Below are 434,420 nucleotides of genomic sequence, written 5' to 3'. Positions count from 1 at the left end.
GGCGCGGCCGAGACCGTCGTCCAGGACGACCGCACCGCCGACGAACTCATCGACGCGGTCTGCTCGCCGAACGGGACGACCATCGAGGGGATGGAGGTCCTCTGGGACAGCGACGCCGACGACGCCGTCACCGAGGCGGTCGTCGCGGCCGAGCGTCGGTCGAAGGAACTCGCGGAGGAGTTCGCTGATGAGTGAACTGAGCGAGACGGCGGAGGCGTCCGAGGCGTCCGAGTCGACTGCGGCCGTCGACCCCGATGCGGTCGCCGCCGCCCGCGACGCCGCCGCCGAGGCGGACCGCGTCATCGTCAAGGCCGGCACCAACTCGCTGACCGACGAGGACTCCAACCTCGACGACGACAAACTCGACAAGCTCGTCGACGACATTGAGTCGCTGCTCTCGCGCGGTAAGGAGGTGCTGCTCGTCTCCTCGGGCGCGGTCGGGGCCGGCATCGGACGGCTCGACCACCCCACGGCGGACCGCGACACTCTCGAAGCGTCGCAGGCGCTGTCGACGGTCGGCCAGAGCCTGCTCATGCACCGCTACACCGAGAGCTTCGAGCGCTACGACCGGAAGGTCGCCCAGATACTCATCACCCAGCACGACCTGGAGAACCCCGAGCGCTTCACCAACTTCCGGAACACGGTCGAGACGCTGCTGGAGTGGGGCGTCGTGCCCATCATCAACGAGAACGACGCGGTCGCCACCGAAGAGCTCCAAATCGGAGACAACGACATGATTTCGTCGGACATCGCGGTCGGCATCGGCGTCGACCTGCTCGTGACGCTCACCGACGTGGGCGGCGTCTACACCGGCAATCCGAAGGAGGACTCCGACGCCGAGCGCATCGAAGTCGTCGGCGACAATTACAGCGACGTGGAGGACATCGTCACCGCGAGCTCGACCGGCGGCTTCGGCGGCATCCAGACGAAGGTCCGCGGCGCGCGCGACGCCGCCGAGTACGGCATCCCCGCCGTCATCGCGCGGTCGACCGAGCCCGACGTGCTGGCGAAGATAGCCGAGCGCGAATCGGTGGGAACAATGTTCCTCCCCCTCGATGGTGAACTCGATGACTGAGCGAGACACGACCGCGCAGGTCGAACGGGCACAGTCGGCGGCGCTCCGCCTCGCCAACGTCGACGCGGCCGACCGCGACGCCGCGCTCGGAGCCATCGCGGACGCCATCCGCGACAACAGCGAGGCGATTCTCGCGGCCAACCGCGAGGACGTCGAGGAGGCCGAGGCGATGCTCGCCGCCGGCGAGTACACGCAGGCGCTCGTGGACCGCCTCAAACTCGACGAGGCGAAGCTGAAAGACATCGCCGGGATGGTCGAGTCCGTCGCCGAGCAGGACGACCCGCTCGGCGAGACGCTGGAAGCGCGCGAACTGGACGAGGACCTCGAACTGTACAAACTCTCGGTCCCCATCGGCGTCGTGGCGACCATCTTCGAGTCGCGGCCCGACGCGCTGGTCCAAATCGCCGCGCTGGCGCTGAAGTCCGGTAACGCCGTCATCCTCAAGGGCGGCAGCGAGGCCAGCGAGTCGAACCGCGTGCTGTACGAGACGATTCTGTCCGCCACCGAGGAGCTGCCCGACGGCTGGGCGACGCTCATCGAAGCCCACGAGGAGGTCGACCGCCTGCTCGAACTCGACGACATGGTCGACCTCGTGATGCCCCGCGGCTCCTCGGAATTCGTCAGCTACATCCAGGACAACACCCAGATTCCCGTCCTCGGCCACACCGAGGGTATCTGTCACGTCTACGTCGACGAGGCGGCCGACCTCGACATGGCCGCGGACATCGCGCTCGACGCGAAGGTACAGTACCCCGCGGTCTGCAACGCCGTCGAGACGCTCCTCGTCGACGAGTCGGTCGCCGCCGACTTCCTGCCGACGGTCGTCGAGCGCTACCGCGACGAGGGCGTCGTCCTCCGCGGCGACGAGGCGACCCGCGAACACGTCGATATCGACCCCGCGACCGACGACGACTGGGACACCGAGTACGGCGACCTCGAACTCTCCGTCAAGGTCGTCTCGGACCTGTACGACGCGGTCGACCACATCAACGCCCACGGCTCGAAACACACCGAGTCCATCGTCACCGACGACGCCGAGCGTGCGGAGACGTTCATGACCGGCGTCGACGCCGCCAGCGTCTTCCACAACGCCTCGACCCGCTTCGCCGACGGCTACCGCTACGGCCTCGGCGCCGAGGTGGGCATCTCGACGGGCAAGATTCACGCCCGCGGCCCGGTCGGTCTCGAAGGGCTGACGACCTACAAGTACTACCTCGAAGGCGACGGCCAGTTGGTCGCCACCTACGCCGGCGAGGACGCCGTCCCCTTCACCCACGAGGCGCTCGACGCCGACTGGACCCCCGGCCACCGAAGCCGTCGGGACTGACTGACCACGTCGACCGTTCGGGCCGATTTTTCGCGGCAAACAGAACTATATCCCTGACAGTCGCCTCTCCGGTAGAGTCGCTTTCGGCCGCGACTCGGTGACTCAATGGACTTAGACGAATTCGTCAGCGCGCACGCACCGTCCGAAGGCGGCGACTCCTTCGAACTCGAAAACTCGAAGCTCCTCGACGTGGCCCTCGACGGGAACGTCATGGCGAAAGCCGGGTCGATGGTCGGCTACACCGGCGACATCTCCTTCGAGCGCAAGTCCGCCGGCGGCCTAAAAGGGATGCTCAAGAAGAAGGCCACGGGCGAGGGCGACGTCATGATGCAGGCGACCGGAACCGGCCACCTCTATCTCGCAGACCAGGCCAAGGAGGTCCAGATTCTCGAACTCGACGCGGGCGAGGAGCTGAGCGTCAACGGCAACGACGTGCTCGCGTTCGAGTCGAGCGTGAACTGGGACATCAAGATGCTGACGAGCATCGCCGGCACCTCCTCGGGCGGCCTGTTCAACGTCTTCCTCGAAGGCCCCGGCCACGTCGCCATCACGACCCACGGCGAGCCAATCGTCGTCCCGACGCCGGTCAAGACCGACCCCAACGCGACCGTCGCGTGGAGCGGAAACGTCTCGCCCTCGTCGAACCGCGACATCGACATCAAGGGGCTGCTCGGCCGCTCGTCGGGCGAGTCCTACCAGCTCGAATTCGCGGGCGAGGGCGGCTTCGTCATCGTCCAACCGTTCGAGGAAGTCGGCCCCGGTCAGTAGCGTAGCGACCGTTCGCTCCGGGTTTTCACCGTCGCTCGTCGACCGCGTTCGCCGCGCGGGCCGACACGGCGCGGGCCGGAACGACGCGTATCTCTAGTGCCCGACGAAGATATATTGACTGCCTGAACGGTTATGCCGGCTCCGTCCTAACCCCGGAATATGGGTGATATCAGCGTCCACCTGGTCGACCGCGGCCGCGTCCACGCCGACACCGGCTACGTCCTCGACGGCTACTCCATGGGGAGCGCGTCGAATCCGAACCCCGACCACGAGATGAGCGAGTTCGTCGTCTGGAACGCCGTCGTCGACGGCCCCGACCGGACGGTGCTGTGGGACACCGGCTCGAACCCGGCCGCCGGCGACGGCTACTGGCCCGACCCGTTGTACGAGGCGTTTTCGCACGTCGACGCCGCGGACCACACGCTCGAAGACGACCTCGGCGCGGTCGGCTACGACCCCGCCGACATCGACGCGGTGGTGATGAGCCACCTGCACCTCGACCACGCGGGCGGCCTCGTCGAGTTCGCGGGCACAGACGTGCCGATATACGTCCACGAGGAGGAACTGAAGTTCGCCTACTACTCGGCGAAGACGACAGAGGGCTCCATCGCGTACCTCGCCTCGGACTTCGACCACGACCTGAACTGGCACGTCGTCCACGGCGACGAACACACGCTGTTCGACGGCTTCCGACTCGTTCACCTGCCGGGTCACACCCCCGGCGTGCTGGGCGCGCACATCGAAACGCCCGACGGCGACGTGCTCGTCGCGGGCGACGAGTGCTACGTCGAGGGCAACTACACGGACGAAGTGCCGCTCGGCCCCGGCCTGCTGTGGAGCGAGCGCGACTGGTTCGAGAGCCTCCAGACGGTGAAGGAACTCGAACGCCGGACCGGCGGCGACGTGCTGTTCGGCCACGACCTCGCCCGTTTCGAGTCGTTTGGCGACGGCTGGAACGTCTGAATCGGACGACGGCGCGGTCGACGCGGTCGGCTCTGATTTTCGGACTCACCCGCCGAACAGGTGACAGCGACAGCTCTCGTCGCGTCGAAAAAACAAAACGGGAACCGCAGGGGATGGTGGGGTGGAGTGGGTGAAGGAGGGGGATTGGATGGCTGGTGGAGACGACGGCCGGCCTAAATCATGAGTTGCACGTCGGCGTCGGCCATGTGCTGGAGGGCCGTCGCCGCGCCGACGCCGGTGGTGACGCCGTCGTAGAACTCGGCTTCGTCGTAGCCCATCAGTTCGATGGTCATCTGGCAGGCCTGGAGGTCCACGCCCATGTCGAGGGAGGTTTCGATGAGTTCCTCAACGGTCGCGGTCCCGTTTTCCTTGATTTTCTTTTCCATCATGCTCGTGGCGACGTTATCCATGAACGGCAACGCGGCGACGGCGTTCGGCATCGGCATGCTCGGGTTGCCGACCGCGCTGAGCTTCAGGTTCTTCGACTTCTCCTCGTGGAGGATGTCGAGCCCCCAGAACGTGTGGAACACCACCACGTCCCAACCGAAGGCGGCCGCCGTGCTGGCGAGGATGAGCGGCGGGTACGCCATGTCGAGGGTGCCTTTGGTCGCGATGATGGTCATCGACTTCTGGCCGTCGTCGTCGGTCGCCTCCCGGAGGTCGGAGACCTCTTCTTGCAGGGCTTGGACCCGCGCTCGGAGGTCTTCGACGGAGGCGGCTCCCGCGTCGACGGGCGCGTCGGCGTCCGAGCTCATTCCTTCTGGATGAAGTGGCGGAAGACCGCGTCGCCGTCTTCCTCGGCCTCTTCCTGTTCGAGCATGGCGACGCCGTCGGTGGCGTCGGCCCAGCCCTTCAGGTCGCTCATACTGCCGGAGTCGGTCGCGACGACCTGCAGAATCTCGCCGCTTTCGAGGTCGTCGACCGCGCCGCGGGTCTTGACGACGGGCATCGGGCAGGACAGTCCTTTCACGTCGAGGGTCTCGGTGGGTTCGTATGTACTCATTTTCGAAGTCACCTGTGTTGGGTGTATTCCACAATATATGGGTGCTTCGTAAAAGTGTGTCGGTTTTTGGGGAGACACCACAATACCTTATCTGAATCGTCGATAGGCGTTGAAACCGGCGTTTCTTGGGTAATGGAGCCATTGTGTGCTCCCGTAGGTGCGAAATCGCACTAGTCTCGGCCGGTCTCCACGAGATGAATATTGCACGAAATACAAACTACCATCCGAAAGCTTAAGTCGAACCACCCGATAGTGGGTGATGCATACATGACCGTTCCAGACCTGCCGGAACTCGACGTCGACGTGCCAGTCATCGAACCCGAGGCGCTGAAAGCCCGCATCGACGAGGGCGAGGCGCTGACCATCCTCGACAACCGCGTGCCGTCGGAACACGAGGACTGGCGCATCGACGGCGAGAACGTTTCGCACGTCAACATCCCCTACTTCGAGTTCCTCGACGAGGAGCTCGACGAGTCGCTGTTCGAAGAGCTGCCCGAAGACGAGGAGTTCGTCGTCCTCTGTGCGAAGGGCCACTCCTCGGAGTACGTCGCCGGACTGCTCATTCAGGAGGGCTACGACGCCGTGGCGCTCGAACGCGGCATGAACGGCTGGGCGAGCATCTACGAGTACACCGAACTGGAGACCGACGGCGACGCGCTCGTCGCGCAGTACCAGCGCCCCTCCAGCGGCTGTCTGGCGTACCTCGTCGTCGACGGCGACGAGGCCGCCGTCGTCGACCCGCTTCGCTACTTCGCCGACGAGTACGTCGCCGACGCGAAGGCGCTCGGCGCGGAGCTGACGTACGCCGTCGACACGCACATCCACGCCGACCACATCAGCGGGGTCCGCACGCTGGTCGAAGACCACGGCGTCACGGGCGTCATCCCCGAGGCCGCCGAGGGCCGCGGCGTCGACTACGACACGCCCTACGAGACTATCGCGGACGGCGAGACGCTCACCGTCGGCGACGCCGACATCGAGGCCATCCACACGCCCGGCCACACGACCGGTATGACGACCTACGCGGTCGACAACGTGCTGTTCACGGGCGACGGCCTGTTCATCGAGTCGGTCGCCCGCCCCGACCTCGAAGACGGCGACGAGGGCGCGCCCGACGCGGCCGGGATGCTCTACGACTCGCTTCAGGAGCGCGTCCTCTCGCACGACGACGACGCCATCGTCGCCTCCGCGCACTTCAGCGACGCGGCAATCCCGGCCGACGACGGCAGCTACACCGCCACGCTCGGGGAACTGAAGGAGACGATGAATGCACTGTCGATGCCCAAAGACGAGTTCGTGGAGTTCATCCTCTCGGATATGCCGCCGCGGCCGGCCAACTACGTCGACATCATCGAGACGAACCTCGGCGTGCAGGAGTCGGACGACGACCGGGCCTTCGAGCTCGAACTCGGGCCGAACAACTGCGCGGCCAGCAACGAAGCCCTGACGAACTAAATGTCGGGTCTGACGCCGCTCCTCGTCGACGGGCTCTTCCCGAACGGCATCGCGCACTACGCGCTCGGCGGCCTCCTCATCGGACTCGGGACCGCCGTCATCTACCTCGGGACGGGCGTCATCGCCGGCGCGAGCACCTTCCTCGAATCGACGCTGTCGTACGTCTCCGACCTCCCGCGGTTCAACAAGGCGAAGTACGTCGCCTCGCGGGACTGGCGGGTCGTGTTCACCCTGAGCATCGTCGCCGGGGCCGCGCTCTACACCGTCCTGTTCGGTGACGGCTGGTGGGTCTCCGACGTGCAGCCGTGGCGCTTCGCCGTCGGCGGCGTGCTCGTCGGCGTCGGCACCCGCATCGGGAAGGGGTGTACGTCCGGCCACGGGGTCTGCGGCGTCGGCTCGCGCTCGCGGACCTCGCTCGTCAACGTCGCCACCTTCATGCTCGTCGCCATCGGGGTCGCACAGCTCCTGAGCGCGCTGGGGGTGTCGCCGTGAGCGACGACGAACGCGGACTCGGGTTCATGTTGGTCGTCGTCGCGGGCGGCCTGATATTCGGGTTCGGCCTCGCCGTCAGCAACATGGCCCGCCCGGAGGTCGTCCTCGACTTCCTCCAGTTCGACGACTTCGGCCTCGTCTTCGTGATGGGCGGGGCCGCCGTCGTCACCGGGACCGTCTTCGCGCTCGCCGAGGCGTTCGGTGACCGCGCGCCCCTCACCGGACGCGACTACGGCCGCCGGCTGAAGTCGTTCGACAAGAACGTCGTCGTCGGCGGGGTCGTCTTCGGAGCCGGCTGGGGCATCTCGGGCATCTGCCCCGGCGCGGCCTACGCCAGCCTCGGCGTCGGCAACTACCCAATCTTCATCGCCATCGGCGGGATGTTCGTCGGCGCGTACCTCCAGGGGCTCTGGCGCGCTCGCCGCGCCGACAGCGCGGCGACCGGCACGGCCGCCGACTGAGCCGCCCCCGCCGAATCGGATTTCGCTCGTTTCCTGCTTTCACCTCTCGACCGCGGAGCGACGGCGACGAAGCACCCGACGCCCCCATCGGTGAACCGCTGTCCCGGGCGACGACTCGACTCGACTCACGCGCGCCGTCGAGCGGTTGGCGTCTGTCGTCGCCAGCCGCGGACCGTTCGACGCTCGCCGTAGCCCCCGAAAACAACGCTGTGAGCGTCTCTCGGGTGTGATATCTCCAATTCGACATTTGAGAAGATAGTATTGTACAATAATCAAATAACTATTTTTGTCATAGATAGCGGACAAATATGTTCGTAACGTCGCCTGATACAAAATATGACTCGGCTGAGTGGTATCTGTGTGTTCACCCTGTAACTTATACGTATGCGATAGCAATATGGTCTTGTATAGTATTCCCAAAAGCGTTATATCCTCACTCCGGTTAGCCAGCCATGTACAAGAAAGTATGATGCGTGCAATACACTCCGGGCGCCCCGAGGGGTGCTGGTAAGATGTTCGGAATCGAGACGCTGGGCGGGAACGCGCAGGCCGCCGCGCTCGTCGGCGTCGTCCTCGTCGAGGCGATGGTGCTGTACGTCGGCTACGGCGCGCTGACCGCGGCGCTCGGCCCGACCGTGCGGAAAGCAATCGGTGGTGAGTGAGCGTGCTGGAGCTATTCGGCATGTCGGCCGGGCTGCTGGCGCTTTTCGTCGCGTTCGGCGTCCTCATCGGCGTCCTGTTCGGCTTCTTCGGCATGGGCGGGTCGTTCCTCGTGACGCCCGCGCTGCTCGTCATGGGCTATCCCTCGCGCGTGGCCGTCGGCTCCGGGCTCGCGTTCGTCTTCGGGACCTCCGTCATCGCGACGCTGAAACACCGCGACCTCGGGCAAGTCGACTACAAACTCGGTATCTCGATGATTATCGGGACCACGGTCGGCCTCGAAGTCGGGAAGGAAATCGTCCTCTACCTCGAAGAACTCGGACTCGCCGGCAACATCATCAGCGTCACGTACGTGCTGCTCCTCGGCGGTATCGGGCTGTTCGTCACCTACGAGGCGCTGAAAGGCGGCGACGGCGGCGGCGTCAGCCACGACGTAGACGGCGACGCCGACGTCGACGCCGACGATATCCCCGAGCTGGCGAAGAAGATTCAGAGCTACTCGCTGCCGCCGATGATAACGCTCCGCGGCGGCGTGCAGGTCTCGCTGTGGATGATTCTGCTCGTCGCGTTCGCCACGGGGCTCCTCTCGGGGTTCCTCGGCGTCGGCGGCGGCTTCATCCGGATGCCCGCCCTGTTCTACCTCATCGGCGTCCCCGTACCCATCGCGGTCGGGACCGACCTGTTCGAAATCATGTTCTCGGGCGGCATCGGCTCGTTCCTCTACGCGCAGTCCGGCGGCGTCGACCTCTCTATCGTCGCGCCGCTGCTCGCCGGCTCCGCGCTCGGCGCGCGCGTCGGCTCCGCGGCGACCTCCATCGTCGACGAGGACGAAATCAAGATTTACTTCGGCCTGATGCTGCTTCTCGGCGCGCTCGCTGTCGCCGTGCGACAGGCCGGGAACTATCTCGGCGTGGGCGTCCTCGACTACGTCAGCCTCGCGCTCATCCTCGGGTCGGCGCTCATGGTCTCCGGCGCGGTGCTTTACAGCGCCGTCAAGTCCATGCGCGCGCCCTCGACTGCCGGGAGTTCGACCGCCGACTGACCGCACCGACTCGAACGCGAACCGCACTCGCATCGAACGCGAATCCGCCACACCGGGTCGCCGTCTCCCACTCGGTGTTGTGCAAACTATACAAACCCTTTTCAGGGCTGACCACGTAGCCCGAACCGACAATGGCTAGCTCGATGGTCGAATACCTGCAATCGGACATGGAGTGTGAGGGACTCCTCGAATGTCTCCACGGACTGAAGCAACTCGACCGACGGTGTTTCGAGGTGCTCGTCGAGACCGACGACCGCCTGACCGTCGACGAGGTCGCCGAAGCGGTCGAACGGGAGCGTTCGACCGCCTACCGCTCCATCCAGCGCCTGTTGCAGGCGGGCCTCATCCAGAAACAACAGGTGAACTACGAACACGGCGGCTACTACCACGTCTACCACCCGACCGACCCCAACGAGGTCGCGGACGATATGCAGCGGATGCTCAACGACTGGTACGCCCAGATGGGCACGCTCATCCAGGAGTTCCGCGACAAGTACGACGAGAAAATCGTCCCCGCGGAGTAGGTCTTCTCGGCCGACGAGCGGCCGCCGCCCCTCGATTGGTCCGCGTCCCAAATCAATTAGGTTCCGTATTCAACCGCATAGGGTCCATAGCTACTGCCACGACCACCGTATGTCGAAGAGTAAAAGCAGTCCCCGAAACAACGAGTTCGTCGAAGAGTGCCCGTCGTGTGAGTCGCGGACGCCGCACGACGTCTCCATCGAAATCAAGACGGAGAGTCGGAAGCGCGAGAACCGTCAGTTCTCCCGCGAGCCGTACCGCGTCACGCGCTGTACGCGCTGTGGCAACACGCAGTCGCAGCGCATGAACGACGCGTGAGCGACACCCGCGCCGCTCGACGACCGCTCTCGACCGGCCGCCTCCGAGTCCGCACGACCGCCTCCGAGACACCGTAGCCACGGTCCGAGCCATGACACAGACTCACACTCACGACGCGCCGACCGTCCTCCTCGTCGACGACGAGGCCGCCCTCGCCGACAGCCTCGCGCTGTGGCTCGAACGACGCTACCGCGTCCGGGTCGCCTACACCGGGCGCGAGGCGCTCCAGTCGTTCGACGACGACGTCGACCTCGTCTTTCTCGACCGCAACCTCCCCGGTCTCTCCGGCGAGTCCGTCCTCGAAGAACTCCGCCGCCGAGCCGACCCGGCGTCGTTCGGCGTCGTCATGCTCAGCGCCACGCCCGACGACGAGCTAACCGCCCTCCCGGTCGACGACGTGCTCACGAAACCCGTCACCAAAGGCGACGTGTTCGACGCCGCCGCTCGACTCATCGACGACACGCCCGAAGCAACACTCGACTAACTCTCCTCGGTCGCTCGCTCCCGCCCGCCTCAGTCGTCCGCCGGCGCTGGATTCAGCTCGTCGAAATACGTCTCGATGAGCTTTCGCTCCGCCGTCCGGAGGTGCTCGTGGAGCGTGGGCGGCGAGATACCGAGCGAGTCGGCGACCTCCTCGGCCGTGCTCCCCCGGGGCCACTCGAAGTAGCCGGAGACGAGCGACGTTTCGAGGACCGTCCGCTGCCGGTCGGTCAGCTTCGAGTCGAGCGCCCGCCGGAAGGAGTCGGGCGACTGGACGGACCGCTCGACCTCGCGCTTCGCGACGACTGAGACGCCCGGTGCGGCCGTCGCCACCGCCTCCACGAGCGCGCCGTGGTCGGCGTCGGCCGCGACGCGGAGCGCGAGACTGCCGGTCCCTTCCGAGAGCGTCAGTTGCTCCACGCTCGCGCCGTGGTCGATGGCGGTCGAAAGCGCCGCCTCGGCGTCGGTGCGGAGTTCGACGACGGACTCCCCGTCGCCCTCGGAGACGACGCGGGCCTGCGAGACGCCGTCGGCGTCGACCGCGGCCGCGACCGCGTCGCTGCCCGACGCGCCCGCGACGCTGACGAAGCAAGCGAGACCGTCGTCGAGGCGGGTCACGCCGTCGAGCGAGAGTTGGCAGTCGAGCGCCGCCGAGAGGCGGGCGAGCACGCCGGCGTCGCGGCCGACCTGAAACTCCAGTTCGACGACGCTGTCGCCGTTGAGAAGCCGCTTGCTCTGGGTCGCGTTGATGCCGTTGCCGACGGTCGCCCCGAGGTCGGAAAACAGCCCCGCGGACTCGTCGTCGAAGCCGTCGGTCTCGTCGTAGACGACGAGCGCGCCGTACATCGTCTCGCGGTAGTCGATGGAAACACAGAGCGCCGAGACCGCGTCGAGGTCGTCGGCGTCGTCGCCGAGTACGGCCGCGCGGTGCGCCTCGGAGATATCCTCGAAGACGAAGCCGTCTTCGACCGCCCCGTCGACGCCGAACGCCTCGTCGACGAAGTCGAGGTCGACGCCCGCGGGGTCGAGACCGTGGCCCGCCGCCGCGGTACACCGCAGCGTGCCGGCGGCGGTGCGCCTGAGGACGACGGCGGCCTCGTGCGCGTCCGCGACCACGTCGCAGACGGTCTGTTCGATTTCGTCGCGGGTCCGCGCGTCGATGAGCGCCCGGTCGACGTCGCGGAGCAGTTCGTTCGTTCGGTTCAGGCGGTCGAGCTGCGCCTCGCGGTTTCGAATCGCCGCCTCGTGTTCGGCCCGCACCGCCTCCAAGCGACTGCGGAGGTCCGAAAGCGCCTCCGGCTCGCGAAGCTCCTCTACGTCGCGGCTGTCGAGCGCCGCCTCGGTGGATTCGAGCGCGAAGTACTCGCGGACCCCGGACTCGAACCCCGACCGAACGAGCAGCTCTTCGACCGTCTCTTTGACCTCCGACTCCGAGACGGGCTTGACGAGGTAGGCGTCGAACGGCATCTCGACGATGTCGGTGTCCGGCTCGACCGCGGTCATCATCGCCACGCGGCAGTCGAGGCCGCGCTCGCGAATCTCTTCGAGCACGTCGTCGCCCGTGACGTTCGGCATCCGGCGGTCGAGGAGGACCACGTCGACCGTGTCGTCGAGTCGGCAGAGCGCTTCCGCTCCACCGTAGGCTGTCTCGACGGCGAACCGCTCGCCGTCGAGCCAGTACCGGCAGGTGTCTGCGAGGTCCTCGTCGTCGTCGACGACGAGGACGACCTGCTCGGCGGCCCGCTGGTCGGGGCTCTCGCGCGCCGAGCGTTCGGTGACCATCGTATCGAACACACAGTAACGGCGGACGGTAATATATCTGCCCATCGAAACAGGTGGAATTTAGGCGGTACGGCGACCCGAGTCGGCGGTCTTCGCAGTCGGATTACTCCCCGACTGAAGCGGTCCTGTTCGGGGGCGAACTCACGCCCGCGGGAGCGTGACGACGAACGTGGCTCCGCCGCGGTCGTTGTCCTCGATTTCGACCGTGCCGCCGTAGCTCTCGACGATTTCGCGGACCAGAAACAGCCCGAAGCCGTTGCCCGGGTTCGACAGGTCCTCGATGCGCTGGTCGACGATGCGGTGTTTCTCCTCGTCGGGGACGCCCGGCCCGTTGTCGGAGACGCGGAGTTCGACCGCGTCGTCGCCGGCGGCCACCTCGACTTCGACCGCGGGGTCCGGCTTGTCGTTGTGCTGGACGGCGTTTTTCAGCAGGTGCTCGACGACCTCGTCCAGCAGGTCGTCGGCGACGACCGAGATCTCCGGCAGTCGCCCGACGGCGACGCTCGCGGCGTCGGACTCCCGCCGGAGCGACTCCACGCCGTGGCCGACCGCCTCGTCGATTCGACGCGGGCGGAACTCGTGAGACTCCCGCTCGACGATGACTTTCATGAACGTCCGCATCGTCCCGACGAGTTCGGTCATCTCGCGGACGCGCCCCTGTATCGTGTCGAGGTGGGTCAGCCCCGCGTCGTCCACGAACTCCTCGACGATGTCCGCCCGCGCGCCGACCACGTTCAAGCCGTTGAGGAGGTTGTGGCGGATGATGCGGTTGACGAACTCCAGTCGCTCCTGTTCGCGTCGCAGCTCCCGCTCCCGCTCCTTGCGGGCGGTGATGTCGTGGCCTTCGAGGACCAGAAACGACACCTCGCCCTCGTCGTCGGTGACCGGCGTGACAGAGAAGTCGACGACGACCAGTCGGTCGGTGTTCTCGCGGTCGATTTCGACCTCGTAGCGGACGAACTCCCCGTCCGCCGCGCGGTCGAGGGCGGCCCGGAGGTCGGCGACGCGCTCGTCGTCGCCGCGCCACCACGGCGTCTCCCACGCCCGCGTCCCCACCAGGTCGTCGCGGTCGGCGTCGACGAGGTCGAGCGCGGCGTCGTTCACCCGGAGCACCGTGCCGTCTGGCTCGACCAGTCCGATGTACTGGACGGTGCTGTTGAACACCGCGTCGAGCTGTTGCTCGCGGCGCTTCCGCTCGGTCATATCGTGCGTTACCTTGGCGAAACCGATGACCTCGCCGGCGTCGTCGGTCAGGGCGGTGATGGTGACGGACGCCCAAAATCGGGTGCCGTCGGCCCGGACGCGCCACCCCTCGTTTTCCGCCCGGCCCTCGGTCCGTGCTCGGTCGAGAAGGCGCTCGGGAAGGCCGTCTTCGGCGTCTTCGTCGGTGTAGAACGTCTCGATGTGTTTCCCGAGTATCTCGTCGGCGTCGTAGCCCTTGATGGCCGCCGCGCCGCGGTTCCAGCTCTCGACGCGCCCCGCGGCGTCGAGGCGGAACAGCGCGTACTCCTCGATGTTCTCGACGATGCGCGAAAACGCCTGCTCGCGGCGTTCGAGTTCGCGCTCGCGCTCCCGCCGGACGTGGGTGTCGATGCCGTGGGCGACGGCGTGGCCGAGGTTCGAAATCGGCTCGTCGAGCTCCGCGGTGAACGCCCGCTCGTGTTCGGCGTACATCGTGAGCACGCCGTAGCGGGCGCCGTCGTAGACGAGCGGCACCGACGCCGCCGAGCCGTAGCCGCGTTCGAGCGCCGGCTCTCGGAACGGGCCAAACGCCGGGTCGTCGGGGATGCTGTGGGTCGCCTGCACCGCGTTCGACCGGACCGCGCGGCCGACGGGACCGTTACCCTCGGGCCGGTCCCCCGCCACCGACACGTCTATCTCGTCGAGGTAGCCGTCCTCGTCGCCGGCCCACGCGGTCGGCTCCACGTCGCCGGTCGTCTCGTCGACGACGCCGACCCACGCGAACCGGAGTTCGTCGGTCTGAACGAGTCGCTCGCAGACCTGCCGTTCGATGTCCGCCCGCTCGGCGGCGTCGACGATGGTCTCGTTCACGTCCGCAATCACTTCGTTGAACGTCGCGAGGATGTCGAGCCGCTGGCGCAGTTCGCGCTCGGCCGCCGACGGCTCGTCGACCGACCGCGGAGAGCCGTCTGTCATCCCTCTCGACCCCCCCGCGGACCGGCGTCCCGTCGTGCGTGCATACCCCGACTCTAACCCCCACCGACTTGTGCGTTTCTCGGTCGGCTCGAATCGAGCCTAACCACGTAGGGTTGTGAATTACTACTAACCGTTCCATTCGACTATATGGCCACAGTGACCTGCCCGGGTCACTCGTCGTGCCCGCACGCCCCCACGGCGGAATCGACAACCCACCCCCTCTCTCCGCCCAGGGGACGTGTCCCTGCCCAAACCCCAACTCCCTTTCCGCGGAATCGACCGACGAGCCGCGGGTGTTTCGTTCGTGTCTCCGACAGATACATTCATTTCTAGCCGAGGCAGATACAAGACCGAAAAAACGCTTCACCGCGTCATTTACCCCCGATGAGCACATACGTGCAACCAATGAAGAAAAACGAGCTCATCCACGTCCACTCGCTGCTCGTGGAAATCGCCACGGACTACCGCGACGGCGGGATACTCACGAGCGCCGACCTCGAACCGTACAACCGACTGGGAATCGGCCCGATGGCCCTCCGGGACTGCCGCGCCGACCACGAGCGCGCCGTCCGCACGCTCACGACCACCCTCGCGGTCTGCGCGGCCCGCGACCTCGACCGCGACGCGGAGGCGGTGCCCGGCCGACACCTGCTCCGGTCCGACGAGACGGCCAGCACGGACACCGACCAGCGCGCCCCCTCGTACTGAGTTTTCTTCGCGGCCCGCTCCTCGAACAGCGGCGGCACCGCCCGACGGGTGGACCTAAGAGCGCCCGGTGAGACGCCCCCGGTATGCGACTCGAAGACTACTGGGGCGTCGGCCCGAAGACCTCGGACCGACTGGAATCGGCGCTCGGCAGGGAGGGGGCGGTCGCCGCCATCGAGTCGGCCGACGTGCGGGCGCTCGTCGACGCCGGCGTCACCCGCGGGCGGGCGGTTCGCATCCTCCGCCGCGCCGACGGGCAGGCCGGCATCGACGCGCTGGCGACCCGCGACGCCCGCAACGTGTACGACGACCTGCTGTCGCTGGCGAGCGACCGCGCGCTGACCGAACACGCCGCCGACCGCATCCGCGTGTTGACGCCGCTGCCGACCGTCGAGGCCCGGCGCGACCGCCTCGATCGCATCCTCGCGGCGCGGGAGGCGTGGGCCGACCTCGACGACGACGCCCGCGACGCTATCGAGGCGGCGTTCCGCGACTACGACGAGGCCGGCGAGACCGAACGCGCCGCCGTTCGCGCGGCGCTCGAACTCCGCGAGGCCGGACTCCGCGGCGAGCCGTTCGACGCGCTCGCGGAAGCCGACCCCGACGCCCTCCGCGATGCGCTCGGGGTGCTCGGCTACGTCGACAACGACGGCTCGGTCGCCGCGGGTGCCGACGACCGCCTCGACAGCCTGCGGAGCAGACTCGACACCGCGAAGGAACTCCAATCCGGCTCGTTCGACGTGCTCGAAACCGTCCAGTCGCGGGGCGTCCGCTCGCTGGACGACTTCCGCGCCGCGTTCGTCCAGTACGTCGCCCAAGAGACCGACCTCTCGCGCGGCGAGGTCGAGGCGGTCGCCGCCGAGGACGCCCGCGACGCGACCGACTTCGTGAGCGCGTCGCTCCGGGCGCTCGTCGAGGACCTCGAAGCCGACGCCGCCGCCCGCGAGGAGACCGTCGCGGAGGAGCTACGCGACCGCATCTGGGCCGCCCGCGACGACGTGGACCTCGCGGTCGAGGCCGTCGACGAGGTCGCGCTGTCGCTGTCGCTCGCGCGGTTCGCGGACGAGTACGACCTGACGCCGCCGGACATCGCCGAGACGGGGCTGGCGGTCTGCGGCGCGCGCAGCCTCTTTATCGACGACCCACAGCCGGTCTCCTACGCCGTCGGTGACCACGAACTCGCGTGCGCGTCGGGGCCGACGCCGCCGGTCGGTGACCGCGTGTCGGTCCTCACGGGGGCCAACAGCGGCGGGAAGACGACGCTCTTGGAGACGCTCTCGCAGGTCGCCATCCTCGCGTCGATGGGGCTTCCCGTCCCCGCGGAGTCGGCGGTCGTCGGCCGGTTCGACTCGGTCGTGTTCCACCGCCGGCACGCGAGCTTCAACGCGGGCGTGCTCGAATCGACGCTCAAGTCCATCGTCCCGCCGCTGTCGGGCGACGGGCGGACGCTGATGCTCGTCGACGAGTTCGAGGCCATCACCGAGCCGGGGCGCGCGGCCGACCTGCTCAACGGCCTCGTGAACCTCACCGTCGAGCGCGACGCCTTCGGCGTCTACGTCACGCACCTCGCGGACGAACTGAGCCCGCTGCCGCCGGAGGCGCGCATCGACGGCATCTTCGCCGAGGGGCTGACCGACGAGTTGGAACTGCGCGTGGACTACCAGCCGCGGTTCGGGACGGTCGGCAAGTCCACGCCGGAGTTCATCGTCTCGCGGCTGGTGGCGAACGCCCGCGACCGCGCCGAGCGCGCCGGCTTCGAGGCGCTGGCGGCGGCTGTGGGCGAAGAAGCGGTACAAAAGACGCTGTCCGACGCCGAGTTCGTCGGCTGAGCCGACGCGGCGTCGGAGGGGGGCGAGCGGCGGCGGAAACGCTCGTCGGCGGCGCATCGACCGCGTCGGCGTCGACGACTCAGCACATCTCGTCGAGCGAGACGAACGCGTCGGCGTCGGCGGTCAACCACGCCTCCATCCGGTCGCAGCAGCTATCGCGTCGGGGGTAGACGGTGACCTGGTCCGGGCTCCCTCGATAGGAGACGACGACACTATGGAGGAAGCGGTCTCCGGTGGTATCCGCGCCGGCGCGGTCAGTGGTCCCTGCAACCGAGTTCTGAGATGCGGGCAGTTCGGACATTCGCCGTCACGTACACAAACGCGACCGTGATTACATAACCTTCACTAAGTGTGGTAGGCATTGACAATACCGGTGGGTTACAAAACGTTGCACCAAGTGGGAGTACGGAGTGATACATAGCCGTGCACACCGACGCGCAGGTGTGGATTCCACAGTTTCGTTGCGTCGGGCGCGCTGTCTGGCGCGCCGTCGGGCGACTTCTGCCGGCGGAGACGGGTTGAAGTGCCCGGAACCGCCATCTGGGTGTCAATGGTCGATCCCACGTCCGATTTGGAAGCGAACGTAGACCCGGAAGACGCCCCGACCTGCGCGACGTGCGGGGAGCCGATTGCGAACAACCCGACGCATCACGTCGTTACGTGGGTCGAAGACGACGCTGTGCAGGCGCGGCACTTCTGCGACGACGACTGCCGGGACGCGTGGGACGACGAACGCTGACGCTCTCCTGACGACTGTCCGCTCGCCGCCGCGGCGCGACCCCGGCCGCGACTACTCGACCGACGACCAGAACTGGTCGAGGCCGAAGCCGAGCATGTCCGGGCTGACGGGTCTGAACTCCTCGCGCTCCTGTGCCGGTAGGTAGTCGCGGACGCCGTTCCACGAGTCGCGGGCGTACCGAGCGTCGACGAAGACGCGGACGCCGACCTCGTCGGTGCCGCGGATGACGCGCCCGATGGCCTGTCGCGCCTTTCTGACCGCGGGAACGGTCAAGGCCGTCTCGAAGCCGTCTCCGAACTCGCGGTCGTAGGCGGTCTTCACCGCGCGGGTCCGCGGCGACGACGTGTTGATGAGCGGGACGCCGCAGACGACCGCGGCCGAGAGCTTGTCGCCGCTGTAATCGACGCCCTCGGTGAGCGTGCCGCGGAGGCTCGTCACGAGCACTTTCCCCTCGCCGCCGAAGAAGTCGCGCTTGAGTCGCTCCGTCGCACCGTCGTCGGACGACTCGTCGAGGAGGACGGGCTTATCGACGCGGGCTTCGAGCGCGCCCGCCATCCACTCGGCTTCGGCGTAGTTCGGCATCCCGACGAGGACGTTGCCCGGCGACCGCTCGCACACCTCGACCGCGGCGTCGGTGTACGCCAGTCGCGTCTCGTTTTCCTCGCCGGGCGGCCCGCGGTTGCTGTGGGTGAACTTCGGCACGTCGACGGCGAAGCTCGCGCGGTTCGACTCGGGGAAGCCGAGGCCGAACGTCCGCTCGGCCACCGGGCGGCCGTCGTCGGCGAGGGCGTCGAGGCCGGTCACGCGCCGGAACACGTCGATGGGTTCGAGCGTCGCGCTCATGAGGACGCCGCCGCCGAAGTCGCCGAGGCGCTCCGCGATGGCCTCGCCGGGGACGCAGTTGTGGACCGACAGCCGGGCGTTGTACGCGCGCCGCCACGACTCCGGCGGCTCCATCTCGTCCCACGTCCGTTCGAGTTCGATTTCGCGGAAGTGCTTCTCGTGATCGGCGTAGGCCCACGTCGAAAGCGCCCGCCCCGCCGCGGGGGCGGCCCGGCGCTTGTCGTCCTCTTCGACCGAGTCGAGGATGCGGGCGACCGCCGAGCCGGTCGCCTCGGCGCGGACCCACGTTCCCTCGTCGTGGCCCCTTTCCTCGGCCCACTCGGTGAGTTCGTCGACGCCGGGCTCCTCGGGGTCGCGGAGCGGGAGCTCCTCGTCGTCGAGTTCGGTCGGGTCGGCGCGCCAGCCGCCGTACTCGCGGTCGAGATGGGCGGTCACGCGCCGGTCGAGCTCCTCGCGGAGGTCGCGGATGAAGTCGCGGGTCTCCTCCAGTTCGCGGAGCGTCACGTCGGCCTCCTGAAGCTCCCCGCGGACGAGGTCGGCGTCGACGGTGGACTTGCCGGCGTCGTCGAACTTCACGGGCTGGATGACGCGCGTGAACTCGCTTTCGGCGTCGCGGAGCGTCCGGTCGCCGACGCCGACGGAGACGAGGTCGCGGACGCGGGGTTCGAGCATGTGCGCCTCGTCGCAGATGACGAACGTCGAGTCGTCGACGAGCGCGCCGGTGAACGTGCCGACGGTCGTCGGGTCGAACGCGTGGTAGTAGTTGCCGACGACGACCTCGACGTGGGGCAACAGCGCGCCCATCACGGAGTGCGGACACGACCCCGCGCCCGCGGCCAGCGAGACGAGGTCTTCGGTCCCGACGAGTCCCTTGTCGTCGAAGTCGAAGGGGACGGCCTCGATTGGGTCGCCGTCCTCGGGGAGGTCAGCGAGGAAGTTCGCGTAAAAGGGGCAGTACTCCACGTCCTCGTACTCCGGCATCGACGTCGGGTACGGCGTCGGGTCGCCCGCGGTTTCGAGGTAGTCCGGGCCCGCGGCCGTCGAGCCGGTGTCGAGGAGGCCGGTCTGTTGCTCGCGGGCGTCTTTGGCGAGCGCCTCGGCGCTGGTCCGGCCGCCGTCGCCGACGAGCCCGCGGGTCCGGTCGCGGAGGGCTTCACAGCGGTCGTAGACGGTCGCGTCGTCGATGCCGCCGCAGCCCTCGCGGCTGTAAGGACACACGTCGGACTTGCCGACGAGCGTGAGCCCCGAGACGGGCTTCCAGTCGGTCGGGAGGTTCTCGTTGATGGTTCGGAGGTCGGCCTCGAACTGCCGGAGCTGTTGCTTGACGCTCGTGAGGACGAAGACGCGCTCGTAGTCGGAGTCGGGGTCGCGGACGAGGTCGATGCCGGCGGTGAGCGCGAGCATCGTCTTGCCGGTCCCGCACGCGCCCTCAACGACGGCGAACCCGTCGTCTCGGGCGGTCTGTATCGCGGTTTCGATTCCGTCGGCCTGCTCCGGGTACGCCTCCGGGTGGCCGAACACCTCCTGCCAGGTCACGCTCTGTGGTCCAGTTGCGACGGCCATAGGGGTGTCGGTGACTGGTCGCGGACCCGTACTTGAACGTTCGCGCGAGAGCGAGCCCCCGGCGCACGGGACGCGAGGCGAACCGAGCTATTCGAGGAACGCGGAGACGACCTCAGCGAAGGCCTCGCGGTCGTCCCCGTCGCCGCCGATACAGACGACGAACGGGGCGGCGGCGGCGTACACTTTCATCTCGCGACCCTTCTCTGAGTAGCGGGTGTCGGCGACGCGGACGAGGTCTGCGCCGATGAGGTTCCCGAGATGGTGGCGAGTGTTCTGGACGGAGGTGTCGACCCGCGTCGCGAGTTCGGTCGCCGTCGCGGGCGACTCTTGCAGACACGACAGCAGGTCGCGGGCGGTGTCACAGGAGAGGCTCCCGAGGAGTTGCGCCGTCTCGTCGTCGTCGAGCCAGTGAACCCGGGGGTCTGACTCACCGGTCGTATCGACGCTCCCGTCAGTCGGCCGCGACCCTGACATACAACTGACATCACGGGTGGGGGGAAGTAAATCGTTTCGTCTATCAGTCACTCGATAGGTCGGCCCGGTCGACACCGGGGAGCCGGTTCACCGCGTAGAGGACGGCGAGCGCGGCGACGAACACCGCGAGCCCCCCGGCGAGCGTCCGAAACACCGCCTCGAAGGCGTAGTTCGCCTCGGTCAGGAAGCCGACCGCGCCGCTCCCGTTGGCCTCCAAGAGGAGCGCCGCGCCGCTGAAGACGGCGTAGGCGCTCCCGCGGGCGTCGCTCGGCAGCGACGAGAGCATGAACGTGTCCAGCGCGGGAAACAGGCTGTGGATGACGTAGCCGAGCACCGCGACGACGGCCGCGACGGCGACGAAGCCCTGCGCGTACGTCAGGGCGACGAGCGCGCCGATGAAAGCGACGAGCAGGCCGAAGATGTACGGGACGTGCGGGAGGTTGTCCGCGAGGCGGCCCGACAGCGAGAACGCGGGGACGCCGGCCGCGAAGACGATAGTGAGCATCGTGCTCGCGGTGGCGGCGTCGAACGCCTTCGCCTGCGTCATGTACGACACGAGGAAGTTGAACAGGCCCTGCCAGACGAACCCCGCGGGCGCGATGAGGAGGATGCCCGTGAGGATGAGCTTCCAGTGGCCGAGTGCGGCGGAGAAGTCGCGGTCCGCGCCCGTGCCGGCCCCCGCGCTCCCGTCGCGGGAGACGGCGTAGAGCAGGAGCGTCACGAGCGCGCCGGCGGCCGCCAGCACCCAGAACGTCTCGCGCCACGAGTACGACGCGAGGATGAAGACGACGACGGGCGCGGCGACGACGGCGGCGACCTGACTGGCCGCGCCGTGGATGCCGACCATGCGGCCGACGCGCTCGGGGTACAGTTCGCCGACGAGCGGGGTCGCGGAGACGAAGTACGCGCCCGAGGCGAGGCCGAGGCCGAACGCGCCGATTTGGAGCGTCAGCACCGACGTCGCGCTCGCGGTGAACGCCGCGGCGACGACGAGGAGCGTGCCCGACCCGAGGACGACCTTCGACCGCGAGACGCGCGTGAGGAGGTAGCCGACGGGGATGCGCGGGATGGCGGTCCCGAGCCAGACGAGGCTCGTCACGACGCCGATGGTCGCCGGGCCGACAGAAAACTGGGTCTGGAGCGTCTCGACGAGCGGCGGGAACGCGACGCGGCCGAAGTTGACGAGGAAGACGAGTCCGCAGAGAGTTCCGAAGAGGCGGCGAGTCACTACCTCGAACTCAGTCGCCCCCGAGTCAAACGTTGCGAATCCGACCCGCGACCACATGTGTTAACGCGCCGCCGGGCGAACGGGGGCGTATGATTACGAGTCGACGCATGGCCGCGGTCGACCTGAACGCCGAGGCGCTCGGCGTGCCGCGGAAACAGCTCATGGAGTCGAGCGGGAACGCCGTCGCGCGGGCGTGCCGCGACCTCGCGGACCCCGGCGCGTCGGTCGCAGTCGTCGCCGGCCGCGGCAACAACGGCGGCGACGCGCTCGTCGCCGCGCGGTTCCTGAAGGCGTACGACGTGACCGTCCACCTGCTCGGCCGCCCCGAGACGATTTCGACCGACATCGCCCGCGAGAACTGGGACGCCCTCGTCGCGGGCGAGGCCGACCGCCGGACCGTCACCGACTCGGCCGCCGTCGACCTCGGCGACCCGGACCTCGTCGTGGATGCGATGCTCGGCACCGGCGTCACCGGCGCGCTCCGCGAACCCGAGGCGACGGCCGCGCGCGCCATCAACGAGTCGTCCGCGACCGTCCTCGCGGTGGACGTGCCCTCCGGCGTCGACGCCGACACGGGCGACGCGGCGGGCCTCGTTGTCGATGCGGACCGGGTCGTCACCTTCCACGACGACAAGCCCGGTCTCGGTGACCTCGACTGCGAGGTCGTCGTCGCCGACATCGGCATCCCCGAGGCCGCCGAGTTGTTCACCGGTCCCGGCGACCTCCTCGCGCTCGACCGCGACGCCCAGAGCCACAAGGGCGACCACGGCGACGTGCTCGTCGTCGGCGGCGGTCCGTACACCGGCGCGCCCGCGCTCGCCGCGCAGTCGGCCCTCAGAGCCGGCGCGGACCTCGCCCGCGTCGCCTGCCCCGAGACCGTCGCCCGCGAGGTGCAGGGTTACTCGGAGAACCTCATCGTCCGCGGCTTCTCGGGCGACCGACTCGCGCCCGAACACGTCCCCGACCTGCTCGATTTCGCCGCCGACCGCGACGCCGTCGTCTTCGGCCCCGGCCTCGGCGACGCCGACGAGTCGCTCGCCGCGGTCCGGGAGTTCCTCGCCGCCTACGAGGGGACCGCCGTCGTCGACGCCGACGCGCTTCAGGTCGTCCCCGAGGTCGACACCGAGGCGACGCTCATCTGTACGCCCCATCAGGGAGAGTTGCGGAAGATGGGCGGCGAGACCGACGCCGACTGGGAGACGCGGAGCGACCTCGTCCGCGAGTTCGCCGCCGACCTCGGCCACACGCTCCTCGTGAAGGGCGCGTACGACGTGGTTTCAGACGGCGACGCGGTCCGCGTCAACCGGACCGGGAACCCCGGCATGACCGTCGGCGGCACTGGAGACGTGCTGGCGGGGGCGACCGGCGCGCTCGCGGCCGTCCTGCCCCCGCTCGACGCGGCCGCCGTCGCGGCCTACGCGAACGGCCGTGCGGGCGACCTCGCCGCCGAGGCGTTCGGCAGCGGCCTCGTCGCCACCGACCTGCTCGAACGACTGCCCGCGGCTCTACGAGGTGAGGAAGCATGAGCGACGAGCGCGCCGGTGCGGAGTCGAACGAGTCGGCCGACGGCGACGACCGCGACCTGACGCACGTCGACGAGGAGGGTAACGTCCAGATGGTCGACGTGGGCGCGAAGCCCGACAGCCGCCGCCGGGCGGTCGCCCGCGGGACCATCCACCTCAGCGCCGCGACGGTTCGGGCCATCCGCGACGACGAAATCGGAAAGGGCGACGTGTTGGCGACCGCCCGAATCGGCGCGATTCAGGCCGTCAAACACACGTGGGAGACGATTCCGATGTGCCACCAGATACCCATCACGAACGTCGACACCGAGTTCGAGGTGGGAGACGAGTCGGTCACGCTCTCGGTCACCGTCGGCACGACCGGGAAGACGGGCTGTGAGATGGAGGCGTTAGAGGGCGTGACGACCGGACTCAACGTCGTCTGGGACATGGTGAAGGCCGCGGAGAAAGACGACGACGGCCAGTATCCGGGGACGCGAATCTCGGACGTGGAGGTCGTCACGAAAGAAAAAGAGACGCTCGACTGAGCCGAGCCGAATCGGCGGGTCGGTGGGGCCAGCGTTGGGGACGCGACTCAGGCCGAGTCGGCCGGCACGGAGAGGTCGGACGCCTTCGCCCGCGCCTTCTCGACGATTGCCGGGCGCGCCTCGAACTCGACGTGGACCTGTTCGCCCTCGTACTCCTCGGTCTCGACGTGGGCGTGGTCGTAGAGCCACGAGACGAGGCTCATCGTGTCGTCTGCCATCGGCAACAGGAGGCGCTCGCGCTCCCACGCGGGCAGTTCGTCCTCGACGCGGGCGGCCAGTTCCTCGACGTTCTCGCCGGTCAGCCCCGAGACGGCGACGGGGTTGGGCGCGAGCGCCGACAGCGCCGCGCGCTTTTCGTCGAGTTCCGCCGCGTCGACCTTGTCCACCTTGTTGAACACGGTCACGATGGGCGCTTCGTTGCGCTCGTAGAGCGTGTCGTGGCTCGTGACGAGCTTTTCGCGCATCTCCTCGACAGGCTCGGAGGCGTCCACGACGAGCAACACGAGGTCGGCCCGGTAGACCGAATCGAGCGTGGACTTGAACGACTCCACCAGCCAGTGGGGGAGGTCCGAGACGAACCCGACCGTGTCGGTGAGAAGCACGTCTCGCTTGCCCGTCTCGGCGCGGCGCGTGGTCGTCCCGAGCGTCGTAAACAGCTTGTCTTGGGACTCCGCGGTCGGGTCGAGGTCCGGGTGGAGGTCGTCGTTCTGGCCGACTTCGAGGTCGGCGGCGAGCCGTTGCATCAGCGTCGACTTCCCGGCGTTCGTGTAGCCAGCGAGGGCGACGAGGTCGAAGCCGGATTCGCGGCGCTGTTCGCGCCGGGTCTCCTCTTTGTCCGCGATGGCGTCCAGTTCGTTCTTGATGCGCGAAATCTGGGCCTTGATGTCCTGCTCGCGGCTCTCGTCGTACTCGCCGAGGCCCATGAAGCCGGGGCGCTCGTCGCGCTTCGCCAGCGACGCCTTCGCCTCGGCGCGGGGCAGTTCGTAGCGTAGCTCGGCGAGTTCGACCTGCAACTGCGCCTTGCGGGTGTTCGCCCGCTGGCCGAAGATGTCGAGGATGAGCGTGAAGCGGTCGATGACCTCCGCGTCGTCCGGGAGCTTCTGGGCGATGTTGTACGTCTGGTAGGGGCCAAGCCGGTTGTCGAAGACGACGGCGGCGGCGTCCTCGCGCGCGACGAGCGACGCTAACTCGCCGACTTTCCCCTCGCCGAAGTGGAACGCGGCGTCCTCCTCGCGGGTTTGCGTGAGTTCACCGACAACTTCGTAGCCCGCCGCGCGGGCGAGGTCGGAAATCTCCGTGAGGTCGGCGTCGCCGCGGTCGACGCGCTTCGCGACGATGACGCGACTCATCGCCGCACCTCGATTGTGGGGTACGTAGCCTGCACTGTGTCAGTCGGTACTAGCCGCCGGAGGCACTTAAGCCCCGCTCGGCCGGGGTCACGCGTCGAGATGGCGTCCCGTCACCTCCCGTTCCATGGCCGCGTTTGGTCGCCGGGACTCTTGTAGGTTGCCCGGGCGCGACCTGACAGTTCGATGATGGCGACAGTCTCCTCACAAATCACTTATGCCGACGGGCGGGATGTTCGCCGTATGGACCCCTTACAACTGAGCATCGACCCGCAGCAGCTCGGCATCGAGTTCGGGAGCGGGGCCGTCATCGGCGGCATCATCGGCTTCGCGGCGAAGAAAATCGCCAAGCTCATCGCCGTCATCGTCGGTCTCGAACTCGCCGTGTTCAAATTCCTCGAATCGCGGGGCATCATCACCGTCGACTGGGAGCGCCTCACCGGCGGCCTCGTGAGCGCCACGCAGGACGCCGCGACCGGCGCGCCGCCGGACTGGATTTCGACGATTCTCTCGACGCTGTCCGTCTCCGCCGGCTTCTCCGGCGGCTTCCTCGTCGGCTTCAAGAAAGGATAATCGACGCGTCTCGAGGACGCGCTGTCCCGTCTCAGAGTTCGTCTTCGTCCTTGACGATGCGCGTCTCGGCCGTGCCGCTCGTGATGTTGTTCACCTTGTCGTAGAAGTCGTTTTGCATCCCCGCGGGGAACGTGATGACGCCGACCCACGAGCCGTCGTTCTGCCACTCCTCGCGTTCGAGGTCGCCGTAGCTCCGAATCTGCGCCTGTCCGCTGCCGGCGTACTCGGCGGGGAGTTGGACGGCGACGGTGACCTCGGCGAACTTGATGGGCAACACGGGGCGGAGCGCGTCGAGCGCGTCGTCGACCTGCGACTCGACGGGCTCCATCGGGTCGATTTTGAAGCCGGCCTCTTCGAGCGCGCGCTCGATTCGCTCCGGCGGGTGCGGCGAGTCGTTCATCTGGGGGTTGACCGCGTTGCGGGCGATGCGGTTGATGAGCGACTTGCGCTTCTGTTCTTGCATCTCGCGGCGCTGTTCGGCCGTGATTTGAATCTCTCCCTGTTTGACGACCTCGGGGATGATCTCCAGCGGGTCGGTCGTCCCGAACACCTTCTCGAGGTCGTTCTCGGCGGGGCGGTCGCCGCGGGAGGCGTCCTCGAACACGTCTTCGGCGGCGATGACCTCTTCGAGGTCGCCGTCGAACTCGCCGCGCTTTATCGAGAGCGCCGCGTCCGGGTCGATGAGCACCTCGAACCGCGCGCCGTGAGATTCCAGGCGGGCCGTGACTGCCTCGTCGAGTGAAATCATAGCTTCCGATTCTCTCTCCGTGGTAAAAAGCCCTCGGCGGCGTCACGCAAAATTCGCTGCGGCCCCGTTCGGAGCAATCGTTATGCTCGCCCGCGCCCCACGTCTTCGTATGAGTTCGCAGGCGTCGGAGAAGTCCCTCGAAGAACGGCTCGACCTGTTCATGCGGCGGAACTTCCCCCAAATCGAGATGCACGGCGGCGACGCGGGTATCGAGGCCATCGACGAGGAGACCGGCGAGGTGTGGATTTCCCTCACCGGCGCGTGTTCCGGCTGCGGTATCTCCCCGATGACGATTCAGGCGCTGAAGTCGCGCATGGTCGCCGAGTTCGAGGAGATAGACGCGGTCCACGCCTCGACCGGCGGCTTCTACGACGACGAGCCGGGCGCGGGGTTCGAACCCGACGTGTCCGACGCGCCCTTCTGAGCGGCCTTCTACCATCGCCTTTCGACCGAGCCGACCCCACGAGCGACGACGCTCCGAGCGCGCGCCGCGCCGTCGCTCGCCGTGAGAGATAAACGGAGAATCGGGCCGAACGGAGCTGGCGCCCGCTTACGCGGCGGCTTCGATGATGTCGACGAGGTCCTCTTTGCTCTGGACGCCGATGACCTCTTTGACCTGCTCGCCGCCGGCGTAGAACTGGAGGGTCGGGACGCTGCGAATCCCCTGCTCGCGGGCCAGCTCTTGGAGTTCGTCGATGTCGACCTTGGCGACGACGGCGTCGGTCTCCTCCGCGATTTCCTTCACGGTGGGCTCGAGCATCTTACACGGGCCGCACCAGTCGGCGTGGTAGTCCACGAGAACGACCGCGCTGTCGGCGACGAGTTCGTCGAGTTGGTCCGAACTCTCGATATGGATAGGCGCGTCGGTTGTCTTCGGAGTGCTCATATCTCCACGTATCGGCGCGACACTCTTACCCATTGCGCCTGTTTGCGCGGCGACGCACGACCGCGAAACGCCGCATTCGCGGCGAAAACGGTCGGATTCGCGGACGAGGCGGAGGCGCAGGCGCAGACTCAGCAGTTGTAGGTCAGAAGCACCCCGTCGTCGACCCGCTCCACGTCGCGGAGCGACAGCCGGGGGAAGTCGGAAACGAACCCATCGCCGTCGGCGAGCGTCGGCGCGTCGCGGCCGCCGATGACCAGCGAGCCGACGTAGAGCGTGAGTTCGTCGACGAGGCCGGCCTCGAACAGCGAGAAGATGAGTTCGCCGCCGCCCTCGACCATGAGTCGGTCGACGCCGCGCGCTTCGAGCGCGTCGAAGGCGTCGGGGAGCGACACCCGCTCCGCGCCCGCGACGACGAGTTCCGCCCCGGCGGCTTCGAGCGCCTCGCGCCGGCCTCCGGGCGCGGCCTCGGAGACGAGGAGGTAGGTCGCCGCCGCGTCGTCCAGAATCCGGGCGTCGGTCGGGGTTCGGGCGCGCGAGTCAGCAACGACGCGGGCGGGATGCGGCGAGTCGCCGCGGTCCTCGCGGGCGGCGACGAGGCCGGGGTCGTCGAGCGTGAGATGCGGGTCGTCTGCGAGGACGGTTCCGACGCCGACGGCGACGGCGTCGGCGGCCGCGCGAATCTCGTCCACGCGGGCGAAGTCGTCGTCGCCGCTTATCGTCACCTGCTCGCGGCGTCGAGACGAGAGCTTGCCGTCGAGGCTCGCGGCGGCGTTGACGTGGACGTGCATACTCGCGGGTCGTCGCCGCGGCGAAAACGCCTTTCGGTGAGGCGCTCTCACGGTGTTGCCGGACAGGAATTAAATAGGCCTCTGTGGTACATTGTGTCATCTATGACTGCCAAGGTCCTGATGCTGGGGTGGGGGTTTCCGCCGAACGTCAGCGGCGGGCTCGACACGCACGTCGGCGAGATGTTCGAGCGACTCGAAGACCGGGAGGACGTGGACATCGAACTCGTGCTCCCGGCCGAGTACGCGCCGGACCGCGAAGGCATCGTCGGGGTCCCGACGGGCGAGGGCGACATCATCACCCGCATCGGACGGCTGGGGTCGACGTTCGCGGAGCGCGCCGCCGACGCCGACATCGTCCACACGCACGACTGGTTCGGCTACGGACCGGGGTCGCGCGCGAAGTCGAACAACGAGGACGTGGAGTGGGTGACCACGTTCCACTCGCTTTCGTCGGACCGCAACATCGACCCGCCGCAGCGGGAAGTCGAAACCGAGCGCCGCATCGCCGAGCGGTGTGACCACCTGCTCGCGGTGAGCGAACTCCTCGCCGACAAGGTCAAACGGGAGTACGGCGGCGACTGCCACGTCATCTACAACGGCTTTTCCGAGTGCGAGACGACGGGTCGCGACCTCAAGGCGGAACTCGGCATCGACGGGAAGATGCTGTTTTTCGTCGGCCGCCACACCGACCAGAAGGGCATCTCGCACCTCGTCTACGCGATGGAGAAACTCGCCCGCGACGACGTGACGCTCGTCATGGGCGGGTCGGGCCACCTCACCGCCCAGCTCAAGCGGTTCGCAGAGCTGCTCGGCGTCGAAGACCGCATCGAGTGGGCCGGCTACGTCCCCGAGGAGGCGCTCGGTGACTACTACGCCTCCGCGGACCTGTTCGTCTCGCCGTCGCTGTCCGAACCGTTCGGCATCACAATCGTCGAGGCGCTCTCGACGGGCACCCGCGTCGTCGCCACGGAAAGCGGCGCAGCCGAGGTCCTCCCGGAGGACTGCGTTATCGAGGTCGAACCCGATTCGCGCTCCATCGCCGACGGCATCGAGTACGGCCTCTCGCTGGAGGGGAAACCGGAGTACGAGCCGTACACGTGGGACCGCGTCGTCGACGAGACGGCGGAGTACTACCACAGCATCCTCGACGGGAACGTTGACTCGTCGGCCGGGGCGGACAACGAAGTCGACGCCACCGACGCGGACGCCGCCGAATCGGACGCGAACTGACGCAAAATCGGAGTCGAGGAGTCGGCACTTGGCAATTCGTCCGGCCGGTCGCCCCGCGTTCAGCGGAGGAGGCGCACGTCGGTCACCGGCTCGGGGTGGCGAATCCGGTAGCCGCCGCGGGTGGGCACCATCCCCTCTCGCGGCATCGTCCCGCGGGCGGACTGGTACGGCGAGTCGTCGGTCTGGACCGACTGGTACGACGAGTCGTACGCCGACTGGTAGGGGCTGTCCGACGACTGGTAGGCGCTGTCGCTTGCGGCCTCGGCGTCGAACCCCTCCGGCGGGAGGTAGATTCGCTCGCCGGACGCCGACTGGACGACGACCGCGGAGTCCTTGTCACCTTCCATCACGATGGTCGTCCAGCCGTCCTCGATGGTCACGGAAAACGAGACCTCCTCGTCGGCGTCGCCGGCGTCCGGCCCCTCGTCGTTCGACATACGAGTCCAACTGGCACGCGAGCACTTAGTGATTCGCCCGCGGCCGGTCGCCCGGCAACACTTTTTATCCGACGGGGGCGAATCCCGACTCGATGGAACTCGACCAGCATGCCGAGGAGCTCGCCTCCGCCCTCGGTGTCGACAAAGAGGAGGTCAAATCCGACCTGCAGAACCTGCTGCAGTACAGCGTCCCGCTCGACGAGGCGAAACAGAGCGTCCGACGGAAACACGGCGGCGGCAGCTCCGGCGGGAGCGACGGCGCGCCCGCGACGAAGCGCATCGCCGACATCGACCCCGACGGCGGCAACGTCTCCGTGACGGTCCGCGTGCTCACCGTGGGCACGCGCTCTATCGTCTATCAGGGCGACGAACAGACCATCCGCGAGGGAGAACTCGCAGACGAGTCCGGCGTCATCTCCTACACCGCGTGGCAGGACTTCGGCTTCGAACCGGGCGACTCCGTCGTCATCGGTAACGCCGGCGTCCGCGAGTGGGACGGCAAGCCCGAACTGAACATCGGCGCGTCCTCGACGGTTGGCGTGGAGTCCGAGACGGTCGAGACGCCCTACGACGACCGCATCGGCGGCGAGGCCGACCTCATCGACCTGCAAGCCGGCGACCGCGGCCGAACCGTCGAGGTCCGCGTCCTCGAAGTCGACTCGCGAACCATCGACGGCCGCAACGGCGAGACGACAATCCTCTCGGGCGTCGTCGCCGACGAAACCGGCCGGCTTCCCTTCACCGACTGGGCTCCCCGCCCAGACGTGGAGGAGGGCGCGAGCCTGCGTCTCTCGGACGTGTACGTCCGCGAGTTCCGCGGCGTGCCGCAGGTGAACCTCTCGGAGTTCACGACGCTCGACGTGCTCGACGACCCCGTTTCCGTGACGGACTCCGCGCCGCGTCTGAAAATCGGTGAGGCCGTCGACGCCGGCGGGATGTTCGACGTGGAACTGCTCGGGAACGTCCTCGAAGTGCGCGACGGCTCCGGGCTCATCGAGCGCTGTCCCAAGTGTAGCCGCGTCGTCCAGAACGGCCAGTGCCGCCAGCACGGCGAGGTCGACGGCGAGGACGACATGCGCGTGAAGGCGATTCTCGACGACGGCACCGGCACGGTGACCGCCATCCTCGACCGCGACCTCACCGAGGAAATCTACGGCGGGACGATGGCCGACGCGATGGAGGCCGCCCGCGAGGCGATGGACAAGGAAGTCGTCGCCGACGACATCGCCGACACGCTCGTCGGCCGCGAGTACCGCGTCCGCGGGAACCTCTCGGTGGACGAGTACGGCGCGAACCTCGAAGCTGACGAGTTCGAGGAGACCGACGACGACCCGGCCGAACGCGCGGCCGCCCTCCTCACGGAGGTGCGCGCATGAGCGCCTCGCCGGTCGTCGGCACGCGGGAAATCGCCTACCGCGTCTTCGCCGCCGAGTTCGACGACGCGTCGCTGTCGTACTCCGAGAGCGACGAGGAGCGCGCGCCCAACTACGTGGTCACGCCCACCGGCGCGCGGCTCAACCGGACGTTCGTCGCGGGCGTGCTCACCGAGGTCGAACACGTCAACGACGAGGTGCTCCGCGGGCGCATCGCGGACCCGACGGGCGCGTTCGTCACCTACGCCGGGCAGTACCAACCGGAGCCGATGGCCTACCTCGACGCGGCGACGCCCCCGGCGTTCGTCTCGCTCGCGGGCAAGGCCCGGACGTACGAACCTGACGACGCCGACGTGGTCTACTCCTCGGTCCGCCCGGAGAGCGTCAACACCGTCGACGCCGACGTGCGCGACCGGTGGATCGTCTCGGCCGCCGAGGCGACGCTCCGCCGCATCGCCGTGTTCGACGAGGCGCTATCGATGCCGTACCGCGGCGACGACCTGACCCGCGCGCTCGAAGCCCGCGGCGTCGATTCGACGCTCGCGGCGGGCGTCCCCCGCGCCATCGACCACTACGGGACGACCCGAACCTACCTCGACGCCCTGCGGGAAGTCGCCGTGCAGGCGCTCGAACTCGTCGCGGGCGACCGCGACCAAGTGGACCCACTCGATGTCGCACCCGGCGACGGCGGCGACGCGATGCTCGGCCCGCTCCCCGAACTCGACCTCGAACCGGCCGACAGCGTCGATATCGAGGTCGACGAGGCGGACGCGGGCGAGGTAGAAGCCGACGCGGGCGAGTTCGAGGACGAATCCGGTTCCGAACCGGCCGCAACGCTCGATTCGGAGCCGGAATTCGACGACGGTGCCGAATCCGAGGCCGTCGAGCCGGAGTCCGAATCCGAGCCTATCGCAGAACCCGATTCCGAGCCGGAGTCTGCATCCGACCCCGAGCCGGTCGCCGCCGAGACGACGACTTCGACCGAGGGCCATCCGGAGGCGTCCGAGCCGGAACCGGCGTCTGAGCCGTCCGCGACGGTCGATGCCGAACCGGAGCCGGAACCCGCGGCAGAACCCGAATCCGAACCCGCCGCGGAACCCGACCTCACGTCCGAACCCGAACCGGTGACCGACTCGCTCGACACCGAGTCTGAGCCCGACTTCGACGCCGGGACCGACGACGGCGCGCTCGGTGATTTCGAAGACGACGCCCCCGACGCGGGCGCGACCGACGCCGGTTCGCTCGACGACTCGGGAAGCGGAACCCTCGGCGACTTCGACGACGGCTTCGACGACCCCGACCCCGAGGCTGGCGATTCGACCGGTTCGACCGACTCAGCGTCCGCCGACGCCGACGACTCGGTCGACCCCGACGGGATGTACGAACTCGACGAGGACGAGCGGGCCGAAATCGAATCCGAGTTCGGCACGGAGTTCACCTCCGGCGCGGACGTCGACCCCGCCGGCGAGGCGGACATCGACGTGCCCGACGCGGACGACCTCACAGAGCAACTCGAAGACGAATCCGCCGCGGCCGCCGAGCCGGACCCGGAACCCGCGACCGACGCCGCCGCGGAACCCGAACCAGCGGTCGACTCCGAACCCGAACCCGAGCCGACGCCCGACGCGGCGTCGGACGGGGACGAAGACGAGGCCGACGCTGACGCCGACGCCGACGAGTCCGCCGAGGACATCGACCTCGAATCGGTCGTCGTGGACGCCATGGACGACCTCGACGACGGCGACGGCGCGACCCGCGACGAGGTCGTCGCGGCCGTCGTCGACGAGCACGGCGCGGACCCCGGCGCGGTCGAAGACGCCATCCAGGAGGCGCTCCTCGGCGGCCGGTGTTACGAGCCGCAGGACGGCGTGCTGAAGGCCATCTGAGGCCGTGCCGGAACCGCTCGTCGAACCGATTCCCGGCCATCCCGCCGCGGTAGCGCGGACGAGCAGGCGCGGATTCCCCGAACGGTCGCTCGTCGTCGCTGACTACCACGCCGGTATCGAGGCCGGCCTGCGGTACGAACGCGGGGTGGAACTCCCGTCGAAGGCCGCGGTCCGCCGCGAGCGCCTGCTGTCGCTTCTCGACCGGACCGACGCCGACCGACTGGTCGTCCTCGGCGACCTCGGCCACCGCATCGGCGACCCGGACGGCGACGAGGCCGAGGAACTCCGCGACCTCGCGGCCGTCGTGGCCGACCGCGCCGAACTGACGGTCGTCCCCGGCAACCACGACGGCGGCCTCGCGGACTTCTTCGGTGACGACGACGACGTGGAGGTGACCGACCCCGCGGGCGTCCGCCTCGGCGACGTGGGATTCTGCCACGGCCACACGTGGCCCTCGCGGGAAGTGCTCGCCGCCGACGTGGTCTGCTCGGCCCACGAACACCCGGCGGTCAGGCTGGAAGACGAGGTCGGCGGCGCGCGGAAAGAGCGCGTCTGGCTCCGCGGCGCTCTCGCTCCCGAAGTGTTCGCGGAACACCACGAGGTCGCCCCCGCCGAAGTCGCGCGAGCCGACGCCGAACTCGTGGTGTTCCCGGCGTTCAACGACACCTCGGGCGGGACGTGGGTCAACGTCCCCGGGCAGGGCTTTCTCTCGCCGTTCCTGCCCGGCGGCCTCGCGGACGGCGAGGCCTACCTGCTCGACGGCACGCGGTTGGGCGACTACCGGAACGTCTGACTCGGGTCGTCGCGGTCGCTAACCGCGGCTTCCCGTTTTTCCGACCCGCCTACGCGAAGACGAACGTGAGCGTACCGAGCACGAACACGGTGACGCTCGCCACGCGGGCGAGTCGCTGCCAGCCGGTCCACTCGCGGAAGAACTCCGGCACACCCTTCTCCCGCTCTCGAACGGCGTAGCCGACGAACCAGAGCGTCGAGAGCACGAGCACCGCGGCGAAGACGAGTTGCCACGCCGCGAGGTCGCCCCGTTGGTTGCCGAGGACGATGAAGAGGTTTCCAGCGGTAAAGCCCGCCTGCGACAGCCAAAAGGACCGTTCGGGCGTCACGTCACCACCGCGTACAGTTGGAAGGCGATGCCGACCGTGTAGAGCCCGGCGGCGGCGACGACGAGGTAGACGAGCGGCCCCCAATCGGACGGAAATCGGGCGCGGTCGGGGTCGCGGAGGGCGACGACCGCCCCATAGATGACGGTGACCGCGCCGGCGGCCGCCGCCGCGGTGCCGATATCGGCGGCTCCCGTTGCGAGGTCGAGCGCGACGCCGACGGCGGCCGAGAGTCCGAAGACGACGAACGCGAACCAGTAGGCTCGTTTCGGGGACACGCCCGAAATTGATTCACGGACGACATGAATCTCCCGGTGGGGACCGCCCCGAGCGGTGCGCTTAATCGCCTCGAACCGTAACCTCGGGCGATGCCAGACGGCGAGGCCGCCGCCGGAATGGACGCCTTCGCGACGCTCTCGTCGCCCGTTCGGAACGCGCTCTCGGAGCGCGGCTTCACGACGCCCACCGAGCCGCAGCGCCGGGCGATTCCGCCGCTTTCGGACGGGAAACACGGCCTCATCATCGCGCCCACGGGCACCGGCAAGACCGAGACGGCGATGCTGCCGGTGTTTTCGGCCATCGCCGACGCCGATGACCGATTCGGGATTTCGGCGCTCTACATCACCCCGCTTCGGGCGCTGAACCGCGACATGCGCGAGCGACTCGACTGGTGGGGCGAACGGCTCGACATCGACATCGACGTTCGCCACGGCGACACCACGCAGTACCAGCGCCAGAAGCAGGCGAACGACCCGCCGGACGTGCTGGTGACGACGCCCGAGACGTTGCAGGCGATGCTCACGGGGAAGAAGCTCAGAAAGGCCCTCTCCGACGTCCACCACGTCGTCGTCGACGAGGTCCACGAACTCGCGTCGGCCAAGCGCGGCGCGCAGTTGACAATCGGTTTGGAGCGCCTCCGCGAGTTGGCCGGGGCGTTCCAGCGAATCGGCCTCTCGGCGACGGTCGGGTCGCCCGACGAGGTCGGGAAGTTCCTGACCGGCGACCGCCCGTTCGAGGTCATCGAGGTCGACGTGGACAACCGCGTCGAGTTCGAGGTGGTCCGTCCCGAGGTGACGAACGAGGACGAGGCGCTGGCGGGGAAACTCGCCACCGACCCCGAGATAGCGAGTCACGTCCGGACGATTCGAGATATCGTCCGCGACCACGAGTCGGTGCTCGTCTTCGTCAACACCAGACAGACCGCGGAGGCGCTCGGCTCGCGGTTCAAGTCGCTCGGCGACCCCATCGAGGTCCACCACGGCTCGCTGTCGAAAGACGTGCGCATCGACGTGGAAGACCGCTTCAAGGCCGGCGAGTTGGACGCGCTCATCTGCACGTCGTCGATGGAACTCGGTATCGACGTGGGCCGGGTGGACCACGTCGTCCAGTACAACAGTCCGCGCGAGGTGTCGCGGCTCCTCCAGCGAGTCGGTCGCGCGGGCCACCGCTTGGGCGTCGTCTCCCGCGGGACCGTCGTCACCGACCACCCCGACGACACGCTCGAAGCGCTCGCCATCGCCCGGCGGGCCGTCTCCGGCGAGGTCGAACCCGCCCGCGTCCACCACGGGAGCCTCGACACCGTCGCCAACCAAATCGTCGGCGTCGTCATGGACTACGGCGACGTGTCGGCCCGCCGCGCCTACGAGATTATCACGCGGGCGTACCCCTTCCGCGACCTCGACGAGGACGACTTCCGCGCGGTCGTCCGCGAGCTTTCGGGGAACCGCCTCCTCTGGCTCGACGAGGACAAGGACCTCCTCGAGAAGTCCGGCGGCACGTGGCAGTACTTCTACGCCAACCTCTCGATGATTCCCGACGAGGAGACCTACGACGTCCACGACATCTCCTCGCGCCGCCAGATCGGGACGCTCGACGAGAAGTTCGTCCTCAACTTCGCCGCGCCGGGCGCGACGTTCATCCAGCGCGGCGAGATGTGGCGCGTCAACGACGTGGACGACGAGGAGGCGCGGGTGAACGTCTCGCCCATCGAGGACCCCGGCGGCGAGGTGCCGTCGTGGGTCGGCTCGGAGATTCCGGTGCCCGCGCCGGTCGCCGGCGAGGTGGGCGAACTCCGCGACGTGGCCGCGCCGCAGTTCGCGTCCGGGGCCGACCGCGAGGCCGTCGCCCGCGACATCGCCATGCGCTACCCGACCGACGAGGCCACGGTCAGGTCGGCGCTCGGCCCCATCGAGAAACAGGTCGAGGCCGACGCGCCGATTCCGACGGCGAACAGGCTCGTCCTCGAAGGCTCGCCCCGGAAGGTGACGCTGAACTCGCCGTACGGCCACCGGGTGAACGAGACGCTCGGGCGGCTCCTGTCGGCGCTCATCGGCCAGCGAACCGGCTCCTCGGTCGGCATGGAGGTCGACCCCTACCGCGTCGAGTTCGACGTGCCGGGGAAGGTCCGCCCGACGACGTTCGCCGAGGTGCTCCGCGGGACCGACCCCGACCACGTCGAGGCGCTGCTCGAACTCGCGCTCAAGCGGTCGGACTCGCTGAAGTTCACGCTCGCGCAGGTGGCCGCGAAGTTCGGCGCGCTCAAGCGCTATCAGGGGAAGGGCCGCTTCGGCGGCGACCGTCTCCTCGCCGCGCTGGAGGACACGCCCGTCTACGACGAGGCCGTCCGCGAGGTGTTCCACACCGACCTCGCCGTCGAGGAGACGGTCGAACTGCTCCGCCGCGTCCGCGACGGCGACGTGGAACTCGCCGTCGCCCGCGAACCGACCGCCATCGGCACCGGCGGCCGCGGGTCGGGGACCGACCTGCTCGTTCCCGAGAACGCCGACGCGAGCGTCATCGAGACGGTCCGCGACCGGATTCAGAACGACCGCGTGCTGTTGGCGTGTCTCCACTGCAAGGATTGGACTCGCAAGACGAAGGTCAAGCGCGTCCGCGAGCCAGTGACGTGCCCCGAGTGCGGCGCGACCCGCGTCGCCGCGCTCAACCCGTGGGACGACGAGACGGTGAAAGCGGTTCGCGCGCCGGAGAAAGACGACGAACAGGAGCGACTGACGAAGCGGGCCTACCGCTCGGCGAGTCTGGTGCAGACCCACGGCGAGCGGGCGGTCGTCGCGCTCGCGGCCCGCGGGGTCGGCCCGCACAACGCAGCGCGCATCATCAACAAACTCCGCGAGGACGAAGACGACTTCTACCGCGACATCCTCGAACGGGAGCGCGAGTACGCCCGCACGCAGTCGTTCTGGGACTGACAGAGCGGCCGGGTTCGACGCTTACTCCTCGATGGCCCACTCGTCGAGAATCTCGGTCGTCGCGGCCGCCAGCGCCTCGAAGTCCTGCATCGAGATGCCGTCGGTCGTGACGAAGACGCCGAAGTCCTCGACGGTGATGCGGACGAGGTAGCCGTTTTCGAACACGCGAATCGTGTACTCGTAATCGCCGAGTTCGGACCCGCGGTAGGCGTCCTGTGTCATCTTGAAGTCGTGCCACTCGTTGCCGATAAAGGAGTTCAGGTCGGCCTCCTGTTCGAGGTCCTCGCGGAGGTACACCTGCACGTAGTCGAAGCGGTTGAAGTAGGTGAGCGAGCGGAGGCTGTCGCCGACGGCCGTGCGGCAGACGGTGACGAGCTTTTCCTCTGCTTCCTCGGGGAGGAGATTGGACATCGCTTCAGCCTGTGCGAGCGAGTGCCAAATAGGCGGCGGCTTCGGCAGTAGACGGGTGCGGGCTGAGACGCGGCGGTCGCCCGCGACGCTGCTACTCCGACGCGTAGGCGTCCCGATAGTCGCGCTCGCGCCGGATGAGCTCCTCGACGCCGTGTTCGAGGATGTCGGAGCCGAGCGACGTGGCGCGGTAGTACGAAAACAGCCCCTCGTCGTCGGCCTGCGACCGCTTTCGCTTCTCGACCAACCCGGCGTCGACGAGTTTGTTGAGGTGGTAGTGCAGCGTGTTCGCCTGCACGTCGAGCGCCTCGGCCAGCGCTTTCGGACTTCGCTCGCCGAAGTTGACCAGGCGGTACAGCAGGGTAAAGCGCGTCCGGTCGCCGAGTGCGGCCTGCATGTCGAGGTACTCGTCCAGCGTGAGGACGCTCGTCGGCGGCAGCAACTCGGCGGGGTCCTCGGGGAGGCCGTCCGAATCGACCGGGTCGTTCGTCGCCATCTCGGTTCGCTAGACGGAGCGTATCGGTTTAACAGTTCTTGAGTCGAACTCCGCTGAAAAATCCCGACTTTATATACTGCCGCGCGGTACGTGTGTCCATGACGGACGCCATCTCGCGCGACGAGATACGAGCGGCGCTCGGGCGAACGACCTACGACCGGTTTCTCGTCTACGTGATGGGTCCGTACAAGTCGTTCAACCTCAACTACGTCCTCTCGGAGGAGGAACTCGCCGCCATCGACATCGACGACCTCCCGGGCCCGATTCGAAAGCTGTTCGCCGCGCGGGACGAGGTGGACGACGCGCTCGCGCTCCTCCGGCGGGTGCAAGGAACGCTCCGCGCCGACCCGGGCGTCAACGCCTTTCTCGCCGTCGACGTGGACCTCAGCACCGACGAGGTGGACGCCGCGACGCAGTCGCTCGCGTTCACCGCAGCGAGCAACGCCACCGTGTTCGTGCTGCCGTTTCTCGGCCACAACTTCGGCGTCGGCGAGGAGGCGGGGTCGATACTCGAACGGCTCTCAGAGACCCACGGCGACAGAATCGTCTTCGTCCACGAAGCGACGGTCACGAGCGAGATGATTCGCGCGGCGCGCGCCCGCTGGGACCTCCGCGTCGAGACCTACGACACCGAAGCGGAACTCCACAAGCGCATCCGACTGTTCGTCGCGGACGTGATGAACCGCGAGCTACACGGCGACTTGGACCGGTTGGACTGACGCTCTCGTCCGCCTCTTTGTCGGTTAATCCCTCTAACACACACTACGTTACTACCGAGCGCGACTGGCCTGAGTCGGCGCGGTCACGGTGGCCTTCGGGAGCAGGGCCGCCGTCGCCTCTCGACTGCTACTCCCAGCGGTTGGTCGCTTCGTTGCGCCGCGGGAGGAACGGAAGCAAGAGCGCGACGGCGAAGACGATGCCCGCGATGGCGAGGTACTCGGGTGTCCCGAGGACGACCACGACAAGCGAGAACACCGAGGCCTCGCCGTCGGCGACGGCCGAGAGGGCGTCCGCGTCGTTGTTCAGCAACACGAGAACCATGAATATCGCCTCGGCGAACGCGACCCGGAGGCCGGCCTTCGTCACCCACCACGTCGCGGACAGCGGGCCGCCGGTCAACGCGTCCCACTCCCGGCGGACCTTCCGCCGCCACGCCGCGTTCACGACACACCTCTGTTGCGAGTGAACATGGGACACAGTACGCGGCGAAACGAGATAATCTCGCAGGTGAGCGGGAACGGGCGTTCCTCGGGGGTCGCCGCCCGTCAGACCCGCGTCGGCGAGACCGATTCCAGCGCCGCATCGAAGTGCGCGCGGGTGATGCGCACCTCGTCGGCGTGCTCGTTCGCCTCGGTGCCCTCGTAGGCGTCGGCCACGTCCTGAATCGCCCGGAGCGCGGCCTCGCGGCAGACCGCGGCCACGTCGGCCCCGGTGTAGCCGTCCATGTGGGCGGCCACGTCGCCGAGGTCCACGTCGGTGCCGAGCGGCTTGTTTCGGACGTGCACGTCGAGGATGGCGCGGCGCGCCTCGATGTCGGGGGCGGGGACCTCGACGTGGGTCTCCAGTCGGCCGGGTCGGAGGAGCGCGGGGTCGAGCGCGTCCCGGCGGTTCGTCGCCGCGAGGACGACGAGGTTCGGGTTGTCGGCGGCGTTGTCCATCTCCGTCAGGAGTTGCGAGACGACGCGCTCGGAGACGCCCGAGTCGGAGCCGGCGCTGTCGCGGTCGGTGGCGATGGCGTCTATCTCGTCGAAGAAGACGATACTCGGCGCGGCCTGTCGGGCGCGGTCGAACACCTCGCGGACGGATTTTTCGGACTCACCGACGTAGCGGTCGAGCAGTTCCGGGCCGGCGACGTGGATGAAGTTGACGCCGCTTTCGGCCGCGATGGCGCGGGCGAGCATCGTCTTGCCGGTGCCCGGCGGGCCGTGGAGGAGCACGCCGGTCGGCGGGTCGGTCGAGGCCGCCTCGAACAGCGGCGCGTAGGTCAGCGGCCACGTCACCGCGCGTTCGAGCGTCCGCTTCACGTCGTCGAGGCCGCCGACGCCCTCGAACCCCTCGGTCGGTTGTTCGGCGACGTACTCGCGCATCGCAGAGGGTTCGACCGTCGCCATCGCCGACTCGAAGTCGGCGCGCGTGACGGTCATGTCCGCGACGGCGACGCGTCCCTCCTCGTCTCCGCCCTCGTCTCTGCTTCCGCTTCCGCTTCCGCCCTCCCGGCGGACGCGCCGGAGCGCGGTCATCGCGGCCTCCTTGGCCAGCGATTCGAGGTCGGCACCGACGAAGCCGTGGGTTCGGGAGGCCAGTCGGTCGATGTCCACGTCCTCCGCGAGGGGCATTCGCCGGGTGTGCACGTCGAGAATCTCGCGGCGGCCCGCCTCGTTCGGGACGCCGATTTCGATTTCGCGGTCGAAGCGGCCGCCGCGGCGGAGCGCCGGGTCGAGGCTGTCGACGCGGTTCGTCGCGCCGATGACGACCACGTCGCCGCGGGCGTCCAGCCCGTCCATGAGCGACAGCAGTTGGCCGACGACGCGGTTTTCGAGGTCGCCGCCGTCGTCGCGCTTCGACGCGATGGAGTCGATTTCGTCGAAGAAGATGATGGCCGGCGCGTTCTCGCGGGCCGACTGGAACACCTCTCGCAGCTTCTCCTCGGACTCGCCTTTGTACTTCGAGAGCACCTCGGGCCCGGAGATGGTCGTGAAACTCGCGTCGACCTCGTTGGCGACGGCCTTGGCGATGAGGGTCTTCCCCGTGCCCGGCGGGCCGTGGAGGAGCACGCCCTTCGGCGGCTCGATGCCGAGGTGCGCGAACACCTCGGGCTCGGACAGCGGGAGCTCTATCATCTCGCGGACGAGGTCGAGTTCGTCGTCGAGGCCGCCGATGTCCTCGTAGGTGACGCCCGTCGCTCGGCCGCGGCTCCCGTCGTCGCCGCCGTCGTCGCTACCGGTCATGCTCTTGACGGCGTCGCGGACGGCCTCGCTCGCGTCCTTCGAATTCGCCGCCGTCACGGAGACGGTCGTCGCGTCGGTGACGCGGACCACGCCCTCCGGGGCGGTTTCGCTGACGGCGAGGGCGGCCCCGCCGAGGCGTTCGACGCGGACGCGGTCGCCCTCGCGGACCGGGCGGTTCCGGAGCTCCGCCTTCACGACCTCCTCGATGGTCTCGCGGTCCACGCTGGTCCGCTCGAAGGCGCTGGGGCCGGCGAGCGTCACGGACCGCGCGTCTTCGACGGCTATCTTCCTGACGCGGACGCTGTCACCGATTTTCACGCCGGCGTTGGCCCGCGTGTCGGCGTCGACGAGCATCTCGCCCGCCGCCGCGCCGGGGCGGGCGGGCCACATCTTCGCGACCGTCTCTCTGGACCCCTCGATGACGACCGTCTCGCCGCTGAGCACGCCGAGTTCCCGGCGGGCGGCCTCGGGGAGGCGGGCGATGCCGCGGCCCGCGTCGCGTTTCTCCGCGGCGCGGACGACGAGCGTCACCCCATCTTCTGACATACCCCCCGGTTCGGTCGCTCGACCCTTGAGGGTTCGCCCGGAGTAACCGTTTTCCGGGACGGCGCGGTAACAGTACGCATGGTCGCCACGACGGAGAAAGACGGTGCGACGTGGTACCGGTGCGAAGAGTGCGGGATGCTGTTCGACGTGCGGTCCGACGCCGAGGCTCACGAGGAGAACTGCGACACGGACAGCCCGTCGTACTTGCAGTAGCGGGGAAGCGAGAGCGTCGGCGGCGACGGCGGCGAGCGCGAGGGTTATGCGGCGAGCGCGAGAGCTACGCCGGGTCGTGTTCGTCTGCGAGTCGCTCGGCGTGGTCCAGCGAGGTCGCGCGCTCCCAGCGGACGCGCTCTGCGTCGCCGTAGGCGAGCGCCTCCTTCAGTTCGTCGCGGAGGACGCCCACGCCGCGGCCGACGAGGTCGCCGTCGGCGTCGCCGAGTTCGTAGTAGCCGTAGGCCTCCGGAGCCTTCCCGATGGTCCGCTTTTCCAGCGGCTCCCAGCGCTTCCGGAGCATCACTCGGCGACGAACTCGTAGGAGTCTTCGCCCCAGTCGTCCTCGACGAAGACGAACACGCGGCCGCGGGCGACCTCGGGGTCGGCCTCGATTTCGAATCGATGGCCGGGCACCCGCCGGACGAGGACGCCGGGGAACAGCTCTTCTTCTTCGTCCTCACCGAGGATGACGCGGCCGACGCCGCTCGATTCGAGCACCTCGTCGTGGCTCGTGAGGTCGTTGACGTACATCATGACGCCCTCCGTCTCGGTGGGGTCGGTGACGAGGACGTGGACCTCCTTGCCGGGGGCGGTGGCGAGCGTGCCCGTGACCGCCTGGGGGACGCCCCGGTAGACTGTGGTTCGGTTGTCGAGGTACTCCACTTCGACGCCGTAGTCGTGGAGCTCGACGCCGAGCGTGCTCGGGGCGATGTCGTTGCGGGCGCGCATGGCTCACCGTTGCTCCGGGGACGGCAAAAGCGTCGCGTCTCGGGATGACTCGCGCCGGGCGTCGCTTCCGCCGCCGCGTCCCCGAACCTACGGGCGAAAACGGCACGGACCGCCACACATAACACGGTGTGCCGACCTCCCCGAAGTATGCACGGCCGAGCCACCGCCCTCGGGGCGGGCACCGTCTTGAACGCCCTCGCGACGGCGACCGGCTCCGCGTTCGCCATCGACGCGGAGACCACCGCGTCGGTCGAACTGGACGACTCCGGCGAGGTCCGCGGCAGCATCGCGGAGGCCCCGGACGCCGACGCGCATCTCGTCGAGCGCTGCGTCGAACTCGCCGTCGAGGCGTTCGGTGACGGCGAGGGCGGCACCGTCGAGACCGAAAGCGACCTGCCGATGGCCGCCGGCCTCAAGAGTTCGAGCGCCGCCGCCAACGCGACGGTGTTGGCGACGCTCTCGGCGCTCGGTCGCTCGGTCGGCCCCGGCCCGGACGCCGATATCTCCCGCCTCGACGCCTGCCGGATGGGCGTCCGCGCCGCCCGCGAGGTCGGCGTCACCGCCACCGGGGCGTTCGACGACGCCGCGGCCTCCATGGTCGGGGGCGTCGTCGTCACCGACAACACCGAAGACGGTCTCATCGCCCGCGACGAGGTCGACTGGGACGTGCTCGTGTGGACGCCCCCGGAGCGCGCTTACAGCGCCGACGCCGACGTGAGCCGCTGCGAGAACGTCGCCCCGATGGCCGACCTCGTGGCCGACCTCGCGCTCGAAGGCCGCTACGCCGAGGCGATGACCGTCAACGGCCTCGCCTTCTCGGCCGCGCTCGACTTCCCGACCGACCCCGCCGTCGAGGCGATGCCCATCGCCGACGGCGTCTCGCTGTCCGGGACCGGCCCGAGCGTCGTCGCCGTCGGCGACCGAACCGACCTCGAACGCGTCAAGGAACTGTGGGACGCCCGCGAGGGGGAGACCCGACTGACGACCACCCGAACCGACGGAGCACGAATCCAATGACAGACGACACCGTAGACGCCGCCGCAGAATCGTTTCAGGACATGTCCCTCGACGAACTCCGCGAGGAGATAGAGGATATCGACCGCGGCATCGTCGAACTCATCGCCCGTCGAACCTACGTCGCCGACACGGTGGCGAAGGTCAAAGCCGAGAAGGACCTGCCGACGACCGACGAGTCCCAAGAAGAGCGCGTGATGGAGCGCGCCGGGAAGAACGCGGCCCACTTCGAGGTCGATTCGAACCTCGTGAAGGCGATTTTCAGACTGCTCATCGAGATGAACAAGGCCGAACAGCGGCAGAATCGGTAGAATGCATCGATGTTACGACCTATTTTTGAACAGGACAACACGACTTCCGAGCCCGTATGCGAGAACGGACATCGCACTGGTTCCTAATCCAACGCCGAAGAGAAGCGTCAACAGTTCATAGGGTGACTGAACGACGACTGGCGTACCGGACAAGGTGAAATACACGCGAGAGTGTGTTCTCGAACGTGAACGCGCAAAGGAAGCCACTGAGGCTGCCGAAGCCAACAGCAACAGTCCATCTCATTCGACTTTGCCGTGCAAGTCCACGACGTTTGGCATCGGCGAAGACGATTCCAGCGACGAGAAACGAGATGATTGGCGAGATGAGGAGTGGATTCAAGGCCTACAAAATGTTCGTTCGTCATCACTAAATAATGGACAGGTGGCTCAACGGCAGCAAGACGCGGCAATAGAGACGAAAGTTGCGGCACCGAAAGACACAGTATTCTGTGTCCCCGCAGTTTTCTGTATGCCTACTATCACGGTTAACGTAGACGACACCCTCAAAGAGCAGATGGAGAAGCACCCGGAAATCAACTGGAGCGAGGTCACTCGGCAAGCCATCCGAAGCAAAATCGAGAAACTCGAATTGATGGACGAACTGACCGCCGACAGTGAACTCTCTGATGCGGATGTTGACGAAATTGCCGCCAAAATCAACGAGAGCGCACGGAAGCGCGTCGAAGAAGAGTCTGAGTAATTCTGACGAATGAAGTTGGTCGTCGATGCAAACGTCGTCATTTCGGCACTCATCGCTAACTCGAAAACTCGTGAACTCATCGTCACGCTCGAACCGGAACTCACACCGAAGCGCAGAACGGCTTTGCCGCGGTCTCACCGACGAACGAGACCGCACTCTCGGCAAACTCGATGAGATAACCGACTCGCCGTGGCGGACTCCATCGGACCGCGGCGAACCGAAACCGCACCAGAACGCTCATCGAATCTCCCGTCCCATCTCACGCCTATGTTCCTCCCCGACGAAGCCGAGACGTACGTATCGAGTGTCTTTATCGAAGCGGACTTCGATGCCGTGTGGGAGCGCATCTCCGACCCCAGTTCCTTCCCCGAGATGTATCTCGCGTGGACGGCCGACGTACAGCAGATAGACGACGCGACGTACCGAGGCACGGGGCCTGACGGCGACGAGTTCGTCATCCGCCCGAGTCTGAACCGCGAGTTCGGGGTCGCGGACTTCGACGTCGAGGCGGACGGAACCGTAGAACGGTCGCGTTCGCGCTTGTTCGACGTGGGCGACACCGCCTGCGAACTCGTTCACTTGGCGACTCGTTGGGAGGGGATTGACGACGAGTCCTGGGAACGACACAAGCGAGGAACCGACGCGGACCTCGAACGGATGAAGCGACTCGTCGAGTCCGAGTCTTCGAACTGAACGTCATCCTCAGCCGGACTTACTGCTGTCTTCGCGGGATGCACTCCGCGCCACGCAACACGGTCGAATACTTTGGTCGTGTCGTCGTATCTACGGCGTTCACGTCGGAATTAACACCACCGCTCCGGGGATGCTGACGCCGTGGCAGGAGGTCGGTTTGGCGCTCCTTTTGGGACCGTCGTCGCGTTCGCCGCCGTCGGTGGCGTCGTCGCCCGGGCCAACCTGACCCATCTCGACACGGACAGCACGCGGCGTTCGAAGTTCGACTAATCCCATTCGGAGACCCGCCGTCGCGTCACTCGCGGATGACCATCACCTTCACCCGCCGGACCGCGTCGAAGTCCCGAAGCCGATAGGTCAGCGCGCGGACGCGCGCCGCGGGGCCGCGGCAGAACAGCGATTCGAGACACCACTCGCCCTGATGGGTGTGACTCGTGTTGAGGATGACGTCCTGAAACTCGTGTTGCGTCCCGTGAAGCTCGCGAATCACGTCGTGGTGGCGGTAGTCGAAGCCGACGAGCGCGACGACCTCGCCGGAGACGTCTTCGAGTCGGGCGTGGGACTCGACGAACTCACGCATGGCCTCTCGAACCGCCCGCGACCGGTTTTCGATGCCCTCGTCGCGCCACGCCCGGTCGAACTCAGCGACCAGTTCGTCGGGGACGTTGAAACTCGTCCGCATTACCTCCAACTGACGCGTACAGCTACAAGAGTGCTCGTTATGACGATACCCGCGATTCGGTATTAACAACCCCTATACCCGTTGTTTGCCACGGATACGGTAGCACATGGCCACGAACGAACTGCTCGGCCTCGTCGCCGGCGCGGTACTCCTCGGAGCCGTCCACGGCGTCGAACCGGGTCACGGCTGGCCCGTCGCCGCGTCGTACGCGCTCGACCAAGCGAACAAGTGGGTGTACGGGTTCGCGGCGAGTTTCATCCTCGGGGTCGGCCACCTCGTCAGCAGTATCGCGATGGTGGGCGTGTTCTTCTACGCGAAGGCGTACTTCGACCTCACGCAGGTCAACGAGCCGATTACGGTACTCGGCGGCGTCCAAATCGGCGGCCCGGTCAGTCTCGTCGCCGGCGTCTTGCTCATCGTACTCGGTATCCGAGAGTACACCCACGGGCATTCTCACGGCACGCACGGGCACGACGACGACGACCACGGGGGCCACAGCCACGGCGATGACCACGGCCACTCGCGCGACCACGGCGAGGGCCATGACCACGGCCACGAACACTCGCACGACGGCGACCAGAGCCACTCACGCGACCACGACGGCAACGGGCTGTTTGCCCGCTTGAAGCGTTTCGTCCCCTTCGTCGGCGGACACTCCCACTCGCACGGCGACCTCGACGACGCCGCGGACCGCGGTCTCCTCGGTATCGCGTGGTTCGCGTTCGTCCTCGGCTTCGCCCACGAGGAGGAGTTCGAGATTATCGCGCTCTGCGCCGGGTCGAACTACTGTCTCGAACTGATGAGCGCCTACGCCGTCACCGTCGTCGTCGGCATCGTCGGGCTGACGATGCTGCTGATTGCGGGCTACGAGCAGTACGAAGACGAAGTCGAGAAGTACACGCCGTATCTCCCGGCGTTCTCCGCGGCCGTGTTGGTCCTGATGGGCCTCGGCTTCATCACGGGACTGTTCTGAGCGGGTCCGACCACCCGGCCCCAACGTCGATTGCGACGGCGGTCCGTTCGGCCCCGGCGATAGAGCTATCACCCGGCGACGCATCGGAGCGGTCACGAAGGTGATGTCTATTAACCGCCACAATCGGAATCTTCGTCCGCGGACTCGTTCTCGGCGTCTCGATAGCCGCGCCGGTCGGTCCAATCGGCGTCCTGTGCATCCAGCGAACGCTTTCTAAGGGCCGGCGCTCCGGCTTCGTCAGCGGACTCGGAGCGGCGTCCGCGGACGCGGTCTACGGGGCCATCGCGGGGTTCGGCCTCGCCGCGCTCTCGTCGGTGCTGCTCGGCCACCGCAACGCAATCGCGCTCGCTGGTGGGGCGATTCTCCTGTACATCGGCATCCGGTCGATTCGGGGCGACCCGGCGTCCGTCGAGTCGGCACCGACGACCGAGCAGTCGGCCGTCGTGTCGCCCGACTCGAACGCCCGGACGCTCGCGGCCGACTTCGGGTCGACGTTCCTCCTGACGCTGACGAACCCGGTGACGATACTGGCGTTCGTCGGCATCTTCGCCGGCTTGGGCGTCGGCGTCTCGGGCGACTACCTCGCGGCGGCGGTCCTCGTCGCGGGCGTCTTCGCCGGGTCGGCGCTCTGGTGGTTCGTCCTGAGCGCCGCCGTCGACCGCGTCCGGGAGCGAGTCACCCCGGCGGTCCTCCGCCGGGTGAACCAACTCGCGGGCGTCGTCATCGTCGGGTTCGGCGTCGCGGCGCTCTGGAGCGGCCTGTGACGGGCCACCCGGCACCTCCGCATCCCGCCGGTTCGGTCCCCTCGAACGCTTCGCCGCCGCTATCTCCATATCGCTTGCGACCGTAGTGTGCGTGTCATGCCCACGCACAAGGCGGAGACCACGTGGACCGGCGGCAAAGACGGAAGCGGCGAGTTCTCGACCGAGAGCGGGACCGTCGAGGGGACGTTCACGTTCCCGACGCGGTTCGAAGACGAACTCGGGTCGAACCCCGAGGAGCTCATCGGCGCGGCCCACTCCGGCTGTTTCTCGATGCAGTTGACCGCGTTCCTCGAAGGCGAGGGCTACGCGCCGACGAGCCTCCACACCGCGGCCGACGTGCATCTCGACCCGGCCGACGGCGGCGGCTTCGAAATCTCGCGCATCGACCTGACGCTCGACGCCGACGTGCCCGGCATCGACGAGGAGACGTTCGACGACCTCGCCCAGCGCGCAAAGGAAAACTGCCCGGTGTCGAAGGCGCTCGCCGGGCCGGAACTCACGCTGACCGCGACGCTCGCCTGAGGGCGCGCGTCGCCTGCCGTGTTGTTTTTGTGAGCCGACCGAGTCGGCCGCGACACCCCACTTTCAGCGGTTCGACTCGAACCAGTCTTCGGCGAAATCGACCAGCGCGGGCTGGTCGAAGAGCGTCGCCGTCGCGGCCGCGACCGACCCCTCGGTCGCGCCGACGGTCGTCTCGAACGCCTCGCCGACCGCTTCGAAGTCGTCGGTCTCGACCTCGATGTCGTCGTACTCGACGACGACGCGCTCGCCGTCTCGGAGCAGCGGCGCGCGCTCTCTCGTCCGCGTCTTTTCGAAGTCCGCGCGGTGCTCGGCGAGGTGGAGCGACGTGTTGTTCCCGTGGCCGACGCCGAGTAAGAGCACGTCGCCGCCGCGGTCGTACACCCGCGCCAACGGCGACCCGTCGCCGAGGCCGTAATCGAGTTCGTGGCCACCGACGAGTTCCTCGGCGGCCGCGCCCCACGCCGCGAAGGAGACCGTCGGATGCTCGCTGCGGACGACGCCGGGGTAGTTGCGGAAGCACTCGGGCACCGCGCCCATCCCGCGGGTCGGCGTCACGTCGGGGCGGAACGGCGGCATCGACTCGCCGATGACTTCGACCCAGTCGTCGGGGACCGGCGGGTTCTCCCACACCGACGGGTCGGTGTACTGGCCGGTGTGGGTCGGCATGACCAGCGTCCCGTCGTCGGTCAGCACCGTCTGGAGGGCGTCTACGACCGCCTGCGGGCCGCCGGCGACCCAGCCGAGCGAACTGAGCGACGAGTGGACGAGGAGGGTGTCGCCGGCCGCGACGCCGAGCGCGCGGAGGTCCGCGGCGAGCGAATCCACGGTTCCGGGTTCGTCCACGCGCTCGACGGCGTCTGCTTCGGACATACGCGTCCGTCGGCCGGCCCGGGATTCAATCTTTGGTGTCGGTCGACCGAAAGGACCACGTTCGCCCCCGGCGACGCGTTCGACATGTCACGCGTCTCCGCCCGTGACGCCCTCCGCTACGCGACCGAAGACGACGCCATCGCGCTGTTCGCCGTCATCGTCGGCGGTTGGGTGTTGCTGACTATCGGCACGTTCGCCCTCGCGGGCTACGGGTTCGGACTGATGTTCGCGCTCGGAATCGTCGCTTCGCTCGCCGGGGCGTTCGCGGTGTTCGCCGGCGTCGTCGGCCTCGCGTACAAACTGCTGGTCGACAGTCGGCGGGCGGCGTCGGAATAACGTCAGTTCACCGCCCGGGAGAAGCCGACGTAGGTCACGTAACAGAGCCCGGCCGTCACGAGAAAGACGAACTGGTAGCCGGTGTTCGAGACGATGTCGAGGACCGACTGCGCCGGTCGGAGCAGTTTCAGCCACAGCACCATGCCCACACCGAGCATCGCGACGAGCCAGAGACCTCCCAAGAGCGGCCGCTGTTTCAGATAGTCGTTGAGTTCGTCGCGGTCCATGTCATTTGAGACATAACTCACTCGTGAAAAGATTGCGATGACTGCTGGGCCGTCGCGTGCGAGGGTGTCCGCGAATCACCGCTAGCGGGTCGCTCCGTCTGTCGGGACCCGGGGTCGCGGCCTCAGAAGAACCGCTCGAACAGCCGACCGAGGAGGAGGATGACGAGCGGGAGGCTGAACAGCACCGCGATAGCGACGAGGAAGCCGGTGACGATTCCCGACCGGCACCCGCGGCCTGAAGAACCGGAGTCATCGGTCTCGTCGGCGCTTCAGGCCCCTCGGCTATACGTTTTGTTGCCCGCTTCCCGCTTCGCTCACTCCAGATACGTCTCGGCGAGCGCGTCCAGCGCCTCGTGTCGGTGGGTCGTGTGCGGCGCGGTCAGCGGCGAGACCGACACGCGACCCTCGACGACGGCCCGGCGGTCGGTGCCGTCGGGGTCCGGAATATCGCCGGTTTCCATCCGCTCCCAGACGCAGTCGTGGAGCTTCACGGTGCCGTTTTCGAACTCCGCGGTCATGTCGTACAGCTCCGAGGGAACCGTCACCTGCATGTCCGCGGGTCCCCCGTCGGGACCGGACACGGGCGCGTTGACGTTGAGGTAGTCGCACTGCTCGAAGACGCCGGCGGGTTCGGCGTGTTTGACGAGGTACGACGCGGCGTTGGTCGCCTCGCGGAAGTCCCGTGGGTCGGTCGCCTTCTCGTGCCACGGCAGGTCGCCGCCGGCGGGGACGTACAGCGAGAGGGCGATGGCGGGCACGTCGAAGAACGCGGCCTCGACGGCGGCGCTGACGGTCCCCGACCGGCCGAGGACGTACGCGCCGATGTTGGCTCCCTTGTTGATGCCGGAGACGACCATGTCCACGTCGGGACACAGCGCCTCCAACCCGGCGACCGTGCAGTCGGCGGGCGTCCCCTCCAGCGCGTAGCCGAGTTCGTGCTCGGCGACGACCGCGTCGGTGGACATCTTCCGGCCGACCGCGCTCTGGTCCGTCGCGGGCGCGACCGCGGTCACGTCGGCGAACTCCGAGAGGGCGTCGTAGAGCGCGCGGAAGCCCACGCTCTCGATGCCGTCGTCGTTGGTGAGGAGGATGCTGGGTTCGCTCATGGTCCGTCTGGGGACGGAGCGCGCAAAAAGCCACCCGTCGGACACGACCCGCCCGGCCGACCCCTCGCCGACGCGGGCCGCTCAGGCGACGCGGTCGACGAGCGTCTCGTCGTCGACGACGAGGTTGTACGCCCCCTCGTCGTCGTTCCAGAGCGAGAGGACGTTCTCGAAGACGAGCACGTCGCCGTAGTCGGCGTCGGCCACGTCGGCGTTCAGCACGGTGTCGCGCGTGCGGACGGCGTAGTGGTCGACCGCCTCGCTCCCGTCGCCGATTTTGAACACCTGGTTGTTCCCCTCCGAGAGGTCGTGGCTCAGTTTGACCGCCAGCAGGTCGATGCGGTTCGTCACGTGGCGTTCCATCTCGGCCATCTTGGCGAACCGCGCGGGGTTGCCGCGCACGTCGAGGCGGCGCTCGCCGTCGGTGCGGAGGACGCTGTACGAGTACTGCACGTCCACGTTGACGAAGGTGCCCTCGTCCTCGTCGCCCGCGCGCCCCTCGTCGAGGCGGCGCTGGAACCCCGGCACGTCGAGGTCGGGCTGCACGTCGAACGACCAGCCGCGGTCCGAGGGCGCGTAGCCGTCCCAGAGGCGGAGCGCCGGCGAGTACACCGTCACGTCGCCGTCGGCCGGCGCGACCTCGCGTTCGACCTCGCGGAGGCCGATGCTCGTGTTCCGGTCGGCCGGCGCGATGGCGACGACTGCGCCGTCGGCGGCGAGCGCGTCGAGGTACTTGCGGACGACCGCGGCGGGGTCGTCGAGTTCGCTCAGGACGCTGGCGAACAGGACGAGATCGTACTCGCCGTCGGGGGCGAACGCCTCGGCGGTCTCGCGGTGGACGGTCGTCCGGAAGTTCCGGCGCGTCTCGCCGAGCATCCGGTCGAGCACGTCCGCGGAGGCGCTCGGTTCGACCGCGTGGTAGTCCACGACCGAATCGTCGGGGAGGTAGTCGTGGAGGCCGAGCGCGGGGCCGCCGGTTCCGGCACCCACGTCGAGCACGCGGGGGTTTCGCGGGAGTAGGCTCCGCTCCGCGAGGTCGGAGAGGACGTAGCCGACGGCCGCGTAGTAGTCCGGGAGGTGGTATATCGCGTAGCCGAGCGCGGCGTCCTCGTCGTACTCGACGGGGGTGCCCCGGTAGTAGTCCTCTTTCAGTTGGCGGACGCGCTCCCGGAGGCGGTCGCCCGACTCACCGACGTGCCAGTTCGCGCCGTAGCGCCCGATGAGCAGGTCTTCGAGGGCAAAGGAGTAGTCGTCGGGGAAGGCCGCGGGCGACCAGTTCCGAACCGGCGCGGGGTCGGCGTTCGCGGGGACGAACGTGCCGTCCTCGCGCTCGAACAGGCCGAGGTCGTGGGCCTCCTCGCGGAGCGTCTGTTTCACCACGGCGGGGTGGGGCGCGCCCTCGATGTAGTCGGCTATCTCGTCGGGGTCGACGGGGCGGACGTTTCTGAGGTACTTCGCGTTGTCGCGGACGGCGTCTCTGTCTATCATCGGTGGGCTGTGGAGCGAGTCGCCGTCGCCCGCGCGGGAGCTGTCGGCCCGCCGCGGGGCGTCGGCGTCGGCGTCTCCCTTCACTCGTCACTCGACAGGGTCGTGCTTGTCGGTCTGGTCGCGGTCGCGACTGCGCTCGTCGGCGACGCGGTCGGCTCCAGCGGCCACACCGGAGTCGCCGCGGGAGACGCGCCGGTAGAGGTCGTCGAACGCCTCGTCGTCGGCCGCCGCGAGTTCGCGGGCCGCGTCGGCGACGCGGTCGGTCCCCTCGCCGAACAAGGACTGGATGTCCGCGTACACGCGCGGGGTGCCGCCGGCCACCGAGGCGACGAGCTCGTCGAGCGCGGCCGAAATCGGCGTGGCGAACTCCTCGCACACGTCGTCGGCGGCGAGGCCGAACGAGAGGACGGCCGCGTGGGCGGCCGCCTGCACCGTCTCCATCGCCGCGTCGTGTTCCTCGGGCGTCGTCTCGAAGACGCGGTTGCCGGCCGCGTCGAGGTCGGAGAGCAGGGCGTCTGTGTACGCGCCCGGTTCGTCGGCGACGGCGGCGACGTTGCCGGGGGCGTTGTGCGGGGCGAAAAGCGGGTGGAGGCTGAGGCGCTCGCGGTCGGGGAGGTGGTCGCGCATCGCCGCCACCGGGGGTTCCATCGCGCCGGTCACGTCGCACATCGCGGCGTCCGCGCGGTGGGCGTTGCCGGCGACGGCGTCGGCCGCGAGGCGCATCGGGACCGCGAGACAGACCACGTCGAACCGCTCGTCGCCGTCCAGCGGGACCGCCCGCCCGCCCAGCGCGTCCGCTGCGGCGACCGCGCTCTCGGGGTCCGCGTCGGCGAACGCGAGGTCGGCGTCGACGGTGCGGCCGAACCAGCGTCCCATTGCGCCCGCGCCGACGATGAGCACGTCCATCGGTACGGGTGTGGAGGTGCGGCGGGCAAAAGGGAATCGGTGGCGGCGGGTGTGGCGAGACCGGGGTCGGCCGGAGGCGTCCGAACCACCAGTTATTTCGCTGACAGACTGGACGCTAACGAACGACGATGCCCTCCCCCAATTCAGACACCAACGCCGACCGCCGGACTCGAAGACGCGTCCTCGCCGGACTCGGGTCAGCGGCCGTCGTCGGCATCGCCGGTTGTAGCGGGCGAGTGCCCGGACTCGGCCCCGAACGAGCCCATGCTGAGACAACGGTACGGGACGGAAGCGGTTTGGGGTCTCCCGAAATCCTCTGGCGGTACCCGCGACGCGAGGGCGACGAAGACGGCATCGGGTACGCGGCCGTGGATGCGAGACGGGTCGACCGCCTCGAAGGCCGCTTCCCGACGCTGTCGCTCCAGTTCAACTCGACCGTCGGCGGACTCGCGGCCGACGAACCCTACGAGGGATACCGTCTCGACTGGTTCCGCTTTCGGTTCGAACCGCCGTCGTCGTACGAGCAGGCGACCAGTTACGCGGCGCGCGTCGAGCCGCCGGGACAAGGAGAAGGGGACGGGTTTTCGACGTATTACGACCGCGAGAGCACCACTAAGCGGACCGTCATCGAACTCCGAGACGTGAAGATGCAGGGGACGATTCTCGTCCCGGCCGTGTTCGCCCCGACGACCGAGTCGCTCCCGAAGACGCTGTACTGTCAGTTCACCGTGCAGGCGTCGCGTCCGGGACTCGGTGGCAAGACCGTGCGCGCCAGCGGCGAAGGGAATCTCCCGCTGGACGGTCTCCGTGGATCCTCGACGTCGGACTGAGCGACCTCTGCGCGGAACTCCCGACGAGACGCTCACCCGCGCCCGACCCGCAAACCGCGTTCAACCGACTCCCGGTGTGCGAACCGTCAAGTGGTCGATGGCCGATAGGAAACTATGGCATTCGATGATGTTGATTTCGAGGGTCGGACGGCCTTCATCACGGGAACCAGTCGCGGCATCGGGAAGGCCATCGCGCTCGACCTGGCCGACCGGGGCGCGAACGTCGTCTCGACGGGCAAGACCGTCGACGGGCGCGAGGACCTCCCCGGGACCATCGTCGAGACGACGGAGGAGATACGCGAGCGCGGCGGCAGTTCCATCTGGTGCCAACTCGACGTGCGCGACGATGCTTCCGTGCGGACCGCCATCGACGAGACGGTCGACGCCTTCGGCGGCATCGACTTCGTCGTCAACAACGCGGGCGCGATTCACATGGCCGGCTTCGAGGACACGCCGCCGAAGCGGTTCGACCTCCTCATGGACGTGAACGCCCGCGGGGCGTACGCGACGACGCACGCCGCGCTCCCGCACCTCCGCGAGAGCGACCACGCCCACGTCGTCACGTTCTCGCCGCCGATGCCCGCCCGGCCCGCCCCGGGGAAGGTGGCCTACGCGCTCTCGAAGTACGGCATGACGTTCATCGCGCAGTCGCTCGCGGGCGAACTCGACGCCGACGACGTCGGCGTGAACGCGCTGTGGCCGGTCGCGGCCATCGAGTCCGAGGCGACGCGACACTTCGGGATGGGCACGCCCGAGGACTGGCGCACCCCGCAGATTATGTGCGACGCCGTCGCCGAACTGTTCTCGCGCGACCCGACCGACTGCACCGGCAACGCGTTCTACGACGAGGAACTGCTGTCCGAAGCGGGCGTCGACGACTTCTCGTCGTACGCCGTCGTCGAGGGGAGCGAGCCCGGACCGATGTCGGCCCGGCTGTTCGACCCGGACTACGAGCGCTGACCCCGGTTATCGGCGCTGAGACTCGGAGGCGGACGTTTATGTTCGATGAACTCGAAATACTGTGCGATGAGTTCATGCGTCGGCGCTGTGAACCCGGTCTCTCCGACGCGATATTCTACCGAATCGGCAATTAGACTTAACTACCGGTGGGGAATCGCATAGCGCATGGAGTTCCCTCGCCTCCCGACACGCGACACGAGCGGTCAGAAGGTCGTCCTCCCGGACGACCTAGAGGGTGAACAGACGCTCGTGCTCATCAGCTTCGACCGCCGCCAGCAGTCGTTGGTCGGGTCGTGGCGCGGGTTCGCAAAGGAGTTGTGCGAGACGTACGGGCATTTCGAGTACTACGAACTGCTCGTCCTCGGCGGGCGAAGCGGGATGATGCCGCCGATGTCCGGCGGCGGGATGTCTCCGGAGGCGGCCCGGAGCCGAACCCACGACAACGCGCTCATCGCGCGAGTGGACAAGACCGCGCTCCAGCGCCGCCTCGGACTGCTCGGGGAGGGCAACATCTACGCGCTTCTCATCGAAGACGGGACGGTCGTCCGACAGGCCGCCGGCGTGCTCACGCCCGAGACGGGCGACGCGCTGGAGGACCTCTTGAAACAGTGGCGCGAGGCCAACTCCGGGTGGACCGACGCGTCGCCCGCCGGCAGCCCGACCGGCGACAACGCCCTCGACAGCTAAGTTTTCACGCCGGTTTCGCGTCCGTCGCGCCGGCTACTCGACGACGAGTTCGACCGGGTACTCCGTCAGGTTCTCGTAGCCGTCCTCGGTGACGACCACGAGGTCCTCGATTCTGACGCCGCCGATTTCGGGGTCGTACAGCCCCGGCTCGATGGTGATGACGTGACCGGGCCGAAGCTCCTCGCCGCTCGGACTCAGCGACGGGAGTTCGTGCACGTCGAGGCCGACGCCGTGGCCGGTGCTGTGGATGAAGCCGGTCTCCGCCGAGGGGTCGGCGCGGAGCGTGCTCTCGCCGGCCGCCTCGTACACGTCGCAGACGGCGTCGTGGACGTCTTTGCCGGTCGCGCCGGGTTCGACGGCGTCGAGGGCGGCCTCGAACGCCTCCTCGGTGAGGTCGAACCACTCGCGTATCTCGGGCGACGGCTCGCCTTTCACGAACGTCCGGGTCATGTCGCCGTTGTACTTCGTCTCCTTGTCGCGCGGGAAGATGTCGATGATGACGGCCTCGTCGGCTCGGAGCGGGCCGCTCCCGCGGTCGTGCGGGTCGGCGGCGTCGGCTCCACAGGCGACGATGGTCTCGTCGAGGGCGCAGCCGTGGCGCAGGAGCGTCACCTCGATTTCCTCTCTGACGCGCTCGCTCGTCAGCGGTTCGCCCTCGTAGGTGAGCGTGCCGTCGTCGGCCACGTCGGCGTCGCGGATGAGGCCCTCGGCGGCGCGCATCGCGGCCTCGTTGGCGTCCTGTGCGGCGTGGATACGTTCGACTTCCTCGTCGGCTTTCACCGCGCGGATGTTCGTGAGCACGTCGTCGGTCTCGGCGTCGACCGCGACGCCCTCCTCGCGCAGGGCGTCGGCGGTGCCGAGCGGGAAGTCCGCGGGGACCGCGAGCGAGTCGACCCCGTGGTCAGCGAGGAACGCCGTGACCGTCTTGGCCTTCCCGACGACCGCGCCGTGTTCGGCGTGGTTGTCGCGGTAGTCGTAGTCCGAGAGTCGAGAGACGGTGTCGGCGCGGCTCTCCTTTTTCGCGCGGCCGAACTCCAGCGTCGAGACGAGGAGGTGGATTCCCGCGGGCGTGTAGAGCGTCACGTACGGGTCCGGCGCGTCGAACCCGGAGAGATACAGCTGGTTGGAGTCGCTGCCGTCGGCCGAGATGAGATAGCCGTCGAACTCGTCGCCGAGGAACTCGGCCAGCGGTGAGAAATCGGGTTCCATACGCCGGGGTTCGCCCGGCCGGTAGTAAAACTCTCGCGTCGCGGTCGGCGGGTTCCGGTATCGGCACCGCGACACGCCTCTTCGGGCGAGAGACGCGCCGCGGATTGACCGCCGGAACTCGCCGCGACCGCCATGCGAGCGTCGCGTGGCTCGCCGGCGCAACGGTCCGCTTCGACGGTGAGGTTCTACCGGACGTACGATACGCTCTCCCGCGATATATGTTTGTTGGCAGACACGAAATCGAGCGACCGCGTCGCCGTCGCCGTCCGGGAGAACGTCGCCGCGTCCGGTACCCTGATACCGGACCCTGCCGACCCCTCGCGTATGGACGCGCACGTCACCCCGTCTCGGGTCGCCGGACGCACCCGAGCGCCGCCGTCGAAGAGTTACACCCACAGAGCCGTCCTCGCCGCGGGTTACAGCGACGAGGCGGTCGTCCGCGACGCGCTCGTCAGCGCCGACACCAAGGCGACCATGCGCGCGGTCGAGGCGTTCGGCGGGTCGGTCGACCGCGACGGCCAGACGGTCGAGGTCGCCGGCTTCGGCGGCCGCCCGGGCACGCCCGACGACGTGGTCAACTGCGAGAACTCGGGGACGACGATGCGCCTCGTCACCGGCTGTGCCGCCCTCGGAGAGGGCCTGACGGTCCTCACGGGCGACGCGTCGCTCCGGTCGCGGCCCCACGGCCCGCTTCTCGACGCCGTCTTCGACCTCGACGGCCGCGCCGAGAGCACGCGCCGCAACGGGCAGGCCCCGCTCGTCGTCGGCGACGGCATGACCGGCGGCACGGTCGAGATTCCCGGCGACGTGTCCTCGCAGTTCATCACGGCGCTCCTCATGGCCGGCGCGGTCACCGAGGAGGGCATCGACGTGGAACTCACGACGGAACTCAAATCCTCGCCGTACGTCGATATCACGCTCGAACTCCTCGCCGACTTCGGCGTGGAAGTGACCCGGACCGACGCCGGCTTTTCGGTCCCCGGCGGCCAGTCGTACGCCCCCGAGGGCGGCGCGTACAGCGTCCCCGGCGACTTCTCGTCTCTCTCCTATCTGCTCGCGGCCGGCGCGGTCGCCGGCGCGGAGGGCGAAGACGTTGTCATCGAGGGCGCGCGGCCGTCCGCGCAGGGCGACAGCGCCATCGTCGACATCGTCCGCGACATGGGCGCGACGGTCGACTGGGACGAGGACGCCGGCGAACTGGTGGTCTCCGCGGCCGACCTCACGGGGACGACCGTGGACGTGGGCGACACGCCCGACCTGCTGCCGACCATCGCGGTCCTCGGCGCTATCGCCGACGGCGACACGGTCATCGAGAACTGCGAGCACGTCCGGTTCAAGGAGACCGACCGCGTGAGCGCGATGGCGGAGGAACTCGCTGAGATGGGCGCGAACGTCACCGAACAGCGGGACCGCCTCACGATTCACGGCGGCGAGACCGACCTCGTCGGCGCGGCGGTCGACGGCCGCGGCGACCACCGCATCGTCATGTCGCTGGCCGTCGCCGGCCTCGTCGCGGACGGCGAGACGACGATTGCGGGCAGCGAACACGTCGACGTGTCGTTCCCGAACTTCTTCGAGGCGATGCGCGACCTCGGAGCCGAGATGACCGAGCACTGAAGGCGCGACCCCACAGCGACCCGCACGGACGGAACTTTTTTCGCCCGCACGCACGCCGACGGTGGTATGTTCGACGCCGACGCGCAGGCGCTCCGCGAGCGACGGTCGGACGGCGAGTACCTTCTGCCGGCCTACGACGACTGGTGTTTCTCGCGGATTCCGGGGACCGTCGCAGACCTGCTCGGCGCGGACGCCGGGCCGCGACTCCCCGCCGAAGCGACCGACGGCTACGACGGCGTGTCGCGCGTGGTCGTCCACCGCGACCTCGGCGTCTGGTACGGCGACGAGGACGGGGGCAAACTCGACTTCGTCGCCATGCACGGCGACCTCCACCCCGACGAGATGCTGATTCCGTTCGCCACGGCGACGCTCGATTCACTCCGCTGAGTCGGCGTCGGGGCCGCGGCCCGTCACGCCCGTCTCCTTCACGACGGCGTCGACCCACCAGAGTTTGAGGACCATCACGCCGAGCGTGCCGAGGAGCGTGCCGACCGGCCTGCGCCGTATGGCCGAGACGACGGCGTAGAGCGTGACCGGGACGTTGAGCACGTTGAGCACGTTCGGGTAGTCGAGGCCCATCGTCCCCCGCCCGGCGTCGAGCCACGCGCGCTCTGCGAGGACGATTCTGCTGAGGTAGTTGTCGGTGCGCGCGGGGCGCGGGAACAACACCGGGTTGACCGCGGTGAACGCGAGGGCGGCGAGAAAGAGCCGGCGGTCCCGGCGGTAGACGGCGTACATCAACACCGGGTAGACGAGGATGCGCGTGCCGGCGCTCCACGGGTTGGCGTGGCGCTCCCAGAACGCCGCTTCGAAGCGGTCGCGGAGGCCGGAAGCGGAAGGAGACGCGGCGGCGGGGTCGGAGTCGAGAGCGGAGGCGGCGGGGTCGGTGGAGGGCGGTGAATCCATACGCTCGGTTCGTCCGCGTCGAGCATGAACGTGGGGGCGCCGAACCCCCGCCCACGATTGCACCTTTCTACAAACACTAAATGGGCGGCCACCCGAGGGGCGGGTAATGAACGGCAACGAATTCGGTCGTCTCTTTCGGATGACCACCTACGGCGAGAGCCACGGCGACGCGATGGGCGTCACGATATCCGGCTGTCCCGCCGGCGTGGAGCTGTCGGTCGAAGACGTCCAGGCGGAACTGGACCGGCGGAAACCCGGCCAGTCGATGATTACGACGAGCCGCGGCGAACCGGACGCCGTCGTCGTCAACTCCGGCGTGCAGGACGGCTACACGACGGGCACGCCCATCGGGATGGTCGTCCAGAACAAGGACGCCCGCTCGGGCAAGTACGAGCCGTACGTGACCGCGCCGCGGCCCTCCCACGGCGACTTCACGTACTCGGCGAAGTTCGGCACGCGCAACTGGGGCGGCGGCGGGCGCTCCTCGGCGCGCGAGACGGTGAACTGGGTCGCCGCCGGCGCGGTGGCCAAGCAGGTCATCGAGCAGAGCGACCACGACATCGAAATCAAGGCGCACGTGAATCAGATTGGCGACGTGGAAGCGCCGGAGGTCTCCTTCGACGACCTGTGCGAGCACACGGAGGAAAACGACGTTCGCTGCGCGCACCCCGAGACGGCGGCGGAGATGCAGGAGCTCATCGAGGAGTACCAGAAGGAAGGCGACTCCATCGGCGGCTCGATTTACTTCGAGGCGCAGGGCGTCCCGCGCGGCCTCGGCGCGCCCCGGTTCGACTCCTTCTCCGCGCGACTCGGACAGGCGCTCATGTCGGTGCCGGCGGCGACGGCGTTCGAGTTCGGCCTCGGCCGCGAGGCCCGCGAGTGGACCGGCCACGACCGCAACGAGAACTGGGAATTTGATGAAGAGGGCGACCCCCGACCCGTCGGCAACAACCACGGCGGCATCCAGGGCGGCATCACCACCGGCGAGCCTGTGTACGGCGAACTGACGCTCCACGCGCCCACGTCCATCCCGAAGAAACAGCGGACCGTCGACTGGGAGACCGGCGAGGAAAAGGAGATTCAGGTCGTCGGCCGGCACGACCCCGTGCTCCCGCCCCGCGGCGTCCCCGTCGTCGAGGCGATGCTCTACGTGACCGTCCTCGACTTCATGCTCCTCGGCGGACGCATCAACCCCGACCGCCTCGACGGGGGGGCCGGCGAGTACGACACCCCGTACCACCCGTCGAGTCCCGACAACGAGTAGCGAACCCGATTCCGAGTTATCGTTCACTCTATTCCGCGGGCGTGACAGTCCGTTCGTCCACTTTCGACGGTGGGAGAGTGAGTCAGTTTAACAATATTAAGACCTTCATTATCTTTACTTGTTAATCCATAGCAAAGTCTTTAATCGGACCCTCCCCAACTTTTCAGGTAGCGCCCCAGCGGGGCCGTGAGCTCAACATATGACTGACCACGAACTTATCTGGCGTATCGCAGGGGGTTCCGGTGACGGTATCGCCTCGACGAGCCAGAACTTCGCCAAAGCCCTGATGCGAGCGGGGCTACACGTTTTCACGCATCGACACTATCCGTCGCGCATCCGCGGTGGCCACACGTACACGGAAGTGCGCGTCAGCGCCGACCCCGTCAAGTCCCGCGGCGACGGGTACAACTTCCTCCTCGCGCTCGGTGACTCCTTCGCCCGCAACCCGAGCGAGGGTGCCTACTACGGCAACGAGGAGATCAAGCCGCTGTCGGAGAACCTCGACGAACTCGACGAAGGCGGCGTCATCGTCTACGACTCCGGCCTGCTCGACGCCTCCGAAATCGAGGACTTCGACGAGCGCGTCGAAGAGAACGACTGGCACGTCTACGACATCGACCTGCGCACCATCGCCCGCGAGCACGGTCGCGAGGTCATGCGCAACACCGCCGGCGTCGCCGTCACGTGCGCCATCGCCGGCATCGAACCCGACGTCATCAAGAGCCTGATGTCGGACGCGATGCCCGACAAGATTCTCGAACCCAACCTGACCGTCTTCGACGACGCCTACGAGATGGTCCAAGAGGAGTACGACGTCGAGGCTCCCGACGTGTCCGCGCCGACCGGCGAACACGACGAAGAGCAGGTGCTTCTCTCCGGCTCCGACGCCATCGCGTACGGTGCCATCGACGAAGGCTGCCGCTTCATCGCGGGCTACCCGATGACCCCGTGGACGGAAGTCTTCACCATCATGACCCAGAACCTCCCCGAACTCGGCGGCATCTCCGAGCAGGTGGAGGACGAAATCGCCGCGGCCGCGCTGGCAATCGGTGCCTCTCACGCGGGCGTCAAGGCGATGTCCGGGTCGTCCGGTGGCGGCTTCTCGCTCATGTCCGAGCCGCTCGGTCTCGCGGAAATCACCGAGACGCCGCTCGTGCTCGTCGAGGCCATGCGCGCCGGCCCCTCGACGGGGATGCCGACGAAGCCCGAGCAGTCCGACCTCGAACACGTTCTGTACACCTCGCAGGGCGACTCCCACCGCATCGTCTTCGCGCCCGGGAACGCCGCCGAGGCGTACTACCAGACGCGCAAGGCGTTCCAGATCGCCTACGAGTACCAGATTCCGTCCATCGTCCTTTACGACCAGAAGCTCGGCGGCGAGCTCTCGAACGTCCCGGCGTCGGTCTTCGACGAGGAGCCGAACGCCGACCTCGGCTCGGTCCTGACGGAAGCGGAACTCGAAGACGCGCCGCACGACGACTCCGGCAAGTACCAGCGCTTCCAGCACGACACCGAAAACGGCGTCTCGCCGCGTTCGCTGCCGGGCCAGAAGGGCGGTCGCTACCTCGCAACGGGTAACGAGCACATGCCCGCGGGTCACATCTCGGAGTCCCCCGAGAACCGCGTCGCGCAGATGAACCGCCGCATGCAGAAGGTCGACAACATCCGTGCCGAACTCGACGCAGACGGCGAGTTCAACACGGTCCACGGCGACGAGGACGCCGACCTCGGCCTCATCACCTTCGGCAGCCAGCAGGGCACCGTCGAAGAGGCCGCCGACATCCTCAACGAGAAGGGCCACTCGGTCAAGGTCCTCGGCGTCTCCGAGATGATGCCGTTCCCGAAACAGCAGGTCGCGGAGTTCCTCGACAGCGTCGACGAAGCGCTCGTCGTCGAGATGACCGCCTCCGCCCAGTTCCGCGGACTCATCTCCAAGGAACTCGGCGGCTACGGCGACCAGATGTCGAGTCTCCTCAAGTACAACGGCAACCCGTTCGAGCCCGCCGACATCGTCGAGGGCTTCGAGACGGCGCTCCTCGAAGGCGAGGAGCTCCCAGACAACCGCACGAAGTTCGTCCCCAAGGTGGGTGAATAAATCATGAGTGCATTCAGCGCAATCGGTGAAGAAACGGAGCAGGATCAAAACGAGTTCACCCCCGGACTCGAACCCCAGCCGACGTGGTGTCCGGGCTGTGGTGACTTCGGTGTCCTCAAGGCGCTCAAAGGCGCGGCGGCCGAACTCGGCCTCTCGCCCGACGAGATGATGGTGACGACCGGTATCGGCTGTTCCGGCAAGCTCAACAGCTACTTCAACAGCTACGGCTTCCACACCATCCACGGCCGCTCGCTTCCCATCGCCCGCGCCGCCAAGCTGGCGAACCCCGGTCTGACCGTGGTCGCCGCCGGCGGCGACGGTGACGGCTACGGCATCGGTGGCAACCACTTCATGCACACCGCCCGTGAGAACCACGACATCACCTACATCGTGTTCAACAACGAGATCTTCGGCCTCACGAAGGGCCAGACCTCGCCCACGTCGCCGATGGGTCACAAGTCGAAGACCCAGCCCCACGGCTCGGCCAAGACGCCGCTGCGCCCGCTCTCGATGTCCCTGAACGCCGGGGCGTCGTACGTCGCGCGGACCGCGGCCGTCAACCCGAACCAGGCGAAGGACATCATCGTGGAAGCCATCCAGCACGACGGCTTCTCCCACGTCGACTTCCTCACGCAGTGTCCGACGTGGAACAAGGACGCCCGTCAGTACGTCCCGTACATCGACATCAACGACTCCGACGACTACGAGTTCGACAACACGAACCGCTCGGAGGCCTCCGAGATGATGTTCGAGACGGAAAACGCCCTCCACGAGGGCACCGTCCTCACCGGCCGGTACTACGTCGACGAAGACCGCCCGTCCTACCAGCAGGAGAAACAGCGCATCGGCGAGATGCCCGAAGAGCCGCTCGCGGAGCGCTACTTCGACGACTCCTACGAGTGGGAGCGGACGTTCGACAACTTCCTCGACAAGCACAAGTAACGCCGCCGACGCCGTCTCGGCGCTCGGTTTTCGGCCGATAGCCACGCCGGTTCGATGTGACCGAGAACCCTTTTCGGATTCGCAAGATATTTTTCTCCCGTAGGAAAACCAACGGGCATGGAAACCACGTCCACGGAGGGACGCATCCTCGCGGTCTTGGAGGAAGACGCGAAAGCGTCGTACGCCCAGATTGCAGACCGGGCGGACGTGTCGAAGCCGACGGTTCGGAAGTACATCCGCAAACTCGAAGACGACGGCGTCATCATCGGCTACTCCGCCGACATCGACCCGAAGAAACTCGCCGGACAGTCCATCGCCATGGTCGGCATCGACGCGACCAGCGAGCGCTACGTCGAGGTCACGCGCATCCTCAAGGAACTCGACTCGGTGGAGGCGCTCTACACCTCTTCCGGCGACCATATGCTGATGGCCGAGGTCCGCGCCGTCGACGGCGACTCCCTCGGCGACGTCATCTCCGACGAGATTCTGTCTATCGACGGCGTCACGGCCGCACACCCCTCGTTCCTCCAAGAGCGACTGAAGTAACGCGCCCGGCTCGGCCGAGAAGCCGACGACCGCGACCGACTCGCCGCGTCCGTTCCCTCCCGCGTTACGTTCGCCGCGCTATCTGAAGCTTCAGGTGCGTCGCGCCCGTCCACTCGACCATGGCGGAGGAGACGCTGCCGGGCACGGCCGACGACGACGGTCCCGACAGCATCGTCCTTCACGTCGACATGGACTGCTTTTACGCCGCCTGCGAGCGCCTGCGCGAACCCGAACTCGAAGGCGAGCCGGTGGTCGTCGGCATGGGCTACGAGCCCGGCGAGGGCCACGGCGCGGTCGCCACCGCGAGCTACGAGGCCCGCGAGTTCGGCGTCGAGAGCGCCCAGCCGATTTCGACGGCGCTCGAACGCCTCCCGCGCATCGACGACCTCGGGCCCGACGACGACCCCGCGGCGGCGGGCCACTACCGCACCGTCGACCTCGAATTCTACAAGAGCGTCGCCGCCGACGTGAAGGCGATTCTCCACGACTGCGCCGACGTGGTCCGCGAGGTGAGCATCGACGAGGCCTACCTCGACGTGACCGACCGGACCGCGTGGGACCTCGCGGCCTCGGGCGACCGGACGCTGGCGGAGGGCTTCGCCCGCTACGTGAAACAGCGCATCGCCCGCGAGGTCGGCGTCGCGGCCTCCATCGGCGTCGCGCCGAACATGTCGACCGCGAAAATCGCCTCCGACTTCGACAAACCCGACGGGCTGGTCGTCGTCCGCCCCGGCGAGGTGCGGTCGTTTCTCGCGCCCATCTCGGTCGAGGAAGTCCACGGCGTCGGGCCCGTGACGGCCCGAAAGCTCGGGTCGCTCGGTATCGAGACGGCGGGCGACCTCGCCGACGCCGACGCCGCGGCCCTCGAGGCCGAGTTCGGCTCCCGCGGCCGCGAACTCCACGAGCGGGCGCGCGGCTACGACGACCGGACGGTCACGCCGACGGGCCGGCCCAAGAGCCTCTCGCGGGAGTCGGCGTTCATCGACCCGACGGACGACATCGAAGACAAACGGGAGGTCGTCCGCGCCCTCGCGGCCGACGTGGCCGACCGCGCGCGCTCTCGCGGGGCGATGTACCGGACCATCGGCATCAAGGTGGTCGTCCCGCCGTTCGACATCAACACGCGAGCCACGTCGCTTTCCGGGCCCGTCGACGACCCCGAACTCGTCGAGTCGGTCGCGCTCGACCTGCTCGACGCCGAGTTCGCGGAGACGACCGTCAGAAAGCTCGGCGTCCGCGTCTCGAAGCTCTCCTTCGCGGACGCCGACCAGTCGAGCCTCGACGGCTGGGAGTCCGCGGAGGCGGGCGAGACGGGCGGCGACGGCGACGAGCGCGTGAGCGACGAGCCCGAAGCGACCGCCGGTGACGACGGTGACGACGAGCCCCCGAACACCGGCGGCGAGGCCCCCTCGCGGGGCGGCCAGTCGTCGCTCGTCGAGTTCGACTGACTCCGCGGGACCGACGGGGCGAGGGGGAGGAACTATGGCGTCCGAGGGAGTCCACCAAACCGGATGACGGATTCGGACACGGAAACCATCTCGGTCGCCGAGATCAGCGACGGTCCAGGGGGAGAGGGAACCGAAGAGCCGGGGACGACGGTCGACCTGCCGGTGGTCGACATCCTCACCGGCCGGGGCTTCGTCACGGGCAAGTCGGGGTCGGGCAAGTCGAACACGGCGTCGGTCATCATCGAGAACCTGCTGTCGGCGAACTTCCCGGTGCTCATCGTCGACACCGACGGCGAGTACTACGGCCTCAAACAGGAGTTCGAACTGCTCCACGCCGGGGCCGACGACGAGTGCGATATCCAGGTGAGTCCCGAACACGCCGAGCGACTCGCCACGCTCGCGCTCGAACAGAACGTGCCCATCATCCTCGACGTGTCCGGCTACCTCGACGACGCGGCCTCCGACGAACTGGTGACGGAGGTCGCAAAACACCTCTTCGCGAAGGAAAAGAAGCTCAAGAAACCGTTTTTGATGCTCATCGAGGAGTGCCACGAGTACATCCCCGAGAAGGGCGGGATGGACGAGGCGGGCAAGATGCTCATCAAAATCGGAAAGCGCGGCCGCAAACACGGCCTCGGCGTCGTCGGCATCTCCCAGCGCCCCGCCGACGTGAAAAAGGACTTCATCACCCAGTGCGACTGGCTCGTCTGGCACCGCCTCACGTGGCGCAACGACACCAAAGTCGTCGGGCGCATCCTCGGCTCGGAGTACGCCGACGCCATCGAGGACATGGGCAACGGCGAGGGCTTCCTCGTCACCGACTGGTCCGAGTCGATTCGGCGCGTGCAGTTCCACAAGAAAGAGACGTTCGACGCGGGCGCGACCCCCGGCCTCGACGACTTCGAGCGCCCCGACCTGAAGTCCGTCGACGGCGACCTCGTGTCGGACCTCAAGGAGATTTCCGACGAGAAGGCGAGACAGGAGAGCCGCATCGCAGACCTCAGACAGGAAATCGACACGAAGGACGCGCGGATTCGACAGCTCGAACGGGAGTTAGAGGAGGCGCGGGACCTCTCGCGGATGGCCGACCAGTTCGCGCAGGCGATGTTCCAGAAGGCCGAAGCGCCCTACCGCGGCGGCGGCGGCCGCAACCTCAACCGCCCCGCCGACAAGCAGGCCGCCCTCGGCGAGTACGGCGGAAGTGCCGACGGCGACGTGGCGGACGCGGCTGCCGACGCCGCGACCGACGCCGACGCCGGCGACGACGGGGCCGCAGACGCGGACGCGCCACCCCGACAGCCGCTCGAAGCCCCTTCCGGGCCGCCGTGGCCGACCCACGGACTGCTCTCCGAGCGCGACGAGGCGGCGGCCGACGGCACGGGCGGTCCGAGCGGCGCGGGCGCGGCGAGCGAGGCGGCCCCGTCGGCCGGCGACGAGTCGTGGCTGGCGGACGCCGAGATGGGCGACTTCCAACCGGCCGAACTCCATCCCGCGCCGGGCGCGGAGAGCCGCCGCGATGTCGTCGACCGCATGACGGCCATCATCGACGCGTTGGGCGACGCCCACCACGGGATGCTCGCGCACTACCGCGAGCGCGGCGTCTCCGACCCGTTGGCGGCCCACGTCGCCGCGGGCGAGACCGGCGACCAGCACCTCGCTTACGGGCGAAATCGGTCGCTTCGTCGGGCGGGATTCATCCGGCACGCCGGCCGCGGGAAATACGAGTACGCGCTCCCCGACCTCGTGAGCGACGAGTACGCGGACCTCTTGGGCGACGACGAACTTCGGGAGACGGTCGCGGCTATCGAGGCGTCGTTCGTCGAAGAAGAAGCCGACGGCGAGTAGTCCAGCCGTCGTTCGGTCCCGGCGGTTTTCGACGCGCGTTACAGTTTACAGCCCGGAGACGAGGTCTTCGAGCGCCGCGCGCGGGTCGTCGGCCTTGGCGACGCCGGAGGCCAGCAGGATGCCGGACGCGCCGAGTTCCTCGGCGGTCACCACGTCGTCGCCGGTCGAGATGCCAGCGCCGCAGTAGACATCGACGTCTTCGTCGACGTTGGCCGCGGCGTCGACGGCGTCGGTGACGATGCCGGGGTCGGCCGTCGCGACGGAGACGTCGCCGCCGATGAGTTCCGGCGGCTCGACGGCGACCGAGTCGGGGCCGAGCGCGGAGACCGCGCCGATTTGGGCGGGGTTGTTGGCGCAGACGCAGGTTTCGAGGCCCGCTCGCTCGGCGGCTTGGACGGAGCCGTCGATGTCGGCGAGCTTCAGGCGCTTTTCGGAGTGGTTGATGAGCGTGCCGACCGCGCCGGCCTCGGCGACGGCCTCGGCGAGGGTGCTGCCGGTGTGGCTGCCGTGGCCGTTCGGGTCTACGTGCTGGGCCCACGTCTCGACGCCGGTGTCTGCGACGCGGGAGATGTCGGCCGCCTGCGGGGAGACGGCGATGCGGACGCCGGACGCCTCGGCCACGTCGCGCGCGGCGGTGGCGACTTCGATGGGGTCACACGGGTACGCCTTGAGGTTGACTAGGATGAACACAATCGAACTCGCGTCCGGCGAGACTAATAGATTGGTTTTCGTGGACGCGATTGCCACGAGACGGCGTCTCGCGGGCGGAAAATCGTGATAGACGAATCGAAGGGTTCGGTCGCGCGGGTCCCGCGACGGGTCGGCGTCGGGCGCTTCCGATTAGTCCTTCCGTTTGACCACGTCGCCGAGGGTGGTCGTCGTGGAGCCGCCGCCGGACCACTCGGAGTCGTCGTCGCTCTCGCCTTCGACCAGCGAGATGTCGAGCTTGCGCTCGATTTTCTTCCGGACGGAGTCCGGCGGCATGATGTCGCCGCGTTCGAGCTTGCGGATGAGGCTCGCCTTCTCGTTGAGCGACTGGGCGAGCTCTTCTTGGCTCAGCCCGCGCGACTCCCGCGCCTGCCGGATGCGGTCGTCGTAGTCGGTCGCGATTTCGTCCATGTCGTCGAACATGTCGCGGCGGCGCGTCTTCGACGACGAGGAGGAAGACGACCCCGAGGAGCGAGAGGAGTTCGAGCCCGACGAGGAGGAGGTGGAGTACTTCGTGCTCGCGCTGGAAGTCGACTCGGTGCGGACCTCCGTGCCGAACTCGGCGCAGTCGTCACACAGCTGCAGTTCTGCGCCTTCGACCTTCACAGTCTTCAGAGAGGCTTGGTCGGAGCCGCACATCTCGCACTGAGGCATACACTCACGTACCCGCCCGCCGCGTATAAAAGGCACGCCACCGGCCACCGAATCGCTCGGGACGCGACGAGGTCGCTACCGACTCCCGTCCGCCAGCGGGAGCGTCAGTTGGACGGTGCTCCACCCGTCGCGTCGGTCGTAGTCGACGCGGCCGCCCGCGGATTCGACCACCCACTTGACGACCCACAGCCCCAGCCCGGAGCCGTGGCTGAGTTGCGTGATGTCCTCGTCACCGAAGACGGCCGCCCACTCGATTTCGGGGATACCGTCGCCGTCGTCGCTGACGCGGAGCGTCGCGTCGTTCTCGCAGCGCTTCGCCTCGATGCGGACCGTCACGTCCTCGGGGGTGTGTTCGAGCGCGTTCTCCACGACGTTGGCGAGCGCCTGCGCGAGTTTCGGCCCGACCGACACCGGGAGCGACGGCGGGAGGTCGAGGTCGAACGTCGCGGCGGGGAACCGAGTCCGCCGCGGCTCGACGACGGCGCGGACCGTCTCGGTCGCGTCGACCACCTCGTCGGGACGCTGGTCGTCGAGGACCGCCGCGGCGGTCCGGGCCTTCTCGCTGACTCGGAGGAGCGTCTCCGTGTGCGCGGCGATTCGCGCGGCCGCGTGGTCGACGTGGGAGTCGGCCGTCGCTTCGCGTATCTCCTCGGCCATCCCGAGGACGACGTTCATCTCGTTTCTGAGGTTGTGCCGGAGGACGCGCTGGAGCACCTGTAAGTGCTCTCTGGCCCGGCGCTGGCTGGTGATGTCGGAGTAGATGGAAAAGCCGTACTGCTTCCCGTCGCCGCGACTGTACGGGATGCCGCGGTAGAGGAACTCGCGTCTACCCCACGCGGTCTGCCGGGTGACGACGGCGTGGTTTGCCTTCCCGTCGGCCGTCCGCTGGTCGAAGTCGACCGCCTCGTCGTCGGCGTCCGGCGGGACGATGAAGTCGTTGAGCGACTCGCCGCGCACCTCGTCGGCGTCGTAGCCGAAGACGCTCTCGAACCCCGGGTTGACCGCCCGAACGACTGGCTCGATGCCGACGATTTCGAACTCGATGACCGCGTCGTCGATGAGGTCGAACAGGTGGTCGAAGCGGTCGCGCTCGGTGTGCAGCCGCGCGGTCGTCGGTTCGGACGGCTCTCGGCAGACCGCGCCGACGACCCGGTTCGCGTCGGAGTCGGAGTCGAAGCGGTCGCCGTCCCCGTCCCCATAACCACCGCCGTCGCCGCCGCGGTACGGGGCGAACTCGAGTTCGATGTCGATTTCGGCTGGCGCGTCCCCGACCGCCGGCCCGTCGTCACCCGCCGAGAGCCGACAGCGGCACCGACGGCTCTCCCACCCGCTCGCCCTTCGCACGGCGTCGAGCGTCCCGCGAACGTCCGGCCAGTCCCCGTCGCCGACGAAGTCGGAAAGCGGTCGCCCACGGAGCGCCGCGGCGTCCGCACCGAGCTGCGCCGCGAACTCGTCGCTCGCGTGGATTACGGTTCCCGCCGCGTCGACGACGAACATCAGTCGCTGAGCGTCGCGTACGGCGGTCGGTCCCGCGTTCGGGGCCGGCGAGTCGCCACCGAGACGCCCGCCGGTTCGGTCACGAACTCGACGGACTGTGCCGCGCCGTCGCGGGCGATATCGGCCCCGCCGGCGCGTCTCGGGCCGCACCCCACGTCGAGAACGCCGTCGTGCGAGCGCGTCACGGCCGAACACGCTCCAGATTCAAAACTGAAGATAACCGAATCGAACGCCGGTATCGTCCCCGATACAGACGGTGTGTAGTATAATTCAGAATCATTTGAGGACGGTAACTGGTGATAATCTCAATCATATAAATCTGGTTTAGCGGGCAACATCCACACCCGACGCGGGGCGGTCCCACCTGGTTACGGGAGCGAAACGGATGCTAGAGCGGACCGAAAGAGCGCGCCGCGGCGACGGTGTCGGCTCGGGGTCGCGTCGCCCCGCGCCGAACCGAGTCGATTCGAGCGTGGGGCGTGGTTGGCTGAGTCGAAGTTTGACGGGGTGGGGAAGGTCAGGTCAGGTCGCCCCACGCGCCCCAGAAGCGCTGGACCGCGGTGAGGTGGCCGACGACGGCGAAGAACACGAGGAGCCAGCCGGCGAGCGTCAGCCCGCCGACGGCGTCGGGGTAGACGGCGGACGCGAGGCCGACGAGGCCCATGAGCGCCAGTCGGTCGGCGCGCCCGACGAGGCCGCCGTAGGCGCGCCCGAGGCCGACCGCCTGAATCTGCGTGCCGAGGTAGGAGGTCATGAGGACGCCCGTGACGGCCGCGAGGCCCAGCGCGAACGAGTCGATGCCGGCGGCGAGGCCGACGAGGACGACGATGTCGGCGTAGCGGTCCAGCACGTGGTCGAGCAGGTCGCCGGCCTTCGAGGAGACGCCCTGCTCGCGGGCGAGCGCGCCGTCCACGAGGTCGAGCCAGCCGTTACAGAAGACGAACACCGCGCCGAGGCCGTACCAAAGCGGGTCGGCGAGGCCGAAGGCGACGCCGGCGGCGACGGCGAACCCGAAGGCGACGACGCTCACGCCGTTCGGTGAGAGACCGACCGCGTCGGCGACGGAGACGAACGGGGCGAGCAGCTTGTCGGCGGTGTCGCGGTACTGGTCGAGCGTCATAGGTAGTCGATGAAGTCGACGGTTCCCGCCGAGGGCGCTCTCTCGCCCGCGATAACCGCCGCGATATCGTCGGCGACGGCGTCGGGGTCGCGCTCGGTCGTGTCGATTTCGTACACCGACTCCTCGCCGTGGAACTCGACGGCCTCGCCGAGAATCACGTCCAGCGCCTCGGACTCGCGGTTCTCGCGCGCCTTCGCCTCGGCCTCGCCGCGGTCGAGGAGACGCTGTTCGAGTACGTCGGGCCGACAGCGAAGCACGACCACGCGGTCGGCCTCGAAGTGGTGTGCGAGGTGGCTCTCGACGATGCCGTCCCAGTCGCCGAGCTCGTCGCGGGCGGCGTCGAGGTCCACGACGAGCGTGTCGCGCTCGTCGTCGCGCTCGGTCCAGAGACCCTCGTCTTTCACGAGTCGGTTGAGGTGGACCACGTCGAGGTCGAGGTCGGCGGCGACGCGCTCCGTCGCCGTGGTCTTTCCGGTGCCGGGCGTGCCGGTGACGACGACTCTCACGCCGTCGGCACCTCCGAGACGATGCGGTTGAGCACGTCCACGGCGCGCTTGGTCTGGGTTTCCGTGCCGCAGGAGACGCGGATGCACTCCGGCAGGCCGAAGCTCCCGCAGTCGCGGACGATGACGCCCTCGCGCTGGGCGGCCTCGGTGACGGCCGTGGCGTCGCCGACCTCGACGAGGACGAAGTTGCCCTCGCTTTCCCACGTCGGCGCGTCGAGGTGTTCGCGGAGATAGTCGCGGGACCACCGGGCCGACTCGACGGATTTCTCGACGTGTTCCTCGTCGTCGAGCGCGGCGAGCGCGGCGCGGCAGGCGACCTCGCTGGCGGCGAACGGCGTGTTCACGCGGGCGTAGGCGTCGGCCCACGCCTCGGGCACGCAGGCGTAGCCGATGCGGAGACCGGCCAGCCCGTACGCCTTCGAGAACGTCCGCAGGACCGCGACGTTGTCGTACTCCGACAAGAGGTCGATGGCCGACGGCTCCTCGGCGAACTCGCCGTAGGCCTCGTCGACGACGAGGAGCGTGTGCTCTTCGACCGACTCGGCCAGTTCGACGAGTTCCTCCCGCGGGAGCACGGAACCGGTGGGGTTGTGCGGCGTCGTGAGGTAGACCATGCGCTCGCCGTCGTAGGCGTCGAGGACGAGGTCGGCGGTCTGTTCGAAGTCGTCGTCCTTCGACACCTCGTACTGGACGGCGTCGCCGTGGTGGTAGCGGGCGCTCATCGAGTAGTACGAAAAGCCGGGCGCGGGTTCGAGAATCCGGTCGTCCGGTTCGAGCACCGCGCGGGTCAGGTAGTCGATAGAGCCGTCCGCGCCGGGAGACACCCACACCTGTTCGGGTGCGAGGCCCCACTTGTCGGCGAGGCGTTCGGTCAGGTCCGTGTGGGCGGTCTTCGGGTAGACGCTCACGGTCGGCGCGGCGTCTTCGATGGCGGCGACCGCCTTCGGACTCGGGCCGTGGGGGTTCTCGTTCGAGGAGAGTTTCGTCAGGTCCTCGGGGTCCATCCCGAGTTCGCGGGCGACCTCCTCTGTCCCGCGGCCGGGTACGTAGGGAGCGTGCGCGGAGAGGTCCCGTGGTTGCATGGTCGGAAAATGCGGGTCGCGGTTCTTAAGCGTGCGTACTCCGGGTCGGACGTGGCGGTAGGGGAGTCGGGTTGGGGACGCGACATCGACGGCCGTCAGCCGAGCGCCGCCCGAAGCGACTCGGCGAGTCGCACGGAGAGCGCCGCGATGGTGAGCGTCGGGTTCATCGCGCCGCCGGTCGGGAAGACGCTCGACCCCGAAATCCAGAGGTTGTCGAGGTCGTGCGCTCGGCACTCGGCGTCGACGACGCTCTCGTCGGGGTCGTCGCCCATCCGCGTCGTCCCCATGTGGTGGTACGCGGGGCCGGTCTCGTCGGGGCCGACGGTCCAGCGGTCCTCGACGCCGAGTTCGTCCAGCACGCGCGTCTGAATCTCGTTGGCTCGCGAGAGCGCGGCCTCCGTCTGTTCGTCGACGGACCAGTGTATCTCGGGGACGGGGTCGCCGAGGTCGTCGGTCGTCCCCCGGTCGAGGCCGACGTAGTTGTCCTCGCGGGGGAGCTGTTCGACCAGCGCGCCCATCGAGATGTGCGTGCCGTAGCTCTCGTCCAACTGGTCGCGCAGGTCGTCGCCCCACGTGTCGGCGTGGAGGGCCTCGATGACCGGCGACGGGCCGGCGTAGTTGAGAAACTCCAGTTTGAGGCCGTTGACCGGCTCGGCGTCGTCGTAGAACTGGTGGCACTCGCTGGTGTTGAAGCCGACGTGATTCTGTCGCGTGGGGCGGTCGAGGCGGCCGCCCGCCCCGGCGAACAGGTGGTCCATGAAGTACCGACCGACCGCCCCCGAGGAGTTGGCGAGGCCGTCGGGGTAGCGGTCGGAGTCGGAGAGCAGGAGCAGTCGGACGTTCTCGACGCCGCCGCAGGCGAGGACGAACTGGGTCGCTTCCTGTCTGTGGGTCTCGCCGTCGGGCGTCGTGTAGGCGGCGGCGACGACGCGCTCGCCCGTCTCGTCGTGGTCGAGTCGCCGGACTCGCGCCCGGTCGATGACCCGCGCGCCCGCGGCTTCGGCCTTCTCGACGTGTGATTCGGCGGTGTACTTCGCGCCGGAGGGACAGACCGGCTTGCACGTCCCGTAGCCGACGCAGGACGACCGGCCGTCGTAGGGTTCGGAGTTGCGGGCGTTGCCCACCGAGTGCATGTCGATGCCGAGGCGCTCGCAGGCCGCAGCGAAGATAGAGTCGGAGTGCGACGGCCGGAAGGCGGGAAGGGGGTGGGGCTCCTCCCGCGGCGGCGCGTAGGGGTTGTCGGCCGCGCCGGCGACGCCCAACTCGCGCTCCGCGGCGGCGTAGTACGGCCGGAGGTCGCCGTAGCCGATGGGCCAGTCGGCCCCGACGCCGTGTCTGGAGTCGAGTTCGAAATCGCGCTCGTGGAGGCGCATCACCATCCCCTGCCAGTGGAGCGTCGACCCGCCGACGCCCTTCACGCGGGCGGTGTTCAGCGGGTAAAACGAGTCGCCGGAGGAGGAAAACGCGTCCCGCGGGCCGCCCATCTCCCACGGGCCGCCGAGGCCGGGGCGGATGTGCTGTTCCAGCTGTTCCCGCCTGTCGCCGTCGAACCGCGGCCCGGCTTCGAGGACGACGACCGACGCCCCCGACTCGGCGAGTCGGTGAGCCACGATACCGCCGGCGGGCCCGGCACCGACGACGCACACGTCGGCGTCTGAGACGGGCGACCTATCCATCGTGCTCACCGCCCGAGTCGGGCAGTTCGCCGGGGGCGTCCATCGTCGCCCGCCGGTAGCTTTCGGTCCCGCCGGGGTGGCCGATGGGGTTTTCGATGCCGACGAGACGGCCGCCGGTCGGTGAGGCGTAGAAGGCGTACAACAGTTCGTTCACGACGTGAAACCGGAGGCGCTCGGAGAGCGTCCCATCCTGAACCGGGTCGGCGGTGTCGACGCCGAGTTCGCGCAGGAGGCGGTCGCGGTCGCCCGCCGGGAGGTCGGCGAAGGCCGCGCCCTCCCAGTCGCGGGCCACGTCGTCTAACTCGGTCGCGGCGTCGACCATCGCATCCCGGCGCGCGTCGTCTCTCGCGCGGCCGACGACGTAGGTCTCGACGAACTCCGAGACGCCCTCGGCCGCGCTCGGAAAGACCACCTCGCCCGCGGCGACCATCGTCTCGCGCACCGCGGTCGGCGGGGCGTCGTCGCCGTCCGCGCCGTCCTCTCCGGACGAATCGCCCCTCTCATCGGTCGACTCGGCGGTCGGCGGGTCGAACCGGGTCAGCGACACGGCCCCGCCGGTGACGCCGAGACCGGCGAGCACGGCCAGCGCGTCCCGTCGCGTCAGTCGCATTCGGCGGGAATTAGGCCAGCCTAATCTTAGGGCTTGCCTTCTCAGCCCGCGCGGTCGAGGACGACGGCGACGACGCCGAACGTGACGACGGCGGGAACGACCGCGACGACCATGTTGAACCGCGCGCCGAGGTTGTACGCGAGGACGAGCGCCTGCACGTACGCGAGAAACGTCGCCAGTATCGCGTCGAAGACGGGCGGCGCGCCGGTTCCGATGCCCGAGGCGTCCGCGAGACGGGTGATGAGAAGCGCGCCGACGCCGATTGCCGGAACGAGAAGCACGCCCAGCGGGGCGGCGACGAAGGAGTCGGGGTCGCCGCCGACGCCGAAGTGAATCGCGACCGAGGATGGGAGCGCGGGAAGGAGGGCGACGCCGGCGACGGCGCTCAGTGCGAGAATCGCAATGCCGACGAGTGTCAACCGAGGGACTCGCATACGGTCGGATTGCGACTCGGTGACGAAAAAACGGGGTGTCGGTCGCGCTCAGGCCTGTCGGACTCGGTGTTCGAGGACGCCGACGCCCTCGACTTCGACTTCGACGGTGTCGCCGTCTGCCAGCGGGCCGACGCCCTCGGGCGTTCCGGTCGAGATGACGTCGCCGGCTTCGAGCGTCATGTAGGTCGTGATTTCGGCGACGAGGTCGGGAATCGAGAAGATGAGGTGTTCGATGCTTGAGTCCTGTCGCGTCTCGCCGTTCACGCGAAGCGAGATGCTCGCGTCGTCGGGGAGGTGGTCGGGGTCAGCGAGAACCGGCCCGAGCGGGGCGGAGCCGTCGAACGCCTTCCCGCGGACCCAGTTCGTCTCGATGTCCTGGTCGTCGCGGTTGGACACGTCGTTCATGACGGTGTAGCCCGCGATGACCTCCGCGGCGTCCTCGGGCGCGACGTTCCGGCACTGCTCCCCGATGACCACCGCGAGCTCGGCCTCGTGTTCGACGTCTTCCTTGCCCGCGGGGAGCGTCACGGTGTCGCCGTGGCCGGCGACCGCGTTCGGCGGCTTGAGGAACAGAAGCGGACGGTCGGGGACCTCCTCGTCGCGCTCCTCGGCGTGCTTGGCGTAGTTGCGGCCGATGCAGACGATTTTTGACGGCTCGCACGGGGGGAGCACGTCGACCTCGTCGAGGTCGTAGCGCTCGCCGCCGAAGGAGACCGAATCGCCGTGCCACTCGCCGGTTCGAACCGCGCCCGCGGGGTCGCGGAATCGGACGTGATGCATGCCCCACGCGTCGGCGGGTGGCGTGATAGGCTTTTACATCGCGCGAGTCGCCCGGTGACGCGGGACAGTGTTGCACGATTCTCATCGCTTTTGTGGCCGTGGGATGACGGACGCGTATCGGCCGTCCCGGACAGTTCGTTCGAGTGGACTCGGGCGGCCGATTCTGCTGTCGAACTCGACGCGAGAGCGCCGGGGCTGTGCCGTCGAACGACGCCGAGAGAGCCCGACGAGCGGCACCGCCGAAAAGCGGTCACACCACCCCCTGCGAATAGCTTTTTGTGTATTTCGCCTGTAACAACCGAGTGCTATGGAACTCACCTGGCACGGTCACTCGACGTGGTACGTCACGGTCGGAGACACCTCGCTTCTCATCGACCCGTTTTTCGACAACCCCGCCACGTCTCTCGACCCGAGCGACGTGGAGACGCCGGACTACGTGCTTCTCACTCACGGGCACGCGGACCACATCGCCCACGCAGGCGAGTTCGACGGCGCGACGGTCGTCGGCACGCCCGAACTCACCGGCTACGTCGAAGCCGAGATGGGCGTCGACGACACCATCGGGATGAACATCGGCGGGACGGTCGAACTCGGCGACGCGTTCGTCACGATGGTCCGCGCCGACCACACGAACGGCATCAACACCGGCTACGAGCACGAGGCCGGGATGCCGGGCGGCTACATGATTAGCGACGCGGTGCCGACACAGGAGTCCGACGCCGACTCCACGACGTTCTACCACGCCGGCGACACGGGCCTCATGACCGACATGCGCGAGATTTTCGGCGCGTACTTCGAGCCCGACGCGGCGGCGCTCCCGGTGGGTGACCACTTCACGATGGGGCCGTGGCAGGGCGCTGTCGCCGCCGATTGGCTCGGCGTCGACCACGCCTTCCCGATGCACTACAACACGTTCCCGGCCATCGAAATCGACGTGCGCGACTTCGAGCGCGAGGTCAAAGCCGCCGGCAGTCACGCCGAGGTCCACGCGCTCGACGGCGACGAGTCGTTCACGCTCGAATAACCCCGCTCGGTCGGCGGCGACCCGTTTGGGGTGGGCGCTTGTGCACACCGTTGTCCTATTGAGGAACTTTTAGGGTCGGTCGCTTCTTTCTTCGGAGTGAATGTCCGACATCCAGACCTCTACTGTCAGCGAGGACGGTTTCGCATGCACGAGCCAGGTCGGCGACTTCGACCTCCAAATCGACGCCACCGACGAGACGGGTCCGAACCCGAACGCCGCGCTCGTCGCGACGTACGCCTCCTGTTTCCTTCCCGCCTTCCGCGTCGGCGGGCAGAAGACGGGCTTCGACGACCTCGGTAAGGTCCAGATCGACGCCGACGCCGACCTCGACGACGGCGACGACCTCGAACGCATCAGCTTCGACGTCTACGTGGAGTCCGACCTCTCGGACGACGAGTTCGCTGAAATCGCGGAACTCGCCGAGGACATCTGCCACGTCCACGACGCGCTCCGCGACGAGTTGCAGGCCGACGTGACCGTCGTCGGCGACGCGTTCTAAGCGTCGCTCGCGGCTGCGCCGACACGTACTCATTCTTTTCGCAGAAACCGACGCCGCCAGCGACGAGTGTCGCCGCAGGCTCGGATTCGGGTTCCGAGACGCCCCGCCGGGTCAGTCGCGGCGCTTCTTATAGCTTCGAAGACTCATCGCCTCGCCTTCCACGATGATAACCTCGCGGTTTTGGGGGTCCGATTCGACGACGTCGTCGACCTGTTCGCGGAAGTACGGGCTGTTCGGCTCTTCCATACCTCTCCCTTCGTCGCCCCTAATAAAAATCTTTGTCAGACATTCTCACACGCGATATCGTGTGAGCGGCTCGACGAATCAGTCGTCCGCGGCCGCTGCGGCCGGTTCGTGGCTGATTTCGGTGCCGAGCACGTCGAGGAACGCCGCCAGCCACTCGGGGTGGTCCGGCCACGCCTGCCCGGTAACGAGGTTGCCGTCGACGGTCACTTCGTCGACCCACGAGCAGCCCGCGCGCTCGACTTCCGCGCGGACGGCGGGGTAGGCGGTCATCTCGTAGCCGTCGAGGACGCCCGCGGCGGCGAGAATCTGCGGGCCGTGGCAGATTGCGGCGACCGGCTTGCCCTCGTCGAAGAAGTGCCGGACGGCGTCGAGCACCTCGTCGTAGCCGCGGAGATACTCCGGCGCGCGGCCGCCGGGGACGACGAGCGCGTCGTAGTCCGCGGGGTCGATGTCCGCGAACGTCGCGTTCAGCGCGAAGTCGTGGCCGCGGGTCTCCAGATACGTCTGGTCGCCGCGGAAGTCGTGGACGGCGGTCTTACACCGGTCGCCGTCCTCCTTTTCGGGACACACCGCGTGGACCTCGTGCCCCACCATCTGGAGCGCCTGGAACGGTACCATAATCTCGTAGTCCTCGACGAAGTCGCCGGCGAGGAGCAGAATCTTCTTTCCGGACATGGGCATCACCCAGTCAGTAGTTGTCGCGTCAGAACGATAATGATTGTGTAGGCAGGACCGGCGACGACGCGGAACTCGATGCTCGACTGCTCTCGTGGGCGAACCGTGCTACTCCGAGACGAGACGCCCGACCTCGCCGAGGCCGTCGAGGACGTGGTCGGGTTCGTACTCGCTGGCCGCGAGAGCCGCGTCGTCGGTCACGCCGGTTCGGACGAGCGCGGTGCCCATGCCCGCGTCGAGGCCGAACGCGATGTCGGTATCGAGGCGGTCACCGACGATGAGCACCTCCTCGGGAGGCAGGCCGAGTCTGTCGAGGACGTCCTCCTGGGCGACCTTCGAGGGCTTGCCGAGAATCGCGTCGGGGTCGCGCTCGGCGACGCCCGCGACGGCGTTGATAATCGCGCCCGACCCGGGGATGTCGCCGTCGGCGGTCGGGATGATGACGTCGGGGTCGGTGCCGTAGAAGGCGGCCCCGGCCCGGAGCGCGCGGTTGGCGTCGCGGAGGTCGTCGTAGTGGAACTCGCGGTCGATGGCGACGACGACGACCTCGGGGTCGTCCTCGGGACCGACGAGTTCGAGGCCTGCGTCGCGGAGTTGATCGCGGAAGCCCGACTCTCCGATGGCGAACGTCCGCGCGCCGGGATGCCGGTCTGCGAGGTACGCCGTCGTCGTCGTGCCGGAGGTGACGACCTCGTCGGCGGTCGCCTCGATGCCGGCTCGGCGGAGCCGCGCCTCGTAGGCGACGGGCGCTTTCGTCGGGTTGTTCGAGACGAACAGTCGGTCGAGTCCGGCGGCGTCGACGGCGGCGAGCCCGTCGAGCGCGCCCGGAATCGCTTCGTCACCGCGGACGACGGTCCCGTCGACGTCGAACACGACACCTCGGTAGTCCATCGTCCTCGGTAGGGAGCCGGGGCTGTTGAACGTTCGCCCGAGAGAACCATTATGTTCGTTGGTGACATATGTCGTCGCATGGATGTCTCTTCGAAGCGATTGACCGGGTGGCTTCGCGGCCCGGCGACCGGCAACAGCCCCATCGGTGTCTACGGGCTGGTGACCGCGATGGTCGCGGTGTTTCTGACGTACTCCATCGTGGCCACGGTCTCCGTCGTCGGCCCGCTTCTGTCGACGACGGCTATCGCCCTCCTGTCGGTCGGCGTGTGGCTGGCGACGTGGGCGGTCCTCGACGTGGTCGCCAGCCGGACGATCCGGGAGTCGGGCGGCTGAGCGACTCGGGGTTGCGGCGGGACCGTCACAGAACCAAAGACCAATATGCGCGACGCCCTACTCGTCTACCGTGACGAATACGCAGCTGACACTCGTCCAAATCGACAACTACGGGCCGTGGACGGTCACTCCGGACCCGCGGCGGGAGATGGACCTCCAGACGCTCCAGTCGCGGCTCTTCGCCGACTTGGCCCAGTTCGTCGGCTCTCGCGACGGGTACGCGTTTTTCACCCGATTCGACAACATGGTCGCGGTCACCAACGGTCTCGACCGCGACGACCACGAACTGCTGCAGGAGTCTATCGCGAACCGCTATCCCGTGACGCTCAGTCTCGGCATCGGCGTCGACCGGTCGCCCGCAGTCGCGCTCGAACGCGCCACCGACCGCATCCAGCGCGTCGGGAGCGCACAGGACGGCGACCGCCGCGAAGTGCTCTCCGGGGAGACCCTCGCGGACGCCGACCGCACGGGAACCGACCTCCAAATCGCGCACTTCGACGTGAACGACGCGACGGGCAAGTACACCGACCGCCTCAACGAGTTCGACACGTTCATCCACATCGAACAGGGCTACGCGTCGCTCATGCGCCACCTGCGCGAGGAACACGGCGCGCTGTCGTTCTTCGTCGGCGGCGACAACATCATCTCGGTCACGCCCGACCTCACAGAAGACCAGTACCGCGACGCCATCGACCACGTCGAGGCCGAGGCGGACGTGGAACTCAAAGTCGGCGTCGGCGCGGCGTCGAACGCTCACGAGGCCGGCTTCGCGGCCAAACACGCGCTCGAAGACTGTCGCCACCGCGGCACGACCGTCGAGTACGCCGACGCCGCCGTCGAGACCGCAGACGACTGAGCGATGGAGGGTCGCGCGGTCTACTTCGTGGCCCCCGAACGCGTCGAGGTCCGCGACCGCGACGTGCCAGCGCCCGGTCCCGAGGAGGTCCGCGTCCGCACCCTGACCTCCGCGGTGAGCTCCGGGACCGAGCGACTCGTCTACCGCGGCGAGGCCCCGACCGACCTCGCCGCCGACGAGTCAATCGCGGCGCTGGAGGGCGACCTCTCGTTTCCGCTCCGCTACGGCTACGCCGCCGTCGGAGAAATCGAGGCCGTCGGTGACGGCGTGCCCGACTCGCGGCTCGGCAGCCGCGTCTTCGCGTTCAACCCCCACGAGAGCCGCTTTCTCGCGTCCCCCTCGGAACTCATCGCCGTCCCCGACGACGTGACCGACGAGCGCGCCGCGCTCCTGCCGACGATGGAGACCGCGCTCAACTTCGTGATGGACGGTCGGCCGCTCATCGGTGAGCACGCCGTCGTCTTCGGACAGGGCGTCGTCGGGCTCGTGACGACCGCGCTCCTCGCACAGTTCCCGCTCGGGAGTCTGACCGCGGTCGACTGCGTGGCCGAGCGCCGGGCCATCGCCGAGGCCCTCGGCGCCGACGAGGCCGTCCATCCCGAGTCGCTTGACGCCCCCGCCGACGGGGCCGACCTGACGCTCGAACTCTCGGGCGACCCCGACGCGCTCGACGACGCGCTGTCGGTGACGCGGTACGACGGCCGGGTCGTCGTCGGGTCGTGGTACGGCACCAAGCCCGCCACGCTCGACCTCGGCGGGCGGTTCCACCGCTCGCGCATCAGCGTCGAGAGCAGTCAGGTCAGCACCATCGACCCCGACCTTCGCGGCCGCTGGGACGCCGACCGCCGCTTTTCGCTGGCGTGGGACCACCTCGAAGACCTCCCGCTGGACCCGCTCGTGACCCACCGAATCGGCGTCGAGTCCGCCGCTCGCGCCTACCGACTCCTCGAAGACGCGCCCGACGAGGCCGTCCAAATCCTCTTTACGTACCGGAACTGTTGACAGTTCATGTACCGCGTCTCGGTTCGCAGGGACCTCATCGCCCAGCACTACCTGACGGTTCCGAACCCCGGCCCGGAGGGTGAGTTACACTCTCACGCGTTCACCGTCGAGGTCGAACTGTCGGGACCGGAGCTCGACGAGTACGGCTACCTCGTCGACATCGACGACGTGAAGGCCGCGCTGGACGCGACGCTGTCTCGCTATCGCGACGAGACGATGAACGAACTCGTGGAGTTCTCGGGGCAGAACCCGAGCGTCGAGCGGTTCGCCCGCGAGGTGTGCGAGCGGTTCGTCGAGGCGGCCTCGCTCGACGCGCCCCAGCACGTCTCCGTCCGCGTTTGGGAGGACGACGTGGCGAGCGCGACCTACGAGACTCCGCTCTGACGTGCGTGTCGGCCTCGTCGTCTACGGCCCGCTCGACGACCGCTCCGGCGGCTATCGCTACGACTTCGAACTCGTCGGCGGACTCCGCGCCGCCGGCGACGACGTGACCGTCGTCTCGCTCCCCGAACGGCCGTACCGGAAGCGACTCCGGGACAACGTCACCGCCGTCCGCCGCCTCCGCGCCCTCGACGTGGACGTGCTCTTGCAGGACGAACTGTGTCACCCCTCGCTCGTCGGCGCGAACGCCCTGCTCGACGACGAGACCCCGGTCGTCTCAGTCGTCCACCACCTCAACTCGCTGGAGCGGTTCCGGGCGTGGCGACGACACGCCAGACGCGCCGTCGAGACCCGGTATCTCCGTTCTGCGGACGCGTTCGTCTTCAACAGCGAGACGACGAAACGGACGGTCGCGGCCGTCACCGACCCCGACCCGAGCGTCGTGGCGCACCCCGCCGGCGACCGCTTTGCGTCGTTCGGCGCGCCCCTCGACGACGACGAGATACGGGCGCGCGCCGCCGATGGGCCGCTCCGCGTCGTCACCGTCTGCAACCTCGAACCGCGGAAGAACGTCGACGGCCTGCTCCGCGGTCTCGCTCGCGTCCGCGACGACTGGAAGCTAACCGTCGTCGGCGCGGCGGTCGACGCCGACTACGCCGACTCGCTTTCGGCCCTCGCGGTCGCCCGCGGCATCGACGACCGCGTGACGTTCGCGGGCCGGCTCTCGGACGCCGACCTCGCCGCGACGCTCCGGGAGTCACACCTGTTCGCGCTCCCCTCCCACTACGAGGGGTTCGGCATCGCCGCGGTCGAGGCGATGGGGTTCGGCCTCCCGGCGCTCGTCTCGTCGGCCGGCGGCGCGAGCGAACTCGTCACGCACCGCGAAGACGGCTTCCTCGTCGACCCGACCGACCCGTCCGAACTCACCGACGCCGTGGCCCCGCTGTGTCGGAATCGCCGGCGGTTGCAGTCGCTCGCTATCTCGGCCCGCGACCGCTTTCTCGCGCACCCGACGTGGGACGAGACGGCGGCGACGGTCCGCTCGTTTTTGCTCGATATCGTCGGTGGCGCCGACTGACGCCGACGCCGACGCGGACCGGGCGTCGACGTCGACCACGGCGTCGAAGCGGCGCTAATCGCCGTGGGCGGGCGAGGGACTGCCGCCGCCACCGCCGCCGACCTCGACGGTTTCTCCGACCTGCGTGTAGACGAGGAGCAGGCCGACCGCGCCCAGCGCGGTCGCGGCTACGAAGGGGACGGCGAAGCCGAAGCCGACGAGGACGCCCGAGAACAGCGCGCCGATGGCGACGCCGAGGCCGAACCCCATCGTGAGAAGCGAGAGCGTCGACCCCGACTGCCCCGCCTTGGCGATGTCGCCGGCGAGGGCGAGCGAGGGAGCGAAGACGGCCGCGACCGCGACGCCTTGCAGGAACCGCGCGAGAATCATCAGCGCCGGCGTCTGGACGAACCCCTGTGCGAGCGTCGTCGGGAGCAGGAGGACGAAGCCGCCGACGAGGAACGGCCGCCGCCCGTAGCGGTCGCTCAGCCGGCCGATGGGGTACTGGAAGACGACGTTGGCGAGGACGGTCGCGCCGAACTGCACCGAAAACAGGAACGTCCCCTGGTCGAGGCGCTCGTTGATGACGTTTGCGAGCGGGGCGTACATGGCGATGCTCAGCGCCATCACGACGGTCGCGACGCCGAGGGCGAACACGGGGTCGAGGCCGGGGCCGTCGGGGTTCCGAACCGAAATCGAGATGTCGTCGGCCGCCTCGCTGTCGGTCCGTTCGGGGTCCTCGATGAGCAGTACGATGAGGACGAAACTGACCGCCGCGCCGACGACCGCGACGAGGAACGCGGCGTCGAAGCCGGAGAGCGCGACGCCGGCGAGCGAGTAGGGGCCGGCGGTGACGACGCCGCCGGCGACGAGCGGGCCGGTCCCGAAGCCGAGCAGTCGGAAGGTGTTGAACAGGCCGAAGTTGCCGCCGCGTTCGTCCTCGTCGGAGAGTTCGTTCACGAGCGCCACCGTGACCGGGATGGTGAACGCCGCGCCGAGACCCTGGAGCGCACGCATGACGAGTATCGAGCCGTAGTCCGTGAACACGAGGTAGCCGGCGCTCCCGACGGCGACGAGCGCGAGGCCGGTCAAAAGAAAGACTCGGCGGCGGCCCGTGCGGTCCGACAGCGACCCCGTAAACGGCTGGCTGAAGCTGTTGAGAAACCCGAACAGCGAGAGCACGACGCCGATGAGGAGTTCGGTCGAGAGAGGAATCCCAACGGGACCGAAAGAGAGCGTCGTCCCGACGAACGACGGCATCGACACCAGTTGGCTCCCGATGTACAACGGGAGGACGACGACCAGAAACGAGTTGGCGAGGGCGTCGACCATCCGAGCCAGCGCGAGCGCGAGAATCCGCGTGTCGAGGTTCGGACGCATCGTCGCCCGCTACGGCCCTCCGGCGTATCAAGCTACGCGCCCCAGCGACCCTCGCCGGAGTCGCCGGGGTCGCCGGAGCCGCCGGAGCCGAGCGAGTCTGGGGACCGCCGACTATCTGGACGACGCCGACCGGACCCACTCTTGGAGCGTAAAGCCCTCGTAGTCGGTCTCGGCGTCGAGTTCCCACTCGGCGGCGTCCCACTCGGGGTAGTACGTGTCGCCTTCGTACTCGCCGGGGACGCGGCTCAGCACCATCCGGTCGAGGTGGGGTTGGAACAGCGCGTAGATGGCGGCACCACCGATGACGTAGGCCGTCTCCGCGTCCAGCGACGCCGCGATGTCGACCGCCTCTTCGACGCTCGCCGCGCGGTGGGCGGTGTCGACCGAAAACGACCGTTCGCTTCGGCTCATGACGATTTGGGCGCTCCCCGGCAGGTCGTCGCGCATCGACTCGAACGTCGTCCGGCCGAGGACGACCGGGTCGTCGGCGATGCGGTTTCGGTACTGCTTTTTGTCGGCGGGGATGCTCGGCCACGGGAGTTCGCCGTCGCGGCCGATGACGCGGTTCTCGGCGAGCGCGGCGACAGAGACGAGTTCCATCACTCCCACGTCGGGCGCACGAGAGAAAATCGTTGTGCAGCGGCGGCGTCGCCTCCCGTCGTCAGCGCCCGGCATCGACCTCACCCCCGCCCGCGACCGCCCCGGCGCTCAGTTCTCCCGGTCGACGATGCGCCGGCAGTCCTCGATGAACCGCAGGAGGTCAGTCCCGACGCCGGTTCCGATGCTGATGATGATTTGCTCCGCCTCGGAGAAGGGAAACTGCAGGACGAACGCGTTCTCGTAGTAGTAGACGACCGCGCGGCGTTCGCCGGCAGGAGACGAGTCGCTACTGGGAGACGAAAACGACGTTTCGACCTGGAGGTCGGTGACGGCCGCCGTCAGCGTCCGTTCGGTGTACCGCTCCGAGAGGTCGTCGCGGATGTATTCCAGTTCGTAGCCGCCGTCGGCGGCGATGACGACCGTCCGAAGCCCGTCTCCGATGCGCCTGCTCAGATACTCGGCGAGTCGGTGCGCTGTGTCCCGTACCATACCGCCCCGTCACCCCCGGCGACTATAATCAGTTGGTATTCTTGTGGTAATCTCTTCCGACCGAACATCACTCCTTTTCAAACGAGTGATAGAGGCTCGGCGCATAGAGAAACAGCCGCGGGACCGCCGCCGCGACGGCGCGTTGGTTCTCGCCGTCGCTGTCGCTCTTCTCTGGTGGAGAATCGCTCACAGAGAACGCACCTCCTGAGTGGGTGAGAACCCACGCGAGAGCGTCGCTACTCCGTGATAAAACCCTGCGTTAGAATTAAGGTTAGAGTGGGGCCGGAGGGATTTGAACCCCCGATCGACTGATATCTCCGGTGGGCACCTCGGAACTCCAGAGGGTCGTCAACACGACCGATGATCAGTCGGTCGCTCAGTATATCAGCTGGAGTGTCGTCCCGGGCGCCAAGCCTCTGGAGTCAGTCGCCATGCCGGGCTTGGCCACAGCCCCGATTCGTTCTGTCTGCACTCTCTCGTATGGCGATTTTTCTTAAAGGGGTTTCGATTCTACTCGTCGCGGTCGTCGTCGGCCCAGTCGCACTCCTGGCATTTGTAGGCCGTCACGAACTCCGTCACGCTCGGCATGTAGCCCACCTGGATGACGTTCTCGCCGCACTCCGGGCAGTCGAAGTCGGCGTCCTGAATCGGCTCGGCGTCCATCGGGCGCTCGCCCTCGACGAGTTCGGCGAGCGTCTCGGGCGTGACCATCCGTCCTTGTACGACGCGATTGCTCATACCCGTGCAACCGTCCCGAAGTAAGTAAGCCCTCCGCCAGCGGTCGGGGAGGTGCCGGGGACCTGGCTGTCAGCGAGGCCGCGCCCCGAGTCGATTCAGGGCGTCGCAACCGTCACGGTCCGCGTGCGCGGGCCGTCGCACTCCACGAGGAGGACGGACTGCCACCGACCGAAGTCGAGAGAACCGTCCGCGACCGGTATCGAGACGCCGTTGCCGACGAGGAGCGCGCGGAGGTGCGAGTCGGCGTTGCCGTCGAGTTCGTCGTGGTCCCAGCCGTCGTCGGGGACCGCCTCGGCGAGCATCGATTCGATGTCGCCGAGCAGCCGCGATTCGGACTCGTTGACGCAGACGCCGGTCGTGGTGTGTTTCGAGAAAACGGTACAGACGCCGTCGTATCCCCGTGGAAGCGCCGCCTCGACTTCGTCGGTCACGTCGACGACCTGAAGCCGGCACTCGGTTCGGATATCGAAAGTCCGTCGCACGCGACGTGGTTCGTCGGCCGGGAGAAAAAGTCGCCCGGCGGGTTACAGCCAGGGGGCGCGCGACTCTTCTTCGCCGGGATAGCCGTACCCCGGTTCGGAGTCGTCGTCGGTCTCGTTCGCGTCGTCGACCAGCGCGTCGTAGTCGGCCGGGTCGGCGTCGTCGCCGCCGTCTGCGACCGCCCCGTTGGCGTTCGCGTTAGGCGTGGCCGACTCGGCGGAGGCGTCGTCGACGAACTCGTCGAGGTCCGCGTCGTCGGAGCCGGGGTCGAACGCGAACAGCGCGGTGACGGCGAGGACGCCGAGGGCGACGGGGGCCTGCGTCGGCATCAGGCCGAGCACTTCGAGCGCCAGCATGCCGAGGGCGACCGAGCTCCCGAAGCGGAAGAGGTCGATGTCGACGTTGCCGCGGAGTTGCGGGGCGAACAGCGCGACCGCCCCGGCGAAGCCGACGCCCGTGCCGGCCGCCGCGCCGGCGCTGAAGAGGCGAACCGGGTTAGCGGTGAGCAGGCTCGTGCCGGCGGAGACGACCGTTTCGATGCCGCCGGGGTTGAAGCTCGCAACGAGACCGAGGCCGACGATGACGCTCGGCGACGGGAGGTACTCGCCGACCTTCGAGGAGGCCGTCTTCGCCGCCACGGCGAGGATGACGAGGCCGGCGAACCGGTGGAACCGCTCGAAGTACAGGACCTCCGCGATGACCTCCGCGAGGGCGGCTTCGGCGACGGCGACCGGGATGAGCAGCGCGCCGAGCAGGAGGATGGACGTGAGCTGTTCGCGGCGCGTGCCGTCCATCTCGGCGAGGATGACCGCGACGGTTGCCGACCCGCCGAAGATGAGCAGTCCGGTCTGGAGAATACCCGCGACCGAGGGGGTCCCGGCGGTGGTCGTCAGCGCCCCCGCGATGATGAGGGCTGGGAAGATGCCGTCGATGAGGGGCAGCCCCATGACCGTTGCGAGCAGTCTGGTGGCACCCCCTACCTGTTGCTCGAGGCGAAGGGCGACTGGGTGGCGTGAGACACTCATTCGATGTTACTGGCCGTCACCATGGCCCAAGCGGCGATACGAACGCAATTCGGACAGGGGCGTGCTGGCGCTCTGCACGCGAAGCCCATTTCGTCCGAAATTGAACTCCCGTTTAAATGTCTGCCACATCGCTGTAAAGAGAATGCCGGAGTCGGAGGTCGTTTGACCGGCAATGCGCGATGCGGCGGGACACGTGGAGTCCATACAAGATTACATTAGGACAGGAGTATTAAACGTTGTGTGGGATACGCCCGCACGGGACACGAGTATTTCTGCCTTCATTATAAAAAGCACTGACGATTCGTCGGCTATAATTTGAAATCTCGAAAATCTCGCGGTACACGTTCGTGAACATGGTGATTATTCACGACGGTCTTGCGGTTCGGTACTCCGTGACGAGGGGACGAACGCCCCCGAGTGGTCGCGGTCGGCGGCGGCCGTCGAACGCGGGTGTCGTCACGTGTTCTGGTGGTCGTCTCGGTCCGCCGGCGATGCGAAGAATACTCACGCACATGTATATATCACCGAACTGGTTTGCGATACATCGACACGCCCGTGCTATCTCGCAACCCTTTTGTCGTCGCCGCAACCACGCTTGATATGGCGAACGACGTTCCTGACCGAGAACCCTTCACCGAGAAGCTACGGGTACCCGAATCCCTCACATTCGACGACGTGCTGCTCCGCCCGATGGAGAGCCGCGTCGAACCCGACGACGCCGACGTGTCGACGCGCGTCTCGAAGAACGTCGAACTCAACATTCCCATCCTCTCGGCGGCGATGGACACCGTCACCGAAAGCGGGATGGCTATCGGGATGGCCCGCGAGGGCGGCCTCGGCGTGCTCCACCGCAACATGAACGCCGAGCAGATGGTCCGCGAAATCGAGCGCGTCAAGCGCGCCGACGAACTCGTCATCCGTCGCGAAGACGTGGTCACGGCCAACCCCGGCCAGACCATAAGCGAGGTCGACGAGATGATGGAGCGCGCCGGCGTCTCCGGCGCACCCGTCGTCGACGACGACGACGTGGTCCTCGGCATCATCTCCGGCACCGACATCCGCCCGTACCTCGAAGTCGGTGAGTCCGACGAGGTGGGCGAGGCCATGACGGACGAGGTCATCACGGCCGAACGCGACGTGACCGCCCGCGACGCGCTCGAACTCATGTACGACCACAAGATAGAGCGCGTCCCCATCGTCGACGACGACAGCCGCCTCGCCGGCCTCGTCACGATGCAGGGCATCCTCCAGCGCCGCGAACACGAGAACGCCGCCCGCGACGACGACGGCCGCCTCGTCTGCGGCGTCGCCGTCGGCCCGTTCGACGACGAGCGCGCGCAGATGGCCGACGACGCCGGCGCGGACGTCATCTTCATCGACTGCGCCCACGCGCACAACCTCAACGTCATCGACACCGCCCGCGACATCAAGGAGTCCGTCGAGGCGGACGTGGTCGTCGGGAACGTCGGCACGCGCGAGGCCGCGGCCGAACTCGTCGACTTCGCGGACGGCATCAAGGTCGGCATCGGCCCCGGTTCCATCTGTACGACCCGCGTCGTCTCCGGCTCCGGCATGCCCCAGATTTCGGCCGTCGCGGAAGTCGCTGACGTCGCCGCCGACTACGACATCCCCGTCATCGCCGACGGCGGCATCCGCTACTCCGGCGACGCCATCAAGGCGGTCGCCGCCGGTGCCGACGCCGTCATGCTCGGCTCCTACTTCGCCGGCACCGACGAGGCCCCCGGCCGCGTCATCACGATGAACGGCAAGAAGTACAAGCAGTACCGCGGCATGGGCTCCGTCGGCGCGATGCAGTCCGGCGGTGCCGACCGCTACCTCAAGGAGGACAACGAGGACGAGGAGTACGTCCCCGAGGGCGTCGAGGCCGCGACGCCGTACAAGGGCTCGCTCGCGTCCGAGCTCCACCAGCTCGTCGGCGGCATGCAGTCCGGCATGGGCTACGTCGGTGCCGAGACCATCCCCGAGGTCAAAGAGCGCGCCCGCTTCGTCCGCGTCTCCGCCGCCGGCCAGACCGAGGGCCACCCCCACGACGTGATGATTACCGACGAAGCGCCGAATTACAGCCCGAGCGAGTAACGCGCACCCGACCGTTTCGTTTTCCCGCTGTTTCCGTCTCCTCACTGTTCTTTCTCCCCGCTCTCGGCTCGACGCCCGGAGCGAACGCGGGGCGAGAACATACGATAATTAATAGGGATGTATGTCGTGCATCTACAAGCGATGAATACCGCGGAGCTACGCACCGCACTCCGGAACGCCGGGTTGTCTCAGTATCAGGCCGAGGCGTACGTCGCGCTGCTGCAACTCGGCGCGGCGAGTGCGACCGAACTCGCCGACGCCTGCGCCGTGCCGACCGCCCGTATCTACGATGTTCTCCGCGACCTCGAAGCGAAGGGCTACATCGAGACCTACGAGCAAGACAGCCTTCACGCGCGGGCGTGCGACCCGCAATCGGTGATGGAGGACCTCAAGAGCCGCGCCGTCCAACTGGACGACGCGGCAGAGGAAATCGAGGCGCGCTGGCAACAGCCCGCGGTCGACCGGCACATGCTGAGCATCGTCAAGCGCTTCGAGACGGTGTTCAATCGGGCCGAAGAGATGATTCGAGGGGCCGACGGCGAGGTCCAACTGTCGGTCACTCCCGAGCAGTTCGACGAGCTCAAGCCGGCGCTGTCGGAGGCGTACGAGAACGGCGCGTTGGTGAAGGTCGTGCTCCACCCCGAGCGGACCGACGAACTCGAACCACCCGCCGAACGGGAGTACCGCGGGGTCGCCACGGAGGTCAGACACCGAACCCTTCCGACGCCGTTCGTCGCCATCGTCGACCGGACGGGCGCGTGTTTCGCGCCGCACGACAACTCGGTGAACCAGTACGGCGTCCTCGTCGACGACTACACGCTGGCGTACGTCTTCCACTGGTACTTCCAGACGGCGCTGTGGGAGGTCTGGGAGGTCGTCTACGACGCGCAGACCGACGAGCCGCCGATAGTGTACTCGGACATCAGACACTTCGTACAGGACGTAGAGCCGCTCGTCCGCGACGGGAACCGAATCACCGCCCACATCGAGGGCTACGAGACCGACGAGCGCGACCCAATCGAGTTCACCGGCGAAGTGACTGACGTGTACTACACGGCGGTCTCCGCGCCGACGGACGCGTTGTCGTTTTCGGAACTCGCGGGGCAGGTCTGCCTGACCGTCGAGACCGACGGTGAGACCTACACCGTCGGCGGGTGGGGCGCGGTGTTAGAGGATGTCGAGGCGAACCGCATCACCGTCGAGTCGATTTCGGGGACATCCGACAGTTAGTATCTGTTCGGTTCGCCGGAATGTATAACAACTCCGGGGGGCAATTAGTGCCCACAAGCGCGGTTTCGGACGGCGTTAGACAAGAGGTATTTTGATATACCACTGCACGACATTGAGTTTCGTGAGCGTCTCCGGAACACCACTCCACTACCAATGAGCGCAGAACAGCCACTGGTGCTCATCGTTGAAGATGAGCCTGACCTCGCCGATCTGTACGCAACCTGGCTTAGGAACGACTACGGCGTTCGTGTCGCCTACGGCGGCCGCGAGGCGCTCGATAAGCTCGACGACGAGGTTGACGTTGTTCTCCTCGACCGTCGGATGCCCGACCTCTCGGGCGACGAGGCGCTCTCGGAGATTCGAGACCGTGGCTTCGAGTGCCGCGTCGCCATGGTGACCGCAGTCGAACCTGACTTCGACATCATCGCGATGGGCTTCGACGACTACCTCGTCAAACCCGTCTCGCGCGAAGCGCTGACCGAGACCGTCTCTAACCTCATCTTGCGAAACGCCTACGACGTGGGTATCCAAGACCTGTTTTCCCTCGCGTCGAAGAAGGCGTTGTTAGAGTCGGAGAAAGACGAGGCGGCGCTGGAAGAAAACGAGGAGTACCAGCGGCTCACCGCCCGCCTGACCGAGCTCCGGCGCGAACTCGACGAGACGCTCGGGCAGCTCGACGAAACCGAAGGAATCTCAGCGGTGTACCGAGACATCGGCGGCGAGGCCGACATCGACAACTCCTGACCAGACCGGGCAACCGTTTCGGACGCCGACCGTCTTCTCTCGTCTCCGTTCTCGTAGCCGACGCGTAGTCCGTGCAGCGTACGGGTAGTTTGCACGCCGTTACGGGAACCGTTCGCCAGACTGACGGTTACTTGCGACACCCGCTCCGTTAATTAAGTTAATTTCATATCAGATATACACGAAAAATTATAATTTCTGCACGCGCCTTGGGGTAAGTGCACATGTCCGACGACAGCAACCAGATGGTAACGTACCTCCGTCAGAACCCCCGCATGATGGGCGTCCTGTTCACGCTCACGCTCCTGCTCTCGCAGGCCGGCAGCGTGGCGGCCGGAAACACCAGCGTCATCTACGGGCCGTAACTACGCGAGGAATTCGCAATCCCAGTAGACGGCATCGTCGTAGACAACCGGAATTTGTTCTAGCGCGAGGAACTCTCGGAGTTCGTCCTCAGAGAGTTCAGTACTCGAAACGCCATCAGAGGAGAGATAATACGGCATATCACTCGAGAGTGCAGGCCTGATTAGGGACCCAATCCCGGCCTGAGAAGTATTGAATGCGTGATAAGATATCTCGAACGCGCCGCTCGACACATCCTGAACTTCACAGTAGACTGCGACTCCACTTTCGGTCTGAACGACCGATAGTCCGCCGTCCCCGACGACGCCGTACTGGTGTGCGACATCGCTGTCGATTCGGACCACGTCGAGCGACGCTTGGAGCGGGAACCCGCCGTTGAGCAGTCGGGCCAGCGTGCGACCCACGCCGACCGCCTGACTGTTGATGACCTCGCTGAACGTGACGATACCGCCGATAGCACCGGCCTCGACGAGCGCGAGTCCTTGGTCGTACGACTGGCACGCGTTGAGGAAGAACGCGCCCGTTCCGACGTGGTCGAGCGTCTCCGCGTCGACCCTGCCGTCGCGGCACTGGAAGCCGTCGTCGTCGATGTGGCCGATGTAGTGGAGGAAGTCGGTCGGCTCCGCGAGCGTCTGCCGAAGCTCCGCCCCGCTGAGGTCGTAGTGGGCGTCGACGTCGAACGACAGTCCGTCGCGCGAGCCGTACACCTCGTCGACGATGTCGGTCTCGTCGAGCATCTCGGGGTCGTTACAGACGACCGTGATACCGATATCACCCTGCGCCGGTTCGCGCTGGAGGCGGTTCCGATAGGCGGCGGGCGTGGTCTTGCTCGCGCCGACGGGCGTTCCGTCGCTAATCCACGCCTGCTCGACCGAATCGGTCGAACTGGGCTTGACGTACGTCTCGCTCGGCGTCGTCGCGCCGGCGCTCCTGACGGTCTCGGCGTCGATGTCCTCGGCGTCGGCGTCGTCTCGGAGGAAATCGTCGACGACGGCCGCCTGCACCTCCGAGTGCGGGACTTCGGTCCCGGACGGGGTCCGGACGACCGCGAGGTCGTTCGTGACGAAGGGGAGCAGTTCGACGTTGTCGGTCTGCGGCGCGACGTGCGTCGTCAGCTTCCACTCCGGGACGAGGTCGGCAATCTGGTCGTACGGAAGCTCGAAGTACGCCGCGAGCCGTTCGTCGAGCGGCGCGTCGTACAGCCCCTCGGCGTCGATATCCGTCCGCGACTCGACGGTCTGGCGCTCGTGGAGCGGCACGTCGTAGATGCCCTCCGTCCGAACGACGCAGTCGAGGAAGAACGTGCGCTTGAGCGCGCGCGCGACCGCCTCCTCGAACCCGTGTGGGCCGTCGAAGTCGTGGACGAACCCCCCTTCGGTGACGAGTCGGGGCGAGTCGCCGGGGACGAGCCTCGCGCCGAGATAGTACGCCAGCGGCGTCGCCACGAAGACGTGACTCAGCGTCGGCGGGAGTTCGATTCGGACGCCGGTGTCGGGGACGCGGAGTTCCGCCGGGATGTCGAGTTCGTCGCCCAGTTCGAGAAGCGGCGGGTGGCCCCGGAGCGTCGGGTACGACCGCTCGACGCTCGTGGTCTTGAGCGCGGAGCTGAACGCCGAGACGGCCTCCATCACGTCGAGCGGGTCGTCGGTCGTCGTAATCGTCGCCGCGGGGCTCTCGTGGGACGACCGCGCGCCGACGAACACCGTCTGGGACTCCTCGAACGAGAGCACGGTTTCGAGCGGCTGCGCGTCGACGGTCACTGCCCCGTCGACTCGGAGATACGTCTTGACCGCGCCGAAAAGCTCGATGCTGTACGTCGCCGCGTCGAGTTCCTCGCGACCCTGCTGGTCGACCTGTGCGAGCATCGACCCCGCCTCGTCGCGGACGCAGACGACCGTGTTCGCGGCCAACCCGATACGGTCGGTCTCGATGCGGACCGCGGCGTCCGTCGGGAGCGAGAACCGGCGTCGGTCGGTCGGCTCCGGCGCGACTGACGACGGCGTTCGAAGCATGAACTGGTGGCGTTCGATGTTGTCTCGAACGACCAACCCCGTGCCATCTGAAGGGAGCGAAAAACCGACTTCCAACGCGGAAGACGCGTCAGCCCGCTGGTCCTGCCCGGACGGTTCCATTGTGTCTACGTGACACGATTAAGGTGAAAAGCGTACTGGTCGTGCGAGATTCACGACTCCAACGGAAACCAGCCGGAGGAGGCGTCTCGCCGCCGGAGATGCCAGCGCTGGCGAGCCTCCGTGCCCTCGACGTCGAGTTCGACGACGGCGTCGAACAGCGGTTCGAGCAGCCGGGTGCGCTCGTCTTCGCGGTCCCCGGGCGACCAGACGTGGACCATCCCGTTTCGGGCGCGGACGTGGTTGGTCATGACGTGGAGGAACCGAAACACCTGGTCTCGCTGGTACCGCGAGAGGAGTGACGGCAGGCAGTCGAACGCGACGCGGAGTTCGGCCGGAGAGAGCCCGCCGGAGAGGCTGTCGAACTCGGTCACGTCGTTGGCGAGTTCCGCACCGAGCTGACCGAGACCGCCGCCAACCCGGCGCTCGTAGGTGTCCGCAGCGGTCGGCACGGCGTCGGGAGACGACGATGCCGCCGCGCTCCGTTCGAGCGTCGAGTACCGAACCACGCGCGTCCACTCTTTGGTGCGCTGGATGTCGTCGTCGAGTCGGTCGGCGAGCGGCGTCGAGTCGTTGAGAACTAACAGACGGCGTCGCGGCTCGTCGGGGGCACCGAGCATCTGTTTGGACGCGCGCGAGTAGAGTTCAGTCGGGACCGACCCGACGACCAGAAGCGCGCTCCCTCGCCGCTTGAGGTCGTCCAGTCCGAGTTGAAACGTGGACGCGTCCTCGGTCACGGCGATGTCCGTGTCACCTCCCGAATCCATTCGTATTGCACGACGAAAGCGCATTTAATAATACTTTGCGTGTTGGTCTCTCGAACCGTCCCAACGGTGGCCAGCGTCGATGACGCGCTCGGTCAGCGATATCGCGGTGTGTTTCGGCCGGTCGAGCCGTCGTGGCCGCTTCGCCCCGACGACCCGACTACTCGGCTGCGCGGACCGTCAACACGGGAACCGGCGCGGCCCGGACGACGCGCTCCGTCACGCTCCCGAGCAGCACGCGCTCGACGCCCGTCCGTCCGTGCGTCGCCATCACGATGACCTCGACGCCGTGTTCGGTCGCGTAGTCGAGGATTGCGTCGTGCGGTGCGCCCCGCCGGACGACGCCGTGCGTCTCGATACCGCGGCGTTCGCCGCGTGCTTCGACCTCGTCGACGACGCGTCGGCCCTCCCGTTCGAGCGTGTCGAGGACCGTGCCGCCGACAACACCCGCGCTGTCCCGCGTCGTGTTCACGACGAACAACACGTGTACCGTCGCGTCGAACCGATCCGCGAGGTCGAACACGTGCGGCATCGCCTGTTCGGCCGCCGGACTCCCGTCGACGGGGAGCAGGATTTCGTCGTACATCACTGACCGTACGCGTCCCATCCGTGTGAATGCTTCGCATACTCATGGTGGCGCTCGTTCGGAAAAAAGCGGGTGACGGGGTCGAGTCGGGTGTCGCCCGGTCGATTCAGTCGCTGACGTACGCCTCGATGCGGTCCATCGCCTCGCGGAGTTCGCGCATCCCCGTCGCGTAGGAGACGCGGAGGTGGCCCGCGCCGCCCTCACCGAAGACGCTTCCCGGGACGAGCGCGACGTTCTGTTCTTCGAGGAGGCCCTCGGCGAACGCCTCGTCGTCGCCGTCGGGGGCCTCGGGGAAGACGTAGAACGCGCCTTTCGCCTCGAAGCAGTCGAGTCCCATCTCCTCGAAGCGGGCGAGGACGAACCGCCGGCGGCGGTCGTACTCGCGGCGCATCTCCTCGACGGAGTCGTCGCAGGACCGCAGCGCTTCGAGCGCCGCGTACTGCGCCGTCGTGGGCGCGGAAAGCATCGCGTACTGGTGGACCTTGTTCATCGCGTCGATGGCCCCCGCCGGAGCCATGGCGTAGCCGAGGCGCAGTCCGGTCATCGCGTAGGCCTTCGAGAAGCCGTTGAACACGATGGTCCGCTCGCGCATGCCGGGGTGGGTGGCGATGGAGGCGTGGTCGTCCTCGTACCGGAGGTCCGAGTAGATCTCGTCGGAGAGCACGACGAGGTCGTGGTCCCTGACGAACGAGGCCACGTCGGCGAGTTCGTCGTCGGTCATCACCGCGCCGGTCGGGTTGTTCGGGTAGCAGAGCACCAGCACGTCGGCCTCGTCGGCCCCGGCGGCTTCGAGCGCCTCGGGCGTGAGTTTGAACTCGTCTTCGGCGCGGGTCGGCACCGGGAGCGGTTCGCCGCCGGCGAAGATGGCCCCCGGCGTGTACGAGATGTACGACGGCTGGGGAATCGCCACCACGTCGCCGGGGTTGACGAACGCCCGGAACGCGAGGTCGACGGCCTCGCTCGCGCCCGTCGTGACGATAATCTCGTCTTCGGGGTCGTACTCCTGCCCGTAGCGGGTGACGCGCTCCGAGATGGCCTCGCGGAGTTCGCGCATCCCGCGGTTCGACGTGTAGGAGGTCTTGCCGCGTTCGAGCGAGTCGATGGCGGCCGTCCGGGCGGCCCACGGCGCGGAGAAGTCGGGTTCGCCGACGCCGAGAGAGATGACGTCGTCGACCTCCTCGGCGAGTTCGAAGAACTTCCGAATGCCCGACGGCGGCACCTGTTCGACGCGGTCCGAAAGCTGGTCGCCGAGCGTCATGGCGACACTGAGAGCCGGTCGTCGTCGTCGCCGTCGCCGAGTTCGATGCCCTCCTCCTTGTAGGAATCCATCACGAAGTGCGTGACCGTCTTCGTGACCTCGGGGATGGGGGCGATGCGCTCGGAGACGAAGTTCGAGACGGCGTGCATCGACGCGCCTTCGACCTCGATGAAGAAGTCGTAGTCGCCGGAGACGAGTCGCAGCGTGGCGACCTCGGGGAACCGCGCGATGCGGCGGGCAATCTCCTCGTAGCCCGTCTCGCGGTCGAGTTCGACGTCGACTTCGACCTGCGCGCGAACGTGTTCCTCGTCGACGCTGTTCCAGTCGACGACCGCCTGGTAGCCGCGGATGACCCCGTCGTCTTCGAGTTCTTCGAGCGCTGCTGCCACTGCTTCGGCGTCTGCGCCCAGCTGGCGGGCGATGTCATCTACGCTCTCGCGAGCGTCGTGACGCAGCAAGTCGAGCAGTGACTGCTTGTCCATGGACAGTCCGTTGCAGGCATCGGTAAAATGGTTTGCCCAACCGGGTGGAATTGTCATGTTGGTTGATACCGTTACTCACTGGCGGCGGCCGCAGCCGGCGGAACACTATTCCATCGCCGGGGAAAACGTGTCAGCGATGGATACCGAGTTCGATTGGATTACCCTCGACGACGACGAAGAGGTTCTCTGGGCCGACACCCCGCACCCGTACAGCCTCGTGCCCTCCTTCATCGTCGGCGTCCCGCTGTCGTTCGTCCTCGTGGGCATCCCGCTCCTCGTCGGGTCGTATCTCTCGCACAAGAACACGAACTACGTCGTCACCTCAGACGCGCTCTACCGGAAGACGGGCGTCCTCTCCCGGAACGTCCAGCGCATCGAGTTCGACAAGGTGCAGGACACCTCTTACAGCCAGACGTTCCTCGGCGGACAGTTCGGCTACGGCTCCGTCGACATCAGCACCGCCGGCGGAAGCGGCATCGAGATGAGCTTCCAGAACGTCGCCGACCCGCAGTCGCTCCAGACGCTCGTCAACGAGCGAATCAAGCGCCGCTCCGGGTCGGAAACCGACGCAGAGGGGAAGGCGGCCGTCCTCGACGACATCCTGACCGAACTCCGCGCGATTCGGCAGGCCGTCGACGGCGAGGGCGGCGTCGCGGGCGATGATGCGGGCGACGAACCCGACGCCGTCCCCGACCCCGACGCCGCAGGCGACGACGCGCTCGAACCGAGCGACTTCGAGTTCGACGCGACGACCGACGAGCGATGACGGGCGGCGATTCGAGCAACGGGGGCTCGACTGTGGCCGAATCGTCCGAGGAAACCGTCGCGGCCATCGACGACTGGCTGGCACGCGGCGACGACGAGACCGTCCGCTGGGAGGGTCGGCCGCGGATACAGACCGTCATCCCCGCGGCCGTCGTCGGGCTCGCCGTCGTCGTCGTCGCGGCCGTCGCGGCCGCCGCGAACGACGCGCCCGAACTCGCGGTCGTGGGCCTCGTCGGCCCGCTCCTGCCCGCGTGGTCGTACCTCCGGGTCACCAACACGCGCTACGTCGTCACCGACCGGGCGCTCTACCGGAAGACGGGCGTCCTCTCTCGGACGGTCCAGCGCGTCTCGCTCGACCGCGTCCAGAACAGCGCGCTCTCGCAGGGCGTCACGGGGTCGTGGTTCGGCTACGGGACCGTCTCGGTCGAGGCCGCGGGCGGCGGCGCAATCCGGTTCGAGGACGTGGACGACCCCGGCGCTCTCCGCGACCGAATCGAGGGCCACGACGACCGCGACGAACTCCCCGGCACGGTCGAGCAGTGGGCCGCCGTCCGCGACGAGGTGCGGGCGCTCAGAGCGGCGGTAGAGCGGTAAAAAAGCGCAGGTCGGTTCGATACCGCGGCGCGAGTTTTCGTCGCGTCAGTCGTCGTCCGCCGCCGGAGCGGCGGGACCGGGCTGTGCCGCGCTGTTGCCCGAGAAGCCGACGCCCGCGAGGACGAAGGCGAACAGCACGAGCGGCGAGAGGTAGCCGAAGAAGTAGTACTGGGCGTACTGGAGCGTCGAGACGCCGAGGACGCCGGCCATGTACGCGCCGCCGGCGTGCCACGGGAGGAGCGCGCCGGTCGGCGTCCCGGCGGACTCGATGGCCTGCGAGAGGTCCGAGCTGTCGAGGCCGAACTCGTCGTAGGTGTCGCGGAGCGTCATGCCTGGGACGACGATGCTCATGTACTGCTGGGCGGTGAGCGCGTTGGTCAGCATCGCTGAGATGCCGGTCGAAGCGACGAGCAGACGCGGGCTCTGGATGCCGCGCTGAAGTCGGTGAGCGAGGACGGCGAGGACGCCCGTCTGTTCGAGTAGACCGCCGAGCGTCAGCGCCGCGACGACGATGGCGATGGTCCACGCGGAGCCGGAGACGCCGCCGGACGCGAGCAGGCTGTTGACGAGTTCGGAGCCGGTTTCCGGGCCGGTGCCGCTCATGAACGTCTGCCACGCCGTGACGAACGACGCGCCCTGCACGAGGATGCTCGTGAACGCGCCGGCGAACGCGCCGGCGAGGAGGACGGTCAGCGCGGGGTAGCCAGCCGCGGCGAGGCCGAAGGTGACCGCGAGCGGCAGGAACGCGAGGAGCGTGGTGTCGTAGGTGGAGGCGAGCGCGGTCTGAATATCGGCGATTTGGCCGGCCGGAATCGTCCCGGTGATGCCGAGGCTGAGGACGACGAAGCCGACGAGCGAGAGGCCGAACGCGACGGCCGTTCCGTTTCGCATCGCGCGGATGTGGTCGTAGAGGTCGGTGTTCGTGACGGCGGCGGCGAGATTCGTCGTGTCCGACAGCGGCGACTGCTTGTCGCCCGCGTACGCGCCGGTGAGAATCGCGCCGGCCGTCATCGGTTCCGGGACGCCGAGCCCCGAGCCGATGCCGATGAAGGCGACGCCGAGCGTGCCGACCGCGGTCCACGACGAACCGATGGCGAAGGTGGCGATGCCGACGAGGAGCGCCGTCGCGGGCAGGAACACCTGCGGCGACAGCAGGTCGAGGCCGTAGTACATCAGCGTCGGAATCGTCCCCGCGGCGACCCACGTCGAGACGACGCCGTAGATGGTAAACAGGATGAGAATCGCCTGTAACCCCATCGCCAGACTGCGTTCGATGCCCTCGTAGAGGTCCTCCCAGGTGTAGCCCCAGACGAACCGACCGAGGAGGCCGACCAGCGCGATACTCCAGATGAGCGGGATGTGCGGGTCGAGCCCCAGCCACGCCGACCCGAGACCGAGGAAGGCGACGAGTCCGAGCACCGGAACGAGCGCCTGTTTCAGCGACGGACGCTGGTCCGGGGCGATGTCGTCGTACGACCGCGGTGTGTACCTATCAGTTCCCATCGTAGCTCAACAAATAACTTTAGAGCATAAAATTGTGTCGTGTTATGATTCAAGTGCATTGTTATGCAATGACGTACTTTTAGTTGACAATATAATATCCGACAGTAATTATTCGGAGGGTGGTCACGGGCGGTTGCGCCGAACAGTCGCGCATTCCGATAGGTCGATAATACGGAACGTGTCAACGAGTAGGGAAACAGCCATACCGGAGGCGCGCCACGGGTCGGGCATGGCCCTCACCGAGTTCTTCTTGTTCCCCCTCGGGTTGGTCGCCCTCCTGGGGGCAGTCCCGCTCGTCATCCTCTATCTGCTCCGGCCGGAACCGGTCCGGCGCACCCTCCCGACCTTCCGGTTCCTCGCGGACGCGGCGGGGCGAAGCGCTTCGAACCCCATCTTCGACCGGTTGCTTCGGAGCCTGCTCCTCCTCATCCAACTGGTCGCGCTCGTCGCGCTCGTCGGCTCGCTGGCGACGCCGTACGTGCTGGTTCCCGAGTCGGAGACGGTCCAAGAGACCGTCCTCGTCGTGGACACGAGCGCGAGCATGGGCGTCCGCGACGGCGGCGGGACGCGATTCGACAGCGCCCTCGCCGCGGCGCGAGACGAGGTGTCCGGCACGACCTCGGTCGTTGCGGCGGGCGCGAACGCGGACGTAGTGCTCCGCCGGGGGAGCGCGACCGACGCCCGCGCCGCCCTCGACGGCCTGCAAGCGAGCGACGCGCCGGGTGACCTGCGCTCCGCGATTACCGCCGCCGCCTCCGTCGCCGGCGAGGACGCCCGCGTCGTCGTTCTGAGCGACTTCGCGGACGACTCGCCGTGGAGCGACGCGGTCCGCGAAGCCCGCGCCCGCGGCCTCGTGGTCGAACTCCAGCAGTTCGCGGGCGGCGGCGCGGGCAACGTCGGCATCGTCGACCGGCGCTTCTCCGGCGCGAACGTCACCGTGACGGTGAAGAACTACGGCGACTCGGCGGCGACGCGGACGCTCTCGCTCGCCGGAGCCACCCGAGAGGTCCGCATGGACCCCGGTGACGTGGCGACCGCGACGCTCCCGGTCCCCGCGGGCGGCGGGCGCGTCGAACTCTCACCGGGCGACGCCTTCCCGACCGACGACGCGCTGTACGTCGCGGCCCCCGGGGACGCCTCGGTGGACGTGCTCGTCCTCACGAACGACGAGAACCGATATCTGACGGCCGCGCTGTCGGTCATCCCCGAGGTGTCTTTGACCGTGGACAACCCGCCGACGGCCGTCTCGACGAACTACGACGTGGTTATTTACAGCAACGTCAACCCCGGTCGGCTGCTCGCGGGCAACGTCGAGGCCGGCCGCGAAATCGTCGCCGACGGCGGCGGCGTGGCGATTCAGGCCCAAGAGGAATCGCCGAGCTACGGCGACCTGCGGCTCGTCTCGCAGGGAAGCGTCGAGACGAATCCGACCATCGGGACCGTCGAGAGCCACCCGATAACCCGCGATATCACCTTCCCGCCGCCGACCGAGTACGTCGCGGGCGACCTCCGGTCCGGCCAGTCGCTCGTGAACACGACCGACGGCACCTCGCTCGTCGCCGTCGAGCGCCGCGGGGCCGGCCGCGTCCTCTACTACGGCTTCATGGAGGACAGTTCCGCGTTCAAGTACAACTACCAGTACCCCGTGTTCTGGAAGCGCTCGGTGTTCTACCTCGCCGGGCGCTCGACGCTCTCCGAGTTGAACCGGGCGACCGGCGGGTCGCTCGCGGCGGGCGCGAACCGGACGGTCGAGACGCCCGCGGGCGAGGCGACCGGCCCGGAGGTCCGCCTCGACGACGCCGGCTTCTACCGCGTCGGCGACGAGCGGTTCTCGGCGTCGCTCCTCAGCGAGACCGAGTCCGACGTGGCCGCCGCGCCGCTTGACGGCGAGTCGGCCCCCTCGGACTACCCGACGCGGGTCGAAGAGCGCGAGGTTCCGGACCCGCTCACCGAGTGGGCCGCGCTGGTCGCGCTCGCGGCGACGATGGTCGAGTTGGCCTACCTGCGCCGGCGGGGTGACCTCTGATGGCGGCGCTCGGGTCGGCGTCGGCCGTCCTGCCCGCGCTCGACGCTGTCGCCGCCACGACTCCCGCCGCCGCGACGACGCCCCTCGCGTGGACGGTCGAGGCCGCCGGGCGGACGCTCGGCCTCCAGCGCCCGCTGTTCCTCGTCGCGCTCCCGGTGGCCGCGCTCCTCGCGTGGGCGCTCATCTTCCGCGGGGCCGACGGGACCGCAGGCGGGCGCTCCCGGCGGCTCCTGTTTGCGTCCCGGCTTCTCGTCGTCGTCCTCTTGGTCGTCGCGGCCGCGGGACCGTACACCGTCGCGACCCGGATGACCGACGGCGACCCGCAGGTGACGCTCCTCGTCGACGACTCCGACAGCATGGCCGTCACCGAGGACGTGGCGTCGCAGCTCGCGTCGGACATCGAAGACGAAGGCGTCCCCGTCACCACCTCGACCGTTGCCCGCGGCGGGTCGTCGCCCATCGGTGACGCCGTCGCGGCAAACCTCAGGCCGAACGGGACGGTCGTCCTCGTCTCCGACGGGCAGGTCACCTCGGGGCGGAGCCTCGCGTCCGCGACGACGCTCGCCCGCGACCTCAACGCGACCGTGAGCGCGGTCGGGGTCGAACCGACCGAGACCGAACAGTACGTCACCGTCAGCGGCCCGTCGAAGACTAGCGTCGGCGTCGAGAACTCCTTCCTCGCGCAGGTCGACGGGGTCGTCCCCGACGACGTCGAGACCGCGACCGTCGAACTCGTCGTGGACGTCGACGGCGAGGAGGTCGCCCGCGAGACGGTCACCACCACAGACGGCATCGAGTTCTCCCGGACGTTCGAGACCACCGGCACCCACCGCGTCACCGCCCGCATCGACGGCGACGACCGCTTCGAGACGAACGACGTGTTCCGCAAGACGGTCCGCGTGGTCGAGCCCCCGAGGGTGCTGTACGTCTCCCGCGGCGACTACCCGTTCCGCGACTACCTCTCGCAGCTGTACGACGTGGAGACCGCCGAGACCGTCCCCGCGGACCTCTCGTCGTACCACGCCGTCGTCCTCCAGGACCTCCGCGCCGAGGACGTGGGCAACACCGACTCGCTCCAGCGGTTCGTCATCGACGGCGGCGGCCTGCTGACCGTCGGCGGGCGCAACGCGTTCGAAAACGGCGGCTACGACGGGTCGAGCCTCGCGTCGATGCTGCCGGTCACGACCGGCGAGGGCGCGTCCCAGCAGACGAACCTCGTCTTCGCCATCGACGTCTCCGGTAGCGCGGAAAGCGGGATGCGCGTCCAGAAATCGGTCGCGCTCGACGCGCTCGACCAACTCGGCGACGAGAACCGGGTCGGCATCGTCGGCTTCAACTACCGCGCCTACGACGTCGCGCCGCTCCGCCCGCTCGGGCCGAACCGCGAGTCGACCGCCGACCTCATCCGTCGCCTCGAGTCCGGCGGCGCGACCGACATCGCCGTCGGCCTCGACGGCGCGGCTCAGCAGCTCGGCGACAGGCGCGGGACGATTATCCTCATCAGCGACGGTCACGACCGGTTCCAAGACGCCGCGACGCTCGCGGACCAACTCGGTCGCGACGGGGTCAGCGTCATCACCATCGGGACCGGGCCGAACCCGAACGAACGGACCCTCCGAGCCATCGCGCGGGCGTCCGGCGGGAACTACCTCAGAGCCGACGAGACCGACCGGCTCCGCATCCTCTTCGGCGGGTCGAACCGCCAGTACGCCGGCGACGGCCTCACGGTCGTCGACCAGAACGACTTCGTCACCGCCGGGGTGGAGCTGACCGCGAACCCCGGCAGCGTCAACGACGTGTCGGTCAGGAGCGGCGCGAACTTCCTCGTCGCGGCCGACGACGGCACTCCCGCGGTCGCGTCGTGGCGCTACGGGCTCGGTCGCGTCGCCACCGTCACCACTTACGCGGGCGACGGCACGCTCGACGGCCTGCTCCAAAGTCCCGACTCGCTCCTGCTCACCAAGTCCACGAACTACGTCATCGGTGACCCCGAGCGGAAGGCGTCCGGCGTCGCCGAGGTGTCGGACACCCGGGTCGACCAGTCGACGACCGTCGTCTACCGCGGCGGCGAGCGCCCGCGGGGCGTCGAGGGACTGCGCTTTTCGGCGGTCAGCCCCGGCGTCTACGAGGCGACGGTCGTCCCCACCGAGACGGGCTATCGGGACGTGCTCGACACCGCCTTCGCCGTGAACTACCCCGTCGAGCACGCCGGGTTCGGCCGGTCGGCCGCGCTCGAAGCCGCCGTCTCCGACAGCGGCGGGACGATGTACGGCCCCAACGACGCGGCCGAAATCGCGGCCTCAGCCCGCGACAACGCCGCCGGCGTCCAACCCGTGCGCGACGACTGGGCGGTCGCGTTCGTCGCCGCCGCGTTCCTCCTGTATCTCATCGAGGTACTCGCCCGGCGTCTTCAAGTGTATCGGGGTCGAACGCAAAGTGAAGGTGGTCTGATATGAGTGTCCTGGGTCGGTCCCTGAACCTCGGTCTCGTCGTCATCGTCGTCCTCCTCACCGCCGGAACCGTCGGCGCGACGATGTTCTACCAGTACTCGGTCGATTCGCTCGACCAACAGAACGAGCAGTTGCGCGAGCGAAACGCGGCGCTCGAAGAGAACCTTTCGCAAACCCGACAGAACCTGTCGGCGACGCGGACGGAGCTACGGGAACTGAACGACAGCCTCGAACGCACCCGAGGTGACGTGTCGCAGGTCTCCGACAGCCTCGAAGACACGGAGTCACAGCTGTCGTCGACGCAAAACGAGCTGTCGTCGACGCGGGACGAACTCCAAGAGACCGAAAGCAACCTCGAAGACGCCCGGAGCCGAATCAGCGAACTCACGGCGACGCTCGACGACCTCGAAGAACAGCGCAACCGCCTCGAAAACCAGATTGACGACCTCGAAACGGATAACGAGGAGCTCGAAGCGACGAACGACCGACTGGAGAACCAGATTGATTCGCTTCAGTCGGAGGTCTCCCGCCTCGAAGACCGGGTCGACGAACTCCGGGCCGAACTCCGGCAAGCCTGTGCCGGCTACCAAGACGGCAACCAACCGGCGGTGTGTAGCGATGTCTGAAACGACCCCCGACGACGCCGCCGCCGACGAGAGAGGTTCGCCCGACGACGCGGGAGCCGCTCGCCGCGAGGAGATGGCCGACGCCGTGAGCGAGGTTCGCCGGGAGGCCGCGAAGGCCGCCGTCGTTTCCAGCGTCGTCGACGCCGCGGTGGCGACGCTGTTGGCGAACATCGCGTTCCGGGTCGTCGAACTCCCCGTCCGGTCGTCGGTGTCGCTCGGCTTCCTTCCGCGGGTGGACCCGGCCGTCTCGGTCCACGTCGCCGTCCCGCTCGCCCTCGCGGTGGGCCTCCTCGTCGGCGTCGCGGAGTACCTCATCCTGATGCGGGTGCCGGCGGTCGAGCAGTTCGAGGAAGTGAACCCGTCGGTCGCCGAGGCGCTGCGGACCGCCCGCGACCTCGTCGCCGACGACGGGAACCCGAACCGCGACTCGCGCATGTCGGTCGCGCTCTACGACGACGTGCTGGCCCGCCTTCGGGAGTCGTCGTCGGTGGAACTGCTGCCGACCCGCCGCATCGTCGGCGCGCTGCTCGTCGCGTTGCTCCTCTCGGCGGGGAGCATCCAGGTCGCCATCTCGGACATCCAGTTCGAGGGACTCGCCGGCGAGACCACCCCGTCGGGCGACCTCCCCGACGCGTCCGACGACGAGACGCAGCTTCAAAACGGCAGTTCCATCCTCGGTGACCCCGAGGACGTGGCCGCCGGGTCGGAGCAGTTGAACGCCACTGTCGCCGGAACCGGCGGTAGCGGCGACGGCGACGGACCGGAGTCGGCGGCCGCGGCCTACGACTCGACCGGCTACGGCGGCGACAGCGCCGTCGAGAGCCAGCGCGCCGGCTATCTCGCCGACGACACGCTCGAAGAGGCCGACCTGATTCGCGACTACACCTTAGAGATACGAGAGAACGAAGATGAGTGACAACCCAGACCGATTCGGAGACGACGGACAGCGAACCGCGGTCGACGGCGACGCCGCGGTCCCGACGGACGACGACCTCAGCATCGAGGAACTCCAAGCGAGCGTCGGCGCGGTCAGAGACGAGGTCGGAAAGCGCATCATCGGCCAGCACGACGTGGTCGAGCGACTCCTCGTCTGCGTCCTCTGCGACGGCAACGCGCTGCTCGAATCGAACCCCGGACTGGGGAAGACGACGCTCGTGCGAGCCCTCTCGGACGCGACGGACCTGGGGTTCTCGCGCGTGCAGAACACGCCCGACCTGATGCCCTCGGACATCACGGGCACCGAAATCATCCGCGAGACGCCGGAGGGCCGCGACTTCGTGTTCGAGCGCGGCCCCATCTTCGCCAACGTCGTCCTCGCCGACGAGATAAACCGCGCGACGCCGAAGACGCAGGCCGCGCTCCTCGAAGCCATGCAGGAAAAGCAGGTGACCGCCGCGGGCGAGACCTACGAGCTTCCGGACCCGTTTTTCGTCCTCGCCACGCAGAACCCAATCGACCAGGGCGGCACCTACCCGCTGCCGGAGGCGCAGACCGACCGCTTCCTGATGAAGATTCTCGTCGACTACCCCGAGTTCGACGAGGAGCGGACCATCGTCAAGCAGTACGCCGAGGGCGGCGAGTCGCCCGAGGTCGAGCGCGTCCTGCCGCGGACGCACCTGCTCGCCGCGCAGCAACTCGTCCGGCAGGTACCCATCTCCGACGACATCCGCAACCGGACTATCGAACTGGTCCGCAGCACCCGCGAGGACGAGCAGGTCGAGTTCGGCGCGAGCCCCCGCGCGAGCATGGCGCTCGTGCTCGCCGCGAAGGCGCGGGCGTTCGTCCACGGGCGCACTCACGTCTCGTGGGAGGACGTGGTCGAGATGGCCCCGCCGGTCATCAGACACCGCATCATCCTCGACTTCCGGGCGGAGCGCGAGGGACTCGACCCCGACGACGTGATTCAACGGCTGTTGAACGAGTGACCGAGCGATGATAGACCCCGGCTTCCTCGACGAACTCGACCGCTTCGACACCTCGCTGAAGCGCGTCTCGAACGCCCAGCGGCAGGGCGAACAGGAGTCGCCGGACGTGGGCGAGGGGCTCACGTTCAGCGACCACCGCCGGTACGCCGCCGGCGACGACCCGCGGCTCATCGACTGGAAGGTGTACGCCCGGACCGAGGAGCTGTTCATCAAGCGGTTCGAGGCCGAGCGGAACCTGACGGTCCACGTCCTCCTCGACGCCTCGGCCTCGATGGACTTCGGCGAGGCCGACGCGAACAAGTTCGAGTACGGCGCGAAGCTCGGCCTCGGCTTCTGCCACCTCACGGCCGAGGAGAACAACGACTTCCGGTTTTCGCTCCTCGGAGATTTGCCCGACCGCATCGACACCGACGCGTCGAGCCGCGGCGAGGTGCTCCGACTGGTCGAACGGCTCAACGAGACGACGCCCGGGGGCGACGGCGACATCACGGCCGCGCTGTCGACGTACGCCGAGACCATCCACTCGCGGTCGCTCGTGGTCGTCGTGAGCGACCTGCTTTTCGACCCCGACGATGTGGCTTCCGGCCTCGCCGCGCTCGCGCGAAACGACGTGCTCGTCGCGCAGGTGCTCACCCCGGACGAACTCGACCCCGAGGCGACGGGCGACGCCATCTTCGAGGACCCCGAGTCCGAGGCGACGCGCCGGACCTACTTCGGCGGGTCGGCGGCGCGGCAGTACACAGACCGGCTCCAGCGCCACCTCGCGGCGGTCGACGAGCGGTGTCAGGCGCTCGGCATCGAGCGCGAACTCGTCGACACCGGCGCGGAGTTCTTCGACACGTTCGCCGACCTCTGGCTCGGCGCGCGACTCGGCGGGGAACGGCGCGGTGGCGGCTGACCGCGGTGACAGCTGACCCACGCGCCGGACCACCGTCGCCGCGGACCGCGGGCTTTTCACGAATCACCCCCCATTGACCGGTGTGACGGAGACACAGGAGCGCCGCGTGGTCGGTCTCGTCGCCGGCTCGCACGTCGTCAACCACGCCTATCTGGTCGCGCTCGCGCCCGTCATCGACCTCGTCGCCGACGACTTCGGCGTGAGTATCGCCGCCGTCGGCCTCGCCATCGGCGTCCAAGGCGGCGTCGTGACGCTCCTGCAACTCCCCTTCGGCTACCTCTCCGACGCGCGAAGCCGGACGCTCGTCCTCGCCATCTCGCTCGGGTTCGGCGCGGCTGGCATCGTCGCGACCGCGCTCGCGCCCTCGTACCCGTGGCTCCTCGCATCACAGGCGCTCCTCGGCGTCGGCATCGCGGGCCACCACCCCGCGCACTACCCGCTTTTGGCGACCGCCTCCTCGGAGACGAACCGCGGGCGGGCGTACTCGCTGCACGCCCTCGGCGGGTCGCTCGGCTTCGCCGTCTCGTACGCCATCGCCGCCGGCGTCGGCGCGCTCGGGTTCGGCTGGCGCTGGACCGTCGCGGGCATCGCCGTCTTCGGCGCGGCGTTCGCGCTCGTCGCGCTCCCGGTCGCCCGCGGCTTCCCCGAGCGAATCCGGAAACCGGCGGCGGAGGACCGCCCGTCGTCGCGCCCCACGCTCGCGGGGATTCGGCGGGGCGCGTCGGAACTCCTCTCGTCGTCGGGGCTGATGGGGCTCGCGCTCCTCTCGTTTCTCACTTCGGCGGCCGCGTGGTGCATCCGGACGTACTCGCCGCAGTTGCTCACTGCCGGCTACGGCCTCGCGCCGGGGACGGCGAACCTCCTCGTCTCGGCGATGCTCGTCGTCGGCGCGGGGACGATTCTCGTCGGCGGCGCGCTCACCGACCGGATCGGCCCCGGCACCGTCGCCCTCGGCGGGTACGCCGCGCTCGCCGGGCTGGCGGCGCTCCTTGCGACCGGGTCGCTCCCGCTCGCGCTCGTCGCGTCGATTCTCCCCTTCAGCGGGACCATCAGCGTCTCCCGGCCCGCGCGCTCGACGCTCGCGGACCGCCTCTCGGAGCGCGCCGACCTCGGGAAGAACTTCGCCGTCGTCACCGTCGGCATCTCGCTCGGCGGGGCCGTCGCGCCCCCGGCGTTCGGGGCGCTCATCGACCTCGCCGGCGTGCGCGTCACCTTCGGCGTCGTCGCCGTCCTCGGCCTGCTGTCGTTCGGGCTGACCCGGTGGCTCCTCGGCCGGGTCGACGGGTCGGCGCGACGGCCGCAGGCGACCCCGAGCGACTGAGAGCGGCGCGTTCGTGCGCGGCGGTCCCCCGGGCGTCGCGCTCAGTACTCCTCTCCTCGTCCCACGAGCACCCCGAGCGCGATGCCGACGACCGCGCCGAAGCCGGCACCGAACGGCCCCAGAAACGCGAAGCCGGCACCGCCGAAGACGAGTCCCGGAACGAACACCGCAATCGGGGAGACGCGAGTCGTCATACGACGGGGGTTCTGACGCCGAGCCCATAATCTCATTGACGCTTCGAACTCGCCGGTGGTCGGGTCGTCATTCCCTTCCCCGGCGACGTTCGTGAGAGCAAGAATCCATAACTAAGCCGCTGTCGGCCGTCTCTCCGGACGGTGGTGGAAATGGCAGCAACATCCGAGCGAGAACAACAGCACCGAGACTCGTTCATGCGCGTGGCGGACGAACTGTGGAACAAACGCGACTACGAGGTCATCAGAGAGGAGTACGACCCGCTGGTCGAGGTCCACGCCTTCTCTGACCCCGACGGCATCATCGGGACCGACGCGGTCGAAGAGTGGGCGCGGCGGTACCACGACGCCTTCTCCGACTTCCACGTGGAACTGTTCGACGTGACGGCGCGGGACGACCGCGTCTACGGTCGGTATCGGCTGACCGGCACCCACGACGGGACGCTCCGGAGCGCTCGCGGCGACATCCCGGCGACCCACCGCAAGATGGACACGTGGGGCATCGTGGAAGCGCGCTACGAGGGTGGACTGTGCGTCGAGGAGTGGAACAGCACCGACAGCATGTCCATGCTGTCACAGCTCGGCGTCGCGCCCGAGTGAACCGGCCGAGTCGCGAAAAACAACCGTTTTTGGTCGCTATCCGGACCACTCGCCGCGGACGTCGTCGGCGACCGCATCGCGCCACATGCCGAACCCCTGTTGACAGATGGGGCTCTCTTCGAGGTGGTCCATGAACCCCTCTCCTTCGCTCTCCAGTTCGTCGAGGCAGAACGGACACCGAGTCGGGTCGTCCCACGTGTGCGCGATGACCGAGGGTTGTACTTCCTGAGACATACGCACCAATACGCGATAATACTTGATAAAAATTTGGTCGATGGCGCTATCTAGTCTCATTTGTCTATCTCCGGGGAGAATACATACTCGATTCTAAATCGAGTGATATCGGGCCGTCACCGTGTTATCGCGGTTCACTCCCGTCGGCTTGCGGTCGAATCGTAACCCTATACACGACTCGGGGCGGCGTTCTACCCGTGAACTATCTCTCGTGGGCGGTCGTCGCGCTCGGGGCCTACTCGCTCGTCGCGCCGCTGATGAAAGTGGCGACGACCGGCCAGGCCAAAATCCCGAGCGACGTGGCCGCACTGGTCGCTAACGGCGTGCTCGTCGTGGGAACCGTCGGGGTCATCGTCGTCTCCGGGCAGAGCGTCACGGACTCGGTCATCAGCCCGAAACTTCCCTACGTTCTCGCCGCCGGTGCCTGCCTCGCGGTCGGCATCCTCTCGTACTACCGGGCGCTGGCGCTCGGCCCCGTCTCTATCGTCGCTCCCATCTTCGGGATGTTCCTCGCGATTTCGTCGGTCGTCGGCATCGTCGCGCTCGGCGAACCGCTGACGGTTCGCAAGGTGGCCGGCATCGGCTTCGCGGTCCTCGCAATCGCCCTCGTCTCCATCGACTGAGGGGCGTCTCGGAGCCGCCGAAGGCGACGCGGAACTGCCGCGGGCCAACCGCTTTTCATGTTCGCGGGCCAACGTGGCGACATGGTACTGCTCGAATCCGACTCCGAACTCGAACGCGGCGACGCCGCCCCCGACTTCGAACTCCCCGGCACCGACGGCGAGACGTACTCCCTCTCGTCGTTCGCTGACTACGACGCGCTCCTCGTCGTCTTCACCTGCAACCACTGTCCGTACGCGAAGGCGAAGTTCGAGGAGCTGAACCACCTCGCCAGCGCCTACGACGACCTCGCGGTCGTCGGCATCAACCCCAACGACGCCGAGGACCGCCCCGAGGACTCCTTCGAACGAATGCAGGAACTCGTCGCGGACGGCACGATTGGGTACACCGCCTACCTCCGCGACGAGTCGCAGACGGTCGCCGCGGAGTACGGCGCGGTCTGCACGCCCGACCCGTTCCTCTTCGAGAACACCGGCGACGGCTTCGAACTCGCGTTCCACTCCCGCATCGACGACGCGATGAGCCCCGACGACGAGGTGTCCGACTACGAGATGCGGACGGCCGTCGAGGCGCTGCTCGCCGGCGACGACATCCCCGTCGAGGAGTACCCCTCGCAGGGCTGTTCCATCAAGTGGAAAGACGAGTAACACAGCGAAATCGGAAGCGATTCGACCGGCTCGCGGACGACCCTACTCGTCGCCGAGGAGGGCGTCGCGGGCGTTCTCCACCGCGGCTTCCTTCTTCGCCGGGTAGGCCTCGACTTTCGCGCGGAGGGTGAGCCCCCCGCCGCGGCGGGCCTCGCCCTTGAACGCGGCCTGTTTGTCCAGCCGCAGGAAGAACTCCGTGTTGTCCGTGACGCGCTGGTCGAGTTCGTCGAGGAGCGTCTCGAAGTCGGGGAGGTCGCGTATCTTGTCGAGGACGTGCCGCACGTCGTTGGCGCGCTCGACGCGCGCGGAGAAGACGATGATGCGGTCGCCGTGGTGGCCGGTGCTCTCGACGCGGTCGACGTCGAACTCGTCGGGGAGGAACGTCCGAAGCGCCTCCTCGACCCGTTTTTCGTCTTCCGTCTCGTAGCAGAACGTTCGGAGGTCGATGTAGTGGAACGGAACGCGTGGCATGGTGGGTCTGAGAGGCGTCGGTCGGTCGTCGGTCGCTTACTCTTCGTCGGCTTCGTCCGCGTCGTCGCCGTCGGCGGCTTCGAGCTGGTCCTGCGCGATGCCGACCTCCTGGCCCTCGTCGAAGCTGATGGTGTAGGTCGGCTCGCCGAACATGCTCTCGATGACCTGCGTGACCGTGCCGGTCTCGCCGTCGAACTCGCTGTGCTTGTCGTTCAGGACGACCTTGTCGTCTTTCTCGAAGCTCATACCCACAGGTTCCGCGTCACCGGATAAAAGGGCGATGATTGGACGCGAAGTCGCCGGCTCCGCCGCTCGCGACGACGCGTGTCGAAGCCGATTTGTGGAGCCGCGCCGAACCGTGCGGTATGCCGAGTCGCCCGCTCGCACATCGACCGCCGGCCGCGCGCCGATGACGGTCGACGACCTGTGGTTCCTCGCGGACGAGGCGCGACAGCGCGCCGAGCAGGCGTACCACCGCCTGCGCCGGAACCACGCCGACGCCGACTACCTCGAACCGGTTCACACCCGCCGCGTCTCCCGCCCGCGGTTCCGCACGCTCGCCTCCCGCGTGAAGTCCACGGGGACGCCCTACGGCGTCCACACCGTCGTCCGCCGCCGCGACGACGAGATACTGCTCGTCCGCCACGAGGGCGTCGACCTCTGGGTCCTCCCCGGCGGCGGCGTCGACAGCGACGACGAGGGCTTCACCGAGGCCGCCCGGCGCGAACTCGCTGAAGAGGCCGGTATCACCGCCGACTACGGCGGCCTCGCGATGGCCACCCGAATCGACATCCGCTGCGACGGCCACCAGACGTGGGGCGTGATGCCCGTCTACCGCGCCCGCGTCGACGGGGCCGCGGAACTCAGCGTGAACGACCCCGACGAAGAAATCTCGGCCGCGCGGTGGTTCCGCGTCTCGGAGCTCCCGGCGGACACCCGCGACCGCGACGACCTGCTGTCGTGGTACGACCACGTCGCCGGCGACTGACCGACCCGCCGGCTCAGTCGGTCGCTTCGCGCCGTTCTCGGGTGTCCGGTGTGTCCCCCGTGTCCTGCGCGCCCTCCGCGTCGCCGGCGTCGCCGGCTTCGTCCGCGTCGCTCTCCGCGTCGTCGACGTGTTGGCCCCAGAATCCGGGGTACTTCTCCACCCGGAGGTCGCCGAGGACGACCGTCTGGCACGCGAGTCGGAGACCCGAGTCGGGGTCGTGCGGGGGGAATCGGAGCCGGCGGCGCTCCTTTTTCGTCCGGTAGGTCACGGGACCGCGAACCCCGACGGCGCAGGTGCCGCAGGAGCCGCCGCCGCGGCAGTTGAACCACGACGAGTGGCCGTTGTGCGGCGATTCGCCGGCCGCGCGGAGCACGTCGCGGAGGACGTCCCCGCGGTCGCACTCGATTTCCCGGCCGCGGAAGTGGACGGTTGGCACGTGTTGGGTGACGCCACAGGAGGCTTAATCAGTGTCGTTTGTGAGACGACTGAAATCGCGGTCGTCGGCCGTGAGTCGCCGGAGTTCCGCGTTCCCGAATCGAACCACGAAAAGCGGCAACGCCCTCCGAAACCCCGCGATTCGCCTCGGAGAATCTAAGTTCGTCCGTCCCCGACCCCGACCATGCGCAACACACGACGCGCGTACCTCGCCGCCACGGCGGGTGCGTTGACGCTGGGCACCGCCGGGTGCCTCGGCGGCGGAAGCGGCGGGTCCGGAAACGACGCCGTCGCCGCCATCGGTTGTGAGGTCCCCGAACGCGACACGGTCAGTTCGCTCCCCACGCCCGTCATCGGGTCCGAGGACGCGAGCGTCGTCGTCGACGTCTGGGAGGACTTCGCCTGCCCTCACTGCGCGACGTTCGCGGTCGACGTCGCCCCGCAGCTCCGGTCCGAGTACGTCTCGGAGGGAATCGTCCGCTACCGCCACCACGACTTCCCGATTCCGGTGGACGAATGGTGGTCGTGGAAGGGGGCCTCGGCGGCCCGCGCCGTCCAGGACGAGGCCGACGACGAGACCTTCTTCGACTTCGCCCACACGCTCTACGAGAACCAATCGGAGTTCGGCGGCGGCGACGCCGAGGGGTCGCTGTCGACGCTCCAGTCGCTCGCCGACGACGCCGACCTCGACGGCTGTTCGGTCGCCGCGGCGGCCTCGCGCGAACGCTACCGCCCGCTCGTCGACGCCGAGCGGACCGAGGCCGTCGACGAGCGCGGCTTCCAGGGGACGCCGACGGTTCTCGTCGACGGCGAGCAGGTCGCGCCGCGATGGTCCGACCTCCAGCGCGCCGTCGAGAACGCCCGGTAATCGGACGCGAGTCGCGTGGTTCGACGTCCACACCACCTCTCGCGCGGGATTCGCGCACGACACCAGCGACGCTTTACGACGGGATTCACTAGCCACGAGTATGCACACGACGCGACCGTGCTCCCGACCCCGACGAGGTGACGCCCGGTGAGACGACGCGCCCTCCTCTCGCTGCTCGCGGGCGCGGGCGTCGCCAGCCTCGCGGGCTGTCTCGGCGACGGGTCCGCACCCGCCGAAGCGGGCGACGCCGCCGAGACGACGAGCGACGCCGCCGACCCCGCCTCCGCCACCGCGTCGTCGGGGTCCGGTTCCGGCGACCTCCCGCTCGTCGTCGACACCGTCGACGCGCAGGGGTCGTCGGCCGGCGGGGTTCGAATCCCCGCCGAGGGCGCGCCGACCGTCCTCGACCTCTTCGCGACGTGGTGTGCGCCCTGCGTCGCCCAGATGGAGTCGCTGCGGACGCTCCACGAGGAGTTCGGTGACGACGTGGCGTTCGTCTCGGTGACGAACGAGCGCCTCGGCGGCGGCCTCACGATGGACGACATCCGCGACTGGTGGGCCGAACACGACGGGAACTGGACGGTCGGCCACGACCCCGACAGTAGCCTGATGCGCGCGGTCCGCGCGAACGGCCTCCCGTATCTCGTCGTCTTCGACGCCGACGGCGAGGCGACGTGGACCCACCGCGGACTCGCCAGCGAGGAGAATCTCCGCGCGGCCGTCGAGGACGTCGCCTGATGCCCGGGTTCGGTCTCGGCCCCGCGCTGGGGTTCGATTCCGCCTTCGCCGGCACGCTCGCGTTCGCCGTCAGCGCCGGCGTCGCCACCTTCTTCGCGCCCTGCGCCTACCCGCTTCTCCCGGGCTACGTCGGCTACTACCTCTCCAGCGAGGAGGCCGACCTCGGCGGCGCGGTCGTCCGCGGGGCGGTCGCCTCGCTCGCCGCGCTGGTCGTCCTCGGCGCTATCGGGAGCGCGCTCGCGGTCGTCGGCGGCCGTATCGCTTCGCACCTCGCGCTCCTCGAACCGCTCGTCGGCGCGGCGCTCGTCGGCTTCGGCGTCCTCATGTTCACCGGGCGCGCGCCGAGCCTCCACGTCGTCCTCCCGGAGTACCGGTCGTCCGTGACCGGTTTCGCCGTCTTCGGCGGGGTGTACGGCCTCGCGGCGGCCGGCTGCGTCGTCCCGATTTTCCTCGGCGTCGTCACGCAATCGCTCGCGCTCCCGACCGCGCAGGCGGTCGTCTCGCTGGGGGCTTACGCCGCCGCCGCGGCGCTCCCGCTTTCGGTCGTCACCGTCGCGGCCGCGCTCGGCGGCGACCGAATCCGGTCGCTGTCTGGCTACGTTGGCTCGGTCCAGAAAGCCGCCGCGGTCGTGATGGTGCTGGCCGGCCTCTGGCAGATTTGGCTGGCGCTGTCGTTCTTGGGACACGTCTGAGGGCGCGGCCGACCGGACACGTAAGCGGAAGCGCTCGATTCAGTCGGCTAGTCCCGGCACCTCGCCGGTCGGCGTCGGCAACGCGCGGATCTCCCGCGGCGGCACGAGGAAGTTGCCGCGGCGCTTGACGAAGATGTACTCTAAAATCCCGTTGTTGACGCGCTGGCGGACGGTCGGCACGTCGGTCAGGTCGGTGCCGTTCATCGCCTCGCGGACCTCCTCGAACGCCGAGATACCGCGCTGGAGCGACGGGAAGTGCAGGCTCGCCACGCCGTCGTCGGCCGACTCGAAGTGTCTGCGGAGGAGTCTGACGTTGCCCTCCTCGTCGCGGTTGGCGCGGGCGGCCTTCTGGGCGTGGCCGACGTGGCCGAACTCGAAGGCGTCGTCGCGGAGGCGGTCGAGCATCGCGTCGATACCGCTGTCGTCGCCGAGGTTGTCGCCGACGCCGTCGACGAGATTCTGTTCGGCGTGCGCGGGCGAAAACAGCTTCATGACCCGGTGGTAGCGGTCTTCCTCGTCGTACCAGTCCGAGAGGCGCTGGCGGATGTTCGCCACGTGCTTCGTGGTCGCGCCCGCGAACGGCCCCTCGTCGATGGTGACGTACTCTTCTGTGGCCTGATTCCCTGCGAATCCCGCTTTGAACCCCATGAACAGCGGCGACGCCTCGGGGACGGGGTTCCCGTCGGGGATGCCGTTCAGGTCGGACTGGTGCTCGGCGGGGAGTCCGGCCCCGACGAAGCCCGTCCGCCGGGACGCGACCGAAAAGACGCCCGAGAGGTCGGCGTCGACGGCGACGCCGTTGGCCTCGTCCGCCTCGCCGAGGAGGGCTTGTTCGGCTTCGAGAACCGCGTCGGCGCGGTCGGACGCGAGGTGGACGAGCGCGTCCTGCCGGTCGAAGTCGGGCGTCTCGAACGGCGACAGCGCCCGCGGTTCGGGCAGGTCCACGCTGTCGGGAAGCGGGTCGTCGAAGCGGTCGAAGTACCGCGGCGAGTAGGCGACCGACCAGATGACGCCCTCGTGGCTCCGCTCGTAGGCGCGGTCGAGGACGCGGAAGGCGTTCTCGACGGTCGCGCGGGCGGCCTCGTCGGGCGGTCCCTCGCCGTCGAGGTCGAGATAGAGGAGCACCTGATGGCGGGGCATCTCGACGTTGCCGTGGTCGTCTCCCCGACAGAACTCGTTCCACGCGTGCTGCCGGCTCGGGAGCGCCTCGAACGCGTCGGTCCCCGCCGGAACGGGGTCGTCCGGTGCCCTGTCGAGGCAGGCGGAGAGCGCCGCCGCGCCGCCGGCGGCGACCGCGGCCTTCAGGAACTCCCGGCGGGACGGAGACCCGTCGAACATACGCCCGGCTAGGGACCTCGCGGGGAAGTCCGTTCTGGTGTGTGCGTCGAAGATTTCGCCTCCGGCGTGCGGGACGAGAACACGCGCGCTACCGTTCGAAACGCACACCAAACGGCATTTGAGTGCCGGGGCGCTAGCGAGGGTAATGAAACGACGAACGTATCTCCGCGCCGCCGGGGCGGGCGCGGCCGTCGGGCTTGCGGGCTGTCTCGGCGGGAGCGACGCCAACCCGAACGTGTCGCTGTCGAAGCCGGACCGCGAGAACGACGTGTCCAGCGAGGACCTCCCGTATCCGGCGTGGGGCCAGCAGGTCCCCGACGTGACGCTCACCGACCCCATCGCGGGGAGCGAGGTGTCGGTGCGCGACATCGACGTGCCGCACTTCCACACGTACTTTTTCACCAACTGCATGACCGTCTGTCCGGTGCTCATCAGCGCGCTCCGCGAGGTCCAGATTCACTCGGTCAGCGAGGGCTACGCCGACGAGGTGTCGTTCTACCCCATCACGTTCGACCCCGCCCGCGACGACGCCGACGCCTTCCGCGCGGAGGCCGACCAGATGAACGTCGACATGGACGCGGGCAACTGGCAGTTCCTCCGGCCCGCCGACGAGGCCGAGGCGAAGTCGGTCGTCGAAGACCAGTTCGGCGTCTTCTTCGAGAAAAACGAGCCGGACGACGAGGGCAACTACATGTTCACCCACCTCGGGCTCATCTCGCTGGTCAACGGCGACGGCTACGTCGAGCGGACCTACCGCGGTAACCAGCCGGACGAACAGTCGCTCATCGACGACCTCACCGCGCTCCGGGAGGCATGACGAGTCGGCGTCGGTTCCTCGCGGCGAGCGGAGCCGTCGCGGCCGCGGGTCTCTCCGGCTGTCTCGCCGAACTCGGTCGGCTCTACACGTCGAACGAGCCGCCGGTCGTCTCGAACCGCCCGGACGAGGTGTACGTCCCGACCCACACCGAGGGGATGCGCATGGTCGGGAGCGCGGACGCCGGCGACCTCCGCGTGGGCGTCTTTTACAGCTACCCCCACCGCTTTTGGGTGATGGCCGACGAGGGCGACGGCTTCGGCACGTCGAAGATGTCGGTCGAGGCCGGCGACGACGTGCATCTCATGGCGACCGTCTGGGACCCCGAGACGGGCGTCGTCGTCCCCGACACGGGCCTCTCTCTCGAAATCGCCCGCGACGGCGACCTCGTGAGCGAGGAGGTCGTCTACGCGATGCTCTCCCAGCGGATGGGCTTTCACTACGGCTCGAACTTCGGTCTCGACGGCGACGGCACCTACGAGGTGACGGTGGACGTGGGCGCGCCCTCGCTGCGCCTCTTCGGTGACCTCGTCGGCCGGTTCGGCTCCCCCGCGAGCGCGACGCTCGACTTCGAGTACAGCGCCGGCGACCGCGACGACATCCCGTACACGATGCTCGACGACCAGCAGGGCGACCCCGGCGCGGTCAGGCCGATGGAGATGGACGGGCTTCCGCTCGGCCGCGGCCCCGAGACGCTTCCGGGGACGGCGCTGGGGGGCGCGACGACTGGGAGCCTCCGACTCGTCGGTACCGCCCTCGACGCCGACCGCTTCGGCGACGACCCGTACCTCGCCGTCTTCCCGCTGACGCCCTACAACCGCCTTCTCGTCCCGCGGCTGGGCCTCACCGCGACCGTCGAATCCGGCGGGTCGACCCGCTTCGACGGCCGCCTCGAACCCGGCCTCGACGCCGACCTCGGCTTCCACTACGGCGCGTCGGTTCCGGGGCTCGCCGGCGACGACGCGACCGCGGACCTCGCGGTGGACGTGCCGCCGCAGGTCGCCCGCCACGAGGGGTACGAGACGGCCTTCCTCGAATTCGACCCCGTCCGCCTCGGGTAACGGCAATCGAATCGAACAAGGACAGGGCTATTTCCGTCCGGGCCGACCGACCGCGTATGGACTCGACGCGCCGCGAACGCGCGACACTCGCGCTCGCCGTCTGGGGCGTCCTCGTCTCGCAGGTGCTCCTCTATCCCGGCGTCTCCGACCTCGTGACCGCCCTCGGCGGCGGGCAAGGGGAGTACGACCTCTCGGCCGGGATGCTGTTTCTCGTCGCCGAGTTCGCCTCGTTCGTCGCCTTTTCGAGCGTCTGGGGCGCGCTCTCGGACGCGCTCGGCCGGCGGACGTGGCTCATCGTCGCGGGCGCGCTCGGCGGCGCGGCCAGCTACGTCGCGCTCCTCGCGCTCGCCACGCTCCCGTGGCTCGACGCCACGTTCGGCGCGGTCCTCATCGTCCGCCTCCTCGGCGGCGCGATGACCATCGGCGCGTTCTCGCTGTCGATTACGATGCTCGCGGACCTCTCGGGGGGCAACGGCCGGAACATGGGCGCGGCGGGCATCGCCATCGGCCTCGGCGCGGCGCTCGGCTCGGTCGTCGGCGGCCAACTCACGACCATCGACCCCCTCGCGCCGCTGTACGCGTCGGCCGCGTCGCTCACCGCCGTCGCGCTGCTCGTCACGACCGTCACCGACAGGACGCCCGATTCGACCCGCGTCGGCGTCGGCGTCGTCCTCAAGAAACTGGCCGCGCGCCCGGCGTTCGCGGTCCCGTACGCCTTCGGCTTCATCGACCGCATGACCGCCGGCTTCTTCGCCCTCGTCGGGGTGTACTACTTCCGCGAGGCGTTCGGCGTGAACGCCGCCGTCGCCGGCGGGGTGCTCGCGCTCTTTTTCGTCCCCTTCGCGCTCTTGCAGTACCCCCTCGGCTCGCTGTCCGACCGCGTCGGCCGGTTCGTCCCCGTCGTCGCGGGGTCGATGCTCTACGGCGTGTCAATCGTCGCCGTCGGCGTCGCCCCGGTCTTCGAACTCGCGGCCGCTCTCATGGTCGTCGTCGGCGTCTTCGGCGCGCTCGTCGCGCCCGCGACGATGGCGCTCGTGACCGACCTCGCCGAGTCGGGCGAGCGCGGGGCGGCCCTCGGCGGCTTCAACGTCTTCGGCAGCCTCGGCTTCCTCGCCGGCTTCCTCATCGGGGGCGTCGTCGCCGACGTGGTCGGCTACCTCCCGTCGTTTCTCGTCGTCGGCTTCGCAGAGGTCGCTATCGCCGTCGTCGCGCTCCGGGCGGTGAAGCGACTCGACGGCATCGGCGCGGCTCAGACGCCGTCGAGCGCCGACTGAAGTTCGGCGTTCACGACGAGCCACATCCCGCGGAGACAGACGACGACGGCGAGGCCGACGCCCGCGAGGACGAACGCCAGGAACAGCCCGACGAAGACGCCGCCGCCCCGCGGGTCGGGGACGGTCGGCGCGAACTCACCGAGTTGGACCGCGAAGGCGACGATACCGGCGACGAGGAACGCGAGCATCAGTTCGAGCAGCCGCCAGAACGTCTCGATTCGCAGGCCGCCGCGGCCGGTGAGCAGGAGGGCGATTCGCCGCGACGCGGCCACAAGCGAGACGGCCGTGAGAAGGAGCGTGGCGGCCGCCGCGAGCGTGAACCCGACGTGGGCGAGCGGGAGCGTCGGCGCGAGCGACGAGACGAGCGTCAGCGCGACGCCGAGGAGGACGCCGGCCGCGAGCAGCGACTCGACGCCGAGAATCGCCGTCTCCGGCTCGTCGCGGGCGAGTCGTGCGAGGGTCCCGTACACGGTCGTCCCTCACTGCGGGCGCTGAAGGCTGTTTCCCTTGGGCTTAGTCGTGGCCGGAGACGCGGACCGGCTGGTAGGGCTCTTCGAGGTAGTCGATGTCGGAGTCCGAGAGCGTGATGTCGAGGGCCTCCACCGCGTCTTCGAGATGTTCGATACTGCTCGTGCCGACGATGGGCGCGTCAACCCAGTCCTTGTGGAGCACCCACGAGAGGGCCAGTTGCGCCATCTTGACGCCCTTCTCGTCGGCGAGTTCCTCGACGCGCTCGTTCACCTCGCGGCCGCCGCCCTCGAAGTACGGGTGGCCCTTGGCGTGTTCGTCGGTCCGGCCGCGGGTCGTCGCCTCGAACTCCTCGTGGGGGCGGGTGAGGTAGCCGCGGGCGAGCGGCGACCACGGCATGACGCCGACGCCCTGCTTCTCGCAGAGGGGGAGCATCTCGCGTTCCTCCTCGCGGTACAGCAGGTTGTAGTGATTCTGCATCGTGGCGAAGCGGTCCAGTCCGAGCGAGTCGGCGGTGTACTGCGCCTCCGCGAACTGGTGGGCCCACATCGACGACGCGCCGACGTAGCGCGTCTTGCCGCGCCGAACCGCGTCGTCGAGCGCGCGCATCGTCGTCTCGATGGGGGTGTCGTAATCGTAGCGGTGAATCTGGAGCAGGTCGAGCGCGTCCATCCCGAGGCGGTCGAGCGAGTTGTCGAGCTCCTGTTCGATGGCCTTCCGCGAGAGACCGCCGGAGTTCGGGTCGTCGTCGTCCATCTGGAAGTACACCTTCGAGGCGACGACCGCCTCGTCGCGGCGGCCCTCCAGCGCCTTCCCGAGGACGCGCTCGGACTCGCCGTTCGAGTACATGTTGGCGGTGTCGAAGAAGTTGATACCGAGTTCGATGGCGCGGTCGACCAGTTCGAGCCCCGCCTCCTCGTCTAACACCCACTCGCGCCACTCCGGCGTGCCGAAGCTCATACAGCCGAGACAGATGCGGGAGACCTCCATGCCGGTGTCTCCGAGCGTCGTGTACTCCATGTGCGGACATCCCCGCGAGTCGGCAAAAAGATGGACCAAGCGGTAGCCGTGGCGGGGGACCGGCCGACCGTCCGGGCAGGGCCCGCGCAACTACCCGGCCGGTCCTCGGGCCGAGACAGTCATCAGAAAACGGCGTTTCCCGGGGTTTGAAACCGTCTCTCTCGGTTTATGCTCTCCGGAGTCGTATCAGTAACCCGAGGCGTAGCCTCGGTGATTCCGATGTTCACAACGAAACAACTGGTCGCGCTCCTCGTGAGCCTCCTCGTGGTGGGGTCGCTCGCGGGCGTCGCGGCCGCACAACAGGGACCGTCCGCCGGCGGGGCCGTCGTCGTCGACGAGGGCGAGACCGTCGACGGCGACCTCGACGCGGTCGGCGGCACGGTCGTCGTCGCCGGGACGGTAACCGGCGACGTGTCCGCGACGGCAGGGACCGTCCTCCTGACTGAGACCGGAACCGTCGACGGGAACCTCGACGCGGTCGCGGGCTCCGCGACCCTCGAAGGCACCGTCGGCGGCGACGTGAGCCTCGCGGGCGGCGCGGTGTTCGTCCGTGACACCGCCGACATCGGCGGGTCGGTAGACGCCGCCGGCGGCACCGTCCGACTCGACGGCGCGGTCGACGGGAACGTCCGCGTCGGTGCGGAAGAACTCACTGTCGGCCCGACCGCTCGGGTCGGCGGCTCGCTCGAATACGACGCGGCGACCGCGACCGTCGACGCCGCGGCCGTCGTCGACGGCGGCGTGCGGCAGGTGGACGACCTCGCGGTCGCCGCGCCCGTCGTCGCCGGGACGCCGTTCCAGTTCGGCCAGTTCGAAGGCCCGGTCATCCCCGGCTGGGTGGTCTCGGGCTACTGGCTCCTCGCCAACTTCGTCGTCGGCGCGATTATCGTCCTCGTCGCCCCCGGCTTCGCCCGCCGCGTGACGGGCCTCGGGACCAAGAAGGCCGTGCGGAGCGGCGGCGTCGGCCTCCTCGCCATCGTCGCGATACCCATCGTCCTGCTGCTCCTGCTCCTGACCATCGTGGGCATCCCGCTCTCGCTGGCCGGCGGGGTCGGCTTCCTGCTCGTCCTCTGGGTCGCGGGCGTCTACGGCGCGCTCGTCCTCGGGACGTGGCTCCTGTCGCTCGCGGACTACGACAACCGCTGGGTCGCGCTGTTCGCCGGCCTGTTCGTGCTGGCCGTCCTCGACTTCGTCCCGCTCGGGGGCGTTCTCGAATTCGTCGTCCTGCTCGTCGGGCTCGGCGCGTTCGCGCTGGCGCTCCGCGGGGAGTCCGCCGACGACGGCGACGAGAGCGTGAGCGCGCCCGACGAAGGCCCGCGAGAGGGCTCGCCGATGGCCTGACTGCGCGCCTCTCACGCGGGAACCGGACGAACAATTATTATGGTCTGTTCTGTCTGTCGAGCCATGGCAGTCGACTACGCGGCCGAGTCGGAATCGTTCGAGTGGGACATCCCCGAGCACTACAACATCCCCGCAGTCATCGAGTCGCACGCCGACGCCTTCGGCGACCGCGTCGCCCTCCGGTTCCGCGACGCCGACGGCGGCCGCGAGGAGCGGACTTACGGCGACCTCCGCGACGACATGAACCGCTTCGCCAACGCGCTCGAATCCATGGGCGTCGGGAAGGGCGGCCGGCTCATCCACCTCCTCCCCCGCGACCCCGACGTGTTCGCCGTCCAACTCGGCGCGCTCAAGCGCGGCGCGCTACTCGTGCCCAGTTCGTCGATGCTCAAGCCCAAGGACATCGCGTTCCGCGCGAACGACTGTAAGGCGACGACGGCCGTCGTCCACGAGTCGCTCGTCGAGATGGTCGACGAGGTGCGCGACGAGACGCCGCTTTCGAACTTCGTCGTCCTCGGCGGCGACGCCGACGGCTGGACCTCGTTTTCGGACCTCGTCGCCGACGCATCCACCGAACACGACGGCCCCGCCCTCCGGGCCGATGACCCGATGTCCATCAACTACACGTCGGGGACGACCGGCCAGCCCAAGCCGGTCCGCCACCGCCACCGCTGGATGCGGTGTTTCGAACTCGTCAACGCCCCCTACTGGTGGGGCGTCACGGCCGACGACGACCTCTCCGACGAACTGCTCTGGGCGACGACCGGCACCGGCTGGGCCAAGTGGTTCTGGAGCCCCGTCGGCGTCGGTCTGACGACCGGCGCGACCCAGTTCGTCTACCGCGGCGACTTCGAACCGGACGCGTTCCTCGACATCATGGAAGAAGAAGGCGTCACCCGCCTCTGCGCCGTCCCGACCCAGTACCGGATGTTCGCCCAGCGCGACCTCGGCTCGTACGACCTGCGGCTGAAAGAGGCGCTGTCGGCGGGCGAACCGCTCAACCGCGAGCCGATAGAGGCGTTCCGCGAGGCGTTCGGCGTCACCCCGCGGGACGGCTACGGCCAGACCGAGACGGTCGCGCTCCTGACGAACTACCCCGGCATCGACGTGAAACCCGGCAGCATGGGCAAGCCGACGCCCGGCCTCGGCACGACCATCATCGACGAAAACGAGGAGGAAGTCGGCGTCGACGAAATCGGTGAAATCGCCGTCCCGGTCGGCTGCCCCGGCATCTTCGACGGCTACTACGAGAAGCCGAACCTCGACGAGAAGACGTTCTCCGGCGACTACTACCGCACCGGCGACCTCGCCTCCCGCGACGAGGACGGCTACTTCTTCTTCGAGGGCCGCGCCGACGACATCATCATCTCGGCGGGCTACCGCATCGGCCCCTTCGAGGTCGAAGACGCGCTCGTCTCCCACGAGGCGGTCGCGGAGGCCGCCGCGGTCGCCAGCCCCCACGAGGAACGCGGCAGCATCGTCAAGGCGTACGTCGTCCTCACCGACGGCTACGAGGGCTCTGACGACCTCGTGGACGAACTCCAGTCGTTCATGAAAGCGCAGACGGCCCCGTACAAGTACCCGCGCGAAATCGAGTTCGTCGCGGAGCTACCGAAGACCTCCTCGGGGAAGATTCGCCGCATCGAACTGCGGTCCCGAGAGCAGGACTGAGTCGGCGCGCTCCGGGAGTCCATTTCCCCTTTGGCACCTTTCTTTAGGCGTCGTCGCTTGGTGACGCCCATGTACATCGCGGACCAGACGTGGCCCGAACTCGGAGACTACGTGGCCGAATCGTCGCTCGCGGTCGTCCCCCTCGGCTCGACGGAACAGCACGGCCCGCACCTCCCGCTCGCCACCGACCACCTCATCGCGGAGGCGTTGGCCCGCGAGGCGGCCGACCGGACCGGCTACCTCTGTACCCCGACCGTCAACGTCGGCGTCAGCCCCCACCACCGCCAGTTCCACGGGACGATGTGGGTCGACCCGCCGCAGTTCCGCGACTACGTGGAGTCGCTGACGCGCAACCTCGCGTACCACGGCATCGACCGGGTCGTGTTCGTCAACGCCCACGGCGGCAACGTCCAGCACCTCCGGGAGGTCGGTCGCCGCCTCCGCGACGACGGCACCATGTACGCCATCGAGTGGATGTGGGACGAGTCGATTCCGGACCTCGTCACCGACCTGTTCGACCACCCCGGTCCCCACGGCGGGCCGAAGGAGACCTCGATGATTATGCACATCGCCCGCGACCTCGTCCGCGAGGGCGAACTCGACTCGGCCCGCGACGGCGGCGTCGTCGACCTGGGCGACGACCACCTCCGCGAACACGGCGCGCGGACGTTCTACGACGCCATCGAGAACTCCGGAAACGGCGTCTTCGGTGACCAGACCGACGCGTCGCCCGAGGCCGGCGAAGAGCTGTTCGAGGCCGCGACCGACCAGCTCGTTCGCCTGCTGTCGTGGCTCGACGACCAGCCGATAGACGACCTGCTCGCACCCGCGCACGTCGACCCCCAACCGGGGTCGCGTCGCTGACCCCTCGGCTGGCCGACACGCTCTTTTCTCCGCCGCCGAAGGGACGCCTATGACCGTCTGGGTCCTCGGCGACCAACTCGACCCGTCGGCCGCGCCGCTCCAGTCCGACGACCGCGTGCTGATGATCGAGGCGCACGCCTTCGGCGACCGACTGCCGTACCACCCCCAGAAGCTCGCGCTCGTCTTTGCGGCGATGCGGCACTTCCGCGACGACCTCCGCGACCGCGGCTACGAGGTGACGTACATCGAAGCCGAGACGTTCGGTGAAGGGCTCGACCGCTACTTCGACGCCGCGCCCGGCGACGACCTCGTCGTGATGGACCCCCCGAGCCACGGCGCGGGCGAGCGGCTTCGAGAGCTCGTTTCCGCCCGCGGCGGGTCGCTCACGCTCGTCGAGAACGACCTGTTTCTCACGACGCCCGCCGACTTCGACGACTGGGCCGGCGACGCCGACAGCTACCGACAGGAACACTGGTACCGACACGCCCGCCGGCAGACGGGCGTCCTGATGGACGGCAACGACCCCGTCGGCGGCGAGTGGAACTACGACGACCAGAACCGCGAGACGCCGCCGGAGGGGTGGACGCCGCCCGAAGCGCCGCGGTTCGACCCGGACGAGACGACGCGCGAGGTCATCGAGTTCGTCTGCGAGCGCTACCCCGACGCGTGGGGGTCGCCCGAGCCGTTCGTCTGGCCGGTGACGCGCGAGGCGGCGAGACAGGCGCTGTCGCACTTCGTCGAGGTCCGCCTCCCCGAGTTCGGCCCGTATCAGGACGCGATGGTCGACGGCGAGTGGGCGCTCTGTCACTCCCTGCTCTCGGCGGCCATCAACCTCGGCCTGCTGCACCCGCGCGAGGCGGTCGAGGCCGTCGAAGAAGCCTACGAACGGGGCGACGCCCCGCTCAACAGCGCCGAGGGGTTCGTGCGGCAGGTCCTCGGCTGGCGGGAGTTCGTGCGGCACGTCTACCGGCGGTCGATGCCCGAGTTGGCCGAAGCGAACCAACTCGACCAGACCGAACCGCTCCCGGAGGCGTACTGGACCGGCGAGACCGATATGAACTGTCTGTCCGAGGCCGTGGGCCACGTCCGCGACCGCGGCTACGCCCACCACATCGAGCGCCTGATGGTGCTTTCGAACTTCGCGCTGGTCTACGGCGTCGACCCGGCGGAACTCGACCGCTGGTTCCACCTCGGGTTCGTCGACGCGTTCCACTGGGTGACGACGCCGAACGTGGTCGCCATGGGGTCGTTCGCCACCGACGTGCTCTCGTCGAAGCCCTACGCCTCGTCGGGCAACTACGTGAACAAGATGTCCGACTACTGCTCGTCGTGTCCCTACGCGGTGTCGAAGACGACCGGCGAGAACGCCTGCCCGTTCAACGCGCTCTACTGGGACTTCCTGAAGGAGAACGAAGCACGCCTCCGCGGGACGGGTCGGATGGGACTCATGTACTCCCACGTCGACCGCAAGGACGACGAGGAGTGGGAAGCTATCCGGGCGCGGGCCGACGAGATTCGGCGGATGGGCCGGGCGGGGACGCTCTGAGGCGGGCGACGGCCGACCTCCACGGCCGACGGCCACGACCCGCGAGCGCCGCGGCTGGCGGCCTGAAAATGCGGAACTCTGCTTCGCTGTCGAGTCGCCGTCGGTCGGAACGCGTCGGACTCAGAGCCGCGTGACGTTCGTCGCCCGCGGGCCTTTGTCGGCCTCCTCGATGTCGAACTCCACTTCCTGACCCTCTTCGAGGTCGGGACCCTCGATGTCCTCCATGTGGAAGAACACGTCGTCGTCGTGGTCGTCGGTCTCGATGAAGCCGTAGCCGCCGGAGGACTTGAAGAACGCAACCTTACCTTTCGCCATTGCGTGTCGAAACTCATCGGTTGGCGGCATAAGGATTCCGCCGATTGCTATCAATGACCGTGGTACTCGTTTACTCACCTTCGAGTCAGTCGTCGCGCGGCTCTCGGCCGAGGGTGTGAAACTCCTCGTTCGGTCGCATATCCGCGAACATCGCCATGCGGTTGCTGAGGTTGAAGAAGGCTGTAACCGCGCCGATGTCCCATATCGCCTCCTCGGAGAAGTCGGCGTCGCGGAGTCGCTGGAGGTCGTCTCCGCCGACCTCGACGGGCGACTCGGTGAGTTTGACCGCCACGTCGAGCATCGTCTTGTGTTTCTCGGGGATGTCGGCGGTGCGGTAGTTGGCGACCAGTTGGTCCGCGAGCAGCGGGTCTTTCGCGTAGATGCGGACCAGCGCGCCGTGGGCGACGTTGCAGTAGTAACAGTGGTTGACGCCGGAGACGGCCACGATAATCATCTCCACCTCGTGGCGTTCGAGGTCGGTGTCCTCGACGAGCGCGTCGTGGTACTCGAAGAAGGGCCGGAAGTGCGAGGGTTTGTACGCGAACGCGGCGAAGACGTTCGGCGTGAAGCCGGCGCGCTCGGTCTCGTCGTCGATGCGCTCGCGGAGGTCTTCGGGGAGGTCGTCGCGGTCGGGAACCGGGAAGCGGCGCATGGCGTCGTCGTCCATGCGTCTCCGGTCTCCCGGACAGACCTTAACGATTCCTCATATCCGAGGGGCGCTCGCCGTCCCGAGTCCGGGGTGTTCGACTCCGAGTTTCAGGGCGTTCAGAGCGCGACCGAGAGGTACGCCGCCGCGGCCACGGCGAACACGCCGACGGCGAACAGGCCGTAGTTGGCGACGGTGTTGTCCGCGGTCCACAGCGAGAGCGTGAACTTCCGGGACGAAAGCGGCCACAGGGGGCGGATGCCGGCGGGCGTCAGCACGTCGGCCGCGAGGTGCGCGAGGATGGTGAGCGCGCCCACGGCGAAGCCGAACGCGCCGAGGGTCGTCGCCGCAGCCTCGGGTTGGCCCGCGTTGCTGGCGAGGAGGTACGCCCCGCCGCCGCCGACGCCGCCGACGAGGGCGGCGAAGAGGACGGTGTGGGTCGGCCCGCGGTGGGAGATGCCGGGGACGCGCATGTCGTAGTCGGGGAGCATCGCCAGCCAGCACATCGCCGCGCCGGCGACGAAGGCGAGTTCGGGGCGGCCGGCCTGCACGAGCGCGAAGCCGAGCGGAGCGAACACGAGGAGCGAGACGCCCCAGTGACCGAATCGGTACATCTGGTGTGCCCTCGCTCCCGCGGCGAACAAAACCTTTCGGCCGCCGCGACCGTCAGCGGAGCAATCGTTATCTCCGGTGGCCGCGACTTTCGCGGCATGAGCCAACACCTCTCGTCGTTCCTCTCGGGTCTGTCGGCGCTTGAGGTGACGGCCCTCGTCTTACTCATCTCGGTCGGCGGCGCGTTCGTCATGGAGACGGTGGTCATCCGCCTCCTGTTTCGATACACCAGCCGAACCGAGACCTCCCTCGACAACATCGTCGTCCAAGAGCTTCGGTGGCCCATCGTCGTCACCGTCTCGCTGACGGGCGTCTTCCTGTTTTCCAGAGCCCCGGCGGTCGCGGAGGCGTTCGTCGTCGACGCGGCGACGCTCAACGACTTCTTCGGCCTACCGTCGCTGTCGGTCGGCATCGTCGTCTGGGCGTGGGCGCTCAACCGCCTCGTCAACCGCCTCGTCGACGCGGTCAAGGACAAGGGCAGTCGCTACGACTTCGCGCCCGTCTTCTCGAACGTCTGGACCATCGTCGTCTCGGTCGGCACTATCGGCGCGCTCCTGTACATCTGGGGCATCGAAATCACGCCGCTTTTCGCCGGCGCGGGTATCGCCGGCATCGCCGTCGGATTCGCCGCCAAGGACACCGTCGCCAACTTCTTCGGCGGCATCGCGCTGTACTTCGACGACACCTACAAAATCGGTGACTACGTCGTCCTCGACTCCGGCGAGGCCGGCACGGTCGTCAAGGTCGGCATCCGCTCGACCACGCTTCTCACCCGCGACGAACTGCTCGTGACGGTGCCGAACTCGGTGCTCAACGCCGCCAAAATCATCAACGAGTCCGCGCCGAACCGCCGCCGCCGGCTGAAAGTCCCGGTCGGCGTCGCCTACGGTACCGACGTGGACGCGTTCGAGGAACTCCTGACCGACATCGCCCTCGACGAGCCGCTGGTCCTCGACAGCCCCCGACCCCGGCCGCGGTTCCGCCGGTTCGGCCCCGACGCGCTGGAGTACGAACTCGTCTGCTGGGTCAACAGTCCGCTCAAGCGCGGGAAGGCGACGCACAACCTCAACCGCGAGATATACAAGCGCCTGAACGACGCGGGCATCGGCATCCCGTTCCCCCAGCGGGACGTGCACGTCCACTCGGCGGACGCCGAGGCGACCCGGCAGTCGCCCGCGGCCGGGCTCTCGAACGGCGGCGTCCGGAAGCCGACGCGCGGCCGAGAGGCGGCCGACGAAGTGGTGGCCGGCGATGTCGCGGACGCGGACGCGGACGAAGACGACAGCGCCTACGACGAGTGAGCGCCCGGAGTACCCCGCCGTGGACACTCCGGGGCGACTCTCGCCGGGAACGTTAACCGCGATGCGGCCGTGGATCGGATATGCTCCAACTCGGTCCCGTGGACGGGCTCATCGAGACGTTCGGCCCCTTCGCGATTCCGGTCCTGCTGTTCGCCGCCGGGTTCGTCGGCTACCTCGTGCTCGTCGCGCTCGGGCGGACCGGGCGCGACGGGAGTTGACTCTACTCCTCGACGACGATGGTACCCGTCATGCCCGCGGCCTCGTGGGGCACGCAGTAGTACGCGTGCTCGCCGGCCGTCTCGAAGGTGTGGACGTAGGACTGGCCAGACTGGACCGCGCCCTTCCCTTCGCTCCAGCCGGTCTCGGCCGCTTCTTGGGACTCGAAGCCGCCTGAGGCCCAGTACACCGCTCCCTCGGGGAGTTCGTCGCCGTAGGCCGTGACCGAGTGGGCCTCGCCGCCGACGTGCTCGAACGCGACGGTGTCGCCGGCCGATACCGTCAGTTCCGCCGGCTCGAACGCGACGGCGGACATCTCTACGACGTGGTCGGCGTCCTCGGGGACGCCCTCGACGACGTTCGGCCCGCCGGACAGCGCCGCGTCGGCGGAACCGCCGTCTTCGGAGCCGCCCGCCTCGGGGGCCTTGCCGACTTCACCGACGACGGCGAACTGGGCGCGGGCGGTCGCCGTCGCGTACGCTTCTGCGGCGGCGTCGACTTCGCTTCCGTCCGCTAACGCGTCGACGTAGTCGGACAGCGCCGCCTCGAAGCCCTCGTAGGCGTCGCGGTCGCCCCCTTCTAAGGCCTCGTGGACGCGGGCCTCCTCGAACGTCTGGAAGACGCCGGTCATGCGCTCCGAGGCGGCGGCTCCGAGGCCGGCGTCCGCGGCCGCGGTGGCGACGACGGCGTACATCGAATCGACAGCCCGCTGGCCGTAGGTCTTGGCCGCGCCGTAGGCCTCGCCGCCCTCCTCGGCCGCGGTTCGGACCGACCCGAGCGCGCCCTCGAACGACTCGTAGAGGTCGTGGTCGGCCTCCTCCAAGGTCTCGTGATAGCCGCCCGCGCCGCTCTCGAAGAAGGCGAAGGTGGACTGGACGACCGAGCCGGCGCGGGCCGACGCGCCGACCTGCGCGAGCGCGGCGGCGTCGAATCCGCGGGCACCGAAGAACGCGGCCTCCGCGGCCGACACTTCGGCGGTCGCGCCGACGGCCGCCTCGAACTCGAACAGCGCGTCCATCGCGCCCTCGGCGTGGGCCGCGGCGGCGTCGGCGTTGCCGGCGGCCGCGTCCTCGACGAGGCCGGCGAGATGCTCCTCTTCGAAGCGGTGATAGAGCTCTTCGGACTCCTCTTCGACGGACTCGTGGAGGTTCGCCTCGTTCTCTTCGAACCGGGCGAAGAGGGATTCACCGACTGCGGCGGCGCGGTCCGTCTCGCCGACGGCGACCAGCTCGCGGGCGTCGCCGAGGCGGGCGCGGAAGAACGCCGCTTCGAGCACCGTCGCGGCCTCGCCGCCGACGAGCGCCGAGATTCCCGCGAGCAGGTTCTCGTCGACCGTCGCCACCGCCTCCTCGGCCGCCGCACCGTCGCCCGATTCGGCGGCCTCGGTCAGCGATTCCAGCCCGCCCTCGAAGCCCTCGTAGGCGTCGTGGTCGGCCTCCTCTAACGCCTCGTGCGCTCGCGCGCCTTCGAAGTGGGCGAACACGTCGCTCGCGACCGTCGCGGCGAAGTCGGCCTCGCCCGCGGCGACCAGTCGTGGCACGTCGGCGGCGCGGGCGCGGTAGAGCGACAGCGCGGCCGCGTGGGCGAACTCGTCGCCGGGACCGCCGAGCCCGGCGAGCACCTCGGCGTCGAAGCCGACCGCCTGCATGAGCGCGAGGTGACCCGCCCCGGCGACCGCCTCGGGAGCGAGTTCGTAGCTCGCATCGACCGTCGCGTCGGCGGCGGTCCGGGCCGAGGCGGCGATGGTCTCGGCGTCGCCAGCGTCGGCCGCGCCCTCGACGGCCGCCTCGAACGTCTCGTACAGTTCGCCCGAGGCGGACTCCAGCGACGAGTGCGCGGGCGCGTCCTCGAAGTCCTCGTACACCGCGTTCGCCAGTTCGGCCGCGGCGTCGACCTCGCCGGCCGCGGCGAGCAGACCGGCGTCGCGGGCGCGAGCGCCGAACAGCAGGACCTCCAGCGCGTCGACCACGGCGGCGTCGACGCGGCCGCGCTGGGCCGCAAGCAGGTTGTCGGCCGCCTGCACCGCGAGGTCCGACCCGCGCTCGGCGTCGCCGGCGGCGTACGCCTCTCTCGCGCCGCCGAGGTGCGATTCGAACGTCTCGTAGTTCTGTTCGTTCGTCGCCTCCAACTGCTCGTGTGCGCCCCACTCGCCCGAAGACTGCTCGAAGCGGGCGAACACGTCGCCGGTGACGCGGGCGGCGGTGCCCAGTCGCCCCGCGGCGGCCAGCGCGACGGTGTCGTAGAGGCGGGCGCGCATCGCGTTCCACTCGGCCGCGACGGCGACGGCGGCGTCGACGCTCACCGACGACTCGGCGTTCTCGGTGGTCGTTTCGGCCGCGGTCTCCGTCTCCGAATCGGTCTTGGCGGCGGTGGTCGTCTCATCGCTCGATTGGCCGTTGCAGCCCGCGAGCCCCGCGGTCGCGACTGCGAGCCCCGTCGTCTGCAAGAGACGTCGTCTGCTGTATTCCATGGTTTTAGGCACACCTAATAGTAGAAAAACGCGTCGATTTTTAGGCAGGCCGAAAACCCTGCGTCGTTCGGGTCAGTCGGCCGTCGCGGACTCGTCGCCGCGGAAGCGGTCCAGCGCCGACTCGAAATCGTCGTCGTCTTCGACGGTGTCTTCCCACTCTTCGAGGCCGCGTTCGGCGCGGGTCCCCGCGATGGTGTTGTCGAAGAAGAAGGCGATGAGGCCGCCGACTGCCATGCCGGTCGAACCGATGACGAAGACGGTGTCGGCGACGAGTTGGGTCCCGAGGACGGGGCCGACGAGCGCGACCTGTCGCATCCCCTCGCGGAACGCCGCCGCGCTTCCGACGTTCCCCATGTAGGCGGGGACGGCGAGACCGGCGAACATGGCGACGCCGACGATGAACACGTTCCGGGAGGAGTCGAGGTCGACGTACTTCAGGTTCGAGAGGCCGACGGCGACGATTTGGCCGAACATGGCGACGTAGAGGCCGCCGACGATGGGGTCGGGAATCGTCGCGATAAGCTGGCCGAAGTAGCCGACGAAGCCCATGACGAGCATCACGACCGCCCCGACCTGCACGACGTAGCGGGAGGCCACGCCCGTCAGGCCGATTGCGCCGATGTTCTCGGAGTAGGAGGTCGAGCCGCTGCCGCCCATGACGGCCGAGAAGACGTTCATCGCGCCCTCCATGCCGATGCCGTGATTGATGCGGCGCTCGGAGGGCGCGCCGACGCCCGAGAGCCGGGCGACGGCGTGGTAGTCACCGAACGATTCGACCATCGAGGCCGCGACGCCGGCGAGCATCCCGATGATAAAGGAGGTCGTGAACTGCGGGATGCCGAAGGCGACCGACCCCACGACGGGGAGCGAGACGGTCGTCGTCCCCGCGCCGCCCGCGAAGCCCCACTGAAGCGGGTAGATGGGCATGAGCGCCGGGGCCTCGATGACCGTCTGGAGGTTCACGTAACCCGCCGCGCCGGGCGCGATGACGCCCGCGACCGAGAGGCCGGCGGCGACGACGTACGAGACGATGACGCCGAGCAGCACCGGGAACAGCTTGAACGCCGGGTGCGCGGTGTCGAGATACTGCGAGAACAGGACGATGAGCGCGAGCGTCAGGCCGAGGAGCCACCAGTTGTTCGTGGCGGACGCGACCTGCGGGGCGTTGAAAAGCGACAGTCCGATGAGCGCGATGGTCGGCGCGATGACGACCGGCGAGATGAACTTCCGGAGGCGTCCGAGCAGACCGAAGTAGCCGACGAACACCTCGACCACGGCCGCGACGATAATCGCGCCCTGGAGTTGCAAGAGCGCGCTCTGCCACGCGACGCCCGACTGGTCGGCCGCCGTCGCCACGCCGATGACGGCGAGCGCCGGCGCGAGCATCGAGAAGGGCGCGCCCTGCACGATGGGGTAGCGGTTCCCGAACGTCGTCTGCATCAGCGTCGCGATGCCGGAGACGACGAAGAACGTCCCGACGAACCGCGGAATCACGTCGGCGGGCATGCCGAGGGCTCCGGCGAGGATGAGGGGAACGGCGATGTTCGCGCCCACCATGGTGAGGTAGTGTTGGGCGCCGAGAAGGAGAGCGGTCGGAAGAGGCGGTTTGTCGTCGATACCGTACTGCACGAACGAGGAGGGAGAGGAGTCGTCCGTCACGACCATCCCCCCGTATGTGGCGGTTCGCTCCCGAGCATAGTTGTCCGAGGATTTTGTTCAGACTATATATGTCCTGCTTTTCGCGCGCGTTCGGGGAGTAACGACTTTGTTTCACCGGTTTCATTCGTGGCGTGTGACCGACCGACACGGCGCTTCGGCGGCGGGGAACCGCGACCGGTGGCTGTTCGGCTGGGCGCTGGGCTACGCCGCGGTGGGCGCGTCGTCGCTCGTCGTCCCGCTGTACGCCATCGAACTGGGGGCGAGCGCGCTGTTCGTCGGCCTCATCGCCGCGACCGCCGCCTTCGCCGGCGCGCCGGGCGCGGTACTCTGGGGCAGACTGGCCGCCCGCGCGAAGCGCCGACGGCCCTTCATCCTCGTCGCGCTCGCGGCGACCGCGGGCGCGCTGGCTCTCACCGCCGTCGCCGCATCGCCGGTCGCGGTCCTCGTCGCCAACGCCCTCCTGTGGTTCGCCGTCGCCGCGGCCGCACCGGTGTTGAACCTCATCGTCGTCGAGGGCGTCCCCTCGAAGGAGTGGGACCGCCGCTTCGGCGTCCTCAACCACTATCAGGGCTACGGCTGGCTCGGCGGCCTCGTCGTCGGCGCGGTCTGGTCGGCGCTGGCCCCGCGGCTGTTCGGCCTCGACGCGCTGTCGGTCCAGCGGCGGTTCCTCGCCGCGGCCGCGGTCGCCGCCGCCCTCGGGGCCGTCCTCGTCCGCGTCTGGTACCCCGAGCGCTCGACGGTGTCGACGCGACGGTTCGCCCGCGTCTCGGCCAGTATCCGTCGACAAAGCGGCCTCGTCGGGCGCTCCGTCCGCGCGGTCCCGTACGGTCCCTCGCGGCTCTACTGGGCGCTCCAGAGCCTCGACCTCGACGACCTCCGAGCGCGGATGAGCCCCGACCTCCTCCGGTATCTCGCGGCCGCGACGCTGTTTTTCGTCGGCTTCTCGGTGTTCTTCGGGCCGTTGCCCGCGTACCTCGTCGACTCCGGGCGGACCGCCGACGAGGTGTTCGCCCTGTTCGTCCTGTCGAGTCTCGGGTCGGCGGCGAGCTACGCGAAGGTCGGCGCGTTCGCCGCGCGACACGACCCCCGTCGCCTCCAGGCCGGCGCGCTGGCGACCCGCGGCCTCGCCTTCCCGGCGGTCGCCGTCGTCGGCACGCAGTTGGCCGCGTTCGCCGCGCTCGTCACGCTCGGCGCGACGTTCCTCGTCATCGGCGTCACGTGGGCGGTCATCGCGGTGACCGCGACGGGGCTGGTGACGCGGCTCGCGCCCGACCGGATTCGCGGGGAGGCCCTCGGCGCGTACACGGCGCTTTCGAGCCTCGGCGGCGGGGTCGGCTCGGCGCTCGGCGGCCTCGTCGCGGACGCCGCCGGCTACGTCGCGGCGTTCGGGCTCGCGGGCGTCGTCGTGGGCTGTGCGCTCGTCGTGGTGTTGCTCACCGGCGGTCGGGGCGTCGCGGCGGGAGAGCAGTCGCTCGCCGATTAGGGTCTCGAAAACGAAAGCGGGGCCGGTCGTCGAACCGCCTTACTCGATGGCGTGCACCGGCGAAATCCAGACGACGAGGTCGCCGTCGCGCTTGATGACGCCCTCGATGGAGTCGTCTTTTTCCAGCGGCGGGTCCTCCACGTCGTCCATCGAGACGCGCACGACCTGGTACACCTCGTCGACGAGCCAGCCGGTCGCCGCCTCGTCTTCGAACTTGTTCGGGTCGAAGATGACGATGCGCTTCGACTCGCCCCCGGCGTCGATGCTGAGAAGCGACTTCGGATTGATGATGGACGTGGTCCGCCCGCGGAGGTCCATCACGCCCTCGACGTAGTCCGGCGCGTTCGGCACCGCCGTGAGCTGGCCCTTGTCGACGATTTCGCTCACGTACTCGATGTCGACGCAGTACGTCTCCGGTCCGAGTTGGAATTCCAGCACCTGTACTTCTTCGGCGGAGTCCTCCGCGTCGGTCTCGTCCGCGCTCATCTCGGTCGTGATTGCATCTTGTCGCATGGTCAACCCCGGCGGCGACATCCGCCGCCACCTGTCTGCTTCAGAGTGGTGAGATTCAGCGTATAAAGATACGTACTCGATTATCAGCCGTGATTATCCCCGCCGAGTGTTTATATACCCGATTTCCGAACCACGGAGGTAGATGAGCGGTCAACGAAACGGCACACTAACGAAGCCACCGAGCCCTCGGCGGGGGACCCACTCGACGACTCAGCGGGACCGTCGTCTCGGCACCAACGGGTGGGGGCGATGAGTTCGACCGCCGGCGCGGGACCGACGCGAGCGGTCGTCGTCGACGACTCGCGGTTCATGCGGACGCTGATTCGCACGCTCCTCGAAGACGCAGACGTCGAGGTCGTCGCCGAGGCGGCCGACGGCCGCGAGGCGATTTCGGTGGTCGAGGAGAACCGACCGGACGTGGTGACGATGGACATCGAGATGCCCGAGATGAACGGCCTCGACGCGGTCGAGGCCATCATGGAGGAGTGTCCGACGCCCGTCCTCATGCTCTCGGCGCACGCCGAGGAGGACGCCGACGTGACGTTCGAAGCGCTCGACCGGGGGGCGGTCGACTTCGTGACGAAACCGGGCGGCGAAGTCACCTCCGAGATGCCCCGCGTCAAGCGGGAACTGGTCGAGAAGATTCAGTCCGCCGCGGCGGTCGACCTCTCGGCGACGCGCCGGGGCTCTCGCCCACCGAAAGCGGAGTCGAAGTCGCCGGCGACCGCGGGGTCGGCATCGGCGGCGTCGGAGACGACCGAGTCGCTCCCGACCGAGGGCTCGACGCTGATTATCGGCGCGTCCACGGGCGGGCCGAACGTCGTCGAACGAGTGCTCGCGGCGCTCCCCGCGGAGGCCGGCCTCCGCGTGCTGGTCGTCCAGCACATGCCGGCCGGCTTCACGAAGCGCTTCGCGGCGCGGCTCGACGGCCGCTGTGACTACGAGGTCCGCGAGGCCGAAGACGGTGAGCGAATCGGCCCCGGACAGATTCGAATCGCACCGGGCGGCTCGCACCTCCTCGTGACCGGCGACCGCGCGGGACGCCTCCGGCTCGAACTCTCCGACGACGAGCCGCTGCACGGCGTCAAACCGGCTATCGACCTCACGATGGCGTCGGCCGCGGAGGCGGTCGACGCGCCGCTGGCCGGCGTCCTGCTCACGGGTATGGGCCGCGACGGCGTCGAGGGGATGACTCGAATCGAGCGGGCGGGCGGCCACACGGTCGCACAAGACGAAGCGACCTCCGCAATCTTCGGAATGCCGAAGCGGGCCATCGAGGCCGGCTGTGTCGACACCGTCGCGGCCGACGGGCGAATCGCGGACGAAGCACTCAGCGGGCTCACTACCTGACCATGGACGAAGAACTCTACCAAGCATTCATCACCGAGAGCGAAGAGAGCATCACGCAGTTGAATAACTCGCTTCTGTCGCTGGAGTCGAACCCGGACGACACCGAGGCCATCGACGACATCTTCCGGCAAGCCCACACGCTGAAGGGGAACTTCGGCGCGATGGGCTTCGACAACGCCGCGACCGTCGCCCACGCCGTCGAGGACCTCCTCGACGAGATTCGCCACGAGCGACTCGACGTGACGGCCGAGCGGATGGACCTCGTCTTCGACGGGATGGACCTCATCGTGGACATCCTCCACGACATCGAGGAGAACGGCGAGTCAACCATCGACCCGAGCGACACGGTCGAGGAGATTCGCGCGGCCGTCGAGGACGGCGGTGACGCGGGAAACTCGAATCCGGCGGCGTCTGACGAGGCCGACCGCGAGTCGGTCGACCTCGGCTCTCTCGCCGCCGACTGCGTCGACGCGGACGCGTTGGACGCGACCACACTCACCCACGCCCACGTCGAACTCGACGCCGGCCAGATGAAGGGCGTCGACGCCGGCATCTTCCTCAGCAGCATTCCCGAGGACCTCGACGTGGTCGGAGCGAACCCGCCCCGCGACGCCATCGAAGACGGCGAGTACGGCGACGGCTTCGACCTGTTCGTCGCGGAGCGCGACGCCGCCGTCGTCGAGAGCGAACTCGACGGCCTCTGGAAGGTTTCCGCGGTCGAGACGACCGACGTATCCGACGCGCTCGCCGCCGGGGACGCGACCGCGACTGCAAGCGACGCGCCGGCCGCCGACTCCGACGCGGACGCCGAGAGAGACGCCTCGGCGCCGGACGAGACCGAGCCGAGCGCCGACGCCGACGCTGACGCTGCCGGCGACACCGGCGCGGACGCGGCCACCGACGAACAGGCGGGCGACGACGGCTCCGAGGGAGACGCCGACGGAGCCGAATCGACCGACGGCGACGGCGAAGACGACGCGGACGACGCGGACGAGGGCGACGGCGCGGAGCAGAAAAAGGAGGCACGCTCCATCTCGGCGGTCAAGTCCGTCCGCGTGGACGTCGACCAACTCGACGAACTCCACGAACTCGTCGAGCAGTTGGTCACGAGCCGAATCAAGCTCAGAAACGCCATCGACGTGGGTCAGACGACGGCGCTCGACACGCTCGACGAACTGGACAAAATCTCGTCGAACCTCCAGAACACCGTGATGGACATGCGGCTCATCCCGCTGAAGAAGGTGTTCGACAAGTTCCCCCGACTCGTGCGCGACCTCGCCCGCGAGCAGGACAAGCGCGTCTCGTTCAAAGTCGAGGGCGCGGACATCGAACTCGACCGAACCATCCTCGACGAGATTTCCGACCCGCTGATGCACGTCCTCCGGAACGCCGTCGACCACGGCATCGAAGCCCCCGACGTTCGCGAGGCGAACGGCAAGTCCCGCACGGGGACCATCCGGCTCTCCGCGCGCCGCCAACACGACACCGTCATCGTGACCGTCGAGGACGACGGGAGCGGCATCGACGCCGACGCCGTCCGCGAGAAGGCAATCGACAAGGGCGTTGCGACCCGCGAGGAACTGGACCAGATGCCCGACAGCGAGGTGTACGACTACATCTTCCATCCCGGCTTCTCGACCAACGACGAAATCACCGACGTGTCCGGCCGCGGCGTCGGCATGGACGTGGTGAAGACGACCGTCGAATCGCTCGACGGCTCGGTGTCGGTCGAGAGCGACCCCGGCGAGGGGAGCACGTTCAACATCCGGCTGCCGGTGTCGGTCGCCATCATCAAGGTGCTTTTCGTCCAGGTCGAAGACCGCGAGTTCGGCGTCCCCATCAAGTACATCGACGAGATTAGCCGCCGCGACCGCGTCCAGACGGTCAACGGCGCGGAGGTCATCGTCCACGAGGAGACCATCTTCCCCCTGATTCGGCTCCGCGAGGCGCTGGAAATCGACTCGCCCGAGCCCGACGACGGGATGGTGGTCCGCATCCGCCCCGACGACAGGCAGGTCGCGCTCCACTGCGACGGCGTGACGAAACAGGAGGAGGTCGTCGTGACGCCCCTCCAAGGGCCGCTGTCGGGCGTCGGCGGGCTGTCGGGGACGGCCGTCATCGGCGACGGGAACGTCATCCCGATTCTCGACGTGTCGACGCTTCAACTTCCCGCCGACGGCGAGCAGGCGATGCGCGAGTTCGACCCGAGCCAGCTCCCCGACACCGCCGAGGAGGCGGCCGACTGATGCCGTCGTCGGCGACCGACGACCCGGCGTTCGACCGGCTCTTGGACTACATCGAAGACTCCCTGCAGTTCCAGACGAGTTCGTACAACGACGCCTACCTCGACCGCCGAATCTCCGCCCGGATGCGGCGACGACGCGTCGACGACTACGGGTCGTACCACGACCTCCTCACCGACGACGAAGAAGAACAGCAGGCGCTCCTCGACGCGCTGTCGGTCAACGTGACGAGCTTCTTCCGCAACCCCGAGGTGTGGGAGGCGCTCCGGGAGGTGCTCCGCGACCTGAGTTCGCGGGGGAGCCGCCACGACCCAATCAAGATATGGAGCGCGGCCTGCTCGGACGGCCGCGAGGCCTACTCGCTGGCGATGCTCGCCCACGACGACGACCGAGTCGACGAGCGCCGCATCGAAATCGTCGGCACGGACATCAAACGCGAGATTCTGCGCGCCGCCAGAGCCGGCGAGTACCGCGCCTCCGAGACGAACGACGTGGCCGAACAGCTCGACCCCATCGGCCGCTGGGAGCGCTTCGTCGACCGCGACGACGACACCTTCCGGGTGAAAGACGCCGTCACCGACATGGTCCGCTTCGAGCGGCGGGACCTCATCCGCGAGGAGCCGCCGGGGACGTTCGACCTCGTCGTCTGCCGGAACCTGTTCATCTACATCAACGCCGAGTCGAAGCGCGCCGTCTTCGAGACGCTCGGCTCCGCGCTGAACCCGGACGGCTACCTCACCATCGGCATGACCGAAACCATCCCGCCGACGTGCAGACAGCAGTTCGACCCCGTCGAGAAACGACTCCGCATCTACCGCGCGAGCGACGCCGCGGTCGGGAGGTGAGCGATGAAACCCGGTGAGCAAAAGCTCGGGGACACGCGCGGGCGGTTCCTCCAAGTCGTCAAGAACGGCCGGGAGATGCACGACGTGGACTGGACGAGCGGCCGCATCCTGCTTTCGAACCGGCGGCTCATCCTCGCGGGCACGGGCGGCAAGCGGACGATTCAGCTCTCGAAGATACAGGAGTTCGGCGGCCGGTACGACGTGAACCAACGCATCGCGACCGTCTCCGACTACTTCAGCGTCCACATCCCGTCGGGCGTCGTCCTGCTCGCGCCCGTCGACTACGACGAGTTCGAGACGGACTTCTTCGGCGCGCTCCTCAACACCGAACAGTTCCTCGCGCGACACCCCGCCGTCGCCGGCGGCGTCGTCCAGAACACCGAGTGGGAGAAATCCCGGCTCAAAGTCGAGACGGAGGCCGTGAGCATGGCGACCGTCGGCGGCAAGTTCGTCGAGATACGGCTCGACGACATCGGCGACGTGAAGACCGGCGAGCGGACCATCGTCGACGAACACCGCAGCGTCATCGAGGTCGAACACTCCGACGACGAGGGGACGAGCCTCCAGACGTACATCTCCGGCTCCGACCGCGCCGTCAGTTTCCTCTACACGCTCCTCCGCGAGGGCGAGGAGCTTTCGGAGACCTCCATCGAACTGAGCGAGACGGACAAACAGGTCCTCACGGCGCTGTACTCCGGCGTCTCGCCGTTCGACATCCCGAACTTCCTCGGCCTCGACGTGGACGAGGTCGAGGAACTCTTTCAGCGACTCATCGACCACAACGTCGTCGAGGAGATTCGCGTGCGCCACGAGGTGCAACTCAACGCCCGCGGCCGCAGTATCGCGTCGGACGCCATCAACGAGCAGTAGCCAGCATTCGGTTTTTCGCGGCGCAGTCGTCGAACCGAGAGCGACGCGTCGCGCTCGTCAGTCGTCGCTCGCGCGCTGAGAGGCCCGTTCGAGGCCCAGGCCATGAATCGCGAGGATTGGTAAAAGAGCGCTCATGACGCCGACTATGCTGTACCAGAAGTGGTCGTTCGGCCCGGACCATCGCCAGCGGTACGCGGGAAAGGCAACGAATCCGAAGCCCACAATTGTGTACGTGAGAAGCAGGGTGACGCCGACCAACGCGTCGCCGTGTCGGAAGCCGAAGGAGTAGCTGACCACGCTTCCGATTGCCAGGCCCACGAGCGACGAAGTCCGCGTCCGCATGGTGTCTGATTAGTTGACCAGTTGATGGTTCTTCGCAACCACCCGACGGAACCGATTCCGCCAGAAAAAACAGCGTCAGACGTTCACGTCTTCGATTTCCTCGTTGACGACGAACCGCCCTTGCGGCGTCAGCGAGGTCGGCAGTTCGTCGTCGCCGATGAGTTCCTCCTCGTGGAGCGTCTCCAGTTCCGCTTCGAGGACTTCCTCTTCGACGCCGAGGAGTTCGCTGAAGTCGACCTCGGCGGCCATCTCGCCGGCGGAGTACAGCCCGACGAGGACTTCGAGGCCCTGTTCGGTGATTTCGACGTCGCGGACGCCCGACTTTATCCAGTGGTAGACGAGTCTGAGGTAGCGCCCGAGGATGTTCATCTTCCGCCGCGAGTCGAGCGTTATCTCGGAGGTGACCGTCTGGCCCTGTTTGACGTGCTGGACCGAAAGCACCAGTCGCGTTTCGCCGTCGACGGTCCGTTCGAGCACCTCGAAGAAGATGACGCTCGCGAGGTCGATGTGGAACGGCTCGCCGTTCTCCGTGAGCGGGCCGTCGTCGTCGGGGAACGTGACGGCCTCGTAGTCGAGATGCAGGCCCGAGGGTCGGCGCTCCGTGTCGAGGACGCGGCCGCCGATGCGGGCCGGGTGGGTAACCTGCGCGCGCGAGCCGTTGAGCGCCGCGCGGAACAACAGCAGCGAGAACTTCTCGATGGTCTCGCGGTCGCCGCCGATGACGGTCGTCCGTCGCTGGCGGCCGATGATGTAGCCCACCATCACGGTGTAGTCGAAGAACTCCTCGACCTCCGGGGGGACCTGCCCGACGGCGATATCGAAGATGGAGGTGATGGGGATGACGGTCTTGGCCTTCGAGGTGGCGAGGATGAGCCGCCGTTGGCTCATCAGGACGCGCCCCTTGACGGGTTCGAACGAGGCGTTTCCGCCGGCGACGAAGTTGGCGACGAAGTCGACGACGATGGATTCGCCGTCGCTGGTCCGTTTTTCCGTCTGCTTCTTCGAGCGCTCCCGCTCTTGTTCCTCGCGTTTGTCCGACGGTTCGGACTTCTTCCGGCGGTACGCCTGCAGGAGATCGCTTTTCGCCACGTCGCCCCCCTCGGGCGCGCGGGAACGGGCCTCCTGTGCGGTCTGTTCGCCACCTGTGTCTGGCATCGTATCTCGGGTCTGTCTCTGTGGTCCGTCGTCAGTCATACACTAATCAGCGCTCCTGCGAGCGACGAGGTCGCGACCGCCATCAGGGAGCCAACCCAGACGAGCATCACGAAGTGGAGGTACGCGTTCGCCTTGTGCCCCCCGTCGACCATCCGAATCATGAGCGACGACAGGAGGGCGTTGAACAGGATGATGAGCGTCAGCATGTACTCGATAAAGGGCACGTCGTAGACGCCGGCGTAGATGAGCGTCCCGAACTGGAGGCTGTCGAGGTTCATCTCCGTCGAAAACGACGCGAGAATCTCGACGACTTCCAGCCCGATGAAGAAGGCGAACGACGCGGAGGCCGTGATGCCGTAGAGGACGCCGATGAGCGTGACGGTCGACTGCTTCCGCTGGCGACGGAGCTTGATAATCTCGTTCATGTTGCGGCTGATGAGTTCGCCGAGAAGCTTCGGCTTGCCACCCATCGACCGGCCGACGTTGTACATCTCGGAGAACTTCTGGACGAGGTAGGAGTTCGTCTCCGCGGTGAAGAAGAACCACGAGCGGTCGGGGTCGAGTCGCATCCGAAGCCGCGTGTACAGCCGGGCGATTTCACGCGAGAGGACGCCGAAGTCCTTCGTCTTGAGCGTCTTCAGGACGGCCGTCGTCGTGCTCTGTTTCGCCGTCTCCGAGGCCCCGAGCGCGCGGATGAAGCCGGGGTACTCCTCGTCGCGCTCGCCGATGCGTTTCTCGTGGCGGCGCGCGACGATACCGGGGACCGCGAGCGGCGTCAGCGGGGTCGAGATGAGAAGCGGAATCGGGAGCTCAATCATGATGGGCCGAACCGTCGCGCCGACGGGAGTCAGATTGAACGTGCCCAACGCGAGCACGAGCACCATCGTGATAGAGAGGCCGACCGCGCCGTACAGCGTGATGTCTATCTGCCGGTTCGCCTTCGTCCGGTACTCCCGCTGGTGGTACCACAGCGGGTCGTGCGGCGACATCGTCCGGATGACGAAGTAAAAGCCCAACTGCACGAAGACGAACAGCACGATGACCGCGCCGATGGTCATCGTCGCGTCGGTCCCCGTCAGGATGGGGAGCACGATGGCGTTGATGATGGCGAACGTCATCGACAGAATCATCGAGAGGTAGAGGTCCTTCATGACCTCCAGATTCCCGAGGGCGCTCTCGTAGACGGTGATGTACTTCTGAATCATCGCGTTCTGCTCGCCGAGGAGGAAGTCGTCGATGCTCTGCCCCGCGTTGATGGAGTACGCGAGCCGGTCGAGGAAGTCAGCGAGCGGCTTCGACGGGACCTCCCGCGCCCGGCGCTGACAGGCGTCGTCGAGCGACTGGTTCCACGCGTCGACGAGCTGGACGATGCGGTTCATCTCGGTCGCCAACTCGCCGTACTCCTCTTCGCGCGCGAGCGTTCGGAACACGGCGACGCGGTCGATGTTCGTCGTCGAGAGCACGGTCATGTGCGTGATAAGCAGGTGCAGTTGGTTCTCCAAGCTGCGGCGCGTCTGTTCGACGAGGAGCCGCGGGTAGAGAACGGCCCCGCCCAAGAGCAACACGCCGAGGAGGAACACGGGGATGCGGACGAGGAGGGGAAGGGGAAGCGCGATGGCACCGGCCACAGAGAGGAAGAAAAACACGATGGCAGGGCCGAGCACCGCGAGCAGGTACCGCGGCAGCTCCATCGGCATCTGCTCGTACGACTCGATGATGTCGCTGATGAAGTCCCGGACCTGCACCGCCTGCATCGACGTGCTCTGTTCCCCTGCCATCTCGTTACACCCTCGCCATGTCGAACGGCAGTCCTTCGACGCCGTCGCGCTGGTAGTCCTCGATGAGCTCGTTCACCTCGTGGTAGCCGAGGACGTTCTCCTGAATCGCCCGGCGGACGAGTTCGGCGCGGAACTGGATGTCGTCGTAGATTTTCCGCGTGTCGTCGTAGCCGAGGAGCGTCGCCACCTTCTGTTCCATGATGAAGGAGTTGTTCATCCCCTGGAAGACGATCTCGTCTTGGACGGGGTCCCAGTAGAACGCCTCGCGGGTGACGACGCCGCCCATCTCCTTCGAGTAGCCCTCGATTTCTTGGACGCTCGTCACCCGGCGGAGGATGTCGTTGCCCCGGCGGACGCGGTTCTGGAACAGCGCGATGTCGCAGTTGTCCATGAACGTCTCGGGGACGTTGATGGGGTCGCCGGTGAAACGCTGAATCATCGAGACGATGTCGGACGCGTGGAACGTCAGCATCACCGGGTGGCCGGTCTGGGCCGCCTGGAACGCCATGCGCCCCTCCTCGCCACGGACCTCCCCGACGATGATGTAGTCGGGGCGAGAGCGGAGCGCGGCCGCGACGAGGTCGAACATGTCGACTTCGGAGTCGGAGCCGCGGCCCTCGCGGGTGAGCAGTTGCTGCCACGTGTCGTGCGGCGGGAGCACCTCGGCGGTGTCCTCCGCCGTGTAAATCTTCGAGTCCTGCGGGATGAACGAGAGGATGGCGTTGAGCGTCGTGGTCTTGCCCGACGCCGTCTCCCCGACCACGAAGATGGTTCGTTCGTTCTCCAGCGCGATCCAGAGGTACGCGGCCAACTCCGGCGAGAGCGTTCCCCACTTCGTAATCTGGAAGATCGAAAGCGGCACGTCGTCGCCCTGACGGATGGTGAGCGACGACCCCTTCAGCGACACGTCGTCGGAGTAGATGATGTTGATACGCGAGCCGTCGGGGAGCGTGGAGTCCACGATGGGGTGGGCGTCGGAGACGGGGTCACCGATGCGTTCGCCCATGTTGCGGAGCCAGTTGTCGAACTGCTCCGTGCTGTCGAACTCGACGCTCGTCTCCAGGAGGCCGAACGTGCCATGGTCGACGTCGACCTGGGCGGGACCGATGACGTGAATGTCCTCGTTCTCCGGGTCGCGCATGATGGGTTCGAGCGGCCCGAGGCCGACGATGTCGCGGACGAGCCGGTACTGTATCTTGTCGTACGTCGTCTGCGAGACTTCGATGCCGGCCACGTCGAGTCGCTTGGCCACGGAGCCGAGCGGCCCGCGGTCGTCGCCCTCGATGTGGACGATTTCGGAGAGCAACTCCTCGATGCGCTCCTCGTAGTCGGCGCTTTCTTCGGGTGCCGGCTTCGAGACGCTGCGTTCGAGCAGTTTGTCCTTGACCCGGCCGAACACCTCGAGTTCGTCGTCGTCCATCTCGGGTTCGATGGTGTAGTACTTCGTCGTCTCGCCGAAGTTGCCGTATATCTGGCAGAACACGGGGCCGCCCAGCGGGTAGATGATGTTCGGACGCCGGGACTCGTAGTCGCCCGGCTCGTCGACGAGCATCGGGAACTCGCCGGTAATCTGCCGGAACCGCTTGAGGTGGTCCCGCAGGTGCGGCCACTGCATCGCGAGGCGCTTGAGGTCGTCCGACAGCCTGGCGGAGCCGTGTTCGGTCGCCATCTACGCCACGCTCCTCGACTCGATGACGAGCCCGATACCCGACCGGACCGAGAAGCCGACGCGGTCTCCGACCTGCTGGCCCATCCCCGCGAAGCGCTTCACGAAGATGTTCCGGCGAACGTCGTTGCCGACCTCCACCATCTCCAGTTCGAAGTAGACGTCGGCGATAGAGCGGAACGGGCCGATAGAGCCCTCGTCGACCGACGACGGGTCGACGGTGATGATGATGGTCTTGCCCTTCGTCGTCAGCTCGCGGAAAAACGAGATGATTTCGAGGGCGGCCTGCCGCTCGTCGTTCTGCCGGACCAGCGCCTCGAACTGCGGGTCGTTGCGCAGGATGGCGTCGAACGTGTCGATGATGATGACATCGGCGTCCCAGAGCGTCTCGGCGTCCATCAGCCGCCGGAGGAGCTGTTTGCGCTCCTCTTGGCTGCTCCCGCCGGAGAGCGCGCCGCTGCTGTCGATTTCGGCCTGAAGGAACAGAATCTGCTCGTCGAGCAGATGCTTGACGATGTCGTACGAAAGCGAGTGCATCTGGTCGAGGAAGCCGCGGACGCCCAGCTCGGTCGAGACGAGCGTCACCACCGTTTCCTCGTCGCAGAGGCCGTAGCTGAATCGCTGCGACAGCACGCTTTTGCCGGCGCCGTAGTCCCCTTCGATGAGGACGATGGCACCCTTGGGGATGCCGCCGCCGAGTTCCTTTTCGAGACGGTCGTGCCCGGATAGCCCGAGAGAGAATTGACTGCTCATGGTACGCGGAATTCGAACACCTCTTCGTCACCGTCGACGACGATTGTCATCCGGTAGTCGCCCGAACTCAGCGCGATGTCCGTCACCGTGAGTTCGATGACGTTGCTCGGCCGCCACTCGGTGCCGTCGACGACGTTCACCGTGACGTTGGTCTGATACTGTCCGCCGACGATGATATCGAAGCCGCCGCTGGCCGCCGGGAGCGTCCTGAGGCCGGTGTTCTTGACGTATATCGAGAGGTTGTCGCTCCCGCCGTCGTAGACGCCCGCCTGCGGGTCGCTTATGACTTCGATGTCTGTTCTGATCTCTGTGCTCACGTCGCCGCCGCGCTCGTCGAGCGAACTGCTGATACCGGTCACGGTGTCGATGAGGACGCCCGAGACGCCGGCGGCGACGACGATGCTGGCGATGAATAGGATGAGGCTCGGAACGGAGATGTCGGCCATCTAGCTCACCGCCTCCGTGGCTGCGACGCCGCTTCCGGTAACGACTTTCACCCGTTCGGGGGTTGGGTCGGCGTCCACGACGAACGAGAGGTTCTCGCCGGCGTACCAGAGGTCGGTTCCGGCGTCGCCGTCGACGCTCGCGTTGGCCGACGGCACGTCGACGTAGGCGTTGTCGACGAGCAACGTGGTCTCGCTCACCGAGAGCGTCTCCGAACCGACGTTCGTCAGGTTCACCGTGAGGCTCGTGTTGTTCGTGTCGTAGGTCGCGTTCGTGACGGCGATGTCCGTGTTCGTCCGTTCGAGCGCCCGCTCCGCGTCGGCGTCCTGCGCTTCGAGTACGTTCTCCGACGCGTTGGATGTCGCCGTGTACAGCGTTCCCGTGGCGATGAGGACGCCGAGGAAGATGATGGCGGTCGAGCCGCTAACACCGAATCCCATCGAATCTCCCCCCGTAGGCGACCAACTCCTCGTACAGCTGTCCCCGCGGAACGTCCTCCGCAAGCCGGCAGACGTACGCGAGGCTCGTCTGGTGGTCGTCGATGCGGAGTTCGTGGTCGTCGGCGTCTTCGACCGACGGCGCTATCTGTCCGACGTGGGCGTTCAGCTCGCTCTCGACGGCGCGCGATATCCAGTCCTGCTCCCGATACTGGCGGAGCGCACGCGACGCGCCGAGCGCGCCGCCGACCGTGACGAGGTGTTCGGCCCACTCGAGGACGAGCACCTCGGAGACGTAGTTCGACGGGAGCGTCGCCAGGTAGGCGTCGGACTCCTCGACCGACGCGGACGACTCGGGTTCCGCGACCGCGCCGTCCTCGTCGTCGTCCGACAGTTCGTCCTTGGTTCCCGCCGCAGTGGCGTACTCGGCCTCCAGTTCGTCGAGCGTCTTGCGGACGTCGCCGTCGGCGTCCTGCTCGCCGTCCTCAATCTCGGGGGCCGGGTTGGTCTCGGATTCGTCGGACACCTCGTCGCCCGGTTCGTCGTCTTCCTCCGCGTCGTCCGCCGTCTCGGAGTCGAGCGGGTCGGCGTCGTCGAGCGCGTCGTCGTCCTCGTCTTCGAGGTCGACCGCCGCGTCGTCGAGGTCCGTTTCGGCGTCGTCCGCCGCCGCGTCGTCCTCGTCGTCCCAGCCGTCGCCCTCCTCGTACTGTTCTTTGAGGTCGTCGAAGCTCGCGCCGCCCGCACCGCCCGCGTCGTCGGTCTCGTCGGCTTCGTCGGCTTCTCCGTCCTCGTCGTCGAGCACGTCCGCGGGGCTCTCGCGCTCCGCTTCCGCGAGTTCGTCCTCCGCGGCGAGCTCCGCTTCTTTCGCGCCCTCCTCGGCGTCGAGTTCGCCGAAGTCGTCGTCGAAGAACGACTCGGCGTCGGCGTTCGCCACCTCGGGGTCGAGATGCTCTTCGTCCTCGGCTTCCGCCTCGAAGAGGCCGAACGCGCCGCCGCCGTCGAGGCCGCCCATCTCGCGGGCGTCGTCGACGAACGGGTTGATGCCGCGGGTGACCATCTCGTAGATGTCGAGCAGTTTGCGAATCGTGTCGTCGAGCTCTTCGACGGTCTCTCCGATCTGTTTGTTCTCTTCGCGGACGGTGTTCATCCCCGACGAGATGGCGCTTACTTCGTTCTCGAGTTCGCCGACGCGATCTTCGAGCTCTGCGAGTTCCTCGCTGTTGTCGTCACCGAATCCGCCGAATTCGTCGTCGTCGAATCCGTCGTCGAGGTCGTCGCCGAAGTCACCAAACTCGTCGGAGAGGTCGTCGATTCCCTCCTCGAATCCAAGTCCATCGTCTGATGACATATGTTGTTCTTCCGTGTCCGTTTCGTCCCCGGTGTCGGCCGTGTCTTCGTCGTTCTGCCACTCCATCATGCTCGCGGCGAGCACCTCCGCACCGCCTGCGGGGCGATTCGTTCGAGCGACGGCCTGTCACCCGGCCGAGCGGCGAACCGGCCGGGGAGGTCCGACGCACTCGGGGGAGCAGGTAACATTGGTGCAAGGTACGTAAGTCGGTACAAGAAAGTTCCCGTCCCGTTATCAGTCCCGATATTTTCGCGGTTATGAATTTCTGTGCGACGAACGTGTAATAAAAGTCAGACGACGGCGTAGCGGCGGTAAGAAGAATTATCCGGCGTCGGCACGGACATTCCTCCGACAGCCAACACCCGTTTCAACACAACCATGACAGAACTAGTCAAGACCGGTGTCGAAGGACTCGATTCCATCCTGAACGGCGGTATCGTCAAGAACGCCGCGGTGCTCATCAGCGGCAACCCGGGGACAGGGAAGAGTATCCTCGGCCTCCAGTATCTCTACAACGGCGTCGACCAGTTCGATGAGGGTGGCCTGTATCTCACCTTCGAAGAGACGGAAGACGACATCCGCGAGGCGGCCGAGTCCATCGGCTTCGACCGCTGGCACGAGTACGTCGAGTCCGGCGAGATCAAGGTCTACGACAAGCGGACGCTCCTCCGCGACGGCGACTTCTCGACGACGCTCGACCGCATCCTCGGCGACCTCCAGGACACCAACTACGACCGGCTCGTCCTCGACTCGCTGACGATGTTCCAGCTGTTTTTCGACGACGAGAAAGAACAGCGCCAGTATCTGTTGAAGTTCATCGACATCCTGAAAGACAGCGGTCTCACCTCGCTTCTGACGACCGAGCAGTCGGCCATCTTCCCCGAGACCGACATCGGCCTCGAGAACTTCCTGACCGACGGGAACATCTACCTCATCCAGAGTCCCGCGGGCGCGACGAGCAACCGCTACATCTGGGTCGCGAAAATGCGCAAGCAGAGCATCAAGAACTCCATGTTCCCGCTGGAAATCGCACAGGGGGGTATCAAGATATACGAGCAGGCGGCCGGGTTCTCCATGGTCGGGGAGTCGCCGCCGTGGTTCGGCGAAGAGACCGAGTAACGGGTCGGTCCTGAAGGCCGGTGGCCCCGGTCTCGCTGCGCTCTTTCTGTTTTCGCCGTCGGCTCTTTCGACTCGCTCGCACACGAGAACGCGCCCGACTCGTCGATTTGTTCGTGTTCGTCTCACCAGCTACTGTCTCCTCGCAGTTCGTCTCGGCTCACCGTCGCGACTCGGCTGCGGCGTTGCCCGTCACGTGAGCGGCGCGACCGACAGCGTCACTCGGTCGAGTCGCGCTGTGGGCCGTGCACTCCGAACAAACGACAGCGCTGCCGCTCGGCAGTCGGCGTCGATAAAATGAAAGGAAAGTTTCGGTGCCGGGTTACAGTTCGACGGGTTCGCCCTGCGTCTTGCCGGCGAGCTGCTGGGGCATCGTCAGGATGACCTGCGTCGTCCCGCCCGTGCGAGAGGTGATTTCGAGAGTGACCTGCTCGCCCGTCGAGAGACCGCCGGTGAGGTTAGTGTCGTCACCGTCGCTGGTTTCGATTGCGGCCGTGTCGATGGTGACCTCGTAGCGGTCGTTCATGCTGTTGAGGACGCCGAACGAGCCGTCGTCGTCGGTGACTTCGGAGAGGCCGAACTCGTCGCTGTCTGCGACGCCTTCCGCGGAGTCGTTCGTCGCGGAGTTCGCTCCGGACGTCACCGTCTGGTTGGTCAGGGTGACGACGCTGTCGCCGCTGAGGTACTTAATCGAGGTCTCGTTCATGTCCACCGCGTCGGAACCGGCGGCGAGACGAACGGTGAGCGTGATGTTGTCGATGTCCTCTTCGCCGCCGACCGTGCCGTGCGTGTTGAGAACTTCGACGCGGTTGGTGACCTTGTTCACGGACTGCTCTCCGGCGTCTTCGGCAGTCGCCTGCAGGAAGCCGGCCGTGTTCACGAGGACGCCCGCCGCGATTGCGGCGACCAGAACCATCGCGATGAAGACGATGAGCGTACCGATACCGACCTGACCGCGGTCGTCGTCAGTGATGTTGTTGAACATTTGAATCTCCTCAGAGCGCAATGGGGTCGTTGTTGTCCTTGCCGGCGAGCTGCTGGGGCATCGTCAGGATGACCTGCGTCGTGCCACCGTTGCGGCTGGTGATGTCGAGCTTGACGGTCTGACCCGTGGCCGTCCCGGTGGTGTTGGCACCCTCGACCGTGGAGGTGTTGATGACGATCTCCGCGCGGTCGGACTGCTCGTTGAGAACCTCGAACGAGTCGTCCCCGTCTTCGAGGACGCCCGCGGTGAAGTTGTTCCCAGTCGTCAGGTTAGCCGGGTCTGCCGTGTCGGAGCCGGTGACGGTGTCGTTGTAGGTGAGGGTTCGCGCGGTCGTCTCACTCAGGTACTTGACCGTCGTATCTTCGAGAGAGACACTCCCCGAACCGGCCGCGAGGCGGACCGTCAGGAAAATCTGGTCGACGGTGCGTTCCTCGCCGGTCTTGTTAACCAAGCCGTGGGCGTTGACGACGTCGACGCGGTTGGTGACCTTGTTCACAGATTGCTGTCCGGCGTCCTCGGCGGTGGCTTGCAGGAAGCCAGCCGTGTTCACGAGGACGCCCGCCGCGATTGCGGCGACCAGAACCATCGCGATGAAGACGATGAGGGTCCCGATACCGACCTGACCCCGGTCTTCGTTGATGTTTTCGAACATAGATTTCGTGGGTTTGGTCCCACACTCGGTGGGGAGCGGGGAACCGTCACTCGTCAACTTGGAGAGGTCCTACATAACGCTACGGCCCTCACTATCAAAACTGATATCGAAGGGTCGGTGCGTCAATACGTAAAATTCTCCGCACGCTCACGCGGGCGATCAGCGAGCACTCGTCTCAGAAAACGTAAGAAAAGAGTCCGGAGTCGGAGCGGTTCAGTCCTGCGTAATCTTCCGCCACACGTCGTCGAGTTTGTTCTTCACCTCCGGGCGTTCGGTCACGCTGACCGTGTAGTCGTCGCCCTCGAACCGAACGACGATTTCGTCGACTTCACGGCGGTAGACGTTCGTTCGTCGGTGCTCGTCGGAGAGAACCCGGTCGTGCAGTTCGAGGAGGCCCGCCGCCGTCAACTCCTCGATCCGGCGATAACAGGTCGCGATGGGGATATCCAACATCTCGCTGAACTCCTGTGCCGAGTGGGGTTCGTCCGCGGCACGGAGGATGTCAGGGTTGTATTCGTTTCCCAGTGCGGAGAGGGTCCTGTCAGACTCCATAGATGGAGATTTATCAGGACGCGCGGCTTGTCAATGTGTTGGTTGGCTATCTGCCACGTTCTCAGTCATAGTAGTGAGTCCGCCACGGACGGTGACGATGGGATTATATGCCACGGCACCGAGCATTCGCCGATGGACGACGAGGACGAACGTCCCCCCACTCACCAGCGAGAACAGGGGGTCGTCGGGACGGACGAACTCGATATCAGCCGCGACGAGCACGTCGCGGCGCTCGACACGGGCCGGTACGTCATCTCGACCGGGGAGGCCAAGCCGCCGGCCGCCGACGCGGCAGACGACGAGAGCCAGCCCTCCGATTCGGGTGAGAGCACAGGGTCCGATACGGAGACCTCCGGCGAGGGCGACGAGCACGACGAGCGCGGCGAGGACGCCGCGGCTCCCGAACTCGTCCTCCCGAAAGACCCGAAAAAACGGGCCGTGCTCGCTCGACGCCTGCTCGCAGAGCGCGTCGGAGCGGTCCGCGCGGACCACGCGCTCGTCACCACCGCGCTCGTCGACGGCAACGTCGCTCGCCACGAGACCGTCTCCGACGACGTGACCGAAGTCGTCAACTCCTTTCTCTCGTGGTACGCCGACGCCGTCGGCAACGCCGACACCCCGCGCGACGAGGTGCTCGGCATCCTGCTTTTAGCCTCGGAGGTGCGGGTTACCTATCCCGTTCGTGCCGTCGAGGCGCTCGCGACCGCCAACGGACTCGACCGAGACGACAGCATCGGAGACCTCCTCGACGCCGTCGAAGACACCGGCGCGTCGTTCCCGCCGCGCCGACGCTGATGCGTCGGTGACGCGGCTCGGGTGGGCGTTGGAACCCGATTGCTGCGGTCTGCACGACGCGACGCGGGTGGTTCGTCCTCGACATACCATATCAGCCTTGATAATGGGGAGGAAGGGTTTATGGTGTGATTTTCGGAAATCTGGAGGTATGGCAAGCAAGGTACTGGTCGTGGACGACTCTGCGTTCATGCGGAATCTCCTCAAACAGCTCCTCGAGGGTGAACACGAAGTCGTCGGCGAGGCCGAAAACGGGGTCGAAGCGGTGGAACTCTACCGCGAACTCGAACCCGATGTCGTCACGATGGACGTCGTGATGCCGATTCGAAACGGCATCGAAGCGACGTCCGAGATCAAGTCGCTCGACGCCGGCGCATCGGTTATCATGTGCACGTCGGTCGGACAGGAAGAAAAGATGCGCGAAGCGGTCGAGGCGGGGGCGGACGGCTACATCACGAAGCCGTTCCAGAAGCCGAACGTGCTCCAGGCTATCGCCGACGTGATTCAGGCAGAGGCATGAATCTCGACGTCCGGTCGCTCCGCACGTTCAGTCGGCTCGCCCACTCGGGCGCGGAGAAAGCCGCCGGTTCGCTGACCACGCTCGCGGGCATCGACACGTACGTCAACGTCACCAAGGTCGAACTCGGGACGAAGTCGGACGTGGAAAACGAGTTCGCCGAGCGCGACCTCGTGAGCGTCCACATCGGCTTTTCGGGCGGCTTAGACGGCCACACCGTGTTGGCGTTCTCGCCCGAGTCCGCAGAGCGGTTGGTCGACGCGTTGATGCCGGGCATCGACGCCACCGACGCCGACGGCGAACTCGCTGAGAGTAGCCTCAAAGAGGTCGCGAACATCATGCTCGGCGGTTTCATCGACGGCTGGGCCGACTACCTCGACACCACCGTCGACATCACGACACCGACCTACGTCGACGACGAGAACGACGGCCCGCTCGACCGCGTCGACGCCGAGGGGTTCGAAAACGGCGGCGACGACGAGCACGTCCTCGTCTTCCGCAACCAGTTGGAGGCCGCGGACAACGCCATCGAGTTCGACCTGTACATGGTGCCGACCGCCTCGTCCATCGGGACCATCGTCGAGGCGAGCGGCGACGACGGCGCGCTCCCGGTCGAGTCGTTCGCCGCCTTCTCCGAGATGATAAACGACGGCGCGACCCAGGCGTCCGAGGACATCACCGCGATGACGGGCATCGACACGACCGTCGAGGTGAGTCGGCTGAGCTTCGTCCCCATCGAGGGCGTGCCGATGTCGCTGACCGACGCGGTTCGACGCGGCGTCGTCTTGGAGTTCAGCGGGACGCCGAGCGGCTACATCGCCATCCTCTTCGACGAGCCGTCGGCCGAGAACATCGCCAGCAGCCTCCTGCCGGGCATGGAGGGCGACGAGGCGATGCGCCAGAGCGCGATTCAGGAAATCGGGAACATCACGACCTCCGGCTTCCTCGACGGCTGGGCCAACGCGCTCGAAACGACCATCGACATCTCGCCGCCGAAGCACGTCCACGACATCGGGTCGGCCATCATCGACCCGCTCGCGACCGACCTCGCGCAGTCCCAAGAGTACGCGTTCCTCATCGACTCGACTATTCGAACGGACGACGACGAGTTCACCTGCGATATCTACGCGCTCCCCGACGAGACGGAACTGCGCAAGGCGCTCAAGCAACTCTCGCCCGCCGCGTGACCCCTCCGTAGAGAATCTTAGCAATGCAAGTTTACACCACGGACACGCCCGCGGCCCGCTCCGGCCGAATCAAGGTCGGAATCGCCGACTTCGCCGTCTCCAGCGACGAGAGCACGCTGACGACGAGCGGCCTCGGCTCCTGTATCGGCGTCGCGTTGTACGACCCCGAAACGGGTGTCTCCGGTCTCGCACACGCGATGCTTCCGGAGGCGGACGACGGCAGCGAGCCGGCGAAGTTCGTCGACACCGGCGTCGAACTCCTGATCGCAGAGATGCAGGCAGTCGGCGCGGACACCGACCGAATCGTCGCCAAAATCGCCGGGGGAAGCACGATGTTCGACTTCACCTCGGCCGACGGCGACGGCAGTATCGGCGACCGAAACGTCGCCGCGACGCGAACGACGCTCGACGGGTTCGGCATCGACGTCGTCGCCGAGGACGTCGGCGGCTCCCACGGCCGTTCGCTGGAACTCGACAGCGAGACCGGCGACCTCCGCGTGCGAAGCGCGAAGAGCGGCACCCACGTTCTCTGAGCGGCTCGGCTCTTTGTCCCTCGGTCTCGGTGCGACGGTGTCGGCACGAACCCACACTCATCGTTTGGTGACCGACGACACCGACTGTCGAATGACGACGACCGAGCTCGAGCGCCTGCACATCGAGATATCACGAGTGATAATGTCTCGAATAGATTTATGTCGCCTCCTTCGAATGCTTTCACCGACACGGTACGATATCGCGTGTGACATCGCGGACAGCGCGCTGCGCGCTCCGCCGCCCCGAGTCGGGGGACTCAGGGGATTCGTGCCGTCCTGAACGAGGTGACCCATGTACCTGGACCCGGACGAATACGACCCAGACGAACTTCGACGTATCGCGCGTGACGCACCACGAGCCAGACGGAACGGCGACGGTAGATTCGACGACGGCCGATTCGACGACGGCCGGTTCGACGACCGCGGACCGTTCCGGTTCGATAACCCGCTTTTCGACCGGAGCCGACAGGAGGCGTCCGAGGCGCTCCGGTCGAGCCAACTCGAACACCTGCTCGTCCACCAGTCCCGCGGCGAGGAAGACGGCGTCGAAAAGCCGTATCTCCGCTCGCTGCCGGACAAGTACGGCGCGGAGCGCGTCGTCTTCGACTGGCTGGAGTTCCTCGTCCTCAAAAGCGGGTTCAAGCGGGCGATGGACGCCCTCCGGTACTACCAGACGGTCGGCTGGGTCACGCCGGACGTCGAGGAGACGCTCCGGGACTATCTCCTCGGCTTCTCCGCCGACGTCGACGAACCGACCGACCTCGACGTCGACGACCACCTGCTGAGCCTGGTCTACGTCGCCCGCCTCTCCTCGATGGTGTGACGCCGACCCCCGGGTCTCGAACACGGTCTCTCCTTCCGACAACCGAGTGTATCCCATGACTGCGCGAACCACCCCGCCGAGTCCGAATCGAGTTGATACCGTATGACGAACGACGCAGCCACGGCCAACGGCACTGACGCGACGCCCGAGTCCGGCGAGCGCGACGCTCCGACCGCCGTCGGCGTCAAGTTCGGGAGCGCCCGAACGACGCTCGTCTTCGACGACGGCGACGCGGCGACGACCGTTCAGGTCCCTTCGTGTCTGGTCGACGGCGAAGACGCGCTCCCCGGCGACGAACGCGTCAGCGACGACGAGGGGGCGGTCCGGCGGTCCGGTGACCGAGCGGAGTTCATGCTTCGCTCGGGCGTGCCCGCGACCGCCCGCGACGCCGAGTTGTTCGAGCGGTTCGTCCGCGAACTCTGCGAGCGACACGACCTCCCGGCCGAAAGCGCCGTCGTCTACGCGATGCCGACCGTCGACGACAGGGTCGGCCTCGCGAACTTCGGCACCGCAGTCGGTGAGTGCGGCCTCGGGGGGACGCTCACGCGAGGGCTCCCGGAATCGCTGTGCGCGTCGATTCCGGCGCTCGGCGACGGAATCGAGGCGGTCGACGAGGTGTTCGTCGCTCTCGACCTCGGCGCGACGAACCTCGAAGCGTGCGCGTACCGACACGGAACGCGGTTGCTCCCGTTCGTCTCCGCAGAGGTGTCCGGCGACCGCGTCGACCGGCGCATCGCCGAGGCGGTCGAAGCCGAGACCGACGGGCGCGCGACCATCGACCCCGACACCGCCCGCGAGTACAAGGAAACCCACGCCGACTTCGGCGGGTTCGAACCCTTCACCGACGCGGTCGAACGCGGGGACGGAGACGGCGGCGACGGCGTCCACGAGTTCACCGTCGAACGGGGCGTGATGGAGCCGCTGGACGACTACCTCGACGACGCGGTCGCAGAGCTCAGCGACTTCTTCTCGCGGCTGGCGAGTTCGCACATGAAGACCTATCAGCTCGCTCGCGCACGCCCGCTGGTCGTCACCGGCGGGATGGCGTGCATCCCCGGCTTGGTCGCAGAACTCGAATCACGCCTCGCCGCGGAGCTCGACCGTCCCGTAGACGTGGTCGTCCCCGACGACCCGACGACCGCCGCGGCCGCGGGCGCACACAGGCTCGCGGTGCGGCTCCGGGACCGAAACGCGACCTGAACACGCTCGGCTCTCGGGTCCGCTCGTTGTCTCGTTCTCTGTTTCGGCTTTGACACGTCGATCATGCGACTCGATTACTGCGCGGCTCAGCCCGTCTCTCAGTCCGTCTCCGACTCGCCCGTTATCGTGCCGCCGTCGCTGGCGGAGGCTGCTCGGTCGGCGCTCCGGAGGCCGACGATGGCGACGGACCCCCGCGGCTCGTTCTCCGTGAACCGGAGCCGACCGTTCGAGCGGTCGATTATCCACTGGACCAGCCAGAGGCCGAGTCCGCTGATGTGCTGGAGCGGCGTCTCGGTCCCCGATTCGAGGACGGAGAGTTCGGCGTCGGGGACGCCCGGCCCGTTGTCGGCGATTCGAATCTCGACGTAGTCGTTCGAGGTCGCGCTCCGCTCGACGGTGACGCCGACCTCCGGGATGACGCGGTCGTTGTGTTCGAGCGCGTTGTCGATGAGGTGTTTGAGTGCCGATTCGATGAGGTCGTCCGCGGTGACCCACATCTCGTCGGGGAGGTTCCGGTGGACGATTGCCTCGGGGTAGTCGGACTCGATGTCGTCTAACTGCGCCTCGATGCGCTCGACCACCTCGACGGGTTCGAGTCCGGACGGCCCGCGGGTGAGCGTCGTGTCGATGTGCCGGGTCTGCTCGCCGAGTTCGACGAGCGACGACGCCTTCCGCTTTATCGTCCGGGCGTGGTCCTTCGACTCGGCGGGGATGCGTTCGTCGAGGAGGAGGTCGGCGTGGCCGAGGATGACGTTCATGTCGTTTCTGAGGTCGTGCCGGAGGACGCGATTCAACACTCGGAGGCGCTGTTCGTAGCGATGGCGACTCGTCACGTCCCGCGAGTTCAACACGACGCCGCCGACGGCGGGGTCATCGAGGAGGTTGACGCCAACCGTCTCGAACCGCCGCCACGTACCGTTTTTGTGGCGGACTCTGAACTCGGCGCGCACGGGCGGGTCGCCGGAGACCACCTCGTCGAAGCAGTCAGCGACCCGGTCTCTGTCATCGGGGTGGACGAGGTCGAGCACCGGTTCACCGACGAGCGCGTCGGTCTGATAGCCGAGCACCTCGGTCATCGAGGGACTCGTGTAGGTCCGTTCGCCGTCCTCGTTGAGGACGGTGATGACGTCCCGCGAGTTCTCGATGAGCGCGCGGAACTCCTCTTCGGTGCGGCGGCGTTCCGTCACGTCGTAGAAGACGAGCAAGCGCGTCCGGTCGCGTGTCTGGTCGCCGAGCGGTTCGGAACGGACCTCGAAATAGCGGTTGGTCCCGTCGTCTTCGACGACCGCTTGCGCCCTGTCTCGACCCGCTAACACCGCCTGAACCTCGGACGGCACGCGAACGCTTTCGAGGACGGGCTCGCCGACGCACTCGGAGACCGGCCGCGCTAACAGTTCCGAGGCGGCCCCGTTCGATTCGACGATTCGGTCCTGTTCGTCGAGGACGACGACGGCGTCGCGCATCTCCGAGAGAATCGCGTCGCGGGCGATGGGCGTGATATCGAACAGTTGGTGTCTGAAGAGCGCCCAGAGCACGACGACCGAGCTAACGCCGATAGAGACGGGGACCGGATTGATGCGGAACGGGAAGAAGAACTCGCCGCCGAGCGCGGCGAGCGGAATCACCCCGGCGACGAAGAGAAACCCGGCCTGTCGCCGGTGGATGTTCGAGCTTTTGAGGTACGTTCTCGCGATGACGCTCACCCCGGTGACCGCGACGCCGAACCCGTAAACGACGTGTGCGACGAGGACGAGGTCCGGGCCGAGCGGGCCGAGGAAGTCCGCACCGGGGGCGCCGAACCGGTCCGGCTGCATGGCCCGCCAGGGGCCGAGCGACGACCCGAGCAGCCCGTGGGAGGCGTTCGTCAACTTGAGGGCGATAGCGACGGCGGGCTCGACGGCCAGAAAGCCGAGCATCTGCGTGGAGAGGAGCTGGTCTTCGCCGGCGTAGACGAGCGCAAAGACGAGCCAGACCGTCGGGATGACGGCCGCGCCGGCCCACGCCAACTGCGCGTAGAACAGTTCTGCGCTGGGCGTCATCGGGAGGAAGAGGAACCCGTACGCCGTGGCCCAGATGCTCCCGGAGAGCGTCAACAGCGCAAACGGGAGGCGGACGCGCCGCGAGTAGCGTCGGAACCGGCCGAGAACAACGAGTGTGACGACCCCCGCAAGGATGCCCGCGGCGAACAGCGCGTACGCGTGTGGGTACTGCCCGACGCTGGTCATATGTGGGTCGTGGCTCGCATCTGTGACTCTCTCGGAACTGTTCTTTCCGATGAGTGTCACATCGGAGCGATATCAAACGTGTAGCTGGTACGGAACTTAAGCGATTCGCCCCACATATCAAAGTTGATAGCAAACGGAACGAAGAGAGAAATCACGCCACGCCGAGTGACACGCCCGTCAAACCAGCTTTCGACTCGTAGTCTCGTTCGGTGTTATCAACTCAACCGTTCACCCACTCTCTCGGATTGAACGTTCGTGTGGCTGTCATATGTCGGACGTTCGCCCGAACGCTTAATTCGGATGGACGCACACGCAGGGATAGATGCCGCGCGAGTCACGTCACCCGACTGACGCCGACGGCCCGACCGGGCCCGGACTCAGACGGAACTCCGGCGCTCGGTCGTTCGACTGGGTCGACGCACCGACGAACCGGGCGTGGAGCGACGTGGCTCACGAGCGCCTCCTCGCGACGACCGCGGCTGTCACCTCGGACGGCGAGCCGTTCCTCGACGAGATTCCGCGGACGCCGCGGGCCGAGCGCGTGCTGCTCGACTGGTGTGTCCACCTCGTCGAGCGACTCGGCGGTCGCGGCGCGCTGGAGATGGCGTCGTACTACCGCGATATCGGCTGGATAGGCGACGAGCCGCACGACACGATTCGCGAGCGCGTCGTCTCCTTTACCGTCCCCGCCGACTTCGAGGACGCGCCGACAGAAGAGGACCACGTCCGCAGTTTCTCCTACGTCGCTCGGCTGTCGGCGATGGCCGAGTCGGAGTGAGTCACCGCCGGCTTCGACGGCCGCTCAGAGGCCGAGTTCGCGGCCGATGATGAGGTGTTGAATCTCGCTCGTCCCCTCGCCGATTTCCATGAGCTTCGCGTCGCGGTAGAACCGCTGAGGGGCGAAATCGGTCGTGTAGCCGTAGCCGCCGAGCACCTGCACCGCGTCTTCTGCGACCTCGCGGGCGGCCTCCGAGGCGTCGAGTTTCGCCAGCGCGGACTCTCGGCTGACCCGCTTTCCGGCGTCGTACCGCGTCGCGGCCTTGTGGGTGAGGAGTCGCGCGCGCTCGGTCTTGCGGTGCATCGAGACGAGTTTGTCGCGGACGGCGTCGAACTTCGAAATCGGCCGGTCGAACTGCTCGCGCTCTTGGGCGTACGATTTGGCGTGGCCGTACGCGCCCTCGGCCAGCCCGACCGAGAGCGCCGCGATGGAGATGCGGCCGCCGTCGAGCGTCTTCATCGTCTGCTTCCAGCCGTCGCCCTCCTCGCCGAGGAGGCGGTCTTCGGGCACCCAACAGTCGTCGAAGGAGAGCTCGCAGGTCGGCGAGGAGTTGAGCCCCATCTTGTCCCACTCGGTCGTTACCTCGAAGCCGTCGTCGTTCTCGGGGTCGACGATGAACGTCGAGATGCCGTCGTAGCCCGCGCCGGGGTCCGTGACGGCCTTCACGAGGACCGAGCCGGCGACGTTCGCGTTCGTGATGAACTGCTTCGTGCCGTCGATGACGTAGCCGTCGTCGTCCCGCTCTGCGACCGTGTCCATGTCGCTGGCGTCGCTCCCGGACCCGGGCTCGGTGAGCGCCCAGCCGCCGAGGTGCTCGCCGGTCGCCAGCGGCGTAAGCCAGCGTTCCTTCTGCTCGTCGGTGCCGAACAGTTCGATAGGCTTCGACGCGAGGCTGACGTGGGCGGCGTACGACAGGCCGATGCCGCCCGAGACGCGACCGAGTTCCTCCACGACGAGCGCGTACATCAACTGGTCGCCGCCGAGGCCGCCGTACGCCTCGTCGATGGGGACGCCCATCACGTCCAACTCGGCCAACTGGTCGAATATCTCCGCGGGGAACCGGTGTTCGTCCTCGATGTCCTGCGCGATGGGCGCGATTTCTTCCTCGCAGAACTCGCGGACGGTGTCCCGAATCATCCGGTGTTCGGCCGGGATGTCGAAGTCCATGCGACCAACTATCGCCGTGCCGGACATAAACTAATCGAACGACCATGAAAGATATGCGTCGCGGCCGGCGAAGGCGGCAGCCCACGTCGGGTACTCCCATCGCGTGGGAATAGGCATCCGGGTCTTTTTGCGCCGCGGCCCGACGTTCTCGTATGTACTCCCACATCCTCTTTCCGACCGACGGCAGCGACTGCGCGGACGCCGCGTTGGACCACGCCATCGAACACGCCCGCACCTACGACGCGACGCTCGTGGCGCTCTACGTCGCGGACGTGCGCGAGGTCGGCTACGCCGCGCCCGCGCTCTCGCTCGAACGGGTCCGCGAGGCGCTCCTCGAAAGCGGCGAGCAGGTGCTAGACCGCGTCGCTCAGGCGGCCCGCGAGGCCGGCGTCGAGGTCGAGACCGTCGTCACGGAGGGCACGCCCGCGAGCGAGATTATCCGCCACGCCGACGAACGGGAGGTGGACCTCGTCGTGATGGGAACTCACGGCCGCAGCGGCATCGACCGCTACCTCATCGGGAGCGTCGCCGAGCGCGTCGTCCGCGGCTCCGACGCGCCCGTGTTGACGGTCCGACAGGAATCGTCGTAGGCCCACGAGGTTAAGCCGCCCCTCGTCTTACGGGGGTGCATGGACCTCCGTCGGCTCGTCCGCGGCCGCCTCGGGTGGCCGCGTCTGGAGACGGTCGCCCGCGAACTCGCCCGGCGATACGACCGCGACACCCTCCACATCCGATTTCTCGAGGCGGACAACTGGCTTTCGACCCCGATGGTCGTCGACGACGAGTGGTTCGTGAAGGTCATCTCCAAACAGAACTCGCTCGTCCACGCCGTCTTCACCACCGGGCGAAACCTCGGCGCGTTCTCCAGCGGGACGGAGGGCTTTTTCGGGCATTTCGGGACGCCGCTGGAGATGGCCGAACACGAACTCGAAGCGACGAAGCGACTCCGCGACATCGGCCTGCAAGCGCCCGCGCCGGTCGAGGCGTTCGAGGTGGACGGTCTCGGCGTGCTCGTCCTCGAATACCTGCCGAACTTCCACACCCTCGACACCGCCCCGCGAGCGGAGGTCGAACGGCTCGCCCCCGAACTGTTCGCGGCGCTCGCGGCGATGCACGACAACCACCTCGCTCACGGCGACCTCAGAGCCGAGAACGTCCTCGTCCGCGAGGACGGCATCTACTTCATCGACGCGACGAACGTCAACGACGAGGGGATGCGCGACGCCCGCGCGTACGACCTCGCCTGCGGGCTGGCCGCACTCGAACCGCTCGTCGGTCCCAAGAAGGCCGTCACCGCGGCGCTCGACTCCTACGACGCGGACGCGCTGTTGGACGCCGTCGACTTCCTCGACTTCGTCAACATCCGGCCCGACCACGACTTCGACGCCGCGTCGCTCAAAGGCGAAATCGAAAAGCACGCGGCGTAGCACGCGGTCGGAAAAAGCCGCGAACGCGGGGCGAGTCGCGCGTTACTCGCCCTCGACGCCCTCGTAGTCCGCGCCGCCCATGTAGAGCCGCGAGACTTCGGGGTCGTCGAGGAGGCCGTCGGCGTCGCCCTCGTAGGCGACTGTCCCCTGGTCGAGGACGTAGCCGCGGTCGGAGATGCCGAGCCCCTCGCGGGCGTTCTGCTCGACCATCAGGACCGCCGTCCCGAGTTCGTTCACCTTCTTCACGTCCTCGAACACCGACTGGACGATGTTGGGCGCGAGGCCCGCCGACGGCTCGTCGATGAGGAGCACTTCGGGCTCCATCACGAGCGCGCGGGCGAACGCGAGCACCTGCCGCTGGCCGCCCGAGAGCGTCCGGGCCTTCGCAGAGCGCTTCTCGTCGAGAATCGAGAACTGGTCGTACAGTTCGTCGATTCGCGCCTGCAAGCCCTCCGAGCGGGCGACCCCGCCCATCCTGAGGTTCTCGTCGATGGTGAGCGAGGAAAAGACGTTGTCCACCTGCGGGACGTAGCCCATCCCGACGCGGACGAGGTCCTCCGGCTCCTCGCCGGTGATATCTCGCCCACTCAGTTCGACCGAGCCGGTCCACGGCTTGAGGAGGCCGAACACCGTCTTGAGGACGGTCGACTTCCCCGCGCCGTTCGGTCCGATGATGCAGACGATTTCGTCCGATTCGAGGTGGAGCGTCAGGTCGCGGAGCACCTGCACCTCGCCGTAGCCGCTGTCGACGCCGCTGACGTCGAGGGCGCGCTCGGTCACGGGCCGGCCCCCCCGAGGTACGCCTCGATGACGCGGTCGTCGGAGCGGACTTCGTCCGGCGAGCCCTCCATGAGCACCTTCCCTTGGTCGAGAACGATGATGGGGTCTGCGAGGTCCATGATAAACGGCATGTCGTGTTCGATGATGAGGAAGGTCTGTCCCTCCTCGTTGAGTTCGCGGATGAACCGTTTGATGTCGTTCGCGAGCGTCGGATTGACGCCGGCGACCGGCTCGTCCAAAAGCAGGATGTCGGGGTTCGTCGTGAACGCCCGCGCGAGTTCGACGAGCTTCATCTGCCCGCCGGAGAGGTCGGTCGACGGCTGGTCGATGAGATGCCCGATTTCGAACCGTTCGAGCAGCTCGCGCGTCTGTTCGATGTTCGCCCGCTCCTCTTCTGTCACGTCGGAGCCGGAGAAGAAAAGCGAGAAGATTGACTCGCCTTTCTGCGGGCCGGGACCGACGAGCATCGCTTCGCGGACGGACATCCCCTCCAGCCGCCGGGGCGTCTGGAAGGTCCGAACGAGTCCCTTTCGGGCGCGCTCGTGCGGTTCGAGGTCGGTCACGTCCTCGCCGTTGACGGTGACGTGGCCGGCGTCGTTCTCGTAGAAGCCGGAGATGAGGTTGAACAGCGTGGACTTGCCCGCGCCGTTCGGTCCAATCATCCCGGTGATGGTCCCGCGTTCGACCTCGATGGAGACGTCGTCGGTGGCGACGAGGCCGCCGAACGCCTTCTCCAAGCCGGTCGTCTTCAGGACGACGTCGTCCTTGTCGAGGCGCGCGCCCTCGTACGCGTCGTCGTTCATCGGTCGTCACCCCCGTTCGAGGCGGTCCCGCCGTCGGAGGCGGCACCGGAGGGAGACGCGCCGCCGGCACCGCTTCCGTCGCGCGCCGCCGGCCAGATGAGTTCGTCCTTCGGCGGCAGGAGCCCGTCCTGCCGGAACCGCATGATGAGGATGATGAGCCCGCCGACGAACAGCAGTCGGAGCGGGGCCAAGTCGACTCCGAGCGTCTGGATGAACCCGATGTCGTTGAGGAAGCGGGTCCCCTCGCGGATGGCGATGACGACGGCCGCGCCGACGACCGCCCCGCGGTTCGACCCGGTCCCGCCGAGGATGACGGCGATCCAGATGTAGAACGTCGTCAGGGGAACGAGGTCGGAGGGGTCGATGTAGAGGTTCAGGTGGGCGTAGAACGCCCCGGCGACGGCCATGATGACCGAGCCGAGGACGAACGCCTGCATCTTGAACCGGTAGGTGTTCTTCCCGAGCGCCTTCGCGAGGTCCTCGTCGGACCGGATGGTCCGGAGGACGCGCCCCCACGGCGACCGGTGGACGCGCCGGAGGAACAGGTAGACGACGGCGATGAGGACGACCACGACGGCGGCCGTCGTCGCGGAGTCGGTCAGCGGGAGCCACGACAGGAGGTTCGGGATGCCGCTGATACCTCTCGACCCGGCGGTCCACTGGTCTTCGTTGAGGATGATGGTGCGGATGACCTCGGCGAGTCCGAGACTGGCGATGGCGAGGTAGTCCTCGCGCAGGCGGAGCGTCGGGATGCCGATGAGCACCGCGATGAGCGCGCTCACGACGATTGCCCCGAGGAACCCGAACACCGGGTGGAGTCCGAGTCCGAGCGGGGAGTTCGGCGCGGTCAACAGCGCGGCGCAGTACGCGCCGATTCCCCAGAAGGCGGCGACGGAGAAGTTGATGAGTCCGGCGTAGCCCCACTGGACGTTGAGTCCGAGCGACAGCAGGGCGTACATCCCGACGAGCGCGATTTGGAACAGGAGGAAGCGCAGTCCGACGACGCCGGTGAGGACGCCGACGACGAGCAACACGGTGATGAGTCCGAGCACCGCGAAGATGCGCCGCTCGGTCGCGTCGCGGACGAGCGTCTCGCTCACCCACGAGGAGACGGCGCTCATCCGCTTTCACCCGCGATTCCGCTCGGGCGAACGAGTAGAATGGCGACCATGATGACGAACGCGACGGCCGCGGCGTACCGCGAGCCGACCATGGGGACACCCCACTGCTTGGCCCACAGGTTGAACAGCGGAACCAGTTCGTGGACCATCCCGATGACGAGGCCGCCGAGCATCGCGCCGTAGACGGAGCCGATGCCGCCGAGGATGACCGCGGCGAAGACGATAAGCAGGATGTCGAAGCCCATCCGCGGGCGGACGAGTTCCTCCAGTCCGAGGAAGACGCCGCCGGCCGCGGCGAGCGCGCCGCCGATGAGCCACATGGCGAAGATGACCTCGCCGGTCCGAATCCCGCTGACCCGCGCGAGGTCCGCGTTGTCGGCGGTCGCGCGCATCTTCCGACCGAGCGTCGTCCGCGTCAGCGTCAGGTGCAACGCCGTCACGAGGACGACGGTGAGCGCCACGACGACGAGGTTGCGCGGCGTGACCGCGATGCCGAGCGTCTCGCGGACCCACGGAATCGGGCCCTGTCGGGACACGCCGTAGCGCTCGGGCTCGGTTCCGAACGACAGGAAGACGAGCGCGCGATAGACGAGTGCGACGCCGATGCTGGAGATGAGAAGCCCGATGGAGCCGCTGTCCTTCACCGGGCGGTAGACGACGCGGTTGGTGAGGACGGCGATGACCGCCGCCGCCCCCATGCCGAACGCGAGCGCGAGGAAGAACCAAAGCGGCAGGCCGAACACGCCCGCGTCGCCCAGCATCGGTCGGAAGAAGCCGACCGAGAACAGCGCGGAGAACGCCCCCACGGTCATGAGGTCGCCGTGGGCGAAGTTCGCGAAGTCCGCGATGCTGTACACGAGCGACAGCCCGATGGCCGCGAGGACGATGATGCTCGAAAACACCACGCCGTTGGCGACGTACTGGAAGGGGCTGATTTGGAGCGGTATCACGGCTCCGGGGCCCTCCCGAGGGTCGTTCGCCGTCCGTTCCGTGCGTGCATAGTTAGCTCGTGATGTAGTCACCGAAGACGTACTCGTGGTCCTCGACGCTGTAAATCTGGTAGTAGCCCGGCGGGTCGCCGTTCTCGTCGAGGTCGACCGGGCCGCTGACGCCCTGATAGTTGATGTCGCCCGGCGAACCGCCGTCGCGGAGGACGGCCGCGGCCTCCTCGAAGTTGAAGACCTCCTCGCCCTCGGGGCGGGTCACGTCGCGGACGACCGACGCGAGCGCCTCGCCGGTGAACTCGTCTGCCGCCTCGATGGCGATGGCCGCGACCGTCACGGCGTCGTAGGCGTACGCCGACCAGACCGTCGGCGTCCCGTCGTAGTTCTCCTCGAACGCGGCGACGAAGTTCTGGTAGTTCTCCTGGTCCTGCGGGGCGCTCTCGGTGATGCCCGTCATCCCGTCCATGCTGCCTTCGGGCGTGTTTTCGATGATGGAGTCGGCGACGGTGGACTCCGCGCCGTAGTAGTCCACGGACGTGTTGTAGCCCTGGTCGAAGCCCTCGTTGACCATGACCGTGTACTCGTTCGCGTACGTGAGGAAAATCCACGCCGAGGCGTCGGTCGATGCCATCTCGGTGAGGACGCCGCTGTACGACGACTGACCCTGGTCGTGCGGTTCGTTGTAGGCGACGGTGCCGTCGAACTCGGACTCGAACGTCTCGGCGAACACCTCGGACAGCCCCGTCCCGTAGTCGTTGTTGATCCACGTGACGGCGACCGTGTCGTGGCCGTCGTCGTTGACGAGGCTGGCGAGCGCCTGTCCCTTCGCGGAACCGGAGGGGCTCATCCGAAGCAGCTCCGGCCGCGTCGTGAGTTCGGGACTCGTGCTGTTCTGGCTGATTTGGACGACGCCGGCGTCTCTCGTGACGCTGTCGTGGATGGCGATGGAGACGCCGGAGCCCACGGAGCCGATGAGAAGCGGGACGCCGTCTTGGTTGACGAGCACCTGTGCGCCGTTGACTCCGCCTTGGTTCGTACTCTCGTCGTCCTCGACGGAGATGTTCAGCGACGCCCCTTCGGAGCCGATACCGACCTCGTTGATGGCCGCGAGCGCGAGTTCGCGGCCGCGAGTGTTGCGCTCGCCGTACGGCGCGAGCGACCCGGTGAGCGAGTCGACCATACCGATGGTGTACGACGATTCGTCGCCGCCGCTTTCCTCGGTGGTCGTGGTGGTCTCGTCGCCGCCGCCACCGCCGCCGCCGCTTTCCTCGGTGGTCGTCGCCGTGGGAGTCTCTTCTTCCCCTTCGAGACAGCCGGCGGTCGCCCCGACGAGCGAGAGCCCCGACAGCTTCAGCAGCGTTCTGCGGTCCATGTCGTGTGGTGACATAACAAGCAATGCTCTCCAGCTATCGTAAATATACCTGTGACCGCCCATGGTCGGGACCCCGGACCCCGTCGGACGAAACGAGCGTTCCGTGATTATTTCAGGAATATTTTTCAGAATGATTTGGTAGGGTCTCTCTTTAGGGTACGTGTCTCACAATAGCGGGTCGTGATACCCCCCATCGCGAACAACTTCGTGGCGGGCGAGACGGCCGACGGAGCGGTCTCGCACGTCGAGTCGCTGAACCGCGACGGCATCGCGGGGATACTGAACCTGCTCGGCGAGCACTACACCGACCGGACGGCCGCCGACGCCGACGCCGACGCGTACGTCGACCTCGTCCGCCAACTGGGCGCGACGGACCTCGATGGCTGCGTCTCGGTGAAGCCTTCGCAGATCGGTCTCGACATCAGCGACCGCGCGTTCCGGGAGAACCTCGACCGCATCGTCGACGCCGCGGACGCCGAAGGCGTGTTCGTCTGGGTCGACATGGAGGACCACGAGACGACCGACGTGACCCTCGACGCCGTCGACGACTTGGGCCACCGGACGGGCGGGAACGTCGGCGTCTGCGTGCAGGCGAACCTGAAACGCACGCGCGACGACCTCGAACGCCTCGCGGAGGTACCCGGCAAGGTCCGCCTCGTCAAGGGCGCGTACAACGAGCCGGCGTCCATCGCGTACAAGGAGAAGTCGAAGGTGGACGGGGTGTACAGGGACCTCCTCGAACAGATGTTCACCGAGTTCGACGACGGCATCGCGGTCGGCAGCCACGACCCGCACATGATTGCGCACGCCCGCCGCCTCCACGAACAGTACGGGACGCCCTACGAGGTGCAGATGCTCATGGGCGTGCGCGAGGACGGTCAGCGCGACCTCGCGGACGCCGGCATCGAGACGTGGCAGTACGTCCCCTACGGGGACAAATGGTTCTCCTACTTCTACCGGCGCGTCCGCGAGCGGAAGTCGAACGCGCTGTTCGCGCTCCGCGCCGTCGCCGGTATCTGAGCCGGGACGGACACCCAATCGTCCCGCGCTACTGCGGGTCGAGCAGTTTCGACTCCGCTTTGCGCAGGTGTTCGAGCAGCGTCGTCTTCGAGATGTCCATCTCGGCGGCGAGTTCGCGGGTCGACACCTCGCGAGGCCAGCGGTAGTAGCCTTCTTCGCGCGCGAGTTCGAACGCCTCCCGCTGGCTCCGGGTGAGGGTGTCGAGCCGCCGACTGCGCTCCGGTTCCGCACCCTCGGACGTGGAGATGGAGGCGACGCGAATCTCCGCGCCGGTCTCGTCCATGACGGTCTCGATGCGGGGCTGTATCTCCTCGCGCGCGCCGGCGAACCAGACTTCCCACCGCTCGCGGCCGTTTTCTATCTGCGTGGGGGCGCTGTGGACGAAGCCCTGCTTGAGCAGCTCCGGACACATCATGTCGCTCGGGTCGTACTCCAAGAAGAACTCGCGGGCGACCGGGCCGGGCGCGACGTGCTTCCCGCGGGAGTCGAACCGCTCTTGCAGTTCCAACACCTCGCCCGTGAGCTCCGAGTCGGCGATGGCGTCGAGGAGCGTCTCGACCTCGTCGAGCGACTCGCCGTAGGCGGTGAACAGCCCGTTCGACCGCTCGACGCCCGCGGCGGGAGCGTCGTAGATGGCGTGTGCGAGGATGCCGCCGTCGTATTCGCTCGTCGATTCTATCGCCCAGCAGTTCGGATGCCACAGGTCGAGCGTAAGGCGCGTGCCTTCACCTGCCGTGCGCTCGCTCATACACCGGGTAATACGTCGTTACGTAAGATGTTATCTGTGGTCACTCGGCGTCGCGGTGATGCGTCGGTTCGGGCGCGCCCCTTCCATGGGAGGGTCCGGGGTTATTAATCCTAGTTGTGAGTCTAGAGTCATATGGCGCAGGACGAATATCAGCACTACATCGACGGCGAGTGGACGGACGGCACCGGCGACGAGACGTTCGAGAGCGCGAACCCCGCGACGGGCGAGTCGCTGGGGACGTTCCGACGCGGCACGCCCGAGGACATCGACGCGGCGGCCGCCGCGGCCGACGAGGCGTACGAGGAGTGGCGCGAACTCTCCCACATCGACCGCGCGGAGTACCTCTGGGACATCTACCACGAACTGCGCGACCGCACGGAGGAACTCGCGGAAATCGTCACCAAAGAGTGCGGCAAAGAGATTTCCGAGGGCCGCGCCGACGTCATCGAGGCGTACCACATGGTCGAGTGGGCCGCGGGCGACGCCCGCCACCCCAAAGGCGACGTGGTCCCCTCCGAGATTCCCGCGAAGGACGCCTACATGCGCCGCAAGCCCCGCGGCGTCGTCGGCTGTATCACCCCGTGGAACTTCCCCGTCGCCATCCCCTTCTGGCACATGGCCGTCGCGCTCGTCGAGGGCAACACCGTCGTCTGGAAGCCCGCCGAGCAGACGCCGTGGTGCGGGCAGATTATCGCCGAGATGTTCGAGGACGCCGGCATCCCCGACGGCGTGTTCAACATGGTACAGGGCTTCGGTGACGCCGGCGCGAGCATCGTCGACGACGAGCGCGTCGACTCCGTGCTGTTCACGGGCTCCGCCGAGGTCGGCCACGAGGTCGCGAGCAAGGTCGCCCAACAGCCCGGCAAACTCGCCGCGTGCGAGATGGGCGGCAAGAACAACATCGTCATCACGGAGAAGGCGGACCTCGACATCGCGGTCCACTCCGCGACGATGTCGTCGTTCAAGACCACCGGCCAGCGCTGTGTCTCCTCCGAGCGCATCGTCGTCCACGAGGACGTGTACGACGAGTTCAAGGAGCGCTTCGTCGAGAACGCGAAGAACGTCTCCGTGGGCGACCCGCTCCGCGAGGACACGTTCATGGGCCCCCTCATCGAGGAGGGCCACAAGGAGAAGGTCACGAACTACAACGAACTCGCGGAGACGGAGGGCGTGAACGTCCTCGTCGACCGCACCGAACTCGACGCCGACGAGATTCCCGAGGGCCACGAAGACGGCCACTGGGTCGGGCCGTTCGTCTACGAGGCCGACCCCCACGACGACCTCCGCTGCACCCACGAGGAGGTGTTCGGCCCCCACGTCGCCCTGCTGAAGTACTCCGGCGACATCGAGGACGCCGTCGAGATTCAGAACGACACCGACTACGGGCTGGCCGGTGCCGTCATCTCCGAGGACTACCGCCAGATAAACTACTTCCGCGACCACGCCGAGGTCGGCCTCGCCTACGGCAACCTCCCGTGTATCGGCGCGGAGGTCCACCTCCCGTTCGGCGGCGTGAAGAAGTCCGGCAACGGCTACCCCTCGGCCCGCGAAATCATCGAGGCCGTCACCGAGCGCACCGCGTGGACGCTCAACAACTCCAAAGAGATTCGCATGGCACAGGGCCTCTCGGCGGACATCAAGACCAAGCAAGACGACTGAAGTCGTCCGGCCGGTCACCGCGTCACGGCCCCGCAGCAGTCCTGCTTTTTCCGTCCGCTGTTTTCAGTGTCCGTCGGTCGATTCAGCCTCCCCGTGAGCGCCGGCCGCGACGTAGACGCCGGGCATCCCCGTCTCCTCGACGGTCAGCGCCACTTCCTCGTCCTCCTCGGCGGGGCGGTCGGTCACGACGGTCACGGCCTCGATTGGGTCGCGGCGGACGAACGCCCAGACGAGGTCGAGCATCGAGGGATGGCCGCCCTTCCGAACGACGAGTACGTGACGCGAGTCGGCCAGCGCCCGGAGTTCGGGCGACAGGTCCTCGTCGTCGAGTTCGTCCGGTGGAATGGCGTGCAGCACGTCGCCTCGAATCGTCTCGGTCATGGTGGCTCCACGAGGGCCGGGGGAAAGAAGCGTGCGCTCTCGGACTGTCGGGCGGTCGGGGGGTCGCCGCCGAGGCGCGGCGACGCCGTGGCTCGGAGCGAAGCGGTCGTCAAAAGGCGGAGGCGAATGCGCCTCCCGCCGAATCTCGCGTCACCAGTTGGCGAAGTGAGACGAGGGGAGTTGCCCCCACCGGGCTTGGGGGCGGGAAACGACGTGGCCACGTCGTTTCGGATGCCGCAACGGACCCCGAAACGTTGCGGCGGGTGCGGCGGATGTGGAGTCGCCGACGACTGGCGAGAAAAGCGCCTATTGCGTCGGCGACTTTCGCTTAGGAGCCACGATGTATAAAGCCACCGCAACAGCCGTTCTCATACCCCGTGAGCGCACGGCTCTCGCGGTTTCTCGCCCTGTCTCACCGAGCGTCGACGGTCGTCGCCGGCGTTACGCGGTCGCTTCGAACTCGCGTCGGAGCTCCGTTTCGAGGTTGTCGAGTTCGCGGTCGAGGTTGCGCTCGAAGAACGCCTCGACGCCCGGCAGTCGGCCGTCGACGGTGAACTCGTTGACGAGGCGGCTGCCGCCGTCGTGTTCCTCGATAGTGTGTTCGCCCGTCACCCGCATCACCCGCGACTTACCGACGAACTTGACGTGGGTCGGCTCGTCGACTTCGATGTCTTCCGTCTCGACTGTCACCGTCGAACGGACGAGCGGAATCGGGAGTTCGAGATACCACGTCGCGTGGCGGCCGTCGTCGGACACGTCGAAGCGGTCGACGACGCTGATAGCCCCCGCTCGCTTGGCCGGGTCGGCGATGAACTCCCAGACGCGCTCGCCGGGAGCGTCGAACTCGAACGTTCGTTTCACGCGGACGGTCATGAGATACCATCACACCTCCACAGTAAAAATCCGTGGAATCGCCTCAGCTTCGGGTGACGCGCCACGTCGTCGAGCGGGCGCGTCCCCACTTCTCGATTTCGACGTCTTCGGACTTCTCGGCCAGCCGCGGCAGACGGGACCCGACCTGCTTCGCGGTGAGACCGATGGCTTCGGCGATGTTCTTCGCCCGGAAGTAGCCCTCGCCGCGGCTGACGCTGTCGCGGAGATAGGCGAGAATGCGTTGTTCCTCGTCGGTGTACTCAGTCATCCTCGGACCGTCTAGGGAATGGGCGTTATTAACGGTTACCCGTGTTCCTCAGCGTTGATACTCAACGTTACTGGAACAGGTGCGCGCCGCAGACCGCCAGCGAGGCCGCGATAATCGCGACCATGAACCCGAGCGCCTTCGTCAACTGGTCCGGTCCGGCGACCATCAGCCCTGCGCCGACGAGCGTGAGTACGCCGAACAACGCCGCAAAGCCGATGGACTTGTCGGATTGCACCGTCTTGGTTTCCATGTTTCCGACCTTCGCGGGTGCGCACTTAGTTCATTCGACACCGCCTGCCGTGGGGTGACGTGTCGGGGTCGAGGCGTGCGGGACGGTCCCGCGAACCGCCGTCGCGCTCGGCCGTTCGACATATGTACCACCAGTCTCGTGTGTCCACAAGATGGGACTGACATCCGCGCTGTTCGGCGGTAAACTCCGTATCGCGCTCGTCGCGCTGGTGCTCGTCGCGGCCGTCGTCGGCGCGGCGTTCGCGGCCGGAATAATCGGCGCGCCGAGCGTCGACCGAGTCGACAACCGGTTCGGCGGCGTCAACGAGACGGCGACGGTCATCGAGACCGACCTGTACGTCTCGAACCCGAACCCGCTTTCAGCGAACCTCTCCGGGCTCGCCGTCGACTACGGCGTCGAGATGAACGGGATTCGGATGGCGACCGGCGAGAAGGAAGGCGTCTCTGTCGGGCAGGGGACCACGGCAGTCCCGCTTCGGACGACGCTCGAAAACGAGCGCATCCCCGAGTGGTGGGTCTCGCACGTCCAGAACGGCGAGCACACCGACCTCGCCGTGAACGCCACCGTCTCCTCGGAGACGCTCGGCCGGACCTTCGAAGCGCCCGAGATTACCCGGAGCATCGACACCGACCTCCTGTCGGCGTTCAACTCCACGGAGACCCGCGAGATAAACGCGGAGTCGCCGGTCGTCTCCGACCCCGTGTTGTACGTCAACGAGACGAGAGCCGAGTGGGGCGAATCCACGGACGAGCGCACGGCGCTCGAACTCACGTTCGTCGTCCACAACCCCAAGCCGTACCCGATTGCGGTCTCCGAACTCGGCTACGACATCTCCATGAACGACGTGGCCGTGGGCGAGGGGACCACGAACTCCGAGTACGTCATCCCTCCGCGGTCGACGGAGACCATCGAGGCGACGACCCACATCCAGAACGACAGGCTCGACGAGTGGTGGGTCACGCATCTCGAACGCGACCAGACGACCGACCTGCGCATCGACTTCTACGCGAACCTCGACGCCGGCGGCACGACGCTTCGCGTCCCCCTCGACCCGCTGACCTACGAGAAGACGTTCGAGACGGACATCTTCGGGAACAAGGCGGCGTCTGACGGAAGCGAGACGACGGACGAACCCACGGCGACGGAGACGGCCGAGACAACCGAGGCGACCGAGACGGCCGAGTCCGAGACCGCGACTTCGACGGCAACCACGACTTCGACAGCAACCACGACTTCGACAGCGACCACGACCGCGACGACGCCCTCGTCAGACGACGGGACCACGACCACCGACGACGGCCTCCTGTAACAGTCCCGCGTCAGACGCGGCGTCGGAGGCCGTTCGACCGCCGGCGTCTATCGAAGAATCGTCGGTGAATCCTGACTCAGCCGATAACTCTTTACCCTCGGCTACGATAGTCGATGATATGACACGGAGTACCCACGCTCCTGATCGAGTTCTTCTCCCGTAATGAGAACCCTGTGTCCGTCGAGAGCGACGACGAAACCATCGTCGTCTCCTTTGGCGACCAGTCCTGTGAACTGTCCCGAGACGCCGCCGCCGACTTGCAGGAGGCCATCGGCTCGGCGCTGACCGAGAAACGGGAGTTCTTCCGCACGGCCGGCGAGTACCGCCGGGACGGGAGCTACGTCGTCTCCCGCCGCGGCGCGGACTCCACCGGCAACGCGAAGGTGTTCACCAGTTTCGACGAGCTGCGCCGCCTGTACGACCGCCTGCCCGAGCGCTTCACCGCCGAGGACATCGGTCGCACCGGCATCACCGGGTCGCGCCGCCACATGATACTCCGGCACTTCGGCGAGCATCCCGGGTTCGACTGCCGCATCGCCAGTCGGAACCCGCTGACGGGCGAAAAAGAGTCGTCCGAGACCGAAAACGGCGAGGCGATGGAAGTCATCGCCGACTGAGCGCGGCGGTACGACGGCGCGCCGACCGCGACCCGCCTTCTCTCCCGACTTCGGTTCCGCAGCCTCAGTCTATCGTGACGTGGTCCGACTCCTCGTTGAGCGCGAGGTTCGACGCGATTTCGGCGTTCCGCATCGCGTACTGCGCGGTCTGCTGGAGGCTCACCAGCACCTCGCGAATCTGGAGGAGCTTCTGGTTTTCCATCTCCGGGAGGTCGTTGAGGATGTCGCGCTCGCGGTCGCTAATCTCGCGGAACAGCTCTCGGCACTCGATTGTGAGGTCGTAGTCGCGCTCGACGACGGCCCGCACCGCGGTCGTCGTAATCTCGTCGACGTGGTCCGTGAACTCGCGGATGCGCCGCATCGTCGACTGGTCGACGTCGATGGTGTGGCCCTCGGCGTCCATGACGATGTTGGCGATGTCCTCGGCGTTGTCGGCGGTCAGTTCGAGGTTCTTCGCCACCGAGCGGTAGCCGATGAGCGGGAAGCCCGAATCGAGGCCGACCGCCCGCGCGAGGTTGGGGTTCTGGTAGGACGTGAAGATGAGCCGGAGCAGGAGGACGAAAATCTTGTTCGCCTGCCGCTCGCGGTTGAGCGCCCGCTGGGCGAGGTCGGGGTTGCCGTGGGCGAGCGCCTTGACGGCCTCGCCGCGCATCGTGCTGCCCGTGTTTTCGAGGCGTTCGAGCAGGTTGTTGAGGGTGAAGTCCTCCGCATCGACCGAACAGCGAATCGCGATTCGCTCGGGGGTCTCCTCGATGACGCCGAGGCCCATGAGCTGGGTCTCGGCTTTGTAGACGGCGTTGATGTGGTCCGAGTCGAGCGCGCCCTCGCTTTTCTCGATGTGGATGACGCGTCGCCCGAGGACGTACTGCGCCACGATGGCGCGTTCGAGCGCCTCCGCGTTCAGACTGTCGGCGCGAATCGTCGCCTTCGAATCTTCGGTGTTGACCGATTCGGGGAGAACCGTCAGCGTTCCCTTGCCGCTCGTTCGAATCGTCACCTCGTCGCCCTTCTCGACGTTGTGTTCCTTGGCCCACTCCGCTGGAAGCGTCATCGCCAGCGTGGAGGGACCGAGACGCTGGACTTTCCGGGTTTCCATGCCAGTCAGAACCCATCCAATGACCTTAAATCTCACTATATTACACCCCGTGTGAATAATGGGTAGTGGTTCTCATTGCACACGATTCCGAATATTAAATCATCTACGTCGAGCGGCCGGGATGGAAATGGCTGACCGTCCCGTGCACCGGCGTATTAACCCCGAATTTCCCCGGAACGTCGTCGATACGGGCAGATTATGATTTTCCAGACTGTTCATAACTTTACTGCTCCGGAACCTCGTAATAAGCGCCTCCATAGCGACGGGACTGCGGAGGTACGGGAAGAGAGATGGTATCGAAAGCCACACGACAAGAGATGGAGGGAATGCTCGGTCAGGTCCCGAGTTGGATGGAGGACTTGGCAGAACCGGCGAGCGAACACAGTTGGGGGCTCTTCCGCGACCTCAATCTGGGAGAAGACACCGAACTGTCCGGGCGGGAGAAGGCGCTCATCGGCGTCGGCGTCGCGGCCGCGGTTAACTGTCCGTACTGTATCTACTTCCACACCGAGGAAGCGCGGTTGAGCGGCGTCACGGACGAGGAACTCAGGGAGGCAGTCAACCTCGCCGCCGACACGAAGTACTTCTCGACGGTGCTCCACGGGAACGAGACCGACCTCGACGGGTTCAAGGCCGAAACGGACGAAATCGTCGAGTACATCACGAAACAACAGGCACCGGCGGACGACTGACGAGACGGCCGACTGGAGCGGCCTCTCCTCGATTTTTCTGTGGTGGCGCGTTGCGCCGAGTCGGCCGCATCCGACGTGCGCCGCTCACTCGATTTTCATCATCCGGCGCTCGACGCGACCCACGCGGACTTTCGTCCACCCGCGGAGGTCCGCGTCGAGGTCGGGGTCGTCGGTGTCGACCCGGAGGACGGGAATCCCGTCGAGTTTCGACCGCGAGGCGACGACCGACACGTCACAGCGTCGAATCACGGCCGGCGAGAGTTGGGGGTTGCCGCGACCGAAGACGAATCCCTGCCCGCCGATGGGCGTGACGACGATGACGTTCTCCGCGCCGAGGTTCGCCAGAATCTCGGCCTCCGTCGCGTCGCGGGCGAGCACCTCGCCGTCGCGGTAGACGTCGACGCCGAGCGGCGAGCCGTCGATTCCCAACTCGGCTTTCACCGCGCCGACGGTGCTTCCGGGACCGAGGACGTAGGTGACGCCTTCGGTCGAGCGGATGTCGTCAGCGACGCCCGCGGCGAGCGACTCGACGGTGCCGCCGCCGGTCTGTTTCGACGACTGGAGGTCCTCCGCGACGGGGACGTGCGCGACCGCCCGAAGCTCCGGCCTGACCTCGCCGTCGCGGTAGTCGTCCTCGTCGATGTCCATGACCTCGCGGGCCTCGGTCCGCTCGAACGAGGTGACGACGTGGGCGGCGTCCTCGGGCGAGACGGCGAACACGGAGGAGTAGACTTTCACGCCCGCGGGGACGCCCAGCATCGGCACGTCGGTCCCGTCGAGCGCCTCGGCCACGTCCGCCGCGGTGCCGTCGCCGCCGACGAACAACACGAGGTCCGCGTCGGCGTCGACGAACGCCTCGGCGGCGGCGACGGTGTCGGCCGCACTCGTCTCGTCGCCGGACGGCTCGCCGAGCACCTCGGGGTCGAAGCCGGCGTCTCGGGCGGCGGCCGCGCCCATCTCGCCGCCCCACGCGAGCAGTTCCGCCTCGGGGGCGGCCTCGAAGAGCCGAGAGAGCGCCCGTCGCGCCCGCTCGGGCGACCGCGGCTCCGCGCCGCGCGCTCTGGCCTCCGCGACTTTCCCGTCGGTTCCCTTCAGGCCGACCCGGCCGCCCATCCCCGCGACGGGGTTGACGACGACACCGATTCGCATGACTGAACGAACCCGCGCCCCGGGGAAAAGCGACGCGGTAGCCGGCGAGAGGGGAGCCGGCGAGAGGCGACTGGGTCGCGCCCCCACGGGTTCGCTGACGCTCACGCCGCGACAACTGTCGCCAGAACCTCACCGTTTAAGAACCGGACGTGGGAACTGTCACCTATGATTCCGCTATCAGCCAGCGAGCAGGTGTTGCCGACCTCGGAGACGGCCGCGACCGTGCTTCTCGTGGGTATCCTCATGACCGCCGGGTGGCTCTGGTACCTCCAGCGCTGACCCGTCGGCCGGCCGACCCTACTCTTCGTACAGGTCGACTCGCGCTTCGAGCCACGCGGCCGCCGATTCGACCGTCTCCTCGTCGGCTCCGGCGAGTTTGATTCTGACGTGGTCGCCGGGGTAGCTCCCGACGGTCACGTCGAACGCCGATTGGACGGCCTCGAACCGCTCGATGAGCGAGCTTTCGGGCTCCGAGGTGTGGACGAACCGGACGTGGGTCCGCTCGCCGGCGAACTCGTCGGCGACGCGGGCGAACATGGCTTTCATCTCACCGGGGACGCCGGGGAGCACGTACACCGAGCCGACGACCGCGCCGGGCGCGACGCCCTCGTCGTTCGGGAGCATCCGCGACCCCGCGGGGAGGTCGGTCGTCCCCTCCACGAGGTCCGCCGCGGAGTAGCCGCCGTTGGTCTCCAGCCACTCCTCGGCGTCGGCGTGCCGCTCCAGCGAGCGCCCGAACGCGGCCGCGACGCTCTCCATCGTCACGTCGTCGTGCGTCGGCCCCAGTCCGCCGGTGACGACGACGGCGTCGTACTCGGCGTGGTACTCGTTGACGACGCGGGCGATGTCGGCGACGCGGTCGGGGACCGTCGTCACGCGCTCGACGGAGACGCCTCGCGCCGTCAGTTCCTCGCAGAGCCACGCGGCGTTCGTGTTGACGGTGTCGCCGGCGAGGAGTTCGTCCCCGACGGTGACCACGGCGACTTGCATACCCCGAGGTAGCGCGCTGCGAGGCAAAAAAGCGTTCACACCGGCGAACCGGGTCGGCCGGGCGATACCGCGGCTCAGTCGTCCGTCGGCGGTCGTCGTTCGTCAGCGGTCGTCGTCTTCCACGTCCAAGCCGAGTTCCTGTCTGCGGTCGCGGAGCGCCCGAATCTGCCGGCGGTAGTAGAGTATCCCCGCGCCGCCGACCAGCACCGAGACGGCCGCGACGGCCGCGAAGATACCGAGGTCGCGCTGGAGGTAGAACTGCACGACGACGTTCCCATCGGTCACTTCGTCCCACCGGATGTGAAGCCGGTCGTCGACGACTTCGGTGTCGTAGCCCGACGGCCGGACCGACCCGAATATCGGGAAGTCGACGCGGCGGTCCGCGGGCAGGACGACCTCGTAGCTCCCCTCGACGAAGACGGGCAGCGAGAACCGCTTCGGCGTCGAGGACGAGCTAAACGCGAGCTTTCCGTCGCGTCCGGCGTCCTCGGGGAGCGTGACGTTCGTGATGCGGTCGTTCTGCGTCACGTCGCCGCCGCGGGCCTTCAGTTCGGTCCCGTTGAGGACGGTCCCGTTGTCGTAGCGGTAGCGGACCGCCTCGACCGAAAGCGGCGTCCGACTGCCGAAGCCGTCGAACCGGTAGAGCTCGACCGAGGAGCTGTTGACCTCGTAGACCGCGCGGAACCGGCCGTTGTCCTGCACCGTGATGTGCGCATCAGTCTCGGCGGTCCACGCGTAGTCGCCGTCGGGCGCGGCGTCGAGCCGGTCGTTCGAGACGCTGGAGGTGCCGCCGAGACACCCGGCGGTCACGAGGAGGAGGGCGAGCGCGGCGATACCGACGAGGAGTCGCCTGTTCATCGTCTTACTGGCCGATGACGCACTTCAGCTCCGCCGGCAGGTACGAGCCGATGCTGGCAAGGAGCCCCGGCGGGTCGGTCTCGTCCCGGCAGACGATGCTCTGTTCGAGCAGGCCGAGGCGCTCGACGGTCACGATGTCCTTCGCGTGGCCGGCGCGGTTGACCGTCGCGCGGACCTCGCCGCGGGTCGCGCTGTTGACGTTGACGCGACCGCTCCCGCGGGTCCAGTCGTAGAGGCGGTCGACCTGCTCGTCGGCCAGCCGCGAGGGCCCCTCGTCGCCGCCGTAGACGAACGTCAGCGGCATATGCTGGACGAGACCGAAGCGGTCGCGAATCTGGGTCGCGGAGCCGCGGCCGAGGCCGAGTTCCTCGGTCGGGATGCGCACCTCGATGCCCGCGTCGAGGACGAAGCCGTCGTCGTCCCAGTGTTCGAGGGTGCCGACGTAGGTCTCGCCGGCCGACAGATGCGGCGTGACCTCGCCCCACTCCTCGCGGAGGACGTTCCGCGCGACCGTCTCGTCGTCGCCGGAGACCGTCACGGAGATGAAACCGTCGTCGCGGACGCCGATGTCGTACGTCACGTCGAGGTCGCCGATGTCGTTGGCGACGAGCGACGTGAGGCTGTCGAGCGCCCGCTCGCGGGCGTCACCGTCGATGTAGCACTTCGTTGCGAGAACGACCATTCAGTTCGTCCCCGTCACTTCGACGTTGAGCTCGTCGCGAAGCTCCTCGATGCGTCGCTCCATCGCGTCGACGAGGTCGTCGTTGTCCATCGGTTCGAGCTGCGCGCCCGTCTCGGGGCACTGGAAGCCGTGTTCCATCGCCTCGGAGAACTCGAAGCGGATGCCGGCGGGTTCCGAGAGGTAGAACTCGTGGTTGCGCTCGTAGTCGAGGCGCTCTTCGAGCGCGTCGAGGAGGCGGTACATCTCCTCTTCGAGGTTCTCGGGGATGTTCTCGTAGTGGAAGGTCCAGAGGTAGGTGAGCCAGCCGGAGTCCTCGTCGCGGACGCGGCGGTACGACGCGAGGTCGTTCTCGTAGAGAATAAACAGCGCGCGGCGCACGTCGTTGAGTTCGAGCCGCAGTTCCTCGGCGAGTTCCTCGTCGGTGACCTCGCCGTCCGGGGGTGCCGCCGCGACCGGCATCCCGGTTGGCCCGACCAACTCGTGGAGGTACTTCTGGATAACAGGGTCGTTCAGTAACTCCTCAAAAGCCATTGTGCGAAATGGCGTCAGGAACGCCATTAAGTCTTATTACTCCCGGGCAGCGGAGAACCGCAAGCGGGCGCGCCGACGCTCCGATTACTCCTCGTCGGCCGGGACGACTTTCTTGCCCGTCGCCATCGGAACCACCCGGTTTTCTGCGTCCTCCCACTCGCGGTCGAGTTCGCGCCCGTCGAACAGGCGGTCGAGGAACACCGCGAGGCCGGCGACCTCCGAGTGCGGCTGGTTCGTGACGCCGACGTTCCAGTCCGCCCCCTCGTACACCTCGAAGGGGACTTTCTCCCCGCCGACGACGACGAGGAGCGGTTCCTCGGCGTGCGCCTCGCGGATGTCGGCTTCAACGTCCTGAACGCGCTCGCCGTACATCGTGAGATGGACGACCGTTCCCTCCCAGTTGCGGATGACGCCGTTGAGCGCCTCGGTGAGTTCGACCTCGAAGGGGCCGCCGAACCGGCCCGTGATGTCCTCGACCGTCTCCATCGAATGGCCGGCGTTGTCCGGGAGGATGACCCGGTCAGCACCGAGCGCGCGGGCCGTCAGGCCGACGTGCGTCGTCATCCGGTCGTCGCGCCCCGGTCGGTGTCCGTACCGGAGGACGGCGACCTCGGGTTCGTTGTGCATGTCTCTCCGAAGACGGCGGGGGAAAGTGGTGCTTTCGGAACGCGGGCGGCGGTCGCCGGGGACGGGTTGATGGGCGTCACCGACGCCCGACCGCGGTCCCGAGGGGAAACGGACTTATCACTCGGCCGAATCATCTGTGCCATGTCGCTGGAACTCTCCGACAAGCGCGTCCTCGTGACCGGGGGCGCGGGACTCGTCGGCTCTCACCTCGCCGCACACCTCTCCGAGGACAACCACGTCGTCGTCGCCGACGACCTCTCGAAAGGCGCTCGGGAGCGGGTCCCCGACGGCGTCGAGTTCGTACAGGCCGACATGACCGACCCGGATGACGTCTCCGAGGCCGTCACCGAGGACCTCGATATCGTCTTCCACTTCGCGGCCTACACGGACACGAACTACGGCAACCCCCGACAGCTGTTCGAGGAGAACACCGAGATGACGTACAACGTCCTCGAACGGATGCAGGAGGTCGGCGTGTCGGATATCGCCTTCACCTCCTCGTCGACCATCTACGGCGAGGCCCCGCGACCGACGCCCGAGGACTACGCCCCCCTCGAACCCATCAGCATCTACGGCTCCTCCAAGCTCGCCGACGAGGGCCTGCTTTCGACGTTCGCCCACTCCTACGACTTCACGGTCTACATGTACCGCTTCGCCAACATCGTCGGCCCGAACCAGCGCGGCAACGTCATCCCGGACTTCATCGAGAAGCTCCTCGAAGACCCCGAGACGCTCGAAATCCTCGGTGACGGCCGACAGGAGAAGTCCTACCTCCACGTCGAGGACTGCATCGACGCGATGTGTCACGTCGTCGAACACGCCGACCGCGACTACAACGTCTACAACCTCGGCACGCGGACGACGACCTCCGTGACGACCATCGCCAACATCGTCGCCGACGTGCTGGACCTCGACCCCGAGTTCGAGTACACCGGCGGCGACCGCGGCTGGACCGGCGACGTGCCGAAGATGCGCCTCTCTATCGAGAAACTCTCGGCGCTCGGCTGGGAGCCCGACGGGTCGAGCGACGAGGCCGTCCGCCGCGCCGCCGAGGAACTCGCCGAGGAGCTTCGCGCCGAATACGAATAACGGCTGCCGACGCTCACAGCCGCGACCGACACCGACACCGACAATCGCGGCCGACGCCCGGGGCGACCCCGAAACCCGCCCCCGGAGCGAGCCACCTTTCTACCGCGACTCCCTACCCCGGAGCGTGCAGGTCGTCGGCTACGATACCGGAACCCCCGCGCTGCTCGTGAGCGCGAGCGACGGCATCGACTCGGTCGCGCTCGCCCCCGGCACCGAACTCGACTACCGCCTCGGCGACCGCCACTGCGCGGGCACCATCCACGACGACCGCCACGTCGCCTGCGACAACGACCGCGCGCCGTACTGCTCGGACCACCGCCACACGTGGGTCTGTGCGAAATGTACCGGGACGTGTCTGAAAGACGAGATGGACTGCTACGAGGACCACGCGGTCTACCTCGCGGCGTTCGCCCCGGACACGTTCAAGGTCGGCGTCACCCGCGAGTGGCGACTCGACACCCGCCTGCGCGAGCAGGGCGCGGACCGCGCGGCCCACGTCCGAACGTTCTCCGACGGCCGGGTCGCCCGCGAGTACGAGGCCGAACTGGCGACCGAGATTCCCGACCGCATCCGCGTCCCGACCAAAATCGAGGGGTTCGGCCGGTCGGTCGACGCCGCGGCGTGGGACGCCCTCCTCGCCCAGTTCGACCCCATCGAGACGTTCGCGTTCGACTACGGCCTCGACCTCGACGACTCGCCGGTCGCAGAAACCGTCGCCACGGGGACCGTCCGCGGCGTGAAGGGGCGCGTGCTCGTCCTCGACCACCGCGGGACGGCCTACGCGGTGGACCTGCGCGACCTCGTCGGCCACGAACTCGACGACGGCGGGACGGACCGCGACCTCCAGTCGAGCCTCGGCGCGTTCGGGTGAGCGGTGCGGTTCTCAGAGACCGTCAGCACTTTCCGGGAGGACGGCCAATTCGCTCTCATGGCTGACGACGAACCCGCAGACGAGACGCAGACGCCCGACGAGGGCGACGACGGCGAAGAGGAGAAGTCGTTCCGCGAGCGGGTCGAAGAGATTCGACAGCGCCGCGAGGAAGAGCGCGAAGAGGGCGAGCGCCCCGACCCCGAAGAGATGATGGGCGGCGGCGGTCCCGGCGGCATGGGCGGCGGCGGCAACCCCTTCGCGCAGATGATGAGCGGCATGATGGGCGGCGGCGGCCCCGGCGGCATGGGCGGCGGCGGCATGGGCGGCGGTCCCGGCGGTATGGGCGGCGGCCAGAGCGGCCCGCGCGACCCGGAAAAGGGAAGCGGAAGCGACGAACAGCTCGTCCGCGAGGTCCGACAGCTCCGCGACGAGGTCCGTGACGTGAACCGCGAACTGCGACGCATCGCCGACGCGCTCGAAGACCGCGACTGACGCGGTTTCGCAGTCGGTCTCGCTGTTTTATTTCGACGCCAATCGGTCGTAGAGCGCCGCGAGTCGGTCGACAGAGCGGTCGACACTCACCTCGTCGCGGCGGTCGAGACAGCGCGCGCTGAGTGCCTCCTGCTCCGCCAGCGCCCGCCGAATCCCGCGGCGGAAGCCCTCCAAATCCCCGGACTCGTAGTGATAGCCGGTCACGCCGTCGAGGACGGTGTCCTCCAGCGCGCCCTCGTTGACGCCGACGACGGGCGTCCCGCAGGCGTTGGCCTCCAGCGCGACGAGCCCCTGCGTCTCGACCGGGCTCGGGAAGCAGAACACGTCGAGCGCGGAGTAGAACGCCGGCAGCTCCTCGCGGTCGAGGAAGCCGAGGAAACGAGCGTCCACGCCGAGGTCGTCGGCGAGGGAGGATAGCTCGTCGCGTGCGGGCCCGTCGCCGCCGAAGACGAGCGTCGCGTCGAGGTCGGCCGCGGCCCGGACGAGTTCGTCGAGGCGCTTCTCGTAGCCGTGCCGACCCGTGTAGCCGATGAGCGGGCCGTCACCGAGGTCGTAGCGGCGGCGAAAGTCGCCGCCCTCGACGGGTTCGAACCGCTCTACGTCGATGCCGTTCGAGAGGACGACGATTTCGGCCTCGACGCCGACCTCGTCGACCAGGCGGCGCTCGGCGTCCTCGCTCGGGACGATGACCGCGTCGGCGCGGTCGAAGAACCACCGCTCGTAGCGTTCGGCGGTGCGCTCGACGCCGCGCTCGATAGCGCCGACGGAACTGAGGTACTCGGCGTACTCGCCGGTCGGGGTGTGGTAGGTCGCCACGAGCGGGAGGTCGCGCCGGCGGGCGAGTCGGAGGCCGGCCAGTCCGAGGCCGAACGGGGTGTGGGCGTGGACGACATCCACGTCGTCGACGGCTCCCGGAATCCGCGGCGCGCCGATTCGAATCCCCTCGTAGAACGGGAAGGGAAGGCTCCGGACGCCGTACTCGCCCGGTTCCGGGTCGTAGTCGTCGTCCGCCGGGAACACCACGTCCATGCGGCCGCCGCGGCGGTGCCACCGCTCGCGCCACGTCTGAATCGTGTAGGTGACGCCGTTGACGGTCGGCAGGTACGTGTCCGTGAACGCGGCGACCGACTGCATGGCCGTTCGTGCGACTCCGACGGGATAAACCGTTGTGACTTCCCGCTGGACTGTCGTGTGTTAGCGTGCCAGCTTCCAGATGGTCGAGTATCTCGCCGGTCAGCCTTCGAGTCGCCCGGCCAGCGCGTCCTCGTACGTCTCGACGAGCCTGTCGCCGACGCGGTCGAGGCTGTGTTCGGCGGCGGTCTCGCGGGCGTTCTCGCCGAGCCGTCGCCGGAGGTCGGGGTCGCGGGCGAGGAGGTCGAGCGCCCGGCGGAACTCCGCGTCGGTCGAACACTTCAGGCAGTCGTGGCCGTGGGTGTAGAACTCCTCGAACACCGGGATGTCGCGGAGGACGACCGCCTTCCCGCAGGCCATCGCTTCGAGGACCGCGATGCCCTGATTTTCGTTTTTCGTCGCGAACAGATAGACGTCGCCCGCGCCGAACGCGCCGCGGATATCGTCTATCCAGCCGGTGAACGTGACGTTCTCGGGGGCGTTTTCGACCCAGTACCGCACCGTCTTCGAGGCGTGCGGGCCGGTGTCGTAGGGGCCGAACCACGCGAAGTCGTAGTCCGTCTCCTGCGCCAGCGTACAGAACGTCGTGAGGCCCTTGCGCTCGAAGACGTTGCCGACGGTGAACACGGTCATGCCGTCGAGGTCGTACTCGGTTCGGTACTCGTCGCGGAGGTCTTCGAAGCCGTCGAGCGCGTCGGTGTCGACGCCGTTCGAGACGGGGCGAATCGGCGCGTCGACCGGGTAGGATTCGAGGGTTCGCTTCGTGTACTCGGAGGGACAGAGCACCACGTCGGCCTGCGAGTAGAACCACTTGAGGTACTTCCCGAGGGCGGGGGCGACCGCGGTCGACCCGCGGAAGCTCTCGGCGAAGTCCTCGCGGGTGACGTGCGAGTGGAGGACGAGCGGGATGTCGTTACGTTTGGCGTGTCTGGCCACGGCGAGCGAGCCGGGACCGATGAGGTTGCAGTGGGCCACGTCGTAGTTGCGGACGACCCCGTCGCCCCGCAGGAGGCCCGCGGCACCCGCGGCGACCGACTCGGGCCACGGGGAGGTGACGACCTCCACGTCGGTCGTGGCGAGGGCCGCCCGCTGCTGGTCGGTGGCGGTGCCGATGCCGCTACGGTCGAGTTGCGAGGCGAACTCGAGGTAGTTCAGGACGCGCACAGTCGCCGTTTTTCCGGCCGGGGTATCACAGTATCGGCTTCGGTTCCTCGGTGTCGGTCCCGCGTCGCGGTTCGGAACGTCTTTGTCCGGGCCGCTCGCCCGAACGTGTATGAACATCGCGGAGGAGCGCATCGACCGACTCCACGCCCTCGCCCGCGAGGCGGCGAGCGACCGCGACCACGACCGCGCCCGGGAGTACGTCCGCCTCGCCCGTCGCGTCGCGGAGCGGAACCGCTGCGGCCTCCCCAGAGCGTTCCGCCGGTTCACCTGCGACGACTGCGACGCCTACCTCCGTCCCGGCGTCAACGCCCGCGTCCGGACCCGCGCCGGCGGCCACGTCGTCGTCAGGTGCGACTGCGGGGCGACGAAGCGCTATCCCTACTGACCGCCCGACGGCGATTTCGGTAGAATCGCCCCGTTCCCGCGTGTGTACGACAACCAAACGGCCGCCAAAGCCTTACTATTGAAGCCCTCTGGCACATAGTGGAGGCCACACATGAACACGCAGGAGCTGCGGAAGGAGGCCCACGACCTCGACGTGACCGTCTGGGTGGGTAAGAGCGGCATCGAATCGGTGGTCGGCGAACTCAACGACCAGCTGGCAGACCGGAACCTCGTGAAAGCGAAGTTCCTCCGGGCGGCGCTCGGGGGCACGACGGTCGACGAGGCCGCCGCTGATCTCGCGGAGCGCGTGAACGCGGACCTGATAGAGACCCGGGGGAAGACAGCGGTCTACCACCGATGAACGCGCTCGCAGTCCCGCTCCAACTGCAGGGTGACGGCGGTGCTGTCGGTCGAATTCTCACCCAGCAGAACGTCCCGTACGCCGAGACGCTCGGGACGCTCTTGGGTCTCGTTCTCGGCTTCGCCGTCGTCTACATCGTCGGCAAGGCCGTCGTGTCGTCCGCGCTCAACCGCGTCCTCGACCGGCGCGGCGCGGACGAACACGCGAAAAAGCCCCTGATGAAAATCGCGACCCTCGTCGTGGCGTTCGTCGCCCTCGGCGCTGGGTTCGCGTTCGCCGGCCTCGGCAACATCCTGCAGTCGCTCGCCACCATCGGCGCGGCCGCGACGCTCGCAATCGGCTTCGCCATGCAGGACGTCATCGCCAACTTCGTCGCCGGCATCTTCATCTTCACCGACAAGCCGTTCCGCATCAACGACTGGATTGAATGGGACGGCAACTCCGGTATCGTCGAAGACATCTCCTTCCGCGTGACGCGGGTTCGCACGTTCGACAACGAACTGCTCACCGTGCCGAACTCGCAGCTCACCGACGGCGTCATCAAAAACCCCGTCGCGAAGGACAAACTCCGCTTGCAGGTGCCGTTCGGCATCGGCTACGACGACGACATCCAGCAGGCGACAGACATCATCCTCGACGAGGCCGAAGCGCACGACGGCATCATGACGACGCCCGAGCCGTCGGTCAGGCTGACCGAACTCGGTGACTCGTCGGTCACGCTCAAGTCGCGCATCTGGATTTCCCAGCCCAGCCGCGCCGACTTCGTCAAGACCCGCGGCGAGTACGTCACCGCCGTCAAAGAGCGGTTCGACGAGGAGGGCATCGACATCCCCTACCCGAACCGCACCCTCAGCGGCGAACTCTCGGTCGGCGGCGCAGAGCGCCTCGCGCAGTCCAACGACTGAGGCACACGACCGACCGCGGGGGACCGCCCCGCCCGGTTCACACGCCGACTCGCCTTTTTCACACCCGATTCGACAGCGCCGCGACAGCGCCGGTTAGAGTTCGATGCGCTCGACGAGCCGGTCGTCGGACTTCGTGTTGACCGCGACGATGCGGACGTGGTCTTCGAGGCCCGAGCCGTCGAGTTTCGCCTTCAGGAGGTTGTCGACCTGATAGACGCCGGCGGCGTTGAGCATCTCGATTTCGACGAGGACCGCCGACTCCTCGCCGGGCTTGAGGACGACGTCCTTGATGGCGCGACTGGAGAGCGTGTTGATGCCGCGGCCGCCCTTCTCGTAGGGGATGCGCGACCGGCCGCGCTCCATGTCGAGCGCGTCGGCGACGCGGATGACGCCGGCTTCGAGCGTGAGCGGGTCCTCCTCGCGGTGGTGACAGAGGATGGCGTGGAGGACTTCGGCTTTGATGCGGACCGCGTCGGCGAGGTCGTAGAACTCGGGGAGGAAGCGGTCGAGGACGTCCGACGCGAGCGGAATCGAGTAGTAGGCGTGGTTGTCGCGGTGGACGACGTGGCCGATGTCGTGGAGCTGCGCCGCGAGAGCGATGATGACCGGCTCGTCGGCCTCGTCGAGGCCCTGTTCGGCCGCGCCGTTGAACTCGCAGCCGCCGGCCTTGAGCAGGTCGTACAGTCGGAGTGCGCGGTTGAGAACGATTTCGATGTGCTTCGGGCCGTGGTCGTTGTAGCCCTTGCGCGTCACCGCGTTGACGTTCTGCGCTTCGAGGAGCGTCGTCACCTCTTCGTCGTCGAGGAGCACGGGGAGCACCTCGTTGAGCTTCTCGTCGGGGAAGGCGTGGTCCGCCTCGGGGTCGTAGACGCGGCCGCCGTTCAGGGTGTCTTCGGTATCGCTCATGACCCGCAAGGTAGTCGCACGGAGAGAAAAGGACTTGGGCTCCGAATCAGGTGCGCTACCGCGTCACGCTGTGTCTCGGTCCTACGCGGCCTCGCTCGGCGCTTCGAGTTTTCCGGCGGCGGCCTCGACCGCCTCGTAGTCGGGTTCGACGCCGGGGTCGTCGCTGACCCACGCGTAGGTGACCTCGCCGTCGCCGTCCACGACGAACACCGCGCGCTTCGCCACGCGGTTGACGCCGAGGTCCGCGAAGTCCATCGTCACGTCGTAGGCGTCGACGAGTTCGCGGTTCGTGTCGCTGATGAGGCCGAAGTTGAGGCCGTTCTGCTCGGCGAACTCCGTCAGCGTGAACGGCGTGTCGATGCTGATACCGTACACCGTCGCGCCGACGTCCTCGAAGTTCGCCATCTGGTCGCGGAACGTGCACATCTCGGTGGTGCACGTCCCGGTGAAGGCCGCGGGGAAGAACGCGAGGACGATGGGCGCGTCGTCGAGATTCTCGGAGAGCGTGAACGACTCGATGTCGCCGTCGATGTCGGTGAGCGGTGCGGTGAAGTCCGGGGCGGCGTCGCCGACTGATACCATACGAGGGTGTTCGACTCCGCCCACATTATTTCACCGTCGGCGGAAATTCAGGGGTACCGCCGACGGCGGGCTCGCTGGCCGCCCCCGCAGCGGCCGACCGACTGCGCTCGACACACCGGCCACAAGCTTTTCGTAGGAGTGACGCGCCGAGACGTGTCGATTCGGCGTATGCGGGCGTTCCGACGCGCCGATATTCCGTCTTTCCAGAACCCGTAGAAGGCAAAAAGCCTATAATTGCCACTAGGTAACGCAGAAATAGATGTTCGAGACCATCACCCCACTGTTCCCGGGACTCCCGGGCGGGCCCGAGCTGCTCGTCGTGCTGCTCATCGTCGTCTTGCTGTTCGGCGCGAACAAGATTCCGAAGCTCGCTCGGTCCTCCGGGCAGGCCATCGGCGAGTTCCAGCGCGGCCGCGAAGAGATCGAAGACGAACTGCAGGACATGACGGGCGACGACGACGAAGACGAAGACGACACGACCAGCGAGAGTTCCGCCGACTCGGTTTCGACCGACTCGGTTTCGACGGAATCGTCGAACTGACCACAGCTCACTGTCTCTCTTCTGTCCGCCCAGCGCGAACCACGCGATTTTTGACCGATCCTGAGAGACAGCGCCGTGGGGCGTGTGGCCTAGTGGACAGGGCGAGAGGTTCCTAACCTCTCGATCGCGGGTTCGAATCCCGTCACGCCCGCTTCTCTCACTGCGTTCGTTCAGCGGGCGTTCCTGAGTCCCACTTCACTTCGCTCGAGGGACTCCCGTCACGCCCGTGGTCGTGACGGCGGAGCGAGTCCGATAACGCACCATGCGGGATTCGTAATCCTACGAGACGAGCGAAGTGAGTCTCGGTCCGGTTCGAATCCCGCCGCGCCGACCTCTCTCACTTCGTTTGTTCGGGCGACGCCGCGTACATCGCAACCGCTCCGCGTGTGCTCAATCCCGTCACGCCAGACGCTCTCACGTCGTTCCTGACGCTGCCGTTCCTGCGTTCCACTCGCTTCGCTCGCGGGACTCACGCCATACGCCGACCCTGCTGGAGATAAATCCCTACTTTAACGGTGCGCTCGGCCGGGGAGTCGATACCGACCCTACATAAATGAGTATAAAAATAGAACTTAAACAGACCTTAAATTGTGAGTTAATTGGGAAAAAGACTTTTCCATCGGCCCGAATACCCGGTGACAATGGCAACCGACGACGCCGACGGAGGAGACCAACAGGCGTTATCCGGCGATGTGACGTCGCCGGCGGAGAGTGACGCCGCTCCGAAGCAGGCGTCGAACGCGCGCGTCGGGTCGTACACGTGGGCCGACTTTCTCGACGAGTACGGGAGCGACGGCGATGTCGAATCCCTCTACGGGAGCGACCCGCGGACGCAACGCGACGCGCCCGGTACGTCCCGGTGGGAAGACGACGACGGGTCGGCGTCGACGCCGACCCGGGCCGACTGGGACCGCGTCGGCCTCGACCCCGAGGAGTATCTCGACTGTCACCCGGTCGACGTGGCGGCGTTCGTGGGCGACCGCGGCGCGCACGCGAAGAACCTCAATGAGCAGTTCGAAGCCTTCTGCGACCCCGAGACGACGCCCGTCGTCAAGGGCGTCTGGCTGTGGGAACACTACAAACGCGAGTACTACTACGAGGACGACGGCGCTCGCCCGCGGGATTCGGCGGGCGAAATCGTCCCCTTCGACGGCGAGGCGGCGCTGGGCTTCGACCCCGACCACATCGAGAACGCGGTCGCGCGGGCCGGCCAGCGCGCCGAGGAACTGGCCGCTGTCGTCGACGAGCGAACGGTCGACGTCGACCCCGAGTTCGACGAGGACGCGTTTTTCTCCAGCGTCGACGGCACGACCACGCTGGCGAACCGCTACGACCTCGAAAAGGCCGTCCCGGTGGAGAAGAAGACGCACTTCCGCGAGGTCGAACGGTACTGGGTGAACAAACCCTACGCGTTCGTCATCATCTTCCACTCCGTCAAGGAGAACGAAAAGAAGTACTACGTCGTCGAACCGCACCTGAACCGCATCGAAGACGACCTGACGGAGTTCCTCACCAACAAGCTTCGGACCGCCATCAAGTACGGCGACGACAGCGTCGTCGAGGGCGGCCGCGACAACCGCGGGCGGGTCATCGAGGCCGAGACCTACGAACTGCTCTCGCGGTACGACCTCTACGACCCGCCGGCGTCGGCGTCTGCGGCCGCGGCGGCCGGAGACGACGGTTCGACCGCCGACGCGGCCGCTGACGCTGACGGCGCGGCGGAGTCGTCGGGCCTCGCGTCCCGGCTCGGACTGGGCGGTCTCTTCGGCGGCGGCAACGGCTCGTCGGCCGACGGTTCGACGACCGCCGCGACCTCCGGGCGGTTCGGCGGTCTCGGTTCTCGGTTGGGGCTGAACGCAGTCTTCGGCGGTCGCGCACGAACCGCCGACGAGGACGAACCGCTCGGCGGCATCGACGGCATCGCGGCCCGACCCGAGTCCGCGGTCCTCGCCGACGACGCCGACGTCCTGAACGACTACCAGGTGCGGAAGCTCCAGTACTACCTCCGCCGCGACTTCATCGGCTACGAGCGCATCGACGGCATCAAACACGACATCAACGTCGAGGACATCTCCTGCGACGGCTACAACTCGCCGGTGTTCGTCTACCACTCCGACTACGAGCAGATCATCTCGAACGTCTACCACGGCGAGGGCGAACTCGACGACTTCGTCGTGAAACTCGCCCAGCGCTCGGGGAAGGGCATCTCGAAGCGCCGCCCGCAGGTGGACGCGACGCTCCCCGACGGGTCGCGCGCACAGCTCACGCTCGGCCGCGAGGTGTCGGACCACGGGACGAACTACACCATCCGCCAGTTCAAGGACGTTCCCTTCACGCCAATCGACCTCATCAACTGGTCGACGTTCTCGCTGGAGGAGATGGCGTTCCTCTGGCTCTGCATCGAAAACGACAAGAGTCTCATCTTCGCCGGCGGCACGGCATCGGGGAAGACCACCTCGCTCAACGCCGTCTCGCTTTTCATCCCGTCGAACACGAAAATCGTCTCCATCGAGGACACCCGCGAGGTCGAACTGCCCCAGCGCAACTGGATTGCCTCCGTCACCCGGCCGTCGTTCGCGGACGACGACAAAGGCGACGTGGACGAGTTCGACCTGCTCGAAGCCGCCCTCCGCCAGCGCCCCGACTACATCGTCATGGGCGAGATTCGCGGCGAGGAGGGGCGGACGCTGTTCCAGGTCATGTCCACGGGTCACACCACGTACACGACGTTCCACGCGGACTCGGTCGGGGAGGTGCTCAAGCGGTTTACGACCGCGCCCATCAACGTCTCGAAGACGATGTTCACCGCCCTCGACCTCGTGTCCATCCAGACCTCGACGCGGGTCGGCGGCAACAAGGTGCGCCGGAACAAATCGCTCACCGAAATCAACCACTACGACCCCGAAAACGACGAGATTAACGTCCAAGACGTCTACCAGTGGCAGGCCGAGACCGACGAGTTCCTCCAGATGGGCTCGTCGAACACGCTCGAAGAGATAAAGTTCGACCGCGGCTGGAATCAGGAGACGGTCGAACTGGAGATATTCAAGCGACAGGTCATCCTCGCGTACCTCATCGACCGCGGGCTCAACACCTACACGCAGGTCGCAGCGACGTTCCAGGCGTTCATCAACGACCAGGACACCATCCTCGGGCTGATGGCGACCGACGACCTCGAACGCAGTCTCGAAGACCTCCGGGAGATGGAATCGGTGCACATCAACATCGACCCCGACAGCGAGGCGATGGTCCCCCGGCCCGACCCGCCCGAACACGTCCGGCAGTTGGCGAAGGATATCCTCCGCCGGGCCGAAGACGAACTGTTCCCCGACTACCGCGACCGCGACGTGGGCGAGGTCGCGGAGGCGCTCAACCACATGCGCGACGCCCCGGACGTGGAGGCGACCCCCGGCGAGCGGGACGAACTCGACTCGCTCGACGCGTCGAGCGGCGACCCAGAACTCGACGAGGGGCGCGACCGAGCCGAACTGGACGCGGGCGACGACACGCCCGAAATCGACGGCGACCGCGGCCCCTCGTCGCTCGACGGCGAGAGCGAGACGCCGGCGCTGGACGCGGGACGCGACGGCGACGAGGACGACACCGACGACACCGCCCCTGACGACACCGACGCCGACGACGAACCGGGCGGTTTCGGAGACGACGACGGCCCGTTCGGGTTCAACGACGACGGCGTCTCGTTTTCCGACCCCAACGACGGCGCAGACCTCGACGACTTCTTCGGCGCGTTCGGTATCGAGGGGGAATCGGAGTCGGGAGCGGAACCGGGGTCGGAATCGGGGTCGGAGTCGGGGTCGCCCGCGGACCCGGACGACGAACCGAGCCGAAACGACGAGGGCGGCCACGAAGACGAGACGTGGGGCGGGTTCGAGGCGGTCGATGCCGACGACCCCCCGGACGACGCGGGCGAGCGCGGCTCCGACTCCGGCGAGGGAGCGTAGATGAGCAATCTCGACTCGAAGACCTCGGGCGGGCTCGACCGCAGTACCGACACCCTCGGCGACGCGTTCTACCCGCTGTTTCAGCTCCTCTTCGACGAGGACGGAGAGTTCGTCTCCGACATCGAAACGAAACTCCAGCAGGCCCGGATGCCCGACACCGTCGAACTCTACCTCTCGCGAGCGCTCGCGGTCGGCGTGCTCGTCGGGCTCGTGTCGTGGCTCGTCGGGATGCTCGTCGGTTACGGCGTCTTCGCGCTCGGGCTCGTCTCGGCGGACTCGGTGAGCCTCGGGATTCCGGTCGGGAGCGAGGCCACGGCGGACACGCTTCGGTCGCTCGCGATGCCCGCGGCAGTCGTGCTCTCGGGGCTCGTCTTCGGGTCGCTCGGCTTTGCCGGCGGGTTCGGGACACTCGTCGCCATCCCGTACTCGACGGCGTCCGCCCGCAAACGCGAGATAAACATGCTCCTGTCGGACGCCGTCTCGTTCATGTACGCCCTCTCGGTGGGCGGGCTGAACCAACTGGAGATTCTGGAGGCGATGGCCCGCGCCGAAGACACCTACGGCGAGGTCTCCCGGGAGTTCCAGAGCATCGTCCAGGAGACGGAGTACTTCGGGACCGACTACCGCAACGCCATCCGCCAGCAGGCGCTGTTGACCCCCTCGGACGAGCTCTCGCAGTTCCTGACGGACATGCTCTCTATCGTCAACTCCGGCGGCGACATGCAGGGCTTCCTCGACGACAAGAAGGACAAGCACCTCCGAACCGCGAAACAACAGCAGGAACAGACGCTGGAGACGATGGAGCTGTTCGGCGAGATGTACATGACGCTGTCGCTGTTCCCGCTGCTTCTCATCATCATCCTCGTCATCATGAGCATGCTCGGGGAGGCCCAGTCGAGGCTGCTGTACGCGACCGTCTACGGGCTCATCCCGCTGACCGGCGTCGGCTTTCTCGTCCTCGTCTCGACGGTCAAACAGGACGAAATCGGCGACGGCTTTCTCAGCCCCGACGACGAGAGCGACCGCCTGCAAGGCCAACAGCGCGAGGGCCTCGTCCACATGGGGCTCGTCGAGAGCTACGTCGGCGAGTTCAGCCTCTTTTCGCGCATCAAGTCCCGCGAGGGGACGTTCAAGACGAAAGAGCTCCTGCGCCGCCCGCACCTGTTTTTCAAGCGGCACCCGCTTTTCACCCTCGCGTTGACGGTGCCGGCGGCGCTCGCGCTCCTCGGCGTCTCCGTCGCCGGCGGGGCCGCCCCGACGACGTGGGACGGGATGATTGCCAACCCCGTCTGGGGGACGTTCATCTGGTTTTACGTCCCGGTCTACCTCGTCGCGGTGCCGCTGACCGCCTTCCACGAGTGGAACGTCCACTCGCGGGCGGCCATCACCGGAAAGCTCTCCGACAACCTCCGCAAGCTGTCGAGCGCGAACGACACCGGCCAGACGCTCCTCGAATCCATCAAGACCGTCTCCGACACCTCCTCGGGGAAGCTCGCCGACGAGTTCGAGGTGATGCACGCGAAGGTCCACTACGGGATGAGCCTCAAGGAGGCGCTCGTCGAGTTCAACAACAAATACCACATCCCGCGGCTCGCCCGGACGGTCAAACTCATCACGAAGGCACAGGAGGCGTCGAGCCAGATTACCGAGGTGCTGACGACCGCCGCCCAAGCCTCCGAGAACCAAGACGACATCGAGCGCGAGCGCATCTCGCGGACCCGGATGCAGGTCGCCATCATCCTCATGACGTACGTGACGCTGCTCGCGGTGATGGCCATCCTGAAGACGCAGTTCCTCGACGTGATGGCCGGGCTCTCGTCGCAGGCGTCGAGTTCCAGCGGCGCGACGACCGGCGGCCCGAGCTTCGGCGGCGGCATCGACCCCGACCTGCTGTCGCTTCTGTTCTTCCACGGCGTCACCATCCAGGCGATGCTGTCCGGGTTCATCAGCGGCTACATCCGCAACGCGGACCTTCTGTCGGGGGTCAAGTTCGTCGTCATCCTCCAGACGCTGTCGCTCGCGGTGTGGATGGTGGTCGGCTGATGCGGCGACGCGGCGGCGACGACGCCCGCGAGACGAGCGGTCGGAGCGCCCGCGCCCAGACGACCATCGACTTCGCCGTCGGCGTCGGCATCTTCCTCCTCGCGGTCGCGTGGGTTGTCGGCACCATCCCGCAGATTCTCGACCCCTTCGAGGCCGAACAGGACCGCCCGCTCGTCGCCAACCGCGCCGCCGACTCGCTCACCCAGCGCCTGCTCGTCGACGACGAGAACCCCGACGTGCTCGACCCGGTCTGTACCGCGGCGTTCTTCGACGGGGACTCGCCCGACGAGCCCCCCGGCGACTGCGACTACGGCAGCGCCGACCCCAACGCCGCGACCGGCATCGGCGCGTCCTACGGGCTCAACGTCACGCTCTCACAGAACAGAAGCGTCGTCGAGACGACCGGCGAGCCGGTTCCGACCACCCGGAGCGTCGTCACCGCCCGGCGGGCCGTTCTCCTCGACGGCGACCTCCACGAGCTATCGGTGAGGGTGTGGTGACCGTGTCCCGCGCACAGGCCCACGCGCTCGAAGCCATCGTCGCCGCGATGGTGCTTCTCGCCAGCGTCACGTTCGCGCTGCAAGTGACCGCGGTGACGCCCCTGACCGCGAGCACGTCGAGCCAACACATCGAAAACCAGCAGGCCGCCGTCGCCGACGGCGTCCTGACGGCGGCCGCCGAGACCGGCGCGCTGAAGCGAACGGTGCTGTTCACGAACCCCGAAAACGGGAGCTTCTACGATATCGACGCGCGCGGCTACTACGTCGACGGCGGCCCGCCGACCGCCTTCGGGGAGATGCTCGACGAGTCCTTCTTGGACCGCGGCATCGCGTTCAACGTCTACCTGCACTACTTGCGCGACCGGGAGGTCAGGCGGACGACTCGCCTCGTGTACATGGGCGAGCCGAGCGACCACGCCGTCTCGCGGACCCGACTCGTGACGCTCGCTGACGACGACGCGCTGACCGAACCGGGCACGTCGCCGGGCGGCGACCCCCGCGCGGTCGAGACGACGAAGACGCTCGAATCGGTCGCCGCCGAGACCGACGAGACGTACTTCATACAGGACGGGAGCGCGGGACCGCTCTACGCCGTCGTCGACGTGGAGGTGGTCGTATGGCGGATGTGACCGACGCGTTCGAGCGCGCGAGCGACGCGGCTGACGACCTCCCACGTCTCGGCGGCGACGACCGCGGCCAGCTGATGCTCGTCGCCGCGCTCGCAATCGCGGTGCTCCTCGTCGGCCTCGCGCTGACGCTCAACACCGCGATTTACACCGAAAACCTCGCCACGCGCACGACCGACACGAACCTCGACGGCGCGGTGAATCACGGCGGCGCAGTCGAGGCGGGAGCGGGGACGCTCCTCGACGAGGTCAACCGCGAGGGCGGCACGTACGGCGAACTCGCCGGTTCGTTCGACGAAGCGTTCGGCAACTGGAGCGACGCGGCCGCGACGCTCGCCGCGGTCAGGGGGGCCGCGACGGACGCCTCGCGCGTCAGCCACGTCCGAGGCACGCGAATCTCCCAGCCCGACGCGGCGCGGAACTTCACGGACAGGAACGAGACGGCCGACTGGACGCTCGCGAGCGACGTCGGCGTTCGCGGCGTCCGGTTCAACGTCTCGCGCGACTCGCTTTCGACGTCGAACGCGTCGTCGTTCCACCTCGTCGTCGACGACGAGACGAACGCGGTCGAAACCGCGGTCTACCGGGACTCGTCTCGGGTCTTCGTGGCCGTCGAGGACGCCGGTGGCGTGGAGACGACTTGTAGCGTCGCGGCCGACGCGGGTGACTACGTCACGATTGACGTCGCCGACGGCCGACTCAACGGGACCGCCTGCGACCCGCTCGATGCGGTCCACACCGACCTCGACGGCTCGGTCACGGTCTCGTATCGGAACGCGGCGGAGGCCGAGGGGTCCTACGAACTGTACGTGGACGAGACGAACGCCACGGTCTTCGACGCGACGAAGTACGAACCCGCGGGAAGCGGGTCGTCGCCGGTCGCACAGGAGGCGCTGTACGCCGTCACCGTCTCGTACGTCTACGAGTCGGGCGAGACGTACGTCTCCCGAGAGCTTCGGGTCGCGCCGGGTGAGATTGCGTGACGCCGCCGACGCTTCCGGGCGACCGGGGTGACCGTGCTCGGCGCGAGAGGCGCGTGAGCCGCGCTCGGCCCCGCTCGACCGACCGCGGCGTCTCGACGGCGCTCGGCTACGTCCTCACGCTCACCATCACGGTCGTCCTCATCTCGGGGTTGATGGTCGCCGCCGGCGGGTTCGTCTCCGACGAACGCGAGCGAGTCACGGAGACGGAACTCGACGTCGTCGGCAACCGGCTCGCGGCCGGCATCGAATCGGTCGACCGAATCGGGGCCGCCCCCGGCGAGTCGCGGGTCGAGGCGAGGGTTCGGCTGCCGCCGCGAGTCGCCGGCACGACATACACCATCGAGGTGCTGCCGGCGTCGAACGAACTCGTACTTACCTCGACCGACCCCGAGGTGACAGTCCGCGTTTCCGTGGAGACGGAGACCTCGCTGGCCGCGAGCCGGGTCGACGGCGGCGACGTGACCATCACCTACGACCCATCGTCGGGCGTGGAGGTGGCGTCGTGAGCAATCGCGCCGTGAGCGACACGCTCGGGTTCGTCTTCGTCTTCGCCATCGTCCTCTCGATGGTCGGCCTCGTCACCGCCGTCGGGATGACCGGCCTCCAAGACGCCCGCGACGTCGAGCGCGTCAACAACGCCGAACGCGCCCTCGACATCCTCGGGGACAACATGGAGGACATCGCCGACCGCGGCGCGCCGAGTCGGGCGACCGAGGTGAAGCTTCAGGACGCCAGCCTGACGCTCGACCGGCCCGTCGAGTTCGTCGTCTCCGGCGAGCGGACGGGAGACCCGTCGGTCAACTTCACCAACACCTACGAGGTGTCGCCAATCGTCTACGAGAGCGACGCCAGCGACGAGCGAGTCGTCTACGCGTTCGACGCGCTCTTCCGGACTCGCGGCGACACCGGGACGTTCGTCCGGCGACCGTCGCTTGTGCTCACCGACGAGCGGGTGTTGATTCCGGCGTTCGTGACGCGGCCCGACGAGGAGGCGACGACCGCCGTCGGCGGGTCGGGAACGTTCCTCATCCGCGCCGACAAGGCCGCGAGCGACGTGCTGGCCGCGCGGACCGAGGGCTCGTACGACGTGAACCTGACCGTTCGCTCCCCGCGCGCGGCGCTCTGGGAACGAGAGCTATCGAGCCGCCCCGACGTGACCTGCGACGATGTGGTTGAGCCGCCGGACGCGTACCCGAGCGTCTCGTGTTACGTGAACGGGACGGCCCGCGTTCACGTCGTCTCGACGTCGGTCGACATGACGTTCGCCGACTGAGTCGAACCGGACCCGACTCGGACCGCGACCGTCGGGTGGGCGGGCGGACCCGCTCACTCGACGTCGACTTCGACCTCGTTTTCCGTGACGTGCAGGAAGGTGATGAACTGGCCGCCCTCGGCCTGGTCGTAGTCGAGTTCGCCGCGCGAGCCGGACTCGTCGACGCTCTGGCTGTTGCCCGGCCCGTCAGTGACGGTCAGTTCGAACTGCGGGGCGGCGAGCGAGAAGTAGTGGTTGACGACGAACGCCATCGAGGCGGTGTCGCCGTCGGCTTTCGAGAACGTCTGGCCGCTGTCGGCGGCGTGCTCGTCGAAGGTGACGCTGTCGTAGGCCTCGCCGTCCGTGATTTCGGGGGCGAACTGCCACTTGTTCTGGTTACCGAAGCCCTTGTCCGACTGAATGTCGCCGTAGGTCATCGTCTCCGAACTGGTGAAGTCGACGCTGAGTTCGGGGTTGCTCGCAGAGCAGTCGATGCTCACCGCGTCGCTCGTGTCCGGGTCGAGGTCGGTCGCCTGCCAGCCGTGGTACTTGCCGTCTTCGGTGGCGTAGTAGAGCGTCAGGTCGAACGTGCCGTCGTAGCTACCGCCCTTGCACTTGTCGTCCGCCTGCACGTGGAGTTCGAGGTCGCGCTGGTCGCCGTCGTAGTACATCCCCCACTCCATGTTCTGGAGGTGTTGGTCGTTCGAGAGCGTGAGCGTGAACGCCGAGACGTTGTGATTCCCGGCCATTCCGCGCACGTCGACCGAGGTGCCCTCGTTCGGCATCTGGAACTCGCCGACGAGGCCGAGGGTCTCCAGTTCCACGCTCGCGGTTTGGTTGGCGTCGTCGACCGTCACGGTCCCCTCGCTCCGCGACTCGAAGAACGCCGCCCACCCTCGGTAGTGGTCGCTGTGGACCGTCACGACGATTGTGCCGTTGCTGACCGGGTTGTCGTAACTGCCCGCTGTCTCGTTGTACGCCGCCGTCTCGTTCGGATAGATGCTCCGGGCACGTTTGGTCGCCGCGACCCGCGCCGACACGTCTCCTGACGACGACCCGTCGCCGGAGACACGGACGACCGGGAGCGTCAGCGTCGCCCCGCGGTAGTGGAACTCCGGCGGCGAGACCATCGTCGTGCCGCCGTCCTGCGTGCGCCAGACGCCGCCGCCCTCGTAGGCGATGCGGGCGTCGCCGTTGCGGTACTCGACGCTTCCGAGCGACTCGTTGTAAAGCGGTTGGTCGTCGCCGTCGTCGGTGTAGTTCTTGTGCGTGATGCTCAGCCAGCCGCTGTCGTCGTCGACGACGTAGGCGCCGCCGCCGGTGCCGCTGAGGTCGACGTACTGCGTTTCGCCCTCGCCGAGCGCGGAGATGGCGACTCGCGAGTCGAACAGCGTCATCGAGTGCTCGGCGCGCGTCAGTTGGGACGCCTGTTTCGTCTCGTCGAGGGCGGGGCCGCCGAGCGCGACGACGGCAGTCGTCCCGGCGACCGTAATCGCTAACAGAAGCACCACGGCAATCGGCGAGGTCTGCGCCGTCCGGTCTCTGACGACGCGATAGACCAGTGGAACCCGGGGGCGACCGCTCATTACCTACCTGAAGGAGATGCGGGGTGAAAACCTCGCGGGGTACCTGACAGTCAGGTAAGTAGACCCGTCCGATAGGTATCTTCTCAGCGACGCCGAGATAGTTCCGGGACCGCGGGTGTGTAGGTCGCCGGACGCGGACTCCGAGACTGACGAGAGCCCACCGTAACAGAGTCTGGTCCCAGAACGTGGCGGATTCGCCGGGAGTCCCGCGAGCGAAGCGAGTGGGACGTCAGCGAGTCCACGAACGACTGAAGGGAACGAAGTGACCGAAAGGAAGTGAGTGGACTCGCCGGGACTGAGCAAACCGGAGGTTTGCGAAGGTCGTGAACGGAGTTCACGGGATTTGAACCCGGAACCAGACGTGCTCGCTCACTTCGTTCGCTGTGCGCGACTGGTAGGGCTTCAAATCCACGCGCTCGCAACGGCGAGCGCTCGGCTCGTCAATTTCTTCACTTCGTTCAGAAATGGACTCGCCGGGATTTGAACCCGGGGCCTCTCCCATGCCAAGGGAGTGATCTACCCCTGATCTACGAGCCCTCAAACGCAATCGTTCATTCCCCGGTCGAATAAATAAGGGCTTCGAATCGTTCGACTGCTGTGGGGGGGAACCGCGTGGGCGGGCGAGCACTCCAGAACACGACGGCGGCGACGAACCGACTCGTTTTTTCCGTCGCTGGCGGAACCACTCGGTATGACCGACGACGACGCTCCCGACGTTCCGGTGGTGTGCGAGGCCTGCGACACGACCACTCGCGTTCCGCTTTCGGAGGTCGCGGACGCCATCGAGCGCCACAACGAACAGGTCCACGACGGCGACGACATCGCGCAGGTCGACCCCGAAATCGTCAAGCACGTGACCGACCTCGCGGCGAAGGACATGAGCGTGTTCGAAGACGAGGGGTGAGGTTTCAGAGGGGCGCTGACGCGCCGTATCGACACGTTTCAGCCACGACGGCTCGGTTGCGGGAGCTCGCTACGGCGAGCGCTCGTCTCGTCATTTCTTCACTTCGTTCAGAAATGGACTCGCCGGGAGTCACGTGAGTGAAACGAACGTGACGTCAGCGAGTCCACGAACGACTGAAGGGAACGAAGTGACCGAAAGGAAGTGAGTGGACTCGCCGGGACTGAGCAAACCGGTGGTTTGCGAAGGTCGTGAACGAAGTTCACGGGATTTGAACTCACTCGCAAATCGAAGATTTGCTCGCTGCTCAAATCCCGCCTCGAACAGACACGAATTTACTCTGGCTTCGCGACTCGCTCCGCTCGTCGGAAGTCCAGAGAGAAGTGAGTGGACTCGCCGGGATTTGAACCCGGGGCCTCTCCCATGCCAAGGGAGTGATCTACCCCTGATCTACGAGCCCGCATCCTCCGATAGCCGTCGCCCGTTTAGAAGCCCTTCGATTCCGACCGGACCGAGTCGGGCCCGAGTCGAAACGGTTTAACCCGGCGCGCGTGGACAACCCGATGGGAATCCAGCACGGCCGCAAATCTGACTCGCCCAGTTTGGGCTTGGGATTGCGGTAGTGCCCCGGTAGTCGGTGATACGACTGCGGGGTACTCGTTTCTGCGGTCAGTGCGGTTCCAACCCGCAACAATGGCACGAATGCACACCCGCCGCCGTGGCTCGTCCAGCTCGGACAAGCCGGTGGCAGACGAAGCACCGGAGTGGAGCGACGTCGACGCGGCTGACATCGAAGCCCGCGTCGTCGAACTGGCAGAACAGGGCAAGGACCCGAGCCAAATCGGCCTGTCCCTGCGCGACGAAGGCGTCAAGGGCGTTCCCGTCCCCGACGTCAAGCTCGCCACGGGCAAGAAGGTCACCACCATCCTCGAGGAGAACGACGCCGCAGGCGACCTCCCCGAGGACCTCCGCAACCTCATGGAGCGCGCCATCCGCCTCCGCGAGCACATGGAGGAGAACCAGCAGGACAAGTCCAACCGTCGCGCGCTCCAGAACACGGAGTCGAAGATTCGCCGCCTCGTCTCGTACTACCGCGGCGACAAGCTCGACGACGACTTCACGTACAGCTACGACGTCGCTGTCGAACTCCTCGAAGAATAACTGAATGTCCGTGACCCCCGCCGAACAGACACCCGCCGCCGACGCCGCCGCGACCCTGCGCGAGGCGACGTTCGTTCGCCTCCGCGTCCACGGGAGCGGTGCCGCCGTCGCAGCCGCGGGTGTCGTCGGACGGGCGCTCAGGACACTCGACGTCCCCTTCCGCATCCGCGCGACCGACGCCCCGGACACTGTCGCACACGACGACGTTGTGGCAGTCGTCGGGCTGTCGGACGCCGATGCGGACCTCGAACTCGACCCGAACGACGCCGTTTCGGTCGTCCGCGAACTCGGGGTCGACCCCGACCCGGCGGTCGCGCTGGCCGGCTTCCACGCCGCCGGCACGACACCGAAGGACGACACCGACCTCGCGGACGCCGCGGCCGACGCTGGCGTCGAAGTCGGACCCGGCGTGGCCGTCCCCACGGGCGACCTCGCAGACGGGCTGGCGCATTCGACGCTCGTCCACGCGCCGTTTTCGGCCGACAGGGAGCGCGCGCAGGCGGACCTCGCCGAACTGTCGCTCCCGGCCGAACTCGACGCCGACGCCCGTAGGCGCGTCGCTTCCCTCGTCGCCATCGACGCGACGAGCGGCGAGGCGACCGCTCGCGCGGCGACCGCCGTCGAGCGCGTTTTGGGCCCGGAGACGACCCCGAACGGGCCGTTCGAAACCGTCGGCGGCTTCGCCGACGTGCTCGACGCGACCGTCCGGGAGTCGCCCGGGACCGCCGTCGCGCTGGCGCTCGGACACGACGTTCGCGACGCCGCGCTCGACGCGTGGCGCGACCACGCGCAGGCGACCCACGCCGCGCTCCGCGGAGCGACGACGGGCCGCTACGAGAGCCTCTACGCGCTCTCCTGTGACCTGTCCTCGCCGGGGCGACTCGCCACGGTGGCGAGACTCGCCCGCGACTTCCGCTCGCCCGAGCCGACCGTTCTCGCGGTCGGCGTCGGTGCCGCGGCCCTCGTCTCGACCGGCCCCGCTGGACTCGACGAGGACCTCGCCGCGGCCGCGAGCGACCTGCCGGCCGCGTCCGCGACCGGGTTGCCGTCGGAGGCGACGATGACGTTCGACTCCGCGGCGGAGCCGAGCGATGTCGTCGCGGCCGTCAGGGAGGTGCGCCGATGACCCGGCGTGCGACCCTGCGGACGACCCACGACGACGCCGACATCGTCGCCGGCGCGCTCGAACCGGACAACACGGTGTCGATGCGCACCCGAGTCGAGGGGGACGAACTCGTCACCACAATCGAACGCGATTCGACCGGCGGCCTGCACGCCACGGTCGATGACTACGTCGTCAACGTGACGGTCGCCGAGACCGTCATCGAAGCCACACGAACGCACACAGACACTAACCATGAGTGAACGATCCGTCTCCAAGCAGAAGCGCGGAAAGCGATGGTACACCGTCATCGCTCCCGAGAATTTCGACCGTAAGGAACTCGGTTCGACCTTCGCGGACGAACCCGAGAAAATCAGCGGTCGCACCGTCGAGTCCACCCTCGGCGACCTCAACGACGACCAGGGCGCGAACAACGTCAAGCTCACGTTCAAGATTACGGACGTGGGCAGCGACGCCGCCTACACCGAGTTCATCCAGCAGGAGCTCACCCGAGACTACCTCCGGAGCCTCGTCCGCCGCGGCGCGTCCAAAATCGAAGCCAACGTCACGGCCATCACCAAGGACGACTACCGCGTCCAGCTCCAGCCCGTCGCCTTCACGACGAAGAAGGCCGACCGGAGCCAGGAACACGAGATTCGTCGCATCATGACGGAACTCACCCGCGAGGCCATCACGGGCCACACCTACGACGCGCTCACCGAGAGCGTCGTCGAGGGTCGCCTCTCGTCGGCCATCTACGGCGACGCGAAGGTCATCTACCCCCTGCGCCGCGTCGAGGTCAAGAAGTTCTCCCTCGAAGCCCGTCCCGAAGAGGTCGAGGCCGAAGAGGAAGCCGCCGTCAGCGTCGACGAAGACGACGTCGCAGTCGACGTCGACGACGAGACCGAAGCGTAAGCCGTCTCGTCGGCGGCTCGACTTCGAACTTCGACTTTTTATGCGACCGCGCTTCGAGCGGGAGCCACGCCGCGCTCCGGTCAGGTGCTACCTCCCGGAGTCCACGCTGTGCGACGCTGCGCGCCGGGGCTACTCTTCGACGACGATGGTACCGACCATGCCGGCCTGCTCGTGGGGGATACAGAGATACTCGTACTCGCCGGGCACGTCGAAGCTGTACGTGTAGGTCTCGCCGCTGCCGATGAGCCCGCCGAGCGAGTTGGAGTAGGCGTCGCGGGCGGCCTGCTCGGTCTCGTAGTCCCCGCTGGCGAAGAACGCGGCTCCCTCGGGGAGGGTGCCCTCGTAGGCGGTGACGGTGTGACCGCGGGAGCTCGTGTTGCGCCAGACGACCTCGTCGCCGGCCTCGACGGTCAGCGTCGGCGGGTCGAACGCGACCGCGGTCATCCCGATGTCGAAGTCGTCGCCGGACGCCGTCAGGGTCGCACAGCCCGCGAGGCCGGCGGTCGCCGCCGCACCGGTCGCCGCGAGGAACTGACGCCGCGTCCGACCGCCGTTCGAAGACCCGTGGTCTCGCATGGTCGCCTCTCGGGACGCGACCGATAAATGTCGCATGGTTCGCCCGGCGAACCGCCGAGCGGGGCGAGACGCGCCGATTCCGACCGGGGCGGGCGGTAACGACGCGGAGCCGCGGGCTGACGGACGGAACGTAAGAGGGAAAGGGCAGGTACGCAATCGCATCGGTATGAGACCCCGATTCGTCGGTCGGTTGGGCCCCGCCGACGTGGTCACCGCCGGGAACGCGGCGCTGGGATTCGTCGCCGCGGTGTTAACCGCGGTCGACGTGCACCTCGCGGCCAAGGTCATCCTGCTCGCCGCGATGGCCGACGGCCTCGACGGCGTGGTCGCCCGACGCTACGGTGGGACCGACGCCGGGCCGTACCTCGACTCCCTCGCGGACGTGGCCTCCTTCGGCGTCGCCCCGGCGCTGCTCGTCGTCGCCGTCGTCCGCGAGATGTGGGGCTTCGACCGGGTCCGGGTCGTCGCCGGCGTCGGCGTCGCCGCGCTGTTCGTCGCGGCCGCGGTCGTCAGACTGGCGCTCTACACCGCCTACGACAGCGGGTCCGACGAGACGGTCGGGGTGCCGACGACGCTCGCCGCGACGATTCTGTCTGCGGGCGTCCTCGTCGGCTTCGTCGAGCCGATGTTGCTCGTCGGCCTCTCGGCGGTTATGGCCGCGCTGATGCTCTCGGACGTGACCTACCCCGACCTCCACGCGCAGGACGCGCTCGTCATGGGTGTGGTGCAGGGCCTCGCAATCGTCTGCTCGGGGACGCTCGGTGAGGGCTTCTCGTTCGGCCTGCTGTTCTTGGCGCTCGGCTACCTGTTTCTCGGGCCGCGCTTCTACTGGGCGTGACCGGGGCGGCGGAACGGAACGCGCCCGCTTACATCCCCATGTCAGCCGCGTCCTCCGGGACGGGCAGGTCGTGCGGCGACACGCCGAGGAGTTCCGCGGCGTGGTCCAGCGCCATGTCGAAGCCGTAGTAGCGTTCGAGTTCGTCGCCCTCGACGGTCGGGCGGACCTTCAACATCGCGTAGCCGTCGATGTTCTGGGCCACGGCGGCGGTTCGGCCGTCGCGGTCGAATTCGAGGACGCGCTCGGCGTCGGTGACGTAGTACCGCGCGGTGACGCCGTTCGCCTCTGCGGTTGCGTCGGTCATGCGAGGCGCTAGGGAGCACGGGCTGTCTAAACTATCGGTTCCGGCGGACTGGCGTGGGAGAGCGTGGCTGGACGTGACGGAGCAGACCGGCGGGCCGGCGGAACGAAAGTGACGTGTGTCTCTCCCACGAGACGGGAGCCATGTGGTTTCAGAGCGGCCGTCGGCGCGACCTGTGTGCCGTCCTCTACGACGCGGGCGAACTCCGCGGGCAGAAGCTGAAGACCCGGTTGGAACGCTACTACGACCTCCGAATCGACCCGCAGTCGTTCTACGGGACGCTCGACGCGCTCGTGGAGGCGGGCCACCTCCGACGGCGGACCGAGGGCATCTACGACGTGTACGGCCTCACCGACACGGGCGCAGAGCGGGTCGAGTCGTACCACGCGTGGCTCGCGGAGCGAGTCGCAAACGGGGCGCGGGGCGCGGAGGACGCGGAGGGGACGAACGAATCGGTCGTCGACTGACGTTACTTCTGGAGCCAGTCGCCGATGGTGTTGCGGAGAATCTCGCTCGTCCCCTCGTAAATCTCGTTGAGCTTCGCGTCGCGGTAGTAGCGCTCGGCGGCGAAGTCCTTGGTGTAGCCGTAGCCGCCGTGAATCTGGATGCCCTCGTTGGCCACCTCGCGGCTGATTTCGCTGGCGTAGAGCTTCGCCTGCGCGGCCTCCTTGATGAACGTCTCGTCGCGCATCTTCAGGTCTGCGGCCTTGTGCATGAGGAGCGTCGCGGCCTGCACCTTCGTGTCCATGTCAGCCAGTTTGTGTTTGATGGCCTGGAAGTCCCCGATGGGCTGGTCGAACTGCTCGCGCTCGCCGGCGTACGTCACGGCGTCGTCGAGGGCGGCGCGGGCGATGCCGATAGAGCGCGCCGCGATGGTGATGCGGCCGCCGTTGAGCGTCTTCAGCGCCTGCACGAAGCCGTCGCCCTCGCCGCCGAGGAGTCGGTCTTCGGGGATGCGCATGTCGTCGAAGCGGAGTTCGGCGGTCGGACAGCCCTTGTCTCCGAGTTTGTGCTCCGTGCCCTCGACGACGAAGCCGTCGTCCTCGTCGGGCCGGACGACGAACGACGAGATGCCCTTGTTACCCGCGTCGGGGTCGGTCTTGGCGAAGACGACGACCGTATCGGCGACGGAGCCGTTCGAAATCCAGAGCTTGCCGCCGTCGACGACGTACTCGTCGCCGTCTTTCTTCGCCGTCGTCTCCATGGCCGGCACGTCGCTTCCCGCACCGGGTTCGGAGAGCGCGAACGCGCCGATGTCGGTGCCCTCGTTGAGCGGCGTCAGGTAGGTCTGTTTTTGCTCCTCGTTGCCGAACTCGTAGAGCATGTTGCCGGCGAGGCTCGTGTGCGCGGCGACGATGGTGCCGAGGCCGCCGGAGCCGCGAGAAATCTCTTCGAGGCCGATGGCGTAGGAGTGGTAGTCGAGGCCGGCACCGCCGTACTCCTCGGGGAAGGGCATACCCATCAAGCCGAGTTGGCCCATCTCGGCCACGAGGTCGGCGGGGAACTCGTCGGTCTCGTCTATCTCCGCCGCGCGAGGCTTGACCTCCTCGTCGACGAACTCCGAGACCATCTCCTTGATTTGCTTCTGCTCCGCAGTGAGCGCGAAGTCCATGTCTGAATCTTTCATCGACTATGCTTATGGTTTTCTCCTGCGCCGTCTCGGCCGTCCGCGGATGCGGCCCCCCACGAGACTTTTTATCCCCCCTTCCGTAATACGGGTACGCTTCGAATGTCTCGACACGCCGATGCCCGGCCACCGGCAACTGATGACGACCTCGATTGGTGTCACGATGCAGTTCAGGGGGTCTCTCGGACCTTCGCCCTCACGGTCGACGTCCTCGACGAACCGATGGCGTCGCACATCTGTATCGGATATCTCCTCTGTCGAATCGCCGACACCGTGGAGGATTCGTCTTCAATCGCGCCCGACGAGCAGGCACACCTCCTTCGACTCTACGACCGCGCGCTCGACCCCGACGACGACACAACCGTCGACGAGTTCGTGGCCGCAGTACAGCCGCACCTCCCCCCGGAGGGCGAACAGTCCGACGACTGGATGGTCGTCGCCAACACCGCTCGGGTCTTCCGGACGTTCGAGGCGCTTCCGGAAGACGTGCGGGAGGCGGTCACGCCGCCGGTCCGCGAACTCGTCTCGGGCATGGCGATGTTCGTCGAACGCTACTCACAGACCGGCGGGCTCCGCATCCAGTCCCGCGAGGAGCTAGAGGAGTACTGCTACTACGCCGCCGGCACCGTCGGCAACCTCATCACGAACCTCGTGACCCGCGGCAACGTCGACAGCGAGCGCCGCTCGCGGCTCTACGACACCGCCGAGGAGTTCGGCCTGCTCCTCCAGCTCGTGAACATCGCGAAGGACGTGCACGACGACTACACCTCCGAGAACAACGTCTACCTCCCCGCCGACTGGCTCGACGACGCGGGCGTCCCCCAAGAGGAGGTCGTCGACCCCGAGCACAACGACCGCACGGCCTCGGTGGTCGCGCGGACCGCCGACCACGCGAAGTCGTTCCTCGACGACGCGCAGACCTACCTGGAGACGGTGCCGCTCCGCGAGGGCAACACGCTCGCCGCGTGGGCGATTCCGTTCCTCCTCGCGGTCGGGACGCTCCGCGAACTCGTCGCCAACCCCGAACACGCGGTGACGGGCGAGGGCGTCAAAATCTCCCGACAGGAGGTGTTCGCCGTCGTCTCCGAGATGAACGGTGCGAGCTCCGAGTCGCTCGCCGAGATGCGCGAAATCATCTCGCGCCAGCCGTTCCACCGAGCGACGACGAACCTCGACTGAAGACGACGCCGCGCCGTCGGTCGGGCCTCGGTTCCGTTTTCGCGTCTCTTCTCCGTCCGTTCGCTTCGAGCGCCGCCGAACGCGGCGGTTAGTTCCTCTCCCGCGAACGCCACGCTTCGCACCCGCCGCGACCCCGGCGGAACCGAATTCGAGGGCCATGCGGTCCCGTGACGAACGCAGTTTGGGAGGATTTTTAGTAACCCAAGCATAACGGGCGTCTATGAGTACCGAAGAAGCACACGACGACCACGGCCATCACCTGCCGGCGGTTCAGGACTGGCCGCGCGGCTTCGGCGAGGCGAGCTGGTGGCCGTTCGTCACCGCCGTCGGGGGCGCGGGCATCTACGCCGGTGCCGGGCTGTACGTCATGGGACAGGACGGAATCGTCGGCCAGACGGCGGGTCCCGCCGTGTTCATCGGCAGTATCTTCCTCTTCCTGGCCGGACTCTACGGCTGGTTGTACCACGCGTTCGTGAGCCACTTCTGGTCGCGCGACGCGAGCCAGAAGAGCGCATCGAAGCTCCGCTGGGGGATGATTGCCTTCCTCGGCTCCGAACTCGGGACGTTCGGCGCGCTGTTCGCGTACTACTTCTTCATCCGCGCGGGGACGTGGCCACCGCAAGAACTCCCGCATCTCACGGGGTCGTTAGTGTTAGCGAACACCGCCATCCTCATCGTGTCCAGTCTCACGCTCCACTGGGCCCACGTCGCCATCCGCGAGGAGAACCACCGTAACTTCGTCCTCGGGCTCGCGGTCACGCTCCTGCTCGGCGTGATATTCATCGGCGGGCAGGTGTACGAGTACTACGAGTTCATCGTCCACTCGAACTTCTCGATTACCGACGGCATCTTCGGGTCGGCGTTCTACGGCCTCACCGGCCTGCACGGCCTCCACGTCAGCCTCGGCGCGGTGCTTCTCGGTATCGTCTTCGTCCGCGCGCTCCGCGGGCAGTACTCCGCCGAGCGCCACGTCTCCGTCAGCACGGCCTCGATGTACTGGCACTTCGTGGACGTCGTCTGGATCTTCCTCGTCGTCGTCCTCTACGTCGGCGCGGAAGTCGGCGCGTAACCGAACCGAACCGGATCCGCCTGTCGCCGCGTCGCGGCGGCACCGATTTTTCCGCTGATTTCTCCGAGAGCGACGGACGCCGATACGACCGAGCGACGGCCGAACGACGACCCAACGACGACCGTACAGGGCCGAGCGACGACCGACAGCCGGGCCGGCCCACCCGTGACCGCCCTCGGCCGCTCACCCGAACTGCTCGTTGAAGCGGTAGATGTCTTCGTCCACGCCGGCGACGACGAGGTCGTCGTCGGCTTCGACCCGGAACTCCGGGCCGACCTCGGTGACGAGCGCGCCGTTTCGCTCGACGGCGATGACGGTGCAGTTCGTTCGGGCGCGAACGTCGGCCCCGGCGAGGGTCCGCCCCACGAGGCCGGGGGCGTTCGTCCGGACGATTTCTATCTGCGACTGCGGCGCGATGACCTCCTCGTCGAGCACCGTCGAGGCGAGCATCCGGCCGGCGACCGTCGAGAGCGCGAGGACGTAATCCGCGCCGGCGCGGTAGAGCTTGGCGATGCTTTCGGTCTCGTTGGCGCGGGCGATGACCTCCGTCTCCTCGGAGACGCGCTCGGAGACGAGCGTGGCGAAGACGGCCGTGGTGTCGTTGTCGAGCGCGAGGAGGACGCCGCGAGCCTCGGAGACGTTCGCTTCGGAGAGCGTCTGCGGGTCGGTGATGTCGCCGACGAGGTCGACGCCGGGCTTGTCCTGCTTGTCGACGACGAGGTGCGGGACGCCGGCGCTCGCCAACTTCTCGGCCGCGGTGGAACCGACCTCGCCGTATCCGGCGACGATGACGGTCCCGCGGCGGAAGCGCCGCGCCGACGACAGCGTCAGCGCGCGGAGTTCTTCGAGCTGCTTCTCGCGGCCGACGACGAGCAGGATTGTGTGTTCGTCGATGACGGCGTGGGGGGCCGGCGGGGAGACGAACTCCCCGGTGAACCACGCGCCGATGACGTTGACGCCGGTGACGTCCCCGATGCCGCTCTCGGCGATGGTCCGACCCTCGGCGGGGCTGCCGCGCTGGACGAGCAGCTCCGCGACCTCGAAGTCCTCGCCGATTTCGATGGCGTCGCCGAGTTCCGAGGAGATGGACGTGGTCGCCTTGCCCGCGAGGCTCTCGCCGAGGAGCCGGCGCGGCGAAACGACCCGGTCGGCCCCGGCGTAGCGGTGGTAGTCAGCGACGTCGGGGTCCTCGATGAGGCTGACGACGCGGGCGTCCGGCGCGGCCTGCTTCGCGGCGAGGATGATGCTCGCGTTCGTCTCGTCATCGTCGTCGGCGACGATGGCGAGCGCCTCGGCCGCGTTCGCCGCCTCCAACGACTCGACGTCCTCGGGGTCGCCGTGGACGACGTCGTAGCCCGCGCCGTGTAGCTCCTCGGCGCGGTCGCGGTCGGCTTCGAGAATCACGTAGGGCACGTCCATCGAATCGAGTTCGTCCACGAGGGCGTCGCCGCGAGGGGTGAACGTGCAGATAACGACGTGGTCCGAGCGCGTCGACGCCGTCGGCGGCGCGGTCCGCAGGGCGTCTTCGACGAGCGGGACGAGAAACAGCGGGAGCGTGAGGAAGACGGTCGTGACGCCCGTGAGTTGCATCAGAATCGACAGCGCGAGCAGCGGCGGATGGTCGACCCAAAATCGGGTCTGTTCGCCGTAGCCCGTCGTCGTGAACGTCTCGACGACGACGTGGACCGCCTGCAAGAAGGTGATGTCCTCGCCGGCGAAAAAGCCCGCCGCCCACTGGTACGCGATGGAGAACGTGAGCATCAACAGCCCGGCACCCGCGAGATAGCGGCCGAGTCGTCGCTTCGCCTTCGACAACCCGGGGCCGTCGCCCGAAATAGACATACACCCGCTATGGCCGCCGGTGGCTAAAAGCGTCCTGACGCGGGAGGCGTTCCATGAGCCGCCGTCGAGACGCCGCGTTCGCGGGGGGCTCTCCTCGCCGCCGATGATTCGTCGCGCGGCCCTGACCTGTTACGCGAGGAATACTTAACAGCCGCCCGTCCCCCTGTACGGGTATGTGTAGCACACCGTCCGACCGCCGAGGCGACAGTCGGCGGCCGTGACGCTCTCGGGAGACGGCGCGGCGACGCCGCGGACGACACGTCGGACGAGACGGCGGGTGCTCGAAACCGGCGGCGCGGCGGCCGCGGCCACGCTGGTGGTCGGCGGACTGCTCGCGGTCGAGTGGCTCTGGCTCGTCTCGCGGGCCGCGCCCTCGCCCGAGACCGCCGCGGCGACGTGGGCCGCCGGGACCCTGCTCGTCGTCGTCGGGCTCTGCGCGTACGCCTACGCGAACGCGGACGAGAACGTCGCGCCCGGAAACGCCGGAACGGCCGAATCCGCGGCGGAATCGCCCCGCGCCTACGACGACCTCGGGGTCCCGACCACCGTCACGCTCGTCCGCGGGTTTCTCGTCGCGGGCGTCGCGGGCATCGTCGGCGTGGCGCTCCACGGGTCGCTGAGTCCGTCGTGGGCGTGGACCGCCGCCGGCGGCTACGGCGTCGCCGCCGCGCTCGACGCGCTCGACGGGGCGCTCGCCCGCCGACTCGACCGCGTCAGCCGCCTCGGCGCGCGACTCGACACCGCGGTCGACGCCTTCGGCCTCCTCGTCGCCCCGCTCGCGGGCGTCCTCCTCGGCGAACTCGCGTGGTGGTACCTCTCGGTCGGGGCGGCGCGGTACGTCTTTCTCGTCGGCCGTCGCCTCCGCGAGCGAGCGGGGCGACCGACGTTCGACCTCCCGCCCCGCGCCTCGCGGCGCGTCCTCGCCGGCGTCCAGATGGTCGTCGTCCCGCTGGCGCTCGCGCCCGGCGTCTTCGACTCGTGGATGCCGCTCGTGACCGGCGTCGCGGCCGCGGCGCTCCTCGTCGGCTTCGCTCGGGACTGGGGCTACGTCTCGGGCCGCCTCGGAAACGAGGGCGACGGAGACGCGCCAGTCGCGGAGTAATCAGTCGAGTTCGGCCAACACGTCGAGGTTGTGAGCGACGTACGCGAGTTCGTCGCCCGCGAGGGCGTCGTGTCGGGCGTCGAGCCACCCGTCGAGCGTCGCGCGGTCGACCGCGGCCGACTCGCCGACGGATTCCTCGACGAAGCCGAGGATGCGGTCGAGGAAGATTCGCGCCTCGTCGTCGTGCGGCGGGTGGACGACCCAATCCGAGCCGCCGGCCGCGACGACCGGCGCGCCGAGTTCCCGCAGGGTCGACAGGAGGTCGAAGCCGGTGTTCGGTCCCGCGCGGTCGCCGCCGCGCATCGTCTCGTGGTACGCGCCGAGCACCGCGTCGTCGTCGGGGTGGCTCGGGCGGAACGCGGTTCGACCGTCGAACGTGATGGGCGCGTAAAAGAGGCCGTCGTCGGTGAGCCGCGAGAGGAGCGCGTCGACCGCCCGTCGGAGCGGGAGCACGTCGAGGACCGCGTGGGCGACCACGAGGTCGATCGCCTTCGGGAGGACCGTCATCGCCTCGAAGAGGTCGCTCGTCACGTAGGTCAGCGAGACGCTGCGGCCGTGGCGTTCGATGCGGAAGCCGTCGGGCGTCGGCTCGGCGGTCCAGCCGGCGGCGCGCGCCCACTCAGCGAACGCCGCGGCCGCGTTGTCCGCCATCCCGCGCGTGCGGTCGACCATGACGTACTTGATTTCGTCGTGCGCGTCGAAGACGCCCCACGAGAGGAGCCGTCGACACATCGCGCCCGTCCCCGCCCCGACCGAGACGACGCGGAGCGGCTCTCCCGACCGCGACTCGGCGCGTGCCTCCAGCCGGTCGATGAGGCTCGCGAGCGTCGGTCGGTGGAGCGCGCGGTCGTCCACGGGCTCCTTCGCGCGGAGGTAGTGGACGAACCGGTCGTCGTGGCTGGTCACGACCGACCCGTCTCGGCGGACTCGTATAACCGTTCTCCCGGCTCGGTTCCGACCGCGGCGAGCGAATCGGTCACAGCAAGCACGCTGAAGTGTGAACTGAGCTAAACATTCGCTCGATTCGCCCGGAAAGTATTTGATTCGGTTCCGGTGATGTAACCCCAAATGGATAGCGAGATTATTGACGCGGTGACCGGGTGGGACTCCGCGCCCGCCGAACGAGGCTACGGTGGCCTCCGGTCGCTCGCGGACGACGGCTTCACAGGAGCCGTCGTCGCTGGCATGACGTGGGGATTCATGCTCAACGGCCGTCTCCTCGGCGTTTTCGACGGGGCGGTTGCAGATTTCGAGGGTGAATCGTTCGAGGCGCACCGCGCACCGGACCCAGCGCTGCCGCTTCTGTACGCGATGCAGGAGACCGGCGGCGACGTCCGCGCGCAGTACTACACGGAGGAGACGCCGCTGCAAGACGCAAACGGAACGCTCTCGTCGGGCGGCTTCACCGGCTACGTCGAACTGTCCGAAAACGTGCTCTCGGGCGACTACTTCGTCGTCTACCACGGGGGGAAGTCGATGAGCGCCGCCTTCGTCGGCAACAGCAAGCGGCTCATCACCGGCGACGAGGCGTTCGAGCGCGCGAGCGACGAGGTTGGCATCTACAAGGTTTACGACGTGGACATCGACCTCGTCGACATTCCCGAAGCCGACTCCGACGAGGAAGCCGACGATGCGACGGGAGCCGCCGCGGGCGGCGTCGCTCCGGCGGACGACGAGACCGACGCGACAGACCCGTCCGAGGAGCCGGAGCCCGAACCGGCGGTCCCTGACGAGTCGGGGACGACAACCGCTGTCGACGAGACCGCACCCGAACCCGCCGACGGTGACGGCGATGACGATGAAGACGAAGACGACGGCGAATCCGTCGACAGCGAGCCGGCGATGGCCGACGCTCCGGCCGACGAAGAACCGGACCCCGCGGCGGCCGCGGCTGACGCGACCGCGGACGACGCCGAGCCGGCAGCGTCGACGAGCCCCGACGACGAGTTGACCGAGACGGGGTCCGGACCGTCTGTGACTCCGGGCGGGTCGCGGTCTCCGGAGTCAACCGAGGCGGCCGCGTCGCCCACGAGCCGGCCCGTGCCGGAGGAGTCGCGGCCGCCGACAGGCGAGGGACCGGTCGTCACCGACGCCCCACAGAAGAACGGCGAGGCGGCGTCTCCGGACCCGAACCCGGACCCGGACCCGGAGGGCGGCGCGACCGGCGACGACGTGTTCTCCGCCGAGGCGCAGTGGCGAAACGCCCGGTCGATTCCGTCGCTCGACCCCCGCGACGCCGAGGGGGAGTCCGTCGACGGCCGCCCCGGGACGCCTCGAAGCCACCAGCGGAACACGACGCAGGCGACGCATCGCCGGCAGTCACAGGGCGAATCGCGGGCGTCGCCGCAAGACCAGAGCCAGCGGCCGAACCAGCGGCAGGCCCAGCCGGCCGACGGGACGCCGGACGAGCCCGCCGTCGACCCGGCGGAAGCCGAGTCGCTGAAAGAGCAGGTCGAGGCGCTGGAGTCGGAGCGCGACCGGCTCGAATCCGAGCGCGACTCACTCCGCGAGGAGCGCGACGAACACCGCTCGCACGCCGAGGAGCTGGCAGACCGCGTCGCCGAACTCGAATCCGAGGTCGAACGGCTTCGGGGACAGCTCGACGAGGCGGGGCTTCGGTCGACCGACCGCTCGATGTCGGCCGACGAGGCGCTCCGCGGGACGAACCTGTTCGTCCGCTACGCCCGTAAGGGCGAGGCGACGCTGGAGAAAGCCCACGACGGGCAGGCCTCCCGCGAGGAGGTCGTCGAGAACCTCCGGCTCGAACACCACACCACGTTCGACACGGAGGGGCTCGGCATCGACGGCCAGCCCTACGAGGAGTTCCTCCACGAGACGCCCGAGTACGGCTTCGCCAAGTGGGTCGTCACCGACCTGCTCTACGAAATCGGCGAGACGGGCAACCGGTCGAGCCTCGCGGGCGTCTTCGACTCGATTCCGAAGGCCGACCGAATCGAACTGTACGGGAGCGTCTCGATACCCCTCGGCGACGGCGAAGCCGAATCCCGGCAGTTCGACATCATCGTCCGCGACCAGATGGGCGAGCCGCTGTTCGTGGCGAACCTGAACGACTCGCGGGACCCGGCGACCCGTCCGATGGTCACCCAACTCATCAAGGACTCGAAGGGCGTCGCCAACGCGAAGGAGACGCTCGGCTCGGCGTTCATGGTCACGAAGAGCTTCTTCGAGCCGGGGGCGCTGGAGGCCGCGACCGAGGAGACCGGCGGCGGTCTCCTGAGTCGGTCGAAACGCAAGAGCTTCGTGAAGCTCTCGCGGAAACAGGGCTACCATCTCTGTCTGGTCGAAGCGCGGGGTGGCGAGTTCCACCTGAACGTGCCCGACCTCTGAGTCGGCCCCGATTCGACCGTCGTCGCGGTCGCTGTCGCTGTGTTAGTTTGTGTCCGCGGTTCGCCGCGGCTGTCGGCGGTACGAAGCGATAGTGAAACGACCGCGGGGCTCGGAGAGCGTCCGCGGCGAGTGTCCGTGGTGTCGGGTCGGTACCGTTCGGTTCCGACCGCGTCGAAGCGTCGCTAACGCGGTCGGTCCGATGTCGTGCCCGGAGAGACTCGTCGGACGAAACAGGATAGAACGACCGCGTGCGCCTGAAGTGTGGTTAGTTCTCGATTTCGGCCGCTTCCTCGATTTTCATCGATTCGAGCTTGCCGACGATTTCGTCGAGCTTGTCGTCGAGTTCGTCGACGAACTCCTGGGTGCGCTCGGTGGTGATTGCGCCCTGGCTGGAGGGCTCGATGAGGTTCTCTTCTTCGAGAACGCGGAGGGAGTAGCGAACCTTGTGGTGCGGGTAGCCCGTCTCGTTGGACATCTTCACGATGCCGATCGGCTCACTTTCGATAACCATCTTCAGGACCTGGAGATGGCGCTCCAACATATCGACTTCCTTCTCAAGTCGGTCTATCATGCCATTTGTTAACTCTTCTTGGGAGGCTTTAAGCCTTGCCCTCCGAGCCGGCGAAAAAATGAGATAACGCGACCTTAACGAGGACACTAATTAACCGTTGTGTTATCCGCCGCCACGCCAATGCGTGTTCATGGCGTATTCCTCGATGGTTCTGCGATAATTAGACACGAACGTGCATTGCTCGTCGGCCGCGACCGTAATCTGTTTAGTCCGGCGCGGGGAACGGCCGACGTATGACTGTTACCATCGTCGGTTCGCAACTCGGTGACGAGGGCAAAGGCGCGCTCGTCGACCTGTGGGGCGGCGACGCTGATATCGTCGTCCGCTATCAGGGCGGCGACAACGCCGGCCACACCGTCGTCGAAGACGGCGAGGAGTACAAGCTGTCGCTCGTCCCGAGCGGGGCCGTCCGCGACAAAATCGGCGTGCTCGGAAACGGCTGCGTCATCAACCCGCGGACGCTGTTCTCCGAAATCGACGACCTCCGCGAGCGCGGCCTCGACCCCGACGTGCGCCTCGCCAAGCGCGCGCACGTCATCATGCCGTACCACCGCCGCCTCGACAACATCGAAGAGGAGGCGAAGGCCGACTCGGACCTCACCGTCGGCACGACCGGCCGCGGCATCGGCCCCACCTACGAGGACAAGGCGGGCCGCCGCGGCATCCGCGTCGGCGACCTGCTCGACCCCGACGTGCTCCGCCAGCGACTGGAGTACGTCGTTCCCCAGAAGAAAGCGCTCATCGAGGACGTGTACGGCCTCGAAGCCGGCGAGGAGTGCGACGTGGAAGCGCTCGTCGAGGAGTACACCGAAATCGGCCGCCGCCTCCGCGAGGACGACATGGCCGTCAACTGCGGCGACTTCCTCGCCGAGCGCCGCGAGGCCGGCGACAACGTGATGTTCGAGGGCGCGCAGGGCACGCTCATCGACATCGACCACGGGAGCTACCCGTACGTGACCTCCTCGAACCCGACCGCGGGCGGCGCGGCCACCGGCACCGGCGTCGGTCCGACCGTCGTCGGACAGGGCGAGGTCGTCGGCATCGTCAAATCGTATCTCTCCCGCGTGGGCGAGGGCCCGATGCCGACCGAGCTGAAAGGCGACGACCGCGACGAGGAGCTCGCGGAGTTCATCCGCGAGAAGGGCGGCGAGTTCGGCACCGTCACCGGCCGCCCGCGCCGCATCGGCTGGCTCGACATGCCGATGCTCCGCCACGCCGCCCGCGTCAGCGGCTTCACCGGCATCGCCGTCAACCACCTCGACGTGCTCGCCGGCCTCGACGAGGTCAAAGTCGGCCACGCCTACGAACTGGAGGGCGAGGAACGCCTGACGATGCCCGCGACGACCGAGCGCTGGGGCGAGTGCGAACCCGTCCTCAAGGAGTTCGACACGTGGCCGGAAGTCGACTGGGCGGCCGTCGCCGAGGAGGGCTACGACGCCATCCCCGACGCCGCACAGGACTACCTCGAATACCTCTCGGACGAACTCGACGTGCCGATTTACGCCGTCGGCGTCGGCCCCGGCCGCGAGCAGACGGTCCACATCGAAAACCCGTTCGACGACTGAGCGCCGCGCTGTCGGCCGACCGATGACGGCCCGCCGCCGTCCACCGACCACCGCGGCGACGGCGGCGAACCCGTACGCTTTTACTTCGCGCAATCCACCGTCACGACGATGAAAGAATCCCTGATGGACATCCTCTGTGACCCCCTCGACAAGAGCGAACTCGAGCTGGAAGTCGACGAGCGCGACGGCGACGAAATCATCGAGGGGCGGCTCATCGGTACGGTCACCGGCGAGGTGTACCCCATCGAGGACGGCATCCCGAACCTCCTACCGCCGGACATGCGCGACGACTGAGGGGACACCTCATCGGACCTGAACGTTTTTCTATTCTCGTCTCGACGGTGAAGCCGTGTCGAACGCGCCGCTCACCGTCACGCTGAACGACGAGCGCCCGCACGACCTCTCGGTAGCGCCGTCGTTCTCGACGAACGGGCCGTTCTCGGTCGAACTCGCGAACGAGGGGCAGGCGGTGCACGTCCACCTGCACATCGACGACGAACTCTCGCGCGCGGCGAGCCTGTCCGAAGGGAACCACTTCGTCGACGGCGACCAGACCAAGACCGTCGAGGTGTTCGTCACCCAGCCGTCCGAGCCGGTGTCGGGGAAGCTCAAAATCGTCTCGGGCCACGGCTCGGAGACGAGATACGTCGACGTGACCGTCGAACCCGGCTCCGGAGGCAAACCGCCGGTCGACGTGGACGAGACGCTGTCGAAGCCGAAACAGCCCGAACCCGAGCCGAGCGTGACCGAGAGCATCGCCGACGTGTTCCCGAGCGTCGACCCGCGGGCCGCCCCGCTTTTCGGCCTCGCGCTCGTCGCGCTCGTCCTCGCGGTGGTGCTCGCCTCGGTGTTCGAGAGCTTCGCCATCACCCTCGGGGCCGGCGTCGTCGTCGGCGGCGTCCTCGCGGCGCTGGTGCTGACGATGCGGTGACGCTAACGATGCGGTGACGGCATCGGAAAACGAAACGCAGAGCGCTCGCGGCGCGGCCTACTCGTCGTCGGGCGCGTCGGTCGGGACGCCGCCGAGGTTGCCGTCGTCGTCGAACAGTTTCGCGCGCAGGAACCGCGCCCGGTAACGGTTCGCGCCCTCGTACACGTCGGCCTCGCGGATGTCGTCGATGCGGCCGTCCGCGACGGCGTCGATGATGTCTTCGACCTGTTGTTTCTCCGAGGGCGTGAGTTCGAACTCGTAGGTCTGGGTCTCCTCGCCCTCCAGCCGCGTCCACTTGCGGGACGCCGCGATGACGACGGAACACGGCTCGCGGCACGGGAACGCGCCGTCGCCGCCGTCGACGTCGAGGTCGGTGTCGTCGTCGTACTGCCACTCGCGGCGCTTGACGCACTGGCTGTCGGCGCAGCAGGCCTCCGCGACCCAGTCGACGTGTTCGTGGCCGTCGCCGCGGTTCCACGTCTTCACGACGCTGTACATCCCGGTCTGACGGCCGATGGCGTCCTCCCAGTGGGTCACGTCGAGTTCGCCCCGGCGCTCGCGGTACCAGTTCGGAACCGACGCGGGGTAGAACGTCTCGACGGTCTCCACGAGGTCGCGGCCGTCGAGGGCGGGGAACAGCCAGCCGCCGGCGAGGTTGCTGCCGGACTTCAGCGGGCGGTACCGCCCCTTCTCGTCGTAGGTCGCCAACTGGCGGGCCGCGAGCGGTTCGTGGTAGGCGTCGAGGTCGTCGCGGTCGGCGGCGGCCTCGTCGGCGTGGCGGAGTTCGTAGGAGCGCTCGCCGTGGTCGTCGACGGTGACCGTGACGAGCAGTTGGCCCCACTCGCGGCTGACGCCGTCTCGGAGGGCGTCGTAGCGCTCGGGGACCGAAGCGGCGTCGGCGTCAGCGTCGGCGTCGCTGGCGCTGTCGCTTCCGTTTCCGTCGCCGCCCGTATCGACCGGCGCGCCCTCGACCCAGCGGAGGAACGCCCGTCGCTGCGGGCTGGACTCGCCGACGACCTCGGACCAGAAGTACCAGTTCGTCGCGTAGTCGTCGCAGTCGTCGAGAGCCTCGCGGAGTCCGTCTTCGGTGAGCCCCGAGAGCGTCGCGTCGGGCGTTTCGAGGCGGAACCCGCCGTCGCCGTCGGGGGCGACGGTGAGCCCGTCGAGCGAGACGCCGTCGCCGGTCGCCGCGGCGTCGACGAGGGCGTCGCGGTGGTGCCCCATCAGTTCGCCTCCTGCGGCGTCTTCCGGGTGCGTTCGCGCACGACTTCGAGGCTGTTACCGATGTCGGCACCCGCGTCGGCGGCGCGTTCGAGTACCACGTCGGCCATGAGGCCCTCGGTTCCGACCGCGCCGGCGTACCAGAGGCGGTGGCCGTCGACCTCGGCGGGCACGTCGTAGCCCGTTCGGTAGTCGTCGGTCAGGCCCATGTCCTCCGGGATGTCCTCCTGGGTGTGGAAGCCGTCGGCGATAAACAGCGGGACGACGACCACGTCCTCGGAGTCGAAGTAGTCGGTCACGTCGTCGACCTCGGGTTCCTCGTCCATGTAGAGCGCCTGCACCTCGTCGAAGCGGTCCATCTCGCGGATGCGGTCGGCGTGGTACTCGATGGCCTTCGCGGAGTTCTCGTTGCGCTCGGTCCCGTGGCCGACGACGGCGAGGCCGAAGCCCTCACCGACGTTCGGGTCGCCGGTGACCGTCTCGGCCCGGCGGACCAACACCTCGGTCATCGCCGCGTGCGTCCCGACCGGCCCGCAGTAGTGAATCGTCTTCTCGGGCACGTCGCTCGCGGTGAGGGTGACGTGCGACGCCGACAGGCCGTCGGAGTCCCAGTCGGCCACGTCCCACCCGTCGAGGCGGAGTTCCCGCGGGATGACCTGCTCCGTGAAGTAGCCCTCGCTGATGAAAAGCGGGACGACGTACACCTCGTCGGCCTCGACGGTCCGGAGCACCTCGCGGATAGACGGCTCTTCCTTCCAGAAGCCGGTCCGTACCTCGTCGAACGCGCCCACCTCGCGGACCGTGTCCGCGTGGTCGTAGGTGGGGGCGCTCGAATCCGGGTTCAGGTGCGACCCGTGCGCCACGATGACCAGAGCTTGCATGTCCGGGGGTTACGAGGGGAGTGTCTTATGAACTTCGCATCGGAGAAAGGAATCTTCGGGTTCGGCCAACTCGCGTTCACTACTCGTTCAGGCGGCGCGACGCGGTGGGGCGGGGAGTCGCCTCCGAGACGGCCGCGACAGCGCCCGACGAGCGGCGCTTTTTTGCGCGCGCCCGACCACGGCTGAGGCATGTCCCTCGCCGCCGACGCGCGCGACGCAGTCCGCGAACGACCGTACCTCCTCGCCGCGCTCCGCGCGGGCGTCGTCAACTACGCCGCCGCCGCGGCCGAACTCGACCTCGGCGACGACGAGGCGGTCGCGGCCGCGCTCCGCCGGTTCGCCGCCGACCTCCCGCCGCTCGAAGCCGACCCCCGAGACGCGTCCGTGACGATGCGGAGCGGCGTCGGCCTCGTCGGCGAGGACGTCGAGGAGACCGACGACGACCCCGTGCTCTCGGTCGCCGGCGTCGACCTCGCAAGCGGCGGCCCGCTCACGGCTATCATCGCTGAGGGCGAGGTGGACCCCGCCGTCCTCGCCGCCGTCCTCTCCCGGCTCGACGCCGAGTCCGTCGTCGTCGACGCCGCGGGCGTCGCGGGCGACGCGCTCGCCGTGGTCGTGCCGCGCCGACAGGGGGCCGCCGCCCTCCGCGTCGTCGAAGCGGCCGTCAGCGATTTATACGTCTGATTCCCGGCTATCAACCGTGATAGCCGACGGCCGGCGCTTATTACCTCGGAGTCGGTGAGTTCCTCAATGGTTTCGCCCAGCCCTCGCGACGACGCCGGCAACATCTCGCTTTCATCCACGGAACTCCTCGCCGAACTCGACCTCGACGGCGACGAGTTGGGCTGGCGGCAGTCGTTCGTCGGCTTCGACGACGAGGACGCCGCGCGTCTCGCGGACCTCCGAGCTGTCGTCGAGGCCCGCGACGAGGCGCTCGTCGACGGCTTCGTCGAGCCGATTCTCGCCAACGAGCGGACGACGGACGTCATCGACCGCTCGAAGACAGACGTCGACGGCCTCCGCGCGGTCGTCTCCGGCTACTACCGCTCGTTCACCGACGGGAACTACGACCAGAACCACTACGCGGCGCGCACCCGAATCGGCCTGCTCCACGACAAACTCGACATGCCGCTGCACTACTTCGGCGGGATGTTCGCCAACGTCACCGGCATCTTCGCGGACGAACTCCGCGGGCGCGCCGTCGCCGACGCCACCGAGTCGCTGTCGGGCGAGGACGCCGACCGCGTCGAAGACGCCGTCGACGAGGCGTTCGCGGACATGATGGCGGTCGTCCGCGGGCTCAACCTCGACCGACAGGTCGTCAACGCCACCTACCTCTACTCGTACTCGCTGGACGTCCGCGAGGAGGTCCGCCGGGCCAGAGAGAGCCGCGGGGACCTGGAGTCGGTCGCGTCCCAACTTCACGAGGAGACCGCGGGCACGAGCCAGAGCATCGCGGAAATCGAGGGGTTGGCGGCCCGGCAGGCCGACATGACCGAGGAAATCGCCGCCGAGCTGTCGAACCTCAGCGCGACCGTCGAGGAGGTCGCGGCCACCGCCGACGACGTGTCTTCCCGAAGCGACGAGGCCACCACGCGGGCCGAGGAGGGCCGCGCCGAGGCCGGCGAGGCAATCGACGCGATGCGGCAGGTCGGCGACGACCGCGACGTGATAACCGTGAACGTCGAGGCGCTCGTGGCCGCCATCGACGAGATTCAGGACATCGTCGAGGTCATCGACGAGGTGGCCGACCGGACGAACCTGCTCGCGCTCAACGCCTCTATCGAGGCCGCTCGCGCCGGCGAGGCCGGTTCCGGCTTCGCCGTCGTCGCGGACGAGGTGAAGTCGCTCGCGAACGAGTCGAAGTCGCAGGCCGAGCGCATCGGCCAGATGATAGAGGACGTGACAGACCACATCGAGGACACCGCCGAGGCGCTGTCGTCGGCCGACGAGAACATCGACCACGGCATCGAGCGGGTCGAATCGACCGTCGAGAGCCTCGACGAGATAACCGACTCGGTCGCCGACGTGACCGACGGCATCGACGAGGTGGCGCGGGCGACCGACGAGCAGGCGACGCTCACCTCCGACATCGCCACCTTCGTCGACGACGCGGCGACGCAGGTCGACGAGGTGACAGCGGAGATAGACCGCATCTCCGAGAGCGTCTCCGAGCAGGCCGAACAGGCCGCCGACCTCGACACGGCCGTCGAGGAGTTGGACCGCGAGGCCGACCTCGAATCGTTCCGCCGGCGCGCCGAGACGACGACCGACGGCGGCGTCGCCACCAGAGGCGGCCACTACGCGCTCGCGTCGGCGGCGAACGCCGACCGCGCGGTCAGCAGAGAGATGGGAGCGACGGGCCCGGCGGGCGACCGAGTCGGCGGCGCGGCGTCCACCCCGACCGGCGACGATGCGACCGCCGACCCGACCGACCGGATTCCGGCGTTCGTCAAGCGACTGCTCTCGGAGGAGACGCTGGCGAAGATTCGCCGCGGCGAGGCCGACCGCCCGGAGTGGACGAAGTAACCGCTGCGATGAGGTGACGGCGGCGCGGCGGTCGCCTCGGCGGGCGACCGCGTATCGACGCCGACCCGGCCGCGCTTCCGACGGGTTGAAAGTGGTCCCGGAAGTAGCCGAGTGTGATGACCCTGTCCGTGACCAACACCCTGACGGGAGAGCGCGAGGAGTTCGAGTCGCACGGCGACGAAGTGTTGCTCTACGTCTGTGGACTGACGGTCTCGGACCACGCGCACCTCGGCCACGCCCGCCTGTGGATGCACGCCGACCTGATGCACCGCTGGCTGGACTACGAGGGTTACGACGTGCGTCACGTCGAGAACTTCACCGACGTGAACGAGAAGATAGCCGCCCGCATCGGCGAGGACGACCTCGGAGACGACGAGGCGGGCGTCGCCGAGCACTTCGTCGGCGACGTGATTCGCGACATGCGCGGGCTGAACCTGAAGCGCGCCGAGGTCTACCCGCGCGTCTCCGAGCACATCCCCGAGATTATCGACCTCGTGCAGACGCTCGTCGACCGCGGCCACGCCTACGAGTCCAACGGCTCCGTCTACTTCGACGTGTCCACGTTCGACGACTACGGAAAGCTCTCGAACCAGAAGCTCGAAGAGCTGGAGTCGCGGGCGACGAAAGACGAGCGCTCCGAGAAGCGCAACCCGACCGACTTCGCGCTCTGGAAGGCCGGCGCGGTCGACCCCAAGACGGCCGCCGAACACCGCGACCCCGACCTCGACCCGCTCCACGAACCCTGCGGCGAGACGTGGGAGTCGCCGTGGGGTGAGGGCCGCCCCGGCTGGCACATCGAGTGCTCCGCGATGTCGATGACGCACCTCGGAGACACCCTCGACATCCACGTCGGCGGCCGCGACCTCGTGTTCCCGCACCACGAAAACGAAATCGCCCAGTCTGAGGCGGCGACCGGCCAGCAGTTCGCCCGCTACTGGCTCCACGTCGGCCTGCTCCAGACGGAGGGCGACAAGATGAGTTCGAGCCTCGGCAACTTCTTCACTGTCGGCGACGCCCTCGACGAGTTCGGCGCGGACGTGATTCGGACGTTCTACCTCTCGACGGCCTACGGCTCCGAGCAGACGTACTCCGCCGAGACCATCGCCGAGGCCGAAGAGCGCTGGGAGCGCCTCGAACGCGCCTACGAGGCCGCCGTCGACGCGGTCGACAGCCCCGACGCCCGGACGAAAGTCGAGGCGACCGACCTCCGAGACACCGTGACCGAAACCCGCGAGAACTTCCGCGAGGCGATGAACGACGACTTCAACGTCCGCGAGGCGATGGCCGAACTGCTCGGCCTCGCCGGCGCGGTCAACCGCCACGTCGCCGACGCCGACGAGTACGACTACCGCGCGCTCCGCCGGGCCGTCGAGGCGTTCGAGGACCTCGGCGGCGAGGTGTTCGGCCTCTCGTTCGGTGACGCGGGCGAGGGCGGCGACGTGTCGGTCGCGGAGGACCTCGTCCAACTCGTCTTGGACGTGCGCGAGGCCGAGCGCGAGGCCGGCAACTACGAGCGCGCCGACGACCTGCGCGACGACCTGACGGCGCTCGGCGTCGACGTCGAAGACGGCCCCGACGGCGCGACGTTCCGGTTCGAGTAATCCTCCCGGCTCCCCGGCTCACATCGTAAACAGGTGCGAGTCGTCCGGAATATCGAACAGCCCCATTCTGACGCCCGCATCCAGCCAGCCGTAGCCGTACGAAAAGGACGCCAGCGCGTTCACCCAGTCGTCGTCGGCTTTGAAGTGCCGGCCGTCGTCGAGGTAGGACTCGGCCATCTCCAGACAGTCGGCGGCGGCGGCGCCGAGGTGCGTCTCGTCGGGGACGGCCTGCACCGCCTCGTCGAGCGCGTCGGCGAGCATTCCCTCGTAGCGGTTCGTCTTCTCCTGTAAGTCGGCGGCCATGCGGAGTCGTGCGTCCGCGACGGATACCGGTCTTTCGCTCCGCGCGCCGCGAGAGCCGTGGCATGCGTTGTCGTGTCGGTGGTGTAGCGCGCCTCGCAATACAGCGAAACCTTAAGACGCCGGTGTAGCGAACTATCGGCTATGACAGAGGACGCCGATTCGTTCGTGGAACACAGGAAACTCATCATCGCCGGCTCGGGTATCTCCGGGCTCTCGTCTGCCATCTACGCGGCCCGCTCCAACAACGAGCCGCTGGTGCTGGAGGGCGACGAACCGGGCGGACAGCTCACGCTCACGACCGAGGTCGACAACTACCCCGGCTTCCCCGAGGGCATCTCCGGCCCGGAGCTCATCAACAACATGAAAGAGCAGGCCGAGCGCTTCGGCACGGAGATTCGCCACGGCATCATCGAGGACGTGGACGCCTCGGAACGCCCGTTCACGGTCACGCTCAAGAACGGCGACGTGTACACCGCCGACGCCCTCATCGCGGCGTCGGGCGCGTCGGCCCGCACCCTCGGCATCCCCGGCGAGGAGAACCTGATGGGCTACGGGCTGTCGACGTGTGCGACCTGCGACGGCGCGTTCTTCCGCGACGAGAAAATCATGGTCATCGGCGGGGGCGACGCCGCCGTCGAGGAGGCCAACTTCCTCACCAAGTTCGCCTCGACGGTGTACCTCGTCCACCGCCGCGAGGAGTTCCGCGCCGAGGACTACTGGGTCGACCGCCTGATGGAGAAGGTCGACGAGGGCGAAATCGAACTCATGCTCAACACCGAGGCGACCGAGCTGCACGGCTCGCCCGAGGAGGGCGTCGACCACGTGACGCTCGTCCGCAACCCCGAGGGCCACCCGAGCGACAAGCTCGACGACCCCGAGACCGAGGAGTTCGACTTCGACGTGGGCGCGGTGTTCTACGCCATCGGCCACACGCCGAACGCCGACTACCTCGACGGCACGGGCGTCCAGCGCGACGACGACGGCTACATCGTCGCTAAAGGCGGCTCCGGCGGCGGCCAGACCGCGACCGACGTGCCCGGCATCTTCGCCGCTGGCGACGTGGTCGACTACCACTACCAGCAGGCCGCGACCGCCGGCGGCATGGGCGTGAAGGCCGCCCTCGACGCCGACGACTACCTCGAAGAGCTCGAACGCGAGGAGAAGCAGGCGGCCGCGGGCGCGGCCGAATAGGCGGTCTCACGCGCTCGCGCTCGGCGTTCGTCTCTCGGGTTTCTCTCGACTTTCGTTCGGTGCGCCCTACGTCAAAGACCGCAACAGCCACGCGAGAACGAAGCTAATCGCCACGAAAATCAGGTAGACGCCGGGCGAAAAGCGCGCGTCCACGACGCCGACCGCGTCCGCGACAGCCACGGCGAAGATGACGAGACCGACGCCGACGAGCCCGTTCCCGAGGACGTTCGGAACTCCCCGTTTGGTTTCCATAGCCGCGGTTGGAGTCGACGAAAAATAAGCGTACGGAGCGTTCCCAGCGGGTGAAAGGAGACGGCGGGGTCGGCCGCGCTCAGTCGGCCGCGCCCGGACTCGCGTCGGCACCCGCGCCGCGCTCGTCGGGCGTCAGGTAACACTGCGGGTCGGGCCCGAACAGTTCGCCCGTCGCCGCGAGCGACCGAAGCCGCGAGGAGCCGCGACACACGTCCTGATACTGGCAGGTCGCGCACTTGCCGGTGAGGTGTTCTTCCCGCTCGCGGAGTTTGGCGAGAAGCGGGTTCGACTCGTCGTCCCAGATGTCACCGAACGGGCGGTCCCGGACGTTGCCGAGGCTGTACCCCTGCCAGAACTGCGTGAGGTGCACGTCGCCGCGGTAGTCCACGTCGGCGACGCGCTCGCCGGTCGGGTCGCCGCCGTTGACGCGGAGATACCGGTGAATCCGCTCGGCGTGGTCGCGTCCGAGCTCCTCCTCGGCGTACTCGACCACGTAGGCGGAATCGGCGTAGTTGCCGACCAAGAGCGTCTCTATCTCCTCGCCCTCGGCGTGGTACTCGCGGGTCATGTCGAACAGCCGGCGGACGGCGCGGCGCTGGGCCTCGTCGTCGAGGTCGGCGTCGGCGATGTCGCCGCCGCGGCCGCCGTAGTCGAGGTGGTAGAAACAGAAGCGGTCGACGCCCACGTCGTACAGCAGGTCCACCACGTCCTCCATGTCGGCGGCGTTGTGCTCGGTGATGGTGTACCGGAGGCCGGTCTTGAGCCCCACCGAGAGGCAGTTTTCGATGCCGCGGACGGCGGCGTCGAACGCGCCGTCTTTCCCGCGGAAGCGGTCGTTGCGCTCCTCCAAGCCGTCGACGGAGACGCCGGCGTACGAGAGGCCGGCGTCGCGGAGCGCCCGGGCTTTCTCCTCGGTGATGAGCGTCCCGTTGGTCGAAAGCACCGCCCGGATGCCGGCGTCGGTCGCGTAGTCGACGAGTTCGACGAGGTCCTCGCGGACGAGCGGTTCGCCCCCCGAAAACAGGAGCACCGGCACGTCGTAGGCCGCGAGGTCGTCGATGAGCCCCTTCGCCTCGGCGGTCGAGAGTTCCCCCTGCGCGGGGTCGAGGTCGGCCCCGGCGTAGCAGTGTTCGCAGTAGAGGTTACAGCGCCGCGTCGTGTTCCAGACGACGACCGGACGTTTCTGTTTCTCCTCGCGTATCTGCTCGATGTCGGCGTCGGGGTCGTCGTAGCGGAGACCGTCGCCCTCGGCTCCCTGCCCGCAGAGGAGCTTGCTGATGGAAATCACTCGGCGGACACCCCGTTTTCGGCACCCCGGGCGTCCCCCGCACCGTCGTGCTCCATCCCGCCGCGTTCCGTCCCGTCGGTCGACTCCTCGCCCTTCGCGGCGAGGTCGTTCCCGCCGAGTCGGAGGAACTCGTCGGCCGGCGCGAGCCAGAGGTCCGCGTCGCCGCCGCCGAACAGCGTCCGCGCCTGCTCGGTCGCGAGGTCCTCGGAGGGCGCGCTCACGCTGCCGACGTGGCGCATCGGCTCGGTCGGCACGTCGCGGTAGAACACTTCCCACTGGCGGCTGCCGTCGATTCGCGGTCGTCGCCTCGGGTCGTCGTCGTCCATGCCGTCGCCTTCGGGCGGGACGGTCACGCCCGTTTCGCCCGTTTTCAGCGCGTGGGAATCGAAGCTTTCGACTTGTTCGGCCGCTCACTAGAGCCAGCTAATGACGCAACGGGTTTCCCGGCGGTCGGTTCTCCGCGCAACGGCGGCTTCGACAGGTATCGCGCTGCTTGCGGGCTGTTCGAGTTCGTCCGGCGACGGCTCCGGCGGCGCGGGCGACGGGGACGGAGCCGGCGGCGACACGTCCGGCGGGGACGACACGGCCGACCACGAGATGCGGGACTTCGGCGGCTGGTTCGACCGGACGCAAAACTACGACGGCGTCCACGACCTGACGGAACAGGACAGCGTGACGGTCGCGGTCGGCGCGGCAGGCAACGGCGGCGGCTACGCGTTCGCCCCCGCCGCGGTGCAGGTCTCGCCGGGAACGACGGTCGTCTGGGAGTGGACCGGAAACGGCGGGACGCACAACGTCGTCAACCGCGAAGACGGCCTGTTCGAGTCGGAACTCACCGTCTCCGAGGGCCACACCTTCGAGTACACGTTCGAGGAGTCCGGCGAGTACAAGTACGTCTGCGTCCCCCACGAGACGCTCGGCATGGTTGGCGTCGTCGTCGTCGAGTAAGCGTAAGCGGCCGCGGCGTTGGCGGCGTCGGCGTCACGCTGACTTCGCGGCGTCGTTCAGCGGCGCGGTACAGAGGACGCAGCCGGTCTCCCGGAGCGTCCGCATCATCGGCTCGTTGACCCGGTAGCGCTCGCCGCACTCGGGACAGGTCACGTCGAACTCGCGCATCGTTGCTCACCGGCTAGTGGTACGCCGCGGGGCCCCGAGGTGGCGCACCCTGCATTCACGGGGGACTGATACCCCGGCGACACGTCTCATCCCGTCACTCCTGGAGAATGGCACCCATGAGCTTCTTCTGCGCCATGGCGAGGTGCTCGGAGAACGTCGAGGTCGTGATGCCGAGTTCGGCCGCGACCTCGCCTTTGTTCGCGCGCCGCGGGTGGTCGAAGTAGCCCATCTCGTGGGCCGTCTCCAGCACCTCGCGCTGGCGGTCGGTGAGCTGGCCGCGCTCGACCAACACGAGGTCCCGCGACTCGTCGGTCGACGACTGGAGCAGCCGGCGCACGTCCACCGACCCCGACGACTCTCGGAGGGCGGCGACCACGTCGCGGAGCGTCTCCACGTCCGGCGCGTGGAACGTCAGAAACAGCGCGCCGTCGCGCGTCTGCACGTCCACGACCGGACAGTCGAACGCCTCGACGCGCTCGCAGGGACAGCCGACGCCGCCCTCGCGGTCGAACCGATAGACGCTGCCGTCGCCGTACTCGAACAGCCGTTCCATCTCCTCGGGAACCTCGTCGTCGTCGTCGAAGACGAACTCCTCGACGACCGACCCGCGCTCGTTGGGAGCCATGCTCCGCGAGAGCGCGTAGCCCGAGGTGTCGCCCTCGGAGACCGTCGCGACGGGACAGCCGTCCGGTCCCGTCACCTTCAACTCCGCTCTGATGCCCGCTGCGCTCGTCATAAGAGTACGAAGTCGCCCCAGCCCCTGATATAAACACCCCCGATACACCGGGCCTTTATATCGTGGTTCGTGTCACCGACGCCACCGTCGACAGGCGGGTTGCGGCCGGTCGGTGGGGGCTATAAAGCGCCCCGCATATTCGGGGTGCTCTTCGACGGACGACGCGGCCGAACGTACGAGTGAGCATGCAGACCGGCCTCAGACGCACGCCGACCGGACCGAAGCCCGCCGAGTTGGAGGCGGAACAGGTGCTGGAAGCGCTCTCGGACCGCGCGTGCCGGCAGATTCTCACGACCCTGCAAGGCGCGACCGAGCCGATGACCGCACAGGACCTCTCGGAGGCGTGCGACGTGCCGCTGTCGACGACCTACCGGAAGGTCGAACAGCTCTCGGAGGCGGCGTTGCTCGACGAGACGCTCCAACTGCGGGCGAACGGGACGCACACCCACCAGTACCGGTCGAACGTCGAGTCGGTCACGGTCTCGCTGAACGACGACCGGGGACTCGAAGTCGCCCTCGGCGGGGACCGCTGATGGGCTCGGAGCCGGTACACCCGCCGGAGTCGGGGAACGAAAACCACACTCGCCCGCGGCTCGCGTCTCGGCTGACCACCCATCCCGACGGGCGCGAGGAGTGCACGATTTACCCGGCCGATGCGACGCCCGAGACCCAACTGACGCGGTGGATTTCGGCGTTCGAGGGGAGCTTCGTCGGCCTCGATGCGATGGAGTAGGCGTCGGGGTGAGAGCGACCGGAGGGTTACAGTCGGTCGGGGTCGACGCCGTCGTCGCCCTTGGTCCACGGGCGCGGGCTGTCGAGCGCCACGAGGTACTCTTCTAAGAGGGTCGGAAACGCCCGCCCGCGGAGGTTCCGCAGGCCGAAGTCGGCGGCCCAACTGATGATGCCGGTGTCTTCGGTGACGACGCCGGCGTTCAGTTCGCGCGCGAGGATGAGGAGGTCGAAGTCCTCCCGAGAGTCGAGAACCCCCTGTCTGAGCGCGCCGCGGTAGTCCTCGCGGAGGTCGGAGATGACCTTGTCAACGTCGGAGAGCTTCGACCCGCCGTTGGAGCGCTGTTTCGACTCCTCGGCCTTACGGACGGCCTTCTCGGAGACGCGGAGGCCGCGGTTGACCCGGTCGGACATCTCGTCGATGAAGCGGTAGACGACTTCGGCGGGGATGTACACCTCGTAGCGGTCGGGGTGTTTCTTGATGACCCACGTGTCGAGTTTGCCGAGCACGTCCTCCGAGACGCCGCGCTCGCGGAGGATGTGTTCCAACTCCGCGGCGATAGACGGCGGCATGTAACACGAGATGTTCAGGTCCAGTCGCGCGGCGGCGATGGTGTCGAGGAGCCGTTCGATGCCCTCCTCGAACGTCTCGTCGTCGTCTCGAATCTCCTCGGAGAGAAACAGCGAGGTGTCGAGCACGAAGCGTTGTTTCAGCGGGTACTCGGCCATCGTTCGTCAGTTGGTACCGCGGCACTATGACCCTTCCCCGCGGTCGAGGGTGAGCGGTGCCGGTGAGAGAACCCGGACGAAGACGGTCAGAACAGCGGTTCGATGCGGTCGTCGCCGGTCGAGATGAGGTCGTCGAGCGACGCCGCGCTCGACTCGCGCTTGGCGAGCATATCGCGTTGGGTCTCGATGGCGACCGCCTGTAACTCCTTGACCCGCGGCACGTCGTAGACGCCCGACAGGAGCACGACCGCGGCGACGAAGTTCGAGTCGATGGGGTAGTCGCCGCCGCGAATCTCCATCGTCCCGGTCTCGTCTTCGAGCCACGTCCGCGCGCGCTCGATGCCGCGGCGCGACAGCACGTCCGACGGGCCGGCGACGACGACGAGGCCGCGTTCCGCGCCGGAAATCTCGCAGGGCAGCGTGAGCCGCCCGAGCGCGGCGCGGCGCACGAGGCTGGTGATTCGGTTCGTCGAATCGCCGCCGTCGTCGGCCTCGGCCTTCCCGCCGGAGAGCCGAGACAGGAGGCCGCGCTTCGGGCGGTCGAGTTCGACGGCGGCGTAGCCGATAGTCGAGACGCCGCCGCTCCCGAGCGTGTTGATTATCTCGGAGGCGTCCACGACGGACTCCGCCACCGCGCCGGAGCCGTCGCCCTCGCCGGCGCTGAACAGCACGCCGAGCCGGCGGGCGAGTTCGGCGTTGAGACTGCCGTAGCCGGCTTCGAGCGACTCGCCGGTCTTCCGCCAAGCGTCGTTGTCGAACACGATGAGGTTGTCGACCTCGCGGACGAACGTCTGGAAGGAGCGCGCGGCGTTGAGCGTGTAGATGCCGCCTTCGTCCCGCGCGGGGAGGATGCCGAGCCCGTAGACGGGTTCGGTGTAGATGTGCTTCAGTTCCCGCGCGATGACGGGCGCGCCGCCCGAGCCGGTGCCGCCGCCGAGGCCGGCGACGACGAGAAAGGCGTCTATCTCGTGGACCGGGAGGTCGTCAATCATCGAGAGCACCTCGCCGACGTCCTCCGCGATGACTTCCGCGCCGAGTTCGTTGTCCGCGCCGACGCCGTGGCCCTTCACGCGCGTCAGGCCGACGAGCACCTGCCGCGACTCGGGGACGGTTCGGAGTCCCCGAAGGTCCGCGCGGGCCGAGTTGACCGCGATTGCGTCGACGACGAACCCCGTCTTCGTCCGTCGCTCGTAGTCGACGAGGGCGTCGACGACTTTGCCGCCTGCCTGTCCGATACCGATGAGTGCGAGTTTCATGTCCGTCTTCCTCTCAGAAATCCGACCGACTAGACGCGCGCTCAGATATTGAATATGCTGTGCGTAGGGCCGCGCAACGACAGTTTAACTGGAAAATAAGTCCGACACTCTGTCGTCGCTGACAGCGTCGGCGTCGGTCGATTCGGCGTCGGTCGCGCCGGACTCGTCGGCGGTCGCTCCCGTCTCGCCGCCGGCAGCGTCGGCCGCGCCGTCGTCGCGCGCTGCGAACGCGTCGCAGGCGAGTTCACCGACGGCCGACAGGAGGTCGCCCGGTTCGACGACGCGGCCGCGCTCCCGCAGGCGCTCGTAGACCGCGAAGCCGTCGTCGCCGGCGTAGTTCCGCTCCGAGAACGGTCGCTGTTCGACGAGGACGAGCCGGTCGGCCTCGGCCGCCGCGTCGAGGTTGGCGAGGTTCCCGTCTCCGACCTCCACGTCGGCGACGACGGTCACGTCGGCGGCGTCGACTCGGGATTCGACCGCGGCCCGCGCCGCGTCGTCGACCGGCGAGTACGGCGGCACGGTCACGAGGTCCGCGCCGACCCGGCGGGCCGCCTCGGCGTCGGTGTCGCCCTCGTTGAGCGCGCCGGCGGACAGCGCGTAGCCGGCCGCCGACAGCAGGTGGAGCGCTCGCGCGCCGGTGCCGCCCCCGCCGACGACGTGGACCTGGCCGTTGGCGTCGTCCGACGACGGCGGGAGGGCGGTCACGTACACCGAACCGGTGACGGGATGCCGCGAGACGACCGCCTCGGCGTCGAACGCCTCGCGTAAGTTCCCCTCGGTGAGCACCGTCTCGGGGTCGCCCGCCGAGAGGACGCGCCCGCCCGACAGGAGCACGAGCGCGTCGCAGTAGTGGGCCGCGAGGTTGAGGTCGTGGATGGCCGCGACCGCGGTCGTCCCGTCGGCGACGAGGTCGGAGACGAGTTCGAGCGTGCGCACTTGGTGGTTGATGTCGAGGCTGGCGGTCGGTTCGTCGAGGAGCAGGACGGGCGTCTCCTGTGCAAGCGCGCGAGCGATGAGGACGCGCTGGCGCTCGCCGCCGCTGACTTCCGTGACGGGCCGGTCGGCGAGCGACTCGACGGCGGTCCGGCGCATGGCTGACTCGACGGCCTCGTCGTCGCGCTCGCGCCAGCCCTCGAAGCGCCCGCGGTGGGGCGTGCGGCCCATCCTGACGACCTCGCGGACGGGGAAGTCGAAGGTGACGCTCGTGGTCTGCGGGACCGTCGCCACGAGCCTGCTCGTCGCCTTCGACGACAGGGCGTGGACATCCTCCCCGACGACGCGGACCGCGCCCTCGTCGGGCGCGAGCGCGCCGTTGAGCGTCCGAAGCAACGTCGTCTTCCCCGCGCCGTTGGGGCCGATGAGTCCGACGAAGGTTCCGTCGCCGACGTCGACCGAGACGGAGTCGAGAATCCGGGTGTTTCCGAGCGAGAGCGAGACGCCGTCGAGCCGAATCGCCGGGTCGGCGTCGCTGAAGGGGCCGGACCCGGAGTCGGAGTTAGAGTCGGAATCGCTCACGGCGAGCGCACCTCCCGCGTGCGGAGCAGGTAGAGGAAGAAGGGCGCGCCCACGGCGGCGGTGACGACGCCGACCGGAATCTCCGCGCCGCCGGAGCGGGCGACGGTGTCGGTGGCGACGAGGAACGACGCGCCGGCCAGCGCCGACGCCGGGAGCAACACCCGGTGGTCGGGACCGACGAGGAGCCGAAGCATGTGGGGGACGACGAGGCCGACGAAGCCGATGACGCCGGAGACCGAGACGGCCGCGGCGGTGACGACGCTCGCGGTGGCGAGAAGCAGCTGTTTCGTCCGCTCGACTTCGATGCCGAGGGCGTGGGCGTCCTCCTCGCCGAGCAGCAGGACGTTCAGGTCGCGGGCGTGGACGACGAGGAGGAGAAACGGGAGCGGCAGGACGAGGGAGAGCATCCCGACCTCGCTCCACGTCGCGCCCGCGAGGTGGCCCATGAGCCAGAAGACGACCTGCCGGAGGCTTTCGCCGCTCTGGAGGAGGAGAAACGAGATAATCGCGCCGAGAAACGTCTGGATGGCGACGCCCGCGAGAAGCAGGGTCGCGACCGGGGTTCGGCCGTCCTCGCTGGCGAGCAGGTAGACGACGAACGCGGTGACGACGGCGCTGACGAAGGCCGCGCCCTCCAGCCCGAACGGAATCGAAAGCGACAGCACGATAGTCGCCACCGCGCCGACGGCGGCCCCGGAGGAGACGCCGACGATAGAGGGGTCGGCCATCGGATTGCGGAAAAAGCCCTGCATCACGGTTCCCGCCGCCGCGAGCGCGAAGCCGACGAGCGCCGCGAGAAGGATGCGAGGCAGGCGGACCGAGAGCACGATGATGCGGGCGGGTCTGGGGACGGCGAACTCGAACGGCGAGACGAACTCCAGCGTCGGCGTCGGAACCGACCCGACGACGGGGAGGGCCGTCGCGCCGCCGAGCGAGACGCCGACGGGGACGGACATCGCGTCCGCGAGGATGGCGGCGACGGTCCGCGGCGGGATGGTCACGGCCCCGATACCGGCGCTCACGACGACGACGAAAAACAGGAGCCCGGCGAGGCCGAGCGACCACGTGGTCGCCCGCGTTCGAACGCTCATTGGGCACAACCGCGCTTTCAGTAGGTAAATATTTATTGAACAGCCGCTGAGGCCACTACCGTGAACCGACAACTCGTCGTCGCCCTACTCGCGTTCGCGACCGTTCTCGCCGGGGTTCCGGCACCGGCCGCGGCCGCGGTAGGTCAGGCGGCACCGCAGCAGACCGCGGCCTGTACGTTCCCGGTGACCGTCACCGACGCGACGGGGACCGAGGTCACGATCACCGACGACCCGGAGCGGGTCGTCACGACCAACCCGAGCGCCGCCCAGACCATGTGGGAACTCGGCGCGCGCGACGAGGTCGTCGGCGTCTCGCAGTACGCCATGTACCTCGACGGCGCGGCCGACAAGGGGAACGTCTCCGGCTCCGGCGGCCTCAACGTCGAGGCGGTCATCGGCCTCGAACCCGACCTCGTGCTCGTGCCGAACTCCTCGTACAACGCCGAGCCCGACCGCATCGAACAGCTTCGGTCGGCGGACATCCCGGTCGTCGTCTTCGAGTCCGGCGAGTCGCTCGCCGCCGTCGCCGACAAGACCGAGCGCGTCGGCCGCATGACGGGCAACTGCGAGGCCGGCGTCGAGCGCGCCGCGGAGATGCGCGACTCGATGGCTAACATGGAGCAGGCCCTCGACGGCGCGGAGCGCCCGGTCGGCCTCAACTCCTTTTTCGGCTACTCCTCCGGGTCGGGCACGTTCATCTCCGACATCATGACGACCGCGGGGCTGCGAAACGGCGCGGCGGAGGCGAACCTTACCGGCTTCGCCCAGATTAACGAGGAGCTCGTCGTCGAGATGAACCCCGAGTACATCGTCGTCCCCGACCACGCGCCCGTGCCGAGCAGTCCGGCGTACAACAGCACGACGGCGATGCAGGAGGGCAACGTCATCGTCATCGAGGCGCACAAGCTCCAACAGCCCGCCCCGCGAGCCATCGAGGCGAGCGAGGCGATTCTCGAAGCGGTCCACCCCGACGCCTACGAGCGCTACCAGCAGCTCGAAACCGAGTCGGCGACGGCGTCGACCGAAAGCGCGACCGAGACGACCACGGCCGCGGACGCGACTGCAACTGACGCGACTGAAACCGAATCGGCCGAATCGACCGAAGCGACGACGACGACCGAGTCGTCGGACTCGACCACCGAGAGCGACGCGCCCGGGTTCGGCGTCGTCGCCGGCCTCGCCGCCATCGGCGCGGCGGTCCTGCTCGCGCGCCGCCGATAACCATACAGACACCCACGCCGGCTCCGTTTCTCCGCCGCACGCCTCGGCTCCGTGAGACCACAACCGTATTACCGTCGGGTGGCGGACACACGGGTATGGTCGAGAACGTCATCTACCCCGCCTACCTCGACGCCTCTCTCTCGCGCAGCGAGGGTCGGCGGGTCGCCCAGTCCGCGGCGGTCGAAGCGCCGACCGTCGACGAGATTGCGAAGGCCGTCCAGCAGGTCGGCTACGACGCCGTCATCGAACGGGACAAGCGATACTCCCGCGAGTTCGAAACCCGCGGGCGCGTCCTCGTGAACAACGCCGACGACGCCACGAAAAACGACATCGTGCAGGCGGTCGCCGCCTACGTCGGAATCCTCCGCGACTGATGCGGCGAATCGGCACGGTCTCCCGGACGGCGCAGGGCCTCGCCATCGTCCGCCTCGACGACGACGACACGCCGGACATCGGTACGATGGTCCTCGACGAGTCGCTGTCGACGGTGGGTCGCATCGTCGACGTGTTCGGCCCGGTCGACCGCCCCTACGTCGCGGTCACGGCCGACAGCGGCTCGCCCGCCCGCCTCGTCGGCAGCAAACTGTACGCTCGCTGACGACGCCAGAGCGCAACCCCCATACTCCTCGGGTGGGAACGCCCCTCTATGTCACGCCGCGCCTATCGAGGGGTCGCCCTCGCCGCCCTCATCTTCCTCGTCGTGCAGGTGGGTGCGCTCGCCCTCGTGCCGACGTTCTTCGAACAGGGGTACCAGACGGTCGAAGACCCCTCCGACCCGACGAACAGCCTCCTCTACATCGGCGCGATTATCGCCATGACCGCGTTCATGCTCGCGGCGTTCAAGTACGACCTCGACCAGCTCATCCGCCTCGTCATCGTCTTCACGAGCGGCCTGCTCGCGTGGTACGTCTTCGCCGCGCTCGTTCCCAGCGCGCTCGTCGCCGTCGGCCTCTCGGCGGCCGTCGCGCTCGCGCTGCTCGTCTACCCCGAGTGGTACGTCATCGACGCCGCTGGGGTACTCATGGGTGCGGGCGCGGCCGCCCTGTTCGGCATCAGCTTCGGCCTGTTGCCCGCCATCGTGCTCCTCTCGGTCCTCGCTATCTACGACGCCATCAGCGTCTACAAGACGAAACACATGCTCGACCTCGCGGAGGGCGTGATGGACCTCCGCATCCCGGTCGTGCTCGTCATCCCGACGACGCTGTCGTACTCGATTCTCGGCGACGAGTTCGCCAGCGACGCCAACGAGGTCAGCGACAGTGGGAACGAGACCGACGGGGGCGAACCGGCGGCCGCGGCGGCCGACGCGGAGGCTGACACCGCCGCCGACGACTCCGACCCCGGCGACCGCGACGCCTTCTTCATCGGTCTCGGCGACGCGGTCATGCCGACCGTGATGGTCGCCTCGGGCGCGTTCTTCTCCGAAGCCCCGTCGCTCGGTTTCGGCGCGCTCCCGGCGCTCAACCTCCCGGCGCTCCTCGCCATGGTCGGGACGTTCGCCGGGTTCAGCGGGCTGATGTGGGCCGTGATGAAGGGCCGGGCGCACGCCGGCCTGCCGCTTCTCAACGGCGGCGCAATCGGCGGCTACCTCGTCGGCTCGGTCGTCGCCGGGGTCCCGCTCGTCTCCGCGCTCGGACTCGCGCCGTACCTCTGAAAACCGACTCCGTCGAAGTTCTCTGCCGGTGATTGTTTGTTGCGGCTGTGCTGGATAGAGCGCGAGTCGGTCATGGGAACTTGCCGGGTTTCGGCCGTTCGAATCAGTAGACAGAGAGCTATTCTTCAATCGTGAGTGTATACCTCCACTCAAACTCTTCCCATGTCGTCTCCGCTCTAACTTTCGGCGCAAATGATTCGGTAAAGCGGTGTTTACCTGCGGGAAGACAGCTCATATCTTCGGGCCGATTGCTCACCCACTTGTCCATCGTGGCCTCCAATATCTCCTGCTCCGGATAATGCAGTACAGTATAATCGGTCTGAATGCACTCCCCCGCATCGAGTGACTGCCATCTAAGCACGTCAGGAAGAACGAAGTGAACAAGATTCGCCTGCCAGCAACCATCGACCGGGCGGTCCGGAATAATCTGTTCGTCTGTTCCGAAGGCGAGTTTCTGTACCTGACGGTCACTCGGAATGAGAACGAGCCATCCGTGGCCTTCACTCCAAATACTGGAGTACGGCTGGATTGAGCCGAAGCCAACTGTTTGCTCTTCAGAGGAAAGATTCTCAAACGAACCCCGAATCTGAGCAGGTGCATCGGATGAGAAATCGCGTAGCTTCTCCATACTGAGCTGGAAGGGTTTCTTGATGGGTTGGGGGCCTTCTGTAACCGTGATACGAGGGTAGCGCCCAGAAGCCATAGAGAATCACGACTCCCCAATCAGGTAACATTATTGAACCGATGTGGGCGAAATCAGTACGCTAAGACGGTAGTTGATACGGACCCCAATTGAACGAGAGGTTTAGAACGTTGTCTGTGGGTAGAGCCTCTTTGTCGTGCTGAACTCACCCTCTACGTCTCGCACGCCATCTCTCTCACCTCTCTAGAATCCCAACAGCGACGTATCGCCCGAGTTCCCCGACTTCACCTCACTCTTCGTCCGCGCCCTCGCGGACGCGAACCGCCATCCCCGCGTCGAAATCGAGCATCGCGTCCGCGGAGAGTTCCGCGCGACCGACGCCCAGCAGGTCGCCGTCGGGGCCGACGACGCACACCTCGTCGCCCGAGCGAACCGCCGGGTCGGCGTCGGTGACGAACTTGGCGAAGGCGTTCTTGCCGTCGCGGACGAACGGAACCGACTCGTCGCCGACGCGGACGACGTAGGCGTCGCCGTCGAGACTGTCGTAGAGGCGGCGACCGCCGGCGACGCCGAGGGTGAACCGGCCGTCGGTGCCGTAGGAAGTGACGCGGTCGCCCTCGACGTACACCTGTCGCGGGCGGCCGCTCCGCGAGCGGGAGAGTTCGATGTCCGCGTCGGCCGGGAACAGCGCGTCGCCCGCACCGGCCCCGAACTGGTAGTCGGCAACGACCCGGAGGTCGTCCAAATCGGTCGCGTGGCCTTCGGTCATACCCCGCCGTTCGCCCCGCCGGCTAAAGTGGGTCGCGGTCCCGGCCGACCGCGTGCGCCAAGCTACCACGCCCGTTCGAGACGAAAAGTCCTAAGTACGGGACTGACCGCCCTCAGAGTATGTCTGTGGACGTTCGACTCGCCGCCGTGGGAACCGTGCTGCTGCTCGCGAGCAGCGTGCTTCTCACGCAGACGGCGCTCGACTGGCGGCTCCCGACGGTGCTCGCCGCCATCGCGGCGCTCGGCGCGGTTGCGACCGTCGCTCGGCTGGCGACGCCGACGGCCTGATATCCCACTCGCGGGCCGGCCGCGCCCCGACCACGCCGGCGTCTCGACCCTCCCGTTTTACGTATTGTCGCATCGACAGGTCGAACTATGGCTGCGATTAGCTCCCTCCAGACCGCCCTCCGAGGCATCCGGTCGAACCCGGTGTTGTTCCTCGGCAGTCTCGCCTTGGGTCTCATCACGCTCCCGCAACTCGCCACGCAGTTGGCGCAGATACCGTTCGTTCCGACCATCCTCATGGCAGTGACGTTCTTCGTCACGCCGTTCGTCGCCGCCGGTCTCTACGGCATGGCCGACGAGGCGGTCGGCCGCGGGGGCAGTGGCTCGACCTCGCTGTCGACGCTCACGGCCGTCGGCCGCGAGAAGTACGTCTCGGTGCTCCTGGCGAACTTCGTCCAACTCGGCATCGTCCTCGCCTTCGGCATCGTGTTCGTCATCATCGTGGTCGCCGTGGCCGTCTCGCTCGGTCTCGGCGGTCTCGCAGCCAGCGGTGGCAACGTCTCCAATCTCGCCCTCGGCGGCGGCTTCCTGGTCGGCATCGCCGTCCTGGGCCTCCTCGGACTGGTGTATCTCGTCGTCAGCTTCCTCATTCAGTTCTACCCGGTCGCGGTCGTCGTCGGCGACAAGGGCCCCGTCGAGTCGTTCGGCGAGAGCTATCGGCTCGTCCGGCACAACGTCGTCCCCGCGCTCGGCTACTCCGTCATCCGGTTCGTGGTCGGTCTCGTCGTCAGCATCCCCGCCACGGGCGTCATCCTCTTTGTGTCGTTCCAGAGCGTCCAGCAGGTCCAGGACGCGGCGAACCCGGCGGTGGCGCAGGCCGGGGTCGGCTTCGCGCCGATGGAAATCGCCGCTATCGCCGTCCTCTCGATAGCGACGCAGACGATTCTCGCGGCGTTCCAGTACACCTACGCGGTCGCCTTCTTCGAGGCTCACGACGCGGGGACCGACGGACCGACCGGGACGGCCGGCCCCGACATCGACGGCGACGCGGCGATTCCGCAGTTCGAGTAGTCGGCGGAATTACAGCAGGAACGTCTCTTTTCGCTCCGACAGGTCGATGAACGTGTCCGCCGCCGCGACGAGTTCCTCGGCGGTGGACTCCTTGAACGCCATCACCTCGACGCGGACGCCCTCGTGGCGGAGGTGCGTACAGAGTCGTTCGAAGTCGCCGTCGCCCGAACAGAGGACGACCGTGTCCACGTGGTCGGCGAGGCTGACCGCGTCGAGCGCGATGCCGAGGTCCCAGTCGGCCTTCTTCGAGCCGTCACCGAACGTCTTGATATCCTTGATTTTCGTCTCGAAACCGATGTCGACGAGTGCATCGAAAAAGCTCACCTCGTCGGGCGAATCCGCCCGGATGACGTAGGCGATGGCGCGGGTGAGCGCGCGGCCCGCCGTCCCCTTCTGGAGGAGCGACGAGTAGTCGATGTTCCGCGAGTAGAGGCTCTGTGCCGTGTGGTAGAGGTTCTGCGCGTCTGCGAGGATGGCGACGCGTTGGTCGGGGTGAATCTCAGTCATTCGTACGACGCTTGGGCGGCGCGGGCTAATAACCGTCCGGGGAGACGGGGGCGCGGCGGACGGGCGTCCACCGTCGCGGTCGGAAACCGGACGGAGAGCGCCGCGATTCGTGCCTCAGCCCGCCCGTCGGGTCCGGCAGGTCCTGCAGACGACGCAAGTTATATTACGTTTCCAGCACCTGCATCCGGTGTGAACGACGCGACGCGGCCCTCGCAGGTCACCACACCTTCGACAGCGCCGCGTGCCGCTTTCTTTTCGAAAAAACGTGCGTACTGAATCGCTCGTTGCGGGAGTAGCGACCCCGTCTCGGGCGGCCTTCGGCTGACGCACGTTCCGGTCACACGACCGTATCAACGCTTCCGCGACCATCACCACATCCACCAACGACACATGACATCATTCGACTTCCGCGGCGTCTATCCCGCGATGACCACGCCGTTCCACGAGGACGGCAGTATCGACTTCGAACAGTTCCAGGCCGACGTGCGACGCCTCGAAGAAGCCGGCGTCGACGGCGTCGTGCCCGTCGGCTCGACCGGCGAGTCCGCGACGCTCACTCACGACGAACACGTCGAGGTCGTCGAAGCCGCCGTCGAGGCCGTCGAGGAGGTGCCCGTCATCGCCGGCTCCGGGTCGAACTCGACCCGCGAGGCGCTGGAACTCTCCCGGCGCTCCGCCGACGCCGGGGCCGACGCGCTGCTCCTCATCTCGCCGTACTACAACAAGCCCGAGCAGGCCGGACTCGTCGACCACTACCGGACCATCGCCGACGAAATCGACCTGCCGCAAATCGTCTACAACGTCCCCGGCCGCACCGGGAGCAACATCCTGCCCGAGACGGCCGCGACGCTCGCAGAGCACCCGAACATCACCGGCTACAAGGCCGCAAGCGGCGACCTCGGCCAGATTTCGGAGGTCGTCGAGCGGACCCGCGACGAGCAGTTCGCGGTGCTGTCGGGCGACGACGCGCTCACGCTCCCGACGCTCTCTGTCGGCGGCGTCGGGGCCATCTCGGTCACGGCGAACGTCGAACCCGCGCGCGTCGGCGCGATGGTCCACTCGGCGCTACAAGGCGACTACGAGCGCGCCCGCGACATCCACCACGACCTCGCCCCGCTGAACCGTCACCTGTTCTCCGAGACGAACCCCATCCCGGTCAAGGAAGCCATGGAGATTCGGGGTTACGGCCCGGCGCGTCTGCGCCCGCCGCTCACCCGACTCACGGAGGACAACACCGAGGAACTGCGTCGCCTGCTGTCTGACCTCGAAGCGGAGCAGGCGATTCCGGACGGGGGGAGCGACGAGTGACGGTCTCCGTCGGCGTCACCGGCGCGACCGGCCGCATGGGCGGGGAAGTCCTCGCCGCGGCCGCCGACCGCGACGACCTCTCCGTCGCCTTCGCGGTCAGTCGCTCGCCCGGCGAGTCAGTCGAAGGGGTCGCCGTCGAAGACGCGGCCGACTTCGCGGACCTGCTCGCCTCGCACGACCCCGACGTCGTCGTGGACTTCACCGGCCCGGCGTCCTGCATCGAGTACGCGTCAGCCTGCGCGGCGGCGGGCGTCGCCTTCGTCACCGGCACGACCGGACTGAGCGAGGGCGGCTTCGACGCGCTCCGCGAGGCCGCGTCCGAGGCCCCGGTGCTGTACGCCTCGAACTTCTCGCGCGGCATCGCGGCGCTCCGGCGGGCCGTCCGCGAGGCGGTTCCGGCCCTCGACGGCTACGACATCGAACTCACCGAGACGCACCACAACGCCAAGCGCGACGCCCCGAGCGGGACGGCGCTGACCCTCTTGGACGACATCGACGAAGCACGTTCGTCGGTCCGTCAGACGCGGTCTGACGACATCGACGGCGTGCGCGGCGAGTCCGAGCGCGTCCACGGCCGCGAGGGCGACGCGCCCCGGTCCGAAGGCGAAGTCGGCGTCCACGCTCGCCGGGCGGGGGATATTGCCGGTGAGCACGAAGTATTACTGGCTGGAAATCACGAGTCTCTTTCACTCACGCACCGCGCGGGGTCGCGGGGGGTCTTCGCCGCTGGCGCACTCGACGCCGCGGCGTGGCTCGCCGACCGCGACGCCGGGTGGTACGACTTCACCGAGGTACTCGAATGAATCTGGAATCCGACGTACGAGACCTGTGGCAGCGATACGACGACGGCGACGTCGACGCCGAATCAGCTACCGTCGACGAACTCGACACGCTGGACGCGTTCCTCGACGCCCTCGAGGCGGGCGAGGTGCGCGCCGCCGAGAAGACCGGCTCCGACGTGACCTCGTGGGAGGCAAACGAGTGGGTCAAGCGGGGCATCCTGCTCAACTTCGGCCTGCGCGAGACGCTCGCCCGCGAGTACGGCGACGTCCGCTACCACGACGTGCTCCCCCTGCGCGACACCGAGGACCTCGGCGACCGCGGCACGCGCAACACCCCGGACGGGACCGCCATCCGCCGCGGCGCGTACCTCGGCTCCGACTGCATCATGATGAGCCCCTCGTTCGTGAACGTCGGCGCGCACGTCGGCGACGGCACGCTCGTGGACTCCTGCGACACCGTCGGCTCCTGCGCGCAAATCGGCGCGAACGTCAAGCTCGGCGCGAACACGCTCATCGGCGGCGTGCTCGAACCCGTCGAGGACGCCCCGGTCGTCGTCGAAGACGGCGCGGCGCTCGGCGCGGGCTGTCGAGTCACCTCCGGCTTCGTCGTCGGCGAGAACTCCATCGTCGGCGAGAACACGCTTCTGACGCCCCGTATACCCGTCTACGACCTCGTCGACGAGGAGATTTACTACGGCCACCTGCCCGCGAACCGCCGCGCCTTCACGCGCTTCGTGGAGTCGTCGCTCGGTGACCACGACCTCTTTGCCGGCGGCGCGTACAAGCCCGCGGTCGTCGCCCTCGACATCGAGGACGACACCCTCGACGCGACCCGTCGGGAGGAGGCGCTGCGCGAATGAGCGGCGGCGGGCCGGCCGTCCGGCGGCTCTCGGACTGGGACCGCGAGCACCTGCTGTCGCTCGCCGACGAGTTCGGGTCGCCGCTGTACGTGACCGACCTCCGTCGCGTCCGCGAGAACTGTCTGCGACTCCGCGAGGCGTTCCCCGAAGCGCACGTCAGCTACGCCGTCAAGGCCCACGCCGGTCGGGCGGTGCTCGAAACCGTCCGCGAGGCCGGCGTCGACGCCGAGTGCGCCTCCGCGGGCGAGGTCGAACGCGCCCTCGACGCCGGCTTCCCCGGCGAGCGCGTCCGCTACACGGCGGTCAACCCGCCGGACGCCGACCTCGACCACGTCGTCTCGCGCTGGGAGTCGAACCCCGAGATGACCGTCACGGTCGGCGCGGCCGACACCATCGACCGCCTGCGCGAGCGCGGCTTCGACGGTCGGCTCTGCCTCCGGGCGAACCCCGGCGTCGGCGCGGGCCACCACGAGAAGGTCACGACCGGCGGCCACGCGAAGTTCGGCATCCCCATCGACCGCGTCCCCGACATCGCCGCCGACGTGCGCGAGGAGTTCGACCTCGTCGGCGTCCACGCCCACGCGGGAAGCGGTATCTCCGGCGACGACCTCTCGGCGCACCGCGAGTTGGTCCGCCGGATGGGCGACCTCGCCCGCGAGGTCGGCGGCCTCGAATTCGTGGACGTGGGCGGCGGCTTCGGCGTCCCCTATCGCGAGGACGAACCGCCGCTCGACCTCGCCGCCGTCGCCGACGCGACCCGCGAGGCGCTCGGCGAGGTGGACGCACAACTCGCAGTCGAACCCGGCCGCTACGTCGTCGCCGACGCGGGCGTGCTCCTCTCGCGGGTCAACACCGTGAAGGAGGTCCCCGAGACGACCGTCGTCGGCATCGACGCCGGCATGACGACGCTGCTCCGACCGGCGATGTACGACGCGTACCACGCGATTTCGAACCTCTCTCGGCCCGACGCCGACCCGGTTTCGACCATCGTCGCGGGCCCCGTCTGCGAGACGAGCGACGTGTTCGCGGACGGTCGCGACCTCCCCGACCCCGAGCGCGGCGACTGTCTCGCGCTCGGCAACGCGGGGGCGTACGGCTACGAGATGGCGAGCACCTACAACTCTCGTCCGCGCCCCCCGGAAGTCGTCCTCGACGCCGACGGCCCCCGACTGGCCCGCCGGCGCGAGACCCTCGACGACGTCACCGCACTCGAACGAACCGCATCCGAGCACATCCCCAACTGACCAAGCACCCACACAGAACCATGAGCGTACTCAACACCGTTCCCTTCGAAAAGTTCCACGGCACTGGAAACGACTTCTTCGTCGTCGACGCAGACGACCCGGTCCCGGACCGCCCCGCCTTCGCGCGCACCCACTGCGACCGCGAGGCCGGAATCACCCTGAGCGAGAGCGAGCGACGCGGCGCTGACGGCGTCCTGTTTCTCGCGCTCGAATCGCGCTACGACCCGCCGCGGGTCGTCATGACGCTCGTCCAGCCCGACGGCTCCGTCGCCGCCATGTGCGGCAACGGCGCTCGCGTCGCGGCCGCGTGGGCCGCCGAGCGGACCGGCACGAACGAAGTCATGATAGACACGCCCGCCGGCACCCGCCGCGCGAGCCTCGACGGCATCGACGTGACCGTCGAGATGGGCGCGCCCTCGTTTGCGCCCCGCGACGTGCCGCTCGCGGCCGACGACGAACTCGTCGACACCGAGGTCGAAGGCCTGACGGTCACGGCCGTCAACACGGGCGTCCCCCACGCGGTCGCCTTCGTCGACGACGTGGACGACGTGGACCTCGAATCGGTCGCGCCGCCGGTCCGCCACGCGTCGGTGTTCCCGGAGGGCGCGAACGTCACGCTCGCCTCTCCCGACGGCGAGGGCGGCTTCCGCCAGCGCACCTTCGAGCGCGGCGTCGAGGGCGAGACGCAGTCCTGCGGCACCGGCGCGGTCGCGGTCGTCGCGGCCGCGAAGCGCCTCGGGCGCGTCTCCGGCGACGACCCCGTGACCGTCACCCCGCCGGGCGGCGCGCTCTCCGTGACCGTCCCCGACGAGGGCGCGGCGCTCCTCGGCGGCCCGGCCGTCTACGAGGGCGACGGCGAAGCCGACATCGTCTTCCGCGAGCGATGAGCGGCGACGCCGACGGGTTCGACCCCGTGGCGTTCCTCGAACGGGCCGTCCCCGTCGCGTCGAACGACGACGTGGCCGCGATGCGCGACCTGCTGGTCGAGACGCTCGAAGCCGAGGGCGTCGACCCGACCGTGGACGACGCCGGCAACACCGTCGCCTCGAAGGGAGCGGCGGAGCCGACGACGCACCTCGTCCTCAACACGCACATCGACACCGTCTCGCCGCACGTCCCGTACGAACGCGACGAGGGCGTCATCCGCGGCCGCGGCTCCTGCGACGCCAAAGGACCGCTCGCGGCCCTGCTGGCGGCGTTTTTCGCCGTCGACCCCGGTCCCGACAGCCGAGTCACGCTGGCCGTCACGCCCGACGAGGAACTCCTCTCGACGGGCGCGGCCGCCCTCGACCTCGACGGCGATATGTACATCGTCGGTGAGCCGACCGGCCTCGACGTGTGTACGGCCGCGAAAGGCCGGTTCGAGGGGACGGTGTCGCTGTCGGGCGTCGCCGCGCACGCCGCGGAACCCCAATCGGGCGTCAACGCCGTGGACGCGCTCGCCCCGGTGCTCGACGCCCTCCGGTCGTTCGACGACGACAGCGAGGTCCACCCCGAACTCGGGCCGGCGACGCTGACGCCCACGATGGTCGACGGCGGCGCGAACTCGAATCAGGTGCCGGCCGACTGCCGACTCGTGGTCGACCGCCGGAGCGTCCCCCCGGAGACGGCCGACGGCTTCCGCGAGGAACTCCGGTCGACGCTCCGGGCCGCGGTGTCGGACGGCGTGTCCGACGACGTGAGCATCGACTTCGCGCTCACGGAGCGCCCGACGCCGTTCCTCGAAGCGTTCGCGACCGACCCCGACCACGAACTCGTGACGACGCTCGCCGCGGCCTCCCGAGACGCCGGCGGCCGGGCGGACGTTCGGCCCTTCACCGCCGCGACCGAGGCCTCCTACTTCTCTCCCGCGCCCGTCGTCGTCTTCGGTCCCGGCCACCTCGCCGACGACGAGGGCGCGGTCGCGCACGCCGACAGGGAGTACGTCCGGACCGACGACGTGCGGGTCGCGGCCGCCGCACTCCGCGCCGCGGTCGCCGCGCTCGCCGCCTAAGTGTCGATTAATCACAACGTACTTGTTATCCGAACGATACGTTTCGGACGATGCGCCCTCCACATCTCATCGTCACCCTCGCTGTCGTGGTCGCGCTGTCGCTGTCGGGCGTCGTCGCGGCCGACAGCGGCACCGCTATCGACCACGCGGGCGACGAACTCACGCTCGACGCGGTCGACGGCGAGCACGTCCACGGGACGACCCCGTTCGCGCCCGGGACGCTCATCGGCGTCCGCGTGAAATCCGTCGGTGATACCCATCCGTTTCTCGTCTCGAAGGCCGTCCGCGTCGGAGAAAACGGCAGCTTCGACGTAACGTTCGACCTCTCGGAGATGGCCCAACTCCGCGGCGGGCCGGTGCAGGTCTCGGTTCGCCGGGACCAACAGCCGATCTACGAGGAGAACGCCACGCTCGTGACGTACGATATGCCCGAGAACTCGACGCTCACGCCCGACATCCGCGACGCCGCGACGGCCGAAACGACGTCCGCGTCGACCGCGACGACGGCCGATTCGTCGTCCGGAATCGACGTCCCCGGCTTCGGCGCGGGCGTCGGCGTCGCCGCGCTCCTCGTCGCGTCGTTCGTCGCCGCCCGCGGCCTCTAAGCGCACGGTCCCGCGTTCGCCAGTTCACCCGCTCGCTCACCCGCGCCGACCGCCCCGCCGCGCCGACCACCCCACCGTCCTGCCGCCCCGTCGCTCCGGAACGCAACGCCCTTTTCCCACCCGCACCTGAGTCGGCGTATGTACGAGGCGGTCTACGCACACCCCGACGGCGAGAGCACGGTCAGTCGCGTCGCCGTCGCCGCCGGGCGGTACGACTACGACGGGGTCGTCGTCCGCGCGCTCGACGCCCGCCCCGACTACGACCGCCTCCGCGAGGCGATCGACGTGGACGTCGTCGACGCCGTCGAAATCGACGCGTCCAACCCGGAACGAGCCAGCGGCGCGGTCGGCAACTACCGCCCGCAGCGCGAACTGCTCATCGTCCGCGGGGGGACGAACGCGCTCAACCGATTCGCCGTCGAACAGCCGCGAGTGGACGTGCTCTCGCGCCCCATGGAGGGCGAAGGCAACTTCAACCACGTCCTCGCCAAGGCCGCCCGCGACAACGGCGTCCGCGTCGAGTTCGACTTCGGGCCGGTGCTCCGAAGCGACGGGGGAACCCGCGTGCAGGCCATCTCGGCGCTCCGGAAACTCCGCGAACTCGTCGAGTACTACGACGCCCCCTACGTCGTCTCCGCGACCCCGTCGTCGCATCTCCAACTGCGGAGCCCCCGCGAGTTGGCGGGACTGGGCGAGGTCGTCGGCTTCGACCGCGAGCAGGTGCTCGACGGCCTCCGCGAGTGGGGTCACCTCGCGGCGCGCAACCGCGAGCGCACGTCCGAGTCGTTCATAGCCCCCGGCGTCAAACGGGGACGGTATGAAGAAGACGATTGAGGAACACGCCGCCCGCTTTTCCCACATCGCCGCGGAGTACGACGACTCCCAAGACAGCGACGAGTACCGCGCGTGCGTCTCGCTCGTCGTCCACTACGCCGACCCCTCCCCCGAGGACGTGGTGCTCGACCTCGGTACCGGCACGGGCGCTATCGCCCTCGCGCTCGCCCCCGACGCGAAGCGTGTCGTCGGCCGCGACATCAGCGAGGGGATGCTCGAACAGGCCCGAACCAAGGCCGCCGAAGTCGGCATCGAGAACGTCGAGTTCGACGAGGGCCGGTTCCGAGACCCGAACGTGGGCGACGACGAGCAGATCGACATCGTGGTGACGAACTTCGCCATGCACCACCTCTCCGACGAGGAGAAACGCGAGGCCATCGGCGTCATCGCCGACCTCGAACCGCGGCGGTTCGTCCTCGGCGACGTGATGTTCTTCGGCACGCCCGACCCCGACGAGCCGTTCTACTCGCCCGAAGTGGACGACCCCGCGACCGTCGGCTTCCTCGCCGACGCGCTCACGGACGCCGGATTCGTCCTCACGGCCGTCGAGTCGGTCCACGAGCAGGTGGGCGTCCTCGTCGCCGAGCGAGCGCCGACCGCCGACGAGTGAACTGACCCGATGAAACACCTGCCCAAACACCTCCGGCCGCGACGACGATATCTCGCCGTCGAGGTCGAGACGTGGCCCGACGCCGACCTCGCCCGCGGGCCGTTCCAGCGCGAACTCTGGTACGCCGCACAGAACCTCTACGGCGACGCCGGGAGCGCCGACGCCGACCTGACCGTCCTCGGGTTCGACTACGCCGACGGCGTCGCCGAGACCGTCGTCCGCGCCCGGCGCGGCCACGTCGAAGACGCCCGGGCCGCACTCGCCTGCATCGACGCCGTCGGCGGCGACCCGGTCGGGGTGAGAGTGCGAGGCGTCTCGGGGACAGTGCGTGCCTGTTCGGAAAGGTATTTACACGGCCGGGCCGGAATTTCCGAGGAGAGAACCGTCGTGTTCGAGAACGACTCCCGAACCGCCGTCGTCCGCGACTCCCTCTTCGACGTTCGCGGTTCGGACGGGTTCACGGGCGCGACGCAACTCGATTTCGAGTGATATTCCATGCAGGGACAAGCGCAACAACAGGCGTACGACCGCGGGATTACGATCTTCTCGCCGGATGGTCGACTCTATCAGGTCGAATACGCTCGTGAGGCCGTCAAGCGCGGCACCGCGAGCATCGGCGTGCGAACGCCCGAGGGCGTCGTCCTCGCGGCGGACAAGCGCTCTCGCTCGCCGCTGATGGAACCGACGAGCGTCGAGAAGATTCACAAGGCGGACGACCACATCGGCATCGCGAGCGCCGGCCACGTCGCCGACGCCCGCCAGCTCATCGACTTCGCCCGCCGCCAGTCGCAGGTCAACCGCCTCCGCTACGGCGAACCCATCGGCATCGAGACGCTGACCAAGGAAGTCACCGACCACATCCAGCAGTACACGCAGGTCGGCGGCGCGCGCCCCTTCGGCGTCGCGCTCCTCATCGGCGGCGTCGAAAACGGCACGCCCCGCCTCTACGAGACCGACCCCTCGGGGACCCCCTACGAGTGGAAGGCCGTCTCCATCGGGGCCGACCGCGGCGACCACCAGGAGCACCTCGAAGAGAACTTCCGCGACGACCTGACCCTCGACGAGGGTATCGAACTCGCGCTGGAGGCCATCGCCTCGACCAGCGACGAGGGCACCGCGCCCGACGGCGTCGACGTGGCGACCGTCTCCGCCGAGTCCGAGCGCTTCGTCGAGCTATCCAACGACGAAATCGAGGACTACCTCGAAGCCAACGACCTGTTGGCGACCGAGGACGACGACGAACAGTCCGACGAGTAAGCCGCGTCCCGCGGTTCTCGTTTCTCGTTCCCGGTTCCGGTTCCCGCGCGGTCTTCTTCGACTCCCGCCCGGTGAGCGACCGCGCCGGCGTCTCGGACGCGACGGGGAGCGGTGGCGTCGCTCACGGCCGGAACACGAGGCGGGAACAGAACACGAAAACCGAAACAGAACCGGAAACGCGGTCGTCTAGCGGGCCACGGAGAGCGACCCCGGGCGGCTCAGTACTCCTCGTAGGCGAGGTTCATGAGCCACTGCGAGAAGGCGTTGCTGTTGGCGTTAATCTCCTCTTCGCCGATGAGCGGCGAGAGCATGTCGCCGGCCATCAGCATCGAGAAGTCGAGGTCGCGCGCGGCGGGTTCGAGATAGTAGGTGGTGTGGCCGTTGTAGACGGTCTCGGTCCGCTTGATGAGACCGAGCGACTCCAGCACCTCGGCGATGCGGCTCCCCTTCCGGGAGGAGATGTCGAGGTCTTTCCAGAAGTCGCTCTGGTGGATGCCGCCCGACTCGCGGATGAGTTCCAGTCCCGCGCGCTCGTCGGAAGAAAGGTCTTGCTCGGCTTCGCTCGCGCTCATACCATCTACACGTCGTGCGAGCGGTTTAATCCTGACGTTCGACCGGTTCGAAGGCGGTCTGACACGGCGGGCCGTCGGCGAATTCGTACGCGAACTCCGCCTCGCCGAGCGCGATGACCGACGACGAGCGCGTGCCGAACCGACCCTCCGGGTCGTGGACGCAGACGCCGAAGTCGTGGTCGCCCAGCGCCGCCTTCGCCCGCTCGCACCACGCTTCCACCGACTCGCTCGGCTCGGGCTGAAGGGCCTCCTCCAGCCGCCGGGCGTTGTCGGCCTGCCGCTTCCCCACCTCGGGGCGTCGCTCGGGGACGAACCACGACTCGGGCGTGCCGACGTTGACGACGACGCGGACGCCGGGGTCGACGTTCCGCACCGACAGGCCGCCGTCCCACTCGAAGAACAGCGCGGCGTTCTCGTCGGCGACGACGAGGTTGAAGCCGTCGTACGTGTGGTCCTCGACCGCGTGCTCGACGAACCGGGCCGCGTCCTCGGCGGTCTCGCGGCGGAGCGCGTCGCGGACGAGATGGCCCCGGGAGCGTTCGCCGCCGCCCTCGACCTCGACCCACCGATTGGTGATGCCGACGAAGACGCCGGCGTCGTTGTAGCCGACCCACGTTCCGCCGGCCTCGGCGTCCCGCGGGGCGACGATTGCGAGGCCGTCGCCGTTTTCCCACCGCCGGGGCGGTTCGGCGGGCCGACCGAGTTGCTCGTCGCGGTTGGCGGCGACGACGACCGGCGCGTCCTCGAACACCTGCCACGCGAGGATGAGTGTGCACACGAGGAAAGCGTAGGCACTCGGCGCAGAAAAACGTCGGTTTCGACCCGACGCGCCGGCGCTCGTCCCTCAGTCTTCGCGCTCGGCGTCGGCTTCGAACCGGCTCGGGTCCCGGGAGGCGAGCGCGACGTTCACGGCCGCGACGTTCTCCGGCACGTCGTGGACGCGGACGATGTCGGCCCCGCGGTCGGCGGCGATGGCCGTGCCCGCGACGGTCGCCGCGAGGTTGTCGCCGGGCTCCTCGCCGACGAGCGAGAACATCGACTTGTGGGAGTGGCCGACGAGAATCGGACAGCCGAGCGCGGCGAACTCGTCGGTGCGCCCGAGAAGTTCGAAGTTCTCGGCCTTCGACTTCCCGAAGCCGAGACCGGGGTCGACGATGAGGTTCCGCCGCGGGATGCCCGCCTTCTCGGCGAGCAACACCAGCTCGGTCAGTTCGTCGATGACGTCCTCGACCACGTCGTCGTAGTCGACTTCGCGAGACGGGTCGACCGGGGCGTCGATGCTGTGCATCACGATGACCGGCGCGCCCCGCTCGGCCGCGAGGAAGCGCATCTCGGGGTCTTCGAGGCCGGTCACGTCGTTGAGGATGTCCGCGCCGGCGTCGAGGGCGGCTGCGCCGACCGCGGCCTTGCGGGTGTCCACGGACACGAGCACGTCGAGGTCGGCAATGGCCTCGATGACGGGCGCGACGCGGCGAATCTCCTCGTCGACCGGGACCTCGTCCGCGCCGGGGCGGGTGCTCTCGCCGCCCACGTCGATGATGTCGACGCCGGCGTCGACCATCGCCCGCGCCTGCTCGACGGCGTCGTCGATGTCGTAGAACTCCCCGCCGTCGTGGAAGCTGTTCGGCGTCACGTTCAGGATGCCCATGACGGCCGTGCCGTCGTCCCACGGGTAGTCGTCGTGGCCGGCGTCGCTCGCGTCGCCCGCGCCGCGCTCGTCGTCTTCGCCGGCGTCAGCCGCCTCGATGTCGAGCGTCTCGCGAATCTCGGCTGCGACCTCCGCGAGCGCGTACGGTCGGTCTTCGAGGGCCGCCGTCAGGCGCTCGAACTGGTCGAGCGTCCCGGTCAGGACCACGTCGACGAGTTCGCCGCCGAACTCGTGGCCCGAGACGGCGCAGTCGCCGCCGACGGACAGCAGTTCCTCGCGGAGCACCCGCGCCTGCCGGCGCTGGACGCGCGTGTGGACCGTTCTGTTGACCGCCCGCTTCGCGCGTTCGCTCCGTTCGGCGGCGTCAGCGACGTTCGCGCGGTCGAGGGTCCGTCGGGCGTCGTCGAGTGTGCGGTGAGTCTTCGGGACGACCGCCCGCGTCCACGTGGTCCGCGCCTCGGCGACGACGTACAGCGAGCCGACGACGAGCACGCAGTCGTCGGGGTCGGCGCGGGCGCGCGCCCGGTCGAGCGCCGCGGCGACCGCGCCGCCGGTCTCGACTGCGGGGCCGTCGAGTCGCTCGAAGACGGACGACAGTATCTCGGGGTCCTCGCCCCGCGAGATGTCCGCCTTGCAGGTGACGACGGACGCCACCTCCGGGAGCGCCCCGACCATCTCGCGGTGGTCCTTGTCGTGCATCGCGCCGTAGACGAGGTGGAGGTCGTCGTAGTCGAACTCGTCGAGGACGGTGGCGACCTGCGCGCAGGCGTCGGGGTTGTGCGCGCCGTCGAGGACGACCGTCGGCTCCGTGCCCATGACCTCGAACCGACCCGGCCAGTGGGCGTTTCGGAGGCCGCGGTGAATCGCCTCCGCGTCGATATCCGGGCGAACCTGCCGGGCGAGCGAGACGGCGATGCCGGCGTTTCGCGCCTGATACGCGCCCAAAAGCGGGATGCGAACGTCGAGCGTCTCGGCGTCGGTCTCGACGGAGACGGCGGCCTCCTGGTGGTTGACGCGGCCGCCGTAGGAGACGCGAACGTCCGCGTCCGAGTCGGCGTCGGCGTCCCCGACGGTCAACACGTCGCCGGCCTCCTCGCGGATGACCGACAGCGCCTCGCCGGTCGTCCCGGTCACGAGCGGCGCGTCGGCGGGCGCGACGGCGGCTTTCGTCTTCGCGATTTCCGCGACCGTGTCGCCGAGGACCGCGGTGTGTTCGAGCGAGACGTTGGTGACGGCGCTTGCGACCGGGTCGACGGCGCTCGTCGCGTCGAGTTCGCCGCCCATCCCGACTTCGAGCACCGCCACGTCGACGCCCGCGCGGTCGAAGTACCACAGCGCGAGCGCGGTCACGGTCTCGAAGAAGGTCAGCGGCTCGCCGTCGGCGGCCCGCTCGACGAGGTACGGCTTGGCTTCGGCCACGAACGCCGACAGCGCGGACTTCGGAATCTTCCGGCCGTCGACGCGGACGCGCTCCCGCACGTCGTCGAAGTGCGGCGAGGTGTAGAGGCCGACGTGCGCGCCCGACTCGCGCAGCATCGCGTCGACCATCCGGGCGGTGCTTCCCTTTCCGTTCGACCCCGCGACCTGCACGAACGACACGCCTTCGTGGGGGTCGCCGAGGTGAGAGAGCAACCGCCGAATCGACTCGGTCCCCGGCTTGACCTGAAACCGCCGGAGGTCGAAAAGGAAGTTCACCGCCTCGTGGTACTCCATACGCGTGAGAAACCGGACGGTGGGCTTAGGCCTAACGCTCCACGTCACTCCTGCGACACGACGCCGGCCGGGGTCGCCCACGAGGGCCGCCGCCGACGCACCGACAACCGCTCGATAGCGCCGCGCTCAGTCGATGTGGACGACGAGCACCGGGCGCTTCGCGTTCTCGATGACGCGCTCGGTGACGCTGCCGAGCGACGTGAGCTTGTCGCGACCGGTCCGCCCGTGGGTCCCCATCACGACCACGTCGGCGCCGTGTTCGTCGGCGTAGTCGAGGATGACTCGATGGGGCACGCCGTCTCGAATCGCCGTCGTCGTCGACGCCTTCCCCTCGCACTTCTCGGCGCACCGCTCGACCGCATCGACCGCGTCGTCGCGGAGCGACTGGATGACGGCGTCCTGCTGGTCGCCGCCCGCGGCGAGGTACACCCGCTGGTCGACGACCGACAGCATGTGGACCGTCGACTCGTCCCCCGCGAGTTCGAGCGCGTGCTCGATTGCCTGCATCGTCCCTTCGCTCCCGTCGGTCGGCACGAGGATGTGTTCGTACATACCTCTGTGTTCGCCTCGCCGACACTTGAAGGGACACCGTCGGTGTTAGGTCGTGGGAACGGTCTCCAAGAAGCGCTCCGTATCCTCGTGGAAGCAGTCTCCCACCACGACGGCGTCGGCACCGGCGTCGAGTATCTCATCGGTCTGTGCCCTGCTCCCGATGCCGCCGCCGTAGAGTAACGCCGTCTCGTCGAGAAATGGAGCCGCGGCCGACACGTCTTCCGGGCCGCCGTAGCGTCCGGAGTACTCGATGTAGAATATCGGGAAGCCGTAGAACGACTCCGTCGCCAGCGCGGCACCTGCAACCTGTTCGGGGGTGTAGTGTTCCTCGACGTTCGTCAGTCCGGCGACCTTCGAGTCGGGGTTCTGGACGACGTAGCCCTCACCGACAACACCGTCGGCGAGTTCGGCGACGAGTTCGCGACCCTTCGAGGCGAGCACGCTCCCGACGAACGGAAGCCCCGACCCAGTCACGTCCTCTGATTTCCGCGCGAGTTCGGTGAAGAAACCGACGTGTTTCTCGACGAAATTCGTCTTGTCGCCGTTGTAGACCGCCGGGACGAAGACGGCGTCGGCAACTTCGACGGTTCGCTTCGAAACGTGGGCCGAGCGGTACGGTTCCTGGACTAACGGAAGGTCGGGAAACTCGGCGCGGAGTCGCTCGAACACCGCAAGCGAGTTCTCCTCCGTGACGCCGTCGGAACCGCCGACGATAACGGCGTCCGTGTGGCGGAGGACATCGATGGACTCGGGGAGCCGTTTTGCCGGGTCGACTTTCGTGACGTGCTCGAATTCACTCCAATCAAATGACATCACATCCAACGTCAGGAAAGTCGGTTATCAATCTCTCGGTGGATTACCGTGTCAGAAGTTATGCGAGGATCGCGTTGCTCAGTCGTGTCTAAAATCGCGTGAGACGAACGAAGTGAGTCTCACTGACTTCCGTCACTAATCGTGACGGAAACACCGGTGCACTCGCGTTGCTCGCGCACCGAGCTTTAGACCCTCCCTCGCTTCGCTCAGTCGTGTCTAAAGCACCGCTGGCCGGTGAAGACCATCGCAACCCCGCGCTCGTCGCAGGCCTCGATGACCTCCTCGTCGTTCATCGAGCCGCCGGGCTGGATGACCGCCTCGATGCCCGCGTCGGCCGCCTTCTCCACGCCGTCCGGGAACGGGAAGAACGCGTCGGAGGCCATGACGGCACCCTGCGCGTCCTTGCCCTCGGCGTGTTCCTCGGCCTTCATGGCGGCGAGTTCGACCGCGTCGACGCGGGAGACCTGCCCCATGCCGACGCCGACCGTCTCGGTGCCCTTGGCGAAGAGAATCCCGTTGGACTTCACGTGCTTCAGGACCTTCCACGCGAACAGCATCGTCTCCAGCTGCTCGTCCGTGGGTTCGGTCTCGGTGACGACTTCGAGGTCGTCGAGCGTCGGCGTCCAGAGGTCGCGCTCCTGGACGAGTCGCCCGCCGACGAGCGCCTTTTCGGTGTACGTCTCGGTGCGCTCGCCGAGTTCGCCCACGTCGCCAGACTGCGTCTGGCTGCCCGGCAGATGTAATCTGCCGACGTCGAGGACGCGGAGGTTCTTCTTCTCGGTCAGCACGTCGAGCGCGTCGTCGGTGTAGCCGGGCGCGACGACGACTTCCTTGAACGAGTCGATGATGAGTTCGGCCGTCTCGGCGTCGCACTCGCGGTTGAGCGCGACGATGCCGCCGAAGGCGCTCATGGGGTCCGTGGCGAGGGCGTCGGCGTAGGCCTCCGCGAGGGTGTCGGCGGTGGCGCAGCCGGCGGGGTTCGTGTGCTTGATGACCGCCGCGGCGGGCTCGTCGAACTCCTTGATGAGGTTGAGCGCGCCGTCGGCGTCGTTGTAGTTGTTGTACGACAGCCCCTTCGCACCCTCGTTGAGCTGGGGCGCGCCGACGACCGACGCCTCGTCGCACGTCTCGTCAACGTAGACGGCGGCGTCCTGATGCGGGTTCTCGCCGTACCGGAGTTCGTCGTAGCGGTCCTCGGAGATGACGCGGCGCTCGGGGAGGCCGGCGTCGACGTCGCCCTCGACGGTGACGGAGTCGTCTTCGACCGTCACGCGGCCCTCGGCAAACCAGCGGACTGCGCGCGGGTAGGCCTTGAACTCGGCGTCGTAGAGGACGCGCGATTTGAGGTCGTCGGCGTCGTCGTCGGTGTACACCGGGACGGCCTCCTGCGTGACGATGGGACCGGCGTCGACCTCCTCGTTGACGACGTGAACCGTACAGCCGGTCGTCTTGACGCCGGCGTCGAGGACCTGTTCGTGGGCGTCCATGCCGGGGAACGCGGGGAGCAGCGATGGGTGGACGTTGAGCGTCGTCGGCGCGGCGTCGAGGAACGTCGAGGTGAGCACGCGCATGTAGCCGTCGAGACAGACGATATCGAAGTCGTAGTCCGCGAGGGCGTCGAGGATGCGCTCCTCGTGGGACTTGCGGGCCTCGTCGTCGCCGCGTTCGACGACTTCGCTGGGGATGCCGTGTTCGTCAGCCCAATCGACGACGGGCGCGTCGGCGCGGTTCGAGACGACGACGCCGAGTTCCGCCCCGCCGGGGGCGCGGTCGGAGATGTTGCGCAGGTTTCGTCCACGGTTGCTCGCGAGACCGGCGATGGTGACCATGTGAGGATGGCGACTCGCGGTCCTCAAAGTGGTTGCGGTCCTCGACGCCGAGGTGTACTCGATTGTGTATATGTCTCTCCCACCGAGACCGAAGATGGGGGCAGAGTACGCACACTCGTGCGTACTCGTCGCTTCCGCGGCGGCGACGAACCCCCGGCGTTTAACCTCCCCCATCGTGACGACTCAGACATGACCGACGCCGACCGGCACGACCCGCTGTACGCGGTGTCCCCGCTCGACGGGCGATACGCCTCCCGAACCGCACCCCTCGCGCCGCACGTGAGCGAGGCCGCGCTCATGCGCGCCCGCGTCGAAGTCGAAGTGGAGTACCTCCTCGCGCTCGCCGGCCTCGACGCGACGCCGCTTTCGTTCTCCGAGGCCGAGCGCGCCGACCTCCGCGCGCTCTACGAGGCGTTCGACGCCGACGACGCCGACCTCGTGAAGCGGCTCGAAGTCGAGGGCGCGGCGGGCTTCTCGGCGACGAATCACGACGTGAAGGCCGTCGAGTACTTCATCCGCACCGAGACCGACGAGTCGGTCCACCCGTGGATTCACTTCGGCCTCACCTCCGAGGACGTGAACAACCTCGCCCAGCGCCTCATGGTGAAAGGCGCGGTCGAGGAGGTCATCGTGCCCGAACTCCGCGACACCCGCGACGAACTCGTCTCGCTCGCGCGGGAGTTCCGCGACGTGCCCATGCTCGCGCGGACCCACGGCCAGCCCGCGACGCCGACGACGTTCGGCAAGGAGATGGCCGTCTACGCCGCCCGCCTCGGTCGGACGCTCGCCCGCGTCGAGGCCGCGACCGACGACCTCGCCGGCAAGCTCGCGGGCGCGTCGGGCGTCTACGCGGCCCACGTCGCCGCCTACCCCGACGTTGACTGGCGGGCGTTCTCCCGCGAGTTCGTCGAGTCGCTCGGCCTCGAACACACCGCGCTCGCCACGCAAGTCAACCCCTGCGACGACCTCGCGGCGCTGTTCGACGCCGTCCGCGGCGTCAACAACGTCCTCGTCGACCTCGACCGCGACGCGTGGCTGTACGTCTCCGACCGCTACCTCGGACAGGAGGCCGTCGAGGGCGAGACCGGCTCGTCGACGATGCCGCACAAGGTCAACCCCATCGACTTCGAGAACTCCGAGGGCAACCTCTCGAAGGCAAACGCCGACCTGACGTTCCTCGCCGACTACGTGACGACCTCGCGCCTCCAGCGCGACCTCTCGGACTCCACGGTCAAGCGCAACGTCGGCGCGGCGTTCGCTCACTGTCTCATCGGCTACAAGAAGACCCAGACCGGCCTCGGTAAGGTCGTCCCGAACGAGCAGGTCATGCGCGACGAACTCGACGACACGCCGGCCATCATCGGCGAGGCCGTCCAGACGATTCTCCGCCGCGAGGGCGACACGCAGGCCTACGAGCGGGTGAAGGAGCTCACCCGCGGCCGCGAGGTGACCCTCGACGACTTCCACGACCTGTTTGCGGACCTCGACGTGGACGAAGAAACCCGAGAGGAACTGCTCGCGCTCACGCCCGCGACGTACGTCGGGCTCGCGGACGAACTCGTCGACGACATCGACAACTGAACCGAGGGTCGAGTCGTCGGGTCGGCAGGCGGCGGCCCGACGAAGCGACGCGCGCTTTTTCCCCGGTCGGTCGAACGCGCCGCTGAGTCGAGCGAGCGTCAGGAGAAAACCGAAACCGCCTCAGAGGCCGACGGGCACGGGATATCGGCCTCGGCGCGGTTCGGGCACGGGTTCGGCGGCGAGCGCCGGCACGGGTGGGCTGGACAGGCTGGTCCGCGCAGTGCGGTTCGTCATGGGCTGGTACGACGACGCAGGGCGCTCACCGTGGCCGAATTATTTACTCATCATAGAATAAGTCTTTTGGTGGGGTGGTGCGTTGGTGGAGGTATGAAAGCAATCGCCGTCGAGCGCGGGGAAGATAAGCCGGTCGTCATCGAGAAGCCGCGACCGGAACCCGACGCCGGGGAGGCGCTGGTCCGAACGCTTCGGGTCGGCGTGGACGGGACGGACCACGAGGTCATCGCCGGCGGCCACGGCGGATTCCCCGAGGGCGAAGACCACCTCGTGCTCGGCCACGAGGCGGTCGGCGTCGTCGTCGACCCGAACGACACCGAACTGGAGGAAAGCGACATCGTCGTGCCGACGGTCCGCCGCCCGCCGGCGTCGGGGACGAACGAGTACTTCGAGAAGAACCAACCCGACATGGCCCCCGACGGGATGTACGCCGAGCGCGGCATCGTCGGCGCGCACGGCTTCATGTCCGAGTACTTCACGAGTCCGTCGGACTACCTCGTCCGCATCCCGCGCTCGCAGGCCGAACTCGGCTTCCTCATCGAGCCCATCTCAATCACCGAGAAGGCGCGGGAGCACGCCTACGCGAGCCGGTCGGCGTTCGACTGGAACCCCTCGTCGGCGCTCGTCCTCGGCAACGGGAGCCTCGGACTCCTGACGCTCGCCATGTTGAGAGCCGACGACAAGGGCTACGAGGAGCTCTACTGCCTCGGTCGGCGCGACCGACCGGACCCGACTATCGACATCATCGAGAAGCTCGGCGCGACCTACGTCGACTCCCGCGAGACGCCGGTCGAAGAGATTCCGGGCGCACACGAGGACATGGACTTCATCTACGAGGCGACCGGCTTCCCCAAACACGCCATCCAGTCGGTGCAGGCGCTCGCGCCGAACGGCGTGGCCGCGCTCCTCGGCGTCCCGAGCGACTGGGAGTTCGAGGTCGACGCCGGCGCGTTCCACCGCGAGATGGTGCTCCACAACAAGGCGCTCGTCGGCAGCGTCAACTCCCACGTCAAGCACTTCGAGGCCGCGACCGTGACGTTCACCAAGCTTCCGCGGTGGTTCCTCCGCGAGTTGGTCACGGGCGTCCATCCGCTTTCGGAGTTCGAAGCAGCATTCGAAGACGACGACACCACTATAAAAACCGCCATCGAATTCGGTACTGTATGAAGAACGTCGACGACCTCATCGCCAGCGCGGCTGAGCTCGCGGACCGCGGCCTCTCGAAAGGCGAGATTGCCGACGAACTGAACGTCTCCCGCGAGACCGCCAGCTGGCTGGTCGAACGAAGCGGCGCGGCGACCGAACCCGAACCCCGTGCGGAGCCCGAAGGCCCCGACGATATCCACGTCGACTGGAACGCCATCGGGAGCGGCGGCAAGCGCCTCACCTACGTCGGGCGCGCGCTCGCCGACCTCCTCATGGAGACGAACGGCGAGGCCGACGTGACCGTCGGCATCGAGAAAGCGGGCGTCCCGCTTGCGACCTCCGTCTCGCGCGAACTCGAAACGACGCTCGGCGCGTACTCGCCCGCGAAACACCAGTGGGACGAAGGCGACCTCGAAGACCTCGGCGGCGGCTTCTCCCGGAACTTCTCGCCCGTCGAGGGCCGCGACTGCTTCATCGTCGACGACACGGTGACGAGCGGCACGACCCTCCGCGAGACCATCGACGCCATCCGCTCGGAGGGCGGCGAACCCCTCGCGTGCGTGGTCATCGTCGACAAGCAGGGTGTCGAAGAGATAGACGGCGTCCCCGTCCACTCCCTCATCAACGTCGTCCGCGTCGGCGAGCAGTAAGCGTCGGCTCGGTCGGGACGGTTCGTCGGTTCCGGATTGACCGCGACGCAACTCCTTTGTCCGCCCGGCCGTTATCTGGGTGCATGACGTTCCAACCGGAGAGTTTGGACCCCGAAGAAGTGCAGACCCGCGTCGACGAGGCCGTCGCTGACAACCGCGTCGTCCTGTTCATGAAGGGCAACCGCCTGATGCCGCAGTGCGGCTACTCCGCGAAGGCGGTCGACCTCATCTCCCAGTACGTCGACGAGTTCGAAACCGTCGACGTGCTGCCCGCGCTCCCGCACTACCGCGAGGCGCTCAAGGAGAAAAGCGACTGGGAGACCATCCCCCAGACGTTCGTCGACGGCGAGTTCGTCGGCGGCAGCGACATCCTCGAAGAACTCGACGAGCGCGGCGACCTCGAAGCGACGCTGACCGGCGCGAACTGACCCCGGGAGCGACCCCCGACAGACCGCCGGACAGCGGCCCGACGCCGACTTTGTTGCTCTCGCCTACCGAGAAGGGGAGGCCATATAAGCCTCGAACTCGTACACGAACACAGGTATCGCCATCCGGGTGCGCTCGCACCGTGGCTCTCGTCGATACCGAAGCCAACAATGTCAGGCCGCGTATATCGACTACATTCGACGTTGGAACTGCCACTCGAAGACGTGATGGACTACTTCGAAAACGACCCAGAACTGCCGCCTGAGGTCGAGAACGTAGACATCACCCGCCGAAACAACACTCTCATCATCAAAGCCGTCTCCGCCGACGACAACCTCAGCAAGTACACGCCGACGGCCCAGTTGAAAGCGAGCGTGACGGAAAATCGCGTCTACGAAGAAGAGCCGCCCCGAGCGGGCGCGCCCAACTGGGGAGACGAAGAAGAAGAGGAGATTCCCTCCGAACTCGTCGAGTTCGCCTGCTTCAAAGGCGACCTCGAAACCGTGCTCCAGAACACGGCGCTTCAGTACCCGATGTTCCTCGTCCTCCGCGAGATTGCGATGCTCTCGGAGAAGGGGACGCTGACCGCCATCACCGAGGAAAGCGACGAACTGCAAGCGACGCGCATCGTCGAAGGCGAGGTGCGTGCCGCCTCCGTCGAAGTCGTCGAGAACCCCCAGCAGAACGGTTCCTCGGACAGCGGAATCAACTGGCGCGACAACAAGTTCATCTCCTAAACGCGTCGTATCTCCTCATCCCGTCACCGCCGAACCGCGTGAGCTAGCGGCCCAAATCGTGCTCGGCGGTATCACGCGTCACACTACGCCTCGGGCAAAAAGCATTTACACCGCCTAATTAGATGTAATTACACATCATGTCGGAAGCCGAATCCTTCCCGGACTACCTCGACGTCGACTACACCGACGGCGAAGGTGAGACGCCGGAGGACTACCCGAGTATCGAGGACAAAATCGAGAAGGCCATCGAGGTCACGAAGCAGGGTCTCGAACAGTACGAGAACCCCGCGGTGATGTGGACCGGCGGGAAGGACTCGACGCTCACGCTCTACTTCATCAAGGAGGTCGCAGAGCGCTACGACCTCGAAGTGCCGCCGGCGGTGTTCATCGACCACTACCAGCACTTCGACGAAATCATGGACTTCGTCGAGCACTGGGCCGAGGAGTGGGACCTCGACGTCATCTGGGCGCGCAACGAGGACGTCGGCGCGTACGTCGACGAGAACGGCCTCGAACCCGGCGACGACATCCCGGTGTCCGAACTCTCCGAGCACAACCAGCACCACGTCCGCGAGATTCTCGAATACGAGGAAGACACGTTCCCCTTCCTGCTCGACACCTACGTCGGCAACCACCTGCTGAAAACCGTCGCGCTCAACGACACCCTCGAAGAACACGACATCGACGGCGTCATCTCCGGCGTCCGCTGGGACGAACAGGAGGCCCGCGCCGACGAGACGTTCTTCAGCCCCCGTCACGACCCCGACATCTACCCCCCGCACGACCGCATTCAACCCATCCTCCAGTTCGAAGAGAGCGCCGTCTGGGACGCCTTCTGGTACTTCGCGGTCCCGGACACCGTCGAGAACTACCCCGAGGACGGCTACGTTCCGACGAGCGACACCGACCTCCCCGAGGGCGTCACCCAGGAGGACGTACCCGTCTCGCCGAAGTACTTCGCCGGCTTCCGGAGTCTCGGCAGCGAGGTCTCGACCGACAAGTCCGCCGAGGAACCGGCGTGGCTGCAGGACATGGAGAACACGACCGAGCGCGCGGGCCGCGCCCAGGACAAAGAGGACCTGATGGAGCGCCTGCGCGACCTCGGCTACATGTGACGACGGCCGACGCCTGACGCGAACGCCGCGTCACGGCCACCTTTTTCGCGGCCCCCGCTTCGAGAGCGACCGCGACCGTCCCACAGCGGAAACAGCGATAGTCTCCGCGGCCGAGTCTTGCTGTATGGCTCACACGTTCCCAGACTACCTCGACCTCGACTACGACGACGGCCGCGAGGCGACCGCCGCGGACTACCCGACGCTGGCGGACAAACTCGAAAAGGCAGCGACAGTGGCCGCGACCGCCTTCGAACAGTACGAGCGCCCGGCCGTCATGTGGACCGGCGGGAAGGACTCCACGCTCGTCCTCTACGTCGTCCGCGAGGTCGCCGCCGACACGGGCGTCGACGTGCCGCCCGTCGTCTTCATCGACCACTTCGAGCATTTCGACGAGACCGAGGCGTTCGTCCGCGAGTGGGCCGACCGCTGGGACCTCGACCTCGTCGTCGCCCGCAACGAGGAGTTCGCGCGCCTCGGCGCGTCGCCCGGCGACGAGATTCCCCTCGCGGACCTCGGCGACGATACCCGCCGCGAACTCGCCCGCCTCGGCCACGAGAGCGAGACCGTCGTCCTCGACGCCGACAGCTTCGAGGGCAACCACCTCTTGAAGACCGTCGCACTCAACGACACGCTCGAAGCCCGCGGCTTCGACGGCGTCTTCTCGGGCGTCCGCTGGGACGAACAGGAGTCCCGCGCCGACGAGACGTTCTTCAGCCCCCGCCACGACTCCGAGAAGTACCCGCCGCACGACCGCGTTCACCCCATCCTCCAGTTCGAGGAGACCGACGTGTGGGCGGCGTTCTGGGAGTACATCGTCCCCGACTCGGTCGAGGGCTATCCCGCGGGCCACGTCCCCGCGTCCATCGACGACCTGCCCGACGGCGTCGAACCCGCGGACCTGCCCGTCTCGCCGAAGTACTTCGAGGGCTACCGCTCGCTCGGTACCGAATCCGGGTCCGCGAAGTCCGACGACCGCCCCGCGTGGGCGCAGGACCTCGGCGCGAGCGCGGAACGCGAGGGGCGCGCGCAGGACAAAGAGGACCTGATGGGTCGGCTCCGCGATTTGGGCTATATGTAGTCCGGAGGGCTATCGAAACGAGTCCGCGGCGTGCACACCGTAGCGCCTAACTCCTCCAACGCGCTATCGCCTCCATGACATCCGAGTGGGTCAGTCTCTTTTCCGGCGGCAAGGACTCCTCGTGGGCGCTCTACCGCGCGCTCGAAGAGGGGTTGAACGTCACCCGCCTCCTGACCGTCCACCCGAGCGACGACTCGTACATGTACCACGTGCCGGCGACCGACCTCGCCGCGCTCGCCGCCGAGAGCACCGGCATCGAACTCGTCGAGGTCCATCCCGGCGACCTCGAAGCGACCGCCGCCGCCGACTCCGGCGCGCAGGGCGACGCCGAACTCGAACCCCTCGAAGCGGCGCTGTCGGACCTCCAAGCCGAGATGGACCTCGCGGGCGTCACCGCCGGAGCCATCGAAAGCGAGTTCCAGACCGACCGGATTCAGGCGATGTGCGACCGCCTCGACATCGACCTGTTCGCCCCGCTGTGGCAGGAAAACCCCCGCGAACTGGGTAACGCGATGCTGGCGGCGGGCTTCGAAATCACCATCATCCAGGTCGCGGCTCACGGCCTCGACGAGTCGTGGCTCGGCCGGACGCTCGACGCCGACGCGCTCGACGAACTGGAGGCGCTCAACGACCAGTACGGCGTCCACATCCTCGGCGAAGGCGGCGAGTTCGAGACGCTCGTCACCGACGGGCCGCACATGGACCGCCCCATCGAACTGGAGTACGAGACGGAGTGGGAGGGGACCCACGGCCGCCTCCGCATCACCGACGCGTTCCTCGGGGAAGAATCAGGATAAGAACTCGCGGCCGGGTTGCGGGTTCGGCCCGCGGACCGCGTTACTGCCCGTTCGTCAACCGCGAGTGCGCCCCGATGAGGGCGTTCGAGAGGTCGAGGCTCTCGATGTGCGTCTCCTCGTCGACGATGGAGTTCTTGAGCTCCGCCTTTCGGATGACCGCGCCGGGGAACACCACGGACTCTTCGAGGACGGAGTCTTCGACCACCGCGTCGGCCATGACGTGGACGTTGGTGCCGACCTCGGTGTTCGTGAGCGTCGCCGACTCGTGGACGAAGTTCTCGCCGTCGAGATACCACGCCACGGCGTCGAGGTAGCTCTGGGGCGTTCCGATGTCGAACCACGCCTCGTCGAACGTGTAGGCGAACAGGTCGCCCGTCTGTTGGAGCCACTGCATGAACCAGCCGGGCTCGTCGGGGTTGTTGTCGCCGGAGAGATACTCGTCGAACTTGGGCAGGTCGTCCGCCGGGATGGCGTAGCAGGCGATGGAGACGAGCGTGCTCTTGGGGTCCTCGGGCTTCTCCTGGAAGTTGATGACGCGGTCGCCGTCGAGTTCGACGAGGCCGTACGCCTTCGCGCGCTCTTTGTCACCCACGTCGTAGGCGGCGAGACACGGCTCGTTTTTCTCGTAGAAGAAGTCCACGAAGTCGCCCACGTCGAAGCTGATGAGGTTGTCGCCCGCGATGACGACGAGGTCCTCGTCGACCTCCTCGCGGTCGATGAGTTGGGCGAGCGCGCCGACGACGCCGAACTTCTCGTCTTCCTCGCTCGTGTCTTCGACCGACAGCGTCGGCTTGTCGAACGGCGACTCGTCGATGTACTCCTCGAACGCGCCGGCGAAACGCTCGTTCGTGCTCACGAACACCTCCGAGACCCGGTCGTCGGCTTCCAGGTCTTCGAAGATGGTGTCGATGACCGTCTGGTCACCGACGGGTAAGAACATCTTGGGTCGGTGTTTGGTAATCGGCCACAGACGCGTCGCGTACCCACCGGCAAGGACGACTGCCTTCATACACCCCACGTCCAGCCACGTGGACAAGGCCTTTTTGCATCCTCTCTATCTTGCTGACATTTCTCGGCCGCCGGCGGCGCAAGGGATTTTCCCTTCGACTCCCAATCGAGCGATATGACAGCCCGGGAGTCCGACACGACGGCCCGCCAGCGCATCGCCGACGCCCTCCGCGACGACCCCGCGACAGCCTCCGAACTCTCGGCGAGCGTCGGCGTCTCGGTGTCGTCGGTGTACGGCCACCTCCAGCACGTCGCCCGAACGGTCCACGGAGAGGACGGCGAACAGTTCCTCGTCGCGCCGCCGGAGTGCAAACACTGCGGCTTCACCGCCTTCGACGACCCCGTGAACTACCCCTCGCGGTGTCCGGAGTGCCGAAGCGAGGGCATCGAAGAAGCCGTGTTCAAAATCGAGTAGCGAGCGCGGTTAAAACGACGCGATGGTTCGGTTGTGGTAGTCGAGAAACGCGGCATCGAGGTCGTGGTCCTCGCGGACAGAAAGCGAAGCCCCGTCTAACTCGCGTTCGTAGGCGTGGGCGATGGTGTACGTCTCGGGGTCGACGGCTATCATTCCGTAGTCGAAGTCCGCGTGGTGGTCGGGGCAGAGAACGAGCAGGTTCGCCTTGACGTCCGGGCCATCGTGGGGCCGCCCGAGCGGTTTGAGATGGTGCGCCTCGGCGTACCCGTCGTGAACCCCCCGGCGACGACGCTCCCCACAGACTTGGCACGTGTGGGAGTACCGCGCTTTCAACTCGGCCGCAAGTGTCGTGTTCCGAATGATTCGGCTCCGCGTCGTCTCGGTGCGTTCCGCGGGCGCGAGGTCTGCGGCGGCTTCCTCGTCGTCGACTCGCTCCCGCGTTTCGTGACGGCGGCGGAGCACGAATCGATAGACGTCCCTGCCGTCGCCTTCGAACGGTCCGCACGCGTAATCGACGACCTCGACTTGGCCCTGATACTCCCAGTCGGCCTCTCCCGACTCGCGGTGGAAGAAGAATATCGGTAACGGGTGGCGTTTCGCCCGCGCCAGAAACTTGTTCCCGCCGGTGAGCGTCTGGTCACCGGTCCGTCCTTCTCCGACGTACGTGAACTCGCCGCCGGTCACGTCGTCACCGTACGGCCCGGTGTCGCTCGAAAAGAGACGGAGATACCGTTGGTCGTCGTCGTCGTAACAGATTTCGATGCCTCGCCCCGTCATGCCGCGGTCGAACCGGGAGCTGAGTTCTGACCCGCTCAACCGTTCGCCGGGTTCGAGCGAGAGCGCTGCGAGTTCCACAGCAGTTTCGACGACCGACCGACGAAAAAACGTTCTCCTGCGGCGGGCGGTGTCCCCGGGTGGGACCGACTCGTCCGCGGCTTACAGTTCGTCCAACAGCGTCTGGGCCGCCGCGGCCGACGAACCGGGGCCGCGCGCGGTGATGAGGTCGCCGTCCACGGTGACGCTGGTGTCGCTGTCGAGTTCGGCGTCCCAGACGCCGCCGGCGGCCTTCACCTCGTCTTCGACCCAGTACGGGAGCTTCCGGCCGTCGGGCATCAGGTCGTCGTCGTCGACGATACCCTCTTCCCACTCGTTGGGGAAGCCGGTGACCTCGCGCCCCTCGACGAGGAACGAGCCGTCGGCCTCGCGGGTGAATCCGAGGATGCCGACCGCGTGGCAGACGACGAGCGCCTTCGAGTCGTCGCCGGCGACCGCCTGCAAGAGCGCCTGTCGGGCGTGTCGGTCCTGATTGACGTCCCACGCGGTCCCGTGACCGCCGGGGAACACCACGGCGTCGTACTCGTCGGCGTCGACCTGTGCAATCGGCTTCGGGTTCTGGAGTCGCTCGTCGTTCTCGTGGACCTCGACGACGCGCTCTGCGAGTTCCTCGCCGACCTCCTCGGGGTCGACAGAGCGCTCGTCGACGACCGGGACGCCGCCCGTCGGCGTCGCAACGGTTACGTCCACGCCGGCGTCGGTCAGAGTCGTAAGCGGCTCGATGCATTCCTCTCCCCAGTAGCCGTCTTCGCTGACGATGAAAAGCGCCGATGTCATCGCTCCCGAGTACGGCCCGGGCACAAAAAGGCCCCGCGGAGGCGGAAATCCGCGGGCGAAAGTGACGCGGCTCTGACGCCGCGGCCGTGTCGGTGTCGGGTCAGTCGTCGCCGTGCTCGTCGACGATGACGACCTCGCCGTCTTCGACGGTCACGTTGATGAGCGTCTTGACGTGGTGGTCCGAGTCGTCGAGTTCGTTCGGGCCGGCCTTCTTGATGATGGCGACGGTGTCGACGACGTCCGCGCCGATGTGGTCGAGCGCGTCGAGGACGGCCTTCATCGTGCCGCCGGTCGACAGCACGTCGTCGAGTACGAGCACGCGGTCGCCCTCGTTGACGTCGTTGATGAACATGTCGCCCTCGGAGTAGCCCGTCTGCTGGTGGAGCGACACCTCGCCGTCGAGGCCGTACTCGCGCTTGCGGATGACGACGAGCGGGATGTCCGTCATCAGCGAGACGGCCGTCGAGATGTGGATGCCCATCGCCGCCGGCGTGACGATTTTGTCGACGTTTTCGAGGTTCGCCTTGCGGATGATTTTGATGACGATTTCGCGGAGGAGCCCCGGTTCCAGCATCGGAACACCGTCGCTGATGGGGTGGACGAAGTACTCGTAATCTCCTTTTTCGATGATCGGCGCGTCGAGAAGGGACTGCCGCAACTGGTCCATGGCGCTCGTTCCGCCGGTCGGGCATAAAATGTGGCGGTTCGGAGGCTCTCGGACACGCCGACCCACGCCGTACGGTATCGCGTCTCGCGGTCGAACGCAGTCGAGCGCAACCGCTCACGACCGTGTTCGCGACTCGGAGCGCGAGGCTCCGAGGGCGGTTACATCCCGCCGAGAAGCTGTGACGCGGTCTTCACCAGCGGCTCGACGCTCTCGTCGGGGTCGACGAAAAGCAACATCCCGCGGCCGCCGCAGTAGACCTGTAACACGCCGTAGCCGTCGCGTTCCTCGAAGCGGTACTCGACGCTGTTTTGCACCGGGCTCAGCCCGGAAAACAGCCCGCGTTCCATGAACTCGCGCCGAGTCTCCTCGGCGAGCGAACTCAGGTGCGCCACGAGCTCGTCGCGACTCCGAAAGTCCTCACGGACGGTCTCGCCGACGTGGAACAGGTCGAACGCCGTCGCACCGTAGACGGCGACCAGCGAGACTGCCCCCTTCGCAGTCCCCCGGAGCGCCTCCATCGCGACCTCGCTATCGGGTCCCGGTCCGTTGACGGATGCCATCCGTGACGGGTCGATTATCATTCGTTTCCCCCCTTGCCCTGACGCCGCGCGTCTCCCTGCCCGGAGCGCGCGCCTGGACGTATCATGAATCTCAGATAGTCAGTTGTTGCTATAAATGTGGAGGTGGAATTTCGCTCGTTGAAAAACAGCGCGCTACGCGGGGTATGATGGCTGTTTTCGGCCACCTACGTCGAGCGTGTTCCGACGCGACACCGGATATAGTGAGGAACCATGATTGATTCGACCCCGCGTCGTCAGTTGTTCTCTGACTCGACTTGATCGCCCGATACCGGGGGTGTCGAGCGGGATTCGGTCCGGAACCCCTCGTCCGAAAGGGAGACGACCGTCTCGTCGAAGTCGCACTCGTAGCGGCGGCAGTGGGTCCCGTCGTCGCGAACCTCGGTCGTCGAGGTGACGAGGCCGCACTCGCACAGCCGGTCGAGCCGTCGGTACACGGTCGGAAGCGAGAGGTCGAGCGTCTCACCGAGTTCCTTCGCGGTGCGAGAGTCGCGGCGGAGCGCCACGAGCAGCGCCCGGGACTCGGTGTCTCCGAGTATATCGAGGAGTTCGTCGCTCGACACACGTCCGTCCATCCTGATGAAAGCCTCCGAATGAGCGTACAAAGTAGTTGCGCCCCTGCGACCGTGACCGCCTTCGGTGCGAACAGGCGGGTGAGAGAGGGCCGAACCGGGGACTCCGCGACTATGACAAACGATACTGCTTACGTAACACCTCGCGTGCGGACGAAGACGGTTGACAACGGGACCGCCTCCCTCGCGAACGACGCGGTGGGGTCGCGCGCGGCCGTCGGTGAGAGGACCGCCGCGACGCGTGAGTACAGCGCCGGCCGAGTCGCGCGCGGACGAATCCCGCCGGCGCGACAAATATTCTCGAACGGACGAATGTACTCTGAGACGTAGTATGGTCGGCTGAGGATATAAATTTCGCCCTCCAAAGAAAATCATGAAAATCAGAAAAACGTAGAAGAAATCGACCGACCGTCAGATTTCGACGCCGAACAGCCAACGGGTTTGACAACACCTAAGTCGGCGGTCCCCGCAATTTCCCCCGTGCAACCCACACCGGAAGTCGTCCTCGCGGTCGTCTTCTTGCCGTTTCTCGCCGCGGCGTTCACCCCGGTAGTCTACCGGCTCTTCGGTGAGCGCACGGCGTACTTCGCGGCCGCCGTCGCGTTGGTCACGCTCGGCCTCGTGACGGACCTGTATCTCGCGGGGGCGCACGGAACCGTGCCGCTCGAATGGATTCCCTCGCTCGGAATCTCGCTGGCGTTTCACGTCGACGGGTTGGCGCTTCTCATCGCCTTCCTCGCCAGCGGCGTCGGCGTGCTCATCCTCACGTACTCCGGAGGATACATGCACGGCGAACCGGGCCAGGCGAAATACTACGCGACCCTGTTGGCGTTCATGGGCTCGATGCTCGGCGTCGCCCTCGCGGGCGACCTCGTCGCCCTGTTCGTCTTCTGGGAGCTGACGAGCCTCTCGTCGTTCATCCTCATCGGCCACTACACCGGGGAGAAGGCCTCCCAGTACGCCGCCCGGAAGTCGATGCTCATCACCGTCTCCGGCGGCCTGTTCATGCTGGTCGGCTTCCTGCTTCTCGTCTGGGCGTCCGGCCAGACGGGAGCCATCGAGGGAACGACGTACAGCATCCCGGTTTTGGTCGAACACGCGGACGCGATTCGCGAGGTCCTGACGGCCTCCGGCCTGCTCGTCCCCGTGCTCGTCCTCGTCGGCCTCGGCGCGGCGACGAAGTCCGCGCAGGTCCCGTTCCACGTCTGGCTTCCCAACGCGATGGAGGCACCGACGCCGGTCTCGGCGTTCCTCCACTCCGCGACGATGGTCAAAGCCGGCGTCTACCTCGTCGGCCGATTCCGCCCGCTTTTCCTCCCCGAGGACGCGGCGGTGCTCGGTGAATGGACGCTCATCTTCGCCGTGCTCGGCCTGTTGACGATGACCGTCGCGGCCATGCTCGCGGTGAGCGCGACCGACATCAAGGAACTGCTCGCGTACTCGACGGCCTCGCACCTCGGCCTCATCATCGCCGCCTTCGGCTTCGCCAACAGCTACGGCGCGGAGGCCGGCGCGTTCCACATCCTGAACCACGCGAGCTTCAAGGCCGCGCTGTTCATGGTCGCGGGCATCATCGCCCACGAGGCCGGAACCCGGAACATCGACCGCCTCGGCGGGCTCCGAAAACACCTGCCCGTGACGGCCGTCATCGCGGTCGTCGCGTCGCTGTCGATGGCCGGCTTCCCGCCGTTCAACGGCTTCTACTCGAAGGAACTGCTGTTCGAGTCGACGTACTACGCCGCCGAACACATGGGCGGCGTCGCGTGGGTCTTCCCCGTCGTCGCGGTGTTCGGGAGCGTCTTCACGTTCCTCTACTCCATCAAGTTCGCCTCGCTGTTCTTCGGCGACGAACCCGACGGCCTGGGTCACGTCCACCGCCCGCCCGCGGCGATGCTCGTCCCGCCGGCGATTCTCGGCGCGCTCGTCCTCGCCATCTCGGCCCAGCCGAACCTCTTTATCGAGGGGCTCATCGGCGACGTATACGGCAGCGTCGTGCCCGGCGAGGCCCACTCCTTTTCGGTCCACTTCCCGACCGAACTCACCCCGTACGTGATTATGAGTCTCATCACCATCGTCGTCGGTGCGGCCGCCTTCCCGTTCTACGACCGCATCCACGACGCCATCAACGCGGCCCTGCGCGGCCCCGTCCGCGCGAACTGGTGGTACGACAACTTCGTCGAGGGGCTGACCACGACGAGCGTCGCCGTCACGCCGAAGATTCAGACCGGCCTCCTGCGCACCTACGCGACGTGGGGCCTCTTCGGCTTCGTCGCGCTCGCGCTCGGCGGCTACGCGGCCGCCGGCGTCTCCATGCCCGGATTCAGTACACTCAGCGTCTCGATTCCCATCGTCCTCGTGCTCCTCGTCGCGCTCGTCGCCGCCTTCGCGGTCGACGTCGCGCCGTCGCACGTGGCGGGCGTCCTGACGCTGTCTATCGTCGGCTTCATGGTCGCCATCTTCTACATCCTCGCGGACGCGCCCGACCTCGCGTTGACCCAACTGGTCGTCGAGACGCTCGTGTTGGTCATCTTCCTGCTCGTCTTGGACCGCCTGCCGGCGTTCTACGGCGACGCGCCGGACCGACTCGTCTCCGTCCGCGACGGTCTGCTGTCGCTGGCCGTCGGCGGCACGGTGTTCCTCACCGTGCTGCTGTCGACGGACGCCTCGCCCGACCCGCTCTTACAGGAGTTCTTCGTGGCACGGGCGGGCGTTCCGGCGGAACACGGGCCGTTCTTCGCGGACTACGGCGGCGGCTCGAACATCGTCAACGTCATCCTCGTCGACTTCCGTGGCATCGACACCATGGGCGAGATTTCGGTCGTCGTGATGGCGTCGCTCGCCATCCTGACGCTGATTCGCATGCGAACGCGGGGTGAGACCCAATGAACGGCTCGTCCGGCCGGACGACCGTCATCTCGCGGACCGTCGCGCGCATCGTCGTCCCCATCATCCTGGTGACGGCCATCGCGCTGCTGTTCCGCGGGCACAACCTCCCCGGCGGCGGCTTCATCGGGGCCGTCCTCGCGGCCGCCGCCTTCGCGCTCGTCTACATCATCTTCGGGCTGGAGTTCATCCAGCGCGAGGTGCTCGCCATCAAACCCGACGGCTCGGAGCAACACCGACTCGTCGAGACCTACCGCTGGATGGCCTCCCTCGGCCTCGCAATCGCCGTGGGGTCCAGCCTCGCCCCGCTCGCGTTCGGCGCGCCGTTCCTGACGCAGGGCGTGCTCTTCTTGGAGCACCTGCCCCTCTACGGCGAGCTCGAGGTCGCGAGCGCGTTCGCCTTCGACCTCGGCGTCTTCTTCGCCGTCGTCGGCGGCCTGCTCACCATCGTCGCGGAGGTCGGTAACGAATGACCCAGTTCTTCCTCGCCGCCACGCTCGGCGTCCTGTTCAGCATCGGCACGTACCTCGTGCTCCGACGCGACGTGGTTCGCGTCGTCTGGGGTATCAGCATCATCAGCCAATCGGCCAACGTCTACCTCGTCACCATGGGCGGATTCGACGGCCTCGCGCCCATCCTCTCGGGCCACGGCGCGAGCGGGCCCGCGCCCTCGGACCCCATCGTGCAGGCGCTCGTCCTCACCGCCATCGTCATCGGCTTCGGGACGACCGCGCTCGCGCTCGTGTTGACCTACCGGGTGTACGAGGAACACGGAACAATCGATATGTACGAACTCGGAGGGAGCAGATGAGCACGCTCGTCATCGCACCGCTCCTCGTGGCGCTCGTGACGGCGATTCTGACGCTGCTCACGCGCCCGAGCGACATACTCCAACGGACGGTCAGCCTGCTCGGCGGCGTCGCCTATCTCGTCGCCGTCGCCGCCCTGTTCGACGCCGTGGTCCTGCCGCTCGGCGGCGAGTCGACCACGCTCGTCTATCAGGTGTCGAACTGGGCCGCGCCGTTCGGTATCACGCTCGTCGCCGACGCCCTGTCGGCGTTCCTGTTGGCGCTCACCGGCTTCGTGTCGCTCCTGACGCTCGGCTACTCCGTCGCGTCGGTCGGCTCGTTCGGCCAGCGCCTCAGCTACCACACGCTGTTCCACTTCATGGTGGTCGGCGTCACCGGCTCGTTCCTCACCGGCGACATCTTCAACCTGTTCGTCTGGTTCGAGGTGATGCTCATGTCGAGCTACATCCTCGTGCTGTTTTACTCCGGTCGCGAGCACACCCGCGCGGCGCTCAACTACGTCGTGCTCAACCTCATCGGGAGCGCGGTGATGCTCGTCGCCATCGGCGGTCTATACAGCACGACCGGGACGCTCAACATGGCCGATATCGCCCGGCGACTGGCCGAACCCGCCGCCTACGACATCGAACTCCTGCCGACGCTCGGCCTGTCGGCGGTGCTGTTTTCGGTGTTCGCTCTGAAGGCCGGCCTCGCGCCCTTCCAGTTTTGGGTTCCCGCGGCCTACCGCGCCGCGCCGTCGCCGGTGACCGCGATGCTCGCCGGCGTCGTGAAGAAGGTCGGCGTCTACGCCATCGTTCGGCTCTACTTCACCATCTTCGCCGCGGCGTCTATCGACATCGGCTTCCTCGGCATCACCGGGGAGTCGTTCCTCGGCTTCTTCGGCCCGGTCATGTTCGTCATGGCCGCGGTCAGCATCGTCCTCGGCGGCATCGGCGCGGTCGGCCGCGACGACGTGGACGGCATCCTCGCGTACTCCTCCATCAGTCAGGTGGGCTTTATCGTCCTCCCGCTGGCGGTGGCCGCCACCGCGCCGTCCGAGGCGGTTCGCGTGCTCGGCGTGACCGCCGCGCTGGTCTACGCGTTCAACCACGGTCTCGCCAAGAGCCTGCTGTTCCTCGCGAGCGGCACGCTCAAAGACGTCGTCGGCAGCGACCGCCTGTCCGACCTCGGCGGCCTCGCCGACAGGGCGCCGGTGCTCGCGGCGGGCTTCCTGCTCGGCGCGCTGACGCTCATCGGCGTCCCGCCGCTGTCGGGCTTCTTCGGGAAGTATCTCGTCTTCCAGGCGGCCGCGGAGTCGTTCGCCGCGGGCGGGGCCGGCGCGGGACTCGCGCTCGCCGTCGCGCTCGCCGGCGCAATTCTGACTATCGCCTACTACACCCGCGCGTGGAACGCGGTGTTCTGGGGTCGCCCGAGCGACCTCGTCGACGCCGCGCTCCCCGAGCGCTGGTCGGTCGGCTCCGGCGACGTGGCGATGACCGACGGCGGTGACGACGGCCTCAAACGGCTCGAACTCACCACGCAGGTGACCGTCGTCGTCGCGCTCGCCGTCGCCGCCATCGGCTTCGGTATCGGCTTCGAGGCGCTGTTCGGTGCCGCGGACGCCGCGGCCCGCGCCGCCGTCGACACGAACGGCTACGTCGACGCCGTGCTGCACGGTCCGGGCGTCGGCTTCGAATCCGGCGGGGGTGGCCACTGATGAGCCGCCGCTGGCCGGTTTCGGGGCTCGTCATGGCCGTCCTCTGGCTGTTCGTCCGCGGCGTCGAACTGACGCCGCAGCGCCTGCTGGAGGAGTTCATCATCGGCCTCGGCGTCGGAATGGGCATCGCCTTCTTCTTCCGGCGGTTCTACGGGGACGAAGCACCCATCGCGCGGAGCCTCCGCGTCGCGCCCTACGCGGCGCTGTACCTCGCGACGTTCCTCTGGGAACTCCTCACGGCCAACGTCGACGTGGCGGTGCGGACGCTGTCGCCGTCGATGCCTATCGACCCCGCCGTGGTCGAGGTGCCGCTCCGCGTGCGGACGCCGCTCGCCATCACGACTATCGCGAACAGTATCACCCTCACTCCGGGGACGCTGACCATGGACTACGACGACGAAACCAACTCGCTGTACGTGCACAGCATCGACGGGAGCGACCCCGACGGCATCCTCGAACCCATCCGCCGCTGGGAGGACTACGCGCTCGTCATCTTCGACGAAGAACTGAAACCGGGCGACCCCGCGCCGCAAGTCGAGGGGGGCCCCGCGGACGGCGGCGACGCGCCCGCCGCCGCGACGGGAGGTGAGCAACATGGCTGAGCCCGCGTACCTCGCGTGGATGGACTCCGTGCTCTTCGCCGGCCTCGCGCTCGCCGCGGGGCTGACGCTCCTCGTGAGCTACCGCGTCATCCGCGGGCCGACGGTGCCCGACCGCGTCGTCGCGCTCGACACCATCGGAACGAACGTCGTCGCCATCGCGGCGCTGTACGCCATCTGGAGCCAACAGGGGTACTTCGTCGGCGTCAGTCTCGTGCTCGCCATCATCGGCTTCATCAGCACGATTACCGTGGCTCGGTACGTCACGGAGGGGGACATCATCGAATGACCGCCGCAGAGACCGCAGCTGCCGCGACGACGGTCGGTCCCGTCCGCGCGGCGCTCGTCATCCTCCTGACGCTCGTGGGGAGTTTCTTCCTCGTCGTCGGGACCATCGGTCTGCTCCGGTTCCCCAACGTCTACAACCGGATGCACGCCACCTCGAAGGCGACCACGCTGGGGGCGGCGTCCATCGCGCTCGCCGCGACGGTGTACTACCTGCCCCACGGCGACGGACTGATGGCGCTCGTCACGGTGTTGTTCCTGTTCCTCACCGCGCCGACGGGCGCGCACATGATTTCGCAGGCCGCCCAGCGCATGGGCGTCCCGTTCCTCGACGGGGTCACGTGGCCCAAGCAGGTCGCGTCGGCCGACGCCGACGGCGCGGACGGCACCGACGCCGACGCCGCAGGCGGCGACGACTGACGACCCGCCGAAGGCCTATTTTTCCAACTCGGTCGCCAGTTCGGCAGCGACGCGAGCGCCCAGTCCGTCTTTCGACCCGACGTACTCGCTCGTCTCGTCGGCACGGACGACGAGCGCGCGGGTCTCCGAGTCGCCCATCACGGAGGCGTCGTTGGCGACGACGAAGGCGAGGCCGACGCGGTCCATGATGCGGCGGGCCTCGCCGGCCATCGCCTCGTCGTCGCCGGTCGTCTCGGCCTTGAAGCCGACGATGGGGAGGTCCGGGTGCGACTCGCGGACGGTGTCGATGAGCTTCGGCGCGGGTTCGAGGTCGAGCGTGCGCGCCTCGCCGGAGCGAATCTTCTGGTCGGCCGCCTCGACGGTGAAATCCGAGATGGCGGCCGCGGAGACGAGCGCGTCGGCGTCGGCGTCGACCGCGGCCTCGACGGCGTCCAGCATCTCGGCGGCCGACTCGACGGCGAGCACGTCGGCGTAGTGCGCGTCGTCGCCGTCGTGGACGAGCGTCACGTCCGCGCCGCGAACCGCGAGCGCGCGGGCGACGGCGCGGCCCGTGCGACCGGAGGCGCGATTCGAGAGCGTGCGGATTGGGTCGATGGACTCGGTCGTCGCGCCGGCGGTGACGACGACGGATGTTCCGGCGAGCGTCTGGTCGGTCGTCGCTTTGGCCACGCCGGTGACGATGGCCTCCTCGGTGGCGATTTTCGCCTTCCCCTCCTCGATGCGCGGGTCGACGAACTCGACGCCCCACGACCGCACCCGCTCGATGGCGTCGAGGACGCCGGGGTGGTCGTACATGGGTTCGTGCATCGCGGGCGCGACGACGACCGGAACGCCCGCCCCGAGGGCGGTGGTCGCGGTGGTCGTCACCGGAGAGTCGTCGATGGCGGCCGCTATCTTGCCGACCGTGTTGGCCGTCGCGGGCGCGACGAGGAACACGTCGGCCCAGCCGTCGCGGCCGCAGAGGTCGACGTGTTCGACGCGGCCGGTAATCTCGGTCACCACGTCGTCGTCGGTGGCGAACTCGACCGCCCACGGGTGGATGATTCCCGTCGCGGCGTCGGTCATCACCGCGCGGACCGACGCGCCCCGGCGGCGGAGTTCGTGCGCCAACTCGACGACTTTCACGGCCGCGATACTCCCCGTCACCCCGAGCGCGACGTTCACACCTTCGAGCATTCACTCGTCTCTGCGCCCGCGACCCGCTAAAAGGATTCGCGTCCGCGGGCGACCGCGGGACCGACGGGCGGTCCGCCCGCGGCGTGAGTGGGTGTTACTCGTCGAGTCGCCCGAGTTCGTCGTCGACGAGGCTCGGGTGGGTGCGCTGGGGCTCGTCGTGCGGCCCGGCGAAGAACTCGCGCATGACCTCGCGGGACTCGCGCTCGCGGCGGGCGCGCTCGTCGGCGTCTATCTCCTCGCAGGCCGGCGGCACCTCGCGGCCGCGGTCGGTGAAGTAGCCGGTCGGCGCGACCCAGTCGTTGTAGAACGCCGTCCCCGAGTCGTGGACCAGCGTGATGGCCGTCTCCGCGGCGTCGCCGGCGGCGACGACCGCCTGATGGTAAATCTCGGTCAGCCGACCCGCGGCGTAGATGCCGGGGACGTCGGTCCGGCCGAGGTCGTCCACGCCGACGTAGGTTTTCGACCCGGCGGCCCGGAGGTCGACGCCCGTGTCTTCGAGGTACGAGGCGTCGGACCACGAGGCCGCGACGACCCGGGACGCCTCGACGGTCTCTTCGCCGTCGTCGGTCTCGACGGTCGCCCGGAACAGCGGGTCCTCGTCGTCACCGAGCACGTCGAGGTCGGTCACGCGGCCGGTCAGTCGGCCCGCGCCGTTACGGTCGGCCTGCTCGGAGAGGAGGTCGGTAAACAGCCGACTGTTGACGCCCGCCGGGAAGCCGGGGACGTTTTCGAGGTGGGCGTTCCGGCGAACGATTGGCTCGCCGTCGTTGACGACGAGGGTGTCGAGGTCGGCGCGCGCGAGGAACGTCGCGGCGGTGAGGCCGGCGACGCCGCCGCCGACGACGAGCGCGTCTCGTGGAGTCGTCTGACTCATGTCGTGCGATAGCTCAGCGGCGAGTAAAACCGTACGGATGTCGCTGAACGCTGCCGATTTCCGCCCGGAGGCGGTTCGGGCTACCGACCCAGCGACGCGCTCGGGTCGTTGAGCCAGCGGTTCTCGATTGCCTCGACGCTGACGAGGCCCGCCGAGCCGGGTGCGTGCCCCGCTCCGTTCTTCGGTGACATTCGGAGCCGGAGCCGCCAGCGCCCGTCAGACAGCGCCTCGCCGTCGAGAAAGCGCACGGTTCGCTCCGGCGTCCGCCGGACGAGAGCCACGGCGAGCGGTAGCGTCGGAATCCGGCCGGTCCGCTCCGCGAGCGCGTAGTCCCCGAAGGTGAGCTCCCACGTCCGGGAGCTGTCGTCGCCGTCGGTCCGTGCGTCGGTTCGGGCGTCGGCACCGGCAGTTCCAGCCGCCTCGGCGTCGGGTATCGGCCGCACCGAGTAGCCCTCGACGAAGCCGACGGCTTCGAGGTGTCGAAGCGCCGCGTCCACGGGGTTCGGCGTCGGGGTCGGACAGAACAGCCCGGCCGCCGTCTCGACGACCGCCCGCTGCTCGTCGGCCGAGAGGCGAACGTCCAGTTCGCTCATCAGGCTCCACACCAGCGTGAGACAGAAGTCGTCGCGGTCGTCGACGACCTCGGCCAGCGTGAGGTACGTCTCCATCGCGGCGGTCTCGGCCTCCCGATAGCCGAGTTCCGACAGCCCCTCGAACAGCGCGCCCGCGGTGTCGTGGCAGAACGCGCTGTATCGGGCGTACTCGTCCGCCGACTCCTCGGCGGCCCGCGGCGGTCCCTCGGCCACCTCGTACACGAGCGGGTCGTCGTACGGGCTGTTCGGGTCGTAGCGCCGGAGCGCCGCCCGGTAGTCCCGCGTCAGTTCCGCGGCCTCGCCGGCGGCGCGCCGGCCCGGAAACCGCTGTCCTGCGGCGGCTCCGGGCGGCGAACCCGTGCGGCCGCACACAACTGCGTAGTCGCCGTCGGAACACGCCAGAGACCGAATCTCGGCTCTGATGTCCCGAAGCGTCCCCCCCACCATCTCGGCTGTATGTCGAGACACCGACCGATTATAGGTTGCGATTGCGAGGGCGTCCGCGCCGCGCGAGCGAGCGACACGGCCCACAAGGCTTTGGTCCCGCCGACTCCATTCGACGCTCGTGGACGAGATAGCCGTCAGCACCGTCGTCTACCTGCCGCCCGAGGAGATATACGAGTTCCTCGTCGACTTCCCGCGGTACGCCGACTACTCGAAGCACCTGCGGGACGTTCGGCAGTCGGGCGACGGGTCGCCGGGCACGCGGTACGCCCTGTACTTTTCGTGGTGGAAGCTCACCTACACCGCCGAGTCGAAGGTGACCGACGTCACCCCGCCGACGCGAATCGACTGGACCATCACCAAGGACGTACACGCCGTCGGCCGCTGGCGAGTCGAGGAACTCGACGACCTGCCCGACGGGGGCGAGGCCCCGCCGGACGCCGACACCGCCTGCCGCGTCTTCTTCGAGGTCGAGTACGACCCCGACAGCGTCTCCGCGGGCGACGTCGACCTCCCGCGGTTCGTCTCGCTCGGGTGGGTCATCGACAAGCTCCGGCCGGTGCTCCAGAAGGAGGCGGAGCGAATCGTCGAGCGCATCGTCGCGGACATCGAGGGGCGACCGCGGCGCGTGGAACTGACGATACACTCGAAACCGGGGTCGTGAGCGTCGGTGCCCCGGGGATTCGAGAAGGGAAATGCACATACGCGCCCGCGGTCCAACACAGGGGTATGACAGGGGCTGGTCTCTGGTGCGCGTGATAATCATCGGTGCCGGACAGGTCGGGTCGTCCATCGCGGCCGACCTCGACGAGACCCACGAGGTCGTCGTCATCGACTGCGACCCCGAGCGCGTCGACGAACTGAACTACTCGCTCGACGTGCTGGCGCTCCACGGCGACGGAACCTCGGTGGACACGCTCGAAGAGGCCGACGTGGAGTGCGCCGACATGGTCATCGCCTCGACCGACGACGACGAGACGAACATCGTCGCCTGCGCGACCGCCAAGGCCATCTCGAACGCGTTCACAATCGCCCGGGTCAAGAACACGGAGTACCTCCGGACGTGGCAGCGCTCCGAGAAGGCGTTCGGCATCGACTTCATGGTCTGTACGAACCTGCTCGCCGCGGAGTCCATCGTCCGCGTCGTCGGCCTCCCCGCCGCGCGCGACGTGGACCCCTTCGCGGGCGGGCAGGTCCAGATGGCCGAGTTCGAAGTCGACGAGGAGAGCCCCGTCGCCAACCAGACCGTGAGCGAGGCCGACCGCTTCGACTCGCTGACGTTCGCGGCCATCCTCCGCGACGGCGAGGTCACCATCCCCCGCGGCGACTCCGTCATCGGCCCCGGCGACCGCGTCGTCGTCATCGGCAGCCCCAAGAGCGTCCAGGGCTTCGCAAGCTCCGTCTCGCCCGACGAACCGCCGGGAACCGCCGAGGAGGTCGTCATCGTCGGCGGGAGCGAAATCGGCTACCACGTCGCCCGCCTGCTCGAAGAGCGCGGCTTCAAGCCCAGGCTCATCGAGCACGACGCGGAGCGCGCCCGCGAACTCGCGGAGATGCTCCCCGGAACCATCGTCATGGAGAGCGACGCGACCGACGTGGACTTCCTCGAACGCGAGTACATCGGCGACGCCGACCTGCTCGTCTCGGCGCTCGACTCCGACGAGAAGAACCTGCTCGTGTCGCTTCTCGCCGCCCGCCTCGGCGTCGAGCGCACCGTCGCCGTCATCGACACGACGCCGTACGTGGACCTGTTCGAGGCCGTCGGCGTCGACGTGGGCGTCAGCCCCCGCGAGGTCGTCGCAGAGGAGATAACCCGCTTTACCCGCGAGGGCGGCGCGGAGAACGTCGCGCTCATCGAGTCTGACAAGGCCGAAGTACTCGAAATCGAGGTGGACGCCGAGAGCGTCCTCGCGGGCAAGCCGATTCGGGAGTCGGTGGCGACGCTCCCCGAAGGCGTCGTCATCGGCGCGATAACCCGCCGCCGCGAGTTCATCACCCCCCGCGGCGACACCGTCATCGAACCCGGCGACCACGTCGTCGTCTTCGTCGATAGCTGCGTCATCGACGACGTGACACCCAATCTGTAATCCCGCCCGTCGCCGCCACCCCCGTCGCCGCCGACCCACGGGTGCGCCGAATCCCCACCGCGTCACGGTGTCGCGCCCCCGACTGCGAACCCGAACACGGAAGAACCCGGCGCTCGGTACGTTAGTCCACGGATGAAATTGCGGGTCGATTACAGAGCCAGCCTGCGTCTCGTGGGGACCGTCCTGAAGTATCTCGCGGTCCCTCTTTGTTTCCCGCTCGTGGTCGCGCTGTACTACGGCGAGTCGGTGCTCCCGTTCGTCGTCACGATGGCCGTCACGGTCCTCGTCGGCACGGGGCTCGAACGGCTCGCCGACGACCCCGACATCGGGGCCCGAGAGGGCTTTCTGATGGTCGCGCTGACGTGGCTAGCGGTCACGATAGTCGGCGCGATACCGTTTCTCATCGAGGCCCACGGCATCCCCTTCGTCGCGTCGCCCATCCACCCCGAATCGACCCTCGGCAACCCGGTGAACGCGCTGTTCGAGACGATGAGCGGCTTCACCACGACCGGGGCGACGGTGCTCGGCGACATCTCGTTCGACTCGCACACCCGCGGCATCATGATGTGGCGACAGCTCACCCAGTGGCTCGGCGGGATGGGTATCGTCGTCCTCGCGGTGGCCATCCTTCCCGAACTCTCCGTCGGCGGCGCACAGCTGATGGACGCCGAAGCGCCCGGCCCCGGCATCGAGAAGCTCACGCCGCGCATCGCCGAGACGGCCCGCGCGCTCTGGGGCGCGTACCTCGGTCTCACCGTCCTCGAAATCGTCCTCCTCTACGGGCTCAACGTCACCGGCCACGCCCCGAACATGGGCGTGTACAACGCCATCGCCCACGGGCTGACGACGATGCCGACCGGCGGATTCTCGCCTGAGGCCCGCAGCATCGAGGCGTTTTCGGCGGCCGCGCAGTGGGTCGTTATCCCCTTCATGGTCGCCGCCGGGACCAACTTCGCGCTGTTTTGGCACGTCCTCACGGGCGACCCGAAGCGGCTGTTCCGCGACACCGAGTTCAAGTCCTACCTCGGCGTCATCGGCGTCGTCTCGGCCATCCTCGCGGGAATCCTGTTCCTCGGTGACGGGCTGATGTCCGTCGCGCCCGCGGGCGAGACGTACGACCAACTCTACCTCGAAGGCATCCGCACGGCCATCATCGGCAACGTCGAACCCGCGGTTCGCCAGTCGGTGTTTCAGGTCGTCTCCATCGTCACGACGACCGGCTACGCCAGCATCGACTTCAACGCGTGGAGCGCGCCGGCGCAGTACGTCCTGCTGTTCGCGATGTTCATCGGCGGCTCCGGGGGGTCGACCGGCGGCGCGGTGAAAATCGTCCGCTGGTACGTCATCGTGAAATCGCTCCGCCGAGAGCTGTTCACGACGGCTCACCCCGAGGCGGTCCGCCCCGTCAGGCTCGCCGGCCGCGCGGTCGACGAGCGGGCCATCCGCGGCATCTACGCCTTCACGCTCCTGTATCTCGTGTTGTTTTTCGTCTCGACCGGCCTGCTCCACCTCGACGCCGCGCGCATCGGCTTCGACGTGAGCATCCTCGAAACCATGAGCGCCGTCGCCGCGACCCTCGGGAACGTCGGGCCGGGATTCGGCGTCGTCGGCCCGATGGGGAGCTATCTCGACTTCTCCAACGGCTCGAAGCTGTACATGGTGCTTCTCATGTGGGTGGGCCGACTGGAGATTCTGCCCGTGTTAGTCATCTTCACGCCGGAGTACTGGCGTCGGTAACGCCGAAAAAACCGCGTCCGCTTTTGCTCAGGGGTTCAGCCCGTAGAGTGCCGACCGGGCGAACACCAACACCGGGATGATTTCGAGGCGGCCGACCCACATGTTAAAGAGGAACATCGTCTCGGCCCACGGGTTCATCGAGGGACCGGTGATGCCCGTCGAGATACCGACGTTGCCCTGTGCGGACGCGACTTCGAACAGCGCGTCGGCGTAGGTGAACTCCGGTCCGGCGAGGTTCACGAGGAGGACGCTCGACCCGACGAGGAGCAACAGCCAGAGCATCGAGACGATGGCCGCCTCGGAGAACTCGCGGTCCATCTCGGTCCGCGAGAGGCGGCGGCCGTTCATCTCGATGTTGACGACCGCGCTCTCGGGGAGGAAGACGCGGGAGAACTGCCAGCGGATGCCGCGGGAGATGGTGTAGCCGCGGATGATTTTGATGCCGCCGACGGTCGACCCGGCGGCCCCGCCGAGGGTCATCGCCCCCGACAGGAGAATCTTCCCGCCGTCTGACCACGCGCCGAGCGGTGCGGCCTGAAAGCCGGTGCAGGTGAGCGCGCTCACCCAGTGGAACGCGGCGTCGCGGACGGCGTCCGACTCCGGCCCGCCGACGACGCCGGCGAGTCCGAAGTAGTCCGCGGTCTCGACGAACGCCGAGCCCGCGGTCGCCGGGAGGCTGACGAGGTTCTGGACGGCGAGCGCGACCGCGCCGACCGCGAAGAGAACGAGGAGCCAGCGCGTCTGGAGGTCGCCCCAGAGGCGGTCGATGTCGCGGTGTTTCAGAATGGCGTAGTGGACGGGGAAGGCGATTGCGCCCAGCGCCATGATGGGGAGCAACACCGTCTCGATGAGCGGCGAGTCGTACGTGCCGATGGAGCCGTCGGTGACGGCGAATCCGCCGGTCGAAAGCCCCGTCATCGCGTGATTGAGCGCCTGCCACGCGACCTCCCACAGCGGGAGCGTCGCCCCGTAGTCGCTGGCGCGGATGGCGACGAAGAGGACGACCACCGACAGGAGCGTGTAGCCGACGAAAATCTTCCAGACCGTCCGGACCGTCGAGACGACGCTCGGGTGAATCTTCTCCTCTCTGGCCTCGCCGCGGTACAGGGCGTAGCTCCCGCTGCCGGGCCGCGAGAGGATGGAGACGGTGAGGACGATGACGCCCACGCCGCCGACCCACTGGATGAGCGAGCGCCACCACTGAATCGTCCGGGGAAGCGACGGCTCGTGGATGCCCATCGTCAGCCCGCTTCCGGTCCAGCCGCTCATGCTCTCGAACAGGGCGTGCAACGGGTCGCGGAAGTAGACGAGACTCGACTGGGCGTAGTCGACGCCGGCGGGCACGAGCGCCGTGAAGACGCCCTGCGGGGCGAACTGCGCCGTGAGGAAGAAGGGAAGCGACCCGAAGGCGGCCGTGGCGAACCAGCCCGCGGCGGCGATTATCATCCCGTGTTTCATCCGGGGGGCGGGGGCGTCCGCGAACGCCTTTCGCGCGCCCAGCCCGACGAACGCCGTCGCGCCCCCGGCGGCGAGGAACGCGAGCGCGGCGTACCACTCGCGGAAGCCGACCGCGACGAGGACCGAGGCGGTCATCAGGGCCGACTCCATGGCGAGGAGCGACCCCACGTCGCGGCCGATGACCGCGAGGTCGGCGGGCCACCCCGAGACGGTTCGTCCGCGACGGGGCATCAGTGGTCCTCGTAGTGGCCGAACACGTCAGTCACCTCGGGCGTCGCGCCCTTCGCGGAGTAGACCGTCAGGAGATCGCCCGCGCCGATGGCGGTGTTCCCGCGGGGCGTCACGGGGTCGTCGTCGCCCTCGCGCTCGACGGCGACGATGAGCGTGTCGCCGTCGAGGAGGTCCTCCTGTGCCGCCTCCTGAATCGTCATCCCGGTTATCGGCGCGTCCTCGTCGACGCGGATTTCGAACACCTCGGCGTGCTCACCGATGCGCATGTAGTCGACGATAGAGGGGCGCTTGACCGCGCGGTAGAGGTACTCCGCGATGAGCCGCTGGGGGTTCTCCATCGTGTTGACGCCGATTTGGCGGTAGAGGCTCATGTGCTCGGGGTTGTGGACGACCGAGACGATGTCGGGGATGTCGAGTTCCTTCGCCAACAGACAGACCATGATGTTTGTCGCGTCCTTGTCGGTCGTCGTGATGATGGCGTCGGCGCGGTCCGCGCCGGCCTCGTCGAGCGTCTGTTTGACCGTGGCGTCGTCGTTGAGGACGAGACAGTCGAACGTCGCGGCGGCCGCCTCGGCCTTCGCCTCGTCGCGCTCGACGACGACGACCTCGTTGCCGCCCTCGGTGGCGATTTCGATGAGCGGCGTGCCGATGTTGCCCGCGCCGACGACGATGATGTACATGACGTTCCGGCGTGGGCGTGGGGCGGTGGAAAAACTATCGGCATGGCGTTCCGTCGCTCCCTCGAACGCGAGAGACCGCGTGAGAACGGAACGAGAGCCGCGCGGCCGACTCAGTTCTCGACCGCGGACGCGGCGCGGACGATGGTCTCCTCGCCGAACTTGGGGCCGATGAGTTGGAGGCCGACCGGGAGGCCGTCGGTCTCGCCCGCCGGAACCGAGATGGCGGGGAGGTTCGCGAGGTTCACCGGCACGGTGTTCGCGTCTGCGAGGTACATCTGGAGCGGGTCGTCGAGGCTCTCGCCGAGTTCGAACGGCGGGACGGGCATCGTCGGCGACGCGACCACGTCGACGTCCTCGAACGCCTCGTCGAAGTCCTGTTTGACCCACGCGCGGGCGTCCTGGGCCTTCGCGTAGTACTTGTCGTGGTAGCCCGCCGAGAGGGCGTACGTACCGAGGAGGATGCGGCGTTTGACCTCGGAGCCGAAGCCGTCCTCGCGGGCGCGGGCGAACGCCTCGTTCCAGTTGCCGTCGTAGCCGCCGGACTTGCCGTAGCGGACGCCGTCGAAGCGAGCGAGGTTCGACGACGCCTCGGACATGGCGATGACGTAGTAGGCGGCGACGGCCTTCTCGACCGAGGGCATGCTGACCTCGCGGTACTCAGCGCCCTGGGCTTCGAGTTCGTCGAGCGCGGCCCAAAACGCCTCCTCGACGCCCTCGTCCGCGCCCTCGACGAACTCGGTCGGGACGCCGATGGTGAGGCCGTCGACGTCGCCGTCGGCGGCCGCGGCGTAGTTCGAGTCGGCACCGGCGTCGCGGGTCGTGCCGTCTCGGTCGTCGGGGCCGGCGATGACGTCGAGGAGCGCGGCGGCGTCCTCGACGGTCGGCGCGATTGGGCCGATCTGTTCGAGGGAGTTCGCGTAGGCGACGAGGCCGTAGCGCGAGACGAGGCCGTAGGTGGGCTTGATACCGACGACGCCGCAGAACGCGGCGGGACAGCGGATGGAGCCGCCCGTGTCGGTGCCGAGCGCGAGGTCGGCCTCGCCGGCGGCGACGGCGGCCGCGGAGCCACCGGAGGAGCCACCGGGGACGCGGGACTCGTCGACGGGGTTCTTGGTCGGGCCGAACGCCGAGGTCTCGGTCGTCGTCCCCATGCCGAACTCGTCCATGTTGGCCTTGCCGACGATGGTCGCGCCGGCGTCCTTCAGGAGTTCGACGACGGTCGCGTCGTACGGCGGGACGTAGTCTTCGAGCATCGCGGAGCCGCAGGTCGTCCGCAGGCCCTCCGTGGAGATGTTGTCCTTGACGGCGACGGACTTGCCCGCGAGCGGGCCGTCGTCGGAGCCGTCGAGCGTCTCTTTCGTGATGAAGGCGTTCAGCGACATCTACGACACCCGCGGGCCCTTGAAGAAGCCGTCTTCGGTCTCTGCGGCGTTCGACAGCGCCTCCTCTTGGGTGAGGCCGTCGCGGACCTCGTCGGGGCGCATCACGTTCACCAGTTCGTCCTCGCGGTCGACTTCGGGGACCTCGTCGAGGGCGTCGAAGTAGCCGAGGATGTCCGCGAACTGCGCCGCGAACTCCTTGACCTCGTCCTCGTCGAGGTCGACCCGCGCCAACTCGGCGACGTGTCGAACCTCGTCGGCGTCGACGGGCGTATCGCTCATGTATCGGAGGAAACGGAGACCGGGAGTAAGAGTTTCGGTGTGGGTCGTTTCGTCCGGTCCCCGGCGCGAGTCAGCCGGGGCGAGACCACCGGCGAGGCGGCCGGGGCCGACCGTACGGACCCGGGCCATTCCGTCCTCCTGTCGCCGTCAGATATAAGTAACGAGGGTCAATACGAATAGACGGAGAACGACCGTTCCCAGTTGCTTCTCTCGCACACAATGACAGAAAGTGTCCGACGTTTCACGACCGGCAACGCGCGCGTGCGCAATGAGAATACGAAAGATACCGAGCAGACCGACACCGAGCGGGAGCAGACGCCCACGTGCCCCGAATGCGGCTCGGAGAGCCTCGTCTCCGACACCGAACACGGTGAGACGGTCTGCGACGACTGTGGGCTCGTCGTCGAGGAAGACGAGATCGACCACGGCCCCGAGTGGCGCGCGTTCAACTCCTCGGAGAAAGACGAGAAATCCCGCGTCGGCGCGCCCACGACGAACATGATGCACGACAAGGGGCTGTCGACCAACATCGGTTGGCAGAACAAAGACGCCTACGGGCGCTCGCTGTCGTCCCGCCAGCGCGAGAAGATGCAACGGCTTCGCACGTGGAACGAGCGATTCCGCACCCGCGACTCCAAGGAGCGCAACCTCAAGCAGGCGCTCGGCGAAATCGACCGCATGGCCTCGGCGCTCGGCCTTCCGGATAACGTCCGCGAGACCGCCTCGGTCATCTATCGCCGCGCGCTCGACGACGACCTGCTGCCCGGTCGCTCCATCGAGGGCGTCGCCACGTCGGCGCTGTACGCCGCCGCACGGATGGCCGGCACCCCGCGCTCGCTCGACGAGATTACGAGCGTCTCGCGCGTCGAGAAGGACGAAATCGCCCGCACCTACCGCTACGTCGTCCGCGAACTCTCGCTCGAAATCAAGCCCGCCGACCCCGAGCAGTACGTCCCGCGGTTCGCCAGCGACCTCGGCCTCTCCGACGAGTCCGAGCGGCGCGCCCGACAGCTCTTGAAGAACGCCAAAGAACAGGGTGTCCACTCGGGCAAGTCGCCGGTCGGCCTCGCCGCCGCCGCCGTCTACGCGGCCTCGCTTCTCACCAACGAGAAGGTGACGCAAAACGAGGTCTCCGAGGTCGCCAACATCTCCGAGGTCACCATCCGCAACCGCTACCACGAACTCCTCGAAGCCGAAGAGCAGGTCCAACTGCCCTAACTCGGCCGGTCCGTTCGTCCGTTTCGTCCCGCTCGGTTCCGCGGTTCCGTTCCGTTCCGTTCCGTCTTGTCTCGTTCCGTCCCGCTTCGTTCCGCAACAGCCATGCCGCTCGCTCCGGAGCCACAGCCATGGAGACGACGCGACATTTCACCTCGACCGTGTACATCGTCAACGACGGCGCGGTGGCGCTCCACCGACACGAGCGCCTCGGCATCCGCATCCCGCCGGGCGGGCACGTCGACCGCGACGAACTCCCTCACGAGGCCGGCCTGCGCGAGGTCCGCGAGGAGACGGGGCTCGACCCGGAACTCGTCGACGACACGCCGTCGGTCCCCGCGCCCGCCGGCCGGGCGCTCCCGCAGCCCCGTCAGCAGATGCTCTACGACATCAACGTCCACGGCGACGGCTCGGTCGGCCACCAGCACATCGACCACGTCTTCTACGCCCGGGTGGACGCCCGCGACATCGACCCCGCGCCGGGCGAGGCAGACCCCGAGGTCTGGGCGTGGTACGACGAGTCCGACCTCCGCGAGAGCGATATCGACCCCGACACGGTGCAGTTCGCGCTGGAGGCTATCGAGGTCGTGCGCGCCGACGAGCGAGAGAGATAGCGGGGACTCCGCGACTTCGACCTACTCCACGAGCGATTCGACGTACTGCTGGACGTGGTTCTCCATCCGCCGCTTGAACCCCGCCTGCCGCGCGAGCCGGTCGAGTTCGCGCGAGGCGTAGGTGCCGTACTGGACCGCCTTCTTGTCCGCTTCCGCGACCGACTCGGGGAGCACGCCGCTCGCGGCCTCCCTGAGCGCGACCTTCCGCCGGTCGCCGTCCACGAGTAACTCTCCGGGGAGCGGGAGCGCAGCCGAGACAACCCGGTCGTGGAGGAGCGGCGCGACGGGGTCGACCCCGGCGGCGCGGAGCACGAGCAGGTCGCGTTCGAGCTGGTCGGGGAGCGTGAGAATCATTTCGCGGGCGGCCCCGCGGACGGTGTCGGCCTCGACGCGCGGGTCGTCGGGGGCTTTCTGGACTTTGGCGTAGCCGCCGAACAGTTCGTCCGCGCCCTGCCCGACCGCGAGGCGGTCGTAACCGTCCGCGGCGACTCGCTCTGCGAGCAGGTACAGGGGCAGAACGATTTGCACGTCCATCGGGTTCGTTCGGCCGAGCGCGGCGACGATTTCCGGGACGGCGCGTTCGAGCGCCTCGTGGGTGAGTTCGACCACGGTGAGGTCGCGGTCCATCGCGGCGGCGGCCTCGCGGGCGGCGGCCACGTCGTGAGAGCCCTCGAAACCGGCGACGTAACAGGGGGCGTCGGGGACGCCGGCCGCGACGACCGCCGAATCGACGCCGCCGGAGAAGGCCACGGCGAGGCCGTCGTCGTCCACCGACCGGACCGATTCGAAGACCGCGTCGCGGACGCGGTCGAGCGCGGCGTCGCGGTCGGTGGCGGCCGGCGGGTCGGGAAGCGACCAGACGCGTTCGTCGTCGCCGGCGGCTTCGCCGGTCGTCCCGCGGGCGCGGCCCGCGGGGACGGCGACCGGGTCGTCGAGGTCGCGGTGGTCGAACGACCACCTCGCGGGGTCGGCGCGCTCGGAGAAGAGCGGCTGGCGACCGAGCACGTCTCGGACGAGTCGGCCGTCGAGTTCGCCCGCGAAGCCCGCAGTTCCGGGAAGCGGGTCGCGCTCGGCGAGGGCGCGCCGGACGAGGTCGGGGGACGCGCCGCGCATCAAAACAGGTCCGTCAGGGCGTGTTTCAGTCGTCGGGTCGCGCCGCCCGCGGCCTGCCGGAACGAGATGCGCCACGGGGTCTTGTTGCCGACGACGCTGGTTCGCCCGTCGGCGACGGCCGAGAGGATGGCGTCCGCGCTTCGGGTGTCGGTGCCGACCTCGGTGACGGCCTGTCCGACCATCTCCGCGATGTGGGCGTCGCTCCCGGCGGTCATCGGGAGGTTCCGGCGCTTGGCGAACCGCTCGGCGCGCTGGTTTGCGATGCCGGTGAGGAGCCGCGAGTTGTAGATTTCGATGGCGTCGGCGCTGGCGAGCTGCGCGCTGGAGATGTGCGGGGCGACGCCGTGGCGCGACTTCTGAAACGGGTGCGGGATGACGGCGATGCCGCCCGCGTCGCGGATGCGGTCGAGCGTCTCGTCGTACGACAGTCCCGCGGGAATCAGCTCCTCGACGCCCAAGGCGAGGACGTGGCCCGCGGCGCAGGTGACCTCCATCCCCGGGATGCCGACCAGCCCGTAGTCGGCCGCGAGCTCCGCGGCTTCGAGGCTGGCGTCTATCTCGTCGTGGTCGGTCACGGCGAGGGCGTCCAAGCCGACCGCGACCGCCTGTTCGAGGAGGTACTCGATTGGGTCCCGCCCGTCGTAGGACAGAGACGAATGCGAGTGCAACTCGACCGATAACACACCGTCTCCTAACGATGGAGGCTAAAAAAGCGCCCCGGTCCCGGTGTGATTGGCGTGTGGACCTCACGCACGGTGGTCGGCGGGCGTTCGGGGCGACCCGAGCCGGTCCGGGACGGTCCGAGTCGCCGCCGTACACGCCCGCCTGAGTCGGATGCGGACGACGACGGCGACTTCGACCATATTTTGGGCACGTTCGTGCACATAGAAAGGGTTTACAATGTGCGTTCTGACCATACCAGTGAATGACGCTTTCCGACGCGGACCGCGATCTCGTCGTCGCCGAGCTCGGTCGAGACCCGACGCCGGCCGAGGAGATACTCTTCGAAAACCTCTGGAGCGAACACTGCGCCTACCGGTCGTCTCGCCCGCTTCTGTCGGCGTTCGACTCGGAGGGCGACCAGGTCGTCATCGGCCCCGGTGACGACGCGGCGGTCGTCGCTCTGGACGACGACACCTACATCACGCTCGGTATCGAGAGCCACAACCACCCCTCCTACGTCGACCCCTACGACGGCGCGGCCACGGGCGTCGGCGGCATCGTCCGCGACACCCTCTCGATGGGCGCGTACCCCATCGCGCTGGCCGACTGCCTCTACTTCGGCGACTTCGACCGCGAGCACTCGCGGTACCTCCTCGACGGCGTCGTCGAGGGCATCGCCGACTACGGCAACGCCATCGGCGTCCCCACGGTAACCGGGTCGACCTCGTTCCACGAGAACTACGAGGGCAACCCGCTCGTCAACGTCGCCTGCGTCGGCCTCCTGTCGGCCGACCGCCTCGTCACGGCCGAAGCCCAGAAGGCGGGCAACAAGCTCGTCCTCGTCGGCAGTTCGACCGGCCGCGACGGGCTCGGCGGCGCGTCCTTCGCCAGCGAGGACCTCGCTGAGGACGCGGAAACCGAAGACCGGCCCGCGGTGCAGGTCGGCGACCCCTACACGGAGAAACTGCTCATCGAGTGCAACGAGGCGCTCATCGACGAGGACCTCGTCGAGTCCGCCCGCGACCTCGGAGCCGCCGGCCTCGGCGGCGCGTCCTCGGAACTCGTCGCCAAGGGGGGCTTCGGCGCGGAAATCGACCTCGAGAAGGTCCACCAGCGCGAGCCGAACATGAACGCCTTCGAGATTCTCCTCTCGGAGTCCCAAGAGCGCATGTGCTACGAGGTGACTCCCGAGAACGTCGAGCGCGTGCAGGAACTCGCCGCGCGCTTCGACCTCGGCAGCGCCGTCATCGGCGAGGTCGCCGAGGGCAACTACGTCTGCACCTTCGACGGCGAACCCGTCGTCGACGTGCCCCCGGAGTTCCTCGCCGAGGGCGCGCCAATGAACGACCTCGACTCGGTCGAACCCGAAGCCGCGGCGCGCGACCTGCCCGCGTTCGACCTCGAAGACGCGTTCGAAGCGGTCGTCTCCGACCCCAACACGGCGTCGAAGCGCTGGGTCTACCGGCAGTACGACCACGAGGTCGGCCTGCGGACCGCCCGCCGACCCGGCGACGACGCGGCGCTCCTCGACGTGCCCGAGGCCGACACGAAACTCGCGTTCACCGGCGGCGCGGACCCCAACTGGACGACCGCCGCGCCCTACGACGGCGCGCGCGCCGTCGCCTTCGAGAACGCGACCAACCTCGCCGCGAAGGGCGCGTCGCCCCTCGCGACCGTCGACTGTCTCAACGGCGGCAATCCCGAGAAACCCGACGTGTACGGCGGCTTCAAGGGCATCGTCGACGGCCTCGCCGACATGTGCCGGGCGCTTTCGGTCCCGGTCGTCGGCGGCAACGTCTCGCTGTACAACGACTCCGTCTCCGGCCCGATTCCGCCGACGCCGACGCTGGCGATGGTGGGGAAGGCCGACGGCTCCTCGCCCGGCCTCTCGCTTTCGGGCGAGGGCGACCTGTTCCTCGTCGGCCACTCCGGCGGCGCGCTCGGCGGCTCGGCGGTCCTCGACCACCTCGGGGGCTCCGACGCGTTCCCGACGCTCCCCGAGGACGCCGACGCCGCGACCGCGGTCGAGACGATTCGGACGGTCGCGGCCGATGAGTCCACGGTCGCGGTTCACGACGCGAGCCACGGCGGTCTCGCGGTCGCGCTGGCCGAGATGGTCACCGACGAGGTCGGCGCGGACGTGTCCGTCTCCGACTACGTCTCGCTGTTCGAGGAGACGCCCGGCCGTGTCGTCGTCGAGACGACCGACGAGGCCGCACTGCGCGACCTCGCGGGCGACGTGCCCGTCGTCGAACTCGGGACGACGACCGACGACGCGACGCTCTCGCTCACGGTCGACAGTGACGGCGACGAGGTCGCCTACGGCGCGGCCGACATCGCAGCCCTGCGCGACGTGCTCGCCCGCGAACTCGACTGAGCCGAACCCTGAACTGCAAAAACGCGTCCGCGTCGCACCGCCCTCGCTACGGTTCGAGGACGACTTTCCCGCTGCTCTTTCTGGCTTCGATGTGTTCGTGGGCCGCCGCGGCGTCTTCGAGGTCGAACGTCTCGCCGACGACCACGTCGAGTTCGCCCGCGGCGAGCAGTTCGGACAGCTCCGGCACCGCGCCGAGAATCGATTCGGGGCGCTGCTCCATGGCGCTGCCGAGGTGGAAGCCGATGACGGACTTGTTCTCGAACAGCAGGCGCGTCGGGTCCGCCGCGGCAGAGTCGCCGGAGGCCGCGCCGTAGGTGACGAGTCGGCCGAAGTCGGAGAGGGCGTCCAGACTGCGCTCGAACGTCTCGCCGCCGACGCCGTCGAGGACGAGGTCGACGCCCGCGCCGTCGGTCTCGTCGGCGACGACCTCGCGGAAGTCCTCTTCTGTGTACTGGATGCCGTGGTCGAGACCGAGGTCGGCCGCGAGGTCGAGTTTCGCCTCGGTGCTGGCCGTGCCGAACGTCTCGACGCCGGCGTGGGCGGCGAGTTGGACCGCCGCGGTGCCGACGCCGCCGGCGGCCGCCTGAATCAGCACGCGCTCGTCGCCGTCGAGGTCGCCCCACTCGTGGAGGCAGTTGTAGGCGGTGAGGAACTGGACGGGGAAGCCGGCGGCCTCGGCGAACGACATCGATTCGGGCACGTCGAACAGCGTCGGGGCCGGCGTGGTGACGGACTCGGCGTACGCCCCGCCGCCGGTCATTGCGACGACGCGTTCACCGACCTCGCGGTCGATGCCCTCGCCCACCGCGTCGATGGTCCCCGCGGCCTCCATCCCCGGCGTGTACGGCGGTTCCGGGCCGTCTCGGTAGGTCCCGCGCCGCTGCATGATGTCCGCGAAGTTGATGCCGGCGGCTTCGACGTCGATGCGGACCTCGCCCGGGGCCGGTTCGGGCGTCTCGGTCTCGCGCAGTTCGAGGCTGTCGGTGCTCCCGTACTCGGTGACGACGATAGATTTCACACCGGCCGTAGCCGCGGGGGCTTGAAAAGGGGAGAGAACGCGGAAGTTCGTGCGGATTGCCGGTTTCGAGCGGTTTCGAACGTTTTTCGAGCGGTTTCGAACGGTTCTGGGCGCGCTTACGCGAGCGCCAGCGGGATGCCGAACGTGACGACGAGGCCGACGACGAAGACGAGGACGCCGGTCGTGACCTGACTCATCGAGAACTCCTGCATCGGGGAGGTGACGCGGCCGTCTTGTTCGCCTTCGTGGTGGTCGTCGTGTCCGTGGTCGTGGTCGTCGCTCATACGCGGGGCGACGGGTTCGCGGTACAAAAACGCACCTAACCGTCGTCCGCGAGCCCAACCACTGCATCGCTTGCGACCGGTCTCGCGGGCGGGCGTCACCCCGGGCGGTTCAGGACCGATATAGATACAGCACGACCAGGAACACGAGCGCGAGCGGGAGGAACGGAATCGCGGCGTCGAGCGGGACCAACAGCGCCACTATCGCGGCCATCACCACGAACTCGACGACCACGAGCAGGCTGAGGAGTTCGGCTGAATCCGTCATCGTTCGAGTCGGAACCCGTGTCGGGCTTTTCGCGGACGGGTCATCAAGCTGACTCCACACCGGTCCGAGAGGGTCTCGCGGTCATCGGACGACTCGGCCAAGTGGTCGGCGTTCGGCCACCACCTGCCGTAGTCGAAACGGTGAAACGGCTCTTTCGCAAACAATCCGGTAGCGAATGCTCACGAAGCGCATCATCCCCTGTATCGACGTCGACCTCGACGAGGACGGGAACCCCGCGGTCTACACCGGCGTCAACTTCGAGGACCTGAAGTACACCGGCGACCCGGTCGAGATGGCCAAACGGTACAACGAGGCGGGCGCGGACGAGTTCGTCTTCCTCGACATCACCGCCTCCGCCGAGGGGCGGGCGACGATGCTCGACACCGTCTCGAAGGTCGCGGACGAGGTGTTCATCCCGCTGACGGTCGGCGGCGGCATCCGCACCCGCGACGACATCAAAGAGACGCTCCGCGCCGGCGCGGACAAGGTCTCTATCAACACCGCGGCGCTCCAGAACCCCGACCTCATCGAGGAGGGCGCGCGCTCCTTCGGCAGCCAGTGTATCGTCATCTCGGTGGACGCCCGCCGGCGCTTCGACGAGGCGGGCGAGCACTACGCCGAGGTCGACGGCGAGTCCTGCTGGTTCGAGTGCACCGTCAAGGGCGGCCGCGAGGGAACCGGCGTCGACGTGGTCGAGTGGGCCAACGAGGCCGAGTCCCGCGGCGCGGGCGAGCTGTTCATCAACTCCATCGACGCCGACGGCACGAAAGACGGCTACGACATCCCGCTGACGAAGGCCGTCTGCGACAGCGTCTCGACGCCCGTCATCGCCTCCTCCGGCTGCGGCGGCCCCGAGGACATGTACGAGGTGTTCACCGAGGCCGGCGCGGACGCCGGGCTCGCCGCCTCCATCTTCCACTTCGACGAGTACACGATTCGGGACGTCAAGGAGTACCTCGACGAGCGCGACGTGCCGGTTCGACTGTAAGCCCCGCCTCCACAGCCGTTCTTTTCCGCCTCTTTTCGTCTCTCTTTTCGCGTCCCGTCCCGACCCGTCCGCCGGTCGTGCGTCCCCCGCGCAGTCGAAACCAATCTTAACCCGCCGCCGCGTCGTATCTCGACCCGAGATGACAGACGACGCGTGGCTCGACGCCCTCCGCACGCACCGCGAACAGAAGGATCGCTATCTCGCTGGGGACCGCAACTCTCCGATTCCGCCGGACCAGCGGGAGGTTTTCGACGGCCTCGACTACTTCGACCCCGACCCCGACCTCCGGTTCGAACTCGAACTCCGGGAATACGACGACCCCGAGCGCATCACCATCGGCACCTCGACCGACGGCGAGCGCGCGTACCTCGCGTGGGGGCGCTTCGAGTTCGAGGTCGACGGCGAGTCGTACGCGCTCGACGCCTACCGCGCCGACGCCGACGAGGACCGCCTGTGGGTTCCGTTCCGCGACGAGACGAACGCCGAGGAGACGTACGGAGCGGGTCGCTACCTCGACCTCGAAGCCGCGGACCGGACCGACGACGGGCGCTGGGTGGTCGACTTCAACTACGCGTACAACCCGTTTTGCGCCTACTCGCCGCGCTACGAGTGCCCGCTGGTTCCGATGGAAAACTGGCTCGAAGTCCGCATCGAGGCCGGCGAGAAGGACTACGAGGGGCCGGGCGGCGGCGGCGAGTAACCGAAGCCGAGAACTGAGAGACGCGCCGCTCGCGGCCGGAAGAAACGAGAGAGAACCCGCAGATTACGCGTCGATACCGGCGCGGTAGGCGTCGGTGAAGTCGTCGGCGGTGCGCTGGACGCCGCGGGCGGCCTCCGCGAGCGCGTCGAGGGGGTCGACGCCGGACTCCGTCTTGATGGAGAGGACGGGGTCCGTCTGTCCGCCGGACTGCTCGGGGTTCACGTCGTAGGTCGCGGCCGTGACGGTGTCGGTCTGGAGGAGTTCGCCCTTCAGGACGTTCATGAAGGTGTGGTCCTCGCCGCCGATTTCGATGCGGAGTTCCTCGTCGGTCTTGTCGATGACCCGCAGTTCCATGGCTCTCCGTTCCCTCCAGCGGCGTTTTAACGTTTCGTCTCGGGAACCGCGACCAGTTCGTCGAAGTCCGGGTCCGCGTCGAGGAGTTCGTACCGCCCGCCGTCGTCCGGGGGCGCGACGACGCCCTCGGCGACGAGGTGGTCCAGATGGGCGAACGCCTCGCCGGGGCCGTGGAGGATGTGGATGGCTTCGAGGTCGCCGAACAGGCGCGCGCTCACGGTCCACACGTCGGCCGGGCCGTGATCGTCGAGGACGGAGACGACGCGCTCGGTGCGCTCGCGGTGGTGCTCCGCGATGACGCGCGCCCGGCCGGCGGGGTCGGAGATGGGGTCGCGGTGGCCGGGCCACGCCCGCTCGAAGTCGAGGGCCGCGAGGCGCGCGAGGCTGTCGAGATAGGTTTCGAGGGGGCGGTCGACCCGCAGGTCAGCGCCGCCGACGTTCGGGGTGTACTTCGGGAGAATCGCGTCGCCGACGAACGCCTGGCGACCCGCGCCGGGCTCGCCGTCGAAGGCGAAAGCGCTCAGGCCGGCGGCGTGGCCGGGGAGGTGGACGACTTCGAGTTCGCCGTCGCCGGCGGCGATGCGGTCGCCGTCCTCGACGGGCGTCACGTCGACGCGGTCGCCCCGGAGGTCGTCGTGGCCGTCGAGGAACGCGGTCACTTCGGCGAGCGGTTCGTCGGGGATACGCCACTCGTCGAAGCGGCGCTCGCGAATCGAGCGCTCGGCCGCGACCGCGTCGGGGTCGCCCGCGACGATGCCCGCGTCGTCGGCGTGGACGTAGACCGGGGCGCCGCTCTCGGCCTGGAGTTCGCCCGCCAGTCCGGCGTGGTCGGCGTGCCAGTGGGTGAGGACGATGGCGTCGAGGTCCGCAACCCCGCACCCGGCCGCGTCGAGTCCCTCGCGGAGGTCGCGGCGGACCGAGTCGGTCGCCACGCCGGCGTCGACCAGCGTCGGTCGGTCGCCGGGGAGGAGATAGGCGTTGTTGAGGCCCTCGAAGACGGTGTTACCGAGCCGTATCCGTTCCATGCGGCCACCTAACCGCCGAGGTGCATGATTATTCCGAATGGTCTCGGGGACGCGGCGTCCCGCGGTTTGTCGCGCGCTCGCCGGCACGCGGTCGGTCACCGGCTCGATTCGCCGGGCGAACGCCCGGTACATTCAAAAGCCGGCGTCGCATCGAATCGCACGTCGAATGCCGGTGGACTTCTACGAACTCCTCGGGGTCGAACGCGACGCCGAGACGGCGGAGATAAAGCAGGCCTTTCGTCAGCGCGCTCGGGAGTACCACCCCGACGTCAACGACGACGAGCGAGCCACGGCGCAGTTCACCGTCGTCCGGAAGGCCTACGAAGTCCTCACCGACGACGCCGAGCGCGCCGACTACGACCGGATGGGCCACGGGACGTACGTCGAAAAGCGCCTCGACGGCCTGACGAAGTTCAGATACCCCGGCAAGGCCGACGAGCAGGCCGGGGCCGGCGGCTCTGGAAGCGCCGACGCCGGCGGGCGGTCAGGTTCGTCGGGGTCCTCGACCGGCCGGTCGTCCTCGTCCACGTCGTCCTCCTCGTCTTCTTCCGGTCGGTCGTCCTCCTCGTCGTCCCGGTCGTCGTCCGGGCGCGCGTCGTCTTCGTCTTCGACCGCGAGTTCGTCGCGGTCGGGTCGGTCGCGCCGCTCGGGGTCGGCTTCCTCGTCGCGCGCCTCCGGGTCGTCGTCGCGGACTACGGGCGCATCGCAGTCGTCGGCCGCGAGCGGGGCGTCGCGCGGCCGCACCCGAAACACGCAGTCCAGTCGAACGGGGACGACCGGCCGGTTCGAACGCGAACGCGACGGCTCCGAGTCGGCGTCCGCGTCAGCGTCCGGGGAGACGAACCCGCTTTGGTACGGCTGGGGCGTCTCGCTCGGCGCGCTGCTGGCGTATCTCGGCGGCTTGGCGTGGCACCTCTCGGGCGACGGCGCGGGGTTCGTGACTGCGCTCGCGTCGCTCGACACCGCCGCGCCCGCCGCGGCGCTTCTCGCGTCGTCGCCGCTGTCGGTGCCGAGCCTCGCCGCTTTGCAGACCGCGGCGGCGACGCCGACGGTGGTCGTCCTCCCGGTCGCGGCGGCGCTCCTCGCGGTTTCGGTCGCCGGAGTCATCGCCCGGTTCGGCCACGCGTGGACAACGTGGGTCTACGCGCTCGCGGCGGCCGTCCCGCTGGCGCTCGTGGTGGCCGGCGCGGTCGGCGTCGGCCGCCCCGTCGCGGTCGACCTCCTCGGCTTCGTCGTCTGCCCGCTTCTCGGGGCCGGCGGGTTCGTCGTCGACGCCGGGTGGTATCTCTTCGCCTCGCGGTAGCTGGCGCGGTGCGGGGCGTCCCGGCAGGCGGCCGCCTCGGAAGTCGCGGCGTGCGGGCCGCCCTCGCCCACGATTTTTGTCGCCCGCGCCCGACGGGCCGGTATGGCCATCCCGACCGACTCGGTCCGGCGGTTCCGACTCCGCGGCGTGAACGCGTACCTCGTCTCCGACGGCTCGGAGACGGTGCTCGTCGACGCCGGGACGCCGTGGGACCGCGACCGACTCCTCCGCGGCCTCGCCCGCTCCGACCTCGACCCCGGCGCTATCGACCGGGTGCTCGTGACCCATTTCGACCTCGACCACGTCGGGTCGCTCGCCTCGCTCAGCCTCCGCGACGACGTGCCGATTCACCTCGCCGAGCCGGACGCCTCGCACCTGACCGGCGCGTCGAAGCCGTCGCTCACCTCGCTGAAAGGCGCTGCACAGCGCGCGCTCGCGTCGTTCGTCGAGCGCCCGACGAACCCCGTGGAGGTCGTCCGCGACGGCGACGAACTCGGCGGCTTCGTCGCGTACCGGACGCCGGGACACACCCCCGGCCACACCGCGTTCGTCCACGAGGACCACGGCGTCGCGTTCGTCGGCGACATGGTCCGCGAGTCGAACGGGAGCCTCGGGCTGCTGCCGGGATTCATCGCGACCGACGCCGCGGAGAACAGACGGAGCGTCCGCGCGTTCGCGGCGCGCTGCCCGCCGGTCGACGTGGTCGCGGTGGGCCACGGCGAGCCGGTCACTGAGTACGGATACGGCGCGCTCAAGCGACTCGCGGACAAGCTCTAATCGGAGCGCGGTCGCTTTCGGAGCGCGATTCTCCGTGACGAGACGTCGAGCTATCGCTCGTGTCTGAGTTAAGAGCGGGGACCGCGGCCGAGCGCAGGTCCCCGGACTGACCAAGCCACTGTGAGGAGCACCAGTCTCACAGCTGCCTGACGCGCCCGGCGGAAGTGAATCGAACCACGCGCGTCAACACCACGTTGGACACTAGTTGTAAAAAGTCCTTTGTTATCGCCAATTAGAACCACGGCCTCCAGAACGACTGGATAAATATGCTCTTATGTGATTCATTTAGCCGTATTAACTGGACACCTAGTAACCTTCATGGTTGTTACTGGACGAACGGACGCCAGAATGGTGAAGAATCTATCGAATCCGCGGACGAGAGTCGAACGCGGCCGAAAATACGCTATCTGACCAGATACGGGTCCGCTCCGGGCATGAAGCGGCCGAGGTCGGATTCGCGGCGGAAGTCGGTCGACTGAAGCTCCAGCAGGCCGGCGACGAGTTCGTCGTGGTCGCCGTCGTCCCACTCGGCGGGGTCCTTGATGGGCAACACGAGGAAGCCGCTCCCGCGGAGTTCCTCGCCGTGGAGTGCTTCCATGTCGATGTCCGTCTTCCAGCCGACCGACGTGTAGTTGTTCAGGACGTGCTTCGTCGCCACCGCGCCGACCGGCAGGAGGACGTGGGCGGCGATGGCGCGGAGCTCCGCGTCGAAAAAGCGCTCCATGTCGGTGTAGTCGGCCGCCGACGGCGTGCCGTCCGGCACGCACATGTGCAAATACGAGAAGAACGTGCTGTTCACGGTCGGTTCGTCGCCGGCCTCGGCCAGCAACTCGCCGTCTTCGAGCGCCGGGAACAGCTTCTCGCCTGCGCCCCCCGCGAAGGGGACGCCGGTCTCGATGCCCCCGTGGACGCCGGGGTGGTCGCCGATGACGTGGAAGTCGGCGTTGGCGTCGCCGTAGCCGGGGACGTACCGGTCACACGACGGTCGCATGTCGAACGGGTTTCTCGTGCGGTCGGTTACGTTTCTCACGGTACTCTCTGTGGGAGCGGTCGGTAAAGAAGACGTGGTTCGGCCCGATATCGTACACGAACGAGCGTGAGGAACGCATCGAGAGAAAACGTCGTCCGCGCTGTCGACCGTCGACCGACGGGCTCCGGCTCAGAGTTCGACGCCCGAGGGGATGAGGCTCTGGCTCCGCAGGAGCGTCCCGTCGCCGTCGTAGACGAGGAACGTCGATTTCTCGAAGGTCTCGAAGTGGTCGCCCTCGATGGCCACGTCGACGCGGTAGCGCCCCTCGTCGTCGCCCGCGGCGCGTCCGTACTCGCGGGCCGCCCGAATGAAGTCGAGCACGTCGTCGGCGCGGGCGTTGAGTTCGAGGACGTAGTCGCCGGTCAGTCGGTCCGTCACGCTCACGACGCCGCGGGCGTCGTCGGCGTCGACGGAGTCTTGCAGCCGAAAGGAGACGTCCAGTTCCTCCGCGGCGAGCACGTCGCCGCTGGTCGAGAGGAACCGCGACCGAAGCTCCTCGGCCGGGCCGTAGAAGTCGATAGATACCGTCGGTTGGCGGGGGTCGCCGTCGTCCTCGTACCAATCGACATCGCGGACATCGAGTTCGAAGTAGTCACGCCGCATTCCGTACCGTTGGTTGTACTGCGCCGCCTATTAACGTGACGCCGCCCGAAGCGTGGTTCCGGCGTCGAAACCGGCCGATTACGCCGGTTCGACGCGCGCTCGGCACAACGGTTATCGGCCGCCGCCGCGAGCGAACCGCATATGGAACCCGTCAACCTCGACGAGAGCTTCGCGTCGTTCGACGAGACGTGGGCCCCGCGAATCGCCGCGGAGCTGAACGACTACGCGGTGAAAGTCGCGAAACTCGACGGCGAGTTCGTCTGGCACGCCCACGACGACACCGACGAACTGTTTCTCGTCCGCGACGGACGGCTCCGAATCGAGTTCCGCGACCGCGACGACGCGGACCTCGGCCCGGGCGACCTCCTCGTGGTCCCCCGCGGCGTCGAACACCGCCCCGTGGCGCTCGAACCGACCGAAGCGCTGCTCGTCGAGCCGACCGAGACGCTCAACACCGGCGACGCCGACGAGAGCGACCTGACGCACGGCGACCCCGAACGGCTCTCCTGAGGGTCGACCGAGCGCGTCCTCTCCCGTCCTGCTGCCCCACTGGCGCGCCCCGGACTGTCGGTAGTTTTTACCTGTCAGACCGTGCGATTGTCCTATGGTCTGGGTCCGCTCCGAACACGCGGGTGCGCTGGCCGTCGTCTCGACGTGGCTCTGTGCGCTCCTCCCGTGGAACGTCACGTACACGCCGAACCTCTCGGGCGTGAGCCTGCTTTTCGTCCGGTTCCCCTTCGCGGAGGTGCAGTTCTCGTGGGGCCTGTCCAGCCGTGTCGCAATCAGAAGCCCGCTGTCCGCGCTCTCGCTCCAATCGGGGCAGACCGTCGCCGTCGCCTATCAGGCGTGGGTCGTCGGCGCGGCCATCCTCGCGCTCGCGGTCCTGTTTTCGCTCGTGTACTACCTGCGCGACGAGCGGGTCGAAGCCGGCCCGGTCGACCCCGTTCGGGTGCTCGGCGGCCTCCTCGGCGTCGTCGGCGTCGTCCTCGCCGCCGCGACGTACCTCCTCGTGACGCGCGGGATTCCGGGGATTCCGCTCCCGCTCGGCGTCGTCATCTCGCTCGTCCTCGCCGGCGTCCTCCTGACCGTCGACCGGACCTGACGGCGAGTCGCGACCGGTCCTGCTCGTCGAATGACAGTCTCCCGCGCGGACCTTTTAAGTCTCGACCCACCATATCCCCGACCAACTGACCGGGTGACGATGGCACGAGATACGACGAGCGAGACGAGGGGAATGCGCGACCCGTCGGTGGAACGAGGGGTGTGGAGACTCCTCGCCAGCGGGGAGTTCGACGCCGCGGCCGCCGAAGCGGAGCGGCTCTTGCGCCGAACCGCCGAGATGCTTCGGGGGTCGGACCTCGACGTGCACCCGCTTTCGCCCGACGACACGCCGCTCGGAACTTACGAGGTCCCCGAGGGCCACGAGGAGGTCGAGCGCTACTGGGTGAACGCCCCCTTCGCCTACGTCGTCGTCACCTACGACACGGACGCGACCGCCCACCAGTACCACACCGTCGAACCCGACCTCGACGAGTTCGAGGCGTCGCTGCTCGAACGCGTCCGCACCGACATCCGCGACCCGCTTTTGTACCGCCGCGAGGCGGACCCGCGGACCGAGACGGCGCTGGTCGAGGAGCTTCAGTCGATTCTCGAACAGTACGGGCTGGAACTCGACATGAACACCTTCTACACGCTGTTGTACTACCTCCGGCGCGACTTCCACGGCTACGGCCCGCTGGACCCGCTGATGAAGGACCCCCACATCGAGGACATCTCGTGTGACGGCTACGACCTGCCGCTTTTCGTCTACCACGACGAGTACACCGACATCGCCACGAACGTCTCGTTCGCCGCCGAGGAACTCGACAACTTCGTCATCCGCCTCGCCCAGCGCTCCGGCCAGCACATCAGCGTCGGTGACCCCGTCCTCGGGACGACGCTCCCGAACGGCGCGCGCGCCGAGTTAGCCCTCGGGGAGGAGGTCACGCCGCGCGGGTCGGCGTTTACCATCCGCCTCTACGCCGAAGAGCCGTTCACCCCAATCGACCTCGTGCGCTACGGCACGTTCTCCATCGAGCAGATGGCCTACCTGTGGCTCTGTATCGAACACAACAAGAGCCTCATCTTCGCGGGCGGGACGGCCTCGGGCAAGACCACCTCGATGAACGCGGTGTCGATGTTCGTCCCGCCGCGGTCGAAGGTGCTGTCCATCGAGGACACCCGCGAACTCGCGCTCTACCACGACAACTGGCTGTCGTCTGTCACCCGCGAGCGACTCCACGAGGGGACCGACATCTCGATGTACGACCTGCTTCGCTCGGCGCTCCGGCACCGCCCCGAGTACATCATCGTCGGCGAGGTTCGCGGCGACGAGGCCGTGACCTTGTTCCAGGCGATGAACACCGGCCACACGACGTTCTCGACGATGCACGCCGACAGCATCGAGACGGTCATCAACCGCCTCGAAAACGAGCCGATCAACGTCCCGCGCGCGATGGTGCAGTCGCTCGACCTGCTGTGCGTCCAGACGCTCACCCGTCACGGCGGCGAGCGCGTCCGCCGCTCGCAGACCATCGGTGAAATCGGCGACATCGACCAGCGGACCGGCGAACTCGACTACTCGTCGGCGTTCGCGTGGGAGCCCGAGACGGACACGTTCAGTCAAAACGACAGCTCGCTGCTCACCGAAATCCAGCGCGAAAACGGCTGGTCGCGGACCGAACTCCGGCGCGAACTCCGGCGGCGCGAGGGGTTCCTCCGATACCTCCTCGACAAGGGCGTCACCGACTACCGGCGCTTTACCGCGCTCATCAACGAGTACTACGCGGACTCGGAAGACGTGATGCGGCGCGTCGAGGCCGACGAGGACATCGTCGACGCCGGCTCGGAGGCCTGAGATGGTCGCACAGTACCTGTATCTGCTCCCGCTCGTGCTCGCCGTCCTCCTCGTCTTGCCCGTCGTCCTGTCGCCGGTGAGCCGCGCGGCCGACCTCCTCGTCTCGCGGGTCGCGCTCTCCGTCTTCGGCTTCTACGTCGCCAACGAGAACCCCCGGCGCAGGGAACAGCGAACGCAGCTGCGGGCGGCGCACGTGAGCGTCACCCACCGCGTGTACGCCTCGCGGACGCTCCTCATGGCGACCGTCTTCGGCGTCGCCGGGAGCGTCTTCGGCGTCTACCTCGCCGCCGTGACGCTCGACACCCTCGCCGTCCAATCCGAGACGATTCGGGAGGTCCTCCCCGGCGCGCTCGGCTTCCTCGGCGGCCTCACGAGCATTCAGGCGCTCCCGCTCCGCGACCTGTTTCTCGCACTGCTGCTTTCGAGCGCGACGCTCGGGACGCTCCTCGCGCTCGGCGTCTACTGGGGTCGGTGGTACGTCCTCACCGAGCGGGCGCGGACCCGCTCGTCGGAAATCGAGGCGACGCTCCCGCGGACGGTCGCGTTCGTCTTCGCGCTGTCGCGGTCGGGGATGCCGTTCCCACAGGTGCTGGAGACGCTGGCGCGAAACGAGGCCATCTACGGCGAGGCGGCGCGCGAGGTTTCCATCGTCGTCCGCGACATGGACGCCTTCGGCACCGACGTGCTCTCGTCGCTCCAGACGATGGCGACGCGGACGCCGAGTCCGAGCCTCGAGGAGTTCGCAGAGAACCTCGCCAGCGTCCTCGGGAGCGGTCGCAACCTCTCGTCGTTCCTCCAAGAGCAGTACGAGCGGTTTCAGGAGGAAGCCGAAGCCCAACAACAGCAGTACCTCGACTTGCTTTCGACGTTCGCGGAGGTGTACGTCACCGTCCTCGTCGCCGGCCCGCTGTTTTTCATCACCGTGCTCGTCGTCATCGGTCTCGTCCTCGCGGACACGCTGACGCTCATCCGCATCGTCGGCTACGTCGGCATCCCGCTGGCGAGCTTCGGCTTCGTCGTCTACATCGACAGTATCACCGAGTCGCTCCGGGGCGCGGCGGTTGCCGACGACGGCGCTGACACCGCGGCCGAGTCGGCCCGGCGCATCGACGCGACCGGCGGCGTCGGCTCAGCCCCCGCGACCGACGGCGGCGAGACCGACGCCCGAGGCGACCCGTGGCGCGCGAACCGCGAGCGGCTCGCCGCCTACGACCGGCTCCGCGCGCTCCGCAACTGGTTCGAGCGCCCGCTCGACACCCTCGGACGCAAGCCGCTCGTCGCGCTCGCGCTCACCGTCCCGCTGGGGCTCGTCTGGGTCGCGCTGCGGGCCACGATTCCCGCGGACCCCACGATACTCGGCGTCGCCGACGCGGTGGACGAACACGTCGTCGAGGCCGCAATCGGTTCGCTCGTCGTCGTCTCGGCGTTCCACGAGCTGCGAAAGCGCCGAATCCGCGCCATCGAGCGCAGCATGCCCGACTTCCTCGACCGCCTCGCGAGCGTCAACGAAGCCGGGCTGACGGTCGTCCAGAGCCTCCGCCGGGTGTCGGCGTCGGACCTCGGGCCGCTCGGCGACGAGGTCGAGCGCGCCGTCCGCGACATCGACTGGGGGGCCGACGCACAGACCGCGCTCCGGCGGATGGACCGCCGGACGGCCAGCCCGATGGTGTCGCGGTCGGTGACGCTCATCACCAACGCGATGAGCGCGAGCGGCGACCTCGCGCCCGTGCTCCGCATCGCGGCCAACGAGGCCCAAGACAGCCGCCGCCTCGCCCGCGAGCGGAACCAGGAGATGCTCACGTACCTCCTCGTCATCTACATCTCGTTTCTCGTCTTCCTCGGTATCATCGCCGCGCTGACGGTGTCGTTCATCCCGGCGGTCGAGCAGGCCAGCGCCGGAGGCGTCGGCTCCGGCGAGGTCGCCGGCGTCTCCTCGGGCGCGTTCTCGGGCCTGCGCGACGTGGACACCGAGTCGTACACGCTGTTGTTCTTCCACGTCACGGCCATTCAGGGGCTCTGCTCGGGGGTCATCGCCGGACAGCTCGGCGAGGGGCAGATTGCCGACGGCGTCAAACACGCCGCCATCCTGCTCGTCATCACCTACGTGACGTTCCTGTTCATCTGAGCGCGCGCGACTCATCAGGGGAACGACCCCGACCGACGCCCGCGACCCGTGCGGTCTTTGTCCCGCCGCCCCGACCGACCGGCATGGACGGAGACGAACCCCGAGACGGGGTCCGCGAGACGTACGACCGCATCGCGTCGCACTTCGCGTCCACCCGCGAGTATCCGTGGCCCGAAGTCGAGTCGTTCGTCGCCGACGCGACCGAGTCGGGACCGGCCGCCCGCGCGCTCGACCTCGGCTGCGGTAACGGCCGGCACGTCGACCTCCTCTCCGAGCACGCCGACGAGGTCGTCGGCCTCGACGTGAGCCGCGGCCTGCTCGACGAGGCGGTCGCGCGGGCGGCCGAACGCGGCTTCGACGCCGGACTCGTGCAGGGCGACGCCTCGCGGCTTCCCTTCACCGACGACGCCTTCGACCTCGCGGTGTACGTGGCGACGGTTCACCACCTCGCGCCGCGGGCGGCGCGCGTTGCCAGCCTGAACGAACTCGCGCGCGTGCTCGACGCCGACGGCCGCGCGGTCGTCAGCGCGTGGAGCACCGCCCACGACACGTTCGACCGCGAGGACGGCTTCGACACGACGGTCGACTGGACGCTCCCCGGCGGCGAAACGGTCCCCCGCTTTTACCACATCTACGCGCCCGACGAGTTCGACGCCGACCTCGACGCGAGCGACCTCGCGGTGGTCGAATCGACGGTCTCCAGCGGGAACTGCTACGCCGTCGTCGCCGGCTGCTGAGCGTTGGTCGGGACTGGGGCCTCACGGACGGAATCGTGTTGGTTGCTAACGCGTTTCGGGTGGATGCCGGCCGCGCACAGGTGATGTGGGCTTAAGAGCGCCGCGACGAATTCCCGTGTATGACCGAGACCGACGAACCACGGGAGTACGAGGTTGTCGTCGTGGGCGGCGGCCCCGCGGGCCTCCAGACCGCGCTCTACACGACGCGACTGGGCCACGACACCGCGCTCGTGGACCGCGGCGGCGGCCGCGCGGCCATGATGCTCGACACGCACAACGTCATCGGCGTCACCGAGGACACCTCGGGCAACGAGTTCCTCGAAACCGCGCGCGGCCAGCTCGAAGACTACGGGACCGACATCCACCGCGACTTCGTGACCGACGCGGAGCGGTTGGACGACGGCCGGTTCCGCCTCGTCGGCAACGAGGGCGAGTTCGTCGCCGAGCGCGTCGTGCTCGGCGTCGGCTTCAACGACGAGCGCCCCGAGCCGCCGCTGCCCCGCACCGGCAAGGGTCTGCATTACTGCCTCCACTGCGACGCCTACATGTTCGTCGACGAGTCGGTGTACGTGATGGGTCACTCGGACTCGGCAGCCTACGTCGCCATGATAATGCTCAACTTCACCGACGAGGTGGACCTGCTGCTCCGCGGCGACGAGCCGACGTGGTCCGACGAGACGGACGAACTCGTCCGCGCGCACCCCGTCGACATCGTCGAGGAGGAGCTTTCGGGCATGACGAAGCGCGACGACGGCTGGCTGGAGAGCTTCGAGTTCGAAGACGGCACCGTCCGCGAGTACAAGGGTGGCTTCGCCATGTACGGCTCGAACTACAACACGACGCTGTTCGAGGCGCTCGACGTGGACCTCGACGACGACGGGACGGTCCCCGTGGACGACCACGGTCGGACCAGCGTCGACGGCGTGTTCGCGGTCGGTGACATCACCCCCGGCCACAACCAGATTCCGGTGGCGATGGGCAAGGGCGCGAAGGCAGGTATCGCCATCCACATGGAGCTCCGCGAGTTCCCCAAGAGTCTCGACGAGATTCGCGCCGAGGGCGCGGTGAGCGTCGACGACGTGCCCGGTATCTCGCCCGGCCTGCTCGACAAGGCCAAGCAGTTCAACGAGTCGCACGCGGACGATTGAGGCCGTAATTCAGCGAAATTCGGTGAAAACCGAAGTCTACGAACACCCTTCTAAAGTTCTCACGGCCAGTACGGTCTCCCACGATGAAACGTACTGGACTTGCGACTGTCCTGCTCGCGCTCATGGTCGTACTGGCCGGCTGTGCGGGCGGGGCCGGCACGATGACCGAGACGCAGACCGACGGGACCGCCGACGCGACGACGACCGCGTCGTCCGACGGCGACGACGCGGCCCGGACGGGAACCGTGAACTTCTACGTGAGCGACGAGCAGAACGCCATCGCGGACTTCGAACACCTCAACGTCACCATCGAGCGCGTGACGCTCGTCCGCGCGAGCGGTGACGTCGAATCGGAGACCGAAGCCGACACCGACGACGCGGAGGCCGACGATGAGACCGGAACCGAAACTGAATCCGAGGCCGACACCGCGAACGACACCGACGCTGAGGCGAACGCGAGCGTCGAGGTGGAAATCGAAGCTAACGCGACGGCGAACACGACGAACACGTCCGCCTCGACCAACGGGTCGGTCGACGCTGACGCCGACGCCGACGCCGATGCGGACATCGAATCCGCCGACGTAAACGACACCGACGCGGCCGAAGGCGAGTCGAGAGTCGCCTACGAGGTCGACAACGCGACCGTCGACCTGACGGAACTACAAGGCGAAAACGCGAGCCTCGTCGGCGAGTACGGCGTGCCCGAAGGGAACTACACGAAGGTCTTCGTGCACGTGAGCGAGGTGAACGGGACGCTGAAGACCGGCGAACGGGTCAACGTGAAGCTCCCCAGTAACAAGCTCCAGCTCGACACGGACTTCGAAGTCGGCAACGGCGAGTCCGTGGATTTCGTCTTCGACATCACCGCGTTCGAGGCGGGGGGCAGCGGGAAGTACATCCTCAAACCCGTCGTGAGCGAGTCGGGGACGGACGTGCCGATTACGAAGGTCGGCGCGGGAGCGGAAGCCGACACCGAAGCCGGGGCTGAGGTCGACGCGGGCGAAAACGAGACCGACGAGGCCGGTGAGAACGCCGAATCCGACGCCGAAGGCGACCTCTCCGTGAGCTTCGACGGGAACGTCTCCGCCGGCGAGAACGCGACGGTCGTCGTCACGCGGAACGGGACGCCCGTGGAGAACGCGACGGTGACGGTAAACGGCGAGACCGCCGGTACGACGGACGCCGACGGCGAGCTAGGTGTCGCCATCCCCGACGAGCGAGACGTGACGGTAGTCGCCGTGGACGGCGAGTCCGAGGCTGAGGCGGAGTTCGAGTTCGAAGTCGTCGGGAGCGCCCCCGACAACCCCGACGAGGGCGGCGAATCGACCTCCCTCGCCGCCTGACCGAAAAGGTAACATCCTTATTGGGGCGTCGAGAATGAAGAGATAGACGCGGCGTTCGCGCGCACCGGTGTCTCGGCCGAGCGAAGCGAGGCCGAGGCTCGGTGCGAGCGAGCGAAGCGAGCGAGCACCGGTGGTCTAATGGTAAGACATTGGCCTTCCAAGCCAATTATCTGGGTTCGATTCCCAGCCGGTGCATCTTCTCCGAATCGCTGCTCGCCGCGGAGAGCACTCAGCGGCTCTCACACCGTCGGAATCGGCGGCTATTCTTAACTATCATTCCGCCGATATTCGTGTGAGGTGTATTACAGATGAGTCTGCTCGACGGCCGCGTCGCGGTCGTCACCGGCGGTAGTTCGGGTATCGGACGGGGAATCGCGCTGGCCTACGCCGAGGTGGGCGCGGACGTGGTGGTCTGCGACATCCGCGAAGAGCCGAAGGAGGGCGGTGCGCCCACCCACGAGCAAATCGAGTCGGACACCGACTCGTCGGCGACGTACGTCGAACTCGACGTGACCGACCCGGCCGCGTTCAAGGCGGCGATGGACGCCGCCGAGGCGTTCGGCGGCGTGGACGTCATGGTGAACAACGCCGGTATCTGGCGGCCAGAGGAGTTCCTCGAAGTCACCGAAGCCGAGTTCCAAGGGATGCTGGACATCAACCTGAAGGGCGTGTACTTCGGGGCGCAGGCGGCCGCGAAACGGATGGTCGAGTCCGGCGGCGGAAGCATCATCAACGTCTCCAGCGTCAACGGCATCTTCGGCAACGGCAACTACCCGTCGTACAGCGCGTCGAAGGGGGCCGTTCGGACGCTCTCGTACTCGCTCGCCCACGGTCTCGGCGGCGACGGCGTCCGGGTGAACGCGATTCACCCCGGCGCTATCAGGACGAAAATCGGCCCCGAGGGGGCCGAGGAGACGGGCGAGGAACAGACCGCACAGTTGACCGCCATGATTCCGCTCGGCCGGCAGGGCGAACCGGACGACGTGGCCGGCGTGGCGGTGTTCCTCGCCAGCGACCTCTCGAAGTACGTCACCGGCGAGTCCATCGTCGTCGACGGCGGCTGGACCAGTTGGCGGTGACGCGGGAGCGACGCGGGGCCGGTTCGGTTGCCGACGCGGTCGGCTCCGCCCGCCCGCGTCCTGTCGTGTGAACGCCCACGAGTGCCGAAACACGCGGACTACGGCGACTTCGAGACGCCGACACGGACCGTCTCTCTTATCTTCCCTCCGAACGTAACCGAACGTAATGCTGGATTCCATTCCGCTGTTCCCCGGACTGCCGGGCGGCCCAGAACTGCTCATCGTCCTACTCATCGTCGTCCTCCTGTTCGGTGCGAACAAACTCCCCCAACTGGCCCGGTCGTCGGGGCAGGCGATGGGCGAGTTCCGTCGCGGCCGCGAGGAAATCGAAGAGGAACTGAAGAAGGGCGCGGAGGGGGGCGACGACGAAGACGAGAAAGGAGACGAGGCCGAGGCGGACGACGCCGACGCGACCGAGACGGAAGCCGAGAGCAGATAGTACGCGTCTCCCCCGGGGAACCGGACCCCTTGTGCGGTCTTTTACGGTCGCGAGTGTCTACTGTTTGCAGTCGCTCACGAGGTCGGTAACGACGCCAGACCGCGGCTTCGAGGGCCGACGGCGAGTCTACGACCGAGAGACCGGGCGGTCGGGGAGTAACTGCATGAGGTATGAATGGGTGGACAGCGAGGTTGCCCGGCGTTCCGACGTGGGGAATCCCGGTTGCCTCCTCCACCCCGCGATCCCTCGAGCGACGCACGTCCGATGGTCCGCTGCTCGCTTCCGCGCCTGGCGGGGTACCACCGATGAACCGCGCGAACCCTTCCCTGCGGAAGGGGTACGCGGAACCGCTGTCCCCGAAGGACGAGGTTTCTACGTTGGCTTCCGGGGCCCGCGCCGGTCTGACCGGACGCGCCCGTGTTCGGTCCCCGCTAAAGACCTATTTCGCGGGTGAAGAGCAGGGCCTAACTGCCCGACCTAGTCCACTCCCTCATTATCCACCGACTGTTAAGGGCCTTTCGACTCGGGTGCGGGAAAATCGAGGGACACCGTCGGGGTGGTTCGACGCGTCGGCTCCGCGAGTCGCCGGTTCCGGTCGGTCGCTCCCGGCTCACAACACGCCGCGGGCGTACCACGCGCCGCCGACGAAGGTGACGAACGCGGCGGCCACGACGGACCAGCGGTGGTAGGTGAGCCACGAGTACTGCTGGTCGAAGCTGAACAGGAGCGTCTGGTCGATAGAGAACGACCACAGCGCGGCGATGCCGAGCATCGAAAGCGAGAGGACGAAGGCGAGGCCGGCGGCCGTCGCCGGGTCGGTCCGCTCCTGTCTGCCCGAGAGGAAGACGACGGTTTCGAGGAGCGCGAGCATTCCGACGAACGAGATGCCGACCGGGCCCGCGGCGTAGTAGGCGGCCACCTGTCCGTCCCCGCCCTCGACGGTGACGGCGGGAATCGCGACGGCGATTGCGAGGAGCAGCGCGCCGACGATTCCGACGGTCGGCGCGAGGCGTTCGGCGTCCATGGCCGGTCGTTCGGGCGACCGACTGATAAACGGTTTGAGACGTGCCGGCGAGGGATTACCCGGTTTTAAATCGCGCTGCGACGACGTGCGCGTATGGACCGCGTAGCGATTATCGGTGCATCGATGACCCAGTTCGGGCAGCGAGACGCGTGGATTCGCGAACTGCTCGCGGAGGCGGGACAGGCCGCGCTCGCGGACGCCGACGTCTCGCCCGACGAAATCGAGCACCTCTACGTCTCGAACATGGCGAGCGGCGAGTTCGAGGGCCAGACGGGCGTCCCGAACGCCCTCGCCCACGACCTCGCGGCGATGCCCGCCTACACCGCCCGAATCGACCAGACCTCCTCGTCCGGCGGCGCGGGCGTCTACGCCGCGTGGCAGTCTGTCGCCTCCGGCGCGTCCGACATGACGATGCTCGTCGGCGGCGAGAAGATGACCCACCGCTCGACCGCCGAATCGACGGACGTCATCGCCTCGCTGACGCACCCGGTGGAGTACAAACACGGCGTCACGCTCCCCTCCTTCGCGGGGCTGACCGCTCGGCTCTACCTCGACACCTACGACGCCCCGCGGGAGTCCCTCGGGAAGGTCGCCGTCAAGAACCACAAAAACGGCGTCGACAACCCCCACGCCCAGTTCCGCAAGGAAGTCGACCTCGACACCGTCCTCGACTCGCCGGTCGTCGCCGACCCGCTTCGCCTCTACGACTTCTGTCCCATCACCGACGGCTCGGCGGCGCTCGTCTTCTGCCCCGAGTCGGTCGCCCGCGAGTACACCGACGATTACGCCGTCATCTCCGGCATCGGCGGCGCGACTGACACCCACGTCGTCCACGAGCGCGCCGACCCGACCACGATGGGCGGCGTCGTCAACTCCTCGGAAATCGCCTACGAGATGGCCGATCTCGAACCCGACGACATCGAGGTGGCGGAGCTCCACGATATGTTCACCATCCTCGAATTCCTCCAGTCGGAGGACCTCGGCTTCTTCGAGAAGGGCGAGGGCTGGAAGGCCGTCGAGGAGGGCGTCACCGACCGCGACGGCGACCTCCCAATCAACACGTCCGGCGGCCTGAAGTCGAAGGGGCACCCCCTCGGCGCTTCGGGCGTCGCGCAGGTGTACGAGATTTACAAACAGCTCATCGGTGACGCAGGCGAGCGGCAGGTCGACGCCGACGTGGGCCTCGCGTGTAACGTCGGCGGCTTCGGCAACTGCGTGACCACGACCATCATGGAGTCCCGATAATGTCCGACGACGAACCCGCGATGGAGGCGTACCGCTACCCCGACGGGAGCATCACCTACCCCGGCCACCCGGTCGGTCCGGGCGGCGAGGAGCCGGTCGGCACGGTCGACCTCAGCGACTACACGGCGACGGTGCTGACGTGGACCACCTCGACGGCGACGCCGCCGGGCGTCCGCCAGCCCAACACGCTCGCCATCGTCGAGTTCGACGTGGACGGCGAGCCCGTCCGCGCCATCGGACAGGTCACCGGCGAGGACGACGTCGACATCGGCGACGAGGTCCGCCCGGTCTACTGCGAGGAACTCCGCGAACCCGGCGCGGGCATCCGCGAGCCCGCGAGTCAGGAGTGGGACGGCTACCGCTTCGAGCCGGTCTGAGCGGGCGCGTCGAGAGTCTTTTTTACTCGCGTCTGGGCCGCTGGAGCATGGAGTCGCCGCTCAGCGGTCGCTCGGCTCGTCGCCCGCGCCGGCGTCGGTTCCGCCGTCCCCGTCGTCCCCGTCGTCGCCGTTCACTTCGCGCTTAATCGACTCCAGTTCGGCGTCGACATCGACAGTCGGCTCGTCGCTCCCGCTCCCGTCGTCGCCGCCGTCCGGGCCGGCTTCCTCGGTCACGTCGATGCGGACCGGCCCGGTCCCGACCGGCTCGGCGTCGCGTGAGGCTCGGGTCCCGTCACCGGAGCGCCGGGCGTCGTCGCGCCGTTGCCACTCGGATTCGAACGTGCGTTCGTCCTCGCGCCAGCGACGCTCGCGGGCGGTTCGCTCGCGTTCGGCCTCGCTGAGTCGCGCGTCGAGTTCGTCGGCCAGCGAGCGGGCGCGGTCCATCACGTCGCGCGCCTCGGGGTTCGAGGGCAGGTCGGCCTCCGAGAGCGCGTTTCTGAGTTCGTCGAGGGCGCGGTCGACGCCGGAGACGGCGCTCTTCGGGACGTTTCGCATCCGTGCCTCCGTCTCGGTTCGGGCGTCGTCCATCGCGCGGCCGGGGTCGGAAAGCCGCATGAGGCGGCGGAGCAGTTCGAGGGAGGCGATGGTCGCTTCGAGGACGGCGATGACCGTCGGGATGGTGTACGACTCGGTGAACCGCAGGACCTCACCGAACGTCGGCGGGCGCGGGGGGCGAAATCGGTCGTCGCCGGTGACGCGTCGGTCGCGGCCACGGCCGCGGTTGCGGTCGCGCTCCTCGCGGAGTTCCGCGCCGAGTTCGTCGAGCGTGTCCCCGAGTTCGTCGAGTACGTCGAGGATGTCGTCGTCGCGTCGTCGGTCGCTCATGGCCCACGGTTGGGTCGCCGCGGGGATAAGCGTTCGAGGGGGCGAACGCGAGGTGCGTTTCGGGCACCGCCGTCGCTACCGCCGCGGGACGGCGCGCTGGTACTGCGGCGGCCACTCCGCGTCGGCGTCGAGGTCGTCCGCGGCGTGGAGCGCGAAGTACGGGTCGTACAGATGCTCGCGGCCGACGATGGCGAGGTCGGCCCGCCCGTTTCTGACGACCTCGTCGGCGTGGCGCGCGGTTCGGATGCCGCCGACCGCGCCGACCATCGCGTCGGTCTCCTCGCGGATGACCTCCGCGAAGGGAATCTGATAGCCGGGGCCGGTGTTCGGAATCCGCTGGTCGGGGTGGATGCCGCCGGCGCTCACGTCGACGAGGTCGACGCCGAGGTCGTCGAGGTCGGCCGCGAGGCGAATCGACTGCTCGATGTCCCACGACTCGCGGTCGTCCAGCCAGTCGGTCGCGGAGATGCGGACGAACACGGGCTTGTCGTCGGGCCAGACCCCGCGGACCGCGTCCGTGACCTCGCGGAGGAGTCGCGTCCGGTTTTCGAACGAGCCGCCGTACTCGTCGTCGCGGTGGTTCGTCACCGGCGAGAGGAACTCGTGGAGGAGGTAGCCGTGGGCCGCGTGGACCTCGGCGATTTCGAAGCCTGCGTCGAGCGCGCGCTCGGCCGCCGCGCGGAAGTCGTCGACGACGCCTTCGATACCGTCGGCCGAGAGCTTTCGGGTCGGCGGAGCCTCGCCCTCGTAGGGCCACGGCGCGTCGCTCGGGGCGACGGTCGTCCATCCGCCGTCGTCGGGCGCGACCGGCTCGCTCCCCTCCCACGGACGGGTCTTGCTCGCCTTCCGGCCCGCGTGGGCGAGTTGGATGGCCGGCGTGCTCCCCATCGACGAGACGAACGAGGTTATCTGGCTGAGCTTCTCGACGTGGTCGTCCGACCAGATGCCGAGGTCGTTCGGCGTGATGCGCCCCTCGGGGGAGACGGCCGTCGCCTCGGACATCACGATGCCCGCGCCGCCGACGGCGCGGCTGCCGAGGTGGACGAGATGCCAGTCGTCGGCGAACCCGTCGGTCGAGGAGTACTGACACATCGGCGAGACCATGATTCGGTTTCGAACCTCCGTCTCGCGGAGCGAAAGCGGCGTAAAGAGCGAGTCCGTCATCGCCCCCGATTGGGCGCGGTCGGAAAAACCCCCCTCGATTCCGGTGATGCAGTCCGGTTTCGGCTACTCGACCGAGCCGACGAACGCGCGCTGTTCGGCCAAGAGGTCGCGGTCGAGCGTCCACACGAGGTCGCGCTCGCCGCGGTTCAGCGCGGCTGCGACCACGCCGTCGGGCCTGACGACGAGCGAGCGACCCGCGTACTCCGAACCCGCGGTTCCCGAAATCGACCCGCTCCCCGTCCGGTTCGCGCCGACGAGCCAGCGAACCCCGTCGAGGGCGCGGGCGCGACAGAGCAGTCGCCAGTTCGTCGAGTGGGCGTCGGGCCACGCGCCGACGACGAACAGGGCGTCGACTCGCTCGTCGGTCAGCGCGGCGCTGTCGCCGACGAAGTTCAGGTCGTAACAGGTGAGGATTCCCGTCCGGCCGGCGGGCGTGTCCGCGACGACGAGTTCGTCGCCCGGCGTGACGATATCGGCCTCGCCGCCCCAGAGGTGTCGCTTGCGGTAGACGGTCGCCGAGCCGTCGGGTCGGACGTAGGCGGCCGCGTTGTGGAGCGTCTCGCCGTCGCGTTCGAGATAGCCCGCCAGTACGTCGAAGCCGTTTTCCGCGGCGACGGAGGCGAGGAAGTCGGTCGCGCGCTCCCGAGGTATCGCGCCGCTGAAGGCGCGGCTGTCCGCGACGAAGCCCGTGAGCGCGTACTCGGAGAACAGCGCGATATCGACCGACTCGGGGAGGTCGGCGGCGCGGGCGCGCACGTCCGCCTCGTTTCGCGCCGGGTCGAGGTCGAACGCGGCGCGCTGCGGGACGGCGATAGTGGGACCGGTCACGCTCGGAGGAACGGACGGGTCGCGAAAAAGTGACCCGAATGGAATCGGCGGTCGGTCCCGGTCCGAGACGCGGAGCGAAGGGAAACGCTCTTTTTACAGTCGAACGGACTTCCGGCATATGAGTGACGGGGACGACGATACGACAGAACTCTCGCCCGAGAGCTTCGACGAGCGCCTGACCGAGGCCGAGGAGGCTCTCGACGCGGCCGAGACCGAAGCCGACCTCGACGAGGTCGAGGCCACGCTCGACGACATCGAGGCCGACGTGGAGGCCGCGGACCTGCCCGAACCGGACGACGAAGACGAAGACGACCCCGCCGAGGAGCTCGAATCGCGCCTGTCCGACCTGCGCGACGACCTCGAATCCCAGCGCGGTCCCTACGCCGACGACGCCGTCGAGACGCTCGAAGAAGCGAAGTCCACGATTACGGACACTCGGTGGACCGAGCAGGGCGACGGCGAAATCGTCGCCGCGGTCGAGACGTTCGCCGACGAGTTCAACGGCGTGCTCGACGCGAGCGTCTCGGTCGACGGTGACGACGAAGACGCGCTCACCGCCGCCATCGACGACGCCGTCTCGGCCGTCGAAGCGGCCGCCCTCGACGCCGACGAGGACGCAGAGACCATCGCGGACCTCATCGAAGTCGCGGACGGCCTCGCGGACGGTCTCGACGACGCCCAGGAGTGGGACGACCTCGAGACCCGCGAGAAGCTCCAAGTGCAGGGCTTCTACGACGTGCTCGGCCACTACAAGGACTTCCCGCCGGAGCTGTCGGCGCTGAAGGAACACGAAAAGCGCGGCAACGTCGAGATGATTGCGCTCGCGTTCGAGAGCTTCCAGTCCGACTTCATGCAGGAGTACTGCATCGAGGCGTTCACGCGGATGAACGACGACCGCGCCTACGAGACTATCGAGGGGCAGGCCAAGCGCCGCGACAAGGGCGTCATCAAGGCCATCGGGAAGATGGCCGCCGAGGAGGGCGTCGAGATGCTCGTCGACTACGTCGACACCGACAGCGACCCCGCGCTCCAGAAGGTCGTGTTCAAGGCGCTCGGCGAAATCGGCTCCGAGGAGGCGACCCAACCCATCGCGAACAAGCTCGTCACCGAAAACGACAACGTCCGCTCGGCCGCCGCTCGCGCGCTCGGTCTCATCGGCGACACCCGCGCCGTCGAGCCGCTGTCGGACGTCGTCGCCGACGACGACGAGGACGCCGTCCGCGCCAGCGCCGCGTGGGCGCTCCGGCAGATTGGCACGAACGACGCGCTCGAAGTGGCCGCCGGCTACGCCGACGACCGCTCGTTCCTCGTCCAGCGCGAAGCCGAACTCGCCGCCGAGTTCCTCGGCGACGATGTCGAAGCCGAAGCGACCGTCTGAGACCGCACAACCGACGCGGCAGTCCGGCGGCTCTGCGGTCCCCTTTCGTTCTCTTTCTCTCGCAGTCGCTCGCGCTGAGTCCCCGGTCGCGAACGTTTTTGTAGGGAAACGCGACCACCGCGGGGTGTGTCTCGACGGCCCCCCACCACCGCGTTCGCCGTCTCGCTCGCCGTCCTGCTCGCGGCCGCGGCCGTCGTCCCCGCGCCGATAGCGGCCGCGCCGGGAACGGCGAACGCGACAGAATCAGCGACCGCCGCCGACCCGCCGGTATCGGGCGACCCGCGCATCGTCGCCGCGCTCCCCGACCCGGCGACGCCCGACGACCGCGGCGAGTTCGTCGCCGTCGCCGCGCCCGCGGGAACCGAACTCTCGCTGGCCGACGGCGAGGAGACCGTCTCCTTCGTCGCGCCCGGCGGGGCGGTTGCCGTCGTCACCGACCCGTCCGCGGCGTCGAACCTGACCGACCTCCCAGTGGTCGCGCCCGGTCTCGACCTCGCAAACGGCGGCGAGACGGTCACGCTCCGCGTCGTCGGTGGCGACGGCGACGCGGCCGGCAACGGCGTCGTCGCGGACCGCCTCAGCTACGACCGGAGCCGCGAGGGCGCGCTCCTCGAACGGCGGGACGGCGCGTGGTCGTGGTGGCCGCGGACGCTCCCCCGGCGGAACGTCACGACCCACGGCCCCGCGAACGCGACGCTGTTCGTGCTCCCCGACTCGCCGGGGCGTCCGATAGCGACGCTCCGGGCGGCCGACGAGCGGATTCTGCTCGCCGGCTACGTCGTCTCCTCCGCGCGCGTCGCCGACGAACTCGTCGCCGCTCGCGAGCGCGGCGTGCAGGTCGAGGTACTGGTCGAGGACAGCCCGGTCGGCGGCTTCCCGCGGCGGTCGGCGCGGGTCCTCGACCGCCTCGTCGACGCCGGCGTGTCGGTCCGCGTCGTCGGCGACCCGCACTCGTTTCACCACCCGAAGTACGCCGTCGTCGACGACGCGGCGCTCGTGATGACCGAAAACTGGAAACCCGCCGGAACGGGCGGGAAAAAGAGCCGCGGCTGGGGCGTCGTCGCGCGCTCGCCGGCCGTCGCGGCCGACCTCGCGGCCACGTTCGAAACCGATGCGAGCCTCCCAGAGACCGCTTCGTGGGAGACGTACCGCGTCGGCCGGTCGTTCGTCCGCACCGAATCGGCGAACGGCTCGTATCCGTCGCGCATCGCGCCCGAGGCGCTTCGAGTCGACCGCGTCGCCGTCCTCCGCGCGCCCGACAACGCCGAGTCCGCGGTCGTCGCCCGACTCGATGCCGCCGAGCGCCGAATCGACGTGCTACAACCGACCGTCGAGGCCGACGGCCCGTTCGTCCGCGCGCTCAAGCGTGCCGCCGACCGCGGCGTCCGCGTCCGACTCCTCCTCGGGAGCGCGTGGTACGACGAGGAGGAGAACCGCGCGCTCGCCGAGCGCCTGAACGAGTGGGCCGACCGCACCGGCAGCCCGCTCTCGGTCCGCCTCGCGCGCCCCGGCGACCGGTACGGCGCGATTCACGCGAAGGGCGTCGTCGCCGACGACACCGCGCTCGTCGGCAGTCTCAACTGGAACCGGCACTCGGCCCGCGAGAACCGCGAAGTCGTCCTCGCGCTGTCGGACCCGGCCGCCGCGGCGTACTTCCGCGAGGCGTTCGCGGCCGACTGGCGAGCCAGCGGGCGCGGAGCGGAGCCGAAGCCCGGACTCGTCGCCGCGGCGGCCCTCGCGGTCGTCGTCGGACTCGCGGCGCTCAGACGACTGGAGTTCGAAAAATGAGCGGTCGCAGTCTGAGAGTCGAACGCCGGCTTACGCCGTCGTCGACAGCTCTTCGTCGATGTCGGCTTCGGCCATCTTCTCGACGAGGCTGTCGATGACCTCCTCGCGCATGCCGCTGACGAACTTGATGGAGCCGACGACGAGGTGGCCGCCGCCGGAGACGCCGCCACCGACGACTTCCTCGTTCAGTTCGGCGACCATCCGCGGGATGTCGAGGCGGACGCCGTCGGAGCGGAGGACGGCGAAGTCGGGACCGTAGCCGATGGTGATGACCGGCTCGCCCGTCTCCTGGACCTTGCGGTCGTGGAGCTTGCCCGTGGTCTTGCCCGGCGCGGGGTAGGTAAAGCGGTGGGCCCACTTGTCGAGGTCGATGCGGTAGAGGTTGGCCCCGCTGTCGAGGCGCTCGTGTTCGAGGTGCGGCTCCGCGGCTTCGAGCTGTCGGTCCACGTCGCGCTCGGCGCGCGTCGAGAGGAACTCGACGAGTTCGCGGTGGCGCTCCTCGTCGTCGCAGCCGACGTTGAGCACGTCGTTGACGATGGATGCGCCGTCGTTGTAGCGCAGCCAGTGGGCGGCGTAGTCGAGCGCCTCGCCCACGTCGAGGAGCTGTTCGCGGTCGTAGCCCTCGTCTTCGGCGAGCGCGATGTAGTTGTCCATGACCTCCGCCTTCGAGCGGTCGGACAGCCCGGCGACGGCGGGGACGTGACGCAGTTCGTCGGTCACGTCGGGGTGAATCATCCGCGCGAGTTCGACGCACATCATGCCGGTCGTGATGCGGTAGTCCTCGTCGTGGAGGTACGGGTTGACGTGCGCGTCGAGGAGCGGGTCGACCGCCTCGGGGTCGGGGTGGTGGTGGTCGACGACCGCGATGGGCACGTCGTAGTGCGCGAGGTTCTCGTAGGCGGGCACGTCCTCCTCGGTCGACCCGTTGTCGAGCATGAGCAGGAAGGGGAGCCGCTGGCCGTGGCGGGCGCGACCTTCGAGCGCGAAGTTCAGGTCGCGGGTCACGTCCTCCATCTCGTAGAACGGAGCCTTGCTCGGCAGGCGCTTGAACAGGTGACGGGGCGCGTCGGGGTCGTCGTGGACCTCCGTGATGAGCCGTTCGAGGGCCAGTTGGACCGGGACGGACGCGCACATGCCGTCGCCGTCGGCGTGGTGACGGACGCGAATCGGGCGGCCTTCGAGGACCGTCCGTCGGAGCAGGCGCGCCACGTCTTCGAGGTCGTCGCGGAGCTTCTCGAACGCCGACCACTCCACGAGCGGCTCGACCGGCTCCGGCTCGGCGCGCTCGTCGAGCGCGGCGTCGATGCGCTGGCGGGCGTCGGCGGCGGCCTCGTCGTCGAGGACGGTGAGGCCGTCGACTTCGAGCTGACGGGTTCCCTCGTGGTCTTCGACGGTGCCGGCCATGCGGACCACGTCGTCGAGGTCGACTTCGGGGAACGCGCGGACGCCGGCCTCTTCGAAGGCGGCGGCGGCGACGATGCCGGAGTCGTCGGCGATGCGGAAGACGGTCGGGCCGCCGGTCTGCTTAATCTGCGTGACGACGCCTTCGACCGTGACCGACTCGCCGACCGAGAGACTGGAGATAGGCGTGATGGTCGGCTCGTGGTCGACGGTCAGGGTGCGGTAGTCGTCGGGCGTGTCCTCGGCGAACGCGATGTCGCCGTTGTCGCGGACGGATTCGAGGCGGACGACCAGTCGGTCCCCGACCTCGTAGTCGGCCGAGAGGTTGGACTCGTGGATGAGTCCGGAGACGGAGTCGGAGACGTCGACGAAGATGCCGTACTCCACGACGCCGTTGACGACGGCGTGGTAGTACGCGTCGGTCTCGACGTCGTCGGCGGTACAGTTCGGTGCGAGATCATAGACGATAGGTCGTGCGTCCGAATTCGGACCCGAGTCGTCGCCGGAATCCCCGGCGTGCTCGTCGCTCATAGTCCCGCTAGGTCAGGGGGTAGTGTTAAGCTTTACAAAAGCATCTCGCGTGCGCGGCCGGTTCGCACAGACCCGATTCGGCTCGAAACTCGCCTGCGCGGGGGCGTCAGTAGCCGAGTTCGTCCAGCGCGTCTTCGACCGACGGGACGTAGTCGGCCCCGAAGACGCGGACGTGTTCGAGGAGCGGAAACAGCGCGTAGACGGGCGAGCGATGCTCGAAGAAGCCGTCGGCGATGGGTCGGCGCTCGTCGTAGGCGTCGAAGAAGGCGTCGCCCGCGGCGTCGAACCAGTCGATGTAGGCCAGTTCGACCTCGGGGTGGCCGTAGTAACACGCCGGGTCGAGGAAGGCGACGACGCGGTCGTCGCGGACGCGGAGGTTCGCGCCCCACACGTCGCCGTGGACGAGTCGCGGGGCCGCCGGTTCGACGAGGAGGGCGTCGAGGTCGGCGGCGACCGACTCGATTCGCTCGGCCGTCGCGTCTGGGAGTCCCGAACCGAGCGCCGCCTCGGTCCACGGCAGGAGGCGCTGGTCGCGGAAGAACGCGACCCACGAGTCGGTCCACGGGTTCGGCTGTCGGTACGGCCCGGAGAGGGTGTCGTAGGGGAAGCCGAACGCCGGCGCGGTCGTCTCGTGGAGCGCGGCGAGGTGGGTGGCGAGGTCGCGCTCGGCGGCGGAGGTCAACTCGGACGTGCCCTCGACGTAGTCGAGGACGAGCAGGTCGGGGTCGGCGTGGTGGACCGCGGGGACCGGAAGGCCGGCCGCGGCGAGCGAGTCGAGCATCGCGGCCTCCACGTCGAGCGGCGTGTCGCCCACCTTCGCGACGACGGGGTCGCGCCCGTCGAAATCGAGTCGGTAGACGCGGCCGACGTGTCCGCCGTCGAGTTCGGTCGTCGCGGTCGGCGGCGCGTCCGCCGAGAGCGCGTCCGTCACGCGGGCGACGAGGTCGGAATCGAGCGTCACACCCGATGTCGGGCGAGCGCCGACCTCAGTATGGCGGTTCCGTTCCGGCGACCGACTCGGCGTTCCGGAACCCTTAGATGGAGCGCCTGCGGACGGTTCGGTATGCGACTCTTCCGGTCGCGGGAGGTCGTCGGCATCGCGGCCGACGCCCTCGACTTCGCGCTCGAAGCCTCTGCGGAGACGCATCCGAACGAGTACATGGGACTCCTCCGCGGCGAGGAGGCCCGACGGGTCGGCGTCGACCGCGACGGCTACGTCGTGACGGACGTGCTCATCATCCCGGGGACGGTCTCGGACCCGTACAGCGCGACCGTCAGGAACGACCTCGTGCCGAACGACTTCCGCGCCGTCGGGTCGATTCACTCGCACCCCAACGGCGTCCTCCGACCGAGCGACGCCGACCTCGACACCTTCGGGAGCGGCCGGGTCCACATCATCATCGGCTCGCCGTACGGTCCCGACGACTGGGAGGCGTTCGACCAGTCCGGCGAGGTCCGCGACCTCGACGTGCTCGACGCAGACCTCCCCGACCCCGAATCGTTCTTCGACTTCACGCAGGACGACATCGACGCGGAGTTGGACCGATGAGACGGGTCATCGCGCAGGGAACCTTCGACATCCTCCACCCCGGCCACGTCCACTACCTCTCGGACGCCGCGTCGCTCGGCGACGAACTCCACGTCATCATCGCCCGCGGCGAGAACGTGACGCACAAGCCGAAACCGATACTCGACGGCCGCCAGCGCCGCGACATGGTCGCCGCGCTCGACGTGGTCGACGAGGCGCATCTCGGCCACGCCGAGGACATCTTCGTCCCCATCGAGGAAATCGACCCCGACGTTATCGTCCTCGGCTACGACCAACACCACGACGAGGACGGAATCAAAGCCGCCCTCGACGCCCGCGGCATCGACTGCGAGGTCACGCGCGCGACGCCCCGGGAGCTCCGCCACGACGACGAACTGCTCTCGACGGGTCGCATCATCGACCGCATCGTCGAGCGACGCTGTTGAGTCGCCGTTCGTCCGGACGATAGCCGACTGCACTGCGGCCCGCGACGAGTTCTCCGACGACCGACCGCGACGAGCGCGAGCGTCGTCACTCGGGTGGAGCGTCGAAACAGAAGGGAGGAAGCGTTACTGCGTGGAGTTCGTCGCGGTAGAGTTCGAGGAGCCGGACGACTCGCTGTTGGCCGACTGCTGTTCGTCGAGCCAGTTCTGGTACTCGTCCTGCGAGACGACATCGACGGTGAAGTACATCTGGGAGTGCGCGACGCCGCAGTACTCGGTACAGTAGCCCTGGTAGGTGCCTTCCTCGTAGGCGACGGTCTTGATGGTGTTCGTCGAACCCGGCATCGCGTCCTGCTTGAGCGCGAGTTCGGGGACGTGGAATCCATGTATCACGTCCGTTGAGGTGACCTGGAAGTAGACCGGGCGGTCCTTGGGGATGACAATCTCGTTGCCGGACGAGAAGTTACCCTCCTCGGGGTAGTACATGTTCCAGCCCCACTGGTAGGCCTCCGCCGTGACGACGACCGGGTCGTCGTCCATGGCGATGTCGTTGCCCTGGTGCGTGACGTTCTCGTTGGCCAGCACGCCGTAGGAGGCGACGCCGACGAAAAGCAGGATAATCGCTGTCGCGATGGTCCACGTGATTTCGAGCCGGCGGTTCTCCTTGGTCGGCAGTGCGCGCTCGCTGTTGCGGAACTTGATGACGGTGTAGAGGAGGATGACCTCCACCAGCACGGTGATCGGGATAGCGACGTACAGCAGCTCCCCGTTCAGCTGGTTGATGAGTTCCGACGTGGCAGACGCCTGCGCGGCGGCGGGGGTGGCAACGAGCGCCATCGCGGCCGTCGCGAGCAGGGACGCGAGCGCGAAACGCGTCTTTCTCATGCTGAGCGAGACTTAGGAACAACCGCATAAATGCGTACCGACTCTCGGCCCGCCGTTTATCAACCCCTCCCCCTCATATCACGGGGAGCGACGCCCGAACGCGAGGCGGAAAAGCGCGGGTCCTAAATACGGGACGGTCCAACACGTCCGTAGGTGAATTTCGTGGCCACGAATCGCGATTCGAACACGTTCCACGGCCTGCTCGCGGCGACCGCGATGGGCGTCTATCTCCTGCTCATCGTCGGCGCGACGACCGCGCTCACGGACGCGACCGCCGCGTGCAGCGCGTGGCCCGCGTGCGGCGACGGCTTTTCGCTCCCCGCGACGCTCAACGGCTGGGTCGCCCTCGGCCACCGCGTCGCGGCCGTCCTCGTCGGCCTCCTCACGGTCGCCACGCTCGTCTCGGCGTGGCGGGCCGACACGTCTCGCCGGGTGCGAGCGACCGTCACTGCGTCGGCCGTGCTCTATCCCGCGCAGGCCGGCCTCGGCGCGGTCGTCGCCACCGTCGGCGTCGGCCCCGCCCTCTCGACGCTCCACTTGGTCCTCGGGATGGTCATCTTCGGCGGCCTCGTCGCCGCCCTCGCGTGGACGCTCGAAGCGGCCACCGGCGACCCCGACGACGCGCCGGTCGGCACCCCGTCGATGAGCCCCCCGGCCGACGACGGCGAGCGGCCGCCCGTCCCGACCGACCCGGTCGCCCGCGCGAAGGCGACGGTCAACGCGTACTTCCGGCTCATGAAGCCGCGGCTGATGTGGCTCCTCTGTCTCGTCGCGTCGGCGGCGATGGCGCTCGCCGGCACCGTCTCGCCCGGCCTCACGCCCGAAGTCATCGCGGCGACCCTCGGCGGCGGCGTCCTCTCTATCGGCGCGTCCGGCACGTTCAACCACGTCCTCGAACGCGACGTGGACCGCCGGATGCAACGGACCAGCGACCGGCCGCTCGCGGTCGACCTCGTGCCCGTCCGCAACGCGGTCGCGTTCGGTCTGCTCCTGACGGTCGCGTCGGTGGCGCTGTTCGCGTCCGTCAACTGGCTCGCGGCCGTCCTCGGCGTCGTCGCCATCGCCTTTTATAGCGTCGTCTACACGCTCATCCTGAAGCCCAACACGGTCCAGAACACCGTCATCGGCGGCGCGGCCGGCGCGCTTCCGGCGCTCATCGGCTGGGTCGCCGTCACCGGCGACGTCGGCCTCGGCGGCGTCGTCCTCGCCGTGGTCATCTTCATGTGGACGCCCGCGCACTTCTACAACCTCGCGCTGGCCTACAAGGACGACTACGCCCGCGGCGGCTTCCCGATGATGCCCGTCGTCCGCGGCGAGACCGAGACGCGAAAGCACATCCTCTGGTGGCTCGGCGCGACGCTCGTCGCCGCCGCCGGCCTCGCGGTCATGGACGCCCTCGGAGTCGTCTACCTCGTGACGAGCATCCTCTTCGGCGGCGCGTTCCTCTACTTCGTCGTGCGCCTGCACTACGAGCGCGACGACACCGCCGCCTTCCGGGCGTTCCACGCCTCGAACGCCTACCTCGGGATGTTGCTGCTCGCCATCGTCGTCGACACGCTCGCCATCTGAGAACCGCCTGCGACACCACCCACACACATGGCAACCGCATCCGCACTTCCCCGCCCCTCGCGGGCCAGTCTGCTCCGCGCCGCCTTCGCCGTGAACACGACGCTGATTCTGGCGTTCGTCTACCTGCTTTTCACCGAGGCGAGCGTCGGCGCGCCGCGCTACGCCGTCTACGGCGTCGCGTGGGTCATCGTCGGCCTCTGGGTCCTGTTCGACACCGACGTGGCACCCGCCTCGACCGCGACGAAGCGCAAGGCGGCCGCCGTCGCTGTCGGCTACTTCGCGCTCCTCGCGGTCGCCGGCGGCCTCGTCACCTCGCCCGTGCCCGGCGGCGCGAGCGGCGTCCGCGTCGCCTTCCTCCCGCCGGGATGGGGCCCGGCGCTCGTCTACGGCGGCGACCTGTTCAACCTCGTACTCATGCCGGCGCGGGTGGTCGGCTACGCGGCGCTCGCGTTCCTCGTCTACGACACGGTCGTCGAGGCGGCGGGCGCGGCCGTCTCCGGCGTCGTCGGCCTGTTCTCCTGCGTCTCGTGTTCGTGGCCCGTCCTCGCGTCGGTCGCCACGAGCGTCTTCGGCAGCGGAACCGCGGTCGCGGCGACCGTGACGACGCTCTCGTACGACCTCTCGACGCTGGTCTTCCTCGTCACCGTGGTGCTCCTCCGGTGGCGCCCCGGCTTCGGGAAGTAGGCGGGGTCGCTCCCGCGGGCACACTCACGACCCGCCCCCTCGCTTTTACCCGCGCGCCGTGAACGTCCGCGTATGACCCAGGTCGAAATCGAATACTGCGTCCCCTGCGGCTTCCTCGACCGCGCCGAGACGCTCCAGCACGCGCTGCTCGAACAGTTCGGCGACCGACTCGACCGCGTGGCGCTCGTCACGGGCGACCACGGCGTCCTCACCGTCATCGTCGACGGCGAGCGCGTCTGGGACAAGTCGGAAGACGAGTTCGACCCGGACCTCGTGCTCCGGCGGGTCCGCCCGCACGTCGGCTGAGCGGGGCGACCCGTGAAGTCACTCGAACACGCCGCCGTCGGCGCGGTCGCCGGGGCGGTCGCCGCGGTCGCCGTGGACCCGCCGGGGAGCCTGCCGCTTCTCGTCGCCGGCGCGGTGTTCGCGAGCGTCTTCGTCGACCTCGACCACTTCGTCATCGCCCGCGTCCAGCGCGGCGACTGGGCGAACCTGCGGCTCGCGGTGACGAACCCGCGGGTCGGCCTCCTCGACCAAGAGCGAGTGTTCGAGGAGTTCGACACCGAGTTCGACCGCAAACGCCTCCTGAGCCACCACCTCGTCGGCGGCGTCGCGGTCGGCGCGCTCGCGCTCTCGGGACTCGACTCGCTCGCGGCGTTCCTCGCGGTCGTGCTCTACGTCCACGTCGTCTGCGACTTCCTCCGAGACCTCGGCATCGCGTGAAAAAAGCCGGAATCGGTCGGTCGCTGACGGTCGCCCGTAATCGCCCGCAATCGCCCGCAGCCGCTCAGTGGCCCCAGCGCCGGCCGTCTTCGTCGTAGCGGGCGTTCATGATGCGCTCCCACTGGTCGGTCGAGATGTCCACGTCGGCCGCGCCGACGTTCTCGTCGAGCTGGTCGGTCGTTCGCGCGCCGACGATGGGGACGACCGTCGCCTCGGGGTAGTCCATCAGCCAGCGGAGCGCGACCTGCGCGGGGCTGGCGTCGACCTCGTCGGCGACGGCGCGAATCTCGTCGAGCACCTTCCAGCCGCGCTCGGAGACGTAGAACCGGTCGAAGCGCTCGTCGAACGAGCCGCGCGCGCCGTCAGGCGCGACGTACTCGGTCGGGTCGTCGGGGTCGGCGCGCTCGTATTTGCCCGTGAGGAAGCCGCCCGCGAGCGGCGAGTACGGACAGACCGCGATGTCCTGGTCGCCGCACACGTCGAGGTAGTCTTTCACGTCCTCGTAGTAGCCGGCGTGGAACAGCGGCTGCGTCACGTCGAACCGGGCGTAGTCGTTGACGTCGGACTTCCACAGCGCCTTCGTGAGTTGCCACGAGGCCATCGTGGACGCGCCGAGGTAGTTGACTTTCCCCTCCTCGACGAGGCCGTTGAGCGTCCGGAGCGTCTCCTCGATGGGCGTCTCCTCGTCCCAGCGGTGGATGTAGTAGAGGTCGAGGTAGTCGGTGTCGAGTCGGTCGAGCGTGCCCTCGATTTGGTTGCGGATGTGGGTCCGCGAGAGGCCGCGCCCGTTGGGGTTGTCCTCGTCGAACGGGAAGTACACCTTCGAGGCGAGCACGTAGTCCTCGCGGTCGCGCTCGGCCAGCCAGTTGCCGATGTACTCTTCGGAGGTCCCGTTCGGATTCCCGTAGACGTTGGCGGTGTCGATGAAGTTCCCGCCGCGCTCCTCGAACGCGTCGAGGAGTTCGTGGGCCTCCTCCTCGTCGGTCTCCAGGACGCCGCTGCTCTTGCGGCCGAATCGCCACGTGCCGAAGCACAGTTCCGAGACGCGGGTGCCGGTCGACCCGAGTCGTCGATAGTCGAGGCTCATGGTCGATGCCACGACGGCCGGCGACTAAAGCGTGTGAGTAGCGGCGAGCGGTTCAGCGTTGTTCGTCGGCGTCGGGCGATTCGGCGGGGGCCACGTCCGCCGCGAGCAGGTCGCGCGCGACCGGTGCGCCGCCGACCGCGAGCGCGAGCAACAGAACCGCGAATCCCTCGGTGACGAATCCCTGCGACGGATTCGCGGCGAGGGCAGTCACGTGGAGCGCCACACCGACCAACGCGAGCACGACGGCGAACCGCTGGCGGACTGCGTCGTTCACGGCCGACCCACACGAGCCACCCGGGAACCCCTTGCGACTCGCCCGCACGCTTTTGCGGCTTCCGCACGACTGATACGCCATGTTCAGAGTCGCAGGTATCGGCCTCGGAAGCCTCGGGATGCTGGAGTGTCGCCTCCTCAACGAACTGGAGGGAGTGCGCGTCGTCGCCGGCGTCGACCCCGACGACGAGGTGCGCGAGCGGTTCGGAGGCGAGTTCGACGTGCCGACCTACGAGACGGCCGCGGAACTGCTGGACGCCGAGTTCCTCGACGCGGTGACCATCGCCTCGCCGCACACCGAGCACTTCGACCAGGCGCTCGCCGCGCTCGACGCCGACCTCCACGTCCACCTCGAAAAACCGATGGTGACCGACCTCGGCGGCGCGCGAGCGCTCATCGACCGCGCCGAGGACCGCGGCCTCACCCTCGCGGTCGGCTACCAGCGCCACTTCGACCCGCGGTTCCACGAACTCCGGCGCGTCGTCGACAGCGGCCGCATCGGCGACCCGCACATGGTGGTCTGCCACCTCGAACAGGAGTGGATTCGCTGGACGAAAGACGAGTGGCGCGGCGACCCGTCGCTGTCGGGCGGCGGCCAACTGTACGACTCGGGGTCGCACCTCCTCGACGCGATGCTCTGGGTGACGCGCTCGAAGCCGGTGACGGTCGCCGCGGCGGTCGACCACCGCGGCCACGACGTGGACGTGAACTCGGCGCTCGCGGTCGTCCTCGACCGCGACGGCGACCGCCTCACCGCGAGCGTGGGCGTCTCCGGCGACGGACAGAGCGTCCCCGAGCCGGGCGAGTCGCTCCGCGTCATCGGAACCGAGGGGATGGTCGCCTTCGACGGCGAGACCATCGAGGTGACGGAGAGCGGAACGACCTACACCGCCGCGCCGCCGACGCCCGACTTCGAGGAGCTGACCCGGAAGAAGCTCCGGAACTTCGTGGACGCCGCGCGCGACGAAGCCGACCTCGCCATCCCGGCCGAAGACGCCCTGCGGGTGACCGCGCTGACCGAGGCGGCCTACGAGTCAGCGACGACCGGCAGGCGGGTCAACGTCGACGGCGACGCCTGAGCAGAGTGTGATTTGAGTTCTCGACTCGGGCCGTCACACCCCGGCCAGCCGGTTCAGCGCGCCCGACGACCCGGTCACGACCCCTCGGTCGCTGGTGCAGACGTACAGTTCGCCGTCGGGGTCGCGGCCGAACGCGAGGACGTTCGTCCCGCCGTCGTCGCGGTCCGTCACGGGTAGCTCCGCGATGTCCCACGGGCGCGACTCGCTCGGGCGGGCGGCGAACAGTCTGCCCTCGGACTGCCAGTCGGCGAAGACGTACGCGCCCGAGAGGTCCGGAATCGCCTCGCCGCGGTAGACGTGGCCGCCGATGACGGCCACCCCGGACGGCCCGTCGCCGCTGTGGGGGTACTCCAGCACCGGGTCGATGAGCGGCGCGCCGTCGGGCGTCTCGGTCGGGCAGTCGCCCGCGCGAAAGCAGTGTGCGCCCTCGCGGACGTTCCAGCCGTAGTTGCCGCCGCGCTCCAAGAGGTTCACCTCCTCCCACGCGCCCTGTCCCACGTCGGCGACGTAGCAGTCCTCGCCGTCGAACGAGAGCCGCCACGGGTTTCTGAACCCCCACGCGTACTGCTCGTCGCGGCCGTCGGAGCCGACGAGCGGGTTATCCTCGGGGATTCCGTAGGGCCGGTCGTCGTCGCCCGAGACGCCGCCGGTCGAGTCCACGTCGATGCGGAGGACGCTCCCGAGGAGGTTCTCGGTCACGTCCTGTCCGTTGCCGCCCGGCACGGCGTCGTACCAGTCGTCGACGTGGCCGCGCCCCTCGTCGTTCGCGCCGCCGCCGTCGCCCGTGGCGACGTAGAGATAGCCGTCCGGGCCGAACGCGACGGCTCCGGCGTTGTGGTTCGACTGGGGTTGCGGGAGTTCGAGCAGCGTCCGCTCGGCGTCGGCCGAGACGGTCGTCGCTTCGGGGTCGACCGTCAGTTCGCTCAAGACGAACGTGTGGCTGTCGTCGGAGGGCGTTCCCGGTCGCCGCGGGGCGCTGTACCGGAGGTAGAGCCGCCCGTTGTCGGAGAACTCGGGGTGGAAAGCGACGCCGAGGAAGCCGCGCTCGTCGTAGCCGCCGACGTCGACGACGCGGTCGGTGATATCGAGGTACGATTCGCTTCGCAGTCCAGAGTCGTCGTGCAACCAGATTCGACCGGGCTGGTCGACGACGAACCGTCGGCTCCCGCCGAACGCCTCGGGGATGGCCACGTCGACCGGCGAGGCGAACCCGGTCGCCACCGTCTCGTAGGCGACTTCGAGGCCCGCGAGCGAGCCGCCGCCCCCGGAATCTGCGGTCGCGGTCGAGCCGTCGGTCTCGCCGGTCGTCGCGTCGCTGTCGGTCGTCGCTCCGGCGTCGTCGGTCGGTGCGCTCGCACAGCCCGCGAAGCCGCCCAAGAGAGCCGCGCCGGTCGCGGCGAGGAACTCGCGTCGGGACCCGTTCATGTCAACGTAGTACAGCGCGAGCGGAGTAAGGCTTGCTGCGGTCGGGTCGGTTAGGGCCCCGCGCTCGTCCGCCGGCCCCGCGACTCGAATCGAGCGGCGATTCCGAATCTCTTACCACCCGATAGTGACGACGGGTACGACATGGACGAGGTACTCGCCGCCGACGGCCTCAGGAAGTCCTACGGCGACGTGGAGGCGCTCTCGGGCGTCTCCCTGTCGGTCGCCGCGGGGGAGGTCTTCGGCCTCATCGGTCCGAACGGCGCGGGGAAGACGACGCTGGTTCGCGCCCTCACGGGCACGACCGCGGTTGACTCGGGGTCGGCGGCCATCCTCGGACGCGACCCGACCGAGGTGGACCGCCAGCGCCTCGGCGTCCTCCCGCAGGAGTTCCGGCCCGCGGGTCGGCTCACCGCCCGCGAACTCGTGGCCTACTACGCGGGGCTGTACGACGACGCCCGCGACCCCGACGCGGTGCTCGACGAGGTCGGCCTCGCAGACGCCGCCGACACGTGGTACGAGAACCTCTCGGGCGGCCAACAGCGCCGCGCCTGCATCGCGCTGACGCTCGTCAACGACCCCGACGTGCTGTTCTTGGACGAGCCGACCACCGGCATCGACCCGGCGGGCCGCCGGTCGCTGTGGGGACTCGTCGAGGACCTCGCCGCCGGCGGGACGACGGTGTTTCTCACCAGCCACTCCATGGCGGAGATAGAGCGCCTCGCCGACCGCGTGGGCCTGCTCAACGCGGGCGAACTCGTCACGGTCGGCCGGCCGGACGCCCTCGTCACCGAGTACGGCGGCGAGAGCCGCCTCGTCGTCCGAACCGACGGCGACGCCGATGCCGACGCGGCCCTCGGCTCGGTGTCGCTCCCGGCCGCGCTCGACGCGACGGTGTCGGGCGACGGCATCACCGTCCACGGCGTCGGCCCGCGCGACATCGGCGACGTGGTCGCCGCCTTCGACGACGCGGGCGTCGTCTACGAGTCGCTCGTCTGGAAACAGCCCGGCCTCGAAGAGGTCTACCTCTCTTTGACCGGCGAGCAGTTCGAGGCGGCCCGTCCCGCCGCGGCCGCCGCGGTCGGAGGTGACAGATGAGCCTCGCCGCCCGCGTCCGCTCGGAGTTCGTCGCCTCGTGGCACTCGTTCCTCCGGCGGCGGACGGCGGTCTTCTTCACGTTCTTCTTCCCCGCCATCATCGTCGTCATCTTCGGGGCGCTCGTGCAGACCCAGCCGACCGGCGGCGGCCTGTTCGCCGAGCCGAAGGAGTACTACATCGCCGGCTACCTCGCGGTCGTCGTGCTGTTCACCCCGCTGTCGCGGGTCGGCAGCACCATCGCCCGCCACCGCGACGGAAGCCGCTTCGAGAAGCTGGCGACGACGCCGCTGTCGCGCGCCGAGTGGCTCCTCGCGCACTCGCTCGTCAACGTCGTCGTCATCGGCCTCGCGGCGCTGTTGCTCCTCGCGCTGTCGGCGCTCGTGACGGGCGCGTCGATTCCGCTGACGCCCGCGACGCTCGCAATCGTCCCCTTCGTCGCGCTCGGCGTGACGCTGTTTTGCGGCCTCGGGGCCGTCATCGGGAGCGTCGCGGACTCGCAGGACGGCGTCATCGCCGCGAGCAACGCCATCGCGCTGCCCCTGTTGTTCCTCTCGGAGACGTTCGTGACGCCCGACCTGCTCCCGGCGTGGTTCGTCCCCGCGCTGAATCTCTCGCCGCTCACGTACTTCGCCCGCGGCGTCCGGGCGCTCACCTACGGCGGCGGCGACTGGCTCACCAACCTCGCGGTTCTCGCGGCCCTCGCGGTCGTCTTCTTCGCGGCGGGGACGGTTGCGATTCCGCGGACCGACTGAGGCGGAGACGCGCGACCGCGCCGCGACGCGCAGCGCGGCAACCGTGGCTCACGGGTGTGCTCGGAGCGCTCCCCGAGGGCGTCCGGCGCGCCCGCAAACTCAAGCCTTAACCCGCGGCCGACCCCACGTGGTGGCATGGTCGAAACTGAGACGTACACCATCGAGGGACCGGGCGGAGACACCGAAGCGCTGGAACTCCCCGCGGGCCTCGTCGACATCTTCGCGGAGCAGGGCGAAGACCCGACCGACGTCGTCGCCGACGTGGTCGTGCAGGCGTTCGCACAGCAGGCACACGTCGTCGCGCACCACAGCGAGGGCGGCGCGCCGGCCGACATCGCTGAAATCAACGAACAGATGGAAGAGCTGTTCGAGGAGCGCTTCGGCGTCCCGCTGTCGGACGCGCTCGGCCACTCGCACTAAGCCGCGTTCGCGGCTCGCGGTTCACAGTTTTCTCTGTCGTTCCGAGTCGAAAGCGAGAGCCACGCGTCTGGGCCGTCGTGGCGGGTCCGCCGCGCTCAGATGAACGCCAGCGGGACCATGACGGCGAAGCCGGCGACGAGGCCGGCGAGCAGTTCGACCCGGCCGCCGCGCGGGAGGCGCTTTCCGAGTTCGAGCGCCTCGGGGATGAACTCCGTGAGGACGAGAAACACCATCGCGCCCGCCGCGAAGCCGAAGCCGAACGGGAGGAACTCCCGGGCGATGCGGACGAAGTAGAACGCGATGACCGCGCCGATGGGCTGGGGCAGACTGGAGAAGATGGCCCACCAGACGAGCTTCCAGTTCGAGACGTTCATCGACCGCAGCGGGATGGAGATGGCCAGCCCCTCGGGGACGTTGTGAATCGAGATGGCGATAGTCATGAACACCGCGAGCAGCGGGACGACGAAGCCGAACAGCTGGAAGCCGCCGTCGAGGCCGAGGTCGGCAAACGAGACGCCGACGGCGACGCCCTCGGGAAAGCTGTGGACGGTGAGGATGCCGAGAATCAACAGCAGTTTGCGGAAGTCGGCCTCCTCGTACTGCTTGGGGTTGACCTCCGCGCCCTCGATGACGTGGTGGGCGACGAGGACGAGCGCGACGCCGGCGAGCATTCCGATGCCGAGTTGGAGCGGCGTCCCGTTCGCGAGTCCCTCGAAGACGAGGCCGAACAGCGACGCCGACACCATGATGCCCGAGGCGACGCCCCACAGCGCCACGTTCCAGCGGTCGCTCACGTCCGAGACGAAGAAGAACGGAATCGCGCCGACCCCGGTCGCGATGGCCGTGACGAGCCCCGCGAGAAAGACGAACGTGAGAGCGGCAAACTGGTCCATACCGAACGTAGCCACTCGGCGCCGATAAGTATTATCATATACCAGATATTTTTGGCTCGCCTAAATATTTGAGTTGCGGGTAGCAAGCCTCAAACAGTTTAGACGGGCCAAAAACTCCGACAGGAAGATGAGATAGATATTCTGATATATCGGGACTCTGCGGTCAGTCGTCGGCCGGCGACGCGCCCTCGGGTGGGTCGGTGTCGCCGCCCATCGGGGAGACGGGGGTGGCCGCGACGGAGCGGGCCGACCCCATCCAGCGCTCGACGTTGGCCGAGACGTAGTCGCGCGCGCCGAAGGCGACCGCGCCGCCGACGCCGATGGCGAGGGCCGCGGCGATGCCCCACGCGAACGCCTGCGCGATGGTGAACAGGATGGCCACGTCGATGCCCATCGTGCTCAGACCGATGACGACGGCGGTGAAGTAGAGGAACATCCGGGTGCCGACCGCGAAGACGCTCGTGTACGGCGTCTCGGTCGCCGCGCGGGTCCGGGTGATGGCGTCACCGATGAAGTCGGCGACGACGAATCCGAGGACGATGACGAGCAGGCCGGCCACGAACGACGGCGCGTACGACGCCGCGGTCGAGACCCATTCGGAAAACAGGTCGACCGCGAGCACGTCGGCGGCCGCGAGCACGGCGATAGCGTAGACGAACCACTTGCCGAGCGTCCCGAACGCGCCCGAGACGGCCTTTTCGGTCCCGCCGAGAATCTTCCCGACGGGCGTCGCCAACACGGCCTTGTCGACTTCGACGCGGTCGGCGACCCGCGTGATGAGCCGGGCCGCGATGCTGCCGATGAACCAGCCGACGATGAGAATCAACAGCGCGCCCACGAGCCGCGGGACGAACGCGAGCACGGCGTTGGTCAACTCTGCGATGGACTCGGTCAGCGTGACTTGTAACGGGTACATTGTTGCGGGTGGAACGTCGCGCTCCCCGAAGTTAGTTAAGAATACAAGAACCGTGAATAAAATCATCTCGTAATCGGAACCCTCCGGTTTCTCCGATACTCGGGGAAAACGGACGAACTGGCGATTCTATCGGTTGATCTTTGATTTCTCGACCGGCCGACTCGCGGGCGAGACGGTCTCTGGTTCGAGCGCGTCGGCCGTGATTTAATCTCAGCTTGATTCGTCGCCCCGGCCGCGAGAACCGGTGCGTTCGTCGGCGAGACGGCCGAGCTGCGTCGCGATTTCCTCCATGGCGACGACGAGTCTGGCGGCGTACCAGATGACGACGACGATGACGACGAGAAACACCCACGCGAGGACTTGCTGGGCGATGAGAAGCGCGTAGGCGAGCGTCAGCGCGAGGAACACCGCGACGGCGACTTTCGCGCCCGCGGTCCGGTGGAGTGGCGTGTCGTCCGGTGGTGGGGACATGGCCCGTCGTTTTCAGGCAACGGAGTTATATGTTTGGCCGCCACGGGCCGGCGTCGATACCCCCCACTTGACGAGCGTATTCGGCCCAATTCTGTGGTATAAATCACGAACCCTCCCGATTAATTGCGCTACTGTATCGTGCCACCAAAGGCCGTGAGAGCGCCCACACCACCGAGTTTATCAGTCAATGACGGGAATCAACAACCAATGGGAGAGCTATCCGAATTGTTCGCGCCGAACCGAATCGCGGTGGTCGGTGCGACCGAGCGCGAAGGAGCAATCGGGCGGGCAATCATGGACAACCTCATCGACGAGTTCGACGGTGAGGTCGTTCCGGTCAACCCCAAGTACGACGAACTGTTCGGCCTCCAGTGCTACGGCGACGTCGGCGAGACGGACGCCGACCTCGCGGTCATCGTCGTCCCTCCGAAGGTCGTCCTGCCGGCGATGAAGTCCGCCGGGGAGGCGGGCATCCAGAACGTGGTCGTCATCACCGCCGGCTTCGGCGAGACGGGCAGCGAGGGTGCCGCCCGCGAGCAGGAACTCCGCGACATCGCGGAGGAGTACGACCTCAACGTCGTCGGCCCGAACAGTCTGGGCATCATGAACACGGACGTGGGCATGAACGCGACGTTCGGCCCCGACATGGCCCTCGACGGCAACATGTCCTTCATGAGCCAGTCGGGCGCGTTCATCACGGCCGTCATCGACTGGGCCAACGACGAGGACATCGGCTTCAAGGACATCGTCTCTTTGGGTAACAAGGCCGTCCTCGACGAGGCCGACTTCATCGAGGCGTGGAACGACGACCCCGACACCGAGGTCATCATCGGCTACCTCGAAGGCATCTCGGCGGGTCGCGAGTTCATCGACTCCGCCCGCGACGTGACGAAGGACACGCCCATCGTCCTCGTCAAGTCCGGCAAGACCGACGCCGGCGCGCAGGCAGCCTCCTCGCACACCGGCACCATCGCCGGCTCCGACGCCGCCTACGAGGCCGGCCTCGAACAGGCGGGCGTCATCCGCGCGGACTCCGTCCAGCACCTGTTCGACACCGCCCGCGTGCTGGGCGACCAGCCGCTCCCCGAGAACAAGGACGTGGCCGTCATCACGAACGCCGGCGGCCCCGGCGTCATGACGACCGACGCCATCGGCGAGTCGGAACTCCAGATGGCCGACTTCACCGACGAGACGCTCGAAGCGTTCTCCGAGTCGCTCCCCGCCGAGGGGAACATCTACAACCCGGTCGACATCGTCGGTGACGCCGACAACGCCCGGTTCAAGGAGGCCCTCGACGTGGCGCTCGCCGACGACAACGTCGGCATGGCGCTCGTCCTGACCTGTCCGACGGCCGTCCTCGACTACAACCAACTCGCCGCCGACACCGTCGAACTCCAAGAAGAGTACGACAAACCCATCGCCGCCTGCTTCATGGGCGGCGAGCGCGTCGATGCCGCCTCCGACGTGATGAAAGACGCCGGCATCCCGAACTACTTCGACCCCTCGCGCGCCGTCGACGGCCTCGAAGCGCTCTCGGAGTACGCCGACATCCGCCAGCGCGAGTACGACGCGCCCACCGAGTTCGACGTGGACCGCGAGCGCGCCCGGGAAATCCTCGAAACCGTCGAGGACCGCGACGAGACTCGCCTCGGCGTCGAAGCGATGGAACTGCTCGACGCCTACGGCATCGAGACGCCGGCCGGCGACATCGTCGACGACCCCGCCGACGCGCTCGAAGTCGCGGAGGACATCGACGGCAACGTCGTGATGAAAATCGTCAGCCCGGACATCCTCCACAAGTCCGACATCGGCGGCGTCAAGGTCGGCGTCGAAAACGAGGACGTCTACGACGCCTACGAGGACCTCATCACCCGCGCGAAGAACTACCAGCCCGACGCCAACATCCTCGGCGTGCAGGTCCAAGAGATGGTGAACCTCGACGACGGCGTCGAGACCATCGTCGGCATGAACCGCGACCCGCAGTTCGGCCCGCTCATGATGTTCGGCCTCGGCGGCATCTTCGTGGAAATCCTCGAGGACACGACGTTCCGCGTCGCGCCCGTCTCCGAGACGGAAGCGGAAGACATGACGAAGGAAATCGACGCCGCGCCGATGCTCCGCGGGGCCCGCGGGAACGACCCGGTGGACATCGGCGGTATCACGGAGACCATCCAGCGACTCTCCCAGCTCGTCACCGACTTCCCGGCCATCCTCGAACTCGACATCAACCCGCTCGTCGCGCTGCCGGACGGCGTGAAGGCCGTCGACGTTCGACTCACCGTCGACCCGGACGAACTTTAAACACTTCACCACCCTATCACTCAACAATGAACACGGTACTCGTCACCTCGACCGGAGAAAGCACCGGGAAGACCGCAATCACGCTCGCACTCGGCGTCCTCGCCACGGAGCGCGGACTGGACGTGGGCTACATGAAGCCCAAGGGCACCCGCCTCCAGTCCAGCACCGGCAAGACGCTCGACGAGGACCCGATGCTCGCCCGCGAACTGCTCGACATCGACGCGGAGATGCACCAGCTCGAACCCGTCGTCTACTCCCCGACGTTCATCCAGGGCGCGGTCCGCGGCAAGGAGAACGCCGAGGAGCTTTCGGAGGTCATCTCCCACCACTTCGAGGACATCTCGGCCGGCAAGGACCTGATGCTCGTCGAGGGCGGCGGCTCCTACCGCACCGGCGGCATCGTGGACCTCACCGACGGCGACGTGGCGGACCTCCTCGACGCCGAAGTCGTCCTCGTCGCCGACTACCAGCACCCGAGCGACCTCGACGACGTGGTCGCGGCGGTCGAAGACATCGGCCCCGACCGCCTCGCGGGCGTCGTCTTCAACCGCGTGAGCGATTCCGCCTACGACGAACTCGAAACCGAGGTCGCGCCGTTCCTCGAAGCCCGCGGCGTTCCCGTCCTCGGCGTCGTCCCGACCGAAAAGGACCTCGCGGGCGTCACCGTCGAGGAACTCGCCAACGAACTCGGCGCGGACCTCGCGACCGACGCGCCGACCGACGCCTTCGTCGAGCGCTTCCTCGTCGGCGCGATGGGCGGCGACGCGGCGCTCCGCTACTTCCGCCGCACGAAGAACGCCGCGGTCATCACCGGCGGCGACCGCGCGAACATCCAGCGCGCCGCGCTCGAAGCCCCCGGCGTCAAATGCATCATCCTCACCGGCGGCCACCGACCCGTCGGGGCCGTCATCGGCAAGGCCGAAGAGAAAGGCGTCCCGGTGCTCCTCGTCAACGGCGACACGCTCTCCGTGACCGACCGCGCCGAGGACATCGTCAGCACGGGCCGCACCCGCGACGAGCGCACGGTCAACCGGATGCGCGACCTGCTGTACGAACACGCCGACATCGACGCCATCATCGGCAACGTCGAGCCGTCCGGCGACGGCGGCGCGGCTGACGACGGTGCGACTGACGACGCGGCCGCCGACGAAGACGACGAGTAACGGCCAACGCGTCGGTATCGACTACGGTACTGATTTTTTCGGGATTCGGACTCAGACCCCGTTTTCGTCGCGCTCGCGACTATCGAGGTAGTCGTTGACGAGCGACGGCGCGCCGACGCCGACGCCGAGGAGCGCGAAAAACGAGAGGACGAACTGTCCGGTGGCTAGCTCGACGAGATAGGCGGCGGGGAGGGCGGCGAGGACGAACCCGGTGACGACGAGCGTCTGTCGGGAGACCATACGCCCGCTACGGTGGTCAGGAAGTTAATAGTTCCAGGTCACGTTACCGGTGGCCGGTCAGCAGCGCCAGCCGCGGTCGGTGTCGTTCAGGAGTGCCGCGCCGTCGTCGGTGACGACGACGAGGTCCTCGATTCGGACGCCGAACTCGTCGGGGAGATAGACGCCCGGTTCGACGCTGAAGACGTTCCCGACTTCGAGTTCGCGGTCGCTCCCGGCGACGATGTACGGCTCCTCGTGTACGTCGAGACCGACGCCGTGGCCGGTCCGGTGGATGAATCGGTCGCCGTAGCCCGCCTCCTCGATGACCTCGCGGGCCGCGCGGTCGACGTCGCCGGCGGCGACGCCCGGTTCGACGGTCTCGACGGCGGCGGTCCGGGCGGCCTGTACGACGCCGTGGACCTCAGCGAACTCCGCGGGCGGTTCGCCGGCGAAGACGACGGTTCGGGTCTGGTCGCTCGGGTAGTGGTCGACGACGGTCCCGAAGTCGAGGACGACCGGGTCGCCCGACTCGATGACGCGGTCGCCGTGGCTGTGGTGGGGCATCGCGCCGTTGGGACCTGACCCGACGAGTGGGCCGAAGGGAATCCCCTCGCCGCCCTCGTCCGCGAGGAGGCGCTCGATTTCCGCGGCGAGTTCGTTCTCGGTCATGCCGACGGCGTCCGCGCCCATGTCGCGGACGCGCTCGACCGCGCGGTCGACGGTCGCCCCGGCGCGGCGGAGCGCGTCGAGTTCGGCGTCGTCCTTCCGCGCGCGCAGCGGCGCGACGACCTCGCTCGCGAGGCCGAAGTCGGCGTCGGGGAGCGCCGCCCGGAGGTCCTGCGAGAAGCGCGCCCACATCGTGTCGTCGACGAGGACGCGGCCGCCGGCGAGGCCGAGGTCCGAGACGATGTCCGCGAGGGCGTCCCGCGGGTCGTCGTCGTCGCTCCACGTTCGCACGTCAGCGACCCACGACTCGGCGCGGACCTGCGTCTCGTAGAGGTCGGGGACGAGGAACGCCGGCGCGCCCTCGCGAGGGACGAACAGAAGCAGGTGGCGCTCTGCGGGTTCCTCGTCGAAGCCCGAGAGGTACAGCAGGTTTCGGCTGGGGAACAGCACGGTCGCGTCGGCGTCCACGTCGGTCAGTCGCTCCTGACAGGCGCGGGTCCGTCGTTCGAAGGGCGTCATGCGAGTCGATACGAGCGCCGGGGGAAAAGCGTGGGCGGTCCGCGAGCGCGGCGGGTCGCGGACCACCGGCCGGCCCACCCCGGTCCGCGGGCGTCCTACGCCCCGAGGTCCAGCGGGTCGTAGAGCTGGCCGGTGATGGATTCGAAGGCGTCGGAGGCGGTCACGAGGCCGACCACGGAGCCGCTTTCGGGGTCGCGGACCATGGCGAGTTCCTGATTTTCCTCCTGAAAGCGGTCGATGAGGTCGCTGACCGAGAGGTCCGAGGGGACCGAAAGCGGGGGCGCGGCGATGTCGTCGAGGCGGCGGTCGCCCGACTGGAGGCGGTCGATGTTCGAGAGCACCGTCGGCGCGTAGACGACGCCCCGCACGTCGTCCAGCGAGTCCCCGACGAGCGGGAACCGCGAGTGCTGGGGGTTCGACCGGACGCGTTCGAGGCTCTCGTCGGTGGTCGCGTCGGCCGAGAGCGCGACGACGTGGTCGGCGGGGACCATCACGTCGCGGACGGGCAACTCACCGATTCGGAGCGCGTTGAGCACTTCCTCGCGGCGGTCCTCGGGGAGCGAACCCTGTGAGAGCACGTCCCCCATCTGGCTGCGGACCTCGCCGCGCGTGAGCCGGGTGCCCTCACCCGCGGAGCCGTCGCCGTCCTCGTCGTCGAGTTCGGCTTCCTGCCACGAGCGGGTTATCTCGACGCCGACGAGCGACAGCAGGCGTTTCGCCAGCCAGTCGGCGACGACGATGACCGGGTACATCAGCTTCGTCCAGCCGTAGAGGACGGGCGCGGTGTACTTCGCCACCGTGCGGGAGCGCTCGACGCCGAGGTACGTCGGCACCTGCTCGCCGAGGACGACGTGCGAGAGGTTGATGACGACGAGCGCCAGCCCGACCGAAAGCGACGTGTGGGAGCCCGCCGCCCCGCCGCCGCCGAGGACCGCGTCGAACGTGGCCGCGACCGCGGGTTCAGCGACGACGCCGAGGCCGACGCTGGCGATGGTAATCCCGACCTGACAGCCCGAGAGATACACTTCGAGCCGCTCCGTCATCTCCCACGCGAGTTCGAGCCCGCGGGAGCCCTCGAAAGCGGACTCGTCGAACTGCGGGACGCGCGTCATCGCGAACTCGGAGACGACGAAGAAGGCGTTCGCGAGCAACAACACCAGACCGCCGCCGAGGCGAAGCGCGGTTTCGACACCTACCATGTACCGCGAGCGTTCGAACCGGACTCCCCTGAGGGTGTCGGCTCGGCCCCGCGGTGTGAACGCCCCGCGGACGACGCCGATGGGTGGCGCTTCCGGGCGGTAGACGCGACCGGCGTGCGAGAGACACCTTAGCGCTCGAACAGCTTTATCTCGCGGGGCGTCGCATTGTCGGCCATGAGTTGGAAAGCAATCGACGCCCTCGACGACGCTCGTGACGCCACGACGTCGCTCCTCCTCCCGTTCGACGCGGGTCGATGGGCGCGCCTCGCATTCATCGCCCTCTTCGTCGGTGGTCTCGGCGGGAGCGGCGGTGCCGGAAGCAACACCGGCACGACCACCCCCACCGGAGGCGGCTCGACCGACATCCCGACCGATTCGCTCCCCGGGTTCGTGACGCCCGAAAACGTCTTCGCCGCGGTCATCGCGCTCGTGGCGGTCGGTATCGTCCTCTGGCTCGTGTGGATGTTCGTCGGCTCCGTGATGCAGTTCGTCCTCGTGGACGCCGTCGTCACGAAAGACGTGCGCATCCGCAAGCCGTTCCGCGAGCGTTTCTGGCTCGGCGTCAGGCTGTTCGGCTTTCAGGCCGGACTGTTCGTCGCCGTCCTCGCGGTCATCCTGCTCCCGGTCGCGGCGGTGCTTCTCGGTTCCGTCGCGGTCACGCCCGCGGTGGGCCTCCTCGCCATCCCGCTCGTCTTCCTCGCCATCGCGCTACTGCTCGTCGTCGCCATCGTCATGCAGTTGACGACCGACTTCGTCGTCCCGACGATGATAGCCGAAGACCGCGCGCTCCTGTCGTCGTGGGGACGGGTCGTGCCGGTGTTCCGCGCCGAACTCTCCGAGTTCGGCCTGTACGTCATCGTCCGGTTCATCCTCGGCATCCTCGCGAGCATCGCTGTCGGCATCGCGGCGCTCCTCGCCGTGCTCGTCGTCGCCATCCCCTTCGCCATCGTCGGCGGCGCGGCGTTCCTCGCGCTCAACGCCGCGAACGTCGCGCTGTTCTCGACGGTCGGCCTGGTCGTCTTCGGCGCGCTCGGCGTGCTGTTCGTCCTCGCGGCCATCGCGGTCGGCGCGGTCGTCCAGATGCCCGTCGTGACGTACTTCCGGTACTACTCGCTGTTCTTGCTCGGCAGCGCCGACGACTCGCTCGACCTCGTCTCGCAGTTCCGGTCCGACGACGACTCGTCGGCCCCGGACGGCCCGACGCCCGCCTGAGAATCGAAGACTCGCTCACCGACTTGGCCCGCCCGCCGACCCGGGTTCCTTTTTTTCACCCCGCCGTCGACGTGACCGCCTCGCGGTCCAGCCGTCCGAGGAGCACGAGAATCGGAACCATCAGCGCGCCGCCGACGACGAACGGTGTCCAGAACGCGACACCGGTGTAGAGCCCGCCGGCCAGCGCCGGCCCGAACGTCCGAGCGAGGCTTCCGGCGCTCTGAGTGAGACCGAACGCGCCGCCCTGCTCGTCGTCCGTCGCCGAGCGGGAGACGAGCGTGTTCAAAGAGACGTTCGTGAGCGCGTTGCCGAACGACAGCGGCGTCATCACGACGAGCAACGCGAGCACGCCCGCCGGGAGGACGGGACCGACAGGCAAGAGCGCACCGAGGTCGGGGACGAACGCGCCCAGTTGCGGTGAGAAGGGGACGGCCGCGAGCGTGAGCACCTGAATCGCCGCGCCGCCGACCGCCAGTCGGTACTCCCCGAAGCGGTCGGTGAGCGGGCCGACGAGGCCGCCCTGGACGACCGCGAGGACGACGCCGACGTAGGTGAGAAGCACCGCGTTCTCGGTCGCGCCGTAGCCGTACTGGTCGTTGGTGAGGAAGATGAACTGGCTTTCGAGCGCCGAGAAGGCGAAGGAGACGAGGAAAAAGGAGGCGACGAGCGTGCCCAGTCCGGGCGACCGGAGCGCCGAAAGGAGCTGTTGGACGCGAGACTCGCGGGGCTCGGCCGAGGCCGGCGTCTCGTGCGCATCCGGCGGCCGCGACTCGGGCAGGACGAAAAAGGCGACGACGAGGTTCGTCCCGGTGATGACCGCGGCGGCGAAACTCGGCAGCGAGAACTCCGAGACGGGGACGAACGCGGGCAACACGCCCCGCGCGGCCGCGATGACCGATTCGCTGGCGAAGAAGCCGCCGAGCGCGGGGCCGAACACGAAGCCGAGGCCGAAGGCGGCCCCGAGGAGGCCGAGCCCCTTCGCCCGGTCGTCCGCGGCGGTGATGTCGGCGATGTACGCCTGCGCCGTGGCGATGTTGCCGCCCATCGCGCCCGCGAGCATCCGCGCGGCGAACAACACCGCGAGCGACCCGGCGACGCCGAACAGGAGCCACGCCAGAACGCTCCCCGTGAGCGACAGGAGCAGCACGGGCCGCCGACCGCGGGAGTCCGAGAGGCGACCCAAAAGCGGCGCGGCGAGGAACTGCATCGCCGAGTAGGAGGCGATGAGCAGGCTCCCGACGAACTCCGTCGCGCCGAACGAGAGGGCGTACAGCGGAATCACCGGGATGAGGATACCGAACCCGAGGAGGTCGACGAAGACGATGAGAAACACCACCCCGAGCGCCCGCCGCGGGTTCTCGACTGTCATCGTCTCCTCCGTTGGCGCGGCGTGGAATAACCACACCGATACCGTCCGTCTCGGACAGTAAGCGGTGATTAATTAATACGTTGACACGCCTGCGTGTCAGTATGTCCTTCGAATGGGTCTCGTACTTCACGTGCGAGGAGTGTGGGCTGGAGCGCCCGTCGCCGGAGGTGCCCTACGACCGACTCGGGTACGCGGTCTGTCCGGGGTGCGGTGCGGAGACGCGCCCGGCGGCCGCGGCGATGGCCGACGCCTCGACGCCGGTGGATGGGTAGACACTTCGGGCTTCGCCGCCACTCACCGGCATGAGCTGGACGGAAGTCCGTCGGGACGACCGCATCGTGGAGTGGGAGCGGAGCGACGGTCACGCGACCATTCGGCTCCGACGCGGGCCGAACGCGTGGCACGTCAGAGTCGACCGGCTCTACCAGTCCGCCGAGGGCCGCGGCTACGAGGGCGAGCGGTTCGAGTCGGAAGCCGAGGCGCGCGAGACCGTCGACGCGTGGAAAGCCGAGTACGACGTGGACGGCTGACGCCGGGCTACTGGAGTCGGCGGGTCGTCTCGACAAGCGGGTGTCGGGCGTAGTCGACGATGTCGATGTCCGAGATGGAACTGAGGCCCTCCTTTTCGGCGGTCCGCTGCATCCCGAGTTCGACGGGGTCGTCGACGACGATGACGTAGGCGTCCATCTCCTCGATGCCGATGCGGTCGGCCGCGAGGACGCGGTGGTGGCCGTCCGCGAGGAGCAGCGTCCCGTTGTTGTCGATGACGACGAGCGGTTCGGCGAGGCCGCGTTCGAGTTCGTACCGGCGACCGTCGAGTTCGTCGGCGTAGACGCGGGCCTGCGTGGGGATGAGGGCCGAAAGCGAGACCGTGCGGCGCTCTTGGTGGACCGTGATGCCGTGAATCTGTTCGAGCGTTCGCATGAGTTTGCCCACCTTCTCGGGCGTCGCGCGCTCGATTTGGCTCCGGATGACATCGGTGTTCGAGATGATGCCGACGAGGTTACCCGCGTCGTCGACCACCGGGAGTTTCTGGATGCCCGACCGGAGGATGACGCGGGCGGCGTCGTTCACGTCCATCTCGGGATGAGCGACGACGAGGTCCGTCGCCATCACCGTCTCGATGGGCGCGTCGTCCGCCGACAGGAGGATATCGCGGGCCGTGACGAAGCCCTCGGCCTTGCGTCCGTCGCAGACGGGGAACCCGTTGTGTCCGTCGCTCTCCGCGATGCGTTGGGCGACGTCCGCGACCGTGTCGGTCGGAGAGACGGTCTGGACCTCGCGCGTCATGTACTCCTTGACGGTCGCTTTAGTAGTCATCTCCCACCTGATAGGGCCACCGTCGGCAAAAACGTGTGGGCGCTCACTCATCTAACGGGTACTCGAAGGCCACGTCGGTGTCCAGACTCGGCGTCGGCGTCGCGTGTTCGAGCGTCTCGAACACCCGTCCGGCGACGATGTCGGTGACGATGGTCGCGAGCGACTCCCGAGAGTCGTCGCCCACGTCGTCGAGGATGCCGAGCGGAATCTGTGCGCCCGCCATGTCGGCGTGGCCGCCGGCGCTCCCGATGGAGCCGAGCGCCTCCCGGAACGCCTCACCGAGGTCGACCCGCGCTCCGCGGGCGCGACCGGAGACGTAGACCGTCCCGTCCATCAGGCCGTAGACGACCGTCACCTCGACGCCCTCCATCCCGAGGAGGTGGTCGGCCGCCTGCGCGAGCGCGTCCCGCTCGCGGATGTCACCGACGTTCGTCGTGAGGACGTTCCCCCGAACGTCGCGGTTCGAGACGGCGCGCGCGAGCGTCTCCATCGTCTCGGAGGTCAGACTCGGCGTCTCGACCCGTTCGAGCAGGTCCACGTCGACGTGCGGGATGAGGAAGGCGGCGGCCTCGAAGTCGGCGGTCGACACCTCCCGCGTGAAGTCGTTGGTGTCGACCTGAATCCCGAACAACAGCGCGGTCGCCACCGTCGTATCGGGGACGATACCGAGCCGTTCGAGATACTCAGCCAGCAGCGTGCTCGTCGCGCCGACGCCGCGTCTGAGGTCGACGTACGCCGCCTCGACCGGCGCGCGCGGCGGGTGGTGGTCGATGACGACGTCGATGGTCGTCTCCGGCGGCAGGCGGTCGTTGACGCCCGGCCGGGAGTGGTCGACGAGCGCGAAGCCGGCGTACTCGTCGTCCGCGGGCACCTCGTCGAGGACGCGGAGGTCCAGTTCGAGGAGGTTCACGAGCGCGCGGTTCTCTTGGTGGGAGATATCTCCGAAGTAACACACGTCGGCGTCGACGCCCGCCCGCTCGGCGATGGCTTGGAGCGCCAGCGCCGCGGCGATGGCGTCGGGGTCGGGGTTGTCGTGCATCACGACCGCGAGCCTGCCGTCGACGTTCCGAAGGACCCGCATCAGCCGGTTCAGCCGCTCCGTGTGCGACGTGCCGACGGCGTCGAGGATGCGCTCTGTGACCACTCGGCGCGGGTCGATGACCTCGTCGGCGAGGTCGTAGATGTCGGCGCGCACCGACGGGGCGGCGTCGTCGCCGAGGTAGACGACGAGCGGCGCGTCCGGATAGTGGTCGCGGGCCGCGCGCGCCGCGTCGAGATTTCCCTGCGGCGACTGTCCGCCGACGACGACGAGGTCCACCTCGTCGGGGTAGGTCGACGGGTCCGCGGGGTCGCCCTCTCGCGCGGCGATGCCGTCCGAGCGGAGGTCCTCGGCGCGGCCCTGTCGGTCGGTGACGACCGTCACCGTCCCGCCGCGGCCGGCGAGTTGCCCGACGAGGCCCCCACCGAGCGACCCGCAGCCGAGAACCAGGCGACGTACCATACACGGACGGTCGAACTCCGGCCGCAAAACCCTACCGTCCTCCCATCCGGCGATGATATTATGTCATGGCATACCATGACACATATACGATGGAACTCGAGACGCAACTGCTCCCCGAATCGCGAGCCGAGTCGTTCGTCCGAACCTGTCGAACCGTCGTCGGCGACGACCTCAGGAGCGTGACGTACTTCACGCACGACCGCTGCGAGCAGATATACCTCCGGAACGACCTCGAAGCCGACGCCGACCTCACCGGATTCGTCGAACACGAGACCGACGGGTTTCAGGCCCGAACCGCCTATCGCGGCTCCGAACTCGGAGACTACCGCTACACCGTTCGCGCGTTCGACCACGGCTACCTGACGCGGGTGACCGCAGACGACAAGGGCGTGTTCGTCACGACCGACGGCCTGACGCTCAGGCGCTCCGAGGAGTTGGCGTCGGCGCTCGGCGAGTTACTGCGAGAATAAAAGAAATCGAACGGAGTTGAACCGAACCGCCGAAACGCTCAGAAGAGCGCGGCGGCGACGGTCTGAGCCGTCTCGATGACGGGCTGGAAGCCGGGCAGGAGCAGGACCGTCCCCACCGCGGCGAAGACGATCGCCACGTAGAGACCGACCGGCTGACTGCCGATTTCGAGGGGCTTCGACGGCTCCTCGATCCACATCGCCTTCACGACGCGGCTGTAGTAGAACAGCGACAGTGCGCTGTTGACCGCGCCGACCGCGGCGAGCCACCAAAAGCCGGAGCCGATGGCCGACTCGAACAGGGCGTACTTCGAGAAGAAGCCGCCGAACGGCGGAAGCCCCGCGAGCGAGAACATGAAGACGGTCATCGCCGAGGCGGCGATGGGTGCCTTCGACGCGATGCCGTTGTAGTCCTCGAACGTGCGGCCGAGGCCCCACTTTTCGACCATGGCGATGAACAGGAACGCGCCCGTGTTCATGAAGCCGTAGACGAACAGGTGAGCCATGCTCGCGCCGAGGACGTCACCGTTCGCGGCACCGCCGTCGGTGGTGATGGCCGCGAGACCGATGAGCGCGTACCCCGCGTGACCGATAGAGGAGTACGCGAGCATCCGCTTGACGTTGTTCTGCGTCGCCGCCGCGAAGTTACCGAGCGTCATGGTGACGACGGCGAGCACCGCGAACAGCAGCGACCAGTCGACGCTCCCGCCGCCGATTGCGGTGACGGTTTCGAGGGGGAACGCGACGGTGAACACGCGGAAGGCGACGGCGAAGCCGGCCGCCTTCGACGCCGACGAGAGGAACGCGCTCACAGGCGCTGGCGCGCCCTCGTAGGCCTCCGGCGCCCAGAAGTGGAACGGGACGGAGGCGGTCTTGAACGCGAAGCCGCCGGCAATCATCAGCACGCCGAGGCCGAGGACTCCGACCAGTTCGGTGCCCTCAGCGAGCGTCGCGGCGATTTCCGGGAGCACCAGCGAGCCGGTGACGGCGAACACGAGGCTGATACCGAACGCGAACACCGCCGACGACAGCGCGCCGATGAGGAAGTACTTCAGCCCGGCCTCGATGCTGCCGCGGTCCTTCTTGAGGAACGCGACGAGCGCGTACGAGGGCAGGGACGCCAGTTCGAGGCTGACGAAGACGGTCGCCAGCGAGTTCGACATCCCCATGAGGGTCATGCCGGTCGCGGCGAACAGCACGAGGGCGTAGAACTCGCCTTGGTACTGCTGGTCCGCGAGGTAGTCGTACGAGGCGACCGAGACCATCGCGGCGACGCTGGTGAAGATGAGCGTGAAGAACAGGCTCATCCCGTCGACGACGAGCGCGTCGCCGTACAGCGAAATCGCGCCGCCGGTGGACTCCATGCCGGTTCCGCCGATGAGGAACCAACCGGCGATGCCGCCGGCGGCGAGCGCGCCGAGCGTCGCCGTGCCGGCCAGGAGGCCGTTGTTCGTGGAGTCGGGGTCGATGGTGTCGATGAGCAGCAGCGCGAGCCCCGTCAACGCGAGCACGATGGCGGGAGCCGTTGCGAACCACTGGGGAGCGGACTGGAGGGGCGTCATCTAGAACGCACCTCCCAGTTCGAGAATCGGGTTAACCGCGTCCTGAATCATCGTGAAGAAGATGTCGGGCGAGACGCCGAGCACGATGGTCAGAAGCAACAGCACCGCGAGGGGTGCAACGTCGTGGAACGGTGCCTCCGTGATGTCGTAGTCGCCGTCGAACCGGAACGGTCCGAACAGCGTCCGCTGCATCGCGAACAGCAGGTAGCCGGCGACGATGACGATACCGAACATCGCGGCGCCGGTGAACAGCGGCATCGCCTCCATCACCGTGGACTCGAACGCGCCCTTGAAGATGAAGAACTCGGCCGCGAAGCCGGCCATGAGCGGCAGGCCCATGTAGCCGAACGCGCCGGCGACGAAGATGCCCGCCGTGACGGGCATCCGGTCGGCGATGCCGGACATGTCCGACACCATGCGCGTGTGGGTCGTGTTGTAGATGACGCCGACGGCCATGAACATCAGTCCGGAGATGAGGCCGTGGGCGACCATCTGGAAGGTCGCACCGCCGACGCCGTAGGTGGTGTAGGCGATGAGACCGAGGATGACGTACCCCATCGACGAGACGGAGGAGTACGCGACGATGCGCTTGAGGTCCTGCTGGGCCAGCGCGAGCAGTGCGCCGTAGATGACGCTCGCGACGGCGAGCAGGGCGATGGGCAGCGCGAAGGCGCGCGCCGTCTCCGGCAGCATCGTGAAGTTGAACCGGAGCAGGGCGTACGTACCCATCTTCAGGAGGACCCCCGCCAGCATGACCGACACCGGCGTGGGGGCCTCGACGTGTGCGTCCGGCAGCCACGTGTGAAGCGGGGCGACCGGGACCTTCACCGCGAACCCGAAGAACATCGCGACGAACGCGACAGACGCGAGCGCGCCGGCCGACAGTCCCGCGAAGCTCCCGAGCTGTCCGGCCTGCAACGCCTGCGCGATTTCGGGCAGGCGGAACGACGAGATAGAGTCGCCGAGACCGAACACGAGCGAGATGAAGCCGATGAACATCACGAGCGACGCGATGTTCGTGTAGACGAAGAACTTGATCGCCGCGTACTTGCGGCGTGGACCGCCCCAGACGCCGATGAGGAAGTACATCGGCAGGAGCACGGCCTCCCAGAAGATGAACCAGACGAAGAAGTCGAGCGCCGTGAAGACGCCGAGCAGGTTCGCCTCCATCAGGAGCATCAGGCCGAAGAACTGGGACTGACGCTCCGAGATGGGCGTCCACGCGCTGACGATAGCGAGCGTGGTGAGGATGGTCGTGAGGACGACAAGCGGCATGCTGATGCCGTCGACGCCGACCATCCAGTGAATGTCGTACTGGCCGAGTTGCAGCCAGGCGATGTCTGTCTCGAACGCGATGTTCCCGCCCAGGAGGGCGTTCCCGCTCGCGTCGTACTGTTGCCACATGTAGAGGCTCCCGACGACGGGAGCCAGACTCAGCGCGAAGGCCGCCTTGCCGGCGTACCGGTCCGGCAGGACGAAGGTGACCAGCGCGGCGAGGAACGTGACTGCGATGAGCGCTTCGATTATCATGCGAACCAACCTCCGAGCAGACCGAGACCGAGAAGCAGCGCGGTCAGACCGAGCGTGAGGAGCGCCGCGTAGTTGCTCACCACACCGGTCTGGACGCGCTTGACGCGACCGCCAGCGAACAGGCTCACGCTGGAGATACCGTTGACGACGCCGTCGACGATGCCCTGGTCGAACTTATCGAGGGCGCGCGAGATGGGCTGGACGACGCCGGTCGCAATCCAGACCTGGTACTCGTCCTGGTAGTAGTTGTTGTACAGTACGGTCTTGATGCTCCCGAGCTTGTCCGTGTGTTCGACGGGCTCGGGGACGTTGTACAGGCGGTAGGCGAGTCCGGCACCCGCGAGGGCGAGGGCCAGCGAGACCAGCCCCGGCGCGATAGAGCCGATGCCGGCCGGGTGGAGCCCCGCACCGACGCCGCTTTCGAGCACTTCGAGGTAGTGGTGCGCGGTCAGCGACGAGATGCCGCCGTCGAGCCAGTCGTGGAGGAACGTGAGGTGAATCCCCGTGAGGTCCTCCACCGGAGCCATGTTGACGAGGCCGGTGACGGCCGCGAGCACGCCGAGGACGGCGAGCGGGAACTTGACGTTCCAGCCGAAGCCGTGCGGGTCGCGCGCGGTGTCGCTACGCGGTTCGCCGTGGAAGGTGAGAAACACCATCCGGAAGGTGTAGAACCCGGTGAAGAACACGGCGATGAGCCCCATCGCGTACGCGATGAGGAAGACGGTTCCGAGACCACCGTCGGTCCCGAGCCCGTGGTTGAGCGCCTCGTAGAGAATCTCGTCTTTCGACCAGAAGCCGGCGAACGGAACGATGCCGGCGAGGGCGAGCGAGCCCGAGAGGAACGCGTAGTACGTCACGGGCATCTTGTCTTTGAGGCCGCCCATGTCCCACATGTTCTCGTTGTGGTGCATCGCGATGATGACCGCACCGGCACCGAGGAACAGAAGCGCCTTGAAGAAGGCGTGCGTGAGCAGGTGGAACGTCGAGGCGACGTAGCCGCCGACGCCGAGCCCGAGCATCATGTAGCCGTACTGGCTGATGGTCGAGTACGCGAGCACCTGCTTGATTTCTTTCTTGACGACGCCCATCGTCGCGGCGAAGAGGGCCGTGAAGCCGCCCACGAGCGCGATGATACCGAGCGTCGTCGGGGTCAGCGCGTAGAAACCGTACATCCGGGCGACGAGGTAGACACCCGCGGCGACCATCGTCGCCGCGTGAATGAGCGCGGAGACGGGGGTCGGGCCTTCCATCGCGTCCGGAAGCCACGTGTGCAGGGGGAACTGCGCGGACTTACCGACGACGCCCCCGAGAACGAGGAGGCCGACGACGGTGAACCACGCCTGTTCGCCCATGCCGAGGAACGTGTTGACCGCGTGCTCGCCGTGGAGCGCCTCCTCGGCGAGGACGGGGAACGCCTCGGGACCGGCGAACGCGGCCGAGCCGAACGTCGCGAACACCGCGACGACGCCGATGAGGAAGAAGTAGTCACCGAAGCGGGTGACGAGGAACGCCTTCTTCGCGGCGCTCGGCGGGCCCTCCTGGCGGAACCAGAAGCCGATGAGCAGGTAGGAACACAGCCCCACCAGCTCGAAGAACATGAACGCCATGAGGAGGTTGCTGGACACGACGAACGCCAGCATCGACGCGGTGAATAGGCCGAGCCCGGCGTAGTAGCGCGGGAGGCCCGTCTCGCCCTCGTCGTTCATGTAGCCGAGGCTGAAGATGTGGACGAGGACGGCGACGAGCGTCACGATGACGAGCATCATCGACGAAAGCGGGTCGATGAGTAGGCCGAAGTCGAGCGTCACCGCGTCGCCGGCGCCGGTCGCCCACGTGTAGATGTGTTGGTTGTAGGTCTGTCCGCCGCTGACGGCGAAGAACGTCGCGATGGACAGGACGAACGAGCCCGCCGTCGCGCCGATACCCGCCAGCGCGCCTCCCTTCGGCATGTACCGTCCCGCCCCGAGCGCGATCAGGAACGAGAGGAACGGGAGGAGGACGATGGCCGGAGCGAAGTCTAAGATACCTGCCATAGATTACCACCTCATCGTGGTCGCGTTGGTCACGTCCACGCCGTCGAAGTTGCGGTACAGTACGAGGATGATGCCGATACCGACCGCCACCTCGGCGGCGGCGAGCGCCATCGTGAACAGCCCGAACGTCTGGCCCGTCACGTTACCCCAGTAGTAGGAGAACGCGACGAGGTTGATGTTCGCGGCGTTCAGCATCAGTTCGACCGACATCAGGAACAACAGCGCGTTCCGACGGGTCAAGAGGCCGAAGATGCCGATGCAGAACACGGCGGCCGACAGAACGAGGTAGTACTGCGCGGGCACCATCAGTTGTCACCCTCCTCGTCGTCGAACAGCGTCTGCTTGAGCTCCCGACCGCCGTCGGTCAGGATGGTCCGCATCTGCCCCGTGGTGTCCTCGCGGCGAGCGAGGAGCACCGCGCCGGCGAGCGCGGCGACGAGCACGAGGTCGATGATTTCGAACGCGACCAGCATGCTCTCGCCGTCGACGCTTCCGAACCCGAGGTTGAACATCGAATAGCCGATGCTCGCGGTGATGTTTGCTCCCTCCGGGAACCCCTGTGGGTTCGGGAACGACGCGCCGAGGAACACGACCGCCATCACGACGAACAGCGCGACGGCAGCGAGTCCGGGCACGAGGTGCGAACCGAGTTTCAGCTGCGGTTTGGTTGTCATGTACTACTCACCTCCGGATTGATACGCGTCAGCATCACGGCGAACGTGATGAGAATCAGGACCCCGCCGACGTAGACGAGGACCTGCATGGCGGCGAGGAACTCCGCCTGCAACATCACGTAATGCACCGCGACGCTCAAGAGCGCGCCCCCGAGCAGGAGTGCGGAATGCCAGATGTCCCGCACGAGGACGACGCCCAGGCTGCAACCCACGGTGACGAGGGCGAACAGCGCGAACGCGATGGTTTCATAAACCATTGTGTGTGTCTCCTTGAGATATCCCTTTGAACATTTCGAGAACGTCCTCAGCGTCCGGTAGCGGACGCGGGCTGACGGGACTCGAACGATTCACTCGCGGTCATGTTACTGGTAGTCGACCTCTCCTTCGCCCTCGCCGACCCACGCGTTGCGGTCGGGGTTGCGGGAGTTGAGCGGGTCGATATCCTTGTACCACGGGACGTTCTTGAGCTGTTCTTTGTTGTAGACGAAGTCGTTTTTCGTGTCCGCCGTGAACTCGAAGTTCTGCGTGAGCAGGATGGCGTCGACGGGACAGACCTCCTCGCACAGCCGGCAGTAGATACACTGGCCGATGTGGAGGTTGTACTGCTCGCCGTTGCGCTGGTCGTCCTGAACGATCTGAATCGTGTCGTTCGGACAGACGTTCTCACACTGGCGACACCAGATACACCGCTCTTGGCTGAACTTGTGGACGCCGCGGAAACGCGGGCTCACTTCGGGCGCGGTCTCGGGGTACTCGACCGTGAACGTCTGCCCGTCGAGCGCGTGCTTCAGCGTCACTGCCATGCCTTTCAGGATTCCGATCATGCAATCACCCCCACGATGATGGCCGTGAGAACCAGGTTGGCGAAGGAGAGCACGAGCATCCCCTTCCAACCGATTTCGAGGAACTGATCGACGCGAAGGCGCGGCACTGCGGAGCGCGCCCACTGGGTGAACAGGAAGAACGCCCAGATTTTGATTGTGAACCAGACGAATCCGGGCAGGACCGGGCCCGCCGGACCGCCGAGGAACAGGGTCGCCGCGATAGCGCCGCCGAGGAAGATGTGGATGAACTCACCGAGGTAGATGAGCACGAAGTAGACCGAGGAGTACTCGGTCTGGTACCCGGCGACAATCTCGGTCGGCGCTTCGGGGATGTCGAACGGGTTGCGGCCGACCTCCGCGAGGTTCGCGATGACGAACAGCGCGAACGCGAAGGGGTTCACGAACGCGAACCACGTCGGAATCGTCACGCCGGCGACCGAAAGCAGCGGTTCGGCCTGCACGGCGACGATTTCGCTCATGCGGAGCGACCCGGCGAAGATAACGACCGAGGCCGCCGTGACGACCAGCGGAATCTCGTAAGCGATGTTCGCCGCGACGGCGCGGAGCGCGCCGATGAGCGAGAACTTGTTGTTCGATGCGTAGCCGGTCATGACGATGCCGAGCGAGGCGATAGACGCCGCGGCGAAGGCAAAGGCGAGACCGGTTTCGGGGTCCGCGAGCTGGATGCCGTTGCCCATCGGGATGACGGCGAATCCGAGCAGCGCGGAGAAGGGAATGACCATCGGCGCGAGGTCCCAGGCGGGACGGTCGACGCCCTCGGGGACGACGAGTTCCTTCGACAGCAGACGGACCGCGTCCGTGACGATGGTCAGGAGACCGAACGGACCGATTCGGTTGACCGCGATGCGGTCGGCGAATGCGGCCGTGATTTTCCGCTTCGCCCACGGCCCGGCGAACGCCGTCATGATGAGCATGATGTTGGCGACGAGGAACGCGCCGACGAGGCCGCCGACGACGTCCCCGAGGATGCCTTCGAGACCGAGGAGGCCGCTGACCGTGTCCGGAAGGACCGCTTGCAGATGCATCACCTGTCCACCTCTCCGAGCACGATGTCGAGGCTGCCGAGCGAGGCAATCATGTCCGGAATGTACTCACCCTCGGACATCTCGGGGAGCGTCTGGAGGTTCGAGAAACACGGGCTCCGAATCTTGAAGCGAGCCGGCTTGTCCGTGCCGTCCGCGCGGATGTAGATGCCGAGTTCGCCCTTCGCGCCCTCGACGGCGCGGTAGATCTCCGTGTCCTCGTCGGGCTTGAGGGTGCGCGGAACGTTCGCCTGGATGTTCCGCTCGTCTTCGGGCCAGTCTTCGAGCAGGTCGACACACTGCTGGATGATCTTGGCCGACTCCTCGACTTCGCGCATGCGCACGAGCAGGCGCGAGAAGTTGTCGCAGCCGTCCTCGACGACGACGTCCCAGTCGAGTTCGTCGTAGTAGCCGTAGGAGTCGTCGCGACGGAGGTCGTAGTCGATACCGGAGCCGCGGGCGACCGGCCCGGTCGCGCCGTAGCTCTTTGCGACTTCCGGCGGCAGGACGCCCGTGCCGACCGTCCGGGCCTGCAGGATTTCGTTCGAGGTAATCATGTCGTGGTACTCCTCGAGCGCCTGCGGGAGCCCGTCCATGAAGTCGCGAATCTTCTCGAAGAACTCCTCGCGGGGTTCGGGGAGGTCCCAGACGACCCCGCCGAGCCGGAAGTAGTTGAACATCATGCGCTGGCCCGTGAGGTCCTCCAGAATGTTCTGGACGATCTCGCGGTCCCGCATGGCGTACATGAAGATGGCCGTGAAGTCGCCGTAGACGTCCAGCGCGAACGTGCCGAGCGCGATCATGTGCGACGCGATGCGGCACAGTTCCGCACCCATCGTGCGGATAATCTGGGCGTACTCGGGCACCTCGATGTCCGCGAGGTCCTCGGCGGCGCGGGCGTACGCCCACTCGTTCAGGAGACCCGACGAGATGTAGTCCCAGCGGTCGGGGTACGGCATAATCTGGTGCCGGTAGGTCCCCTGTTGACACATCTGCTCCTCGCAGCGGTGGAGGTAGCCGATGTCGGATTCGAGGTCGACGACCTGTTCGCCGTCGACGACCGTCTCGACGTGCAGCACGCCGTGGGTCGCCGGGTGGTGGGGACCGATGTTGATGTACATCGTGTTGCTGTCCCCGGCGCGGTGGTCCTCTTCGAGCGGGTTGGCGTGCTCGCGGAGCGTCGCAATCTGCGGGCGGTCCTGGTCGTAGTCAAGCCCGAGCGGGTGACCCTGCCACGTCTCCGGCAGGAGGATGCGACGCAGGTCCGGATGGTCCTCGTACTGGATACCGACGAGGTCGTACGCCTCCCGCTCGTGCCAGTCGGCCGTCCGGAACACCGGCTCGGCGGACTGACTGACCGGGTTGTCCTTCGACGTGGGCACGACGACCGAGACCTCGTCGGTCCGGTCGTCGAACTTCGTCAGGTGGTAGATGGACTCGTAGCGGTCCTCGTACTCCTGTGCGGTCACACACGAGAGGTGGTCGAAGCCCGCTTCGTCGCGGAGCTTGAACAGCGCGTCTTGGACCTCGTCGGGACGGATGACGAGGCCGGGCGCGTTCAGGTGCTCTTCGCGGCCGACGACGAGGTCGCCGAGCAGCTCTGCGAGTTCGTCGCCGCGGCTGACGCCCGATTCGAGTTCCGCGGGGTCGTCGGACTGCTGTTCTTCGAGGCTCATGGCGAATCAGCCCAGTTGTACCGCATGACGAGGTCCTCTTCGTCGATCTCCTCGGCGAGCTTGTCGACGATTTCGTCGCGTTCGAGGTCGCCGAACTGCTCCAGCTCGTACGGCTTGACCGTCACCGGGCTGGACTCGCCGTTGGCGATGCGCTCTTGCAACTTCGCGATACCGTAGATGAGCGCCTCCGGGCGCGGCGGACAGCCGGGGATGTGAATGTCCACCGGAATGACCTCTTCTGCGCCCTTGATGACGTTGTAGCCCTCCTGGAACGGGCCGCCGGAAATCGTACACGACCCCATGCCGACGACGAACTTCGGTTCGGGCATCTGGTCGTAGACGCGCTTCATGCGCGGGGCGAACTTCGAGACGATGGTCCCCGGCACGATAATCACGTCGGCCTGCCGCGGCGACGCACGCGGGACCCCGGCCGCAAAGCGGTCGAGGTCGTGTTTCACCGAGTAGGTGTGCATCATCTCGATGCTGCAGCACGCGATACCGAACTGCAGCATGAACATCGAGGACCCGCGGACCCAGTTCATGAACTTGTCGAACTTCGTGAGGATGAACGGTGACGAGCCGAACGCCTCCCGAAGCTTCGAGTTGAACCGGTCGTCCGCCCCCGCCATGCGGGCGTCGCGAGTCTCGGTCTGTACCTGTGTGTCGTCCGTGACGAATGGCTTCTGTTCGCTACTCATGCATCTTGCCTCTCTGTCTTACGACGGTTTGCCTGCGGGCTTTTGACCCACTTGACTGCGCCGTTGCGCCACGCCCAGACGAGGCCGACGACGAGGACACCGATGAAAACGAGCATCGGCGTCAGAATCGTCGCCAGCGACGCGCCCTGTTCGAGGGCCGAGCGGTAGATGACCGTCCAGGGGAAAATTAGGACGGTCTCGATGTCGAATACGAGGAACAGCAGCGCGACCATGTAGTACTGAATGTTAAACTGGACGCGCGCCGTGCCTGTCGGCACCTCACCACTCTCGTACGTGGCACTCTTTCCTTGTTCCGGTACGCTTGGGCGAAGCAGCGCCGACACCGCCATCATCGCGAGCGGTATGCCGACACCGACCAGCCCCATCGCACCGATTGCAATCCAATCACTCATGCCGTGTCTCCCTGACGTGCGGCGGTTAGAAGCGCTCCCCTATAAACATTGATTTGTGTGTTTCGGGCGCGAGAGGGCTTCTATTTGGAAAATACGCGAGAGACGCCCGGAACCCCGCACGGGCGGGGTTTCGCCGCCGGAATCGACCCCCACAGACGCGGAAACGACCGGGCGGTGACCGACCGCGAAACGCGCCCCGCTACCGCGACTCGCGGAAGCCGGCGACGCCGAGGTCGTGGAGCGCGGCCGAGGTCTCGGCCACGTCGGACACGAGGTCCTCGTGGTAGTCGACGAGTCTGTCTTCGAGTTCGGGGTAGCCGCGGGAGAGCGCCTGTACGGCCGACAGCGCCGCGTTGAACGACTTGCCGGCGTCGACCGCGACGATGGGTGCGCCGGTCGGCATCCCGATGACCGAGTCGACCGACTTCTCCTGAACGGGGACGCCGACGACCGGAATCGGGTACGCGATGGAGGCAGTCATGTTCGGGAGGTCCGCGGACTTGCCGCCCGCGCCGGCGATGATGACCTCGACGCCGCGGTCGCGCGCGGTGTCGCCGTAGGCGTACATCAGGTCCGGCGTCCGGTGCGCGGAGACGACGTACGTCTCGTAGGTGAATCGCTCCTCGGGCGGCGCGTCGAAGTCCGTCTGTTCACCGAACCCGAGCGTGTCCAGCGCCTCGTGCGCGCCGGACATCACGTCGAGGTCGGAGTCGGACCCCATGATGATACCCACGTCGGGCGTCGTCTCGGGGTCGCGGTCGGCGTCGGCCTGTGCGTGCAGTTCGTCGATGAGGTCCCGTTCTGTCGTCATGGTGAATCAGTCGAAGCGCAGTCCGTCGCGAAGCTCGCGTGCGCGTGCGAGAAGCGTTTCGAGGTCGGCGTCGTCGCCGCCGACGGCGGTGAGGTGGCCCATCTTGCGGAGGGGACGAACCTCGTCTTTGCCGTACCAGTGCAGCGAGACGCCCGATTCCGCGAGCGCGTCGTCGAGGCCGCCGAGTCGCGCCGGCTGGCTCTCGTCGACCGTGCCGAGGACGTTCGCCATCACGGTGGGCGACCGGCGGGTCGTCGCGCCGAGGGGCCACCCGAGGACCGCGCGGACGTGCTGTTCGAACTGCGAGGTGAGCGCGCCCTCGATGGTCCAGTGGCCGGAGTTGTGCGGGCGCGGGGCGACCTCGTTGACGAGCACGTCGCCCGCGGCGGTCTCGAACAGTTCGATGCCGAAGACGCCGCGGCCGGGCAGGTGCGACAGCACCTCTCGGGCGACGCGGTCGGCCTCCTCGCGCACCTCGTCCGTCGTCCGCGCCGGGACGACCGTCTCGCGGAGAATCTCCTCCTCGTGGACGTTCTCGCCCGCGGGGAACGTCCGAACCTCGTCATCGCCGCGGACGCCGATGACCGAGAGTTCGCGCTCGAAGTCGACGAACGCCTCGGCCATCGCCGGGCCGCCGACCTCCTCGATGGCGGCCTCGGCGTCGTCGGGGTCGGACACGGGGACGTTCCCGCGGCCGTCGTAGCCGCCGGTTCGGGCTTTCAGCATGACCGAGCCGAACTCGTCGAGCGCGTCGCGGAGGTCGGCCGCGTCGTCGACGCGGTGGAACGGCGGAATCGGAATGCCCGCCTCGCCGAAGGTGTCCTTCTGGACCAGTTTGTCCTCGATGGTCCGGAGCGCGTCGGGCGACGGGTGGACCGCGATGCCCTCCTCGGCGGCCAGTTCGTCGAGCAGGTCGGGGTCGGCGAGTTCGATTTCGAACGTCAGCGCGTCGGCCCGGGCGGCGAGTTCCGCCATCGCCTCGGGGTCGTCGAAGCCGCCGACGATTTGGTCGTCGACGGCCGACGCCGGGCAGTCGGGTGTCGGGTCGAGCACGACGATGTCGACGCCGAGCGGTGCGGCGGCCTCCCCGAGCATACGCCCGAGCTGGCCCCCACCGACGACGCCGAGCGTGGGTCCGGGTACGGTGACGGTCACAGTCGCGGATTCAGTACGTCGGTGCATAAACGTTGCCACATTCGGTGCCGAGATAGTCACATACGTGGATAGAATTGGACAACAGCCGACGCCGAACGCGCCGGGCGCTCGCGGCGCTCACCCTGTCGAACGCGAGGAAAAATCGAGGTGGTCGAACGCCCCGACCGAGCGTCAGCCCCGCGTCTCGTTCGCGGCGTCAAGGGCGTCCTCGTCGATGAACACGACCACGTCCTCGCTCCAGAGCTTGAAGGCGTGTTGGCGCGCGACGTAGCCGTCGAGTTCGGATTCGAGTTCGGCGCGGTCCCACTCGTAGGCGATGACGACCGGCGGCGCGTCGGCGGTCACCTCGGAGACGTTCGCGTCGGGCGCGCTACTGGTGCGCTCGACGCCCGCGCTCTCGAAGTACCACGGGAGCGGGAGGCGACTGTGCCACGACGGCCCGTCGAGGGGGGCAGACTCGTTTTCGACGTAGAAGTGCGTCTCGTCGCTGTCCGGCGGATGCGTGCCGTACAGGAGCACGTCCGTCCCGGAGTTGGCGGCCGACACGCGCTCCACGTCGTCGAGGGTGGCCTGTAAGTCGTTTGCGGGTTGCGCCCACTGGAGCACCTCGCTGTCCTCGTCGGTCGAGGCGTTCCAGTAGTCGACGTTCGCGGCCGCGACGCCGCCGACGGAGGCGACCAGCACGAGCGCCGCGAGGCCGACGCCGACCGCGTCTTTGGCGTCGAGCGCCTGCACGCCGGAGCGGAAGACGAACGCCGCGCCGACCGCGGCGGGAATCGCCAGCGGGACGACCGCGTGGACGACGACCCACGGCGCTTGGATGTCGGTCGCCAGCGGGTAGCCGAAGATACACACGACGCCCCAGTAGGTGGCGAAGGCGACGAGCCACCGGATTCGGCCCGCGACGACGCCGTAGCGGTCGACGACGATGCCGACGAGCGCGAAGACGATGAGCACCGGCGCGCCGTAGACGAACGTTTCGAGGAAGTCCTTCAGATACGGGAGGTACTCGTGGGACTGGTGGCCGCCGCCGAGCCAACTGCCGACCATCTCGGAGACCGCGCCGACGCTTCCGGCTTCGAGAACCGGGAGCATCGAGGCGGAGCCGCCGAGCGCGTTCCAGAGGTCGGGCCGCGGCGCGTAGAAGAAGACGAAGACGGCGAGGAACGCGAGCAGGCCGCCGAGGACGCCCGCGGCGTAGCGAACCGCGCCGTAACCGAGACTTCCCGCCCCGCGTGCGCGAAGTCGCTCGCGGATACTCGCGGGCAGTTCGGAAAAGAGGATGTCGCGGGCGGACTCGCCGGCCGACGTGCGGGCGAGCAGCCGGTGGTCGAAGACCAGGAACGCCGCTCCGAGGAAACAAGCGAGGTAGACGACGTAGTTCTCTTTCGTCGCCGCTCCCGTTGCGAAGGAGGCCCCGGCGGGGATGAGGTAGGCGAGGCGGCCGGTGTCGTACGCGCGGACGACGAAGCCGAGCGCGGCGAACGAGAAGGCGGCCACGAGCACGTCGTTGCGCATGAACCGCGAGTAGTAGACCAAAAGCGGGTTCGCCGCGAGGAAGAACGCGAGCGCGACCAGCTCGTCGCGGCGGAGGTGCTCGCGGAACAGCCAGACCGAAAGCGGGAGCAGGCCGCCGACGAGCGCCACGGGGAGCCGCGCCGTGAAGTCGGTCGCCGGGAGGACCGCAAAGAGGTAGTCGTTGACCACGGGGAGGAACGGACCGTGGATGATGGGCCGGTAGGAGAACTCGCCGGTCTCGTGATACCGCAGAATCCAGTAGCCGACACGGCCTTCGTCCCAGTGGAAGATGCGGCCGCCGAGGTCGGCGAGGCGGGCGAGGAGGGCGAGGGCCGTCACGCCGAGAATCGCCAGGAGGGCACGGGACCGAGCGACCGCCTCGGTCCCACTGTCAGTACTCATGCCCACCCATCGCGACGCCGACAATACAACTTTTGTGCTTGCCCGTCGCCGGGGCCAAATTCGGTCGGTGTCGGTAGTTCTTTTATCCGAGACGGGAAGGGTCGGCCATGGTCTCTCTCGGACTCGTCGTGGCCCGATTCAACTCGTCGGTCACGGAGCAGATGGAGGAAGCGGCCCGCGACGCGGCCGCCGAGCGCGACGCGGCGGTCGTCGAAACGATTCAGGTCCCCGGCGCGTACGACTCGCCGCTCGCGGCCGACCGACTCGCCCGCCGCGACGACATCGACGCCGTCGTCGTCATCGGCGCAATCGTCACCGGCGACACCGACCACGACCGCGTCATCGCCGACGCGACCGCGAAGTCGCTGACGGAGGTCTCGCTGGACCGCGACAAACCCGTCTCGTTCGGCGTCTCCGGTCCCGGCATGAGCGGCGCTGAAGCGCGCGAGCGCGTCAGCAAAGGTGCGGAAGCGGTTTACGCCGCGACCGATATGGTGGAGGCGTTGGCATGAACTTCGATTTCAGCGACCGAGTCGGCCGCGTCGAACCGAGCGCGACGCTCGCCATCTCGAACCTCGCGAGCGAACTGGAAGCGCAGGGCGAAGACGTCGTCGACCTCTCGGTCGGCGCGCCGGACTTCCCGACCCCGGACAACATCACGCAGGCGGCGAAGGACGCCCTCGACGCGGGACACACGAGCTACACCTCGTCGAACGGGATTCCGGAACTCAAGGACGCAATCGCGGCGAAGCTCCGCGGGAACGGCGTCGACGCCGAGGCCGACGAGGTCATCGTCACGCCCGGCGGCAAGCAGGCGCTGTTCGAGACGTTCCAGACGCTCGTCGACGACGGCGACGAGGTCGTTCTCCTCGACCCCGCGTGGGTCTCCTACGAGGCGATGGTCAAGCTCGCCGGCGGCACGCTCAGCCGCGTCGACCTCGCACAGCACGACTTCAGGCTCGAACCCGCGCTCGACGAACTCGCCGAGACGGTCTCCGACGAGACGAAACTCCTCGTCGTCAACTCGCCGTCGAACCCGACCGGCGGCGTGTTCTCCGACGCGGCGCTCGAAGGCGTCCGCGACCTCGCGGTCGAACACGACTTCGCCGTCATCTCCGACGAGATTTACGAGCGCATCGTCTACGACGGCTTCGAGCACACCTCGCTCGGCTCCCTCGACGGGATGGAAGACCGCACCATCACCATCAACGGCTTCTCGAAGGCGTTCTCGATGACCGGCTGGCGGCTCGGCTACCTCCACGCCCCGTCCGACCTCATCGCGCAGGCCGGCAAGCTCCACTCGCATTCGGTCTCCTGCGCCGTGAACTTCGTCCAGCACGCCGGCGTCGAGGCGCTCTCGGAGCGCACCGACGACGACGTCGAGGAGATGCGTCAGGCGTTCGAGGACCGCCGCGACATGCTCGTGGACCTCCTCGCCGAACACGACGTCGACGTGGCCGTCCCGAAGGGCGCGTTCTACATGATGCTCCCCGTCGACGACGACGACCAGGCGTGGTGCGAGGGCGCGATTCAGGACGCGAAGGTCGCGACCGTCCCCGGAAGCGCGTTCAACGCGCCGGGCTATGCCCGTATCTCCTACGCCGCGAGCGAAGAGCGTCTCCGCGAGGCCGTCGAACGCCTCGCCGAGCACGACTACATCTGAGCCGCCCGCAGCGACCGTCTCTTTTCGGGGTGGCGGACCTATCTCCCAGCCGATTCGTGATTTTCAGCTGAACTGTGTGCTAGCAATGAACGTCATTTTTGTTGTCTAATACTCGATTAGATTTATGTTCGAGAGTGCCCATGTAGCATCTATACATACCGAACTCCGGGTGGGACTTCCGCGGATAAACCGCGTATGTATACGAGAGCCAACACATGAAACTCAAACAACTATTCGAAGACGACGACGCGGTGTCGCCGGTCATCGGTGTGATTCTGATGGTCGCGATTACCGTCATCCTCGCGGCCGTCATCGGGACGTTCGTGCTGGGACTGGGTGAACAGACGGCGACCGCCCCGCAGGCGAGCTTCAGTTTCGACTACAACCAGAGTGCCCCAGACCATCTCAACATCACCCACGAGAGCGGTCAAGCAATCAATTCGGAGCGGCTGAGTATTTCGACGGGTGTCGATATCTACGACCCTGATGAAGCCGCTACGAATGCCTCGGACAGTCGAACCTGGACCTCACTAAACGGTTATACGCAGACCGACGTGACGGCGGGGACCTCAGTCACTATCAGGCCCGTCAGCAGCGAAACACTCGCCGACCAGACCGTCCGCATCGTCTGGACCGACGAAGCGGGGTCGAGTTCCGCGACCCTCCAGCGATGGTCCGGCCCTAACGCGTAACGCAGTTCGTACCAAATCCGCGATAATCGGCCACCACGCGGCCGACGACTTCGATTTTTTATTGGCGCATCGCCCCGAGAGTCCCGACTTTCGCACCACTCACCGGCTGCATTGGTTGCTGTCCCCACCGATTTCTCGCCGCCCGAACGCCGGGACAGACGGTGACCGATGAACCCCCGCCGGCGAAGATACTTATGTGAGTCCGCCGCCACCACTGTGACAGATGCGCGTGCGCGACCTCCCGCTGTCGTCGGCCCTCGTCTCCCACTACGAGTCGAACGGTATCGAGGAACTCTATCCGCCGCAGGCCGCCGCCGTCGACGCCGGCGTCGCGGCGGGCGGTCGCGTCGTCGCCGCCATTCCGACCGCCAGCGGCAAGACGTTCATCGCGGAACTCGCCATGCTCACCGCCGACGGGCCGGCGCTGTACATCGTCCCGCTTCGCGCGCTCGCCCGCGAGAAGTACGAGACGTTCGACCAACTGCCCGGCGTGAGCGTCGGCATCTCCACCGGCGACTTCGACGCCGCCGAAGAGGAACTCGGCGACCACGACATCGTCGTCGCCACGAGCGAGAAAGTCGACTCCGCGATTCGAAACGGCGCGCCGTGGGTCGACCGCCTCGCCTGCGTCGTCGTCGACGAGGTCCACCTGCTCGGCGCGCCGGGGCGCGGGCCGACGCTCGAAGTGACGCTTTCGACCCTCCAGCGTCGCGTCCCGGACCTCCAACTCGTCGCCCTCTCAGCGACCGTGGACAATCCCGAAGCCATCGCCGACTGGCTCGACGCGGAACTCGTCGAGAGCGCGTGGCGGCCCGTCTCGCTCCGAACCGGCGTCTACGCCGACGAGACCGTCGAATTCGACGACGGAACCGACCTCGACGTGGTCGTCCCCCCGACCGGCCCGAACGACGACGAGGCGACCGAGGCGACCGTCGCGCTCGTCGAAGACGCGGTCGAGACCGGCGGGCAGTGTCTCGCGTTCGTCCGGTCGCGCCGCGAGGCCGAAGCGCTGGCCGACCGCCTCGCCGACGAGGAGCTGTCGCCCGCGCCCGCCCTTGGTGACGAACTGGACGAACTCGGCGGCACCGCGACCGGCCGCCAGCTCTCGGCGTGCGCTCGCACCGGCGTCGGCTTCCACCACGCCGGGCTGCGGAGCGCCCACCGCGTCGCCGTCGAGAACGCGTTTCGGGACCGCCGGCTCGCAGTCATCTGCGCGACGCCGACGCTCGCCGCCGGGGTGAACGTCCCCGCCCGGCGGGTCGTCATCCGCGACCAGAAGCGCTACACCGGCGACGCGATGGAATGGATTCCCGTCCTCGACGTGCACCAGATGTGCGGCCGCGCCGGTCGCCCGCACCTCGACCCGTTCGGCGAGGCGGTGCTCGTCGGCGACGCGGACACGAAAGCCGAACTGGTCGACCGCTACGTCACCGCCGACGCCGAGGCCGTGGACTCGCAGTTCGACGACCCCGAGGCGCTCCGGACGCACGTCCTCTCGGTCGTCGCCTCCGGCTTCGCCGCCAGCCTCGACGGCGTCGCCGACGTGTTTTCGGCGACCTACTACGCCCACCAGCACCCGAGCGTGGACCTCGCGGACCTCGTCGCCGACGTGGTGTCCGACCTCGAAGCGATGGAGCTCCTCGACGCGACGGGTGAGACGCTGTCGGCGACGACGCTGGGCGCACAGACCTCCAGACAGTACGTGTCGCCGACGACCGGGGCGCGCATCGTTTCGGGCATCCGCACCATCGAGGAGATGGCCGACGAACACGTCACCGCTCGGACCGCCCTCGAAATCGTCTGCGACACGCCGGATATGCACGACACCTACCTCGGCAACCGAGAGCGGGCGCTCATGTACCAGTACGCCCGGAGCCACGCCGCGGAGTTCACCACCGCGATGCACGACGCCGACCCCTTCGAGGAGTGGCTGACGGCGGTCAAAACCGCCCGCATCCTCCACGAGTGGACCGAGGGCTCGGACATCGAGGAACTCGTCGAGCGCTACCGAATCGGGCCGGGCGACGTGGAGTCCCGCGTGGAGCGCGCCGAGTGGTTGCTGGGCGCGGCCGACGCCCTCTGTACCGCCCTCGACGCGGACGTGCCCGAGTTCCGCGAGGTCCGGGCGCTGCTGTCGCCCTGACGCGGGGCCGACCACGTGAGACACCCGTGATGACTCCGCTACGCGTCGAACCGTCTTCCTTCGCATCGAGGGGCCAAAGGCGCTTCGGGATGCCGTTTTAAGCTTCGCGGGGGCGTAGGCGAAGCTATGGGTATCACGTACGAAGACTTCCTCGACCTCGAGTACGAACCGACCGACGAGGACCTCGTCTGCACCTTCCGCATCGACCCCGCGACGGGGATGTCGACGGAGGCGGCGGCGAGTCGCGTGGCCTCGGAGTCCTCCAACGGCACGTGGGCGGCCCTCCAGACCGGCGCGGACTTCACCGACATGGGCGCGACGACGTTCGACATCGACGGCGACCTGATTCGAGTCGCCTACCCCGCCGGCCTGTTCGAACCCGGAAACATGCCGCAGGTGCTGTCGTGCATCGCCGGCAACATCATGGGTATGAAGGCGGTCGACACGATTCGCCTCCTCGACTGCGAGTGGCCCGAATCGGTCGTCTCGGCGTACCCCGGCCCGCTGTACGGGTCGTCGGTCCGCGAGGAGATATTCGGCGTCACCGACCGCCCCATCACGGCGACGGTGCCCAAGCCGAAAGTCGGCCTCTCGACGGCGGCGCACGCGCAGGTCGGCTACGACGCGTGGGTCGGCGGCGTCGACCTCCTGAAGGACGACGAGAACCTGACCGACCAGGCGTTCAACCCCTTTTCGGACCGCCTGACCGAGTCGCTGTCGCTCCGCGACGACGCCGAAGACGAGACGGGCGAGAAGAAATCCTACCTCATCAACGTCACCGCCGACACCCAGACGATGCTCGACCGGGTGGACGAGGTGGCCGCGCAGGGCGGCGAGTACGTCATGGTGGACATCATCACCGCGGGCTGGGCGGGCCTCCAGACCGTCCGCGAGCGCACCGAGAAACACGGCCTCGCCATCCACGCCCACCGCGCCATGCACGCCGCCTTCGACCGGCTTCCGGCCCACGGCGTCTCGATGCGGGTGCTCGCGCAGGTGAGTCGTCTCTGCGGCGTCGACCAGCTCCACACCGGAACCGCCGGCCTCGGCAAACTCGCCAACGAGGACACCGTCGGCATCAATGACTGGCTCACCGGCGACCTGTACGGGACGACCGACGTGCTGCCGGTCGCCTCCGGCGGACTCCACCCCGGTCTACTCCCTGACCTGCTCGACGCCACGGGGACGAACGTCTGCGTCCAACTCGGCGGCGGCATCCACGGCCACCCCGACGGTACCCGCGCTGGCGCGGTCGCGCTCCGGTCGGCCATCGACGCCTACGTCGAGGGGCGCGCTATCACCGAGGCCGCCGAAGAGACGCCCGAACTCGCCGTCGCCCTCGATAAGTGGGGGACGGAGACGCCGCGGTAGGCAGAGAGGAACGGCGCGGTCTCCTCGCGTTCGCAATTGTTGCTGTTTTGTGACAATGGTTCGAAACGTGTTGAGTGATTACTGCAATACCGAGTGAGTGGCTCGGCCCGCTATTTGGCGGGAATCACGAGGAAATCCGGAGTCCGAGTATCGGTGATAATAACCGGCGAGTGAGATTTATACGGTTGTTTTTGTAGAGCTATATTCAGAGTGAACCGGGCGATTTCTCGGTCAAACAGCGCATACTGAGGAATTCCGGGGGCCGACGATATCAATCAAACCATGAAGATACGAACGAAACTCATCGCGCTCTGTCTCGCCATCTCGCTGATACCCGTGTCAGTCGTCGGCGTCGCAGGCGTCCAAGGGATGAGTAGCATTGGAAACTACGCCCAAGACCAAAGCGAGGCGACGCTCGAATCACAGATTACCGGCGACCTGAATCAGACCGTCGCCGCCCGGCAAGAGGAGATACAAAACCTCCTCGACGCCCGCCGAATCGACGCGCTCGCGCTGGCTGACTCGGCACCGGTGCAGAACTACGAGGCCGCCCGCGACGGGGAGATGGAGCTCGTCCAAGAACAGAGTCAAGCGCAGTTGGGCTACATGGCGCTCCAGATGCGCGCCACCGTCGAGACCACGAAACAGAGCGTCCTTGCGAACCAGTACGGCGGGCAGGACTGGGCGGACCTCTCGCCGGCGCAACAACAGCAGGTGAAAGACCGTGTCGAGGCTCGAATCGCCGGAACCGCCGGAGACGGCGTCCAACAGAGCGGGACGCTCTCCGACGCGTTCCGACCGGGCTACGTCGGGTCGACCGGCTACGCGTTCATCCTCGACGGGAACCTCGATTTCGTCGTCCACCACGGCCTCGAAGACGGGGTTAACACGGTCGACGACGCCGGGATAGCGGCGTTCAATCAGGTGCCCGCCGAAATCGAGTCGAACGCCGCCGTCCGCAACGGCGAGGACTGGGGCATCGTCGAGTACGAGTGGGAAGACACCACCCAAGAGGGCAACCCCGTCGAAGAGAAGTTCGTCGCGTACACCTACCACGAGGACTTCGAATGGGTGCTCGCGCCGAGCGTCTACTACTACGAACTCCAGACGGCCGCCGTCACCGACGCGCGCGACCAGATTAACGACTCGTTCCGGAGCTACCTCGAAACCCGCGCCGTGACCATCGACGGCGAGGAACACCCCGCCTACGACGAGATTCTGTTCACCAACGAGAACGGGCAGGGCATCGTCAAAGCGACGCGCACGGGCGACGGCATCGCCACCGAGTCGGTGTCCGGCACCTCGTTCGCGGACGAGGCGTGGTTCGAGACCGCGACAGAGCTTCAGAAGGGCGAAATCCAGGTGAGCGAGGTGACGACCGTCGACGGCGACGCCGCCGTGTACGTCACCGCGCCGGTGTACCGCGGGGGAGAACTCGCCGGAACCATCACGCTCCAGTTCAACTTCGAACTCCTCAACACGCTCATCGACGACATCCAAGTCGGTGAGACCGGCCACCTGACTATCGTGAGCGAGCGCGGGACGCTGTTGACCGACTCCCGGGAATCGCTCGGCTCCGCCGAGTCCGAAATCGCGGGGAACGTGACCGCGATTGTCGGCCAGACTGGTCTGACCACCCACGAGACGACCGGCGACGGCGGCGAGGCGGCTCGCTACTTCGTCGGTTACGCGCCGCTCCACTTCGGTAACGGGCAGTACGAACTCGTCGCCACCGTCCCCGAGTCCGACGTGACGGGGCCGGTCGAACAGCTCGGGCAGGCGATGAACGACCGGGCGGACACCGCTCGAAACATCATGCTCCTGTTAATCGTCGGCATCATCGCGGTCGTCGTCGGCGTCGGCTACGTCGCCGCGCGGTACTTCTCGGAGCCGATAGAGGCGCTCCGGGACCGCGCCAAGTCGCTCGCCCGCGGGCGGTTCGACGACGGCGAGGACATCGACGCCAACGACGACGAACTCGGCGAACTCGTCGAGGCGTTCGACGACATGCAGGAGAACCTCCAACGGCAGGTCTCAGAGCTTCGGACCGCCGGGACGGAACTCGGAGACGGCAATCTCGACCAGGACCTCCGGACCGACCTCCCCGGCGAGTTCGGAGCCATCATGTCCGACCTCGACACCGGGATTCAGAAGCTCCAAGACGGCTTCGTCGAGGTGCAGTCGGTCGCCGACGAGTTCGCTGCGGTGAGCAACGAGACGGTGTCGAGCGCGAAGGAGATAGAGTCCGCGAGTCAGGAGACCGCGCGGTCGGTCGAGGAAATCGCCCACGGCGCGGAACAGCAGACCGAGCGGCTCCAGACGGTCGCCGACGAGATGAACGACCTCTCGGCGACCATCGAGGAGGTCGCCGCCTCCGCCGACGGCGTCGTCCAGTCCGCCAACGAGGCCGTGTCGCTCGCCGACGAGGGGCGCGACCACGCCGCGGAGGCGACAGCCGAGATATCGACCATCGAGACCGAGGCCGACGAGGCGGTCGAGCGGGTCGAAGCCCTCGGCGAGCAGGTGGGCGAAATCAACGAAATCGTCCAGCTCATCAACGACATCGCGGAGCAGACGGACCTGCTCGCGCTCAACGCCTCTATCGAGGCGGCCCGTGCGGGCGAGGCCGGCGAGGGCTTCGCCGTCGTCGCCAACGAAATCAAGGCGCTCGCCAAGGAGGCGAGCGAGGCCACGGACGAGGTGGAGTCCCGAATCGGCGAGGTGCGCGAGAGCGCCGACGACACGGTCGACGACATGCAGTCCATGCAGGACAGCGTCGAGAGCGGGTCCGAGACCATCGGCGAGGCCATCGAGATGTTCGACCACATCTCGGGGGCGATTCGAGAGGCCGAACACGGCGTCGAAGAGATTTCGCAGGCGACCGAGAACCAAGCCGTCTCGACCGAGGAGGTCGTCTCGATGGTCGACGACGTGTCGAGCGTGAGCGAGGAGACCACCTCGGAGACGGCGACGGTCTCGGCGGCGACCGAAGAACAGACGGCCGCGATAAACGAGGTCACGCGGAACATCCAACAGGTGTCGGAGTCCGCCCAGTCGCTCAAGGACCTCGTCGGCCGGTTCGACGTCGGCGACGCCGGCGACGCCGGCGGAAGCGACCGCGGTGGCGACGCCGCACCGGGCGAGACGAGTCCCGCCGCGTCGTCGCAGTCGATGAGTCGGGCGGTCACCGACGGGTCGGGGACCGGCCCCGCCTCGCCCTCGGACGACTGAGCCGGCGGCGACGCGCGACACCGCGCGACGCCGGCCGTCCCGCCGCCGACTACCGGTCTACTTCTCCCATTATCGTGTCGAGACTCCCGAGCGCCGCGATGAGGTCCGGGATGTACTCGCCTTCGGCCATCTCGGGGAGCGACTGGAGATTCGAAAACGAGGGGCCGCGAATCTTGAACCGCGCCGGGGTGTCGGTGCCGTCGGCGCGGATGTAGATACCCAACTCACCTTTCGCGGCCTCGACCGCGCGGTAGACCTCGGTGTCGTCGTCCGGTTTGAGGGTGCGCGGGACGTTCGCCTGGATGGTCCGCTCGTCGTCGGGCCAGTCTTCGAGCAGGTCGACACATTGGGCGACGATGGTGGCCGACTCCTCGACCTCGCGGAGGCGGACGAGCAGGCGCGCGAAGTTGTCGCAGCCGTCCTCGACGGCGACCGACCAGTCGAGTTCGTCGTAGTAGCCGTAGGGGTCGTCGCGGCGGAGGTCGTAGTCGATGCCGGAGCCGCGGGCGACCGGCCCCGTCACGCCGTAGTCCTTGGCCACCTCCGGCGGGAGGAGTCCGGTCTCGACCGTGCGGGCCTGCAAAATCTCGTTCGCCGTCAGGAGGTCGTGGTACTCCCGCAGTTTCTCGGGGAGGCCGTCGACGAACGTCCGAATCTTCTCGAAGAACTCCTCGCGGGGTTCGGGGAGGTCCCAGACGACCCCGCCGAGCCGGAAGTAGTTGAACATCAGCCGCTGGCCCGTGAGGTCTTCGAGGATGTTCTGGACGAGTTCGCGGTCCCGCATGGCGTACATGAACGTCGCGGTGAAGTCGCCGACGACGTCGAGGGCGTACGCGCCGACCGCGAGCATGTGCGAGAGGATGCGGCTCAGTTCGGCCGCCAGCGTCCGGAGCACCTGCGCGTACTCGGGCACGTCGATATCCGCCAGCGCCTCCGCGGTGCGGGCGTACGCCCACTCGTTCAGGAGGCCGCCGCCGCCCCAGTCCCAGCGGTCGGGGTACGGCATAATCTGATGTCGATAGGTTCCCTGCTGGCACATCTGCTCCTCGCAGCGGTGGATGTAGCCGATGTCGGGCTCCACGTCCGCGACCTGCTCGCCGTCCAGCGTGACTTGCAGATGCATCACGCCGTGAGTCGCCGGGTGGTGCGGCCCGATGTTGAGGAGCATCGTGTTCGTGTCGGCGCGGCCGTCTTCGGCAAGCGGGTTCGCGTTCTCGTCGTACCGGACGACCTGCGGGCGCGTCCGGTCGTAGTCCAGCCCGAGGGGATGACCCTGCCACGTCTCCGGCAGGAGGATGCGGCGCAGGTCCGGGTGGTCTTCGTACTGGATGCCGACGAGGTCGTACGCCTCCCGCTCGTGCCACTCGGCCGTCCGAAACACCGGCGCGGCGGACTCGCTCACCGGGTCCGAGCGCGGCGTCGGGACGACGACGCTCGCCTCTCGGGTCGGGTCGTCGTACGATTTCAGGTGATAGACGGACTCGTAGCGGTCCTCGTACTCCTGTGCGGTCACACACGAGAGGTGGTCGAGGCCGAGGTCCTCGCGGAGGGCCGAAAGCGACGACTGCACCGCGTCGGGGCGAATCTGCACCGCGGGTGCGTGAACGTGCTCCTCGGTGGCGAGGACGGCGTCTCCCAACGCCCGCCGGAGCGCGTCGGCGTCGAGGGGACCGGAGGCGTCGTCGGCGGGCGCGGCGGGGTCGTCGTCGGAGTCGGGGGTCTGTCGCGGGCGTTCGAGTGACATGGCGGCTGACACCCGTTCGTTCGTCCGAACGCCGGTTCGGCGTTCTGCCTCACGAGTGCGGCCAGTTTTTATGTCGCGGTCGAATCAACCCGCGGGCATGAAATCGGTCAGGCTTCGCTTCACGCCCGACGACGGGCAGCTGCATCCGATGCACGAGTTCGTCGTCGAACACGAGGCGTTCGAGCGGACCGAACTCCACCACTGGAACCCGACGGTGACCGACAGAAACACCATCGTCTTCGAGGTCGTCGGCTCCGACATCGAGGCCTACGAGGCGGCGCTCGCGGAGACGGAGCGCATCCGGTCGTACGAGGTCTCACAGCTCCCCGGCGACTCGTTTTTCATCGTGGTCGACGAGCGGCTCGACGCGGCGGGGACGAAGCAGACGGCCGCCGTCACGCGGGGCGGGCTCATCGTCGTCCCGCCGGTCGTCTTCGACGGCGACGGGACGGTCTCGATGACGCTCGTCGGGACCGACGGGGCGCTCCAATCGGCGGTCGAACAGCTCCCCGAGGGCCGCGGCCTCGAAGTCGTGCGGGTGCGGGAGTACACGGGGCCGGGAAGCGTCTCCGCCGGGTCGCTGTCGCCCCGCCAGCGCGAGGCCGTCGAGGTCGCCGTCGACTGCGGCTACTACCGCGAGCCGCGGACCGGGTCGGTCGCCGACGTGGCCGCGCGGCTCGACTGCTCGACGAGCACCGCGGCGGAGCACCTGCGAAAAGCGGAGATGAAAGTCATGGCCGACCTCGTCGGCAGGGCGTGACTAGGGTTCGGCCCACGGTTCGCTGGTGCCCTCGCCGAACAGTTCCCGCATCAGGATGACGACGCTCTCGGGCGGGAACTGCCCGCGCTCGGTGACGATGGCGTCCACGTAGCGCGGCGGCGTCACGTCGAACGCGGGGTTCTCGACGGTCGGGTTGCCGAGGTCCGCGAGCGTCTCGTCGTCGACGACCTCCGCGGTGTCGCGCATCTCGATATCGACGGTGTGGCCGGTCATCGTCCCCGGGTGGAGCTTGAGCGTCTGCGCGGCGACCATGATGGGCGTCCCCCGGTCGCGGGCGTTGACCGCGAGACCGCTCGTCCCGATTTTGTTGATGACGCTCCCGTCGGCCGCGACGGCGTCCGCGCCGACGAGCACGTGGTCCACGTCGTTGAGGTAGCGCCGCGCCGCCGAGTCGACGACGAGCGTGACGGGCACGCCCAGTTCGTCGAGTCGCTTCGCGGTGATGTGCCCCTGGTTTCGCGGCCGCGTCTCCTTGACGACGGCCTCGATGTGTTTTCCCTGCTCGACCGCCGCCTCGACGCACGCCAGCGCGTCCGTCGAGTGACAGTGGGTCATGACAGTGTCGCCGTCGCGGAGGCGGTTCGCGCCGACCTCCCCGAGGTCGGCCTGCGCGCGTTCGAGGCGGGCGCAGAACTCGTCTGCCGACTCGACGACGTTCTGTCGGAGTCCCTCGACGGTCGTACTCGACATGCCGCGGAGGACGTACCGGAGGGCGTTGGGGAGGCTCACGGCGGTCGGCCGCGTCTCGTAGAGCGCCCGCGCGGCCGCGCGGAGTTCGCTTCGGAACGCCTCGGCGTCGGTGGCGTCGCTCTCCGTGGCCTGCGTGCGGAGCGCCCGCGCGGCCGCGTCGGCGATGGTCGCCGCGCCGCGAATCTCCATCGTGTCGATTTCCGTCGCGGTGCGCCGGACCTCGGGGTGTACGCGGTCGTCCATGCGAGAACTACGGGCGTCGAATGGAAAAAGGTCGCCGCGGCGAGGGATTTCACACCCGCTCGACCAGCGCCTCGTCGGGGTGTCGCACCCGGACGGTCTCGACGCGCTCGGTGAGCGCCTTCGCGTCGGCGAGTTTGTCCTCGGACTCGGCGTGGACGGTAAACAGCGTCTCGCCGCTGGCGGCCATCTCGCCGACGCGGCGGTGGAGTTCGAGGCCCGCGCCGGGGTCTCGCGGCGCGCCGGCCCGGCGGGCGACCTCGTTGACGAGGCGGTTGTTGACGTGCGTGACCACGCCGTCCCGGTCGGCGCGGACCGAAATGGTATGCCGGCCGGGCGAGAGGTCCGCGGCCTCCACGTCGGGGTCGCCGTTCTGCGCGGCGAGTATCTCGCGGAAGGTTTCTTCGGCCTGCCCCGAGTCCAGAATCTCGGCGGCGTCGGCGTCGACGCCGGTGGATTCGAACAGCAGGTCTGCGAGGCGAATCGCCTTTATCCGCAGGTCGTTCGGGCCGCCGCCGGCGAGCGTGGCGAGGACCTCGCGGGCTTCGAGCACGGGGCCGACGCCGCGGCCGACCGGCGCGCCCCCGTTCGTGATGGCGCACTCGACGGCCATCCCGAGGTGGTCGCCGACGCGGTTGAAGTCCTCCGCGAGTTCGCGCGCCTCCGCGAGGCTCTCGACTTTCGCGCCCTCGCCGTAGGGGATGTCGACGACGACGTTTGTCGAGCCGGCGCTCTTCTTCTTCGAGAGGACGGAGGCGATGAGCTGTCCTTTGGGGTCGATAGAAAGCGGCGTCTCGGCGCGGATGATGCGGTCGTCGACCGGCGAGAGGTTCACCGCGCCGCCCCAGACGAGACAGCCGCCGGTCTTCCCGACGATATCGCGTATCTCCGCGACGGAGAACGCCACGTCGCAGAGGACTTCCATCGTGTCGGCGGTGCCCGCGGCCGAGGTGACGGCTCGCGAGGAAGTCTTCGGAATCTTCAGCCCCGCCGCGGCGACGATGGGGACGAGAATCGGCGTGACGCGGTTGCCCGCGACGCCCCCGATGGAGTGCTTGTCGGCGATGACCGGCTCCTCCCACGCGATAGTCTCGCCCACGTCCGCCATCGACTCCGTGAGGTGCATCGTCTCCTCCATGGACAGCCCGTTGGTGTAGGTCGCGGAGACGTACGCCCCGAGTTCCACGTCGGCGAGGCGCTCATCGTAGATGTCGCGGACGATTTGGGACAGTTCGTCGGCTTCGAGCTCGATGTCGTCAAGCTTCTTGCGGATGTAGTACACCGAGTCGGGCTGCGGCGCGACCGACACCTCCACGTCGCCCTCGATGTGGCCGAGGCGGCGCGTCACGCCGAGGGTCCCCTCGGAGACGAGCTCGTCCGTCAGCTCAACGATGCCGATGGCCGTCCGCTCGCCCCACCGGAGTTGGATGCGTTCGAGCGCGTGGACCCCGAGTTCGGCCGCGTCGCTCTCGTTCAGGAGGACCGTCGGCGACCGAGTTCCGATGTCGATGTGCTCGGCGACGAGTTGCATACCCGACGGTCGGGCGAGAGAGTCAATAAATCGACCCCGAGTCTCGGGGACCGAGAACGCTTACGCGAGGTGGGCTTCGACGAGGTTCTTCAGGTCGTCGTAACCGCGGACGCCGACGAGCTGTTCGACCGCCTCGCCGTCGGCAAACAACACCATCGTCGGAACGCCCCGGACCTGGTACTGGGCGGCGAGCTCCTGGTTCGCGTCCACGTCGACCTTGGCGACCGCGGCGTCGGTGTTCTCCGCGAGCTTCTTCACGGTGGGTTCGAGCATCTTGCACGGACCACACCAATCCGCGTAGAAGTCCACGAGCACCACGTCGTACGAGGCGACGGCGTCGTCCAGCTCGTCCGCGCCGTCGATATGGATGGGCTCTGCCGGGCCAGCCGCGGCTTCTTTCGCCGCACTCCCGCCGTCGCCGCGGAGCTTGGATTCGAGTTGTTCGCGTTTCTGCTTCCGGATGTCGGTCAGTTCGTCGTCGGACATACCTACCGATACCGGCCGCGACGTAATAACGGTTTTGCACAATTCGAGCAATAATATCTCCAAAGAGTGGTTCGTGGTGACAGACGGCACGCTCCGGAGACGCCGCTGTGGGTTGCGACCGAGAGACGAGACAGAGACGGCGGCGACGCGACCGCGAGTTACGGGTTGGTTCGGGGGCGGCTCGGGAAGTTCGAAAGCCGCCTTTCGGTCCGGCTCAGTCGACGTACAGCGAGTAGGTGATGACCGCGAAGCCGATGAGCGTCAGCACCGAGTCGATGAGCAGTCCGGTGGCGAGGTCGACGTTGAGAATCACGTCGAGCGCGCCGCCGAGCATCGCGCCGAGGGTGACGACGCCGAAGCCGAGCGCGAGCGCGCGGAGCGACGCCGCTCCCGTGTTCCGGTACGCCTTGTAGCTGAAGTAGGTGATGAGCCCGCCGAGGACGAGGATGCCCGTCTTGACGACGATAATCATCGTCGTAATCGTCGGCGAGGCGCTGAGGTGCCCCATCAGGTCTCCCTCCGGACCCGCGACCAGATGTCCGCGAGGCGTTCGTCGGGCGTCTGCTCCGGGCGGCCGACCGCGACGTCGAAGTCGCGCTCGTCGTTGAGGGCGATTCGCACCTCGTCGAAGGCGACCTCGTAGGTCGTCGCGTGGTGACCGTCCGCGCGAATCTGGGTCCCCTCGGAGAGGAGCGCCGCGTCCGTGAGCAGGTCCAGCTTCCTGTACGTCGTCGAAAGCGGGATGTCACACGTATCTGAGATTTCGCTTGCCGTCATGGGTTCTTCGAGTCCTCTGATGATGGCTCGGGCGTCCGCGTCGTCGAGCGCGTCGAGCACCGCCGTCAGTTCGGCCGACTCCATCGCGGACCGGTCGCGCGCCATTATCCAGAACTCCGGCGAGAGCCTTATTAACCCTCCGGGTCGGCCTCGTCGGCGTCCGCGGTCTCGGCGTCTGTATCGTACGCGCCCTCCATTCTGAGGGTCCCCGCGCGAGCCAACACCGCGGGGGTTCGACAGACGCCCGGCGCGCCCGTCGCCTGCGGCACCGCGCAGTTGTTGCAGTTCTCGCAGACGACCCGCGTGTCGGCCGACACGTCGCGGCCGAGCAGTCGCGCCGGGAGTTCCGGTTCGGCGTAGAACGGCCGGGCCATCCCGACGGCGTCGCAGGCGTCTCCGAGCAGTCGGTCGATTTCGCCGCGCTCGCGGATGCCGCCCTCGCAGAGCACGGGCGCCGAGACGGCGTCGCGGACGCGGCGGCACAGGTCCGCGTTCCACGCCGGGTCGAAGTCGTACCACGCGGCCTCGATTCGGTTGCCGAGTTCGACGAGCCGCGCCCGGAGCGGGCCGCCGAAGGCCGCGGCGTAGCCGTCGCGGTAGCGGTCGTCGCGCCACGCGCGGGCCAGGAACGACCCGCGGACGATGCTCGCGTCCCAGAACACCGACCCCGAGACGGGGACGAGCGCGTCGTAGCCCGCGTCGTCGAGGCGGCGACAGATTCCGACCGCGTCGGCCTCGGTCAGGCGTCGGCGGATGCCGGGCGGCGCGGCCGTCTCGGCCGGCACTTTCGTCGTGAGCGGCACGTCGCCCGCCCGCGAGCGCACCTCGTCGGAGACGACCTCCAGAAATCGGACGCCGTCCCCGAACTCGTCGTCCCGGCGGTTGTAGAACGGCGAGAGGAACTGGTGGACGATGCCCATGTTCGCGCCGGCGACGTGGACCACGTCGTAGCCGGCGTCGACGGCCATCGCCGCGGAGCGACCGAAGTCGGCCGCGAGGTCGTACACCTCGTCGGTCGTCATGACGTGCGCGTCGTAGTCGAGGAAGCCGAGGGCGTCGAGCAGTCTGAGGAGTCGCGGCGGCCGGGAGACGGCGAGCTGTTGTAACTCCGGGTGGTCGCGTCGGTACGCGGCGTGCCACGTCTCCATGCTCCGCAGGCCGCCGTACTCCAACTGGACCGCGACGGCCGAGCCGTGGTCGTGGATTCGCTCCGTCACCGTCGACAGCGACGCCGCGAACTCGGAGTCGGCGATTCGCGTCATCCCCGGCGCGGCACAGCCCCCCGTCTCGCGGACGATGGTCGCCCCCTGACAGACGAGCCCCGCGCCGGCCCGCGCCGCGGGTTCGAGTTCCGCCGCGAGGCGTTCGGGCGCGTCGGGACCGGTGCCCGCGCATTCGAGCACCGGCGCGCGGTAGAGCCGGTTTCGGAGCGTGAGCCCGCCGATGTCGAGCGGGTCGTCGAGCCGGGGAGTCGCCATGAGGACGACATGGCGCGCGAGCGACGTAAATCGACGCGGCGGTCGGTCGCCGCCGGTCAACCTTCTTACCCGTCGGCTCCGATGACCGTCCCATGGACCCCGAACCGTTCAGGTACGACTCGGAGGTGCCGCCGGGCGAGGTGCGCCACCTCAGATACGAAATCAGCGAGACGTACCTCGGCGACCCCGTCGAGATACCCGTCACCGTCATCAACGGCGAACAGGGCGGGCCGTCGGTCTTCATGACCGCGGCGCTCCACGGCGACGAACTCAACGGCGTGAAGGTGATGCAGGAGGTCGCGAGCCGGTACAACCCCGCGGACATCCACGGCACTATCGTCTGCATCCACGTTGCGAACGTCCCGGGCTACCTCGCCCAACAGCGCTACATCCCCATCTACGACCTCGACCTGAACCGGTCGTTCCCCGGCCGCGACGGCGCGAACACGGCCGAGCGCATGGCGAACCAAATCTACCGCCGGTTCGTCGAGCCCTGCGACCTCGGCATCGACTTCCACACCTCGACGCGCAACCGGACGACCATGTACCACGTCCGCGCCGACATGAGCCGACCCGAGGTCGCCCGCCTCGCGCGGTCGTTCGGCGCGAACCTCATCCTCTCGGGCGAGGCCGAGGCGAGTTCGCTCCGCACCGTCGCCACCAACGACGGGATTCCGACCATCACCGTCGAGATGGGTCGCGCCCACCGCTTCCAGCCGGCGATGGTCGACCGCGCGCTCGACGGCGTCGAGAGCGTTCTCGCCGAGTACGGCGTCCTCCCGGACGAGGCGGTCAGCTGGCCGGGTTGGACGCGCGTCATCGACTCCGCGACGGACAAGACGTGGCTCCGCGCCGACGTGGGCGGCCTCGTCGAGATGCAGTACGGCGACGTGCCGCTGGTCCACGAGGGCGACACCATCTGCACCATCTCGGACCACTTCAAGACGAGAGAAAAGCGCGTCTCGGCTCCCTTCACCGGCCTCGTCGCCGGCGTCCTCCAGAACCCGGTCGCCGCCCCCGGCCACCCGTTGTGTCACCTCGTCAGCGTCGACGACGCGACGCTCCGCGAGATAGAGCGCGAAATCGAGGCCGGCGAGTTCACGGAGCGCCCGTGGAGTTAGGGCGGACGCGGTGAACGCGTCGCCGACGACGCCGCCCGGTCAGTCGTCCGCGCCGACCTGCTCGTGGGTGTGGTGGAAAAATCGGACGTGCGGCCGGCCGTCGCGTTCGACCGGCTCGAAGCAGACGCGCCGGTAGCGCTCGTTGTCAAGGAGGTTGACGAGCAGGCCGCGGTCGTGGAGCGAGACCGAGTCGTAGGGCGTCGCACAGACGGGACACAGTTCCGGGTCGGTCGCGTCGCTCATGCTCACTCGCCCGTGCCCGAACCGACCGCGTCAGCGACCCGCGAAATCGTCTCGAACTCGTCGTCCGCGTAGGCGACGAACCGAACGTCGCGGAGCGAACTCGGCTCGAACGCCCGAATCTCCTCGCAGATGAGTCGCGCGCCGTCGACGAGGTCGAACCCGGCGACGCCGCAGCCGAGCGCCGGAATCACGAGCGACTCACAGCCGCGGTCGTCCGCGGCTCGAAGGGCGTTTTTTGTGGCGTCGCGGATGCTCGCGGCGGTCGCCTGCCCGTCCCCGTCGTGGGGCATCGCCGCGGCGTGAATCACGACCTCGGCGTCGAGGTCGAAGGCGTCGGTGACGGCGACCGCGCCGAGGTCTATCGGTCCCTTCGCCATCGCGGCCTCGTTCAGTTCGGGGCCGCCGCCGCGACGGAGCGCGCCCGCGACGCCCGACCCCATCCGGAGGCTCGTCCCCGCGGCGTTCACCAGCGCGTCGGCCGACTGGGCGGCGATATCGCCCTGTACGACGGTGAAGTTCACGTCAGGCCAGTCGGTCCATGTCCTCGTCGTCGAGGGCGATGTGCGAGGCCGCCACGTTGTCGTGGAGGTGCGAGACGCTGGACGTGCCGGGGATGGGGAGCATCACGTCCGACCGGTGCAGCAGCCACGCGAGGGCGATTTGCTGGGGCGTCGCGTCGTGTTTCTCCGCGACCGCGGCGACGGCGTCGGCTCGGTCACCGAGGTCGCCCGCGCCGAGCGGGTACCACGGGATGAAGCCGACACCGTACTTCTCGCAGGCGTCGAGGCTCGCCTCGAACTCGCGGTCACCGATGTTGAACCGGTTCTGGACCGTGGCGATGTCGACGATGTCGCGCGCCTCGTCGAGCTGCTCGACCGAGACGTTCGAGAGGCCGACGTGTCGAATCAGCCCCTCGTCTTTCATCTCCGCGAGCGCGTGGACCGAGTCCTCGAAGGGAACGTGCGGGTCCGGGCGGTGGAGCTGATAGAGGTCGATGGTGTCCACGCGGAGGCGGTCGAGGCTCCCGAGGACGGCGTTCCTGAGGTAGTCGGGGTCGCCGTTGGGCTTCCAGTCGCCGTCGGTGTTGCGGAGCAGGCCGCCCTTCGTGGCGACCACGAGGTCGTCCGGGTAGGGCGCGAGCGCCTCGCCGATGAGGCGCTCGGAGACGGCGGGACCGTAGGAGTCCGCCGTGTCGATGAGGTCGACGCCGTGAGTGAGCGACTCGTGGAGGACCTTCTTCGCGTTCTCCACGTCGTCCGGCTCGCCGATGATGTCGTCGCCGGTGATGCGCATCGCGCCGAAGCCGAGTCGATGCACCGTGAGGTCGCCGCCGATGTCGAACGTGCCGCTGGCGTTTTCGAGTCCCATGCGTGACAGTTCGTCGGCAGACACCTGTGCGTTTCGTTGGGGGAAATCGGCCGCAGGGAACGGAGCGATGCCCGCGACCGCCGAAACCCACACCCGTCGGCGGGCCGAACAGCCGCTATGGACCTCCTGTCGATGCGCTGGCGGCACACGCTGTTCGCCCACTGGCCGGTCGACCCCGAACTCGTGGAGCCCCGACTCCCCGACCGGCTCTCGGTGGCCACCTACGACGGGCGGGCGTGGCTCGGCGTCGTCTCGTTCGACATGACTGACATCCGCCCGCGCGGGTCGCCCATCGGACTGGGGTTCCCCGAGGTGAACCTCCGGACCTACGTCGAACCCGCCGACGGCGGCCCCCGCGGCGTCTACTTCTTCACCCTCGACGCCGCCGACCGCTTCGGCGTGACGATGGCCCGACTGGGCTACCGGCTGCCGTATCACTACGCGAACATCTCGGTCGAGGAGCGAGACGGCGCGGTCGACTACGAGAGCTACCGGCCCGCGACGGCCGAGACGCCGGCCGCGCGGTTCGAGGCGACCTACCGGCCGACCGGCGAGGTCCGAACCCTCGACCCCGGGTCGCTCGACGCGTTCCTCGTCGAGAACTACCGCTTCTACACGGACGACTGGCCCGTCGTCATCGGCGACATCGACCACGACCCGTGGCCGATACGGGACGTGGAAGCGGAGATTCGCGCGAACACGATGTTCGAGGCCTGCGGCTTCGACCACCCCGGCGGCGACCCGATACTCCACTACGCGGCCGACCTCGACGTGACGGCGAAGCCGCCCGCGGTGCTTCGATGAGGTTGGTCGCCTCGCCGCTGTCGCTCACTCGCTGCGTGCGCATGAGGCTGCGCCACCCGCCTCGCCCGCCCGAAGGTGAAACCTTCAAGCATCGCTGAACTAACCCGACGGACATGGCACTCATCGACACCGTGATGGCAACGCTCCACCTCGTCGTCGGCGGTCTCTGGACGGGGAGCGTCCTCTTTTTCGCGCTCGCCGTGTTACCGACCGCTCGCGCCGGAAACATCCGCGCCGCCGCGTTCGAATCGGTCGTCTCGCGCCTGACGATGTGGTCCCGCGGGGCCTCGCTCGTGATGTTCGCCACCGGCGGCCACCTCGCCGGCACGCGCTACACCGTCGACAGCCTGCTGGGCACCGGCCGCGGCCACCTCGTCCTCGGGATGCTCGCGCTCTGGTTCGTCCTGACCGGCCTCGTCGAAGTCGGCCGGTCCCGCGCGAAGGACGGCCTCGCGGAGAAGAAGGTCCGCACGCCCGCCGAGAAGGCCGCACCGTTCTACCTCGGTGCCGCGCTCGTCGCCGTTCTCCTCCTCGTCGACGCCGGCCTGCTCCTCAACTAACGCCGCCCCCGACTCCCGAGGACTCCGTAGAGTATCTATATCTACGTTCGAAAATATATATTCTATGCGACATGTTTATCATCTCGCTCCGGGTGGGTCCACGTGTATGCACGGGGACGAGACGCGCGCCACCGAGTCGCCGCTTCGAATCGAGTTGTGTCCCGACACCGGGCGGATACGCGTCCACCGGGAGACCGCGCTGGGGACGTTCACGCGGACCATCGACCGATGAGTCCGGATGCCCCGCCGACAATCGGGGAGACGCCGGTTGGAAGCCCCGACGAGCGCGGTCCCGGTCCCGTGCTCGCACGCCTCGGCCGGCCGGTCTCGGAGACGCCGACCCGGCTCGCGGTCGTTTCCGACCCGCACGTCACGCCGACGGGCTCCGGTACGTGGAAGGCCTGCCACCGGAGCGAGACGCGGCTTCGAACCGCCGTCTCGACCATCTCCGACCTCGACGTCGACGCGACGGTCCTCCCCGGCGACCTGACCCGCGACGGTCGCCCCGAGGAGTACGACGTGGTCGACGAACTCCTCCGCGACCTGCCGGGGCCGCGGGTCGCGGTGCCCGGCAACCACGACGTGCCGAAGCGCTGGGACGACTACGACGCCCCGACGCCGGCCGAGTTCGCGGCGCGCTACGCCGACGGCTCCCTCCCGTTCGTCCGCCGGGTCGGCGGCGTCGACGTCGTCGGCCTCGACTCCGCCAGCGGCGGCCCGGACCTCGCTCTCACCGACACCCACGAGGGGGCCGTTCCCGACGCCCAACTCCGCTGGCTCGACACCGTCCTCGCTGACGCGACGACCCCAATCGTCGTCCTCCACCACAACGTCTTCCACCCTCGCCGCCACACCGGCCAGTTCCCCGACGCCGACTTCTACCAACTCCGCAACGCCGACGAACTCGCCGCGGTGCTCGCGCGCCACGACGTGCCGCTCGTGCTCTCCGGACACATCCACTGGCCCGCGACGGCCGTGCGAGCCGGCGTCCGCGAACTCATCGCCCCGGCGACCTGCTCGTTCCCGCAGTCGTTCGTCGTGGTCGATGTCGACCGCCGCGGGACGACGGTCCGACTCGTCCCGCTCGCGGGGCCGAAGGGCATGGCCGAGGCGTACACGCTCGCCGCCAGCGGGGCCGCTCACGGACAGGGCATCGCCGCGCACGCCGACCACGGACAGCTGTCGGCGCTCCCCCTCGTCGACGAGCGGACGCCGCCGCGACGGGTCGTCGGCTCGGACGTTCCGGGGGCGGTTCGATGGCGGTGAGTCTCGACCGCCTCGACGACGCCCGCGAGGCACTTCGCGCCGAGCGCCGCCGCTGCGTGGACGAACGCGAGGCGTTTCGGGCGTTCCGCCGCGAGGTCGCCGCGTCGCAGGCGACGGCGTCGGCTCCGAATCAGGCCCCAGCGGCCGGGACGCTCGTGGGCCAGCGGGGCGGGCGGGGGCGAACCGACGCCGCGCTCTCCGGCCTGCGCCGGAGCTACGAGCGGACCGTGATGTCCGTCCCGCACTACGACGAGGAGTACGGCGACGACTTCGAGGAGAGCTTCGCCGCCGAGTTCGGCCCGGACGTTGCGACCGCGTTCCGGTCCGCGAGCGTTCTCTCGGCCCCGCTCCGGCGCACGATTGCAGCGGCCGCCGCCTCGTCGCTGGACGAACGCGGGCAGTTCATCGACGTCGTCGACGAGGAGGCCGAATCCGTGGCGTCGATGCGCGACGATATCACATCCCTCCTCGGGCGGCTCGATGACCTCGACAGAACGCCGCTGTCCGACCGCGGCTTCGACGCGCTGTTGGCGCTTTACGAGGAGCTTTCGGCGCTTCGCGAGCGACTCGAAGCACTCGTCGCGGCGCGACAGGCGACGATTTCCCACCATCGGCGGACGCTCTCCGGGCTGGTTCCGGACGTGACGGAGTTCTTCTACGCCGACCTGTCGGTCCGGTACCCGGTGCTCGCGACGCTCGCGGCGGTCGGCGCGACGCTCGCCACCGCGACCCGCCGGGTCGAGCGCCACCTCGCCGCCACCCCGTAAGCCGATTCGGGCGCGGCCACAGTTATTTATCCGTTCGAGGAGACGCCGGAGTGTACGATGTTCACGCGCTCGGAGGGATTCCCGTGAATCGCCTCCACCCCCGTATCCGTCTTCTCTGGGTCGCCCGAGCGGTCGTGTTCGCGCTCGTCGCCGGCGGCGTAGCGACCGCAGCGACGCTGTTCGCGCCCGTCTCGATACCGACGTTCGTCCCCGTCGCGGTCGGCGTCGTCTTCCTCGTCGTCGGCGTCGCCGTCGCGCTCCTCCGGTATCGGGCGTGGGGCTACGAGGTCCGCGACGACTCGCTGTACCTCCAACGCGGCGTCCTCACCAAGGTCAACACCGTGGTCCCGTTCGTCCGGGTCCAGCACGTCGACTCGGCCCGCGGCCCGCTCGAACGGCTCGTCGGCCTCGCATCGACCGTCGTCTACACCGCCGGCTCCCGCGGGGCCGACGTGGCGATTCCGGGGCTCACTCCGGAGGGCGCAGAGGACCTTCAGGACCGACTGAAGCGCCTCGCAATCGCGTCCGAGGGCGACGACGCGGTATGACCCGGCTGTCGCCGCTCTCGGTTCCCTATCGGGCGGTCCAGCGCAGCGCCAGCATCGCCTTCGCGCTCGCGTTCCTCGCGTTCACCGGCGGGACCACGTTCGGCGGGTTCCTCGGCGGTCTCGGCGCGGTCGCGCTCGTCGGCGTCGTCGTGGTCGCCATCGCCGGCTACGAACTCGCCTACTTCCGCCGGTTCGAGTACGAACTCACGCCGGACACGCTGGACATCCGGTCGGGCGTGTTCTCCCGGCGCAACCGCGAAATCCCCTACCGGCGCATCCAGAACGTCGACATCTCCCGCAACGTCGCCCAGCGGCTGGTCGGTATCGCCGCCGTGGACCTCGAGACCGCGGGCGGCGGCGAGACCGAAGGCAGTCTCCGCTTCGTCAGCTACGAGGAGGCCCGCCGCATCCAGTCGGAGGTCGCCCGCCTGAAACGCGGCGGTACAGACGGCGACGCGTCCGAACCCGAACAGGAACTGCTGTTCGAACTGACGCCCCGCGAGTTGGCCATCGTCGGCGCGCTGTCGTTCGACCTCCGACTGCCCGGACTCGTCTTCGTGTTCGGGTCGACCGTCTTCCCCATCGTCGCGTCGTACGTGGACGTGCCGGTCCCCGCCGGGAGCGCCGCGGCCGCGGGGGTCGGCATCGTCGCGCTCGTCCTCCTCGTCGCGCTCGTCTCGTGGGCCGCCGGCTTCGCCTCCGCGGTGGTGAACTACTACGGCTTCCGGCTGAGCCGCGTCGGTGACGAACTCCAGTACGAACGCGGCCTCCTCCAGCGCTACAACGGGTCGATTCCGCTCGACAAACTCCAGACGCTCACCGTCGAGGACAACCCCCTGAAGCGCCGGTTCGGCTACGCGACGCTCCTCGTCGAGACCGCGGGCTACGCCCCCAGCTCCGACGGGACAAACGGGTCCGGCGGCGGCGGTCGCGGCTCCGAGGCGGCCATCCCGCTCGCGACCCGCGACCGCGTGCTCGGCCTCGTTGCCGACCTCGAAGGCGTCGAGCTGCCGACGTTCGAGGGGCCGCCGACGCGCATCCGCCGGCGCTACGCCGTCCGCTACTCGCTCGTCCTCGGGGTTGCGACGCTCGCGCTCTACGGCGCGGACCGGCTCCTCCCGCAGGAGATCCCGTGGTTCGTCCCGCTGGCGCTCGTCCCGGTGGCCGTCGTCGCCGGCGCGCTCCAGTGGCGGCACCGCGGCTACGCGCTCACCGAGGACCACATCGTCACCCGAAACGGATTCTGGAAGCGCGAGACGCGCTTCGTCCCCTACTACCGGGTGCAGACGGTCATCGAGCGCCGGACGATTTTCCAGCGTCGCTGGCGCGTCTCGACGGTCACGGCCGACACCGCGGGGAGCATCTCTCTCGTCGGTGGCGACGCGACCGCCGTCGACATCGAAGTCACCGACGCGGCGGAGCTTCGAGAGACGCTGAACGACCGCCTCCGCGAGGCGCTTTCGGCGCGCCGCGAGGCCCGACAGCAGTCCCGACAAGCCGCACTCGGCATCCGCGACGCGGAGCCGGACCGCGACGCCGACGCATCGGATTCGGTGGCAGTCACCGACGCCGAGGCCGACGTGAGCCAGACGCCCGAGTTCGTCGAAGAAGCCGAACCCGCGGCCACCGAAGCCGACGACGCTGAAGACGACGAGCCGGCGAGAGCGGACGACCCCTTCATCTGGGGCGAGTCGGTCGAGTCTGAGGGCGAGGACGACGAAGACGCGGACGACCCCGATGAATCGAGCGACGAGCGGGATGCTATATAGAGTCGGGACGAAACGTAATCCAATGACGCGAACAGTGCTGGAGTCGCTCTTGACCGGGAACGCGCGACACGTCGAGAGCCTCGGCGTCGACCACTTCGAGGGCGTCCGCGAGGCGCAGTCGCCGGCGGTCGTCTCGGTGAGCTGTTCGGACTCCCGCGTCCCCGCCGACGCGGTCTGGAGCGCCGACGAGGCCGGCGAGCTGTTCACGTCGGTCAACGTCGGCAACCAAGTGTGGACCGATGTCGACGGGCGACTCGTCGTCAACGACGCCGTCGGCTACGCCGTCTCGGCGCTCAAGTCGACCGACGTGGTCGTCCTCGGCCACACGGGCTGTGGCGCGGTGACGGCCGCCTACGCGACGGCCACCGGCGAGAGTGTCGGGGACCTGCCCGCGTCGGTCGAAGCCGCCGTCTCGCGGCTCGTCCCGCTCGTCGAGGAGGCCCGCGAACTCGGCGTGTTCGACGCGGACACGCCGGGCGGCGAGGCGGTCAACCGACTCGTCGAGTACGCGGTCGTCCGGCAGGTGGAGTACCTCACCGAGAGCGACGAGGTACCAGAGGCGACCGACTGCTGGGGGTTCGTCTACGACTTCCAGCGCGTCTACGGCGACGACGACGGCGCGGCCTACCTCGTCGCGGCCAACGGGGAGTCTGACCCCGAGGCGCTCGTGGACGTGGTTCCCGAGGGGTTCGAAGAGCGCGTACGGTCGATTCGATAAAAGAGGTTGGCGGGCGGTTCGGTTCGGGTTCGGTTCGGGTTCGGTTCGGGTTCGGATTTAGTCGTCCCGAGCGTCGTCGATGATATTCGAGAACTCGCGGGCCGTTTCGGTGATGACCTCGAAGTCGCCGTTTTCGATTGCCTCGTCGTCCATGAGCGCGCCGCCCGCGCCGACGACGACCGCGCCGGCCTCGATGTAGTCCGCGGCGTTGTCGAGGCCGACGCCGCCGGTCGGCATCATCGGAATCTGCGGGAGCGGCCCCTTCATGCTCTTGAGGTGACCGGGGCCGAGCGAGGAGGCGGGGAACACCTTCACGAGGTCCGCGCCCGCGGAGTACGCGTCGGTCGCCTCGGTCGGCGTCATGATGCCCGGTGCGACGAGCGTCCCGTAGCGGTTGCAGGTCTCGACGACGCCCTCGTCGAAGTTCGGTCCGACGACGAACTCCGCGCCGGCCTGAATGACCGCGTTGGCGGTCGGGGCGTCGAGAACGGTCCCGGCGCCGACGATTGCCTCGTTGTCCGAGAAGGACGCCGACACCTCGCGGATGAGGTCCATCGCGTCGGGGTTGTCGGCCGTGATTTCGTAGGCGGTGACGCCGCCCTCGTGGAGCGCGTCGGCCACGTCGATGATGGTGTCCGCGTCCGCGCCGCGCATCACCGCGACGACGCCGCTGTCGGCGAGTCGTTGCATGTCCTCGTGTACGTCGAGTGCGACCATCGTTGTCTCGACGTTTACTACATATAGTATTAAATTGGGGGCCTCGCGGCATCGCTTCGGTCGCACGACGGGGGCTGCGGCGGCAGTCGCATCCTCGTGAGTGAGCCCGAGAGAGAATAATTTTTTGACAGTTCTGTGCGAACTACGACCGTGTCACCGACATCGACGACGCCCACGGACGGCGGTTCAAACGTCGTTCCGCCGGATAAATCGCTGTTCGCCGAAATCGCACCGTTCCGGCTGGCCGTCGGCGTCGTCTTCTGCGCGTTCGCCGTCGCCGCGGTCGCGTTCGGCTGGCTCCCGCCGATGAGCGCCGACGTGGTCGGCATCGCGCTCCTCTGTGTGGTCTTCCTCGCCGGCGGGTTCGTCCCGTTCAACGGAACCCTCGCGTTCTACGTCGCGCAGGCCGCGGCGTTCCTCGTCTGGGGCGCGCTCCGGTTGGCGGTCGACGGCTTCGACGTGATTCCGCTCCTGTTGGGCGCGGCCGGGGCCGTCGGCCTCGCGGTCTACGGTCGGCGGGCGCTCCGCGACGGGCTCAGGGCGCTGGTCTGAGTCGGCCTCGCTTCGCTCTCGCCTCACTCCCTGACGGTCAACACGGGCACGTCCGAGAGCCTGACGACCCGCTCCGTCGTGCTTCCGAGAATCGCGTGTTCGAGCCCGGTTCGCCCGTGGGTCGCCATCACCACGAGGTCCGCGTCGGCCTCGGCGGTCGCGTCCAGAATCTCCCGGTACGGCACGCCGATTCGGATTTCAGTCGCGCAGTCGACGCCCGCGTCTCCGGCGAGCGATGCGATTTCCTCGACGGCCATCTCAGCGGCGTCGCGGAGGCTCGCGCGCACTCGTTCGACCGGCGCGTCGGCGGCGGTCCACAGCCCGAGGTCGTCGACCTCGATGACCGAGAGGGCGCGAATCGACCCGCCGGACGTACCCGCGAGGTCGATGGCGCGGCGGGCCGCCGCGCGGGAGCGGGCGCTCCCGTCGGTGGGGACGAGAACGGTATCGTACATATCAGTTCATTGGCATCCCGACGATATCGTCTTTTGTGCCGGCGTCGGAACGCTCGGGGCGACGCCGTCGCTCGTCGGGTCGGAAAACGGAGCATGGAGGTCAGCGGAGCCGTGGTGCGGTCGGCGTCGAGCCCTCAGACGCGGGTGCGCGGTTTGGGGGCGACCCGGCGGACGCTCGCGGCGGCCGCGACGAGCAGGCCGCCGAAGAGGACGGACACGAGGAGTTCCGGAGCGACGGTCAGGCCGTCGATGCCGCCGAACGTCGTAAACAGCGCGTAGCCGGCGACCGCCGTGAGGGCGATGCCGATGACGACCGCGAGGCCGATGCCAGCTTTCATCAAGTCGAGGTTGCTCATGGTCGCTTAGACGTAGGCGAGACGACCGAATATAAACGGAGACTGCTTCCCAGCGTCCGGGAAACTGACCGGGGGTCTCCCACGCTATCGCGGGGGTTTTATGTCGAGTCGGCGGCCGGCGCTGACGGTACTGCGGCGACGGCGCGAAAATCAGGTGTCGAAACTGCAAGTCGGGTCGTCGGCTACGCCGCCGACTCAGACCCCTCGCCGTAGAGCCCGTACAGCACGAACAGCAGGGCGAGGAACAGGAACTCGATGACCGCCACGGCGATGAGCGGGAGTTCGACGTTGAAGAACCCTGCGACCGTGCGCAGTTCGATAGCGACGGGGACGCTAATCGCGATGAGGACGAGCGCCCGCGCCTTCGTGAGCTTCACGCGACCACCCCCCAGAGGGTGTTAAAGGCGCTCGTGACCGTCGTCAACACGAGGTCGACGCCGGCCGAGACGGTCGCCGGGACGGGGAGGCCGCCGCCGAACAGCCCGCCGCCGTTCTGGATGATGCCGGCCAGCGGGAGCGTGTACGCGAGCACGACGAGCACCGCCGCGATACCGGTCCACATCGTCAGGTTGTCGAGGATGCGCGGGCTTCCCTCGGGCCCCGAAAGCGGCTCGGGGAGGTAGGAGTCGACCGGGCGGTCGGACTCCTCGCCGAGCGAGGTCAGGAGGATGTTGAACAGGAACAGCACCACCGACAGGAACAGGAGCGTCCCGCCGAGGGCAATCTGCACCCGAAGCTCGAAGATACTCCCGATGGGCGTCAGGAACTCGAAGTTCTGGTACTGCGGTTCGGCGGTGCGCCGCGGGATGCCGGCGAGGCCGGCGCGGTGCATCGCGTTCGACATGAACACCATGCCGACGAACCACATGATGACCTGCAGGAGGCCGATGGGGCGGCTGTAAAGCTTCCTGCCCGTGACCTGCGGGACGAGCCAGTACGACCCGGCCATCATCGTCAGCGCGACGGCCGTGCCGACGGTGAGGTGGAAGTGCCCCGGCACCCACAGCGTGTTGTGGATGAGGTAGTTGATGTTCATCCCGGCGTTAATCATGCCGGAGAAGCCGCCGGCGGCGAACATCGCGCCCGCGAGGGCCATGCCGGTGAAGGCGGGGTCGCGCCACGGGAGCGCGCCGAGCCAGCGGAGGTAGCCCTCACCGCCGCGCTGGCGCGCGCCGTGTTCGACGCTGGCGACGACGGTGAACGCAGTCAGCAGCGACGGGAGGAGCAGGAACATCGTGTTCGTCATGGCGATGAATTTGAAGCCCTCCGCGATGCCGGGGTCGAGGTACTGGTGGTGAATCCCGACCGGCGTCGAAAGCAGGAGGAACAACACGAACACCACGCGTGCGAGCGGGTCGCTGAACAGTCGCCCGCCCGCGAGCTTGGGGAGCACGGTGTACCAAAGCAGGTACGCCGGCATCAACCAGAAGTAGACGATTGGGTGGCCGAAGTACCAAAAGAGCGTCCGCGTCAGAAGCGGGTTGACGCTCTCGATGAGGCCGAGCGACCACGGGATGAGGAAGAACACCACCGAGACGGCGACGCCGAGGGTGGAGATGTACCACATAATCATGGTCGTGAGGACCATGAACGTCTGCAGCGGGATGCGCTCGTCGGGGTGCTCCTGCCGCCACGCGCGGTAGGAGAGGAACCAGTCCGCGCCGGCGAGCCACGTCCCGACGATGAACATCGCGAGGCCGATGTAGAATATCGGATGGGCTTGGAGCGGCGCGTAGAACGTGAACAGCACGTCCGCGCTCATGCCGAGGTTCGGGACGAGGCCGCCGAGGATGGCGACGGTGGCCAGAACCGTGCCCGTCGTCATCAGGCCGACCCACGCCCACGAGAACAGCGCGCTCTCGGCGGGCCGGTCGAGGCTTCTGGCGACCGCCCAGTGGAACACCCCACAGAGGAAGAAGATGGTGAAGACGATGGCGAGCAGCACGCCGTGGCCCGTCAACACCGTGTAGTAGTCCGCCGAGTCGATGACGCGGAGGACGTTCGTGCGGTGAAGCGCCTGAATGAGACCGAAGAAGGCCCCGATGCCGAGCGAGACGAACGCGATGAGGAAACTCGCCTTGATGATTGCCGCCTCGTCGGGGAACTTATCGACGAACTCGCTGCCGCCGCCGGACGCGGTCGCCATCAGTTCTCAGCCTCCCCTTGCGCCTGCTGCTGTTCGTACCAACTGTCGAATTCTCCTTGTTCCATAACCACAATCTTCCCTTCCATCACGTGGTGCCCGGAGCCACAGTACTCGTTGCACAGCATCCCGTACTCGCCGGCCTCTTCGAACTGGACGGTGAACTCCGAGACCTGCCCGGGAATCGCCATCGTGTTCGCGTTCGTGCCGACGACCTCGAAGCCGTGGATGACGTCGGCGGCGGTCACGTGGAAGGTGACCGTGCTGCCGGCGGGGACGCGAAGCGGCTCGGTCGTCCCGGGTTCGAAGACGAACTGGCGGGCGACCACGTACACGTCGTAGCTGTTCTCACCGGTCCGCTCGATGCCGGGGTCACCGAACTTCGGGTGCTGGTCGAGCGTCGCCGGGTCGACCGTGCCGCCCTCGTCGTCTATCATCTCGATACCCGCGCCGGCGGCCCCGTAGGTAATCGTCCCGATGAACCCGACGATGAGGACGAGCGCCAGCGCCAACCAGAGCTTCTCGTAGGCGTGAATCTCCATCTATCCCACCACCGTGAGACCACGTCCGAGGAACTCGACGAAGTACATGAACACCCACATGCCGATGAGAATCGCCATGTAGATGAGCACGAGCACGAGCGTCCCGACCGGGTCGAAATCGTCGTGTTCGAGTTCGCGAACGATACCGTCGTCGGCCGTCCCGACGATAGAATCCACCGGGGGGTCAGCCTGCCCGGAATCACCTTGGGAATCCGCGTTTGCTGGCACGCCGCCATCGGTGGACGCGCGCGCGGCAGAGGACGCGGCTCCCTCTGCTGTCGAATCAACGGCCATACCCGGTCATGAGGAATAACGGGACTTTAACGCAACACCCCATTCCAACGCGGTGGGAATAGGCGAAATCAGAAACACCGTGGTCGCGAATGGACCGATATGGAACTCACGCCACGGCGCGCCGGAACCGTCGCACTGCTCGCGCTCCTCCCCGCGGTCATCTTCGGCGTGACGCAAAACCCCCTCGCAGGGGTCGTCACGGCCGTCAACGTGCTTCTCATCTCGACAACCATCTACCTCCTCATGAGTCCGACCGAGGGCGGACACGGACACGACGGCGACGCCGACCCCGAGACCGACGCCGAACACGCCGCCTGAGATGGACGGCGGCATCTCGCTCGGACTGCCGGCCGCGACGCCCGAGGCCGTCGCGTTCCTCCTCGTCGGCCTCTTCGGCGGGGCGCACTGCCTCGGGATGTGCGGCCCGCTCGTCAGCGTGTACGCCGACCGCCTCGCCGACCGCGAAGGCGTCGACAGTCGGTCGCTCACGCTCCGACAGGTCCGCCAACACGCCCTGTTCAACGTCGGGCGAGCGCTGAGCTACGCCGCCATCGGAGCCGTCTTCGCCCTCGTCGGGGGCCTGTTTTTCGACGCGTTCGACTCTGTGGCCGCCGTCGGGAGCGGCGTCCGCGCGACGACCGGCCTGCTCGTCGGGGCAGCCATCATCCTCACCGGCGTCGGCTACCTTGTCGGCCAGTCGGCCGCCATCGACCGATTCACGCCGACCGCGGTCACGCGCCTGTTCGGTCGCGTCAGCGGCTGGGCGACCGCCCGCGTCGACAGACTCGTCGGCGGCCCGCGAATCCTCGGGCTCGGGGCGATTCACGGCCTGCTCCCGTGTCCCATCATCTACCCGGCGTACCTGTACGCCTTCTCGACGGGCGACCCGCTCCGGGCCGCCGCCTTACTCGGCCTGCTCGGCCTCGGGACGATTCCGACGCTGTTCCTCTACGGGACGCTCCTCGGTCGCGTCTCGGCGCGCCGGCGGGCGACGCTCCACCGGGCGCTCGGGGCGGCGTTCCTCGTCCTCGGCTACATCCCGCTGTCCCACGGGCTGATGCTTCTGGGCGTGTCGGTCCCGCACCTTCACGTGCCCTTCTACCAACCGTTGTGACGATGTCGACCACGACGCGGTCCCGCGGGTCGGCCGGCGGCGGAAGCGACGGCGACGACGGCGAGGGCTGTGACCTCTGCGGCCTGCCGACGCCGACGCCGCCCGTCACCGGCGACGAGGTGGACGGCGAGTTCTGCTGTCGCGGCTGTCTCGAAATCACCCGCGCGCTCGGCGACGCCGCGAGCGCCGACCCCGAGACGGTCGAACGCGAACTCGCGGGCGAGACAGACGAAGTGCCCGACGACGCCGAGCGGACCTACATGGCCGTCGACGGGATGCACTGCGCCACCTGCGAGGCGTTCGTCTCGGGAACCGCGCGGACCTGCGAGGGCGTCTACGCCGCGGAAGCCAGCTACGCCAACGACATGGTCCGCGTCACCTACGACCCCGAAACCGCCGACTTGGACGGGCTGTCGGGGACGCTCGCGCGCTACGGCTACGGCACGCGCGACCCCGAGGAGCGCGAGGCGGCCGAGCGGTCGGACAATCAGGTCGCCCGGTTCGTCATCGGCGGCGGCGTCTTCGGCATGATGGTGATGCTGTGGTACGTCCTGTTTCTGTACCCGACCTACGTCGGCTTCCAGCCGGTGGTCGAACTCGGCGTGTTCGACGGGGTCTACATCCTCGGCAACATCTGGGTGATGACCTCCATCGTCCTGTTCTACACCGGCTTTCCCATCCTCCGGGGGGCGCTCGTCAGCCTCCGCGCCGGCCAGCCGAACATGGACCTGCTCGTCTCGCTGGCGGCGACGAGCGCCTACGTCTACTCGACGGCGGCCGTCCTCGCCGGCGAGACGCACGTCTACTTCGACGTGACCGTCGCCATCATCCTCGTCGTCACGCTCGGCAACTACTACGAGGACCGCATCAAGCGGAAGGCCGCCGGGATGCTCTCGGACCTCGCGGCCTCGCGCGTCTCGGAAGCGCGCCGGCGAGTCGAAGGCGACGCCGACGGCCCCGGCGACACCGCCGTCGAGATGGTCGCGCTCGACGCGCTCGAATCGGGCGACCTCGTGGAGGTCCGACCGGGCGAGCGCGTCCCGGTCGACGGCACGGTTCGAGAGGGGACCGCCGCGGTCGACGAGGCGCTCGTCACCGGCGAGTCGATGCCGCGGACGAAGCGACCCGGCGACGACGTGCTCGGCGGCACCGTCGTCACCGACCGCCCGCTCGTCGTCGCGGTCGGCGAGGACGCGACGAGCACCCTCGACCGACTGGTCGAACTGCTCTGGGACATCCAGAGCGCCCGCACGGGCGTCCAGCGCCTCGCCGACAAACTGGCGACCATCTTCGTCCCGACGGTGCTCGTCCTCGCCGCCGTCGCCTTCGGCTGGACCCTCCTCGGCGGCGGCACGCCGACCGACGCGCTCCTCGTCGGCCTCACGGTCCTCATCGTCTCGTGCCCGTGCGCCCTCGGCCTCGCCACGCCGTTGGCGGTCGCCTCGGGCATCAAGGAGGCCGCGGGCCGGGGTATCGTCGTCGCCTCCGAAGCCGTCTTCGAAGCCGTCCCCGACGTTGACGTGGTCGTCTTCGACAAGACCGGGACGCTCACCGACGGCGACATGGCGGTCCTCCGGGTCGTCGGTGACGGCGAGAACAGTGGGGGCGACGGCGAGAACGCCGCGCTCGCCGCGGCCGCCGCGCTCGAACGGTTCTCGGCGCACCCGCTCGCGACCGCCGTCGTGGAGGCGGCCGAAGACCGAATCGAGGCGGCGGGGGCGGATGCGTCGATTCCCGACGTTGCGGCCGACGACGTGACCGTCCACGACCGCGGCGTCTCCGGAGAGGTCGACAGAGGACGCGGGCGCGTCGTCGTCGGTCATCCCTCGCTCCTCCGCGACGAGGGCGTAACGCTCGCTCCGGCCCACGAGGCCGCCGTCGAGGCCGCCCGCGACGAGGGCGCGGTGCCGGTCGTCGTCGGCTGGGGCGGGCGCTCTCGGGCGGTGCTCGTCGTCGGCGACGAACCGCGCGAGGCGTGGGACGACGTGGTCGCGGCCGTCGCCGACGACGGCCGCCGCGAGGTCGTGGTCCTCACGGGCGACTCCGAGCGCGCCGCGCGCCGGTTCCGCGACCACCCGGACGTGACGGACGTGTTCGCGGGCGTGCCGCCGGAGGCGAAAGCCGAGACGGTCGAACGCCTCCGCGCCCGGGGGACCGTGGCGATGGTCGGTGACGGGAGCAACGACGCGCCCGCGCTCGCCGCCGCCGACATCGGCATCGCGCTCGGCACGGGGACGGACATCGCGGGCGACGCCGCCGACGCGGTGCTCGTCGGCCGCGACATCGACGCGATACCCGAGGTGTTCTCGCTTTCGACCGGGGTGAACCGCCGCATCCGCGGCAACCTCGCGTGGGCGTTCGGCTACAACGCGGTCGCCATCCCGTTGGCCGCCTTCGGCGTGCTCAACCCGCTTTTCGCCGCCGTCGCCATGGGCACGTCGAGCCTGCTCGTCGTCGCCAACTCGGCGCGGTCGCTCGACTGAGTCGCCTTCCCGAGACGGTCACCGAAAGCGGACCAGTCAAGTCGCTCCGTCTCGTCGGGAACGATAATGACAGACGACCCCTTCTCGCTCGCCGTTCCGGAGGGGTGGACCGTCGAGACCGACGTGGACACCGACGAGGCGAGCGCTAAGACCGTCTACGAGTCGCCCGACTCGGACCGGCGCGTCACCATCACCGAGTTCGCGCGCGGGCTGACGCTCTACTGGTGGGTCGACATCTTCGCCTTCGCTGACGGGGAGTGGCACCGCCGCGAGGTCGGCCTCGGTGACTCCTACCGCGACGTGGACGCCGTGAGCGACGCCGCACAGGACGCCCTCGACCGGCTCGCGTCGTCGGGCGAGCGAATCGAATCGGTAGCCGACGACTGATTTATCACGGTCGCTACGCGACCGGCATACATGTACCTCGTCGCCTACGACGGCTCTCGGCTGGCGAACGCGGCGCTCGACAGGGCCGCGCAGTTCGCGTCGGCCACCGGCCACGACGTGCTCGCGGTCGCCGTCGTCCCCGACGATTCGGCGTACGCCGTCGAGGCGGGGTGGGTCCCGTCGCGGGAGGTGTTCGACCGGCAGACGGTCGTTGGAGAGCTCCACGAGACCGCGGTCGATATCGCGCCGTCGGCGTCGTTTCAGGCGGTCACGGTCAGTCGGGACCCCGCGCCCGGGAACATCGTCGCGGAGCTCAGGACGGTCGCGTCCGAGACGGACGCGAGCGTCATCTTCGTCGGCAGCGAGAACGCGGGTCGCGTCGTCGTCCCGCTCGTCAGCGTCGGCGGGAACGTCGCGAGCGACGACGACCACGACGTGCATATCGTCCGCCACGCGCCCCCGGAGATTCACCGGCGGTTTCCCAAATCGCACTTCTACCTTCCCTGAGCGTCGCCCCGACGCCCGGGACCCCGCCGCCGTCGCACCACCGTTTCATGTGTCGCGGCCGCGAACGTCACGTATGCGAGATATCAGATTCGTCTACACCGTCGGCACCGACCCCGAAACGGTCGCTGAACGCCTGTCGAACGCCTCGTCGGGCGTGCTGTCGCTGGCCGACGGCGGCCGCTCGTATGCGATTCCCGCGCACGTCTCCTACGACGCCGACGGCGGTCGACTCCTGTTCCGACTGACCGACGACGGCGAAAGCGAGAAGTTCGCGTTCATCGAGGAGACGGAGGAGGCGACGTTCGTCTGCTACGAGGACGCCGGCAAAGACTCGTGGAGCATCATGGCCCGCGGGTCGATTCGCGTCCTCCCGGACGACGAGCGCCCCGACGCGGCGACGATAAACGACCTGTTCGGCGGCGTCCGCGTGTTCGACGAGGAGGTCGACGACCTCGAATTCCACCTCGTCGAACTCGAACTCGACGAGCTGACGGGCCGCGAAACCGCCAGATAGTCGCTTCGCGGGTGTCGTCTCGTGGCGTCGTGGCGGGTCAGTAGAACCCGACGACCGGCTCATCGGCCGCGAGCGAGGTCGCAACCACGCGGTCGACGCGGGGGTGCTCACCGAGCCAGCCGGCGATTTCCGCGGCCGTCTCGGCCAGTCGCTCGTCGTCGACCATGTTGAGGACCGGGACGACCCGCGCCGTCTCGGGCACGCCTTTCATCCCGCCGCGGTCGTTCGACAGCACGGCGGCCACGTCCCACTCGGATATCGCGTCGCCGACGGCCGTCCCCGACACGTCGGAGACGAGTTCGGGTCGGTGAACGCGCTCGTCGGAAAGCGACTCGCCGACGACCCGGACGCTGGCGACCGGACAGACGAGGTCGGCCGTGTCGGGGAGTTGCGGTTCGTCCTCGCCGGGGGCTTTCAGCCAGCGCGAGCGCGCGCCGTCGGCCTTGACGAGCACCACGTCGTCGGTGGCGCGCGCGATTCGGTCGACCGTCGCCGGGTCGTAGCCGCGGTAGCGGTCGGAGCGCTCGCGCTCCGGCACGACGCCGAGCGGGCGGGGTTGCGTCTCCGCGACGGCGGTCTCCGGGTCGTCGGTGACGACCACCTCGGCCACCTCGTCGTCGAAGATTGGGATGCGGACGGTGCTCGTGACCACGCCGTCGAGGTCGCGGGCGAGTCGGTAGAGAAGCGATTTCTTGCCGCCCGCGCCGACGGCGCAGACGAGGTCGTCCGGGCCGATACCGAGGGCGTCGGCGAGCGTCGGAGGCGAGGCACTCGGCGCGGGCGACGCCGACGGGTCAGTCATCGGCCGCCACCTCCGGTTCGACCGTCACGCGGACGGCGCTGTGTTTGTACTCCGGTATCTTCGCCACCGGGTCGAGCGCATCGCCGGTCAGCCGGTTCACGAGCGGGTCGACGTAGTGGAACGTGGCGAAGACGGTCCCGCGGCGGACGGCGGGCGTCACCTCGGCCGCGACCGCGACCTCGCCGCGGTCGTTTTCGACGCGGACGGTCGCACCGTCGTCGATGCCGCGGGCGGCGGCGTCGTCGGGGTGAATCTGCAAGCTGTCCTCGCCGCGCATCCGCATCAGCACGCCCGAACGTCGGGTGAGCGCGCCGCTGTTGAACTGTTGGAGGACGCGCCCCGTCACGAGGACGAGTTCGTCGTCGGCGACGGGGTCCGCCGGGTCGACGTGTTCGACCACCCGGAACGGGGCGGTCTTCGACCCCGATTCGAACGCGTCGGCGTGGAGGATTGCGGTCCCCTCAGTCGCACCCTCGGGGAACGGCCAGCGCTGGCTCCCCGCGCCGATGCCGTCGTACGACATCCCGGCGTAGATGGGCGTCACCCGCCGGAGTTCGTCGAAGACGCCCTCGGGGGTCGCCGGCGCGTCGAGGCCGGCCACGCGGGCGGCGAACTCCCGGAGGATGTCGAGGTCGGCGCGGGCGTCGCCGGGCGGCGCGACGTTCCGGTTCATCCGGATGACCTGTCGGTCGGTGTTCGTCACCGTCCCCGACTTCTCGGCCCAGACGCTCCCCGGAAGCACCACGTCCGCGAATTCGACCGTCTCGGTCGGGAACACGTCGTGGACGACGCAGAAGTCGAGGGATTCGAACGCCTCGCGGACGCGGTTCGCGTTCGGCTCTGTCACGGCGGGGTTCTCACCGAAGACGTAGGCCGCCCGCACCTCGTCGCCGAAGCGGTGGGTCGCTTCGACCTCCGTGAGCCCCGGCAGGGCGGGTGGTTCGAACCCCCACACGTCGGCAACGGCGGCGCGGGCGTCGTCGTCGGTGACGGGTCGATACCCCGGCAGGACGTTCGGGAGCGCGCCCACGTCGCCCGCGCCCTGCACGTTGTTCTGCCCGCGGAGGGGGTTGACGCCGGTGCCCGCCTTCCCGACGTTGCCGGTCAAAAGCGGGAGGTTGATGAGCGCCTGCACGTTGTCGGTTCCGCAGTGGTGTTGGCTCATCCCCATCCCGGTGAAGACGGCCGCGCGGTCGGCCTCGCCGTAGGCGCTCGCGGCGGCTCTGAGGTCGGTGGGGTCGACGCCGGCGCGCTCGGCCTCAGCGTCGATATCGAGCCCCGAGAGAGACTCGCGGAGCGTCTCGAACCCCGTAGTGCGCTCGGCGACGAACGCCTCGTCGACCAGTCCCTCCTCGACGACGACGGCGGCCATCGCGTTGAGAAGCGGGATGTCGAACCCCGGCTTCACCGGGAGGTGGATGTCCGCCGCCTTCGTCGTCTGGTTCTCGCGGGGGTCGACGTGAATCATCGTCGTCCCCGACTTGAGCGCCGGCAGCAGGTACGAACGGAAGATGACCGGGTGCTGTTCGGCGGGGTTCGCGCCGGTCACGAGGAACACGTCGGCCTCGCCGAGGTCAGAAAGCGAGTTCGTCATCGCCCCCGCGCCGAAGCGGTCGCCCATCGCCGCCACCGTCGAGGCGTGACAGAGCCGCGCGCAGTTGTCGACGTTGTTCGTCCCGAGCGCCCGCGCCGTCTTCTGGAGCAGGTAGTTCTCCTCGTTCGTGCAGTTCGACGACGAGAAGAAGAACGTCGAGTCGGGGCCGTGGTCCGCGACGACGCGGGAGAACTCGCGTTCGATGCGGTCGAACGCCTCGTCCCACGTCGCCTCGACGAGCCGGCCGTTCACTCGCACCAGCGGGGTGGTCAGGCGCTCGTCGTGGTCGACCACGTCCCACGCCGCGGCCCCCTTGGGACAGAGTTCGCCCCGCGTGTTGACCGGGCCGTTCCACCCGACGGCGCTCCCGCGGTCGGCGTCGTAACGGATGCCGCAGCCGACGCCGCAGTACGGACAGACGCTCTCGCTCGATGCCGCCACCCGCTCAGGCACGCTGACACACCACACACATAGTCGAACGTGTGACCCGAACGGTATTCATCGTACCGCCGACTGCGACGGGGTGAAAATCGCCGGTGGACATACGTCCGCTCGTGTCGTTCGGTCGAACTGTGCACGAGCAGGCAACCGCGCATCGGGAGGCCGAGGAAGCGAGCGGACGCGAGGACGTGCCGTGGCACGCGCTCGAAGGCGAGGCGGCGCTAGAGCGACTCGGGTCGAGCCGCGAGGGTCTCGACGCCGACGACGCGGCCCGCCGACTCGACGAGGAGGGGCCGAACGAACTCGCGGACGAGGAGGGCGTCTCGCCGCTTTCGCTCCTCGTCTCGCAGTTCACCGGGCCGCTCATCCTCCTGCTTTTCGTCGCCGCCGGTCTCTCGCTGGCCGTCGGCCTCCTGCCCGGCCGCGACCCGGGCTACACCGACGCGGCGCTCATCCTGCTCATCCTCTTCGGAAACGGCCTGTTCGGCTTCGTGCAGGACTACCGCGCCGAACAGGCGCTCGCGGCGCTCCGGGAGATGGCGACGCCGGACGCGACGGTCCGACGCGGGGGGTCGATTCGGGCGGTCCCCGCGACCGAGGTCGTCCCGGGCGACGTGGTCGTCCTCGAAGCGGGCGACGCCGTTCCCGCCGACGCCCGTATTCTCACGGCGGCCGACTGCCGCGCCGACGAGTCGACGCTGACCGGCGAGAGCGTCCCGGTGGACAAGGCGGTCGACCCGGTCGAATCCGACGCGGCGCTGGCCGACCGGAGAAGCGTCCTCCACGCCGGAACCACCGTGGTCAGGGGTCGCGCCGAGGCCGTCGTCGTCGCCACCGCGATGGACACCGAACTCGGGGGCATCGCAGACCAACTCGGGCAGGCCCGCCAGCGCGAGACGCCGTTCGAAATCGAGGTCGACCGCCTCGGCCGCCGCATCGGCGTCGGCATCGTCGCGCTCATCCTGCTCATCGCGGCGGTCCAGCTGTTCCTCACCGCGACCGACCCGGTGGTCGTCCTCCTCGTCGCCGTCACGCTCGCCGTCGCGGCCGTCCCCGAGGGCCTCCCGGCGGTCGTCACGCTCACCCTCGCGCTCGGGTCGCGGACGCTCATGGAGCGCAACGCGCTCGTCCGCAACCTCGCGGTCGTCGAGAGCCTCGGCGCGGTCGACTACATCGTCACCGACAAGACGGGGACGCTGACCGAAAACCGCATGACCGTCACCCGCGCGTGGCTCCCCGACGACCGGACGGTCGAACTGGACGGTGGTTCGGATTCGACTGCCGCCGCGTCGGGAGACGGCGACGCGAGCCCCGACGCAGGGGCCGTGTCGGACCCGGACCCGGCGCTCGCGGCGCTGCTGTCCTGCGGTGCCCGCTGCAACGACACCAAGGAACTCGACGGCGGCGACCACCGCGGCGACCCCACCGAAGTCGCGCTCGTGACCGCCGCCGCCGACGCGGGCCTCGACGGCTCGCGCGACCCCGACGACCGACTTCGCGAGGTCCCCTTCACCTCCGAGCGAAAGCGCATGTCGGTCGTCGTGGACGATTTCGACGCCCCCGGCGACGGCCCCGTCGCGCTCGTGAAGGGCGCGCCCGAGGAAATCGTCGCGCGGTGCGACCGCGTCCTCGTCGACGGGGAAATCGAGGCGTTCACCGACGAGCGCCGCGAGCGCGTCGAAGCGACCGTGGCCGCCTTCGCCGACGACGCGCTCCGCGTGCTCGGGTTCGCCTACGCGCCCGCGGTCGACCCCGACGCCGACGACGAGACGCTCGAATCGGGGCTCGTCCTCCTCGGACTCCAGGGCATGACCGACCCGGCGCGCGAGGGCGTCGCCGAGGCGGTCACCGACTGCCGCGACGCCGGCGTGCAGGTGACGATGGCGACCGGCGACACACCGCGGACCGCCCGCGCCATCGCCCGCGAGGTCGGCATCGACGCCGACTCGGTCGTCACCGGGACCGAGGTGGCCGCCATGGACGACGAGGAACTCGGGCGAGTCGTCGAGGAGACGAACGTGTTCGCCCGCGTCGCGCCCGAGCACAAGGTCCGCATCCTCCGGGCGCTTCAGGACGCGGGCTACACGGTGGCGATGACCGGCGACGGCGTCAACGACGCGCCGGCGCTCGGCAACGCCGACGTGGGCATCGCCATGGGCGACCGTGGGACGCAGGTCGCACAGGGCGCGTCGGACGTGGTGCTCCGCGACGACAACTTCGTCACCATCCGCGACGCCATCGCGGAGGGCCGCGGCATCTTCGACAACATCCGCAAGTTCGTCAACTACCTGCTGTCGGCCAACGCCGGCGAGGTGTTCGTCGTCTTCCTCGGGACGCTCCTCGGCGCGGCGCTGTTCCCCGAGGTGTTCGCGTCCGAGTCGGCGCTCGTCATCACGCCCGTCGCGCTCCTGTGGCTCAACCTCGTCACCGACGGCTTCCCCGCGCTCGCGCTCGGCGCGGACCCCAAGTCGGACGACGTGATGCACAGGCCGCCGCGCCCCCGCGACGAGGGCGTCCTCGACCGCCGGACCGTCGCCTCGATTCTCGGCATCGGCGTCGCGCTCACCGCGACCGGACTGGGCGTGTTCTTCTACGCGCTCTCTCGCTCCGGCGACCTCGTCGTCGCTCAGACGGTGCTGTTTACGTTCCTCGTCACCGCCGAGTTGGTCCGCACGCAGTCGGTTCGGCTCCGCTATCGGCTGTCACCGCTTTCGAACCCGTGGCTCCTCGGCGCGGTCGGCCTGTCGCTCGCGCTCCACCTCGTCCTCCTCTACACGCCGGTCGCGGACCTGTTCGGCGTCGTCCCGCTCGGCCTCACGGAGTGGGGCTGGGTCGCGGGCGCGTTCGTCCCGTTCCTCGTCGCGAACCTGTGTCTGGTGTGGCTCAACGACCGGCTGTTCGCTCCGTGAGCGACCCGAGCGCGCCCATGAGTCGGTCGCGGTAGAGATAGCCGAGGACCGACGCGGCGAGCAACGCGCCGACGAACACCGCGGTGAGTTCGGCGTTGCCGTCGGCGGCGGCCGCGCCCGCGAGGTTCACGAGCAGGAAGCCGGGGAGCCGGCCCACCGCCGCGACGACGACGACCCTGCGAACCGGGATGTCGGTGAGGCCGGCGGCGAAGCAGATGGCGTCGTCGGGGAGGCCGGGGACGAGAAACACGAGAAAGAGGACGGCCAACCCGTGGGTCTCCATCGCGTCGTCGAAGACGGAAAGCGCGTCGGCGGTGACGACGCGCTCGACGTACGGCCGGCCGAGAAATCGCGCGAGCGAGACGGCGAGCGCCGTGCCGAGGACGATGCCGACCATGCTGTAAACCGTCCCCCAGAGCGCGCCGAACAGGTAGCCGCTGGCGAAGCCGAGCGCCTGTCCGGGGATGGGCGCGACGAGCACCTGCGCGATTTGCACGCCGACGAACGCGAGCGGGGCGAGCGTCCCGAATTCGAGGAGCCACGCCCGCAGCGCCGTCGGATTGGCGAGAAACGGAAAGCGGTCGACGAGCGTCGTGCCGACGAGGGCGAGGAGGGCGACGACGACGACGGCGAGCGCGAGCGTCCGCCATCGGTCGCGCCGCGATTCGAAGAGGTCGGGGACTGATACCACGGATACCCACTCGCACGCCGCGGTGAAAAGCCCGGCGCGACCCCTCCCGGCGACTCCGCGAGCGCCCCACCGACCGCGGGAGCGCTTTTGTCCCGAGACGTTGTAGTAATAATCGTGATGAATACGATTCTCGTCGCCGTCGACGGCTCCCCGCTGTCGAAGCGCGCGTTCGAACAGGCCCTCTCGCACGCCGACTCGACGGTCGTCGCGCTGCACGTCATCGACCCGACGGACCCGGGTTACAGCGCGCCGTCGGACGCGGACATCAGCACGGAACCGCTCCACGGCTCCGAGGAGTGGTACGAGCGGGCGCAGGAACTCGCGGACGGAATCTTCGAGGAACTCGCGGCGGTTGCCGACGGGAGCGAGGTGGAACTCAGGACCGAGACGCTCCGCGGCGACCCCGCGCGGACCATCGTCGACTTCGCTCGTCGGGAGGGCGTCGACGCCGTCTACCTCGGCGGCCACGGCCGCGCCGGCGAGACGGACCTGCTTTTCGGCAGCGTCGCCGAGTTGGTCGCCGGCCGCGCGCCGATGAGCGTGATGGTCGTCCGCTGACGGGCGCACTCGCGCTCGTTCGCGGTCGCCTCGCGGCCGGCTGTCGGCCCGAGCGACGCGCCTCACGTCACGTCACGTCACGTCACGTCACTCGTCGTCGTCAGCCGGCGGCACGCACAGGACGGGCACGTCCGAGAGCCTGACGACCCGCTCCGCGACGCTCCCGAGCAGGTAGCGCTCCAGCCCGCTCGTCCCGTGGGTCCCCATCACCACGAGGTCGATGTCGCGCTCGTCGCCGTAGTCGATGATGGTCTCGTGGGGCAGGCCGACCCGAATCTCCGTCTCGACGGGCACGTCGCGGTCGGCCGCGCGGTCGGCAACGACACCGACCGCCGTCTCCCCGCGCGTCTGCGAATCGTCGTCGTCGACGGGCGCGTCCGCGTGGCCGGTCCGAACGTCGACGACGTAGAGAACGTGCAGGGCGGCCCCGTAGGTCGCCGCGAGGTCGACCGCGTACTCGGCCGCGCGGACCGCGTGGTCGCTGCCGTCGGTGGGGACGAGAATGTGGTCGAACATACCCGCACAGACGCGCGCCGAGCGAATAAAACCGAACCCGTCCGGGACCGGGGTGGCCGAGCCGAGCCTTCCGCGTCGCACCCCGAACCGACCACACCCGTCGCTCTCGCTCGCGTTCCCGATTCCCGGCCACCGGGAAGGATGAGTCCGCCTTATGCCCGAATCGCGCGTACCCTTCACCGGGTGGTGAGGAGCATGCAGACTGACGGTGAACGGAGGGTGGAACTGTGGATTCGTCCGATTCGGGACGGCCTCGGGGAGGAACACCAAGCGCTCGTCGTCCGACTCGAACGGCTCGCGGACGAGGGGGTCGTCGACGACGTGTGCGTCCGAACGTGGGGACGAGAGGTCGATGTGGAGTCCGACACCGCGCCGACGAAGCGCGACGCGGTCGTCCGCGAGCGACTCGCCGAGTGTCGCCACTGGGCGCGAAGGGAAGGGGTCGCGCTCCCGACGCTCGACGAGCGGGCGACGGTCGGGTCGGGGCGGATGGGGCCCGAACACGACGCGGTCGTCCTCCCGCCGACGCTGGGAATCGTCTTCCGGAGCGACGAAATCGAGGTCGTCTACCCGCACGAGCGAGACGAGGGGCTCCGAACGCTCTCCGACTGGGTCGAGACCGCGAGGTCGTCCCTCGGCGTCGACCGCGACCGCGCCGAGGTGTAACCGGGGACCGGCCGTCGATTCCCCGTCGGCTCCCCGTCGGACTCGCCGGACGATAGCCCCCGAGCGAGAGCGGCGAAGCGTCACGCTTACTCGGGACCGTGTAGTGGTCGAGGTATGAACGTCCCCTGCGTCCGCGTGCCCCGCGAGTCGGGCGAGGCGGCGCGCCGACGCCTCGCCGACGCCGGGTTGCTCGACCACGACCACGAGATTACCGTCGACGAGGGGACGCTCTACATCCCCGTCGTCGACGCCGACGCCGTCCCCGACGACTTGGCGGTCGTCGACTTCGAACCCCCGACCCGCGAAACGCAGACCACGCCCGCCGACCTGCTCGGCTTCGAACCCTCCTACGAGCGCCTCGGCGATATCGTCATCCTCGACGAGGACGACCCCGACCGCGCCCGCGAGATTGCCGACGCTATCGTCGCCTCCGACCTCAAGGCCGAGACGGTCGTCAACCGCGCCTCGAAGGTCAAAGGCGAACTCCGCGTCCGCGACTGGGACGTGCTCGTCGGCGACTCGACCGAGACGGTCCACCGCGAGTACGGCCACGAGTTCCGCCTCGACATCGACACCGTCTACTTCTCGCCCCGACTGGCCACCGAGCGCCACCGCGTCGTCGAGGCGATTCAGGAGGGCGAACACGTCTTCGATATGTTCGCCGGCGTCGGCCCGTTCGCCGTCCCGGCCGCCGCCGCGGGCGCGGAGGTCGTCGCCTGCGACCTCAACGAGGCGGCCGTCGCGTTCCTCCGGGAGAACGCCGCGCGGAACGACGTGGCCGACCGACTCACCGCGATTCACGGCGACGTGCGCGAAGTCGCCGCCGACTACGAGGGCTGGGCCGACCGGCTCATCATGAACCTCCCGCACAGCGCCAGTGGCTTCCTCGACACCGCCGTCCGCCTCGCGAGCGACGACTGCGTGATTCACCTCTACGACATCCAACACGAGGACGACCCGTTCGGCCCGGGACTCGCCGCCGTTCGCGCCGCCGCCGAACCGACCTACGAGGTCGACGTCGTGAACGAGCACGTCGTCCGGTCGTACGCCCCCCACGAGTACAACGTCTGTCTCGACGTTCGCCTGACGAAGCGGGCGTGAGCGGGCTGGTGCCGACCGACAGACGCCGGGGTGATTCGCAAGTCTTAATTACGTAACCGGGGTACGGAAGAATGCGTTCGAAAGCCCACCGCGCCGGTGTAGCTCAGCTGGCAGAGCGATTCCTTCGTAAGGAATAGGCCGAGGGTTCAAATCCCTCCACCGGCTCTTTCTGTCGAACGAAGTGAAACGAAGAGCCCTGCGTTGAGGATTTGAAGCAGGGAGCAACGCGGCGCGTTGCGAATGAGGTTCACAATCCCCTCCACCGGCTTACGTTTTCAGCAAACTAACTCGTCGAGCATCCCGTGTGCGCGACCGCTCGCGAGCGAACGAATGTGAGCAACTGAGGGAGTTGGACGAGCCGAAGACGAGGTCACGCAAACCGGAGCGACGCCTGCTAGAACGTCAGCCGTTCGAGCAGCCGCTGTGCGAACGTCGGCTGTCGGGAGTCGTGCGGGTAGACGGTGATTGTCGTACACCGCGGGGGCGTGCCGGCCGGTCGGTCGGTGAACAGGGCGCTCCGAACACCCCGTTCGGGGCCGCGGCGGACCACTACGTCCGGGTCCTGCGACCAGCCGCCGTCGGCCCGCAGCGGCTCCGAGCGAACCGACACGGAGAGCAGTTCCGAGAGCTCGGCCTGGTACTCCCCGACCGTCCGTTTGTGCTGGTCGGTCATCTTCGGAGTGGCGGGCTGTCGGAGCAGCACGTCGCCCCCGCTGGCGGCGGCGACGGCTTCTGCGACTCCGACCGCTCGCGGCGGGTACGGCCCGCCGTCGCCGGCGAGGACGACCCGTTCGGGGTTGTCGTAACCGAGGTTGTCGACCAAGAGGACGTCGCAGGGCGCGTGGCGAACGACCCAGTCGATGGGGTCACCGAACAGCCGCGAGCGGAGTCGGAGCGGCTCGTGTTCGGCCACGACGGTGTCGACCCCGCGACCGTCCGCGAAGTTGACGACCGCGCGTTTCGTGTCGTGGCTCACGATTTCGTCGGCCTCGATGTCGACCCCCAGCTCCGCCGAGAGCGCCTCGATTCGCGCCTCGTACGAGATGTCGGTCGACGACTGCGCCGCGGCGTCTTCGGTGAGCGGGACTTGGTCGGGAACCTCCTCGAAGCGGACGACGACGACGCGGCCGTCGTCGGGGCGAACGAGGTCCGCGGCGACGGCGACGAGCGACCGTTCGCGTTCGTCGTCGAGGTCCTTCGTGAGCGCGACGAGGACCTCACGGGGGGTCTCGTGCATCGCCGACGCCGTTCGGGTGAGCGCGCTCTGTCCGACTTGCCGGCGAACGGCGTCCGTGACGACGCCTTCGCGGCTCACCCGCGACCGGGCGTACAGCACGTACCAGACGACGCTCCCGAGCGTGATGGCGACGGCCCCGAGCAGGGCGGTCGAGCCCATCTGCGTCAACAGGAGCGCCGCGGTGACGACGCCGAACACCTGCACCCACGGGTACAGCGGCGAGGTGAACTCGGGCTCGTACTCCGCGTTCCCCTCGCGGAAGGCGACGACGGCCACGTTGATGAGGCCGAACACCAGAATCTGGAAGGCGCTCGCGAGCTTTGCGATATCGAGAATCGGGACGAACGCGATGAGCACCAACAGCACCGCGCCGGTGAGGGTAATCGAGGCGACGGGCGTCCCGAACCGCTCGCTCACGGCCGAGAACGACGGCGGCGCGAGCTTGTCCCGGCTCATGGCGAAGGGGTACCGCGACGAGGAGAGTACGCCCGCGTTGGCCGTCGAGACGAGCGCGAGGATGGCCGCGAGGATGACCACGACCACGCCGAACTGGCCGAGCGTCGACTCGGCGGCGACCGCCATCGGCGTGAGCGACCCGGCGACGCTTCCGGGGTCCGTCACGCCGACGAGCACCGCCACGATAGCGACGTACAGCACCGTGGTGAACGCGAGCGACCCGAGGATGCCGAGCGGGATGTTCCGGCCGGGGTTCTCGACTTCCTCGGCGATGCTCGCGACCTTCGTCACGCCGGCGTAGGAGACGAACACGAGGCCGGTCGCGGCGAGGAGCCCGCCGATACCGGCGTCGAAGAAGCCGGCGTAGTTGGCCTGCTCGACGCTGGGCGCGCTCCCGGCGGCGAACCAGCCGAGCGCGGCCAGCATGACGACGACGATGGCGACCTGCAAACGGCCCGTCTGCTTCGCGCCGACGACGTTGACGAGTATCAACACGGCCGCGAGTCCCAACGCGACGGGCTGGAGCGGGAGGTCGAACAGGAGAAGCAGATACGGGACGCCGCCGACGAGCGCGAGCGCGCCCTTGAACGACAGGGAGAACCACGTGCCGACGCCGGCGACGGTTCCGAGCAACGGCCCCATCCCCCGCTCGATGTAGATGTACGTCCCGCCGGCTTTGGGCATGGCGGTCGCCATCTCGGACTTCGACAGGGCGGCGGGCACGACGAGCAGGCCCGCGAGGGCGTAGGCGACTATCACCGCCGGACCGGCGACTTCGAGCGCCAGCGCGGGCAGGATGAAGATACCGCTGCCGATCATCGCACCGATGCTGATGGCGAAGACGGACGGCAGTCCGAGGTCGCGCTCTAACTCCTTCATACGGCTCCCGCGAGCGTGCCCGACAGGACGGAGGTCGCACAGACCGGCTGGTGGCCGGCCTCGGCGAACAGCTCGAAGCGGTCCGGCGTGTTGACCAACACGACGACGTGCTCGACGTCGAAGCGGGCGCGAACGAGCTGTGCGATGAGCAGGTTCCGGCTGTCCGACGCCGTGGCCACGACGACCGTCGACGCGGACGAGACATCGGCTTCCGACAGCGTTCGGACGTCCGCCGGGTCGCCGCGAACCCCGTCGGTGTCCGAACGGTCGTGAAACTCGTCGACCACGCGGACGGCGCGGCCGTCCGCTCGCAAGTGCCGGGCGACGGCGGAGCCGAGGTGCGCGCCACCCAAGACGTAGTACGTGCGCTGTTCACAGTCCGTGAGTCGCTCGTCTGCGACGGAGTGATTCGACGTCATGTGTGCTGAATGTGGTGGGCCGGAGTTGGCTCCGACCGTGCGTACATCCCCGTTGGTGACGGAAGTGCTTAAACTAGCGTGTTATTTTGACGAGTCGTCAAAGGAAATTCCCAAAATACATAATCCGTCATTATATTCTGGGTCGTCGGTCAACTCGTCGGGGGTCGGCTGTCGAACACGGACACGACGCATGGAACAGACTCATAGTCGCACCGCGTCCAGAGTAGCCCACGCATGAAAGACGGCGAGTTAGACTCGATAGACAGGCGCATCCTCTACTACCTCCAGCAGGACGCCCGAGGAACGTCGTCCAGCGACATCGCGGAGAAACTCGGTCTCTCGTCGAGCACCGTCAGAACGCGACTCAACAGACTCGAAGACACCGGCATCGTCCGCGGCTACCACGTCGACATCGACTACGACCTCGCGGGCTACCCGCTCTACACGAAGATCATCTGTACCGCGCCCGTCCCGGAGCGCTCCGCGTTGGCGAATCGGGCGCGCGACGTCCACGGCGTGACCGCGGTTCGAGAGATAATGACCGGCGAGCGGAACGTGTACGTCAACGCCATCGGGACGGACCACGACGACCTCAATCGCATCAGCGAGGAACTGGACGGGCTCGGCCTCGACATCGTCGACGAACAGCTCATCCGCGACGAGTTCGTCTGCCCGTATCACGGGTTTCTCGACGAGGACGGCGCTGACCAGTAGGCGACCAGTATCTCGCGGTTGGCGACGACGCGACGGCGAGCGGGCCCGGAGCGCTCAGAACCCGATGTGCGACGTCGAACTGGGGATGTCGTCGTCGTCGCCGTCGTCGCCGTCCTCGTCCTCGCCCGCCGCGCCAGCGGAGAGATAGGTGTACTCGTCGTCGGTCAGGAAGACGCCGCCGTCGGTGACCGCGATGTCCACGTCCGGCAGGCTGGTGCCCGCCGCCTCGCCGTTTTCGCACGCGCCGGAACAGGTGTCGAACATCGACCCGTGTTTCGGGCAGATAATCTCGCCGTCGCGCACCGCCGCGCCGGTCCCCCGGTCGAACCGCTGGTTCTCGTGGGTGCAGGTGTTCGGCCACGCTTCGATACCCGGCTCGTCGTCGCACCGAACGAGAATGAGTTCCGTCGGCCGCGAGTACGCGTCCTCCGCGGTGAACAGATACGACCCGTTTTCGGGGACCTCGTCTACGGCCGCGACTCGGGTTCCATCGACCATCGGCCACAGCTATCGACCGAGCGGAAAAGTAGCTATCGACGACGCCGCGGCTGGCCCCGCACGGGGGACGAACGCCGCATCGATGCCGATTACGCCGAGACGAAGCGGTCCCACACCGCCCGACAGTCGTTACAGAGGAACCCCGTGAACTCGTCTACCGCGTGTTTCCGGACCGTCGTGTCTCGTCCGCACCGTTCACACCACATACTCACTCGTTCGGGAGACTGTCGTATTGTTATGAAGCTCATAGTCGCTGACTCGACGCTCGCGCGATTCGGAGCGAGAGCCCGAACCGGCGAGCGACCGGCTCAGTCGTTCTCGTCGAGGTTCACGCCGCAGACGCCCGCCTCGTCGCCCATCTTCTCCACGCCGGGAGCGAACCGACCCAACTCCCACGCGGGGTCGTGGCCGGTCTCGGCGCGGTGTTCTTCGATTCGGAGGCGCGCGTCAGCGAGCTTCGAAAAGCGCTCTTCGAGCCCGCACGTCGGACAAGCGACCGTCGCACGAGGGGTCGACATCACTCGAAGGGAACACGCCAGTCGAGATAGTTCCGTCGGGTCAGTCCGCGGAGGACGGCGAAAAAAGCGGTCGCTTGCGCACGGCGGTCAGCCCATGACGAGGCTCATCCACCGGTTGCGCCGCACGAACTCCATGTTTTCGAGGTAGGCGTCGACGCCGAGGATGCGGCCCGCGCCGAACGCGCCGAGACCGAACAACAGCACCGCGTAGACGATGTGGTCGTCGACGACCCAGCCGTGAGCCAGCGGCAGTCCGGCGAGGATGCCGCCTTCGAGCGCCGCCGCCCAGTAGAACAGCATCATGACCGCACCCCAGAAGGCGCTGAAGCGGACGAACGCGCCGAGGATGAGCGCCAGTCCGGCCAGCGTCAACCCCCACATGTTCAGCATGTCGATGAGGGGGCTGCCGGCCATCGAACTCCACAGTCCCATGAGGGGGTTCCCCTCGGGAATCGCGTTGGCGAGGTAGCCCGCCGCAGTCCAGTTGTTCGAGGGGTCCGAATCCAGGTAGGTGACGAGCTTCGTGATACCGCCTTGGAACAGCGTCCACCCCATTACCACTCTGAGCAGGAACAGCGAGTAGCCCACCCAGCGCTCCGAGTAGTCGAACCGCACCGCTTGTCCGAACAGTTCCGTCTCTAGTGTACGACTATCCGTTGACATACGGAGGAAATATTTTCCGGCAAACTACAATAGTGTGTTGGGTAATCTCACGCAATGGGTATCCGTCGTTCCGCCGAGGGTCACGCCGCTTATCACCGACGGCGACAGAACACGGACATGCTCACGTTCATCGGACTCGGCCTGTACGACGAGCGCTCCGTCACCGTCGAAGGGCGGGAGGCGCTCGCGGACGCCGACCGGGCGTTCGCGGAGTTCTACACGAGCCACCTCGTCGGCGCGACCGTCGAGGAACTCGAAGCCTACCACGACATCGACATCGAGGTCCGCGACCGCGCCGGCGTCGAACAGGACCCCGAGCCGATACTCGACGCCGCGGAAGACGAACACGTCGTGTTCCTCACCGCCGGCGATACGATGATTTCGACCACGCACGTCGACCTGCGGCTCCGCGCCGAAGACCGCGGCATCGAGACGCGCCTCATCCACGGCGTGACCGCCCAGTCCGCGGCCAGCGGCCTGACCGGACTCCAGAACTACCGCTTCGGGAAGGCCGTCACGCTCCCGTTCCCGTACGTCCACGGCGGCGACCCCGTGCCGAAGAGCGTCGTCGACTCGCTCGAAGCGAACCGCGACCTCGGCTTGCACACGCTCGTCTACCTCGACATCAAGGTCGACTGGGAGGGCCGCCGCGGCGTCGAGGTCGACGGCGACCAGTACATGACCGCCGACTACGCGGCGGAGCTGTTCGCCGAACACTGGGACGCCGACGCCCTCGGCGTGGCCGTCTGCCGGGCCGGAAGTCCGGACCCCGTCGTCGCCGCGGACCGCCTCTCGGCGCTCGCGGAACGCGACTTCGGCGCCCCGCTCCACATGCTCGTCATCCCCGGCGAGGTCCACCACGTCGAAGCCGACGCGCTCTCGGCGCTCGGCGGCGCGCCCGAAGAACTGTTCGACGACGAAAACTGAACGTCACTCCGACGGCGTAATCAGTCGAGCCCTAACTCGTTTCTGAGGTCGTACTCGTCGCCGGTCACCATGTAGAGCACGTCCTCGATGACCGTGAGGAGTTCCGGCACTTCGTGGACGACGAGGTAGGTGACTCCCACGAGCGCGACGACCGCGAGCGCCTGACTGATGATGCGGTCGGAGATGAAAAACGACACCATGTACGGGTCCGACGAGCCGAAGAGGAACAGAATCTCGTCGACGAACAGGTGGAAGTACTGCTTGCCGACCGAGATGGCGATGAACGTCGTCCGAAGCAGGTTCAGCGCGTAGATGATGGGAACGGCGATGGCGAGCCCGCGGAGTTTCCGGCCCATCGGCGCGTCGACGGCGGCGATGAGGCCGGCGAAGATGGCGATGCTCCCGAGGCCGGTGCAGGCGAGGACGACCGAGATTTCGAGTCGGTGCGAGCCCTGCATCCACAGGAACGTGTTCAGATAGCCCTGATCACCGACAATCATCTGCGGCGTGTAGCCGAGCGATTCGATGAGAAAGCGCGTCTGCGCCGCGACGGTCTCCATGAGGACGCCGCGGGGCGCGGGGACGGTCGCCCCGAGGAGGGTAAACGCCGGAATCGTCTCGAACGGGAGGTAGACGACGCCCATGGCGGCGACGGCGCGCGAGAGGACGAACAGCGTGTCACGGCCGTTGTAGAGGAGCCAGCCGGCGTAGAGCGACGCCGGGACGGCCGCGATGGTCAACAGCCCCTCGATGTAGCTCTTGTGGACGAGCGTGAAATGCGGGATGAGTTGGAGCCAGAAGAGCGCGAACAACACCCACGCGGCAGTCATCACCCGCCGGCCGAGTTCGCGGTCTCGCCCGTTTGCGACCGCGCCGGCGACGAAGGTTCCGATGACCACCCACGCGAGGATGTCGGAGAGGAGACCGGGCATACGTATTGGATGCGGTGGACCGATTAAATCCCTTGCCGTTCCGGACGCCGACTGCCGGTGCGAGCCGGCGGTCCGAATCCGCAGTGCCGCCGCTGTCTCGACAGTCGAGAGCGACGAGAAAACGAGACGCCCGGGGCGTCAGACTCGACGCGGGTTACTCCGGCGACTCGAAGTCGGCCGGGATGACCTCGATTTCGTGGCCGTCGGGGTCCTTCGTGAACGCGAACATGTCGTCGCAGGACTCGGGGTCGCGGTAGTCTTCGGCCTCGCGCTCCATGAGCGTCTCCCAGTAGTCGTGGAGGTCGTCGGCGCTGACGGCGAGGTGGCCCCACGCGTCGCCCATCTCGTAGCTCCGGCCGTCGTAGTTGTAGGTGAGTTCGACGGCCATCGCCTCCTCGGCCGCGCCCTCGGGCTTCATGAAGTAGTTCGCGAAGGTGTCGGACTCCCAGCGACCGGTGTGTTCGTAGCCGAACTTGCGGGTCCAGAAGCCGAGCGCCTCGTCGGCGTCCTCGACGCGAATCATCGTGTGGTCGAGGCTCCACTTCGCGCCGTGGTCGCGCTTGACGATTTCGACCTCGTGGCCGTCGGGGTCCTTGACGAACGCGTAGCGACCGCCGCAGGACTCGGGGTCGCGGTAGTCCTCGACGCCCTCGTCCATCAGCTGCTGGTAGGAGGATTCGAGTTCGTCCTCGGGGACGCGGACCGCGATGTGGCCCCACGCGTCGCCCATCTCGTAGGTGTTGTCGCCGTGGTTGTAGGTGAGTTCGAGAACCGCGCCCTCCTCGTGGAGGTCCTCGGGGCCGAGGTAGACGTTGGTGAACGTGTCGGCCTCCCAGCGACCCTTCTCCTCGTAGCCGAGATGGGTCGTGTACCAGTCGAGCGACTCCTCGAGGTCTTCGACGCGAATCATCACGTGGTCGAGGGTTCCGGACATACCCGAGTGATGTGTCGCGCCGGCGAAAAACGTACCGAACGCGGAAGCCACCGTCGATGGTTGCCACACGCCGTCTACGGGAGTTTTCGGCCCGTTACGAGATACATAAGTACCACCCGAAGTTACGATTCGGCAGTGTTCCCGGTCCCCAACCCCGTTCGCCTCCTCATCCTCGGCATCGGGCTCGCGCTCGCCCGTCTCGGTCTCCTCGACCGCGAGCGCGCCGTCCGCATCGCCGACCTCTCGTGGCCCCGCGTCGTCACCGGTCTCGCCCGGATGTCGAAGAACGCCGTCGACGTGGCGATGGTGGGTATCGCCTCGGGGACCGTCGCCATCACCGGCGTCGGGTTCGCCGGGCCGTACTGGGGGCTCGCCTTCGCACTCGGCGGCGGTATCGCCGGCGGAACCATCGCGCTCGTCTCCCAGCGGTTCGGCGCGGACGCGATAGACGAACTGGGGCTCGCGGTGCGGTCGAGCGCGCTCTTGACCGTCGTCGCCACGCTCCCGGTCACGGCCGTCTTCTGGCTGTTCCCTACCGAACTCATCTCCGTGCTGAGCAGCGACCAAGGGGCCATCGAACTCGGCGCGGCGTACCTCCGAATCGTCGGCCTCGGCGTCCCCTTCGCCGGTCTGAACCTCATCGGGAGCCGCGTTCTCGTCGGCAGCGACGACGCCTACACCGCGATGACGCTCCGTGCGAGCGGTGCGGTCATCAACATCGTTCTCAACGCGGTGCTCATCTTCGGTCTCGACCTCGGCGTGGAGGGGGCGGCGCTCGGAACCGTCCTCTCGAACGTCGTCGTCACCGGCGCGTTCGCGGTCGGTCTGTCACGGGGGTCGCTCCCCGGCGTGGGCGCGTTCCCCGTCGTCGTCGACCCGTTCGGCCCCTTCCTCGACACCGAGACGATACGCGACCTCGTCAAAATCGGCGTCCCCGTCATGGGTCGGAGCCTCGTCTGGACGGTCGCGGAGTTCCCGATGCTCGCCATCCTCGACAGCTTCGGACCCGACGTGGTCGCGGCGTTCGTCATCGCCCGCCGCATCTGGGGGCTCATGAACACCCCCGGCTGGGGCTTCGGGCTGGCGTCGTCGAGCCTCGTCGGGCAGGCGCTCGGCAAGGACGACGAACAGACCGCCGAGGCCTACGGCAACGAGGTCATCCGGTTCGCCGTCGCCACGTACCTCGTCTCGGCGGCGCTCGTGGCGATATTCGCCCGCCCCATCGTCCTCGGGTTCGTCGATAACCCGGCTGACCCGGCGGTCCCCATCGCCATCGACCTCGTCTACGTCGCCTGTATCGCCGTCATCTTACAGGGCGTCTCCGGCGGCTCCGCGGGCCCGCTCGACGCCAGCGGCGACACCCGCTGGACGTTCGGCAGCCAGTTCGTCGGGATGTTCCTCGGGTCGATTCCGCTCACCTACATCGGCTCTATCACCTCGCTCGGACTCACCGGGCTCTACTTGGCGTTCCTCGCCGAGACGACGATTCCGGCGGTACTGAACTACTACCGGTTCAAAACCGGGACGTGGAAGGTAGTGAGTCGGGGCTACCGACCGAAGACGGCCGCAGACGACTAAGCGAGAGGAGAGCGGACGCGTCGTTCGGTTTTGTGTGTTGCGCTCAGCGCGAGGAGCCGTCGGCGTCGCGCTCGTTCGCGCGTGACCAGTACAAGAACCCCGCCACGGCCCACAAGAGAACGGTCCCGACCGGCCACGCGGTTCGACCGGGTTGGACCGAAAAGCCGCGGGCGACCTCCAACTGGGTCACGCCGGCGAGGGCGAGCCCGGCCGCGGTGAGCCGAACGTCCTCGCGGCCGAACAGGACGCCCGAGAGCGCGCTTCCGAGCGCGACGAGGTAACAGGCGACGCCGACCGGCCAGACGAGGATGTAGTCCGGAAGTCCCATCGTAAAGCGCAGGAAGAAGTCGGTGATGGTCGTCACGCTCCCCGTCGCGGAGCCGACGAGCCCCCACGGGAACAGGAGCGTGGCGCTCCCGGTGGTGAACGTCTGGACGGACCACGGGACGAGACCGAGGACGAAGACGAGGAGTAGCCGGAGGCGGCGACGCGCGGGCGACCGCGACGCCGACCGGGACGCCGAGTCGGTCGTCACCGCTGGGCGATGATGCGGAGCACGTCCTCGTCGGCGAGGACGTGGTCGCGGCCGACCTGCTGGTCGTCGTGTTTCGCGCTCGGCCCCGAGACGCGGGCGAACCGGAACCGCTCGTCGAGTTTGGCACCGAGTTCGTGGATGGCGTCGTCGATGGTGTCGCCCTCCCGGAGGACGAGCGGTTCGTCGTAGTCGACGCCGCGGCCGGGTTTGTCCATGTAGATGCGGATGAGACCGAGCGTGTCCCAAATCTCCTCTTTGAGCGCGTCGAGGCCCTTCTCGGCCTCGGCGCTGATGAACGTCACCTCGTCGGGGTCGAGCCCGACTTCGCGGAGGTTCTCCTCGACCGTCGGGAGGTAGTCCTTGTCGATGAGGTCGGCCTTGTTGACGGCGACGATAGACGGCAGGTACACCCGGTTTTTCATGATGCCGTCGACGAGTTCGTCGATGGTCGTCTCGCCGCGGAGCGTCACCTCGGCGTTGACGAAGCCGTGCTCGCGGAGGATGCCCTTGATGGTCTCCTTTTCGAGGTCGACGCTGTCGCTTTTGGTGACGTTGATGCCGCCTTTCCCCTTCTTGTTGATAGAGAGGTTCGGCGGCGACGTGTCGAGCCGAATCTTGTTGTTGTAAAGCTCCTGTTGCAGTCGCTCGTAGCGCTCGATTTCGAACACCGAGAGCATGAACACGACGAGGTCGGCGGTGCGGACGACAGAGAGGACCTCCTTGCCGCCGCCGCGGCCGCCAGCGGCCCCTTCGATGAGGCCCGGCACGTCGAGTATCTGGATGTTCGCGCCCTTGTACTTCAGCATCCCCGGGTTGACGTTGAGCGTCGTGAACTCGTACTCGCCGGTCTCGCTGTCGGCGTTGGTGAGCGCGTTGATGAGCGTCGATTTGCCGACGCTCGGGAAGCCGACGAGCGCGACCGTCGCGTCGCCGGTCTTCTCGACGGCGTACCCTTGGCCGCCGCCGGCCGAACTCTGGTTTTCGAGTTTCTCTTTCAGTTCCGCGAGTTTCGCCTTCAGCCGACCGATGTGCGCCTCGGTCGACTTGTTGTACGGCGTGTTAGATATCTCCTCGCGGATATCTTCGATCTCCTCCTCCAGTCCCATCGTCAACAGTTCCGCCGCGTCCGTCGAAAAACCCTTTCCTTCCGCGCGGCGGATTCCGCCGGGCCGACGCGTCGGATATCGTGGCGGTCGCGCGTACGCGGGAAAACAAGTATCGGCACGGTTATACACGACCCCTTCGACCGCCCGATGAACACCGATGCCCGACCCCCGGACGCTTCGCGACAGCACGCAAATCGTGCTCCCCTGCGACCTCTTGGAGAGCGTGCGCGACGACCTCGAAGCGGAGTTCGTCGTCTCCGTCCACCGAGCGGACGGAGAGACGTGCCGGATTATCGGAAGCCCCGTCGAGATTCGCGCAGTCAGCGACTTCCTCGCCCGGCAGGGTATCTCTCTCCGCTAGTCTCGGTTCCGAAGGGCTTGTTACCACACAGTCCAACGGACGCGTATGGACGAAGCGCCGGGACTCTCCGACCAGTACCGCACGGCCAGTCCGTGGCCCGTGTTCATCGCGCTCGGGATACCCATCTCCGAGTTGGGTCTGCTGTTTGGCCTGTTTCCACTCGCCGTCGGCGGGCTGCTCCTGTTCGGCGGGAGCGTCGTCGGCATCCTCAAGGAGTCCGGCTACGTCACCTCGACGATTCGCGCAGTCACCGCGCTTGCGGTCGTCTTCCTCGCGTTCGGCGCGGGGCTCGCGTTCACCGACATCGCCCTCGTGACCCGGGGCTACGCGGTCATCGCGGCCGCGATTCTGCTGGCGGTCGGCGGCGTCGTCTTCGAACTGTTCGTCCGCGAACAGCGACAGACGTTCTGACCGCCGCGGGCGACCCACGGGTGACCCCGCGGCCGTTCCCGCTCCCCACAGTCGGACGAGAAACCAACAATCTATTTGAACGGCGTCCCCGAGTGTCTCGATATGGCAACCAAGACGTTCGACAAGGACACCATCCTCGACCTCACGGTCAACATGGTTCCGCTGGCCATCATCCTGTTTTTCGTGGTGGCGTTCACCTTCGTCAATCCGTTTGGGTTCGAATCGCTCACCTCGGGGCTCCAGTACACGCTCCTCATCGCGCCGTTCGTGCTCCTCGCGGCGCTCACCTACCTCTCGGGGAAGGCCATCGCCGGCTCCGAGAAGGAAGGCACCGTCTACGCGCCGGGTCGGGCGACGGTCCCCGGTGCGAAGCCGCTTCACGAAGAAGAGAGCGAGGGAGCGGCCGAACTCGAAGAATCGCCGGCTGACGACGCCGTCGAAGCCGCGGACGAGACGGCTTAAAGCACCTCGAATCGCAGGGCGGTCCCGAATCTTTCATTACCCTGCACTACTCAGGCACTTCCATGGAGGTTAACGGACAGTTAGCACTGACGGTGCTCATGGGGGTCTTCCTCATCGCCGTCGCCGCGTGGCTCGCGCGGGTCGAAGACTGGCGGTCGTACACTCCGCTCGCGGGCGGAGGGACGGTCGGTGGTACCGCAGAGCAGTACGTCTCGGAGGAGAAACCATCCGGGGTCATCCGTTGGTTGACGACGGTCGACCACAAGGACATCGGGATGCTCTACGGCGCATACGCGCTCGTCGCGTTCGCCGTGGGGGGTCTCATGGTCGTCCTGATGCGGATTGAACTGGCGGACCCGTCGATGACGCTTATCTCGAACACGTTCTACAACTCGTTGCTCACAAGCCACGGGATTACGATGCTGTTCCTGTTCGGGACGCCCATCATCGCCGCGTTCTCGAACTACTTTATCCCGCTTCTCATCGGCGCGGACGACATGGCGTTCCCGCGTATCAACGCCATCGCGTTCTGGCTTCTGCCGCCGGCGGCGCTGCTCATCTGGGCCGGGTTCTTCCCCATCCCGGACGTCATCCCGGCGCAGACCGCGTGGACGATGTACACGCCGCTTTCGGCCGGTGTCGGCTCCGGCAACCAGATGAACGCCGGCGTCGACCTGATGCTCCTCGGCCTGCACCTCTCGGGTGTCTCGGCCACGATGGGCGCGATTAACTTCATCGCGACCATCTTCACGGAGCGCGACGAGAAGGTGTCGTGGGCGAACCTCGACATCTTCTCGTGGACGATTCTCACCCAGTCCGGACTCATCCTCTTCGCGTTCCCGCTTCTCGGCAGCGCCATCGCGATGCTGCTTCTCGACCGGAACTTCGGCACGATGTTCTTCTCGGTCGACGGCGGCGCGATTCTCTGGCAGCACCTGTTTTGGTTCTTCGGCCACCCCGAAGTGTACATCCTCGTGTTGCCCCCGATGGGCATCGTGAGCCTCGTCCTCCCGCGCTTTGCGGGCCGTCGGCTCTTCGGGTTCAAGTTCGTCGTCTACTCCACGCTCGCCATCGGCGTCCTCTCGTTCGGCGTCTGGGCGCACCACATGTTCGCGACGGGTATCGACCCCCGGCTTCGCGCCTCGTTTATGGCCGTCTCGCTGGCCATCGCGATACCGAGCGCCGTGAAGACGTTCAACTGGATCACGACGATGTGGAACGGGAAGATTCGCCTCACGACGCCGATGCTGTTCTGTATCGGCTTCGTCTCGAACTTCATCATCGGCGGCGTGACGGGCGTCTTCCTCGCGTCGATTCCGGTTGACCTCGTGCTCCACGACACCTACTACGTCGTCGGGCACTTCCACTACATCGTCATGGGGGCCATCGCCTTCGCCGGCTTCGCCGGGCTCTACTACTGGTTCCCCATCTACACCGGCCGGATGTACCAGGTCACGCTCGGCAAGTGGCACTTCTGGCTCTCGATGGTCGGGACGAACCTGACGTTCTTCGCGATGATTCTGCTCGGCTACGGCGGTATGCCGCGTCGCTACGCGACCTACCTGCCGCAGTTCGCGACGCTCCATCAGGTCGCGACGGTCGGCGCGCTCATCCTGCTCGTCGGCCAGATGATATTCGTCTGGAACTTCGTCCAGTCGTGGCTCGAAGGTCGCAAGGTCGAAGACGGCGACCCGTGGGACCTCGCCGACGACGACCTCACCACCGCCGAGTGGACCTGGTTCGAGCGCAAACTGGAGACGGCCGTCACCGACGGCGGCGAAGACGAGACCGAACTCGCCACCGACGGCGGGCAGACGGTCGACGACGCGGACGCGGACGCGAACTCCGCTGACGACGCGTAATCGACGCCGCTCGCCGGCGGTTCGGGTTATTTTTCGGACGCTGTTTTCGAGAGCGAGAGCGAACGCGCGCGCGACGACGCCGACTGTCCGTGCTCGCAGACGGGGTGTCGTTCGATGCAATCCGTATTCGAGCGCTCGCCAGCGCCGCCGCTCGCGGGCGACGGGAGTCACGACTGGAGAGAAGCGGCCGCTCTCGGCGGCGGCGACGCGGAAAAGCGGCGGGGGCTCAGACGACGAGGAGGATGCCCGTCGCGAACATCAGTATCGCGATGGCCCCGAGCACGAGTCCGAGGATATCGGTATCCGACATACTCCGACCTTAGCGCGTGCGGCAAAAGGTGCATCGGTACGCCGGGGCCGCTGACCCGACGTGCCGAACGGAAACCCTAACAGCGTCCGCTCCCGAACGTCGGCCGTGAGTTCGAACGTCGGCGGTCATCGCTTCGTCCTCGGGTTGTACGCCGCCCTCGTCGCCGTCGCCGGAGTCGCGGGCTACCTCACCGGGACGTTCGTCTCGGATCTCAGCGCGCCCCGGTTTCTCTTCTTGGTGCCGTTTCCACCGACGCCGGCCGGCTTCGCGGCCTACGGCGCGCTGACCATCGCACTCGTCCTCGGCGTCCCGCTCGCGCTCGTCGTCTACGTCTCGGCCGGCCTCGACGACGCGGCCTAATTCAGCATTATCGTTCAGCACAAATACTAAGCCCGACGACCGGGACGTGATAGTATGTACCACGTGGTAATCGGTGTCGATGACGACGCGGAACACGCGCTCGCGTGCGTCGAAGAGGTCGCGAAACTCCCCGGCGAACCCGACGAGAAGGAAGTGACGCTCGTCCACAGTTTCACCGACAACCCGAGCGGGGCGTCGGCGACGCAGATTCACTCGGTCCGGGAGGCCGGCGAGTTCCTCGAAGACCGCGGTATCGAGTACGACGTCAACGAGTCGTCGGGCGACCCCGCGGAGGTCATCATCGAGTTCGCAGACGAGGAGGACGCGGACCTCATCGTCACCGCCGGGCGGAAGCGCTCGCCCGCGGGCAAGGCGCTGTTCGGGAGCGTCACGCAGACGGTGATTCTGAACTCCGACCGCCCCGTCATGGTGACGGGGTCGACGAAGCGGAAACGCTAGTACACCCGGTCGAGGACGGCCGCGACCTCAGCGGGGGTCTGGCGGCCGGACGCTCGTTCTCGCAGTTCGCCGTCACGAACGCACAGGAGCGTCGGCGCAGAGTCGACGTCGAAGCGCCGACAGAACTCGTCGGCCGCCTCGCCGTCGACCCCCGCGGCCGCGACCCCGTCTGGGACGCGGTCGAGGATGGCGTCGAGGTCCGCTTTCATCGCGTCGCAGGGCTCACAGAAGCGTCGCCACACGAGGACGACGGCGTCCGGGTGCGCCGCGAGGTACGATTCGAAGGAGTCGTCGTCGAATTCGTCGAGGGCGTCCGGCACCGGCGACGACGGGGTTATCTCGACGAGCAGGCCCGCCATGACCAGAAGGAGGTCCTGGCCGACCGGCGCGTCGAGGAACGACTTGGCCGCGAGATAGGCCACCACGTCGGCTCTGGTGACGCCGAACTCGTCGAGTCGCGCCTCGACGTTCTCGGGGGCGACGCCGAAGAGCTCGGAGACGGTCCGGTGGAACTCCTCGGTCGAGACCGCCCCGTAGATGTCGTGGTAGACGGCGAGCGTCTTCTCGAACTCCGCCGTGGTCGAGAGCGTTCCGTCGGGCGCTTCGTCGACCGCGCCGGCGGCGATGAGCGTTTCGAGCGCGGTCTCGGGGTCGGCGTCGATGTCGGTCGCAGCCATCGTCAGACCCCCAGATACCGCTCGCGAGTCTCGTCGTCCTCGCGGAGTTCCTCGGCGGTCCCGTCGAAGACGATGCCCCCTTGGTCGATGACGTACGCGCGGTCCGCGAGTTTGATGGCCGCCGCGGCGTTCTGCTCGACGAGCAGGATGGTCGTGCCCGCGTCGCTGATGCGCTCGACCGCGTCCTCAACGTCCTCGATAATCTTCGGCGCGAGCCCCTCGTAGGGCTCGTCGAGGAGCAGCAGGTCCGTGTTCTGCTTCAGGGCGCGCGCGATGGCGAGCATCTGCTGTTCGCCGCCCGAAAGCGTCCCCGCGCGCTGGTCTCGCCGCTCGTCCAGTCGGGGGAACTGGTCGTAGACCTCCTCGGTCGACATCCCCTTGTGGCCGAACGACAGCGACCGGCCGAAGGTGTTCGACTTGTTGTTGACGACCTCCGCGAGGTGGAGGTTCTCGGCGACGGAGAGGTTCGGGAAGATGCGCCGCTCCTCGGGCACCAGCGAGATGCCCCGGACCGACACGTCTTCGGCGGGGACGCCCGTGATGTCGTCGTCTTTGAACCGGATAGTGCCCTCTCGTACTTCGGGCGGCGTCGCGCCGGCGATACACCGGAGCGTGGTGGTCTTGCCCGCGCCGTTGCGGCCGAGGAGCGCGCATATCTCGCCTTCCTCGACGCTCATCGAGAGGTCGCGGATGATGTGGCTCTCGCCGTAGTAGGCGTCGATGGCGTCGATTTCGAGGAGACTCATAGCTCGACACCCCCGAGGTAGGCCTCTTGGACGGCTTCGTTACCCCGAATCTCGTCGGGGGTCCCCTCGGCGATGATGCCGCCGCGGCTGAGGACGACGATGCGGTCTGAGATGCTGAAGACGATTTCCATGTCGTGTTCGACGAGGACGAACGTGAGGCCGTGGTCGCGTTTGACCTGCTCGATGAGGTCGACCGTCGACTTCGTCTCCTCGGGAGACATGCCGGCGGTCGGTTCGTCCATGAGGAGCAGATCGGGCTCGCTCGCGAGTGCGATACCGATTTCGAGGCGACGCTTGTCGCCGTAGGGGAGGTCGGTCGCGATAGTGTCCGCGCGGTCCAACAGCCCGACCGAGTCGAGCGTGTCGCGGGCGACGCCGTGTACGTCCGTGAGGCTGTCGCGATGTCTCAGGAACTCGAAGCCGAACGCACCGCGCTCGGCCGCCAGCGCCGCGATTTCGGCGTTCTCCCTGACGGTGAGGTCGGGGAAGATTGAAGCGGTCTGGAACGACTTCGAGACGCCGCGTTGGACCACCTGGTGCGGTTCGAGGCCGACGATTGACTCGCCTTTGAAGCGGATGTCGCCGCTGGTGGGGTCGAGCCGTCGCGTGATGAGGTTGATGAGCGTCGACTTCCCCGCGCCGTTGGGTCCGATGATGGAGACGCGCTCGTCCTCCTCGACGGTGAGGTTCACGTCGTCGGTGGCGACGAGGCCGCCGAACTCCTTGACGAGGTTCTCGGTTTCGAGGAGCGTCATCGACCGTCACCCCCGTTTCCGACGCGCGAGCGGACGCGGTTCGCCGCCCTCGAACCGAGGTCGACCGCGAGTTCGCGGAGGCGGGTCAGGATGCCCCACAGGCCGTCGGGGACGACCCAGACGACCACGACGAAGACGAGGCCCAAGAGCAGGTGCCAGTAGAACCCGAAGTCCCGGACGAGCACGATGCCCGTGAAGGGAATCGTCAGCGCCTGGATGGTGCTGACGATGTTCTCGATGTAGAGGTACAGCCCCACGCCGAGAACCGGCCCGAACATCGAGCCCGCGCCGCCGAGGACGGTCATGACGACGATGTCGCCCGACTCCGTCCAGAACAGCGACTGGAGGGGGACGTACGCCCCGTGGATGGTAAAGAGGCTCCCGGCGATGCCGGCGAACGCGCCAGAGATGATGAACGCCATGAGCTTGTAGCGCCAGACGTTGAGGCCGACGAACTCGGCGCGCTGTTCGTTCTCGCGGATGGCGCGGAACACCATCCCGTACGGGGAGTTGAGGATGCGGTAGGCGACCGCGACCGCGCCGACGAAGAAAGCGCCGACGAAGGCGTACAGCCACGTCCCGAGGAGCATCCCGCCGACGGACGGGATGTCGGCTTCGAGGTGGATGACGCCGAGGAAACTGCCGACCTCGACGCCGGTCAGGCCGTTTTCGCCGTTGGTCAGAAACGCCAGCGGCGACGCGGCCATGTAGTAGAACATCTGGGCGAACGCCAGCGTCAGGATGGAGAAGTAGATGCCGCCGCGGCGGAGCGACAGGAAGCCGAGCACCCACGCGAGCAACACGGCGAACAGCGTCCCCGAGACGACCATCACGATGGGGTCGCCGCTGACGTTCTTGGCGACGATGCCGGCGGCGTACGCCGCGCCACCCCAGAAGGCCGCGTGGCCGAACGAGAGCAGCCCGGTGTAGCCGAGAAGCAGGTCGAAGCCGATGGCGAAGATGCCCCAGATGAGGATGAGCGTCGCGAGGCTCTGGTAGCCCTGTAAAACCCCCGAGACGACGGGGGCACGGGCGAAGATGTACGGGAACACCGCGACGAGGATGGCCGTGATGCCGACGACCGTCCCCTCGCGGCCGCGGAGTTTCTCCCAACGACCGAACAGACTGCCGCCGACGAGCGCGTCTTTGGCGCTCGGGTTGGCGTCCTTCTCGCTCATGGGGCCACCTCCTCGTCGCCGAGCAGACCCTGCGGTCGCGTCAGGAGGACGATGGCCGCGATGGCGTACAGGCCGACCTGCGACCACGCGGGCGCGAAGGAGACGAGCGCGGCGGTCGTGAGACCGAAGACGATGCCGCCGACGACAGCGCCGGCGATGCTGCCGACCCCGCCGATGACGACCGTCAGGAACGCCGGGACGAGGATGTTCGTCCCGATAGTCGGGTTGACGACGTTCAGCGGGCCGCCGACGACGCCCGCCACCCCGGCGAGCGCCGCGCCGATGCCGAAGACGACGATGTACGGGCGGGTGATTTTGATGCCGAGGAGTCGGACCATCTCGGCGTCGCGGGTCCCGGCGCGGACGACGAGACCGAAGTCGGTGTACTCGACGAGCAGGTACACGAGCGCCACGAGGACGGCCGTGATGCCGATGACCCAGAGCCGCCACTGCGGGAAGTTACCGACGATGGGCAGCGCAATCGGGCCGGAGACGGGAATGCCGGCGAACGAGCCGACAGAGAGGATTCGCTCGGGCTGTTCGAACGGCAGGCTGTTGCTGCCGAACAGGACGCGAAACAGCTCCTGAACGACGATTGCGAGGCCGAACGTGACGAGAATCTGGTCGGTGTCGGGGCGGTCGTAGAACGCCCGCGCGAGGTACCGCTCCATCAGCAGTCCGACGCCGAAGACGAAAAGCGGGACGAAAAGCAGGGCGGCCAGAAAGCCGATATCGAGCCCGAAGCTCGAAAAGCCCCACTCCGCTAGCTTTCCGTTCGAAAGCGGCACGTTCAGCGCGACGAACAGCCCCGCGTAGGTGCCGACGAGGTACAGCGCGCCGTGCGCGAAGTTGACGAACTTGAGCGTCCCGAGGATGATGGAGAGACCGACCGCCAAGAGGACGTAGATGGCCCCCTGCTGAAGTCCGTTGAGCAGGATGACGAGCACGTCCGACAGAAGACTCATCGACCACCACCCCTCCGGTTATTCGAGGCATGAACTACCATGGGTATGCTAATCTTACTCATTTACGTGTGCGTGGTTGTCTGCGATTAACTTTCATTAAGATAACGGTGGGGAGAGTGGCTACTCGTAGGACCCGAGTTCACACTCGGCCGCTGGTCCGGCGTCGCACGCGTAGCCGAGGTCGTCGCGGCTGGTGATGTTGACGATGTTGAAGTACGTCCCCTCGCTCTGTTCGGAGCCGGGAAGCCCCTGGACGACCGGCACGTCGCGCTGTGCCTGGTGGTCGCAGCCGCGCATCGTCTCCGCGCCCATGCCGATGTTGTCGTACTCGTAGTCTTCGAGCTGCCTGATGACCTCCGGCGGGTAGAAGGTGCCCGCGCGCTCGACGGCGGCGGCGTACTGGAGCGTCTGTGCGTACGCCAACTGCGCGGGGCCCGAGGGCGTCCGGTCGTACTCGTCACGGAACGCCTGCGTGAACTCCTGCGACGGCGTGTTATCTATCTGCGAGTCCCACGCGACGGTGCCGTAGATGCCCTCTATCGCGCCGCCGGCCGCCTCCGCCATCGGGCGGTTGTACAGCGGAACGATGATTTCCATGTCCTCGTCGATGCCGGCGTCGATGGCCTGCTGCATGGAGTTCGCGCCGTCGAGCCCGTAGTGGTTCAAGATGAGCACGTCCGCGCCCGAGCTCTGGGCCTCCGAGAGGTACGTCGAGTAGTCGGAGGTGCCGAGCGGGGTCGCGACCGACTCCACCTGCTCCCAGCCGGCCACGTCGGTCATGAACTGCTCCATCGACGCCTGCTGGGTCTGGCCCCAGCTGTAATCGGCGTAGAGCTGATAAAACTGCAAACCCTCGCCGTAGGCGTCGCGGACGACCGGCGCGAGCGCCTGTCCGGTCATGTAGGCGTTGAACATCTCCCGGAAGGAGTAGCGGACGCAGTCCTTTCCGGTGGTGTCGTTCGAGTGCGTCAGACAGCACATGAACATGACTTTCTCGTTTTGACACAGCCCTTGGACCGCGATGGCGACCGCCGAGGACGAGCCGCCCGAAATCATAATCGCGTCGTCGCGCTGAATCATCCCCGAGGCGGACTGTCGCGCCTGGTCCGCGTCCGTGGCCGTGTCCCCGTCCACGTGGTCGATGGTGTAGCCGAGCACGCCGTCGCCGGAGAGGTCGTCGAACTGCGAGTCGACCCAACCGCCGCCCTCGTTGAGGTGCTTCACCGCGAGCTGATAGGCTCGAAGCTCGTCTTCACCCTCCGAGGCGTACGGTCCCGACTGCGGGACGTTGAATCCGAACGTGGCCGTGTCGCCCTCGATGGGGAAGTTGCCCAACGCCGGGTAGTCGTCGCCACCGCCGCCACCATCACCGCCGCCGCCGTCGCTACCGCCGCCACCATCACCGCCGCCGCCGTCGCCACCGCCGGTACACCCCGCCAGCCCTGCCAAGCCAGCGGTTCCGACAGCACCAGTCGCCTTCAACACATCTCGCCTATTGAGCGGCTTGCTATCCCGTGCCATAGACACATCGGCGGATACATCGTTAATAATAGTTATGTATTGATTCCCTAATATCTGTGTAATCAATCATTATAGATTGGTGGGCTCTACAACATGATATAAGGTGTCCGTCGTCCCGACCGGCGGTCGGCTCCCGCAGTGCCCACTCCGCGTCGCGGGACGTGTCACTGGCGCAAAATACGGGCCGGTGTCGGACTCGCCCCGCACAGTCGTTCGCCCCGTCAGGCATCGAGAGCGACGAGTCCGCCGTGCAGTCCGTCTCGTCGCGACGCACGCCGCACCAATCTCACCGCGTCGGCACCGACGTGAGCGGCGCGAACGGCCGGCCGACAACTATCAGAATACTAGATATATATCCCCGGATAGCGCCGTTTCAGCGCCGTTTCCGCGCGTTCGTTGACCAGTTAATCTCGTACCGTCGTGAATGTTCGATTTATAACTAACCCCGGAACGCGCGAACACCGATGCAGCCACGCCCGTGGCACCACTATGACAGACGACACGAACGACGGATTCAGACCGACTCGGCGCTCCGTGCTCCGACTCGGCGCGATGTCGGCGCTCGGCATCGGTATCGGCATCCCCGCGGTTTCCGGCTCGGTGGCGGCGACCATGTGTCCCAAGACACCCGGCTACTGGGCGAACAACCCGGATTACAGCAGTCCCACCGACAACTGGGCGGTCCTCGGTCCGAACGGTGACACGAACTACGCCCTCCGCGGCGTCACGATGACCCACGACGAGTGGCGCGAGTTCCTCGTCGCGCCCACGAAGGGCGACAAGGCGAACATCATGGCGAAACACTACCTCGCAATCGTCCTCAACCTCCGGAACAGACCGGGCGACGACCCGGGCTGCACGAGCGACGGCGCGACCATCCAGTACGGCGACTACGCGGGCTACACCATCGAAGAGGTCAAAAACATGGCCGGAAACTGGCTCGGTAACTCCGCGTGGTCGAACGGCGGCAAGCAAAAGAGCTGGTACGTCTCCGTCGGCGGCGACATGGTCGACGGCGAGCCGCTCAAAGACACCCTCGACGCGTTCAACAACGACCCCGGGTCGCTCGGCCTCGACTGCCCCTGCAACGACCGCTGAACCGTCCCCTCCTCGAAACGAGACGCCGCGGCCGCGGTTAGGAGCCTGCTACCGGCCGAAACGCGAGCTTAACGCGGTCGTTGCTATCCTTCTCCCACCATCCGCCCTTCGTCTTCCCACTCGCGTTCG

General features: G+C 67.9%; 472 protein-coding genes, 6 tRNA genes, 1 other RNA gene and 1 pseudogene (2 of these 480 cut by a window edge). 250 read left to right on the top strand and 230 right to left on the bottom strand.

Going from position 1 to position 434,420, the window contains the following annotated elements; translation table 11 throughout:
• The 5 genes from proC to DVK03_RS06880 form a co-directional block, all read left to right on the top strand.
• Window positions 1-195, top strand: partial view of a pyrroline-5-carboxylate reductase gene (gene proC / locus DVK03_RS06900; RefSeq protein ID WP_081597031.1) — the end only. The gene continues 579 nt to the left of window position 1, outside the view; the window shows 195 of its 774 coding nt (coding positions 580-774); the start codon falls outside the window, past its left edge; its stop codon occupies window positions 193-195.
• Window positions 188-1,075, top strand: a complete 888-nt coding sequence (gene proB / locus DVK03_RS06895) for a glutamate 5-kinase (RefSeq protein ID WP_004063480.1) — start codon at window positions 188-190, stop codon at window positions 1,073-1,075. Before proC ends, proB begins: the two co-directional genes overlap by 8 nt.
• Entirely contained in the window at window positions 1,068-2,402 is a 1,335-nt protein-coding gene (locus DVK03_RS06890; protein ID WP_115802729.1) for a glutamate-5-semialdehyde dehydrogenase, read from the top strand. The genes proB and DVK03_RS06890 overlap by 8 nt, the downstream gene beginning before the upstream one ends.
• Before the next feature lie 105 nt (window positions 2,403-2,507).
• A complete protein-coding gene (locus DVK03_RS06885) occupies window positions 2,508-3,170 on the top strand; it encodes an AIM24 family protein (protein ID WP_008605342.1) in 663 nt (220 codons plus the stop codon).
• Between the two features lie 159 nt (window positions 3,171-3,329).
• A complete protein-coding gene (locus tag DVK03_RS06880; protein WP_008605341.1) occupies window positions 3,330-4,133 on the top strand; it encodes an N-acyl homoserine lactonase family protein in 804 nt (267 codons plus the stop codon).
• Window positions 4,134-4,306: 173 nt separating this feature from the next.
• On the opposite strand, the gene DVK03_RS06875 is transcribed toward DVK03_RS06880, so the two are convergent.
• Together DVK03_RS06875 and DVK03_RS06870 are read right to left on the bottom strand one after the other, a co-directional pair.
• Window positions 4,307-4,888, bottom strand: coding sequence for a DsrE/DsrF/DrsH-like family protein (locus tag DVK03_RS06875; protein WP_004063485.1), 582 nt, complete (start codon window positions 4,886-4,888; stop codon window positions 4,307-4,309).
• Window positions 4,885-5,136 carry a sulfurtransferase TusA family protein gene (locus DVK03_RS06870; RefSeq protein WP_115802539.1) on the bottom strand — a complete coding sequence of 84 codons (252 nt, stop codon included), beginning with the start codon at window positions 5,134-5,136 and terminating at the stop codon, window positions 4,885-4,887. The genes DVK03_RS06875 and DVK03_RS06870 overlap by 4 nt, the downstream gene beginning before the upstream one ends.
• 267 nt (window positions 5,137-5,403) lie before the next feature.
• Between DVK03_RS06870 and DVK03_RS06865 the strand changes: the two genes are divergently transcribed.
• The 8 genes from DVK03_RS06865 (at window position 5,404) to DVK03_RS06835 (ending at window position 10,570) form a co-directional block, all read left to right on the top strand.
• Window positions 5,404-6,591, top strand: a complete 1,188-nt coding sequence (locus tag DVK03_RS06865) for an MBL fold metallo-hydrolase (protein WP_115802538.1) — start codon at window positions 5,404-5,406, stop codon at window positions 6,589-6,591.
• Complete coding sequence (locus DVK03_RS06860) at window positions 6,592-7,083, top strand: YeeE/YedE family protein (RefSeq protein ID WP_004043575.1); 492 nt, start codon at window positions 6,592-6,594, stop codon at window positions 7,081-7,083. It begins immediately after the preceding gene.
• Window positions 7,080-7,544 carry a DUF6691 family protein gene (locus DVK03_RS06855; protein ID WP_115802537.1) on the top strand — a complete coding sequence of 155 codons (465 nt, stop codon included), beginning with the start codon at window positions 7,080-7,082 and terminating at the stop codon, window positions 7,542-7,544. Before DVK03_RS06860 ends, DVK03_RS06855 begins: the two co-directional genes overlap by 4 nt.
• A 512-nt stretch (window positions 7,545-8,056) precedes the next feature.
• Window positions 8,057-8,206: a hypothetical protein gene (locus DVK03_RS20025; protein ID WP_004043577.1), complete on the top strand. Its 150-nt coding sequence runs from the start codon at window positions 8,057-8,059 to the stop codon at window positions 8,204-8,206.
• A 20-nt stretch (window positions 8,207-8,226) separates the two neighbouring features.
• A complete protein-coding gene (locus tag DVK03_RS06850) occupies window positions 8,227-9,246 on the top strand; it encodes a sulfite exporter TauE/SafE family protein (RefSeq protein ID WP_049896079.1) in 1,020 nt (339 codons plus the stop codon).
• Between the two features lie 143 nt (window positions 9,247-9,389).
• Window positions 9,390-9,770: a helix-turn-helix domain-containing protein gene (locus DVK03_RS06845; protein ID WP_004043579.1), complete on the top strand. Its 381-nt coding sequence runs from the start codon at window positions 9,390-9,392 to the stop codon at window positions 9,768-9,770.
• 109 nt (window positions 9,771-9,879) lie between these two features.
• Window positions 9,880-10,086 (top strand): hypothetical protein, encoded by a 207-nt coding sequence (locus DVK03_RS06840; RefSeq protein ID WP_004043580.1) that lies wholly within the window; start codon window positions 9,880-9,882, stop codon window positions 10,084-10,086.
• 91 nt (window positions 10,087-10,177) lie between these two features.
• A complete protein-coding gene (locus DVK03_RS06835) occupies window positions 10,178-10,570 on the top strand; it encodes a response regulator transcription factor (protein ID WP_006600324.1) in 393 nt (130 codons plus the stop codon).
• 29 nt (window positions 10,571-10,599) lie between these two features.
• Here the strand turns inward: DVK03_RS06835 and DVK03_RS06830 are convergent, their stop codons facing one another.
• Both DVK03_RS06830 and DVK03_RS06825 read right to left on the bottom strand, forming a co-directional pair.
• On the bottom strand, window positions 10,600-12,348 hold the full coding sequence (locus DVK03_RS06830) for a bacterio-opsin activator domain-containing protein (RefSeq protein WP_115802536.1): 1,749 nt from the start codon (window positions 12,346-12,348) through the stop codon (window positions 10,600-10,602).
• A 141-nt stretch (window positions 12,349-12,489) separates the two neighbouring features.
• A complete protein-coding gene (locus tag DVK03_RS06825; protein ID WP_115802535.1) occupies window positions 12,490-14,505 on the bottom strand; it encodes a PAS domain S-box protein in 2,016 nt (671 codons plus the stop codon).
• Between the two features lie 405 nt (window positions 14,506-14,910).
• On the opposite strand from DVK03_RS06825, the gene DVK03_RS06820 reads away from it, so the two are divergent.
• Window positions 14,911-15,213: a UPF0058 family protein gene (locus tag DVK03_RS06820; protein ID WP_004063505.1), complete on the top strand. Its 303-nt coding sequence runs from the start codon at window positions 14,911-14,913 to the stop codon at window positions 15,211-15,213.
• Window positions 15,214-15,296: 83 nt separating this feature from the next.
• Entirely contained in the window at window positions 15,297-17,039 is a 1,743-nt protein-coding gene (locus DVK03_RS06815; RefSeq protein WP_115802534.1) for a DNA mismatch repair protein, read from the top strand.
• Between the two features lie 79 nt (window positions 17,040-17,118).
• Here DVK03_RS06815 and DVK03_RS06810 read toward each other — a convergent pair whose 3' ends face one another.
• Complete coding sequence (locus DVK03_RS06810) at window positions 17,119-17,340, bottom strand: hypothetical protein (protein WP_049922135.1); 222 nt, start codon at window positions 17,338-17,340, stop codon at window positions 17,119-17,121.
• Window positions 17,341-17,589: 249 nt separating this feature from the next.
• On the opposite strand from DVK03_RS06810, the gene DVK03_RS06805 reads away from it, so the two are divergent.
• Window positions 17,590-17,778, top strand: coding sequence for a hypothetical protein (locus DVK03_RS06805; protein WP_004063509.1), 189 nt, complete (start codon window positions 17,590-17,592; stop codon window positions 17,776-17,778).
• Window positions 17,779-17,829: 51 nt separating this feature from the next.
• On the opposite strand, the gene DVK03_RS06800 is transcribed toward DVK03_RS06805, so the two are convergent.
• From DVK03_RS06800 to DVK03_RS06790, 3 genes are all read right to left on the bottom strand, one after another.
• Window positions 17,830-20,184, bottom strand: coding sequence for an ATP-dependent DNA helicase (locus DVK03_RS06800; protein WP_115802533.1), 2,355 nt, complete (start codon window positions 20,182-20,184; stop codon window positions 17,830-17,832).
• Window positions 20,185-20,271: 87 nt separating this feature from the next.
• Window positions 20,272-20,658 carry a winged helix-turn-helix domain-containing protein gene (locus DVK03_RS06795; protein WP_006600329.1) on the bottom strand — a complete coding sequence of 129 codons (387 nt, stop codon included), beginning with the start codon at window positions 20,656-20,658 and terminating at the stop codon, window positions 20,272-20,274.
• 43 nt (window positions 20,659-20,701) lie between these two features.
• Entirely contained in the window at window positions 20,702-21,886 is a 1,185-nt protein-coding gene (locus DVK03_RS06790) for an MFS transporter (RefSeq protein WP_115802532.1), read from the bottom strand.
• 89 nt (window positions 21,887-21,975) lie between these two features.
• On the opposite strand from DVK03_RS06790, the gene DVK03_RS06785 reads away from it, so the two are divergent.
• Together DVK03_RS06785 and moaC are read left to right on the top strand one after the other, a co-directional pair.
• Window positions 21,976-23,412: an NAD(P)H-hydrate dehydratase gene (locus DVK03_RS06785; protein WP_255409743.1), complete on the top strand. Its 1,437-nt coding sequence runs from the start codon at window positions 21,976-21,978 to the stop codon at window positions 23,410-23,412.
• Complete coding sequence (gene moaC / locus DVK03_RS06780; RefSeq protein ID WP_115802530.1) at window positions 23,409-23,936, top strand: cyclic pyranopterin monophosphate synthase MoaC; 528 nt, start codon at window positions 23,409-23,411, stop codon at window positions 23,934-23,936. Before DVK03_RS06785 ends, moaC begins: the two co-directional genes overlap by 4 nt.
• A 47-nt stretch (window positions 23,937-23,983) precedes the next feature.
• Here moaC and hflX read toward each other — a convergent pair whose 3' ends face one another.
• The gene (gene hflX / locus DVK03_RS06775) at window positions 23,984-25,285 is read right to left on the bottom strand and encodes a GTPase HflX (protein ID WP_006600331.1); all 1,302 of its coding nucleotides are present in this window, start codon (window positions 25,283-25,285) and stop codon (window positions 23,984-23,986) included.
• A gap of 240 nt (window positions 25,286-25,525) precedes the next feature.
• Here hflX and DVK03_RS06770 point away from each other — a divergent pair, with 240 nt between their 5' ends.
• Window positions 25,526-25,855 (top strand): FUN14 domain-containing protein, encoded by a 330-nt coding sequence (locus tag DVK03_RS06770; protein ID WP_004063524.1) that lies wholly within the window; start codon window positions 25,526-25,528, stop codon window positions 25,853-25,855.
• A gap of 31 nt (window positions 25,856-25,886) precedes the next feature.
• On the opposite strand, the gene DVK03_RS06765 is transcribed toward DVK03_RS06770, so the two are convergent.
• The gene (locus DVK03_RS06765) at window positions 25,887-26,603 is read right to left on the bottom strand and encodes a ribosome assembly factor SBDS (RefSeq protein WP_004063525.1); all 717 of its coding nucleotides are present in this window, start codon (window positions 26,601-26,603) and stop codon (window positions 25,887-25,889) included.
• 109 nt (window positions 26,604-26,712) lie between these two features.
• Between DVK03_RS06765 and DVK03_RS06760 the strand changes: the two genes are divergently transcribed.
• On the top strand, window positions 26,713-27,027 hold the full coding sequence (locus tag DVK03_RS06760) for a NifU family protein (protein WP_004063526.1): 315 nt from the start codon (window positions 26,713-26,715) through the stop codon (window positions 27,025-27,027).
• Window positions 27,028-27,153: 126 nt separating this feature from the next.
• On the opposite strand, the gene trxA (DVK03_RS06755) is transcribed toward DVK03_RS06760, so the two are convergent.
• Together trxA (DVK03_RS06755) and DVK03_RS06750 are read right to left on the bottom strand one after the other, a co-directional pair.
• The gene (gene trxA, locus DVK03_RS06755) at window positions 27,154-27,489 is read right to left on the bottom strand and encodes a thioredoxin (protein WP_004043596.1); all 336 of its coding nucleotides are present in this window, start codon (window positions 27,487-27,489) and stop codon (window positions 27,154-27,156) included.
• A 128-nt stretch (window positions 27,490-27,617) separates the two neighbouring features.
• Window positions 27,618-28,277, bottom strand: a complete 660-nt coding sequence (locus DVK03_RS06750; protein WP_115802529.1) for a 2,5-diamino-6-(ribosylamino)-4(3H)-pyrimidinone 5'-phosphate reductase — start codon at window positions 28,275-28,277, stop codon at window positions 27,618-27,620.
• 120 nt (window positions 28,278-28,397) lie between these two features.
• On the opposite strand from DVK03_RS06750, the gene DVK03_RS06745 reads away from it, so the two are divergent.
• Window positions 28,398-29,507 carry a glycosyltransferase family 4 protein gene (locus DVK03_RS06745; protein WP_115802728.1) on the top strand — a complete coding sequence of 370 codons (1,110 nt, stop codon included), beginning with the start codon at window positions 28,398-28,400 and terminating at the stop codon, window positions 29,505-29,507.
• Window positions 29,508-29,566: 59 nt separating this feature from the next.
• Here the strand turns inward: DVK03_RS06745 and DVK03_RS06740 are convergent, their stop codons facing one another.
• Window positions 29,567-29,944, bottom strand: a complete 378-nt coding sequence (locus tag DVK03_RS06740) for a hypothetical protein (protein WP_115802528.1) — start codon at window positions 29,942-29,944, stop codon at window positions 29,567-29,569.
• A gap of 92 nt (window positions 29,945-30,036) precedes the next feature.
• Here DVK03_RS06740 and DVK03_RS06735 point away from each other — a divergent pair, with 92 nt between their 5' ends.
• Genes DVK03_RS06735 through DVK03_RS06725 form a run of 3 tightly spaced genes read left to right on the top strand, consistent with a single transcriptional unit; the run spans window position 30,037 to window position 33,996 of the window.
• Window positions 30,037-31,320, top strand: a complete 1,284-nt coding sequence (locus DVK03_RS06735; RefSeq protein WP_006600333.1) for a Single-stranded DNA binding protein — start codon at window positions 30,037-30,039, stop codon at window positions 31,318-31,320.
• Window positions 31,317-33,203, top strand: a complete 1,887-nt coding sequence (locus DVK03_RS06730) for a rpa-associated protein (protein ID WP_115802527.1) — start codon at window positions 31,317-31,319, stop codon at window positions 33,201-33,203. The genes DVK03_RS06735 and DVK03_RS06730 overlap by 4 nt, the downstream gene beginning before the upstream one ends.
• 4 nt (window positions 33,204-33,207) lie before the next feature.
• The gene (locus DVK03_RS06725; RefSeq protein WP_115802526.1) at window positions 33,208-33,996 is read left to right on the top strand and encodes a metallophosphoesterase; all 789 of its coding nucleotides are present in this window, start codon (window positions 33,208-33,210) and stop codon (window positions 33,994-33,996) included.
• Between the two features lie 49 nt (window positions 33,997-34,045).
• On the opposite strand, the gene DVK03_RS06720 is transcribed toward DVK03_RS06725, so the two are convergent.
• Both DVK03_RS06720 and DVK03_RS06715 read right to left on the bottom strand, forming a co-directional pair.
• Complete coding sequence (locus DVK03_RS06720; protein WP_115802525.1) at window positions 34,046-34,324, bottom strand: hypothetical protein; 279 nt, start codon at window positions 34,322-34,324, stop codon at window positions 34,046-34,048.
• Window positions 34,321-34,599, bottom strand: coding sequence for a hypothetical protein (locus DVK03_RS06715; protein ID WP_004063541.1), 279 nt, complete (start codon window positions 34,597-34,599; stop codon window positions 34,321-34,323). Before DVK03_RS06715 ends, DVK03_RS06720 begins: the two co-directional genes overlap by 4 nt.
• A 90-nt stretch (window positions 34,600-34,689) precedes the next feature.
• Between DVK03_RS06715 and DVK03_RS06710 the strand changes: the two genes are divergently transcribed.
• Complete coding sequence (locus DVK03_RS06710) at window positions 34,690-37,530, top strand: DEAD/DEAH box helicase (protein WP_115802524.1); 2,841 nt, start codon at window positions 34,690-34,692, stop codon at window positions 37,528-37,530.
• Window positions 37,531-37,551: 21 nt separating this feature from the next.
• Here DVK03_RS06710 and DVK03_RS06705 read toward each other — a convergent pair whose 3' ends face one another.
• Complete coding sequence (locus DVK03_RS06705; protein ID WP_004043606.1) at window positions 37,552-37,941, bottom strand: hypothetical protein; 390 nt, start codon at window positions 37,939-37,941, stop codon at window positions 37,552-37,554.
• A 91-nt stretch (window positions 37,942-38,032) separates the two neighbouring features.
• Complete coding sequence (locus DVK03_RS06700; RefSeq protein ID WP_115802523.1) at window positions 38,033-38,434, bottom strand: helix-turn-helix transcriptional regulator; 402 nt, start codon at window positions 38,432-38,434, stop codon at window positions 38,033-38,035.
• 98 nt (window positions 38,435-38,532) lie between these two features.
• Here DVK03_RS06700 and DVK03_RS06695 point away from each other — a divergent pair, with 98 nt between their 5' ends.
• The gene (locus DVK03_RS06695) at window positions 38,533-39,153 is read left to right on the top strand and encodes a hypothetical protein (protein WP_115802522.1); all 621 of its coding nucleotides are present in this window, start codon (window positions 38,533-38,535) and stop codon (window positions 39,151-39,153) included.
• A gap of 127 nt (window positions 39,154-39,280) precedes the next feature.
• Here DVK03_RS06695 and DVK03_RS06690 read toward each other — a convergent pair whose 3' ends face one another.
• Window positions 39,281-39,598 carry a hypothetical protein gene (locus tag DVK03_RS06690; protein ID WP_006600337.1) on the bottom strand — a complete coding sequence of 106 codons (318 nt, stop codon included), beginning with the start codon at window positions 39,596-39,598 and terminating at the stop codon, window positions 39,281-39,283.
• Between the two features lie 101 nt (window positions 39,599-39,699).
• Window positions 39,700-41,928, bottom strand: coding sequence for a CDC48 family AAA ATPase (locus tag DVK03_RS06685; RefSeq protein ID WP_115802521.1), 2,229 nt, complete (start codon window positions 41,926-41,928; stop codon window positions 39,700-39,702).
• A 78-nt stretch (window positions 41,929-42,006) separates the two neighbouring features.
• On the opposite strand from DVK03_RS06685, the gene DVK03_RS20415 reads away from it, so the two are divergent.
• A complete protein-coding gene (locus tag DVK03_RS20415; protein WP_004043612.1) occupies window positions 42,007-42,141 on the top strand; it encodes a hypothetical protein in 135 nt (44 codons plus the stop codon).
• A 64-nt stretch (window positions 42,142-42,205) separates the two neighbouring features.
• Here DVK03_RS20415 and DVK03_RS06680 read toward each other — a convergent pair whose 3' ends face one another.
• Window positions 42,206-42,442, bottom strand: a complete 237-nt coding sequence (locus DVK03_RS06680; protein WP_004977213.1) for a hypothetical protein — start codon at window positions 42,440-42,442, stop codon at window positions 42,206-42,208.
• Window positions 42,442-42,870 carry a DUF5796 family protein gene (locus DVK03_RS06675; RefSeq protein WP_004043614.1) on the bottom strand — a complete coding sequence of 143 codons (429 nt, stop codon included), beginning with the start codon at window positions 42,868-42,870 and terminating at the stop codon, window positions 42,442-42,444. Before DVK03_RS06675 ends, DVK03_RS06680 begins: the two co-directional genes overlap by 1 nt.
• A gap of 147 nt (window positions 42,871-43,017) precedes the next feature.
• Here DVK03_RS06675 and DVK03_RS06670 point away from each other — a divergent pair, with 147 nt between their 5' ends.
• From DVK03_RS06670 to DVK03_RS06650, 5 genes and pseudogenes are all read left to right on the top strand, one after another.
• The gene (locus DVK03_RS06670; protein ID WP_115802520.1) at window positions 43,018-43,887 is read left to right on the top strand and encodes a shikimate kinase; all 870 of its coding nucleotides are present in this window, start codon (window positions 43,018-43,020) and stop codon (window positions 43,885-43,887) included.
• Window positions 43,884-44,195, top strand: a complete 312-nt coding sequence (locus tag DVK03_RS06665) for a chorismate mutase (protein ID WP_004063556.1) — start codon at window positions 43,884-43,886, stop codon at window positions 44,193-44,195. Before DVK03_RS06670 ends, DVK03_RS06665 begins: the two co-directional genes overlap by 4 nt.
• Window positions 44,196-44,664: 469 nt before the next feature.
• The gene (locus tag DVK03_RS20505; protein WP_006600339.1) at window positions 44,665-44,895 is read left to right on the top strand and encodes a hypothetical protein; all 231 of its coding nucleotides are present in this window, start codon (window positions 44,665-44,667) and stop codon (window positions 44,893-44,895) included.
• A gap of 9 nt (window positions 44,896-44,904) precedes the next feature.
• Window positions 44,905-44,997: pseudogene (locus DVK03_RS20480) on the top strand (DNA-binding protein); the annotation flags it as partial.
• A 165-nt stretch (window positions 44,998-45,162) separates the two neighbouring features.
• Entirely contained in the window at window positions 45,163-45,588 is a 426-nt protein-coding gene (locus tag DVK03_RS06650; RefSeq protein ID WP_115802519.1) for a hypothetical protein, read from the top strand.
• Between the two features lie 99 nt (window positions 45,589-45,687).
• Here DVK03_RS06650 and DVK03_RS20410 read toward each other — a convergent pair whose 3' ends face one another.
• Both DVK03_RS20410 and DVK03_RS06645 read right to left on the bottom strand, forming a co-directional pair.
• Window positions 45,688-45,819 carry a hypothetical protein gene (locus tag DVK03_RS20410; RefSeq protein WP_255409742.1) on the bottom strand — a complete coding sequence of 44 codons (132 nt, stop codon included), beginning with the start codon at window positions 45,817-45,819 and terminating at the stop codon, window positions 45,688-45,690.
• 64 nt (window positions 45,820-45,883) lie between these two features.
• On the bottom strand, window positions 45,884-46,270 hold the full coding sequence (locus DVK03_RS06645) for a CopG family ribbon-helix-helix protein (RefSeq protein ID WP_115802518.1): 387 nt from the start codon (window positions 46,268-46,270) through the stop codon (window positions 45,884-45,886).
• A 106-nt stretch (window positions 46,271-46,376) separates the two neighbouring features.
• On the opposite strand from DVK03_RS06645, the gene DVK03_RS06640 reads away from it, so the two are divergent.
• The 3 genes from DVK03_RS06640 to DVK03_RS06630 all read left to right on the top strand — a co-directional run bounded on the left by DVK03_RS06640 (window position 46,377) and on the right by DVK03_RS06630 (window position 48,529).
• Window positions 46,377-47,243, top strand: a complete 867-nt coding sequence (locus DVK03_RS06640; RefSeq protein WP_115802517.1) for a hypothetical protein — start codon at window positions 46,377-46,379, stop codon at window positions 47,241-47,243.
• A gap of 122 nt (window positions 47,244-47,365) precedes the next feature.
• On the top strand, window positions 47,366-48,007 hold the full coding sequence (locus DVK03_RS06635) for a LysE family transporter (RefSeq protein ID WP_186328121.1): 642 nt from the start codon (window positions 47,366-47,368) through the stop codon (window positions 48,005-48,007).
• A 96-nt stretch (window positions 48,008-48,103) separates the two neighbouring features.
• A complete protein-coding gene (locus DVK03_RS06630; RefSeq protein ID WP_004043618.1) occupies window positions 48,104-48,529 on the top strand; it encodes an OsmC family protein in 426 nt (141 codons plus the stop codon).
• Between the two features lie 63 nt (window positions 48,530-48,592).
• On the opposite strand, the gene DVK03_RS06625 is transcribed toward DVK03_RS06630, so the two are convergent.
• Window positions 48,593-49,399: an aminoglycoside N(3)-acetyltransferase gene (locus tag DVK03_RS06625; protein WP_115802516.1), complete on the bottom strand. Its 807-nt coding sequence runs from the start codon at window positions 49,397-49,399 to the stop codon at window positions 48,593-48,595.
• Between the two features lie 84 nt (window positions 49,400-49,483).
• Between DVK03_RS06625 and DVK03_RS20020 the strand changes: the two genes are divergently transcribed.
• Window positions 49,484-49,735: a hypothetical protein gene (locus tag DVK03_RS20020; protein WP_188148285.1), complete on the top strand. Its 252-nt coding sequence runs from the start codon at window positions 49,484-49,486 to the stop codon at window positions 49,733-49,735.
• A 2-nt stretch (window positions 49,736-49,737) separates the two neighbouring features.
• Here the strand turns inward: DVK03_RS20020 and DVK03_RS06615 are convergent, their stop codons facing one another.
• The 4 genes from DVK03_RS06615 to DVK03_RS06600 all read right to left on the bottom strand — a co-directional run bounded on the left by DVK03_RS06615 (window position 49,738) and on the right by DVK03_RS06600 (window position 53,459).
• Window positions 49,738-49,962 (bottom strand): hypothetical protein, encoded by a 225-nt coding sequence (locus DVK03_RS06615; protein ID WP_115802515.1) that lies wholly within the window; start codon window positions 49,960-49,962, stop codon window positions 49,738-49,740.
• Between the two features lie 314 nt (window positions 49,963-50,276).
• The gene (surE, locus tag DVK03_RS06610) at window positions 50,277-51,068 is read right to left on the bottom strand and encodes a 5'/3'-nucleotidase SurE (RefSeq protein WP_115802514.1); all 792 of its coding nucleotides are present in this window, start codon (window positions 51,066-51,068) and stop codon (window positions 50,277-50,279) included.
• Window positions 51,069-51,149: 81 nt separating this feature from the next.
• Complete coding sequence (locus tag DVK03_RS06605; protein ID WP_115802726.1) at window positions 51,150-52,553, bottom strand: small ribosomal subunit Rsm22 family protein; 1,404 nt, start codon at window positions 52,551-52,553, stop codon at window positions 51,150-51,152.
• A gap of 87 nt (window positions 52,554-52,640) precedes the next feature.
• Window positions 52,641-53,459: a prephenate dehydrogenase/arogenate dehydrogenase family protein gene (locus tag DVK03_RS06600; protein ID WP_115802513.1), complete on the bottom strand. Its 819-nt coding sequence runs from the start codon at window positions 53,457-53,459 to the stop codon at window positions 52,641-52,643.
• A gap of 128 nt (window positions 53,460-53,587) precedes the next feature.
• On the opposite strand from DVK03_RS06600, the gene DVK03_RS06595 reads away from it, so the two are divergent.
• The 3 genes from DVK03_RS06595 to DVK03_RS06585 all read left to right on the top strand — a co-directional run bounded on the left by DVK03_RS06595 (window position 53,588) and on the right by DVK03_RS06585 (window position 55,936).
• The gene (locus DVK03_RS06595; RefSeq protein ID WP_115802512.1) at window positions 53,588-54,289 is read left to right on the top strand and encodes a hypothetical protein; all 702 of its coding nucleotides are present in this window, start codon (window positions 53,588-53,590) and stop codon (window positions 54,287-54,289) included.
• A 114-nt stretch (window positions 54,290-54,403) separates the two neighbouring features.
• Window positions 54,404-55,249, top strand: a complete 846-nt coding sequence (locus DVK03_RS06590) for an NAD(P)-dependent oxidoreductase (RefSeq protein WP_115802511.1) — start codon at window positions 54,404-54,406, stop codon at window positions 55,247-55,249.
• Between the two features lie 165 nt (window positions 55,250-55,414).
• Window positions 55,415-55,936: a hypothetical protein gene (locus DVK03_RS06585; RefSeq protein WP_004043626.1), complete on the top strand. Its 522-nt coding sequence runs from the start codon at window positions 55,415-55,417 to the stop codon at window positions 55,934-55,936.
• A 33-nt stretch (window positions 55,937-55,969) separates the two neighbouring features.
• Here the strand turns inward: DVK03_RS06585 and DVK03_RS06580 are convergent, their stop codons facing one another.
• Complete coding sequence (locus tag DVK03_RS06580; RefSeq protein ID WP_115802510.1) at window positions 55,970-57,145, bottom strand: Xaa-Pro peptidase family protein; 1,176 nt, start codon at window positions 57,143-57,145, stop codon at window positions 55,970-55,972.
• A gap of 324 nt (window positions 57,146-57,469) precedes the next feature.
• Here DVK03_RS06580 and aroA point away from each other — a divergent pair, with 324 nt between their 5' ends.
• Together aroA and DVK03_RS06570 are read left to right on the top strand one after the other, a co-directional pair.
• On the top strand, window positions 57,470-58,762 hold the full coding sequence (aroA, locus tag DVK03_RS06575; RefSeq protein ID WP_115802725.1) for a 3-phosphoshikimate 1-carboxyvinyltransferase: 1,293 nt from the start codon (window positions 57,470-57,472) through the stop codon (window positions 58,760-58,762).
• Window positions 58,763-58,828: 66 nt separating this feature from the next.
• Window positions 58,829-59,149 (top strand): nucleotide pyrophosphatase, encoded by a 321-nt coding sequence (locus DVK03_RS06570; protein WP_115802509.1) that lies wholly within the window; start codon window positions 58,829-58,831, stop codon window positions 59,147-59,149.
• On the opposite strand, the gene DVK03_RS06565 is transcribed toward DVK03_RS06570, so the two are convergent.
• Window positions 59,138-59,668, bottom strand: a complete 531-nt coding sequence (locus tag DVK03_RS06565) for a DUF6653 family protein (protein WP_006600346.1) — start codon at window positions 59,666-59,668, stop codon at window positions 59,138-59,140. The genes DVK03_RS06570 and DVK03_RS06565 overlap by 12 nt on opposite strands.
• A gap of 106 nt (window positions 59,669-59,774) precedes the next feature.
• On the opposite strand from DVK03_RS06565, the gene aroC reads away from it, so the two are divergent.
• From aroC to DVK03_RS06535, 6 genes are all read left to right on the top strand, one after another.
• Window positions 59,775-60,932, top strand: coding sequence for a chorismate synthase (gene aroC / locus DVK03_RS06560; RefSeq protein WP_115802508.1), 1,158 nt, complete (start codon window positions 59,775-59,777; stop codon window positions 60,930-60,932).
• Between the two features lie 199 nt (window positions 60,933-61,131).
• On the top strand, window positions 61,132-63,027 hold the full coding sequence (locus DVK03_RS06555) for a 2-oxoacid:acceptor oxidoreductase subunit alpha (protein WP_115802507.1): 1,896 nt from the start codon (window positions 61,132-61,134) through the stop codon (window positions 63,025-63,027).
• Between the two features lie 3 nt (window positions 63,028-63,030).
• On the top strand, window positions 63,031-63,969 hold the full coding sequence (locus DVK03_RS06550) for a thiamine pyrophosphate-dependent enzyme (RefSeq protein ID WP_004043633.1): 939 nt from the start codon (window positions 63,031-63,033) through the stop codon (window positions 63,967-63,969).
• Window positions 63,970-64,086: 117 nt separating this feature from the next.
• The gene (lrpA1, locus tag DVK03_RS06545; RefSeq protein ID WP_004043634.1) at window positions 64,087-64,515 is read left to right on the top strand and encodes an HTH-type transcriptional regulator LrpA1; all 429 of its coding nucleotides are present in this window, start codon (window positions 64,087-64,089) and stop codon (window positions 64,513-64,515) included.
• Between the two features lie 119 nt (window positions 64,516-64,634).
• On the top strand, window positions 64,635-65,963 hold the full coding sequence (gene dinB / locus DVK03_RS06540; RefSeq protein ID WP_115802506.1) for a DNA polymerase IV: 1,329 nt from the start codon (window positions 64,635-64,637) through the stop codon (window positions 65,961-65,963).
• 63 nt (window positions 65,964-66,026) lie between these two features.
• Entirely contained in the window at window positions 66,027-67,808 is a 1,782-nt protein-coding gene (locus DVK03_RS06535) for an ATP-binding protein (RefSeq protein ID WP_115802505.1), read from the top strand.
• A gap of 45 nt (window positions 67,809-67,853) precedes the next feature.
• Here DVK03_RS06535 and tpiA read toward each other — a convergent pair whose 3' ends face one another.
• The 11 genes from tpiA to DVK03_RS06480 form a co-directional block, all read right to left on the bottom strand.
• Window positions 67,854-68,498, bottom strand: a complete 645-nt coding sequence (gene tpiA / locus DVK03_RS06530; protein WP_115802504.1) for a triose-phosphate isomerase — start codon at window positions 68,496-68,498, stop codon at window positions 67,854-67,856.
• Window positions 68,499-68,648: 150 nt separating this feature from the next.
• Entirely contained in the window at window positions 68,649-69,170 is a 522-nt protein-coding gene (locus tag DVK03_RS06525; protein WP_081597081.1) for a multiprotein bridging factor aMBF1, read from the bottom strand.
• A 75-nt stretch (window positions 69,171-69,245) separates the two neighbouring features.
• The gene (locus DVK03_RS06520; RefSeq protein ID WP_115802503.1) at window positions 69,246-70,667 is read right to left on the bottom strand and encodes a PAS domain-containing sensor histidine kinase; all 1,422 of its coding nucleotides are present in this window, start codon (window positions 70,665-70,667) and stop codon (window positions 69,246-69,248) included.
• Window positions 70,667-70,852 carry a hypothetical protein gene (locus DVK03_RS06515; protein ID WP_004043641.1) on the bottom strand — a complete coding sequence of 62 codons (186 nt, stop codon included), beginning with the start codon at window positions 70,850-70,852 and terminating at the stop codon, window positions 70,667-70,669. The genes DVK03_RS06520 and DVK03_RS06515 overlap by 1 nt, the downstream gene beginning before the upstream one ends.
• A 332-nt stretch (window positions 70,853-71,184) precedes the next feature.
• A complete protein-coding gene (locus DVK03_RS06510) occupies window positions 71,185-71,787 on the bottom strand; it encodes a CDP-alcohol phosphatidyltransferase family protein (protein WP_004043642.1) in 603 nt (200 codons plus the stop codon).
• A complete protein-coding gene (locus DVK03_RS06505) occupies window positions 71,784-72,293 on the bottom strand; it encodes an adenylate kinase family protein (RefSeq protein WP_115802502.1) in 510 nt (169 codons plus the stop codon). The genes DVK03_RS06510 and DVK03_RS06505 overlap by 4 nt, the downstream gene beginning before the upstream one ends.
• Window positions 72,290-73,375: a histidinol-phosphate transaminase gene (gene hisC, locus DVK03_RS06500; RefSeq protein WP_115802501.1), complete on the bottom strand. Its 1,086-nt coding sequence runs from the start codon at window positions 73,373-73,375 to the stop codon at window positions 72,290-72,292. The genes DVK03_RS06505 and hisC overlap by 4 nt, the downstream gene beginning before the upstream one ends.
• Window positions 73,376-73,470: 95 nt before the next feature.
• Window positions 73,471-75,051, bottom strand: coding sequence for a GMC family oxidoreductase (locus DVK03_RS06495; protein WP_115802500.1), 1,581 nt, complete (start codon window positions 75,049-75,051; stop codon window positions 73,471-73,473).
• Window positions 75,044-75,661: a gluconate 2-dehydrogenase subunit 3 family protein gene (locus DVK03_RS06490; RefSeq protein ID WP_004043646.1), complete on the bottom strand. Its 618-nt coding sequence runs from the start codon at window positions 75,659-75,661 to the stop codon at window positions 75,044-75,046. The genes DVK03_RS06495 and DVK03_RS06490 overlap by 8 nt, the downstream gene beginning before the upstream one ends.
• Before the next feature lie 41 nt (window positions 75,662-75,702).
• Window positions 75,703-76,095 carry a DUF1648 domain-containing protein gene (locus DVK03_RS06485; protein WP_004043647.1) on the bottom strand — a complete coding sequence of 131 codons (393 nt, stop codon included), beginning with the start codon at window positions 76,093-76,095 and terminating at the stop codon, window positions 75,703-75,705.
• A gap of 48 nt (window positions 76,096-76,143) precedes the next feature.
• Window positions 76,144-76,875: a fumarylacetoacetate hydrolase family protein gene (locus DVK03_RS06480; protein ID WP_115802499.1), complete on the bottom strand. Its 732-nt coding sequence runs from the start codon at window positions 76,873-76,875 to the stop codon at window positions 76,144-76,146.
• A 307-nt stretch (window positions 76,876-77,182) separates the two neighbouring features.
• On the opposite strand from DVK03_RS06480, the gene DVK03_RS06475 reads away from it, so the two are divergent.
• Together DVK03_RS06475 and DVK03_RS06470 are read left to right on the top strand one after the other, a co-directional pair.
• Window positions 77,183-77,899, top strand: coding sequence for a metal-dependent hydrolase (locus DVK03_RS06475; RefSeq protein WP_115802498.1), 717 nt, complete (start codon window positions 77,183-77,185; stop codon window positions 77,897-77,899).
• 100 nt (window positions 77,900-77,999) lie between these two features.
• A complete protein-coding gene (locus DVK03_RS06470; RefSeq protein ID WP_115802497.1) occupies window positions 78,000-78,398 on the top strand; it encodes an OsmC family protein in 399 nt (132 codons plus the stop codon).
• Between the two features lie 111 nt (window positions 78,399-78,509).
• On the opposite strand, the gene DVK03_RS20405 is transcribed toward DVK03_RS06470, so the two are convergent.
• From DVK03_RS20405 to DVK03_RS06460, 3 genes are all read right to left on the bottom strand, one after another.
• Entirely contained in the window at window positions 78,510-78,644 is a 135-nt protein-coding gene (locus DVK03_RS20405; protein WP_255409741.1) for a hypothetical protein, read from the bottom strand.
• Window positions 78,645-78,722: 78 nt separating this feature from the next.
• Window positions 78,723-79,319: a DJ-1/PfpI family protein gene (locus DVK03_RS06465; protein ID WP_004063616.1), complete on the bottom strand. Its 597-nt coding sequence runs from the start codon at window positions 79,317-79,319 to the stop codon at window positions 78,723-78,725.
• Window positions 79,320-79,427: 108 nt separating this feature from the next.
• Window positions 79,428-80,210: an HAD-IIA family hydrolase gene (locus DVK03_RS06460; RefSeq protein ID WP_115802496.1), complete on the bottom strand. Its 783-nt coding sequence runs from the start codon at window positions 80,208-80,210 to the stop codon at window positions 79,428-79,430.
• Window positions 80,211-80,288: 78 nt separating this feature from the next.
• Between DVK03_RS06460 and DVK03_RS06455 the strand changes: the two genes are divergently transcribed.
• The 5 genes from DVK03_RS06455 to DVK03_RS06435 all read left to right on the top strand — a co-directional run bounded on the left by DVK03_RS06455 (window position 80,289) and on the right by DVK03_RS06435 (window position 83,860).
• On the top strand, window positions 80,289-80,543 hold the full coding sequence (locus tag DVK03_RS06455) for a hypothetical protein (RefSeq protein ID WP_115802495.1): 255 nt from the start codon (window positions 80,289-80,291) through the stop codon (window positions 80,541-80,543).
• Between the two features lie 70 nt (window positions 80,544-80,613).
• Window positions 80,614-81,399, top strand: coding sequence for a GTP cyclohydrolase III (locus tag DVK03_RS06450; RefSeq protein ID WP_115802494.1), 786 nt, complete (start codon window positions 80,614-80,616; stop codon window positions 81,397-81,399).
• A 3-nt stretch (window positions 81,400-81,402) separates the two neighbouring features.
• Window positions 81,403-82,401, top strand: a complete 999-nt coding sequence (locus DVK03_RS06445) for a zinc-binding alcohol dehydrogenase (RefSeq protein WP_004063621.1) — start codon at window positions 81,403-81,405, stop codon at window positions 82,399-82,401.
• A gap of 6 nt (window positions 82,402-82,407) precedes the next feature.
• A complete protein-coding gene (locus tag DVK03_RS06440; protein ID WP_115802493.1) occupies window positions 82,408-82,785 on the top strand; it encodes a 6-carboxytetrahydropterin synthase in 378 nt (125 codons plus the stop codon).
• 1 nt (window position 82,786) lies between these two features.
• Complete coding sequence (locus DVK03_RS06435) at window positions 82,787-83,860, top strand: glycosyltransferase family 4 protein (protein WP_115802492.1); 1,074 nt, start codon at window positions 82,787-82,789, stop codon at window positions 83,858-83,860.
• Between the two features lie 54 nt (window positions 83,861-83,914).
• On the opposite strand, the gene DVK03_RS06430 is transcribed toward DVK03_RS06435, so the two are convergent.
• The 9 genes from DVK03_RS06430 to DVK03_RS06400 all read right to left on the bottom strand — a co-directional run bounded on the left by DVK03_RS06430 (window position 83,915) and on the right by DVK03_RS06400 (window position 88,755).
• Entirely contained in the window at window positions 83,915-85,219 is a 1,305-nt protein-coding gene (locus DVK03_RS06430) for an MFS transporter (RefSeq protein WP_115802491.1), read from the bottom strand.
• A 111-nt stretch (window positions 85,220-85,330) separates the two neighbouring features.
• Entirely contained in the window at window positions 85,331-85,819 is a 489-nt protein-coding gene (hdrA, locus tag DVK03_RS06425) for a dihydrofolate reductase HdrA (protein ID WP_115802490.1), read from the bottom strand.
• Window positions 85,820-85,927: 108 nt separating this feature from the next.
• Window positions 85,928-86,308, bottom strand: coding sequence for a hypothetical protein (locus DVK03_RS06420; RefSeq protein ID WP_004063630.1), 381 nt, complete (start codon window positions 86,306-86,308; stop codon window positions 85,928-85,930).
• A gap of 67 nt (window positions 86,309-86,375) precedes the next feature.
• A complete protein-coding gene (locus DVK03_RS20400) occupies window positions 86,376-86,498 on the bottom strand; it encodes a hypothetical protein (protein WP_255409740.1) in 123 nt (40 codons plus the stop codon).
• A gap of 87 nt (window positions 86,499-86,585) precedes the next feature.
• Window positions 86,586-86,762: transfer RNA gene (locus tag DVK03_RS19785), tRNA-Trp, on the bottom strand.
• Between the two features lie 56 nt (window positions 86,763-86,818).
• Window positions 86,819-87,046: a DUF5795 family protein gene (locus tag DVK03_RS06415; protein WP_013035372.1), complete on the bottom strand. Its 228-nt coding sequence runs from the start codon at window positions 87,044-87,046 to the stop codon at window positions 86,819-86,821.
• A 95-nt stretch (window positions 87,047-87,141) separates the two neighbouring features.
• Window positions 87,142-87,528, bottom strand: a complete 387-nt coding sequence (locus DVK03_RS06410) for a secondary thiamine-phosphate synthase enzyme YjbQ (RefSeq protein WP_115802489.1) — start codon at window positions 87,526-87,528, stop codon at window positions 87,142-87,144.
• Between the two features lie 42 nt (window positions 87,529-87,570).
• A complete protein-coding gene (locus DVK03_RS06405; RefSeq protein WP_115802488.1) occupies window positions 87,571-88,473 on the bottom strand; it encodes a DUF5794 domain-containing protein in 903 nt (300 codons plus the stop codon).
• 84 nt (window positions 88,474-88,557) lie between these two features.
• Window positions 88,558-88,755 carry a hypothetical protein gene (locus DVK03_RS06400; RefSeq protein ID WP_013035350.1) on the bottom strand — a complete coding sequence of 66 codons (198 nt, stop codon included), beginning with the start codon at window positions 88,753-88,755 and terminating at the stop codon, window positions 88,558-88,560.
• Window positions 88,756-89,151: 396 nt separating this feature from the next.
• On the opposite strand from DVK03_RS06400, the gene guaB reads away from it, so the two are divergent.
• From guaB to DVK03_RS20015, 4 genes are all read left to right on the top strand, one after another.
• Window positions 89,152-90,648: an IMP dehydrogenase gene (guaB, locus tag DVK03_RS06395; protein WP_115802487.1), complete on the top strand. Its 1,497-nt coding sequence runs from the start codon at window positions 89,152-89,154 to the stop codon at window positions 90,646-90,648.
• A 141-nt stretch (window positions 90,649-90,789) separates the two neighbouring features.
• Window positions 90,790-91,878 (top strand): TrmB family transcriptional regulator, encoded by a 1,089-nt coding sequence (locus tag DVK03_RS06390; protein ID WP_006600364.1) that lies wholly within the window; start codon window positions 90,790-90,792, stop codon window positions 91,876-91,878.
• Window positions 91,879-92,031: 153 nt separating this feature from the next.
• A complete protein-coding gene (locus tag DVK03_RS06385) occupies window positions 92,032-92,622 on the top strand; it encodes a HalX domain-containing protein (RefSeq protein ID WP_004063642.1) in 591 nt (196 codons plus the stop codon).
• A 221-nt stretch (window positions 92,623-92,843) separates the two neighbouring features.
• On the top strand, window positions 92,844-92,984 hold the full coding sequence (locus DVK03_RS20015) for a hypothetical protein (RefSeq protein WP_008605571.1): 141 nt from the start codon (window positions 92,844-92,846) through the stop codon (window positions 92,982-92,984).
• Here DVK03_RS20015 and DVK03_RS06380 read toward each other — a convergent pair whose 3' ends face one another.
• From DVK03_RS06380 to DVK03_RS06360, 5 genes are all read right to left on the bottom strand, one after another.
• The gene (locus tag DVK03_RS06380) at window positions 92,985-95,030 is read right to left on the bottom strand and encodes a hypothetical protein (protein ID WP_115802486.1); all 2,046 of its coding nucleotides are present in this window, start codon (window positions 95,028-95,030) and stop codon (window positions 92,985-92,987) included. It abuts the gene before it with no gap.
• Between the two features lie 134 nt (window positions 95,031-95,164).
• Entirely contained in the window at window positions 95,165-95,878 is a 714-nt protein-coding gene (locus DVK03_RS06375; protein WP_004063646.1) for a hypothetical protein, read from the bottom strand.
• 157 nt (window positions 95,879-96,035) lie between these two features.
• A complete protein-coding gene (locus tag DVK03_RS06370; protein WP_006600367.1) occupies window positions 96,036-96,461 on the bottom strand; it encodes a universal stress protein in 426 nt (141 codons plus the stop codon).
• Window positions 96,462-96,567: 106 nt separating this feature from the next.
• On the bottom strand, window positions 96,568-97,719 hold the full coding sequence (locus DVK03_RS06365; protein WP_115802485.1) for a pyridoxal phosphate-dependent aminotransferase: 1,152 nt from the start codon (window positions 97,717-97,719) through the stop codon (window positions 96,568-96,570).
• Window positions 97,716-98,201: an Lrp/AsnC family transcriptional regulator gene (locus tag DVK03_RS06360; protein ID WP_004043674.1), complete on the bottom strand. Its 486-nt coding sequence runs from the start codon at window positions 98,199-98,201 to the stop codon at window positions 97,716-97,718. The genes DVK03_RS06365 and DVK03_RS06360 overlap by 4 nt, the downstream gene beginning before the upstream one ends.
• Before the next feature lie 136 nt (window positions 98,202-98,337).
• Between DVK03_RS06360 and DVK03_RS06355 the strand changes: the two genes are divergently transcribed.
• Together DVK03_RS06355 and DVK03_RS06350 are read left to right on the top strand one after the other, a co-directional pair.
• On the top strand, window positions 98,338-98,967 hold the full coding sequence (locus tag DVK03_RS06355) for a PH domain-containing protein (protein WP_006600369.1): 630 nt from the start codon (window positions 98,338-98,340) through the stop codon (window positions 98,965-98,967).
• Entirely contained in the window at window positions 98,964-99,560 is a 597-nt protein-coding gene (locus DVK03_RS06350; RefSeq protein WP_115802484.1) for a PH domain-containing protein, read from the top strand. The genes DVK03_RS06355 and DVK03_RS06350 overlap by 4 nt, the downstream gene beginning before the upstream one ends.
• A gap of 45 nt (window positions 99,561-99,605) precedes the next feature.
• On the opposite strand, the gene nhaC is transcribed toward DVK03_RS06350, so the two are convergent.
• Window positions 99,606-101,063, bottom strand: a complete 1,458-nt coding sequence (gene nhaC / locus DVK03_RS06345) for a Na+/H+ antiporter NhaC (protein ID WP_115802483.1) — start codon at window positions 101,061-101,063, stop codon at window positions 99,606-99,608.
• Window positions 101,064-101,292: 229 nt separating this feature from the next.
• Between nhaC and DVK03_RS06340 the strand changes: the two genes are divergently transcribed.
• The 7 genes from DVK03_RS06340 to DVK03_RS06310 all read left to right on the top strand — a co-directional run bounded on the left by DVK03_RS06340 (window position 101,293) and on the right by DVK03_RS06310 (window position 110,309).
• Window positions 101,293-103,089 carry a BatA and WFA domain-containing protein gene (locus tag DVK03_RS06340; protein WP_115802482.1) on the top strand — a complete coding sequence of 599 codons (1,797 nt, stop codon included), beginning with the start codon at window positions 101,293-101,295 and terminating at the stop codon, window positions 103,087-103,089.
• Complete coding sequence (locus tag DVK03_RS06335) at window positions 103,089-105,545, top strand: vWA domain-containing protein (protein WP_006600373.1); 2,457 nt, start codon at window positions 103,089-103,091, stop codon at window positions 105,543-105,545. Before DVK03_RS06340 ends, DVK03_RS06335 begins: the two co-directional genes overlap by 1 nt.
• Complete coding sequence (locus tag DVK03_RS06330) at window positions 105,542-106,165, top strand: DUF4200 domain-containing protein (protein WP_008611328.1); 624 nt, start codon at window positions 105,542-105,544, stop codon at window positions 106,163-106,165. The genes DVK03_RS06335 and DVK03_RS06330 overlap by 4 nt, the downstream gene beginning before the upstream one ends.
• The gene (locus DVK03_RS06325) at window positions 106,158-107,081 is read left to right on the top strand and encodes a hypothetical protein (RefSeq protein ID WP_115802481.1); all 924 of its coding nucleotides are present in this window, start codon (window positions 106,158-106,160) and stop codon (window positions 107,079-107,081) included. Before DVK03_RS06330 ends, DVK03_RS06325 begins: the two co-directional genes overlap by 8 nt.
• Complete coding sequence (locus DVK03_RS06320) at window positions 107,074-108,090, top strand: MoxR family ATPase (RefSeq protein ID WP_004043682.1); 1,017 nt, start codon at window positions 107,074-107,076, stop codon at window positions 108,088-108,090. Before DVK03_RS06325 ends, DVK03_RS06320 begins: the two co-directional genes overlap by 8 nt.
• Window positions 108,091-108,097: 7 nt before the next feature.
• Window positions 108,098-108,988, top strand: a complete 891-nt coding sequence (locus DVK03_RS06315; protein ID WP_115802480.1) for a DUF58 domain-containing protein — start codon at window positions 108,098-108,100, stop codon at window positions 108,986-108,988.
• Window positions 108,989-109,070: 82 nt separating this feature from the next.
• Window positions 109,071-110,309: an MFS transporter gene (locus tag DVK03_RS06310; protein ID WP_115802479.1), complete on the top strand. Its 1,239-nt coding sequence runs from the start codon at window positions 109,071-109,073 to the stop codon at window positions 110,307-110,309.
• Between the two features lie 41 nt (window positions 110,310-110,350).
• Here DVK03_RS06310 and DVK03_RS20010 read toward each other — a convergent pair whose 3' ends face one another.
• On the bottom strand, window positions 110,351-110,503 hold the full coding sequence (locus DVK03_RS20010) for a hypothetical protein (protein WP_188148263.1): 153 nt from the start codon (window positions 110,501-110,503) through the stop codon (window positions 110,351-110,353).
• 150 nt (window positions 110,504-110,653) lie between these two features.
• Here DVK03_RS20010 and DVK03_RS06305 point away from each other — a divergent pair, with 150 nt between their 5' ends.
• A complete protein-coding gene (locus DVK03_RS06305) occupies window positions 110,654-111,100 on the top strand; it encodes an ester cyclase (protein ID WP_115802478.1) in 447 nt (148 codons plus the stop codon).
• 36 nt (window positions 111,101-111,136) lie between these two features.
• On the opposite strand, the gene DVK03_RS06300 is transcribed toward DVK03_RS06305, so the two are convergent.
• Window positions 111,137-111,334 (bottom strand): hypothetical protein, encoded by a 198-nt coding sequence (locus DVK03_RS06300; RefSeq protein WP_004063678.1) that lies wholly within the window; start codon window positions 111,332-111,334, stop codon window positions 111,137-111,139.
• Between the two features lie 197 nt (window positions 111,335-111,531).
• Here DVK03_RS06300 and DVK03_RS06295 point away from each other — a divergent pair, with 197 nt between their 5' ends.
• Window positions 111,532-111,957: an EamA family transporter gene (locus DVK03_RS06295; RefSeq protein WP_115802477.1), complete on the top strand. Its 426-nt coding sequence runs from the start codon at window positions 111,532-111,534 to the stop codon at window positions 111,955-111,957.
• Window positions 111,958-112,038: 81 nt separating this feature from the next.
• Window positions 112,039-112,602, top strand: a complete 564-nt coding sequence (locus DVK03_RS06290; RefSeq protein ID WP_115802476.1) for a thioredoxin family protein — start codon at window positions 112,039-112,041, stop codon at window positions 112,600-112,602.
• Window positions 112,603-112,644: 42 nt separating this feature from the next.
• Here DVK03_RS06290 and DVK03_RS06285 read toward each other — a convergent pair whose 3' ends face one another.
• Both DVK03_RS06285 and DVK03_RS06280 read right to left on the bottom strand, forming a co-directional pair.
• A complete protein-coding gene (locus tag DVK03_RS06285; RefSeq protein ID WP_004063682.1) occupies window positions 112,645-113,073 on the bottom strand; it encodes an RNA-binding protein in 429 nt (142 codons plus the stop codon).
• 36 nt (window positions 113,074-113,109) lie between these two features.
• A complete protein-coding gene (locus DVK03_RS06280; protein ID WP_004043693.1) occupies window positions 113,110-113,319 on the bottom strand; it encodes a hypothetical protein in 210 nt (69 codons plus the stop codon).
• 163 nt (window positions 113,320-113,482) lie between these two features.
• Between DVK03_RS06280 and DVK03_RS06275 the strand changes: the two genes are divergently transcribed.
• A complete protein-coding gene (locus DVK03_RS06275; protein ID WP_004063685.1) occupies window positions 113,483-114,061 on the top strand; it encodes an NUDIX hydrolase in 579 nt (192 codons plus the stop codon).
• Between the two features lie 13 nt (window positions 114,062-114,074).
• Here the strand turns inward: DVK03_RS06275 and DVK03_RS06270 are convergent, their stop codons facing one another.
• On the bottom strand, window positions 114,075-114,497 hold the full coding sequence (locus tag DVK03_RS06270; protein ID WP_115802475.1) for a 2Fe-2S iron-sulfur cluster-binding protein: 423 nt from the start codon (window positions 114,495-114,497) through the stop codon (window positions 114,075-114,077).
• 183 nt (window positions 114,498-114,680) lie between these two features.
• Between DVK03_RS06270 and DVK03_RS06265 the strand changes: the two genes are divergently transcribed.
• From DVK03_RS06265 to DVK03_RS06255, 3 genes are all read left to right on the top strand, one after another.
• A complete protein-coding gene (locus DVK03_RS06265) occupies window positions 114,681-115,364 on the top strand; it encodes a DsbA family protein (protein ID WP_115802474.1) in 684 nt (227 codons plus the stop codon).
• A 147-nt stretch (window positions 115,365-115,511) separates the two neighbouring features.
• Window positions 115,512-116,102, top strand: coding sequence for a TlpA disulfide reductase family protein (locus DVK03_RS06260; protein ID WP_115802473.1), 591 nt, complete (start codon window positions 115,512-115,514; stop codon window positions 116,100-116,102).
• Window positions 116,102-116,794, top strand: coding sequence for a cytochrome c biogenesis CcdA family protein (locus tag DVK03_RS06255; RefSeq protein ID WP_004063692.1), 693 nt, complete (start codon window positions 116,102-116,104; stop codon window positions 116,792-116,794). Before DVK03_RS06260 ends, DVK03_RS06255 begins: the two co-directional genes overlap by 1 nt.
• A 39-nt stretch (window positions 116,795-116,833) precedes the next feature.
• On the opposite strand, the gene DVK03_RS06250 is transcribed toward DVK03_RS06255, so the two are convergent.
• Window positions 116,834-118,132: a twin-arginine translocation signal domain-containing protein gene (locus DVK03_RS06250; protein WP_115802472.1), complete on the bottom strand. Its 1,299-nt coding sequence runs from the start codon at window positions 118,130-118,132 to the stop codon at window positions 116,834-116,836.
• 145 nt (window positions 118,133-118,277) lie between these two features.
• Here DVK03_RS06250 and DVK03_RS06245 point away from each other — a divergent pair, with 145 nt between their 5' ends.
• The 3 genes from DVK03_RS06245 to DVK03_RS06235 are packed head-to-tail and all read left to right on the top strand — an operon-like array spanning window position 118,278 to window position 121,281.
• Window positions 118,278-118,949 (top strand): SCO family protein, encoded by a 672-nt coding sequence (locus DVK03_RS06245; protein ID WP_115802471.1) that lies wholly within the window; start codon window positions 118,278-118,280, stop codon window positions 118,947-118,949.
• Window positions 118,946-120,007, top strand: coding sequence for an iron transporter (locus tag DVK03_RS06240; RefSeq protein ID WP_115802470.1), 1,062 nt, complete (start codon window positions 118,946-118,948; stop codon window positions 120,005-120,007). The genes DVK03_RS06245 and DVK03_RS06240 overlap by 4 nt, the downstream gene beginning before the upstream one ends.
• Window positions 120,008-120,063: 56 nt before the next feature.
• A complete protein-coding gene (locus tag DVK03_RS06235) occupies window positions 120,064-121,281 on the top strand; it encodes an MFS transporter (RefSeq protein ID WP_004063698.1) in 1,218 nt (405 codons plus the stop codon).
• On the opposite strand, the gene DVK03_RS06230 is transcribed toward DVK03_RS06235, so the two are convergent.
• Together DVK03_RS06230 and DVK03_RS06225 are read right to left on the bottom strand one after the other, a co-directional pair.
• Entirely contained in the window at window positions 121,257-121,751 is a 495-nt protein-coding gene (locus DVK03_RS06230; protein ID WP_004063699.1) for a hypothetical protein, read from the bottom strand. The genes DVK03_RS06235 and DVK03_RS06230 overlap by 25 nt on opposite strands.
• A gap of 43 nt (window positions 121,752-121,794) precedes the next feature.
• The gene (locus DVK03_RS06225) at window positions 121,795-122,769 is read right to left on the bottom strand and encodes an aldo/keto reductase (RefSeq protein ID WP_008610958.1); all 975 of its coding nucleotides are present in this window, start codon (window positions 122,767-122,769) and stop codon (window positions 121,795-121,797) included.
• A 219-nt stretch (window positions 122,770-122,988) separates the two neighbouring features.
• On the opposite strand from DVK03_RS06225, the gene DVK03_RS06220 reads away from it, so the two are divergent.
• The 4 genes from DVK03_RS06220 to DVK03_RS06205 all read left to right on the top strand — a co-directional run bounded on the left by DVK03_RS06220 (window position 122,989) and on the right by DVK03_RS06205 (window position 128,191).
• Entirely contained in the window at window positions 122,989-124,110 is a 1,122-nt protein-coding gene (locus DVK03_RS06220) for a polymer-forming cytoskeletal protein (protein ID WP_115802469.1), read from the top strand.
• A gap of 63 nt (window positions 124,111-124,173) precedes the next feature.
• Entirely contained in the window at window positions 124,174-125,781 is a 1,608-nt protein-coding gene (locus tag DVK03_RS06215) for an acyl-CoA synthetase (protein WP_115802468.1), read from the top strand.
• A gap of 69 nt (window positions 125,782-125,850) precedes the next feature.
• Window positions 125,851-126,645 carry a creatininase family protein gene (locus tag DVK03_RS06210; RefSeq protein WP_115802467.1) on the top strand — a complete coding sequence of 265 codons (795 nt, stop codon included), beginning with the start codon at window positions 125,851-125,853 and terminating at the stop codon, window positions 126,643-126,645.
• 49 nt (window positions 126,646-126,694) lie between these two features.
• Window positions 126,695-128,191 carry a cryptochrome/photolyase family protein gene (locus DVK03_RS06205; RefSeq protein ID WP_115802466.1) on the top strand — a complete coding sequence of 499 codons (1,497 nt, stop codon included), beginning with the start codon at window positions 126,695-126,697 and terminating at the stop codon, window positions 128,189-128,191.
• 120 nt (window positions 128,192-128,311) lie between these two features.
• Here the strand turns inward: DVK03_RS06205 and DVK03_RS06200 are convergent, their stop codons facing one another.
• From DVK03_RS06200 to DVK03_RS06190, 3 genes are all read right to left on the bottom strand, one after another.
• Window positions 128,312-128,506 carry a cold-shock protein gene (locus DVK03_RS06200; RefSeq protein ID WP_004043709.1) on the bottom strand — a complete coding sequence of 65 codons (195 nt, stop codon included), beginning with the start codon at window positions 128,504-128,506 and terminating at the stop codon, window positions 128,312-128,314.
• Between the two features lie 85 nt (window positions 128,507-128,591).
• Window positions 128,592-129,173 carry a peroxidase-related enzyme gene (locus DVK03_RS06195; RefSeq protein ID WP_115802465.1) on the bottom strand — a complete coding sequence of 194 codons (582 nt, stop codon included), beginning with the start codon at window positions 129,171-129,173 and terminating at the stop codon, window positions 128,592-128,594.
• Between the two features lie 98 nt (window positions 129,174-129,271).
• Window positions 129,272-129,766 carry a metal-dependent hydrolase gene (locus tag DVK03_RS06190; protein WP_004063715.1) on the bottom strand — a complete coding sequence of 165 codons (495 nt, stop codon included), beginning with the start codon at window positions 129,764-129,766 and terminating at the stop codon, window positions 129,272-129,274.
• A 96-nt stretch (window positions 129,767-129,862) separates the two neighbouring features.
• Between DVK03_RS06190 and DVK03_RS06185 the strand changes: the two genes are divergently transcribed.
• Both DVK03_RS06185 and DVK03_RS20005 read left to right on the top strand, forming a co-directional pair.
• On the top strand, window positions 129,863-131,065 hold the full coding sequence (locus DVK03_RS06185; protein ID WP_115802464.1) for a mechanosensitive ion channel family protein: 1,203 nt from the start codon (window positions 129,863-129,865) through the stop codon (window positions 131,063-131,065).
• An 80-nt stretch (window positions 131,066-131,145) separates the two neighbouring features.
• Window positions 131,146-131,283, top strand: a complete 138-nt coding sequence (locus tag DVK03_RS20005) for a hypothetical protein (protein ID WP_004043713.1) — start codon at window positions 131,146-131,148, stop codon at window positions 131,281-131,283.
• A gap of 2 nt (window positions 131,284-131,285) precedes the next feature.
• Here the strand turns inward: DVK03_RS20005 and DVK03_RS06180 are convergent, their stop codons facing one another.
• Both DVK03_RS06180 and DVK03_RS06175 read right to left on the bottom strand, forming a co-directional pair.
• A complete protein-coding gene (locus DVK03_RS06180; protein ID WP_115802463.1) occupies window positions 131,286-133,751 on the bottom strand; it encodes a DUF5059 domain-containing protein in 2,466 nt (821 codons plus the stop codon).
• A gap of 72 nt (window positions 133,752-133,823) precedes the next feature.
• Window positions 133,824-135,416: a uracil-xanthine permease family protein gene (locus DVK03_RS06175; protein ID WP_004063722.1), complete on the bottom strand. Its 1,593-nt coding sequence runs from the start codon at window positions 135,414-135,416 to the stop codon at window positions 133,824-133,826.
• A 127-nt stretch (window positions 135,417-135,543) separates the two neighbouring features.
• Between DVK03_RS06175 and DVK03_RS06170 the strand changes: the two genes are divergently transcribed.
• Window positions 135,544-136,893: an MFS transporter gene (locus tag DVK03_RS06170; protein WP_115802462.1), complete on the top strand. Its 1,350-nt coding sequence runs from the start codon at window positions 135,544-135,546 to the stop codon at window positions 136,891-136,893.
• Between the two features lie 39 nt (window positions 136,894-136,932).
• Here the strand turns inward: DVK03_RS06170 and DVK03_RS06165 are convergent, their stop codons facing one another.
• The gene (locus DVK03_RS06165; RefSeq protein ID WP_006600388.1) at window positions 136,933-137,406 is read right to left on the bottom strand and encodes a chemotaxis protein CheW; all 474 of its coding nucleotides are present in this window, start codon (window positions 137,404-137,406) and stop codon (window positions 136,933-136,935) included.
• A gap of 249 nt (window positions 137,407-137,655) precedes the next feature.
• On the opposite strand from DVK03_RS06165, the gene cheB reads away from it, so the two are divergent.
• From cheB to DVK03_RS06145, 4 genes are read left to right on the top strand one after another with little or no spacing between them, the layout of a single operon-like run.
• Entirely contained in the window at window positions 137,656-138,756 is a 1,101-nt protein-coding gene (gene cheB, locus DVK03_RS06160; protein ID WP_199505977.1) for a chemotaxis-specific protein-glutamate methyltransferase CheB, read from the top strand.
• Between the two features lie 2 nt (window positions 138,757-138,758).
• Window positions 138,759-141,002, top strand: coding sequence for a chemotaxis protein CheA (locus tag DVK03_RS06155; RefSeq protein WP_115802460.1), 2,244 nt, complete (start codon window positions 138,759-138,761; stop codon window positions 141,000-141,002).
• A complete protein-coding gene (locus tag DVK03_RS06150; RefSeq protein ID WP_004063727.1) occupies window positions 141,002-141,844 on the top strand; it encodes a protein-glutamate O-methyltransferase CheR in 843 nt (280 codons plus the stop codon). Before DVK03_RS06155 ends, DVK03_RS06150 begins: the two co-directional genes overlap by 1 nt.
• A gap of 3 nt (window positions 141,845-141,847) precedes the next feature.
• Window positions 141,848-142,714, top strand: coding sequence for a CheF family chemotaxis protein (locus DVK03_RS06145; protein WP_004043721.1), 867 nt, complete (start codon window positions 141,848-141,850; stop codon window positions 142,712-142,714).
• 57 nt (window positions 142,715-142,771) lie between these two features.
• On the opposite strand, the gene DVK03_RS06140 is transcribed toward DVK03_RS06145, so the two are convergent.
• The 8 genes from DVK03_RS06140 to DVK03_RS06105 form a co-directional block, all read right to left on the bottom strand.
• Complete coding sequence (locus DVK03_RS06140) at window positions 142,772-143,056, bottom strand: hypothetical protein (protein ID WP_233521754.1); 285 nt, start codon at window positions 143,054-143,056, stop codon at window positions 142,772-142,774.
• Window positions 143,057-143,131: 75 nt separating this feature from the next.
• Window positions 143,132-144,145 (bottom strand): CheF family chemotaxis protein, encoded by a 1,014-nt coding sequence (locus DVK03_RS06135; RefSeq protein WP_199505985.1) that lies wholly within the window; start codon window positions 144,143-144,145, stop codon window positions 143,132-143,134.
• Between the two features lie 101 nt (window positions 144,146-144,246).
• Window positions 144,247-145,989, bottom strand: coding sequence for an archaellar assembly protein FlaJ (gene flaJ, locus DVK03_RS06130; protein ID WP_006600393.1), 1,743 nt, complete (start codon window positions 145,987-145,989; stop codon window positions 144,247-144,249).
• Window positions 145,990-145,993: 4 nt separating this feature from the next.
• Window positions 145,994-147,658: a type II/IV secretion system ATPase subunit gene (locus tag DVK03_RS06125; RefSeq protein ID WP_004043725.1), complete on the bottom strand. Its 1,665-nt coding sequence runs from the start codon at window positions 147,656-147,658 to the stop codon at window positions 145,994-145,996.
• Complete coding sequence (locus tag DVK03_RS06120; protein WP_004063732.1) at window positions 147,659-148,408, bottom strand: ATPase domain-containing protein; 750 nt, start codon at window positions 148,406-148,408, stop codon at window positions 147,659-147,661.
• Window positions 148,405-148,854, bottom strand: a complete 450-nt coding sequence (locus tag DVK03_RS06115) for a CARDB domain-containing protein (protein WP_004043727.1) — start codon at window positions 148,852-148,854, stop codon at window positions 148,405-148,407. The genes DVK03_RS06120 and DVK03_RS06115 overlap by 4 nt, the downstream gene beginning before the upstream one ends.
• On the bottom strand, window positions 148,855-149,292 hold the full coding sequence (locus DVK03_RS06110) for a fla cluster protein FlaF (protein WP_004043728.1): 438 nt from the start codon (window positions 149,290-149,292) through the stop codon (window positions 148,855-148,857). It lies immediately after the preceding gene.
• Window positions 149,276-150,721, bottom strand: coding sequence for a flagella accessory protein C (locus DVK03_RS06105; RefSeq protein WP_115802458.1), 1,446 nt, complete (start codon window positions 150,719-150,721; stop codon window positions 149,276-149,278). The genes DVK03_RS06110 and DVK03_RS06105 overlap by 17 nt, the downstream gene beginning before the upstream one ends.
• Before the next feature lie 294 nt (window positions 150,722-151,015).
• Here DVK03_RS06105 and DVK03_RS06100 point away from each other — a divergent pair, with 294 nt between their 5' ends.
• Window positions 151,016-151,756, top strand: coding sequence for an ATPase domain-containing protein (locus tag DVK03_RS06100; protein ID WP_004063737.1), 741 nt, complete (start codon window positions 151,016-151,018; stop codon window positions 151,754-151,756).
• A gap of 319 nt (window positions 151,757-152,075) precedes the next feature.
• On the opposite strand, the gene flgA2 is transcribed toward DVK03_RS06100, so the two are convergent.
• The 3 genes from flgA2 to DVK03_RS06085 all read right to left on the bottom strand — a co-directional run bounded on the left by flgA2 (window position 152,076) and on the right by DVK03_RS06085 (window position 153,942).
• Complete coding sequence (gene flgA2 / locus DVK03_RS06095) at window positions 152,076-152,738, bottom strand: flagellin A2 (RefSeq protein ID WP_049896094.1); 663 nt, start codon at window positions 152,736-152,738, stop codon at window positions 152,076-152,078.
• A gap of 10 nt (window positions 152,739-152,748) precedes the next feature.
• Window positions 152,749-153,390 carry a flagellin A1 gene (gene flgA1 / locus DVK03_RS06090; protein ID WP_004063740.1) on the bottom strand — a complete coding sequence of 214 codons (642 nt, stop codon included), beginning with the start codon at window positions 153,388-153,390 and terminating at the stop codon, window positions 152,749-152,751.
• A gap of 213 nt (window positions 153,391-153,603) precedes the next feature.
• Window positions 153,604-153,942, bottom strand: coding sequence for a helix-turn-helix domain-containing protein (locus tag DVK03_RS06085; protein WP_004043733.1), 339 nt, complete (start codon window positions 153,940-153,942; stop codon window positions 153,604-153,606).
• Between the two features lie 132 nt (window positions 153,943-154,074).
• On the opposite strand from DVK03_RS06085, the gene DVK03_RS06080 reads away from it, so the two are divergent.
• The 6 genes from DVK03_RS06080 to DVK03_RS06055 all read left to right on the top strand — a co-directional run bounded on the left by DVK03_RS06080 (window position 154,075) and on the right by DVK03_RS06055 (window position 158,994).
• Window positions 154,075-154,737, top strand: coding sequence for a hypothetical protein (locus tag DVK03_RS06080; RefSeq protein ID WP_115802457.1), 663 nt, complete (start codon window positions 154,075-154,077; stop codon window positions 154,735-154,737).
• Window positions 154,738-154,885: 148 nt separating this feature from the next.
• Complete coding sequence (gene cheY / locus DVK03_RS06075) at window positions 154,886-155,254, top strand: chemotaxis protein CheY (protein WP_004043735.1); 369 nt, start codon at window positions 154,886-154,888, stop codon at window positions 155,252-155,254.
• Window positions 155,251-156,438, top strand: a complete 1,188-nt coding sequence (locus tag DVK03_RS06070; protein ID WP_004043736.1) for a chemotaxis protein CheC — start codon at window positions 155,251-155,253, stop codon at window positions 156,436-156,438. The genes cheY and DVK03_RS06070 overlap by 4 nt, the downstream gene beginning before the upstream one ends.
• A gap of 23 nt (window positions 156,439-156,461) precedes the next feature.
• Complete coding sequence (locus tag DVK03_RS06065) at window positions 156,462-156,971, top strand: chemotaxis protein CheD (RefSeq protein ID WP_004043737.1); 510 nt, start codon at window positions 156,462-156,464, stop codon at window positions 156,969-156,971.
• Between the two features lie 292 nt (window positions 156,972-157,263).
• A complete protein-coding gene (locus DVK03_RS06060) occupies window positions 157,264-157,794 on the top strand; it encodes a FlaD/FlaE family flagellar protein (RefSeq protein WP_004043738.1) in 531 nt (176 codons plus the stop codon).
• A 102-nt stretch (window positions 157,795-157,896) separates the two neighbouring features.
• Window positions 157,897-158,994, top strand: a complete 1,098-nt coding sequence (locus DVK03_RS06055) for a hypothetical protein (protein ID WP_115802456.1) — start codon at window positions 157,897-157,899, stop codon at window positions 158,992-158,994.
• A gap of 98 nt (window positions 158,995-159,092) precedes the next feature.
• On the opposite strand, the gene DVK03_RS06050 is transcribed toward DVK03_RS06055, so the two are convergent.
• The gene (locus DVK03_RS06050; protein ID WP_115802455.1) at window positions 159,093-161,219 is read right to left on the bottom strand and encodes a histidine kinase N-terminal 7TM domain-containing protein; all 2,127 of its coding nucleotides are present in this window, start codon (window positions 161,217-161,219) and stop codon (window positions 159,093-159,095) included.
• A 322-nt stretch (window positions 161,220-161,541) separates the two neighbouring features.
• Here DVK03_RS06050 and DVK03_RS06045 point away from each other — a divergent pair, with 322 nt between their 5' ends.
• Window positions 161,542-161,997 carry a FlaD/FlaE family flagellar protein gene (locus DVK03_RS06045; protein ID WP_004043741.1) on the top strand — a complete coding sequence of 152 codons (456 nt, stop codon included), beginning with the start codon at window positions 161,542-161,544 and terminating at the stop codon, window positions 161,995-161,997.
• A gap of 24 nt (window positions 161,998-162,021) precedes the next feature.
• On the opposite strand, the gene DVK03_RS06040 is transcribed toward DVK03_RS06045, so the two are convergent.
• Window positions 162,022-163,164, bottom strand: a complete 1,143-nt coding sequence (locus DVK03_RS06040; RefSeq protein ID WP_115802454.1) for an acyl-CoA dehydrogenase family protein — start codon at window positions 163,162-163,164, stop codon at window positions 162,022-162,024.
• Between the two features lie 152 nt (window positions 163,165-163,316).
• Between DVK03_RS06040 and DVK03_RS06035 the strand changes: the two genes are divergently transcribed.
• Both DVK03_RS06035 and DVK03_RS06030 read left to right on the top strand, forming a co-directional pair.
• Window positions 163,317-163,754, top strand: coding sequence for a universal stress protein (locus tag DVK03_RS06035; RefSeq protein WP_004043743.1), 438 nt, complete (start codon window positions 163,317-163,319; stop codon window positions 163,752-163,754).
• A 39-nt stretch (window positions 163,755-163,793) separates the two neighbouring features.
• Window positions 163,794-164,591: an RIO1 family regulatory kinase/ATPase gene (locus DVK03_RS06030; RefSeq protein ID WP_115802453.1), complete on the top strand. Its 798-nt coding sequence runs from the start codon at window positions 163,794-163,796 to the stop codon at window positions 164,589-164,591.
• Between the two features lie 42 nt (window positions 164,592-164,633).
• Here DVK03_RS06030 and DVK03_RS06025 read toward each other — a convergent pair whose 3' ends face one another.
• From DVK03_RS06025 to DVK03_RS06005, 5 genes are read right to left on the bottom strand one after another with little or no spacing between them, the layout of a single operon-like run.
• Window positions 164,634-165,371 (bottom strand): ABC transporter ATP-binding protein, encoded by a 738-nt coding sequence (locus DVK03_RS06025; protein WP_004063753.1) that lies wholly within the window; start codon window positions 165,369-165,371, stop codon window positions 164,634-164,636.
• Window positions 165,368-166,174, bottom strand: coding sequence for an ABC transporter ATP-binding protein (locus DVK03_RS06020; RefSeq protein WP_004063755.1), 807 nt, complete (start codon window positions 166,172-166,174; stop codon window positions 165,368-165,370). The genes DVK03_RS06025 and DVK03_RS06020 overlap by 4 nt, the downstream gene beginning before the upstream one ends.
• A complete protein-coding gene (locus DVK03_RS06015; RefSeq protein ID WP_115802452.1) occupies window positions 166,171-167,295 on the bottom strand; it encodes a branched-chain amino acid ABC transporter permease in 1,125 nt (374 codons plus the stop codon). The genes DVK03_RS06020 and DVK03_RS06015 overlap by 4 nt, the downstream gene beginning before the upstream one ends.
• Window positions 167,292-168,245: a branched-chain amino acid ABC transporter permease gene (locus DVK03_RS06010; protein WP_115802451.1), complete on the bottom strand. Its 954-nt coding sequence runs from the start codon at window positions 168,243-168,245 to the stop codon at window positions 167,292-167,294. Before DVK03_RS06010 ends, DVK03_RS06015 begins: the two co-directional genes overlap by 4 nt.
• Before the next feature lie 52 nt (window positions 168,246-168,297).
• A complete protein-coding gene (locus DVK03_RS06005; protein ID WP_115802724.1) occupies window positions 168,298-169,611 on the bottom strand; it encodes an ABC transporter substrate-binding protein in 1,314 nt (437 codons plus the stop codon).
• A gap of 180 nt (window positions 169,612-169,791) precedes the next feature.
• Here DVK03_RS06005 and DVK03_RS06000 point away from each other — a divergent pair, with 180 nt between their 5' ends.
• On the top strand, window positions 169,792-170,631 hold the full coding sequence (locus DVK03_RS06000) for a proline dehydrogenase family protein (protein ID WP_006600400.1): 840 nt from the start codon (window positions 169,792-169,794) through the stop codon (window positions 170,629-170,631).
• A 28-nt stretch (window positions 170,632-170,659) separates the two neighbouring features.
• On the opposite strand, the gene DVK03_RS05995 is transcribed toward DVK03_RS06000, so the two are convergent.
• Window positions 170,660-171,379: a helix-turn-helix domain-containing protein gene (locus tag DVK03_RS05995; RefSeq protein ID WP_004063766.1), complete on the bottom strand. Its 720-nt coding sequence runs from the start codon at window positions 171,377-171,379 to the stop codon at window positions 170,660-170,662.
• A gap of 132 nt (window positions 171,380-171,511) precedes the next feature.
• Between DVK03_RS05995 and DVK03_RS05990 the strand changes: the two genes are divergently transcribed.
• Entirely contained in the window at window positions 171,512-173,038 is a 1,527-nt protein-coding gene (locus DVK03_RS05990; RefSeq protein WP_004043752.1) for an aldehyde dehydrogenase family protein, read from the top strand.
• Between the two features lie 63 nt (window positions 173,039-173,101).
• Here the strand turns inward: DVK03_RS05990 and DVK03_RS05985 are convergent, their stop codons facing one another.
• The 4 genes from DVK03_RS05985 to DVK03_RS05970 form a co-directional block, all read right to left on the bottom strand.
• Complete coding sequence (locus DVK03_RS05985) at window positions 173,102-173,419, bottom strand: hypothetical protein (RefSeq protein WP_004063769.1); 318 nt, start codon at window positions 173,417-173,419, stop codon at window positions 173,102-173,104.
• 441 nt (window positions 173,420-173,860) lie between these two features.
• A complete protein-coding gene (locus tag DVK03_RS05980) occupies window positions 173,861-174,292 on the bottom strand; it encodes an SRPBCC family protein (RefSeq protein ID WP_004043754.1) in 432 nt (143 codons plus the stop codon).
• A 43-nt stretch (window positions 174,293-174,335) separates the two neighbouring features.
• The gene (locus tag DVK03_RS05975) at window positions 174,336-174,560 is read right to left on the bottom strand and encodes a hypothetical protein (RefSeq protein WP_004043755.1); all 225 of its coding nucleotides are present in this window, start codon (window positions 174,558-174,560) and stop codon (window positions 174,336-174,338) included.
• Window positions 174,561-174,627: 67 nt separating this feature from the next.
• The gene (locus DVK03_RS05970) at window positions 174,628-174,810 is read right to left on the bottom strand and encodes a hypothetical protein (RefSeq protein ID WP_004043756.1); all 183 of its coding nucleotides are present in this window, start codon (window positions 174,808-174,810) and stop codon (window positions 174,628-174,630) included.
• A gap of 151 nt (window positions 174,811-174,961) precedes the next feature.
• On the opposite strand from DVK03_RS05970, the gene DVK03_RS05965 reads away from it, so the two are divergent.
• The gene (locus DVK03_RS05965; RefSeq protein WP_006600401.1) at window positions 174,962-176,119 is read left to right on the top strand and encodes an LEA type 2 family protein; all 1,158 of its coding nucleotides are present in this window, start codon (window positions 174,962-174,964) and stop codon (window positions 176,117-176,119) included.
• A 173-nt stretch (window positions 176,120-176,292) separates the two neighbouring features.
• Window positions 176,293-176,736 carry a hypothetical protein gene (locus DVK03_RS05960; RefSeq protein ID WP_004063773.1) on the top strand — a complete coding sequence of 148 codons (444 nt, stop codon included), beginning with the start codon at window positions 176,293-176,295 and terminating at the stop codon, window positions 176,734-176,736.
• A gap of 64 nt (window positions 176,737-176,800) precedes the next feature.
• On the opposite strand, the gene DVK03_RS05955 is transcribed toward DVK03_RS05960, so the two are convergent.
• Complete coding sequence (locus DVK03_RS05955) at window positions 176,801-177,832, bottom strand: phosphate uptake regulator PhoU (protein WP_004043760.1); 1,032 nt, start codon at window positions 177,830-177,832, stop codon at window positions 176,801-176,803.
• A 317-nt stretch (window positions 177,833-178,149) separates the two neighbouring features.
• Here DVK03_RS05955 and DVK03_RS05950 point away from each other — a divergent pair, with 317 nt between their 5' ends.
• Entirely contained in the window at window positions 178,150-178,524 is a 375-nt protein-coding gene (locus DVK03_RS05950) for a carboxymuconolactone decarboxylase family protein (protein WP_004063775.1), read from the top strand.
• 84 nt (window positions 178,525-178,608) lie between these two features.
• On the opposite strand, the gene DVK03_RS05945 is transcribed toward DVK03_RS05950, so the two are convergent.
• The 6 genes from DVK03_RS05945 to DVK03_RS05920 all read right to left on the bottom strand — a co-directional run bounded on the left by DVK03_RS05945 (window position 178,609) and on the right by DVK03_RS05920 (window position 183,361).
• Window positions 178,609-179,673, bottom strand: coding sequence for an ATP-NAD kinase family protein (locus DVK03_RS05945; RefSeq protein ID WP_004063777.1), 1,065 nt, complete (start codon window positions 179,671-179,673; stop codon window positions 178,609-178,611).
• Window positions 179,674-179,970: 297 nt separating this feature from the next.
• Window positions 179,971-180,663: a molybdopterin-binding protein gene (locus DVK03_RS05940; RefSeq protein WP_115802450.1), complete on the bottom strand. Its 693-nt coding sequence runs from the start codon at window positions 180,661-180,663 to the stop codon at window positions 179,971-179,973.
• 102 nt (window positions 180,664-180,765) lie between these two features.
• The gene (locus tag DVK03_RS05935; RefSeq protein WP_004063781.1) at window positions 180,766-181,521 is read right to left on the bottom strand and encodes a DUF5803 family protein; all 756 of its coding nucleotides are present in this window, start codon (window positions 181,519-181,521) and stop codon (window positions 180,766-180,768) included.
• 4 nt (window positions 181,522-181,525) lie between these two features.
• Window positions 181,526-182,203, bottom strand: a complete 678-nt coding sequence (locus DVK03_RS05930; protein WP_004043766.1) for a DUF2110 family protein — start codon at window positions 182,201-182,203, stop codon at window positions 181,526-181,528.
• On the bottom strand, window positions 182,204-182,734 hold the full coding sequence (locus DVK03_RS05925) for a transcription factor (protein ID WP_004043767.1): 531 nt from the start codon (window positions 182,732-182,734) through the stop codon (window positions 182,204-182,206).
• 84 nt (window positions 182,735-182,818) lie between these two features.
• On the bottom strand, window positions 182,819-183,361 hold the full coding sequence (locus tag DVK03_RS05920) for a tRNA (cytidine(56)-2'-O)-methyltransferase (protein ID WP_115802449.1): 543 nt from the start codon (window positions 183,359-183,361) through the stop codon (window positions 182,819-182,821).
• Between the two features lie 141 nt (window positions 183,362-183,502).
• On the opposite strand from DVK03_RS05920, the gene DVK03_RS05915 reads away from it, so the two are divergent.
• The 3 genes from DVK03_RS05915 (at window position 183,503) to DVK03_RS05905 (ending at window position 185,813) form a co-directional block, all read left to right on the top strand.
• Entirely contained in the window at window positions 183,503-184,450 is a 948-nt protein-coding gene (locus tag DVK03_RS05915; RefSeq protein WP_115802448.1) for an NAD-dependent epimerase/dehydratase family protein, read from the top strand.
• Window positions 184,451-184,574: 124 nt separating this feature from the next.
• The gene (locus DVK03_RS05910; RefSeq protein WP_115802447.1) at window positions 184,575-185,321 is read left to right on the top strand and encodes a DUF2797 domain-containing protein; all 747 of its coding nucleotides are present in this window, start codon (window positions 184,575-184,577) and stop codon (window positions 185,319-185,321) included.
• A gap of 57 nt (window positions 185,322-185,378) precedes the next feature.
• Window positions 185,379-185,813 carry a hypothetical protein gene (locus DVK03_RS05905; protein WP_008573790.1) on the top strand — a complete coding sequence of 145 codons (435 nt, stop codon included), beginning with the start codon at window positions 185,379-185,381 and terminating at the stop codon, window positions 185,811-185,813.
• Window positions 185,814-185,840: 27 nt separating this feature from the next.
• Here DVK03_RS05905 and DVK03_RS05900 read toward each other — a convergent pair whose 3' ends face one another.
• Window positions 185,841-186,947, bottom strand: coding sequence for a glycosyltransferase family 4 protein (locus DVK03_RS05900; protein ID WP_004063791.1), 1,107 nt, complete (start codon window positions 186,945-186,947; stop codon window positions 185,841-185,843).
• 99 nt (window positions 186,948-187,046) lie between these two features.
• The gene (locus DVK03_RS05895) at window positions 187,047-188,108 is read right to left on the bottom strand and encodes a glycosyltransferase family 4 protein (protein ID WP_115802446.1); all 1,062 of its coding nucleotides are present in this window, start codon (window positions 188,106-188,108) and stop codon (window positions 187,047-187,049) included.
• A 109-nt stretch (window positions 188,109-188,217) separates the two neighbouring features.
• Here DVK03_RS05895 and DVK03_RS05890 point away from each other — a divergent pair, with 109 nt between their 5' ends.
• The 3 genes from DVK03_RS05890 to DVK03_RS05880 all read left to right on the top strand — a co-directional run bounded on the left by DVK03_RS05890 (window position 188,218) and on the right by DVK03_RS05880 (window position 189,758).
• Complete coding sequence (locus tag DVK03_RS05890) at window positions 188,218-188,493, top strand: ribonuclease P protein component 4 (RefSeq protein WP_004063795.1); 276 nt, start codon at window positions 188,218-188,220, stop codon at window positions 188,491-188,493.
• 111 nt (window positions 188,494-188,604) lie between these two features.
• Complete coding sequence (locus DVK03_RS05885; RefSeq protein ID WP_004043775.1) at window positions 188,605-188,853, top strand: YhbY family RNA-binding protein; 249 nt, start codon at window positions 188,605-188,607, stop codon at window positions 188,851-188,853.
• Entirely contained in the window at window positions 188,850-189,758 is a 909-nt protein-coding gene (locus DVK03_RS05880; protein ID WP_004063797.1) for a mechanosensitive ion channel family protein, read from the top strand. The genes DVK03_RS05885 and DVK03_RS05880 overlap by 4 nt, the downstream gene beginning before the upstream one ends.
• Window positions 189,759-189,851: 93 nt before the next feature.
• Here DVK03_RS05880 and DVK03_RS05875 read toward each other — a convergent pair whose 3' ends face one another.
• Both DVK03_RS05875 and DVK03_RS05870 read right to left on the bottom strand, forming a co-directional pair.
• Window positions 189,852-190,664 (bottom strand): HD domain-containing protein, encoded by an 813-nt coding sequence (locus DVK03_RS05875; protein ID WP_004063799.1) that lies wholly within the window; start codon window positions 190,662-190,664, stop codon window positions 189,852-189,854.
• Window positions 190,665-190,745: 81 nt separating this feature from the next.
• Window positions 190,746-191,246 carry a redoxin domain-containing protein gene (locus tag DVK03_RS05870; RefSeq protein WP_008607425.1) on the bottom strand — a complete coding sequence of 167 codons (501 nt, stop codon included), beginning with the start codon at window positions 191,244-191,246 and terminating at the stop codon, window positions 190,746-190,748.
• 259 nt (window positions 191,247-191,505) lie between these two features.
• Between DVK03_RS05870 and tatAt the strand changes: the two genes are divergently transcribed.
• The 9 genes from tatAt (at window position 191,506) to DVK03_RS05825 (ending at window position 201,174) form a co-directional block, all read left to right on the top strand.
• The gene (tatAt, locus tag DVK03_RS05865) at window positions 191,506-191,787 is read left to right on the top strand and encodes a Sec-independent protein translocase protein TatAt (protein ID WP_115802445.1); all 282 of its coding nucleotides are present in this window, start codon (window positions 191,506-191,508) and stop codon (window positions 191,785-191,787) included.
• A gap of 78 nt (window positions 191,788-191,865) precedes the next feature.
• Window positions 191,866-191,938, top strand: a tRNA-Arg gene (locus tag DVK03_RS05860).
• 490 nt (window positions 191,939-192,428) lie between these two features.
• Window positions 192,429-195,749, top strand: a complete 3,321-nt coding sequence (locus tag DVK03_RS05855; RefSeq protein WP_115802444.1) for a type II/IV secretion system ATPase subunit — start codon at window positions 192,429-192,431, stop codon at window positions 195,747-195,749.
• Window positions 195,750-197,792, top strand: coding sequence for a type II secretion system F family protein (locus DVK03_RS05850; RefSeq protein WP_115802443.1), 2,043 nt, complete (start codon window positions 195,750-195,752; stop codon window positions 197,790-197,792).
• Window positions 197,792-198,292: a hypothetical protein gene (locus DVK03_RS05845; RefSeq protein ID WP_115802442.1), complete on the top strand. Its 501-nt coding sequence runs from the start codon at window positions 197,792-197,794 to the stop codon at window positions 198,290-198,292. Before DVK03_RS05850 ends, DVK03_RS05845 begins: the two co-directional genes overlap by 1 nt.
• Entirely contained in the window at window positions 198,286-198,921 is a 636-nt protein-coding gene (locus DVK03_RS05840) for a hypothetical protein (protein WP_006600446.1), read from the top strand. Before DVK03_RS05845 ends, DVK03_RS05840 begins: the two co-directional genes overlap by 7 nt.
• Window positions 198,909-199,901: a hypothetical protein gene (locus DVK03_RS05835; protein ID WP_115802441.1), complete on the top strand. Its 993-nt coding sequence runs from the start codon at window positions 198,909-198,911 to the stop codon at window positions 199,899-199,901. The genes DVK03_RS05840 and DVK03_RS05835 overlap by 13 nt, the downstream gene beginning before the upstream one ends.
• On the top strand, window positions 199,898-200,407 hold the full coding sequence (locus tag DVK03_RS05830; RefSeq protein WP_008609211.1) for a hypothetical protein: 510 nt from the start codon (window positions 199,898-199,900) through the stop codon (window positions 200,405-200,407). Before DVK03_RS05835 ends, DVK03_RS05830 begins: the two co-directional genes overlap by 4 nt.
• Window positions 200,404-201,174: a hypothetical protein gene (locus tag DVK03_RS05825; RefSeq protein ID WP_004063820.1), complete on the top strand. Its 771-nt coding sequence runs from the start codon at window positions 200,404-200,406 to the stop codon at window positions 201,172-201,174. Before DVK03_RS05830 ends, DVK03_RS05825 begins: the two co-directional genes overlap by 4 nt.
• 53 nt (window positions 201,175-201,227) lie before the next feature.
• Here DVK03_RS05825 and DVK03_RS05820 read toward each other — a convergent pair whose 3' ends face one another.
• Both DVK03_RS05820 and DVK03_RS05815 read right to left on the bottom strand, forming a co-directional pair.
• On the bottom strand, window positions 201,228-202,739 hold the full coding sequence (locus tag DVK03_RS05820) for a hypothetical protein (RefSeq protein WP_115802440.1): 1,512 nt from the start codon (window positions 202,737-202,739) through the stop codon (window positions 201,228-201,230).
• 465 nt (window positions 202,740-203,204) lie between these two features.
• A tRNA-Ala gene (locus DVK03_RS05815) sits at window positions 203,205-203,276 on the bottom strand.
• Window positions 203,277-203,430: 154 nt separating this feature from the next.
• Here DVK03_RS05815 and DVK03_RS05810 point away from each other — a divergent pair.
• A complete protein-coding gene (locus tag DVK03_RS05810; RefSeq protein WP_004063824.1) occupies window positions 203,431-203,643 on the top strand; it encodes a hypothetical protein in 213 nt (70 codons plus the stop codon).
• Between the two features lie 385 nt (window positions 203,644-204,028).
• Here DVK03_RS05810 and DVK03_RS05805 read toward each other — a convergent pair.
• Window positions 204,029-204,100: transfer RNA gene (locus tag DVK03_RS05805), tRNA-Ala, on the bottom strand.
• Window positions 204,101-204,333: 233 nt separating this feature from the next.
• Here DVK03_RS05805 and DVK03_RS05800 point away from each other — a divergent pair.
• The 4 genes from DVK03_RS05800 to DVK03_RS05785 are packed head-to-tail and all read left to right on the top strand — an operon-like array spanning window position 204,334 to window position 206,818.
• A complete protein-coding gene (locus DVK03_RS05800) occupies window positions 204,334-204,801 on the top strand; it encodes a 30S ribosomal protein S15 (protein ID WP_004043790.1) in 468 nt (155 codons plus the stop codon).
• A gap of 4 nt (window positions 204,802-204,805) precedes the next feature.
• A complete protein-coding gene (locus DVK03_RS05795; RefSeq protein WP_115802439.1) occupies window positions 204,806-205,927 on the top strand; it encodes an exonuclease in 1,122 nt (373 codons plus the stop codon).
• Entirely contained in the window at window positions 205,924-206,166 is a 243-nt protein-coding gene (locus DVK03_RS05790; protein WP_115802438.1) for a KEOPS complex subunit Pcc1, read from the top strand. The genes DVK03_RS05795 and DVK03_RS05790 overlap by 4 nt, the downstream gene beginning before the upstream one ends.
• Window positions 206,159-206,818 (top strand): 30S ribosomal protein S3ae, encoded by a 660-nt coding sequence (locus DVK03_RS05785; protein WP_006600451.1) that lies wholly within the window; start codon window positions 206,159-206,161, stop codon window positions 206,816-206,818. Before DVK03_RS05790 ends, DVK03_RS05785 begins: the two co-directional genes overlap by 8 nt.
• A gap of 129 nt (window positions 206,819-206,947) precedes the next feature.
• Here DVK03_RS05785 and DVK03_RS05780 read toward each other — a convergent pair whose 3' ends face one another.
• Window positions 206,948-207,394 carry a plastocyanin/azurin family copper-binding protein gene (locus DVK03_RS05780; RefSeq protein ID WP_006600452.1) on the bottom strand — a complete coding sequence of 149 codons (447 nt, stop codon included), beginning with the start codon at window positions 207,392-207,394 and terminating at the stop codon, window positions 206,948-206,950.
• Window positions 207,395-207,560: 166 nt separating this feature from the next.
• Between DVK03_RS05780 and DVK03_RS05775 the strand changes: the two genes are divergently transcribed.
• The gene (locus tag DVK03_RS05775; RefSeq protein ID WP_008605767.1) at window positions 207,561-208,232 is read left to right on the top strand and encodes a protein sorting system archaetidylserine synthase; all 672 of its coding nucleotides are present in this window, start codon (window positions 207,561-207,563) and stop codon (window positions 208,230-208,232) included.
• A gap of 28 nt (window positions 208,233-208,260) precedes the next feature.
• Here DVK03_RS05775 and DVK03_RS05770 read toward each other — a convergent pair whose 3' ends face one another.
• Window positions 208,261-208,536, bottom strand: a complete 276-nt coding sequence (locus DVK03_RS05770) for a hypothetical protein (protein WP_004063834.1) — start codon at window positions 208,534-208,536, stop codon at window positions 208,261-208,263.
• Window positions 208,537-208,676: 140 nt separating this feature from the next.
• Between DVK03_RS05770 and DVK03_RS05765 the strand changes: the two genes are divergently transcribed.
• Window positions 208,677-209,000, top strand: coding sequence for a DNA-binding protein (locus tag DVK03_RS05765; protein ID WP_115802437.1), 324 nt, complete (start codon window positions 208,677-208,679; stop codon window positions 208,998-209,000).
• A gap of 2 nt (window positions 209,001-209,002) precedes the next feature.
• Here DVK03_RS05765 and DVK03_RS05760 read toward each other — a convergent pair whose 3' ends face one another.
• Window positions 209,003-210,145, bottom strand: coding sequence for an acyl-CoA dehydrogenase (locus tag DVK03_RS05760; protein WP_006600454.1), 1,143 nt, complete (start codon window positions 210,143-210,145; stop codon window positions 209,003-209,005).
• A gap of 117 nt (window positions 210,146-210,262) precedes the next feature.
• Between DVK03_RS05760 and DVK03_RS05755 the strand changes: the two genes are divergently transcribed.
• Window positions 210,263-211,339: a phytoene/squalene synthase family protein gene (locus DVK03_RS05755; RefSeq protein ID WP_049922094.1), complete on the top strand. Its 1,077-nt coding sequence runs from the start codon at window positions 210,263-210,265 to the stop codon at window positions 211,337-211,339.
• A gap of 220 nt (window positions 211,340-211,559) precedes the next feature.
• Entirely contained in the window at window positions 211,560-212,408 is an 849-nt protein-coding gene (locus DVK03_RS05750) for a heme-copper oxidase subunit III (protein WP_004063857.1), read from the top strand.
• Between the two features lie 183 nt (window positions 212,409-212,591).
• Here DVK03_RS05750 and DVK03_RS05745 read toward each other — a convergent pair whose 3' ends face one another.
• Window positions 212,592-214,250 (bottom strand): TrkA family potassium uptake protein, encoded by a 1,659-nt coding sequence (locus tag DVK03_RS05745; protein ID WP_004043800.1) that lies wholly within the window; start codon window positions 214,248-214,250, stop codon window positions 212,592-212,594.
• A gap of 277 nt (window positions 214,251-214,527) precedes the next feature.
• Between DVK03_RS05745 and DVK03_RS05740 the strand changes: the two genes are divergently transcribed.
• Window positions 214,528-215,352, top strand: coding sequence for a CDP-alcohol phosphatidyltransferase family protein (locus DVK03_RS05740; protein WP_004063859.1), 825 nt, complete (start codon window positions 214,528-214,530; stop codon window positions 215,350-215,352).
• On the opposite strand, the gene DVK03_RS05735 is transcribed toward DVK03_RS05740, so the two are convergent.
• A complete protein-coding gene (locus DVK03_RS05735; protein WP_115802436.1) occupies window positions 215,353-216,258 on the bottom strand; it encodes an SAM-dependent methyltransferase in 906 nt (301 codons plus the stop codon).
• 162 nt (window positions 216,259-216,420) lie between these two features.
• Here DVK03_RS05735 and DVK03_RS05730 point away from each other — a divergent pair, with 162 nt between their 5' ends.
• The gene (locus DVK03_RS05730; RefSeq protein WP_115802435.1) at window positions 216,421-218,700 is read left to right on the top strand and encodes a hypothetical protein; all 2,280 of its coding nucleotides are present in this window, start codon (window positions 216,421-216,423) and stop codon (window positions 218,698-218,700) included.
• Window positions 218,701-218,965: 265 nt separating this feature from the next.
• On the opposite strand, the gene DVK03_RS05725 is transcribed toward DVK03_RS05730, so the two are convergent.
• Complete coding sequence (locus DVK03_RS05725; protein WP_004043804.1) at window positions 218,966-219,271, bottom strand: hypothetical protein; 306 nt, start codon at window positions 219,269-219,271, stop codon at window positions 218,966-218,968.
• 233 nt (window positions 219,272-219,504) lie between these two features.
• Here DVK03_RS05725 and DVK03_RS05720 point away from each other — a divergent pair, with 233 nt between their 5' ends.
• From DVK03_RS05720 to DVK03_RS05710, 3 genes are all read left to right on the top strand, one after another.
• Complete coding sequence (locus DVK03_RS05720) at window positions 219,505-220,836, top strand: adenylosuccinate synthase (protein ID WP_004043805.1); 1,332 nt, start codon at window positions 219,505-219,507, stop codon at window positions 220,834-220,836.
• 108 nt (window positions 220,837-220,944) lie between these two features.
• On the top strand, window positions 220,945-221,130 hold the full coding sequence (locus tag DVK03_RS05715) for a methytransferase partner Trm112 (RefSeq protein WP_013035425.1): 186 nt from the start codon (window positions 220,945-220,947) through the stop codon (window positions 221,128-221,130).
• Window positions 221,131-221,185: 55 nt separating this feature from the next.
• A complete protein-coding gene (locus DVK03_RS05710; protein WP_115802434.1) occupies window positions 221,186-221,767 on the top strand; it encodes a hypothetical protein in 582 nt (193 codons plus the stop codon).
• A gap of 57 nt (window positions 221,768-221,824) precedes the next feature.
• Here the strand turns inward: DVK03_RS05710 and DVK03_RS05705 are convergent, their stop codons facing one another.
• The gene (locus tag DVK03_RS05705; RefSeq protein WP_115802433.1) at window positions 221,825-222,991 is read right to left on the bottom strand and encodes a DR2241 family protein; all 1,167 of its coding nucleotides are present in this window, start codon (window positions 222,989-222,991) and stop codon (window positions 221,825-221,827) included.
• Complete coding sequence (locus DVK03_RS05700; RefSeq protein WP_006600461.1) at window positions 222,991-223,869, bottom strand: CbiX/SirB N-terminal domain-containing protein; 879 nt, start codon at window positions 223,867-223,869, stop codon at window positions 222,991-222,993. Before DVK03_RS05700 ends, DVK03_RS05705 begins: the two co-directional genes overlap by 1 nt.
• Window positions 223,870-224,058: 189 nt before the next feature.
• On the opposite strand from DVK03_RS05700, the gene DVK03_RS05695 reads away from it, so the two are divergent.
• The 3 genes from DVK03_RS05695 to cysS all read left to right on the top strand — a co-directional run bounded on the left by DVK03_RS05695 (window position 224,059) and on the right by cysS (window position 227,999).
• A complete protein-coding gene (locus tag DVK03_RS05695) occupies window positions 224,059-224,553 on the top strand; it encodes a hypothetical protein (protein WP_115802432.1) in 495 nt (164 codons plus the stop codon).
• Window positions 224,554-224,619: 66 nt separating this feature from the next.
• Window positions 224,620-226,398 carry a globin-coupled sensor protein gene (locus DVK03_RS05690; protein WP_115802431.1) on the top strand — a complete coding sequence of 593 codons (1,779 nt, stop codon included), beginning with the start codon at window positions 224,620-224,622 and terminating at the stop codon, window positions 226,396-226,398.
• 116 nt (window positions 226,399-226,514) lie between these two features.
• A complete protein-coding gene (gene cysS / locus DVK03_RS05685) occupies window positions 226,515-227,999 on the top strand; it encodes a cysteine--tRNA ligase (RefSeq protein ID WP_115802430.1) in 1,485 nt (494 codons plus the stop codon).
• Window positions 228,000-228,017: 18 nt separating this feature from the next.
• Here the strand turns inward: cysS and DVK03_RS05680 are convergent, their stop codons facing one another.
• Complete coding sequence (locus DVK03_RS05680) at window positions 228,018-228,302, bottom strand: DUF357 domain-containing protein (protein ID WP_004043813.1); 285 nt, start codon at window positions 228,300-228,302, stop codon at window positions 228,018-228,020.
• A gap of 141 nt (window positions 228,303-228,443) precedes the next feature.
• Here DVK03_RS05680 and DVK03_RS05675 point away from each other — a divergent pair, with 141 nt between their 5' ends.
• The gene (locus DVK03_RS05675) at window positions 228,444-229,493 is read left to right on the top strand and encodes an NAD(P)/FAD-dependent oxidoreductase (protein WP_004043814.1); all 1,050 of its coding nucleotides are present in this window, start codon (window positions 228,444-228,446) and stop codon (window positions 229,491-229,493) included.
• Window positions 229,494-229,559: 66 nt separating this feature from the next.
• Here the strand turns inward: DVK03_RS05675 and DVK03_RS05670 are convergent, their stop codons facing one another.
• The 3 genes from DVK03_RS05670 to DVK03_RS05660 form a co-directional block, all read right to left on the bottom strand.
• Window positions 229,560-229,745: a hypothetical protein gene (locus DVK03_RS05670; RefSeq protein WP_115802429.1), complete on the bottom strand. Its 186-nt coding sequence runs from the start codon at window positions 229,743-229,745 to the stop codon at window positions 229,560-229,562.
• Between the two features lie 79 nt (window positions 229,746-229,824).
• A complete protein-coding gene (locus DVK03_RS05665) occupies window positions 229,825-231,033 on the bottom strand; it encodes a TIGR04347 family pseudo-SAM/SPASM protein (RefSeq protein ID WP_004043816.1) in 1,209 nt (402 codons plus the stop codon).
• Window positions 231,030-231,386 carry an Htur_1727 family rSAM-partnered candidate RiPP gene (locus tag DVK03_RS05660; protein ID WP_199505976.1) on the bottom strand — a complete coding sequence of 119 codons (357 nt, stop codon included), beginning with the start codon at window positions 231,384-231,386 and terminating at the stop codon, window positions 231,030-231,032. Before DVK03_RS05660 ends, DVK03_RS05665 begins: the two co-directional genes overlap by 4 nt.
• Before the next feature lie 73 nt (window positions 231,387-231,459).
• Between DVK03_RS05660 and DVK03_RS05655 the strand changes: the two genes are divergently transcribed.
• Window positions 231,460-231,981: a halocyanin domain-containing protein gene (locus DVK03_RS05655; RefSeq protein WP_115802428.1), complete on the top strand. Its 522-nt coding sequence runs from the start codon at window positions 231,460-231,462 to the stop codon at window positions 231,979-231,981.
• 33 nt (window positions 231,982-232,014) lie between these two features.
• Here the strand turns inward: DVK03_RS05655 and DVK03_RS20395 are convergent, their stop codons facing one another.
• On the bottom strand, window positions 232,015-232,149 hold the full coding sequence (locus DVK03_RS20395; RefSeq protein ID WP_004043819.1) for a hypothetical protein: 135 nt from the start codon (window positions 232,147-232,149) through the stop codon (window positions 232,015-232,017).
• Between the two features lie 94 nt (window positions 232,150-232,243).
• On the bottom strand, window positions 232,244-232,885 hold the full coding sequence (locus DVK03_RS05650; RefSeq protein ID WP_004063904.1) for a helix-turn-helix domain-containing protein: 642 nt from the start codon (window positions 232,883-232,885) through the stop codon (window positions 232,244-232,246).
• Between the two features lie 185 nt (window positions 232,886-233,070).
• Here DVK03_RS05650 and DVK03_RS05645 point away from each other — a divergent pair, with 185 nt between their 5' ends.
• Window positions 233,071-233,418: a helix-turn-helix domain-containing protein gene (locus DVK03_RS05645; protein WP_004063905.1), complete on the top strand. Its 348-nt coding sequence runs from the start codon at window positions 233,071-233,073 to the stop codon at window positions 233,416-233,418.
• Window positions 233,418-233,618 (top strand): hypothetical protein, encoded by a 201-nt coding sequence (locus DVK03_RS05640; protein ID WP_115802427.1) that lies wholly within the window; start codon window positions 233,418-233,420, stop codon window positions 233,616-233,618. The genes DVK03_RS05645 and DVK03_RS05640 overlap by 1 nt, the downstream gene beginning before the upstream one ends.
• Window positions 233,619-233,644: 26 nt before the next feature.
• Here the strand turns inward: DVK03_RS05640 and DVK03_RS05635 are convergent, their stop codons facing one another.
• From DVK03_RS05635 to btuC, 4 genes are all read right to left on the bottom strand, one after another.
• The gene (locus DVK03_RS05635) at window positions 233,645-234,343 is read right to left on the bottom strand and encodes an RNA ligase partner protein (protein WP_004063907.1); all 699 of its coding nucleotides are present in this window, start codon (window positions 234,341-234,343) and stop codon (window positions 233,645-233,647) included.
• A gap of 86 nt (window positions 234,344-234,429) precedes the next feature.
• Window positions 234,430-235,599: a tubulin-like protein CetZ3 gene (cetZ3, locus tag DVK03_RS05630; RefSeq protein WP_004063908.1), complete on the bottom strand. Its 1,170-nt coding sequence runs from the start codon at window positions 235,597-235,599 to the stop codon at window positions 234,430-234,432.
• 84 nt (window positions 235,600-235,683) lie between these two features.
• Window positions 235,684-237,114 (bottom strand): heme ABC transporter ATP-binding protein, encoded by a 1,431-nt coding sequence (locus DVK03_RS05625; RefSeq protein ID WP_115802426.1) that lies wholly within the window; start codon window positions 237,112-237,114, stop codon window positions 235,684-235,686.
• Window positions 237,111-238,205: a vitamin B12 ABC transporter permease BtuC gene (btuC, locus tag DVK03_RS05620; RefSeq protein ID WP_115802425.1), complete on the bottom strand. Its 1,095-nt coding sequence runs from the start codon at window positions 238,203-238,205 to the stop codon at window positions 237,111-237,113. The genes DVK03_RS05625 and btuC overlap by 4 nt, the downstream gene beginning before the upstream one ends.
• Window positions 238,206-238,265: 60 nt before the next feature.
• Here btuC and DVK03_RS05615 point away from each other — a divergent pair, with 60 nt between their 5' ends.
• From DVK03_RS05615 to DVK03_RS05600, 4 genes are all read left to right on the top strand, one after another.
• Window positions 238,266-239,426 (top strand): PGF-CTERM-anchored ABC transporter substrate-binding protein, encoded by a 1,161-nt coding sequence (locus tag DVK03_RS05615; protein WP_115802424.1) that lies wholly within the window; start codon window positions 238,266-238,268, stop codon window positions 239,424-239,426.
• Window positions 239,427-239,521: 95 nt separating this feature from the next.
• On the top strand, window positions 239,522-239,800 hold the full coding sequence (gene srp19, locus DVK03_RS05610) for a signal recognition particle subunit SRP19 (RefSeq protein WP_004043828.1): 279 nt from the start codon (window positions 239,522-239,524) through the stop codon (window positions 239,798-239,800).
• The gene (locus DVK03_RS05605; protein ID WP_004043829.1) at window positions 239,800-240,024 is read left to right on the top strand and encodes an H/ACA ribonucleoprotein complex subunit GAR1; all 225 of its coding nucleotides are present in this window, start codon (window positions 239,800-239,802) and stop codon (window positions 240,022-240,024) included. Before srp19 ends, DVK03_RS05605 begins: the two co-directional genes overlap by 1 nt.
• 48 nt (window positions 240,025-240,072) lie before the next feature.
• Window positions 240,073-241,080, top strand: a complete 1,008-nt coding sequence (locus DVK03_RS05600) for a presenilin family intramembrane aspartyl protease PSH (protein WP_115802423.1) — start codon at window positions 240,073-240,075, stop codon at window positions 241,078-241,080.
• Window positions 241,081-241,198: 118 nt separating this feature from the next.
• Here DVK03_RS05600 and DVK03_RS05595 read toward each other — a convergent pair whose 3' ends face one another.
• Window positions 241,199-241,783 carry a hypothetical protein gene (locus DVK03_RS05595; RefSeq protein ID WP_115802422.1) on the bottom strand — a complete coding sequence of 195 codons (585 nt, stop codon included), beginning with the start codon at window positions 241,781-241,783 and terminating at the stop codon, window positions 241,199-241,201.
• Window positions 241,784-242,012: 229 nt separating this feature from the next.
• Window positions 242,013-242,492: a PUA domain-containing protein gene (locus DVK03_RS05590; protein WP_004063920.1), complete on the bottom strand. Its 480-nt coding sequence runs from the start codon at window positions 242,490-242,492 to the stop codon at window positions 242,013-242,015.
• A 119-nt stretch (window positions 242,493-242,611) separates the two neighbouring features.
• Here DVK03_RS05590 and DVK03_RS19780 point away from each other — a divergent pair, with 119 nt between their 5' ends.
• On the top strand, window positions 242,612-242,779 hold the full coding sequence (locus DVK03_RS19780; protein WP_013035237.1) for a hypothetical protein: 168 nt from the start codon (window positions 242,612-242,614) through the stop codon (window positions 242,777-242,779).
• An 87-nt stretch (window positions 242,780-242,866) separates the two neighbouring features.
• Window positions 242,867-243,787 (top strand): hypothetical protein, encoded by a 921-nt coding sequence (locus DVK03_RS05585; protein ID WP_115802421.1) that lies wholly within the window; start codon window positions 242,867-242,869, stop codon window positions 243,785-243,787.
• Window positions 243,788-243,796: 9 nt separating this feature from the next.
• On the opposite strand, the gene DVK03_RS05580 is transcribed toward DVK03_RS05585, so the two are convergent.
• A complete protein-coding gene (locus tag DVK03_RS05580; RefSeq protein WP_004043836.1) occupies window positions 243,797-244,294 on the bottom strand; it encodes an NYN domain-containing protein in 498 nt (165 codons plus the stop codon).
• 390 nt (window positions 244,295-244,684) lie between these two features.
• On the opposite strand from DVK03_RS05580, the gene dapA reads away from it, so the two are divergent.
• The 11 genes from dapA to psmA all read left to right on the top strand — a co-directional run bounded on the left by dapA (window position 244,685) and on the right by psmA (window position 253,787).
• Window positions 244,685-245,602: a 4-hydroxy-tetrahydrodipicolinate synthase gene (gene dapA, locus DVK03_RS05575; protein ID WP_115802420.1), complete on the top strand. Its 918-nt coding sequence runs from the start codon at window positions 244,685-244,687 to the stop codon at window positions 245,600-245,602.
• Window positions 245,599-246,405: a 4-hydroxy-tetrahydrodipicolinate reductase gene (gene dapB / locus DVK03_RS05570; RefSeq protein ID WP_115802419.1), complete on the top strand. Its 807-nt coding sequence runs from the start codon at window positions 245,599-245,601 to the stop codon at window positions 246,403-246,405. Before dapA ends, dapB begins: the two co-directional genes overlap by 4 nt.
• A complete protein-coding gene (locus tag DVK03_RS05565) occupies window positions 246,402-247,244 on the top strand; it encodes a 2,3,4,5-tetrahydropyridine-2,6-dicarboxylate N-succinyltransferase (RefSeq protein ID WP_004063933.1) in 843 nt (280 codons plus the stop codon). The genes dapB and DVK03_RS05565 overlap by 4 nt, the downstream gene beginning before the upstream one ends.
• Window positions 247,241-248,488, top strand: a complete 1,248-nt coding sequence (gene lysA / locus DVK03_RS05560; protein ID WP_006600470.1) for a diaminopimelate decarboxylase — start codon at window positions 247,241-247,243, stop codon at window positions 248,486-248,488. The genes DVK03_RS05565 and lysA overlap by 4 nt, the downstream gene beginning before the upstream one ends.
• Window positions 248,489-248,508: 20 nt before the next feature.
• On the top strand, window positions 248,509-249,375 hold the full coding sequence (dapF, locus tag DVK03_RS05555; RefSeq protein WP_115802418.1) for a diaminopimelate epimerase: 867 nt from the start codon (window positions 248,509-248,511) through the stop codon (window positions 249,373-249,375).
• Window positions 249,372-250,481: a M20 family metallopeptidase gene (locus tag DVK03_RS05550; protein ID WP_115802417.1), complete on the top strand. Its 1,110-nt coding sequence runs from the start codon at window positions 249,372-249,374 to the stop codon at window positions 250,479-250,481. Before dapF ends, DVK03_RS05550 begins: the two co-directional genes overlap by 4 nt.
• A gap of 50 nt (window positions 250,482-250,531) precedes the next feature.
• Entirely contained in the window at window positions 250,532-251,086 is a 555-nt protein-coding gene (locus DVK03_RS05545; protein ID WP_115802416.1) for a BGTF surface domain-containing protein, read from the top strand.
• A 138-nt stretch (window positions 251,087-251,224) separates the two neighbouring features.
• On the top strand, window positions 251,225-251,920 hold the full coding sequence (locus DVK03_RS05540; protein ID WP_115802415.1) for an RNase P subunit p30 family protein: 696 nt from the start codon (window positions 251,225-251,227) through the stop codon (window positions 251,918-251,920).
• The gene (locus DVK03_RS05535; protein WP_004043845.1) at window positions 251,904-252,530 is read left to right on the top strand and encodes a class I SAM-dependent methyltransferase; all 627 of its coding nucleotides are present in this window, start codon (window positions 251,904-251,906) and stop codon (window positions 252,528-252,530) included. The genes DVK03_RS05540 and DVK03_RS05535 overlap by 17 nt, the downstream gene beginning before the upstream one ends.
• Before the next feature lie 9 nt (window positions 252,531-252,539).
• Entirely contained in the window at window positions 252,540-253,019 is a 480-nt protein-coding gene (locus DVK03_RS05530) for an Rpp14/Pop5 family protein (RefSeq protein ID WP_004063947.1), read from the top strand.
• 6 nt (window positions 253,020-253,025) lie between these two features.
• Window positions 253,026-253,787: an archaeal proteasome endopeptidase complex subunit alpha gene (psmA, locus tag DVK03_RS05525; RefSeq protein ID WP_008573654.1), complete on the top strand. Its 762-nt coding sequence runs from the start codon at window positions 253,026-253,028 to the stop codon at window positions 253,785-253,787.
• 218 nt (window positions 253,788-254,005) lie between these two features.
• Here psmA and DVK03_RS05520 read toward each other — a convergent pair whose 3' ends face one another.
• The 6 genes from DVK03_RS05520 to purH all read right to left on the bottom strand — a co-directional run bounded on the left by DVK03_RS05520 (window position 254,006) and on the right by purH (window position 260,914).
• On the bottom strand, window positions 254,006-254,359 hold the full coding sequence (locus DVK03_RS05520) for a MarR family transcriptional regulator (RefSeq protein WP_115802414.1): 354 nt from the start codon (window positions 254,357-254,359) through the stop codon (window positions 254,006-254,008).
• Between the two features lie 25 nt (window positions 254,360-254,384).
• Window positions 254,385-255,137, bottom strand: coding sequence for an NRDE family protein (locus DVK03_RS05515; RefSeq protein WP_115802413.1), 753 nt, complete (start codon window positions 255,135-255,137; stop codon window positions 254,385-254,387).
• Between the two features lie 66 nt (window positions 255,138-255,203).
• Window positions 255,204-257,720 (bottom strand): dihydropteroate synthase, encoded by a 2,517-nt coding sequence (gene folP / locus DVK03_RS05510; RefSeq protein WP_115802412.1) that lies wholly within the window; start codon window positions 257,718-257,720, stop codon window positions 255,204-255,206.
• Window positions 257,721-257,846: 126 nt separating this feature from the next.
• On the bottom strand, window positions 257,847-258,272 hold the full coding sequence (locus DVK03_RS05505; RefSeq protein ID WP_115802411.1) for a universal stress protein: 426 nt from the start codon (window positions 258,270-258,272) through the stop codon (window positions 257,847-257,849).
• Window positions 258,273-258,317: 45 nt separating this feature from the next.
• Entirely contained in the window at window positions 258,318-259,085 is a 768-nt protein-coding gene (locus tag DVK03_RS05500; RefSeq protein ID WP_115802410.1) for a heptaprenylglyceryl phosphate synthase, read from the bottom strand.
• Window positions 259,086-259,291: 206 nt separating this feature from the next.
• Window positions 259,292-260,914, bottom strand: coding sequence for a bifunctional phosphoribosylaminoimidazolecarboxamide formyltransferase/IMP cyclohydrolase (purH, locus tag DVK03_RS05495; RefSeq protein WP_115802409.1), 1,623 nt, complete (start codon window positions 260,912-260,914; stop codon window positions 259,292-259,294).
• A 189-nt stretch (window positions 260,915-261,103) separates the two neighbouring features.
• Here purH and purB point away from each other — a divergent pair, with 189 nt between their 5' ends.
• The 8 genes from purB to DVK03_RS05455 all read left to right on the top strand — a co-directional run bounded on the left by purB (window position 261,104) and on the right by DVK03_RS05455 (window position 268,678).
• Window positions 261,104-262,495 carry an adenylosuccinate lyase gene (gene purB / locus DVK03_RS05490; RefSeq protein ID WP_115802408.1) on the top strand — a complete coding sequence of 464 codons (1,392 nt, stop codon included), beginning with the start codon at window positions 261,104-261,106 and terminating at the stop codon, window positions 262,493-262,495.
• Between the two features lie 327 nt (window positions 262,496-262,822).
• On the top strand, window positions 262,823-263,896 hold the full coding sequence (locus DVK03_RS05485) for a glucose 1-dehydrogenase (RefSeq protein ID WP_115802407.1): 1,074 nt from the start codon (window positions 262,823-262,825) through the stop codon (window positions 263,894-263,896).
• Window positions 263,893-264,525 (top strand): transcriptional regulator GfcR, encoded by a 633-nt coding sequence (gene gfcR, locus DVK03_RS05480; protein WP_004043856.1) that lies wholly within the window; start codon window positions 263,893-263,895, stop codon window positions 264,523-264,525. Before DVK03_RS05485 ends, gfcR begins: the two co-directional genes overlap by 4 nt.
• A gap of 83 nt (window positions 264,526-264,608) precedes the next feature.
• Entirely contained in the window at window positions 264,609-264,953 is a 345-nt protein-coding gene (locus DVK03_RS05475) for a glutaredoxin (RefSeq protein WP_004043857.1), read from the top strand.
• Window positions 264,954-265,121: 168 nt separating this feature from the next.
• Window positions 265,122-265,688 carry a hypothetical protein gene (locus tag DVK03_RS05470; protein ID WP_004043858.1) on the top strand — a complete coding sequence of 189 codons (567 nt, stop codon included), beginning with the start codon at window positions 265,122-265,124 and terminating at the stop codon, window positions 265,686-265,688.
• A gap of 137 nt (window positions 265,689-265,825) precedes the next feature.
• On the top strand, window positions 265,826-266,803 hold the full coding sequence (locus DVK03_RS05465; RefSeq protein ID WP_004043859.1) for a phosphoadenosine phosphosulfate reductase family protein: 978 nt from the start codon (window positions 265,826-265,828) through the stop codon (window positions 266,801-266,803).
• Window positions 266,804-266,927: 124 nt separating this feature from the next.
• Window positions 266,928-267,881, top strand: coding sequence for a phosphoadenosine phosphosulfate reductase family protein (locus DVK03_RS05460; RefSeq protein ID WP_115802406.1), 954 nt, complete (start codon window positions 266,928-266,930; stop codon window positions 267,879-267,881).
• A gap of 74 nt (window positions 267,882-267,955) precedes the next feature.
• Window positions 267,956-268,678, top strand: a complete 723-nt coding sequence (locus DVK03_RS05455) for a diphthine--ammonia ligase (protein ID WP_115802405.1) — start codon at window positions 267,956-267,958, stop codon at window positions 268,676-268,678.
• Between the two features lie 40 nt (window positions 268,679-268,718).
• Here the strand turns inward: DVK03_RS05455 and DVK03_RS05450 are convergent, their stop codons facing one another.
• A complete protein-coding gene (locus DVK03_RS05450) occupies window positions 268,719-269,687 on the bottom strand; it encodes a sugar phosphate nucleotidyltransferase (RefSeq protein WP_115802404.1) in 969 nt (322 codons plus the stop codon).
• Between the two features lie 114 nt (window positions 269,688-269,801).
• On the opposite strand from DVK03_RS05450, the gene DVK03_RS05445 reads away from it, so the two are divergent.
• On the top strand, window positions 269,802-270,101 hold the full coding sequence (locus DVK03_RS05445) for a transcriptional regulator (protein ID WP_004043863.1): 300 nt from the start codon (window positions 269,802-269,804) through the stop codon (window positions 270,099-270,101).
• A gap of 9 nt (window positions 270,102-270,110) precedes the next feature.
• On the opposite strand, the gene DVK03_RS05440 is transcribed toward DVK03_RS05445, so the two are convergent.
• From DVK03_RS05440 to DVK03_RS05420, 5 genes are all read right to left on the bottom strand, one after another.
• Window positions 270,111-270,956, bottom strand: coding sequence for an HNH endonuclease (locus DVK03_RS05440; protein ID WP_004063971.1), 846 nt, complete (start codon window positions 270,954-270,956; stop codon window positions 270,111-270,113).
• Between the two features lie 81 nt (window positions 270,957-271,037).
• Window positions 271,038-271,712 (bottom strand): type 1 glutamine amidotransferase domain-containing protein, encoded by a 675-nt coding sequence (locus DVK03_RS05435; RefSeq protein ID WP_004063973.1) that lies wholly within the window; start codon window positions 271,710-271,712, stop codon window positions 271,038-271,040.
• Between the two features lie 100 nt (window positions 271,713-271,812).
• Window positions 271,813-272,379, bottom strand: a complete 567-nt coding sequence (gene hpt, locus DVK03_RS05430) for a hypoxanthine/guanine phosphoribosyltransferase (protein ID WP_004043866.1) — start codon at window positions 272,377-272,379, stop codon at window positions 271,813-271,815.
• Window positions 272,380-272,537: 158 nt separating this feature from the next.
• Window positions 272,538-272,939, bottom strand: coding sequence for a hypothetical protein (locus DVK03_RS05425; RefSeq protein ID WP_004043867.1), 402 nt, complete (start codon window positions 272,937-272,939; stop codon window positions 272,538-272,540).
• Window positions 272,940-273,193: 254 nt separating this feature from the next.
• Window positions 273,194-273,532 (bottom strand): winged helix-turn-helix domain-containing protein, encoded by a 339-nt coding sequence (locus DVK03_RS05420; protein WP_006600481.1) that lies wholly within the window; start codon window positions 273,530-273,532, stop codon window positions 273,194-273,196.
• Between the two features lie 477 nt (window positions 273,533-274,009).
• Here DVK03_RS05420 and mbhE point away from each other — a divergent pair, with 477 nt between their 5' ends.
• Genes mbhE through mnhG form a run of 7 tightly spaced genes read left to right on the top strand, consistent with a single transcriptional unit; the run spans window position 274,010 to window position 280,221 of the window.
• Window positions 274,010-276,415 (top strand): hydrogen gas-evolving membrane-bound hydrogenase subunit E, encoded by a 2,406-nt coding sequence (gene mbhE / locus DVK03_RS05410; protein WP_115802403.1) that lies wholly within the window; start codon window positions 274,010-274,012, stop codon window positions 276,413-276,415.
• Window positions 276,412-276,885, top strand: coding sequence for an MnhB domain-containing protein (locus tag DVK03_RS05405; RefSeq protein ID WP_004043870.1), 474 nt, complete (start codon window positions 276,412-276,414; stop codon window positions 276,883-276,885). Before mbhE ends, DVK03_RS05405 begins: the two co-directional genes overlap by 4 nt.
• Window positions 276,882-277,223, top strand: coding sequence for a sodium:proton antiporter (locus tag DVK03_RS05400; protein WP_004043872.1), 342 nt, complete (start codon window positions 276,882-276,884; stop codon window positions 277,221-277,223). Before DVK03_RS05405 ends, DVK03_RS05400 begins: the two co-directional genes overlap by 4 nt.
• Window positions 277,220-278,917, top strand: coding sequence for a Na+/H+ antiporter subunit D (locus DVK03_RS05395; RefSeq protein WP_004063983.1), 1,698 nt, complete (start codon window positions 277,220-277,222; stop codon window positions 278,915-278,917). The genes DVK03_RS05400 and DVK03_RS05395 overlap by 4 nt, the downstream gene beginning before the upstream one ends.
• Window positions 278,917-279,519: a Na+/H+ antiporter subunit E gene (locus DVK03_RS05390; RefSeq protein WP_115802402.1), complete on the top strand. Its 603-nt coding sequence runs from the start codon at window positions 278,917-278,919 to the stop codon at window positions 279,517-279,519. The genes DVK03_RS05395 and DVK03_RS05390 overlap by 1 nt, the downstream gene beginning before the upstream one ends.
• On the top strand, window positions 279,512-279,805 hold the full coding sequence (locus DVK03_RS05385; protein WP_004063987.1) for a monovalent cation/H+ antiporter complex subunit F: 294 nt from the start codon (window positions 279,512-279,514) through the stop codon (window positions 279,803-279,805). The genes DVK03_RS05390 and DVK03_RS05385 overlap by 8 nt, the downstream gene beginning before the upstream one ends.
• Window positions 279,802-280,221, top strand: a complete 420-nt coding sequence (gene mnhG / locus DVK03_RS05380; RefSeq protein ID WP_004063989.1) for a monovalent cation/H(+) antiporter subunit G — start codon at window positions 279,802-279,804, stop codon at window positions 280,219-280,221. Before DVK03_RS05385 ends, mnhG begins: the two co-directional genes overlap by 4 nt.
• Before the next feature lie 15 nt (window positions 280,222-280,236).
• Here mnhG and coaBC read toward each other — a convergent pair whose 3' ends face one another.
• From coaBC to DVK03_RS05365, 3 genes are all read right to left on the bottom strand, one after another.
• Entirely contained in the window at window positions 280,237-281,397 is a 1,161-nt protein-coding gene (gene coaBC / locus DVK03_RS05375) for a bifunctional phosphopantothenoylcysteine decarboxylase/phosphopantothenate--cysteine ligase CoaBC (protein ID WP_115802401.1), read from the bottom strand.
• 94 nt (window positions 281,398-281,491) lie between these two features.
• Window positions 281,492-282,271 (bottom strand): FAD-dependent oxidoreductase, encoded by a 780-nt coding sequence (locus tag DVK03_RS05370; RefSeq protein WP_115802400.1) that lies wholly within the window; start codon window positions 282,269-282,271, stop codon window positions 281,492-281,494.
• An 80-nt stretch (window positions 282,272-282,351) separates the two neighbouring features.
• Window positions 282,352-283,311, bottom strand: coding sequence for a hypothetical protein (locus DVK03_RS05365; protein ID WP_008609896.1), 960 nt, complete (start codon window positions 283,309-283,311; stop codon window positions 282,352-282,354).
• Window positions 283,312-283,429: 118 nt separating this feature from the next.
• On the opposite strand from DVK03_RS05365, the gene DVK03_RS05360 reads away from it, so the two are divergent.
• The 3 genes from DVK03_RS05360 (at window position 283,430) to DVK03_RS05350 (ending at window position 287,132) form a co-directional block, all read left to right on the top strand.
• Complete coding sequence (locus DVK03_RS05360; protein WP_008609897.1) at window positions 283,430-283,972, top strand: type II toxin-antitoxin system RatA family toxin; 543 nt, start codon at window positions 283,430-283,432, stop codon at window positions 283,970-283,972.
• Window positions 283,973-284,057: 85 nt separating this feature from the next.
• Entirely contained in the window at window positions 284,058-285,395 is a 1,338-nt protein-coding gene (gene trkA / locus DVK03_RS05355) for a Trk system potassium transporter TrkA (RefSeq protein ID WP_115802399.1), read from the top strand.
• 132 nt (window positions 285,396-285,527) lie between these two features.
• Window positions 285,528-287,132, top strand: coding sequence for a TrkH family potassium uptake protein (locus DVK03_RS05350; RefSeq protein ID WP_049896113.1), 1,605 nt, complete (start codon window positions 285,528-285,530; stop codon window positions 287,130-287,132).
• A 27-nt stretch (window positions 287,133-287,159) separates the two neighbouring features.
• On the opposite strand, the gene DVK03_RS05345 is transcribed toward DVK03_RS05350, so the two are convergent.
• From DVK03_RS05345 to gatC, 4 genes are all read right to left on the bottom strand, one after another.
• Window positions 287,160-288,821 carry a TrkH family potassium uptake protein gene (locus DVK03_RS05345; RefSeq protein ID WP_115802398.1) on the bottom strand — a complete coding sequence of 554 codons (1,662 nt, stop codon included), beginning with the start codon at window positions 288,819-288,821 and terminating at the stop codon, window positions 287,160-287,162.
• Window positions 288,821-289,501: a TrkA family potassium uptake protein gene (locus DVK03_RS05340; RefSeq protein ID WP_008611756.1), complete on the bottom strand. Its 681-nt coding sequence runs from the start codon at window positions 289,499-289,501 to the stop codon at window positions 288,821-288,823. Before DVK03_RS05340 ends, DVK03_RS05345 begins: the two co-directional genes overlap by 1 nt.
• A gap of 110 nt (window positions 289,502-289,611) precedes the next feature.
• Complete coding sequence (gene gatA / locus DVK03_RS05335; protein ID WP_115802397.1) at window positions 289,612-290,883, bottom strand: Asp-tRNA(Asn)/Glu-tRNA(Gln) amidotransferase subunit GatA; 1,272 nt, start codon at window positions 290,881-290,883, stop codon at window positions 289,612-289,614.
• On the bottom strand, window positions 290,884-291,162 hold the full coding sequence (gene gatC, locus DVK03_RS05330; RefSeq protein ID WP_115802722.1) for an Asp-tRNA(Asn)/Glu-tRNA(Gln) amidotransferase subunit GatC: 279 nt from the start codon (window positions 291,160-291,162) through the stop codon (window positions 290,884-290,886).
• Window positions 291,163-291,423: 261 nt separating this feature from the next.
• On the opposite strand from gatC, the gene DVK03_RS05325 reads away from it, so the two are divergent.
• Together DVK03_RS05325 and DVK03_RS05320 are read left to right on the top strand one after the other, a co-directional pair.
• Window positions 291,424-292,380, top strand: coding sequence for a transcription initiation factor IIB family protein (locus tag DVK03_RS05325; protein ID WP_004043889.1), 957 nt, complete (start codon window positions 291,424-291,426; stop codon window positions 292,378-292,380).
• Between the two features lie 128 nt (window positions 292,381-292,508).
• Window positions 292,509-292,991 carry an NUDIX hydrolase gene (locus DVK03_RS05320; protein WP_004064007.1) on the top strand — a complete coding sequence of 161 codons (483 nt, stop codon included), beginning with the start codon at window positions 292,509-292,511 and terminating at the stop codon, window positions 292,989-292,991.
• 21 nt (window positions 292,992-293,012) lie between these two features.
• Here the strand turns inward: DVK03_RS05320 and DVK03_RS05315 are convergent, their stop codons facing one another.
• Window positions 293,013-294,104, bottom strand: a complete 1,092-nt coding sequence (locus DVK03_RS05315; RefSeq protein ID WP_115802396.1) for an asparagine synthase C-terminal domain-containing protein — start codon at window positions 294,102-294,104, stop codon at window positions 293,013-293,015.
• Complete coding sequence (locus DVK03_RS05310) at window positions 294,104-294,787, bottom strand: PHP domain-containing protein (protein ID WP_004043892.1); 684 nt, start codon at window positions 294,785-294,787, stop codon at window positions 294,104-294,106. Before DVK03_RS05310 ends, DVK03_RS05315 begins: the two co-directional genes overlap by 1 nt.
• 242 nt (window positions 294,788-295,029) lie before the next feature.
• Between DVK03_RS05310 and purL the strand changes: the two genes are divergently transcribed.
• Window positions 295,030-297,144, top strand: a complete 2,115-nt coding sequence (gene purL / locus DVK03_RS05305; protein ID WP_115802395.1) for a phosphoribosylformylglycinamidine synthase subunit PurL — start codon at window positions 295,030-295,032, stop codon at window positions 297,142-297,144.
• 46 nt (window positions 297,145-297,190) lie between these two features.
• Here the strand turns inward: purL and DVK03_RS05300 are convergent, their stop codons facing one another.
• The 3 genes from DVK03_RS05300 to DVK03_RS19995 all read right to left on the bottom strand — a co-directional run bounded on the left by DVK03_RS05300 (window position 297,191) and on the right by DVK03_RS19995 (window position 298,711).
• Window positions 297,191-298,162, bottom strand: a complete 972-nt coding sequence (locus DVK03_RS05300) for an NADPH:quinone oxidoreductase family protein (RefSeq protein ID WP_115802394.1) — start codon at window positions 298,160-298,162, stop codon at window positions 297,191-297,193.
• A 116-nt stretch (window positions 298,163-298,278) separates the two neighbouring features.
• Window positions 298,279-298,446 (bottom strand): hypothetical protein, encoded by a 168-nt coding sequence (locus tag DVK03_RS20000; protein ID WP_004064017.1) that lies wholly within the window; start codon window positions 298,444-298,446, stop codon window positions 298,279-298,281.
• 109 nt (window positions 298,447-298,555) lie between these two features.
• Window positions 298,556-298,711 carry a hypothetical protein gene (locus tag DVK03_RS19995; RefSeq protein ID WP_004064019.1) on the bottom strand — a complete coding sequence of 52 codons (156 nt, stop codon included), beginning with the start codon at window positions 298,709-298,711 and terminating at the stop codon, window positions 298,556-298,558.
• A 175-nt stretch (window positions 298,712-298,886) separates the two neighbouring features.
• Here DVK03_RS19995 and hisF point away from each other — a divergent pair, with 175 nt between their 5' ends.
• Both hisF and DVK03_RS05290 read left to right on the top strand, forming a co-directional pair.
• Window positions 298,887-299,699: an imidazole glycerol phosphate synthase subunit HisF gene (hisF, locus tag DVK03_RS05295; protein WP_004064021.1), complete on the top strand. Its 813-nt coding sequence runs from the start codon at window positions 298,887-298,889 to the stop codon at window positions 299,697-299,699.
• A gap of 139 nt (window positions 299,700-299,838) precedes the next feature.
• Window positions 299,839-300,399, top strand: a complete 561-nt coding sequence (locus tag DVK03_RS05290) for a DUF1684 domain-containing protein (protein WP_115802393.1) — start codon at window positions 299,839-299,841, stop codon at window positions 300,397-300,399.
• 63 nt (window positions 300,400-300,462) lie between these two features.
• Here the strand turns inward: DVK03_RS05290 and DVK03_RS05285 are convergent, their stop codons facing one another.
• Together DVK03_RS05285 and DVK03_RS05280 are read right to left on the bottom strand one after the other, a co-directional pair.
• The gene (locus DVK03_RS05285; RefSeq protein ID WP_004043899.1) at window positions 300,463-300,753 is read right to left on the bottom strand and encodes a DNA-directed RNA polymerase subunit L; all 291 of its coding nucleotides are present in this window, start codon (window positions 300,751-300,753) and stop codon (window positions 300,463-300,465) included.
• A gap of 26 nt (window positions 300,754-300,779) precedes the next feature.
• Window positions 300,780-301,778, bottom strand: a complete 999-nt coding sequence (locus tag DVK03_RS05280; RefSeq protein WP_115802392.1) for an MBL fold metallo-hydrolase — start codon at window positions 301,776-301,778, stop codon at window positions 300,780-300,782.
• Window positions 301,779-301,944: 166 nt separating this feature from the next.
• Here DVK03_RS05280 and DVK03_RS05275 point away from each other — a divergent pair, with 166 nt between their 5' ends.
• Window positions 301,945-303,081 (top strand): J domain-containing protein, encoded by a 1,137-nt coding sequence (locus DVK03_RS05275; RefSeq protein ID WP_115802721.1) that lies wholly within the window; start codon window positions 301,945-301,947, stop codon window positions 303,079-303,081.
• 102 nt (window positions 303,082-303,183) lie between these two features.
• On the top strand, window positions 303,184-303,858 hold the full coding sequence (locus DVK03_RS05270) for an MBL fold metallo-hydrolase (protein WP_115802391.1): 675 nt from the start codon (window positions 303,184-303,186) through the stop codon (window positions 303,856-303,858).
• A gap of 403 nt (window positions 303,859-304,261) precedes the next feature.
• On the opposite strand, the gene DVK03_RS05265 is transcribed toward DVK03_RS05270, so the two are convergent.
• Window positions 304,262-304,888: a uracil-DNA glycosylase family protein gene (locus DVK03_RS05265; RefSeq protein ID WP_004064030.1), complete on the bottom strand. Its 627-nt coding sequence runs from the start codon at window positions 304,886-304,888 to the stop codon at window positions 304,262-304,264.
• A gap of 129 nt (window positions 304,889-305,017) precedes the next feature.
• Window positions 305,018-305,491 carry a DUF5793 family protein gene (locus DVK03_RS05260; protein ID WP_004043906.1) on the bottom strand — a complete coding sequence of 158 codons (474 nt, stop codon included), beginning with the start codon at window positions 305,489-305,491 and terminating at the stop codon, window positions 305,018-305,020.
• Between the two features lie 141 nt (window positions 305,492-305,632).
• Between DVK03_RS05260 and DVK03_RS05255 the strand changes: the two genes are divergently transcribed.
• The 10 genes from DVK03_RS05255 to tatAo all read left to right on the top strand — a co-directional run bounded on the left by DVK03_RS05255 (window position 305,633) and on the right by tatAo (window position 315,258).
• Window positions 305,633-306,001 carry a cupin domain-containing protein gene (locus tag DVK03_RS05255; protein ID WP_004043907.1) on the top strand — a complete coding sequence of 123 codons (369 nt, stop codon included), beginning with the start codon at window positions 305,633-305,635 and terminating at the stop codon, window positions 305,999-306,001.
• A 94-nt stretch (window positions 306,002-306,095) separates the two neighbouring features.
• Window positions 306,096-306,593, top strand: a complete 498-nt coding sequence (locus DVK03_RS05250) for a hypothetical protein (RefSeq protein ID WP_115802390.1) — start codon at window positions 306,096-306,098, stop codon at window positions 306,591-306,593.
• Window positions 306,594-306,725: 132 nt separating this feature from the next.
• Window positions 306,726-308,387, top strand: coding sequence for a type II/IV secretion system ATPase subunit (locus tag DVK03_RS05245; protein ID WP_188148657.1), 1,662 nt, complete (start codon window positions 306,726-306,728; stop codon window positions 308,385-308,387).
• Between the two features lies 1 nt (window position 308,388).
• On the top strand, window positions 308,389-310,512 hold the full coding sequence (locus DVK03_RS05240; protein WP_115802388.1) for a type II secretion system F family protein: 2,124 nt from the start codon (window positions 308,389-308,391) through the stop codon (window positions 310,510-310,512).
• An 83-nt stretch (window positions 310,513-310,595) separates the two neighbouring features.
• Window positions 310,596-311,249, top strand: a complete 654-nt coding sequence (locus tag DVK03_RS05235; RefSeq protein ID WP_004064038.1) for a class I SAM-dependent methyltransferase — start codon at window positions 310,596-310,598, stop codon at window positions 311,247-311,249.
• 119 nt (window positions 311,250-311,368) lie between these two features.
• On the top strand, window positions 311,369-312,397 hold the full coding sequence (locus tag DVK03_RS05230) for an NAD(P)/FAD-dependent oxidoreductase (protein ID WP_004043912.1): 1,029 nt from the start codon (window positions 311,369-311,371) through the stop codon (window positions 312,395-312,397).
• Between the two features lie 122 nt (window positions 312,398-312,519).
• Window positions 312,520-313,740 (top strand): DUF4382 domain-containing protein, encoded by a 1,221-nt coding sequence (locus tag DVK03_RS05225; RefSeq protein WP_115802387.1) that lies wholly within the window; start codon window positions 312,520-312,522, stop codon window positions 313,738-313,740.
• A gap of 124 nt (window positions 313,741-313,864) precedes the next feature.
• Window positions 313,865-313,935 (top strand) — tRNA-Gly (locus DVK03_RS05220).
• A gap of 113 nt (window positions 313,936-314,048) precedes the next feature.
• Window positions 314,049-314,819, top strand: coding sequence for an SDR family oxidoreductase (locus DVK03_RS05215; RefSeq protein WP_115802386.1), 771 nt, complete (start codon window positions 314,049-314,051; stop codon window positions 314,817-314,819).
• A 166-nt stretch (window positions 314,820-314,985) separates the two neighbouring features.
• Window positions 314,986-315,258, top strand: coding sequence for a Sec-independent protein translocase protein TatAo (tatAo, locus tag DVK03_RS05210; protein ID WP_115802385.1), 273 nt, complete (start codon window positions 314,986-314,988; stop codon window positions 315,256-315,258).
• 176 nt (window positions 315,259-315,434) lie between these two features.
• Here the strand turns inward: tatAo and ffs are convergent.
• An RNA gene (gene ffs, locus DVK03_RS05205) (signal recognition particle sRNA) lies at window positions 315,435-315,746 on the bottom strand.
• A gap of 122 nt (window positions 315,747-315,868) precedes the next feature.
• The gene (locus DVK03_RS05200) at window positions 315,869-316,282 is read right to left on the bottom strand and encodes a hypothetical protein (protein ID WP_004043916.1); all 414 of its coding nucleotides are present in this window, start codon (window positions 316,280-316,282) and stop codon (window positions 315,869-315,871) included.
• A gap of 93 nt (window positions 316,283-316,375) precedes the next feature.
• On the opposite strand from DVK03_RS05200, the gene DVK03_RS05195 reads away from it, so the two are divergent.
• Together DVK03_RS05195 and DVK03_RS05190 are read left to right on the top strand one after the other, a co-directional pair.
• On the top strand, window positions 316,376-317,527 hold the full coding sequence (locus DVK03_RS05195) for an acetyl-CoA acyltransferase (protein WP_004064046.1): 1,152 nt from the start codon (window positions 316,376-316,378) through the stop codon (window positions 317,525-317,527).
• The gene (locus DVK03_RS05190; protein WP_115802384.1) at window positions 317,527-317,904 is read left to right on the top strand and encodes an OB-fold domain-containing protein; all 378 of its coding nucleotides are present in this window, start codon (window positions 317,527-317,529) and stop codon (window positions 317,902-317,904) included. The genes DVK03_RS05195 and DVK03_RS05190 overlap by 1 nt, the downstream gene beginning before the upstream one ends.
• A gap of 60 nt (window positions 317,905-317,964) precedes the next feature.
• Here DVK03_RS05190 and DVK03_RS05185 read toward each other — a convergent pair whose 3' ends face one another.
• From DVK03_RS05185 to DVK03_RS05175, 3 genes are all read right to left on the bottom strand, one after another.
• Window positions 317,965-318,789 carry a hypothetical protein gene (locus DVK03_RS05185; RefSeq protein WP_008607396.1) on the bottom strand — a complete coding sequence of 275 codons (825 nt, stop codon included), beginning with the start codon at window positions 318,787-318,789 and terminating at the stop codon, window positions 317,965-317,967.
• A 75-nt stretch (window positions 318,790-318,864) separates the two neighbouring features.
• Window positions 318,865-319,953, bottom strand: a complete 1,089-nt coding sequence (locus DVK03_RS05180) for an NADH:flavin oxidoreductase/NADH oxidase (RefSeq protein ID WP_004043920.1) — start codon at window positions 319,951-319,953, stop codon at window positions 318,865-318,867.
• Between the two features lie 63 nt (window positions 319,954-320,016).
• The gene (locus tag DVK03_RS05175; protein WP_115802383.1) at window positions 320,017-320,781 is read right to left on the bottom strand and encodes a carbon-nitrogen hydrolase family protein; all 765 of its coding nucleotides are present in this window, start codon (window positions 320,779-320,781) and stop codon (window positions 320,017-320,019) included.
• A 118-nt stretch (window positions 320,782-320,899) separates the two neighbouring features.
• Between DVK03_RS05175 and DVK03_RS05170 the strand changes: the two genes are divergently transcribed.
• Window positions 320,900-322,159, top strand: a complete 1,260-nt coding sequence (locus DVK03_RS05170) for a HEAT repeat domain-containing protein (RefSeq protein ID WP_115802382.1) — start codon at window positions 320,900-320,902, stop codon at window positions 322,157-322,159.
• Between the two features lie 126 nt (window positions 322,160-322,285).
• Window positions 322,286-323,947: a phosphatidylserine/phosphatidylglycerophosphate/cardiolipin synthase family protein gene (locus DVK03_RS05165; RefSeq protein ID WP_115802381.1), complete on the top strand. Its 1,662-nt coding sequence runs from the start codon at window positions 322,286-322,288 to the stop codon at window positions 323,945-323,947.
• Window positions 323,948-323,977: 30 nt separating this feature from the next.
• On the opposite strand, the gene DVK03_RS05160 is transcribed toward DVK03_RS05165, so the two are convergent.
• On the bottom strand, window positions 323,978-325,879 hold the full coding sequence (locus tag DVK03_RS05160) for a DHH family phosphoesterase (RefSeq protein ID WP_115802380.1): 1,902 nt from the start codon (window positions 325,877-325,879) through the stop codon (window positions 323,978-323,980).
• Between the two features lie 106 nt (window positions 325,880-325,985).
• Complete coding sequence (locus tag DVK03_RS05155) at window positions 325,986-326,840, bottom strand: fructosamine kinase family protein (protein WP_115802379.1); 855 nt, start codon at window positions 326,838-326,840, stop codon at window positions 325,986-325,988.
• Window positions 326,841-326,942: 102 nt separating this feature from the next.
• Here DVK03_RS05155 and DVK03_RS05150 point away from each other — a divergent pair, with 102 nt between their 5' ends.
• Window positions 326,943-327,428 (top strand): Mov34/MPN/PAD-1 family protein, encoded by a 486-nt coding sequence (locus DVK03_RS05150; RefSeq protein WP_004064059.1) that lies wholly within the window; start codon window positions 326,943-326,945, stop codon window positions 327,426-327,428.
• Window positions 327,425-327,853 carry an adenylyltransferase/cytidyltransferase family protein gene (locus tag DVK03_RS05145; protein WP_004064061.1) on the top strand — a complete coding sequence of 143 codons (429 nt, stop codon included), beginning with the start codon at window positions 327,425-327,427 and terminating at the stop codon, window positions 327,851-327,853. The genes DVK03_RS05150 and DVK03_RS05145 overlap by 4 nt, the downstream gene beginning before the upstream one ends.
• A 123-nt stretch (window positions 327,854-327,976) precedes the next feature.
• Here the strand turns inward: DVK03_RS05145 and coxB are convergent, their stop codons facing one another.
• The gene (gene coxB / locus DVK03_RS05140; protein WP_004064062.1) at window positions 327,977-328,735 is read right to left on the bottom strand and encodes a cytochrome c oxidase subunit II; all 759 of its coding nucleotides are present in this window, start codon (window positions 328,733-328,735) and stop codon (window positions 327,977-327,979) included.
• A gap of 162 nt (window positions 328,736-328,897) precedes the next feature.
• Here coxB and DVK03_RS05135 point away from each other — a divergent pair, with 162 nt between their 5' ends.
• From DVK03_RS05135 to DVK03_RS05120, 4 genes are all read left to right on the top strand, one after another.
• The gene (locus DVK03_RS05135; RefSeq protein ID WP_115802378.1) at window positions 328,898-330,304 is read left to right on the top strand and encodes a heme o synthase; all 1,407 of its coding nucleotides are present in this window, start codon (window positions 328,898-328,900) and stop codon (window positions 330,302-330,304) included.
• 27 nt (window positions 330,305-330,331) lie between these two features.
• Window positions 330,332-330,988 carry a hypothetical protein gene (locus DVK03_RS05130; protein ID WP_115802377.1) on the top strand — a complete coding sequence of 219 codons (657 nt, stop codon included), beginning with the start codon at window positions 330,332-330,334 and terminating at the stop codon, window positions 330,986-330,988.
• A gap of 72 nt (window positions 330,989-331,060) precedes the next feature.
• Window positions 331,061-331,294 (top strand): SelT/SelW/SelH family protein, encoded by a 234-nt coding sequence (locus DVK03_RS05125; protein WP_115802376.1) that lies wholly within the window; start codon window positions 331,061-331,063, stop codon window positions 331,292-331,294.
• A 12-nt stretch (window positions 331,295-331,306) separates the two neighbouring features.
• Window positions 331,307-331,711 carry a metal-dependent hydrolase gene (locus tag DVK03_RS05120; protein WP_115802375.1) on the top strand — a complete coding sequence of 135 codons (405 nt, stop codon included), beginning with the start codon at window positions 331,307-331,309 and terminating at the stop codon, window positions 331,709-331,711.
• Window positions 331,712-331,775: 64 nt separating this feature from the next.
• Here DVK03_RS05120 and DVK03_RS05115 read toward each other — a convergent pair whose 3' ends face one another.
• Entirely contained in the window at window positions 331,776-332,798 is a 1,023-nt protein-coding gene (locus DVK03_RS05115; protein ID WP_115802374.1) for an aldo/keto reductase, read from the bottom strand.
• Between the two features lie 52 nt (window positions 332,799-332,850).
• On the bottom strand, window positions 332,851-333,072 hold the full coding sequence (locus DVK03_RS05110; protein ID WP_115802373.1) for a hypothetical protein: 222 nt from the start codon (window positions 333,070-333,072) through the stop codon (window positions 332,851-332,853).
• Window positions 333,073-333,151: 79 nt separating this feature from the next.
• Here DVK03_RS05110 and DVK03_RS05105 point away from each other — a divergent pair, with 79 nt between their 5' ends.
• On the top strand, window positions 333,152-334,150 hold the full coding sequence (locus tag DVK03_RS05105; protein ID WP_115802372.1) for a Gfo/Idh/MocA family protein: 999 nt from the start codon (window positions 333,152-333,154) through the stop codon (window positions 334,148-334,150).
• A gap of 33 nt (window positions 334,151-334,183) precedes the next feature.
• Here DVK03_RS05105 and DVK03_RS05100 read toward each other — a convergent pair whose 3' ends face one another.
• Window positions 334,184-335,575: a sorbosone dehydrogenase family protein gene (locus DVK03_RS05100; RefSeq protein ID WP_115802371.1), complete on the bottom strand. Its 1,392-nt coding sequence runs from the start codon at window positions 335,573-335,575 to the stop codon at window positions 334,184-334,186.
• Window positions 335,576-335,716: 141 nt separating this feature from the next.
• Between DVK03_RS05100 and DVK03_RS05095 the strand changes: the two genes are divergently transcribed.
• From DVK03_RS05095 to DVK03_RS05085, 3 genes are all read left to right on the top strand, one after another.
• Complete coding sequence (locus DVK03_RS05095) at window positions 335,717-336,670, top strand: ABC transporter ATP-binding protein (RefSeq protein ID WP_115802370.1); 954 nt, start codon at window positions 335,717-335,719, stop codon at window positions 336,668-336,670.
• The gene (locus DVK03_RS05090; protein ID WP_115802369.1) at window positions 336,667-337,422 is read left to right on the top strand and encodes an ABC transporter permease; all 756 of its coding nucleotides are present in this window, start codon (window positions 336,667-336,669) and stop codon (window positions 337,420-337,422) included. The genes DVK03_RS05095 and DVK03_RS05090 overlap by 4 nt, the downstream gene beginning before the upstream one ends.
• Before the next feature lie 135 nt (window positions 337,423-337,557).
• Window positions 337,558-337,842, top strand: coding sequence for a hypothetical protein (locus DVK03_RS05085; RefSeq protein ID WP_006600505.1), 285 nt, complete (start codon window positions 337,558-337,560; stop codon window positions 337,840-337,842).
• Between the two features lie 95 nt (window positions 337,843-337,937).
• On the opposite strand, the gene DVK03_RS05080 is transcribed toward DVK03_RS05085, so the two are convergent.
• The 3 genes from DVK03_RS05080 to DVK03_RS05070 all read right to left on the bottom strand — a co-directional run bounded on the left by DVK03_RS05080 (window position 337,938) and on the right by DVK03_RS05070 (window position 340,122).
• On the bottom strand, window positions 337,938-338,735 hold the full coding sequence (locus DVK03_RS05080) for a ZIP family metal transporter (RefSeq protein WP_115802368.1): 798 nt from the start codon (window positions 338,733-338,735) through the stop codon (window positions 337,938-337,940).
• A 163-nt stretch (window positions 338,736-338,898) separates the two neighbouring features.
• Entirely contained in the window at window positions 338,899-339,651 is a 753-nt protein-coding gene (locus tag DVK03_RS05075) for a hypothetical protein (RefSeq protein ID WP_115802367.1), read from the bottom strand.
• Window positions 339,652-339,861: 210 nt separating this feature from the next.
• On the bottom strand, window positions 339,862-340,122 hold the full coding sequence (locus DVK03_RS05070) for a hypothetical protein (protein WP_004064088.1): 261 nt from the start codon (window positions 340,120-340,122) through the stop codon (window positions 339,862-339,864).
• 207 nt (window positions 340,123-340,329) lie between these two features.
• On the opposite strand from DVK03_RS05070, the gene DVK03_RS05065 reads away from it, so the two are divergent.
• Both DVK03_RS05065 and DVK03_RS05060 read left to right on the top strand, forming a co-directional pair.
• Window positions 340,330-342,423, top strand: a complete 2,094-nt coding sequence (locus DVK03_RS05065) for an acetate--CoA ligase family protein (RefSeq protein WP_115802366.1) — start codon at window positions 340,330-340,332, stop codon at window positions 342,421-342,423.
• Window positions 342,424-342,449: 26 nt separating this feature from the next.
• Complete coding sequence (locus DVK03_RS05060; protein ID WP_004043944.1) at window positions 342,450-343,586, top strand: phosphotransacetylase family protein; 1,137 nt, start codon at window positions 342,450-342,452, stop codon at window positions 343,584-343,586.
• A gap of 51 nt (window positions 343,587-343,637) precedes the next feature.
• Here the strand turns inward: DVK03_RS05060 and DVK03_RS05055 are convergent, their stop codons facing one another.
• From DVK03_RS05055 to DVK03_RS05045, 3 genes are all read right to left on the bottom strand, one after another.
• A complete protein-coding gene (locus tag DVK03_RS05055; protein WP_004064092.1) occupies window positions 343,638-343,826 on the bottom strand; it encodes a hypothetical protein in 189 nt (62 codons plus the stop codon).
• 57 nt (window positions 343,827-343,883) lie between these two features.
• On the bottom strand, window positions 343,884-344,990 hold the full coding sequence (locus tag DVK03_RS05050) for a Xaa-Pro peptidase family protein (protein ID WP_115802365.1): 1,107 nt from the start codon (window positions 344,988-344,990) through the stop codon (window positions 343,884-343,886).
• Between the two features lie 95 nt (window positions 344,991-345,085).
• On the bottom strand, window positions 345,086-346,189 hold the full coding sequence (locus DVK03_RS05045; protein WP_115802364.1) for a hemolysin family protein: 1,104 nt from the start codon (window positions 346,187-346,189) through the stop codon (window positions 345,086-345,088).
• 174 nt (window positions 346,190-346,363) lie between these two features.
• Between DVK03_RS05045 and DVK03_RS05040 the strand changes: the two genes are divergently transcribed.
• Entirely contained in the window at window positions 346,364-347,401 is a 1,038-nt protein-coding gene (locus DVK03_RS05040) for a hypothetical protein (RefSeq protein ID WP_115802363.1), read from the top strand.
• Window positions 347,402-347,456: 55 nt separating this feature from the next.
• Here DVK03_RS05040 and DVK03_RS05035 read toward each other — a convergent pair whose 3' ends face one another.
• Window positions 347,457-348,770: a tetracycline resistance MFS efflux pump gene (locus tag DVK03_RS05035; RefSeq protein ID WP_006600508.1), complete on the bottom strand. Its 1,314-nt coding sequence runs from the start codon at window positions 348,768-348,770 to the stop codon at window positions 347,457-347,459.
• 101 nt (window positions 348,771-348,871) lie between these two features.
• On the opposite strand from DVK03_RS05035, the gene DVK03_RS19990 reads away from it, so the two are divergent.
• Together DVK03_RS19990 and DVK03_RS05030 are read left to right on the top strand one after the other, a co-directional pair.
• Window positions 348,872-349,042 (top strand): hypothetical protein, encoded by a 171-nt coding sequence (locus DVK03_RS19990; RefSeq protein WP_004043950.1) that lies wholly within the window; start codon window positions 348,872-348,874, stop codon window positions 349,040-349,042.
• Between the two features lie 30 nt (window positions 349,043-349,072).
• Window positions 349,073-349,300 (top strand): hypothetical protein, encoded by a 228-nt coding sequence (locus DVK03_RS05030; RefSeq protein WP_004043951.1) that lies wholly within the window; start codon window positions 349,073-349,075, stop codon window positions 349,298-349,300.
• Between the two features lie 7 nt (window positions 349,301-349,307).
• Here DVK03_RS05030 and DVK03_RS05025 read toward each other — a convergent pair whose 3' ends face one another.
• Window positions 349,308-350,090 (bottom strand): CBS domain-containing protein, encoded by a 783-nt coding sequence (locus DVK03_RS05025; protein ID WP_004064102.1) that lies wholly within the window; start codon window positions 350,088-350,090, stop codon window positions 349,308-349,310.
• Between the two features lie 43 nt (window positions 350,091-350,133).
• On the bottom strand, window positions 350,134-351,591 hold the full coding sequence (locus tag DVK03_RS05020; RefSeq protein WP_004064103.1) for a DHH family phosphoesterase: 1,458 nt from the start codon (window positions 351,589-351,591) through the stop codon (window positions 350,134-350,136).
• An 89-nt stretch (window positions 351,592-351,680) separates the two neighbouring features.
• Here DVK03_RS05020 and DVK03_RS05015 point away from each other — a divergent pair, with 89 nt between their 5' ends.
• On the top strand, window positions 351,681-352,061 hold the full coding sequence (locus DVK03_RS05015; RefSeq protein WP_004043954.1) for a hypothetical protein: 381 nt from the start codon (window positions 351,681-351,683) through the stop codon (window positions 352,059-352,061).
• Between the two features lie 38 nt (window positions 352,062-352,099).
• On the opposite strand, the gene DVK03_RS05010 is transcribed toward DVK03_RS05015, so the two are convergent.
• From DVK03_RS05010 to DVK03_RS04945, 14 genes are all read right to left on the bottom strand, one after another.
• Window positions 352,100-353,620 (bottom strand): NADH-quinone oxidoreductase subunit N, encoded by a 1,521-nt coding sequence (locus tag DVK03_RS05010; protein WP_004064104.1) that lies wholly within the window; start codon window positions 353,618-353,620, stop codon window positions 352,100-352,102.
• On the bottom strand, window positions 353,621-355,150 hold the full coding sequence (locus DVK03_RS05005; RefSeq protein ID WP_004064105.1) for a NuoM family protein: 1,530 nt from the start codon (window positions 355,148-355,150) through the stop codon (window positions 353,621-353,623).
• A complete protein-coding gene (nuoL, locus tag DVK03_RS05000) occupies window positions 355,147-357,183 on the bottom strand; it encodes an NADH-quinone oxidoreductase subunit L (RefSeq protein ID WP_115802362.1) in 2,037 nt (678 codons plus the stop codon). Before nuoL ends, DVK03_RS05005 begins: the two co-directional genes overlap by 4 nt.
• 3 nt (window positions 357,184-357,186) lie before the next feature.
• Window positions 357,187-357,489, bottom strand: a complete 303-nt coding sequence (gene nuoK, locus DVK03_RS04995) for an NADH-quinone oxidoreductase subunit NuoK (RefSeq protein WP_004043958.1) — start codon at window positions 357,487-357,489, stop codon at window positions 357,187-357,189.
• Window positions 357,489-357,857, bottom strand: a complete 369-nt coding sequence (locus DVK03_RS04990; protein ID WP_004043959.1) for a hypothetical protein — start codon at window positions 357,855-357,857, stop codon at window positions 357,489-357,491. Before DVK03_RS04990 ends, nuoK begins: the two co-directional genes overlap by 1 nt.
• Window positions 357,854-358,114 carry an NADH-quinone oxidoreductase subunit J gene (locus DVK03_RS04985; RefSeq protein WP_004043960.1) on the bottom strand — a complete coding sequence of 87 codons (261 nt, stop codon included), beginning with the start codon at window positions 358,112-358,114 and terminating at the stop codon, window positions 357,854-357,856. Before DVK03_RS04985 ends, DVK03_RS04990 begins: the two co-directional genes overlap by 4 nt.
• Window positions 358,115-358,219: 105 nt before the next feature.
• Window positions 358,220-358,681, bottom strand: coding sequence for an NADH-quinone oxidoreductase subunit I (locus DVK03_RS04980; RefSeq protein WP_004043961.1), 462 nt, complete (start codon window positions 358,679-358,681; stop codon window positions 358,220-358,222).
• The gene (locus tag DVK03_RS04975; RefSeq protein WP_004043962.1) at window positions 358,678-359,727 is read right to left on the bottom strand and encodes a complex I subunit 1 family protein; all 1,050 of its coding nucleotides are present in this window, start codon (window positions 359,725-359,727) and stop codon (window positions 358,678-358,680) included. The genes DVK03_RS04980 and DVK03_RS04975 overlap by 4 nt, the downstream gene beginning before the upstream one ends.
• Window positions 359,727-361,400 (bottom strand): NADH-quinone oxidoreductase subunit D, encoded by a 1,674-nt coding sequence (locus tag DVK03_RS04970; protein WP_004064108.1) that lies wholly within the window; start codon window positions 361,398-361,400, stop codon window positions 359,727-359,729. Before DVK03_RS04970 ends, DVK03_RS04975 begins: the two co-directional genes overlap by 1 nt.
• Entirely contained in the window at window positions 361,397-362,098 is a 702-nt protein-coding gene (locus tag DVK03_RS04965; protein WP_004043964.1) for an NADH-quinone oxidoreductase subunit B, read from the bottom strand. Before DVK03_RS04965 ends, DVK03_RS04970 begins: the two co-directional genes overlap by 4 nt.
• On the bottom strand, window positions 362,095-362,511 hold the full coding sequence (locus DVK03_RS04960) for an NADH-quinone oxidoreductase subunit A (RefSeq protein ID WP_004043965.1): 417 nt from the start codon (window positions 362,509-362,511) through the stop codon (window positions 362,095-362,097). Before DVK03_RS04960 ends, DVK03_RS04965 begins: the two co-directional genes overlap by 4 nt.
• Before the next feature lie 199 nt (window positions 362,512-362,710).
• A complete protein-coding gene (gene purE, locus DVK03_RS04955) occupies window positions 362,711-363,322 on the bottom strand; it encodes a 5-(carboxyamino)imidazole ribonucleotide mutase (protein WP_004064110.1) in 612 nt (203 codons plus the stop codon).
• A gap of 6 nt (window positions 363,323-363,328) precedes the next feature.
• Window positions 363,329-364,477: a 5-(carboxyamino)imidazole ribonucleotide synthase gene (locus DVK03_RS04950; RefSeq protein ID WP_115802361.1), complete on the bottom strand. Its 1,149-nt coding sequence runs from the start codon at window positions 364,475-364,477 to the stop codon at window positions 363,329-363,331.
• A 171-nt stretch (window positions 364,478-364,648) separates the two neighbouring features.
• On the bottom strand, window positions 364,649-366,397 hold the full coding sequence (locus DVK03_RS04945; protein ID WP_115802360.1) for a flippase activity-associated protein Agl23: 1,749 nt from the start codon (window positions 366,395-366,397) through the stop codon (window positions 364,649-364,651).
• A gap of 107 nt (window positions 366,398-366,504) precedes the next feature.
• On the opposite strand from DVK03_RS04945, the gene ribH reads away from it, so the two are divergent.
• From ribH to DVK03_RS04915, 6 genes are all read left to right on the top strand, one after another.
• On the top strand, window positions 366,505-366,909 hold the full coding sequence (gene ribH / locus DVK03_RS04940; protein ID WP_004064116.1) for a 6,7-dimethyl-8-ribityllumazine synthase: 405 nt from the start codon (window positions 366,505-366,507) through the stop codon (window positions 366,907-366,909).
• A complete protein-coding gene (locus tag DVK03_RS04935; RefSeq protein WP_115802359.1) occupies window positions 366,906-368,060 on the top strand; it encodes a pyridoxal phosphate-dependent aminotransferase in 1,155 nt (384 codons plus the stop codon). The genes ribH and DVK03_RS04935 overlap by 4 nt, the downstream gene beginning before the upstream one ends.
• Before the next feature lie 215 nt (window positions 368,061-368,275).
• Window positions 368,276-368,752: a type IV pilin gene (locus DVK03_RS04930; protein WP_004064124.1), complete on the top strand. Its 477-nt coding sequence runs from the start codon at window positions 368,276-368,278 to the stop codon at window positions 368,750-368,752.
• Between the two features lie 223 nt (window positions 368,753-368,975).
• Window positions 368,976-370,895: a DEAD/DEAH box helicase gene (locus tag DVK03_RS04925; RefSeq protein ID WP_115802358.1), complete on the top strand. Its 1,920-nt coding sequence runs from the start codon at window positions 368,976-368,978 to the stop codon at window positions 370,893-370,895.
• Between the two features lie 126 nt (window positions 370,896-371,021).
• The gene (gene rbcL, locus DVK03_RS04920) at window positions 371,022-372,266 is read left to right on the top strand and encodes a type III ribulose-bisphosphate carboxylase (RefSeq protein WP_115802357.1); all 1,245 of its coding nucleotides are present in this window, start codon (window positions 371,022-371,024) and stop codon (window positions 372,264-372,266) included.
• A gap of 282 nt (window positions 372,267-372,548) precedes the next feature.
• Window positions 372,549-375,497: a methyl-accepting chemotaxis protein gene (locus DVK03_RS04915; protein ID WP_115802356.1), complete on the top strand. Its 2,949-nt coding sequence runs from the start codon at window positions 372,549-372,551 to the stop codon at window positions 375,495-375,497.
• Between the two features lie 49 nt (window positions 375,498-375,546).
• On the opposite strand, the gene DVK03_RS04910 is transcribed toward DVK03_RS04915, so the two are convergent.
• Window positions 375,547-377,241, bottom strand: coding sequence for an NADH-quinone oxidoreductase subunit D (locus tag DVK03_RS04910; RefSeq protein WP_115802355.1), 1,695 nt, complete (start codon window positions 377,239-377,241; stop codon window positions 375,547-375,549).
• A gap of 97 nt (window positions 377,242-377,338) precedes the next feature.
• On the opposite strand from DVK03_RS04910, the gene DVK03_RS04905 reads away from it, so the two are divergent.
• Entirely contained in the window at window positions 377,339-378,001 is a 663-nt protein-coding gene (locus DVK03_RS04905) for a helix-turn-helix domain-containing protein (protein ID WP_115802354.1), read from the top strand.
• Here DVK03_RS04905 and DVK03_RS04900 read toward each other — a convergent pair whose 3' ends face one another.
• The 6 genes from DVK03_RS04900 to DVK03_RS04875 form a co-directional block, all read right to left on the bottom strand.
• A complete protein-coding gene (locus DVK03_RS04900) occupies window positions 378,002-378,955 on the bottom strand; it encodes a ribose 1,5-bisphosphate isomerase (protein ID WP_115802353.1) in 954 nt (317 codons plus the stop codon). It lies immediately after the preceding gene.
• A 49-nt stretch (window positions 378,956-379,004) separates the two neighbouring features.
• Window positions 379,005-380,483 carry an AMP phosphorylase gene (locus DVK03_RS04895; protein WP_115802352.1) on the bottom strand — a complete coding sequence of 493 codons (1,479 nt, stop codon included), beginning with the start codon at window positions 380,481-380,483 and terminating at the stop codon, window positions 379,005-379,007.
• Window positions 380,484-380,543: 60 nt separating this feature from the next.
• Window positions 380,544-380,969 carry a thioredoxin gene (gene trxA, locus DVK03_RS04890; protein ID WP_115802351.1) on the bottom strand — a complete coding sequence of 142 codons (426 nt, stop codon included), beginning with the start codon at window positions 380,967-380,969 and terminating at the stop codon, window positions 380,544-380,546.
• 214 nt (window positions 380,970-381,183) lie between these two features.
• Window positions 381,184-381,477 (bottom strand): hypothetical protein, encoded by a 294-nt coding sequence (locus DVK03_RS04885; RefSeq protein ID WP_004064151.1) that lies wholly within the window; start codon window positions 381,475-381,477, stop codon window positions 381,184-381,186.
• The gene (locus DVK03_RS04880) at window positions 381,477-381,851 is read right to left on the bottom strand and encodes a helix-turn-helix domain-containing protein (RefSeq protein ID WP_004043983.1); all 375 of its coding nucleotides are present in this window, start codon (window positions 381,849-381,851) and stop codon (window positions 381,477-381,479) included. Before DVK03_RS04880 ends, DVK03_RS04885 begins: the two co-directional genes overlap by 1 nt.
• Window positions 381,852-381,877: 26 nt before the next feature.
• Window positions 381,878-383,224 carry an NADH:flavin oxidoreductase gene (locus tag DVK03_RS04875; RefSeq protein ID WP_115802350.1) on the bottom strand — a complete coding sequence of 449 codons (1,347 nt, stop codon included), beginning with the start codon at window positions 383,222-383,224 and terminating at the stop codon, window positions 381,878-381,880.
• 92 nt (window positions 383,225-383,316) lie between these two features.
• On the opposite strand from DVK03_RS04875, the gene DVK03_RS04870 reads away from it, so the two are divergent.
• A complete protein-coding gene (locus tag DVK03_RS04870; RefSeq protein ID WP_008573471.1) occupies window positions 383,317-384,345 on the top strand; it encodes a succinylglutamate desuccinylase/aspartoacylase family protein in 1,029 nt (342 codons plus the stop codon).
• A gap of 39 nt (window positions 384,346-384,384) precedes the next feature.
• Here DVK03_RS04870 and DVK03_RS04865 read toward each other — a convergent pair whose 3' ends face one another.
• Genes DVK03_RS04865 through DVK03_RS04855 form a run of 3 tightly spaced genes read right to left on the bottom strand, consistent with a single transcriptional unit; the run spans window position 384,385 to window position 385,956 of the window.
• A complete protein-coding gene (locus DVK03_RS04865; RefSeq protein ID WP_004064159.1) occupies window positions 384,385-384,588 on the bottom strand; it encodes a hypothetical protein in 204 nt (67 codons plus the stop codon).
• A 2-nt stretch (window positions 384,589-384,590) separates the two neighbouring features.
• The gene (locus tag DVK03_RS04860) at window positions 384,591-385,109 is read right to left on the bottom strand and encodes a macro domain-containing protein (RefSeq protein ID WP_006600515.1); all 519 of its coding nucleotides are present in this window, start codon (window positions 385,107-385,109) and stop codon (window positions 384,591-384,593) included.
• A 1-nt stretch (window position 385,110) separates the two neighbouring features.
• Window positions 385,111-385,956 (bottom strand): aldo/keto reductase, encoded by an 846-nt coding sequence (locus DVK03_RS04855; RefSeq protein ID WP_006600516.1) that lies wholly within the window; start codon window positions 385,954-385,956, stop codon window positions 385,111-385,113.
• Window positions 385,957-386,073: 117 nt separating this feature from the next.
• Here DVK03_RS04855 and DVK03_RS04850 point away from each other — a divergent pair, with 117 nt between their 5' ends.
• From DVK03_RS04850 to DVK03_RS04820, 8 genes are all read left to right on the top strand, one after another.
• A complete protein-coding gene (locus DVK03_RS04850; protein ID WP_115802349.1) occupies window positions 386,074-386,760 on the top strand; it encodes a YqjF family protein in 687 nt (228 codons plus the stop codon).
• A 113-nt stretch (window positions 386,761-386,873) separates the two neighbouring features.
• Entirely contained in the window at window positions 386,874-387,320 is a 447-nt protein-coding gene (locus tag DVK03_RS04845; protein ID WP_115802348.1) for a transporter, read from the top strand.
• Between the two features lie 106 nt (window positions 387,321-387,426).
• A complete protein-coding gene (locus DVK03_RS20390; RefSeq protein ID WP_004043988.1) occupies window positions 387,427-387,552 on the top strand; it encodes a hypothetical protein in 126 nt (41 codons plus the stop codon).
• Entirely contained in the window at window positions 387,549-388,586 is a 1,038-nt protein-coding gene (locus DVK03_RS04840) for a metallophosphoesterase (RefSeq protein WP_115802347.1), read from the top strand. The genes DVK03_RS20390 and DVK03_RS04840 overlap by 4 nt, the downstream gene beginning before the upstream one ends.
• The gene (locus tag DVK03_RS04835; RefSeq protein ID WP_115802346.1) at window positions 388,577-389,353 is read left to right on the top strand and encodes a hypothetical protein; all 777 of its coding nucleotides are present in this window, start codon (window positions 388,577-388,579) and stop codon (window positions 389,351-389,353) included. Before DVK03_RS04840 ends, DVK03_RS04835 begins: the two co-directional genes overlap by 10 nt.
• 134 nt (window positions 389,354-389,487) lie before the next feature.
• Window positions 389,488-389,901: a PH domain-containing protein gene (locus tag DVK03_RS04830; RefSeq protein ID WP_004064174.1), complete on the top strand. Its 414-nt coding sequence runs from the start codon at window positions 389,488-389,490 to the stop codon at window positions 389,899-389,901.
• Window positions 389,898-391,670 carry a PH domain-containing protein gene (locus tag DVK03_RS04825; RefSeq protein WP_115802345.1) on the top strand — a complete coding sequence of 591 codons (1,773 nt, stop codon included), beginning with the start codon at window positions 389,898-389,900 and terminating at the stop codon, window positions 391,668-391,670. The genes DVK03_RS04830 and DVK03_RS04825 overlap by 4 nt, the downstream gene beginning before the upstream one ends.
• A gap of 22 nt (window positions 391,671-391,692) precedes the next feature.
• Window positions 391,693-392,388 carry a carbonic anhydrase gene (locus DVK03_RS04820; RefSeq protein ID WP_115802344.1) on the top strand — a complete coding sequence of 232 codons (696 nt, stop codon included), beginning with the start codon at window positions 391,693-391,695 and terminating at the stop codon, window positions 392,386-392,388.
• Window positions 392,389-392,445: 57 nt separating this feature from the next.
• Here DVK03_RS04820 and DVK03_RS04815 read toward each other — a convergent pair whose 3' ends face one another.
• Window positions 392,446-393,105 (bottom strand): bifunctional 4-hydroxy-2-oxoglutarate aldolase/2-dehydro-3-deoxy-phosphogluconate aldolase, encoded by a 660-nt coding sequence (locus tag DVK03_RS04815; RefSeq protein WP_115802343.1) that lies wholly within the window; start codon window positions 393,103-393,105, stop codon window positions 392,446-392,448.
• Between the two features lie 150 nt (window positions 393,106-393,255).
• On the opposite strand from DVK03_RS04815, the gene DVK03_RS04810 reads away from it, so the two are divergent.
• Window positions 393,256-393,657, top strand: a complete 402-nt coding sequence (locus DVK03_RS04810; RefSeq protein WP_004064187.1) for a hypothetical protein — start codon at window positions 393,256-393,258, stop codon at window positions 393,655-393,657.
• 23 nt (window positions 393,658-393,680) lie between these two features.
• On the opposite strand, the gene DVK03_RS04805 is transcribed toward DVK03_RS04810, so the two are convergent.
• The 6 genes from DVK03_RS04805 to DVK03_RS04780 all read right to left on the bottom strand — a co-directional run bounded on the left by DVK03_RS04805 (window position 393,681) and on the right by DVK03_RS04780 (window position 397,381).
• Window positions 393,681-394,112, bottom strand: a complete 432-nt coding sequence (locus DVK03_RS04805; RefSeq protein WP_115802342.1) for a universal stress protein — start codon at window positions 394,110-394,112, stop codon at window positions 393,681-393,683.
• A gap of 134 nt (window positions 394,113-394,246) precedes the next feature.
• Window positions 394,247-394,468: a hypothetical protein gene (locus tag DVK03_RS04800; protein WP_004064191.1), complete on the bottom strand. Its 222-nt coding sequence runs from the start codon at window positions 394,466-394,468 to the stop codon at window positions 394,247-394,249.
• A gap of 182 nt (window positions 394,469-394,650) precedes the next feature.
• On the bottom strand, window positions 394,651-394,845 hold the full coding sequence (locus DVK03_RS04795; protein WP_004064193.1) for a hypothetical protein: 195 nt from the start codon (window positions 394,843-394,845) through the stop codon (window positions 394,651-394,653).
• Window positions 394,842-396,614: a b(o/a)3-type cytochrome-c oxidase subunit 1 gene (locus tag DVK03_RS04790; protein ID WP_115802341.1), complete on the bottom strand. Its 1,773-nt coding sequence runs from the start codon at window positions 396,612-396,614 to the stop codon at window positions 394,842-394,844. The genes DVK03_RS04795 and DVK03_RS04790 overlap by 4 nt, the downstream gene beginning before the upstream one ends.
• Window positions 396,614-397,153 (bottom strand): cytochrome c oxidase subunit II, encoded by a 540-nt coding sequence (locus tag DVK03_RS04785; RefSeq protein ID WP_004064197.1) that lies wholly within the window; start codon window positions 397,151-397,153, stop codon window positions 396,614-396,616. Before DVK03_RS04785 ends, DVK03_RS04790 begins: the two co-directional genes overlap by 1 nt.
• Entirely contained in the window at window positions 397,154-397,381 is a 228-nt protein-coding gene (locus DVK03_RS04780) for a hypothetical protein (RefSeq protein WP_058565934.1), read from the bottom strand.
• Between the two features lie 165 nt (window positions 397,382-397,546).
• Between DVK03_RS04780 and DVK03_RS04775 the strand changes: the two genes are divergently transcribed.
• The 6 genes from DVK03_RS04775 to DVK03_RS04750 all read left to right on the top strand — a co-directional run bounded on the left by DVK03_RS04775 (window position 397,547) and on the right by DVK03_RS04750 (window position 402,452).
• Complete coding sequence (locus DVK03_RS04775; RefSeq protein ID WP_004064201.1) at window positions 397,547-397,765, top strand: hypothetical protein; 219 nt, start codon at window positions 397,547-397,549, stop codon at window positions 397,763-397,765.
• Between the two features lies 1 nt (window position 397,766).
• Entirely contained in the window at window positions 397,767-398,561 is a 795-nt protein-coding gene (locus tag DVK03_RS04770; protein ID WP_004064203.1) for a sulfite exporter TauE/SafE family protein, read from the top strand.
• A gap of 2 nt (window positions 398,562-398,563) precedes the next feature.
• Window positions 398,564-401,044 carry a heavy metal translocating P-type ATPase gene (locus tag DVK03_RS04765; protein WP_115802340.1) on the top strand — a complete coding sequence of 827 codons (2,481 nt, stop codon included), beginning with the start codon at window positions 398,564-398,566 and terminating at the stop codon, window positions 401,042-401,044.
• Window positions 401,045-401,110: 66 nt separating this feature from the next.
• On the top strand, window positions 401,111-401,431 hold the full coding sequence (locus DVK03_RS04760) for a hypothetical protein (RefSeq protein ID WP_004044006.1): 321 nt from the start codon (window positions 401,111-401,113) through the stop codon (window positions 401,429-401,431).
• A 30-nt stretch (window positions 401,432-401,461) separates the two neighbouring features.
• Window positions 401,462-401,938 (top strand): universal stress protein, encoded by a 477-nt coding sequence (locus tag DVK03_RS04755; protein WP_115802339.1) that lies wholly within the window; start codon window positions 401,462-401,464, stop codon window positions 401,936-401,938.
• Window positions 401,939-402,011: 73 nt separating this feature from the next.
• On the top strand, window positions 402,012-402,452 hold the full coding sequence (locus tag DVK03_RS04750; protein ID WP_004044008.1) for a pyridoxamine 5'-phosphate oxidase family protein: 441 nt from the start codon (window positions 402,012-402,014) through the stop codon (window positions 402,450-402,452).
• 37 nt (window positions 402,453-402,489) lie between these two features.
• On the opposite strand, the gene yqeC is transcribed toward DVK03_RS04750, so the two are convergent.
• Window positions 402,490-403,254, bottom strand: coding sequence for a selenium cofactor biosynthesis protein YqeC (gene yqeC / locus DVK03_RS04745; protein ID WP_115802338.1), 765 nt, complete (start codon window positions 403,252-403,254; stop codon window positions 402,490-402,492).
• Complete coding sequence (gene fdhF, locus DVK03_RS04740) at window positions 403,247-405,289, bottom strand: formate dehydrogenase subunit alpha (protein ID WP_115802337.1); 2,043 nt, start codon at window positions 405,287-405,289, stop codon at window positions 403,247-403,249. The genes yqeC and fdhF overlap by 8 nt, the downstream gene beginning before the upstream one ends.
• A gap of 95 nt (window positions 405,290-405,384) precedes the next feature.
• Here fdhF and DVK03_RS04735 point away from each other — a divergent pair, with 95 nt between their 5' ends.
• Window positions 405,385-408,198: a cation-transporting P-type ATPase gene (locus DVK03_RS04735; protein WP_115802336.1), complete on the top strand. Its 2,814-nt coding sequence runs from the start codon at window positions 405,385-405,387 to the stop codon at window positions 408,196-408,198.
• Here DVK03_RS04735 and DVK03_RS04730 read toward each other — a convergent pair.
• Window positions 408,173-408,889: a TVP38/TMEM64 family protein gene (locus DVK03_RS04730; RefSeq protein ID WP_006600525.1), complete on the bottom strand. Its 717-nt coding sequence runs from the start codon at window positions 408,887-408,889 to the stop codon at window positions 408,173-408,175. The genes DVK03_RS04735 and DVK03_RS04730 overlap by 26 nt on opposite strands.
• A 117-nt stretch (window positions 408,890-409,006) precedes the next feature.
• Here DVK03_RS04730 and DVK03_RS04725 point away from each other — a divergent pair, with 117 nt between their 5' ends.
• Window positions 409,007-409,447, top strand: coding sequence for a universal stress protein (locus DVK03_RS04725; RefSeq protein ID WP_006600526.1), 441 nt, complete (start codon window positions 409,007-409,009; stop codon window positions 409,445-409,447).
• 87 nt (window positions 409,448-409,534) lie between these two features.
• Here DVK03_RS04725 and DVK03_RS04720 read toward each other — a convergent pair whose 3' ends face one another.
• Window positions 409,535-409,963, bottom strand: coding sequence for a universal stress protein (locus tag DVK03_RS04720; protein ID WP_049897042.1), 429 nt, complete (start codon window positions 409,961-409,963; stop codon window positions 409,535-409,537).
• Window positions 409,964-410,158: 195 nt separating this feature from the next.
• Between DVK03_RS04720 and DVK03_RS04715 the strand changes: the two genes are divergently transcribed.
• The 3 genes from DVK03_RS04715 to DVK03_RS04705 all read left to right on the top strand — a co-directional run bounded on the left by DVK03_RS04715 (window position 410,159) and on the right by DVK03_RS04705 (window position 411,895).
• Window positions 410,159-410,629, top strand: a complete 471-nt coding sequence (locus tag DVK03_RS04715; protein WP_049896119.1) for an HTH domain-containing protein — start codon at window positions 410,159-410,161, stop codon at window positions 410,627-410,629.
• Between the two features lie 114 nt (window positions 410,630-410,743).
• The gene (locus DVK03_RS04710; RefSeq protein ID WP_008605845.1) at window positions 410,744-411,730 is read left to right on the top strand and encodes a class I SAM-dependent methyltransferase family protein; all 987 of its coding nucleotides are present in this window, start codon (window positions 410,744-410,746) and stop codon (window positions 411,728-411,730) included.
• Window positions 411,731-411,822: 92 nt separating this feature from the next.
• Window positions 411,823-411,895, top strand: a tRNA-Thr gene (locus tag DVK03_RS04705).
• A 229-nt stretch (window positions 411,896-412,124) separates the two neighbouring features.
• Here DVK03_RS04705 and DVK03_RS04700 read toward each other — a convergent pair.
• Together DVK03_RS04700 and DVK03_RS04695 are read right to left on the bottom strand one after the other, a co-directional pair.
• The gene (locus DVK03_RS04700; protein ID WP_008605846.1) at window positions 412,125-414,302 is read right to left on the bottom strand and encodes an amino acid permease; all 2,178 of its coding nucleotides are present in this window, start codon (window positions 414,300-414,302) and stop codon (window positions 412,125-412,127) included.
• Window positions 414,299-414,721, bottom strand: coding sequence for an NAD(P)-binding protein (locus DVK03_RS04695; RefSeq protein ID WP_004064225.1), 423 nt, complete (start codon window positions 414,719-414,721; stop codon window positions 414,299-414,301). The genes DVK03_RS04700 and DVK03_RS04695 overlap by 4 nt, the downstream gene beginning before the upstream one ends.
• Window positions 414,722-414,955: 234 nt before the next feature.
• On the opposite strand from DVK03_RS04695, the gene DVK03_RS04690 reads away from it, so the two are divergent.
• A complete protein-coding gene (locus tag DVK03_RS04690) occupies window positions 414,956-415,435 on the top strand; it encodes an Lrp/AsnC family transcriptional regulator (protein WP_006600528.1) in 480 nt (159 codons plus the stop codon).
• Between the two features lie 54 nt (window positions 415,436-415,489).
• Here DVK03_RS04690 and DVK03_RS04685 read toward each other — a convergent pair whose 3' ends face one another.
• From DVK03_RS04685 to DVK03_RS04675, 3 genes are all read right to left on the bottom strand, one after another.
• Complete coding sequence (locus tag DVK03_RS04685; RefSeq protein WP_004064228.1) at window positions 415,490-415,933, bottom strand: Rieske 2Fe-2S domain-containing protein; 444 nt, start codon at window positions 415,931-415,933, stop codon at window positions 415,490-415,492.
• A gap of 308 nt (window positions 415,934-416,241) precedes the next feature.
• The gene (locus DVK03_RS04680) at window positions 416,242-416,451 is read right to left on the bottom strand and encodes a hypothetical protein (RefSeq protein WP_004044021.1); all 210 of its coding nucleotides are present in this window, start codon (window positions 416,449-416,451) and stop codon (window positions 416,242-416,244) included.
• Window positions 416,452-416,538: 87 nt separating this feature from the next.
• Window positions 416,539-417,114, bottom strand: coding sequence for a DoxX family protein (locus DVK03_RS04675; RefSeq protein ID WP_049921758.1), 576 nt, complete (start codon window positions 417,112-417,114; stop codon window positions 416,539-416,541).
• A gap of 117 nt (window positions 417,115-417,231) precedes the next feature.
• Between DVK03_RS04675 and dph5 the strand changes: the two genes are divergently transcribed.
• Entirely contained in the window at window positions 417,232-418,041 is an 810-nt protein-coding gene (gene dph5 / locus DVK03_RS04670) for a diphthine synthase (protein WP_115802335.1), read from the top strand.
• A 20-nt stretch (window positions 418,042-418,061) separates the two neighbouring features.
• Here the strand turns inward: dph5 and artA are convergent, their stop codons facing one another.
• Both artA and DVK03_RS04660 read right to left on the bottom strand, forming a co-directional pair.
• A complete protein-coding gene (artA, locus tag DVK03_RS04665; protein WP_004064249.1) occupies window positions 418,062-418,973 on the bottom strand; it encodes an archaeosortase A in 912 nt (303 codons plus the stop codon).
• Window positions 418,974-419,127: 154 nt separating this feature from the next.
• Window positions 419,128-419,907, bottom strand: coding sequence for a VOC family protein (locus DVK03_RS04660; RefSeq protein ID WP_004064251.1), 780 nt, complete (start codon window positions 419,905-419,907; stop codon window positions 419,128-419,130).
• Window positions 419,908-420,042: 135 nt separating this feature from the next.
• Here DVK03_RS04660 and DVK03_RS04655 point away from each other — a divergent pair, with 135 nt between their 5' ends.
• Window positions 420,043-421,485, top strand: coding sequence for an MATE family efflux transporter (locus DVK03_RS04655; protein ID WP_004064253.1), 1,443 nt, complete (start codon window positions 420,043-420,045; stop codon window positions 421,483-421,485).
• 43 nt (window positions 421,486-421,528) lie between these two features.
• Here the strand turns inward: DVK03_RS04655 and DVK03_RS04650 are convergent, their stop codons facing one another.
• Together DVK03_RS04650 and DVK03_RS04645 are read right to left on the bottom strand one after the other, a co-directional pair.
• On the bottom strand, window positions 421,529-422,020 hold the full coding sequence (locus DVK03_RS04650; RefSeq protein ID WP_115802334.1) for a TIGR04206 family protein: 492 nt from the start codon (window positions 422,018-422,020) through the stop codon (window positions 421,529-421,531).
• Window positions 422,017-423,126 (bottom strand): GTP-binding protein, encoded by a 1,110-nt coding sequence (locus DVK03_RS04645; protein ID WP_115802333.1) that lies wholly within the window; start codon window positions 423,124-423,126, stop codon window positions 422,017-422,019. Before DVK03_RS04645 ends, DVK03_RS04650 begins: the two co-directional genes overlap by 4 nt.
• A gap of 157 nt (window positions 423,127-423,283) precedes the next feature.
• Between DVK03_RS04645 and DVK03_RS04640 the strand changes: the two genes are divergently transcribed.
• The 6 genes from DVK03_RS04640 to DVK03_RS04615 all read left to right on the top strand — a co-directional run bounded on the left by DVK03_RS04640 (window position 423,284) and on the right by DVK03_RS04615 (window position 427,351).
• Complete coding sequence (locus tag DVK03_RS04640; RefSeq protein ID WP_004044029.1) at window positions 423,284-423,487, top strand: hypothetical protein; 204 nt, start codon at window positions 423,284-423,286, stop codon at window positions 423,485-423,487.
• A 45-nt stretch (window positions 423,488-423,532) separates the two neighbouring features.
• A complete protein-coding gene (locus tag DVK03_RS04635; RefSeq protein ID WP_004064259.1) occupies window positions 423,533-423,898 on the top strand; it encodes a hypothetical protein in 366 nt (121 codons plus the stop codon).
• A 102-nt stretch (window positions 423,899-424,000) separates the two neighbouring features.
• Window positions 424,001-424,360, top strand: coding sequence for a DUF6684 family protein (locus DVK03_RS04630; RefSeq protein WP_004064260.1), 360 nt, complete (start codon window positions 424,001-424,003; stop codon window positions 424,358-424,360).
• Between the two features lie 98 nt (window positions 424,361-424,458).
• Window positions 424,459-426,222, top strand: coding sequence for a cbb3-type cytochrome c oxidase subunit I (locus tag DVK03_RS04625; protein WP_004064261.1), 1,764 nt, complete (start codon window positions 424,459-424,461; stop codon window positions 426,220-426,222).
• A gap of 415 nt (window positions 426,223-426,637) precedes the next feature.
• Window positions 426,638-426,892: a cox cluster protein gene (locus DVK03_RS04620; RefSeq protein ID WP_115802332.1), complete on the top strand. Its 255-nt coding sequence runs from the start codon at window positions 426,638-426,640 to the stop codon at window positions 426,890-426,892.
• Between the two features lie 54 nt (window positions 426,893-426,946).
• Window positions 426,947-427,351 (top strand): universal stress protein, encoded by a 405-nt coding sequence (locus DVK03_RS04615; RefSeq protein WP_004044034.1) that lies wholly within the window; start codon window positions 426,947-426,949, stop codon window positions 427,349-427,351.
• On the opposite strand, the gene DVK03_RS04610 is transcribed toward DVK03_RS04615, so the two are convergent.
• The 6 genes from DVK03_RS04610 to DVK03_RS04585 form a co-directional block, all read right to left on the bottom strand.
• The gene (locus DVK03_RS04610; protein WP_115802331.1) at window positions 427,348-428,028 is read right to left on the bottom strand and encodes a co-chaperone YbbN; all 681 of its coding nucleotides are present in this window, start codon (window positions 428,026-428,028) and stop codon (window positions 427,348-427,350) included. The two genes, DVK03_RS04615 and DVK03_RS04610, sit on opposite strands and share 4 nt — an antisense overlap.
• 2 nt (window positions 428,029-428,030) lie before the next feature.
• Window positions 428,031-428,774: an ABC transporter ATP-binding protein gene (locus DVK03_RS04605; RefSeq protein WP_115802330.1), complete on the bottom strand. Its 744-nt coding sequence runs from the start codon at window positions 428,772-428,774 to the stop codon at window positions 428,031-428,033.
• A complete protein-coding gene (locus DVK03_RS04600) occupies window positions 428,771-429,529 on the bottom strand; it encodes an ABC transporter ATP-binding protein (protein ID WP_004064268.1) in 759 nt (252 codons plus the stop codon). The genes DVK03_RS04605 and DVK03_RS04600 overlap by 4 nt, the downstream gene beginning before the upstream one ends.
• Window positions 429,526-430,707: a branched-chain amino acid ABC transporter permease gene (locus DVK03_RS04595; RefSeq protein ID WP_004064270.1), complete on the bottom strand. Its 1,182-nt coding sequence runs from the start codon at window positions 430,705-430,707 to the stop codon at window positions 429,526-429,528. The genes DVK03_RS04600 and DVK03_RS04595 overlap by 4 nt, the downstream gene beginning before the upstream one ends.
• Entirely contained in the window at window positions 430,704-431,672 is a 969-nt protein-coding gene (locus DVK03_RS04590; RefSeq protein ID WP_004044039.1) for a branched-chain amino acid ABC transporter permease, read from the bottom strand. Before DVK03_RS04590 ends, DVK03_RS04595 begins: the two co-directional genes overlap by 4 nt.
• A 120-nt stretch (window positions 431,673-431,792) precedes the next feature.
• Window positions 431,793-433,121 carry a substrate-binding protein gene (locus DVK03_RS04585; protein WP_199505983.1) on the bottom strand — a complete coding sequence of 443 codons (1,329 nt, stop codon included), beginning with the start codon at window positions 433,119-433,121 and terminating at the stop codon, window positions 431,793-431,795.
• Between the two features lie 561 nt (window positions 433,122-433,682).
• Between DVK03_RS04585 and DVK03_RS04575 the strand changes: the two genes are divergently transcribed.
• A complete protein-coding gene (locus tag DVK03_RS04575) occupies window positions 433,683-434,291 on the top strand; it encodes a Tat pathway signal protein (protein ID WP_115802329.1) in 609 nt (202 codons plus the stop codon).
• Between the two features lie 83 nt (window positions 434,292-434,374).
• Here DVK03_RS04575 and DVK03_RS04570 read toward each other — a convergent pair whose 3' ends face one another.
• Window positions 434,375-434,420, bottom strand: the final stretch of a protein-coding gene (locus DVK03_RS04570; RefSeq protein ID WP_006600532.1) for a long-chain-fatty-acid--CoA ligase. 1,577 nt of this gene lie beyond the right edge of the window; the window shows 46 of its 1,623 coding nt (coding positions 1,578-1,623); its start codon lies off the right edge, out of view; the stop codon is at window positions 434,375-434,377.

It is taken from the genome of Haloferax sp. Atlit-109R (genome assembly GCF_003665865.1).
Lineage (GTDB): Archaea > Halobacteriota > Halobacteria > Halobacteriales > Haloferacaceae > Haloferax > Haloferax volcanii.
The sequence above is the reverse complement of the archived record's forward strand: the minus strand, read 5'-3'. Positions and strand labels throughout refer to the sequence as shown.

What these genes read in the sequence shown, in the direction of transcription:
- proB (WP_004063480.1), top strand. Translation starts at nt 188, where the DNA reads ATGAGTGAACTGAGCGAGACGGCGGAGGCGTCCGAGGCGTCCGAGTCG.
- DVK03_RS06890 (WP_115802729.1), top strand. Translation starts at nt 1,068, where the DNA reads ATGACTGAGCGAGACACGACCGCGCAGGTCGAACGGGCACAGTCGGCG.
- DVK03_RS06885 (WP_008605342.1), top strand. Translation starts at nt 2,508, where the DNA reads ATGGACTTAGACGAATTCGTCAGCGCGCACGCACCGTCCGAAGGCGGC.
- DVK03_RS06880 (WP_008605341.1), top strand. Translation starts at nt 3,330, where the DNA reads ATGGGTGATATCAGCGTCCACCTGGTCGACCGCGGCCGCGTCCACGCC.
- DVK03_RS06875 (WP_004063485.1), bottom strand. Translation starts at nt 4,888, where the DNA reads ATGAGCTCGGACGCCGACGCGCCCGTCGACGCGGGAGCCGCCTCCGTC.
- DVK03_RS06870 (WP_115802539.1), bottom strand. Translation starts at nt 5,136, where the DNA reads ATGAGTACATACGAACCCACCGAGACCCTCGACGTGAAAGGACTGTCC.
- DVK03_RS06865 (WP_115802538.1), top strand. Translation starts at nt 5,404, where the DNA reads ATGACCGTTCCAGACCTGCCGGAACTCGACGTCGACGTGCCAGTCATC.
- DVK03_RS06860 (WP_004043575.1), top strand. Translation starts at nt 6,592, where the DNA reads ATGTCGGGTCTGACGCCGCTCCTCGTCGACGGGCTCTTCCCGAACGGC.
- DVK03_RS20025 (WP_004043577.1), top strand. Translation starts at nt 8,057, where the DNA reads ATGTTCGGAATCGAGACGCTGGGCGGGAACGCGCAGGCCGCCGCGCTC.
- DVK03_RS06850 (WP_049896079.1), top strand. Translation starts at nt 8,227, where the DNA reads ATGTCGGCCGGGCTGCTGGCGCTTTTCGTCGCGTTCGGCGTCCTCATC.
- DVK03_RS06845 (WP_004043579.1), top strand. Translation starts at nt 9,390, where the DNA reads ATGGTCGAATACCTGCAATCGGACATGGAGTGTGAGGGACTCCTCGAA.
- DVK03_RS06840 (WP_004043580.1), top strand. Translation starts at nt 9,880, where the DNA reads ATGTCGAAGAGTAAAAGCAGTCCCCGAAACAACGAGTTCGTCGAAGAG.
- DVK03_RS06835 (WP_006600324.1), top strand. Translation starts at nt 10,178, where the DNA reads ATGACACAGACTCACACTCACGACGCGCCGACCGTCCTCCTCGTCGAC.
- DVK03_RS06830 (WP_115802536.1), bottom strand. Translation starts at nt 12,348, where the DNA reads ATGGTCACCGAACGCTCGGCGCGCGAGAGCCCCGACCAGCGGGCCGCC.
- DVK03_RS06825 (WP_115802535.1), bottom strand. Translation starts at nt 14,505, where the DNA reads ATGACAGACGGCTCTCCGCGGTCGGTCGACGAGCCGTCGGCGGCCGAG.
- DVK03_RS06820 (WP_004063505.1), top strand. Translation starts at nt 14,911, where the DNA reads ATGAAGAAAAACGAGCTCATCCACGTCCACTCGCTGCTCGTGGAAATC.
- DVK03_RS06815 (WP_115802534.1), top strand. Translation starts at nt 15,297, where the DNA reads ATGCGACTCGAAGACTACTGGGGCGTCGGCCCGAAGACCTCGGACCGA.
- DVK03_RS06810 (WP_049922135.1), bottom strand. Translation starts at nt 17,340, where the DNA reads ATGTCCGAACTGCCCGCATCTCAGAACTCGGTTGCAGGGACCACTGAC.
- DVK03_RS06805 (WP_004063509.1), top strand. Translation starts at nt 17,590, where the DNA reads ATGGTCGATCCCACGTCCGATTTGGAAGCGAACGTAGACCCGGAAGAC.
- DVK03_RS06800 (WP_115802533.1), bottom strand. Translation starts at nt 20,184, where the DNA reads ATGGCCGTCGCAACTGGACCACAGAGCGTGACCTGGCAGGAGGTGTTC.
- DVK03_RS06795 (WP_006600329.1), bottom strand. Translation starts at nt 20,658, where the DNA reads ATGTCAGGGTCGCGGCCGACTGACGGGAGCGTCGATACGACCGGTGAG.
- DVK03_RS06785 (WP_255409743.1), top strand. Translation starts at nt 21,976, where the DNA reads ATGATTACGAGTCGACGCATGGCCGCGGTCGACCTGAACGCCGAGGCG.
- moaC (WP_115802530.1), top strand. Translation starts at nt 23,409, where the DNA reads ATGAGCGACGAGCGCGCCGGTGCGGAGTCGAACGAGTCGGCCGACGGC.
- hflX (WP_006600331.1), bottom strand. Translation starts at nt 25,285, where the DNA reads ATGAGTCGCGTCATCGTCGCGAAGCGCGTCGACCGCGGCGACGCCGAC.
- DVK03_RS06770 (WP_004063524.1), top strand. Translation starts at nt 25,526, where the DNA reads ATGGACCCCTTACAACTGAGCATCGACCCGCAGCAGCTCGGCATCGAG.
- DVK03_RS06765 (WP_004063525.1), bottom strand. Translation starts at nt 26,603, where the DNA reads ATGATTTCACTCGACGAGGCAGTCACGGCCCGCCTGGAATCTCACGGC.
- DVK03_RS06760 (WP_004063526.1), top strand. Translation starts at nt 26,713, where the DNA reads ATGAGTTCGCAGGCGTCGGAGAAGTCCCTCGAAGAACGGCTCGACCTG.
- trxA (WP_004043596.1), bottom strand. Translation starts at nt 27,489, where the DNA reads ATGAGCACTCCGAAGACAACCGACGCGCCTATCCATATCGAGAGTTCG.
- DVK03_RS06750 (WP_115802529.1), bottom strand. Translation starts at nt 28,277, where the DNA reads ATGCACGTCCACGTCAACGCCGCCGCGAGCCTCGACGGCAAGCTCTCG.
- DVK03_RS06745 (WP_115802728.1), top strand. Translation starts at nt 28,398, where the DNA reads ATGCTGGGGTGGGGGTTTCCGCCGAACGTCAGCGGCGGGCTCGACACG.
- DVK03_RS06740 (WP_115802528.1), bottom strand. Translation starts at nt 29,944, where the DNA reads ATGTCGAACGACGAGGGGCCGGACGCCGGCGACGCCGACGAGGAGGTC.
- DVK03_RS06735 (WP_006600333.1), top strand. Translation starts at nt 30,037, where the DNA reads ATGGAACTCGACCAGCATGCCGAGGAGCTCGCCTCCGCCCTCGGTGTC.
- DVK03_RS06730 (WP_115802527.1), top strand. Translation starts at nt 31,317, where the DNA reads ATGAGCGCCTCGCCGGTCGTCGGCACGCGGGAAATCGCCTACCGCGTC.
- DVK03_RS06710 (WP_115802524.1), top strand. Translation starts at nt 34,690, where the DNA reads ATGCCAGACGGCGAGGCCGCCGCCGGAATGGACGCCTTCGCGACGCTC.
- DVK03_RS06705 (WP_004043606.1), bottom strand. Translation starts at nt 37,941, where the DNA reads ATGTCCAATCTCCTCCCCGAGGAAGCAGAGGAAAAGCTCGTCACCGTC.
- DVK03_RS06700 (WP_115802523.1), bottom strand. Translation starts at nt 38,434, where the DNA reads ATGGCGACGAACGACCCGGTCGATTCGGACGGCCTCCCCGAGGACCCC.
- DVK03_RS06695 (WP_115802522.1), top strand. Translation starts at nt 38,533, where the DNA reads ATGACGGACGCCATCTCGCGCGACGAGATACGAGCGGCGCTCGGGCGA.
- DVK03_RS06685 (WP_115802521.1), bottom strand. Translation starts at nt 41,928, where the DNA reads ATGTCAGAAGATGGGGTGACGCTCGTCGTCCGCGCCGCGGAGAAACGC.
- DVK03_RS20415 (WP_004043612.1), top strand. Translation starts at nt 42,007, where the DNA reads ATGGTCGCCACGACGGAGAAAGACGGTGCGACGTGGTACCGGTGCGAA.
- DVK03_RS06680 (WP_004977213.1), bottom strand. Translation starts at nt 42,442, where the DNA reads ATGCTCCGGAAGCGCTGGGAGCCGCTGGAAAAGCGGACCATCGGGAAG.
- DVK03_RS06675 (WP_004043614.1), bottom strand. Translation starts at nt 42,870, where the DNA reads ATGCGCGCCCGCAACGACATCGCCCCGAGCACGCTCGGCGTCGAGCTC.
- DVK03_RS06670 (WP_115802520.1), top strand. Translation starts at nt 43,018, where the DNA reads ATGCACGGCCGAGCCACCGCCCTCGGGGCGGGCACCGTCTTGAACGCC.
- DVK03_RS06665 (WP_004063556.1), top strand. Translation starts at nt 43,884, where the DNA reads ATGACAGACGACACCGTAGACGCCGCCGCAGAATCGTTTCAGGACATG.
- DVK03_RS20505 (WP_006600339.1), top strand. Translation starts at nt 44,665, where the DNA reads ATGCCTACTATCACGGTTAACGTAGACGACACCCTCAAAGAGCAGATG.
- DVK03_RS06650 (WP_115802519.1), top strand. Translation starts at nt 45,163, where the DNA reads ATGTTCCTCCCCGACGAAGCCGAGACGTACGTATCGAGTGTCTTTATC.
- DVK03_RS20410 (WP_255409742.1), bottom strand. Translation starts at nt 45,819, where the DNA reads ATGGGTCAGGTTGGCCCGGGCGACGACGCCACCGACGGCGGCGAACGC.
- DVK03_RS06645 (WP_115802518.1), bottom strand. Translation starts at nt 46,270, where the DNA reads ATGCGGACGAGTTTCAACGTCCCCGACGAACTGGTCGCTGAGTTCGAC.
- DVK03_RS06640 (WP_115802517.1), top strand. Translation starts at nt 46,377, where the DNA reads ATGGCCACGAACGAACTGCTCGGCCTCGTCGCCGGCGCGGTACTCCTC.
- DVK03_RS06630 (WP_004043618.1), top strand. Translation starts at nt 48,104, where the DNA reads ATGCCCACGCACAAGGCGGAGACCACGTGGACCGGCGGCAAAGACGGA.
- DVK03_RS06625 (WP_115802516.1), bottom strand. Translation starts at nt 49,399, where the DNA reads ATGTCCGAAGCAGACGCCGTCGAGCGCGTGGACGAACCCGGAACCGTG.
- DVK03_RS20020 (WP_188148285.1), top strand. Translation starts at nt 49,484, where the DNA reads ATGTCACGCGTCTCCGCCCGTGACGCCCTCCGCTACGCGACCGAAGAC.
- DVK03_RS06615 (WP_115802515.1), bottom strand. Translation starts at nt 49,962, where the DNA reads ATGGACCGCGACGAACTCAACGACTATCTGAAACAGCGGCCGCTCTTG.
- surE (WP_115802514.1), bottom strand. Translation starts at nt 51,068, where the DNA reads ATGAGCGAACCCAGCATCCTCCTCACCAACGACGACGGCATCGAGAGC.
- DVK03_RS06605 (WP_115802726.1), bottom strand. Translation starts at nt 52,553, where the DNA reads ATGATAGACAGAGACGCCGTCCGCGACAACGCGAAGTACCTCAGAAAC.
- DVK03_RS06600 (WP_115802513.1), bottom strand. Translation starts at nt 53,459, where the DNA reads ATGGACGTGCTCATCGTCGGCGCGGGCGCAATGGGACGCTGGTTCGGC.
- DVK03_RS06595 (WP_115802512.1), top strand. Translation starts at nt 53,588, where the DNA reads ATGCCCTCCCCCAATTCAGACACCAACGCCGACCGCCGGACTCGAAGA.
- DVK03_RS06590 (WP_115802511.1), top strand. Translation starts at nt 54,404, where the DNA reads ATGGCATTCGATGATGTTGATTTCGAGGGTCGGACGGCCTTCATCACG.
- DVK03_RS06585 (WP_004043626.1), top strand. Translation starts at nt 55,415, where the DNA reads ATGGAGTTCCCTCGCCTCCCGACACGCGACACGAGCGGTCAGAAGGTC.
- DVK03_RS06580 (WP_115802510.1), bottom strand. Translation starts at nt 57,145, where the DNA reads ATGGAACCCGATTTCTCACCGCTGGCCGAGTTCCTCGGCGACGAGTTC.
- aroA (WP_115802725.1), top strand. Translation starts at nt 57,470, where the DNA reads ATGGACGCGCACGTCACCCCGTCTCGGGTCGCCGGACGCACCCGAGCG.
- DVK03_RS06570 (WP_115802509.1), top strand. Translation starts at nt 58,829, where the DNA reads ATGTTCGACGCCGACGCGCAGGCGCTCCGCGAGCGACGGTCGGACGGC.
- DVK03_RS06565 (WP_006600346.1), bottom strand. Translation starts at nt 59,668, where the DNA reads ATGGATTCACCGCCCTCCACCGACCCCGCCGCCTCCGCTCTCGACTCC.
- aroC (WP_115802508.1), top strand. Translation starts at nt 59,775, where the DNA reads ATGAACGGCAACGAATTCGGTCGTCTCTTTCGGATGACCACCTACGGC.
- DVK03_RS06555 (WP_115802507.1), top strand. Translation starts at nt 61,132, where the DNA reads ATGACTGACCACGAACTTATCTGGCGTATCGCAGGGGGTTCCGGTGAC.
- DVK03_RS06550 (WP_004043633.1), top strand. Translation starts at nt 63,031, where the DNA reads ATGAGTGCATTCAGCGCAATCGGTGAAGAAACGGAGCAGGATCAAAAC.
- lrpA1 (WP_004043634.1), top strand. Translation starts at nt 64,087, where the DNA reads ATGGAAACCACGTCCACGGAGGGACGCATCCTCGCGGTCTTGGAGGAA.
- dinB (WP_115802506.1), top strand. Translation starts at nt 64,635, where the DNA reads ATGGCGGAGGAGACGCTGCCGGGCACGGCCGACGACGACGGTCCCGAC.
- DVK03_RS06535 (WP_115802505.1), top strand. Translation starts at nt 66,027, where the DNA reads ATGACGGATTCGGACACGGAAACCATCTCGGTCGCCGAGATCAGCGAC.
- DVK03_RS06525 (WP_081597081.1), bottom strand. Translation starts at nt 69,170, where the DNA reads ATGCCTCAGTGCGAGATGTGCGGCTCCGACCAAGCCTCTCTGAAGACT.
- DVK03_RS06520 (WP_115802503.1), bottom strand. Translation starts at nt 70,667, where the DNA reads ATGTTCGTCGTCGACGCGGCGGGAACCGTAATCCACGCGAGCGACGAG.
- DVK03_RS06510 (WP_004043642.1), bottom strand. Translation starts at nt 71,787, where the DNA reads ATGACGCTCGACCAGTACCGCGACACCGCCGACAAGCTGCTCGCCCCG.
- hisC (WP_115802501.1), bottom strand. Translation starts at nt 73,375, where the DNA reads ATGCAACCACGGGACCTCTCCGCGCACGCTCCCTACGTACCCGGCCGC.
- DVK03_RS06495 (WP_115802500.1), bottom strand. Translation starts at nt 75,051, where the DNA reads ATGGATAGGTCGCCCGTCTCAGACGCCGACGTGTGCGTCGTCGGTGCC.
- DVK03_RS06490 (WP_004043646.1), bottom strand. Translation starts at nt 75,661, where the DNA reads ATGCGACTGACGCGACGGGACGCGCTGGCCGTGCTCGCCGGTCTCGGC.
- DVK03_RS06485 (WP_004043647.1), bottom strand. Translation starts at nt 76,095, where the DNA reads ATGCGAGTCCCTCGGTTGACACTCGTCGGCATTGCGATTCTCGCACTG.
- DVK03_RS06480 (WP_115802499.1), bottom strand. Translation starts at nt 76,875, where the DNA reads ATGCATCACGTCCGATTCCGCGACCCCGCGGGCGCGGTTCGAACCGGC.
- DVK03_RS06475 (WP_115802498.1), top strand. Translation starts at nt 77,183, where the DNA reads ATGGAACTCACCTGGCACGGTCACTCGACGTGGTACGTCACGGTCGGA.
- DVK03_RS06470 (WP_115802497.1), top strand. Translation starts at nt 78,000, where the DNA reads ATGTCCGACATCCAGACCTCTACTGTCAGCGAGGACGGTTTCGCATGC.
- DVK03_RS20405 (WP_255409741.1), bottom strand. Translation starts at nt 78,644, where the DNA reads ATGGAAGAGCCGAACAGCCCGTACTTCCGCGAACAGGTCGACGACGTC.
- DVK03_RS06465 (WP_004063616.1), bottom strand. Translation starts at nt 79,319, where the DNA reads ATGTCCGGAAAGAAGATTCTGCTCCTCGCCGGCGACTTCGTCGAGGAC.
- DVK03_RS06460 (WP_115802496.1), bottom strand. Translation starts at nt 80,210, where the DNA reads ATGGACTACCGAGGTGTCGTGTTCGACGTCGACGGGACCGTCGTCCGC.
- DVK03_RS06455 (WP_115802495.1), top strand. Translation starts at nt 80,289, where the DNA reads ATGGATGTCTCTTCGAAGCGATTGACCGGGTGGCTTCGCGGCCCGGCG.
- DVK03_RS06445 (WP_004063621.1), top strand. Translation starts at nt 81,403, where the DNA reads ATGGAGGGTCGCGCGGTCTACTTCGTGGCCCCCGAACGCGTCGAGGTC.
- DVK03_RS06440 (WP_115802493.1), top strand. Translation starts at nt 82,408, where the DNA reads ATGTACCGCGTCTCGGTTCGCAGGGACCTCATCGCCCAGCACTACCTG.
- DVK03_RS06430 (WP_115802491.1), bottom strand. Translation starts at nt 85,219, where the DNA reads ATGCGTCCGAACCTCGACACGCGGATTCTCGCGCTCGCGCTGGCTCGG.
- hdrA (WP_115802490.1), bottom strand. Translation starts at nt 85,819, where the DNA reads ATGGAACTCGTCTCTGTCGCCGCGCTCGCCGAGAACCGCGTCATCGGC.
- DVK03_RS06420 (WP_004063630.1), bottom strand. Translation starts at nt 86,308, where the DNA reads ATGGTACGGGACACAGCGCACCGACTCGCCGAGTATCTGAGCAGGCGC.
- DVK03_RS06415 (WP_013035372.1), bottom strand. Translation starts at nt 87,046, where the DNA reads ATGAGCAATCGCGTCGTACAAGGACGGATGGTCACGCCCGAGACGCTC.
- DVK03_RS06405 (WP_115802488.1), bottom strand. Translation starts at nt 88,473, where the DNA reads ATGGGGCTGCCCCTCATCGACGGCATCTTCCCAGCCCTCATCATCGCG.
- DVK03_RS06400 (WP_013035350.1), bottom strand. Translation starts at nt 88,755, where the DNA reads ATGGACTCCACGTGTCCCGCCGCATCGCGCATTGCCGGTCAAACGACC.
- guaB (WP_115802487.1), top strand. Translation starts at nt 89,152, where the DNA reads ATGGCGAACGACGTTCCTGACCGAGAACCCTTCACCGAGAAGCTACGG.
- DVK03_RS06390 (WP_006600364.1), top strand. Translation starts at nt 90,790, where the DNA reads ATGAATACCGCGGAGCTACGCACCGCACTCCGGAACGCCGGGTTGTCT.
- DVK03_RS06385 (WP_004063642.1), top strand. Translation starts at nt 92,032, where the DNA reads ATGAGCGCAGAACAGCCACTGGTGCTCATCGTTGAAGATGAGCCTGAC.
- DVK03_RS20015 (WP_008605571.1), top strand. Translation starts at nt 92,844, where the DNA reads ATGTCCGACGACAGCAACCAGATGGTAACGTACCTCCGTCAGAACCCC.
- DVK03_RS06375 (WP_004063646.1), bottom strand. Translation starts at nt 95,878, where the DNA reads ATGGATTCGGGAGGTGACACGGACATCGCCGTGACCGAGGACGCGTCC.
- DVK03_RS06370 (WP_006600367.1), bottom strand. Translation starts at nt 96,461, where the DNA reads ATGTACGACGAAATCCTGCTCCCCGTCGACGGGAGTCCGGCGGCCGAA.
- DVK03_RS06365 (WP_115802485.1), bottom strand. Translation starts at nt 97,719, where the DNA reads ATGACGCTCGGCGACCAGCTTTCGGACCGCGTCGAACAGGTGCCGCCG.
- DVK03_RS06360 (WP_004043674.1), bottom strand. Translation starts at nt 98,201, where the DNA reads ATGGACAAGCAGTCACTGCTCGACTTGCTGCGTCACGACGCTCGCGAG.
- DVK03_RS06355 (WP_006600369.1), top strand. Translation starts at nt 98,338, where the DNA reads ATGGATACCGAGTTCGATTGGATTACCCTCGACGACGACGAAGAGGTT.
- DVK03_RS06350 (WP_115802484.1), top strand. Translation starts at nt 98,964, where the DNA reads ATGACGGGCGGCGATTCGAGCAACGGGGGCTCGACTGTGGCCGAATCG.
- nhaC (WP_115802483.1), bottom strand. Translation starts at nt 101,063, where the DNA reads ATGGGAACTGATAGGTACACACCGCGGTCGTACGACGACATCGCCCCG.
- DVK03_RS06340 (WP_115802482.1), top strand. Translation starts at nt 101,293, where the DNA reads ATGGCCCTCACCGAGTTCTTCTTGTTCCCCCTCGGGTTGGTCGCCCTC.
- DVK03_RS06335 (WP_006600373.1), top strand. Translation starts at nt 103,089, where the DNA reads ATGGCGGCGCTCGGGTCGGCGTCGGCCGTCCTGCCCGCGCTCGACGCT.
- DVK03_RS06330 (WP_008611328.1), top strand. Translation starts at nt 105,542, where the DNA reads ATGAGTGTCCTGGGTCGGTCCCTGAACCTCGGTCTCGTCGTCATCGTC.
- DVK03_RS06325 (WP_115802481.1), top strand. Translation starts at nt 106,158, where the DNA reads ATGTCTGAAACGACCCCCGACGACGCCGCCGCCGACGAGAGAGGTTCG.
- DVK03_RS06320 (WP_004043682.1), top strand. Translation starts at nt 107,074, where the DNA reads ATGAGTGACAACCCAGACCGATTCGGAGACGACGGACAGCGAACCGCG.
- DVK03_RS06315 (WP_115802480.1), top strand. Translation starts at nt 108,098, where the DNA reads ATGATAGACCCCGGCTTCCTCGACGAACTCGACCGCTTCGACACCTCG.
- DVK03_RS20010 (WP_188148263.1), bottom strand. Translation starts at nt 110,503, where the DNA reads ATGACGACTCGCGTCTCCCCGATTGCGGTGTTCGTTCCGGGACTCGTC.
- DVK03_RS06305 (WP_115802478.1), top strand. Translation starts at nt 110,654, where the DNA reads ATGGCAGCAACATCCGAGCGAGAACAACAGCACCGAGACTCGTTCATG.
- DVK03_RS06300 (WP_004063678.1), bottom strand. Translation starts at nt 111,334, where the DNA reads ATGTCTCAGGAAGTACAACCCTCGGTCATCGCGCACACGTGGGACGAC.
- DVK03_RS06290 (WP_115802476.1), top strand. Translation starts at nt 112,039, where the DNA reads ATGGTACTGCTCGAATCCGACTCCGAACTCGAACGCGGCGACGCCGCC.
- DVK03_RS06285 (WP_004063682.1), bottom strand. Translation starts at nt 113,073, where the DNA reads ATGCCACGCGTTCCGTTCCACTACATCGACCTCCGAACGTTCTGCTAC.
- DVK03_RS06280 (WP_004043693.1), bottom strand. Translation starts at nt 113,319, where the DNA reads ATGAGCTTCGAGAAAGACGACAAGGTCGTCCTGAACGACAAGCACAGC.
- DVK03_RS06275 (WP_004063685.1), top strand. Translation starts at nt 113,483, where the DNA reads ATGACGGTCGACGACCTGTGGTTCCTCGCGGACGAGGCGCGACAGCGC.
- DVK03_RS06265 (WP_115802474.1), top strand. Translation starts at nt 114,681, where the DNA reads ATGCGCAACACACGACGCGCGTACCTCGCCGCCACGGCGGGTGCGTTG.
- DVK03_RS06255 (WP_004063692.1), top strand. Translation starts at nt 116,102, where the DNA reads ATGCCCGGGTTCGGTCTCGGCCCCGCGCTGGGGTTCGATTCCGCCTTC.
- DVK03_RS06250 (WP_115802472.1), bottom strand. Translation starts at nt 118,132, where the DNA reads ATGTTCGACGGGTCTCCGTCCCGCCGGGAGTTCCTGAAGGCCGCGGTC.
- DVK03_RS06245 (WP_115802471.1), top strand. Translation starts at nt 118,278, where the DNA reads ATGAAACGACGAACGTATCTCCGCGCCGCCGGGGCGGGCGCGGCCGTC.
- DVK03_RS06240 (WP_115802470.1), top strand. Translation starts at nt 118,946, where the DNA reads ATGACGAGTCGGCGTCGGTTCCTCGCGGCGAGCGGAGCCGTCGCGGCC.
- DVK03_RS06235 (WP_004063698.1), top strand. Translation starts at nt 120,064, where the DNA reads ATGGACTCGACGCGCCGCGAACGCGCGACACTCGCGCTCGCCGTCTGG.
- DVK03_RS06225 (WP_008610958.1), bottom strand. Translation starts at nt 122,769, where the DNA reads ATGGAGTACACGACGCTCGGAGACACCGGCATGGAGGTCTCCCGCATC.
- DVK03_RS06220 (WP_115802469.1), top strand. Translation starts at nt 122,989, where the DNA reads ATGTTCACAACGAAACAACTGGTCGCGCTCCTCGTGAGCCTCCTCGTG.
- DVK03_RS06215 (WP_115802468.1), top strand. Translation starts at nt 124,174, where the DNA reads ATGGCAGTCGACTACGCGGCCGAGTCGGAATCGTTCGAGTGGGACATC.
- DVK03_RS06210 (WP_115802467.1), top strand. Translation starts at nt 125,851, where the DNA reads ATGTACATCGCGGACCAGACGTGGCCCGAACTCGGAGACTACGTGGCC.
- DVK03_RS06205 (WP_115802466.1), top strand. Translation starts at nt 126,695, where the DNA reads ATGACCGTCTGGGTCCTCGGCGACCAACTCGACCCGTCGGCCGCGCCG.
- DVK03_RS06200 (WP_004043709.1), bottom strand. Translation starts at nt 128,506, where the DNA reads ATGGCGAAAGGTAAGGTTGCGTTCTTCAAGTCCTCCGGCGGCTACGGC.
- DVK03_RS06195 (WP_115802465.1), bottom strand. Translation starts at nt 129,173, where the DNA reads ATGGACGACGACGCCATGCGCCGCTTCCCGGTTCCCGACCGCGACGAC.
- DVK03_RS06190 (WP_004063715.1), bottom strand. Translation starts at nt 129,766, where the DNA reads ATGTACCGATTCGGTCACTGGGGCGTCTCGCTCCTCGTGTTCGCTCCG.
- DVK03_RS06185 (WP_115802464.1), top strand. Translation starts at nt 129,863, where the DNA reads ATGAGCCAACACCTCTCGTCGTTCCTCTCGGGTCTGTCGGCGCTTGAG.
- DVK03_RS20005 (WP_004043713.1), top strand. Translation starts at nt 131,146, where the DNA reads ATGCTCCAACTCGGTCCCGTGGACGGGCTCATCGAGACGTTCGGCCCC.
- DVK03_RS06180 (WP_115802463.1), bottom strand. Translation starts at nt 133,751, where the DNA reads ATGGAATACAGCAGACGACGTCTCTTGCAGACGACGGGGCTCGCAGTC.
- DVK03_RS06175 (WP_004063722.1), bottom strand. Translation starts at nt 135,416, where the DNA reads ATGGTCGTGACGGACGACTCCTCTCCCTCCTCGTTCGTGCAGTACGGT.
- DVK03_RS06165 (WP_006600388.1), bottom strand. Translation starts at nt 137,406, where the DNA reads ATGCGACAAGATGCAATCACGACCGAGATGAGCGCGGACGAGACCGAC.
- cheB (WP_199505977.1), top strand. Translation starts at nt 137,656, where the DNA reads ATGAGTTCGACCGCCGGCGCGGGACCGACGCGAGCGGTCGTCGTCGAC.
- DVK03_RS06155 (WP_115802460.1), top strand. Translation starts at nt 138,759, where the DNA reads ATGGACGAAGAACTCTACCAAGCATTCATCACCGAGAGCGAAGAGAGC.
- DVK03_RS06150 (WP_004063727.1), top strand. Translation starts at nt 141,002, where the DNA reads ATGCCGTCGTCGGCGACCGACGACCCGGCGTTCGACCGGCTCTTGGAC.
- DVK03_RS06145 (WP_004043721.1), top strand. Translation starts at nt 141,848, where the DNA reads ATGAAACCCGGTGAGCAAAAGCTCGGGGACACGCGCGGGCGGTTCCTC.
- DVK03_RS06140 (WP_233521754.1), bottom strand. Translation starts at nt 143,056, where the DNA reads ATGCGGACGCGGACTTCGTCGCTCGTGGGCCTGGCAATCGGAAGCGTG.
- flaJ (WP_006600393.1), bottom strand. Translation starts at nt 145,989, where the DNA reads ATGGCAGGGGAACAGAGCACGTCGATGCAGGCGGTGCAGGTCCGGGAC.
- DVK03_RS06125 (WP_004043725.1), bottom strand. Translation starts at nt 147,658, where the DNA reads ATGGCGACCGAACACGGCTCCGCCAGGCTGTCGGACGACCTCAAGCGC.
- DVK03_RS06120 (WP_004063732.1), bottom strand. Translation starts at nt 148,408, where the DNA reads ATGAGCAGTCAATTCTCTCTCGGGCTATCCGGGCACGACCGTCTCGAA.
- DVK03_RS06115 (WP_004043727.1), bottom strand. Translation starts at nt 148,854, where the DNA reads ATGGCCGACATCTCCGTTCCGAGCCTCATCCTATTCATCGCCAGCATC.
- DVK03_RS06110 (WP_004043728.1), bottom strand. Translation starts at nt 149,292, where the DNA reads ATGGGATTCGGTGTTAGCGGCTCGACCGCCATCATCTTCCTCGGCGTC.
- DVK03_RS06100 (WP_004063737.1), top strand. Translation starts at nt 151,016, where the DNA reads ATGACAGAACTAGTCAAGACCGGTGTCGAAGGACTCGATTCCATCCTG.
- flgA2 (WP_049896094.1), bottom strand. Translation starts at nt 152,738, where the DNA reads ATGTTCAACAACATCACTGACGACGACCGCGGTCAGGTCGGTATCGGT.
- flgA1 (WP_004063740.1), bottom strand. Translation starts at nt 153,390, where the DNA reads ATGTTCGAAAACATCAACGAAGACCGGGGTCAGGTCGGTATCGGGACC.
- DVK03_RS06085 (WP_004043733.1), bottom strand. Translation starts at nt 153,942, where the DNA reads ATGGAGTCTGACAGGACCCTCTCCGCACTGGGAAACGAATACAACCCT.
- DVK03_RS06080 (WP_115802457.1), top strand. Translation starts at nt 154,075, where the DNA reads ATGGACGACGAGGACGAACGTCCCCCCACTCACCAGCGAGAACAGGGG.
- cheY (WP_004043735.1), top strand. Translation starts at nt 154,886, where the DNA reads ATGGCAAGCAAGGTACTGGTCGTGGACGACTCTGCGTTCATGCGGAAT.
- DVK03_RS06070 (WP_004043736.1), top strand. Translation starts at nt 155,251, where the DNA reads ATGAATCTCGACGTCCGGTCGCTCCGCACGTTCAGTCGGCTCGCCCAC.
- DVK03_RS06065 (WP_004043737.1), top strand. Translation starts at nt 156,462, where the DNA reads ATGCAAGTTTACACCACGGACACGCCCGCGGCCCGCTCCGGCCGAATC.
- DVK03_RS06060 (WP_004043738.1), top strand. Translation starts at nt 157,264, where the DNA reads ATGTACCTGGACCCGGACGAATACGACCCAGACGAACTTCGACGTATC.
- DVK03_RS06055 (WP_115802456.1), top strand. Translation starts at nt 157,897, where the DNA reads ATGACGAACGACGCAGCCACGGCCAACGGCACTGACGCGACGCCCGAG.
- DVK03_RS06050 (WP_115802455.1), bottom strand. Translation starts at nt 161,219, where the DNA reads ATGACCAGCGTCGGGCAGTACCCACACGCGTACGCGCTGTTCGCCGCG.
- DVK03_RS06045 (WP_004043741.1), top strand. Translation starts at nt 161,542, where the DNA reads ATGCCGCGCGAGTCACGTCACCCGACTGACGCCGACGGCCCGACCGGG.
- DVK03_RS06040 (WP_115802454.1), bottom strand. Translation starts at nt 163,164, where the DNA reads ATGGACTTCGACATCCCGGCCGAACACCGGATGATTCGGGACACCGTC.
- DVK03_RS06035 (WP_004043743.1), top strand. Translation starts at nt 163,317, where the DNA reads ATGTACTCCCACATCCTCTTTCCGACCGACGGCAGCGACTGCGCGGAC.
- DVK03_RS06030 (WP_115802453.1), top strand. Translation starts at nt 163,794, where the DNA reads ATGGACCTCCGTCGGCTCGTCCGCGGCCGCCTCGGGTGGCCGCGTCTG.
- DVK03_RS06020 (WP_004063755.1), bottom strand. Translation starts at nt 166,174, where the DNA reads ATGAACGACGACGCGTACGAGGGCGCGCGCCTCGACAAGGACGACGTC.
- DVK03_RS06015 (WP_115802452.1), bottom strand. Translation starts at nt 167,295, where the DNA reads ATGAGCGCCGTCTCCTCGTGGGTGAGCGAGACGCTCGTCCGCGACGCG.
- DVK03_RS06005 (WP_115802724.1), bottom strand. Translation starts at nt 169,611, where the DNA reads ATGGACCGCAGAACGCTGCTGAAGCTGTCGGGGCTCTCGCTCGTCGGG.
- DVK03_RS05995 (WP_004063766.1), bottom strand. Translation starts at nt 171,379, where the DNA reads ATGAGCGAGCGCACGGCAGGTGAAGGCACGCGCCTTACGCTCGACCTG.
- DVK03_RS05990 (WP_004043752.1), top strand. Translation starts at nt 171,512, where the DNA reads ATGGCGCAGGACGAATATCAGCACTACATCGACGGCGAGTGGACGGAC.
- DVK03_RS05985 (WP_004063769.1), bottom strand. Translation starts at nt 173,419, where the DNA reads ATGACCGAGACGATTCGAGGCGACGTGCTGCACGCCATTCCACCGGAC.
- DVK03_RS05980 (WP_004043754.1), bottom strand. Translation starts at nt 174,292, where the DNA reads ATGACCGTCCGCGTGAAACGAACGTTCGAGTTCGACGCTCCCGGCGAG.
- DVK03_RS05975 (WP_004043755.1), bottom strand. Translation starts at nt 174,560, where the DNA reads ATGACTGAGTACACCGACGAGGAACAACGCATTCTCGCCTATCTCCGC.
- DVK03_RS05970 (WP_004043756.1), bottom strand. Translation starts at nt 174,810, where the DNA reads ATGGAAACCAAGACGGTGCAATCCGACAAGTCCATCGGCTTTGCGGCG.
- DVK03_RS05965 (WP_006600401.1), top strand. Translation starts at nt 174,962, where the DNA reads ATGGGACTGACATCCGCGCTGTTCGGCGGTAAACTCCGTATCGCGCTC.
- DVK03_RS05955 (WP_004043760.1), bottom strand. Translation starts at nt 177,832, where the DNA reads ATGGAAACCCGGAAAGTCCAGCGTCTCGGTCCCTCCACGCTGGCGATG.
- DVK03_RS05950 (WP_004063775.1), top strand. Translation starts at nt 178,150, where the DNA reads ATGGAGGGAATGCTCGGTCAGGTCCCGAGTTGGATGGAGGACTTGGCA.
- DVK03_RS05945 (WP_004063777.1), bottom strand. Translation starts at nt 179,673, where the DNA reads ATGCGAATCGGTGTCGTCGTCAACCCCGTCGCGGGGATGGGCGGCCGG.
- DVK03_RS05940 (WP_115802450.1), bottom strand. Translation starts at nt 180,663, where the DNA reads ATGCAAGTCGCCGTGGTCACCGTCGGGGACGAACTCCTCGCCGGCGAC.
- DVK03_RS05935 (WP_004063781.1), bottom strand. Translation starts at nt 181,521, where the DNA reads ATGAACAGGCGACTCCTCGTCGGTATCGCCGCGCTCGCCCTCCTCCTC.
- DVK03_RS05930 (WP_004043766.1), bottom strand. Translation starts at nt 182,203, where the DNA reads ATGGTCGTTCTCGCAACGAAGTGCTACATCGACGGTGACGCCCGCGAG.
- DVK03_RS05925 (WP_004043767.1), bottom strand. Translation starts at nt 182,734, where the DNA reads ATGGCTTTTGAGGAGTTACTGAACGACCCTGTTATCCAGAAGTACCTC.
- DVK03_RS05920 (WP_115802449.1), bottom strand. Translation starts at nt 183,361, where the DNA reads ATGCACAACGAACCCGAGGTCGCCGTCCTCCGGTACGGACACCGACCG.
- DVK03_RS05915 (WP_115802448.1), top strand. Translation starts at nt 183,503, where the DNA reads ATGTCGCTGGAACTCTCCGACAAGCGCGTCCTCGTGACCGGGGGCGCG.
- DVK03_RS05905 (WP_008573790.1), top strand. Translation starts at nt 185,379, where the DNA reads ATGGCTGACGACGAACCCGCAGACGAGACGCAGACGCCCGACGAGGGC.
- DVK03_RS05900 (WP_004063791.1), bottom strand. Translation starts at nt 186,947, where the DNA reads ATGCAGTCGGTCGCCGCGTTCACGGACACGTACCTGCCGACCGTCAAC.
- DVK03_RS05890 (WP_004063795.1), top strand. Translation starts at nt 188,218, where the DNA reads ATGAACATCGCGGAGGAGCGCATCGACCGACTCCACGCCCTCGCCCGC.
- DVK03_RS05885 (WP_004043775.1), top strand. Translation starts at nt 188,605, where the DNA reads ATGAACACGCAGGAGCTGCGGAAGGAGGCCCACGACCTCGACGTGACC.
- DVK03_RS05880 (WP_004063797.1), top strand. Translation starts at nt 188,850, where the DNA reads ATGAACGCGCTCGCAGTCCCGCTCCAACTGCAGGGTGACGGCGGTGCT.
- DVK03_RS05875 (WP_004063799.1), bottom strand. Translation starts at nt 190,664, where the DNA reads ATGAGCGATACCGAAGACACCCTGAACGGCGGCCGCGTCTACGACCCC.
- DVK03_RS05870 (WP_008607425.1), bottom strand. Translation starts at nt 191,246, where the DNA reads ATGGTATCAGTCGGCGACGCCGCCCCGGACTTCACCGCACCGCTCACC.
- tatAt (WP_115802445.1), top strand. Translation starts at nt 191,506, where the DNA reads ATGTTCGAGACCATCACCCCACTGTTCCCGGGACTCCCGGGCGGGCCC.
- DVK03_RS05855 (WP_115802444.1), top strand. Translation starts at nt 192,429, where the DNA reads ATGGCAACCGACGACGCCGACGGAGGAGACCAACAGGCGTTATCCGGC.
- DVK03_RS05850 (WP_115802443.1), top strand. Translation starts at nt 195,750, where the DNA reads ATGAGCAATCTCGACTCGAAGACCTCGGGCGGGCTCGACCGCAGTACC.
- DVK03_RS05845 (WP_115802442.1), top strand. Translation starts at nt 197,792, where the DNA reads ATGCGGCGACGCGGCGGCGACGACGCCCGCGAGACGAGCGGTCGGAGC.
- DVK03_RS05835 (WP_115802441.1), top strand. Translation starts at nt 198,909, where the DNA reads ATGGCGGATGTGACCGACGCGTTCGAGCGCGCGAGCGACGCGGCTGAC.
- DVK03_RS05820 (WP_115802440.1), bottom strand. Translation starts at nt 202,739, where the DNA reads ATGAGCGGTCGCCCCCGGGTTCCACTGGTCTATCGCGTCGTCAGAGAC.
- DVK03_RS05810 (WP_004063824.1), top strand. Translation starts at nt 203,431, where the DNA reads ATGACCGACGACGACGCTCCCGACGTTCCGGTGGTGTGCGAGGCCTGC.
- DVK03_RS05800 (WP_004043790.1), top strand. Translation starts at nt 204,334, where the DNA reads ATGGCACGAATGCACACCCGCCGCCGTGGCTCGTCCAGCTCGGACAAG.
- DVK03_RS05795 (WP_115802439.1), top strand. Translation starts at nt 204,806, where the DNA reads ATGTCCGTGACCCCCGCCGAACAGACACCCGCCGCCGACGCCGCCGCG.
- DVK03_RS05790 (WP_115802438.1), top strand. Translation starts at nt 205,924, where the DNA reads ATGACCCGGCGTGCGACCCTGCGGACGACCCACGACGACGCCGACATC.
- DVK03_RS05785 (WP_006600451.1), top strand. Translation starts at nt 206,159, where the DNA reads ATGAGTGAACGATCCGTCTCCAAGCAGAAGCGCGGAAAGCGATGGTAC.
- DVK03_RS05780 (WP_006600452.1), bottom strand. Translation starts at nt 207,394, where the DNA reads ATGCGAGACCACGGGTCTTCGAACGGCGGTCGGACGCGGCGTCAGTTC.
- DVK03_RS05775 (WP_008605767.1), top strand. Translation starts at nt 207,561, where the DNA reads ATGAGACCCCGATTCGTCGGTCGGTTGGGCCCCGCCGACGTGGTCACC.
- DVK03_RS05770 (WP_004063834.1), bottom strand. Translation starts at nt 208,536, where the DNA reads ATGACCGACGCAACCGCAGAGGCGAACGGCGTCACCGCGCGGTACTAC.
- DVK03_RS05765 (WP_115802437.1), top strand. Translation starts at nt 208,677, where the DNA reads ATGTGGTTTCAGAGCGGCCGTCGGCGCGACCTGTGTGCCGTCCTCTAC.
- DVK03_RS05760 (WP_006600454.1), bottom strand. Translation starts at nt 210,145, where the DNA reads ATGGACTTCGCGCTCACTGCGGAGCAGAAGCAAATCAAGGAGATGGTC.
- DVK03_RS05755 (WP_049922094.1), top strand. Translation starts at nt 210,263, where the DNA reads ATGTCTCGACACGCCGATGCCCGGCCACCGGCAACTGATGACGACCTC.
- DVK03_RS05750 (WP_004063857.1), top strand. Translation starts at nt 211,560, where the DNA reads ATGAGTACCGAAGAAGCACACGACGACCACGGCCATCACCTGCCGGCG.
- DVK03_RS05745 (WP_004043800.1), bottom strand. Translation starts at nt 214,250, where the DNA reads ATGTCTATTTCGGGCGACGGCCCCGGGTTGTCGAAGGCGAAGCGACGA.
- DVK03_RS05730 (WP_115802435.1), top strand. Translation starts at nt 216,421, where the DNA reads ATGGATAGCGAGATTATTGACGCGGTGACCGGGTGGGACTCCGCGCCC.
- DVK03_RS05725 (WP_004043804.1), bottom strand. Translation starts at nt 219,271, where the DNA reads ATGATAGACCGACTTGAGAAGGAAGTCGATATGTTGGAGCGCCATCTC.
- DVK03_RS05720 (WP_004043805.1), top strand. Translation starts at nt 219,505, where the DNA reads ATGACTGTTACCATCGTCGGTTCGCAACTCGGTGACGAGGGCAAAGGC.
- DVK03_RS05715 (WP_013035425.1), top strand. Translation starts at nt 220,945, where the DNA reads ATGAAAGAATCCCTGATGGACATCCTCTGTGACCCCCTCGACAAGAGC.
- DVK03_RS05705 (WP_115802433.1), bottom strand. Translation starts at nt 222,991, where the DNA reads ATGGGGCACCACCGCGACGCCCTCGTCGACGCCGCGGCGACCGGCGAC.
- DVK03_RS05700 (WP_006600461.1), bottom strand. Translation starts at nt 223,869, where the DNA reads ATGCAAGCTCTGGTCATCGTGGCGCACGGGTCGCACCTGAACCCGGAT.
- DVK03_RS05695 (WP_115802432.1), top strand. Translation starts at nt 224,059, where the DNA reads ATGTCCCTCGCCGCCGACGCGCGCGACGCAGTCCGCGAACGACCGTAC.
- DVK03_RS05690 (WP_115802431.1), top strand. Translation starts at nt 224,620, where the DNA reads ATGGTTTCGCCCAGCCCTCGCGACGACGCCGGCAACATCTCGCTTTCA.
- cysS (WP_115802430.1), top strand. Translation starts at nt 226,515, where the DNA reads ATGACCCTGTCCGTGACCAACACCCTGACGGGAGAGCGCGAGGAGTTC.
- DVK03_RS05680 (WP_004043813.1), bottom strand. Translation starts at nt 228,302, where the DNA reads ATGGCCGCCGACTTACAGGAGAAGACGAACCGCTACGAGGGAATGCTC.
- DVK03_RS05675 (WP_004043814.1), top strand. Translation starts at nt 228,444, where the DNA reads ATGACAGAGGACGCCGATTCGTTCGTGGAACACAGGAAACTCATCATC.
- DVK03_RS05670 (WP_115802429.1), bottom strand. Translation starts at nt 229,745, where the DNA reads ATGGAAACCAAACGGGGAGTTCCGAACGTCCTCGGGAACGGGCTCGTC.
- DVK03_RS05655 (WP_115802428.1), top strand. Translation starts at nt 231,460, where the DNA reads ATGACGCAACGGGTTTCCCGGCGGTCGGTTCTCCGCGCAACGGCGGCT.
- DVK03_RS20395 (WP_004043819.1), bottom strand. Translation starts at nt 232,149, where the DNA reads ATGCGCGAGTTCGACGTGACCTGTCCCGAGTGCGGCGAGCGCTACCGG.
- DVK03_RS05650 (WP_004063904.1), bottom strand. Translation starts at nt 232,885, where the DNA reads ATGACGAGCGCAGCGGGCATCAGAGCGGAGTTGAAGGTGACGGGACCG.
- DVK03_RS05645 (WP_004063905.1), top strand. Translation starts at nt 233,071, where the DNA reads ATGCAGACCGGCCTCAGACGCACGCCGACCGGACCGAAGCCCGCCGAG.
- DVK03_RS05640 (WP_115802427.1), top strand. Translation starts at nt 233,418, where the DNA reads ATGGGCTCGGAGCCGGTACACCCGCCGGAGTCGGGGAACGAAAACCAC.
- DVK03_RS05635 (WP_004063907.1), bottom strand. Translation starts at nt 234,343, where the DNA reads ATGGCCGAGTACCCGCTGAAACAACGCTTCGTGCTCGACACCTCGCTG.
- cetZ3 (WP_004063908.1), bottom strand. Translation starts at nt 235,599, where the DNA reads ATGAAACTCGCACTCATCGGTATCGGACAGGCAGGCGGCAAAGTCGTC.
- btuC (WP_115802425.1), bottom strand. Translation starts at nt 238,205, where the DNA reads ATGAGCGTTCGAACGCGGGCGACCACGTGGTCGCTCGGCCTCGCCGGG.
- srp19 (WP_004043828.1), top strand. Translation starts at nt 239,522, where the DNA reads ATGGTCGAGAACGTCATCTACCCCGCCTACCTCGACGCCTCTCTCTCG.
- DVK03_RS05605 (WP_004043829.1), top strand. Translation starts at nt 239,800, where the DNA reads ATGCGGCGAATCGGCACGGTCTCCCGGACGGCGCAGGGCCTCGCCATC.
- DVK03_RS05600 (WP_115802423.1), top strand. Translation starts at nt 240,073, where the DNA reads ATGTCACGCCGCGCCTATCGAGGGGTCGCCCTCGCCGCCCTCATCTTC.
- DVK03_RS05595 (WP_115802422.1), bottom strand. Translation starts at nt 241,783, where the DNA reads ATGGCTTCTGGGCGCTACCCTCGTATCACGGTTACAGAAGGCCCCCAA.
- DVK03_RS05590 (WP_004063920.1), bottom strand. Translation starts at nt 242,492, where the DNA reads ATGACCGAAGGCCACGCGACCGATTTGGACGACCTCCGGGTCGTTGCC.
- DVK03_RS19780 (WP_013035237.1), top strand. Translation starts at nt 242,612, where the DNA reads ATGTCTGTGGACGTTCGACTCGCCGCCGTGGGAACCGTGCTGCTGCTC.
- DVK03_RS05585 (WP_115802421.1), top strand. Translation starts at nt 242,867, where the DNA reads ATGGCTGCGATTAGCTCCCTCCAGACCGCCCTCCGAGGCATCCGGTCG.
- DVK03_RS05580 (WP_004043836.1), bottom strand. Translation starts at nt 244,294, where the DNA reads ATGACTGAGATTCACCCCGACCAACGCGTCGCCATCCTCGCAGACGCG.
- dapA (WP_115802420.1), top strand. Translation starts at nt 244,685, where the DNA reads ATGACATCATTCGACTTCCGCGGCGTCTATCCCGCGATGACCACGCCG.
- DVK03_RS05565 (WP_004063933.1), top strand. Translation starts at nt 246,402, where the DNA reads ATGAATCTGGAATCCGACGTACGAGACCTGTGGCAGCGATACGACGAC.
- lysA (WP_006600470.1), top strand. Translation starts at nt 247,241, where the DNA reads ATGAGCGGCGGCGGGCCGGCCGTCCGGCGGCTCTCGGACTGGGACCGC.
- dapF (WP_115802418.1), top strand. Translation starts at nt 248,509, where the DNA reads ATGAGCGTACTCAACACCGTTCCCTTCGAAAAGTTCCACGGCACTGGA.
- DVK03_RS05550 (WP_115802417.1), top strand. Translation starts at nt 249,372, where the DNA reads ATGAGCGGCGACGCCGACGGGTTCGACCCCGTGGCGTTCCTCGAACGG.
- DVK03_RS05545 (WP_115802416.1), top strand. Translation starts at nt 250,532, where the DNA reads ATGCGCCCTCCACATCTCATCGTCACCCTCGCTGTCGTGGTCGCGCTG.
- DVK03_RS05540 (WP_115802415.1), top strand. Translation starts at nt 251,225, where the DNA reads ATGTACGAGGCGGTCTACGCACACCCCGACGGCGAGAGCACGGTCAGT.
- DVK03_RS05535 (WP_004043845.1), top strand. Translation starts at nt 251,904, where the DNA reads ATGAAGAAGACGATTGAGGAACACGCCGCCCGCTTTTCCCACATCGCC.
- DVK03_RS05530 (WP_004063947.1), top strand. Translation starts at nt 252,540, where the DNA reads ATGAAACACCTGCCCAAACACCTCCGGCCGCGACGACGATATCTCGCC.
- psmA (WP_008573654.1), top strand. Translation starts at nt 253,026, where the DNA reads ATGCAGGGACAAGCGCAACAACAGGCGTACGACCGCGGGATTACGATC.
- DVK03_RS05520 (WP_115802414.1), bottom strand. Translation starts at nt 254,359, where the DNA reads ATGAGCGCGAGCGAAGCCGAGCAAGACCTTTCTTCCGACGAGCGCGCG.
- folP (WP_115802412.1), bottom strand. Translation starts at nt 257,720, where the DNA reads ATGGAGTACCACGAGGCGGTGAACTTCCTTTTCGACCTCCGGCGGTTT.
- DVK03_RS05505 (WP_115802411.1), bottom strand. Translation starts at nt 258,272, where the DNA reads ATGTACGAACACATCCTCGTGCCGACCGACGGGAGCGAAGGGACGATG.
- DVK03_RS05500 (WP_115802410.1), bottom strand. Translation starts at nt 259,085, where the DNA reads ATGTCATTTGATTGGAGTGAATTCGAGCACGTCACGAAAGTCGACCCG.
- purH (WP_115802409.1), bottom strand. Translation starts at nt 260,914, where the DNA reads ATGGTCACCATCGCCGGTCTCGCGAGCAACCGTGGACGAAACCTGCGC.
- purB (WP_115802408.1), top strand. Translation starts at nt 261,104, where the DNA reads ATGACCGACGCCGACCGGCACGACCCGCTGTACGCGGTGTCCCCGCTC.
- DVK03_RS05485 (WP_115802407.1), top strand. Translation starts at nt 262,823, where the DNA reads ATGAAAGCAATCGCCGTCGAGCGCGGGGAAGATAAGCCGGTCGTCATC.
- gfcR (WP_004043856.1), top strand. Translation starts at nt 263,893, where the DNA reads ATGAAGAACGTCGACGACCTCATCGCCAGCGCGGCTGAGCTCGCGGAC.
- DVK03_RS05475 (WP_004043857.1), top strand. Translation starts at nt 264,609, where the DNA reads ATGACGTTCCAACCGGAGAGTTTGGACCCCGAAGAAGTGCAGACCCGC.
- DVK03_RS05470 (WP_004043858.1), top strand. Translation starts at nt 265,122, where the DNA reads ATGTCAGGCCGCGTATATCGACTACATTCGACGTTGGAACTGCCACTC.
- DVK03_RS05465 (WP_004043859.1), top strand. Translation starts at nt 265,826, where the DNA reads ATGTCGGAAGCCGAATCCTTCCCGGACTACCTCGACGTCGACTACACC.
- DVK03_RS05460 (WP_115802406.1), top strand. Translation starts at nt 266,928, where the DNA reads ATGGCTCACACGTTCCCAGACTACCTCGACCTCGACTACGACGACGGC.
- DVK03_RS05455 (WP_115802405.1), top strand. Translation starts at nt 267,956, where the DNA reads ATGACATCCGAGTGGGTCAGTCTCTTTTCCGGCGGCAAGGACTCCTCG.
- DVK03_RS05450 (WP_115802404.1), bottom strand. Translation starts at nt 269,687, where the DNA reads ATGAAGGCAGTCGTCCTTGCCGGTGGGTACGCGACGCGTCTGTGGCCG.
- DVK03_RS05445 (WP_004043863.1), top strand. Translation starts at nt 269,802, where the DNA reads ATGACAGCCCGGGAGTCCGACACGACGGCCCGCCAGCGCATCGCCGAC.
- DVK03_RS05435 (WP_004063973.1), bottom strand. Translation starts at nt 271,712, where the DNA reads ATGACATCGGCGCTTTTCATCGTCAGCGAAGACGGCTACTGGGGAGAG.
- hpt (WP_004043866.1), bottom strand. Translation starts at nt 272,379, where the DNA reads ATGGACCAGTTGCGGCAGTCCCTTCTCGACGCGCCGATCATCGAAAAA.
- DVK03_RS05425 (WP_004043867.1), bottom strand. Translation starts at nt 272,939, where the DNA reads ATGGCATCCGTCAACGGACCGGGACCCGATAGCGAGGTCGCGATGGAG.
- DVK03_RS05420 (WP_006600481.1), bottom strand. Translation starts at nt 273,532, where the DNA reads ATGGACGGACGTGTGTCGAGCGACGAACTCCTCGATATACTCGGAGAC.
- DVK03_RS05405 (WP_004043870.1), top strand. Translation starts at nt 276,412, where the DNA reads ATGAACGGCTCGTCCGGCCGGACGACCGTCATCTCGCGGACCGTCGCG.
- DVK03_RS05400 (WP_004043872.1), top strand. Translation starts at nt 276,882, where the DNA reads ATGACCCAGTTCTTCCTCGCCGCCACGCTCGGCGTCCTGTTCAGCATC.
- DVK03_RS05395 (WP_004063983.1), top strand. Translation starts at nt 277,220, where the DNA reads ATGAGCACGCTCGTCATCGCACCGCTCCTCGTGGCGCTCGTGACGGCG.
- DVK03_RS05390 (WP_115802402.1), top strand. Translation starts at nt 278,917, where the DNA reads ATGAGCCGCCGCTGGCCGGTTTCGGGGCTCGTCATGGCCGTCCTCTGG.
- DVK03_RS05385 (WP_004063987.1), top strand. Translation starts at nt 279,512, where the DNA reads ATGGCTGAGCCCGCGTACCTCGCGTGGATGGACTCCGTGCTCTTCGCC.
- mnhG (WP_004063989.1), top strand. Translation starts at nt 279,802, where the DNA reads ATGACCGCCGCAGAGACCGCAGCTGCCGCGACGACGGTCGGTCCCGTC.
- coaBC (WP_115802401.1), bottom strand. Translation starts at nt 281,397, where the DNA reads ATGCTCGAAGGTGTGAACGTCGCGCTCGGGGTGACGGGGAGTATCGCG.
- DVK03_RS05370 (WP_115802400.1), bottom strand. Translation starts at nt 282,271, where the DNA reads ATGAGTCAGACGACTCCACGAGACGCGCTCGTCGTCGGCGGCGGCGTC.
- DVK03_RS05365 (WP_008609896.1), bottom strand. Translation starts at nt 283,311, where the DNA reads ATGGTGGGGGGGACGCTTCGGGACATCAGAGCCGAGATTCGGTCTCTG.
- DVK03_RS05350 (WP_049896113.1), top strand. Translation starts at nt 285,528, where the DNA reads ATGAAATTGCGGGTCGATTACAGAGCCAGCCTGCGTCTCGTGGGGACC.
- DVK03_RS05345 (WP_115802398.1), bottom strand. Translation starts at nt 288,821, where the DNA reads ATGCCCCGTCGCGGACGAACCGTCTCGGGGTGGCCCGCCGACCTCGCG.
- DVK03_RS05340 (WP_008611756.1), bottom strand. Translation starts at nt 289,501, where the DNA reads ATGTACATCATCGTCGTCGGCGCGGGCAACATCGGCACGCCGCTCATC.
- gatA (WP_115802397.1), bottom strand. Translation starts at nt 290,883, where the DNA reads ATGTCGCTGAACGCCTTCATCACGAAAGAGACGCTCGACGGCTCCGAC.
- gatC (WP_115802722.1), bottom strand. Translation starts at nt 291,162, where the DNA reads ATGAGCGATACGCCCGTCGACGCCGACGAGGTTCGACACGTCGCCGAG.
- DVK03_RS05320 (WP_004064007.1), top strand. Translation starts at nt 292,509, where the DNA reads ATGGAGACGACGCGACATTTCACCTCGACCGTGTACATCGTCAACGAC.
- DVK03_RS05315 (WP_115802396.1), bottom strand. Translation starts at nt 294,104, where the DNA reads ATGCGCGGCGCGTCCCCCGACCTCGTCCGGCGCGCCCTCGCCGAGCGC.
- purL (WP_115802395.1), top strand. Translation starts at nt 295,030, where the DNA reads ATGACGCTTTCCGACGCGGACCGCGATCTCGTCGTCGCCGAGCTCGGT.
- DVK03_RS20000 (WP_004064017.1), bottom strand. Translation starts at nt 298,446, where the DNA reads ATGAGCGACGACCACGACCACGGACACGACGACCACCACGAAGGCGAA.
- DVK03_RS19995 (WP_004064019.1), bottom strand. Translation starts at nt 298,711, where the DNA reads ATGACGGATTCAGCCGAACTCCTCAGCCTGCTCGTGGTCGTCGAGTTC.
- hisF (WP_004064021.1), top strand. Translation starts at nt 298,887, where the DNA reads ATGCTCACGAAGCGCATCATCCCCTGTATCGACGTCGACCTCGACGAG.
- DVK03_RS05290 (WP_115802393.1), top strand. Translation starts at nt 299,839, where the DNA reads ATGACAGACGACGCGTGGCTCGACGCCCTCCGCACGCACCGCGAACAG.
- DVK03_RS05285 (WP_004043899.1), bottom strand. Translation starts at nt 300,753, where the DNA reads ATGGAACTGCGGGTCATCGACAAGACCGACGAGGAACTCCGCATCGAA.
- DVK03_RS05280 (WP_115802392.1), bottom strand. Translation starts at nt 301,778, where the DNA reads ATGGAACGGATACGGCTCGGTAACACCGTCTTCGAGGGCCTCAACAAC.
- DVK03_RS05275 (WP_115802721.1), top strand. Translation starts at nt 301,945, where the DNA reads ATGCCGGTGGACTTCTACGAACTCCTCGGGGTCGAACGCGACGCCGAG.
- DVK03_RS05270 (WP_115802391.1), top strand. Translation starts at nt 303,184, where the DNA reads ATGGCCATCCCGACCGACTCGGTCCGGCGGTTCCGACTCCGCGGCGTG.
- DVK03_RS05260 (WP_004043906.1), bottom strand. Translation starts at nt 305,491, where the DNA reads ATGCGGCGTGACTACTTCGAACTCGATGTCCGCGATGTCGATTGGTAC.
- DVK03_RS05255 (WP_004043907.1), top strand. Translation starts at nt 305,633, where the DNA reads ATGGAACCCGTCAACCTCGACGAGAGCTTCGCGTCGTTCGACGAGACG.
- DVK03_RS05250 (WP_115802390.1), top strand. Translation starts at nt 306,096, where the DNA reads ATGGTCTGGGTCCGCTCCGAACACGCGGGTGCGCTGGCCGTCGTCTCG.
- DVK03_RS05245 (WP_188148657.1), top strand. Translation starts at nt 306,726, where the DNA reads ATGCGCGACCCGTCGGTGGAACGAGGGGTGTGGAGACTCCTCGCCAGC.
- DVK03_RS05240 (WP_115802388.1), top strand. Translation starts at nt 308,389, where the DNA reads ATGGTCGCACAGTACCTGTATCTGCTCCCGCTCGTGCTCGCCGTCCTC.
- DVK03_RS05235 (WP_004064038.1), top strand. Translation starts at nt 310,596, where the DNA reads ATGGACGGAGACGAACCCCGAGACGGGGTCCGCGAGACGTACGACCGC.
- DVK03_RS05230 (WP_004043912.1), top strand. Translation starts at nt 311,369, where the DNA reads ATGACCGAGACCGACGAACCACGGGAGTACGAGGTTGTCGTCGTGGGC.
- DVK03_RS05225 (WP_115802387.1), top strand. Translation starts at nt 312,520, where the DNA reads ATGGTCGTACTGGCCGGCTGTGCGGGCGGGGCCGGCACGATGACCGAG.
- DVK03_RS05215 (WP_115802386.1), top strand. Translation starts at nt 314,049, where the DNA reads ATGAGTCTGCTCGACGGCCGCGTCGCGGTCGTCACCGGCGGTAGTTCG.
- tatAo (WP_115802385.1), top strand. Translation starts at nt 314,986, where the DNA reads ATGCTGGATTCCATTCCGCTGTTCCCCGGACTGCCGGGCGGCCCAGAA.
- DVK03_RS05200 (WP_004043916.1), bottom strand. Translation starts at nt 316,282, where the DNA reads ATGGACGCCGAACGCCTCGCGCCGACCGTCGGAATCGTCGGCGCGCTG.
- DVK03_RS05195 (WP_004064046.1), top strand. Translation starts at nt 316,376, where the DNA reads ATGGACCGCGTAGCGATTATCGGTGCATCGATGACCCAGTTCGGGCAG.
- DVK03_RS05190 (WP_115802384.1), top strand. Translation starts at nt 317,527, where the DNA reads ATGTCCGACGACGAACCCGCGATGGAGGCGTACCGCTACCCCGACGGG.
- DVK03_RS05185 (WP_008607396.1), bottom strand. Translation starts at nt 318,789, where the DNA reads ATGAGCGACCGACGACGCGACGACGACATCCTCGACGTACTCGACGAA.
- DVK03_RS05180 (WP_004043920.1), bottom strand. Translation starts at nt 319,953, where the DNA reads ATGACGGACTCGCTCTTTACGCCGCTTTCGCTCCGCGAGACGGAGGTT.
- DVK03_RS05170 (WP_115802382.1), top strand. Translation starts at nt 320,900, where the DNA reads ATGAGTGACGGGGACGACGATACGACAGAACTCTCGCCCGAGAGCTTC.
- DVK03_RS05160 (WP_115802380.1), bottom strand. Translation starts at nt 325,879, where the DNA reads ATGAGCGACGAGCACGCCGGGGATTCCGGCGACGACTCGGGTCCGAAT.
- DVK03_RS05150 (WP_004064059.1), top strand. Translation starts at nt 326,943, where the DNA reads ATGCGACTCTTCCGGTCGCGGGAGGTCGTCGGCATCGCGGCCGACGCC.
- DVK03_RS05145 (WP_004064061.1), top strand. Translation starts at nt 327,425, where the DNA reads ATGAGACGGGTCATCGCGCAGGGAACCTTCGACATCCTCCACCCCGGC.
- coxB (WP_004064062.1), bottom strand. Translation starts at nt 328,735, where the DNA reads ATGAGAAAGACGCGTTTCGCGCTCGCGTCCCTGCTCGCGACGGCCGCG.
- DVK03_RS05130 (WP_115802377.1), top strand. Translation starts at nt 330,332, where the DNA reads ATGGCAACCGCATCCGCACTTCCCCGCCCCTCGCGGGCCAGTCTGCTC.
- DVK03_RS05125 (WP_115802376.1), top strand. Translation starts at nt 331,061, where the DNA reads ATGACCCAGGTCGAAATCGAATACTGCGTCCCCTGCGGCTTCCTCGAC.
- DVK03_RS05115 (WP_115802374.1), bottom strand. Translation starts at nt 332,798, where the DNA reads ATGAGCCTCGACTATCGACGACTCGGGTCGACCGGCACCCGCGTCTCG.
- DVK03_RS05105 (WP_115802372.1), top strand. Translation starts at nt 333,152, where the DNA reads ATGTTCAGAGTCGCAGGTATCGGCCTCGGAAGCCTCGGGATGCTGGAG.
- DVK03_RS05100 (WP_115802371.1), bottom strand. Translation starts at nt 335,575, where the DNA reads ATGAACGGGTCCCGACGCGAGTTCCTCGCCGCGACCGGCGCGGCTCTC.
- DVK03_RS05095 (WP_115802370.1), top strand. Translation starts at nt 335,717, where the DNA reads ATGGACGAGGTACTCGCCGCCGACGGCCTCAGGAAGTCCTACGGCGAC.
- DVK03_RS05090 (WP_115802369.1), top strand. Translation starts at nt 336,667, where the DNA reads ATGAGCCTCGCCGCCCGCGTCCGCTCGGAGTTCGTCGCCTCGTGGCAC.
- DVK03_RS05085 (WP_006600505.1), top strand. Translation starts at nt 337,558, where the DNA reads ATGGTCGAAACTGAGACGTACACCATCGAGGGACCGGGCGGAGACACC.
- DVK03_RS05080 (WP_115802368.1), bottom strand. Translation starts at nt 338,735, where the DNA reads ATGGACCAGTTTGCCGCTCTCACGTTCGTCTTTCTCGCGGGGCTCGTC.
- DVK03_RS05075 (WP_115802367.1), bottom strand. Translation starts at nt 339,651, where the DNA reads ATGTACCCGTTACAAGTCACGCTGACCGAGTCCATCGCAGAGTTGACC.
- DVK03_RS05070 (WP_004064088.1), bottom strand. Translation starts at nt 340,122, where the DNA reads ATGTCCCCACCACCGGACGACACGCCACTCCACCGGACCGCGGGCGCG.
- DVK03_RS05065 (WP_115802366.1), top strand. Translation starts at nt 340,330, where the DNA reads ATGGGAGAGCTATCCGAATTGTTCGCGCCGAACCGAATCGCGGTGGTC.
- DVK03_RS05060 (WP_004043944.1), top strand. Translation starts at nt 342,450, where the DNA reads ATGAACACGGTACTCGTCACCTCGACCGGAGAAAGCACCGGGAAGACC.
- DVK03_RS05055 (WP_004064092.1), bottom strand. Translation starts at nt 343,826, where the DNA reads ATGGTCTCCCGACAGACGCTCGTCGTCACCGGGTTCGTCCTCGCCGCC.
- DVK03_RS05050 (WP_115802365.1), bottom strand. Translation starts at nt 344,990, where the DNA reads ATGACGCCCTTCGAACGACGGACCCGCGCCTGTCAGGAGCGACTGACC.
- DVK03_RS05045 (WP_115802364.1), bottom strand. Translation starts at nt 346,189, where the DNA reads ATGGTAGGTGTCGAAACCGCGCTTCGCCTCGGCGGCGGTCTGGTGTTG.
- DVK03_RS05040 (WP_115802363.1), top strand. Translation starts at nt 346,364, where the DNA reads ATGAGTTGGAAAGCAATCGACGCCCTCGACGACGCTCGTGACGCCACG.
- DVK03_RS05035 (WP_006600508.1), bottom strand. Translation starts at nt 348,770, where the DNA reads ATGACAGTCGAGAACCCGCGGCGGGCGCTCGGGGTGGTGTTTCTCATC.
- DVK03_RS19990 (WP_004043950.1), top strand. Translation starts at nt 348,872, where the DNA reads ATGTCCTTCGAATGGGTCTCGTACTTCACGTGCGAGGAGTGTGGGCTG.
- DVK03_RS05030 (WP_004043951.1), top strand. Translation starts at nt 349,073, where the DNA reads ATGAGCTGGACGGAAGTCCGTCGGGACGACCGCATCGTGGAGTGGGAG.
- DVK03_RS05025 (WP_004064102.1), bottom strand. Translation starts at nt 350,090, where the DNA reads ATGACTACTAAAGCGACCGTCAAGGAGTACATGACGCGCGAGGTCCAG.
- DVK03_RS05020 (WP_004064103.1), bottom strand. Translation starts at nt 351,591, where the DNA reads ATGGTACGTCGCCTGGTTCTCGGCTGCGGGTCGCTCGGTGGGGGCCTC.
- DVK03_RS05015 (WP_004043954.1), top strand. Translation starts at nt 351,681, where the DNA reads ATGGAACTCGAGACGCAACTGCTCCCCGAATCGCGAGCCGAGTCGTTC.
- DVK03_RS05010 (WP_004064104.1), bottom strand. Translation starts at nt 353,620, where the DNA reads ATGACGCCCCTCCAGTCCGCTCCCCAGTGGTTCGCAACGGCTCCCGCC.
- DVK03_RS05005 (WP_004064105.1), bottom strand. Translation starts at nt 355,150, where the DNA reads ATGATAATCGAAGCGCTCATCGCAGTCACGTTCCTCGCCGCGCTGGTC.
- nuoL (WP_115802362.1), bottom strand. Translation starts at nt 357,183, where the DNA reads ATGGCAGGTATCTTAGACTTCGCTCCGGCCATCGTCCTCCTCCCGTTC.
- nuoK (WP_004043958.1), bottom strand. Translation starts at nt 357,489, where the DNA reads ATGGTGCCCGCGCAGTACTACCTCGTTCTGTCGGCCGCCGTGTTCTGC.
- DVK03_RS04990 (WP_004043959.1), bottom strand. Translation starts at nt 357,857, where the DNA reads ATGACAACCAAACCGCAGCTGAAACTCGGTTCGCACCTCGTGCCCGGA.
- DVK03_RS04985 (WP_004043960.1), bottom strand. Translation starts at nt 358,114, where the DNA reads ATGGTTTATGAAACCATCGCGTTCGCGCTGTTCGCCCTCGTCACCGTG.
- DVK03_RS04980 (WP_004043961.1), bottom strand. Translation starts at nt 358,681, where the DNA reads ATGATCGGAATCCTGAAAGGCATGGCAGTGACGCTGAAGCACGCGCTC.
- DVK03_RS04975 (WP_004043962.1), bottom strand. Translation starts at nt 359,727, where the DNA reads ATGCATCTGCAAGCGGTCCTTCCGGACACGGTCAGCGGCCTCCTCGGT.
- DVK03_RS04970 (WP_004064108.1), bottom strand. Translation starts at nt 361,400, where the DNA reads ATGAGCCTCGAAGAACAGCAGTCCGACGACCCCGCGGAACTCGAATCG.
- DVK03_RS04965 (WP_004043964.1), bottom strand. Translation starts at nt 362,098, where the DNA reads ATGAGTAGCGAACAGAAGCCATTCGTCACGGACGACACACAGGTACAG.
- DVK03_RS04960 (WP_004043965.1), bottom strand. Translation starts at nt 362,511, where the DNA reads ATGAGTGATTGGATTGCAATCGGTGCGATGGGGCTGGTCGGTGTCGGC.
- purE (WP_004064110.1), bottom strand. Translation starts at nt 363,322, where the DNA reads ATGACGACAGAACGGGACCTCATCGACGAACTGCACGCACAGGCCGAC.
- DVK03_RS04945 (WP_115802360.1), bottom strand. Translation starts at nt 366,397, where the DNA reads ATGAGTACTGACAGTGGGACCGAGGCGGTCGCTCGGTCCCGTGCCCTC.
- ribH (WP_004064116.1), top strand. Translation starts at nt 366,505, where the DNA reads ATGGTCTCTCTCGGACTCGTCGTGGCCCGATTCAACTCGTCGGTCACG.
- DVK03_RS04935 (WP_115802359.1), top strand. Translation starts at nt 366,906, where the DNA reads ATGAACTTCGATTTCAGCGACCGAGTCGGCCGCGTCGAACCGAGCGCG.
- DVK03_RS04930 (WP_004064124.1), top strand. Translation starts at nt 368,276, where the DNA reads ATGAAACTCAAACAACTATTCGAAGACGACGACGCGGTGTCGCCGGTC.
- DVK03_RS04925 (WP_115802358.1), top strand. Translation starts at nt 368,976, where the DNA reads ATGCGCGTGCGCGACCTCCCGCTGTCGTCGGCCCTCGTCTCCCACTAC.
- rbcL (WP_115802357.1), top strand. Translation starts at nt 371,022, where the DNA reads ATGGGTATCACGTACGAAGACTTCCTCGACCTCGAGTACGAACCGACC.
- DVK03_RS04915 (WP_115802356.1), top strand. Translation starts at nt 372,549, where the DNA reads ATGAAGATACGAACGAAACTCATCGCGCTCTGTCTCGCCATCTCGCTG.
- DVK03_RS04910 (WP_115802355.1), bottom strand. Translation starts at nt 377,241, where the DNA reads ATGTCACTCGAACGCCCGCGACAGACCCCCGACTCCGACGACGACCCC.
- DVK03_RS04905 (WP_115802354.1), top strand. Translation starts at nt 377,339, where the DNA reads ATGAAATCGGTCAGGCTTCGCTTCACGCCCGACGACGGGCAGCTGCAT.
- DVK03_RS04900 (WP_115802353.1), bottom strand. Translation starts at nt 378,955, where the DNA reads ATGGACGACCGCGTACACCCCGAGGTCCGGCGCACCGCGACGGAAATC.
- DVK03_RS04895 (WP_115802352.1), bottom strand. Translation starts at nt 380,483, where the DNA reads ATGCAACTCGTCGCCGAGCACATCGACATCGGAACTCGGTCGCCGACG.
- trxA (WP_115802351.1), bottom strand. Translation starts at nt 380,969, where the DNA reads ATGTCCGACGACGAACTGACCGACATCCGGAAGCAGAAACGCGAACAA.
- DVK03_RS04885 (WP_004064151.1), bottom strand. Translation starts at nt 381,477, where the DNA reads ATGGGGCACCTCAGCGCCTCGCCGACGATTACGACGATGATTATCGTC.
- DVK03_RS04880 (WP_004043983.1), bottom strand. Translation starts at nt 381,851, where the DNA reads ATGGCGCGCGACCGGTCCGCGATGGAGTCGGCCGAACTGACGGCGGTG.
- DVK03_RS04875 (WP_115802350.1), bottom strand. Translation starts at nt 383,224, where the DNA reads ATGGCGACTCCCCGGCTCGACGACCCGCTCGACATCGGCGGGCTCACG.
- DVK03_RS04870 (WP_008573471.1), top strand. Translation starts at nt 383,317, where the DNA reads ATGGACCCCGAACCGTTCAGGTACGACTCGGAGGTGCCGCCGGGCGAG.
- DVK03_RS04865 (WP_004064159.1), bottom strand. Translation starts at nt 384,588, where the DNA reads ATGAGCGACGCGACCGACCCGGAACTGTGTCCCGTCTGTGCGACGCCC.
- DVK03_RS04855 (WP_006600516.1), bottom strand. Translation starts at nt 385,956, where the DNA reads ATGGGACTCGAAAACGCCAGCGGCACGTTCGACATCGGCGGCGACCTC.
- DVK03_RS04850 (WP_115802349.1), top strand. Translation starts at nt 386,074, where the DNA reads ATGGACCTCCTGTCGATGCGCTGGCGGCACACGCTGTTCGCCCACTGG.
- DVK03_RS04845 (WP_115802348.1), top strand. Translation starts at nt 386,874, where the DNA reads ATGGCACTCATCGACACCGTGATGGCAACGCTCCACCTCGTCGTCGGC.
- DVK03_RS20390 (WP_004043988.1), top strand. Translation starts at nt 387,427, where the DNA reads ATGCACGGGGACGAGACGCGCGCCACCGAGTCGCCGCTTCGAATCGAG.
- DVK03_RS04840 (WP_115802347.1), top strand. Translation starts at nt 387,549, where the DNA reads ATGAGTCCGGATGCCCCGCCGACAATCGGGGAGACGCCGGTTGGAAGC.
- DVK03_RS04835 (WP_115802346.1), top strand. Translation starts at nt 388,577, where the DNA reads ATGGCGGTGAGTCTCGACCGCCTCGACGACGCCCGCGAGGCACTTCGC.
- DVK03_RS04825 (WP_115802345.1), top strand. Translation starts at nt 389,898, where the DNA reads ATGACCCGGCTGTCGCCGCTCTCGGTTCCCTATCGGGCGGTCCAGCGC.
- DVK03_RS04820 (WP_115802344.1), top strand. Translation starts at nt 391,693, where the DNA reads ATGACGCGAACAGTGCTGGAGTCGCTCTTGACCGGGAACGCGCGACAC.
- DVK03_RS04815 (WP_115802343.1), bottom strand. Translation starts at nt 393,105, where the DNA reads ATGGTCGCACTCGACGTACACGAGGACATGCAACGACTCGCCGACAGC.
- DVK03_RS04805 (WP_115802342.1), bottom strand. Translation starts at nt 394,112, where the DNA reads ATGTACGATACCGTTCTCGTCCCCACCGACGGGAGCGCCCGCTCCCGC.
- DVK03_RS04800 (WP_004064191.1), bottom strand. Translation starts at nt 394,468, where the DNA reads ATGAGCAACCTCGACTTGATGAAAGCTGGCATCGGCCTCGCGGTCGTC.
- DVK03_RS04790 (WP_115802341.1), bottom strand. Translation starts at nt 396,614, where the DNA reads ATGGCGACCGCGTCCGGCGGCGGCAGCGAGTTCGTCGATAAGTTCCCC.
- DVK03_RS04785 (WP_004064197.1), bottom strand. Translation starts at nt 397,153, where the DNA reads ATGGAGATTCACGCCTACGAGAAGCTCTGGTTGGCGCTGGCGCTCGTC.
- DVK03_RS04775 (WP_004064201.1), top strand. Translation starts at nt 397,547, where the DNA reads ATGGAACTCACGCCACGGCGCGCCGGAACCGTCGCACTGCTCGCGCTC.
- DVK03_RS04770 (WP_004064203.1), top strand. Translation starts at nt 397,767, where the DNA reads ATGGACGGCGGCATCTCGCTCGGACTGCCGGCCGCGACGCCCGAGGCC.
- DVK03_RS04765 (WP_115802340.1), top strand. Translation starts at nt 398,564, where the DNA reads ATGTCGACCACGACGCGGTCCCGCGGGTCGGCCGGCGGCGGAAGCGAC.
- DVK03_RS04760 (WP_004044006.1), top strand. Translation starts at nt 401,111, where the DNA reads ATGACAGACGACCCCTTCTCGCTCGCCGTTCCGGAGGGGTGGACCGTC.
- DVK03_RS04755 (WP_115802339.1), top strand. Translation starts at nt 401,462, where the DNA reads ATGTACCTCGTCGCCTACGACGGCTCTCGGCTGGCGAACGCGGCGCTC.
- DVK03_RS04750 (WP_004044008.1), top strand. Translation starts at nt 402,012, where the DNA reads ATGCGAGATATCAGATTCGTCTACACCGTCGGCACCGACCCCGAAACG.
- yqeC (WP_115802338.1), bottom strand. Translation starts at nt 403,254, where the DNA reads ATGACTGACCCGTCGGCGTCGCCCGCGCCGAGTGCCTCGCCTCCGACG.
- DVK03_RS04725 (WP_006600526.1), top strand. Translation starts at nt 409,007, where the DNA reads ATGAATACGATTCTCGTCGCCGTCGACGGCTCCCCGCTGTCGAAGCGC.
- DVK03_RS04720 (WP_049897042.1), bottom strand. Translation starts at nt 409,963, where the DNA reads ATGTTCGACCACATTCTCGTCCCCACCGACGGCAGCGACCACGCGGTC.
- DVK03_RS04715 (WP_049896119.1), top strand. Translation starts at nt 410,159, where the DNA reads ATGCAGACTGACGGTGAACGGAGGGTGGAACTGTGGATTCGTCCGATT.
- DVK03_RS04710 (WP_008605845.1), top strand. Translation starts at nt 410,744, where the DNA reads ATGAACGTCCCCTGCGTCCGCGTGCCCCGCGAGTCGGGCGAGGCGGCG.
- DVK03_RS04700 (WP_008605846.1), bottom strand. Translation starts at nt 414,302, where the DNA reads ATGAAGGAGTTAGAGCGCGACCTCGGACTGCCGTCCGTCTTCGCCATC.
- DVK03_RS04695 (WP_004064225.1), bottom strand. Translation starts at nt 414,721, where the DNA reads ATGACGTCGAATCACTCCGTCGCAGACGAGCGACTCACGGACTGTGAA.
- DVK03_RS04690 (WP_006600528.1), top strand. Translation starts at nt 414,956, where the DNA reads ATGAAAGACGGCGAGTTAGACTCGATAGACAGGCGCATCCTCTACTAC.
- DVK03_RS04685 (WP_004064228.1), bottom strand. Translation starts at nt 415,933, where the DNA reads ATGGTCGATGGAACCCGAGTCGCGGCCGTAGACGAGGTCCCCGAAAAC.
- DVK03_RS04680 (WP_004044021.1), bottom strand. Translation starts at nt 416,451, where the DNA reads ATGTCGACCCCTCGTGCGACGGTCGCTTGTCCGACGTGCGGGCTCGAA.
- DVK03_RS04675 (WP_049921758.1), bottom strand. Translation starts at nt 417,114, where the DNA reads ATGTCAACGGATAGTCGTACACTAGAGACGGAACTGTTCGGACAAGCG.
- dph5 (WP_115802335.1), top strand. Translation starts at nt 417,232, where the DNA reads ATGCTCACGTTCATCGGACTCGGCCTGTACGACGAGCGCTCCGTCACC.
- artA (WP_004064249.1), bottom strand. Translation starts at nt 418,973, where the DNA reads ATGCCCGGTCTCCTCTCCGACATCCTCGCGTGGGTGGTCATCGGAACC.
- DVK03_RS04660 (WP_004064251.1), bottom strand. Translation starts at nt 419,907, where the DNA reads ATGTCCGGAACCCTCGACCACGTGATGATTCGCGTCGAAGACCTCGAG.
- DVK03_RS04645 (WP_115802333.1), bottom strand. Translation starts at nt 423,126, where the DNA reads ATGGGACTGGAGGAGGAGATCGAAGATATCCGCGAGGAGATATCTAAC.
- DVK03_RS04640 (WP_004044029.1), top strand. Translation starts at nt 423,284, where the DNA reads ATGCCCGACCCCCGGACGCTTCGCGACAGCACGCAAATCGTGCTCCCC.
- DVK03_RS04635 (WP_004064259.1), top strand. Translation starts at nt 423,533, where the DNA reads ATGGACGAAGCGCCGGGACTCTCCGACCAGTACCGCACGGCCAGTCCG.
- DVK03_RS04630 (WP_004064260.1), top strand. Translation starts at nt 424,001, where the DNA reads ATGGCAACCAAGACGTTCGACAAGGACACCATCCTCGACCTCACGGTC.
- DVK03_RS04625 (WP_004064261.1), top strand. Translation starts at nt 424,459, where the DNA reads ATGGGGGTCTTCCTCATCGCCGTCGCCGCGTGGCTCGCGCGGGTCGAA.
- DVK03_RS04615 (WP_004044034.1), top strand. Translation starts at nt 426,947, where the DNA reads ATGTACCACGTGGTAATCGGTGTCGATGACGACGCGGAACACGCGCTC.
- DVK03_RS04610 (WP_115802331.1), bottom strand. Translation starts at nt 428,028, where the DNA reads ATGGCTGCGACCGACATCGACGCCGACCCCGAGACCGCGCTCGAAACG.
- DVK03_RS04605 (WP_115802330.1), bottom strand. Translation starts at nt 428,774, where the DNA reads ATGAGTCTCCTCGAAATCGACGCCATCGACGCCTACTACGGCGAGAGC.
- DVK03_RS04600 (WP_004064268.1), bottom strand. Translation starts at nt 429,529, where the DNA reads ATGACGCTCCTCGAAACCGAGAACCTCGTCAAGGAGTTCGGCGGCCTC.
- DVK03_RS04595 (WP_004064270.1), bottom strand. Translation starts at nt 430,707, where the DNA reads ATGAGCGAGAAGGACGCCAACCCGAGCGCCAAAGACGCGCTCGTCGGC.
- DVK03_RS04590 (WP_004044039.1), bottom strand. Translation starts at nt 431,672, where the DNA reads ATGAGTCTTCTGTCGGACGTGCTCGTCATCCTGCTCAACGGACTTCAG.
- DVK03_RS04575 (WP_115802329.1), top strand. Translation starts at nt 433,683, where the DNA reads ATGACAGACGACACGAACGACGGATTCAGACCGACTCGGCGCTCCGTG.